This is a genomic window from Pseudomonas sp. B21-017, from assembly GCF_024749245.1.
Taxonomy (GTDB): Bacteria; Pseudomonadota; Gammaproteobacteria; order Pseudomonadales; family Pseudomonadaceae; genus Aquipseudomonas.
The window spans coordinates 3,808,617-4,269,989 of the sequence record NZ_CP087194.1; the positions used below are offsets into that span (position 1 = coordinate 3,808,617).

The window sequence follows — 461,373 nt, forward strand, 5'->3', positions numbered from 1 at the left end:
CTCCGGTTTGCTGCTACTGGCCCTGCTCGACCGCGATGAACGTCGCAGCCTGCTGCTCAATAGCGCCTCGTCGCTGTTGAAAATTCCACGGGAAGCCTTGCGCAGTAATTTGCTGGAGTGGACCGAAAACTCCCGCGAACACGTTGGCGGCACGCGGCCGGTCAGTGCCGGCCATCCGCAACCGAAACAGGATTCAGTGCTCGACCATTTCACCCAGGACCTGACCGCCGATGCCCACGCCGGGCGCATCGACCCCATCGTCGGCCGCGACGGCGAGATTCGACAGTGCATCGACATCCTGCTCAGACGTCGGCAGAACAACCCGATCCTGGTCGGCGCACCGGGGGTGGGCAAAACGGCGGTGGTCGAAGGCCTGGCCTTGCGCATTGCCGCCGGCGATGTGCCGCCGTCGTTGCAGGAAGTCAGCCTGCGGGTGCTCGATCTCGGTCTGTTGCAAGCTGGCGCCGGGGTCAAGGGCGAGTTCGAGCAGCGCCTCAAAGGCGTGATCGACGCGGTGCGCAGCGCCGACAAACCGATCATTCTGTTCATCGACGAAGCCCACACCCTGATTGGTGCTGGCGGCGCGGAAGGCGGCAGCGACGCGGCCAACCTGCTCAAACCGGCGCTGGCCCGTGGCGAGTTGCGCACCCTGGCCGCGACCACCTGGCTTGAGTACAAAAAATACTTCGAAAAAGACCCCGCCCTCGCCCGGCGATTTCAGTTGGTGCAAGTCGAGGAACCGGACGAAATCACCGCTGTGGAAATGCTCCGTGGCGTGGCTGCGAAACTGGAACAGCATCACGGCGTGCAGGTGCTCGACGCGGCGATCCATGAAGCGGTGAAACTGTCCCACCGCTACATCTCCGGGCGCCAGTTACCGGACAAGGCCATCAGCGTGCTCGACACCGCGTGCGCCCGGGTCGCCCTCGGCCAGCACGACGTGCCGCCACCGCTGGAAAGCCTGCGCCATCGTCAGCAGAGCCTCAAGGAGGAAGTCGAACGCCTGCGTCGCGAACAGGCCACCGGGCTCGATCACCGTGAACGCATCACCCTGCTGGAAACCGAATCCGTGGTTAACGTGCAGGCCATTCGCGAGCTGGAAACCCGTTGGAACGAAGAACGGGTCGCCGTGCGCGAACTGCTGGAAACCCGTCGCGAATTACTCGCCTTGAGCGAACGCGCCGACAACGACAAACCGGACGAAGCCACCGACAGCCACATCGATCATCTGGCCGCCGAACTGGTGCGCCTGGAGGCCGGGCTGGATGCCATTCGCCAGGACGATCCGCTGGTGCCGGAACAGGTCGACGGCAAAACCGTGGCCGCCGTGATCGCCGGATGGACCGGCATCCCGGTGGGCAAGATGCTCGCCGACGAAGCCCACGCCGTGCGCACCCTCGGCCAGCGCATGGGACTGCGGGTGATGGGCCAAAGCACTGCGTTGAACACCATCGCCCAACGCCTGCAAGCCTACCGCGCCGGCCTCACCGACCCGCAGAAACCAGTCGGCGTGTTCCTGCTGGTCGGCCCCACCGGCGTCGGTAAAACCGAAACCGCTTACGCCCTGGCCGACGCGCTGTACGGCGGCGAACGCAACCTGATCAGCATCAACCTTTCCGAATACCAGGAAGCCCACACCGTCAGCCAACTCAAAGGCGCTCCGCCCGGCTACGTCGGCTACGGCAGCGGCGGTGTACTCACCGAAGCGGTGCGGCGCAAACCCTATTCGGTGGTGCTGCTCGACGAAATCGAAAAGGCCCATCCGGACGTGCTCGAAGCCTTCTACAACGTCTTCGACAAAGGCGTGATGGAAGACGGCACCGGGCTGGTGGTGGACTTCAAAAACACCGTAATGCTCGCCACCAGCAACGTCGGGGCTGAGTTGCTGCTCGACACACCGACCGCTCAACTGGGCACCGATGCCTTCAACGAAGTGCTGCATCACGTGCTGCTGAAAGCCTTTCGCCCGGCGTTTCTGGCGCGCATGACGGTGGTGGCGTATCGGCCACTGGATGAAGCGACGCTGGAAGGGATTGTGCTGGCGAAGCTGGAGAAATTGCGCGGCCGGTACAAGGCTGCGACCGGGAAACAGTTTGAGTTCGATGCCGGGATTGTGCAGGCGGTGTTGGCCAAGTGCAGTGCGGCGGGTGCGAGGGATGTCGAGAATGTGTTGATGACGCAGGTGACGGGGAAGTTGGCGGAGTGGGTGTTGGAGTAACTCCCGGACGACTGACTCTCTTGTGTTAACAGGAGCAAAGTGTAAACCCGAAGATGTCGCATAGCAGAGGAAGCAGTTGCCATGTGCTGTGCTGGTTATTTTTCGATGAAGGTAGTGCAGCCAATATGAGGTAAGTCATCATGCCGACCCGACTGATAATAGGCGCAGGCGTTTCCGCTGCAGTGTTCCTGAACACCTCATCCGATGGCTATAAAACTGTAGTTGTCGGTGAGGATGGACTATGGGCAAAACTCGTAGAACACCCCATGGGCCAGCCCGCCCACCTCCTGCACTTACCGGGTTCTCCACCACCGTCGTTCACGGTTGCCAATGGTGAAATGAGCCTGGACAACTTCCTCTCCTCAGGTGTTTTTCAGCAAGGCGTCAGTGAAATCGTCAAAGGTAGTCGCTACGGTCACAATCCTTCACGCAAGGTACGGCGGATATCCAAGTCACTCACCCAACCAGGAAATTACGTCGCCTGGTTTGATACCTCGCATGCCTTAATCGTTGAAAAAATAGTGATTGCCACCGGCATTGGCGCCCAACGTAAACCGCCCAAAATAACAGGAACACCTGCGCCCGGTGTTGAATACTCACAAGTTATCGAAGGTATCGAATTTCTTGAAGACGAGGAGCAACAAGTTCCCAATATTGACCGCGCTATCTACGGCGGTAGCGCCACCGCCGCCTGGGTGGTCGATATTGCCAGCAAACACTCGCCAAAGATGAACTGGCTTGCCCGCCCCGGCGGCTCCGAATTCACGGGAGCAGTACTGCCTGGGGCCAGGAATGCAAAGATCATCAAGCTTTGCGAAACTCACAACCTGCAGTTATTAAAAGAGGTTACCGAGGTCGAATATGTTGGTGAACGGTTGCATATACACGTCAAAGACGAAGATTTCTGTTATATCGCCGATCAGTTCATTTATTCATTAGGCGGGGACGACAACCCTACTGTTACGGATCATATCTATCAGGTAATGGACCCAGACATCAGGGATGACCTTTCTCCTATCCTCGACGCCAGCGGTGCATTAGGCACGCAATACAAAAGTGTATTGGCACTGGGCACCAGTGACAACGGAGTGATGATTGTCGGTGCTGCCACTTACAACTTCACCGCCATGACAGTCAATCCTACCTCAGGAAAACCGGTTCCCACTAAAAAGAAACCGGCACCCATGGCCCATTTACCCTGGAATGCTCAAGTTCCCGATGGTATCGCCGTGGTGGTGGCCAGTATTTCTGCCCTGAACCACTATATTCCCATCAAACAGCGTCTGACACTCAACTATCAGAACACCTATCAGGAATATGCCATTACTGAAAACAACACCAACATAAATCTGGCAGACGCCAACCAATTAGCCGTATTGTTCACCTTAATGTTTGACGAGTTATCGGCCAATCAGATCAACGATCTTGTGATTCGGACCATCATGGCCCGCAGCAGAAAAACCAAGGGTAGCACTGAGGTATTCGGCCTCAGCAAACGCGACTTCTACAACCTTATCAAGTCGAGAATTAGTTTCATATCAGACACTTCAATAGATGAACGCTGCTCATTGGCCGGACTTAAGCTTAGTTGATGCCGCCGCGCCAAGAATGGTTCGCTGCGAAGCTGATTCATTGACCACCTGAGGCTACTTGATGCCCCGCTCCGTCGATGCCACCACCAGCCTTTCCCTCACCGCCGCCTCGCTGTCGGCGCTTTACCCTGAATCCCTTTCCGGCGAAGAGGCCCTCAACCAGCTCGGCTCGCAAATTCTCAACGGCCTCAACGACGGCTCCTCGCTCACCCTGACCACCGCCGTCGCCACCCACGTCACCGCCACCCTGCACAACGACGCCCTCACCCGCCCGCTGGACGCGCTGGTCGCCGAAATCCGACAACTCCCCGCCGACGCCACCGCCGAGCGCTATCAGCTTGTACTACGGCCATGGCTCTGGTGGCTGACCCTTGCCAGCAACAACCGCGTGTTCCAGAACCTCAGCACTTCAGACATCGTCACCACGATTTTCAAGGCCCACGCCTTCACCGACTTCAAGCTCTCACTCAGCGGCAGCTACACCCCGCGCGAATACTGCGTGCAGTACGGCGAAACCGATTTCGCGTTCGTCTCGCGGTTGCTGGAGGAAGAAGGGATTTTCTGGTTTTTCACCCATGAGGACGGCAAGCACACGCTGGTGCTGGGTGACAGTAACGATGCGTTTATGCCGATTCCCAATGGACCCAAGGTCAGCTATCTCGGCCAGCAGTTGGGCGAACGTGAAGTGCACGGCATTCGCTCCGGGCAGGTCTGCGTTCAGGCCGTGGCTGGTGTGTATCGGTCGACGGATTATGAGTTCACCACCCCGACCACATCGCTGTACGGCCAGGCCGAAGCGGTGGCCGGGCCGCGTTCGATGTATGAGCATCCGGGCGGCTACAACGCCAAGGCGCGCGGCGATGCATTGACCAAGCAGCGGGTCGACGGCTTGCGCAGTCAGGAGAAACGCTTTGTCGGTGAAAGCGACTGCCGCTGGCTGGTACCGGGGCACTGGTTCACCCTCGCCGGGCACGATGATTCAACGTTGAACATCGATTGGGTAGTGACGGCGGTGACACATGACGCCAGTCACGACAGCTATCGCAATCGCTTCGAGGCAATCCCCAAGGCCACGCCGTACCGCCCGGAACGCATCACCCCCAAACCGCGCATGCACCCGCAAACGGCAATTGTCGTCGGCAAGGCGGGAGAAGAAATCTGGACCGACGAATACGGCCGGATCAAGTTGCAGTTCCCTTGGGACCGCGACGGCAAGAACGACGAAACCAGTTCCTGTTGGGTGCGAGTTGTACTGCCCTGGAGCGGCAAGGGCTTCGGCATGCAGTTCGTGCCGCGCATCGGCCAGGAAGTGATCGTGACCTTTATCGATGGCGATCCGGATCGACCGCTGGTAACCGGCTGCGTCTACAACGGTGACAACGCGCTGCCCTATGCGCTGCCGGCGAATCAGACCCAGTCGGGAATCAAGACCCAATCGTCCAAGGGCGGCGGCGGTTTCAACGAGTTGCGCTTCGAGGACAAGAAAGACGCCGAAGAGGTGTTTTTGCAGGCGCAGAAAGACCTGAAGATCAACGTGCTCAACGACACCACCGCCACGGTCGGCCACGATGAAACCCTGACCGTGCAGAACGCTCGCACGCGCACGGTGAAGGACGGCGACGAGACCGTGACCCTGGAGAAAGGCAAACGCAGCGTGACCATCCAGACCGGCAGCGACACGCTCGATGTGAAGGACAGCCGCACGGTGACCGTGGGCGCTGACCAGACCCACAGTACCGGCGGCAATTACACGCACAAGGTCACCGGAGATTACAGCCTGACGGTGGACGGCAACCTGACCATCAAAGTGACCGGCACCCTGACCCTGCAAAGCGGTGGCAGTTTCGCGATCAAGAGCGGCGCCGATCTGGCGGCCGAGGCCAGTACTTCGATCAGCCAGAAGGCCGGGACCTCTGTGAGCAACCAGGCTGGTACCTCATTGGAGAACAAGGCCGGCACGACGATGACCAACGATGCCGGGATCAGCCTGACCAACAAGGGTGCAGCTTCGCAGACCGTGGATGGTGGCGGCATGCTGACCATCAAGGGTGGTCTGGTGCAGGTCAACTGATGAGGAGACGCCATGGCCATCACGCCGCTGGATTTGCAGCAAAACGATAAACAGCTCAAAGGGCGCCTGCTCGATGGCCAGCTCGACGGTGCGCTGCACATCAAGGATGACGGGCGTGCGCAGGCTGATTTGCACTACAGCCACGGCGAGCTGCAAGGCACCACCCTGCTCTACCACCCCAATGGCAAGGTCTCGGCGCAGCTGCCGTTTGTCCATGACAAGCTGCAGGGGGTTGCCAGTTTCTATGCCCCCGAAGGCAGTCTGCAGCGCAAGGCAACTTATCGCCGAGGGCTGTTGCATGGCGAGGCGTTCAATTACTTTCCCGATGGGCAACTGGCGGAGGTCGAGTTCTACCGCGACGGCGTGCGCGACGGGCGTTATCAGCGCTTTCATCCGAACGGCAAACCGGCCGTCGAAGCCCGGTATCTCAACGGTCAATTGCTGGAACCGGAACAGGGCTTCGCCAGCGACGGACGACCATTGGATGCCGACGGCAAGCCGATCTCACGAATGCGCTGGTGGTTCAGGCGCTGGAGCGATCCTGCTCAAGCCTAAGTTCTGTAGCAGCTGCCGAGCAGCGCGAGGCTGCGTTCGGCTGCGAAGCAGTCGCAAGTCCGGATGATGCGGTCTGCCTGATGTACCGCAGTCTCAGGTTTTACGACTGCTTCGCAGCCGAACGCAGCCTCGCAAGCTCGACAGCTGCTACGGCCGAACGCAGGCTTCGCCAGCTGCTACAGAGGTTGTGGCGATCAGGGAATCAGCATCTGCATTTGCCCCGGCATCACGATTTTGATCACTCCGGCCCAGTTGCACATCAAGGTGCTGTTGGCATCGATGGCCGGCATGCCGCCCAGCAGTAGGGTCGGCGCGCCGCCGGGGATCCACGGGGTGGCGGTGGCCGGGATGCACGGCATCGGCGTCAGCACGCCAAGCGCCGCGGCGGTGGCGGCCGCGACCATCGGGTTGGCCATGCTCATGCACGTGCCGAACGGCATGACGTTCACCAACGGAATGTGGTCCATGATGTTCGCCGCCGGCATGCCCCCGGTCATTGTGCGGTTCACTGGCAGCACGTTGAGTACCGCCGGCGCCGCGCCGAAACTGCATTGCAGGGTCGCGGTGGCGCAAACTTGCGGACAGCCCATGTTGAATCTCCTTCCTGGAAGCGACGCTCCTTGAACCATAGTCCGCCGCGCCTGCTCGCGCACATCAGGAACGCTGATTATCCGGCAACACGCTAACCTATAAGACCGTGCCGCGCTTGTGGCCACCCCGGCGCGCCATTAGATTAGCCAATGATGTCTGGCCTCCAAAATAAGCAGAAGGGATAAGCATGGCGCTTACTGACCAGTCCACCCGTATCCGCTCTGGCGAAGAACTCGATGCCAGCCTGATCGATCCATACCTCAAGGCGCACATTCCGGGTCTGAGTGGTTTGCCTGTGATCAGCCAGTTTCCGGGCGGTGCGTCGAACCTGACTTACCTGCTGGAATACCCCGAACAGGAATTCGTCCTGCGTCGGCCGCCGTTCGGCCACAAAGCCAAGTCCGCCCACGACATGGGCCGTGAATTTCGCATCCTCAATCAGCTGCGGGACGGTTTTCCCTATTGCCCCAAAGCCTATGTGCACTGCACCGACGAATCGGTGATCGGCGCCGAGTTCTATGTGATGGAACGGGTCAAGGGGATCATCCTGCGCGCCGAACTGCCACCGGAACTGGGCCTGGATTCGGCGAAGACCGAAACCCTGTGCAAGAACTTCATCGACAAGTTCGTCGAACTGCACCGGGTCGACTACAAGGCTTATGGCCTGGGTGATCTCGGTAAACCCGAAGGTTATGTCGCGCGGCAAATCAAAGGCTGGAGCGAGCGCTACGAGAAGGCCCTGACCCCGGACGCGCCGAAGTGGGAAGCGGTAAAGGCCTGGCTCAACGACAAAATGCCAGCCGATCACCCGACGTCGAGCATCGTCCACAACGATTACCGCTTCGACAACGTGATCCTCGATCCGAACAACCCGATGCAGATCATCGGTGTGCTGGATTGGGAGCTGACCACCCTCGGTGACCCGCTGATGGACCTGGGCAACACCCTCGCCTACTGGATCGAAGCCGACGACCCGGCACCGGTGCAACTGATGCGCCGCCAGCCAAGCCACGCCCCCGGCATGCTGACCCGCCGCGAATTCGTCGATTACTACGCCGAGCGCGCCGGCATCCAGATCGACAATTTCGACTTCTACTACACCTATGGCCTGTTCCGTCTGGCCGGCATCGTGCAGCAGATCTACTACCGCTTCTTCCATGGTCAGACCCAGGACAAACGCTTCGCACAGTTCATTCACATGAACAAACTGCTGGAGCAGATGAGCTTGCAGGTCATTCAGAAATCCAGCCTCTGATCGGGCCCCATAACAAGGAAAAATCATGTCCAAGACTCAGTTGTTCGACCTCGACGGCAAGATCGCTTTCGTCTCAGGTGCCAGTCGCGGCATCGGTGAAGCCATCGCCAAACTGCTGGCGCAGCAAGGTGCCCACGTGATCGTTTCGAGCCGCAAGCTCGACGGCTGCCAGCACGTCGCCGACGCGATCATCGCCGCCGGCGGCAAGGCCACCGCCATTGCCTGCCACATCGGTGAGATGGAACAGATCACCCAGGTCTTCGCCGCCATCCGCGAACAATTCGGGCGTCTGGACATCCTGGTCAACAACGCCGCGACCAACCCGCAGTTCTGCAACGTGCTGGACACCGACCTCAGCGCCTTCCAGAAAACCGTCGACGTGAACATTCGCGGCTACTTCTTCATGTCGGTGGAAGCCGGCAAGCTGATGCGCGAACACGGTGGCGGCAGCATCATCAACGTCGCCTCGATCAACGGCATCTCGCCGGGGATCTTCCAGGGCATCTACTCGGTGACCAAGGCAGCGGTGATCAACATGACCAAGGTGTTCGCCAAGGAGTGCGCACAATTCGGCATTCGCTGCAACGCCCTGCTACCGGGTCTGACGGATACCAAGTTTGCATCGGCGCTGGTGAAGAACGAGGCAATTTTGAACACCGCATTGCAGCAGATTCCGCTCAAGCGCGTGGCGGATCCGAGTGAAATGGCCGGTGCGGTGTTGTACCTGGCGAGTGATGCTTCCAGCTATACGACCGGGGTTTCGTTGAATGTGGATGGCGGGTTCCTGTCCTGATTCGGTTTTGCGAATAAACCGAAGGCAGCCTCAGGGCTGCCTTTGGTGTTTGATCGGCGGGCTCGTGGAAGACTCTCGTGCATTGGTCGAAAAACTTAACGCAAGCTGCGGGTTGTTTCCCCAAAAACAGGCGCCGCGACCAAGCCAATCATAGTCATTAGTGCTATCAAAGAGCGTTGCTTCGCCAGCCAGTCTCAGTCGATGTTTTGTGTCCTTCGCTATCCATATCCAGCATTACTCCTGATCCACTCTTTGCAACCGCTGCTGCGATAAGTCCGTATGTCTTCTCCCGTCATCAAAGCCCGCGATTTGTGGCTGATCTGCACACCTGGAAACGATAGAGGCCGCTAACAAGACGCACAAGCCAGCAGATTCCGGCGTTGTTGCAGGCAATGACGCAAGGCGGTGTAGCCATTCTCAGCGCTTCCTGACCTCACCAAGAAAAAGAATATTTATTCCACTTTATTGCATGTTACGAATTTTTATTCCATAAATAGCCCTCCTGAAAATAAAAATCCAAAGGACCCCGGCTATGCGCGAACTCGGTATCGGACTCATCGGCACAGGTTTCATGGGCCGCGCCCACGCCCTGGCCTTTCGCAATGTCAGCGCTGTTTTTGAATTGCCGCTGAAGCTCAAACTCGCCGCCCTTGCCGACGCCGACCCGCAGCGCGCCCGCCACTGCGCCGATGCCTGGGGCTTCGATGCTGCTCACAACGACTGGCAACAGCTGATCGATGACCCCAAGGTCAACCTGATCGCCATCACCACCCCCAATCATCTGCACTACCCCATGGCCATGGCTGCCATCGCCGCCGGTAAACCGGTGTATTGCGAAAAGCCGCTGGCGGTGAGCCTCGAGCAGGCCAGTACCATGCACCTTGCAGCCAAAGCCGCAGGCGTGGTGACGCGGGTGGGTTACAACTATCAGCACAACCCGATCATCGGCCTGGCTCGGGATTTGATTCAAAACGGCGCGCTGGGGCAGATCATCAGTTTCCAGGGCGAGTTCAGCGAAGACTTCATGGCCGATCCCTTTTCACCCTGGTCCTGGCGCTGCGACGCCAATTACGCCGGCGGCGCCCTCGCGGACCTGGGCAGTCATTTACTGGCCATGGCTCGTCATCTGCTGGGCGACGTCGAGGCGGTGTGCGCGGATACCCAGACCGTACATGCGCAACGCCCCGTGATGGCGGGTGGTCAGGAACGACGCGAGGTCGCGGTCGACGATCAGGTCCACGCGTTGCTGCGGTTCGCCAATGGCGCGCGAGGGACGTTCAGCAGCAGCTGGCTCAAACACGGTTACAAGAATCACCTGAGTTTTGAAATCAGCGGCACCCAAGGCACCCTGGCGTTCGATCAGGAACGCTTGAATGAACTGCGGCTGTATCGTGCCGGGCAAGACGGTTTCCAACGGCTGCTGGCGGGGCCGGATTTGCCGGGTTACGCCGCCTTCAGCCCGGCGCCGGGGCACCAGTTGGGTTACAACGAACTCAAGACCCTTGAAGTGCATGAGTTGGTGATGGCGCTGGCCGGTCTCGGCCAGGACGGGACCGATTTCGAGCAGGCGTGGGAAATCGAACGCCTGGCGACGGCGATTCGTCTGGCGGCACGGGAGTCGCGGTGGGTCAGGATCGAGGAAGTCTGAACCGACGCTCAGGTCATACACCGCCAGTTGCACGTGCTACTGGCGGTACACCGGACCCGGTTTACTGAGTGACGCAACGGGTCAGGGTCGTGGTTCGGGTCACCTGCCCTTCAGCCCTCATATCACCCTGTACATCGGTACTTTCGGTGGTCGAACAGGTACGAACCGGTGTCGGTGGCGGTACGGCCGGGGGTGGAGGCGGCGGACTGGCGCAACCACCCAGAATCGCCATGCAGAGTGCGAGCGACAGTGGTGAAAAAGCACATTTCCCAAAATTGTTCATAGGCTGACCCGCGGTAAGTAATCGACATTTTCCGCGACTCGAAAACCATCCCGCGAACCCGCGGCCCTGTCACAGAAAAGAAATACCCTCGCATTCCTTATAGCTTAGCTACCCGCCAATGCCAGAAAGACAGCGACCATTCCATTACCGCAGGCCTGCGGGATATGACGCCTAAAGAGCGGAGGATCGATTCAAACCACTGCTTTCAAGCTCATAGCGCAGCTCTTCAATCAACGCCGCCACTGCCTCCGGCGTCCGGAGCGTCGCCACGTTCAACCCGCTGACCACCAGATCCACCTGCCCTGTCGCCGGATGGTAAAGCTTCACCGTCAACGAATTATCCCCGGCAAGCGCACACTCACAGGCCAACGGCAAAAAGCTCCGCTCCAACCGCATACGCAATTGCACCAGGTAACTCATCCCGACTCACCTTGGCGACAGCGTAAAGTCGACTGCCCGCCTGTTCTTTTCGCACCCATGAGGTTGCTCCTTCAGCTGCATCGAAGAGGACGCGATACCGGGCCCAAGCCACGTCTCGCACCCCGACAGCCTAGAAAAAAGCCCCATCTGATCAATACATGAAATTGCACCACCCGCACTAGTGCATTTGCACCTTAACGTTGCCCCTTGGTCCGCTTCACGCCGGAGAACAGACCTCGTTCGCGAGCCCAGACAATCGCCTCGCTACGGCTATGCACATCGAGCTTGGAGTACACCGTCGACACATGATTGCGCACCGTATTGGGCGCGAGTTTCAGGCGCGCGGCGATCTCCTTGTCGGCCAGGCCTTCACAAATCAGGCCGAGCACATCGCGCTCCCGGGTGGTCAGGTCGGTGAACGACACACTGAGTAACTGCGGCGAATTGACGTTCTTCACATTGGCCAGTTTTTCGATCAGCGTGCGGCTGAACCAGGACGCATCTTTCATCACCTCTTCAATCGCCGACACCAACTCCAACTCGGTGCGCTTGCGCTCGGTGATGTCCATCAACACCAGCAGGTAACAAGAGCCATCCTGAATGTTCACGGTGTCCGCCGAGACCGCACAATCAATCAGCCCGGCATCCTTCCGGCGCACCCTGACATCGACACGATCCACGCGCCCGCTTTTCTCCAGGGTCGCAAACAGTCGCGTGCGAGCGCCCGCGTCATCGATGAAGCCGAGTTGCGCCACGGTCTTGCCGAGCACTTCATCATTGGGAAATGCGAGGGACTCGAGGAAGGCTTCGTTGACGTCCATCACCACTTGGTCCGCGGCGCGGCACACCAGGATCGGCACCGGAGTGAGGCGAAACGCTTTGGCGAACCGTTCCTCGCTCTGGCGCAGGGCGATTTCGGCCTTGTGCCGGAGCTCCATGTCGACGAAGGAAAACAGCATGCAAGCTTCGTCGTTGAGCTCAAGCGGTTGGCCGGCAACGATCACCTGCTTGCTGCCACCGTCGGCCAATTGCAACTCGGCCTGCATCTGCGGAATGGTCGCGCCGTCACGCAGACGCTGCTTGGCCAGATCCTTGTTTTCAGCACGTTCCAGCACATCCAGTTCATAGGTTGAAGCGCCGATCACCTGATCCCGGGCATAGCCGGTCATGTCCACGAAACCCTGATTGACCTTGATGTAGCGCAAATCGCTGAGGCGGCAGATCACGGCCGGGGCCGGGTTGGCGTTGAATGTTTTCTCGAAGCGCTGCTCGGCGCTGGCCCAGTCGGTAACGTCGTTCATGATCAGCACCAACGATTCCGGCTCACCGGCACGGTCCGCCAGCACCATGCTGCGCACGCTGTGAACCCAGGTGCGCTCTTCATTTTCCAGCTGCGTCACCTCCACCATCACATCGCTGAACGTCTCGCCATGGGCCACGCGGCTGATCGGATAGTTCTCGATCGCTACCGGATGATTGTTGCGATAACGCAAGGCAAAACGCTTGGCGTACTCCCCGGCATTGGCCCCCAACTCGCCAATCTCGCTGACACCGTGCATGGCCAGCGCGGCGTCATTGGCCCAGAGAATGGTCTGGTCGAGCTCCAGCAGAATCACCCCATCAGACAGGCCGGCGATGATCTGCTGCAACTGGCGGCGATTGGTTTCAGTGCTCAGGACGTCCTGGCTCATTGGAACTCCACAATTGCGGCGGCACTTTTGCGCGCTGCCCAGTGAAGATTACGACCGCAGACGTTTGTGATAGTGCAAAAAGCCCGGCACCCGCGGCCCTCCCAAAGTAGCCCTATGCTCAATAGGGAAAGAGTGGTTTAGTGCCGCTTTTTGTCTATACGGAGAGTTGCCATGGTGTTTGATTCTCTTCACTTCACCCCCTGGTCTGCCCTCGCGGGAGGAGCGCTGATTGGCCTCGCCGCGAGCGTAATGGTGGTGGCCAACGGGCGAGTTGCCGGGATCAGCGGGCTGTTGGGCAGCCTGCTTGAGCGTAATGATTCAGGACGAGGTGAAAAAGCCCTGTTCCTGCTCGGACTGTTGGCGGCACCGTTGGTCTGGACGCTGTTTCATGTGTGGCCGACCATCGAATTCAAAACCGGTACGGTGGGGCTGATCATCGCTGGATTGTGCGTCGGCATCGGCACTCGTTATGGCTCCGGCTGCACCAGTGGTCACGGCGTGTGCGGTATCTCGCGCCTGTCACCGCGCTCCATTGCCGCGACATTGAGCTTCATGTTCACAGGCTTCGTGACGGTGTTCGTCCTGCGCCATCTGCTGGGGTATTGAACATGCGCAAACTGACCGCTTTCCTCGCCGGCCTGCTGTTCGGCGTCGGCCTGTTGCTGGCCGGCATGGCGAACCCGGCCAAAGTGCTGGGTTTTCTGGACATTGCCGGCCTGTGGGATCCGTCACTGGCGCTGGTCATGATCGGCGCCATTGCCGTGGCTTGGGGGCCGTTTCACTGGGCCATGAAACAACCGACATCCTTGCTGGGTGCGCCTATGCAATTGCCGGTCAGCCGTGAGCTGGACCGACGCCTGATCGGTGGCAGCCTGCTCTTCGGCATCGGTTGGGGTATTGCCGGCATCTGCCCCGGCCCGGCACTGGTGTTGTTGCCGACGGGGCACTGGCAGGCCTGGGTGTTCGCCATCGCCATGCTGGCGGGGATGCTGATGTTCAAAGCGCTGCAAACCCGCCGTTGAGCATCCCCGCCAAGCCAGTGGTCAAGCCGCCTGCTTACCACTGGCAATCGCCTGCGACGCCGCCAGCATCGCCCGCAACAACACGGCGCACCCGGCGGCCAGATCATCCGGCGCGGCGTTTTCGATTTCGTTATGGCTGATGCCGCCTTCACAAGGCACGAAAATCATCCCGGCCGGGCCGAGTTCGGCGAGGAAGATTGCGTCGTGCCCTGCTCCACTGACGATGTCCATGTGCGACAGACCGAGCCCTTGAGCCGCACCGCGTACCGCTTCGACGCAGCCCTTGTCGAAGTACAGCGGCGGGAAGTCCGCGGTGGGTGTGAATTCGAAGCTCAGGCCGTGTTGCTCGCAGGTGGTTTCGATGACCTGGCGGACTTCGGCGATCATTGAGTCGAGTCGCGCCGGTTCCAGATGACGGAAGTCCAGGGTCATGCGCACTTCGCCGGGAATCACGTTGCGCGAACCGGGATAGGCTTGCAGGCAGCCGACGGTGCCGCAGGCGTGGGGTTGATGACCGAGGGCTGCGCGATTGACTGCGCCAACGATCACCGCGGCGCCGACCAGCGCGTCCTTGCGCAGGTGCATTGGCGTCGGACCGGCGTGGGCTTCGACGCCGCGCAGTTTCAAGTCGAACCATTTCTGCCCCAGCGCGCCCATCACCACGCCGATGGTTTTGTGTTCGTCCTCAAGAATCGGCCCTTGCTCGATGTGCGCCTCGAAGTACGCACCCACAGCATGACCGCTGACCTGGCGCGGCCCGGCGTAACCGATGGCGTTCAAGGCTTCGCCGACAGTCACGCCCTCGGCATCGACCTTGGCCAGGGTTTCCTCGAGGGTGAATTTTTCCGCGAACACGCCGGAGCCCATCATGCACGGGGCGAAGCGTGAGCCTTCCTCGTTGGTCCAGACCACCACTTCCAGCGGCGCTTCGGTTTCCACGCCGAGGTCGTTGAGGGTACGTAAGACTTCGACCCCGGCCAGCACGCCGAAGCAACCGTCGAACTTGCCGCCGGTGGGCTGAGTGTCGATGTGGCTGCCGGTCATTACCGGTGGCAGGTTCGGATTGCGCCCCGGACGACGGGCGAAGATGTTGCCGACGGCGTCGATGCTGACCGTGCAACCGGCCTCCTCGCACCACTTCACGAAGATATCGCGCGCCTGGCGGTCGAGGTCGGTCAGGGCCAGCCGGCAGACACCGCCCTTGACCGTCGCGCCGAGCTTGGCCAGGTCCATGAGCGACTGCCACAGACGGTCGCGATTGATGTGCTGATGGGTGGATTGCAGAACGTCTACAGCAGCGTTCATGGTGATCTCCTCAGGCAGTTGTTATCGGTTTCTTCGCTAGTTCCCACGCCCCGCATGGGAATTCATCCCTAGACGCTCTGCGTCCGCTCCTGGAACGCGGAGCGTCCCTGGCTGCGTTCCCACGCAGAGCGTGGGAACGATCACTCATCACACTGGAGATTTCACGACAGTCGGACTCGGCCGCATCGAACTCAACCCGTAATAAATCAGCCCTCCCAAGGCCGAGCCGGTGAACCAGCCGTAGCTGTAGAACCAGCTGAAGGCATCGCTGCCCAGCGACAGCAGCGTCAACACCACCGGCACGCCGAACGCGATGAAGCCAAACCCGTTCCACGCCGGGTACACGTCATCACGATAGAGGCCGGCCAGATCCAGTTGCTGTTTCTTGATCAGGAAATAGTCCACCACCATGATCCCGGCGATCGGCCCCAGCAGGCTCGAATAGCCGAGCAACCAGTTGGAATACACCGTCTCCAGGCTCAGATCCGAGACAATCAGCCCGAGCTTTTTCAGCAGTTCATGGGCCATCAGCGCCAACCCGACCAACCCCGTGAGCATCACCGCCGTGGTGCGGTTGATGTACTTGGGCGCGACGTTCTGGAAATCGTTGGTTGGCGACACGATGTTGGCCGCAGTGTTGGTGGACAAGGTGGCGATGATGATCAGCGCCATGGCCAGTGCGACCCAGACCGGGCTCTGGATATGGCCGATCAGGGTGACCGGATCAGAGACGGTGACACCCACCAGTTTGACCGACGCGGCCGTCATCACCACGCCGAGGGAGGCGAACAGGAACATGGTCAGGGGTAAACCGATGATCTGCCCGACGATCTGGTCCTTCTGGCTTTTCGCGTAGCGGCTGAAGTCTGGAATATTCAGCGACAAAGTGGCCCAGAAGCCGACCATGGCGGTCAGCCCGGCGGCAAAATAACTGGCCACGCCGGCCCCTTCCGGACGCTTGGCCGGGATCGCCAGCAACTCGGTCATCGACACGTTTGGCATAGCCCACACCAGCAGGCCCACGCCCACCAGTACCAACAACGGCGCCGAGAGGGTTTCCAGCCACTTGATCGAGTCCGCGCCGCGAATCACCACCCACAGGTTCAAGGCCCAGAACAGCATGAAGCCGATCACCTCGCCGGTACCGCCGAGGGCCTTCCAGCCATCGAACACCGAGCCGAGAAACAGGTGAATCGCCAGCCCACCGAACATGGTCTGGATGCCGAACCAGCCACACGCCACCAGGGCGCGGATCAGGCACGGGATGTTGGAACCGAGAATGCCGAAGGACGAGCGCAGCAATACCGGAAACGGAATGCCGTACTTGGTGCCGGGGAAGGCGTTCAGGGTCAGTGGGATCAGCACAATGATATTGGCGAACAGAATCGCCAGCAGCGCTTCGCCCACGGTCAGGCCGAAGTAGGCCGTGAGTACGCCGCCGAGGGTGTAAGTCGGCACGCAGATCGCCATGCCGACCCACAGCGCGGTGATGTGCCATTTGTTCCAGGTTCGTTCGCGCACCTTGGTCGGAGCCATGTCGTGGTTGTATCGGGGACTGTCGAGGACATCGCTGCCGGCTTCGAGCTCAAACAAGCCGTCGCGCTCGGTCACTTGCGATCTGATCTGTTGCATGGCCGCTCCACTGTTCTTTTGATTATTTTTGCTCATCAGAGGCTGGCGCAATGCGCGCGAGCCGGACGATGGCCGGAGAAACTGACAACTTTTACGGACCGGCCACGGTGTCAGCGGCGGCATCAATAAACGTGCCGGGTGCCCCGCTTGCGCCTCGGGCAGTGCCATAAAACTTTGCTAACCAACTGATGTTAATCAGCTTTATTTATCCAACTAGCGAGTCCCCGGTCAGTTGCCCTGTCACTCAGGCCGAATGCCAGGCAAGTTGTCCGAACAGTCAGGACTCAATCTGGTGCGTCGATCTTTTTTGTAAGGTTGCGCATCAACCATAGACCATCCTCAACCGGCTGATTTCACATAGAAAATCTTGACCATATTTCCAACCTGTCAAGTGCGTCAAAATGGTGAGCGGTCTCACCATTTTGGTGATTTTCATTTTTTATTGTTATTTATCAAATAGTTAAAACAATAATAAGCTTATAAAAAATATTCTTGCTCAATCCACAAACTGCAGCTAGCGTCTATTCTTGACAGCGCTGACAGGAATACACCGATTGGCGTCTGCTTCATATAAAACATCTAGAACCGGCAATAGTCGGTCATGCCTGCGAGGAACTCGGAATGTCTCTGTTGATCCGTGGCGCCACCGTTATTACCCATGATGAAAGTTATCGCGCCGACGTGTATTGCGCCGACGGCGTGATCAAAGCCATCGGTGAAAACCTCGATGTTCCCGCCGATGCTCAAGTGCTCGACGGCAGCGGCCAATACCTGATGCCCGGCGGCATCGATCCGCACACGCACATGCAACTGCCCTTCATGGGCACGGTGGCCAGCGAAGATTTTTTCAGCGGCACCGCAGCGGGATTGGTCGGTGGCACCACGTCGATCATCGACTTCGTGATACCCAACCCACAGCAATCATTGATGGAGGCCTTTCATCAATGGCGTGGCTGGGCCGAGAAGTCGGCGTCTGACTACGGCTTTCACGTCGCCATCACCTGGTGGAGCGAGCAAGTCCGCGAGGAAATGGCCGAGCTGGTCAGCCAGCACGGGGTCAACAGCTTCAAGCATTTCATGGCCTACAAGAACGCGATCATGGCCGCCGACGATACGCTGGTGGCGAGTTTCGAGCGCTGCCTGGAATTGGGCGCGGTGCCGACCGTGCACGCGGAAAACGGCGAGCTGGTCTATCACCTGCAACGCAAGTTGATGGCCCAGGGCATCACCGGGCCGGAAGCGCATCCGCTATCACGACCTTCGCAGGTGGAAGGTGAAGCCGCGAGCCGGGCGATCCGCATTGCCGAAACGTTGGGCACGCCGCTGTACCTGGTCCACGTCTCGACCAAGGAAGCCCTCGACGAAATCACCTACGCCCGCGCCAAGGGCCAACCGGTGTACGGCGAAGTGCTGGCCGGGCATCTGCTGCTGGACGACAGCGTTTACCAACACCCGGACTGGCAGACCGCCGCCGGTTACGTGATGAGCCCACCCTTCCGCCCGCGCGGTCATCAAGAAGCCCTTTGGCACGGCCTGCAAGCGGGCAACCTGCACACCACCGCCACCGACCACTGCTGCTTCTGCGCCGAGCAAAAAGCCGCCGGCCGTGACGACTTCAGCAAGATCCCCAACGGCACCGCCGGTATCGAAGACCGCATGGCAGTGCTTTGGGATGAAGGGGTGAACACCGGGCGCTTGTCGATGCAGCACTTCGTAGCGCTCACCTCCACCAACACCGCGAAGATCTTCAACCTCTACCCGCGCAAAGGTGCGATCCGTGTCGGTGCCGATGCCGATCTGGTGCTGTGGGACCCGGAAGGCACGCGGACGATTTCAGCCAAGACTCACCACCAGCAGGTCGACTTCAACATCTTCGAAGGCAAGACCGTGCGTGGCGTACCGAGTCACACCGTCAGCCAGGGCCGCGTGGTGTGGGCCGATGGTGATTTGCGCGCCGAGCGTGGCGCGGGCCGGTATATCGAACGGCCGGCGTATCCGGCGGTGTTTGATTTGCTGAGCAAGCGGGCTGAATTGCATAAGCCGACCGCAGTGAAACGCTGATCTGCCCTCTGTGGCGAGGGAGCTTGCTCCCTCGCCACAGGATGATGCGAAAAAACCAATGCCCACCAGAGGCAGTACCTCAATTAACCGTGAGGCCAACACCGTGATCAAGACTTTGAACCACCTCCCGCATCCCCATGAGGACGCGGCCGCCCTCGCCGGCCATTTCACCGACCTGGCGCCGCCGCTCAACGAGCGTCAGGCGCATCTGGAAGCCTCGCGCTGCCTGTATTGCTACGACGCGCCGTGCGTGAACGCGTGCCCAAGCGACATCGACATTCCATCGTTCATCCGCAATATCCATCAGGAAAACGTGCAGGGTGCGGCGCAGAAAATCCTCTCGGCCAACATCCTCGGTGGCAGTTGTGCCCGGGTCTGTCCGACGGAAATCCTCTGCGAGCAAGCCTGCGTGCGCAACAACGCCCAGGAATGCGCGCCGGTACTGATCGGCCTGTTGCAACGCTATGCCGTGGACAACGCACACTTCAGCGAACACCCGTTCCAGCGCGCCGCCGCAACCGGCAAGCGCATCGCCGTGGTGGGTGCAGGCCCGGCCGGTTTGTCCTGCGCGCACCGCAGCGCCATGCACGGCCATGACGTAGTGATTTTCGAGGCCCGGGAAAAGGCCGGTGGCCTCAACGAATACGGGATCGCCAAGTACAAGCTGGTGGACGACTACGCGCAGAAGGAGCTTGAGTTCCTGATGGGGATTGGCGGGATCGAGATTCGTCACGGGCAGAAACTCGGCGACAACCTGACCCTCAGCGAACTGCATCAGCAATTCGATGCGGTGTTCCTCGGCCTGGGCCTGGCCGCCAGCAAACAACTGGGCCTGCCCAACGAGGATGCCCCCGGCCTGCTCCCCGCCACCGACTACATCCGCGAACTGCGCCAGGCCGATGACCTGACGCAACTGCCGCTGGCCGAACGCTGCATCGTCCTCGGTGCCGGCAACACCGCCATCGACATGGCCGTGCAAATGGCCCGCCTCGGTGCCCGGGACGTCAATCTGGTGTACCGCCGTGGTGTCGCGGACATGGGCGCTACCGCTCACGAACAGGACATCGCCAAGGCCAATCAGGTGCGCCTGCTGACCTGGGCACAACCCGAAGAGGTGCTGCTCGACGATCAGGGCAACGTGCGCGGCATGCGCTTCGCCCGTACCCGATTGGTGGAAGGTCGCCTGCAAACCACCGGCGAAACCTTCGAACTGGCCGCCGACGCGATCTTCAAAGCCATCGGCCAGACCTTCGACACTTCCGCCCTCGCCGACCCGCTGGCCCGTGAACTCAAGCGTCAGGGCGATCGCATCCTCGTCGACGAGCAGCTGCGCACCAGCATTCCCGGCGTGTATGCCGGTGGCGACTGCACCAGCCTCGATCAGGACCTCACCGTGCAAGCCGTGCAGCACGGCAAGCTGGCCGCCGAGGCGATCAACGCTCAACTCATGCTCAACGTGGAGGCTGCGTAAATGGCCGATCTCTCGATTGTCTTCGCCGGCATCAAGGCCCCCAACCCGTTCTGGCTCGCTTCCGCGCCGCCGACCGACAAAGCCTACAACGTGGTCCGTGCCTTCGAGGCTGGCTGGGGTGGCGTGGTCTGGAAAACCCTGGGGGAAGACCCGGCGGCGGTCAACGTGTCGTCACGCTACTCGGCGCACTTCGGTGCCAACCGTGAAGTGATGGGCTTCAACAACATCGAGTTGATCACCGACCGTTCGCTGGAGATCAACCTGCGGGAAATCACCCAGGTCAAAAAGGACTGGCCGGACCGCGCACTGATCGTGTCGCTGATGGTGCCCTGCGTCGAGGAGTCGTGGAAAAACATCCTGCCGCTGGTGGAAGCCACCGGCGCCGATGGCATCGAGCTGAATTTCGGTTGCCCCCACGGCATGCCGGAACGGGGCATGGGCGCGGCGGTCGGCCAGGTGCCGGAATACGTCGAACAAGTCACTCGCTGGTGCAAGACCTATTGCTCGTTGCCGGTGATCGTCAAGCTCACGCCGAACATCACCGACATCCGCGTCGCCGCCCGTGCCGCCCACCGTGGTGGCGCCGATGCGGTGTCGTTGATCAACACCATCAATTCGATCACCAGCGTCAATCTGGAGCGCATGGTCGCCAATCCCGCCGTCGGCAGCCAAAGCACCCACGGCGGTTATTGCGGCTCGGCGGTGAAGCCGATTGCGTTGAACATGGTCGCCGAGATCGCCCGCGACCCGCAGACCCAGGGCTTGCCGATCAGCGGCATTGGCGGCATCGGCAGTTGGCGCGACGCGGCGGAATTCATTGCCCTGGGCAGCGGTTCGGTGCAGGTGTGCACGGCGGCGATGCTGCATGGCTTCCGGATTGTCGAGGAGATGAAGGACGGTTTGTCACGCTGGATGGACAGTCAGGGCTACGCCAGCGTGTCGGACTTTTCCGGGCGTGCGGTGAGCAATACCACGGACTGGAAGTACCTGGACATCAACTATCAGGTGATTGCGAAAATCGATCAGGAGGCGTGCATCGGTTGCGGTCGCTGCCACATCGCTTGCGAAGACACCTCGCACCAGGCGATTGCCAGCCTCAAACAGGCCGATGGCACGCATAAATATCAAGTGATCGATGAGGAGTGCGTGGGCTGCAACCTGTGCCAGATCACCTGCCCGGTGCAGGATTGCATCGAGATGGTGCCGGTGGATACGGGCAAGCCGTTTCTGGATTGGAACCATGATCCCCGCAATCCCTACCATGTCACGGTTTGAGGGCTGAAGATCAAGGGATCACAGCCTCGTTGCACTCTGTAGGAGCTGTCGAGTGAAACGAGGCTGCGATCCCTTGATCTATGGCTCCAACCCGATCCCACGCAAGATCACACTGGTCACCGTCTGCACCGCCCGTTCGAACTGCATGTCCGACAACGGCTGATGATCATTCAGGATGTTCACCTGATGATCGAAGTCGGCGTAGTGCTGGGTCGAGGCCCAGATCATGTACAACAGGCTGGAAGGCTCCACCGGCAGGATGCGTTTGTCTTCCACCCACTGGCGAATTTTCGCTTCCTTCATCTTGGCCCAGTCGTACAGGCTCGCGTCCAGTTTCTCACCGAGGGTCGGAGCGCCGTGGATGATTTCGTTGGCCCAGACTTTCGAACCGTACGGCCGGCTGCGGGAATGGTTCATCTTGGCGCGGATGTAGCTGCTGAGCACCACGCGCGGGTCGTCGAACATCTCGAAGCACAGGGCGTCCTGCTTCCAGACCTCCAGCAAACCCAGGAGCACCGCGCTGTATAGCTCGCTCTTGGTGCTGAAGTAGTAATGCAGGTTGGAGCGCGGCAGTTGCACTTCGGCGGCGATGTCGGCCATGGCGGTGCTGCCGAAGCCTTTTTCGGCGAAGACCTTTTCGGCCGCCAACAGGATTTTTTCGACGTTACTGCGACGAATCTCGATCTTGTGATTGCCCATGAGGGCTCCCTGACAACAGCGTTGCTCAAGACTAGCATCCGCTCTACGTCGCGGCGACAGGGGAAAACGAAACTTCGTACAGCGGCCCTGCGGCAGGTAAACTGCCCGCCACTTTGAACCTGCCGCTGAGGTCTTCACGATGCTGATCAAGAACGCCCTGACCACCGCTGCCCTGCTCGGCTCGCTGCTCGCCGCCTCATCGGTGTTTGCCCACGCCCATCTGAAAAGCCAGACCCCGGCGGCCGACAGCACCGTGCAGGCGCCAACGGAACTGCGCCTGGTGTTTTCCGAAGGGGTTGAAGCAACGTTCACCAAAGTGAAAATCAGCAAGGACGGTGCCGACGTACCGGTAAAAAGCCTCGCCACCGAAGGCAGCGACAAGAAAACCCTGGTCGTCACCCCGGCAGCGCCGTTGGCCGCTGGCGATTACAAGGTCGAATGGCATGCCGTGTCGGTCGACACCCATAAAAGTGAAGGCGCCTACCGCTTCAAGGTGGGTCAGTAATTCATGACCGAGGCGCTGGTGCTGTGCCGCTTCCTGCATTTCACCGTGGTGCTGATGCTGTTTGGGGCCTGGGTGTTCAGGCCTTTGCTGTTGGGCCGCGAAACGAAATGGCTGGATCCGGCCCTGGCGCGAGTGACCCGCTGGCTCAGCGTGGTGGCGTTGCTCAGCGGCGTCGGCTGGTTGCTGCTGATCACCGCCAGCATGGCCAGTTCCCCGGAGGCGGCATTCGACCCGGCGATGCTGAACCTGGTGCTGAGCAATACCTTTTTCGGTCAGGTATGGCGCTGGCATCTGCTGCTCAATCTGTTGCTCGTGGCATTGTTGTTGACGCCCTGGCGTTCCAACATGGCCTGGCGCATCGGCCTTTCCAGCCTGCTGCTGGCGACCCTGGCCCCGGTCGGTCATGGCGCCATGCTCGATGGCCTGCAAGGCCAACTGTTAATCCTCAACCAGATTGTTCACCTGACGTGCGTCGGCGCCTGGCTCGGTGGTTTGATGTTGCTGGTGATGACCCTGCGCCAACCGGACGATCATCCCTTGAGCGCGATACTGCAACGCTTCAGCGGGATCGGTTACACGTTGGTGGCGGGGTTGGTGATGACCGGCCTGATCAACGTGCGCGTACTGACCGGCGTGTTCTGGCCGACGCCGTTGCTGTCCGGGTTTGCGCTGATTCTGTTGATCAAGGTTGTGCTGGTGATCGCGATGCTGGGGTTGGCGCTGTTCAATCGGCTGCGGGTCAAAGATTGCCAGCAGCGTCCGGGGCTGTTGCGCACCAGCGTCATGCTGGAATGGATACTGGGGATCGGCGCGGTAGCGGCGGTTTCACTGCTGGGCACCCTGCCCCCAATGATCGCCAACTGAAACACACCTCGCTCCTACAAGGGCGGTGTCAGTCAGGGGTAATCGGCGCAGCGGTATCAATACTCACCACCACCGACATCCCCGGCCGCAGCCGTTCGCTCTGTTCCTGATCGGCATCGACGCTGATCCGCACCGGCACTCGCTGGGCAATCTTGACGAAGTTGCCAGTGGCATTGTCAGCCTGCAACAAGCTGAACTCGGAGCCTGTGGCCGGTGAAATCCGTTGCACCCGCCCGTGGAATTTCTGGTGGTTCAGCGCATCGACGGTGAAGCTCACCGGCTGGCCGACCCGCACGTTGTCCATCTGGGTTTCCTTCATGTTGGCGATCACCCACAACTGGTTCGGCACCAACGCCATCAGCTGCGCCCCGGAGTTGACGTAGGCGCCAAGGCGCACGCCGATCTGCCCGAGTTGACCGTCGCGCGGCGCCACCACACGGGTGTTCGACAGGTCGATCCGCGCCAGTTGCACCGCCGCCTCAGCGCTGGCCACCGCCGCTTCCAGCGAGCCGCGATTGACGATCACCGTTTGCAGATCCTGGCGGGCGATGTCCAGATTGGCCTGGGCTTGCGCCACGGCGGCAACGGTCTGGGCGTTGGCGGCCAGGGTCACGTCCAGCTCGCGTTTCGACACCGAGCCATCACCGACCAGCTCTTTGTTGCGGCGCAAATCCGCTTCACTTTTGCGCAACTGTGCCTGGGCGTCGGCGACGGCGGCCTGACGCAACTTGATGGTCGCTTCGGCGCTGTTGCGTTGCTGCACCACGTTGGCCAGCGCGGCTTTCTGCACCGCCAGTTGCGCCAGGGACTGATCGAGACGCTGCTTGTAGATGCGGTCGTCAAGGCGCACCAGTAAATCGCCGGCCTTCACGAACTGGAAATCCTGCACCGGCACTTCGTACACGTAACCGCTGAGTTGCGGGCCGATGATCGTCACCTGCCCGCGCACCAGGGCGTTTTCCGTGGTCTCGACCGCGCTGCTGAACGGTGGCAGTTGCCAGGCGTACAACACGATCAGTACACCGACGAGAGCAATCGCCGCAAAGCCCAGGGACGAGATGATCCGCACCCCCAGCGAGCGCGGTTCGGAGCCCGGCGAGGATGGCGGCGTCACGCCTTCGGGGGTGGCGGCAATAGTGTTGGTGGTCGTGGTGGTCGGTTCGGTCATGAAGAAGTGGCACCGCTGGATTGTTTGGTTGGAGTGGCAGGCGCCGGGGCAACGGCTTGGGTAGTGCTCATCAGCCACAGGGCGCGAATGGAAATCCAGATCATGGTCAGCACCGCGATCACGGCAATCAGCATGAACACATCGTTATAGGCCAGGACATTAGCCTCGCGAGTGGCGGCAGCGGCCAGGCTACGGATGCCCTGCAGGTTGCGCAGGCTCGGGTCGGAAATTATCGAGCCGACCGCGTTGCCGCCACTCTGGACCCGCGCCGCCACACGCGGGTCGAGCAACGTCAGCTGCTCGACGATGTGACTGGAATGAAACTTCTCGCGCGCGATCTGGAACGTCCCCAGCAGTGCCGCGCCGATCAAGCCGCCGAGGTTCTGACAGATACCGAACAGCACCGAGAAACTCACCAGGTTGCGCGGGCTGGACAGCACGTTACGCATGCCGAAGACCATGGTCGGCCCGAGGAAGAACGTCCCGCCGAAGGCCAGCAGAAACTGGCTGAAATACAGGTTTTCCGGGCGGGTCAGGTTGTTCGAATAACTGTCCATCACCGAACCGACCGCCATCAGCGCCAGGGAGATGTTCAGCGGCATGATCAGGTGCTTGGGGTCGATGGTCAGGGCGCTGGTGACCAGGCCGGCGACACTGCCGATCAACATCACCACATACAGGCTGTGCAGCTGTTGACTGCTCATGTTCAGCGTCTGCATGAACCCCACCGCGCCGGTGGACTGTTCCGACGTCACCATGCGAATCAGGATCACCGCCAGGGCCAGGCGAATCATCGCCCCGCTACCGAGCCAGCGGGTCATCAGCATCGGGTTGCTGCGATTGTGCTCGATGGCCAGGCCCGCGAGGATCAACACGATCGAAGCCGCCGACGCCACGCCGATCCACTGCGCTTCCAGCCACCAGTCGATCCGCCCCAAAGACAACACCGCGCAGAGCAAGGCCACGCCGGTGGCGAGGATGGCGAAGGTCAGGAAGTCGAGTTTTTCGAAGGTCTTGAAGCGGTCACCCGGCGGCAGTTTCAGCAGAAACACGCAGCCCAGGGACAACAGCGCCATGCCCAGTTCGAACAGGTACAGCCCGCGCCATTCGGCGATCTGCAGCAGGTCTTCGGAAAACAACCGCGCCATGGGCAAAGCCAGTTGCGAGGTGCCGAGGCCCAATACCAGCGCCTTCATCCGCCATTTCGCCGGGAAGGCCTGGATCATGTAATACAGGCCCAACGAACTCAGCGCTGCGCCGACCATGCCGTGGGCCGCGCGCACGGCGATCGCCGAACTCAGGTCGTTGACGAACAAATGGCCGAAGGTCACCAGCGCATAAAGCATCAGGAACACTTCGGTGAAAGCCCGCAGGCCGAACTGCTGACGAAACTTCACCAGCAGCAGGTTCATCGACACGTTGGTCATGACGTAAGCCGCCGGCAGCCAGGCCATCTCGGCCGTGGTCGCGCCCAGCGCGCCTTGCAGATACGGCAGGTTGGCGACCACCAGCGAGTTGCCGAGACCACCGGTCAATGCCACCAACACCCCCACCAGCGCGTAGGCCAGCCGCCTGGGGTTGGAGTGCAACGGCGTCGAGGGCGATCCGGGCAGGCTGGGCCGCTCGTGGGGCTGCCAGTCGCGCGGGGTGTAGTGATTCATTCAGTGGCCTTGGTTCAAGGAGTGTTGTCAGTTTGCCGCAAAATCACGGGGAGAACACACCCTTGCAAACACGAGCCTGTGGCGAGGGGGCTTGCCCCCGTTCGGCTGCGAAGCAGTCGCAATTCAGACAACTCGACATGCAGGAAAAAATAGGGGCCGCTTCGCGCCCCAACGGGGGCAAGCCCCCTCGCCACAGGACTTCTCCCACACTGGACGGTGTGTTCGGCGGGATTCGTAAATTCTGTTTAAAAGTCTTCTCGCCCGTAGCGGATTTTTCCGGGGCAATCCAAATGACACCCTCACGGCACTGTTCAACTCAAAAGGTGCCCCTTATGACCACTGCCCATTGGCAACGCTCCCCCCGCTGGCTGAAAAATCTGCTGGCCGCCGCCCTGCTGCTGCCGTCCCTCGCGTTCGCCCAGGAACGCCCGTGGCCGGATGGCTCGCAACTGGTGATTTCGTTCTCCATGCAATTCGAAACCGGCGGCCAGCCCGACGGTGCCGAAAGTCCGTTCTCCGGCACTCCATTGCCCAAGGGTTACCCGGACATGCCGGCACAGACCTGGTTCGACTACGGCTACAAGGAAGGCCTGTGGCGGATGCTCGACTTGTGGGACCGCAACGGCATCAAGGTCACGTCCCATGTGGTGGGCGAAGCGGCATTGAAACACCCTGAACTGGTGCGGGCGATCGCCGATCGCGGCCATGAAGTCGCCGCCCATGGCATGCGCTGGGCCGACTCCTACAACATGAGCTACGAGCAAGAGAAGGCCTTCATCGGCGACGGCGTCGAGGCGGTGCAGAAACTCACCGGCCAGCGCTCGGTGGGCTACAACGCCAATTGGCTGCGGCGCAGCCCCAATACCCTGAAAGTGCTGCAGGATCTGAACTTCACCTATCACATCGATGACGTCAGCCGTGATGAGCCGTTTGTGACACTGGTCCGTGGCAGGAAATTCGCCGTGGTGCCTTACACCCTGCGCAACAACGACATTGTGCTGATCGAAGGCCGGCACTTCTCGGCGCAACAGTTCTACCGGCAATTGGTGCTGGAATTCGACCGCCTGTACGCCGAAGGTGCCAGCCAGCGGCGGATGATGTCGGTGAGTCTGCATGACCGCATCGGCGGCACCCCGGCGATGGTCGAGGCGGTGGAGCGTTTTATCCGTTACGCCAAGTCCCATCCGAAGGTCAGCTTCATGCGCAAGGATCAGATTGCCCAGATCGTGCTGACCGAAAAAAACCCGCTGATCGATAACACCGAGGCGGCGTACAACCACTGAGCCAAATCACCGCCAAAACCGGAATGAAAAGATCGCAGACTGCGATCTTTTCATCGGCTCGCTACGCCAACAACTGACTCAACACCGCACGCAACTTGCCGGGTTTCACCGGTTTGTTCAGCAATGGCGCGTCGAGCCGCTGCAACGAGCGTCGACACTGATCGGTGCGGTCGGCGGTGATGATCACCGCCGGTATCGCCCGGCTGAAATGCTCGCGCAGATGCCGGACCACTTCACAACCCACCACCCCGTGATCCAGGTGGTAGTCCGCCAGAATCAGTTCCGGCGCCTGCCCCTGCAAAGCCACCAGCGCGGTGGCCTCATCGGTGGCGGTGACCACCTCGCAGCCCCACTGCCCGAGCAGTGCGCTCATGCTTTCAAGGATGCTGACTTCGTTGTCCAGCACCAGCAGGCGCCGCCCCGGCAGCGGGTTGCCGGTGCTCGGCTGCGGCGCGGCCTGGCTGATCGGCAGTGGAATCTCACGGGAAATCGGCACCTCGATGCTGAACATCGAACCGCGCCCTGGCCGCGAATGCACCTGAATCCGGTAATCGAGGATCTTGGCGATGCGTTCGACAATCGCCAGTCCCAGGCCCACGCCCTTGCGATCGGCGGCGCGGCCAACGTCCAGTTGGTTGAATTCGAGGAAGATCGAGTCGAGACGATCCGCCGGGATCCCGCGCCCGGTGTCCCAGACTTCGATTCGCAGTACGTCGCCCCGGCGCCGGGCACCCAGCAGGATGCTGCCGTCGTCGGTGTAGCGGCAGGCATTGCTGAGGAAGTTGCGCAGAATCCGCGTCATCAGCCGCAAGTCGGTATGAATTGCGTAATCACCCATGTGCACCCGCAGGTTCAACCCGGTCGCCGCGGCCACCGACTGAAACTCCGAAACCAGTGGCGCGAACAATTCATCGAGGCGGTACAGGGCGATGTCCGGCTTTACCGCGGCCTGATCGAGCCGGGAAATATCCAGCAGATCGGTGAGCAAGTCCTCGGCCCCTTCCAGCGCCTGATGCGTGCGTTCCACCAACACCTGCTCGACGTCGGGCAGCTTGCGCTCGCGCAAGGTCGAGATCAGCAAACGCGCGGCGTTGAGCGGTTGCAGCAGGTCGTGACTGGCGGCGGCGAGGTATTTGTCCTTGCTGCGATTGGCCGCCTCGGCGGCATCACGGGCGTCGCGCAAGGCTTCGGCGATCTGTTTACGCTCGGTGATCTGTTGTTGCAGATTGCGGTTGGCGTCCAGCAACTCATTGGTGCGCGCGGTGACCCGTTGCTCCAACTGGTCATTGAGCTGTTGCAAACGCTCCTGGGCCTGCTTTCGTTCGGTGATGTCGGCGACGAACCCCTCCACCAGGCCTTCCTGATCCGGTTTGAGCAGCAGGTTCATCAACACGTCGAGGACAGTGCCGTCCTTGCGCCGCAGCTGGGTTTCATAGCCCAGCAGGCTGCGCTCACGCTGGAGGACTTCGCCGATGCTTTCCAGCTCTTGCGCGCCGCCGACGAACAGCGTGCCCGCCAGGTCCGTCAGGGAAAACAGCACCTCCTGCGGGTCCTGATAGCCAAGCATCCGCGCCAGCGCCGGGTTGGCGGCGCGCATGCCTTCCTGCAGGCTGGCCTGGAAGATTCCGTGCACCGCGTTTTCGAACAGCCATTTGTAGCGATTGCGCTCGGCCTCCAGTTCATCCAGGCGCGCGGCCAGTTCCGGGTAATGACTCTTGCGCGCCGAGTGATTGCCCAGCCCGAGTAACCCGGTCAGCGCCCGTTGCTGTTCGTCAGAGGGCTTCGCCATAGACGACCTCGACGTCGCGCTGACTGGACTCGCGCGGGTTGGTAAGGATGCAGGGGTCATCCATGGCATGTTGCGACAGGAACGGAATGTCCGACGTGCTCACCCCGTGCAGGCCCAGGGTTTCGTGGAAGCCGATGGCGTGTTTGAGGGCGATCAAGTGGTCGACCAGACGTCCGCAGATCTGCCGGTGATTCAGGCCGCGACAATCGATGCCGAAGGTCTCGGCGATCACCTTGAAGCGCTCCGGCGCCGAGCTGTAGTTGAACGCCACCACGTGTTCCACCAGCACCGCGTTGCACAAGCCGTGAGGCAGATCGAGGAATCCACCGAGGCTGTGGGACATGGCGTGCACCGCGCCGAGGATCGCGTTGGAGAACGCCAGCCCGGCCTGCATGCTGCCGAGCATGATCTTTTCCCGCAGGGCGATGTCGTTCGGGTTGGCGATCATCTGCACCAGATTGCCGTTGATCAGCCGCATCGCCTCCAGCGCGTGGGGATCGGTGAGCGGCCCGTGGCCGGTGGAAACGAAGGCCTCGATGGCGTGGACCAACGCGTCGATGCCGGTACAGGCCGACAGGAACGGGTCCATGCTCAAGGTGGTTTCCGGGTCGATCAGCGACACGTCCGGCACCGCAGCCTTGCTGACGATGGAGAATTTCATGCGTTCTTGCTGATTGGAGATGATCACGAACTGCGACACATCGGCCGACGTGCCGGCGGTGGTCGGGATCAGGATCAGCGGCGGGCTGGGCATGCGCAGGGTATCCACGCCCTCGAATTCAAGGATGTTGCGCCCGTGGGCGACGACGATGCCGATGCCCTTGCCGCAGTCCATCGGGCTGCCGCCGCCGACCGCGACGATCACATCGCAGTGATTCTCCCGGTACAGTTCGGCGCCGAGCATGACTTCCTCGATCCGCGGGTTGGGCGAAACGTCGCTGTACACAAAGTAATCGATGCCCTGGGCTTGCAGGCTGGCCTCGACATCGGCGACCCAACCGGCGGCGATCACACCGGGGTCGCTGACCACCAGCACCTTGCGGGCGCCGAAGGTCTTGGCGTAATTGCCGACGTTATGCCGACAGCCGGCACCGAAGATGATTTCAGGTGAAACGAATTTACGCAGTTGACTGAGATTCTGGCTCATTGGAAAGCCTGTTTTTATTGTTTTGAAAGGTAAAGCCAACACTAAAGCATCCGGCTGCGAATGCAATCAGACCAATGGGTAGCAACTACCGGGGGTGGGGGCTTCGCGTTCGCAATTTATCCGCGATAGATCAGCCGCGAAGCCTTTTCATTGCGCAATGTCAGGTGTTCCATGCCCTGCCCCGGCGCGTCGGCTTCGTCCCGGGCCTTGAGGATGACGCTGTGGTGCGGCGACTTGCTGCACACCGGGTCGGCGTTGCTCGCGTCCCCCGTGAGCATGAATGCCTGGCAGCGGCAGCCGCCCAGGTCCTTATGTTTTTCATCGCAGGAACGGCACGGCTCTTTCATCCAGTCATCGCCGCGAAAACGATTGAAGCCGAAGGAGTCGTTCCAGATGTGTTCGACGCTGTGCTCGCGCACATTGGGGAACTGCACCGGCAGCTGACGCGCGCTATGACAAGGCAACGCCGTGCCGTCCGGGGTGATGTCGAGAAACAGGTTGGCCCAGCCATTCATGCAGGTCTTGGGGCGCTCTTCGTAATAGTCCGGGGTGACGAAAATCAGCTTGCACGGGTGGCCCTCGGCCTCAAGCCGCTGGCGATACTCGTTGGTGATGCGCTCGGCGCGCTGTAATTGTTCGCGGGTCGGCAACAGGCCGACGCGGTTGAGTTCGGCCCAGCCATAGAACTGGCAGGTCGCCAACTCGACGAAATCCGCTTCCAGCTCCAGGCACAGCTCGATGATCTGCGCGATCTGGTCGATGTTGTGCCGATGGGTAACGAAGTTCAGCACCATCGGGTAGCCCTGGGCTTTCACCGCCCGGGCCATGGCCAGTTTCTGGGCGAAGGCCTTGCGTGAGCCGGCGAGCATGTTGTTGACCGCTTCGTCGGCGGCCTGAAAGCTGATCTGGATGTGGTCCAGCCCGGCGACCTTGAAGTCGCGGACCTTCTGTTCAGTCAGGCCGATACCCGAGGTGATCAGGTTGGTGTAGTAACCCATGTCCCGCGCGGCCTTGATCAGCTCGGCCAAGTCCTGGCGCACCAACGGCTCGCCACCGGAAAACCCCAGTTGCGCGGCGCCCATCTCCCGGGCCTCGCGGAACACCCGGATCCACTCTTCTGTGCTCAACTCCTCACCCTGTTGGGCGAAATCCAAGGGGTTGGAGCAATACGGGCATTGCAGCGGGCAGCGATAGGTCAGCTCCGCCAACAGCCACAACGGTGGGCCGGGTTGCTGCTCGATCGCGTTCACAGGGCGATCCCCCGGTGCCAGACCCGCTCGGCGGTGACCGTGTGATACGGCGGGCGGTCCAGCTCATAAGCCATGCTCATCGCGTCGAGCATGCTCCACAGCACATCAAGCTTGAACTGCAGAATCTCCAGCATGCGCTGCTGGCCCTCGACCGTGACGTAATGCGCCAGGGTGATGCGCAAACCATGCTCGACATCGCGCCGGGCCTGGCTCAGGCGCGTACGGAAATAGTCGTAACCGGCCGGGTCGATCCATGGGTAATGGCTGGGCCAGGCGTCGAGCCGAGACTGATGGATCTGCGGTGCGAACAGTTCGGTCAGCGAACTGCTGGCCGCTTCCTGCCAACAAGCACGGCGGGCGAAATTGACGTAGGCGTCCACGGCAAATCGCACACCCGGCAGCACCAACTCTTGCGAGAGAATTTGTTCGCGATCCAGCCCCACCGCTTCGCCCAGACGCAACCAGGCTTCGATGCCGCCTTCGCTGCCGGGGACTCCGTCATGGTCGAGAATCCGTTGCAGCCATTCCCGCCGCACGTCGCGGTCCGGACAGTTGGCGAGGATTGCCGCGTCCTTCAGGGGAATGTTCACCTGATAGTAGAAGCGATTGGCGACCCAGCCCTGGATCTGCTCGCGGGTGGCGCGCCCGGCGTACATGGCTTGGTGGAATGGATGATGGATGTGGTAATAGGCGCCTTTGGCGCGCAGGGCCGCTTCGAATTCGGTGGGGGTCATGGGGGTGTCAGTCATTGCGGTTCTCCGGGGAATAACCGTTGGGTTCTGCGATGAGGCCATCCGCTACAGCTCAATACTCATGCCGTCATAAGCCACTTCAATCCCCCGCCGTTCCAGCAACGCCCGCTCGGCCGAGTCTTCGTCGAGGATCGGGTTGGTGTTGTTGATGTGGATCAGCACCTTGCGCTGGCGATTGAAGCCCTCCAGCACTTCGAGCATCCCGCCGGGACCGCTTTGTGGCAGGTGGCCCATTTCGCGGCCCAGGCTCTGGCCGACTTCACATACGCGCATTTCATCGTCGCGCCACAGCGTGCCGTCCAGCAGCAGGCAATCGGCGCGCTGCATCCAGCTCAATACCTCGGCATCGACCTGCCCCAGACCCGGCGCATAGAACACCGATGCTCCGTTGCGCAGGTCTTCGATGAACAGGCCGATGGTGTCCCCCGGCTGCGGGTTGCCACGGTTGGGGGAATACGGCGGTGCGTTGCTGACCAATGGAATGGCGCGAAATTGCAGGTGTTGGCAGGCTGCGATGCTGAACGGCTCACGGTCCAGTTCGATCGGTTGCCACTGCAAACCACCGTTCCAGTGTTTGAGCATGGTGAACAACGGGAAGCCGCTGCTCAGGTCTTCATACACCCGCTCGGTGCACCAGACCGAATGCGGGCAGCCTTCGCGCAGGCTCAACAGGCCGGTGCAATGGTCGATCTGACTGTCCAGCAGGACCACGCCGGCAATCGCCGTGTCACGCACGCGGCGGGCCGGTTGCAGCGTCGGGAAGCTTTCGAGTTGGGCGCGGATGTCTGGTGAAGCATTGCAGAGTATCCATTCCACACCGTCGTCGCTCAGGGCAATGGACGACTGCGTACGGCGTTGCGCACGCAGGTTGCCGTGACGCATCGCCGCGCACTGGCGGCAGTTGCAGTTCCATTGCGGAAAACCGCCGCCGGCGGCGGAACCGAGAACGCGGATGTGCATGGCAGGCTCCAGAAAGCAGGCCCGGCCAACGCGACGGCTGACCGGGCGATCAATCAACGGTTGGCGAAATACATCGTCACTTCGAAGCCAATGCGCAGATCGGTAAACGCGGGTTTATGCCACATGGGTCATTCCTCTTCTTGTGCCGGACGATTCCGGTGGAGCCATTAATGCACGGGGCGCCGACTGCCCGAATGCTACTTTCGAAGGAGGTGGCGGCGTGCGTTGGTAGGGGGGCGCGCAGATCTTAAGCACCACACAAAATCCTGTGGGAGCGGGTTTGAGTGGCGAGGGAGCTTGCTCCCGTTGGGTCGCGAAGCGGCCCCAAAAGCTTCGCGACTGCTTCGCAGCCGAACGGGAGCAAGCTCCCTCGCCACAGGCAAGCCCCCTCGCCACAAAGGCTCGCTCCCAAAGGGTCTGTGGTGTGCTTATGAGTTAGAAGAACCCCAGCGGATTGATGTCGTAGCTCACCAGCAGGTTTTTGGTCTGTTGGTAATGGTCGAGCATCATCTTGTGGTTCTCACGGCCGACACCGGACTTCTTGTAGCCACCGAACGCGGCGTGGGCCGGGTACAGGTGGTAGCAGTTGGTCCAGACGCGCCCGGCCTTGATCGCCCGGCCCATGCGGTAGGCGCGGTTGATGTCGCGGGTCCACAGGCCGGCGCCGAGGCCGAATTCGCTGTCGTTGGCGATCGCCAGGGCTTCGGCTTCGTCCTTGAAGGTGGTGACACCCACCACCGGGCCGAAGATTTCTTCCTGGAACACGCGCATTTTGTTGTGGCCCTTGAGCAGCGTCGGCTGGATGTAATAGCCGCTGGACAAGTCGCCTTCCAGCCGCTCGGCCGCGCCGCCAGTGAGCAGCTCGGCGCCCTCCTCCTGGGCGATTTTCAGGTACGAGAGGATCTTGTCGTATTGCTGCTCGGACGCCTGGGCGCCGACCATGGTCTCGGTGTCCAGCGGGTTGCCACGCTTGATCTTGACGATCTTCTTCATCACCTCGGCCATGAACGGCTCGTAGATCGATTCCTGCACCAGTGCCCGCGACGGACAAGTGCAGACTTCGCCCTGGTTGAAGAACGCCAGCACCAGGCCTTCGGCAGCTTTTTCGATGAACTGTGGCTCGGCGTTCATGATGTCTTCGAAGAAGATGTTCGGCGACTTGCCGCCCAGCTCAACGGTGCTTGGAATGATGTTCTCGGCTGCGCAATGCATGATGTGCGCGCCCACCGGGGTGGAACCGGTGAAGGCGATCTTGGCGATGCGCTTGCTGGTGGCCAGCGCTTCACCGGCTTCGCGACCGAAGCCCTGGACGATGTTCAGCACGCCGGCCGGCAGCAAATCGGCGATCAGCTCGGCGAACACCATGATCGACAGCGGTGTTTGCTCGGCGGGTTTGAGCACGATGCAGTTGCCGGCCGCCAGCGCCGGGGCGAGTTTCCACGCGGCCATCAGCAGCGGGAAGTTCCACGGAATGATCTGCCCGACCACGCCCAGTGGTTCGTGGAAATGATAGGCGGTAGTCAGTTCGTTGATTTCAGCGGCACCGCCCTCTTGAGCGCGGATGCAACCGGCGAAGTAACGGAAGTGGTCGGCGGCCAGCGGCACGTCAGCGTTGAGGGTTTCGCGCACGGCCTTGCCGTTGTCCCAGGTTTCGGTGACGGCGAGGATTTCCAGGTTCTGTTCGATGCGGTCAGCGATTTTCAGCAGCACCAGCGAGCGGTCCTGCGCCGAGGTTTTGCCCCAGGCATCAGCGGCGGCATGGGCGGCGTCGAGAGCCTTTTCGATGTCGGCGGCGCTGGAGCGCGGGAATTCGGCGATCACTTCACCGGTGACCGGTGAGGTATTGGTGAAGTACTCGCCATTGACCGGGGCGACGAACTCGCCGCCGATGAAATTGCCGTAGCGCGGTTTGAAGGAAACGATGGCGCCAGGTGTTCCGGGTTGTGCGTAGATCATGATGGGCCTCTGTCTGGGTCGATGCCTGTCAGGCCAACAGGCGATGAACCGATAGTAGAGAGCCCCGCCTGTCAGACGAATGCGCCGTTGGCAGGGGGACTCTCGTTATTTGGTAGTAGAAGGCGCCGCTGTGTCAGCGGGCTTTTGTGGCGAGGGAGCTTGCTCCCGTTCGGCTGCGAAGCAGTCGTAAATCCAAACGACTCGGTTGGGGCCGGGAACGTTGGGGGCGGCTTCGCAGCCCAGCGGGAGCAAGCTCCCTCGCCACAGGTCATTCATCGCCACTCAGGTTGTGGTTGCCAGGGTTAGTGCTTGGCAACCAGGTCCTTCGGCAGCTTGAAGGTCCACAGCATGCCGCCCTGGTTGAAGTCCTTGATGCGCTTGGCCACTTCGCCGCCCCACAGCGGTACCGCGCCGCCCCAGCCGGAGAGCACCGAAACGTATTGTTCGCCATCCATTTCCCAGGTGATGGGCGAGCCGAGCACGCCGGAGCCGGTCTGGAATTCCCAGACTTTCTCGCCGGTCTTGGCGTTGAACGCTTGTAGGAAACCTTCCGGCGTACCGGTGAACACCAGGTTGCCCTTGGTGGTCAGCACCCCGCCCCACAACGGCGCGAAGTTCTTGTGGCGCCAGACTTCCTTGCCGGTTTTCGGGTCGATGGCGCGCAGCACGCCGATGTAGTCTTCATTCAATGGCTTGATGGTGAAACCGGCGCCGAGGAACGCCGCGCCTTTTTTATAGGCGATGCCTTCGTTCCAGATGTCCATGCCCCACTCGTTGGACGGCACATAGAACAGGCCGGTGTCGCGGTTGTAGGCCATCGGCATCCAGTTTTTCGCCCCCAGGAACGCCGGCGCTACAAACACCGAACTGCCTTTGGCCTCGGAGCCCGGTGCACCCGGACGGCTGTCTTCGTTGTAGATCGGCCGACCGTTTTTATCCAGGCCACTGGCCCAGGTGATCTTGTCCACGAACGGGAAGCCGCGGATGAATTTGCCGTTGGTGCGATCCAGCACATAGAAGAAACCGTTACGGTCCGCGGTGGCCGCGGCTTTGATTTCCTTGCCGCCTTCGTTGTAGTTGAACGACACCAGTTCGTTCACGCCGTCATAGTCCCAGCCGTCGTGAGGGGTGCTCTGGAAGTGCCATTTGATCGTGCCGTCGTCCGGGTTCAGCGCCAGGCGCGAGGACGAGTAAAGGTTGTCGCCAGGGCGCAGGTGCGAGTTCCAGGGTGCCGGGTTGCCGGTGCCGAACAGCAGCAGATTGGTTTCCGGGTCGTAGTAGCCGCCCAGCCACGGCGCCGCGCCGCCGGTTTTCCACAAATCGCCCGGCCAGGTCTTGCCCGCTTCGCCGCCGGAGATGCCGTTCTCTACGGCCTTGCCGTCTTTGTAGACGTAACCCATGTGGCCTTCGACCGTTGGCCGGGTCCACAGTAGATCACCGTTTTTCGGGTCGTAGGCTTCGATCTTGCCCACCACCCCGAACTCGCCACCCGCCACGCCAGTGATCAGTTTGCCGTTGATCACCAGTGGCGCGGCGCTGATGGAGTAGCCTTCCTTGTGGTCGGCGACTTTCTTGCTCCATACCACTTTGCCGGTGTCTTTATTCAGGGCCACGAGCTTGGCGTCGAGAGTGCCGAAGATCACCAGGTCGCCATACAGCGCCACGCCACGGTTGATCACGTCACAGCACGGACGGATGTCATCCGGCAGGCGCGCGTCGTATTGCCAGAGCTTGCGGCCGGTGCGCGCATCCACGGCGAACACCCGTGAGTAGGAACCGGTCATGTACATCACGCCGTCCTTGATCATCGGCTGCGCTTGCTGACCGCGCTGTTTTTCACCGCCGAACGAAAAGGCCCAGACCGGGCGCAAGTCTTTCACGTTGTCGACATTGAGGGTGTCCAGCGGGCTGTAGCGCTGACCCTGGACGCCCAGGCCATTGGTGACGACCTGTTCCGGATTCTTCGGATCCTGGAGGATGTCTTGATCGGAGACTGCGGCCATTGCCTGGCCGGACAACAGCATGGCACTGAGCAGCACGCTCAAGACGAAGGGTTGGCGACGTGCGGGTTGGGTCATGACGGCTACCTCTGCGGTTTTTGTTATACCCGGGAAATTTTCCCGGTCTGGTGCAGATTCTTGGGCGCCGCCGCCCTTGCAACAATTGCCCGCAATGCGGAGATTTCTAGTTCCTTGGTAGCGGGTCGGATGATGCCAATCAACGAAGGCTCACCACAAAGGATGCGTCGTATCTGAGATGGACTACTGATCCTTGCCGGAATCCACCCGCGTCATCTGCGCTCGCTCATAGCGCGGGTACAAATGGCTGACGCTGCGGATCAGCTCATAACGGCTCAGGTTGATCCCGGCGAAACGTTCAGGAATGGGGCTGCGGATCATCTCGGCCATGTCGCTGCCGTTCGCCGCACCCTCGCGCATGAGTTGATCGAGCCAGGAGAGGTAATCGCGCATTTGCTCGAACGGTTTGCTGTCCGTTGCCACGGGGCCATGACCGGGGACGATCAGCGTCCACGGCAGCCCCTGAAGCGTGGCGAGATCCGCCAGCCACACCGACAACCCCGGGCTGTTCGGCGTGGTCAGGGCCCGTTGATAAAACACCAGATCCCCGGCAAACAGCACGCCGGTTTTCTGGTCGAGAATAGCCAGATCCGCGCCGGTGTGCCCACCCAGACTCAGCAGCCGCAAATCGTGGTTCCCAAAACTTTGCACGCCAGGCATCAATACCTGCGTCGGCAACACCACTTCGGTGCCGCGCATCCAGTCACCCACCAGTCGATACATGTTCTCGGCCATCGCATCACCCTGTTGATGCAACAGCTCGGTGGTGCCGGCCAGTGCACCAATCGGCACGTCGACGAAGGCCTGATTGCCCAGCACATGGTCGGGATGGTGATGGGTCAGCAACACCTGGATCACCGGTTTATCGGTGGTTGTGGCAATCGCTTTGCGCAGGGCCTCGCCGTAGCGCTTCGATGGCCCGGTGTCGATCACCACCACCCCTTGCCCGGTGACGATGAATGCGGTGTTGACGATGTTGCCGCCGTTGTTCTTGGCGAAGTTATCGGTGCTGCCCTCAAGCAGCCAGGTGTCTTCGGCAATCTGTCGGGGCTTGAGTGCGTAATCGGGATCGGCCAGGGTCGGCAGGCTCACACAGATGAACAACAACAGCATCCAGCGCATCACACGCTCCTTGGGTCAGGGTATGGCCGCATCGAATTGATTGCCGCTGTTGTCGCGCAGTATCAGGCGCGTCTGCCCCGCACCTTCGATGTCGAAAGCCAGGTTGGGGTTTTCGCTGACCGCCGGGAACAGCTCCAGACGCGCCAGTACCCGGTCGTCTGAGTCCCGCAGCTCGGCCTGGTTGAGGAAAAATTCCGGGATGCCGCTGACCATGCCGTTGTCCATCGGATGCGCCACTTGCAAACGCACGCGACTGAACTCACCACGGGGATAACGACCGCCGAGCACTTCACCGATGTGTTCTTCCCAGCCCGGCTGGGTGCGCACCACGCTCGGCGCCGTGCAACCGCCGCCGGCCGCGTCGATCAGGGTCGAACCGACATGCCACAGCCCGTCGCGGGTCAACACCGCCGCGCGCAATGGCGTGGCCTGTTCGACGCGGATGCGGATCGACAGCCAGGGCAGCACACCGGTCAAAGGCTCGAAGTCGACGATTTTCGGCAGCGGGTTGAGTTCGGCCCAGGCAAGGATTCGCACCACTTCGCCCTTGAACGCCCGAGCGTCGATTTCCAACGGCACTTGCCGGGCGTCTTCGGCGAACGGCGGTGCCAGCAGCTTGACCCGCTCGTCGAACACGAACGGTGCGTCGCCAAGCATCTGCTTGTGATAGAACGCCCACATCACCGACGGCACCGGATCGACCTCAACCGCCTGCGCGGCCAAGGGCAACCAGCAGGCCAACAGCCAACGCGCGCGCCAATTCATTGTTGATACATCTCGGGCACGTCATAGCGCAGGCCGTAATGGGCATAAATGCTTTTGAGCGTGCCCTCGCGAATCAACGTTTCCAACGCCTCTTCCACGGCATAGGCCAGTTGCCGGTTGCTTTCATGCACCGCCATGCCGATCTCCCAGCGTTGCTTGCCCATGTTCGGGTAGGCGTTTTCCGCCAGCGCCACTTGCGGATCGGCGGCCTGATGCACCTGCCAGTCGATCTCGCCGCGCATCGCCATCACCGCGTCGACTTCACCGGCCTTCATCGCGGCAAACGCCTGGGGCACACCGGGGTAATGGTGGGTCTTGGCGGCAAGCATGCCGTTGAACACCGAGGTCAGGTAAAACGAGGGCACGCTGTCGACTTCGACGCCAATCGGGTGCTGCTGGAACACCGCGACGCTGGCCACCGAGTCCAGTCGACGACGGTCATACGCCACCTGCCATTGTTCGGTCTGGTACGGCCCGAACATCACCACATGGCCGTTCTCCAGTTCGCCCAGCTCATTGCGTTTCTGTGAGTAATCGCGGTCGTAGGGGACGCGCATCATCAGGTCGGCCAGTTGCTGATTGTGCAGCTGACTGGCCCGCCAGATGTAATCGCGCAGGTCGTCGTCGAGCTTCTCCCCGGCGGGCGCCCAGATCAGTTTCAGGCGTACCCCCATGGCCTTGGCCAAGGCCTGGGCGAGTTCGACATCGACTCCGCGAGGCTGGCCGGCGTCTTCGAAACTGTAGGGCGCGAAGTCCTTGTAGACCGCGACTTTCAGCTCGGCGGCGGCGATCATTTCGTCATAGGTTCGAACCTGTGCCTGCGCTGCCTGGCAGCACAACCACACAGCGCTGATCAACACCGCGAGCAGGCGCATGGGTCACTCCTCGACGTGCACGCTGTCCAGGTAGGTGCGTACCGCCCACAAGGCTTCCTGGCTCAAGTAGTCGGCCATCTTCGGCATGTACACCCGGCCATCACGCACGGCACCATTACGCACCCGTTCGACGAACCACTCATCACCAGCCTCGCCGACATCGAGCATGCGCAAGTCAGGGGCAATGCCGCCGGATTTGGCTTCGAGGCCATGACAGGCCGCGCAGTTCTGGTTGTAGGCCGAAGAGCCGATCTCCAACGCTTTATCGTGTTCCGGGGAGGAGCGGTACGGGTTCACCGCCGCCCAACCATCGGCATTAACCTGCACGCCGGCATCCTTGATCGGGGTCAGTCCCTTGGTTTCGACGGCCTGGGGTACCACGTTGCCGTGAGCCCAGACGGAACCTGCGCTGATGAAGCCGGCCAGCAGTCCGGCAACGAGCAAGGCGTTGCGTTTTGTTGTCATTGTTATGCCCTCAAGATTGCACGCAAGACCTCTCTGAAGAGGCTATGGCACCCATCTTAGGAACGGCTTCGCGCCAACCCCATGCTGCTTTGGTGGTCGCGGCCTACTCCCTTGGTAGTAGGGCTTGCGGCGAACAGTCCGGGGGCGTTCTGGCGCCGTTACTACCTTGGTACTGGCTCATCGGTACTTTCTGCATATTTCCCCGACCGACCGGGGTTCCTATGCTGGCGCTACCTGTGATGGAGTGCCTTATGCGCCAGCTCGCCCCTTATGCCTTGATCTACCTGCTGGCGATTGCCTGCGCCGCCGGGTTGGCGACCCAGAGTCAGGCGGCGGATGCTCCGTTGCAGGTGCGGATCGGCTACCTGGGGTATCGCCCCGATCCTGGGCCATTGCTGTCGAACGTTATTCCTGAACCGACCGATGCCGGCCTGCGGGGCGCTGAACTGGCAATCATCGACAGCAACAGCACCGGGCACTTTCTCAACCAGCGCTACGAGTTGGTCAGCGCCAATGTCGACAACCCCGACGCCTTGCTCGAAGCCGCCAAAGCCCAACACGAACAAGGCCTGCGGCTGTTTGTGGTGAATGCACCGGCGGAAAACCTGCGCCGACTCAGCGCCATGCTCCCCGACAGCCTGCTGTTCAATGCCGGCAGCCCCGATGACAGCCTGCGCACTACCGATTGCCTGCCGAACGTGCTGCACAGCCTGCCGAGCCGGGCGATGCTGGCCGATGCGTTGGCGCAGTTTCTGGTGCTGCGCAAATGGCAACGGGCGCTGCTGATCGTCGGCCCCACCGCCGACGATCAAGCCTACGCCGCCGCCCTGCGCCGGGCGGCAAAACGCTTCGGCCTGCAACTGGTGGCGGAGAAAGCCTGGAGCTTCGATAACGATCAACGGCGCAGCGCCCAGGCCGACATGCCGCTGTTCACCCAAACCGCCGAGTACGACGTGGTGCTGGTGGCCGATGAACGCGGTGACTTCGGCGAGTACGTGCCCTACCAGACCTGGTACCCACGCCCGGTCGCCGGCACCCAGGGCCTGACCCCGGTGGGCTGGCACAAGACCGTGGAAACCTACGGTGCCGCGCAGTTGCAAAAACGCTTCGAAGCCCTGGCCGGGCGCTGGATGAACGACCGGGATTTCGCCGCATGGATGGCGGTGCGCAGCATTGCCAGCGCGGTGGGCAAACTGCGTCAGGCCGATGCCATGGCGATTCGTACCCTTGAAATCAGCGAGCAATTGCCGCTGGACGGCTTCAAGGGTCGCAAGCTCAGTTATCGGCCATGGAACGGTCAGTTGCGCCAACCGATTCCCATCGTGCAACCCCGGGCGCTGGTCAGCACCTCGCCGCAAGACGGTTTCCTGCACCCCTTCAACGAAATGGACAGCCTGGGTTACGACAAAGCCGAGGTCAGCTGCCGCTTTCCCTGAAAGCTCTACCACCACAACAATAAGGAATCTGCCATGCGCCGCACCCTGCTTTCATGCGCTCTACTGCTCGCCGCCGGGCATGCGGCGGCCAGCACCGCCTGGGTCTCCAACGAAAAGGACAACAGCCTGAGCCTGATCGACATGCAGACCCTGCAAGTCACCGACACCCTGCCCGTCGGCCAGCGCCCGCGCGGCCTGTTGCTGTCCCACGACAACAAGCTGCTGTACATCTGCGCCAGCGATTCGGACCGGGTCCAGGTGATGGACGTCGCCACGCGCAAGATCATCAAGGAACTGCCCTCGGGCAAAGACCCCGAACAATTCGCCCTGCACCCCAACAATCGCTGGTTGTATGTCTCCAACGAGGACGATGCGCTGGTGACGGTGATCGACACCGAAACCTCCAAGGTGCTAGGGCAGATCAACGTCGGCGTCGAGCCCGAAGGCATGGCGGTCAGCCCCGATGGCAAATGGGCGGTGAACACCAGCGAAACCACCAACATGCTGCACTGGATCGACACCGGCACCCAGACACTGGCCGACAATACGCTGGTGGATCAGCGGCCACGTTTCGTCGAGTTCAATCCCGATGGCTCGCAGCTTTGGGCCTCGGCGGAAATCGGTGGCACGGTGACGATTCTCGACGTCGCCAGCCGCAAGATCCTCAAGACCCTGAGCTTTCAGATCAAAGGCGTGCACCCGGACAAAGTCCAGCCTGTCGGCATCAAGCTCAGCGCCGACGGCAAGTACGGCTTCGTCGCCCTCGGCCCGGCCAACCATGTGGCGGTGATCGACGCCAAGACCTTCGAGATTGTTGATTACCTGCTGGTGGGGCGACGGGTCTGGCAGATGGCGTTTACCCCGGATCAACGGCAATTGCTGGCCACCAATGGCGTCAGTGGCGATGTGTCGGTGATCGATGTCGACACCCTCAAAGTCAGCAAATCGGTGAAGGTCGGGCGCTATCCCTGGGGCGTGGTGGTGACGCCATGAACGCCCTTGAGGTCAGCGACCTGAGTTTCGCCTACGGCCCACGCGAGGCCTTGCGCCAGGTGAGTTTCAGCCTGGCACCGGGGCGTTTTGCGGCGCTGCTTGGGCCCAATGGCGCGGGCAAATCAACCCTGATCGCCCTGCTCACCCGCCTCTATGATCTGCAACGCGGTGATATCCGGGTCGGCGGCTGCTCGTTGCGCGACGCGGCACGCCCGGCGCTCAAGCAATTAGGGGTGGTGTTTCAGCAAAGCACGCTGGATCTGGACCTCAGCGTCGAGCAGAACCTGCGTTATCACGCCGCGCTGCATGGTCTGTCCCGACGCCAGACCGGGCTGCGGGTCGACGCGGAGCTGGCGCGTCAGGCCCTGACCGAGCGCCGTCGCGAGCGAGTACGCGAACTCAATGGCGGCCACCGCCGGCGGGTGGAAATCGCCCGCGCGTTGCTGCACGAACCACGCCTGTTGTTGCTTGACGAGGCGAGTGTCGGCCTCGACCCGGCCAGTCGCCTGGTGCTCAACCAGCACATCCGCAGCCTGTGCCGCGAGCAAACCATCAGCGTGCTCTGGACCACTCATTTGCTGGATGAAGTGCAGCCCAGCGACGACTTGCTGATCCTGCATCAAGGCCGTTTGGTCGCCAGCGGACAAGCTGATGCGCTGAGCCTGGAACATGGCGGCGACCTCGATTCGGCCTTCGCTCGCCTGACCACCTCGGCCCCTTCAGGAGCAGTCAGCAGATGAACGCTTACTGGCAATGTTTCAGCGGTATCGTGCTGCGCGAATGGCTGCGCTTCGTGTTGCAGCGCACGCGGTTTCTCAGTGCGCTGGTGCGGCCGTTGTTGTGGCTGCTGGTGTTCGCCGCTGGATTCCGCGCGGCACTGGGCATCGCCATCATCGAGCCCTACGACACCTACATTCCCTATGAGGTTTACATCATCCCCGGCCTTGCCTGCATGATCCTGCTGTTCAACGGCATGCAAGGTTCGTTGTCGATGGTGTATGACCGGGAGATGGGCAGCATGCGCGTGCTGCTGACCAGCCCCCTGCCCCGGACCTTTCTGCTGTGCAGTAAATTACTGGCGACGTCGCTGATTTCGTTGTTGCAGGTGTACGCCTTCCTCGCGATTGCCTGGCTGTACGGCGTGCAACCGCCGGCCATGGGCCTGTTGCTGGCGTTGCCGGCGTTGCTGCTGGTGGCGTTGATGCTCAGTGCGCTGGGCCTGTTGCTGTCCAATGCGATTCGCCAACTGGAGAACTTTGCCGGGGTGATGAATTTCGTGATCTTCCCGCTGTTTTTCCTGTCGTCGGCGCTATATCCGCTGTGGAAAATGCGCGATTCCAGCGAGTGGCTGTATTGGCTGTGCGCCTTGAACCCGTTCACCCATGCGGTGGAGCTGGTGCGCTTCGCGCTGTACGAACGCTTCAACCTCTTGGCGCTGGCGGTGTGCGCGGGGCTGACGCTGGTGTTCGCCCTGCTCGCCGTGCTCACCTTCAACCCGCAACATGCGGCCTTGCGTAAATCCGGCTGACTACTCTGAACGATAAAAAACAGGACAAAATTACTACTTTGGTACTGGTTTACCTGTCTATCGTCGCATTCACAACGCATCGCTACTGGCATGTAATGGGTTCATAACTATAAGGACTGACCCCTATGCCGCGTGCCCGACGTGTTCTGTTGCGCCCTTCTCTCGCTGCGCTGTCGCTGAGCCTGTTGCTGGGCACCGCACAGGCCGAAACAGCGCTGTTCTCCGCCGACGGTTATCGCATCGGCCTGTACCGCAGCCCGACTCCGACTCAGCTCCAGGGCGCGAGCATCATCGACACGCCCGCCCTGCAAGACCTGCTCAAGCAGACACCCCCACCGGTGCTGATCGACGTCTACCGCCGACAATGGCTGCAAGGCCGCTTTATCGACGATCAGCCCCACGAAAACCTGCCCGGCAGCCATTGGCTGGCCAATACCGGTGACGGCGATCTGACGCCCGACTGGCAAGACTATTTTGCGCGTAACCTGAACACATTGACCGCTGGCGATCACACGCAACCGTTGGTCTTTTACTGCCGCTCCGATTGCTGGTTGAGCTGGAACGCGGTAAAACGCGCTGCTTCCATGGGCTATAAAACACTGTATTGGTACCGCGACGGACTGGATGCCTGGCAAGCGGCGAATCTGCCCGTGACACAGGCGAAGCCCGAGCCTTTTCCCTGACTTGAGCATTTGCGTGTTGTTGCCACACCCTGAAAAAAAATAATGAGGTGAAAGGCCATGTACAAAATTCTGATTGCCGACGATCACCCGCTGTTTCGTGAAGCCATTCATAACGTCATCAGCGACGGTTTCCCCGGCAGCGAGGTCATGGAAACCGCCGACCTCGACAGCGCCCTGGCCCTGACCCAGGAACACGACGACCTGGACCTGATCCTGCTCGACCTGAACATGCCCGGCATGCACGGCCTCAATGGCCTGATCAACCTGCGCAACGAGGCGCCGACCATTCCGGTGGTGATCGTCTCGGCCGAACAGGACAAGCAGATCGTGCTGCAAGCCATCACCTATGGCGCGGTGGGGTTCATCACCAAGTCCTCGCCACGGGCGCAGATGACCGAAGCCATCCAGCAGATTCTCAATGGCAATGTGTACCTGCCGCCGGACATCATCCGCACGCAAAAGAGCGGTGCCAGCCGGCGCATGAGCGAGACCCCGAGCTTCCCGCCGGAGCTGCTCCAGGCGCTGACCCGCAAACAGCTGCTGGTGCTTGAACGCATGACCAAGGGCGAGTCGAACAAACAGATCGCCTACACCCTGGAAATCGCCGAAACCACGGTCAAGGCCCACGTCTCGGCGATCTTGCGCAAACTCAATGTGCACAACCGGGTGCAGGCGATATTGAGTGCCGGGGATATTGATTTCGGGTCGTATTTACGGCGGTAACTGCCCGGTTTGAAAGCTGACCTGTGGCGAGGGAGCTTGCTCCCGCTCGGCTGCGAAGCAGTCGTCAATCCAGGCGACTCGGTGGTTTGTAAAGGGCCGCTTCGCGCCCCAGCGGGAGCAAGCTCCCTCGCCACAGGTTCGGTGTTATCTGGATGGGCCGAGCAAATGACTCATCGCCGTCTTGAGCTTCATCGGCCGCACCGGTTTGTGCATCAGGGTGTGGCCCAGTTCGCGGATCTGTTGTTTGAGCTCATTGCTGTAGTTGGCGGTGATCATCATCGCCGGGATCGCCGAAGCGCGACGGGCGTTGATGCGGGCCACCGCGTCGACACCGTTCTGCTCGTCATCCAGGTGATAGTCGGCGATCAACAGGTCGGCTTCGGCGTGATAATTATCCACTTGCCGCGCCAGGTCCTCCTCCGAGAGTGCCGTGACCACCCGGCAGCCCCAACCTTCGAGCAAGGTGCGCATCCCGGCACAAATTGCCGCGTCGTTGTCCAGCACCCACACCCGTGCACCGCGCAGGCGCTCGAGCATCGGTTCACTCATCAACAAACTCGGCAATGCCTTCGGCGCCGTGGCGCTCAAAGGCACTTCGACGGAAAACATCGAGCCCTTGCCCGGCCATGAACGCACGTGAATCCGGTGGCCAAGAATACGCGCGATTTTCTCGACGATCGCCAGGCCCAGCCCCAAGCCGCGATCTTGATCGGGGCGCTGTACGTCACCGCGTTTGAACTCCTGAAAAATCTCCTCCAGACGGTTCTCGGCAATGCCCATGCCGCTGTCCCAGACTTCGATGGTCAGCCGCTGGTGATGGCGCCGGCAACCGAGTACCACCCGCCCGCTGTAGGTATAGCGGATTGCGTTGCTCAGCAGGTTGCGCAGGATCCGCGCGAGCAATTGAATGTCACTGCGCACCAGCGCCGAACACGGGATGAAATGCAGCTCGAGCCCTTCACTACGGGCCACTTGGGTGTATTCGGCGGCCAGGTTTTCCAGCAATTCGCTGAGAGCGAACGGCGCAATGTCGGCCTTGATCACCCCGGCATCCAGTTTGGAAATGTCCACCAGTGTGCCCAACAGGTTTTCCACGTCTTCCAGGGAATTGCTGACATTGCGCACCAGATTTTCGTTGGCCACCGGTTCCCGGCGCTCCAGCAACGCGCTGGTAAACAGCCGCGCGGCGTTGAGCGGTTGCAGCAGGTCATGGCTGACGGCAGCGAGAAATTTGGTCTTCGACAGGTTGGCCTGCTCGGCCTCGAGCTTGGCCTCGCGCAAGCGTGATTCCACGCGGCGGCGCTCGTCGATTTCGCGCAATAGCTGGTCATTGAGGGTGGTCAGTTCGGTGGTGCGTTCGCGTACCCGCAACTCAAGGTTCTGATAGGCCTGATGCAACGCCTCGGCGGTGCGGCGGCGCTCGGTGATGTCGCGGATCAGTACGAAAATCCCGACCACTTCCCCGCTGGCCAGGCGATTGGGTACGTAGGAGCGCAGCATGTAGCGCTCCTGATTGTTGATATTGGTTTCGGCAAACTCGAACGTCACGCTTTCGCCGGCCAGGGCCCGGGCCACATAGGCCTCGAGGCGCTGATAGTGCTGCTCGCTGTGCACTTCGCGCAGGCTCTGCCCGAGCATTACGCCCCGGGGCCAGCAGTACCATTCTTCATAGACTTTGTTGGTGAATTCATAGACCAGATCGGCATTCAGGTAGGCGATCAGCGCCGGCACATGGTCGGTGATCAGGCGAATCCAGCGCTCGCTTTCGCTGAGGGCTTCGGCGTGCTGATAGCGTTCGGTGATGTCAGTAAAGGTGTTGACGAAGCCGCCGGTGGGCAACGGATGGGTGCGGATTTCCAGGACCCGGCCATCGTAGAGGCGCTGCTCGCATTCCTGCACGTACCGGCCGTTGGCATCGCGACTGGCCGGGGTCAGCAGGTTCAGCTCGCTGTCGGCGATCACTTCGGCGAACGGCCGATGAGCCGCCACCGGGGCCAGGCCGCTGAGTTCCAGGAAACGCCGGTTCCACAGTTCCAGAATGCCCTCGGCGTTGACCATCGCCACCCCTTGGGACAGGTTGTCGACCGCCCGTTGCAACAGGTGCGACTTCTGCGCCACGGCCTGCTCGCGGCGCAGGGTTTCGCTGAGTTTGACGTCAGTAATGTCGGTGAACAGGATCACCCGCCCGCCTTCCTGGGTCGGCCGCTCGCTGACTTGCAGCCAACGGCCATTGTGCAGGCGATAGAGCAGGCTTTCGTCGACAGGCGACCGGGGTTCTTCACTGAACAACCCGGTAGAAGTCATCAACCGTTTGACCTCACTCAGGCGCATGCCCGCGTTGATCCGTACCCGGCTGTTACCCCAAAACGCCTTGAAACGGCTGTTGAACAGCACGATCCGCTGCTCGGCATCGAACAGCACAAAGGCGTCAGAGATGCTTTCGATGGCGTCGATCAAGTGTTGATGAGCGGTTTCGGCCCGTAGCCGCGCTTCGCTGAGCAAATGGTTGCCGGCCTTGAGTTCGGCCATGGCCTGGTTCAGGGCGTCGGTGCGCTCACGCACCTGTTCGGCCAGCACCACCGAATGCTGGAACGCCGCATACGGGTCGTTGCCCCGGGTGATACCGGACTCGATGCGTTCGATCAACGCGTCATTGATGCGCTGCAATTTTTGGTTTTCGTGCCGCAGGCTGGCGATTTGCGCCTGAAGGTCAGCGCTGTCCAGGGGCGCGTCCTCGGGCAATGGCAACCCCGGTGAAGGTCTGGTTGATGTGCATGCCATTGAACTGTTCTCCGTAGGTGTTGAAACCCATCACCTGCTGGTCCCGCAAAAACGCGCCGATCTGCTCGAGACTGCCGGCGTCTTCCAGTTCCAGGCGCCGGAGAAAACAGTCACAGCCGATGGTCAGCAACAAGTCCCCGAGACGCTCGCGCAAGCCCTCGAACAGGCCTTGCAGATTCGGCAGCATGGGGCCGGGTTTCATGACGGTGAGGACGATGCCGTTTTCCACCGCACAGTAGAAACTCAGGCTCAGGTCTGGATGAACCTGCTGGATCGCCCGCACGTAATACTGATCGTTGATCCGCACCGCCAACGGGTGTGCGGCAAAGGTCCGGTAATCGAGGTCGGCCACCGCCACGCCGATATGCCGGCCGTACTCCTCGGCGGCCGGTTCGGCGTTGAGCTCGAATACCCGGCGCGAAGTGCTGTCGGCAGCGGTGACCACCAGCTTTTCGGCCCTGGGCAGGATGTGGTGGGTGGTGAAGACTTCGAAGTCCAGCCAGGTATTGACCAGCACCACCACCGCCGCGCCGCTGTGAAACTCGCCGCCGAAATACACATGGGTGTGGGTCAGGTAATTGTCGTCGCCGGCCGAACCGCCGAAATGCGGAATATCGCCCAAAGCCGCGCTCAAGGCAGCGAGCACCATTTCTTCACGACTGGACAAACCATCGAGCAGGGTCAGGGCAAAGCTGTTGCCCTTGATCGGCGCCAGGGTATTGCTGCGACAACCGCTGACCAGGCGCTCGACCATTTGCTGGGCATCGATCAGACTGAAATGCTCCATCTCATCGATCAGTTCGGTAGAGATGGAAAAGTGCCGATGATCGAAGCCCACCGCGGTCACGCAGCTGCGGCCATAACCTTGGGGGGTGATTTCGCCGGCACTGGTGCAGCCCACTAGGCGAATGCCGCCGAAACTCTGCTGCAACGCCTGCCCCAGCGCCTGCAAGTCGTACTCGGCGGAACAGAAGAACAGCACGAAGCCCAAATGCGGGTGCAAGAGTTGTCGCGCCAGATCCTGCGCCGCTTGCTGGGCATCGATGGCCTGGGACATGGCACTGACCACACCGTCACTCTGAACCTGCTGCATCGTCGCCCCTCGCCTGTATGAGGCTCGAGTGTACGAAGCCTGCGGGCGGCGACGAATGCTACTTGGGTAGTGGGTGGGTGGTTCGATGGGATGAGAATGGTGGCCTGATCAGTGGGTGACTAGCGCAATTGTGGCGAGGGAGCTTGCTCCCGCTGGACTGCGAAGCAGTCCCCCGAATACTGGCCGATGCGCGACCAGGATCGGGGCCGCTGCGCGACCCAACGGGAGCAAGCTCCCTCGCCACAAGGAGTGGTTAGTCAGCCCCTACCAGGTCAACACCGCCCCCACCGCAAACGTATCGGTGTTCTCATTCTGGGCGCTGGTGTCGTGGCCGTTGATTTCGAACTGGTTGTACTCGGCGACCAGCTTGAGGTTGTCGTTGACGTCATGGAACAGCGCAACGCCGCGAGTCTCATAATCGGCGCCGCTGCCGACCACGCCGTTACCGTCGTCCTTGGTCTTGCCGTAAGACAAGGCCAGGCGGTTCTTGCCCAGTTTGTAGGAGCCCTGCAACAGGTAACCGTTGCTGTCGACATTACGCAGGGTCGGTTCACCGGCATTGTTGGTGAAGAACGGGTTAATGCCTTTGGCCTGGAAACCGGAGCCGGTCAGCGACAGCCCGCCCATCTTCGCCTGCACACCGTAACCGACACCTTTGGAGGTGACGGACTCGACGTTGGAGTCGGTGTTGTCCGAGGTCTGGTAGCTGCCGTTGAGCCAGCTGTAAATCTTCGCTCCGCCAACGTCGAACTGATAGGTGATCTCGCTCTCGGTACGCGGGTTCTTCTGGTAGGCCTTGCCGGTTGCGCTGCTGTCGTTGGTGTCGACCGGGTCCATGATCCCCACCGCGACCCGCAAGCCGTCCATCATTGGGGTGCGATAGGTAATCTGCGACGTCGGGAACGGGTACGGATAGCCGCTGCCTATATTGCCGAACGACACCCCGCCGCCGTCCACCAGGCCCAACGTATCGCTGACCTGCCCATAACCGGCCAGCAGTTCGTCGAGCAGGATGTTGGAGCGGGCAAACAGGCCGAAATCCTTGCCGATCAGCACCTCGCCCCACTCCGGGTTGGCCACTGTGCCGTAGAACTGCCGCACGTCGATGGCGGTGTCGGTACCGTTGGTTTCGCTGTCGTTGATGGTCACCCAGAACGATGCGCGGGCGCCGAGCTTGAGGTCATCGACCTGCTTGCCCATGTTGAAACCCAGATAGTTAGGTAAAAAACCCATCTTCACCCGCGCCTGGCGCCGGTCGTACTGATCGCCGGCCCGGTCCACGTTGCTGTTGACGTAGAAGGCGTTGATGTAGCCATCGGTGGAGAATGTAGTCTGGTCCTTGTCGTACAGCATGATCTCGGCCTGGGCCATCGAGCTCAGGCCCAGGGATGACAGACTAACGATGAAAGCCGGCAAGAAACGATGCTTGAAGTTCTTATTGTTGTGCATGACGCGCTCCGCTACGGGGACTTGATGTCGGAGGCGATTATCGAAAGCGGACAGGCGGCGTCATACGCTGCCTTGGGGGCGGTTGTCAGGTGCTTTGGAGTGGCCGGTAGCGCGCGGCAAATTCGGTGTAAGACCGCCCGTCGGCCAGGCCCGGAACTTAGGGTGTAAGCCTGCGGGCCACACAGGCGTCCACAGGAACCGGTGCGCGCTAGGCGAGCGCTCTAAACAGCATGTAAACGGCTACCATCACGCAGACGCTGGCAAAGCCGATCTGCAACCCTCGGGCCGGCACCCGCGCGCAGAGTTTTCGGCCGAGGATCATCCCGACGATGCTGGCGACAATGAACGACATGCCCAAACCATCGATCCGCACCCCGGCGTGAAACGCGCCAATCACCCCGATGATCGAGATCAGGCTGATCACCATCAACGACGTGGCGACGATCCCGCGCATCTGCACATCGGTCAGTTGCTTGAACGCAGGCACTATCAGAAAACCGCCACCGACCCCGAGCAACCCCGAGACCACGCCAGTGACCGCGCCGAGCGCGGCAAGGGTCGCGGTGCATTTGGCGGTCCAGGAAAAACGCCCGGTCTGTTGATCGAGCATGCAGTTTTTCTGGCCCCAGTTGGCGTGGCCGTGATCGCTCGGGCCGGCGTCGAGCTTTTCCGGGCGCAGCATCCGCCAGGCCACCATGACCATCAGCAGACTGAACAGGATTTTCAGGATCTTTTCCGGCAACTGATGGGCGAAATAGATGCCCACCGGCGAAAACACCGCGCCGAGCAAAGCAATCAACAGCGCCGCGCGATAGCGCACCAGGCCATGGCGCAACCCGTCGATCGCACCGATCGCCGCCGCACTGCCCACCGCGAACAACGCGACGGGCGCCGCCTGGGTCATGGTCAGACCCAGCCCGAGCACCAGGGCCGGCACAGCAAGAATACCTCCACCGGCTCCGGTCAAGCCGAGCACCAGGCCCATGACCAGGCCAAAAAAACTTGCCAACAACATAGAACACTCATGATCCGCGAAAAAAGGCCGGGGACGCCCGGTATCGATTGAGTGACAGGATAGAGCCCGCACAGTTTTTTTCATTAATTGAATTGATGCGGGGCTGGTCAACGCAGGGAAAATGAAACTACCCTCAGGGCTTGTCCAAACAGAAACAACCACCATGCCCGCCTTGATTGAAGCCTTCCTCGACCCCGCATCCAAGACCTACAGCTATGTGATCTACGAGCACGATGGCGGGCAATGCGCGATTGTCGACCCGGTGCTCGATTACAACGCCGCCGCCGGACGTACCTCGACCGTCCAAGCCGACAAGATCATCGCCTTCGTTCGCCAACACCAGTTGCAGGTGCAATGGCTGCTGGAAACCCATGCCCACGCCGACCACCTGTCCGCCGCGCCTTATCTGCGCCGGGAACTGGGGGGCAAGATTGCGATTGGTGAGTCGATCAGCAAGGTTCAGGGGGTGTTCAAGACGCTGTTCAATCTTGAACCGGGATTCAGGGTCGACGGTTCGCAGTTCGATCACCTGTTCGCGCCGGACGAGTCATTCCGCATCGGCAACCTCAAGGCCACAGCCCTGCATGTGCCCGGACATACCCCGGCGGACATGGCTTACCTGATCGACGGCGACGTGATTATGGTGGGCGACACGTTGTTCATGCCGGATGTCGGCACCGCACGTTGCGACTTCCCCGGCGGCAACGCCAACCAGATGTTCGCCTCGATCCGCAAACTGCTGGCCTTCCCCGCCAGCGTGCGCCTCTTCGTCTGCCACGATTACCCGCCCGAGGACCGCGCCCCGCAATGCCAGAGTACGGTTGGCGAGCAGCGCAAAAGCAACATTCATATTCACGACGGCGTCGACGAAGCCTCCTTCGTCGCGATGCGCACCCAGCGTGACGCCGGTTTGTGCATGCCGACGCTGTTGCTGCCGGCGATTCAGGTGAATGTGCGGGCGGGGAATTTGCCGCCGGCGGAAGATAATGGGGTTACCTATCTGAAAATTCCAATCAATCAGCTTTGAAGCGACGTTTTTTTCCGGTGCGCTCTCAATTTTTTGTCAAATGTACGAAGTAGCTAGGGAAACTGTCTTTGCGGGCCATTTGCTACTATTTTTTTAAACTTACAAACACACCTTATCGAGTCGAACTATGCTCATTTGACTACTCTGGAGGGATCCAAAAATGAGCATGATCGGCGACCACGTCTGGCATAGTCAAAATGGGCTGTTCAACACTAATACCGATAGCAAAGTTGGAGATGTGGCCAGAATTCTGGATCTTGCACACAATAGCGACAGCGAAAACGGATTGTTACTGCAGTTCCACGGTGGACTGGTCGAAAAAACCAGTGCTTTGGATGTCGCGACCAAACTGGTCCCTGAGTACATCCATGCTAAAACTTACCCCGTATTCTTCGTTTGGGAGTCGGGACTGAAGGAAACGCTAATCAACAACCGCGCCGAACTCGCCCAGGATCCGGCGTTTAAAGAGCTAGTGAAGAAAGTCACCGAATGGGTCATTAAAAAGTCTGGTTCTACGTCAAACATCGCTCTTAAAGGGGCTGGCGACAAGATTATCAATGTTTACCAATTGCGCAGCGAGTTTGATAACTGGTTTGGCCAGCACCGGGACACCCCGCCCGTATCAGAGGCAGACATTCAATCCAGCCAAATCAAAACCAAAGGGCTGTCAAATCTATCTGTAGATCAATTGGCCTACGATATCGAGATAGGCCTCAATGACGATCCTGGCTTCAGAAAAGCCTTGGCAGAAGCCTATAACGCGACCCTTTTGCCCACGGAGTTTGCTACTAAGTCCGCTGGAACCCGAAAAAAAGCCGATATTTTACTGCTCAGTGAGTCCGCTCAGAACGAACTGTTTGGGCCCAGGCTGCCGGGCACCCAGACCAAAGGTCTGTTGAGCTGGATCGCCGTCGCACGCTTCGTTGCAAAATTAGTCATTGCAGTTGTCAAGCGTTACCACGATGGACGCGACCATGGCCCATATTGCACGGTTGTGGAGGAGATCTTGCGTGCCGCGTATGGGAACCTCTTGGGGGCAGGCATTTGGAATCAAATGAAAAAAGACACAGTGGACAGCTTCGGCACATTGCCCAATTGCTGCGCTGCTACAGTCGTCAAATACCTTAAACAGCTAGAAGATGGCGGTAAAACTTTCTCGAAAATTACTCTAGTGGGCCATAGCACCGGTGCAATCTACGTCTGTAATTTTCTGGATGCAGTGGCCGTGGCAGGTTTGAAAACGAAGATCAACGTAGTGTTCCTCGCACCTGCCGTGACCTACGACCGTTTTGCCCGCACAGTGACCACACACCAAAACTCTCTGTTGAAATCGTTCCGTATGTTTGCAATGACCGATAAGCGAGAGTCTGCAGACCAAATGCTCAGCATCATCTACAACCGCAGTTTGCTTTACTTTGTTTCGGGCCTTCTTGAGGGGCAGGTACCCGCAACCGGAGGATGGCAAAGCGTTGTCGATATGCCACTGGTGGGGATGGAGCGTTTTCTGAATCATACGGCTGTATTCGGCACGGACCCAGCCGTCAAGATCGTTGCGGCATTTCTCGCCGCGGATCCTTCCCGTATCGCCTGGTCACCTTCATCTCGAGGTCCCGGCTTGAACAGCAATGCCAGCCATCACGGTGATTTCGATGATCAAGACCCGGATACGCTTCGCAGCATCCAGAATCTGGTTACTCTGTAAGGACCTATTACCATGGCTGACGTGGATCATGCGATTCTGCTGGGTATTTCCAATTATTCATCTCCGGACTTCCAAACGCTGGAAGGTCCCTCGAACGATGTTGAACTGTTCCGTCAATGGCTCATGGACAAAGACGGGGGTGCCGTTCCAGAAGCAAACATTAAACTCCTGATTTCTCCAGCACTGGATCAACAACCCAAAAATGACGTCAGATCCTGGGCCCCGACCGCCGAACAATTTCTCAACCACTATGACAAGCTGACCATCGACGAAAACGATTCGTACATTCGACGTGAAGGCGCACGACTCTACCTATACTTTTCCGGGCACGGTTTTTCAGAAAGAAACGATATGACTACCGGAGCTGCGCTTTTTGTAGCAGGTGCCAGTCGATCGCGCCCCTTGAACATTCACGGAACAGCCTTTGCCTGGGAAGCCAGGGATTTGGCGCTATTCGATGAAATTGTCCTGATCATGGATTGCTGTCGTGACTCAGAAACGGCGCTCAAATATGCCAGTCCAGGCAAGAATCAATATGTTGCTGAACTCGCCGCCAATGTTCGAATACTGGCCATTTATGGTTCGGCCAAAGGTGGTAAGGCGCAAGAACGCAAGATTCCAGAGCGGGACAACAAAACCTACAGCCTGCTGACTCATGCCTTGCTCAAAGCGCTGACGGACGCAACACCTGACGAGGGTAACCGTCTTTCCAGCACTTCTTTGAAAAATTATGTCACCAATATTTGGGCGGACATATGTGCTGGCATTCCCGCTGATACTCCACGCTTTGTTCTTCCGGAAGGCGAAGATGTATTTTTTAAAGCTGGCAATAAAGGACTGGTACAAAATTTTGTACTGAGCGCACCTCCGCTGCCTGGTACCGTGCTCACCTTTTACCTCGGCAGCCTCAACTCACCGGTAGCTCGATGCGTATTTACGCAGGATACGATCAACGTCGAAAACCCGATGGGGAGCCCCATCGTTTCCTTATCCGTAGATGCACTTCGATTCGCCCTTAGATTGAACCCTGGCTTCTACAAAATTCAAGCATCGACTGGCGCATACACTTCAGCACCGTTTGAAGTGACAGGAGAACGAGATGTCAACCTCTGACGATAAGCCTGACCGCTTGGTCGATATCCATATACATACAAAAAACGGCTTTGATGAGATCGGACTTATTAATAGTCGATTCGAAGAAGTCGAATTGGGGCTCGGCACACTCACCGCGTCGGTCGAACCAGGTTTTTATAAAGTCAGGCAGCGCGTAGGCGATCTTGAGCAGTCTCAAATCATAGAAGTATCACCCGATACGACGGCTGATTTCGAACTGAACACGTTGACGTTCGATTCCGCTCTACCGCTTCAGGGACCAGAAGCCTCGATGCCGGAAAAAGAAGCGCTGATGCGCGAACCTTCACCCTTTGTGGAAGGACAACCGCCGCCCATCCAAGTTTTTTTATGGGACCCACAACCTGAAAACCAAGAGCGTGCCAGCCCTCAAGAACAACCTATACCAGAGATTTTGAAGCAGTTTCGGTTACGGGCCTTCAAAGGCGAAGTGGAATGTGATTTTTCTACGGTGAACTCATTGCCAGGGACTACGGGGGTGTTTCTGGTGAACATCGATGTACCGGTCGGGACATATCTTCTGGTTCAGCCTGCAGAACAGACAGAACGATGCCTCCCCCTGCACGTCCTCGAAAAATGGGCACCGCAAGTCTACTTTCGGGTTGTCCGGGATAGTAAGGGAGCCATGCTGGCACTGGACTTCAATCACGCCAGTATTACGTATGCAACGCACCAGAAAGCATTGCATACAAAAGAACTGACCCTGCTTGAAGTCGCGCGAAAAGCATTGGCCAGAGGACGATCAGTCAAAAGCCAAGCTCTGATAGACGACCTAGTCAACGGCAACTATCAAGATCCTATGTTACACCTGATTGGCGCTCACCTGTTGCTACTGTCGGCGCACTCCGAATACCCAGAAAGCCTCAATCAATTGCAGAAAATTGTCGATGGGCTGATCGCATCGTTGGGGACTGATTTCCCCGATGTGATTGCCTTGCAAATCGCACTGGCGCAATTGCGTCAAGAACCGTCGGCGACCGACCATTCCCTTACCGCCCCGCCCATACTTCACCGTAGTTGGGATCTTTTGCTACAGGCCTATCGGCACTCAACGATCATCAGTGAAGTCATGGATTTCCCGTACATCGTTGAACCGACATCAACATGGTTTGTGTGGTCGGGAAAAAAGCTCTATACCCCGACCGAAGCCGCGATAAATAGCATGCGCCAACGTCTTTTCTCACTGTTGAGTCCCGCGTTCGCGATAGGCGTGCAAAACCTGGTGAAATGGATAGATAGCTCAGATCGGATTCCAGAGCTTCCATCAGCAGTGGCTGGCAATGCCGTCCCTTTGGTCAAAGCCATTTTGCAAGATGAACAATTAATTGAATGGATTCAGCGGTGGCTGGATCAAGCCGAGAAAGACCCGGCTCTTCAGGATCCGCTGGATCAGGCTTTGTTGATGACGCTCTGCTCGGCCCAGACCCAATACTTCGCCAAACGAAGAGGTAGCAACGAAGTGGCCGAAGATATCGTGCGCAGCTTTGAAGTCCCTGCCCAAGATATTGCAAGCAGTGTAGTGAGGATTCTCATGAGCCTATTCAAGCAGGGCTACAAAGAACTGCCCAGGCTGCTCGAAGTGTTCGAAGCAGAACTGAAGCGAATCGGTTAACGGCGCCAGGCAGAGATGCCTTGCACCGGCAATTATCCTGCCAACGTCAGGCCATTTGCCGGCAACGGCAACGCCGTCTTGTAGCGCACTTGCTTGAGCGCAAAGCTCGAACGAATGTTCGCCACTCCCGGCACCTTGGTCAGAAAGTCCATCATGAAGCGCTCCAGCGACTGGATGGTCGGCACCAACACACGGATCAAATAGTCCGGGTCACCGGCCATCAAATAGCACTCCATCACTTCCGGGCGATCCGAAATCGCCTCTTCGAAATGCTGCAGCGCCTCTTCCACCTGCTTCTCCAGGCTGACGTGAATGAACACATTCACATGCAGCCCCAGCAAGTCGGCATCCAGCAACGTCACCTGCTCGCGAATCAGCCCTAATTCTTCCATCGCCTTGACCCGATTGAAGCACGGCGTGGGCGACAGGTTCACCGAGCGCGCGAGGTCGGCGTTGGTGATGCGCGCGTTCTCCTGAAGGCTGTTGAGAATGCCGATGTCGGTACGGTCCAGTTTGCGCATGAGACAAAAACACCTGTTTTTTATGTTTATGCAGATTTTTTATCCTCAAATGACCTCCAGCGCAACGAAACACAGAGAAATATTCTTCTTGGCCCGGCCTATGATTGTTGTAGGACAAGAATTCTTTTACCGAAGAATGACTGCCAGCTCACTACAAGAAATTCACAAGATCGAGCGTAGAAGCCATGAACCAAGCGTACGAACCGCTGCGCCTGCACGTTCCCGAACCTTCGGGCCGTCCCGGCTGCAAAACCGACTTCTCCTACCTGCATCTGACCGATGCCGGCACGGTGCGCAAACCCCCAATCGACGTAGAACCGGCCGATACCGCTGATCTGGCCAAAGGCCTGATTCGCGTGCTCGACGACCAGGGCAATGCCCTCGGCCCATGGGCTGAAGGCGTACCCGTCGAGATCCTGCGTAAAGGCATGCGCGCCATGCTCAAGACGCGGATCTACGACAACCGCATGGTGGTCGCCCAGCGCCAGAAAAAAATGTCGTTCTACATGCAGAGCCTCGGCGAAGAAGCCATCGGCAGCGCCCAGGCCCTGGCCCTGAACATCGACGACATGTGCTTCCCCACCTACCGTCAGCAAAGCATCCTGATGGCCCGCGAAGTGCCGCTGGTGGACCTGATCTGCCAACTGCTGTCCAACGAGCGCGATCCGCTCAAGGGCCGTCAGCTGCCGATCATGTACTCGGTCAAGGAAGCCGGTTTCTTCACCATTTCCGGCAACCTCGCCACCCAATTCGTCCAGGCGGTGGGCTGGGGCATGGCCTCGGCGATCAAGGGCGACACCAAAATCGCCTCGGCGTGGATCGGCGACGGTGCCACTGCTGAATCGGACTTCCACACCGCCCTCACCTTCGCCCACGTGTACCGTGCGCCAGTGATCCTCAATGTGGTCAACAACCAGTGGGCGATCTCGACGTTCCAGGCGATTGCCGGCGGTGAAGCCACCACCTTTGCCGGACGCGGCGTCGGTTGCGGCATCGCCTCCCTGCGGGTCGATGGCAACGATTTCTACGCGGTCTACGCTGCATCCGCCTGGGCTGCCGAACGCGCGCGGCGCAACCTCGGCCCGACCATGATCGAATGGGTCACCTACCGTGCCGGCCCGCACTCGACCTCCGATGATCCTTCCAAATACCGTCCTGCGGACGACTGGAGTCACTTCCCGTTGGGTGACCCGATTGCACGCCTCAAGCAGCACCTGATCAAAATCGGTCAGTGGTCCGAGGAGGAACACGCCGCAGTCAGCGCCGAACTGGAAGCCGAAGTGATCGCCGCGCAGAAAGAAGCCGAGCAGTACGGCACCCTCGCCGGCGGCCAGATTCCGAGCGCCGCGACCATGTTCGAAGACGTCTACAAAGAGATGCCGGAGCACTTGAAGCGCCAGCGTCAGGAGTTGGGGATCTGACATGAACGATCACAACAATAATATTCAGTTGGAAACCGCCATGACCACGACCACCATGACCATGATCCAGGCCCTGCGCTCGGCCATGGATGTGATGCTTGAGCGTGACGACAACGTCGTGGTGTTCGGCCAGGACGTGGGCTACTTCGGCGGCGTATTCCGTTGCACCGAAGGGCTGCAGAACAAGTACGGCACCTCCCGCGTATTCGATGCACCGATCTCCGAAAGCGGCATCGTCGGCGTCGCCGTGGGCATGGGTGCTTACGGTTTGCGGCCAGTGGCCGAGATCCAGTTCGCCGACTACGTGTACCCGGCGTCGGACCAGATCATTTCCGAAGCGGCGCGCTTGCGTTATCGCTCGGCCGGCGAGTTCACCGCGCCGATGACCCTGCGCATGCCCTGCGGCGGCGGCATCTATGGCGGCCAGACTCACAGCCAGAGCATCGAGGCGATGTTCACCCAAGTCTGCGGCTTGCGCACCGTCATGCCATCCAACCCTTATGACGCTAAAGGCCTGCTGATCGCCTCCATCGAAAACGATGACCCGGTGATCTTCCTCGAGCCAAAACGCCTGTACAACGGCCCGTTCGACGGTCACCACGAGCGCCCGGTGACCCCATGGTCGAAGCACCCGGCCGCGCAAGTGCCGGACGGTTACTACACCGTGCCGCTGGATGTTGCCGCCATCACCCGTCCGGGCAAGGACGTGACCATCCTGACCTACGGCACCACGGTTTATGTGTCGCAAGTCGCCGCTGAAGAAACCGGCATCGACGCCGAAGTCATCGACCTGCGCAGCCTATGGCCGCTGGACCTGGAAACCATCGTCAAGTCGGTGAAGAAAACCGGACGCTGCGTAGTTGTTCACGAAGCGACCCGTACCTGCGGATTCGGCGCCGAGCTGGTCGCGCTGGTGCAAGAGCATTGCTTCCACTACCTGGAAGCGCCAATCGAGCGTGTGACCGGTTGGGACACCCCCTACCCGCACGCGCAAGAGTGGGCGTATTTCCCTGGTCCGTCCCGTGTGGGCGCGGCTTTGCATCGGGTTATGGAGGTCTGAATGGGCACGCACGTTATTAAAATGCCGGACATTGGCGAAGGCATTGCAGAAGTTGAATTGTCTCAGTGGCACGTCAAGGTCGGCGACATGGTCGTCGAAGATCAGGTGCTGGCCGATGTCATGACCGACAAGGCGATGGTCGACATCCCCTCGCCGGTGAACGGCAAGGTGATTGCACTGGGTGGACAGCCGGGCGAAGTCATGGCGGTCGGCAGCGTGCTGATCAGCATTGAAGTCGAAGGCGCAGGCAACGTTAAGGAATCGACTGCGCCAACGGCGGTTATTAAAGAAGCACCTATGGCGGCGCCGAAAGTTGAAGCCGTCGTAGAAAGCACACCGGCTGCAGCGGCCCCGCGTCCGGCTGCCGCTTGCCAAGGACCGATGGTCGCCCGCGAAGCCGACGAACGTCCGCTGGCCTCCCCGGCCGTGCGCAAGCATGCGCTGGACCTTGGCATTCAACTGCGCCTGGTGCGTGGCAGCGGCCCTGCCGGGCGGATTCTGCACGAAGACCTCGAAGCTTATCTGGCTCAGGGTCAGTCGAACGCATCGACGGCCACCGCCGCTTACGCCCAGCGCAACGACGAACAGCAAATCCCGGTGATCGGCATGCGCCGCAAGATCGCCCAGCGTATGCAGGACGCCACCCAGCGTGCCGCCCACTTCAGTTACGTCGAAGAAATCGACGTCACCGCCGTCGAAGAGCTGCGTGCGCACCTGAACGAAAAACACGGCGCGACCCGTGGCAAGCTGACCTTGCTGCCGTTCCTGGTGCGCGCCCTGGTCGTGGCCCTGCGCGACTTCCCGCAGATCAACGCCCGTTACGACGACGAGGCCCAGGTCATCACCCGCCTCGGCGCGGTGCATGTGGGCGTCGCCACGCAAGCCGACATCGGTTTGATGGTGCCGGTGGTGCGTCACGCCGAAGCCCGCAGCCTGTGGGACAACGCCGCGGAAATCTCCCGCCTGGCAACTGCCGCACGCACTGGCAAGGCCAGCCGCGATGAGCTGTCCGGCTCGACCATCACGCTGACCAGCCTCGGCGCCCTGGGCGGCATCGTCAGCACGCCGGTGCTGAACCTGCCGGAAGTGGCGATCGTCGGCGTGAACAAAATCGTCGAGCGACCAATGGTGATCAAAGGCCAGATCGTGATCCGCAAGATGATGAACCTCTCCAGCTCCTTCGATCACCGCGTGGTCGATGGCATGGACGCGGCGCAATTCATCCAGGCCGTTCGTGGCTTGCTCGAACAACCCGCAACGCTGTTTGTGGAGTAAGGAATGCAACAGACTCTAAATACTACGCTGCTAATCATCGGCGGCGGCCCTGGCGGTTATGTGACGGCGATCCGTGCCGGTCAATTGGGCATTTCGACCATTCTGGTGGAAGGCCAATCGTTGGGCGGCACCTGCCTGAACATCGGCTGCATTCCGTCCAAGGCGTTGATCCACGTCGCCGAACAGTTCCATCAGACACAGCACCACAGCCAATACTCGGCGCTGGGCATCAGCGTATCGGCGCCGACCCTGGACATCGGCAAAAGCGTCGAGTGGAAGGACGGCATCGTTGATCGCCTGACCACTGGCGTCTCCGCGCTATTAAAGAAGCACAAGGTCCAGGTCATCCACGGCTGGGCGAAAGTGATCGACGGCAAAACCGTTGAGGTCGGCGACACGCGGATTCAGTGCGAGCACCTGGTGCTGGCCACCGGTTCGACAAGCGTCAACCTGCCGATGCTGCCGATTGGCGGGCCGATCATCTCCTCCACTGAAGCCCTGGCGCCGAAAAGCGTGCCGAAACGGTTGGTTGTGGTCGGTGGCGGTTACATCGGTCTGGAGCTGGGGATTGCTTATCGCAAGCTCGGCGCCGAGGTCAGCGTAGTCGAGGCGCAGGATCGTATTCTGCCGGCCTACGATGCCGAACTGACCCATCCGGTGCACGAAGCACTCAAACAACTCGATGTGAAGCTTTACTTGAAGCACAGCGTTGAAGGCTTTGATTCACAAAGAAATTCCCTGCAAGTTCGCGACCCGAACGGCGACATCCTGAATCTTGCAACCGATCAGGTGCTGGTGGCCGTCGGTCGCAAACCCAACACCCAGGGCTGGAACCTCGAAACCTTGAACCTGGACATGAACGGTTCGGCGATCAAGATCGACAACCGTTGCCAGACCAGCATGCGCAACGTCTACGCCATCGGCGACCTCAGCGGCGAACCGATGCTCGCCCACCGGGCCATGGCCCAGGGCGAGATGGTTGCCGAACTGATCAGCGGCAAACACCGCGAATTCAACCCGACCGCCATTGCCGCCGTGTGTTTCACCGACCCGGAACTGGTGGTGGTCGGCAAGACCCCGGACGAGGCCAAGGCTGTGGGGCTGGACTGCATCGTGTCCAGCTTCCCGTTCGCCGCCAATGGCCGGGCGATGACACTGGAGTCCAAAAGTGGCTTCGTTCGGGTCGTGGCGCGGCGTGACAATCATCTGATTATTGGCTGGCAGGCGGTGGGTGTGGGTGTTTCGGAGTTGTCGACCGCGTTCGGTCAGAGCCTGGAAATGGGCGCCCGACTGGAAGACATCGCCGGCACCATCCACGCGCATCCGACGCTCGGCGAGGCGGTGCAGGAAGCGGCGCTGCGTGCGTTGGGGCACGCGCTGCATCTGTAACCGCTCAACTGTGGCGAGGGAGCTTGCTCCCGCTGGGCTGCGAAGCGGCCCCAACCGCGTCACTGCGATCTGCCTGATGCACCGCAGTGTCCGGTTTTACCAGTGCTGCGCACCGGAACGGGAGCAAGCTCCCTCGCCACAGGGTTTCGAATGATGAAAGATCGGCGACAAGTTTCATGAGCTGGCTAAGAAATCTGCCAATCACCCGATAGTCCGGGCTGCGATTTAGGCCCGGAATGAAGTATTGTTGTCCCCATCCAGAAAAATGTCAGAAGCCTTGAACCGTTTCGACGGTTGTTAAGTGATAGAGGGTGTCATGGGTAACGAAAGCATCAATTGGGACAAGCTGGGTTTTGACTACATCAAGACAGACAAGCGCTATCTGTCGCACTGGCGTAATGGCGAGTGGGACAAAGGCACCCTGACCGAAGATAACGTGCTGCACATCAGCGAAGGCTCGACAGCCCTTCACTATGGCCAGCAGTGCTTCGAAGGCCTGAAGGCCTACCGTTGCAAGGACGGTTCGATCAACCTGTTCCGCCCGGACCAGAACGCCGCCCGCATGCAACGCAGCTGCGCGCGCCTGCTGATGCCGCAAGTGTCCACCGAACAGTTCATCGAAGCGTGCAAGGACGTGGTCCGCGCCAACGAGCGTTTCATTCCGCCTTACGGCACCGGCGGCGCGCTGTACCTGCGTCCGTTCGTGATCGGCGTGGGTGACAACATCGGCGTGCGTACCGCACCCGAGTTCATCTTCTCGATCTTCTGCATCCCGGTCGGCGCCTACTTCAAGGGCGGCCTGACCCCACACAACTTCCAGATCTCCAGCTACGACCGTGCCGCTCCACAAGGCACCGGCGCGGCCAAGGTCGGTGGCAACTACGCCGCCAGCCTGATGCCAGGCTCCCAGGCCAAGAAGGCGCACTTCGCCGACGCCATCTACCTGGACCCGATGACCCACACCAAAATCGAAGAAGTCGGCTCGGCCAACTTCTTCGGGATCACCCACGACAACAAGTTCGTCACCCCGAACTCCCCTTCGGTGTTGCCGGGCATCACCCGTCTGTCGTTGATCGAACTGGCCAAGACCCGTCTGGGCCTGGAAGTGGTTGAAGGTGACGTGTTCATCGACAAGCTGTCCGACTTCAAGGAAGCTGGTGCATGCGGTACTGCCGCGGTGATCACCCCGATCGGCGGCATCAGCTACAACGACAAGCTGCACGTGTTCCACAGCGAAACCGAAGTCGGTCCGGTCACCCAGAAGCTCTACAAAGAGCTGACCGGTGTACAGACCGGCGACATCGAAGCGCCAGCGGGCTGGATCGTCAAGGTTTGATCTGACGCCACAGTCCGTTTGAACACAAAAGCCCGGCCATCACATTGAAGGCCGGGCTTTTTTTCGCCCGCGTTTCGTGCAAAACGCCACTAGACTTGCCACGTGCAACCGCCATCAACAGGTGCCACCACAACCATGGATAAATTCTGGCGAAAGTATCTGGCCTTGCTGGAAACCGACTTCACCACGCAGGTGTTCGACAACATCAAGAACCTGCTGGTGTGCGCCCTGTTGTTCGCGGCGGGCACCAACGCGTTGCGAGGCGGTCATCAACTGTTTATGGGATTGCTCGCCTCAAACCTTGCCGGCTGGGGGTTGATTGCAATATCAGCACTGTTGATGCTGCTCAGTGTCAGCGACGGCTTGCGCCGGCTGTCCAGGTTGCCGTATCACACGGCGTTCCAGATCATCCTGGGTCTGGTTTACCTGGTGCTGGCGGTGCGGGTGGTGGAGATCGTCTGGGATTTCAGAGCGTAGCGGTCACGGCACGAGGTGTTTGCCAACTCAGCTCATCCTGAGCGATCCGGGCAAACAACCACTCCACAAAGATCCGCGTGTGCGCCGTCACGTCCGGCGCAACACCGTAGTAATAACGCGGCAACGGCATGCGCAACTCGGGTAACGGGCAGATCAGGCGTCCGCTCGAGATATGGCTGCCCAACAAAGAGGTCGGGCACAGGGCAACGCCCTGTCCATCCACTGCGGCCTGAAGCACCAGGTGCATGTGATCAAACTGCCGGGTTACCTGAGTGGCTGACTGGCTTTGACCAAAGTGCATGGCCCAATTGTGCCAGTCTTCACGGCGTGCCTTGGCGGTCAGTAACGTATGCCGACTCAGGGACGTGAGGTCTTCAAGTGGCAGGCGCTCGATCAGCGCAGGGGCCGCGACCAGCAACAGTTCGTCTTCGAACAGCGCTCGCGCCTCAATCGCCGGTGCCCAATCGTCACGACCACGGCGAATGACGATATCGAACCCGTCGCGTGCCTGATCGGGTGCCTGGGTCTGGGTGATCACCTGCGGCTTGATGCCGGGGTGCCGCGCAACGAAATCCGCCAGCCTGGGCGTCAGCCAAAGCATGGCGAAGGACGGACGTACATTGATCTTCACCGTAGGCAGCGAGGCATGCTGCTTGAGCGCAGTGGCGGCATTGGCGATCTGCGACAGCCCGGCGCTGACCTGCTCATAAAAGCGCTGGCCGGCCGGCGTCAGCACCGATTGCCGGATACGCCGCTCGAACAGCAGCACCCCCAGGTATTCCTCGAGCAATTTGATATGCCGGCTGACGGCACTGTGGCTGACATGCAGCTCTTCGGCCGCCAGGCTGAAGCTCTGATGACGAGCAGCAACGGCGAAGGCGCGAACAGCATTAAGAGGCGGTAGTGGATTCATGCGTCTAATTTAGTCACCTATGCGCTGCAATTAAAGCGTTTGTCACGCCCTCCTCGCCACGCCAATCTGCCAGCACGCAGCCAATGCCACCTGACGGAGCAAGCCATGAACAGTTACGGACTCTTTGTACTCTTCGCCACCCTGACCATTTTGAGCCCGGGACCTGGTGTGGTCCTGACCCTGTCCAACGCGGTGCGCCACGGTTGGAGGGGGGCCGTGCCGGGCATTCTGGGAATTGCGTCGGGGGCGTTTGTGGTCGCTGCCATCAGCGCCACCAGTGTTGGCCTGATACTCAGCACCTCGGCGAACGCCTTTATCGCATTGAAATACGCAGGAGCCGCCTATTTGTTGTACCTGGGCTACAAAAGCTGGCGCTCGGATCGTTTCAGCACGCTGCTTGAAACACGCCCTTCAAGCCCGGGTTATCGCTTCCTTGAAGCGGCTTCGATGCAGCTTCTGAACCCCAAGGCGGTGTTTTTCTTTTTGGCGGTGTTCCCGCAATTCATCGACACTTCGGCGCACTTCTACAGCCAGTTCATCAAGCTGGTCGCCTCCTACGGCGTACTGGTGTTCCTGGTACACGGCAGCTATGCCTTGCTCGCCAATGCCGCCAAAGGCTGGTTGTCGAGCCCGAAAGGTTCCTGGCTGACCGCAAAAGTTTCGGGCGTGACCTTCGCCGGTTTTGGCGTGCTCATGGCCTCGGCCAGTCGCTAAGTCGCAGGACTGGCGATCGCGCGGCGCCTGTTCCCGGTGGACGTGAGTGGCGCTGTCGTTCCCTGAATCGGCAGTTCAACGGCGAACCGGCGACCGAGTTCCTTTCGCCCCACTGCCGTCAACGCCAACGCCCGACTGTCCAGATCCTGCGTCACCCATTGGCGTTTGATCGCCGTTTGCAGTAACGCCGCGCCCAAGGCACCGCCCAGGTGCGGCCGACGCATGCTCCAGTCCAGGCACGGGCAGGCAAAGCGGCGGCGCAAAGTGCCGAGGTCTTTGACGTCGATGCCCAATCCTTCGAACAACGCTTCACCACTGTCGCTCAATCGATAAGCCTGCTCATCGGTTTGCAGCAACCACCCCGCGTCGATCATCCGGTCATGCAGCACCACTGCCAACGTGCCGGCCATGTGGTCGTAGCAGGTGCGGGCGAATTGCAGGCGGTCCGGGGTGCGCGGGTTGAATGTCGGCACGGCGTTCTGGCCGATCACCATCAGTGCTTCGAGTGCCTGGGCCACGCGTTTGTCCGCGAGGCTGTAATAGCGATGGCGGCCCTGAACGTGCAAACGCACCAGCGCCAGTTCCTTGAGCTTGGCCAGGTGTGCGCTGGCAGTCGAGGCGCTGACTTCGGCAACCGCCGCCAGCTCGGTGCTGGTGCGGGCGTGGCCGTCCATCAGCGAACAGAGGATTTTCGTCCGCGCAGGCTCTGCAATCGCTGCGGCCACTTGAGAGACGCCAACGTCATGTTGTTCTGCGTTCATATTTCGCTCCCGGACGAATCAAGGCCCTTTCGGACTGGTGATAGTAGCAACACTTTTCAACCATCGATAAGGCTGCGACCCATGGACCCGATCATCGCTGCGACTCACGCCGATCCTTACCCCTACTACGCGCAACTGCGTGCCGAGGGTGGATTGGTTTTTCATCAGGGACTGAAACTGTGGGTGGCCAGCAGCGCCCGAGCGGTTGCTGCCGTGCTGGCGCATCCGGATTGCCATGTGCGGCCGGCGCATGAGCCGGTGCCCAAGGCAATTGCTCAGGGCATGGCGGGCAAAGTGTTCGGTCAGCTAATGCGGATGAACGAGGGTGAGCGGCAGCGTTGCCCGAGGGCAGCGATTGAGCCGGGGCTGACGCTGATTGATGTGAACGAAGTCAACTCACTGGTCAGCGCTCGATTGATTACCCCAGGGGCCGATGGGTTGTACGCGGCGATGTTTCGCGGGCCGGTCTGTGTAGTGGCGACGTTGCTGGGCTTTTCTCCGGCTCAGGGCCGGGCCATCAGCGAGCTGACCGCTGACTTCATCGCCTGCCTGTCACCCCTCAGCGACCAGGCCCAACTGGACGCTGCCCATGTTGCGGCAGAACAGCTGAAGGGATATTTCATCGAGCTTCTGGCTGATCCGAACAATCGAAGCACCCTGCTCGCCGGTATCCGGCTGCGCTTCGCCACCTCGACCGCCCCGGAAACCTTGATCGCCAACCTGATCGGCCTGTTCTCCCAGACCTACGAAGCCACCGCCGGGCTGATCGGCAATGCGCTAACGGCGTTGAGCCGAAACCCGCAGATCGACCCAACTCAAGCCAACGACCTGATCGCCGAAGTGCAGCGCTTCGATCCTTCGGTACAGAACACCCGCCGCTTCGTCGCAGCGCCCTGCGAAATCGACGGCGTGAACCTGAACCCCGGCGACGTCATTCTGGTGCTGCTGGCCTCGGCCAATCGTGATCCGCTGCTCAATGACGATCCCGATACATTCCTGCTCGAACGCCCAAACCGCCGCAGCTTCACCTTCGGCGCCGGCCGTCATCAATGCCCGGGGCAAGTGCTGGCCTTGAGCATTGCCCGCGCGACGCTGACTCAGATCCTGATAATGAAACCGGCTTTGGATCGGTTGACCTGGCACTACCGCCCTTCCCTTAACGGGCGCATTCCGCTCTTTGCCTGAAAAACACCTCAAGCGTTGCGATATTCGACCGTCAGGTGAGACAACTCATGAACCGGCGCCAGACGTTCGCGGATGGCGTCGGCACTGACGCTCGCCGTAGCCACGACACTGACAATTGCGGCTCGCGCCCGGGGCCCAACTTGCCAGACATGAAGGTCACTGATGCGGACATCGTCCGTCGATTCAAGCAGCTCACGAATTTCGGCGGCGACGTGCTCGTCGGTGGCGTCGAGCAATACCGCGGCGCTATCGCGCATCAAGCCATAGGCCCATTTCGCGATAACAAGGGCTCCGACGACGCCTATCACCGGGTCCAGCCAGACCCAACCCAAATAGCGCCCGGCCAACAATGCCGCGATAGCCAGTACCGACGTCAATGCATCGGCCAGCACATGGACATACGCCGAGCGCAGGTTGTTATCGTGATGATGGTGACCGTGGTTATGGTTGTGATGATCATGGCCGTGATCCCCATGGTTGCCTGCCAGCAGCAATGCGCTGACGACATTCACCGCCAGCCCCACCACCGCAATCACCGTCGCTTCGGTGAAAGCCACGGTGATAGGTTGAAACAGCCGCAGGATCGATTCGCCGGCGATGCCGATCGACACCAGGCCCAGCACCATGGCAGAAGCAAAAGCCGCCAGATCCCCGACCTTGCCAGTACCGAAGCTGAAGCGCGAATTGTTGGCGTGTCGCCTGGCAAAACTGTAGGCCGCCGCGGCAATGCCCAAGGCCACGGCGTGGGTCGCCATATGAAAGCCGTCCGCCAGTAACGCCATGGAGCCGGTGATATAACCAGCGGCAATCTCGCCAATCATCATCACGAACGTCAGCGCCACCACCCACAACGTGCGGCGAGCATTTTCATCGTGGGCGGCCCCCAGAAACAGATGGTCGTGAGTAAAGCGCGAAGCCTGAGGTGTCAGTGTCATGGGGCAGGCCTCTATTTCGAGTAACGGCGGATGGCTTGCAACAAGTCTTCCACGCCTTCGGCGCGTGCTTCGTCGCTGAGGCCGGGACGTGCCACATGTTCACGGGCGTGGGCGTCGATGAACTGGTCCATCAGACCATTGACCGCACCGCGAATTGCCGCAACCAAGTGCAGGGTTTTGGCGCACTCGGCATCGGACTCCAACGCCCGCTCCACCGCCTGGACCTGACCGGCAATGCGCCGGACGCGATTGAGCAAATCGTCTTTGTGTTCGTAGATGTGCGACATACCTATACCCCCTACCCCTATTTAGGCGGGCATAGTTACCGATATTGCCGGGGCTGGCAAGTCGGGTTGACCGCGTCATGGCTCATCGGCTTGTATCGCGGTAATAGCGGATCAGGCCTCCAGCAAAAACTGTTGTTGCCATTAGCATTTGTAATAGCGGCCAGAGTTTCAGACCAGTCCTACATCTATCAAATGCCCTTTGATATAGCGTCCGCATCGCTTTCAAAAGATGAAACCAGGACGCTCATGGCTGGAAAGGAAAAACCGATCACAAAGGCAATATTCAGGGAGTTAAAAAGTGAGCCTTCTCTACCAAGATCCAACAATGAGCCACGAGGAAACGACGAGACTTCTAGCTAGCAACGTAGAAACCAGCGTTGTTGTCGCATTGATTTCTATTGGCCTGAATGAACAAGACAAGTCCTGGGCTCAAAACACCTGTCTGAAGTACCTCGAGAGTGAGTCCGAATCAGTTGCAGCATCTGCCATAACCGCGCTCGGGCACATAGCCCGCAGACAGGGTGGTCTGGACTTGGGTGCTGTACGCCCGGCCCTTGAGAAGATGAAGAAGAAATTTCCCTCCCTGGAAGGGATTGTGGCGAACACCCTTGATGATATTGAGGCATTCACCTGACTTGCCCATCCGCAAAGGGAACTGGCCGTGAACCGGGCGCTGGATAACATCGATCCGCAGTAATAGCCGATCAAGCCTTCAGCAAAAATAGTTGTTGAAATGAGCATCCGTGGCGAGGGGGCTTGTCGGAACGCCGCATCGCCCCGTTCGGCTGCGCAGCAGTCGTAAAATCAACGTATGCGGTCAGTCCTGAGAAACCGCGATGGATTGGATTTGGGGTCGCTGCGTAACCCAACGGGGGCAAGCCCCCTCGCCACAGCAAGCCCCTCGCCACAGATAGCAAAAACCCCGCTCTCTCCTCTCAGAGACAGCGGGGTTAATCATTTCAATTCACTCGCCCATCAATCATCCCGCGTCAGCACTTCCAGCAATTCAATCTCGAAAATCAGATTCGAATTCGGCGTAATCGCCCCCATCGAGCGCTCGCCGTAGGCCAGGTGCGCTGGCACCAGCAGCTTGCGCTTACCGCCGACCTGCATGCCCATGATTCCCTGGTCCCAGCCCTTGATTACCCGCCCGGTGCCAATCACGCACTGAAACGGTTTGCCCCGGCTGTAGGAAGAATCGAATTCGGTGCCGTCTTCCAACCACCCGCGATATTGGGTAGTGATCAGCGCGCCTTTGACGGCGGCTTTGCCGTCGCCCACTTCAAGGTCGATTACCTGCAACTCATCATTCATTACATTCACTCTATCTGTGCGCTTGCCCGAGCGGGCTTGATGGGCGCCGTTTTCCCAGAAATGCGGGCTATTGGCAACCATTTCGCTCTGCATCCGGCAGTGGTCGTGAACTGGGCACTATACGAAAACTGCCTGATCGCCACTCGGCGACTTTTCGTACAGACCCTAATTTACACAACAGGACTTATGTAACCCGACAATACGCCGATACCGTGCAGCGGCACGGAAGCACCGAAGCACCACTTACTCCATAGAAGGCAGGAGCCTGAACAATGTTTGAACACATCTGGCGCAGCATCCATTCCCCGGGCTACTTCCCCAACGTACTGGAGTGGATGATCAATATTCTCTTCAACCCGTTCATGGTGATTATGTGCCTGATGGTCGGAGCGCTGGCCGGTAAATGGTGGAGAGCCATCCCCTACGGCAGCCTCATTTGTTATGTGGTGTTCCTGAGCCGGTCGTCATTCTATCGGTGGGGAAGCATTTTCCCCGAAGCCGGCCTGCCTGCGCTGTTGATTGACGGCGCACTGCTGGCCCTCCTCGGCTTCTATTTGAAAGGCGTACTCAGAACCCGCTCAGAAGCAAAACCCGAAGGCCATTGGTTGCGCTGGCTTTATCAAAGCCTGAAGGTCGTCATGCTGACAGTCATGGTGATGTTCTGGGTACTCGTCGTGCTGGTTGTCGTGACCTTCACCGTCTCGGTCGCGACGCAACCGTCAGTGGTGAACTGACCCACCTCCTGCTTGCCAGGGTCTGTACGAAAAGTCGCCGAGTGTCGATCAGGCAAGGCAAAAACAGGCGATGAAGCGGAGTTTACGGGTTGTAAATGAGCATTCCGAGCCTGTTTTTAACGCAGCATGATCGACACGCAGGCAGTTTTTCGTACAGAGCCTTAATATACCCGCCACCTCCCCCACGGTTCGATACGCCATGAGCGCAATTCCTCAATGAGTCAGCTCTGGACCGACGTCACCATCGGCTCGCTGACCCTTGCCCTGATCGTCGCGCTGATTTGGCGCGATCGTTCGCTGCAAAAGCAGTTGGCCGAGTGCCGTGCGCTGATCGATAGCCTCACCGAGGGACAAAGTATCCACCAGGAAGGCGACGCCGAGCGCTTCAAACGCAGCCAATACTTCGCCCGCATCGGCACCTGGGACTGGGAGGTTGATACCGACAAACTCTATTGGTCGGATGCAATCTACGGGATGTTCGGATTCAAGATCGGCGAGGTGACGCCCTCCTACGCCCTGTTCTGTTCCTGTGTGCACCCGGACGACCGGGTCAAGGTCCGCGCCGGTGAATTGCGTTGCCTGGAAACCGGCGAAAACCACGACGAGGAATACCGCGTGGTCTGGCCGGACGGCAGCATCCGCTGGCTGCGGGAGACCGGCAATGTGGTCAAGAATGAGCATGACGCAACGATCAAGATGATGGGCGTGGTCCGCGACATCACCGAGGAAAAAGCCTCCGCCAGCTACCTGCAACACCTGGCCCATTACGACCCGCTGACCGGCCTGCCCAATCGCCTGGTGCTCGAAGAGCGCCTGTCCGCTGCCCTGGAACACGCCCGCCTCAGCGCCACGCGGGTGGCACTGGTATTTGTCGACCTCAATGGTTTCAAGGCGATCAACGACCACTATGGCCATGCGGCCGGCGACCGCGTGCTGATCACCACCGCGACACGCCTGAAGAAGATCCTGCGTTCAACCGACACCGTTGCCCGGATCGGCGGCGACGAGTTCGTGGTCATCCTCCAAGGACTTCCCCAAGGCAACAGCCTGCAAGACGAAGCCCGCAGCATCTGCCAGAAAATCTTCATCGAACTCGCACCGCCGGTGACCATCGGCAACGACCAGCGCCACATCGGCAGCAGCCTTGGGGTTGCGGTGTTCCCGGACCATGCGCCGAGCATGGACCGGTTGATTCACATTGCCGACCTGGCGATGTATGAGGCCAAGCGCAGCGGGAATAATCAGTATCGGTTGGGGAACATCAGCCCGATACGCGTACACAGCGAATAGCCTTGGGTAAACGCCGCGTCTCTGGGTCGGCAGCATTGATCCGCTTCATGCATCAATACATACCAACTATGCAATTAACATATCGATGTCCCTGCTCCACTATCCACCCCAATAAGAACCGTGCACCGCGTCCAGGCAGTGCACGTCATAAAAGCGGTGGAGTACACGTCAATGACAGCATCAATCCATTCCGGTCGCTCCCGGACCAGTGCGATTTTCCGAGTGACCTCGGGCAACTTCCTCGAGCAATTCGATTTCTTCCTTTTCGGCTTCTATGCCACGCAGATCGCCGCCGTATTTTTCCCTGCCAGCAGCGAGTTTGCGTCCCTGATGATGACGTTCGCGGTGTTCGGCGCCGGCTTCCTGATGCGTCCGTTGGGCGCCGTGATACTGGGCGCATACATCGATGATGTGGGGCGCCGCAAAGGGCTGATCGTCACCCTGTCGATCATGGCCAGCGGTACGATTCTGATTGTGCTGGTGCCCGGATACGAAACCATCGGGCTGTTCGCCCCGGCCATCGTGCTGATCGGCCGATTGCTGCAAGGCTTCTCGGCCGGTGCGGAACTGGGCGGTGTATCGGTGTACCTCGCGGAGATCGCCACTCCTGGCAACAAAGGTTTCTTCACCAGTTGGCAATCAGCGAGCCAGCAAGTGGCGATCATCGTCGCGGCGGCTTTGGGCTATGGTCTGAACCAATGGATGGCGCCGACGATGATTGCCGATTGGGGATGGCGGATTCCGTTTTTCGTCGGCTGCATGATCGTGCCTTTCATCTTCTTCCTGCGCCGTAACCTGGAAGAAACCGAAGAGTTCACCGCCCGTAAACACCGGCCAAGCATGGGCGACGTGTTCCGCACCCTGGGACAGAACTGGGTCATCGTGTTCGCCGGGATGATGATGGTCGCCCTGACCACTACCGCGTTCTATCTGATCACCGTGTACGCGCCGACCTTCGGCAAAACCGTGCTGCACCTCAATACCTCCGATGCGCTGTTGGTGACCTTGCTGGTGGGCGTTTCGAATTTTTTCTGGTTGCCGATTGGCGGCGCGCTTTCAGATCGCATCGGTCGTCGCCCGGTACTGATCGCCATGGCGTTGCTGACGTTGGCCACGGCCTACCCAGCGCTGACCTATCTGGTGCAAGCACCGAGTTTCATCAACATGCTGTTGGTGCTGCTGTGGTTGTCGTTCATTTATGGCTTGTACAACGGCGCAATGATCGCCGCGCTGACGGAAATCATGCCGGTCGAGGTTCGGGTCGCAGGTTTCTCCTTGGCTTATAGCCTGGCGACGGCGGTGTTCGGCGGTTTCACACCGGCCATATCGACCTTCCTGATCCAGTACACCGGCGATAAGGCCGCACCCGGTTACTGGATGAGTTTCGCCGCGTTCTGTGCCCTGTGCGCGACGCTGTTTCTCTATCGCCGTGCCTCTGGCCGCCTGCAACCGGCCGTGTCGTGAACCACCCAACCTCTAACTGCGAGAGCTATTTGATGAAAAGGTTTTTCAACTTTACCGCCCTGGCCCTGGTGGCCAGTCTCGGTCTGAGTTCGATCGCCCAGGCTGAAGAAATCCGTGTAATGACGTCCGGTGGTTTCACGGCGGCCTACAAAATCCTCGGTCCGAAATTCGCCGAGTCTAGCGGCAACACCCTGGACACCGCCCTCGGTCCATCCATGGGAAAGGCCCCGGAAGCGATTCCCAATCGTCTGGCCCGCGGTGAGAAAGCCGACGTGGTCATCATGGTCGGCTATGCCCTCGACGACCTGATCAAGCAAGGCAAAGTCGATCCCGCTTCACGGGTCGAACTGGCGGATTCGCGGATCGGCATGGTGGTGCGTGAAGGTGCGCCGAAGCCGGACATCAGCTCGGTGGAAGGCCTGAAAAAAACCCTGCTCGACGCCAAGTCAGTCGCCTACTCCGACAGTGCCAGCGGCGTGTATATCGAGGATCAACTGTTCAAGCGTCTGGGCATCGAAAACCAGCTCAAACCCAAATCGAAGATGATCCCGAAAATCCCGGTGGGCTCGGTGGTTGCCACCGGCGATTATCAACTGGGCTTCCAGCAGGTCAGCGAATTGCTACCGGTGCCTGGGGTGAGTTTTGTGGCGAAAATTCCGGAATCGGTGCAATCGGTCACCCGTTTCGCCGCCGGTATTCCGGTCAATGCGCAACACCCGGCCGAGGCCAAGGCGCTGCTTGCGTACCTGGCCTCCAGCGCAGCCCAGCCGGACGTAAAAGCGACGGGGCTGGACTCAGTCAGCCACTGACCGAAGGTTGCTGGACTTTCATTTCCACCACCAGGCGCTCCAACGCCAATGCCGCCGGGGTTAACGTACGACCCCGGCGCTTGATCAACCCAACATTGCGCATCACCTGCGGATCGGTCAACGGTACCCGCGTCAGAATCGGGTGGTCCGCCGCCGGCATCGCCATCAACGGCACGGCAGCCACGCCCAACCCGGCCTCTACCAGACCGATCATGGTCGTCACATGACGGGTTTCGCAGATGCTCGGCCGCTGCGGCACCACGCCAGCCAGCGCTTGATCCAGCAAAAAGCGATTGCCCGAAGTCTTGTCCAGCGAGATGTAATCCTGCTGATAAAACTCATCCCATGTCACGCTGCTGCGTCCTGCAAGGGGGTGATCTCGTCTGCACGCCACCACATAACCTTCCTGCACCAGCGGCTCGAATTCGACTTCGGCCTCCAGGGTGCCCATGAAGCTCAAGCCGAAGTCCGCTTCACCGTTGACCACGGCACTCAATACCTCGTGAGCACTGGAGTCGAGCACCTTGACCTTGATCCGCGGAAATTGCCGATGGTAGTGGGCGATCACACGCGGCATGAAGTAGTACGCCGCCGACGGCACACAGGCGACGGTGACATGTCCGAGCCGGGTCGAGGCGACTTCGCTGATGCCCAGTAGCGCCACGTCCAGGTCATCCAGCAGGCGTTCGACGCTGGGCATGAAACCACGCCCGGCCTGAGTCAGGCTGACCCGGCGAGTCGTGCGTTCGAACAATTTCACGCCCAGAGCATCTTCGAGCTTTTCGATCCGCCGGCTGAGGGCTGGTTGGGAGATGCGTACGGTGTCCGCAGCCTTGCGAAAGCTGCCCTGCTCCACCACGGCGCGAAAGGCTTGCAGATCGTTAAGGTCGAAGTTGATGGTCATGGTGCGCACTCGGGAACGAACAGTTTGATCAGCTTATCCTATGAATGTCACTAATTGATGCTAAATGTAACGACATCTTGGGTGCCTGCAAAATTGCCATCGCGAGGCCCAAACATTTTCGTTCATGGCTGACGCATCCGGCTCCAGCCTTTATCCTTATCGCCCCCGCCGTATCGAGTTTTTGGAGTTTCACATGCCCCATGAAGGCAACCTGTTACAAGCCGCTGTCGTCTTTTTGTTCGCAGCGGTGCTCGCCGTTCCCTTGGCCAAGCGCCTGCAACTGGGGGCGGTGCTCGGCTATCTGTTTGCCGGGGTGATCATCGGGCCGTCGGTGCTGGGTTTGATCGGTAATCCACAAAGCGTCAGCCACATCTCCGAACTCGGGGTGGTGTTGTTGCTGTTCATCATCGGCCTTGAGCTGTCGCCGCGACGTTTGTGGGTGATGCGCAAATCGGTGTTCGGCGTGGGCCTGGCACAGGTGCTGCTGACCGGTTCGGTGATTGGTGTGCTGGCATTGTTCGTGTTCGGCCAGTCCCTGAACAGTGCCATCGTGTTGGGCCTCGGCCTGGCGTTGTCGTCCACCGCGTTTGGCTTGCAAAGCCTGGCCGAGCGCAAGGAGCTGACCAGCCCCCATGGGCGGTTGGCGTTCGCGATTTTGCTGTTCCAGGACATCGCCGCGATCCCTTTGATCGCGATGGTGCCGTTGCTGGCCGGCGGTGATCACACCAGCAGCGCGGCCGAAGATTTGAACCATGGCTTGCGGGTGCTGGGCAGCATCGCGGTGGTGGTGATCGGCGGGCGTTATCTGTTGCGCCCGGTGTTTCGCGTGGTGGCCAAGACTGGTCTGCCGGAGGTGTCCACCGCCACCGCATTGCTGGTAGTGATCGGCACGGCGTGGCTGATGGATCTGGTGGGCGTGTCCATGGCACTCGGCGCGTTCCTCGCCGGTTTGCTGCTGGCGGACTCCGAATACCGTCACGAACTGGAAGCGCAGATCGAACCGTTCAAGGGCCTGCTGCTGGGGCTGTTTTTCATCAGCGTCGGCATGGGTGCCAACTTGAGTCTGCTGCTCAGTGCGCCGGTCGTGGTGCTGGGGCTGACCCTGCTGCTGATCGCCATCAAGCTGCCGCTGCTGTTTGTGGTCGGTCGACTGGCCGGAGGGTTGGGCAAGGTTAATGCGATTCGTCTGGGGATCGTGCTGGCGGCCGGTGGTGAGTTTGCCTTCGTGGTGTTCAAGATCGGTCGGGACCAGGGCTTGTTCGAGCCGCGCCTGTACGACTTGCTGGTGCTGACCATCACCCTGTCGATGGCGCTGACGCCGCTGTTGCTGCTCGCCTGCGCACGCCTGGTCAAACCCAAGGTGCAACCGGTGGAGGTGCCGCAGAAGTTCCGCGAAATCGACGCCGACACGCCCCGCGTGGTCATCGCGGGCATGGGCCGTATGGGTCAGATCGTGGCGCGGATTCTGCGGGCGCAGAACATCAAGTTCATCGCCCTCGACACCTCGGTGGAAACCATCGAACTGTCCCGCAGCTTCGGCGGCGTGCCGGTGTTCTACGGCGACCCGATGCGCCCGGAAATCCTCAGCGCGGCCAAGGTCGAGCAAGCGGAGTTCTTTGTGATCGCCACCGATGATCCGGACACCAACATCAAGACGGCCGAGGTGGTGCACAAGCTGTATCCGCACATCAAGATCATCGCCCGTGCCCGTAACCGTCAGCATGTGCACCGTTTGGTGGATGTCGGGGCGCAGGCGGTGCGGGAAACTTATTACTCCAGCCTGGAAATGACCCGGCGCACCCTGGTTGGCCTTGGGCTGACCCAAGCCCAGGCGGATGCGCGGATCAAGCGCTTTACCCATCACGACGAACAGGTGCTGGAGGCTCAGCACGCGGTGTATGACGATGCGGCCAAGGTGATGCAGACGGCGCAGGAAGCGCGGGCGGAACTGGCGAAGTTGTTTGAATCGGATCAGCTGGAAGAGCAAGCGGGCAAGGTTTGAGGTGACAGTGATGACTTCATCGCGAGCAAGCTCGCGATGAACGATAACGCAGTGTTCGAGGCAGCCCGAACGTCCAGGGAAACTTATCGCTGACGCTCGTTGACACCCGCACCAAAGCCCTTGGGCAGCATGCGCGTGAGCGTGTTGTCGCGAACCCAGTAGTGATGGACCAACCCCGCCGCCGCGTGCAAACCGATCAGCCAGTAACCGGCACTGCCGAGCCACTCATGCCAATGCTTGAATTGCTTGGCCAGCACGGGATCAACCGCCACCGGCGCCGGCAGGAAGAAATCGAAATACGGCATTGGCTTGCCGCCGGCGGCCAGCATTAACCAGGCCAATAGCGGTGTTGCAATCATCAGCACATACAGCGCCAGGTGCATGAGGTGCGAGACGCCGGTCTGCCAGGTTGACAGAGCCGGGGTAATCGGTGGCCGGGGGGTGAGGCGCCCGAGCAGGCGGACCCAGACTAACGCAAAAATGCTCAATCCGAATAAGCCGTGAAGCCCCAGAAAAAGGCCCCTCGAATCACTTCCACGGGGCAGTAGCCCTTTGATCTCGATGCAGCCATAAACGCCGACGAACAGCGCCAACATCAGCCAGTGCAAGGTGATCGAGAGTTTTCCATACCGGTGTACTGCTGAATCTCGGGTCATACAGAGCCTCTTGAAGATCGGTGGCGGCTGCCGACTCATTTCGTACAGCCTGGATCCGGTTTCGTCGAACCGACCGGCGCCACCCTGCCTGTCCAGTCTTAAGACAATCTGAAGATAACCTTCAGACTTCGTTAAGAATCGCCTTTGATACTCCCCCCAAACTGACTCGGGGAGGCGTTCTTGCCCATGCACGATTTTGACTGGAACATCCCTCTGCCCCTGCACTTCGGTCAAGCCGAAACCTCGCAGATGAGTCTGGTCAGGGCCTTGCCAGACGATGCCCAGCGACCCGTCTTCGAAGCTTTTATCCAGCAGCGTTTTCGCAAGGCCCATGGCGCCGATATCCGCCATTTCATGCCACAACTGTTCGGCCTGAGCGATGAGTCCGACACGCTGTGTGCGGTGGCCGGCTTACGACTGGCCAGTGCCGAACCCTTGTTTCTGGAGCGTTACCTGGACGAGGCGATCGATCCGCTGATCAGCGCCGCTGCCGGCCAACCGGTGGACCGGGCCGGGATTGTCGAGGTCGGTAACCTCGCAGCCAGCGATACCGGTAGCGCGCGGCTGAGCATCGTCGCCATCACCTATCTGTTGGCCATGGGCGGGCTGGAATGGGTGGCGTTCACCGGCAACATCGGGCTGGTAAACAGTTTTCATCGCCTGGGTTTGAAGCCGGTGACGCTCTGCGCCGCCGATCCCGAGCGGTTGGGCGACGACCGTCACCACTGGGGCAGTTATTACGAGAGCCAGCCATGGGTGCATGTCGGCAACATCCGCGCCGGCTTCATTCATCTGCGCAACATCGGCCTGTTCAATCGCCTGGGGCTGCCAACCTCCCTTGAGGAGTCCAGCCATGTCGCCTGAAATGGAGCGTTTCAAACAAACCCTGCGCCATCACGCCGAACACAAAGGCAACGCCGTCGCCCTGTGGGGCGATCAGTTGAAACTCGACTACGCCACGCTGTACGCCGAGGTCACGGATCGCCAACAGCGTCTTCGTGATGAGCACGTTAAAGTGGTCGCGCTGGCTCTGGACAACGGCGCCGAGGCGATGCTCTGGGACCTGGCCATCCTGTTCGAAGGCCTGACCTGCCTGACGTTGCCGCCCTTCTTCAGCCCGGCACAACGCATTCATTGCCTGCAACAGAGCCAGGCCGAACGGGTGATTGCCGAGCCGGAACTGGGCGCCGAACTGCAAGGGGCCGGCTACGAACACACAGGCGAATTCTGGCGTCGTTCCTTCAGCGGCCCGAACCTCATCCCCGAAGGCACCGCCAAACTCACCTTCACTTCCGGCACCACCGGCACACCCAAAGGTGTATGCCTGAGCGCCGAAAGCCTTTTGCGAGTGGCCCGTGAACTGGATCAGGCGAGCAAGCCCACCCATCCGCGACATCACTTGGCACTGCTGCCCCTGGCGATCCTGCTGGAAAACCTCGGTTGTTATGCCGCGCTGTATGCCGGCGCGACCCTGAGCGTGCCGAGCCAGAAAACCCTGGGCATTCAGGGGGCCAGCGGTGTCGATGTGCCGCGCTTGTTGGGGTGTCTGGCCTCCCGCGCGCCCGAGAGCTTGATCCTGGTGCCACAGTTGCTGCTGATGCTGGTCAGCGCCGCCGAGCAAAAAGCGTTCAACCCCCAATCGTTGCGTTTTGCCGCCGTGGGCGGTGCGCGGGTTTCCGAAGAACTGCTGCATCGTGCCCAACGCATCGGCATGCCAGTGTATGAAGGTTACGGATTGTCAGAATGTGCGTCGGTGGTGTGCCTCAATCGCCCCGGAGCACACCGCCCCGGCAGCGTCGGCCGGCCCCTGCCCCATGTCGAAATTCGCCTGGCCGACGACGGCGAAGTGCTGGTCAAGGGCTCGACCCTGCTCGGCTATCTGGGGCAAGCGCCCTACCACGATGAATGGTGGCCGACCGGCGATCTCGGCGAGTTCGACCCGGAAGGTTTTCTCTACCTCAACGGGCGCAAGAAGCATCAGTTCATCACCAGTTTCGGCCGCAACGTCAACCCGGAATGGGTCGAGGCCGAACTCACCCAGCGTCGCCACATCGCCCAGGCGTTCGTCTACGGCGAAGCGATGCCGAGCAACCACGCCCTGCTCTGGCCCCATCGGCCGGACTGCACCGATGAAGAGCTGGCCACCGCCGTGGCCCAGGCCAATGAGGCCTTGCCCGATTACGCTCAGGTTCATCACTGGACCCGTCTCGATCAACCCTTCACCCCCGCCAACGGCCTGCTGACCGCCAATGGCCGACCGCGCCGCGATGCCATTGTCGAGCGTTACCGGGCGCTGCTCACTGAATCCGTTTTCCCCGAGGTATCTGCACCATGAGTTTTTTCGACACGCTGCAAGAAGCCACCTATCAAGAACGCCACGAGCTGTTCAATCTGCCGATCATCCGCGATGCCCTTGAGGGCAACGTGAGCCTGGACAGCTACCGCGCCTTCCTCACCCAGGCCTACTACCATGTGCGCCATACCGTGCCGTTGATGATGGCGTGCGGCGCACGTCTGCCGCAGCGTCTGGAATGGCTGCGCAAAGCGGTGTGCGAGTACATCGAGGACGAATACGGCCACGAACAGTGGGTGCTCGACGACATCGCAGCCTGTGGCGGCGACAAAGACGCCGTGCGTGATGGTCGTCCATCGCTGCCGATCGAGTTGATGGTCAGCTTTCTTTACGACCTGATTGCCCGGGACAACCCGGTGGGCCTGTTCGGCATGGTCAACGTGCTGGAAGGCACCAGCATCGCCCTGGCCACCCACGCGGCCGGCAGCATCCGCGAACGCCTGGCGCTGCCGGAGACCGCCTTCAGCTACCTGAGCTCCCACGGCTCACTGGATATCGAACACATGCAGACCTACCGCCGCTTGATGAACCTGCTCGAAGACCCGGCCGACCAGGCTGCGGTGATTCATGCCTCGAAGGTCGTGTACACGCTCTACACCGACATGTTCCGTGGCCTGCCGCGCGATGGGGAGAATCTGCATGCGCCCGTCTGAGGCACGCGTGGTATTGACCGGCGCCAGTGGCGGCATCGGCCTGGCCATCGCCGGCACCCTGTGTGCCAGTGGTGCACACGTATTGGCCGTGGCCCGGCATCGAGAGTCGCTGGAGCCCTTGCTCGAGCGCTACCCGGAGCAGTTGCGCTGGGTCGGGGCGGACCTGACCCTGCCCGACGACCGGCGCAAAGTGCTGGCGGCGGCCGAGGCCATCGGCGGCATCAACCTGCTGATCAATGCCGCGGGCGTCAATCACTTCGCCATGCTCGAACAGCTCGATGACAGCGAGATCAACGCCATGCTCGCGGTGAACGTCGGCGCGCCGATCAGCCTGACCAAGTTATTGCTGCCGCTGCTCAAGCAGGCCGAGAGTGCCATGGTGGTGAACGTCGGTTCGACCTACGGCTCCATCGGCTACCCCGGTTACGCCAGCTATTGCGCCACCAAGTTTGCCCTGCGCGGTTTCTCCGAAGCCCTGCGCCGGGAACTGGCCGATACCCGGATCAACGTGCTCTATGTCGCTCCCCGGGCAACCCATACCAGCATGAACAGCGCGGCGGCCCAAGCGCTGAACGATGCGCTCAAAGCCAATGTCGACGACCCGCAAACCGTTGCCTCGGCGGTCATCCACGCCATTGCCGGTGACCGTCGCGACTTGTACCTGGGCTGGCCGGAACGCTTTTTCGTGCGCCTGAACAGTCTGTTGCCGCATCTGGTGGACCGTGGCTTGCGCAAGCAATTGCCGCTGATCCGTCGCCTGAGTCAGAAGCCCGATAAGGAGAGCCTCAAACCATGAAGAAAATTCTCGCCTGCTTGCTGTTCGGGGTACTGAGCCAAAGCGTCTGGGCGCTGGACGCCGCCGATCAGCAGCGCCTCAATGCCATCCAACAAAGCTGGGCGCACATCCAGTACGAATTGCCTGCCGAACAGCGCAGCGCCGCCTTCGAAAAACTCGCAGCCCAGGCCTCGGCGTTCACCCGGGAACGCCAGTCCCTGGCCGAAGCGTGGATCTGGTCCGGCATCGTCACCAGCAGTTGGGCCGGCGCCCAGGGAGGCCTCGGTGCCCTGAGCAAGGCCAAGGCCGCCAAAGTCGATCTGGAAAAAGCCCTGGCCATCGATCCCAAGGCCCTGCAAGGCTCGGCCTACACCAGCCTCGCGGCGCTGTATGATCGGGTGCCCGGCTGGCCTATCGGTTTCGGCGACGCCGACAAGGCCGAAAAACTGTTGAAGCAGGCCTTGGAGCTGAACCCGACCGGCATCGACAGCCTGTACTTCTGGGGTGATCACCTTTACCGTCAAAAGCGCTATGGTGAAGCTCGGGATGCACTGCAAAAAGCCCTGCACGCCGCGCCCCGTCCTGGCCGGGAAAGCGCCGACGCCGGGCGTCGCAAAGAGATCGAAGCATTACTGGGTGATGTGAACAAGAAACTCGACTGACAGGAGTCCCGTGTGCGCTTATTACTGATCGAGGATGACGTAGCCCTTGGCGAGGGCATTCATCGGGCCCTGGGCCGTGAGGGGTACACCGTCGACTGGCTGCAGGACGGCAGCAACGCCTTGCATTCACTGCTCAGCGAAACCTTCGATGTGGCCGTGCTCGACCTCGGCCTGCCGCGCATGGACGGTCTGGAAGTGCTACGCCGCTTGCGTGACAGCGGTTCGAACCTGCCGGTGCTGATCCTCACCTCTCGGGATGCCACTGAAGACCGCATCGCCGGGCTGGATGCCGGCGCCGACGATTACCTGGTTAAACCCTTCGACCTGGCCGAACTCAAGGCTCGCCTGCGAGCTTTGTTGCGCCGCAGTGCCGGTCGCGCGCAAGTGCTGATCGAACACGCTGGCATCTGCCTGAACCCCGGCACCCAGCAAGTCAGCTATCAGGGCGAACCGGTGGCGCTGACGCCCAAGGAATATCAACTGCTCCATGAATTGCTCTCGCCTCCGGGCCGGGTCATGACCCGCGATCACCTGATGCAACTGCTTTACGGCTGGAACGAAGAAGCCGAAAGCAACACCCTGGAAGTGCACATCCATCACTTGCGCAAGAAGTTCTCCACCGACCTGATCCGCACCATTCGTGGGGTGGGTTATCTGGTGGAGGAGCGTCGATGACTTCGATCCGGCGTCGCACCCTGACGCTGATCATCGGCCTGATGCTGACGGGGTTGGCAATCCTCAGCGTGTTCAACCTGCACGACAGCAATCACGAAATCGCCGAAGTCTACGACGCCCAACTGGCGCAGAACGCCCGGCTGCTGCAGGGTGTGATGCGCATGCCGCTGGCCAGCCATGAACACGCCGAACTGTATCAAGCGTTCAACAAGGCCTTGAGTGAAGCGGTGCCGGGCGTCGATGGTCACCCCTATGAAGGCAAAATTGCCTTTCAGGTGTGGAATAGCAAAGGCGAAGTGCTGGTGCACACCGCCAGCGCCCCCTCCTTCACCGTGCCGCCGACGACACATGGTTTCAGCGATGTGGTGGATTTGAGCAGCCGTCATTGGCGGGTGTTCGTGCTCGATGACAAAGAGAATGACCTGCGCATCTGGGTCGGTGAACGGGACGACGTGCGTGCAGACCTGGTCGACCGGATCGTGCGTCACACCCTGTGGCCCAATGTGCTGGGCAGCCTGATGCTGGCGGCCATGGTCTGGCTGGCCATTGGCTGGGGGCTCAAACCCCTGGCCGATATGGCGGCAACGTTGCGGGCACGGCACAGCGGTTCTCTGGAGCCGTTGCAACTGACCCCGTTGCCCAGCGAACTGGAACCGATGCAAGCGGCGCTCAATCGGATGCTCGCGCAAATTCAAGAGGTGCTTGGCCGTGAGCGGCGCTTCATCGCCGACGCCGCCCACGAATTACGTACGCCACTGGCCGTGTTGCGGGTGCATGCGCAAAACCTGCTGGAAGCCGGCACGGAACAGGAGCGTCGTGAGTCCCTGGCGTTTCTGATTGCCGGGGTCGACCGCGCCAGCCGTCTGGTCAATCAATTGCTGACCATGGCCCGTCTCGAACCCAAGGCCGTGACGCCGGTGCTGCACAGCATCGACCTGAGTGAAATCGTGCGCGCCAGCCTGGCCCAGCTCACACCCTGGTTACTGAGCAGGAACCTGGAACTGGCTTTCGACGCCGAGGACCGGCCTTTCAAAGTCCTCGCCGACGCCGGCACCATCGACATCGCCCTGAACAACCTGGTCACCAACGCGGCGAATTTTTCGCCGGAGAATGGCGTCATCACCGTGCAACTGAGTCAGGACGACGGGTTCTACAATTTGAGCGTCCAGGACCAGGGACCGGGCATCGACGAAGCGGATCGCGCACGATTGTTCGAACGCTTTTACAGCCGTGGAAACACCGGCGGCGCGGGCCTGGGGCTGGCCATCGTCAACACCATCGCGACACGGCTGGGTGGGCGGATTACCTTGGTCAATCCGCCAGAAGGTGGGTTGCGGGCGACGCTGTCGATTCCTGTTGACCAGCACCATTGAACACTCTGTGGCGAGGGAGCTTGCTCCCGCTGGGCTACGTAGCGGCCCCAAAATCTGAACAATCGCCGATTTTTGTGAGTGCTACGCACTCAAGCGGGAGCAAGCTCCCTCGCCACAGGTTTCTCACTGACTCAAGATTCCATTACCCGAGCGAGGCTAGCCCGCGAAGAACGATAACGCGGTGTGCCAGACCTGACGCCTTCGCAGGCAAGTCGGATCGCCGCACCGCTCGCTCCTACAAAGGAATGGAGCCTCGCAGCAGAGCCTGCTCACGCTCACACAACTCCACCACGTAATCCCACAACACCCGCAGCCGCACCGATTTGTGCAGCTCGCGCCGCGTACTGATCCAATAGCTGCGCTGGATGCTTTCGTCCGGCAGCAACGGCACCAGTTCAGGATCGGCGCTGGCCATGTAGCACGGCAGCACGGCGATCCCCAGGCCCGAGCGTGCGGCCTGTTGTTGGGCGATGACGCTGGTGCTGTGAAACACCACCTGGGGGTTGCGGCAAAAGCTGTTGAGGAACATCAGTTCCTGGCTGAACAGCAAATCATCGACGTAGCCGATCCACGCGTGGCGGCCGAGGTCTTCGCGGCTGCGCAGTGGTGGCGAGCGGTCCAGATAGGCCTGGCTGGCGTAGAGCGCCAGTCGATAGTCGGTGAGTTTGCGGGTGACCAGCATGTCGGCGGCCGGGCGTTCGAGGTGAATGCTGATCTCCGCTTCACGGTTGAGGATGCTGACGAAGCGCGGCACCGCCACCAGTTCCACTTCCAACCCCGGATAGCGTTCGAACAACCCGTTCATGCGGCTGGCGAGGAACATGATGCCCAGCCCCTCCGTCACCCCGACGCGGATCTTGCCCAGCGGCGCGGTGGATTGGGTGATTTCTTCCTGGGCCAGCAACGCGACGTTTTCCATGGCCTCGGCATGCTTGAGCAGCGCTTCGCCAGCCGGGGTCAATTCGTAGCCTTGGGCATGCTGGACGAACAGCGCGGTGCCGAGGCTTTTTTCGATGGCCTCGATGTGCCGGGCCACGGTGGCGTGGGTGGTGTTCAAGCGGCGGGCGGCGGTCAGCAAGCGGCCGCTGCGCTGCAATTCAAGAAAAAACCGCAGGTCATTCCAGTCGAACATGAACCATCCTTGACGTTATGCCGTTACTAACGGCTGTTTAAAAACGCACAGCAGCTGCGCAAAAACTAACATTCTTTTAACGAAAGCTAACAACTAGGATGACCGACAACAAGAACAACAATACGAGGTCAGGGATGCAGACTTCCCTTGATGAATACGATTACATCGTGGTCGGCGCCGGGCCGGCCGGGTGTTTGCTGGCCAATCGACTGTCAGCCAACCCGCAACACCGCGTGTTGCTGCTCGAAGCCGGCGGCCGCGACAACTATCCGTGGATTCACATCCCCGTGGGTTACCTGTTCTGCATCGGCAACCCGCGCACCGACTGGTGTTTCAAGACCGAGTCGCAACCGGGCCTGCAAGGCCGCGCCCTGAGCTACCCGCGCGGCAAGGTACTCGGCGGCTGTTCCTCGATCAACGGCATGATCTACATGCGCGGCCAGGCTGGCGACTACGATGGCTGGGCGGCCGAGGGTAATCCTGGGTGGGGCTGGCAAGACGTGCTGCCGCTGTTCAAACAAAGCGAAAACCATTTTGCCGGCGATTCGGAGTTTCACGGCGCCGCCGGCGAATGGCGGATCGAGCGGCAACGCCTGTCGTGGCCGATTCTCGATGCCTTCCGCACTGCTGCCGAACAAAGCGGCATTGCCAGCATCGATGACTTCAACCAGGGCGACAACGAAGGCTGCGGCTATTTCCAGGTCAACCAGAAAGCCGGGGTGCGCTGGAACGCGGCCAAGGCGTTTCTCAAACCGGTCCGTCACCGCACCAACCTCACGGTGCTGACTGATGTTGAAGTCGACCGCGTGCTGCTGGAAAACGGCCGTGCCTCGGCGATCAGCGCCCGTTGGCAAGATAAGGCGAAAACCTTCAAGGCGCGTAAGGAAATCATCCTGTGTGCCGGCTCCGTCGGTTCACCCGGCATCCTCCAGCGTTCCGGCATCGGCCCTCGCCCGCTGTTGCAACAACTTGGCATCGGCGTTGCCCATGAACTGCCCGGCGTGGGCGGCAACCTGCAGGATCACCTGCAACTGCGGCTGATCTACAAACTGGAAAACGCCCGCACCCTGAACCAGATCGCCGGCACGCTGTGGGGCAAGATGGGCATGGGCCTGCGTTATCTGTATGACCGCAGCGGCCCATTGTCCATGGCCCCAAGCCAACTTGGCGCCTTCGCCCGTTCGGGGCCGGAACAGACCTCGGCGAACCTCGAATACCACGTGCAACCCCTGTCGCTGGAGCGTTTTGGTGAACCGCTGCACGCCTTTCCCGCCTTCACCGCGTCGGTCTGCGATCTGCGCCCGCAAAGCCGTGGGCGCATAGACATTCGCTCCGCCGACCCGCGAGAAGCGCCGCTGATTCAGCCCAATTACCTGAGCCATCCCGAAGACTTGCGAGTGGCGGCCGACGCGATCCGCCTGACCCGCCGCATCGTTTGCGCCCCCGCCCTGCAAGCGTTCAAACCGGTGGAATACCTGCCCGGCGACAGCTTGCAGAGCGAAGATCAATTGCACGAAGCCGCCGCCCGGATCGGCACCACAATTTTCCACCCGGTGGGCACCTGCCGGATGGGCAACGACGCGGACGCGGTAGTCGACGCTGAGCTGCGGGTGCATGGCATCCCCGGCCTGCGCATCGCCGACGCCTCGATCATGCCGCGCATCACCTCGGGCAACACCTGCTCGCCGACATTGATGATCGCCGAGAAAGCCGCGCAACTGATCCTCGAAACAACCGCAAGGAGTTTTGCCCCTGACGAAAAAGCACTGACCGCAGTCTCTTGAGCAAAGGAATAGCGGCACCCGCCCACAAGGCTGGCGTCGACAGTGGAACAACAAAAACAATCACTGTGAGGGATACCGATATGTCAGAACATGTTCAGCCCCTGGAAGCCGTCCGCAGCGCGGGCACCAGTCAGGAAACCCAGAAAGTCATCTTCGCCTCGTCCCTGGGGACGGTGTTCGAGTGGTACGACTTTTTCCTCTACGGCGCCCTCGCGGCGGTCATCAGCAAACAGTTCTTCGCCGGGGTCAACGACACCACGGCGTTCATCTTCGCGCTGATGGCCTTCGCCGCCGGCTTCATCGTGCGGCCGTTCGGTGCGCTGGTGTTCGGACGGTTGGGGGACATGATCGGGCGTAAATACACGTTCCTCGCGACCATCGTCCTCATGGGCCTGGCGACTTTCTGCGTCGGTTTGCTGCCGACCTACGCGAGCATCGGCATCGCCGCGCCGATCATCCTCGTGGTGCTGCGCATGCTCCAGGGGCTGGCGCTGGGTGGTGAGTACGGCGGCGCTGCCACTTACGTCGCCGAACACGCACCGATCGGCAAGCGCGGCTTCCACACCAGCTGGATTCAATCCACCGCCACCCTCGGCTTGCTGCTGTCGCTGCTGGTGGTGCTGGGCTGCCGTTACTTCACCGGCGACCAGTTCGAAGTCTGGGGCTGGCGCATTCCGTTTCTGTTTTCGATCGTGCTGCTGGGCATTTCCACCTGGATTCGCCTGAGCCTGCACGAGTCGCCTGCGTTCGTGAAAATGAAAGAGGAAGGCAAACTCTGCAAGTCGCCGCTGCGCGACTCCTTCGGCAAATGGGAAAACCTTAAAGTGGTGCTGATCGCCCTGTTCAGCATCAACGCCGGGCAAGCGGTGACCTTCTATGCCGCGCAGTTCTACGTGCTGTTCTTCCTCACGCAGTTCCTGAAAATGGACCCGGCCCTGGCCAACAGTCTGCTGATTGTCAGCGTGATCATTGGCGCGCCGTTCTTCATCTTTTTTGGCTGGCTGTCGGACAAGGTCGGACGCAAACCCGTGCTGATGATCGGCCTGCTGCTGGCGACTGCACTGTACTTTCCGATCTTCAAGTCCATCGCCCACTACGCCAACCCGGCCATCGACCAGGCCAGCCGTCAGGCACCTATCACCGTGCTGGCCGACCCGGCCACCTGCACCTTCCAGTTCGACCCGGTGGGCAAGGCGAAATTTGATAGCCCGTGCGACAAGGTCAAAACCTTCCTGGTCAAACAGGGCCTGCCCTACAACAGCGAAGCGGCCCCGACCGGCAGCGGTGTGCAGGTGAGCGTCGGTGACGTGAAGCTCGACGGCTTTGACGAAGCGGCCCTGCGTGGCGCAGTGACCCTGGCCGGGTATCCGTCAAAAGCCGACATCCAGCTGATCAATAAACCGATGATCGTGGCGTTGATCGTCGCGCTGATCATCATCTCCGCCATGTGCTACGGCCCGCTGGCGGCGCTGATGGTCGAACTGTTCCCGACCCGCATTCGCTACACCTCGATGTCCCTGCCCTATCACATCGGCAACGGCTGGTTTGGTGGGTTCCTGCCGACGGTGTCGTTTGCCCTGGTGGTGTACACCGGGGATATTTTCTACGGGCTGTGGTACCCGGTGGTGATTACCGCGGTGAGCCTGGTGGTGGGGATGATGTGTTTGCGCGAGACGAAAAACGTGGACCTCGATAAAAACTGAGCGCTAACGGGAGGTTAGTTTGTGGCGAGGGTGCAAGCCCCCTCGCCACAAAATGTTTTCTGCACATCAGGTCTTGAGCACCTCAAACGTCACTTCGTCAGGATAGAACGCCACATACCCGCCAATCTGCGCAACCGACACCTTGGGGTGCTCATAACTCCATACCGCATTGGCACCTTCATGCCCGGGGATCTGCAGGCTGTAGTAGCTGGCATCGCCCTTGTACGGGCAATAGCTGGTGTGGTCGGTGCGGGCGAAATACTGTTCGGCGATGTCCTCCCGCGGGATGTAGTACACCGGAGGATAATTGGTCTCATGCATGACCAGCGCCCGAGTGGACGACGCCACTTGAATGCCATGGAACTTCACCACCACGCAGCCGGGTTGGGGGACGATGGAGATGGGACTACCGGCACCTGGGACTTTCATGAAGTAGGTTCCTCTGTTGCTGTTGTGCGGTTTCCGCGCCCCAACAGGTATACCCCATGTTCTGGTATCGCGAGTACTTCGCAGCCGAACGGAGCGTGCTTCAGTCGCTGGATTGACCGCTGTCATCAAACGCAACAGCTCAACCTGTACATCCATACAGATAAAGATTGCTCCATCGCTCATCAACCGCCATTCTGTGCACCTCTCGAACACTGATCGATGATGGTGGTTATGCGGCTGTACCTCTGTGAAAAACCTTCCCAGGCCAAAGATATCGCGGCCGTGCTCGGCGCCAGGCGTCGAGGCGACGGCTGCTGGCTGGGAACGGACGTCACGGTGACCTGGTGCATCGGCCACCTGCTGGAAACCGCGCCGCCGGATGCCTACGACGCGCGTTACAAGCGCTGGGTGCTGGCGGATCTGCCGATCATTCCCGAAAAATGGAAAATGACCGTCAAGCCGCGCACGGCCAGCCAGTACAAGGCAGTCAAACGCCTGCTCGGCGAGGCCAGTGAACTGGTGATTGCCACCGACGCCGACCGTGAGGGCGAGATGATCGCCCGGGAACTGGTGGAGCATTGCCGTTATCGCGGGCCGATCCAGCGGCTGTGGTTGTCGGCCCTGGACGATGCGTCGATCCGCAAGGCGCTGGCGGCGCTCAAGCCGGGGGCCGAGACGTTCAGCCTCTATCATTCGGCGTTGGGGCGCTCCCGGGCCGACTGGTTGATCGGGATGAACATGAGTCGGCTGTTCACCCTGCTGGGGCGTCAGTCCGGCTATCAGGGCGTGTTGCCGGTCGGTCGGGTGCAGACGCCGACTTTGCGCCTGGTGGTGGATCGCGACCGCAGCATTGCCGATTTCGTCCCGGTGGCCTACTGGGCCATCGACGTGCAACTGCTGCACGATGGCACTGCGTTCACTGCCCAGTGGCGCGCGGCGTCCGATGCTTGTGACGATCAGGATCGCTGCCTGAACCAGGCGCTGGCCCAGCAGGCGGCTGCAGCCATTGGCAATGCGGCGAGCGCTCGGGTGACCAAGCTACGTACCGAGCGCATGCGCGAAGTCGCGCCGCTGCCGTTCGACCTGGGTACTTTGCAGGAAGTCTGCTCGAAAAAACTCGGGCTCGGCGCCCAGGAAACCCTCGATATCGCCCAGGCCCTGTATGAAACCCATAAAGTCATCACCTACCCGCGCAGCGACTGCGGCTACCTGCCCCTGAGTCAGCACAGCGAAGCGCCGGGTATTCTGGCGGCGCTCCGGCAAGCCGACCCGGCCCTGAACGCCTTGCACGATTATCTGGAGCCGCAACGCCGCTCGCGGGCCTGGAACGATGCCAAGGTCAGCGCGCACCACGGCATCATTCCGACCGCCGCGGCGAAGAATCTCGATCGACTGGTGGGCAAGCAACGGGCGGTCTACACCCTGATTCGTGCGCGTTACCTGGCGCAGTTCCTGCCCAATCATGAATACGACCGCACCCAGGCCGACTTCGACTGCGCCGGTGAAGCCTTGCGCGCCGTGGGCAAGCAGATTGCCGAGCCCGGCTGGAAACGCGCCCTGCCCGAAGCCCTCGCGCCCGCCAAGGGCCGCGAAGCACCGGCACCGCAAACACTGCCGACACTGGCCGAAGGGCGTGACTGCGCGGTGGCTGACGTGAAACTCAAGGACCTCTGGACCCAGCCGCCCAAGCCATTCACCGAAGGCGATCTGATCAAGGCAATGAAGAATGTTGCCAAACTGGTGGAAGATCCGCTGCTCAAGCAAAAGCTCAAGGACACCACCGGCATCGGCACCGAAGCTACACGCGCCTCGATCATCCAGGGCCTGTTGGATCGTGGTTATCTGATCAAGAACGGCAAGGCCCTGGCCGCGACGCCGGCGGCTTTCAGCCTGATCGATGCGGTGCCGCGAGCGATTGCCGACCCCGGCACCACGGCAATCTGGGAACAGGCGCTGGACATGGTGCAGAGCGGTGAAATGAGCCTGGAAGAATTCGTCACCAAACAGGCCGCGTGGATGAGCAAGCAAGTGGCACGCTGCGCCGGCCTGAACCTGACCATCAGCGGGCCGGCAAGCCCGGCCGGGCGTGGCGCCACACCGTGGAAAAACAAACGCAAACCCGCCAAACGCAAGCCTTCGACTGGAACCAAGCGCGCGGCGAAACCGGCGGGCAAGGTTTGAGGGCAGCGAATCGAAATGGTCTAGTGTTCTTCAATGTCAGTTAAGACACCGAAGGTACGACCATGGCGACAATCAGGAGCCAGCCCTCGATAGAACTGCACGCCGCCCAGCGCGACGAACTGGAAACCATCGAAAACCTGATGCAGTTCTACATGTACGATTTCAGCGAATGGCTGCCGCTGAAGCTCGGGGAACATGGTTTCTTCAACATCCAGCCCAGACTGGACTACTGGCGCAACCCGGCAACCCGGCCGTTTCTGATCAAGGTCGACGGCGAGCTGGCAGGGTTCGTGACCGTGGATAACGAAACCCATATCGTCGGCGCCGAGTACAACATCGGCTACTTTTTTGTCAGTCGACGCTTTCGTGGCCAAGGTGTCGCGAAGTTTGTCGTCTCTGCCCTCTTGAGCCGCTTCCCCGGTCAATGGCAGATTTTCCACATCGATGCCAACCAGCCTGCGCGGCTGTTCTGGGCCAGGGTGATGCCCGATCTCACGGCCGGAGTGTTCACCGTGCATCAGCTGCCGATCGACGGTTATCCATGCACCGTTTACCGCTTTGAAAGATCGCAGCCCTCGGCAACGCCTACGGGGCCGGGGTAAGCGCTGCCGAAGATTCCAAACGGTGGCCACGCTGACTTTCTAATTCCAAAACCACTTTGTCTGACAATATGTAGTGAACAAAAATAATCACTACAAAACCGTTGACGCCTCCGATTTGCCCTTGCATGATGCAGACGTCTCCCCGATCGGGAGTACAGGCAACACGTTTGAGCAAGTTCGTCTGACCGCCGAGCTGTTTTTCCCGGATACACGCTGCCCACAAGGCAGATTGAAGAAGCTGACCTGGCCTGAACGTCCAGTACAAGGGCGAGAAACGCTAGCGATCAATCCTCATGAAGCTTGTGGCCGACCCTGAAAACGTCGGCAGTGGCCTCCAGGTTTTCGCTGCTTCTCTTCGTTGTGACGCTATTGCGTAGCAGTTATTCAACACGACTACATGCAACAGATGCGCGACCCCGTCGTATTGACGGTCGACCGCTGACGTCCTGGTTTCGGTGCCAGGGATCAACTAACCGATGGGCTACCTGTATTAGCGAATCAACTTTGAAAGATCACCAAATGGTCAAGGGGCTTACAATGAATCTGAACAATCAACCTACTATCGATGAACTGGCTCGTTTGTTCGCTGCGCAAAAAGACAGCCATGACAGCCATATTCTGTGGATCAGCAAATCGGGCCAGGTCCATATCGACTGCCTGTCGCCCCATGCCCACGAAGAAGAGTTCGACAAGAACAACCAGAACCTGCTGGCCCGCATGAAGATGTACCGTCGCGGCCAGGGCTATGTCGGCAAGAAAGCCGCGGCCGACAAGGACTTCATCGGTAATGTGCTGCAAACGCTGACACAGGCGTGGGCCTCGCTGCAGAACCAGAATGAAGTTCGGGTGATTGATCGGTTGTACTGATCTCTCCCAAACACAAGAAGGCCCCGCTCGTTTTATCGAGCGGGGCCTTTTTTATTCGTCACCGTCTGCACCTCTGACTTTGCACCGGGTCAAAAGAACAGGGCTATGGTTAACAGTGCGCTGGACATCGGTTTATCCGCTGGAGGTCTGCGATGAAAACAACCCTGACATTCATGCTACTGGCATTGGCGAGTGCAGCCCATGCGAACAGTCTCCCCGGCATTCCCGCCTTCGATGTGGACTGTCCCGGGAAAATCATGGTCCACGCCGATCAGGATGGTCCGGTGATGATCAACAGCAAAGAAGCCCAGACCAAAATGATCAATGATCGCCTTTTCGAGGCCAAGGGGCCGGATGTGACGATCTCGATCAGCATCGCGGATGACGACACGGTAGCCGTGACCTATACCAGCAAGAAAGGCGGCAATGGCATCTGCCAGTCGGTGGATGATTGATTCACACGCTGGTGCTGCCGGCCATCACCAGGTTCGCGAACGCCACAGACGCGGCACTGTGATAGTTGTTCTTCCTGCGCAGCAATGCCGCGTCGCGCCGGGGTGCCTCGCCCTGTAATTCAATTCGGCGCAATGCCCGTTCCGCCGTGGCGATGGGCTCCGGGAGGATGGTGGCCATCGGCGTGTGGCGAATGACCTCCAGCAACGTACTCACCGAATTCACCTCGATCGCCACCTTGGGCGTGATGTTCTGCTGCCGAAAATACTCGTCGACTGAGGATCGGGTGATGAAGTCCGGCGTCAGCAACGCGAATTCCAATTGCGCCATCTCCTTGGGCGATAGCGGGATCTGCCGTTCGTACAACGGATGACGGTGCCCGACCACCACACCCAGAGTCTCGACAAACGCCGGCACGCACTCGATATCCGGGCTCCTCACCGGGGTGAAGGCAATGGCAATGTCTAGCGAGTCATCAAGCAACCCCGTCTCGATGTCATCCATCGACAACTCGAAAATCTGCAGATGGATGTTCGGAAACTTCGCCGCGTAATCGCGCACCAGCGGCCCCACCAGATACGCCATGAACGTTGGCGTCATGGCCAGTCGCAAGGTGCCGCGAGACAAGTCCTTCACATCATGCAGCGCGCGTTTGCCCGCTTCCAGTTCCACCAGCACCCGCCGGGCGCATTCGATATAGGCCTGCCCCGCGTCGGTCGCTCTGACCGTGCGCGAGGTGCGGTCGAACAGGCTGACACCCAGGGTTTCCTCCAGTTGCCGGATCTGCTGGGACAGTGTCGGTTGGGAGACGTGCAATGCCTCCGCGGCGCGGGTGAAGCCGCCGTGGTCGGCGACCGCCAGCAGGTAGCGCAAATGTCGGAGCAGCATGGGGCTCATCATCTATAGGCAGGACTTATGCAACGCATTGTATATCGATCTTGGACGCTATGGATCAATCAACCGAAGATGGCTCCACTTTCCAGCCACAACCGATAGGAGTCACACCATGCAACAGTCCCACGCTTACCAGGACACTCGTCTGGCCCTGACCACTTCGATCCTCGATGCCAAGGCGCGCAAGAATCTGTCCTGGCAGGATCTGACTGACGGCACCGGCCTGGGTCTGGCCTACGTCACCGCCGCCCTGCTCGGTCAGCATCCACTGCCGGAAGCCGCCGCCAGAGTAATCGGCGAAAAACTCGAGCTGGACGCCGACTCCGTGGCCCGCCTGCAAATCATCCCGCTGCGCGGCAGCCTGTCGGGTGTTCCGACCGACCCGACCATCTACCGTTTCTACGAAATGATCCAGATCTACGGCACCACGCTCAAAGCCCTGGTTCACGAGCAATTCGGCGACGGAATCATCAGCGCGATCAACTTCAAGCTTGACCTGAAAAAGGTCGAAGACCCGGAAGGCGGCTCCCGTGCCGTGATTACCCTGGACGGCAAGTTCCTGCCGCTGCGCCCGTTCTAAGTAACTGGCCACCTTTAGCAAGCGAAACCCCGTAGCAGCTGCCGAGCCTGCGAGGCAGCTGCTACGCCCCCTCATTCATTGCAAGGAAGTCCGCCATGAAAGCGCTCATCGAAGGTTTATTGAAGTTTCAGAAAGAAGCGTTTCCGCAACGTACCGACCTGTTCAAACACCTGGCCACCACCCAGCATCCCGGCACCTTGTTCATCACCTGTTCCGACAGCCGCGTGGTACCGGAACTGCTGACCCAGCAAGAGCCCGGCGAACTGTTCGTGGTGCGCAACGCCGGCAATATCGTGCCCTCTTACAGCCCGCATCCGGGCGGCGTGTCGGCCACGGTGGAGTATGCGGTCGCGGTATTGGGCGTGACGGACATCGTGATCTGCGGGCATTCGGACTGTGGCGCCATGACCGCCATTGCCCAGTGCAAATGCATGGATCACCTGCCCGCCGTCAGCGGCTGGTTGCAGCACGCCGAGTCGGCCAAGGTGATCAACGAAGCCCGCCCTCATGCCAGCGACGCGGCCAAGGTCAGTTCGATGGTGCGGGAAAACGTCATCGCCCAACTGGCGAATATCCAGACCCACCCGAGCGTGCGCCTGGCCCTGGAAAAAGGCCTGTTGAACCTGCATGGCTGGGTCTATGACATCGAAACCGGCTCGGTCGATGCCCTGGATGCCGGCAGTCACAGCTTCGTGTCGCTGGCCGAACACCCCGGCACTTGCGCCGTGCACGGCAAAACGGTCGAAGCCGCCTGAAGGTGTCGACCGCACAAGCTGCACCAGGCTTGGCGCAGCGTTACAAAGTGGACAGGCGCGCTACTGCGCCCGTCCTCGTTTCCCGGCCGGGAATGTGACACTCACACGGTCGCCCTGGTTATTTGTCGTCCGTCTTGGCTGACGATTGTGGCCGACGTTCAGGTGTGTCTTCAGCGTTGGGCGCTTCTGGAAAACTGCCTGGGGTGAACACATGAGTGAGCAATTCGCTGGCATCGATGTTGACGACACCAGGAACCGAACGGGCCAGAGCAACAGCGTGCTCACACTGTCTATGGGTATTGACGCGACCGCTCAATGCCACCGCACCCGCATGGGTTTTGACATGGACATTCAGGCCAAGAGTGGTATCGGCCAAGGCCAGGGCCGACTTCACTCGGGTGGTAATCCACGTGTCGTGAACGACCGTTTCCAGACCATGGGAGTAATGTTGGAAGTCATGAAGTTTCATGGCGCAATCCTCTCACACGTAATCAGATGCGCTGTCCGTCCCCGCGCGGGCACGGACACACAATAAGTATAGTGCGTGCCGTTGCCTGCGGTCAGAGGGCTGTCCCTGATGCCGGTAAGTTAATAAGAGCGACGAAATTCCTGTGGGAGCGTCTCAGCGTTTGACCGACAGGCTCGTCTGGGTCATGCGGCTGCGGATCGTGAACACGCCATCACCCGAGAGAATCGCGCTGCGCGCAAACAGGCGACCGCTCTCCCAGTTCGAAAGCCCCAGTTCCGGCTTGTTCAGCGCGTACTGTCCGTCGACCCAGCGGGTGATCCCGTTGCCGACAAAAGGCGCGTTGACCGCGTTGTAGAACCGCGCCTGCGCCTGGGCATCTTCACTGATCAGCGACACGGTGAATTGCGGGCTGTAGCGGTTGAACAAGGCAATGGCCTGATCCAGATCGTCGACGATCTTCAGGCTGACTTCCGGGGTTTCTTCCCATTCCCACTCGCGGCCCAATTGGTCCTCGGGCAGCGGTTCGGCCTGTGCTTCGGTCTGATAGCCTTCGGCGCGGTACACCTCGACGCTCGCGGTGCGCCAATCGCTCGGCAAATGCTGCTCGCTGCCCTCGACGATGTGCAGTTTGCAGCCCTGGCCCCGCGCGGTGCCGGCCTGTTGCAGTGCATCGAGAAACAGCGGCACCAGTTCGGCTGCTCGGTCGCGGTGGATCAGGCAAACGTTCAAGGTGTTGCAGACTTTGCGGTCCAGCGAATTGCGCACCACGGCGGCGAAGCGCTGGGCATCGGCATCTTTATTCGCGATCAGCCAGGCGCCACCGGTGCCATGCAGGCTGACGGCGGTGCCGGCCTGTTGCGCGATGCTGCCCAACTGGCTGACCGCATGCCCCGAACCACGGGCCACGGCCAGCGACAGGCGCCGGTCGGCGAACATCGCCCAACCAGCAGCGTGATTGACGCTTTCGACCAGCGACACCGCACCGCTCGGCAACCCGGCATCGGCCAGTGCCGGATTCAGTGCATGGGTGACGATGGCCTGAGCGGTGCCCAACGCGTCGCTACCAATACGCAGCACCGCGGTGTTGCCAGTGCGCAATACACCGGCGGCGTCGGCGAAGACATTCGGCCGGCCTTCGAACACAAAAGCGACGATGCCCAGCGGCGAAACCACCTGCTCGACTTTCCAGCCGTCGTGCTCGACGCAGCTCACGACTTGACCGCGGGTGGCCGGCGCATCGCGCCAGGCCCGCAGGCCGGCGATCATGTCGCGGCGCATGCGCTCATCAGCCAGCAATCTTGTGGTGGAACGCCCGCGTGCCTTGGCCCGCTCGATGTCGGCCAGGTTGGCGGCTGCAATCAAAGCCCAGCATTCCGGGGTTTCCAGGCGTTGCGCGAAGCGATCAAAGAACTCGCTGATGGCGTGATCCGAAACGCTGGACATTGCGGCAAACGCCGCCTCGGCGCGCTCGATGGCGACCGTCGCCGCCTGCTGATCCGCCACCGGGATCAGCAACAACTCGCCGCTGACCTGCTCCACCAGCAGATGGTCGCCGGGCTGAAAGCGCGCCGCCAGTTCGGGGCTGACGACCGTGACACGATTACCGGCAAATGGGATCGGCGTGCCAGCGACTAGACGTTCGAGCGCAAGAGACATGAAGCGGTTTCACCATGCAGGGGGGCGGTCGGAAAATGTATAGGAAAATCCGTGGAGCGTCATTCACCGGGACGCGGTGGCGGTTACTTTTTAGCAAGTCGAAATACGTCCTGCTCCAGTCCATTGCTGCCCTGTTTACGCTTGTCCGAATTCACGTCATAAACCACCAGCAACAATGGCTCTTCTACGCCTTCGGTGCCGATAAAGGTCATCCCTTCGGCATGATCGCAGCCTTTATCTTCTCCTTGCCCGTAAGGAACCTCCAGGACCGACGTCAATTGTTCGCTGAAAACGAAACCTTCATCTGCTGGCCTGGCGCCGTCGCGCCATCGAAATACAGTGACGGGCCCGTCGAGGTCCATCGTCGGTCCAGCCAGGATCAACATATCGTCACCATCGAGGCATAAGTCCCTGACGCCGAGTCCATTCAGCTGGAAAAAATGCTTTCGATACTTTCGCCCACCCGGCCCGATTTTCTTCAGCCTCAGTGTGTGAGCAAGCTTGGGATGGTCTTCGGGTTCGACCTCCAGAATGATTGCCCATCCCCGCAGCACAGGCCCTCGCAACCCGATAAAAACACGCTTGCCATTGACCTCGAGGCCTTCGGTATCGAACCCGTTGTCCTTGCTGGGAATGTGCAGGAATGCCCCGACATGTTCGTCGTCCTTGAGTTCATCGAGCAATTCGTTACCCAGTTGATTGCCGGCCAATTGAGCGGCGACTCGATCATCGCTGGTGGTGCTCTTCACCAAAGTGAACGTCCCGTTTTCTTCGACCAGAGGAATCCGGGCCAGGAGAAAACGATTGCCATCACGGCTGACAATGGCCAGACGTTCAGCGTTTTTCTTCAGGGACTTGGTGCTATCGGGCTTTTTCCGTTTCAGGCTGTGAGAGCCCACGATCCAGAGATACCCTGTGTCGCGGTCGTAGCTCATGCCCTCCAGGTCTGCTTCAACGTCTTCTTTGCCAACGTCCGGCATGACCGGCAGCGTCAACAGGGATGCCAACGGGAACCGCTTCTGCTGATCAAACAGAAATTGGCCCGGGCTGGTGCGCTCGCGCCGGGTGAAACGTTCAAGGCTCAATGATTCATCATTGGCGACCCACAGGGTATTACCGACCTGCACCACGGCAGACAACCCGTCGCGCAAATGAGCGTCCGCCTCATTGAAGACGAGAAGCGCGGAACCGAACTTCATCATGGATTCACCCGCGCCTCCACCCGATCGGGTGAGCAGTCAAAAGATCTACTTCACGTTAGCGACCGCCCGGTGCAAGTCAAGGAGCGCCATCAGAACACCGACCAGCCAATCCGCTGACTCAACAACTCCAGCGCCGCCATGCCAGCGAGCGAGTTACCGGCGGCATTCAATTCCGGTGACCAGACGCACACCGTGAATTGCCCCGGCACCACCGCGACGATGCCCCCGCCCACCCCACTCTTGCCCGGCAGACCGACGCGATAGGCAAAGTTGCCCGCTTCGTCGTACAGCCCGCTGGTGGCCATGATCGAGTTGACTTGTTGGGTCTGGCGGGCGCTGAGGATCTGTGCGCCGCTATGTTTGCAGAAGCCGTCGTTGGCCAGGAAGCAGAACGCCCGGGCGAGGTCCACGCAACTCATGCGCAGCGCGCAATGGCTGAAGTAGCTGCGCAGCACCGCCTCGACATCGTTATGGAAGTTGCCGAACGACTGCATCAGATACGCCATGGCCGCGTTACGCGCGCGGTGCTGGTATTCGGATTCGGCGACCTTGCCGTCCACCATGATGTTCGGGTTGCCGGACAAGCGCCGGACGAAATCGCGCATCGACAGCGCTGGAGCGGCAAAGCGCGATTGATTGATGTCGCAGATCACCAGCGCACCGGCATTGATGAAGGGATTGCGCGGGCGCCCGCGCTCGAATTCCAGCTGCACCAGCGAGTTGAACGGCTGGCCCGACGGCTCGTGGCCCAGGCGTTCCCATATCGCTTCGCCGGAGTGTTCGATGGCCTGCACCAGGCTGAACACCTTGGAAATACTCTGCACCGAGAACGGCGTGTCGGCGTCCCCCGCGCAAAACAACTCGCCGTCATTGCCATACACAGCAATGCCCAATTGATTGCCCGGTACCTCGCCGAGGGCGGGAATGTAGTCAGCCACTTTGCCCTGACCGATCAACGGTCGGACTGCGTCAAGGATCTCGTTCAACAGCGCTTGCATGCCGGGTTCCGAAGTCTCGCCCCATGGGATTGCGGGGACACTGTCGCTAGACGCCGCTGGACGGCGCTGAATCACAGTTTTGTACGCGAATGTATCTGTCGCGGCCCGGGATACACCAACTTGCACCGGGCGGTCTTTCAGACATATCGCCAATACAGCTGATTGCAACACTTCTGTCGTCCGCTGACCACCGGTAAACCGGGTCGGCCCTTGCTCAGGAGTGTTGTCATGATGACCCAAGTCCCCCGTTACCATGGTTGGTCGCTGTTTGGCCTGCTGGCCATGCTGGTGCTGCTGATGACCGGCCTGATTCTGCTGCTCAACCCCGATCTGGTAGAAGCCACCCGCAGCGCCATTCGCGCCACCGCACGCACTTCGTTTGCGCTGTTTCTCGCCGCGTTCACTGCATCGGCCCTGGCGGTGCTGGTGCCCTCGCCTTTCAGCCGCTCGCTGGTGCGTGAACGACGATTCATCGGCCTGGCCTTCGCGTTTTCCCATCTGGTCCACGCCATTCTGATCTACAGCTACGGCCAACTGAACCCCGAGTTCTGGCCCGGTCGCACCACCGTCGGCAATATTCCGGGTTCGGTCGGTTACCTGTTCATTCTGTTGATGGCATTGACCTCATTCAAAACCACGGCGCGCCTGATCGGCCCCAAAGCCTGGAAAACCCTGCACACCTGCGGCATGTGGGTGATCGCGGCGGTGTTCGCCTTTTCCAACTTCAAACGCATCCCACTGAGCGCCTGGTACGTCCTGCCGTTCGGCCTGATGTTTTCGGCGATTGTCATTCGGCTGCTGGGCACGATTGCGCAGAAGTACAAACGTAGCCTGCCCCGCGCCTATCCCCTGACCAACAACACCCCGTAGCAGCTCTGCGCTCGCTGTAGCAGCTGTCGAGCCTGCGAGGCTGCGTTCGGCTGCGTTCGGCTGCGCAGCAGTCGTGAATTCGACTAACGCGGTCAGCCTGACGCACCGCAACGTCAGGCTGTACGACTGCTTCGCAGCCGAACGCAGCCGAACGCAGCCTCGCGCTGCTCGGCAGCTGCTACAGCGGCTACGGGTGATTGCCTGCCAACGATCAAACTCACGGAGATCAAACCCATGAACACTTCCCTTTCATCAGCCGTCAAAGGCCTGCACCTGAACCTCGACCGCGTCGGCAACTGGATCGCGCCCCTCACCCTGCGGCTGTTTCTGGCCTGGGAGTTTTTCGAGTCTGGCCTGGAAAAATGGAACGGCCAGAACTGGTTCGCCGACATCCAGGACCGCTTCCCGTTTCCCTTCAACCACGTTCCCGCCACGCTGAACTGGGAACTGGCGATGTGGGCCGAGCTGATCTGCGCCCTCACCCTGCTGGCAGGCCTCGGGACACGGCTCTCGGCGATTATTCTCGTGGTGGTCACGGTCGTCGCGACTGCTGCCGTCCACTGGCCGGCTGATTGGTCTACATTGAGTGAACTTGCCCAGGGTTATGCCATCAGCAACAAGGGCCACGGCAACTTCAAGCTGCCGTTGATCTACCTCGTAGCCCTCATGCCGTTGTTGTTCTCGGGGGCCGGCAAACTCAGCATGGACGCGTTGTTGGCTCGACTCTTCTGGCGGCGCAGTCACCGCTGAGACGCCAGCGTCTCGATACCCCATCCAACTTATGTAAAGGAGCCATCATGAGCGTAACCAGCCAATGGATCGAAATCAGCAGCCCCGAAGGCAGCTTCGGCGCTTACCTGGCCATCCCCCACACCCGTAAAGGGCCGGGGATCGTACTGATTCAGGAAATCTTCGGGGTCAACGAGCACATCCGCTCGGTCGCCGAGCAATACGCCGCCGATGGCTATCTGGTCATAGCGCCGGATCTGTTCTGGCGCCACGGCCACCGTATCGAACTGGGCTACGACGAAGCCGGCTGGAAACGCGCCGTCGAATTGATGAACGCCACCGACCGCTATAAAGCCCAGGCTGACATCAAACTGGCCATCGATACCCTGAAGACGCATACCGGGCTCGACGGCAGGATCGCCTCCATCGGTTACTGCTTCGGCGGCATGCTGTCGTACAACACCGCAGCCAACGGTTTCGTCGACGTGGCGATCGCCTATTACGGCGGTGGCATTCAGAACCAACTGGATCGGGCCGGTGAAATCAAAGTGCCGCTGCTGATGCACTTTGGCGAACAGGATAGCCACATCCCCATCGACGCCGTGAAGCAAATCGCCGAGCGTTTCGAGTTCAACGACGATGTCGATATCGAGGTGTATCCGGGGGCCGAACATGGTTTCAACTGCTCGCACCGTGACAGCTACAACCAACGGGCGGCGGCCGAGGCGCATGGCAATACGTTGATCTTTTTAAGTCAGAACCTTTGATAGCCGAGGTTGGCGCTATCAATACTCGATGAGTATTCAGCCCGGAAACCAGCATGGACAACCTAGCAAAACCCAGACCAGCCTCACTGCGTATCCCCTCCACGGTCTGGGCCCTGGGTTTTGTCAGCCTGTTCATGGACCTTTCGTCAGAGCTGGTGCACAGCCTGTTGCCGGTATTTCTGGTCACTACTTTAGGCGCCAGCGCACTCACCGTCGGGGTGATCGAGGGCATCGCCGAGGCGACCGCGATGGTGGTCAAGATATTCTCCGGCGCCATCAGCGACTTTATCGGCCGGCGTAAAGGCCTGCTGTTGATGGGCTACGGTCTGGCGGCGTTGTCGAAGCCGCTGTTTCCCCTCGCGCACTCGGTTGATGTGGTATTTACCGCGCGCTTTCTGGACCGCATCGGCAAAGGCATTCGTGGCGCGCCGCGCGATGCGCTGGTCGCCGATGTCGCCCCCGCCGAAATCCGTGGTGCCTGCTTCGGCTTACGCCAGTCGATGGACACCGTGGGGGCGATTCTGGGTCCGGTTCTGGCGATCGTGCTGATGCTCTGGCTCGGGCAGATCCATCTGGTGTTGTGGTTTGCGGTGATCCCGGCGGTGATATCGGTGGCGCTGATTGTCGGTGGAGTCAAAGAACCAACCGATGTCGCCGGGAAACACACCTTTCGCTCGCCTATCCACTGGAAGGTTCTGCGGGAGTTTTCCCGGGGTTACTGGTGGGTGGTGATCGTCGGCGGGCTCTTCACGCTGGCCCGTTTCAGCGAGGCCTTTCTGGTCTTGAAAGCGCAGCAGACAGGCCTGACGGCCACTTGGGTGCCAATGGTGATGGTGGTCATGTCGCTGCTGTATGCGGTGTCGGCCTACCCTGCCGGCTGGTTGTCCGACCGGATCAGCCGCACCAAGTTGCTGTGTGTCGGCATGGGGCTGCTGATCCTGGCGGACCTGCTGCTGGCGCAAGCGGATTCAATCATGACCATGCTGGCGGGCGTAGCCCTGTGGGGCCTGCACATGGGCTTCAGCCAGGGCATTCTCGCGACGCTGATCGCCGACACCGCCCCCGAGCATCTCAGGGGCACGGCGTTCGGCCTGTTCAATCTGATCAGCGGCGTGTGCCTGTTGATCGCCAGCGTACTGGCTGGCGCGCTATGGGAAACCTCGGGCTCCGCCAGCACTTTCATCGCCGGGGCGGTGCTGGCGGCTGCGGCGTTGGCGTTGCTCCTGTTGCGCAAGTCCTAGTCCTCGATCGCGGTGAACCCGCGTTGCAAATCCTCGATCAACGCGTCGACATCTTCCAGGCCAATGTGCAACCGCAGCACCGGGTTCAATGCGCGATCTGCCGCACTGTTGCGATCCTGGGTGTCGGCGACGGTGACCAGGCTTTCATAGCCGCCCCAGGACGCGCCCAGACCAAACACCTGCAACGCATCGATGAAGCGCTCTACATACGTAGCGTCGGCATCACGCAGTTCGAAGGACAGTAAGCCGTTGCTGCCCGTGAAGTCCCGTCGCCACAGTGCATGGTGGGGATGATCGGCCAGCGCCGGATGGAACACCCGTTTCACCTGCGGTTGCGCTTGTAGCCAATGAGCGATTTCCAGGGCCTGGCGTTCGTGCACCTCCAGGCGTGGCGCCAGGGTTCGGGCGCCGCGCAGCACCAGCCAGGCGTCGTCGGGGCTGACGGCGCTGCCAAAGGTGTCGCTCATGGACGCCAGCGGCTGCCAGACTTCTTGTCGGGTACAGACGCTGCCCATGACCACATCGCTGTGGCCGCACAGGTACTTGGTCAACGCCATGATCGAGATGTCCGCGCCCAGAGTCAGCGGCCGGTACAGGTAGCCCGAGCCCCAGGTGTTATCGACGGCCAGCAGAATGCCTCGTGGTTTGCACAGCGCGGCGATGGCCGGCAGGTCGCAGAGTTCATACAGCAGCGAGCCGGGCACTTCGGTGTAGACCATTTTTGTATTGGCTTGCAGTTGCCCTTGCAGGCCGCTGCCGTCAGGCGCGAAGTAGCCGACCTGGATGCCGAACGGCCCAAGCAGCTCCCGAGCCAGACGCCGCACGGGCGCATACACCGCGTCGGTAATCAGCACATGATCGCCGGGCCGCAGGTAGGCCAGGAACGTCTGCGCCACCGCCGCCAGCCCGGTGCCAAACAAGCGGGTGCGATAACCGCCTTCCAGCTCCGTCACCAGGTCTTCCAAGGCAAAAGCGGTCGGATTGCCCCGAGCGCCATAGCTCAGCACCCGCTCCCGGTCACGGCGAGCACGGGCATCGCGCATCTGCGCCAGGTTGTCGAACAGCACCGTACTCAAACGAGTGACGGGCACGTTGACACCTCGACTGCCACTGCCCTTTTCGGTACGCGCCGCCTGCACTAGACGGGTACGCACCCGCGCATCACGAGTCGCTTGAGACGGCGCGCGCAGCGGTTTCAGGCTGGCGATTTCGTCTGCGCTCATTTGCGCCAACAGGCCGATTTCCCAGGCCAGGTACTGACGCGCCGCGTCCTTGTTGCCGGCGTGGCGATCATGGGTAAAGAACAGAAAATCGATGCACTGCTGATCGGGCGGCGTATTGGCATCTTCTTGCAACGCAAAACCCGCCTCGCGCCAGGCGTCAACGCCGCCGCTCAACAGCCGGGTTTGCGCACGTTGAACATCGGGCAATTCCAGCGCCGCGAACGCTGCCAGCTGCGGGTCATCGGCCAGCAACACCAGGGGTCGCTGTTCACCGGCCACTTCACTTGCCAGCAACGAACGAATCGACCAGCGTGAGCCGGCGATATGACCTTTGCGGAAGGTCATGCTCGGGCGCAGGTCAATCAATGCCACCGCGCCATCCTTCAACGCATCGGCCAGGGCTTGCGCGGTGGTCACGGGCAATGTTTCGTGAACGGATACCTCAAGCGCGGGCAATGCCAGACCGCTACTCACCCCACCTTCCAGCACATAAGCTTCATGCCCCAACTGCCGAAGCCAACTGGCAACGATCGGCGCCCGTATGCCATCGCTGTCGATCAGCACCAACCGCGCCTGACGCACGCCGATATACAGGTCGGTAGACTGAATCAACTGCCCGCCCGGCGTGTGTTGCGCACCGGGCAAACTCCCGGTGACAAACTCCTCGGCGGTGCGCACATCGCACAGAAACAAACTGCGTGCGGCCTCCTCGGCCCACTGCTCGACCTGCGCCGCCGTAACGGTGTTTACCCCGGCCCGTGCGGCCAGTTGTGCCGCGGCGAGGCGTTGTTGCGGCAAGGTCTTGGATGACACCTCATCGGCATAGCGGCGGGTGCTGCCATGTTCCAGCCGGAAATCTTCCAGGTACCAGCCCTGCGTACCGTTTTCCAAGGCGTAGACCGGATTCTTCAATCCCAGATTGATCAGGGTCTGGGCGCCAATAATGCTGCGGGTTCGACCGGCACAATTGACCACAATCGGCGTGCTGTCGTCCGGCACCAGATCCTGTACGCGATAGCCCAGCTCGCCGTTCGGGCAGCAGACAGAACCGGGGATGGTCATCTTGCGGTATTCGTCGAACGGCCGACCGTCCAGCACCACCAGAGGCTCGCCCCGGGCTTGCCATTCAGCCAGCTGCCTGGCGGTGACATGCGGTGTATCACTGGCCTCTTCCACCAACTCGCCAAAGGCTTTGGACGGCACATGCACACCCGCGAACAGTTGCAGGCCTGCCGCCTGCCAGGCATCGGCACCGCCGTCGAGAATATGCACGCAGCTGTACCCCAGCGCCTGCAAACGCCGAGCAGAGCGCACCGCGATGTCCCCGCCGTTCTGGTCATAGATCACCAGCCGCACCTGAGGATTCGGCGCCAGGCGTCGGACCTCCAGCTCCAGGCGACTGTAGGGCAGGTTCACCCCGTGAAACAGGTGAGCTTCGCCATATTGGCCATGCTCACGCACGTCAAATAGGGCAATTTCCTGCCCGTCGAACAGCCATTGCTGCAGTTGCCCTGGGGTTACGGTCTGGCTCATGTGTAGGCCTTGATCGACGGCGCCATTTGCGAGGCGTTGTAATTGAGAATGCGCCCGTCGGCCTCGACCCCATAACGGCCATTGAGCGATTCCAGCGGCAAACCGTACAGGTGGAAATGCAGGGTCGGCTGCTCGCCTTCGACACGGATGCCATGCAGGTCTTCACCGAGAAACGAGATCGACGTGCCGGGTTGCACGATCACTTCTTTTTCCAGGTGCAACGTGGTGAACCCAGGCTCGCGGCCCTCGTCATCACGGGTGTAGACGTAATTGATTTCCTGACCTTCGATGGCGCTGATGATCGCCCAGGTTTCGTGGTTGTGCGGGATCGTACTTTTACCCGGCAGCAATGAGTTGAGGTACAGCGTCGGCGTGTCGCCATCGTCGTTGAGGCGGTAGCGGAACGCGGTGCTGCCCTGCCCCGGCACGGGCGCCGGGAACGCGTCGAAATTGAACAGATCACGGCGCTCGGCCAGGGTTTCGAGCAAGGCGACGATCTCCGTCAACGCGGCGCGGTCGACGCCACGCTGATGGATGACGCGGATTTTCTTGAGGAAATCCTCGATGACGGCGGCACGGTTATCGGTACTCATGAACAGACTCCTCGGTATTAGACGGACAGGCTGTAGCGGCTCAGGTTACTCAACAGATATGGATCGTTGGCGACACGGGGACGGCGTCCCGGATCGCCCAGGGCGTGACGCAGAAACTCCTGGGTCCGTTCGCTGGTGGGGTGCTGGAAGATCTGCTTGGCACTGCCGCGTTCGACGATCACACCGTTTTCGGTGAAGTAGACGATGTCGCTGATCTCTTCGGCAAAACGCATTTCGTGGGTCACCAGCACGCAGGTCATGCCCTCTTCGGTGAGTTCGCGAATCACCGTCAGCACCTCACCAACGGTTTCCGGGTCGAGGGCAGAAGTCACCTCATCGAACAGAATCAGTTCCGGGCGCATGGCCAACGCCCGTGCAATCGCCACCCGCTGTTGCTGACCGCCGGAGAGTTGCCCCGGATAAGCATCGGCCTTGTGCTCCATGCGCACCTTGGCCAGCAAGGCGCGGGCGTCTTTTTCGGCCTCGGAGCGGTTGCGCCCCAGCACTTTGCGCGGGGCGATCACCAGGTTCTCCAGCACCGACAAATGCGGAAACAGGTTGTACTGCTGGAACACAAACCCCACACGCTTGCGCAATTCGATACGCTGGCTTTCCTGGGCCAGGGTGTGAACCTCGGTGGCGCCAACGCGGATGCTCCCGCGCTGGGGCTGCAACAGGCCGGTGATGCAGCGCAGGATCGTCGACTTGCCGGAGCCGGACGGGCCAATGATCGACACGGCCTGGCCGCGATGCACGTCGAGGTCTATGCCCTTGAGCACCGGGTTGCTGCCAAATGACAGGTGCAGGTCGCGCAGGCTGACCAAGGGTTCGGCGACGGTTTCAGTAGAAGGCATAACGTCGCTCCAGGCGTTGGGTGAGTCGGGAAATCGGGTAGCAGTAAGCAAAGAACAGCACCAGCAGGCTCAGGTAAATCACCACAGTGAAGCCGGTGAGGTTCACCGTGTTGCTGGCGATTTGCGCGGTGTCGATCACGTCATGCACGCCCACCAAAGACGCCAGTGCGGTGCCCATGGTGATCACCGCGTAGAGGTTCATCCACGGCGGCAACATGCGTTTGAAGCACTGCGGCAGGATGATCGAGCGGAAAATCTGCCCGCGAGTGAAGGCCAGGGATCGCGCCGCTTCCCACTGGGTACTGGGGATCGAGGCGACGGCACCACGGAAGATCTCCGCAACATTGGCGCTCGCCGGCAACGCCAGGCCAATCGTGACCTTGACCCAGTCCGGGAACGCGACATAAGCGCTGCCGATGTGGATCTCGAACGGGAACACATAGGTGGTGAAATAGATCAGCACCAGCCACGGCGCGTTGCGAAAAATCTGCACCCAGATCCGCGCCGGCAAGCGCAGCAGCCACAACGGCGACAACGTCAGGGCACCGACCAACAACCCCAGCAACGAGCCCAGCCCGATCGCCACCAGACTGATCAGAATGTTCTGGCCAAACCCGACGACCAAGGCTGGCGACCATTGCAGCAAAGCCTTGAGTACCGGGCTGTGCGGCGCGAAATACACCAGCCAGAGCACGGCCCCCACCAACAGCAGCAACTTGCCGACATGCCGACGCGGCCAGGCCAGCGGCGCGGTGACGGACGATTCAATGGCCATAACCGGGCATCCTCAGGCGCGCTTCGAGCAGGCGCCCCACACAATTGACGGTAAAACTCAGCAGGCCGAAAAACGTCAGGATCAGAATCATCAGCTCCAACACGTTATCGCTCTGGGTCCAGATCATGATCGCCGCGTAGGTGATATCGCCGACGGCGATGGCCGAGGCGACGGCGGTCATTTTCACCAGGTCGATCAGATTGTTGATCAGCGATGGCAAGGCAAAACGCAGGGCCAGCGGCAGTTGCACATTCCACAACAACTGGCGACTGCTGAACGCCAGCGAACTGGCCGCCTCGATTGTCACTGCCGGCACCGCTTCGATCCCGGCACGCAAGGCTTCGGCATGAAACGCACCTTTGTGCAGCGAAATCACGATCACCACCCAAGCGAACGGCGTCAGCGGGTTGGCCGCGCCGACGGCCTGGGTCAGCAGCATATTCAGCACCAGAAATGCGCAATACAGCTGCACCAGCGTCGGTGTGTTGCGGGTGACTTCGACAAACACCCGAGCAGGTTTTGTCAGCCAGGGTTTACCCGAGGTCAACATCGCCGCCAAACCGACCCCCGCCAGCAGGCTGCCGACGATGGTGAACAGGCACAGCAGCACCGTGGTCAGCGCGCCCTTCTCCAGGGTTCCGCGCTGATAAGCGTCCAGCAGAAAGCCGTAGTTCAGGCCGAATCCGGCGGCCCAGTGGACGAACAGTTCCAACAAATGACTCATGGTTCGCCCCGCAATTGCCTGCAGGCTTGAGCGATGCGGTATCCGGCTTCGACTACGGTGTCAGTCGCCGTGGCAATGGACAGGCGAAACCACGGCGACAAGCCATAAGCGCTGCCCGCCACGCCGGCCACGCCCTCTTCCAGCAAATACGCGACGACGTCGGCATCGCTTTGCAGACGTCGACCGTCCGGGCGATAGCGCCCCAACAACCCGGCGCAGCGCACAAACACGAAGAAACCACCTTGAGGTTCGAGCACTTCAAGACCGTCCACTTCGCGTAAGGCGCTGACCAGTGAATCCCGGCGTTGTTGATAGGCCGCGACTTGCGACCGCAAGAAATCCAGTCCACCTTCGAATGCCGCCAATGCGGCGGCTTGTCCGACCGAGGAAGCGCCCGAGGTGGATTGCGATTGCACCACGGTCATGGCCTGGGTCAGCGCTTGCGGTCCGGCGCCGAAACCGATGCGCCAACCGGTCATGGCGTAGGTCTTGGACACCCCGCCCACCAGCAGGCTGCGCGCCTGCAAATCCGGCGCAACGTTGAGCAGGCTCTGGGCAGGCAAACCGTCGAAACGGATATGTTCGTAGAGCTCATCCAGCAGAATCAGCACGTGGGGATGGCGCCGCAGCACCTCGGCCAGGGCGCGCAGCTCGGCCGCGCTGTACACCGCGCCGCTGGGGTTGCCGGGGCCGTTGAGGATCAGCCAGCGAGTCCGTTCGCCAATCCGTTGCTCCAATTGTTCGGCCGTCAGTTTGCAGCCCTGCGCCAGCCCGCATTCGATAAACACCGGCTCGCCGCCATTGAAGCGCACGCTGTCGGGGAACGACGGCCAGTACGGCGTTGGCACCAGCACCTGATCGCCGTCGTCGAGGGTGGCGGCAAAGGCATTGAAGATGATCTGTTTGGCACCGTTGCCAATCACGATCGATTCCAGCGGATAGTCCAGCTGGTTTTCCTGCTGGAGTTTGCGTTGCACCGCGATGCGCAAGGCCTTCACGCCCGGTGTCGGCGTGTACTTGGTGGCACCGGCGGCGATGGCGGCATAAGCGGCCTGCTTGATGTGCTCCGGGGTGTCAAAATCCGGCTCGCCGGTGGTCAGGTCGAGGATGTCGCGACCAGCCTCGCGCAATGCCGTGGCTTGAGATTTCGCGGCGGCATTGGCCGACAGCGAGACGCGCTGTACGCGTTTGGACAGACGAAGCGTCATGACTGACTCCCCTTCAAAACCTTGCCGGGGTTCAGCAGATTGTTCGGGTCCAGCGCTTGCTTGATCCGGCGCATCAGGTCGAGTTCCACCGGGCTTTTGTAGCGCCCTAGCATGTCCCGTTTGCGCTGGCCGACACCGTGCTCGGCGCTAATGGAGCCGCCGTGAGCGTGGGCGCTGTCGTGCACCAGTTGGCTGAGTGCTGCGTAATGGGCCATGTGCGCCTCGACCGTTGAGTTGTGCGGATGGGCGACGTTGTAATGCAGGTTACCGTCGCCCAGATGGCCGAAGGTGTAATGCCGCACACCAGGGAAATGGCGCTGCAACAGCGCATCGGTATGGGCGACAAATGCCACGACCTGGGAAATCGGCACCGAGATGTCGTGCTTCATATTGCGACCGGCACGCTTCTGCGCCTCGCTCATGTTCTCGCGCAACAGCCAAAACGCCTGGCTCTGGGCGAGGCTTTCGGCGATCAGCGCATCGGCCAGCAGGCTCTGCTCGTAGGCCTCGCCCAGTACCTGTTCAAACGCTTCGCGGGCATGGCTTTCGCTGTGGTTATCGGACAATTCCAACAACGCGAACCAAGGCTGACGGGCACCGGAAAAGGGTTGTGGGCCTTCGGGAAATTGCTCGCGCAGCAACGCAAGGCACCCGGCACTGAGCAGTTCGAACGCGGTCAGGCTGGCACCGAAACCGGCGCGGGCATGGGACAGGAACGTCACCGTTTGGGCCAGCGAGTCGAAGGCCAACAGCGCTGTGGCCTGGGCCTTGGGCAACGGGAACAGTCTCAGGGTGGCGGCGGTGATGATGCCGAGGGTGCCTTCGCTGCCGATGAACAGGTCGCGCAAGTCGTAGCCGGTGTTGTCCTTGCGCAAACCGCGCAGGCCATTCCAGATGTCGCCCTGGGCGGTGACCACTTCCAGACCAAGGGTCAATTCGCGGGTATTGCCATAGCGCAGCACCGCCGTGCCACCGGCATTGGTGCCCAGATTGCCGCCAATGGTGCAGCTGCCTTCGGCGCCCAGGCTCAGCGGGAACAGGCGCCCGGCATCGCGGGCGACGCCCTGAATGGTGTGCAGAATGCAGCCCGCCTCGACGGTCAGGGTGTCGTTGTCGGTGTCCACTGCCCGAACGCGATTCATCCGGTCGAGCAGCAACAACACCGCGCGGCCACTGGCGTCCGGAGTCGCGCCGCCCATCAGCCCGGTGTTGCCGCCCTGCACCACCACCGGCGTATCGCAGGCCACGCACGCGCGCACCACCGCCGCAACTTCTTCGGTGCTTGCCGGGTGCACGGCGGCAATCACCTGCCCCACGTAACGGCCCTGTTTGTCGGTCAGGTACGGCGCGGCCTCTTCGCTGGTCTGCACATGACGGGCGCCGAGCAGTTGCTGCAAGGCCACGAACAACGGTCGACTCATGACCGCACTGCCAGCGGTGCCGCGTTGCGGTATTGCTCGTGCAGGTCACGCAAGGCTTGCGACGGTGCCATGCCCGTGCGTTCGCCCAATTCGATCAGCCAGCCGCTGCGGTGCCAGTCGCGCACGATGGCATCCAGCTTCGCCTGGGTATCGTGCTCGCCCTTGCGTATCCAGATCACCGAGTTCGACGGGATCAAGTCACCCGGCAGCGGAATTTCATACCCGGCCCACTCGGCATCGCTCAATAAGGTATGCATGGTCGGGCTGACATGCACCGCCGCCACGCAGCCATTGCCGCGCAACGACAACAGCGATTCGGACTGGCTGCGAAACGCCTTGATCTGCGCGCCGTAGGTTTCCTGTAATGGCTTGATGAAGTTGCTGCCCTGGGACACGCACACCGGTTTGTCCTTAAAGTCGCTCCACTGGGTGATACCCGCACCCTTGCGAATCAACGCGGCGCCACCGACTTCTTCATAGGGCGTGGGCACGTAATCGAGAATCTCGGCGCGTTCTTCGGTGAACTGCATATTGGCGATCAGGATGTCGACCTTGCCCTGCTGCAGGAACTGCACCCGGTTGGGTGCCAGCACCGAAACAGTCTGGGCCTCGACACCCAGCGCCTTGGCGATGCCCTTAGCCAGTTCGACGTTGTACCCCAGGTGTTCGCCGGTCTTGGGGTCGAGGGTGCCGAACGGCGGACCACTGAGCATCACCCCGACGCTGATCGCGTGGCGTTGTTCGATCTTGTCCAGCGTGGCATCGGCCTGAGCGAGGCTGGCGCCCAGCACGGCGCATCCTGCCAGGCACAGCATGGCCAGGCTTCTAGCGGAAAAATATCGGTTCATGCACGACTACCTTGAACGACCGCCGAATCCGTCGGCGGTCTATTGAAAACAATGAGGTGAACCGCTCAGGCGCCGTTGGCCTGGAACTGTTTCTGCAACTCCACCAAGGCCGGTGACGCGGGGGTAATGCGGTTGCGGGCCTGGGCGTCGATCAGCCAGCCGCTGCGGTGCAGTTCCTTGACGATGGGGTCGAGCCGGGCCTGGGTATCGCGTTCGCCAGGTCGGGTCCAGATCACCGAAGGGGCTGGGTTGAGCTCCGGACTCAGCGCCCGATAGCCCTGCCATTCGGCATTGTCAGCGATCAACGGGTTGATCAGCGTGGCGTCATGCACTGCCGCGACGCAGTTGTTGCCACGCAGCGCGAGCAAGGATTCCGACGAGCTCTTGAACGCCTTGATCTCCACGCCCAGATCAGTGAGCGGCTTGATGTAGCTGCTGCCCTGGGAGGTGCAGACGGGCTGGCCCTTGAGGTCTTCCCAACGGCTGATCTTGCTGTCCTTGAGCAGCGCCGCGGTACCGCCGACACGGTAGAAAGGCGTTGGCACAAAACCGAGGATCTCACCGCGCTCGGCGGTCCATTCCATGTTGGCGATCAACAAATCCACTTTGCCCTGCTGCAAAAACTGCACGCGGTTGGCGGGCAATACCGGCACCAATTGCACCTCGGCGCCCAACTGCCGACCCAGTTCCTGAGCGAGGTCGACGTTCAAGCCCCGAGGTTTCTGAGTGCCCGGATCGATACTGCCGAAGGGGCCGCCGGACAGTACGACCCCCACCGTCAGCACATGCCGTTGCTGGATCTTGTCCAGCGTGGCATCAGCCTGAGCCCCGGCACTGGTAGCCAATGAGATCAAGGCGCCCAGCATCACAGGCAACCATCGTTTTACAGGTGAGCGCTCAAGCAACATGGATTTCCCCTCATGGATGATCGGCGTTCCCCGACCTGATGAGGCGGCATCCTAGGTACAGTCCTGAAGTAACGGAAATTCAAATATCTAATATCGTTATAACTTGCTGTGTTTGCTCCAAGTAACAACCTTCACGACGCCCGAATTTACTGACGCCATCGACCTAAACACTAAAATATCGCCAAAAACACATAAACAAATGTAATGTTTATGTTTGCAGCCTTGATATAAAAACAGCCCCGGAAATGGCCATGCCGACCTCACCTACCCTCGATCTCGAATTACTGCGCACCTTCATTGCCGTGGTCGATCACCACAGTTTTGCCGAGGCCGGTGCGCAACTGGCCCGCACACAATCGTCGGTCACCCAGCACATGCAACGCCTGGAACAACAAGTGGGGGTGAATCTGTTCGAGAAGCGCGGGCGTCAGAAGCAACTGACTGAAGCCGGTTTGCAGTTGTTGCGTCATGCGCGGCAGATGCTTTCGCTCAACGACGATGCGCTGAATTCCCTGCGCGAAAGCAACTTGAGCGGTGTGCTGCGGATCGGCTCGCCCCATGACATCGCCGACACCATCCTGCCGCCGATCCTCAGCCATATCGCCCGCTCGGCCCCGCGCTTGCGCCTGGAGATCGATGTCGGCCGCAGCCCGTTTCTGATGGACGACCTGCACCGAGGCAAGGTCGACATGGTGATCTCCACCCGTGAAGACCCGACGCTCGAAGGCTTCGCCTTGCGCACCTCGCCGGTGTGGTGGATTTGCTCGGCGCAGTACATCCATACGCCCGGTGAGCCTTTGCCGCTGATTCTGGTGGATGAGCCGAGCATCTATCGTCGCTACGCCCTGGAGGCGCTGGAGCGCGCCAACATTCCATGGCGCCAGGCGTACCTGGCGTCGAACCTGATCGGCATCAAGGCCGCAACGCGTGCCGGGCTGGGCGTCACGCCCAGAAGCATGGAAATGCTCGGCCCGGACATGCGCGTGCTCGGCGAAAACGATGGCCTGCCACGGCTGCCGGACGTGACCTACCACTTGTGGATTCGACCCAATACCGTGAATCCGCTGGTGCGTCGGGCCTATGAGTTGATCAGGAGCAGTCGGGGGCTTTGACGCGGCCAATCATAAGAACCAAAGAGAATTAATAAATACAAAATCAGTATTTATCGTTATAAAAATATCCGCGTACTCTCAGCTCATCCCGTCATTCATCACCACAGTGAAGTGCCCCATGAATCCGACTGACAACCTCATTGACTTCGCCAGCTACCGCAAACGCAAACAGGCTCAGCAACGGGCACGGGCCATGTGGGAAATGTACGCACGCAACGCCGGCCTGCAGGCTTTTCAGTGGGTCCAGGCTGCCCAATCGACCGAGACCCGTCACGCGTGAACGCGCAGCAACCCTCGCGTTTTCTGGTGAGCACGGACGAACCCGTGACGGACTTGAATAACCTCGAACAACTGGAAGAAGAGCCGATCTGCGAGCGGGTCGCGCAGAACCTGCAACGGCTGCGGGGCAAGCGTCATCTGTCCCTCGACGCTCTGGCCCGGCAATGCGGCGTGAGTCGGGCCATGCTGGCGCAGATCGAATCCGGACGCAGCGTGCCGTCGATCAAAGTGCTGTGCAAAATTGCCAAAGGCCTGAAGGTTTCGGTGGCGGCGTTTCTCGAGCACCGGGCTTTCGAAGGTGTGGCCGTACTGTCGGCGAACCAGAGCAAACGCCTGGTCAGCGCCAGTGGCGCCTTCGTCAGCCGCGCGCTGTTTCCGTTCGACGTGGCACGCCAATCGGAATTCTACGAACTACGCTTGAGCCCGTTGGGCGAAGACCACTCCGAGGGCCATGGCCCGGGTGTGCAGGAGAACCTGGTGGTGTCGCAGGGCGTACTGGAAATCAGCGTCAACGATGAACGTTATTTGCTGTCCACCGGCGACTCGATCCTGTTCTACGCCGACCAGCCCCACCGCTATCGCAACCCCGCCGACAGTGAGGCCGTGGCTTATCTGGTGGTGACCTACCCGGAGCGCCTGGACTAACCCCCAGAAGCCATGAACCTGTTGGAACGAGCCTGTGTGGCGAGGGGGCTTGCCCCCGTTGGGTCGCGAAGCGGCCCCAAAACTTGCAATCGCGGTGCATCAGGTACACCGCATGCAATGGTTTACGACTGCTGCGCAGCCGAACGGGGGCAAGCCCCCTCGCCACACAAACTCGCTCACACAGTAGCTTTATCAGCGCCACACGAAAAAGCCCCCGCAACCGTCAGGTCGCGGGGGCTTTTAAATGTCTGCTGCCAGGGATCAGCAGGTGCAGCACATCATTGGCATGCCGTTGCAGCTCATCATCATCGGCATGCTGCAATCGTTCATCATTTTCATCATCAGGGCGCAGCAGCTTTTCATCATGTCCATGTTCATGCCGGCCATCGGCATAATTTTGCACATCATGCCGTCGGCCATCATGGTGCATTCCATCATGCACTTCATCGATGGCATCGGCATGCCCATCGTAGGCATTGCCATCATCATGTTCATCATCGGCATGGCCATGCCTGCCTGAGACATGCACATCATGCTCATGTTGCCGCAATGCATCATCATCGGCATGCCGCAGTTCATCATCATCTGCATCATTTCAGCGCTGTTCTTGAACATCGCCATGTCCATGCCAGCAGCCGGCATCATTTTGCACATCATGCCGTCGCCCATCATTTCGCAGCTCATGGTCGCCATCATCATCGGCATGCCCATCATAGGCATCATCGGCATGTTGGCGTTCATCATCGGCATTGGCATCTGCATGGCGTTCATCATGGTGTAACTCCCTAAGCGATTCGATAGTTGGACGAAGCTGATGGGGGCGGATTCTAAGGACTGGCGAAGGGACGACAAGATGATGGCCGAGCAGCAGAAATTGATGTTGAAACCGCTTTAGTGCCGTGGCGGGGACGCCGCTGACTGCTATAGCGCCCCTACGGAATTCATCGCAGACAGAATCGAAGCGAGGACGTGGTTTTATCGGTTATGGATATTCGACCCAATGCTATACAAAGAACCGAAAGAAATAATCGATCTAAACAGCGCAGAGTTTTTTTTCCGTGCCAGGAACTAGCAAGGCTTGTGCATTCGCAACCAGGCCTGCTGGCGCTGTTGCGGTCAGGAGCATGCAGCAGCACACCGACCTGACCCGCCAGTTGTTCTTTGAGAACAATAACGTCAAACGATTCAAAACCCTTGTTTCGATGAGCACCGTGAAGCTGGGTTTGAATATCCCGTTGGGCGTTGAATAGCCTACGGTGCAGTGGAAGCGTCAACGACCAAGACTATCCGCCACCCCCCTGGCCTGCTGAGTCGCGACCTCACGCGCGCAGAGGTCAACGTCTTCCCCCAGGATGGTTTTCTCTACAGTCACCGAGTGTACATCCGTCACGCCGATAAATTTCAGCCAGGCTTCAACGTAGGGCTTCTGGAAGTCGAAGCGCTCTGCCGGGGTGATCGACTGCGCCGAAAAATCCAGGCCGCGGGCATACATCACCACAGCGGTCTTGTTGTGCAGCATGCCTTCCAGACCGCGCTCCGGGTCGAAGCTGAACAGGATGTCTTTCTGCGACACCAGGTCGATGAAGTGCTTGAGTTTGTACGGGATGCTGAAATTCCACAGTGGCACGGACATCACCAGCACATCCGCGCTGTGCAGATGCGCGGCCAGCGCTTTCAAGGTGTTCCAGGCGTCGTCTTGCGCCGGGGTCAAGGACGTGCCGTTGAGTCCGGCGTATTTGGCCTCCATCGCCTGATCATTGAACTCCGGCAACGCCATGGTCCAAAGGTCAAGGGTGATGATTTCGGTGTCCGGGGTGTTTTCCTGATAGCGCGCAATGAAGCTGCGGGCGACTTCAAGGGAGGCCGAGCGCTGTTTGCGCGGGGAACATTCGATATGCAGAAGAGTAGTCATGGCACGCCTCGGGTAATGGGAGATGGGGGGCGGCAAACATTGCAACATAGTTTTATTTGGAATATAAATCGTAAATAAATAAGCCATTAATCACGTATCAAACTATGTTCGATGCTCTGCTACTCAAGACATTTGTCACGGTCGTCGATGAAGAAGGCTTCAGCCGTGCAGCCGAGAAGCTGCACCTGACCCAGTCCGCGGTCAGTGGGCACGTGCGACGACTGGAAGAACAGATTGGTAAACCCCTGTTGAGGCGTACCACCCGTTCCCAACAACTGACGCCCGATGGCGAACGCCTGGTGGCTTATGCACGCACCATCCTCGCGCTGAACCGTGATGCCTGGGCAGAACTGACACGCACGCCGTTTCACGGGCGACTGCGGATCGGGGTATCCGAAGATTTTGTCGAATCGCGATTAATGCGGACTTTTCAGGATTTCGCGGCGCAGTACCCGGGGATGGAGATCGACGTGCAGGTGGGCATTCCGGGCACGTTGCTGGCCTCGATGAAACAAGGGCATCTGGAACTGGTCATCGGCTCTCTGTGCGAAACCAGCGACACGGGGCTGCTGCTGTGGAAAGAACCGCTGGTGTGGGCCTGGTCGGCGCAGCCCGTCACCGAGTTACCGACGCCGTTGCCGCTGGCCCTGTTCCCCGAGCCGTGCCCTTATCGCGAGGTGGCCCTGACACAACTGGCTCGGGCGGGGATCGCCCAACGAACGGCGATGTTGTGCAGCAGCACGGCCGGATTGCGAGCCGCAGCGCTTGCTGGCTTCGCGGTAGCGCCCATGCCAGTCAGCCAGTTGGGGCAAGGACTGGCGGTTCTTGGTGCGGAACAAGGATTGCCGGATTTGCCGGATGCGCAGTATCGGTTGTTCAGCGCTCCTGAAGCGGATCAGGCGATTGTGGCAGCGGTCACTCAACTCATTGTGGAGTATTGCTCTACGCGCAGGACTTAAGAATCATACCTTGTTGACCCCGTTACTCACTGCTCAGGGAGAGCGCCATGTCTGTAGAAATCCAGCTTTCGGAAAATGCGACCGAAGCAGAGCGACTAGGCATTTTGACCCCATTGCTGGCCCATAACCTGGCCAACGGTGGCGACGACGCCTATGAAACTTTTGCTCTGTTGCTACGAGACGCTGACAGTAACGAAGTTATTGGTGGGCTGTACGGCAAGATCTCTTATCGATGGCTGCTCATCGATCTTGTCAGCGTTCCCGAGTCAATGCGCGGTCAGGGTATCGGAGAACGGCTAATGCGCATGGCTGAAGAAGTCGCGCAGAAAAAACACTGCATTGGTATCTGGTTGGAGACCTTCAGCTTTCAGGCTCCCGGTTTTTATCAAAAACTGGGTTACTCCGAATTCGGACGCTTGGCAGACTATCCACCAGGACATACCCGGCTCTATTACCAGAAGTTGTTGTGCTGACCGCGTTTTCGATCCAGGGCCGTTAGTTGTGCTTTACAGCGGACGGCTATCGGCCAAAAGCGAACCTTAACGATGGTGAATCAGTCCTCACCTTCATGCGCTCATTTGCCAACCCGGTGCCGTGCAGCTACTGTCAGCGTTATGAATCAGCCACGAATTGCCTTGACCACGACTACCACGACCGCCAGAGGCGGGTCGTGAGAGGTGTCGTGAGCCAATAACACACGAACTTCAAAGGCCCGCCAGTGATGGATAGGGCCTTTTCTTTTGCCCTTGTGTCGCTGGTCCAAACGCAAGGAAAAGCACTATGTATGCACTGTTGATTCTCGATATGCAGGTTGGGTTGTTTCATGGCCCGGATAAACCGTGGGCTGGCGAAGCGCTGCTAGACACATTGAATAACCTGTTGAGTAAAGCCCGGCGTGCAGGTGCGCCGATTTTTCTCGCACGCCATATTGGTCCACCTGGTTCGCCTATCGAGTCCGGAAGTCCGTTGACGCAACTGGTGCAGGAACTGGAGCTACAGGGTGACGAAGTGATCTTCGAGAAAAGCCGACCCAACGCCTTCACCAAGACTGCTCTGGCCGATCAGCTACGAGCTTGTGGCGCTCAGGGCGTGGTCATTACCGGAATGAAGACCCAATACTGTGTCGATAGCACCTGCCGCGCTGCACGGGATTTTGGATTCGATGCAGTGCTGATCGCCGATGGCCACACCTGCAACAGCACCCCTGCGCTGAAGGCTGAAGAGATTGTTGCTCATCACAATGCGACTCTGGCGGGACCATTCTGTCGCGTCGTAAATGCTGAGGACTGGTGTTTCTAACCGCCATCAACAGACCGGTCCGAGTCAGGACCGATCTGCCCACTTTGGGCCGACAGCAGTCGTCGCCGACTGGTAACGGTCGTGGCCCGCCCCTATCGCCCCCCCCTGCTGCGCCCTCTTCACGCTCACACCTGATCCATAGCCTCGACCACTCCCTGATCCTCACCCAGAAACCCGCCGCTTTGATGCTGCCACAGCCGCGCATAAATCCCGTTCTTCCCGAGCAATTCGGTGTGGGTGCCCTGCTCGATGATGCGTCCGTTGTCCATGACGATGAGCCGGTCCATGGCCGCAATGGTGGACAGTCGATGGGCGATGGCGATCACCGTCTTGCCCTGCATCATTTCATCGAGGCTTTCCTGTATGGCCACTTCTACTTCCGAGTCCAGCGCGCTGGTGGCCTCGTCAAGAAGCAGGATCGGGGCATTCTTGAGCATCACCCGGGCAATCGCGACGCGTTGGCGCTGGCCGCCCGACAGCTTGATGCCGCGCTCACCCACAAGGGTGTCGTAACCGGTATGGCCTTGCCGGTCGCTCAGTTGGCTGATGAACTCGTCGGCCTGGGCATTGGCCGCGGCGCTGCGGATTTGCGCGTCGGTCGCATCGGGGCGGCCGTAGGCGATGTTGTCACGAATGGAACGGTGCAGCAGGGAGGTATCCTGCGTGACCATACCGATGGCGCCGCGCAGGCTGTCTTGCGTCACTTTTGCGATGTTCTGGCCGTCGATGCGGATCTCCCCGCTGTCGACGTCATAAAAGCGCAGCAGCAAGTTGATAAGCGTGGATTTGCCGGCGCCAGAGCGGCCAACCAGACCGATCTTTTCGCCCGGACGGATGTGCAGGCTCAGGCCATCGAGCACCTGACGTTCGCCATTGTAGTTGAAGCTCACCTTATCGAAGGTGACCGCGCCGCCGGAGGTCACGAGCACGCCCGCGTCCGGCGCATCCTGCACCTTTGGGCCCCGGGTAAAGGTTGCCATGCCATCCTGCACGGTGCCGATGCTCTCGAACAGCGAGGTCATTTGCCACATGATCCAGTGCGACATGCCGTTGATACGCAACGCCATGGCGGTGATTGCCGCCACGGCACCTGCGCCGACCTCACCCTGGTGCCATAGCCACAGGGCATACCCCCCTGCTGCCATGATCAACGCCACCACCAATGCCTGGTTGACGATCTCGAACTGGCTTACCAGGCGCATCTGACGAAAGCCGGTTTGTTTGAAATCCTCCATCGCTGCACGCGCGAAATGCGCTTCACGATTGGAGTGGGAGAACAGCTTCACCGTCGTGATGTTCGTGTAGGCGTCTGAGATACGCCCGGTCATCATCGACCGCGCATTAGCCTGTTCCTGCCCGACTTTCCCCAGGCGGGGCACGAAGTACCACATGGCCAGCCCGAACAACACGACCCAGGCAATGAAAGGCAGCATCAGTTTCAGGGCGAAGCCGCCGGCCAGTGCGATGATCGCGATGAAATATACCCCGATCCCGGGCGCGATCTCGATAAGGGTGAATAGCATGTCGCGCACCGCTAGCGCCGTCTGCATCACCTTGGTCGTGACCCGGCCGGAAAACTCATCGGAAAAAAACGAAAGGCTTTGCCGCAGCATCAAGCGATGGAAGTCCCAGCGCAGCCGCAACGGCAAGTTAATCGCCAATATCTGATGCTGCACCATGGTGCGCAACGCCACCAGCCCGACACTGGCCACCATGATGATGCCCATGCCCCACAACACGCGACTTTCCTGCGCAGCCGCTTCACCGCCTGCCTGCCAGGTCGAGAGCAGGTCCACGACCTGCCCGAGGAAGGAAAACAGCCAGGCTTCGTAAATCGACACACCGGCACTGAGCAGCGCAAACACCAGAATGTAACCGCGGGCACCCCGCGTACAGGCCCACAGGAAGCGAGCCAGGCCGTCGGGTGGCGGTGGTACCTCGTCAGGAGGAAAGGGGTCGAGCCTTCGTTCAAACGCACGAAGCATGGTGTTCTCCAAAACGATCAAGTTGAGGAGATTCTGCCATTGAACGGTTGCTTTGAGGGGGTTGCGAAGTTAGAGGTATGGCGCTTAGGCAGGTCGCTCTGAGGATTGGGCTGCCGGGGGCGGCCTCTTATACGCTGCCAGAAACCCGGTCGGCAGCGATAAATGTGCCGGTATCGAAGGGGGCTGGCCAAGAACGGACGTTCATCCAAGGACCGCTTTCGGCCGAGGCTGTGTAAAAACGGTTTAGAGCAGGTTTGACAGTCAGAACCAGAACGAAAAGCGCGTTCCTACGCAAATTTCAGGTCCACTGACCCACCAACCATTGGCAGATTTTACGTAGCGACGCAGACTTCAAAACCGTGTCTGCGTTTTTACACAGCCTGGGTCGACTCCTGCCTTCCGCGAGAGCCAGGAATCCACAACCCGAAGCGGACTTTCAAGTTTAGTCATCGTGAATTGGTTTTATGAGCAACAGTTCGTAGGTCAAATCTGCTTCATAAAATGTGGTGCACCACTCTTGAAAGCCCGACCGGGGCTCGCACAATAGACGGACGATGAGTCCAGACTCCGTACTAAAAGTTTCTTTGACGACTGCGATATCTCCAGGCGCCGCATCACGAGCATTTATCCAATCAACATACACCGCCTTCGTAGAATCGACGTGGGTTAGTTTTATGAAGTCGCCTTTGGAAAGTGTCATAACTGTCTTTAATGCCTCATACCGGTCAGGTAAAAACCTGCTTCTGGCCGATTTCTGCCCGCCGCGGAGGGCTGAAAACGACCCGAAGCGGTCATTCGTGGAGTCTCTCTTGCAAGTTTGTTCACTTATTTGCGATGCGAACCCTCGATACTCCCAATGGTGCAACTCATGAACCCTACAATTTTGCCAGCGACTGTTCTTCGTCCCGACATGCGTGATAGCATTTTGATCTAAGCGTTTTTAACTTGCCGGAATTTTCTTGTCTACGCTCGCATTAGCACCTGATATCTCGATCACAACACACAGGTATCAACTGAGGTTAGGTTATGTCCGATGACAGCTATGGGCGCAGCAGGGCAAGTATTTTTTTTCCAGTTTTCAGTATCGGGCAGGCAAAGCTGGTGGTTGTATTTCTTATGCTTTTACTGGTTATGGTCAGCGCCGTTGTGCCAGATACGGCTAAGGAAGGATGGTGGTTGCTAGTCCAGCAGATGATCTTGGTTGGATACAAGGATATTGGGAGCGTTAGTGAAGGGTCAAGTTATAGGTTGGTTGTAATGGTTAGTTTTTCTATGGCGGTTGTGTTGTCTTGGGTTGCTGCTATTGTGATGTCGTTGACTCGTCTTCATATGCATGCTTTTCAGGCTATTGAGAGCAAAAGCTATTTGTCAAGAATTTCGACTATTGTGTTCATACTAGTGCTTTTGTTACTTCCTATTTTTCAAGCGTTGCCAAACAATGATTTTAACTTCTCATATCATGTGTTTAAGGCGATGTGGGAAAGTAGATTTTTGATAATTGGGGCGAGCGTTGTGTATTTTTTGCTCTCTATGGTGCTTTGGGTGCTGGTTTTATTTGAATTTTCTAACCTTCTGGGTTGGAGATCGTCATCGCGTAGTTGAGCTCTGCCATGGCCAAGCAGCGAGTTGCTGACCGTTTGCAGCCGATCGCAACTGGCTGCTTCTGGCCGATTTCTACCTGTCACGAAGGGCAGAAGTCGACCCAAAGCTGTCCTTCAAACCATCTCATTTAAAGTAAAGGTATGGTCCATCACGCCTTTTTCTTAATAGCGCGAATGGCTGCCATGTAAGCGCTGTTTCCTATTCCGATCTGACCCCAGACCTCGCGGCTTTCTCCTTCCTGGCGGTCGTATTGTTCATCCGCATCCCACAGTGAGAGGACTTGGTTTGGAAACCAGTATTCATATGAGGTGAAATCATGAGGGCCAGAATTATCTGAAGCAGCCATCAATGAAAACACTTCGGTGGCAGAGCGCGCGAAGACATCGATGCCCTTGAACACGAACGTGAAATTCGGGTTTCCGCAGACACCAATAAACCAGACTTCATCGCTTGGCCCGTAGGAAAACTGCATGCAGGATTCGCAAAAATAATCAACGCCGTCGTGGGAGTTCTCGAGTGGGAATCCAATGGCAGCCATTGTTTGCCTCGCTACAGCGCGTGGTACGCCAAGCCGCACGGGACCAATGGCTTCGAGTGGTGAGATTTCAAAAACAGGCATCTACTGCGCTCCATAAAAGCGAAAAGCCTAGCTAATAGTTCAGTGCCATTACCAGTACTAACGCAACCTTCTCAACGACTGCTTTTGGCCGATAACTGCCTGTCATGAAGGGCTGCAATCGACCGAGGCTGTGTAAAAACGTTTTTGAGCGCAACAGGTACTCAAAACCGAACTGGAAATCGTGCTTCTACGCGAAATCCACATCTGCTGACGTGCCGATAAACTTCAGACTTAACGTAGACGTGCACACTTCAATTTTGGCGAAGCGTTTTTACACACTCTGGGCCCGAAGCGGTCATTCGTAGGGTATCTCTTGCAAGTTTGCTCGCTTACTTACGATTCGAACTCTCGATACACCCAATGGTGCAACTCATGCCCCCTACAATTTTGCCAGCGACAGTTCTTCGTCCCGACATGCGTGATAGCATTTTGATCTAAGCGTTTTTAGCTTACCGGAATTTTCTTGTCTATGCTCTAGCACCCGATATCTCGATCACAACACACAGGTATCAACTGAGGATAGGTTATGTCCGATGACGGCTATGGGCGCAGCAGAGCAAGTATTTTTTTTCCGGTTTTCAGTATAGGGCAGGCAAAGCTGGTGATTGTGTTGCTTCTCGTTTTACTGGTTGCGGTCAGCGCCCTTGTGCCCGATACAGCTGAGGGAGGAAGTTGGTTGCTGGTCCAGCAGATGATCTTGGTTGGATACAAGGATATTGGGAGTCTTAGTGAAGGGTCAAGCTATAGGTTGGTAGTAATAGTTGGTTTTTCTATGGCGGTTATTCTGTCTTTGGTTGCTGCCATTGTGCTGTCGTTGACTCGTATTAATATGCATGCCTTTCGGGCTGTCGAGGAAAAAAGCTATTTATCAAGAGTTTTGACTGTCGGGGTCATACTAGTATTCTTGTTGCTACCAATTTTTCAAGAGTTGCCAAATAGTGAGTTGCAGTTCTCATATCATGTGCTTAAGGCAATGTGGGAAAGTAGATTGTTGATAATCGGGGCGAGCGTTGCGTATTTTGTGCTCTCTTTGTCGTTTTGGGTGCTGGTTTTATTTGAGGTCTCTAACATTCTGGGGCGGAGGTCGTCAACACGTAATTGAACTCTGCCATGGCCAAGCAGCAAGTCGCTGACCCAGACTGTGTGAAAACGCCAGTGTTTGTCTAACCTTCTGATCGTCTAGATCGTATTGGGGGCGATCTCGACGATGAAAAGGTTAGACGATTACTGGCTCTTTCTCACAGCCTGGCCCCAAAGAGGACGTAAGCTTGCCCCTAATCTCGTGGCATAGCAGCATAGTGAGAATTTACTCCTTCGCTATCACCTATCACGCACCTCCAAGGTCACCATGTCCATAAATCTTGATGAGCTACTGAAAACCGTAGACGACGAACAATCATTCATCGGCTTCATTGAAGCTCTAGGTATGGATTTCGCCGAGGAGCGTTTGCTGGAGGAGACCTCTCCGTCGTCTCCCTATGGACCGGGGGCGTTGGGGTGGGAAAACGGCTCTATTGATACCTTTCTTGATGCTGCCGCAGCGTGGGCGACTGCCAGCTCACGCAGTTCCCCTGTGAGTGCCAGTAGATCAAACGTATGGCAACGCTGTGCGGCCATTTTGCTGGCTGGTAAATTTTATGAGTGAGCCCAGCCATTGCTGTTCGAAGGACAACGACCGAACGAAGGCTGCCGGTCGTGTAAGTCCACTATCGACTCATACTGTTTTAAACCGCAGGTCTTGAACTGCTCGGCGGTGTTTTCACACAGCCTGGGTCGTTCTCTGCCTGTCGCGACAGGCAGCAATCGGCCGAAGCTGTGTAAAAACGATTTAGAGCAAGTTAAACGGTCAGAACCAGAACGTTACTGGACAATCGAGACTATAGTCGGCCTGGTAATACGCATTCTGCCTGCCTATTTCTCCATACAGGCCTTCATCATCACCCTAAGCTTGGCGGGGTCTGGCTGCTGATTAAAGCGCCCTGCCCAGACATGTTCGACCTACACCAGCACGGTCAACCAGGCCGACACCAGCAGCAAAAAAGCCAGTGCATGGTTCACGCGTTTGAACGCCTGTGGCGAACCAAAAAACCGAGCACTACCCACGCCGAGCAACGCCCACAGAGTCATGCACGGCAAAGAGACCAACAGGAACACCAGCGACAACAACACCAGCCGCATGGTCTTGTCGCCGCCACCGGCAAACACGCTCACCACCGCCACCGCCATCATCCAGACTTTGGGGTTGAGCAATTGCAGGGTGGCGGCACCGAACACACTCAGGCCCTCGTCGCGCGGGGTAGTCGGGTTCAGGGACGGCGGCGCGCTTTGAAAGATCTGCCAGGCCAGCCAACTCAACCAGAACGCCCCGATCCAGGCCATCGTCTGCTGCACTCGCGGAAACCGCAGCAGCGTCTCGCCCACGCCGAGCCCGACGGCAAACACAATCAGCGCCGCCGCCACGCATGCGCCAAAAATGATCGGCAGCGTAGCGCCCAGCCCCCACCGCGAACTGTGGCTCAGCACCAGAATATTGGTCGGCCCCGGAGTGATCGAGGCAACGAACGCAAACAGCAGGAAAGGCAACAACGATTCCATGACTCAGACTCCCTGAGGACACATCGAAGGCGCAGAAAGGAACAGCGAAAAAGACATGGCATGGACTCCTTGATCAGATAGGAGGCCATGGTCGCGGGTCAGCTGGTTTCAGTCTGGAAGGTTTGAGCAACGCTTGCGATAGTCCGCTGGCGTGAGCTGGTAGGCACGGCGGAACCAGCGCCCCATATGGCTTTGATCGGAGAACCCGAGAGCACTGGCCACCTGCGCCGGCGACTCGCCCCGCGCCAGTAGCTGCCGCGCCTTGGCCAGGCGCAGCTGGATCAGATAAGCATGAGGCGCCAGCCCAAAGGCTGCCTTGAAGGCCCGCGTCAAGCGAAAGCGATCAACACCACAGGCTTGAGCCAGATCATCCAACCCGATGTCCTCGTAGACATGGGCATGCAGATAGTCACGCGCAACCTGGGCCACCAACGGCAGACGCGGATCAAAGGCCTGCCGCTTGCGCCAATCAAGGTGGCAAGTGAGCGACCCCAACAAGGTATCGATGGCGCTCTGGCGCACGATGCGCAAGTCCCCCTCATGGAGCACGTGGAAGGCTTGATAAATGGCAGTGGCCAGGCCCGGATCCTGGCTCAGGGTGTCGGCAAAGCCCGGCTGACTATCGGCCGGCGCGTGCTCAAACAACGCATGCAACTCCCGTTCAAGCCAGTGCGGATCGAGGTAGAGCATGGAATAGGTAAACCCTTCCTCGGTCGGCGCATGCCCATCGTGGATTTCCCCCGGCTCCAGCATGAATACCTTGCCCGGCGTACTAAGATGGCGAACGCGTCGGCAATTGAACTGCTGCACCCCCTGTTCGGTGACCCCCACCAGAAAACTGTCATGCCAGTGCGGATCGTAGGCATGCCCCTGAAAATGGGCACGAATCGATTCAATCCCGGTATCGGCATCCTGGGACAGCTCAATCCAGTTGCGTTTATCCACGGAAGGCTCCAGAGGTATGGTTCAGCTTTGAACTGTGCGGGCGACTAAATTACCGCGCTTTTGAAAAGGACGTTTAGAAGATTTGTGCGGTTTGATGCTGAGCCATAGCTGCCTATGCTGAAAGGCAGAAATCGGCCAAAAGCAATGGGATGGACTCCTCCTCACTTCGGCATCTTGAGTGCCAGACTGAAGGTGCGAACCACAGTCAACAGTGAGAAGGAGTCCACACATGAAGCTTATGCGCATTGGGGTCGACCTGGCCAAGAACGTATTTCAGATCCACGGTGTGGATCGCCACGAGAAGCCGGTCTGGCGGCAGCGACTACCACGTGATCGCTGGCTTCAAACGGTGCTGGAAAAGGTCGAACCTGGTTGTGAGATCGGCATGGAGAGTTGCGGTGGGGCCCATCATTGGGCGCGGCAACTCGAAGCTCTCGGATTTCGAGTCAAGCTGATCGCCCCCCAGTTCGTTAAACCTTATGTCAAAAGCAACAAGAACGACGCGAACGATGCCGAGGCGATCTGCGAAGCAATGAGCCGTCCCAGCATGCGCTTCGTCGCCATCAAGACGATCGAACAACAGGATATCCAGGCGACGCATCGCATCCGGGCCGGCTTAATCGAACAGCGGACGGCCAAAGCCAATCAGATCCGTGGGCTGGTCGCCGAGTACGGTCTAGTTGCACCGAAGGAATTGCTGATGCTGCGTCGTGCAATACCGTGCTGGCTAGAGGATGCGGATAACGGTTTGACGGCACGCTTTCGTCGTCTGTTGGATGGTTTGTGGGACGACCTTCGTGCGCTGGATGGGCGTGTATGCAAGCTCGACGGCGAGATCACTGCGATCGCGACAAACGAGCCGTCCGCCGTTCGCCTTCAACAGCTGCGCGGCGTCGGCCCAATGATCGCCACAGCGCTCGTCGTCGCTCTCGGTGATGCCCGTCAGTTTGCCAATGGCCGACAGTTTGCCGCCTCGCTGGGACTGACACCGAGGCAACACAGCTCTGGTGGTAAGGATCGACTGCTCGGTATCAGCAAGCGTGGTGATACGTATCTGCGAACATTGATGGTGCATGGCGCACGCTCGGCGCTACGCACAGCCAAATCCAAAGAGGATCGACTCAGCCAGTGGGCCGTTCGTTTAGCCGAACGATCGCATCCCAATGTGGCCGCTATTGCGCTGGCCAACAAAACTGCACGCATGGCTTGGGCGATGCTGCATCACGGCACTGATTACCAACCGAATCAGGCAGCGGCCTGATCTATTTACCCGACGTGTTCTACGAGAGAAACAACTCTTCACCACGATTGCGAAGCAACCTGAACGATGGCAAACCGGTCGAACCGGCGTCGGCAAAACCCTCGAATGTCCAAGTGCGAAAAGCACGAAAAAGCGATCGGGAGCCGGCGCGCGAATAGCCCATCATGGCCCTGCATCGAAACGATGCCGTATTTAGAGGCCGAATATACGTGTGCAGTCGGCACGGGAGCCAAAGCAAAGGGGCTTGCAATGAGGAGGAGTCCATATACGGTCGTTCAGTAAAGAGGGAGAAATTTCCAATATGTGTTTTTTTCGCAACAGATTAAAGCCCGCTCTTAGCGTCCGAGTGGGGGCGGCCCATAAAGTTCGGTTTCCCAGTCTTCAAGAGGTGGCGTCACTTTGAAAGATGAGTCGCAGTAGGACCTTAGGTAGTCAGTCGCTCTCTTTTGGGCGTGGGTGAAATTGAGCACATTCCCTTCACTGTCCATTTCTATCACGTTCGCAAATATTGCGAACACCATCTCAATTGCACTTGGTTCTGAGCCATAAACGTCTAGGTACTCCACGTTTTTTAGCATGTAGTGGGTTCCACTTGCCATGAAGTATGCAAATGTTCGGAGTGCCCCACTGAAATCGCTACTTAGCTTTTTCATATAATTTTTCGTAGTAAATATTCTGGTTTGATTGAAGGGCGAGCTCTATCACGTCCCAAGCAAAAAGAAAGGCTTGTACCGTTAACCAGGATCTAAGAATACACAACAGTACCGGACGGCAATTTTATACCGCGCAGAGAGCGGTAACAGACCCCGTTCCCATACACAAGGCCCGCATCCTGGGCTTGAGCTTTAAGCACTAACGCTCGCAGCTTGTGGACGAGTCGAGATAGTCGCTCCCTGAATAACAGCGGTTGAATTGGCCGCCGTGGTTGCCTGGGGTACTGAATTTCACCTAGATATTCCCGCCAGCTTGTGGGTCGCTGATATAGCGCCATTTCGAAATTATTCAAAATTTCCACCGCGTTATTTAGATCGTCACCTCTGAGGCAAAATCTTACGTTCATTGACGTAATGCTTACCCTTGCATCTCTTTGAGCATATTGTTCAAAAGCAGGAGCTATCAGGTAAAAATAACCAAGGGAATGAAAGCAATCAGATCTGAAAACAATTTGGTCTTGAGACTCTAGCCGCCACAATTGCTCTGTTTTTTTCGAGGTGTATAAACCGATGATGTGATGCATGTGACTATCCTGATTACTGACATTCTTATTGGTGACGGCAAGCTCAGTATTTTGCAAAGACTCAGCATAGCGGCCCATGCCATCCATTTGCCACGGTTTTGTCTGCTTCTGGCCCAGGCTGTGTAAAAACGCAGGCCTCGTTTTGAAGTCTGTGTCGCTACGTAAAATCTGACCGTGATTGGCAGATCAGTGGTCCTGAAATTTGCGTAGGAACGCGGTTTTCGTTCCGATTCGAACCTTCAAACCTGCTCTAAAACGTTTTTACACAGCCTGGGTCGATTGCTGCCTGTCGTGAAGGGGGACAGTCGACCCAAACCAGTCATCTGAATTGCGTTGATTGACATGCACGTCACCCGCCACGCTTAGAATTGTGCCGATGATTTACTGATCTCAGACACAGGCTGATCGGTCGGGTAAGCTGGGAGGTTACGGTCGCACCACTAGTGGAATCTGACAGGATAAGTGGATTCAGGTGCGTGGGGGATTTTTGTTTACCTTACGAGGCACCATGGACTCTTCTTTTGACGAATTGATCGACAGGGCGATGTATCTGGGCGTACATCAAGTTGCATACCCAATTGATATCTTAGGTACTGCTAGGTTGTTGGCAGAGCACGCATCCGACGATGCGGACTTTGAAAGGATACTTTCACTGGTTTCAGACCCAGAGAACCATTTTACTCGTTGGGTCGCCATACGAGCCATTGTGATCCTGGGGCCTGCATCGGTGGCCAAAGCCCGCGAAACGCTGAGCGTCCGGATGACGCTTGAGGGTTTTCCTCTCGCCCGACAAGAACTACACAATGCGCTGGCTTCGACGACAGAGTGATGCGGTCACCCCGAAAACGGGATTAGCTGTCAGCGACTATGCTATATGGGGTTCTTGAGACAATGAGTCTGCGTTTCAGTTATGTTTGGCTGCTGCCACTGCTTGAAAAGTCATATGGGACTGTAAAACAGAACCTTTCAGTTGCTGTATCGACGCTGGGCATAAAAAGCTCGATCCCGGAAGAAATATCGTTGTCCCAGTTGCTTGTAACGGCGCTGGAGTCTGACTCTGAATATTGGTCTCAACTTGCAATCAAATGGCTAGATGATGGGTTTCCTGTTGACCAAAAGCTATCCGAACTATTGCTTCAATGCTCATCTCAGAAAGTTCTTTCACAATCCTTTCGACACAAAGCTTTCAGAATTGCTAGACATTGGAAAAGAGAAGAGTAACCCTGCCTGAAGGCCAGGTTCTATGTGGTTTTTCAGTCAACTTTTTCCGCTTACTCGACAGGCAGCTTTTGGCCGTTTTCAGCCGGCCGCGACCGACTGAAAACGACCAGTAGCAATCGCATTCGACAGGTGAACGTCTGAGCGCCTCGCTCAGATATGCAGCCAAGCCAGCGAACCCAACATGACGCCAACACCCGCGGCCCCAAACGAGAGCCGCTTGAGCCATTCCTTACGCGTCAGCAAGGTAATGGCCGCCAGTGAAATTGCTATTTGAATCGCTGTCATTGCCTGGGCCCAGCGGTGATGCTGATGCAACGCCTGCTCTGACTTCTCGTCCCACTCCCTTGCCCGTTGTTCGAATGCTTCAGCCTTCTTGCGCGCCTCCTCCTTCTGTTCCCCGTACCGCCGCGCCTCAGCAACATAATGGGCGGAGTCCAGCCCTGGGAGATGGCTTGCCAGATCCGACAGGTTCTGCCGGCTGGACTTGGCCTGGTAATAATTCCACTCGTTGGCGGCTTCGGTTTTCTGGATAGCGGCGTTGTTTTTGTCCATGGCCGCCTCATTCTCCGTTGAGCCGGCCTGATAGCTCATCAGGGCGCCGACGGTCGCCATGATGGCTGTCATCACCGCAATCTTGCTGGCAAAGCTGTCGCCTTGTGCATGCGCATGATGGGTGGTGTGCTCAATGTGTTGCTCGTGTGGGCTGGGGACTTCGAACTCTTCAGGCATGGGTGTCGATCTTGGAGGTGTTAGTGGAGATGGACAGCATTATGAATTGTCCCTGATTCTTTGGACACAATTGACTGGCAGCCAGTGGTCCAAAGTGTGTAAAAAGCCCCTGATCTCGATAACGCTGTGCAAGACTCTTATTTCGATGGACGTTGAGGTCACAAACGACCTTAGCTCTTAGTACATTTCACCCGTGACGGTCACCGTCCACAGGACTCGCGAGGAAACACATGATCGATGGTTCCGCCGTTTTGACAGTCTTTTTGGTCTACTTGGCCGGCGTCGTTATCCCCGGGCCAAATTTCGTTGCGGTGGTCCATAAAGCGGTGGCTGCTACACGATCAGAAGCTCTGGCTTTGGTCGCGGGCATCGTACTGGTCAACTTGTTCTGGTCCACCTGTGCAATTGCAGGTCTCGGGGTTGTATTTGCTACGCTCCCTTGGGCTGCGCTTGTTGTAAAGGTTCTGGGCGCCGCCTACCTGATGTGGTTCGGATTCCGACTGCTGATCAACGCAGGGAAGAATGCGCTTGGCCCGCTAAATGATGCCATCGCCGGCAGTTGCCGGCAGTCCTTCATTCAGGGTGTGGTTACCAATATTGGCAACCCCAAGTCCATGGCTTTCTATGCCGCTGTCTTTTCAGCCGCAGCCCCCGCCCACGTTTCGCCAGGCACGTTTTTGTCGATGCTGGCAGTTGTCGTGGTGGTTTCAATGACCTGGTATGGAATGGTCGCAATCGCTCTTTCGCAATCCAAGATCGCTGCCGGGTACCAAGGGAGGAAAAAAGCAATTGATCGACTGTGCGGTGGGTTGATTTTGTCTTTGGGGATTCGCCAACTGGTTTAGCAATCCTCTCCTTTATCCGAGAAGAAGGAGACACACTTCGCGATGTCTTCCCCGCTCCCCTCCCCGGCTGCGTACAGTTCTTCTCGATGGGTCAGGGCCTGGAGCCCGCGTCCATTTCGCAGGCCCGCGTCAGTGCTTGCGTATCGATATACTCCCGGATGTTCGTCAGCTTTCCATTTCGCACGGTAATGGCGAAGACCCAATCGTCCTCCCACGTTTTATTCGTGGCTTTGATTCTCCCCTTGGCGAAGCCGACGACCAGAACCCGGTCACCCTGCGCCACGTATTCGTGGAACTCCATGACAGAGGTTTCCATCTTTTCGGAAGCCTTCTGAAGCAGATCTTCCAATCCCGCGTGCCCGCGATGCGTGCCAGCCAGCGGCCAGTCCTCGCCCGGAATGATCCATTCAATATCTTCGGAAGTCAGCGCCATTAGACCTCGCCTATCGCTGCGGCCCATTGCAGTAAAGAAGTCCTTAACAACCTGAACATTCTTTTGTGTGTTCACCAAAATCTCTCCGCTTCTCTCGCATCTGCTCGCGTCCGTTCTAATCAGATACCTTGTGGACCTGCCGGTGAGGGGCGTGGTGTCGGAGACTCAGCCGATATCGACTTTCAAGGCGATGTCCCAAGTGCCGGCGCCGTTTTTCGCCAGGCCGATCATCATCAGGCCGAGCGCCTCGAGCGTCTGGGCCATGTGCAGGCCACCAACATCCAACGGACGCAGCCCGAGACTTTCGATGAACGTCGAGACGCGTGCCTTGGCCTGCGGATCGTCGGCGGCGATGAACGCATCGAGGGGGCCTCCCTTGGCAAGGACGTGGCCGAAAAGGGTGTTGAATGCCTTCACGACATGCGCGCTGGCGGGGGCGATCCTGGCGATCTCCTGCGCACCAGAACTGCCGGCGGGAGAGACGAGACCCGTGAGGTCCGGCGAGGCCGTGTTGGTGATGTCGATGATCACCTTGCCGTCGAGCGCGTCCCCGTAATCGGCCACCACCGAGGCCGCACCGGTGTAAGGCACGGCGAGGATGACGATGTCGCCAGCGGGCGCGGCCCCATAGGTTCCTGTGGTCGCTCCTGCTGCGAACTTGTCGACCAGCGCCTGCGCCTTGGTGGGGTCGCGGCTGACCACCTCGACGGTGTGTCCAGCTTTGACGGCACGACCGGCGATGGCCGCAGCCATGCCTCCTGAACCGATGATGCTGATAGTGCTCATGTGTAATCTCCAAATGAGTTGGGGTATTGCCCGCAATCTCTGAACGGGCTTCCCCCGGTTGGGATCCCGTGTTGTGCCGGGCTCGTTGCGACCCGGCGAACAGCCTCAGCTCACTCAGGCGGCAGGGAAGTAATGGCCATTGTCCATATCGGCAAACAGGCCCGGCTGCATTGGTGTCCAGCCGAGCATCCGGCGCGTGATATCGCTCGACGCCGGGGTATCCAGCGTCACCAAGTTCGCGAGGAAGCCGAAGAAACCCGGCCCCATCATTACGTCCGCAGGAATGGGCACGACGGGAAGGTTCAGACGGCTGCCAATGGCCTGCGCGATCTCGCGGTACGGGATCGCCCCTTCAGCAACCGCATGCCAGGATCTGCCAGCGGGCCCCTTCTCCAGCGCCAGGCGGAACAGGGTAGCGAGGTCGCGGGCATGCACTGCCGCCCACCGGTTGGAGCCGTCGCCGGGGAAGCCAACGACGCCCTTTTCCTTTGCTTGCCCGATGAGGACCTGAAGGAAACCGGCCTTGTCGGTTGAGCTGTGCATGATTTCAGAAATGCGCACGACCGAAGACCGCACGCCCCGCTCAGCGAGACCGATTACAGTCAGCTCCACGATGTTACGAACCCGCAGGGAGCCCTTATATTGATCGCCAGCCGGAGAAAGAGCCGGATCCTCCTCGGTCGCCGGTCGGCTCTGGAGCGGCCCAGGAACCGGCCAACCCTCGTTAGTCGGCGAACCGATGCTGCCCGACACGACCAGCGGCTTTCCCGTTCCAGCCAGTGCATCACCGTATGCGAGCATGATCTGGACCTCCGCTGCGGCAACAGCGTCGATCCCGCCGACCGGAAGCAGGTCTTGTCGGTGCGCGACGTGGATTACGCCGTCGGCGGCTGCAGCCGCCTCCTTGAGCCCCTCGAGATCATCGAGATCACCGCGACGCACCTTTGCGCCGAGCGCAGTGATCGCCTCCGCCGCGCTGTCTGACCGGGCCAAAGCGGTGACCTCGTGGCCGGCAGCGATGAGGTCGGAGATGATGTATGGACCGGAATGGCCGGTCCCGCCAGTTACGAAAACGCGCATGTTGGTGATCCTTGTAAGTGGGATAAAAAATGGTGCTGCGGGTGCGGTCAGCCGAGAAGGCTGACGCCGATTGAGAAGTGCGTGTGCTTGACGGAGTGGGCAATGAGGCCCAGCGAAAGCAGGCAGGCGTGCTCCAACGTTCGCGCCATGAGTAACGGCCCGGTGTCCATCGGGCGTAATCCGAGGCTCTCGATGAATGCCGAGACGCGTGCCTTCGCCTGCGCGTCGTCTCCAGCGATGAACACGTCCAACGGGTGGCCCTCGACAGGACCGGCAGCCAGGACGTGGGAGAAATGGGTGTTGAACGCCTTGATGACTTCGGCGTCGGCTGGGGCTGCTTTGGCGATTTCCTGCGCGCCGAAACTATTCTCAGGAGTCACAAAGCTTGTGAAGTCGGGGGCGACGGGGTTGGTGATGTCGACAAGAAGCTTGCCTGCCAATTCTTCGCCGTACTGCTTCACCACGTCGAGAACGACTGAATAGGGAACCGCCAGAATGACAATCTCCCCGGCCGGCGCGGCGCCGAACGTTCCTGTCGTCGCGCCGGCTCCGATCTGCTCGGCCAGCGCCCGCGCCTTGATGGCGTCACGACTCATCACCTCGACGGTGTGTCCGGCTTGGGCGGCAAGGCCGCCGATCGCTGCGGCCATGCCACCTGAGCCGATGATGCTGATAGTGCTCATGCGCAGTTTCCTTGCAGGTATGGGGGTTGATCATTCCATGGCTGCTGGTGCGATCCGGCGAACTCATTCAACGTGCGATCCATGCTGATCGCCTTACTTGCAAATAGCAAGTGACCTATGGAATTTTACTTGCGACATGCAAGCGATGCTAAGATCCAGCCATGAAGACAACTCTTAAAGAAGACTTTCGATCCCATTGCGCGGTGAACTACGGCGTGGAGATTTTTGGCGACCGGTGGTCGCTCTTGATCATTCGCGACATCGTTTTTGTTGGAAAGAAGACGTATGGCCAGTTTCTGAAATCGGAAGAGGGAATCGCGACCAATGTTCTTGCTTCCCGACTTGCCTTTCTTGAGGAGCAAGGCGTTCTCTCGAAGGCACCCAGCCCCGACGACAGACGCAAGGACTTTTACACGTTGACCGAGAAGGGCCTGGACCTCATTCCCATAGTGATCAACATTGTGCTCTGGAGCGCGAAGCATGATTCGAAGTCGTACGTGCGGCGCCACGAGGATTTGGTTGCTCGATTAAGTCAAAACCCCATGCAGGTGAGCGAGGAAGTGAAGGCGCTGGTCCGCAATGGCGGGTGCCTCTTTCCTGAGAGCGGGGGATGAACAAAGCGGCGAACGCGCCCTGTCACGGCGCGCAAATGAGTTGGTATCAGTTCCGATGACTCAGGTCCGAGGGCTCGTGACCATTTCCGAGGCCCGCGCCAATGCTTGCGTGTCGACGTACTCCCGGATGTTCGTCAGCTTGCCATTGCGAACAGTGATGGCGAAGACAAAATGGTCCTCAAACGTCCTGTTCGTGGCTTTGACTTTCCAAGTTGTGGCCAGGACCGCATCAACATTTACGATCGCGATTCATCAGCCGAACTTGACCAAGTCCTTGAAGATCAGTTGACCCCAGGTATTTCCGCGCGCCTGCACAAGCAGTCCACCTTCCGAAAGCCCGCCCAGTTTGATCGGCGAGAAACCGAGATTTTCTGCAAGCGCACCCACTTCCGTTGCGGCGCCGTCATCGTCGCTCGCCAGGAACACGACTCTCCTGCCACCCTGTACGGCCGGATCCTGGCCAAGGACGGCAGCGCCCAAATGATTGAAGCCCTTGACCAGTCGTCCACCAGTAAAGGCCTGCGCGACGACTCTGGAAGATGGCTCTCCTCCCAGTTCTTCAGGGGACACGCCGTAGGCATTGGTCACATCGATGATGGTCTTCCCCTTCCAGGTCGGCAACGCCTTAGCGACATCCGGGTGCGACTCGAAACGGACAGCCAAAAAGACGATGTCCGCCTTGACCGCGTCCGCCAGTTTTTTGGGAATGATCTGAGGTCCGATCGCTGCTGCGACGGATGCAAAGCTTTCCGGGGCGCGCGTGGTTGCAACGGCTACTTCGATGCCGTTGCGGGCAAACGCCTTGGCCAGGGCCTGGCCGATATTGCCGAAACCGATGATTGCGTAGCTCATATATTCTCCTCAGGTTTACCACCCCCGGCGGCGCCAAATAGCGGGCCGGGCGTGGCGAGTCAGATTTGCGCCAGGCCGCCGTCGACGGCGACCTCGCTGGCGGTCATGAAGCTGCTGTCCTGCGACGCGAGAAAGGCAGCCACCGCTCCGATCTCCGCTGGATCGGCCATGCGCTGGAGCGGATTCATCGAGGCGAAGACCTTCATGCCCGCCTCGCCTAGCGCGGCCTTCGCGAGTTCGGTCGCCGTCGGCCCGGGCGACAGCACGTTTACCCGGATGCCAGTGCCCTTCAAGTCCTCCGCCCAGGTCCGCGCGAGGTTGCGCACTGCCGCCTTGCTCGCGCTGTAGACGCTGAATGCCGGGGCGCCCGTGGTGCCGGCGCTCGACCCGGTCAGGATGATCGAACCGCCCTGGCCCATCAGCGGCAGCGCCTTCTGGACCGTGAAGATCGTCCCCTTCACATTGGTTTCGAAGGTTTCGTCAATGTGCTCGGCAGTGAGCTTGCCGAGCGGAAGCGGGCCTCCCGCCCCGGCATTGGCGAAAACGATGTCGAGGGTTCCGCGCTCGGCCTTCACCGCCGCGTAGAGTCGGTCGAGGTCGGCCTCATCGGAGACCGAGCCCTTCACCGCGCGGGCATTGGGCCCAAGTTCGGCCACAGCGGCGTCAAGCGCTTCCTGCCGGCGGCCAAAGATGAAGACGAAGGCGCCCTCCTCGATGAAGCGTTTTGCAGCGGCGAGGCCGATGCCCGTAGCGCCACCGGTGATCACAGCGGTCTTTCCATTCAGTCTGGTCATGTCGTACATCCTTCCTAAGCGTTGTATGGAAGCAGGGAGCTGCTTGCTTGAGAACGACTATGCGGATCTAATAACCTAACGACAAGTATGCACTTTTAGGTAAGTACCCAATATGACCACACCTTCTGAAACCTGCGACCCCGGCTGCGGGCTCAACGCCACGCTGCGCATCATCTCGGGCAAGTGGAAACCGCTGGTCCTGTTTTTCCTGCGCGACGGCCCAAAGCGCTATGGCGAACTCAAGCGTTTGATCCCTGGCGTCAGTGACAAGGTGCTGATCCAGCAATTGAAGGATTTGGAGGCCGATCACGTGCTGGCGCGGACCGACTACAAGGAAGTGCCGCCGCGCGTGGATTACACGCTGACCCCGCTCGGTCGCAGCCTGGCTGACGCGATCATCCCGCTGTGCACCTGGGGAACCGAGAACATGGCGGAAGTGGCAAGCATCTTCGCCAAGCGCGACACGCTGCCCTAGCGGGATGTGGCTCGGCATATTGCAGCGACACCGGAGTACATGCGCTCTCGCCACGAACGCAAGAATCTTGAAATGTCGTTTGCCCACCTCAAGCGCATCTTGAAAGTGGATCGTTTACGACTACGTGGCATGAGTGGCGCAACCGATGAGTTCACGCTGGCCGCCGCAGTGCAGAACCTGCGCCGGCTGGCCAAACTTTTACCGCAAGGGCCACCGGTCACGGGATAGGTGCGCCTGCACCAAGTAATAAATCTCAAATTAACCCAATCCACTAGATAACAAACCTCAAAGAAGCCGAACAATGAGGTCGTCGGCTATTTAAGCCGCGGGGTCCTAGAACTTTTCTCTTTTTATCGGTCTATGTGGACAGGCACATCCTCGGTAAGCGCGACCTCGCAGGCTTCCCGCAGTCAGATGGCCACACGTCCATTGTCAATCAGAGGTTGTCTTCGCTCATGAAATTCCATGACCCACGGATGGTGCTCTTCGGCCTGTTCGCGTTCGCGGCAATGGGCTCCGCATCAGCAACACAAATGAAGACCTCAACCCCTGTTTTCGCAACTGAAGTGGCAGCCGTTCAGGCTCCGGTCGAGGCCGCCGGTAACCCTTGGCCAACCTTGGCCAGTACGGCCGGCAAACAGCCAGGCCCCTTGCTGGCCCATGACGACCGATACTGGCATGACGGCCGTTGGCACGATCGTAGAGACGATTGGCGCCGAGACGAATGGCGTAGAGAACAGTGGCGCAGAGAGCAAGCCCGTCGAGAAGCTGAACGCCATCGTTATTGGGAGCGCCACGATGATCGGCCCATGCGGCACCGCTACGAGGACGATCACCGCTACTATCGTCGCTAGCCTGAGAATAGATATCGATGATGCCTTGGGAATGGCGGAACAGACGGAAGTCTGACAATTGATGTGACGCGACGGTCGAAGCTGGACCGTCGCCGACCCGCCAGAAGACACTCAGAAACTCATCCGTGTACCAGATAGGCTCCCAACGGAACCCGATGCCGTAGCTTCTTGCATTTGCCCGGTGGGGGCTGATGCCCGGGCGGACGATCAGGAAACCAGATTCGGCATTTACCCGGAGACGGCCAATGGCCACGGGGAATCTCAACACCATCGTACGCGGGCGCTGGCTCGGCGGAAGCCGATTGCAATTCTCCTTCGGGCATTGCGCGAGCGAAGTTGCCAGCATCGCGCCCAGTATCCGGAGCGGCTTGTTCAGCAGCGGCCATTTCTGCTTCGCGCAGCCTTTGGGCCTCCTCTTCAAGCCCCTTCTGTACTGCGACCTGGTCCTCTTTGGCGTTGGGTGAGGTGCTCGATGCGTTGGCCTGCTGCGCCGCCTGGATCAATTGGAAGTTGCGGTTGCGTAACGCTACGTTGCTACCAACTCTCATGTTCGAGCGCACCGCCAACGTTTCAGCCTGTTGGTACTGCCCCTGCTGAAGACGCAACACACCGAGATAATGCAGCGTCGCGGGATTGTTCGGCTGGATATGCAGAGCACGCTCCAGCGTGGCAGCGGCTTGGTCCAACTGGCCATCTCCATACTGCCGCGATGCGGTTTCGATCAGGGTGGTTGATGCGCTGTTGCTTTGCGAGGGCGCCCTTCGCTCGGCAGCAACCGAACAAAGCGACGTGACGACGCAGAACGCCAGGAGGAGGCTCGGCAGAGAAATCTTGGTTGGCATCAGGGGGCGGACTCAGCTGATCTCGGACGGCACTGTCGTAAAACAGGCCACCAGCACTGCTCGGCATCTGCGATACAGGGCCCCCATTGACCTGGCCAGTACCCTGAAGTTCCCGCCGCAACCGCCACTGCAGACGGAGTGGAATTCGCAGGCCGCCGCACCGGTATCAATTTTTACCTGAAATTTTAAGCTGGTATCATTCAAGCACTGACAAACCGAGCAGAAAATATGAATCGTCGTAAAAAAATAAATCAGTTATTAAAGGCTAACGCCAAAAAGGCCAGCGCCAAACTGGCACCGAAAAGCAAGACTAAATACATTAGTAAAGCTGACCGATTGAAGCTGGCGGCTGAAGCCGGTCAGGACTCAATCACTTGCGCTGAGAGCTGATCTACCTAGCCTTCGCGACCGACCGCTTCCGCCGCAGAGCCCACTTCCCTGCCCAACCGAATCTGACAGATCGCGCGGACGCCAAAACTGCTACAGCGGTTTTTTGTTGAGCTGCAGCAGTTCCCGCACCACGAGTTTACAAACTTGCTTCTTTGTAGGATGACTGAAGAAACTCTGCTATCAGCGATGTGATCTGCTGCTGAATCACCCCACGTGAGCGACCGCCGTCGCCATCCAGGCAAATGATGCCATCGCCTGGTACATCGTCTTCGAGCAGTTTCTGCGCGCCAGGTTTGCACATCGACAAGAAGCTGAAATGGCTTGCGTCGCTGATTTCGACGTAACGGCTTGTCGCCGCAGGCAAGCGTTTGGCCAGGTTGGCAGACTCCAACTCAGCAGGAAGCTCGCGCGATGGTACACCGGCAGCGATCACCAGCGTTGGTACCGGCAGCGCCGCCAGGCTTTCATCGGTCAGGCCCCGTGAAAGGCCCAGGTCCAATGTGACCACAGCAGAGACGCGTTTATCGCGCAAATCGGCGGCCAACGCGGCCTTTGATTTTGAGGTGCTTGCAGGGTTTATCGTTTCGTAGACGGTGCAACTCGCTAACTGCGGGTGAGCTTTGCAGTCAAGGGCGAAGCGGTCTGGATCGAAACGAGCGCCGGCTATCTCCAGGGCGGTCCAGCCGCCGAGTGAATGGCCCACTACTGCAATTCGGTCATTGGCGACCAAGCCGAATTTTTCTGGTTGAGTCGTGACCGCATCTATGGCTCGGCGTAAATCAACCGGGCGCTGCCATAACTGCGCCGCAGCTTGAGGGCTACGGTCATGAGTGGTGGTGCCAGGGTGATTGATTGCGGCGACGATGTACCCCCTATGAGCCAGAGCACTGGCAAGCCAGATCTGGTTGCTCCAGTTCCCCCTGTACCCGTGGGAGAGCACCAGCAAGGGATGCTTGCCAGCAGCGGGCGGCGCGTTACGAACGGCAGAAGCACCGACAAACACCACATCATCGCCGATCAATTGCGTGGCGGCGGTAGTCGCACTGGGGTACCAAACGACCATCTCCAGTGAGCGGTCACTGTGCGGGTCCGGCAGTGTGGAAGATTGGAAGCCGACAGGGTTCTCGTCAGCGAGTGCGAGAGTAGTCAGGCAGATCAACAACAGGGCGCCAAAAGCTATTTTCAATGTCGTTTCTTCCTTGATTAGACAAATACATGGCAACCTGAACCCGCCGTCAGGCGAATCCACCTTCGTACGGAGTCGAAGCTAACGTGGCTGCATAGTGAGCACGGACATTAAAGCCCACAATCGAATCCACGGGCATAAATTTCATCGTTAACTCTGTTCGCGGTCTTTTAGAGAGAAGGCTGAACGTCCGCTTTCCCGCGGGTCTTGCCTAGTGAAAGGCAGTCACCACCCACTAAGCATCCTGCAATTTCTCACGCAGAAACTCGATGAACCGTTGGGTTTTCGCCGGTAACAGTCGCGTCTCGGTGAGGGCATAAACCGAGACGGGCGAAGCCTGCCACAGCGGCAACACTCTGCGCAGCGTGCCATCGGCGAGGTCTACCTGTGGGAGCAGCGCACCGCCGCTCCCACAGGGATGAGTCGCTACATCTCAACCTGCGTACCCAGCTCAATCACACGATTGAGCGGCAAATTGAAGTATTTGAGGTTGCTGTTGGCGTTCTTCAGCAAGAACGCGAACAGGGTCTCGCGCCAACGGGCCATGCCGATACGCTTGGTCGGGACGACCGTCTCGCGGCTGAGGAAATAGGTGGTGCGCATCGGACTGAAATCCAGCTCTTTCAAATGGCACAGACTCAACGCCAGCGGCACATCGGGCTCCTCTATAAAACCGAAGTGCAGACTGACCCGGAAGAACCCTTCGCCAAAAGACTCGATCTCGAACCGCTGATCCGCAGGCACCCGCGGGCGGTCTTCAGACACCACGGTGAGCAACACCACCTGCTCGTGCAGCACCTGGTTATGCAACAGGTTGTGCAGCAGGGCATGGGGGACAGCATCGGATCTGGCCGTCAGAAATACCGCCGTACCCTGCACACGATGGGGTGGTTGCGCGCGAATGCTGCTGATGAACAACGGCAGCGGCAGAGCGGTTTCGTCCAGTCGCTCGACAATGATCTTGCGGCCGCGCTTCCAGGTGGTCATCAAAATGAACAGGGCAATACCGGCGATTACCGGGAACGCACCACCCTGGAAGATCTTCGATATGTTGGCGGCGAAGTACAGACTGTCGACCACGAGAAAACCCAACAGCATCGGAATCGCCAACCAGCGCGGTGTTTTCCACAGCAGCAGGACCACGGCCGAGGACAGGATGGTCGTGATCAACATGGTCCCCGTCACCGCCACGCCATACGCCGCCGCCAGCGCACTGGACGACTCGAAGCCGATGACCAGCAACACGACGCCGACCATCAGCGCCCAGTTCACGAGGCCGATGTAAATCTGCCCCTGCTCCTGACTGGAGGTGTGCTGGATAAACATACGCGGCACGTAACCCAGCTGAATAGCCTGGCGAGTCAGTGAGAACGCCCCGGAAATCACCGCCTGGGAGGCGATGATGGTGGCCAGTGTCGACAGCGCGACCATCGGCAGCAGCGCCCAGTCGGGTGCCAATAGATAGAATGGGTTGCGTACCGCTTCCGGGTTCCCGAGGATCAACGCCCCCTGGCCAAAGTAATTGAGCACCAGGCCAGGCAGCACCAGCATGAACCAGGCACGGGCAATCGGTTTGCGACCGAAATGGCCCATGTCGGCATACAGCGCTTCAGCACCGGTCAATGCCAATACCACGGCGCCCAGAATGGCGATACCAATGCCCGGATGAACCACGAAGAATCGCACCGCCCAAGCAGGATTGAGCGCTTGCAGCACTTCCGGGCGTTGCAGAATGCCGAATGTACCGAGAATGCCCAACACCACGAACCACAGCACCATGACCGGGCCGAACAGGATGCCGATACGCGCCGTGCCATGTTTCTGGATCAGGAACAGTGCTACCAGGACGATAACGGACAGCGGAACGACCCAATGCCCAATGCCCTCGAACGCAAGTTGCAGACCTTCAACCGCGGAGAGCACCGAAATGGCCGGGGTGATCATACTGTCCCCGTAAAACAGTGCCGCGCCAAACAGCCCGAGCAACACCAGGTTCCGGCTCATTTTCGGATAAGGCGCCGAGGCCCGGCGTGCCAGTGCCGTCAAGGCCATGATGCCGCCCTCGCCCTGGTTGTTGGCGCGCAGTATAAACAGCACGTACTTGATCGAGACGACCCAGATCAGCGACCAGAAAATCAACGACAGAATGCCCAGTACACCGTCCTGATTGGCCTGGACACCATAGTGGCCGGCGAACACTTCCTTGAGGGTGTAAAGCGGGCTGGTACCAATGTCCCCATAAACCACGCCGACCGCGGCGACGAGCAAGCCCACTCCTGATGTTTTGGCGTGGGAGTTTTCATGGGCGGGGATCGCTGTTTCGCTCACGGGTAGCTTCTCTGAGATTGAAGGAAATAAATGGCATGCCACCTTCGAGCAAGAGGGTTTGCGGGGTTACCGGGCAAACATTGGAACTCAGCCTTGAAACCCCACGGCTTGATAATGAGATTAGTCCATGGGTGTCATGCCGTTCGTTCAGGCGACCTGGAGAGTTTGCAGGCCTGTCGACGATCAAAAAAACGCGGCAAGTATCCTCGCAAGGGAAAACACCTACCGTAAAGAAAGCGTAAAAATGTACGGGCAGCAGCGAGCGAATTTCGATCAAGCTTCTTGTGCGCGACCAAAAATAGTCCTTAATTAGAGGCAAGGTTCTTTCCGGGACCTCGCCACATCGCTATATCCTGTGTTTCAACCCGAATCACCTGAATCGAGTGCCAAGGCACCACCAGCATGGAGTTTGCGAATGAGCCAAGGGCCTGTCCATGAGGACGACACCGCTATTGGACCTACCTGTACACCCTCAGAAGGTAGCGAGCAAACCTCCCCGTTCCTTCACGACCTGGGGTTGAGCGATGTCCTTGAGGCACTGCCCGAGGCCATCTACACCACCGATGCCAAGGGTCTGATCACCTTTTACAACCGTGCAGCGGTGGCGCTGTGGGGAATGACCCCGGCGCTTGGGGAGAGCGCCTTTTGCGGCTCCTGGAAGCTCTATTGGCCTGACGGCACGCCGCTGCCCCACGATGAATGCCCCATGTCCATGGCATTGAAGGAACAACGTCCTGTCAGAGGGATTGAAGCCATCGCCGAGCGTCCGGATGGCACACGCGTTCGTTTTCTGGCGTGCCCCTCGCCGATCTTCGATGCAGAAGGCAGCCTGATAGGCGCCGTTAACATGCTGATCGATCTGACTGACCAGACCGTCGCCGACAAAGCCGCGCTGATCCATGACGCGCTGGTCGAATCGTCCGCCGATGCGATCATCGCCAAAGACCTGAACGGCACGATTACCAACTGGAACGCTGGCGCCCAGCGACTCTTCGGTTACACGGCCGAGGAAGCGGTCGGCCAACCCATTGATATGCTCATCCCCCTGGATCGGCGGGATGAGGAACCCGGCATTTTGGCGCGCATCCGTCGAGGCGAGCGCATCGAACACTATGAAACCCTCCGGCGGCGCAAAGACGGCAGCCTGGTCGAGATCTCTCTCGCCGTCTCCCCCATCAGAAATCGGCAAGGCCGTATTGTCGGAGCGGCCAAAATCGCTCGCGATATCACCGAGCGACGACAGGCGGAAGAGCAAAAGAGCCTGCTCATCAGAGAGATGGATCACCGTGTGAAAAACCTGTTCACCCTGGCGAACAGCGTGGTCTCACTGAGCGCCCGTTCGGCAACGACCCCCGGTGAACTCGCCTCCGCCGTTTGCGCACGGCTGAACGCATTGGCGCGAGCCCACACCCTGACCATACCGCACGGTTTGAGTAACGAGCAGCCAACGACATTGCATGCCCTCATTCAAACCATTTTCGCGCCTTATGCCGATAGCGGGGATACCAGCCAGTCACGCGCCGTCGTGACCGGCCCTGACATAACGATTGACGGTGCATCAGTCACCAGCTTCGCTCTGCTGTTGCATGAGTTTGCAACCAACGCCGCGAAATATGGGGCGCTCTCTTTGCCTGACGGGCTTTGGGATATTGCCTGTAGCGAGAGTGAGGAGGTATTCACCGTGGTCTGGAGCGAAAGGAATGGCCCGCTCATTGACCGGGAGCCCGACAGCACCGGGTTCGGCACCCTTCTCGCCAAAGCGACCGTGCATGGCCAGCTTCACGGCGAAATCCGCCGTGACTGGAAGCGCGAGGGGCTGACCATCACCGTAGCGTTTCCCTCCCGTAGCATAAGCGGCCAGTAGAGGGTTGGCTCCAGATGGTGCGAAGCGATTCGCACCTACTTTGCCGTTCCGCCACCAGGTTTATAGAACAGAAACTTCCGGGTCTCGCCCGTCTTGATGTACTGCTTCGCCCAGTCGGGTTTCACCGTTCTGTCGTGGAAATACAAGGCACCGTGGGTGCGGTCCGTCAGTTGCTTGTTGAGTGCCTTGCGCGCGATCTCCTTGGCGATGGCATATTCGTCGTCTTCCTTTACCTGATCCGCACGCCCGTCGCACCACCAGGAAAACTGGCAGGCATGCTTTTCGGAACCTTGCTTGACCACGGCGCACACCGTATCCGGAAAACCTTCGTGACCCAGCCGGTTCATGACCACGCTGGCGACGCCTTCCATGTCGGCAGCAGTCACCCCTTTGGCTTCCCAGTAGATACTGCGTGCAAGGCACGTAATGGCATCCTCCAGCGGCGCGGTGCCCGCCGGATCGACCGCCTGCGCTTCGGAGGGGGTGATGACCTCGGATTTGGGCACCGGAGCTTCGTTACCCTTCTCTGCCGCTTTCTGCTCCAGGACCTGTGCCTTGTCTTCAGCCACTTCCTTTTTTTGCTCCTGGTCGGTTGCCCACACCTGGCCGCACAGAAGGCTGATTGCGAAGCAGGTGGCTACCCCTTTGAATCGCATGTTCCGACCCTTCTGATTGAAACCTTCGTGAGCAACGAAACGATCGCAGACCTGGGTTGATTGTAGTAGCCGGAATTCATACCGACAGGCAGGCAATAAACTGCATTTGAGCGCGAAAAGGCATTGCATTGGGAGGGGGGACATCGCGCATCATGGGCACAGATCGTTCAAGGGAGATTTTCATGCGCAGCCTGTCATCCGTTTTGCATCTTGGCGTGTTGTCATTCGGGTTGGTGTTCAGCGTCATCGCGTCGGCGGCCGATGAACAACAGCTGGTGGAGTCGATCAACGTTTACCGCAGCCAGGTACAGCGCTGTGCCGGACAGGCGTCTTCGGAGTTGCCACCGCTGGCCAGCGATCCGCGCCTGGTGCTGTCCGCCAACAGCATCGGCGACCTGCAGCAGGCACTGGCCCGCGCGGCGTACCCGATGGTTAATGTGCAGGCGATCAGCTTGTCCGGCCCACGTGATGCGCCCGCCGCGATGAAGGCGATTCAGGAGAGCTTCTGCCGGGTGGTGCTGGACCCGCAATTTGTCGATATAGGCGTCAGCCGGGAGGGCCGCGAGTGGCGCATCGTGCTGGCGCGCCCGCTGTTGACGGGGCGCTTGGGCGACTGGCAGGCGGAGGGACAGAAACTCCTTGAAGCGATGAACAGCGCCCGCACGCAAGCGCGCCAGTGCGGTACCCAATCCTTCGCCGCCACCACGCCGCTGGTCTGGAACGCCACGCTGGGATCAGCCGCCGAGGGCCATAGCCGGGCCATGGCCAACCAAAACTTTTTCGATCACAAGGACCGCGACGGCCGCACGCCGGGTGATCGGGCTGAACTGGCGGGGTACGCCGGCCAGCAGGTCGGCGAGAACATCGCCGCCGGGCAGGACACAGTGCGCAAGGTGGTCGATGGCTGGCTGGCCAGCCCGGGGCATTGCGCCAACCTGATGAACCCACAATTTCGCGAATTGGGTGCAGCCTATGCGGTGGACCCGAAGAGTGACGCGGGTATTTACTGGACGGCGATGTTTGGCACGCCGTAAAGGCGGCTGCTTGATTGTGCTGCGCTAGCGCATCAAGACACCATCAATGACGTTGCCGTTGCCGCTGTAGCTCGGTCTTCAACCAGAGGTTGGCCGGTTGTATGCCTGCCGGACAGCGCACTTCATAGGCGCGGCCACTCATGCTGCTTTGGGTGGCCGCCAGCTCAATAAAGTCTTCGGCGCTGTTCACCCTGTCCTGTTCTTCAAGGTACTCCAGCTTCTTCTCCAGATGCGCCCGAGCTTGAGGGCCGCCGTATTCGCTTCCGTTGCGCACAAACCGGCATTCACTGTGCTCGACAAAGTCCAGCAAGCTGTTTATTTCCTGAGTGGCTTGAGGTGGGATTTGTGCCTGTGCATTGAACACCACGGCAGTCAGGCCGATACCTGCCGCCGTCAGCCATTGAGTGAGGGGTGCAACAATATGCCCAGTCAGCCTTCGCATGATTATTCCTCAGGAGATCAGAGCGGTGATGGCCGCTCTGGAGCTGGGCGCAGACAGGTCAATCGTCTCGGTCGTCATGGTCGCGGTGCCGACGGCGATCATCACGACGATCGTAATCCCGGTCATACCCACGATCATCACGGTAATAATAGCCACGGTCATGGTCGCGACGGTATTCACGGTGATCCCGATCGTACCGGTCTCCCTCTTCCCAGTAAGGAAAGCAACCTCCCAGCAGGAGAGTACTTGCAATGGCCAGGGTCATTATCGCGGTGCGCTTCATTTTAACGTCCTAAAAGGTCAGAACTACGGGGATGAGGTGACGCTAGCGGCGAATCGATCGCAGTGCGTTCAAACCCATAATTACGACCCTCAAGCCGGTCAATGATTCCGTTATCACCGGGCCTTACAGCGTTCTCTGGCTGTTACCGATGGTTTTGGCTTTTTCGATGGCCCACTCCATCGCCGCTTCCATGTCCAGCAGATGCGGCGAGGGGTGCTTGTCCTCGACAATGGCCGAGCCGTCCGGCCAATAGACCCCCATGAACATCTTCAGCGAACCGTCTCTCAATATCTCGGCTTTGACCTCAATCGTGCATCCGTTCGACAGCGTTTCCGAGTGGGTTATATGACGCTCAGTCATGACTGCATTCCTCCCGTCGTTGCTATCAGCGTAACCCATGCAGCGCCGGGCGCGATGACGCTCAGGCGTCTGCCTGCACCACCTCGATCCCCAGTCTTTGATAGTCCTCAAGATTGCCCGAGGCCACATGACGTTCGGTAATCAGCGTATGCACACGGGCGCAAGGCGCAACCACGAAGGGCTCCACCGCCCCCAGCTTGTCCGCGGTGGTCACGGCAATCACGTGGGAGGCGCTGGCGAGCATCGCCTGCTTCACCGGCACTTCATCGAAATGCAGCGAGCTGAGGCCGACTTCCGGATGAATGGCACAGACCCCGGTGAACACTAGGTCGGCCTTGATGCCCTCGATCAATCGCAGGGTTTCATGCCCGCTGGAAGACATCGTCGCCGGGTTGAGCTGACCACCGGCGACGATCACCGTGATGCCTTTGTATTCGGCCAGCGTGATCGCAATCATCGGCGACGCGGTGACGGCCGTGATGACAATGTCGGAAGGCAGCGAGCGTGCGATCTGCAGCGTGGTGCTCCCGGAATCGAACATCACGATCTGGCCGTCCTTGACCCGGCGCGCGGCGAGCTGCGCCAACCGGGTTTTCACCTCGTCGGTTTCGCTGACCCGAGTGAAGTAATCCTTGCCCGTGTCCTTGGGACGCGGCAACGCCCCGCCGTGCACCCGCTGCACCAGCCCGGCACTGGCCAGCTCCGACAGGTCTCGGCGAATGGTGTCCTCGGACACGGCGAAATGCTGACTCAGCTCGGAAGCCATGACCTTGCCGTCACGTTCGAGGATCAGCAGGATTTTTTGGCGGCGCAGTTGGGGGAGTTCGGCGGAGGAATGCTTATCGTGCATGGTTATGCCTGTTTTTGCGTGTTTGTGCGAGATTAGCCAAACACCTCAATGAACACAAGGCGCTCCCACAAGGGATTGTGTTTGATTGATACCCATCACAAGGCACTCACGATGAACTCACGCAACCATTGATGCCCAGGGTCGCGGTGACAGCGCTCGGGCCAGAGCATCGACATCTCGTATCCCGGCACTTCAAGGGGAGGCTCGACCATGGTCAAGGCGTGCGTATCGCGAACCAGGCGCGCTGGCAGCATCGCGACCATGTCGGTGCTCTCCACCACCGACGGGACAAACAGAAAATGGGGGAGCGAAAGCACCACTCGGCGCGTCATGCCCAGCTGGGAAAGCGCCTGATCGGTGACACCCTGAAAGCCTCCGCCATCCCGGGATACGATGACGTGGTCGAGTTCGCAGAACTGCGCGAGTGTCGGTCGCTTTCTCAACAGCGGATGGCCAGTACGCCCCACCAACACATAGCGTTCGGTAAACAATGCACGACGTCGCAAGCCTGGGGGAGCATCCTCAGTGGTATGAAACGCCAGGTCGATTGCCCCCTGCTCCGCTTGTTTGGCCAGTTGTGACGGCATCAGGTCAAGCACCGCCAAACGCGTGCCGGGTGCCGCCGAACGCAGCCCGGCCAACGCGGGCAAGATGATGGTCGACTCGCCGTAGTCCGACGCCATGACATTCCACGTCTGCCGTGCCTCGGCCGGGTTGAAAGGGCTGGCGGGCGACACCGCGCGCTCCAGGGCTTCCAGGGCCTGGCGCAACGGCTCGCGCAACTCATCGGCCCGGGCCGTGGGCCGCATGCCCCGTGGTCCTGGCAGTAATAGCGGATCGTTGAAAATATCCCTCAATTTAGCGAGATGAACACTCACCGACGGTTGCGACAAATTCAGGCGTTGCGCCGCACGGGTCACGTTGTGTTCCGAGAGCAGGACATCAAGCGTCAGCAGCAGGTTGATGTCCAGACGTCGCAGATTATTCATGACAATACCTGGCATATTGGTTATTCATTTCCAATATACCTGGTAAGGCCTGATTCTGCTGGCTTCTGACAACGGAGACTCAGCCCATGAATGTTCTGCTCGTTTACGCCCATCCCGAACCCAAATCGTTAAACGGTTCACTCAAGGACTTTGCCGTCAAACGCCTGGAAGCTGCCGGCCACCAGGTACAGGTTTCCGACTTGTATGCGATGGACTGGAAAGCCTCGCTGGACGCCGATGACAGTTTCGGCCAGCCTGCCGACGCACGGTTCGATCCGTCGCAAGACTCCAAGCGTGCCTTCAAAGAAGGCCGGCAACGCCAGGACATCGTCCTCGAACAAGAAAAACTGCTCTGGGCCGATACCGTCATTCTGCAGTTTCCGCTGTGGTGGTTCTCGATGCCGGCGATCCTCAAAGGCTGGGTGGAACGCGTCTATGCCTATGGTTTTGCCTACGGCGTAGGGGAGCATTCCGATGCGCGCTGGGGCGACCGTTACGGGGAAGGCACGCTGGCGGGCAAACGGGCGATGCTGATCGTCACCACCGGAGGCTGGGAATCTCATTACAGCCCACGGGGCATCAATGGGCCGATCGACGATGTGCTATTCCCGATCCAGCATGGCGTACTGTTCTACCCCGGCTTCGACGTGCTGCCACCGTTCGTGATCTATCGGACCAGCCGAATGGATGAGGCGAGATTTTCAGCAACTTGTGAGGCGCTCGGCCAACGGCTGGATGACCTGTGGGAAACCGAGCCGATTGCTTTCCGGGCGCAAAATTCAGGGGCGTATGACATTCCGCAACTCACGTTGCGTGATGAGATTGCTGCGGATCAGACGGGCTTTGCGGCTCACGTCAGTCAGGCGGCACATTCGTTGTAGCAGCTTGCGAGGCTGCGTTCGCCGTAGCAGCTGCCTCGCAAGCTCGACAGCTGCTACAGCGAACACGAAAAAGCCCGCACAAGGCGGGCTTTGGAAATCGAGTAGGTGGCCAGCGCTGGTCTCTGGCTTACAAGGTTTATCGGGCCTCTCACAGAACAGGATTTTTAGCTTTGGGCTGTTCTGCCTCACACGGCATAAGGGCTGGATCTCAGCGCGGAGATCTTTCTAACCGTGTACCCTTGGGAGCGCGCCCCACGCCTCCTCGCTATCCCTTTGCGCATCAGTCTGCGTCTTCACCTACAACCTCAGAATAGCAAACCATTCGAAGCCTGGGTCGGGGTTTTTAGACTGATTATTTTCAAGAGAAATGATGGGTAAATGGAAAAATACTAACGCCGCGAGACGGGCTTCCGCGCTGCCTCCAACACGCCCGCAATCTTTGCAGGCGCTACATCGGTAATTTGTATTCAAATGCCAGCTTTATAATATTTTACCGATCCAGGGGTGATCCCTAGTCTTGACCCAAGAAATGGCAGGCCACAACCGACCTGATTCCAACTTCGATGGGTATAGAGATGACCACTGAAAAAACAAAAATAGATACGCTGATTGTGGGCGCCGGTCAGGCTGGCGTGGCCATGAGTGAACACCTGAGCAAACTCGGCGTGCCTCACCTCGTACTGGAGCGGAGCCGCATCGCCGAGCGCTGGCGCAGCGGTCGTTGGGATTCGCTGGTGGCCAACGGCCCGGCCTGGCACGATCGGTTTCCGGGCCTTGAGTTCGACGATCTCAGCCCCGACAGCTTTGCCCCGAAAGAACGGGTGGCGGATTATTTCGAAGCCTACGCGAAGAAGTTCAACGCCCCCATCCGCACCGGCGTGGACGTGAAGAAAGTCGAGCGCAATGTCGGTCGTCCAGGCTTCACCATTGAAACCTCCGAAGGCGTGATCGAGGCCAACCGCGTAGTGGCCGCCACCGGACCTTTCCAGCGCCCGGTTATTCCGCCGATCGCACCGAAAGATCAGCCATTTACCCAGATCCACTCCGCCGAATACCGCAACCCGCTGCAACTGCCAGAGGGCGCTGTGCTGGTGGTGGGCGCCGGCTCGTCCGGGGTGCAGATCGCCGATGAATTACAAAGTGCCGGCAAGCAAGTTTACCTCTCGGTGGGTGCGCACGATCGCCCTCCTCGCGCCTATCGCAACCGTGATTTCTGCTGGTGGCTGGGCGTGCTCGGCGAGTGGGATCAGGCCGCGATGAAACCCGGCCGGGAACACGTGACCATCGCGGTGAGCGGCGCGCATGGTGGCCGCACGGTGGACTTCCGTGGGCTGGCCCATCGCGGAATGACGCTGGTGGGTCTGACCCAATCGTTCAATGGCAGCGTGGCGACGTTCCAGCCCAACCTTGCCGACAACCTGGCACGCGGCGATGAGAACTATCTGGCGCTACTCAATGCCGCCGACGCCTACGTCGAGCGCAATGGCCTGGACCTGCCGGAAGAACCTGAGGCGCGGCATACCTTCCCGGATCCGGATTGCGTCACCAACCCGATTCTTGAACTCGACCTGGCCAAGGCTGGCGTGACGTCGATCATCTGGGCCACCGGGTTTGCCACGGATTACAGCTGGCTGAAGGTCAACGCTTTCGACGACAACGGCAAGCCGCAGCACCAGCGCGGAGTGTCGAGCGAGCCTGGGGTGTATTTCCTCGGCCTGCCGTGGCAATCGCGTCGCGGTTCTTCGTTCATCTGGGGTGTTTGGCACGACGCCAAGTACGTGGCTGATCAGATCGCCATTCAGCGCTCATACCACGACTACCGCGATGCCCTGCAACGCGAAGCTGAAACCGCCCCCGTCGCGCATACAACCACCGTCAGCGCTTAACGAATAGTTCTTCAGGAGCCTCAGATGTCCACGCCAACCCATACCCGTATTCGCATGTTCAACACCAAGGAAACCTACCCGAACCAGAGCCTGGACAATGACCTGTGCCAGGCCGTGCGGGCCGGCAACACCGTTTATGTTCGCGGCCAGGTCGGCACCGATTTCGAAGGCAACCTGGTGGGCCTCGGCGACCCGCGTGCGCAAACCGAGCAAGCCATGCGCAACGTCAAACAGTTGCTGGAAGAAGCTGGCAGCGACCTCAGCCACATCGTCAAAACCACCACTTACTTGATTGACCCGCGTTACCGCGAGCCGGTTTATCGGGAAGTGGGCAAGTGGCTCAAAGGGGTGTTTCCGATTTCCACCGGGTTGGTGGTGTCGGCACTGGGGCAGCCGCAGTGGCTGATGGAGATTGATGTGATTGCGGTGATTCCTGAGTAAGCAGGTAGACCGAGTCGCGGCCATCGCGGGCTTGCCCGCGATGGAGTCGACACAGACAACCTATTTCTCCAAGCCCGAACAAGGAGCAAAACCATGACCTTCTCCATCGCCGCCCGTTGCCCCGAAACCGGTCAGTTCGGCATTGCAATCAGTTCCTCAAGCATCGCCGTCGGCGCCCGCTGCCCCTGGCTATTGCCCGGTGTCGGCGCGGTCTCCACACAAAATATCACCCTGCCATCCCTCGGCCCGGAAACCCTCGCCCTCATGGAACAAGGCCTCGCACCTGCCGAGGCTCTGGACAAGGCATTGACCCGCAACGGCTACAGCCAATACCGACAAATCACGGCGATTGACCACCTCGGTCGCACCGCGCATTTCAGCGGCTCAGAAACCCTGGGCAACCACAACGCCGTGTCGGGCGAGCAATGCGTGGCCGCCGGCAACATGCTCGCGGACCGAGCCGTGATCCAGGCCATGGTCGAGGCGTACGAACATGGCGAGGGCCAACTGACCGACCGCTTGCTCACCGCGATGAAAGCGGCGGTGGTCGCAGGCGGTGAAGCCGGGCCGGTGCATTCGGCTGCCGTTGTAGTGGTCGGCGAACTGACCTGGCCGATCATCAACCTGCGGGTCGATTGGGCTGATGAAGATCCGATAGGCAAATTGCAGCAGTTGTGGGACGCCTATCGCCCGCAGGTCAAGGACTACATCGACCGCGCCCTCGCCCCCGACAAATCCCCTGGCTACGGTGTCGCCGGAGACGACCGATGAGCAGCAGCCGCGATTTGCTTGAAGCCTTGGTGGCGTTCGACACCACCAGCCGCGAATCAAATCTGCAGCTGATCGAGTTCGTCCGCGACTACCTCGCCCGCTTCGAGGTGCCTTGCGAACTGATCTACAACGACGAGCGCAGCAAGGCTAATCTGTTCGCCACCATTGGCCCGGCGGATCAGCCGGGCATCGTGTTGTCGGGCCACACCGATGTGGTGCCCGTCGACGGCCAGCCATGGACGGTTGCGCCCTTCAAGCTCACCGAGCGTGACGGCAAACTGTACGGCCGCGGCACTGCGGACATGAAAGGCTACATCGCCTGTGTACTTGCCCTCGTCCCTTCACTGGTGCAAGCCTCGCTGCGACTGCCGGTGCACATCGCGCTGTCCTACGATGAGGAAGTCGGCTGTCTCGGCGTTCGTTCGCTTTTGAAAGCCCTCGAACAGCGCCCGGTCAAACCGATGCTCTGCATCATCGGCGAACCGACCGAGCTCAAACCAGTGCTCGGCCACAAGGGCAAGCTGGCGATGCGCTGCGACATTCATGGCGAAGCCTGCCATTCGGCGTACGCGCCGCTCGGGGTCAATGCGATTGAATACGCCGCCGAACTGATCGGTGAACTGGGGCGGATTGGCCACAGGCTCAGGGCACCGGAGCATCACGACGCCCGTTTCGACCCGCCGTTCAGCACTGTGCAAACCGGCGTCATCTCCGGCGGCAAAGCCTTGAACATCGTCCCCGCCGATTGCCGCTTCGACTTTGAAATCCGCGCCCTGCCCTCACACGATCCCAGTGAGGTGGCGCAAGAATTGAAGACCTACGCCGAGCAGCACGTGTTGCCGCGCATGCGCGCCGTGAGTGATCAGAGTGAAATCCGCTTCAGTGAATTGTCGGCCTATCCCGGTTTGGCGACCGATGTGCACAGCGAAGCCGCTGAGCTGATCGCGGCATTTTCCGGTTCTGGGGAATTCGGTACGGTGGCGTTCGGCACCGAGGGCGGTCTGTTTGACGCGGCCGGTATTGCGACAGTGGTGTGCGGTCCGGGCAGCATGGATCAGGGTCATAAGCCGGACGAATTTGTCAGCCTCGAACAATTGAACGGCTGCGATGAAATGCTGCAACGGATGCTGTTATCAATCAGCCGCTGATGGTTGGCCCGACGCTCAGGTATACAGTCGGGCCAGTTCTTCCTGGCAGTAATCCACGAACAGCTGTACCGGTTTGGTCAGCTGCGACCTTCTCAACCATGCCGCCGACAGACCCGAACCGGTCACGGTTTCGGCCAGCGGTATGCACACGACTTTCTGCCCGTCATAGGTGTATTCGGAAAACGGTTTGGTGACCAGAATCGAAAAGCCAAAACCGCGCCCGACCATCCCCCGCACCATCTCGATCGAAGGCGAGCTGAACACGATGTGTGGCGTCAGCCCACGCTCTTCAAAAATGCTCACGAAGTAGGTCCGGCTCGGCACCACATCCAGCAGAATCATCGGCTCCAGCACCAGGTCATTCAGCGACACTTTCGTCTGTTGCGCGAAGCGGTGATCCGCCGGCAACAAGGCGTAAGGCTGTTGCGGCGGCATCAGCGGCACTGTCTCAATCGTGCTGTCCAGATCGTGTTCGAACAGCATCGCCAGGTCGATGCTGCCGGCGGTCAGTGCCTGCACCAGTTCCTGCTGCTCGCCATCGCGAATGCGGATCTCCACACCTGGCCAACGCTCTTTGAAACCGGCGATCAAACGCGGCAGGTACAGCGGTGCCACCGTTTCAAAACAACCGATATCGATCTGCCCCGCGACCACGTCGTTGTCCGCCAGCGCGTTCTGTTCAAACTCATGGGCGACCCGCAGCAGCTCCAGCGCCTTGCGATAAAACCGCGACCCGCTCGGCGTCAGCGAAACACCCTGGGCGTGATGCCGGATAAACAGCTGCACGCCAAAACTTTCTTCCAGGTGCTTGATCGCCGTCGACACCGACGGCTGCGCGATATAAAGCTTGCGCGAAGCCTCCGCCACGCTGCCGCAGTCGGCGGTGGTGACGAAATACTTGAGCTGTCGCAGGTTGTAAGCGGCCATGGGGACCTCCAGAAAATACCGGTTCGCGCACAAATGAGTAGCGCGTGGCGAGGGAGCTTGCTCCCGCTTGAGTGCGCAGCACTCACAAAAATCGGCAGCTATTGCCATATTTTTTGGGGCCGCTACGCAGCCCAGCGCGAGCAAGCTCGCTCGCCACAGAACAGCGTTCGACTTCGTATTATTTGGGCACACGTTCAAGCCCGAACATACCCGACACACCAAAACCCCGGGCATATATTTTTTAAGGTTTGAAGCAACAAACTTACTAATTTATCTATCCCGACGCATTGCACATCATCGCTCCAACAAGAAAAGCGTCGCTCGCGCGGCGCTCACCGAAGTACGTCCACGTACTCATCCTTGCCTTGGAGTTCACCATGTCCACCGCAGCAACACCCTCCGCTCCGCTCATCGAAAAACACACGATTGGATACGTCCCCCCGGAAGATCGCCACGGAAAGGTAAGAGACCTGTTCACCCTCTGGTTCGGCGGCAACATCGCGCCGCTGCCCATCGTCACCGGCGCCCTCGGCGTGCAGCTGTTCCAACTGAACCTGGTGTGGGGCATCGTCGCCATTCTGGTCGGCCACCTGGTCGGCGGCGTGCTGATGGCCCTGCACTCGGCGCAAGGCCCGCAGATGGGCATTCCACAAATGATCCAGAGCCGCGCCCAGTTCGGCTCCCTCGGCGCCCTGCTGGTGGTGCTGATCGCCGGCATCATGTACATCGGCTTCTTCGCCTCCAACATCGTCCTCGCCGGCAAGTCCCTGCACGGCGTGGTCGACAGCGTGCCGGTGCCAGTGGGCATCGTCATCGGCGCGCTCGGGTCGGGCATCATCGGCATCATCGGCTACCGCTTCATCCACGTGCTCAACCGCATCGGCACCTGGGTGCTGGGCATCGGCATCGTGCTGGGCTTCGGCTACATCCTCACCCACGTACAGACCGCCGACTTCCTCACCCGTGGCAGCTTCAACATCTCCGGTTGGCTGGCCACCGTATCGTTGGCCGCGCTCTGGCAAATCGCCTTCGCCCCTTACGTGTCCGACTACTCGCGCTACCTGCCGAAAGACGTGCCCGTCGCCGCCACGTTCTGGACCACTTACCTCGGCTCGGCACTCGGCTCCAGCCTGTCGTTCATCTTCGGCGCCGTCGCAGTCCTCGCCACGCCCGTCGGCATGGACACCATGGACGCGGTCAAACTCGCCACCGGCTCCATCGGCCCGCTGATGCTCGTGCTGTTCCTGCTCAGCGTCATCAGCCACAACGCCCTCAACCTCTACGGCGCCGTGCTGTCGCTGATCACCCTGGTGCAAACCTTTGCCTACCGCTGGATCCCCACCGCCAAGAGCCGCGCCGTCCTCTCGGTCATCGTCCTCGCCGGCTGCTGCTTCGCCGCCGTCGGCGCCTCCGCCGACTTCATCGGCCACTTCGTCGACATGGTGTTGGTGTTGCTCGTGGTGCTGGTGCCCTGGACCGCGATCAACCTGATCGACTTCTATGCCATTCATAAAGGTCAGTACGACATTGATTCGATCTTCCAGGTCGATGGCGGGATCTATGGCCGGTACAACCCGCAGGCGTTGTTGGCGTATGCGATCGGGATTGCGGTGCAGATTCCGTTTATGAACACGCCGCTGTACGTCGGGCCGATCTCGGCGCACATCAATGGGGCGGATTTGTCCTGGGTGGTGGGGTTGTTGGTGACTTCGCCGTTGTACTGGTGGTTGGCGAATCGTGACACGGCTTACAAGCGTCGGCTGTCTACCGGAAAACTGGCCAACAGTCTGTAACCCTGTGGGATGAGGTTTGCCCGCGATGAGGCCTTCAAAAGCACCATCGCCGGCAAGCCGTTCTTGCTGTGGAACATCCGCAACACGTTGCCAACACCCGCTACGAACGCAACACCCCCATCGCCCGCCGATACTTCTCCACGCGCTCCAGATCGTCCCAGGACGGCTGCGCAATCCGCGACAAGTCGCTGTTCTCTTCCAGATCCGCCAGCTTCACCACCCGCCCGACCGGATTCTGCGCCGCGCGCTCGACGAACGCCTCGTAAGACTCGCCCGGCACCTTGGTCACCGACGCAATCGCCGTCAGCACCGCTTCACTGAAGCCTTCCTTGCGCAGATCGTCGACGCTGATGCCGCAGTCCTCGACCACGTCATGCAGCACCGCGACGATGCGCTCTTCCAGCGTGTTCACCCGCAGCATGACTTTCAGCGGATGCAGGATGTAAGGCGCCCCGCCCTTGTCCACCTGCCCTTCATGCGCCGCGGCGGCGATGGCAATGGCGCGTTCCAGTGACTGACTCATGGGATTCTCCTCGGGTTAAATGCCGTAACGGCGCGGCCATGATTTTTGAAGTCTGCAAAATATGTAGGAATCTGCCCTTTGTGGCGAGGGAGCTTGCTCCCGCTGGGCTGCGAAGCGGCCCCAAACCCTGCTAGCCCGCTTCCTCAGACACACCGCAACACCCGGTTTTACTGCGTTTGCGCCATAGGGTGGGGGAAAACCACTTTGCGAAATGACCGTCCGAGCGTCCTACACCCCGATTGCGGCTACCAAAATCACTGCCTAGAGTGGGTCTGTCGCTGACATCAGTTGGCGATAGGGTTTCGCAGCCCTTAAGATTGACACCTTGTTCCGTCAGGCACGGCCGACTCCCGGCTGCGTATCGTTTTATGGCGGTTGTGCGTGGGAGACCTTCGGGTCTGCCGGGTCCTGGTGTTAATCCTCCGGTCTGCGAACCCGCGCATAGCTGCCACCCATTTTGTTTCGCAGCAGAACGGTGGCAATTCTACTTTTATTAGGATTAACACCATGACGACGCAAAACCCGCTCCGCCACTACAGCCCAATGTCCCACTTCGCCACTGACCACCCCGTCCTCCTCATCGACGCCGACGCTCCGATACGCGAACTCCACAGCTGCCTCAGCGAACGCCTAAACGCCGTCCTCAAATACCTCAACCTCATGGCCTGCACCAGCCTGCCCGACTACGCCGAAAACGACATCAACACCGTCACCAACATCGCGCGGATCATGGTCCAGGATGTGAGTGATGTGTTTCGGGTGATTGAGCAGCGTGGGTTCGATACGCCCAAGGGTCAGTGACTTAATTTCAGTCGTAGAAAAACCGCATTACTGCGGTTTTTCTGCTTCCTGCTCCGACTCTGACAACAACAATCAGTAAACCTGTACCCGCCACAACTCCCGCGACGAAGAACCCGCCGACATCGGCAGTCGCCCATGCAACGTCCGATAGTTGTCGATCAGCACCAGATCACCCTCACTCCATTGATGAGCAATCAGGCACTCCGGGTCATAAACCAGTGCATTGACCTGTTCCAGCAACGCCTGTTGAGCCTGCTCGTCATGGTCCTGCACCGACTGGCTCAAGGTCTGCAATGTCGAGTCGGTGCCCTCTTGGTAGCGCAGGATGAGCTCGCCGCTGCGGGGGTGGTGGTCCACCAGGCTGTACATGCGCGGCGAGCCGCCGAAGTAGGTCATTTTGGTGTAGTAGGTGATGTTCACGCCCCGCCATTGTCGGGCGACTTGCTGCCCGACTTTGCGCAGTACGTTGCGGCTGTCGACGATGGTGGTCTGGCCCTCGCCCGGCTGCGGCGCGGTCTTGCAGTACAGCATGAATTTGCTGGCGCAGAATTTCGGGTTGCGTTGAACTTGTGCGTCGCTGTCGGGCAGCATGTTCAGGTCCCAGTGCAACGGTGTTTTCTCCAGCGAGTGCACCACGCCTTGGGGTTTGTCCGCAGGCTTGACCACGTGGACGGCACCGAAGGCCCATTCGTAGAGCGTGCCGAAGCGTTCGCAGCTGCGAGCAAAGCTATCCTGGTCGTCGAAACGACAGCCTTTGAGGCAGACGAAACCGAAGGTTTCCACCAGGGCTTCCAGCAGGCCGGTGGACAGTCGTTCAAAACCCAGCCCCAACGGGTCTCGCACCACCAGGCCAAACAGCGGAAGTTTTTGCAGTTCGTACTCGAAGCCTTGGGCCTGCGGGTTTTCTGCTTGATGGTAGAGCCATGGCCGCCCCTCATAGGTGACCAGCACATGGTGGTCGAGGTCGACCTGAGCGCGGGCGCGAAGGGTTTGGCCGCCATCCAGGTTGCACACCGGCACGGCATGCCAAGGGCTGTCCGCGCGGGTCAGCCCTTCGGCCAGGCCGAAGGTGAATTTGGGGCCGGCATTGTTGTATTGATGGACCGACAAGCGAATGTCATCGCCGAAGAAACGGTCCACTGCCGCGTTCAATGCCTGCCCGCGATACATCATTTGGTAGGCTTTGAAGTTGATTTGTTGCAGGTACTCGTCCTCGCTCTGCCCTTCTTCGCGGCACAGACGCAGGTCGTTGTAGAGGTGACTGCAGAGGTTGTCATGCGCCCGGCTGAGGGACTCATCGTCGCGGCTCTGCTCGATCAGGTCACCAAGGTTTTTCCACGGTAGACGGGCCTGCTTGATCAGGCTGGCGCGAACCGACTCGGCACTTTGGGCCTGGGGAAACAGGTCTTCCATGCTGACCCACTCAATCGTGTGGGTGGTGCACAGTTCACGCAACGCCCGGTTGTAAGCGGCGCGAACGTCGTCGGCCACGCCGACGATGTCATTGAAGGTCGTGCCGTCGCTGAGGATCGACACCACGCAGCCCGGTGCGTGCAACGCGGCGATGGCTTGGCCGAGGTGGTCGAGGCGCTCGATGGCCATGACCTCGCCGTAGTCCGGCAGCACGCCGAAAGTCTGGTCGCTGGCGTTTGGCGACTTGCAGGGAAAGCCTGGCAAAACCAGACGCACTGGCAGGCCCTGATCGAAGCAGTGCTCCAATCGAAGCGCCAGGTGTGCCCTGCCTTGTGTGTCGAAACAATCTTCCGTGCCTTTGAGCAGATAACCGGCCAGCAAATCGCTGACGGCAGCGATCCAGGCGTCTCTATGTTCCATAGAACAATTTCCTTGAGGGTGTGTGTATCAATAGGATTTGACGGTGTCGCCATGCTCGGTGAACGCATGCGCAGCCCCGCAGGCTTGCTGCAAAATGCGCAGCAATTCGGCCGGGTGTTCGCAGCACAAGTTCGGGGCCTGGGCCTGCAAGTCAGGTGTCAGGCCATAGCCCCAAGTGACTGCCGCCGAATACATGCCTGCAGCACGGGCCGTTTGCAGATCGATCTCCGTGTCACCGACGAACAAGCAGCGTTGCGGATCAACCGACAACCACCGGGCGGCTTCCCATGCCACCTCCGGTTGCGGTTTGAGCGACCTGCCTGCGCGATGCCCCAGAATTGGCCCGAAAGCATTCTGCGGCAGCAACGTTGTGGAAACCTGCAACGCCATTTCCTCGGCCTTGTTGGTCACGATAGCCAGCGGTAGCTGTAACTGTCGGCAGCCTTCGAGCAATTCCAAGACACCGCTGAATGGACGGGAAAATTGAACCAGGTTGTGCTGATAGAGCGCCACATAGCGCTGGTGCAAGGCGACCGCATCGACTATGCCAAACTGCGCGGCGACCCGCTCGCTCATCGCCGTGGTGCCGCCGCCGATATACCCCCGCACTGTTTCCGAGGTCAGCCCCGGGCAACCGTGTTCGAGCAGCACTTGGTTCAAGCACCAGGTGATGTCGGGCAAGGTGTCGACCAGAGTCCCGTCCAAATCGAAGAGTACGGCTTCGACCCGTAACCGAGACGTCATCATTGAGCACTGGCGTAATGACAAGGACGCCCCTTGCGGAACACCAGGCGGTGATAGCGCTCATCGACATTGCTGCGTTTTTCGAGGGTGACCACACCCCGTCGCTTGATGGCCACCGAATGCCAGGGCGTACGCCACAGGTCACTGGTTGGCACCAGTCGAATACCGATCTTCGTCGACACCGCCAGCTGCGGGTGAATCGACAGGCGCAGGCAATGCGGGTAACGCGCCTGTAACAGCGCACCCCAGGCTTCACTGCGCTGGATCACCCGCTGCGAGGCCGGTTTGGCGACCTTCTTCACTGCGTTGAGGCTCATGCCAGCGAATACTTTCAGTCCCGAGTAATCCTCGGAAAGAAAGCGATGGATGCCGCAGTACATCAACATCATGTGCGGATCATCCTTGAAGCGCTGCTGCAACAAGATCAATGACTGACCGTGCTCGATCATCATCTCTTCACGCATGGCGTCCAGACAATCCAGCTGTGGGTAGGCATCCTGGAGGTCGAAATGGGCGAACGTGCCGGGATAGTGCTGTTCGGCGTAGTCCTGGATAGCGTCGGTGTAGGCCTTAACGTCCGCATCGGGAACATGCACCAAGTCAGAGAACACATAGCCATCGGAGCAGATATGAATCAGCGCTCCCGGTGCGTAGATCTCCTGGATCTCCTTGCACAGGCGATGTAACTCGTCGATTGCATGATGTTCCGCAAGATCAGGCAGATGGCTGAGGGTTTTCTTGCGGCTGGGCGACTTGCCGGGAAAGGCTGGCAAGACCATTTCGACCTTGCGACCGCTCTCGACCGCTTGCATGACCTTGGTCAGATGGGGTTCCAGCACTTGCGACGACAGTTCGTGATCCTGCCCCGGGGCGAGGCTACGACGGCGAAACAGGCATTCAAGGATTTGCTCGGCAATGTTCATGTGTGGGGTGTTCTGATGCTCGTGCACCAGCTGACCGCACACCTGTTGAGCGACGGTGTTTGAACCTTGCATAGACAATCCTTTGTGTGGTGAACAACGGCCATCTTGTGGCCATCGGCAGATATCCCTTACCTGCGGGCGGCTAAATTCCTACAAGTCGTGAGGGCTGTCAATCGTGGCAATCCGGAATATTACGGCACCAAAATCATCGAAAAACCCTCACACAGGCTCATGCAACGTCCAGGCTGGCAAGGCCCTCCTGCGGCCACACGCATGCCGTGGAACAAAATTAAATCAGTGTTTTGTTTGTGGCTACACTCATGGCTGGTAGCTATTGGCTACCAACGTGATGGGTCTCAACAGGAATTACAAATAGAAGGGAATCTGATGAACACGTTAAAAGCCCCCCCGTTTGCCTGCGCTGCATTGTTGTTTTTCGGCGCTCATTCCATGGCTCAGGCTGCCGACATTCTGGATCAGGGATGGAGTGACACCACCCAGTCCAATTGGCTTGAACTTTCACAAGGATCGAGAATTCTCCCTCTCTCCTGGGCGCTTGCATTGGAAGAGCCTGGTTCAGAGGAGAAGTTCATGAGTGACAAAACGATCTCCGCCTACGGTTACACGCCTTATCGTCCGTCTTATAACGGTAAGCGCTTTACGTTGCCGATGGGTTTCGTTTTGGATGACAGTCACGACAGCAAGTTGTCTTTCACGAAACTCCGCTGGTTTTTTGGACAAGGGTCGAGAGAACCGTGGGTGGGGATGAACTGTTCTGCTTGTCACACGGCTCAGATCAAATTTGAAGAGCAGAATCTTGTGATCAATGGCGGGCCAACGAACGCCGACTTTCAAAATTTCTTTAAATATTTTAGAGAGGCCTTGAGCAAAACGGCTTCCGACCCTGAAAAATTTGAACGCTTTGCAAAGAGCGTCCTGGGTGATGATCTGTCGAAAGGGAATCGCCAACGGTTGAAAAAATCCCTGGATAGCTTGAATGCGTTTTATGCCCAAAACGAGACACTGAATGCCACAGATCTGCAATATGGCCCAGGTCGCCTTGATGCCGTGGGCCACATTCTCAACAAAATCAGTCAAGTCACCCAAGCGAAACCGCCTACCCCTAACCCCTCTGATGCGCCGGTGAGTTATCCATTTCTCTGGAATACGCATCAACACAACGTCCTCCAATGGAACGGAATGGTCAGTAAAGACCAACTCCCTTCGATTAAAAATGACGGCGGCCTGGATGCTGGAGGTCTGGGGCGTAATGCTGGAGAGGCCATCGGTGTGTTCGCCGACGTTCGACCGGTTAAAGAATCTGCGGCCAAGGCAGGGTTTGTCTCCAGTGTGAATGTGAAAAATCTGGATGTTCTAGAGCGTTCTCTTTATAGCCTGAAGCCTCCGCGGTGGCCTGGGCAGTTGCCAAACGACCTTGCGCTTGGCGCCAAATTGTTTAAGGACAATTGTTCCGGCTGCCATACCCATATTGGTAGAGACGATCTCACCACGGCCATCACAGCGGTCATGATTCCAATCTCTGCGAATGACAATTTCAATGCCCAGAGCCCACAAGACTCGACCATTGGCACGGATCCCTGGATGGCGTGCAATGCCTATCAATTTAAAGCGGATGCGGGAGTGTTGACGGGTTATTCCAAAGTCGATAAATCAGGAACCATCAAGTCAAATGACCTGCTCTACAACATGCTGGGTGTGACCGTCCTGGAGACATTACTGGGTAAAGGACGCGATGTCGCCGAACTGGCTTTCGATGGATTGCTTGGTATAGATACCAAACCTCAAAAAGTCCCTGGCTTCAAGGACCGTGCCCTGTTCAGTCGTTTGGATGAGAAAGCGCTACGGCTATACAACTGCTACCGTGCCAGCTCTACCGTTCCTCTTCTCGCCTATAAAGCAAGACCCCTGACCGGCATCTGGGCCACCGCTCCCTATTTGCATAACGGCTCTGTACCGACCCTCAACGACCTTCTCCTGCCACCCCACCAGCGCCCCTCGACTTTTTATACAGGGACCAATGAGTTCGATGACAAAAAAGTTGGATTCAAGACCGAGAAATCGGACAAGAACTGGTTTCTTTTCGACACCAAGCTTGAGGGCAATAGCAACGCCGGGCATGACTATGGCGTGAGCAGCCTCAGTGACGTCCAAAGGTCACAACTTCTCGACTACTTGAAGTCACTTTGAAGTGAACGCATAGGTGCTTTTCTGAGTCGATAGCGGCCATTGATGGTTGCTATCGACTGCTACAGATTTAATGTCTGCTTCAGGTATCAGAAGTTAGCCGGGGTGTTGGCGCTGATGATTTCTGCCTCATCCGCCCCAATATTGCGAAACCGATGCGGCAGCGTCGTCGGGAAGTAATACCCATCCCCGGCATTCAACACACTAATCTGCCCATCCACCGTCAACTCAACCGTGCCACGGGTAACCAGCCCACACTCCTCCCCCTCAGCATGCACAATCGGCTCTTCCCCCGAACTCGCTCCAGGCGCGTATTGCTCGCGCAACAGCCGCATCTGCCGACTCGGCACCGAAGCGCCAATCAGCAACAACCGCAGCCCATGACGCCCGAGATCTGGCTGTTCATTGGCGCGAAACACGTACTGATGCTCGCGTGGTGGCTGATCAAAGGTAAAGAAGTCCGCCAAGGACATGGGGATGCCTTCGAGCAGTTTTTTGAGGGAGCTGACGGAGGGACTGACGCGATTCTGTTCGATCAGGGAGATGGTGGCATTGGTGACGCCGCTACGCCGGGCCAGCTCGCGCTGGGACAGTTTGTAGCTTTCGCGTACTAATTTGAGTCGTGAGCCCGTGTCCATGACAGCCTTATGTGAGAACTACTTAAGGGGTAATGGGGGTGGGTGGCGGGCGACTGGTGGCCGCGGATTACGCCGTTTCCCGTCCCGGAACCGTGGAAGGCGGGTATTAAATCACGTTTGTGGGTGTTGCTCAGCAGGTTCGATAAACGGCTGGCAAAAAAGCTGTCGGCTTCTGATATCAGTCAGTTCTGGTTTAGAAACTGTGGCGAGGGGGCTTGCCCCCTCGCCACGAAGATTTGTCCCGCATGGATTGCATCAATGGCAAAAAGCGGGGCCGCTTCGCGCCCCAGCGGGAGCAAGCTCCCTCGCCACGGGAGTGATGCGTAGCCTTGGCCGGCGGAGACCGCCGGCAGGTTCAACCTAGATGCCGAAGCGGTCTCGCAAGGCGTAATACGCCGCGCCCATGGCGGTGAGTGGGGCCTGGAAGGTGCGGCCGCCGAGCATCGGCATGTGTGGCAGGGAGGCGAAGGCGTCGAAGCGTTCGGCGTCGCCGCGGATCATTTCCGAGATCAGTTTGCCGGCCAGGTGCGAGCAAGTGACGCCGTGGCCACTGTAGCCTTGCATGTAATAGGCGTTTTTCTCGATGCGGCCGAATTGCGGCATGCGCGACATGGTCAGCAGGAAGTTGCCGGTCCAGCGGTAGTCGATTTTCACGTCCTTGAGTTGCGGGAAGGTCTTGAGGATCTTCGGGCGGATCAGTTGTTCGATGTCGTCCGGCTCGCGGGCGCCGTAGACCACGCCGCCGCCGTACAGCAGGCGGTTGTCGGCGGTGAGGCGGTAGTAGTCGAGCAGGTAATTGCAGTCTTCGACGCAGTAGTTATTGGTGATCAGGCTGCGGGCGACCTTCTCCGACAACGGCTCGGTGACGACGATTTGCGAACCGCAGGGCATGCTTTTGCGGGTCACGCGGTTGTCGAGGTCTTGCGGCAGGTAGGCGTTGCCGGCGATCAGCAGGTACTTGGCCCGCACCACGCCTTTGGCGGTGCGCACAGTAATCGGCTCGCCGTAGGAGATGTCTACGGCGGCGGATTGTTCGTAGATTTTGCCGCCCAGGCGAATGATCGCAGCGGCTTCGCCCAGGGCCAGGTTCAGCGGGTGGATGTGACCACCCTGCATGTCCAGCAGGCCGCCGACGTAGTTGTCGCAACCGACTTCGCGCTGGATGTCCGAGGCGTCGAGCATTTTCAGGTTGTTGTTGCCGTAGCGTTCCCAGTTACGCTTCTGCTCGGCCAGGCCATTGAGCTGCTTCTTGTTCAGCGCTGCGAAGATGCCACCGGGGCGGTAGTCGCATTTGATGTCGTATTCCTTGATGCGCGAACGGATGATGTCGGCGCCTTCGAAGATCATGCTGCCAAGGACTTCGGCGGTCTTGTCGCCGTAGCGCTCTTCGATTACATCGACGTCGCGGCTGTAGGAGTTGACCAACTGACCGCCGTTGCGACCGCTGGCGCCGAAGCCGACTTTGGCGGCTTCCAGAACCGTTACGCTATAGCCCGCTTCGCTAAGGAACAGCGCCGAGGACAGCCCGGTGTAGCCGGCGCCGATCACGCAGACATCGCATTCCACCAGTTCTTCAAGCACCGGGTAATCGCCGGTCTGGTTGCGGGTTGCGGCGTAATAGCTGTTTACATGATTTTGTGTAGAGCTGTGTTTCATACATTTCTCCGAGGGCCGCCGGCCTATGCCGGCGACCGCCGCTGTAAAAGTGTTAGAGCTTGATCCAGGTCGCTTTGAGTTCGGTGTACTTGTCGAACGCGTGCAGCGATTTGTCCCGACCGTTACCCGACTGCTTGAACCCGCCGAACGGCGCGGTCATGTCGCCGCCGTCGTACTGGTTGACCCAGACGCTGCCGGCGCGCAAGCCGCGAGCGAAGGTGTGGGCCTTGCTGAGATTGCTGGTCCACACACCAGCGGCGAGGCCGAAGATGCTGTCGTTGGCGATCTGCAGGGCTTCTTCAGCGGTGTCAAAGGTGATCAGCGATAGCACCGGGCCGAAGATTTCTTCCCGGGCGATGGTCATGGCGTTGGTCACACCGTCGAAAATCGCCGGCTCCACGTACAGGCCGCCGGTGTCTTCAAGGGCGCGGCTGCCGCCCGCGATCAGTTGCGCGCCCTGGTCTTTGCCGACCTGGATGTAGCGCAGCACATTGTCCAATTGGCGCTGATCGACGACGGCGCCGACGGTGGTTTCAGGGTCGAGCGCATGGCCCGGTTTCCAGGCTTGCAGCGCTTCCAGCAGCAGCGGAATGAACTGCTCGCGGATCGAGCGTTCCACCAGCAATCGCGAGCCGGCGGTGCAGACTTCGCCCTGATTGAAGGCTATCGCACTGGCCGCTGCCCGAGCTGCTGCGCGCAAGTCCGGCGCATCGGCGAACACCACGTTCGGGCTCTTGCCGCCCGCTTCCAGCCAGACGCGTTTCATGTTGCTTTGCCCGGCGTAGATCATCAGTTGCTTGGCAATCGCGGTGGAGCCAGTGAAGGCCAGCACGTCGACGTCCATGTGCAACGCCAGCGCCTTGCCGATGGTGTGACCGAAGCCCGGCAACACGTTGAACACGCCTTTGGGGATGCCGGCGTCGAGGGCCAGTTGCGCGATGCGGATCGCCGTCAGCGGTGATTTTTCCGAAGGCTTGAGGATGAACGAGTTGCCTGCCGCCAAGGCTGGGGCGAACTTCCAGCTGGCCATGATCAGCGGGAAGTTCCACGGCACGATCGCGGCGACCACGCCTGCCGGCTCACGAGTGACGAGGCCCAATTGGTCGTGCGGGGTGGCGGCGACTTCGTCGTAGATCTTGTCGATGGCTTCGGCGTTCCAGCGGATCGCGTTGGCGGCCGCTGGAATGTCGATGCTCATGGAATCGCTGATCGGTTTACCCATGTCGAGGGTTTCCAGCAGCGCCAGTTCTTCCTGGTTGGCCAGGATCAAGTCCGCGAAGCGAATCAAGATGCGCTTGCGTTCTGCGGGCGCCAACCGCGCCCAGATGCCGGATTCAAATGCACGGTGCGCGACGGCGACTGCCGCATTGGCGTCGGCTTCGTCGGTGCTGGCGATGTTCGCCAGAAAGCGGCCGTCGACCGGACTGATGCATTCGAAGGTGTCGCCACTGAGTGCCGGGCAGTATTGGCCGTCGATGAATGCGCGGCCTTCTAGTGTCAAGGACTGGAAGCGTTGCTCCCAGTCGCTGCGAGTGTTTGTCATGGTTGTGACTCGACGCAGAGGAATAGTTGATCGTTCTATTGGTGCCGGCGAATGTCGCGTGTCAGGTGATTTCGATGGTGGCTGTGCTGGTGCCTTCGCGGGCAAGCCTCGCTCCTACAAGGGACGCATCATCCCTGTAGGAGCGAGGCTTGCCCGCGAAGGGGGGCCTCACATTCGACATCAATGGCATTGACCCACCGTTCAGGCCCATCAAACTGTGTGCAGGTACCAGTTGTACTCAAGGTCTGAAATGGAGTTCTCGAACTCGGCCAGCTCGCTTTCCTTGCACGCCACGAACACGTCGATGTACAGCGGGTCGATGTAGCGCGCCATGACTTCGCTGTCGTCCAGTTCGCGCAATGCATCGCGCAGGTTGTTCGGCAGGCTTTGCTCGTTCTGCTCGTAGCTATTGCCTTCCACCGGGGCGCCCGGCTCGATTTCGTTGGTCAGGCCGTGGTGAATACCGGCCAGTACCGAAGCCATCAGCAGGTACGGGTTGGCATCGGCGCCGGCGACACGATGCTCGATGCGTACGGCATCCGCCGAACCGGTGGGTACGCGCACCGCCACAGTACGGTTGTCGATGCCCCAGCTTGGCGAGTTCGGTACGTAGAACTGCGCGCCGAAACGACGGTAGGAGTTGACGTTCGGGCAGAGGAACGCCATCTGCGCCGGCAGGGTCTCGAGCACACCGCCGATCGCATGTCGCAGCGCGGCGTTCTGCTCGGGATCCTCGCTGGCGAAGATGTTGTTGCCTTGTTTGTCGAGAATCGAAATGTGCACGTGCAGACCGTTGCCCGCCTGACCCGGATATGGCTTGGCCATAAACGTGGTGTCCATCTCGTGGTCGTAGGCGATGTTCTTCACCAGACGCTTGAGAAGCACCGCGTAGTCGCAGGCCTTTATAGGGTCGGAGACGTGATGCAGGTTGACTTCGAATTGCGCCGGGGCGCTTTCCTTGACGATCGCGTCAGCCGGGATGCCCTGCTCTTTCGCGCCCTCGAGGATGTCTTGCAGGCAGTCGACGTATTCATCCAGATCGTCGATCAGGTACACCTGCGTCGAGTGCGGACGCTTGCCCGACACCGGCGAGCGTGGCGACTGCGGACGACCGTTCACGTTGTCCTGGTCGATCAGGTAGAACTCCAGTTCGAACGCCGCGCAAATGGTCAGGCCCATGTCATCGAACTTGCTCACCACCTGACGCAGCACTTCGCGCGGGTCAGCAAAGAACGGCTGGCCTTCGAGCTCATGCATGGTCATCAGCAACTGCGCGGTCGGGCGCTTCTGCCAGGGTTCGATGCTGAGGGTATCGGGGATGGGATAGCAGATGCGATCCGAGTCGCCGATGTCCAGACCCAGGCCGGTGCTTTCCACCGTGGAACCGTTGATGTCCAGGGCAAACAGTGACGCCGGCAGGTTGATGCCTTTTTCGTAGACCTTGTGAAGACTGGTGCGCTCGATGCGCTTGCCGCGCACCACACCGTTCATATCCGCAATCAGAAGGTCGACGTACAAAACCTCAGGATGTTGCTTAAGGAATGCGTTTGCTTCGTTGAGTTGAACGGCACGCAGAGGGACCGACATGATGCACCTATTAGCTGTTAATTATTATGTTCACTTCACTTGCGAGAGCCAGTCAACCCGAACGGCAAAGTGAAGTCAATAGCGAACACATGGCCTTTCAGCCTTTATTTTCTGGCCTTTTTTGGGCACCAAAGTGCCATATCAGACTTGCACACCGCGTAGACCCTCAGCATCGGACGTTCGGCGTTTAGAATTTTTTACATGAGAGTTGTTAATTAAAATCAACAAGGCTAAGCTCCGGAAAAGCTCGTTCAAGTGTGAAACTTCGAGGTGATAAAAATGGCATTCAAGCCATTGATCGGCGTTACTGCGTGCGTCAAACAGATTGGCCTGCACCCCTACCACGTCAGCGGCGACAAGTACTTGCGTGCTGTCAGCGTCGCGGCATTGGGGCTGCCAGTGGTCATTCCTTCCTTAGGCGACCTGACCGAAACCGACGCGCTGCTCGCGCAGCTGGATGGTCTGCTGCTGACCGGCTCGCCATCGAATGTGGAGCCTTTCCACTATCAAGGCCCGGCCAGCGCTCCCGGTACGGATCACGATCCGCAACGGGACGCCACCACCCTGCCCTTATTGCGTGCAGCCATCGCCGCCGGTGTTCCGGTGCTCGGCATCTGCCGGGGCTTTCAGGAAATGAACGTGGCGTTCGGCGGCAGCCTGCATCAGAAGGTGCACGAACTGCCCGGCATGCTCGATCACCGGGAAGCGGACAGTCCCGATCTGGCCGTGCAGTACGCCGCGGCCCATGCGGTGACTGTGCAACCGGGCGGTGTGTTCGAAGCACTGGACCTGCCGCAGGTATTCCAGGTCAATTCGATTCACAGCCAGGGCATCGACCGACTCGCACCGGGCCTGCGCGCTGAGGCGATCGCGCCGGATGGTTTGATCGAGGCGATCTCCGTCGAGCACAGCAAGACCTTCGCCGTCGGCGTGCAATGGCACCCGGAATGGCAGGTGCTTTCGAATCCCCCTTACTTGAGTATTTTCCAGGCGTTTGGCGAGGCGTGCCGACAACGGGCGGCGCTGCGTAATACGCGCTGACTTCAAACATTTCTAATCGATTGACTGCCCCCGTGAGTCTGGCGGGCGTGCCTTTGCGCGCCGGTGGCTCACGTAATAGATGAACCGCAATAACAACAAGTACGACCAGGCAGCCAGGACGGCGGTGCCGAATAAGCCCGAGCGGTAAGCGTTGAATTCAATGGCATCGCCCGGCCCGGGTTTGCAATCCACTCTTAAGTCAGGCCGTGTTGGCCCGACGACTGAAACCTGTTGGGAGTTTCATATGGCAAACGCCTCCAGCATCTACAGGAAGGCTCTTGATGGTCACCAGGCACCGAAAAAGGTGCTGGTGAAAGTCGACCGCGTCACCAAGAAATTCGACGAAACCACCGCCGTGGACGATGTGTCCCTGGAAATCCATCAAGGCGAAATCTTCGCCTTGCTCGGTGGTTCCGGCTCGGGCAAATCGACGCTGCTGCGCATGCTCGCCGGCTTCGAGCGCCCGACCGAAGGGCGGATTCTGCTCGACGGTGTCGACATCACTGACATGCCGCCCTACGAACGGCCGATCAACATGATGTTCCAGTCCTATGCGCTGTTCCCGCACATGACGGTGGCGCAGAACATCGCCTTCGGCCTCAAGCAGGACCGTTTGCCTGCCAGCGAAATCGACGCCCGTGTCGAAGAAATGCTGCGCCTGGTGCACATGACCCAATACGCCAAACGCAAGCCGCATCAATTGTCCGGCGGTCAGCGTCAGCGTGTGGCACTGGCGCGCTCGTTGGCCAAGCGACCGAAGCTGTTGCTGCTCGATGAACCGATGGGCGCACTGGATAAAAAGCTGCGTTCGCAGATGCAACTGGAGCTGGTGGAAATCATCGAGCGCGTCGGCGTGACCTGCGTGATGGTGACCCACGACCAGGAAGAAGCCATGACCATGGCCGAGCGCATCGCGATCATGCACCTGGGCTGGATCGCCCAGATCGGCAGCCCGGTCGACATCTATGAAGCACCGGTCAGCCGCATGGTCTGCGAGTTCATCGGCAACGTGAACGCCTTCGACGGCACCGTTGTGGAAGACCTGGAAGGTCACGCGATCATCCACAGCCCGGACCTTGCGCAGAAGATTTACGTCGGCCACGGCGTGAGTACCTCGGTGCAGGACAAGTCGATCACCTACGCTATCCGCCCGGAAAAAATGCTGGTCAGCACCCTCAAGCCCGAGACCCGCTACAACTGGTCCGAAGGCAAGGTGCATGACATCGCCTACCTCGGTGGCCACTCGGTGTTTTATGTGGAGCTGCCTGGCGGCAAGATCGTCCAGTCGTTCATGGCCAACGCCGAACGCCGTGGCGCACGCCCGACCTGGGACGATCAGGTCTACGTGTGGTGGGAAGACGACAGCGGCGTGGTACTGCGCTCATGAGAACCTTCAATCAGCAGTTCCTGCGCCTGGTGCCCAGTGGCCGCAAAATGGTCATCGGCATTCCATTCCTGTGGCTGTGCCTGTTTTTCCTGTTGCCGTTCTTCCTGGTGATGAAGATCAGCTTCTCGGAAGCAGCCCTGGCCATTCCGCCCTACTCCGAGATTTACACCTTCGCCGAACAGAAATTCCAGCTGCTGCTGAACCTCGGCAACTACTCGCTGCTGACCGAGGATGAGCTGTACATCTCGGCTTACTTCGGCTCGTTGAAGGTCGCATTCTTAAGTACGCTGATGTGCCTGGTGATCGGTTTCCCGATGGCTTATGCGATCACCAAGGCCAGCAAGGAAGCGCAAAACGTCTTGCTGCTGTTGATCATGATGCCGACCTGGACCGCGATCCTGATCCGCGTGTATGCGTGGATGGGCATCCTCAGCAACAACGGATTGCTCAATGCGTTCCTGATGTGGAGCGGGCTCACGTCACAGCCGATCGAGATCCTCAACACCAACACCGCCGTGTACATCGGGGTGGTTTACGCGTACCTGCCGTTCATGGTGCTGCCGCTGTACGCCAACCTGGTGAAGCACGATGGCAGCCTGCTGGAAGCCGCGTCGGACCTGGGTTCGAGCAACTTCAACAACTTCTGGAAAATCACCGTGCCGCTGGCCAAGAACGGGATCATCGCCGGCTGCATGCTGGTGTTCATTCCGGTGGTCGGTGAGTTCGTGATTCCGGAACTGTTGGGTGGCCCGGAAACCCTGATGATCGGCCGCGTGCTGTGGCAGGAGTTCTTCAACAACCGCGACTGGCCGGTGGCGTCCGCCCTGGCGGTGGTGATGCTGGCGATCCTGATTGTGCCGATTCTGCTGTTCAACCGTAGCCAGGCCAAAGAGATGGAGGGACGGGGATGAACCGTTTCGGATTTTCACGATTGATGCTGGTGCTCGGCCTGTCGTTTATCTACCTGCCGATGCTGATTCTGGTGATCTACTCGTTCAACGCCTCGAAGCTGGTGACGGTGTGGGGCGGCTGGTCGGTGAAGTGGTATGTCGGCCTGCTCGACAACACGCAACTGATGGGCTCGGTGGTGCGCTCGCTGGAAATCGCCTGCTACACGGCGATTGCCGCGGTGGCGCTCGGCACATTGGCGGCGTTCGTGCTGACCCGCGTGACCCGCTTCAAGGGCCGTACGCTGTTCGGTGGCTTGGTGACGGCGCCGCTGGTGATGCCGGAAGTGATCACCGGTCTGTCGCTGCTGCTGCTGTTCGTGGCCATGGCGCAGATGATCGGCTGGCCGCAGGAGCGCGGCATCGTCACCATCTGGATCGCTCACACCACATTCTGTGCAGCCTATGTGGCGGTGGTGGTGTCGGCGCGCTTGCGTGAGCTGGATTTGTCCATCGAAGAAGCGGCCATGGACCTCGGTGCACGGCCGCTCAAGGTGTTCTTCCTGATCACCATTCCAATGATCGCGCCGTCACTGGCGGCCGGCGGCATGATGTCGTTTGCCTTGTCGCTGGATGATTTGGTGTTGGCGAGCTTCGTGTCGGGGCCAGGCTCCACGACCCTGCCGATGGAAGTGTTCTCGGCGGTGCGCCTGGGCGTTAAGCCTGAGATCAATGCCGTGGCCAGCCTGATTCTGCTGGCGGTGTCGATCGTCACGTTCATGGTCTGGTATTTCAGCCGCAGGGCCGAAGCCACCCGCAAACGAGCGATTCAGGAAGCGATGGACCAGACTGCCAGCGAGTCCTGGCAACAACCGAAAAAGCAAATGGTAGAAGCGACGGTCTAGTGCCACTGTCAAGTGAGCACTGACCTGTGGCGAGCGAGCTTGCTCGCGCTTGAGTGCGCAGCACTCACAAATAGGTATGGGTTGCCAGAATTTTGGGGCCGCTACGCAGCCCAGCGGGAGCAAGCTCCCTCGCCACAGGTAAGTCCGCTAGCCACAGGTTTTGTGTTCACCGCATTTTTGTTTTATGCGATTTGAATAAAAAGAATGGAGTTGTACCGATGAAAATGTTTGGCAGGACTCTGCTGACACTGTCCTTATTGGGCGCAATCACCGCTGGCGCCCAGGCCAATGACAAGGTACTGCGCGTCTACAACTGGTCGGATTACATCGCCCCGGACACCGTCAAGAAGTTCGAAGACGAGACCGGTATCCGCGTGACCTACGATGTGTTCGACAGTAACGAAACCCTTGAGGCACGGCTGCTGGCGGGAAAATCGGGCTATGACATCGTGGTGCCGTCCAACAGTTTCCTGGCCAAGCAGATCAAGGCCGGGGTCTATCAGGAACTGGACAAATCGAAGCTGCCGAACTGGAAGAATCTCAACCCGGTGCTGCTGAAAAACGCCTCGGCCAGCGACCCGGATAACGGCCACGCCTTCCCGTACATGTGGGGTTCGATCGGCATCGGTTACAACCCGGCCAAGGTCAAGGAAGTGCTCGGCACAGATGCCCCGGTGAATTCCTGGGACTTGCTGTTCAAACCGGAAAACGCCGCCAAGCTCAAAGCCTGTGGCATCAGCTTTCTTGATTCACCGACGGAAATGCTTCCGGCTGCCCTGCACTATCTGGGCTATCCGGTGAACTCCCGGGACAAGGCGCAAATCACCGAAGCCGAGGCGCTGTTCATGAAGATCCGGCCATCGGTGGCCTACTTTCATTCGTCGAAATACATCTCCGACCTGGCCAACGGCAACATCTGCGTCGCCGTCGGTTACTCCGGCGACGTGCTGCAAGCCAAGGCCCGCGCCCAGGAAGCCGGCGACAAGGTCAAGATCGAGTACAGCATCCCGAAAGAAGGCGCCGGCAGCTTTTACGACATGGTCGCCATCCCTCGGGACGCCGCCAACGTCGACAACGCCTACCTGTTCATGAACTTCCTGATGCGCCCGGACATCATCGCCGAAGTCACCAACAGCATCGGCTACAGCAATGCCAACGCGGCGGCCACGCCGTTGGTGGACGAAGCGATTCGTGACGACCCGGGATCGTATCCGCCGCAAGCGGTGATGGCGACGTTGTATGCCATTCCTGACATGCCGATTGCCACCCAGCGGATCATGACCCGGGGCTGGACGCGGGTGAAGCTGGGCAAGTAATCCCGCCTCACTGATCGTCCCCATGCTCCGCGTGGGAACGATCATCCATTACAGCTTTCCCTTTTCCGTTCACGCAGCGCCTTACCACCGCTGCACTCCTCTCTGCAGAACGGCTTCACCTGGCTTCCTCGGTTTAGGTGAATTCAGGCGCCCTCGGGCGCCTTTTTTTGTGGGTTTATGAAGTGACCAGCGGCCACTCGGCCAGCGCTATGTATCGGCCTTTATGGGACTCGAACAGGCTGAAGCGATCGGCGCGCAGGTAAAACTCCGGCGGCGTCGCGGATTCGGGGACCGGCGCCCGGTAGTCGCGCATCAGGGTCAAATGCGGGCGAAATTCCCGATGGGTGTCTTCAAAACCGAACGGCAACATGGCCTGCTCCAGCGCATACACCAGGCGCAGCAGCTCCGGTGCAGCCTGCGCGGGCGCCAGCAGCAACACCCCGGAGCGACGCCAGACGTCCAGCCGATCCAGCACCACCGTCAACGGCACGCCGGACGTGCGGATATTGGCAGCGGCCTTGCAGACACCGGCTATTTGCGCCATGCCCACCGTGCCGAGAAACAGCAGGGTCAGATGAAAGTTTTCCGCCGGCACCGGGCGCCCGATGTTGAGCCCCAGCGCGCTGCGCCATTGGGCGATAGCCCGGCGTTGTTCGGGGGCGCAGTTCAGGGCGAAAAACAGCCGTTTGAACGGCTCGCGGGTTTCATCGCTCATGTCTGGCACCTCAATGCTTGGGGACCCTTTGATTTTACAAAGGGATACCCCGCCAGCAAGCCCATTTCTGGCAGCTGCCGGCATGCGCGTTATAGTTGAAGCAACCGAATCGACGGGAGGACGCCATGCGTCAGGTCATCAGCAAAGAGCCATGGTGGGCCGTACCACCGAAGCCCGGCCAGGATGAGTCCGAGCTGGAATGGGGCTGGCTGGTTCATTACAACGAAGGCGAGCCGCGCTTCGAGTTCATCAAGGAGCGGCCGTCGGACAGCGAGATTCGCAATCGCAAAAGCTGCAGGATCACCCCGACGCCGGAGTGATCCTGCCGCCTCTTCAGGCTTTGACAAGCATTTCGAAACCGCCAAAAATCGCCCGCTGGCCGTCGAACGGCATCGGATTGACGTCCGGTTGCATCCGCGGATCGCTCATCAGTTTCGCCATGCCGGCGTCACGGGTGGCCTTGTCCGGCCAGACGATCCAGGAAAACACCACGGTCTCGTCTTCCTTGAGTTTGACCGCCATGGGAAACGACGTCACTTTGCCATCAGGCACGTCGTCGCCCCAGCATTCAGCGAGGCTGAGCGCGCCGTTTTCCTTGAAAATCGCGGCGGCGGACTCCGCGTGTTTCTTGAACTTTTCGCGGTTGGCCTTGGGCACCGCTGCGACGAAGCCATCAACGTAAGCCATGATCATTCTCCTCGGGTTATGGGTTGATCTGCTGGGTAGTCGATCCAGCGTGGCTCCAATCGACAGTTCCCGCACCCAAGCCGACCGACGGTTCGACGGGCTGAGCAACAGGTTGTGCAACAGGCTGGGCCAGGGACTGGGCCAAGCCGCCTTCGATTTGCCCGGCCATGTACAGCGTTCCGGCCATGACACCGGTGGTAGGATTTTGCACCAGCTTCAGCCACGCCTTGTCGAATGAGTCGCCCAGGCTGCTGCGGATCAGCGCCTCGCTATCGGGTCGGTCGTTGGCTTGAATAACCGCACGCACCCCCGCCACTCCCAGGGAAATCACCGCCCCGGCCAGTTTCCCCGCCGCTGCCGCCACGGCACCAGCCGCGCCTCGTGGGGCCATTTCGGCTTCCATTCGTTTACTCGCGCGCTTGGCCACTGGCGTCATGCCGGCGTCCGTCGAGGCAATGCCCTTCTCACCGCCTGCCGTGTGGATCTTGTCGATCAACGCCGCGTAGGCCGGCAACTTAGTCAGCGGTTCACTGTGCACCACCTGATACAGCGATGCGTCACGGGCGGGCGGCGGTCCCAGCGAAATCGCCGGAATTTTCTGGATACGGTCGTTGAGCTGCGCCATCGGCACGCCATGACGCTGGGAGATGACCTGAAGTTGCTGGCCGAGAGCTTGCACGTAATACGCTGTCGCCTGCCCGAGGATCTCGTCGGGATCAATCTCCACCGCTACCGGGTCCAGCACTTTGTGGTGATATTGCTCCAACAGATAGGCCGCCAGGCGTTTGGCCGAGGCATCCTGCTCACCCCCGGCACTGAGGGTGTACCAGCTGACCTTCATCGACAGCCATTCCTGGGTCCAATAGCTGCTGAACCACGGAATGAAGACTTCTTCGGTCTGTTCGTAAACCCGCGTGCGCCAATGCTCCATGGATCCGCGGGCATAGACCCTGGCCTGTTCGGTGGCCTGCTGCGAAGCCGCGACAATTTCCTGGTCAACCTGCTGCCAGGTGCTCTGGGAAACCACTACCGGCGCCACGACTAACGGGGCACGCGCAGTCGTTACGCATCCCGCCAGTACCACCAACACAGCGACGATCAGCGAACGCAGGTTCAAGATCGCAGTGTCCTACAGTCTGCGTCGAACGGAGCGTTCGACGCGTAAAAGCATGTTGATTTGAGTATAGGTCGGGGCTGGGGGCCGTCCGTCAGGAAGTGTGGTAGCGCCCTCAAAAATACCTGCGCGAGCAGACCCGCAAGTCCATCGAGGAACGCCACCATCATCCACGTCGATATTCACCATCGCCGCGAATGCCTTCCGCAAAAAAACCGTCAGGTGCAGGATCAACCCATCGCCACTCAAACCCCGCATCGGAGGGGCAGACCATGTTGATCCACCTTCTGACCTGCCTGGCCCTGACGGCCATCACCCTGACCCTGTTTTCCCGCCTGGTGCTGGATATCGGTCAAACCGAGGAGCCGACATCATGATCTATTCCGTCAACCTCGCCGTGAGCTTTCCGGTGTTCGGCAGCAACTACTATTCGCAACAGGTCGTCTCTCGCAAAGCCGTCGCGCTGGTGTTCGACAAGCAATTCGAAACCTTGCTGATGCCGGCGGCCACTCACCACTTCAGTAACGAAGTGGTGGGGCTTAACGATCAGTTCCGCTTTTTGAATGATGTGCTGGTTGAGCATCTGCTGGAAATCGAGATGACTCAGCGTCCTTCACGCTCGGCGCAAGCGTTCACCTTCTGACAGGCTGGGTGCAGCCTGTCATTCTGGCCGGCGCACGGCTCTCACCTTCCCGCTGTTGCCGCCGCCACAGAAAAACCGGTCGTGGCCATCGAACTCAAGCCCCGACACGCCGACGCCAGCCGGCATCTGGACGCTCTCCAACACCTCGCCCGTGGCCGGATCGACTCGTCGCAGCTCGCTCTCGTCACCTTCCCAGGTGCCGTGCCACAGATCGCCCTCGACCCAGGTCACTCCGGTGACGAAACGATTGGATTCCAGGGTGCGCAGCACCGCTCCGGTCTGGGGGTCGACCTGATGGATCTTGCGCTCGCGATACTCACCGACCCAGAGCGTGCCTTCGGCCCACGCCAGCCCCGAGTCGCCACCGCCACCGGGTGCGGGGATGGTGGAGAGCACACGGCCGGTCTGCGGGTCGATCTTCTGGATGCGATCCTCGGCGATCTGAAACAGATGCTGGCCATCGAAGGCGGTGCCGGCATGGGCGGCGACATCGATCGATTTCAGGGTTTTGCCGCTGGCCGGGTCCAGGGCGTTGAGTTTATCGCCTGAGGCAAACCAGACACGCTGGCCGTCATGGGTGACGCCATGCACATGGTCGATGCCCGGAAAAGGCCCGTATTCGCGGATGATTTCAGCCGTTGAATGTTTCATGTCTTGCTCCTCGTTTACTGACTGCGTTCACTGGGGTAGTGAAGAGGATGCTAATCACTGGGCAGCAACGCCGTGAGTAACAATCCCGTCGCGAATCCAGGTACCGGCGGGAGCATCCAGCGACGAGCCCGACCGTGACCGAACGACTGCACCTTGCCGGTCGCCGCCAGCGTGTCGAGGGCTCGTTGCACGGTGCGCTGACTGGCGCCGAGCACCAACGCCAGGGCCGAACTCGACCACGACTCACCGTCGGCTAGAAAAGCGAGCAGCGTCGCATGCTGTTCTTCGACAGGCCGCGCCAGCACCACGACGTCAGGCGCAACCCGTGGCACCAGTGCAAACCCTCGTGGGGTCGCGATCACGTCGGCAATCAAGTGCAGCGCCCCGCGCAGCCGCCCGAGTTCGACGCGCAACCGTGCGCGATGGGACTCATCCGCGTGCTTCATCCGAAAGGCTCGCGCAATCAACGTTTCCCTCGGCACGTCGGCCGGCCACGCTTCGCCCAGCGCCCGGGCGAGCGCGAACAACACCGGACGCCGGGCGAGCGAAACCGACGCGCCTGCGTCGCGCACCACATACCGGCAAGCGTCCACCACCAGCGTGGGGGATGCCAATAACGCTTCAATCTCATCGAGCAGCAGCGGCTGTTCCTGCCCACCGATAATCAGCCGCGCCGCTGGTGTATCGAGGATATGCCTGGCGCTTTCGACCTCGGCGGTGAGTGCCGCAATGCCCGCGTGCTGCGCAGCATGCCCGGCCCGCTCAAGTGCCGCGCGCGCCGCTTTCGTTTGCAGACGACGCATGGCGATGCCCGCCAGAACCAGTTCGTAAGCAGCCCTCGACGCGGGCAGTAATGGCGTCGGGTCGAGTTCGGCGAGACGGCCCTCGGCCTCGTCGAGATGCCCGATCAGCAGCAGGCGGCGAATCTCGAGATAGCGCGCATGGGCGGCGTTGACCCAATCGCCGTGTGCCTGAAGCGTCGTCCGTGCGGTGTCGAGCGCCTTCGCCGGCCAGTTAAGGTCACGCGAGGCGAGCGCGATCTCGGCCTCGGCAACAACACACCGCGCGCGGGCCAAGGCCTCCTTCGCACCGAACGCCCGCGCGGCACTTCGCACCAGCGCCTTCGCCCGCACAAGGTCACCCAGTTGCGCCATCGCGATGCCTCGAAGCGCGAGTGCAGGCGCGTCGTTGCGCAAGGCGATGCGGTTCAGCGCGCCGAGCGGATCACCCGCCGCGAGCGCACGCGCTGCTGCGGTGATCAGCGAATCCATGTGAATTGCGCCACGTGTGACCCCCACCGTCCGATGTCCGCTGATCAGTCTATCTCACGACTGCTCAGCCGCACGCCGATCCGCCAGGGGCACCCGTTACTCAGTAATCGACCCACACCCCACCCAGGTCCGCAGAATGGACGCAGCGCTCGACCCAGCGCACGCCTTCGACACCGGCATTGATGTCTGGATAACGCAGCGTTGCCAGTTGTTCATGATCACCACGGTTGGCGGCGTCCATGGCCAAGGCGAAACGGTAATAGAGGTTGGCCCAGGCATCGAACAGCCCTTCCGGGTGCCCGGCACCGATCCGGTCATCAAGCAACGCATGGGGATGCAGATAACCCATCCCGCGCTCCAGCACCTGGGCAGGTTTACCCTGGACTTCGAATGACAGCTGGTTCGGCCGCTCATCCCACCATTCAAGGCTGGCCCTGGAGCCGATCACCCGAATTTTCTGGCCATGCATGGATCCGGCGTTCACCGCGCTCGACCACACACTGCCCATGGCCCCGCCTTCGTATTCCATCAGTGTGTAGGCGTTGTCCTCGAGTGGTGCGCGGCTTTTGACAAAGCTCTGGCGTGTGCACAACAGCCGTTTGATCTTGAGCTCGGGCAGCATGACTTCCGACAGGTACAGCGGATGAGTGCCAACGTCTCCCAGCACATAACTGGGGCCAGCGAGGCGCGGATCGACCCGCCATTTGGTCGCCTCGCTCTGCGCCTCGACCGCCTCACAGTGGAAGCCATGGGCAAACTGCATGTGCACCATGCGCACCTCACCCAACTCACCCTGGGCGATCATTTCCCGCGCCTGCTCGATCAACTGGTGCCCGGCATAGCCGTAGGTCACCCCCACCACCCGGTTTCGCGACAACGCGATTTCGCGCAGGGTTTGCGCCTCCTCGAGGGTGAAGCACAGCGGCTTTTCACAGACCACATGCAGCCCCGCTTCCAGAGCGGCCTTGGTGATTTCAAAGTGAGTGCCATTGGGCGTCGCCACGGAAATGGCCTGGATACCATCCGCCCGCCCGGCTTCGCCCTCAATCAGGCTGCGATAGTCGCCGTAGCAACGCTCGGGGTCGACCCCCAGTTGCACACCGAAGTCGCGACCGCGTTGCGGGTCCAGGTCGAAGGCGCCGGCCACCAGTGCAAACGACTGGTCACGCAGGGCCGCCGAACGATGGATGTAGCCGATCTGACTGTCACGCCCGCCGCCCACCATCGCCCAGCGGATTGGTTGAGGAATTCGCTTGCTGCCATTGATCATCGAAAAGTCCTTCGCATGAGAGAAATCAGAAACCCGCCCGGGACAGGTAGTCACGGCTGGCAGCCACGTCGCGCAGACTGCCGTGGGCGTTACGTGGATCACGTTCTTGCTCGACCGTGATGTAACCCTGGTAACCGATCTCGGTGATCAGCTCGCGCAAGGCGCCGTAGTCGATGACACCCTGGCCGATCGGGCACATCACGCCTCTTGCGCACGCGGCGAAGAAGGTGATGTGTTCGCCCAGCACTTGATCGAACACGGCCTGATCGATGTCTTTGAAATGCAGGTAATCCACGCGGTCCGCGTACTGGCGCAGGGTCTGCACCGGGTCCATACCGGCGTAGTACAGATGGCCGGTGTCCAGACACAGGCCAGCCACTTCGTAGGGGATGTCTTCGACCAGTCGGGCCAGCTCATCGGCGAACTCGATGTAGCCCCCGGCGTGCGGATGAATCACCGTACGCACACCGAATTCCGTCCACGCCAACTCGGCGATGGCGCGGATGTGGGCCATCATGCCCCGCCAGGCATCGGGCGCCAGGCGCGGCGCGCGGTCAGAGTGGCCAGCGGCGTAGTCACGCTCCTCATGCCCCCAATCGATGACCACCAGACACGGCATGGCGAAACGTTGCCCCGGCTCCAGGGGAATTGCCGGCAACTGCTTGAGCAATGCGCAGATATTGCGGGTTTGATGCAGCAGGCTGGGCAGGTTGGCGGGATCGACCAGATTGTCGAACACCGTGCCGGCCACCACGTGCAGGCCGTGTTTGACCAGCACCGAGCCCACCGCATCGGCGTCCAGTGGCAGGTAACCGTATGGCCCCAATTCGATGCCGCGATACCCCGCTTGCGCCGCTTCGCCAAGAACCTGTTGCCACGCCGGCAGATGAGGATTGTTGACGTCGTCGACGCCCCAGCAACAAGGCGCGGTGGAGATGTGGAGGGTCATGTCAGGCTCCGATGATTATTGTTATGGGTGGTGATGTTTCGCTGGGAGAAATCCTAAGGTGGGCAGATGCACGGCTGCTATAGTCCCTGAGCGATACCTGTCAAAACCCGTCAAAAGTTTCAGATAGGCTTTCATTTCATGTCAGAACATTCTTTGTCAGAGCATTCTTCGTCAGCAGCCGGCAACCCGCTCGGTCGTCGTGCAACCATGGAAGACGTGGCCTTGGCCGCCGGGGTGAGCCTGTCCACCGTGGACCGGGTGATGAATCTGCGGGCTAACGTACGCGTCGATACCGCGCAACGCATTGCCGAGGCCGCCGCCCGACTGGGCTTCTACGGGCGTAATGTGATCGAACAACGAGTGCTGCAGCAGCGCCCGACCGTGCGCTTGGGGTTTCTGCTGCAAAAGCGTGGAGTGGCGTTTTATCAAGGGCTGGCCAAGGCCTTGGCTGAGGCGGCGACGGCCAGCGTGCGGGCCCAGGTTCGGGTGCTGATCCACTACATCGACGACCTGGCCCCGGCCGCCACCGCAGAACGCATTCTCAAGTTGCAGGGCGAAGTCGATGCCCTGGGCGTGGTGGCCGCCGACCATCCGGCTGTGCGCGAGGCCATGGCGCAATTGCGAGCGGCCGGTATTCCTGTGGTCGCCCTGGTGTCCGAGCTGAGCGCCTCGGCCGGCGCCGGTTATGTCGGCGTCGACAACCGTGCCATGGGCCGCACCGCCGGCTGGTTCATCAAGCACCTGGCAGCGCAACCGGGGCCAGCGGCCGTGATGGTCGGCACCCAGCGCTTTCAGTGCCAGGAACTGTGTGAAATGAGTTTTCGCTCCTTCCTGTCGGAACAACCCCAGGACTGGGAATTGCTGGCTACGCGCCTGACTCTGGAGGACGAGGAATTCGCCTATGCCGGCACGCTCGACCTGCTCACCAGCCAACCCGACCTTGTCGGCCTGTATGTGGCAGGTGGCGGTATCGAGGGGGTCATCAACGCCTTGCGGAAACTGAAAGCCCAGCACATCGCGCTACCCGTCGTGGTGTGCCACGACCTGACCCCCATCACCCGGGCAGCCCTGCGTGACGGCATCGTTCAAGCCGTGTTGTCACACCCTGTCGAGGCGCTGGCGCAAATGGCGGTCAGGGCCATGGTGGATGCCGCGATAGATCCAGCGTCGGACAGCGCAGCGAAGTTCATGCTTTCGTTGCAGATTGATGTGGCTGAAAGTGTTTAGCAGGTGATACACAACAGAACGAACGGCCTGACGATGAGGCTGTAAACTGGCCGCGCAAAAAAAGGCGCTGCATCATTGAATACCCCGGCGCCCCTTCACCCCCACAAACAAGAGATCCCCATGGCAAACCACGACATCACGTTCCTCCCCGATCCCGACGCGGAATCCATCTCCTCCGACGTCGCCGGTTTCGGCGGCCTGCTGGTCTCCACTCAAATTCCTACCCGCGCCGACGGCAGCCTGGAGCTGGGCGACATCACCCTGCAAAGCGAGTGCACTCTGCAGGCGCTCAAGGTAGCGCTGGAGAACGCCGGCAGTTCCATGGACCGGGTGCTGCATCTGACCATCTACCTCACCGACATGGCCGACCGCGCCGCGTTCAACGAGGTCTACCAGCGCTTCTTCGCCAAGCCCTGGCCGGTTCGCGCCGCCGTTGGCGTGGCCGCGTTGGCGGTCGAAGGCATGCGTGTGGAAGTCACTGCGATGGCGGCCAAGGGCTAAATCCGCGAACGTGCCCGGTGGGAGTGGCCATCGCCGGGCACGTTGGCGAGTGGATATCTGCGCGAAGGTGATTATGCTTTAAGAAACCATGCAGCAATGCGAGGCCGTCTGCCTGTTCCTCTGCTTCGCGCAATTGGTAATCCGACGACATCAGCCCTAGGGCCTGGGTGCGGTAATAAAGTTGGTGAGGTACTCCGGCCTTCAACAAGAGCAAGACGGAGAAGACTCATGGCCACGATTGACACTACAGCCACGGGCAGCATGCCCAACCGAGGGATCACCAAGGAGGAACGCAAGGTCATTTTCGCCTCGTCCCTGGGCACGGTTTTCGAGTGGTACGACTTCTATCTTTACGGCTCCCTCGCGGCGATCATCGCCAAGCACTTCTTCGCGGGCGTCAATGAAACAACCTCCTTCATCTTTGCGCTGCTCGCGTTCGCCGCGGGTTTCGCCGTGCGGCCCTTCGGCGCCATCGTGTTCGGCCGACTGGGCGACATGATCGGGCGCAAGCACACATTCCTCATCACCATTGTGATCATGGGTGTCTCCACCGCTGTCGTGGGTTTTCTGCCCGGCTACGAGACCATCGGCGTGGCGGCACCGGTCATCCTGATCAGCCTGCGCCTGATGCAAGGCCTGGCCCTGGGTGGTGAGTATGGTGGCGCGGCGACTTACGTGGCCGAGCATGCGCCCAAAGGCAAGCGCGGCTACTTCACTTCGTGGATCCAGACCACCGCGACCCTCGGCCTGTTTCTGTCGTTGCTGGTGATCCTCGCCTGCCGCACCCTCCTCGGCACCGAAGCCTTCGAGGCCTGGGGCTGGCGGATTCCCTTCCTGGTGTCGATCCTGCTGCTGATCGTCTCGGTCTACATTCGCTTGCAACTCGCCGAGTCGCCGGTGTTCAAGAAGATGAAAGAAGAAGGCAAGTCTTCCAAGGCACCGCTGACCGAATCCTTCGCCCGCTGGGACAACCTCAAGATAGTGATCATGGCCTTGCTCGGCGGCACGGCTGGCCAGGCCGTCGTCTGGTACACCGGGCAGTTCTATGCGCTGTTCTTCCTGCTGCAGACGCTGAAGATTGACCCGCAAACCGCCAACTTTTTGATTGCCGGCTCGCTGCTGATCGGCACGCCGTTCTTCATCCTGTTCGGCAGCCTGTCCGACCGCATCGGCCGCAAGGGCATCATCATGGCCGGGTGCATCCTCGCCGCCGTGACCTACTTCCCGATCTTCCATGCGTTGACCGAGTTCGGTAACCCCGACGTGTTTGCCGCGCAGGCGAAGAATCCGGTCACGGTGGTCGCCGATCCCGGCCAGTGCTCGTTCCAGTTCGACCCGGTGGGCAAGGCCAAATTCACCAGTTCCTGTGACCTCGCCAAGACTGTGCTGGCGAAGAAGGCCATCCCCTACAAAAACGAGAAAGCCGCGCCTGGCGCCGTCGCGCAGGTGCGCATCGGTGACAAGGTCATCCCGAGTTTCGAAGGCACCGGCATGCCGGCCGCTGACTTCAAGACCCACAATGATGCCTTCATCGCCACCCTCGGCACCGCCCTCAAGGACGCCGGCTACCCCGAGAAGGCCGACCCGGCCAAGACCAACTACCCGATGGTGTTGCTGCTCCTGACCATCCTGGTGATCTACGTGACCATGGTCTACGGCCCGATCGCTGCCTGGCTGGTGGAGCTCTTCCCGGCGCGCATCCGCTACACCTCGATGTCGCTGCCCTACCACATCGGCAATGGCTGGTTCGGCGGCTTCCTGCCCACAGTGGCGTTCGCCATGGTCGCGGCCACGGGTGATATCTACTACGGGCTGTGGTACCCGATCGTGATCGCGGTGATGACGGCCATCCTTGGTACTTTCTTCCTGCCGGAAACCAAGGATCGGGAGATTCATCACACGTAAGCGTTCAGGGTTGGGCCGCGATAGATTTGCATCCCACGCAATAAAAACGCCCCGTCAGTCCGTTCCTGACGGGGCGAATCACCACATACACCCACGGTGTTTAAGCTGCGTGTTTAAAGACACCCGGTGTTACTTCATCAAGGCTACAACGCCTTGCGTCGTTGCTTACGCCTGCGCCAGAATCCGCCGGCTTGTGCGCTTCGGGCTCGGGTTTTATCGTTTCCCGGTCACTGAAAAACAGTGATCGGGTTTGGTAGCCCGGTATTTCCAGGCGCATAGCGCCGCCTTTTGCAGAGGTTGTTTTTTCATCTCTGTTTTTATGGTGGCCATGCGTAGGGCTCCTTCGGGCGCGCCGGGTTCCTGGACCGGTCTACCAACCTGTGCATGGCCGCCACCCTTCGTTTGGTAGCAAAGGGTGATGGCTCCTTAAATAGTTATTCCAGGAGTTTCATCCATGTTCAAACCTACGCCCAATCCGCCGATCACAGACCCGACATCCCCCTACGAATCCCTCGATTCAAAAAAACTCCACGAAGCCGCCGAGCGCGCCCTCGACCACTACCTCAACCCCGCCGCCCAAATCATGGCCACGGCCAACGAACCCGAGCCCATGTACTTCGCCAACCCGAAGTACAACACCGAATCCCTGCTGGCCAACGCCAGCGAAACACTCGGCTCCGCCACCCTCATGCTCAACAATTTCGCAGCGTTGCTGGAGACCTCACATCGCAAGACCCTGCTGGGCATTGCGCAAGTGGTCATGCTCGGTGAACTGGCGGTGAACCAGGCACTGGATCACGTGGAACCGAAGGAATAATCGACAGGTTCTTTGGCGAGGCGGTAGCGCCTCGCCACATTCAACACCACCCCCGCCAAGACGTCAGCAACAGACAAACCTCACCAGCCTCCGCTCACCGAAACGTGCGCACAGCAACTGTAGGCTAAGCTTTCAGCAGCTTATTGCTCACGATGCTCGCGTCTGCAGGTTTGGTTTTTTTCTGGAGAGCGTCTGCAACAGCTATTTCAGACAGGTCCAGATCATTCACGCAGGACTGACGCGATGACCGAGCCCCTTCTCAGTTTCGAAGCACTTAAACGCGCCGCTGCCGCCGGCGAGATCGATACCGTGCTGGTGTGCATGGTCGATATGCAGGGGCGACTGGTCGGCAAGCGCTTCCAGGTCGAATTTTTCATCGACAGCGGCCACGAAGAAACCCACTGCTGCAATTACCTGCTGGCCGACGACATCGACATGGAGCCGGTGCCGGGTTACGCCGCTGCCAGTTGGAGCAAAGGCTATGGCGACTTTGTGCTCAAACCCGACATGTCCACGTTACGACGTGTGCCGTGGCTGGAATGCACGGCGCTGGTGCTCTGCGATGTGCTCGATCATCACCATAGAAAAGACCTGCCCCACAGCCCGCGAGCGATCCTGAAAAAACAGGTCGAGCGCCTGCGCGAGCGCGGCTATACCGGCATGTTCGCCTCTGAGCTGGAGTTCTATCTGTTCGATGAGAGCTATGAGGCGATCCACGAGCGCAACTACCACCAGCCGAAGACCGCCGGCCATTACATCGAGGACTACAACATCCTGCAGACCACCCGCGAGGAACCGGTGTTGCGGGCGATTCGCAAGCACCTGCAGGCATCCGGCATTCCCGTGGAAAACTCCAAGGGCGAATGGGGGCCGGGGCAGGAAGAAATCAACATCCGATATGCCGATGCCATGACCATGGCCGACCACCACGTCATCATCAAGCACGCCTGCAAAGAGATCGCGCAACTGCAAGGCAAGGCGATCACCTTCATGGCCAAGTGGCGCTATGACGCCGCCGGTTCCAGCAGCCACATCCATAATTCGTTGTGGGACAAGCATGCGAAAAAGCCGCTGTTCTTCGACCCCAAGGCCGAGTTCGGCATGTCGAAACTGATGCGCTCGTGGGTGGCCGGGCAGCTCAAATACGCTAACGACATCACCTGTTTTCTGGCGCCCTACATCAATTCGTACAAGCGCTTTCAGGCCGGCACCTTCGCGCCAACGCGGGCGGTCTGGAGCAGGGACAATCGCACCGCCGGCTTTCGTTTGTGCGCCGAGGGCAGCAAATCCATCCGAATCGAATGCCGCATCGGCGGTGCCGACCTCAACCCCTATCTGGCCTTCGCCGCGTTGATCGCCGCAGGCCTGGCCGGGATCGACGAGAAGCTCGAACTCGCGGCACCGTTCGAGGGCGATGCCTATGTCGATGAGCATTTGCCTGAAGTGTCGAAAACCCTGCGCGAGGCCTGCGCCGCCCTCAAGGCGTCGAGCATGTTGCGCGAGGCGTTCGGTGATGAAGTGATCGACCACTACGTGCACACCGCCGACTGGGAACAGAAAGAGTACGACCGACGGATAACCGACTGGGAACTGCAGCGCGGCTTCGAGCGCTATTGAGCACGCCATGACTGAGACCGTTCAACTTATCTCCCCGGTCGATGGCCGGGTCTATGCCGAACGCCGCCGTGCCGATGCGGTACAGATCGAGCAAGCCCTGACGGCGGCCGAAACCGCCCAGGCGCAATGGAAACGCCGACCACTGAGCGAACGCGCCGCGTTTTGCAGCGCTGCCGTGGACGCGATGCTGGCGATGAAGGATGAGATCGTGCCGGAACTGGCCTGGCAGATGGGCCGCCCGATACGCTTCGGCGCTGGCGAACTGCGCGGTTTCGAAGAACGTGCCCGGCATATGATCGCCATTGCGCCTGAAGCGTTGGCAGCGATAGAGCCCACGCCTGTCGCGGGTTTTCGGCGCTATATCAAACGCGAGCCGCTGGGTACGGTGCTGGTCGTCGCGCCGTGGAACTATCCGTATCTGACGGCGGTGAATACGATCATCCCGGCGCTGATGGCGGGCAACAGCGTGATCCTCAAACACGCCACGCAAACGCTGCTGGTCGGGGAGCGTTTCGCCGAGGCCTTTCGTCGCGCCCAGCTGCCCGAAGGGCTGTTCCATAATCTGCTGCTCAGTCATGTCTATGCCGCGGCGATCATTACCTCTGGACGGGTGCAGCAGGTGAACTTCACCGGTTCTGTCAGCGGCGGCGAGGCCATGGAACACGCGGCCGTCGGAGGTTTCCTCGGCGTGGGACTGGAGCTTGGCGGCAAAGACCCGGCCTACGTCCGGGCAGACGCCAACCTTGAGCATGCGGTGGAAAACCTGGTGGACGGCAGCTTCTTCAACTCCGGGCAGAGCTGCTGCGCCGTCGAACGTATTTATGTCGATGAAAAAATCTACCCGGCCTTTGTCGAGCGCTTTGCTGCCCTGACCCGCCAATACGTGCTGGGTAACCCGCTGGACGAAGCCACCACCCTCGGGCCAATGGTCACACCGGGCGCCGCTGAGTTCGTTCGCAAGCAGATCGCCGATGCCCAGGCACAAGGGGCCAGGGCGCTGATCGATCCAAAGGACTTCGCTGCCGGCCCGCCGGGCAGCGCCTACCTCGCGCCGCAGGTGTTGGTGGACGTTACCCATCAAATGGCGGTGATGCGCGAGGAAAGCTTCGGCCCGGTGGTGGGCATCATGCCGGTGGCCAGCGACGACGAAGCCATCGCCTTGATGAACGACAGCGAGTTCGGGCTCAGCGCCTCGATCTGGACGCAAGACCTGGCCGCCGCCGAACGCATCGGCAACGAGATTGCCACTGGCACCGTGTTCATGAACCGCTGCGATTACCTGGACCCGGCCCTGGCCTGGACCGGGGTGAAGAACAGCGGGCGCGGCGTAACGCTGTCACGCCTGGGCTATGAGCACCTGACCCGAGCCAAATCCTTCCACTTGCGCCACGAGATCTGAGCCATGAGCCTGACCGCGAACTGGAACTACCCCACGAGCATCCGCTTCGGTGTCGGCCGTATCGCCGAACTGGCGGAAGTCTGCCGCAGCCAAGGTATCCAGCGACCGTTGCTGGTCACCGACAGCGGCCTGGCACGTGCCCCGATCACCACGGCGGCGCTGGAATCCTTGCGCGCCGCCGGCCTCGGTGTCGCGTTGTTCTGCGACCTCAAGCCCAACCCCGTTGAAGCCAACCTGGCCGGTGGGCTCGACGCCTGGCGTGCCGGCAACCATGACGGCGTGGTGGCGTTCGGCGGTGGCAGCGGCCTGGACATGGGCAAGCTCATCGCGTTCATGAGCGGCCAGACCCGACCGGTGTGGGATTTCGAAGACATCGGCGACTACTGGACACGCGCCGACGAAAGCCGCATCGCCCCGATCATCGCGGTGCCGACCACGGCGGGCACCGGTTCCGAGGTCGGCCGTGCGGCGGTGATCATCGACGAGCGCACGCACACCAAACGCATCATTTTCCACCCGAAGATGATGCCGCGGGTGGTCATCAGCGACCCCGCCCTTACCGTCGGCATGCCCGCCAAGGTCACCGCCGGCACCGGCATGGACGCGTTTTCCCATTGCCTGGAATCGTACTGCGCTCCCGGCTTTCATCCCATGGCCGAAGGCATTGCGGTGGAAGGCATGCGCCTGGTGGCCAATGCCCTGGTGCGGGCGGTGCACACCCCTTCCGACCTCGACGCGCGCGCACAAATGCTGGCGGCGGCGGCGATGGGCGCCACTGCGTTCCAGAAAGGCCTGGGGGGAATGCACGCCCTCTCGCATCCGGTGGGCGCCCTGTATGACACCCACCACGGCATGACCAATGCCACGTTCATGCCCTATGTGCTGAAGTTCAATCGCCCGGCCATCGAGGAACGCATCACCCGTCTGGCGGCGTATCTGCGCCTGCCCTCCCCGGGCTTCGACAGTTTTATGGCCTTCGTCCTCAAACTGCGCAAGGACATCGGCGTGCCGCATACGCTGGTGGAGCTGGGGGTGGATGATCAGCAGGCCGACCTGATCGCGGATATGGCGATTGTCGACCCCTGCGCTGGCGGTAATCCGCTGCCATTGACACGAAATGGCGCGGCAGAAATTTTCGAAGCGGCTTATCACGGCCGTCTTTAGAGCTCAGCAATCTGCCTTTTTGGGTACACATCACACTTATGTGATTTTGATATCAGCGCCATCAAGCTTCTGGTATCCATTGGGCTGGCATACCGGAAAAATCTCGAACTCAGACCGAATCGCTGAATCCAATGTGTAGGCCAACGGAGGTAAGCGAAATGAACAATGATGACCGTGTCAACGACGTCGAATCAGAAACAACCTCGAACACCCCACCCACCGATCCGTCTGATGAACCCATCGATGTGGTCGACACAGAGCTTGAGGACAGCAACGTTGAAGATGCCACTGCGACTCGAACCCAGAAGCAGGAAGCTGAAGAGCGCAGCCGAAAAATAGCCGAGATCGAACGCAAGGTGGCGGATGGCAATTAGAAAAAAACACGCGCCTCATCAGGTTCAGGGCACAGGCGAATGACAGAGGGCAATGAGTTCTCCGATACTGTCGCGCAAATGCAGTGCAATGAGAACCGAAATGAAAACCCATTGTGAAATAAGTGATGTCCCTGAGCCGAAAACCCGGCGTAACAGCAACCTTCACCACGCTACCCGTCTGCAGCAGGCGGTAACAGCATGATCGAGGTCACCGAGGTTTCCATTGCCGAGCTGCGTGCCGCGCTCGAATCCGGCCGGACCACGGCGGTTGAGCTTGTGCAGGCCTATCTCGCCCGGATCGACGCCTACGATGGCGCTGACACGCCCACCGCCCTCAACGCGGTGGTGGTGCGCAACCCCGATGCGCTCAAAGACGCGCAGGCGTCCGATGCCCGTCGGGCCAAGGGCGAAACGCTAGGCCCGCTCGACGGTATCCCCTACACGGCCAAGGACAGTTATCTGGTGAAGGGGCTGACCGCCGCCTCTGGAAGTCCCGCCTTCGCCAACCTGATCGCTTATCGCGATGCGTTCACCATCGAACGGCTTCGCGCCGCCGGGGCGATCTGCCTGGGCAAGACCAATATGCCGCCAATGGCCAACGGCGGGATGCAGCGCGGGGTGTATGGCCGTGCCGAGAGTCCGTACAACGCCGACTACCTCACCGCCCCTTTCGCTTCGGGCTCTTCGAACGGCGCCGGTACCGCAACCGCCGCCAGTTTCTCGGCATTTGGCTTGGCGGAAGAAACCTGGTCGAGCGGACGTGGCCCTGCCTCGAACAATGGCCTGTGCGCCTATACGCCTTCGCGTGGGGTGATCTCGGTGCGCGGCAACTGGCCGTTGACGCCGACGATGGACGTGGTCGTGCCGTTCGCCCGGACGATGGCGGACCTGCTCGAGGTGCTCGATGTGGTGGTGGCCGATGATCCCGACACACGCGGTGATCTATGGCGGATGCAACCTTGGGTGCCAATTCCGAGTGTCGCTTCGGTGCGCCCCGCTTCCTACGGATCGCTGGCCGCGAAAAGCGATGCGCTGAAAGGAAAGCGCTTCGGCGTGCCTCGTATGTACATCAACGCCGATCCCGACGCGGGCACCAGCGATGCGCCTGGCATCGGTGGGCCGACGGGCCAGCGCATCAACACCCGCCCTTCCGTGATCGGGCTCTGGGAGCAGGCGCGCAAGGCACTCGAAGCGGCCGGTGCTGAAGTGCTCGAGGTCGATTTCCCGCTGGTTTCCAATTGCGAGGGCGATCGTCCTGGCGCACCGACGGTGTTTAACCGGGGCCTGGTGTCCAAAGAGTTCCTGCACCATGAGTTGTGGGATCTGACGGCTTGGGCGTTCGATGATTTTCTGCGAGCCAACGGCGATCCAAAACTCAATCGCCTGGTCGACGTGAATGGGCCGCTGATTTTCCCCCACGACCCGGGGACGCTGCCCAACCGCGAGGGCGATCTTGCCGCGGGCATGGACGAGTATGTACGGATGGCCGAACGCGGTATTACGCCGTGGGATCAGATCGACACGCTGCCTGATGGATTGCGCGGGCTGGAACAGACCCGTCGAATCGATCTGGAGGAATGGATGGATCGGCTGGGGCTCGACGCGGTGATTTTCCCGACGGTAGCCGACGTTGGGCCGGCGAATGCCGATGTCGATCCGAAGTCTGCGGACATCGCGTGGAGTAACGGGGTATGGGTTGCCAACGGCAATCTCGCCATCCGCCACCTGGGCGTTCCCACGGTCACGGTGCCGATGGGCGTCATGCCGGACATCGGCATGCCCGTCGGGCTGACATTTGCCGGTCGCGCCTATGACGACTCGACGCTGCTTCGCCTGGCTTCGGCGTTCGAGTCGACGGGGACGAAACGCTTGATCCCACCGCGCACCCCGCCCTTGTCGGGTAGCCAAAAATAGAAAGATCGCAGGTTCCTGCAGAGGTTGAGTACACCCGTACCCATGCCCTGTAGGAGCCTGCGATCTTTGGGCCATTCATGCGAAAACCGGCAACAGTGTTTGTCCAGTCGGCCGCTATTTGAAAGAAGTTCAAACACCTAACATCGTCTCTACCCAGTGAGCCAATAGCGTCAGTATCCATTAGCTCACGAGGTAGCCACTCGAAAAACCGAGATGAGTTTTACGATCATCTCGGCCCCAGAGTAAACCTTGGACGATACGGTGAAGATAATGAAAACTTTAAAAATTGCGGTTCTTCTGGCACTTGCCGGTATAGGCGCACACGCCTTTGCAGACGATGGCCATTCAACTAACGCGACCAGTAAAACACCTGTTGAAATCTACACGTACGAAACGAAGCTCGACATTAAGAAAGTCATTTACCTCTCAGAGATTCCGGACGAGTGCAAACCGGTTCCGGTGCAAATGACCTATGAAGACTCTCACAATCAACGGCATATCATGCAATATCAAGTGATGGGCACTGGATGTTCAAACGGTTGAGTACCGTGCGGACGATGGAGGGTCGACACTCCTTGCCTGCGGTGCAACTCACTCAAAAACTGATGTTTTGCCTGAGCCTACGATTTTTTCATCGGATGCCAACATGCCCGGGATGTGATGTTTAAGAAACTCCACCCAAGTCTTTGTCTTCGCATCCACGAATTTTCGTGATGGGTATATTGCAAATAGATTCAACTCTTCAAGCCGATACTCCGGCAACACGCGCACTAACGTGCCGGCCCTGAGGCCATTGACCGCAGAAGCAATCGGCTGAATACCGATGCCCATCCCGTTTGTTATCGCAACGGTCATTCCATCAGCCGTATTGATGTGAAAGGGAGACAATGGGACGTTGATTGACTCCGCACCTTCAGGCCCCTCAAATGCCCAGTGTTCAACCGGCATTACCGTATTAACAATCCTCAAGCAATCATGTGCACCAAGAGAACCCGGAGAGTCCGGGATTCCGCGTTTCTTCAGATAAGCAGGCGAAGCGCAGAGGATGCTGTAAGTGATGCCAAGCCGCTGAGCGACAAACCCCGAATCGGGCAGATCCCGCGCTAAAACAATCGACATGTCATACCCTTCCTCGAGCAAGTCAGGTAGCCGATTGGTCAGCGTCAAATCAAACATGACCGAGGGATGAGTCTCTCTGTATTTGGCAATGGCATCGATCACGTAATGATTACCGATGGCTGACATGGCGTGAATTTTCAGCCTGCCCACGGGCCGGGTGTGAGCGCTCCCGGCTTCCTCATCGGCTTCACGTACCTCGTCAAGAATCCTCTCGCATCGTTGCAAATAGCGCGCACCGGCTTCGGTCAGCGCCAGGCGTCGGGTGGTGCGGTTAATCAGACGGGTTTGAAGCCTGGTCTCGAGGCTGGAAACGGCTTTGGAGACGTTGGTTGTCGTGGTGTCCAATAGCTCGGCTGCCGCGGTAAAACTGCCGCTCTGGGCAACAGCCATGAAAAACCGCATGGTTTGGAAAACGTCCATCGTTTTCACCTCAAGGCCGTGGATAACAGGAGCGGCCTTACAGCAGGCCGCCCTCCTCGTCACGTGTCACTTTTTCCGTGGAATAAATCCAGGCACACCGGTTTCCACGACCGAGTTGAATCGTACCCTGGTCGTAATATCTTCCTTGATCTCAAGCATCGCCCTATGCGGCAGGGTGGAAATATCCAGGTTTTCCTTGATATGACTTGGTGTAGCGGACGTGGTCAAAAAAGCAACGCCCCGTTGTACAGACCAGGCCAATGCCACTTGAGCCGGAGTCTTCTGCAAGCGCTTGGCGATCCCTGTAATCACCGAATCTTCCAACACTTTCGGCTCCATGCCATGGCCCAGTGGCGCGAACGCCAGGAGGACGATTCCATGCTGTTTGCAGAACTCAAGAAGTTCCCATTCCGGCAGATAAGGGTGGGACTCGACCTGCACCACGGCAGGTTTGATCCGGGCCACTGCCACAATCTCTTTTAACGCTTCCAACGTGATATCAGACAAGCCGATGGACTTGCAGCGGCCTTCATCCACCAGGCGTTCGAGTGCTCTCCAGGTCTCGATCAGTGTCACGCCGGAGTCGTAGATGACGCGACCCTGTTCGTCTCTCGGGTCCTGATTCTCACCGGGTTGAAAGGCAAACGGCGTATGGATCAGGTAGCAGTCGATAGAGTCCACTTGGAGGCGGCGGCAACTGGCCTCGAAGGCAGGTTTGACGCGTTCGGGACGATGGTTGGTGTTCCACAGTTTAGTGGTAATGAACACGTCCTCCCGGCGGATCTTGCCCGCCTCCAGCATCTCTTTTATCGCAGCGCCGACACTCTCCTCATTGCGATAGCGCTCTGCACAATCGAAATGGCGAAAGCCCGCTTCCAAGGCGTCCTTGACCGCTTGTGTGGTGACGCTGAGATCACTGAACAGCGTGCCAAACCCAACGGCCGGCATTTCACCTGAGCCGTGGTTCAGCGCAAACCGGGTATCGCGAAGTGCATCGTGAAAAGCTTCGTAAGACATCTCTTGACTCCAATGTTCGGGGCCGTAGCCGTTATTGATACGAAGGGTTATGTGCTTCGCGACTGGCAATCCGTTGCTCAAACGCGCCGACGGAATTACCGCCGAGGGCTACATACAGTTGCACCGTGTCGAGATACTGCGCGGTCTTCACCCGAATTTGCCCCAGCAACGCTTGCTCATAGGCACGTTCCGCTTCCAGTACCTGGAGAATGCTGTTCTCGCCTTGCGCATAGGCTTGCTGGTTCAACCGAAAACTGGTTTCTGCAGCGCGTAACGCGTCTTCCTGCGCCAGGTTTTGCTCGCTGTCATGGTTGATCGCCTGCAACGAGTCCGCGACCTGACCGAACGACTGAATGACCGTCTGCTGATAACCGGCGAGCGTCGCCTTGTAACCGTCGACGGCAGCCTGACGTTCAGCCTTGAGCGTTCCGCCGTCAAAGATCGGCCCCGCCAACCCTGCAGCCAAACCCCAGAGCGCGGCACCGCCATTGCCGGAAGCGGCCTGTACCAGCGAGGCGGACAGCGTTACATGGGGATAGAGGTTCGCGGTCGCGACACCGACTGCCGCGCTGGCCATGTGCAGCTCGGCCTCAGCTTGCAGTACGTCCGGTCGGCCGTGGGCCATTTCCGAAGGCACACTCACCGGCACGTTGGCCGGCAATACGAACTCGGCAAAATCGAAGTCCGGCGCGATCCAGTCGCCAGGGCCTTTGCCGGTGAGAATCGACAGCGCATGGCGCGCGGCATCACGCTGCTGGGCGAGGGGCGGCAACAGTGTGCGGTCCTGAGCCAGCCGGGTCTCGGCCAGCGAAACATCGATCTGCGTGGTGACGCCGCTGGCATGTGCCCTGCGCACCAGATCGAGGTTCTTGGCGTCATTGGCAAGCAGCTTTTCGACGGCTGCCATCTGCGCATTGGCAGACGCCACCAACAATGCCTGGCTGGCGACATTCCCCGTCAGGGTCAGGTACGCCGCTTCGTATCGATGCTTCTGAAGATCGGCAAACGCTTGCTGCTGCTCGACCCGCCGCTTGTTACCGCCGAACGCATCAAGGTCGAAACCGACCCGCGGCCCAATCGCGTAGAAATTGGAGATCGAAGGCTCTTTCGCGTTGTGTACCCGCTGACGACCCGCCTGGGCGCCAAAGTCGACCTGCGGATAAAGCGCACCCTCCGCCGCCGCGACGGACGACGCCGCTTGCCGGATCGTTGCATCCGCCGCCACGAGCTCAAGATTGCCCTCGATGGCGCGACGCACAACCTGGTCGAGCTTCTGCGAATGGAAGGCCGTCCACCAGTCACCGCTGACCTTTTGGCCGAGGTTGATGTGTTGCCCGCCAGGCCGGTTGCCGCCCTGGCCGAGACGCTGCTCGGCCTGTCGGTCGTAGTGCTGCGACAGGCTCGGCGGCTGCATTTGATAGTCGGGGCCGACGGTGCAGGCCGTCAGGAACGCAAGAACCGACACCGCACCGAACGTGGTTTTTAACGTCTGTCTGTTGATGAAGCGTGCATTGGATTTCATTGGGCAAACTCCACGAAAACTAGTTGGTCGGAACGGGCTTGCGAAGAAAGACAACCAGTGGACTGACCACCAGCATCGCCACCATCAACAGCTTGAATTGGTCGACCACCGCGATAAAAGCCGCCTGGCCGGTGATCATTTCATTGAGCCCCGCCAGTGCTTGCAGGGACATCGGCGCGGCATGCGCAGCGGTGCGATAAGGCGTCAGATGGCTGACCAGTGCCAGGTGCATCGCTTGCGTATTGTTGAAGAAGAAAATCTGCACGATCGCAACGCCGAGGGTGCTCCCGTAAACACGCGACAGATTGAAAAAACCAGTGCCTTCCGGGCGTAACTTGGGATCGAGCGTGCTGAACGCGATCTTGGTGAGCGACGGCATCAAGATGCCGATGCCAATCCCCTGGATTGCCCCGGCGATCGCCACCGGTGACCAGTCCATCAAAGGCGAATAACCGAGCATCAGCCAGTTGGCGTAAATCACCACGGCCACGCCAATCGCCACGAACCACCGACGGTCGAAACGCTCGGGAACACGACCCATCAGCAGGAACGCCCCTACCAGCCCCACACCGCGCGGTATCGTCAGCGAACCTGTCGTATCAGGCGGATAGCCGAGGATCTCGTCCAGCATCGGCGACGTCAGTGCCATGGTCGACAACAGCACGAAACCCACGGCGAAAAAGATAATCGTCGACAGTACGAAGTTGCGGTCCTTGAACAGACGCTTGTTGAGGAAATGCACCTTCTTGCTCAACAGATGCACGGCGAACAGGTACAGCCCCAACGCGCAGCCCACCGCTTCCAGCCAGATTTCGGTCGAGGCAAACCAGTCCAGGCGTTCGCCGCGGTCGAGCAACATTTGCAGGCTGATCAACGCCAGCGTGAAGCTGCCGAAGCCGAAGAAATCGAACGACGGACGTTGCTCGGCCTTCTTCTCGGCAAGCAAAAGCGCCATCACCAGGAAGATGAATGCCGACAACGGAAGGCTGATGTAGAAGATCGGCCGCCAGCCGAAATGCTCGCTGACCCAACCACCGATGCTCGGGCCGCTGACGATTCCGAAGAGCACGATTGCCGTCCATGTCGCGCCAAATTTCGCACGCTTCTCCAGTGGCAACGTCTCCATTGAAATCGCCATCGACAGCGGCGCCAGCACGCCACTCGCCAGGCCCTGGATAATCCGCGCACCGACGAACTCCAGCGGAGTCGTCGCAACCGTGGCGAGCAGCAAGCCAAGAACGAAGAAGGCCAGCGCGGCCTGATAAACCCGCTTCAGGCCATAACGCCCGGCCAGCCACTGCGCAACCGGCATGGTGATGGCGCTCGCCGCGAGGTATGAGGTGAATACCCAGCCTGCCTGGTCGTCAGTCATCGACAGACTGCCTTGGATAAACCTGAGTACCGCATTCGGCAACGGCAGGTTCGCCGACTGCATATAGGTCGCGAGCAGCGCGGCGAACCTCAATGTTCCCGCACCTTGAGGCCCGATAGAATTGGCGTTCATCAGAAGTTACCTGCGGTTAACAGCGCCTTGAGCGGATGCCACCATGGCGTGTGATACCCGGTATCGACCTTGACTGTGGCGCTGGTGCCCGAAAAAAGCGGAAACGCAGGGTCGGCCTCGTCGAGTTCAAGGCGCACCGGTACCCGCTGGACAACCTTGACCCAGTTGCCGGTGGCATTTTCAGGCGGCAGCAAGGCGAAGTCCGATCCGGCACCGGGGCTCATGCTGGTCACGTGGGCTTTGAAAACGTGATCGGGATAGGTATCGATGCTGATGGTTGCTTCCTGGCCTGGACGCATGTGGGTCACCTGCGTCTCGCGGAAGTTGGCCTCGACCCAAATCTGCCGATCGGACAGCAGCGCAAAGGCCGGCGCACCGTTGCTGACGTAGTTGCCAACCTGCAGATCGTCGACCTTGGCCACGATGCCATCGTCCGGCGCATATACCGTCGTGTACGAGAGGTAGAGTTGCGCCTCGTCCAGCTGCGCCCTCGCTTCACGAACCGTCGGGTGGTTATCGGCTTCGATGTCTGGATTACCGTTCAACGCGACAACCGTGCTGGCGATCTGTTGTTCGATTGACGCGATGCGTTGCCGGGCAACTTTAAGGTCGGTGTCGGCGCGCTCGTAAATCGCCCGCGAGACGAACTCGGTAGCGACCAGCGCTTTCTTGCGGGCAAACTCGCGCTGATCGAAATCGGCCGACTCTTTGGCCGATTGCAGTTCAGCCTGCTGCTGGCGGTAACCGGCCTTGAGCCCATCGATGCGCAGCCGCGCCACGCTCAGCTGTGCTTGCGCACGGTCAACCGCGATCTGGAACGGTTTCGGGTCGATCCGAAACAGCATCTGGCCTTTGTGAACCGGTTGGTTGTCCTCGACGGCGATTTCGACGACTTGTCCGGAAATACGCGCGTTGATCGACGCCTTCGCCACTCGAGCGTAGGCGTTATCGGTCGAAATGAACGCCTCGCCTGCTTGATAGCGGGCATAGCCCAGCGCTGCGAAGAGCACCGGCAAACCGACAATCAACAAGGGCCGAAATTTCTGCTTGAACGGTTTTTTGATGGGCGCGTCAGGCCTTGCGTGCTCGAAGGTCTGCGTAGCCGGGATGTCGAACTGTTTAGTCATGATCGAATACACCTTTAACCGGGAAATCGGGCCAGCACCTGCGAGAATCGCCTGCGGCCCTGATGGCAAAAATTGCTGTGAGAAAGCAAACCCGTGCACGGTCAGGGAGGATCGCTCCACCGCACCGGTTTCGTCGCCGCAACACCCAGTTCGAGCTCAGCTACAACAAACCTGACGTTCAGGAACTTCTGGTTCCTTAATTTTGTGCGATGGTGTAAGAATATAGAGCAGTCCATCCCCACACAAGGATTTTGTACAACATGGCACAAAAAAAGATTACAGAGGGCAAAGGCCGAGGCCGCCCCCGCGCATATGACCCGCAGACAGCGCTGCAACAGGCACTTGGGGTTTTCTGGAGCACTGGATATTCCGGCGCTTCCCTGGACAGCATCGCCACCGCCGCCGGCATGAATCGCCCAAGCCTCTATGCGGCATTCGGTGACAAGCACGCGCTCTACATCAAGGCGCTTGAGCAGTATTGGGAGTCTGCCTCCGCTGCCATGCAGGAGGCGCTTATGGACAAAGACCTGACTTTGGAGCAGGCGCTAATGGGCTTCTATGAGGGACAGTTGTCGATCTACTTCTCGGGCGAGGGGCAACCGCGTGGCTGCTTTGCGATCGGCACGGCGACGACCGAAGCCGTCGAGGATTCTGCAATTCGAGAGGTTCTTGCGGACCGGCTCAGCCGGCTCGATGCCGATCTCGAAACGCGTCTGCGCGCGGCAGTCAGCGCCGGTGAGTTGAAAGACGATGTCGACCCAGCCGCCCTCGCCGTACTCGCCTCATCCCTGTTGCATAGCATTTCGATACGGGCGCGAGCGGGCAAATCCCGCGCGGAATTGACGGAGCTTGCCCGCAATGCGGTCAACGTGATTTGCGGTGTGTGAGGTGTAGGGTGAGTGAAGGACTCGAAGACATTCTCACCGAACGGCTTGCGGTGATTTTTTGTGGCATTAATCCGGGCGTGACTGCCGCCGCCCTGGGCCATCATTTTGCGGGTCGAGGCAATCGCTTCTGGCGCACACTCCATCTCGCCGGTTTTACGCCTACAGAGGTGCACCCGGAAAACGACCGGACGATCTTGCAATATCAATGTGGATTAACCGCAGTGGTTGAACGGCCTACAGCGCGAGCGGATCAGCTGTCCGTGCGTGAGTTCACCGCTGCCGCCGCGGATTTTGAACAAAAGATCGCACACTATGCGCCACGCTTTGTGGCGTTTCTCGGCAAAGCTGCGTACAGCGCGTTGTCCGGTCAACGGGACATCGCGTGGGGGCTTCAGTCAAAAACTTTTGGTGATGCCTCGGTCTGGGTCCTGCCCAATCCCAGCGGGCGAAATCGCGCATTCACGCAAGATCAATTGGTGGATGCGTATCACCAACTCCATTTAGCGGCCCAGCAACCGGGCCAGGTCGCACAAAACACTGTTCGATAACCGTCGCCCCCCACTGCTGGCCCTCTTGCTCCTGTTCCAACTTGAAGCCAAAGTCTTCATACAGTTTACGAGCCACATCCAGGCCTTTGAACGTCCACAACCGCGTCGCGCAAAAGCCCTGTTCGTCACAGAATTTCATGGCTTCAGCCAGCAAGCGTTTGCCTGCGCCTTTGCCTCGCGCCGAGTCATCCAGAATGAAACAGCGCAGAATCGCTTCGCCGCCCTCGCCTTCACCGTCTATGGCGATGGAACCGACAATTCGCTGGCCATCCAACGCCACCCAAACCTCGTTGCGTGGATTGTGCAAACGCCCCATCAACTCCGCCATGTCCGATGCAACCAGGCTTTCGAACGGCTGGCCGAAATTCGAATGCCGTGCGTAGTAGTCGGCATGCATTTGCACCATGCGGCCGATGATTCCGGGCCGGTAGCCCCGAGCGATCTCCAGCTGCGCGGGTGGCTGCGGCGCTGTACCGAGTCGATGAGCTTGCAGTGCGCCGGCATAGTTGGCGATGCCCTCACTCACCGCTTGTTGTTGCTCATTCGTCAGATAAACCAAGGCAGCGTCCACCTGTTGCCTGGCGAACGAATCAATGGCTCGCAGGGTTTTCTTGCCCTGTGCCGTGAGTCGCAGTTTCTTGGAGCGCGCATCCTCCTCGTGTGGAATTTCTTCGATCTCGCCGGCCTCAATGAGCTTGCGCACCATCCGGCTCACGGTGGATTTTTCCAGGCCGAGCAGCTCCACAAGTTCCCCTGCTGTCAGCGCCCCCCGATCCCCAATCTCCACGATCGTGTGAACAAACGAAGGCGAATAGTCCGTCGCCGCCAGCGTGGTTTGCATGAACCCCAACTCGCGAACCATGAGGCGCGACGCCGAACGGACTTGGTTGATCAGGTCTGACTGGGTACGGGTCACGGCAAGCACCTCGAACAGAATGTGCATTTAGTTGTATAACACAACCAAATACCCGTCAAATCAAGGGTGCTACGTCAAGGCAAGAAACCAGGCAATTGCCCTACCCGTTCGGCCAGATACTGCATCAATAAACGCGTGCGCAGCGGGCGGTAGCGGCGTTCGGGATAGATCAGAAAAGCGTCGTTCGGTGGGCCGCTCCAGTCGGGCAGCACCCGGACCAACTGCCCGCTTTCAAGCAGGTCGCTGACCAGCCAGGCCGGCGTGATACACAGCCCCGCGCCCTGCAGAAGACCGTCGCGAATGGCCAATGAGCTGTTGGTTCGATAGCGCCCCTGAGTCGTGACACTGATTTGCTCACCATGGGGGCCGTTGAGCTCCAGACGGTCGCCCGCGGTCAACCACGCAAAACGCAGGAAGTTGTGCTCGCTCAAGTCCGCCGGGCTGTTCAATGGGGAATGGTTGCGCAGGTATTCCGGTGCGGCCACCAGATAGCGCGGTGAAGTCGCTATGCGTCGGGCAACGGCGTTCGGCGGCAGGCTGCCCCCCAGGCGCAGGGCCAGGTCGACGTTTTCCTCAGTGAGATCGACGAAACGATCATTGAGGATCAGTTCAACTTCAATGGCCGGATACTGCTCCATGAACGACAACAGCAACGCATTCAACCGCAACACACCGAGGCTTACCGGAACGTTGACGCGCAGAAAACCTTCGGGGCGTTCGGTCAGACCACGCACATCCGCAACGGCCTCGCCGTACTCTTCCAGCACGCCTTTGGCACGCTCATAGAAACGCTTTCCCTGTTCGGTAGGTGTCAATCCGCTGGTGCCACGAATCAACAAACGGGCTCCCAATTGCTTTTCCAGGGCCGCGACCAGTTTGCTGACGGTGGGCTGAGTGCTGCCTAACTCACGCGCGGCAGATGACAGGCTTCCGAGCTCAATGGCGCGGACAAAACAATGCATCGCTCTAAGACTGTCCATGGGCATTCGATTCTGGAATGGGCTGTATGCAGTTTCCCCTTCTACCACACGCATTTTGAATAGACCAATCTGGCCTTCTTGATCCATTTCCCCCCAAGGAGATACCTGGATGAAAGCCTTTCACTCGAGAATACCGTTGCCTCTTGCCTTGACTGCCCTGCTTGCCGCAAGCCCTGTCATGGCGGCGGAAAACTGGGTCACCACCTGGATGGCCAGCCCTCAACCCACCTGGGGCAACGAACTGCCACTGCCCACGCGAATTCCGGAAGCGCTGACCGATAGCACCCTTCACCAGAGGGTGCGCATCAGCAGCGGCGGAAGCCGGTTACGGGTGGTGGTTTCCAACGAATATGGCAAGCAACCGCTGGTCATCGGTGCCGCGCGTATCGCCTTCACTGAGGGCGTCGATCAGATTCGCCCAGGCTCCGGGCACACGCTGAAGTTCAGTGATCAGGAACAAGTCACCCTCGCTGCGGGTGAAACGCGGATCAGTGATCCGATAGATCTGGCAGTGCCGGCACTCAGTGAGCTGGCGATCTCTCTTTATCTGCCGCAGCACACGCCGTTGACAACCTTCCACTGGGATGGCAAACAAACCGCATTTATCACCCCTGGCAAACATGTCGACGCTCAGCGACTGGAAGGCAGCGAGCAGGTGGAGGCGCGGCTGTTTCTCAGCGACATCCTGGTGGATGCACCGCTCGACACCCGTGCCCTTGTGGTGCTCGGCGACTCGATTACCGATGGCAATGGCTCGACCCTGGACAGCAATCGACGCTGGCCGGACTTCCTCGCTCAACGCTTGGCCGCGCAGAGGCTCGCGGTGCTCAACGCTGGGATATCCGGGGCTCGCCTGCTCGAAGATGGCATGGGTGTCAGTGCACTGGCGCGTTTCAAGCGCGATGTGCTGGGCAAGCCCGGAGTAAAAACGGTGATTGTGATGCTCGGCATCAATGACATCAGTTGGCCGGGCTCCTCCTTCGCTCCGAACGAACGCCTGCCAGCCAAGGAACAGTTGATCGCGGGCTATCGGCAACTGATCGATCAAGCGCGCCTGAACAACATTCGCATCATTGGAACAACCCTGATGCCGGTCGAAGGCGCCCTGGATGGAACGAGCGTGAAGAACTATCACAGCGCCGAGAAAGAACAACTGCGCCAGGCCATTAATGACTGGATACGTACCAGTCACGCATTCGATGCCGTGATCGACTTCGATCTAATGACCCGTGATCCTGAACACCCAAGTCGTTTGCTGCCGACTATCGACTCCGGCGACCACTTGCATCCCGGCGATACCGGCAACAAGGCGATGGCCGAGGATATCGACCTGAAAACGCTGATCTAGTCGTTTGAAACAAAACGCGAAAAACCATATGGATCTTGAATTGCCCAAGTTCGAGAATGACATGAACTGTTGGCACCGATGGAGATCAGCAGATAATGTAGTCGAAATTCATCCTAGGGGGTTTTGTGGAAAACCGCTCCGAAGACAATACCCGCCACTCCCCTTTGCAGCCGAGAAGACTGCCGGCAACAGCGATCTCCGTCGTGTTCATGGCTTTAGTCACCCTCTCGATACTGAGTATTTACTGGCTTCAAGCCGCCCAAAGTAAAGCCTATGAACTCTCACAAGCAAAACTGGTATCAGGCAATTTGACGTGGTCGATGGCCCAACAAGCGACTGACACGTTTGATGAAGCCAACCTGATCCTGGATGAACTGATCGACAGAATAAAAGACAACCCAAGTGCCCAACAGCTCGATAAAACGCAAAAACTGCTTAAGCGCAGAGTCTTTACCACCGAACAGTTGCACGGCCTTTTTTACTATGATGAAAACGGCAACTGGATCCTGACTTCGTTCGATTCGAAACCTGAAGCGCCCAACAATGCCGATCGTGATTACTTCATCTTTCACAAAAACAACGTAACCCTGTCGCCTCGCATCGGCCGGGCCATCCGCAGCCGCACGACCGGCGAATGGATTATTCCTCTTTCCCGACGAATCAACGATAGCGAGGGCCATTTTAAGGGTGTCGTGCTGGCCACGATCAAAATGGCCTACTTTGACAAGTTCTTCTCAACGTTCTCCATTGACCGCAAAGGCGCCATTTTCCTGGCCCTTCCCGACGGAACGATAATCGCCAGGCGACCATTTGCTGAAGAGTTCATCGGTGCGTCGCTAGCCAAAGGGGAAATATTTTCCATCTATTTACCCAAGTCTCCGGCTGATACCGTCATGATCAAATCGATTATCGACGGCGTTGATCGACTCTTCGGCTACAGGTTGCTTCAAAAATATCCGCTGGTCGTCGCTGCCGCCAATTCACGGGAAGCCATTTTTGCCGAGTGGAAAACCGGAACAATCAAGATGGCATTGATGATTGGCGCAGTGCTGCTGGTCAACCTTCTTGTCGGCCTCTTGCTCATCAAGAAAATACGTTACGGCGTCTCGGTAGAAAATCATTTGAAGCAGACCCGGGCAGCCCTGGAAAAACTGGTATTGCAAGATGCCCTCACCGGACTTGCAAACCGACGCCACCTCGAAAACAGCTTGCAGCAGGAATGGCTTCGCGCGGTAAGACATCACTCTCCGATCAGTTTGATAATGCTCGACATTGATTATTTCAAAAGCTTCAACGATCAATACGGGCACATTGCCGGCGACCATTGCATCGCTTCCGTAGCGCAGGCAATCGCACAATGCATTCACAGGCCATCGGATTTAGCCGCGCGGTACGGTGGCGAAGAGTTTGCGGTATTACTACCCGATACAGATGCCGAAGGTGCCTACTCCATTGCCGAAGACATCAGGCTCGCGGTGCTGAACCTTGCTATTGCACACGATGGCAACCTGGCCAGGCGGGTGACCGTCAGCTTGGGGGTTTATGCCTGCGTACCGGAGACTGCCGAATATAAGCAGCTGCTGACACAGGCGGACTCGGCACTGTACCGGGCGAAACGCTCAGGCCGGAATCAGACTGCCTGCTTGTCTTTGATCGAGGCCGGATAAGGCTGTAGGAGCGAGCACCGCTCCCTCCTACAGGGTTTTCGTCGCTCAGCAAGACCGCTCCCGACACTCATCCCAGACCTCACGCATCAATTCCTTAAGCATCAACGCCTCGGCCCAGCGGTCGGTGATGTCGCGTCCGTCGGCCCCGGTGATGGCATAGGGTGGCGGGCCGAGTTCACAGGTGAAGGACAGGCTGCTGGGCGTGTCCGGTCGGGCCAGCCAGTTCTCGATCCCATAGCGCCACCAGCCCAAGAAACGCTCCAGCCAAGGTCGATGCTGGGCGAAACTCAAAGGCACCTGGACCTGTTCGCTGTTGGCGACACGGCCGTGAAACCCCCAACTATTGCGCAGAATGGTCTGGATCTGTTCGTCGTCTTCGGCCGCGGCCGGCTCCGGCAGTTCGCGGCCCACGACATAGTGGGACAAGTCGGCCAACAGTTTGAGATCGGGCATTTGCGCGAGAATGTCGAGGGTGAACAACAGGTCACTGGTGAGGCGATAACGGTGGGTTTCCAGCAGGATCGGAAAGTCCACCTGCTCGGCCAGTCGCTGCCACCCCTCGATCAACTGGATGGCTTGCGCCAGCGTGCGTGGCCGGACGTCGGCTTGCAGCGTGAGATGGTGGCAGCCGTAGCGGGACGCGACGTCGATCGCTGCCGCCAGATCATCCACGGTGCGGGGGAACACCTGACCTTCGATTTGCAGGCCCTGCGCCTTGGCGGCGGCATGCAAGCGTGCGGCATGGTTCGCCACCCAGAAATGGTCAGTGATTCCGTCGAAACCGGCGGCAGCGATTTTCTCCAGTTGCGCTTCCAACGCAAGTTCGCATTGGCCATGGTGATCTTGCATGGCCCAAAGGGACTGGAAGACCAGGAATTCACGCATGTCAGTTCCTCAGCAGTTGTTTGAGCGATACTTCGGCGTCGGCCAGAGCCTCTACCGAGAGGGGGTTATGCGAAGCGATCAGTCGTTCGCACAACTTGATGTCCTTGGCGACGCTATTGCCCCGGCCCCAGCCGCAAGCGCCTTGCAGACGTTGTTCGTCATCGAGGTAGAACAACAGGAAACCGCCGCCCGGGGTTGTCCGGCTCGCCGTGGGTTCTGTGTTTGCGATCACACCCACGGTCTGCAATCCCCAGTCGTACTGGTCGGACCAGAAACCGGGAATGACCTCGTAAGGAAACTCGCCGCCCAACAGATTCCGGGCGGCATGGCGGCCCTGGGTTTCGGCGTTGCGCCAGGTTTCCTGACGCTGGAAACCGCCTTGCGGGTGCAGCCGAAATTCACAGACATCCCCCGCCGCAAAGATGTCCGGCGCGCTGGTGCGCAATTGGGCATCGACGCGAATGCCTTGGCCGACCTCAAGCCCGGCAGCCATGGCCAACTCGGTGTTGGGTTGCATGCCGATGCCTACCACCACCAGATCACAGGGCAGCAGTTGGCCGTCGACCAGTTGCACGGATTCAACATGAGTAGTGCCCTGCACTGCTTCAATGGCCACGTTCAGTCGGACATCCACGCCCTGGCTGCGATGCAATTCCAACAGAACGCTGGACAACCGTCCCGGCAACACCCGTCCCGCCAGGCGCGGCCCGGCTTCGAGCAAGGTCACCGCGCAACCCAAGGCTCGGGCGGTGGCTGCGACTTCGAGGCCGATGAAGCCACCGCCGATGATCACCAGTCGGGTGTCGGGCCGCAACGAAGCGCGCAGTGCCAGTGCCTCGTCATGGCTACGCAGATAAAGCACATTGCGCAGATGCTCGGGCACACAGGCAAGCTTGCGCGAGCACCCTCCCGTCGCCAGCAACAGCCGGGCGTAATGCAGCCAGCTGCCGTCGGCCAATTGCAGACGATGCCGTTGCGGGTCCAGGCCTTTTACCGGGTTACCGGCCAGGTGTTCGATGCCCAGTTCAGCGAGCCGAGCGCTATTGCACAGGCTGTAGCCCGCCAGATCGACCGTGCCCTGCAGCAACCCTTTGGACAGCGGCGGACGTTCATAAGGCGGGTGAAACTCGTCGCCTATCAGGATCAGGCGACCGCTATAACCTTCGTCGCGCAGGGTCAGGGCCGCGCGGCCACCGGCATGCCCGGCGCCAACAATGACCAGTGGAGCATTGGCAGGACTCATGGCACAGACTCCGTGCAGTTAAACCGTGATGGCGAGCAACACACGCCCCGCCTCGACCCGGACTTCATAGGTCTTGAGGTTGACGCACACCGGTGCGCCGAGGGCTTTGCCGGAGCGGTAGTCGAAACGCCCGTTGTGTTTGGGGCACTCGATGACGTGCTCCATCACCAGGCCATCGGCGAGGTGAATGGACTCGTGGGTGCATAGGCCCGCCGTGGCGAAAAACTCGCTGTTGGCAGAGCGGTAGACGGCATAGGTGTGCGGGCCATGGTCGAAACGAATGACGTCTTCTTCGTTGATATCGCCCACGGCACATACATCGATCCATTGATCGGTCATGGCGTTTTCTCTGGTAGTGGTACAGACAGGAAGGTGTCAGGCCGGCGTTACTTCAGGCTCTGCCTGGACGGTGGCGGCCGATGCTGCGCGTTGTGGCAAAGGACGACAGACGAAATGGCTCGGGTCTTTGCGCTGCCTCCAGATAGTCGGGATGATTTCCTTGAAGGCCTCGGACAGGCTGCCGTAAGGCGGCGGGCAGTCGCGGCGGATCTCTTCGTGAAGCTGCGCCAGCGCATGAAAAGGCACCATCGGATACATGTGATGTTCCAGGTGATAGTTCATGTCGAGGTACAGGAAACGCAGCAGTCGGTTCATGTAAATCGTGCGGCAGTTGCTGCGGTGATCGAGTACGTCTTCCGCCAGGCCGACGTGCTGCGAAAGGCCGAACAGGTAGGACAACCAACCGCCATAGAGGGTCGGCAGACCGATAAACATCAGCGGCAACCAGCTCTGCAGAAAAAGCGCCGTGCCCGCGGTAAGCCCATAGATGACCAGCCAGACGCGTGCGTCTCGCGCCACTTTGGGCCATTCGGATTCGGGGATGAAGGTCTGCTCTTCTTCACCCATCCGCCCGACTGCATGCCGGCAAACTGACCCCATCGTCTTCAACGCGTAAGGCATTCTGAACAGACTCAGCACCATCATGATCAGACTCGGTGGACGCGGCTCGACGATTTCCGGATCGCGACCAACGATGATGGTGTCGGTGTGATGCCGCGCATGGCTCCAGCGCCAGACCTGGGGTTCAAACATGAACATGAAGCTCGACAGCTGGTAGACCGCATCATTCATCCAGCGGGTCTTGAACGCCGTACCGTGACCCGTTTCGTGCCAACGGGCATTGGACGCGGTGCCATAGAGCAGCCCATAGACGAAGAAGAATGGAACGCAGGCCCAGGAGCCCCAGAACCAGTAACCACCGAAGCCGGTCACAGCCATCGTCGACAGCCAAATGGCGGTATCACGCAGGGCCGGGCCATCGCGACGCTGCATCAATTCTTTCATGCGTTTGCGGGAGATGGGCGATTGGTACCACGTTGCCGATACCAAACCTTTTTGCGCCGCTCGGGCGGCTTCGGGACCGGTCAATCGATAATCCCTTGGCACGGGTTTATCGGTTTTTTCAAAGGCTGCGTTGTGTTCGGGCATTTTATTGTTCTCCGCAAGCTTGATGGTTTTAAGCACTTGCTTTCGATGCGGGATGGCATCGCTGGAGAAAATATAGAGAGCGCACAAACCACCCTCAATCCCTTGAATACATTCCCTATCAAGCTATCATCCAGGCCCATTGCAGCTTGATAGTTTTCTATCAAAGCGACTCAAGGGCCCACCATGAACAACAAAAAACGCCCCACCATCGCCACCGTTGCCGAGCACGCTCGCTTGAGTGTCGCCACCGTGGACCGGGTGCTCAATGCCCGGGCTCCGGTCAACCCGGCCACCGCCGAGCAGGTGTTCCAGGCCGCCGAAGCCGTCGGTTATTTCGCCGCCCGGCTGATCGGCCAGCGCATTCGCGAACGTCGTCCCAGCTATCGTTTCGGCATCCTGTTGCTCGGTACCGCCCAGGCGTTCTATGCCAACGTTGCCACCGCCATCACCGAGGCAGCGCAACGTCAGGCCGGCGCCAACCTGAGCTGCCAGTTCGAATACGTCTTCGATCGCACACCCAGCGCGATCATTGCCCAGATCGAACAACTGGCCGTGCAGTGTGATGGCCTGGCGGTGGTCAGCTTCGCTCACCCGCTGATCAATGCCGCCATCGCGCAGATCAGAGCCGCAGGCGTGCCGGTGATCGCCCTGCTGTCGGACATCCATGAGGCGGCAGAAGAACCTTACATCGGTCAGGATAATCATGAGGTCGGGCGCACCATGGGTTGGCTGCTGGCTCACACCTGCGGCGCACGCAAGGGCAGCGTCGGCGTATTGCTCGGCGGCCATCGTTTTCTTGGTCATCAGGCTCGGGTCGAGGGGCTGCGCAGTTACCTGGCGGAGCGCGCACCGGGGTTGCGGCTACTCGAAGCGGTGATCAACCTGGACAACTGCGATGTCACCGAAGAGGCGACGCTGGAACTCATCGCTCGCCATGCCGATTTGCGGGGGCTGTGCGTGGTCGGCGGTGGCGGCGACGGCATCATCCGGGCCCTGTCACAGCTGCCGAAACGGCCGTCGCTGTGTTGCATCCTGCAGGAGTCGACCGAGCTGTCTCGACAAGCCCTGGATCAAGGGTTGATCGACCTGGTCATCGACTCCCAGCCGCGATTGCTGGCGGCCGCGCTGGTCGACTTGCTGGTCGAGTTGCAGACCACGCCGGACTTCGATCCGCTCCGGCATCGGGTGCATATTCCGTTGCAGATCATTACCTCAGAGAACGCTCGAGGCTGCGTTCGCTGGTAGCAGCTGTCGAGCCTGCGAGGCTGCGTTCGGCTGCGCAGCAGTCGTGAATCCAGCTGACGCGGTATGCCTGACACACCGCGAGTTCTGGTTTTACGACTGCTGCGCAGCCGAACGCAGCCTCGCAAGCTCGACAGCTGCTACAGATCGCATTACGGCTTAAGTGAACAGCATTACCCATCAGAGGTCGGTGCTCGCACGAAAAGCATCGGCACTCAGCCCGAATCGATTCATCTTGTTGTACAGCCCACCACGAGAAACGTTCAGTTGCCGGGCGGCCAGGCGGATGTTGCCTCGGGCATCCCTGAGGGCGGCGATGATCGCGTTCATTTCATGGGTGCCAAGGTCCAGCGCAGCCCGGGGTTCGGGCACACTTCCCGGCACCGATGGCCGCAGCCTTTGCTTGATTTCAAGTGGCAGGTCACCCGGCTGGATCATCTCGGTCATCGCCAGATTGGTTGCGCGCTCGATGGTATTTTCAAGCTCCCGAACATTACCCGGCCAGCTGTAGGCCGAAAGAATATCCAGCGCCTCTGGCGAGATGCCCTGCACCGATTTGCGCAATGACCGCGCGCAACGAGCGAGAAAATGTCGCGCCAGCAAGGGCACATCTTCCCGGCGCATCCGCAGCGGCGGAACCGTCAGATTCAGGACGTTGAGCCGGTAGTAAAGATCCTCACGGAAAGCGCCATTGGCCACCGCCTGGCTCAGGTTGCGGTGGGTGGCGGCGATGATGCGCACATCCACCTGCTGCGATTTTTTCGCCCCCATGCGCGTCACCTCGCCTTCCTGCAAGACCCGTAGCAGACTGACCTGGGCATCGAAAGACATGTCGCCGATTTCGTCGAGGAAGATTGTGCCGCCATCGGCCAACTCAAACTTCCCGGCAGATCCGCCGCGAGCCGATCCGGTGAAGGCGCCCTCGACATGACCAAACAGTTCGCTTTGCACCAGATCGCGCGGAATGGCTCCGCAATTGACCGCCACGAAAGGACCGTCGCAACGCTCGCTGGCGTTATGGATCGCCTGGGCGAACAGCTCCTTGCCGGTACCGCTCTCACCCAGAATCAGCGTGGTCGATTCACTGCGACTGGCGATCCGTCCCAGGCGCAAGGCGTCTTGTATCGCTCGCGAATTACCTTGAATGGTCTCGAAGGTGTAGCTGGCTTGAGTGCCGATGACCCGGCGCGTAATTTCGCGGATGCGCCGGTTCTCACGCAACGAAACAATCCGCCCACCCTGCTCCAGCGGGCACACCGACACCAGACACGCCAAATGGCTGCGATCATGCAGTTCAAACGTGCAATCCAGATCTCGTAGCCCTTCCCCGCCATGCAGCAGAATCTTATCGGTCAGTTCGCTTTGCCCCAGACGACGGAACGGGCTGCCGAGCAGATCCTGGCCCACGCGGAACAATTGCCGGGCATAACGGTTGAGCGCCTTGATGCAGCCCTGCTCATCCAGCACCACCAGTCCCTCGTTGAGCACTTCAAGCACGGTTTGTTGTTCTTCCAGCAGGCTCTGCAGCGCCATCTGCCGCGAGACCGCTTCGGCCGCGGCCTGGACGGTGCCCAGCGTATGAAAATGAAACCAGCCCGGCTCAGCGGTCAGGGTCAGCATGGCGAGCGTCCTGCCCTGCGCATCCCTGATCGGCGCGGCGGCGCAGTGCATGCGCCGTCGACGCAAGCCGCTGGCGAAGTTTTCCTCGGCCAGCACATACACCAAGCGATCTTCGGCAAGCGCCAGCCCCGTGCAGTTGGTGCCCTGCACCGACTCCAGCAATCGGCTGCCCACCGGTGTGAGGTCCAGACCACAGAAATACAGGGTCGTGCCTTGAGCATCGGTCAGGTTGATATGGCCCCTGGGGTTGTAGGCCAGCAATCCCCCCATGACCTGCGCCGCCGCTGCAATCAACGTGCGATTGGCCGCCAGCGTCGCGGCCAGAACGGCAGGAGCAACAAATCGATATTCGCCATCCTCAGGATCGAGGCCGGTGCCGACGCTGCGCCGCCAGGAATCCCAAATCACCTGCCTGACCCCGGCAGGTCGATCGGTGCGCCCGTTCAGACACGCCAGCCAGGCCTGTTCCAGCGCGGCGATCGAGCCTTCGTTCAACGACGCGGGGCCGAGAGCGGTGATGTAATCGAGGTCTTGCGCGCTGAAGGCTGTTACCTGTGGGTTGACCATCATCGACATCCGCTTCCATGTTCATGTTTTAGACATGTCAGTGTAGACATGTCCTGCGAATGAACACTTCTTTCAAAAAATATTGATTAACCCTTTGAATATCAACGACTTAAATACTGGCACAGCACTTGCTCAAAGGGTTATGCCAGCCGAGGACATTCCTGCGGCCAAGTCATTGAACAACAATAAAAGGGAGTCAATTCATGAGTACGTCCAAGATCATCCGCCTGGGCCTCATCGGCGCCGGCCGCATGGGCAGTTTTCACGGCCAGACGGCCGCCCGGCACATCCCCGGCGCCTGCCTGGCCGCCATCGCCGACCCTACCCCCGGCCAGGCCGCTCGGTTGGCGGCAGAGTTGGGGGTGCAGAAGGTCTATACCGATCCACAGCAACTGCTCGATGACCCGGAAATTGACGGCGTCCTGATCGCCGCCCCCGCCCGCAGCCATGCCGAACTGGTGATCAGTGCGGCCCGGTCCGGCAAAGGTGTGTTTTGTGAAAAACCCATGGCCATTACCCTCGACGAGGCCGACCGCGCGATCGCCGCAGCCGCCGATGCCCGCGTGCCGCTGCAGGTTGGCTTCAATCGTCGTTTTGCCAAAAGCTTCCGCGCCGCCCATCTGGACGTGGTCGCCGGCCGTATTGGTACGCCGCAACTGCTGCGCTCACTGACCCGCGATCCGGCGCTGAACAATCCGGCCGCTTCGCCGCAGTGGGTGATTTTTCTCGAAACCCTGATCCATGACTTCGATACCCTGCGCTACCTCAATCCCGGTGCCGAAGCGGTCGAAGTCTATGTCATGGCCGATGCGCTGATTGCACCGGACTACAAGAGCAAAGGGTTTCTGGACACCGCCGTGGTCACGATCCGTTTCGACAACGGCGCCATCGCCACGGCCGAGGCCAATTTCCAGGCCGTTTATGGCTACGATGTTCGAGGGGAAGTGTTCGGCAGCGCCGGCATGCTGACCATGGGCAGCGTCAGTGACTCAGACCTGGTGCGCTACTTGGCCAATGGCATCCAGGCCGACACCCAACGCATGGACACCGACCTGTTGCGGGATGCCTATGTGGCCGAGCTCAATCACTTTGTCGACTGCCTGCGCACCGGTGAAAAACCACTGGCCAGCGGTGAAGATGCCCGAGCGGCACTGACCATTGCCCGCGCGTGTATCGAGTCCGTCCAACAGGGCAAAGCAGTGCGCGTGCAAGGAGCCCGTTCATGAGTTTTATCCCGTTCAAACTGGCGATCAGCGCCGAGATGGTATTCCTCGACCTGCCGTTCACCGAACGCGTCAAACGGATTCACGCGCTGGGTTTCAGCGCCGAAATTTGGGACTGGACCCAGAAAGACATTCCGTCCCTGGTCGCCACCGGTGCTGACTTCACCTCCATGACCGGCTACATCTCAGGCAACCTGACCGACGCCGAAGGCATCCAGCATCTGCTCGACAGCGCACGGGAATCGCTGGCCGTCGCCGCACAACTGAATTGCCCGAGCCTCAACCTGCATGGCACTGGCTTGGACGATAAAGGCTTGCCGGTCAAACCCGTGGCCCACACCACCGGACGCATGTGGTTGAGCGCCTGCAAGACCCTGGAAAAAATCGCTCGCCTGGGCGAAGACGCGGGCCGAGTGTTCCTGCTGGAAAACCTCAATACCGAAGTGGACCACCCCGGCACACCCTTCGCCCGCGCAGACGATACCCTGGCGCTGATCGAGGCCGTGGGCAGCCCGCATTTGAAGATGAACCTGGACCTTTATCACGCCCAGATCGGCGAAGGAAACCTGATCGAACTGATCCAGCGCGCCGGCAACGCCATCGGCGAAATCCAGGTGGCCGATGTCCCCGGCCGCATGGAGCCCGGCACCGGTGAAATCCATTATCCGGCCATTGCCAAGGCCTTGTTCGGCATGGGATACACCGGGGTCGTCGGGCTCGAGGGCTGGGCCAGCGGCGACAGCGAAGTGGCACTTGAGCGTTTTCGGCAAGCCTTCACGCTGGATTGAGGACGCTGGCGCTCTCGATGGGTTTGATTCAGAGAGCGCCAGAAACTTCACGTTTGATCTTGATGAATTTCGACTCATAACAACAAAAGGAAAACCATCATGCGTCGCTGCACACTTCTATTTGCCACGCTGTTATTACTCGCCAGCCAATGGGCCGCCGCCAGCTATCGCATCGGCGTCAGCATTGCCAGGGTTGACGACAACTTCATGACCTATGTGCGCAGCGGCCTGGAAAATGCTGCCAGGAAGGAGAACGTCCAGATCCAGTTCGAGGACGCCCAGGGCGATGTGGTTCGCCAGCTCAATCAGATTCAGGGCTTTCTCGGTCAAAAGGTGGATGCCGTCATCGTCCTGCCCGTGGATACCGCCGCCACCGCCAACATGACCCGCGCAGCCGTCGAGGCGAAGATTCCTCTGGTCTACGTCAACCGCCACCCGGACGAACGCGTGCTGCCCAAAGGCGTGGTCACGGTGGCGTCCAATGACATCGAGGCCGGGCAACTGCAAATGCGCTACCTGGCCGACAAGCTGGGGGGCAAAGGCAACATCGCGATCATCATGGGCGACCTGGCACAGAACTCCACGCACGACCGCACCGAAGGGGTCAAACAGGTGCTCAAGGACTACCCCGGGATCAAAATCATCGAACAGCAAAGTGCCGAGTGGCAGCGCAACAAAGGGATGGACTTGACCAGCAATTGGCTGCTGGCTGGCACTGGCTTCGATGCCATCGTCGCCAACAACGACGAGATGGCCATCGGCGCGGCCATGGCACTGCAGCAAGCCGGCAAAGCCAAGGGCGAGATTGCGATTGTCGGCATCGATGGCCTGCCCGACGGCCTGGCGGCGATCAAGCGCGGGATGTTGGTCGCCTCCGTCTTTCAAGACCCCAAGGCCCAGGCGACCAGCGCGGTACAAGCGGCCATCAAGATGATCAAGGGCGATCCGGTCGAAGCGGATGTCTGGGTACCCTTTCAGCTGATCACGCCGGATCAGGTAGCGATGTTTGAGCAGCATTACAAATAGCGTCAAAAGCCGATCGATGGCTGCCCTGCGGGACGGGGCAGCAATCGGGCCGGAAGTCAGGTGCGCAGAGGTGAAGGAAAGCCTTTATTTAACGAGCCGCTTTTCCTTGGAAGGTCTGTACCCGAAGTACGAGCTATAACACTTGCTGAAATGACTGGGCGACACGAAGCCACAGGCCACCAACACGTCGACCTGGGACAGTTCGGTGTGCTGGAGCAGTCGCCGTGCTTCGGTGATCCGCAGTTCCATGTAATACCGCTGCGGCGTTGTACCGAGTTGCTCCTTGAACAAGCGTTCCAGTTGCCGCCGGGAACGGCCGGCATAGGCCGCCAGTTGCTCCAGTTCCAGAGGCTCTTCGAGGTTGGCGTCCATGAGCTTGACCACCTCGCGCAAGGGCGCGCTCACACAGATATTTTCGGCCGGTTTGATGCGCCGATAGCGAGACTCCTCGAACGCCAGAATGTCCTCGATCCCCTCGACGAGGGCTTTATCGTGCAGGCCCTTGATCCAGTCCAGCGCCATATGAAATGCCCCCGAGGGGCTGGACGCGGTGAGGCGGTCGCGATCAATGACGTAGGGTTCACTGGTGACTTGCGTCGCCTTGGAGATTTCCGCGAGTGCGGGGCGATGTTCGGGGTGAATGGCGCAACGATACCCATCGAGCAAACCTGCGCTGCCCAGAAACCATGCGCCATTCCACAACCCGGCCAGGCAGACACCCTGGTTCGCCGCCATACGCAACAGGCTGATGAACTCGTCATCAGCCTTGAGCTCTGTCCTGTAGCCGCCACAAATCACCAGCAGATCCAGGTCGTGAATGGCTGAAGCATCCAGACGTGCATCCGGCCGGATGACCAGCCCCAAATCGCTGATGACCTCGCCGTCGTTCAAACCGAACGTTCGCGAAGAGAACAACCTGGGTCGTAGAAGATTCGCGGTGACAATGGTGTCCAGTGCCTGGGTGAACGCGGGCAGCGAAAAATGCTCGAGCAGCACAAAGCCTGCCCGGGTCATACGAGCAGGCTCATCAGGGTTTTCATTCAGATAGCGGAGATTTTTTCCCTTCATGCCTCCGCTGAATTGGCGTCGTTCGATCAATGTTCGACCCACTCGGTTACTGCGTAGATAAAGCCTAATGCTAACTGTAGAAGCGCAAAAAGCCCTAGCAACATTATGCGACCGATCAAGCCAGTTGAAAGCCGTGACGAAGCGGGTCTTTGCCAGGCGCTGGACGTTAGGCAGCGTGGAGAGGCGTTCATCATAAAGCTGCTGGAAAGACGGCAGATCCCGAGAGACGACGTGGAGCAGGTAATCGGGCTTTCCAAAAAGCCTTTGCGTCTCTGCACATATCACCGCCGCCGTTGCCATTCCTACCGTCGGCATCGGTGCTGGCAACGGTTGTGACGCTCAAGTATTGGTGTGGCAAGACATGGCGGGACTGCGCACCGGACCTCGGGGGAGCTGAACACTGAAGTTGTCTAGTCATGAAATAGGTTTACACCTGTTTCACCCCAATGCCGTCCCCTATTCCGAAATAGGACTTCCCACATCATCCTGCGAACACCGTCGCAAGAGTAGCCACCAGGAGAGAGCCGAGACGGTACAATTCCGTCCTATCTGATTTTCGTTTGCAATGTTTTTGTCAAACTGGAAAAGTTTCTCAGCATCCCTGAAAAAGAAAACACCCCCCCATTCGTAAGCTTTACCACCACGCGTGGGCTACCTTTATCTCGGCGTAACTGAACGTCTAAAACATCCCTCAACAGGAAGGTTTTTTTCGTGAATCCGTAAATCTCCACACGTGTCTCATCAACGCGAACTGAAAACTTGAAAAGATAGGCGGCGTATATGATTACAATCGTGGCAAAACCAAAGCACATCAGGTACCCGACCGACGAAATCGGTTTCGCAGGATTATCTGAAATGGCTGGAACGATTATGAAAATCACAGAAACGGCAACTGCCAGAAATACAACATGGAAGGGATATCGGTAAACAGCCTTCCCTTCATTTGGGGCGCGAACCGGCATATCACCGACAGATGCTAGTCGCTCTTGTTGCCCCATCGATTCAGCCCGCAGTTCATTAAGCAGCTTTGCTGTCGCTATCCACACTACGAAGGCTATGAATAGATAAGCCATGCAAAAGTAAAGCCCCGGCGAAATTCGTATACCCCACCATTCAAAAAGCCAATTTCCGCCTTTCACTGCCACGAAACAGCCAATGACGACCAAAACTAATGCTCTGACAATATCCGGAAAGTACTTTGGTTTTTTCCTCATTTGCCACGCTCCTTCTGCTTACACAGAATTTAGTCGTGTTGCATCGACCAGTTGAATCCACAGTCGAAACCATCCCTTCGCACCACACAACAATCGACCAATTACACCCCGCATCACTATCTCGTGCCCTGCTGGTATTCACGGGGCGTACATCCAAACTCGCGACGGAACACCGTGTGTAGATATTGAGCGGATTTGAAACCGCAATTACGGGCAACGTCCGCAATCGCTGTGTCGGTATTTTCCAGCCCGCTGGTGGCGGCCGCCAATTTGAAGCGCAGAATCTCGTCGTGCACGCTGCAGCCTCGCACAGTGCGAAAGTGCGACTCCAGCGATGAGCGCGACACGCCAACATAAGCCGCTACCTGCGCCGTCTTGATGCCCTGGCAGGCATATTGGCGGATAAACAGCAGCGCTTGCATGACGTAGGGGTTGCCCAAAGGTTGGTGCAAACTCGACACCTGCACGTTGATCGCATCAGGCGGGATCAGGATGTGCGTGCCCGTGGACGGCTTGCCGTGCAGCATCTGGTGCAGCAGTTGCGCGGCGGTGCGGCCCATGGTTTCGGTGCCCTGGATGACCGAGCTCAGGGGGACCCGGGTCAGGCTGCGTGTCAGGGGGTCGTTGTCGATGCCGATCAACGCCACCTGCTCCGGTACGGCGATTCCGGCGGTCAGGCAGGCTTGCAGCAACTGCCGGGCGCGGGCGTCACTGACGGCGATGATGCCAATGGGCTTGGGCAGGCTCTGGAGCCAGGCGATCAGTTGTTCGACGGCGCTGTCCCAGAGCGGTGCGCTGGTACCCATGCCGCGATAGACCTCGGCGTGCAAGCCGTCACGTTGCATCAGTCGTCGAAAGGATTTTTCCCGCTCCTGAGCCCAACGATTTGCCTGCGCTTCGGGCAGGCTGAAGCAGGCAAAACGCTGCAGCCCTGCCTCGATCAAGTGCGTGTAAGCCAGTGTGATCAGTGCGTTATTGTCGGTAGCGACGTACGGGATCCCTTTCGGATAGGCCCGCTCGTCCTGATAAGAACCACCCACCGCCACCACGGGCAACTTGATATCGGCCAGCGCCTCGCCAATCAGCGGATCGTCGAAGTCGGCAATGATTCCGTCACCTTGCCAGCGCTCGATCCCTTTCAACCGGCAGAGAAAATCCTCTTCCAGGAACAGGTCCCAGGACGCGCGGGTGCTGCTCAGGTAGTTGCCGATGCCGCTGATGATGCCGCGGTCATAGATCTTGCTCCCGTTGAACAACAGTGCGATGCGGTGAACAGGCGGTACGGTTTTCATTGTTTTTATGCTTGTTCCGAGCCCCTTGTCACGGAGGCGGTTTGCACAGACTAGGCGTGCAGACAGCGAATCTCAATACGCAAAATCGCACCCGCTGTTGGTGATTTTCATAATCAGCAGGCACGGGGCCGTTGTTAGTATCGAGACACGCCCAAGAACAACAAGGACATTGCCAATGCCGTACTTCCCCGATGTCGACCGGATCCGCTACGAAGGCCCTGCCAGTGATTCTCCCCTCGCCTTCCGTCACTACGACGCCGACAAAATCATCCTCGGCAAACCCATGCGCGAACACCTGCGCATGGCCGCCTGTTATTGGCACACCTTCGTCTGGCCGGGTTCGGATGTGTTCGGTGCAGGTACTTTCAAGCGCCCGTGGCAACACGCCGGCGACCCGATGGAGCTGGCCATTGGCAAGGCGGCAGCCGCGTTCGAGTTCTTCTCCAAACTGGGTATCGACTATTACTGCTTCCACGACACCGATGTCGCCCCGGAAGGCAATTCGCTGAAGGAGTACCGCAACCACTTCGCGCAAATGATTGATCACCTGGAGCGACACCAGGAAGAAAGCGGGATCAAGCTGCTGTGGGGAACCGCCAACTGCTTCAGCAACCCGCGCTTTGCCGCAGGCGCCGCCAGCAACCCTGACCCCGAAGTGTTCGCCTGCGCTGCTGCCCAGGTATTCAGCGCCATGAACGCGACCCAACGCCTGAAAGGGTCCAACTACGTGTTGTGGGGCGGTCGCGAAGGCTACGAAACCCTGCTCAACACCGACTTGAAACGCGAACGCGAACAACTGGGCCGCTTCATGCGCATGGTGGTCGAGCACAAGCACAAGATCGGTTTCAAAGGCGACCTGCTGATCGAACCCAAGCCGCAGGAGCCGACCAAGCACCAATACGATTACGACAGCGCCACCGTGTTTGGCTTTCTCCAGCAGTTCGGCCTGGAAAAGGAAATCAAGGTCAACATCGAGGCCAACCACGCGACCCTGGCCGGTCATAGCTTTCATCACGAGGTTGCGACGGCCGTCTCGCTGGGGATTTTCGGCAGCATCGACGCCAACCGCGGTGATCCGCAAAACGGCTGGGACACCGATCAATTCCCCAACAGCGTCGAAGAAATGACCCTGGTCACCTACGAAATTCTCAAGGCCGGCGGGTTCAAGAATGGCGGGTTCAACTTCGACTCCAAGGTTCGCCGCCAGAGCCTCGATGAGATCGATCTGTTCCATGGTCACGTCGGCGCAATGGACGTCTTAGCCCTGTCCTTGGAGCGGGCAGCCGCCATGGTGCAGAGCGACCAGCTCCAGCTGCTCAAGGATCAACGCTACGCCGGCTGGCAGCAGCCGTTCGGGCAGGCGGTGCTGGCGGGTGAGTTCAACCTCCAGTCATTGGCCGAACACGCATTCGCCAACGAGCTGAATCCGCAGGCCGTCAGCGGCAGGCAGGAAATGCTCGAAAACCTCGTCAACCGGTTTATCTATCGCTGATCGCCAACGGGTCTGCGGGCGCAACAACGCTGTGACATTCGCACGACAAATCTGTGTCCGCTGCGTCTGCAGATTCTCTACAGTTCTACCAGCCCGATACTCATCGTCAGGCCGTGTCTTTCAAACAAAAATAAAAGGACGCACCACCATGAAGAAAGTAAAACGCGCGCTATTGGCCAGCGCCCTGGCTCTGCTGTCGCTGCCGGTGATGGCCGATGCCGCCCACCCGAAAATCGGTTTCTCCATTGATGATCTGCGGCTGGAACGCTGGTCACGTGACCGCGATTACTTCGTTGCGGCGGCGGAGAAAATGGACGCCAAGGTCTTCGTGCAGTCGGCCGATGCCAACGAGCAAAAGCAGATTTCGCAAATCGAAAACCTCATTTCCCGTGGCGTCGATGTCATCGTCATCGTGCCGTTCAACGCCACGGTCCTGACCAACGCAGTGGCCGAAGCGAAGAAAGCCGGAATCAAGGTCGTGTCCTATGACCGTCTGATACTCAACGCGGATATCGACGCCTACATTTCCTTCGATAACGAAAAGGTCGGCGAGATGCAGGCCAGCGGCGTGCTGCACGCAGCGCCCAAGGGCAATTACTTCCTGCTCGGTGGAGCGCCCACCGACAACAACGCAAAAGTCCTGCGCGAAGGGCAGATGAAAGTGCTGCAACCGGCCATCGACAAGGGTGATATCAAGATCGTCGGCCAACAATGGGTGAAGGAATGGAACCCTACCGAAGCGCTGAGCATTGTTGAAAACGCCTTGACCCGCAACGCCAACAAAATCGACGGCATCGTCGCCTCCAACGACGCCACGGCAGGCGGCGCCATCCAGGCCCTGGCCGCTCAGCAACTGGCCGGCAAGGTGCCGATTTCGGGGCAGGATGCGGACCTTGCAGCGGTCAAGCGAGTGATCGCCGGCACTCAAACCATGACCGTGTACAAGCCGCTAAAACTCATCGCCTCCGAAGCCGCCAAGCTCTCGGTGCAACTGGCGCGTAATGAGAAACCCGCCTACAGCTCGCAGTACGACAACGGCAGCAAAAAAGTCGACACCATCCTGCTCACTCCGACTCCGTTGACCAAGGACAACATCGACCTGCTGGAACAGGACGGGTTCTACACCAAGGCGCAGATTGCCGGAAAGTGATCATCACCCCGTAATGCCCCCCTGCAGGAGCTCGCTCCTGCGGGACCAGCCTCGTACCTGCCGCTTATGAGTCTCTGCCATGTCCGACTATCTGCTGCAAATGAACGGTATCGTCAAAACCTTCGGCGGTGTCAAAGCGCTCAATGGCATCGACATCAAGGTCAAGCCAGGTGAGTGCGTCGGGCTGTGCGGCGAGAATGGCGCCGGCAAGTCCACGCTGATGAAGATCCTTTCCGCGGTGTACCCCCATGGCACCTGGGATGGTGAGATCCTCTGGGACGGTCAACCGCTCAAGGCGCAATCGATCAGCGAAACGGAAGCCGCCGGTATCGTCATCATTCACCAGGAACTGACGCTGGTTCCCGACCTGTCGGTGGCCGAGAACATTTTCATGGGCCATGAACTGACGCTGCCTGGTGGGCGGATGAATTACCCGGCGATGATCCACCGCGCCGAAGCCCTGATGCGTGAACTGAAAGTGCCGGACATGAACGTATCGCTGCCGGTTTCGCAATACGGCGGCGGCTATCAGCAACTGGTGGAAATCGCTAAGGCACTGAACAAGCAGGCACGCCTGCTGATCCTCGACGAGCCTTCATCGGCCCTGACCCGTTCGGAAATCGAGGTGTTGCTGGACATCATCCGCGACCTCAAGGCCAAGGGTGTTGCCTGTGTCTACATCTCCCACAAGCTCGATGAAGTGGCCGCCGTGTGCGACACCATTTCGGTAATCCGGGACGGCAAACACATCGCCACGACCGCCATGGCGGACATGGATATTCCACAGATCATCACCCAGATGGTCGGACGGGAAATGAGCAACCTCTACCCCACCGAGCCACACGACATTGGCGAGGTGATTTTCGAAGCCCGCCACATCACCTGCTACGACGTCGACAACCCCAGACGCAAACGGGTCGACGATATTTCGTTCACCCTCAAACGCGGGGAAATCCTCGGCATCGCCGGGCTGGTCGGTGCAGGCCGCACCGAACTGGTGACCGCGCTGTTCGGCGCCTACCCCGGTCGTCACGAAGGCGAAGTCTGGCTGGATGGCCAACTCATCGACACCCGCACGCCGCTCAAGTCAATCCGTGCCGGCCTGTGCCTGGTGCCCGAGGACCGCAAGCGCCAGGGCATCATTCCAGACTTGGGAGTCGGCCAGAACATCACCCTGGCCGTGCTGGACAGTTACTCGAAACTGACCCGCATCGATGCCGAAGCCGAACTGGGCAGCATCGATCGAGAAATTTCGCGCCTGCACCTCAAGACCGCGAGCCCGTTCCTGCCGATCACCAGTCTATCCGGCGGCAATCAACAAAAAGCCGTATTGGCGAAGATGCTGCTGACCAAACCCCGGGTCCTGATTCTCGATGAGCCCACCCGAGGTGTCGATGTCGGCGCCAAGTACGAGATCTACAAGCTGATGGGGGCGCTGGCGGCCGAAGGCGTGTCGATCATCATGGTGTCTTCGGAGCTGGCCGAAGTGCTCGGCGTTTCAGACCGCGTACTGGTGATCGGCGAAGGCCGGTTGCAGGGCGACTTCATCAACCATGAACTCACTCAGGAACAGGTGCTCGCCGCCGCACTCAGTCAGCCTGACAGCCATAACAATAAAGATCGGAAATCCGCGTAAATGAATCAGGTCAAACAACTCTTCACCCGCTACAAGATGCTCGCGCTGGTGTTTGCCGTGGCGTTTATCTGGCTGTTCTTCAGCTGGCAGACCGAGGGCGGATTCCTGACACCGCGCAACCTCTCCAATCTGCTACGCCAGATGTCCATTACCGGGATTCTCGCCTGCGGCATGGTGCTGGTCATCATCAGCGGCGAGATCGATTTGTCGGTCGGCTCATTGCTGGGCCTGCTCGGTGGCGTCGCGGCCATTCTCGACGTTATTTACCACATACCGCTGCTGGCGAACCTGAGCCTTGTCGTCCTGTGCGGACTGCTGATCGGCCTCGCCAACGGCTACATGGCCGCCTACCTGCGCATTCCGTCTTTCATCGTGGGGCTGGGGGGCATGCTGGCTTTCCGGGGCATTTTGCTGGGGATTACCGGCGGCACGACCATCGCCCCGGTGTCGCCGGAGCTCGTCTACATTGGCCAGGGTTATTTGCCACACACGATCGGCACGGGCCTGGGCGTTCTGCTGTTCGCACTGACGTTGTTCCTGACCTGGAAACAACGGCGCAATCGCGCCCTTCACGGCCTGGCGGCACATTCACTGGTGCGCGACGTAGCACGCGTGCTGTTGATCGGCGCGGTACTGGCCGGCTTCGTCCAGACCCTCAACAGCTATGACGGCATTCCCGTGCCGGTCCTGCTTCTGCTGATCCTGCTGGGCGGGTTCAGCTACGTGACCAGTCAGACCGTCTTCGGCCGACGCGTCTATTCCGTGGGCAGCAACATGGAAGCGACGCGCCTGTCCGGTATCAATGTACAGGCCGTGAAGCTCTGGATTTTCGGGATCATGGGCGTGATGTGCGCCCTCGCCGGGGTGGTCAACACCGCGCGCCTGGCTGCCGGTTCGCCCTCGGCCGGCAGCATGGGCGAACTCGACGCCATCGCCGCCTGCTTCATCGGTGGCACCTCCATGCGCGGCGGCTCCGGCACTGTCTACGGCGCCCTCCTCGGCGCGCTGGTCATCACCAGCCTGGACAACGGCATGTCCATGCTCGACGTCGACAGTTATTGGCAGATGATCGTCAAGGGCAGCATTCTGGTGTTGGCCGTGTGGGTAGATGTGAGCACCCGGACCGGACGACGCTGATCCGCTGTGGATGAGGCCAGAAGCGGTCAGTCGCTCAAAACACTTAAAAGCCACTGATTGCTAAAGCAATCAGGATCCGAAAATAGCTCACTCGGTCGAAGGGACGGATGCTTTGCTGCCCAAGCGGATCAGCTCATTGGAAAAACACAGGCCGACGATGATCAGTACTGCCCCTGCGTACAGGCTTTCGCGCGGTACTTCATTGAGCACCACAAACGCCAGCAGCGCGGCGAACAACGGCTCGGTCAGCTCCAGCGCCTGCACTTGGGATGGCTTGAGATACTCGATGGCCTTGGTGGTGCAGAAGAAGCCCAGGATTGTCGGCAGCGCGGCCAGCGCCAGCAGTGCGGCGATCGCCAGCGGCGACAGCTCGCCGATCGCGAAACCATCGGCCGCAGCCGGCATCAGCAGGTACAGGCTGCCAAAGAACAACAATTGCCGGGTGAAGTGCAGCCCCCCCGACACACCCATCCGCTTCATGGCAACCGAAAAGGCCCCGTAGCCGCAGCCGGCCATGGAAGCTAGCGCGGCACCTTGCAGGGTAAAGCCCTGCTGCAGGTCGGCGCCGAAGATCACCGCGATCCCAGCGATAGCCAGTGCGGCGCCCACGGTCGCGTTCGCGGTGATGGCATCCTTGAGGAAAATGCGCCCCAGAATGATCGAGGAAATTGAGGCACTGGCCATCAGCACAACCACCACACCTGCCGCAGCGTAGTGCCGATAGGCGGACGTTTCGAAGTGGAACAGCACAAAGATGCCAAGGAATGCGCAGATAGCCGCCTGAGTCCATTTGGTCGTCGACGCCGGACGCTTGAGGAAAAGCAGCAAGATCGAGAGAAGCATGCAACCCAGTACGGTCTTGATGACAGCGACACTGCTGGCGGTGAAGCCATTACTCATGAGTACTTTGCTGAGTACACCGATCGTTGCGTTCAGTGCCGCGGCGGAGAGGGCAAATATGATGCCTTTGCTGAAAGTAGATTGCATTGATGACGATCCCTGTCGCTGAATTGTCGTTCGATAGAATGCCGCCCTACATCGACGGCGCAAAGGTTGAGGATACGAAGATCCCCCAACCCCACTATTTATTGTGACATAAGGGGCTAACGATTTTGTCGCCCCCAAGGGCGAAGTCAGAGAGCCTCGCCTTTGGCTATGCAATATGAGTTGACGAACGTTGCAGTGTGCTGCAAAGACTGACGTATATCCGGTTTGGCTATTCCATGTCTGTTGGCAAATTGCTCGACCGCTGCTGTATCAAAACGAGTGGTCTGGATAAAGTCCAAGGCTTCGGGTTTTGTATTCAAAAACCGCGCCACGGGAGGAATACTCAGTAGCAACTTCAGCAAACGGAGTGGAATGTAATGCTTGGGAGACTTTAAGCCCAAAGGTTGTGCCACCTGTACCAGGAGTTCTCGCAAGTTGGGAGTTTGGTCATCCAGCGCCAGCAGTTCCTGGCCCACCATGGCAGGATCAAAAGCACAAACCGCCACCAGCTCAACCAGGTAATCCACGGTGACCAGTGGCAGCCAGTGCTCGGCGGTACCGGGCACTGCAGTCAGCTTTCCCTGCACAAGGTTGCGTATCAGCTCCACCAGCGGCTGACCTTCAAGGATATGCCCCGTGCGGCTGTGGCCACAAACCGTCGAGGGGTGGACAACGGTCATCTCCCCGCCCTTGGCGGACATGACCTCCAGGGTCGCAAAATGCGCCTCCAGCTTGCTCCCCTCGTAACCACCGACATGTCGGTAGACGGCAGGCCAATTCGTCAGCTCCGGATAACGAGGATCAATTCCGATGCGCTGCAGATGTTCATGATTTTTCAGCATGTAGCCGCCGATCATCACTAACCGGCTTTTTTGCTCAGCCGCCAACAGCGCCACGCGCTTTGCCCCTTCCACATTCACCGCACGAGAATGCTCCACTGAAAGCCCCCATGCGAAGTGGGCGCCCAGGTGGAATATGACTCTGGCACGCCTTAGCACTTCTCGGTCAGCAAGACTCAGCCCGAGGTTGTCCCGCTCCAGATCGCCAGCTACGGCAAATACCCGGGTTGCGCACCCTCCCAAATTATCGACTTGCTCCCGCAGTGCAGCTAGTCGCTCCGGGCGACGCATCAACACCCGAATGGTGTGACCTTTTGCACTCAGGTACGCCACCAAATGTTGACCGATGAAGCCGGTACCCCCCGTGACAAAGCACTCCACGCTCATTTCCCTGTTCCTTGTTTAAGGTGAGAAATCAAGCGTAAACTATCGACCCAACTCTACAGTCAAGAGGTGTTTTCATGAAAATCGGTGAACTCGAAACCCGCAGCGGCGCCAGCCGCCATACGCTGCGTTACTACGAGCAAATCGGCCTGATCTCATCGCTGCGGCAAACTAACAACTATCGCGTTTACACAGCGCAAACTCTGCAGGATCTGGACTTTATCCAGCGCGCGCAAAGCATGGGGTTTTCCCTGGGGGAAATAGGCGAGATTCTGGATGCGCAGCGGAACAAGCTGATCGATTGTGCTGACGGCGCTAAGCTAATTGAAAAAAGATGGCAGAAATCAAACAGAAAATCGCCAGCTTCCAAAGCATTTATCGATATCTGGATGAAGAGCGTGCAAACCTCGAAGCCAGTGCTGCCAAGCAACTTGAGCTTCAGCAGCGGAACAACGCTTCCAACTGAACTGTCAGCTTCTGGGAAACGGAAGCTGTAGCCTGCTTACCGTTTCAAGCCCATCGCTTACGCATGTTCTAAAACCTTGTGGCCAGGCCCTAGGGAAATTCTGAAAAAGACTTCTTGGTTTTGGCAAAATTTCCGGACTTCCCCCGCCGAGCTTCCAGAGAGTTCCGATAGCGCTACCTCTCGCCCACCGTTCCAATCAGAGGTTCGCCGAGCACAATCGATCACCACCCTTACGCCAATCCGGTCTTGTCTCCTGGCCGCCAAGAACCGGTCCAGACAGCCCACTACCCGCACAAAAACCCCAGCAACGCTCGCATCACCCGTCCTTCCAAACTCACCGCATCCGTCTCCCCCCGCTCCCCCGCCGCATCGATCATGCCGTGGGCCATCGCCAGCAGGTCTTGCGCGGTCTGCAGTACATCGGCGCAGACCCACGGGGCTGACGGAAGGGTCAGCGCCGCTATCAGTTCGGTAAGAATGACGTTGGCCACGCGCTCATGGCGCTCTTGCAGCGGTAAGCGGCGCTCTTCGAAGTCGATGATTCTAGCCAGTTCCGGGCGCCGTAGCTGGTGGGCGACGGAGGCCTGGACCAGTGCGCGGATGCGTGCGAGGGCGTCGTCGTGTTGATGGACGTGCTGGACGTCATCGAGCAACTGAGTGGTTTCGCGTTCGATCAAGGCGACGGTCAGGGCGTCGCGGTTGGGGAAGTACTGGTACAGCGAGCCGATGCTTACGCCGGCGCGCTGCGCCACGGCGTTGGTGGAGCAGGCGGCGAGGCCGTCGGTTTCGAGAATGCGAGCAGCGGCTTCGAGAATGGTGTCGACGGTGTTGGCCGAACGGCGCTGGGTCGGGAGTTTGCGGGGGTTTAAGGGCGGTATTTCGCGGTGTTTGGTCATGATCGGGATGCGAGTTTTAAATATGAGTTATGACTCGTATTCTGGATTGGCTTTCCCCACTCTTCAACTACCAGGAATCATTATCATGGCTACGACATCACTGAGTGTTTTCATGTTGGTCAAGACCACCCAGGAATGGCTGGGGTTTTCAGTCGAGCATCGCTTTGAGCTGATGCGCACGCAGATGGAGCCGATTTTGCAAAAGCATGCGGCGCAGGTCTCGATGCGGTTTTTCGACATCGAGTTCTATTCGGCGCGGGTCACCGATCTGTGGTTGTGGGAAACCGACAGTCATCATGCGTATGAACTGCTGGTGGAGGATCTGCGGGAGACGCCGTTCTGGGATCGGTATTTCACCATCGTCGAGATTTTGCCGGGGGTGGAGAATGCCTATGCCAAGAATTATGATCAGGCACCGTTGTTGAGTGCGTAATGAAAATACCCCCGACTCCACCCGCCAAGTTTTCCGATGAAGCAAATGACTTTCGCCGATGCCGAGTACGCCGGAAAACGCAAGCAGACCCGTAAAGAGTTGTTCCTGATCGAGCGGCGGCCAAGCGCGCGTTCGACACCATGATGGGGATGAGCAAGATCGACATCGCAGCGATCGAAGCGGCGCTGGGGCGTTAGCCAACGCTGCTTGGGGCTGGGCGTTTGGATATGTCGATTCTGGCTGCTCCAGACGCCTCTCCCCACGCAGTGAACAGGCGGTGCCCCTTATTCCGGCAGTCCCGCTTTGCGTAGACCGTCCACCAGCGTGGCGAGATTCTCCGGCCGGTGGATCGGTAGCCAATCAGAGATAGTGCTGAGGCATAACGTAGGATCGAGCTTGCGCAAATGGTCCATCGCACGCTGCGCTTCGGCCATCCGTCCGGCAAGCGCATGGCTCGCGGCAAGGATGGCGACAGCCAACAGAAAATCGGGCAAATCCCGAAGTGCTTTCTCTGCCCATGACGACGCCGTATCAAAGCGCCCCACGAAGAGATTCGCGACCGCCATTCCGGCTTGCATTCTGTACAGCTCCGGGTCCAGGGGGCTGAACCGCATGGCGTGCGTAAAGTACTCGATGGCTGCATCGGTTTCGCCGTGCCAGAGCCTGAGGAACGCGCCGAGGAACCACGCGGCGGCGAGGTTCGGATTGAGCACGAGTGCCTTGTCCAGCAAAGCAATACCGCCCCGCAGGTCGCCGGCAAGATAGCCAAGCGTATGACCGCTTCGGGTGAGAGCGACCGCATCGCCCTTGTCCAACTCCACTGCCCGGCGAGCGAGTCGGATACCCTCCGCGACCTCCCGTGGGTGATCAGTCATCCAGCGATTGGCTTTGCGCCAACTATGACACCAGGCCGCCATCGCATAGGCCGATGCAAAATCCGGGTCGAACTCTATGGCCCTATGGAAGAGCGGCAGCGCCTGGTCGATGGCCTCCCGGGTGCCATGATGAAGCTTGGCCATTGCGCGCAGATAGTAATCGTAGGCGTCGAGGCTTTCGGTGGGCGTGTGCCTCGCACGCTCGATCTCTGCCCGCTCAAGCTGTGGTGCGATTGCGCCGACCACGCTTTCGGTGATCTGGTCCTGCAGTTCGAAAATGTCCCCCAGCACACCTTCGAAACGGCCTGCCCAATGGTGAGCCCCGGTTGTCGCATCGATCAGCTGGGCCGTGATGCGCACGCGATTGTTGGCTTTGCGCCAACTGCCCTCCAGCACATAGCGAACGCCCAGTTCGCGACCGACTTGTTTCACGTCCACCGTACGGGTTTTGTAGGTAAAGCTCGAGTTGCGCGCGACGACAAACAGCCAGCGATACTGCGACAGCGCCGCGATGATGTCCCCTACCACGCCGTCGGCCAGGTAGTCCTGCTCTTCGTCCCCGCTCAAGTTCACGAACGGCAAGACGGCGATGGACGGTTTGGCCGGCAGCGCCGGCTCGGATGCAGAGGCTTGAACCGAGGGGGCGGATTCGGTACCTGGAAGGCCAACGCAATCCAGCGACGTGACGTCGGCGACGAACCGGAATCCCTTGCGGGCCACCGTTCGAATCACACGCTGCTGCTGACCGTTGTCACCGACTGCCTTGCGCACCGCATTGATGTGGCTGGCCAGGGTCGACTCGGAGACGATTCGGCCGGTCCATATCGCATTGATCAGGTCGTCCCGGCTGACGACGTGCTCGCGGTTCTGCGCCAGGTAAACCAGCAGGTCGAAAACCTGGGGCGCAGTGGCAACGACCTGGGAGGCCCGAAGGAGTTCTCGCCGGTCCAGGTCGAGCACGCAGTCATCAAACACCAATAGCATTCAGGGCTCCTGTCCCGTACTCACGCGCCGGGCACATGCCCGTGGTTACCGGCCGACGATTGGCGGCCGGGCGACGTGATTTATAACACGGGTTCCTGGACAAATAGCCAAGCCAAATTCAATGGAAACCCAAGGCTCCGACAAAGTATCGCGCCCGGCTGGCGAGCATGCTCCCTACATCGATCACTGCAACGAATTTGATCGACACCCAACCGAGGAGCGGGACATGAAAATTGTCGTTATTGGCGGTAGCGGACTGATCGGGTCGAACATTGTCAGCAGGCTACGTCTCTATGGACACGAGACGGTGGCGGCCTCGCCACGTACGGGCGTGAACACCCTCACCGGCGAGGGGCTGGCCGAAGCGCTTGCCGGTGCTCAGGTCGTCGTCGATGTGGCGAACTCTCCCTCATTTGAAGACCGGGCCGTCATGGAGTTCTTTCAAACGTCCGGTCGAAACCTGCTTGCAGCCGAAGCGGCCGCTGGGGTGGAGCACCATGTCGCGCTCTCTGTCGTAGGCCCCGATCGTCTTCCGCAAAGCGGTTACTTCCGGGCAAAAGTCGCCCAGGAAGAGCTGATCAAGGCGTCGAAGATCCCCTACACCATCCTGCGTTCGACGCAGTTCTTCGAGTTCATCGAAGGCATTGTCAATTCGGGTGCCGACGGCGACACGATTCGCCTCTCGCCTGCCCTTATCCAGCCCATCGCATCGGATGACGTCTCGGCGGTGCTGGCCGATCTTGCGGTCGGGGCACCGGTCAATGGCATCGTCGAAGTGGGCGGACCGGATCGTTTCCCTCTCGACGAACTGGCGCGCAAGTTTCTTGCCGCGCACCACGACAAACGGCAGGTCATCGCCGACGTGCATGCGCGCTACTTCGGCGATGAGTTGAATGATCGATCCCTGGTCGCGGGCGACGACGCGCACATCGGTCCGACACGCTTCCTGAACTGGCTCAGCCGCACATCGGCTTAAAGACCGCGCCAGTCAGCCAGGCAGGACGCTATCGAATCTCCACCTACGTATTTCTCACACAGAGGATTCACCATGACCCAGCGCATCGATTACCAGAAGCAATCCCCCGAGCTGTTCAAGAAGTTCGTCGAGTTCAGCCTTGCCTTCAAGCAATGCGCCATCGAGGAGTCGCTGCGCGATCTCGTGGATATCAGGGCATCGCAACTCAACGGCTGCGCCTTCTGCGTGGACATGCACGTGAAGGAAGCCACGATCCATGGCGAGCGGCCGCTCAGGATCCACCATGTCGCCATCTGGCGTGAGTCAACGCTGTTCAGCCCACGCGAACGCGCGGCCTTGGCATGGACCGAAATCCTCACCCAGATTCCCGCCCATGGCGTGCCTGATGAGCTCTATGAGCGTGTTCGTATACAACTGTCCGAGAAAGAGCTATCGGACCTGACCTTCCTGATCATGTCGATCAATGCCTGGAATCGCATCAACGTGGGCTTCCAGGTCGTGCCCGGCTCGTACGACAAGGCATTCGGCGTAGACAAGTCCGGCCTGTCCTGATCAGGCATCGGCACACAGGCGCAGCCCCGCCAGGGTGCCGCGCCATCTACTAATCGACAACGAGGAACACGCCATGTCCATTTTCAGAACCTTCGCCATAGGACTCCTGTTGGCCACCGGCACCGCCGGCGCGCAGGAGGCATTGCCACCGGCGCAGGTAACACCGCTGATGACCAAAGCACTGGCGGACTATCCCGATAAGGAGGCGGTGATGATCACGGTGGAGTTTCCACCGGGTGGAGGCGATCCCGTGCATCGGCACAATGCACACGGATTCATCTATGTGCTGGAGGGTTCGATTGTGATGGGCGTGCGCGGCGGCGAATCCGTCACGCTGACACCGGGCCAGACCTTCTACGAAGGCCCGGACGACGTCCACACGGTCGGGCGCAACGCCAGCCTCACCAAACCCGCCAAGTTTCTGGTCGTCCTGTTGAAGGACAAGAGCAAGCCCATTTTTACTCCGGTGCACTGACAGCACCGCCCGCACACGCGGCCAGCTGCGTGCTCGGTGACGCCCTACTCGGCCGACATCATCCGTTCAACGATATCGGCCTGGGGCGCTCCCTTCCTCGACAGGACGCTGCAATGACTTCTCAACGGCTGCTTTCACAATTACGGCAGTGCGCAATCGCAACCCTAGGGGCAGTTTCGCTGGCCGGCTGCATGGTCGGCCCCGACTTCGTGAAGCCTGAAAACGGTCTTCACCAAACGGTGCTAGCGCCCAGACAGGACTACCCAAGCGCCGCCCTGACTTCCGACGCCGCAGTGCCCTCCCAGTGGTGGTTGTTGTTCAACGACGCCGTGCTCGCCGAGCTGCAATCACGTGCGCAGGCTGACAACCTTGATCTGCTCATAGCCTCCGAACGCATTGAACAAAGCCGGGCGCAACTGGGCATCGCCTCCTCGCAGTTGCTGCCCAGCGTGGCGGCCAATGCCAGCTACACGCGTGAGGGGCTCAGCGAACATGGCAAGTTCGCCGCCCTGGGAGCGCCTACTGCCCCCGATAATTTCTGGCAGCTTGGATTCGATGCCAGTTGGGAGCTCGATCTGTGGGGCCGTACCCAGCGCACGCGCGAAGGTGCTGCAGCGACCCTGGAAGCCACGGTGTATGACCGCGAAGCGGCACGGGTGGCTTTGTCCGCCGAAGTGGCGCGCACCTATTTGCAGTTGCGCGGAACGCAGGCACAACTGGACATCGCGCAGCAAAATCTGAGGATTGCCGAACGCACCCTCGGCCTGGCCGAAAGCCGCGAGCGTAACGGCGTCGCGACGCGCTTCGAAACCTCGTCCGCTCGCGCGCAATTGGCGACTATCAAAGCCTTGGTTCCCGAACTGACCCAGCGCCGCAACGCCCTGATGAATGCCCTGGCGTTGTTAATGGGAGAACAGCCGCGCGCACTCGATGCGCAACTGCGTCAAGCCATGCCCTTGCCTTCGCTGCCGACTCACGTACCGGTCGGCGTCTCTTCTGAACTGGCTCACCGGCGACCCGACATCCTGCGCGCCGAAGCCCAGCTGCATGCCGCGACAGCCGCCATCGGTGTGGCCAAGGCTGATTTCTACCCGCGTATCGGCTTGAAAGGAAAAGTCGGCGTGGAAGCTTTTGAAAGCGGCGATCTCGCGAGTTGGGACTCGCGCTTCTTTTCCGTCGGCCCGACGGTTTACCTCCCGATCTTCCAGGGAGGGCGGTTGACGCAACGCCTGGCCCTGAACGAATCACGGCAAAAAACCGCCGCGCTGGCTTATCGGCAAACGGTATTGCGAGCCTGGCATGAAGTGGACAATGCCCTGGATGCCTGGGCGGCCCAACAACGCCGGCACGCTGAATTGCTGGATTCGTACGAACAGAACAAGCAAGCACTGCAGTCTGCCGAACGCGGCTATCAGCAAGGCGCTACGGACTATCTGAGCGTACTGACGGCGCAGCTCAATGTGCTTGCCAGCCAAACCAGTCTCAATGACAGCGCGACCAACGCCACGCTCACCGTGGTCAACCTCTACAAGTCGCTGGGTGGCGGTTGGGACCCGCAGGCTGGCATCGATCATTCAACGGCACCTCCATCGGTTGCCCTCGCGTCTCCGGTTGTTTCACCTTCGAAGGCCGACCAATGAACGGAGTCGCATTGTCGCCAGCGGACGTCCCTGCTACCGCAACGCCTGTGGCCAAGCCCTCGATACGCCCAATGGCAGGTCTCGTCGGGATTTTCATCGCAGCCATGATGGCGGGTTTGAACACCCGCGTCGGCGCATTGGCGTTGGCCGATGTACGCGGTGCACTCGGTTTTGGCCTCGACGATGCCTCCTGGCTGACCACCGCGTACAGCGCCGGGGAACTGATTGCCATGCCCTTTGCGGCGTGGTTTGCCATTACGCTATCGCTGCGGCGCTTCGAACTGTGGATGCTCGGCAGTTGTGCACTGCTAGCGGTGATCCTGCCCTTCATCCACGATCTGAACCTGCTGCTGACCTTGCGCTTTGTGCAAGGCATTGCCTGCGGCACGACGATTCCGTTGCTGATGATGGCGGCGCTGAAATTCCTGCCAGCGCCCATACGGCTGTATGGGCTGGCGCTGTATGCGATGACCGCGACCTTCGCGCCCAATCTCTCGATCTGGCTGGCCGGGTACTGGACGGATGGGCTGTTCGACTGGCGCTGGGTGTACTGGCAGATCATTCCCCTGACCCTCATCGCCGGATTGTTGGTCGGGTGGGGACTGCCGCGGGAGCCCATCCAGATCCCACGCTTTGGGCAAGCCAATTGGTCTGGCATGGCTTGCGGTGTGCCCGCGCTCGGTTTGATCACCGTTGCACTGGATCAAGGCGTGCGGCTGGACTGGTTTCATTCGCCCTCGATCACCTTATCGCTGGTGGCCGGACTGGCACTGCTGGCCGTCTACCTGCTGACTGAGTGGTATCACCCCTCACCGTTCATCAAATTGCAGATTCTCGGCCGCCGCAACCTGGGGCTGGGCTGCATTCTGTTTGTCTGCCTGTTGGTGGTGCTGATGTCCAGCTCACTCTTGCCGGCCAGCTATCTGGGCCCGTTGCAGAACTACCGACCCCTGCAAATGGCATCGATCGGTTTGATCGTCGCCTTGCCGCAACTGGTCTTGGGGCCTGTGGTGGCGCTGCTGCTGTATCAGAAGCGGGTCGATGCGCGCATCGTGTTCACGTTGGGGCTGTTGTTGATCGCGCTGGCTTGTTTTTGCGGGGCGCAATTGACTTCCGACTGGAACCGCGAGCAGTTCGTCGTGGTGCAAACGCTGCAAGCGTTCGGCCAGCCAATGGCGGTGGTATCGATGCTGTTTCTGGTCACCAGCGTTGTGCAGCCCCCCGAAGGACCTTATGTGTCCGGCACCATCAACACCCTGCGCGCCTTCGGTTCACTGGCCGGTGCGGCAGTGGTCGGACAGCTGATGACCGTGCGCGGTCGTTTCCATGGGGAAATGCTGCTGAACCATGCGGCCCTGGCAGATAACGCCCTGGCGCTTGAGCCTTCCCAATTGATGGACCTCATCGGGCAGCAGTCGCAGGTGCTGTCGATCGCCGACGCCTATCGCGTGCTGGGCATTCTGGCGCTGGCATTGATTCCTCTGGTGCTGCGGCTGACCTACATCCCCGCACCCGACGTGCGCGCGGCCTCGCCCTCTTCCTCTCCTTCATCTTCCTCACACGGATAACCCATCATGGCCTTGCCAAAGAAAGCCAGGATCATCAGCGCGGTGCTACTGCTTGCAGTGGCGATCGGCGGTGTTCTCTATCTCAATCGCCCCGAATCCAGCGCATCGACCCAGTCCACGGACGATGCCTATGTCCACGCCGACTTCACCACGGTCGCACCGCAGGTGTCGGGAACGGTCGACTCAGTGATGGTCGAAGACAACCAGCTGGTCAAGAAAGGCGATCTGCTTGCGATCATTGACGACCGTGATTTCGTTGCGGCCCTGAACGCAGCGAAGGCCGAGGTCGCCAGTGCCCGGGCCGGCATCGCCAGCCTGCAAGCGCACCTGATTCAGCAGGAAACCGCCATCCGCCAGGCCCAAGCGGCCGTTGCCGCAGACGACGCTGCGCTCAAGCTGGCCAGCGTCAATCAGACCCGTTATCGCAACCTGGCCACCGACGGCTCGGGAACGGTGCAAGCGCGGCAACAGGCCGAAGCGCAATTGAGCATTCAACAGGCCCGTGGGGAAACGAGCCAGGCAGGTTTACAGGCCGCTCGGCAACAAGTGGATATCCTGAAAGCTGATCTGGAGAAAGCCAGGGCGGCTCTTGCCCACGCGCAAGCCGCACAAGCCACCGCAGAGCTGAAACTTTCCTATACCCGCATCACTGCGCCGATCGGCGGCACAATCGGACAGAAATCGGTGCGTATCGGTGCTTTCGTCAATGCCGGAAAACCCTTGCTGGCGATTGTTCCGCTCGATGCCGTCTATGTCACGGCCAACTACAGGGAGACGCAACTGGCGCGCGTACAAAAGGGTCAAGCCGTGGATATCGAGGTGGATGCCTTGCCGGGCGAGACGCTGCAAGGAACGGTGGACAGCCTGGGACCGGCCAGCGGAGTCACCTACTCCGCCGTCGCGCCGCACAACGCCACCGGCAACTTCACGAAGATCGTCCAGCGCTTGCCTGTACGCATTCGTATCGATCCCGATCAGCCCGCGGCGGCGAAGCTGCGAGTCGGCATGTCCGTGACACCGAGAATCCGTATCCGGTGATATGACGCCGGCGTGTCTCGTTACAATGCTCCAAAAGCTACTCCCAAGAATGAGAATGACCTTGCAGAGCCTAACCCCGACACCCGCCCTCACCGCCCGCGAAGTCTGCCAACGCCTGCGAGACGCCGCCCTGGAAGTCCTCCCGTTGCGGCGCCTCCACGAACCGTGTGAACCCGGTCAGGTACAGGTCGATATCGAAGGCTGGCGTCTGACCCTCGACTTCGACGGCAACCGCTTGCACCACTGCCAACACTGCCGGAGTCCGGACGGTCGCGAGGGAACACTCCAGGCCTGGCGTTACGGCACTGACCCGGTCAGTTTACTGAGCACCTGGGAGTTGGCGCAGGTTGAGCGACTATTGAGATAGCGACGACCCGTCCACCGGCGAGGAGCGAGTTGGAATATTGGCCGTAACGTACTGGATCACCTCTTCAAGCGTGTCTATGTCTGGAGCATTGCTCACTAACGCTTGCGGGCGGCACCATGGGTAATCCAGATGCGATAGCCACTCCATGATGCAGTGCAGATCAGTCGCTGGCAGGGTTTTCATGTGCTCGATGGTGATAGCGAGCCTCTGGACAAGTCCCGACTCGGGGCTGAACTGCCATTCATACAGACCGCAACCGACCCGGGCTTCACCGGAGTGCTTGTCGGACATGCCGACCAGCCATTTGCACTGGAAGGTTTTGGCCTGCGGTTCAGGTGGGTGTCCCAGGCAGAAGGTATAGACGTTTTCGAAGGTCTGGCCGAACCGCCTGACCAGCACATCACCGATAGGCCCAAGGCCTTCGACGTGGGGTGGAAACGAGATGGATCCGGTGCGCACGACCATGTCCAGGATCGCGTCTGGCGTAAAGGCCTGGTGCAACAAATGTGGACGGTTGCCGTCCTTGGCTTTGATGTACTGTCGAATCGATAGTTGAGCAGTGTTCATTGTTTGTCCGTCGCATCCATACTGGGTTGAGAGCCGCCTCATGCGCGGCTCACATGACTCGCCTTTACAAAGCACTATTCCATAAGTCCCCCACAATAGGAAAAAGGCAGCGATGGTTACTTTCTGGCAAAGGGACTCAGCCTCATGATGCGTCGTGTTGGCTTATTGCTCATCGGGACTCTCGGACTGGCACTGATCCTGCCTTGGGCTGCCTATTGGGTCGGTCTGAGCAGAATATCGCAGTATCCTTCGCCCCCCTCTCAAGCTATATCCACTGCGCAGCGTGAGTGGGTATGGAGCCTGGCCAAAGGCTCAGGCGAGCCGGTAATAGTGCAGTTGAGCCCGTACTCATATCTGTACGACCTTTTCATTTTGAAAGGTAACAACGATAGGAATATGCAGGTCGCCTGGTGGGCGGCCTCTGAACACTTGATCAAACAGGACTCAACACAGCGAATGCTGTGGTGGCACCTGTCCGGCGCGGCTCTGACTATATGGTTAACCAGAAACTGGACAGATCAGCAGATAACAGCAGCGGCTTTCGTCGCCCTTCAGCAGCGGGGCGAGGTATATGGTGGTCACTAGCCAACAAAGCATTGGGGAAGCGCAACGGGAGGCATAAATGCTCAGGCTGTTCCTGTTATTGACTATTTTGTGGTGTGTATTCATATCGACTGCAATGGCGTTTGCACCGGAACGCGTGCTCGCTTATGTACAACAAAGTCGTATCTGGATGTGGTACATGAAAACCATATTCAGTATTACAAGCGAATCCCTTGGTAGTAAAACGGCTGTTCGATGGGTACGCATTCAAGGAGGAATCGGTTTGATTGCGGCACTGCTTGCGCAATATGTCTGGCTTATTCATCCTGCCTCTAGCTCATAGGCGGCCGTTCAAGGTGGCCATATCCGTTGTCTGACTGCCTCACTACGTGAAGCTGCCTCTGATCAGAAGCGGTATCAAAAGTGCGACTAGCAGCTGGTTATTTGACCCGCATCAATCCTGTTGACGCGCCCGTTGTCCGACCGTGTCCACAGCCAGTTATACACGTCGTATCCGCCTTCGCACTTGCCTTGCTTTCTGCCCTGGAAGTCGAAAGTCCGCCATGCGCCATTCTGATGTGAAGGTATCCCGAGCACTCTTTGAATATCTATATCTGTAGAACCTGGCCATAGGTGATTGGCAAATGACACAGGATGCAACTGTGCCGGTAACGCAGGACAGTCACTGCTCGGCCGTGCAGTCTTGAGTTTTTCGGCGACAACACTGGTCACATAGTGGCTGTCCCCGCCCATCTCGGCATTCGAGATGATCCATATCCGCACGCCGACACTTGGCTGGCTGAAGCACAACCAATACACACTTGCACCTGCATCGCCTCGATGTGCGAGGGTGCCAACGGAAGCTTCGCTCATCACCTGCGCTAGCGTTGTTTTCTCGAATTGAATGACGAACGCCCCAAGCGTAGCGCCTTGCGAAGGGGCCTCCTTCAGAGTGGCCGGCCATTCGATCACATCGAATGGGCCCATGGGCGGTGGAACAGCGGCTGTCGCGCTAAAGGCGATGCTGAACGATCCGAAAAATAGCGATGACCGATTCATTGCGCGCCTCCGTTTGACTACCAACACCTCAGATCTTAGTGAACGCGATGAATTTCTGCCCTTCACGACCGGCTGCAAACGGCTGCAAACGGCCGATTCTGTTGAAAAAGTCGGATTTTCAGCTGGCCTGAACTCAGGCACGACCAGCACTGGAGAACCTACTCACCACATTGAGTGGTTTTTCGGCCCTTCGTTGAGCTTTGCCGCTCGGTTATTGGGTTGGTTTTAGGTTTTTTGTTTCGTGCAGACGCACCTATCCCGTGACCGGTGGCCCTTGAGAGGTAAATTTGGCCAGACGTCGCAGGTTCTGCACCGCAGCGGCCAGCGTGAATTCATCAGTCGCGCCACTCATGCCACGTAGGCGCAGGCGATCCAATTTCAGGATGCGCTTGAGGTGGGCAAACAACATTTCGACCTTTTTACGTTCGTGGCGAGAGCGCACATACGCAGGTGTCGTTGCGATTTGCCGAGCCACATCACGCGCGGCTTCATGGACGCTGCGAGCGATCTTACGGAACGCAGTGTTCGGGCAGCATTGGGCTTTCATCGGACATTCAACGCAGTCGGCCTGCCGGGATCGGAAGATGATGGTGTTGGCCTTGGTGACGTGTGAACGCTCATTCTTGAAGGCTCGCCATTCGCTGCGCAATGCGTTGCCGGCCGGACAGCGGTATTCCTCAGTCTCTTCATTCCAGTGGAAATCGCTGTTCGAGAAACTGTCGTTCTTGCGCTCGGTTTTGTCCCACACCGGCACATGCGGCTTGATGTCTTTTTCCTCCACCATCCAGGCCAACATCGGCGCAGTGCCGTACGCGGTATCGCCGATGAGGCGTTCCGGCTTGATGTCGAATTGCGCTTCGACTCGTTCGATCATCGTCTTGGTGCTCTCAACCTCCGCCGTTCGATGAGCCGGTGTGGGTTCCACATCCATGATTACGCCTTGCTCGGTATCGATCAGATAATTCGTGGAGTAAGCGTAGAACGCTGGCCCACCTGGAGCTGCGGTCCAGCGGGCTTGAGGATCCGTCAGCGACAGGCGCTTCGGTAGCGTTTCGGCCAGAGCCTCTTCATCGAGAGCTTCAAGGTACTCACGCACGGCGCGGGTACTCAGGGCCGGATCGCTCCAGTTGACCGGTTCATCACCTGGTACACCGCGCTGCCGACTCGCATCCGCTTTGATGATGCTGGCATCCACGGCAAATCCTTCACCCTTGACCAGACCTGCGTCCATGCAGCGACGCAGCACTTCATTGAACAACCAGCGAAACAGATCACTGTCCCGAAAGCGGCCATGTCGATTTTTGGAAAAGGTCGAGTGATTAGGGACTTCATCTTCAAGGCTCAACCGGCAGAACCAACGATACGCCAGGTTCAAGTGAGCCTCTTCGCACAGCCGTCTCTCGGAGCGAATACCGTAGCAATAACCCACGATCAGCATGCGAATCATCAGTTCGGGATCAATCGACGGACGCCCAATCGGGCTGTAGAAATCGGCGAGGTAATGGCGCAGGTCGCTTAGATCGAGACACTGATCAATGCTGCGCAAAAGGTGATTGGCTGGGATGTGATCTTCAAGGTTGAACGAGTAAAACAGTCGCTCCTGCCCACTCGATAACTGTCCCATCATGCTGCGTGCTTCCCTGCTGGCCAATGCAGCAATTTTGCCGCAGGCCAAATAGGGGAGCTACTTTTTCAACAGAATCGGCCAAAAGCGGTCCTTCGCCTGAAGCCCCCTCGTCTTGCCTGAAGCCCGTCCTATGTGTGTAATCGCGATTTTTTCATGCAAGGACACCGACATGCATCTCAATACCCTCACCTTTGAGAACACGGTTCGCCCTGGAGGCTCATCAGACGGCTGTACCATAGTCGAGCGTTGTTTTTCCGATTTCCGAATCAAAAAGCTGCTATCGATTTAAGGCCGCACCCTCAGATAGCCGCTTTTTCATGTGGTTCAGTGCCCCGCAACCGCAGGCCTGCCAGCCGCACGCGGGCCCGATTTGAAGCCGTGAACCCGAGCGCTCCAGACAATTGCAAACCCCACACCCACCAACACCACCATTGCCCATGGAAAAGAGGCGACGCCCCACCTATCCAGCAACACCCCACCCACCACCCCACTCCCCGCAATTGCGCTATTCCAGGCCACCACATTCAACGACAACGCCACATCCGCCCCCTCCCCGGCCGCGTCCGCCAGTGCCGTTTGCAGCAACGTCGCCGCCCCTCCGAAGCTCAACCCCCAAACCGCTACGCCGATGTAGATCACCTCAGGCACGCTACCCAAAAAACCTAACATCACGCAAACCGCCGCAAACGCTGCCAAGCTCACCAACACAGTCTTGCGCAACAATGGCTCAACCAATTTGGCAGTCACCCAAATCCCCACCAACGCCGCAATACCAAACACCAACAACACCAAATCCACTTGATCCCCCAACCCCGCCGACGCCACAAACGGTGCGATGTAGGTGTAGAGAATGTTGTGTGCCAGCATCCAGCTGATCACCACCGCTAGTACAGGTTGTACGCCCGGCGTGGTCAGCACGGAGCGCAGCGACATGCGCTGGTGCGCAGCTTGGGGTGGGTAGTCAGGGACTTTCACCAGTACCCAGATTATCAGCACCAGGGTCAGCGCCGACATGATGCCGAAGGTGGTGCGCCAACCCACGAGGCCGCCGAGCCAGGTGCCGAGGGGCACGCCCAGGGACAAAGCAATCGGTGTGCCGACCATGGCCAGCGCCAGCGCCTTGCCCTGTTGATGGGGCGCCACCATGCGGCGTGCGTAGCCGGCCAGCAGGCTCCAGGCCAACCCCGCCGCGACACCGGCGAAGAAGCGCGCCACCAGAGTCACGCCGTAATGGGATGACAGCGCAGTGATGGAATTGAACAGCAAGAAACCGACGATGGTCAGCAGCAGCACGTTACGGCGGCGCCAGTCGCGGGTGGCGATGGTCATGGGGATGACCGCCAGCACCGAGCCCAGAGCGTAAGCGGTGACCATCTGGCCGGCCATGGAGGGGGAAATCGCCAGGCCTTCACTGATCAGCGGTAACAGGCCAGCGGGCAGGGTTTCGGTGACGATGCAGATGAAGCCGGTCATGGCCAGAGCAAGCAACGCGCCGATGGGCAGGCGGTCGGGTGCTGCCGATAAGGTGATTGAGGGTGTCACGGGAGACTCCTTGAGCGAGGACTTCAGATTTAAATACTGATCGATACAAATGTTGAGGGCAGCCAGCGCTTGTTGTCAACGACTTATGTATCGACTAGTATTTATCTCGGTATTCAGAGGAGCCTTGAAATGGCGCAAATGGGCCGCCCCCGCACCTTCGACCGCGACCACGCCGTAGAACAGGCCTTGCACCTGTTTTGGCAACAAGGCTACGACGCAACCTCCCTCGCTCAGTTGAAAGCCGGACTCGGTGGCGGGATCTCCGCGCCGAGTTTTTACGCGGCGTTCGGTTCCAAGGAAGCGTTGTTTGATGAGTGTGTACAGCGTTACCTGGCGACCTTCGCCCAGGTCACCGAATGCCTGTGGGACGAGAGCCTGCCGCCACGCCAGGCCATCGAGACAGCTCTGCGCCAGTCGGCGCGCATGCAGTGTGAAGAAGGCCATCCCAAGGGTTGCATGGTGACCCTCGGCATGATGAGCGCGCCCAGCCCAGAGAATGCGCGGGTGGTCGACGCCCTGACCCAATCTCGCGCCCGCACTCGCGCGGGGATTTTGGCGTGTGTTGAGCGGGGTGTCAGTGCCGGTCAGTTGCCGGGCAATTTTTACGCGCCCGCGATGGCTACGGTGTTCGACAGTTTCTTGCAGGGCATTTCCATCCTTGCTCGGGATAACACGCAGCATGGGGTCATTGATGCGGCCATCACCCAGATAATGCTGACGTGGGACATGGCTGCCTCTACTGTGCCGCCCACCTATTGCAATGGTTAAAAGGGGCTAATCGATTTAGCCAATCTGCGTCGATCGGTTGAATCCACAGTCGATTGATGCCGGTGATGACTGGTAGAGAACGCTCAAAAGTGGACAATGGACACGGTGATGGCAAATGGGTAGCTTCATTCGCGGGCAGCAGCCCTTGCCGTCACCCATGTTGCGTTACTCCCTGAACAATGTCGCATTTGCCGTGACCACTTCTAAGCCAACCTCACCGTTACGGAGCATATAAGACATGTCCAACATCGTCGCATGGACCCTGTTCGCCCTGGGTGTCCTCCATATTCCGTTCGGTATTATCAAGTTCAAAACAGCATTCGCCGCCGCTGTAGACTCTGGCTTCGTTGACCAATTCAAAGCGCACGAAGATCGGCGTACTGCCCTCTGGTTTACCATGCTGGGGCCGCTTTTTATGCTCGCAGGGCAGACAGCGATTCATGCCGTAGCCGTTGGCGATCTCGCGCTACTTAAAATGGTTGGCATCTATGTGCTTATGATCTCGATCATTTGCGTCATTGCTGTTCCAAAATCGGGGTTCTGGGCAACGCTGCTGGTTTCTCCGCTGATCATCGCGGCAGGGTATGGCTTGTACGCCTGACAAACGGTTCATCCTTCACGATAGGCAACAATCGGCCAAAAACGGTCTGTGGGGCACGCCTCGTAATTCCAGGGCCACTCACAATTTTGACTCGATACGACTGACTCACTCGGGCCGGTAGCGGTAACGACTTTCCGGCGCAGAATCATCATTCCCGCAGGTACAAGGCGAGTTGCACTGCGGCTCGCGGATGGCCGCCGGCCACCCGCGAGCCAGTGCCATCAAGCCAGCAGCTTAAGCTCGTCTTTACCGTACTTGAGCGATTTCTCGTCTGGAATCATCAGGCCAGTGTGCTCGTTGCGCCCCTGCAGGATGAAGCGGGCGTTCGGGGTGCCCAATTGGGTAGCGGCCTGCTGGCTGTCGGCGCCGATCTCGCCCTTCTTCATGCGGTTGACGATCACCCCCACCGCCGTATCGTTGAAGTCGCGCAGCATCCAGGCATCGCCATCGCTGTCGCCAGCCACCAACACCGGGCCATAGCCCTTCTGTTTAACCAGCACGTTCTTGATGCCGACGGTCTTGCCCGGCCCGTAGTTGAAGTGCCAGTCCGGCTGATAGCGAGTGGTGTACTTGCCGCCTTCCATCGCCATGCGCAGGCCGATCACGTTCTCAGGCGGCACGTCGTATCCGTAATGAGGATTGCCCGCGAACACGCGTACCACATCGTCGATGGAGGCGGTGCTGACATAGACATCGATGCCGTTGGCACGCAGCGTGTGCATCAGGCCGCGGATTTCCTCATGGATGCGGATGCCATGAAAGTGCGTATCCGCCACCACCCCGGCCTTGCCCGGCAACGTGCGTGAGCTCTCGTACTTGACCTTGCGCAGTGCGTCGCCGATGGCGTAGTTGTTGGAAGCCTCGGCCATCGCCTGCAACTCAGCCGTGGTCATGTTCTTGTAGAAATACAGAATCCACTTATAGCCGATCTCCACCGGGTAACTGTCGCAGATCGCGTCGTACATAAAGTAGAGCTTGGCGAGAAAATCCTTGTACTGCTCGCTGGCCTGAATCTCTTCCAGGCTCTTGTCGCCGGCGAGCCCCTTGTAGTTGGCGTGCAACCAGCGGTAATCCGCTTCTACGTCGCTGGCGATGTCTTCCATCTTGACCGGCTTGCCGTCCACCGTGGTGTAGTCCTTCATGAACGCGCCGTTCGGCACGTCCTGACGCACCACCTCAGCGAACTCATCGGGCGTCAGCTTGTACTGCAGATGATTGATCTGGTAGACCAGCAGCGCTTCTTCGCAGTCGTTCATGATGCAGGTGTTGTCCCAGTCGAACACCGCGTACGGGCGCTGGTCAGGGCGGTAGGACGCGCTCTTGACGCCGTGCTCATCGATCACCGCCTGCAGACGCTTTTGGTTGAGCGGCGACCAGCGCGCCGGGTCCAGCGCACTTGGTGTGGCCGGGGGCGTGGCGGCTTGCGTTATGCGGGACGACAACAACAGCGGACTGACAACGGAAACGGTGGCGAGGGTGTTCAGAAACTGGCGACGCTGCATGGCATAGCTCCTACTTCTAAATGAGAGGTTACAACCGAGGCGATGGCGAAAGCGTGTTTCGAAATGCGGACGAGGGGAAGAAACCGTCCGGCCACGAGGCTAGCTCCAAATACACAAAAAAACAATAATGCCTCAATATCACACAAACATGACGCGCAGGCTGCGCCAACCCAATGATCACGAGGCCGCGCCAAACTTGACAGCGACTGACGCCTCTCCACAATGCGTGCTCGGACAGCGACTCGAACAGCAGGGACACCCGGTATGTGGCAAGAAGAGCGTTACCAGCGGATCCGCGCACTACTATCGACTTTGCAGCGCGTCACCACCGACCGCATCGTCACGGAGCTGAACGTTTCACGCGAGACGGTGCGACGCGACTTGGTCGCTCTGGAGGAACAGGGAGAGTTGAAGCGGATACACGGCGGCGCCATCCGCGTTGAGGACGAAGCGCCCATCGCCGAGCGGGCGAACATCAACGTCAAATTCAAGCGTGACCTCGCGCGCGCAGCGGTCAGTCTGCTGTCGCACGGACAGACTGTGTTTATCGACGCGGGCACCACCACCGTCATCCTCGCCGAAGAGCTGGCCAAGCTGGGAGGGCTGACCGTGATCACCAACTCGTTCAACGTGGCGTTGCAATTGCGTAATCCCGCTGTGCCAGGCGGCCAGCACAACGAGGTGATCGTACTGGGCGGTTCACTCGGCGACCGTGCTCCCGCTACGGTTGGCGGCACCACGGTGGCGGAAATTGGCCGCTATCGGGCCGACCTCGCGCTGTTATCGCCCGTCGGCATCGACGCCCAGCGCGGTGCCAGCAACTACGACCACCGCGAAGCCGAAGTGGCGCGCGCCATGGCCGACAATGCCGAAGGCGTGGTCATCCTCGCCGACTACAGCAAGATCGGCGTGGAGAGCCGCGTCGCTTTCTGCCCGCCAGAACGCATCGACGTGCTCATCACCAACCACAAGGCCAGTACCGAAGCGGCGTTCGCCGCACTGAACGCCAAGCTCAAACGTATTGTCCTGGTGTAGTAGTGGCTCGGCGGTTGCAACAGGCATTGACGCAGCGTGATGCTCCAGTGCGGCGCAACCGGGTAGATCTTGCACGACGCGACTCCGGAGCCCTCCATAACAGCCTCCCGACCTAACGTAGCCGCCAATGCTAACAGTGCTAAATGACTTCTTACGATAGCCCGCAGCCTAGATCTGGCCGCCAGCTCCATCCGTACTGCTAGATGCCTTTGGCGCGTTTAGGTTTGTGGGATGCTAACCACCTTTCTGCTCAGCGTCGATGAAGCTGCCGAAGATTCGAAACATAGACGTCAGGTATGGCCACTTCTCCTTTGAATCAGGAACGCGTAGCAGCCAAAAAAATGGCCCGCATGCGGGCGGGCCAAATGGGAATTCTTCAAAGGAGCAGGGGTAATCTGCGCTCCATTATGTGAGCACTGCGTGAAAAGCATGTCGCCGAAACGAAAGCATTCGGTCGAAGCAAACACACTACTTTTGCTGATGCAGGTATTTCTGAATTGCATCAATTTCAAGTTTGCTTGGCTTTACACCGCTGTCAGATTTGAAGCTAGCGCTAGCCCAATGCGGCATTGGCGCCTTCAGAGGCTTCCCATGGTCGTCGATACCGCTCAGCACTGCTCGCTCAAATACTTTTGATTTCCATTCACTGGAATCTCCGGCCAGCTTAGGTGCCGATCCTCCCGTGCCTCGAGGCCCGTGACAAACAACGCAGTTATCTTGAAAAAGTGTTTCTCCATCTGGCGGTGATGCTATTGCCGATGAGCAGGTGAGTAGGGTTATGAACGTCAGAAATGCGCATTTCATTTTAGGCTCCTGGCGACCCAACGATGCCGTGAGCTGCTTAGGGGCGCTAAGTGAGAGCGTAGCAGGAGGCGAATGGCGATGGGCGAGAGGACTTCAGGTAGCGAATCCCGACACTGGGCCGGACTGCTTTCTCATGCGTGCTGGATCAGCTTGATCCGCCGCTGGACTGCGGTAAGCGACTCGCCAGCCTCCTTGACGGCTGATCTTATCTCATTCTTGGAATCCACAATTTTTTTGTGCCCAGTACTTAAGCTCGCTACCGTCCTTAACGTGAACTCTGATCTTGTCTGTGCCGCAAATGTGTTTGCGCTGCTCCATAGGGCTCTCCGTGTCTTGTTCATGATGTGAGGCGATTAAAGGATTTTAGGTATTCGGCGCGAGTACGCGCCGCTTAGCTATCCAGTCGTGCAGATATGCAGAAAAAGCGGCCCGTTTGGGGCGCTGGAGTTTTAGCGATTGACTGCTTCTGGCCGATTCTGTTGAAAAAGTCGGCCATGGTTTGCGTATCAGAAAAGTACGCGTCCGAGATTGAAATCTTTACTTTTTGCAGTGGCTTCCGGACCCAGATTTCACGTAGCAGCGTGCAAAAAAGGTGTTTTCACCAGTCAATGATCAGGCAGTTTGGGCAGACCGACTTTTTCAACAGAATCGGTCGTTTACTGCCCTTGGCGACAGGCAACAATCGGCCCAACAGCAGCCAGTCAATGAAGCAGTAGCCTGCGACCGCGATCAATCACAATTCAATGCCGCTGAGACAACTCAAAAGCTTGCTCAAGGAGCACCAAAGCGGACGAGCGCAGCCTCGATAAATCGTCGGAGTTTGGCAGTTCTCTGACGATTGGCCGTGTAGAGCAAATGCATTTGTCGGCTCGGTGCTTCGTAATCAGCTAACAGTCGAACCAACTCACCGCTGCGCAACGCGGGCTCAAGAAAATCTTCGGGACCAAGGACAATCCCGAACCCGTCCAGCGCTGCCGACAGCAGTGCTTTGCTCTCGTTGACCTGCAATCGACTGACGACTTGTACCCGTTCAACTGCGGAGCCTTTGCAGAATACCCATTCGCGGTCGGCCGGCCGGGACCAATAGGCATACCCCAGACACTCATGGTTCTTCAGATCATCCGGTATTTGCGGCACTCCGCGGTCGGTCAGGTAGCTCGGTGCCGCACAGGCTACCAACCGATAAGGTGCCAACGGCCTGGCGGTCAAACTGGACGCGGTCAACGGGCCAATTCTGAAAGTCACTTCATAACCCTCCTCCACCAGATCGACGAAGCGATCGGTCAAATGCAGATCGATTTCGACTTCCGGGTGTTGACGCAAAAACTCCGTCACAAAAGGCATGAGGCTATAGGAACCGAACGTGACGGGAGCGCTGATTTTCAGTTTGCCGCGCGGGGTGTCGTTCATGATCTGCGCCAGGGAGTCGGCTGCCTGAGCCTCGCTCAAAATGTGCTTACAGCGTTCGTAGTAAGCACTGCCCAACTCAGTCAGGCTCTGGCGTCGGGTGGTACGGTTCAGTAGCCGCGCACCTAGCCGCTGCTCAAGCGCGGCAACATGCTTGGCCACCATCTGCGCCGACAGGCCCAATCGCTCGGCAGCACTGGCATAGGAGCCGGATTCCGCCGCCATCACAAACGCTCCCATGCTCGTCAGACGGTCCATCATTCAACACTCCTGGTAACGAGACTAAGTAGCCGATGATTATTTATCTGCTGTTGGTTGGCAATCATCATGGTTTCTTCTTACTTAACCAGCGGAGCAAGGACATGCGTATCGGCATTATTGGGGCAGGCTTCATCGGACGTGCAGTGGCGCAATTGGTCATCGCCGCGGGACACGAGGCGATGCTCAGTAATTCACGTGGGCCGCAGACCATGAGCAGCGTGCGCAGTGGCATTCCTGGCAGTCAGGTCGGCACTATCGAGGACGCAGCACAATTTGGCGAAGTTGTACTCGTGGCAATTCCTCTTGAGCATTACCGAAGCGTGCCAGCCAAGTGGCTAGAGGGCAAAACCGTGCTGGATGCCAATAACTACTACCCGGAACGCGACGGTCACATTGCCGCTCTCGACCGATTCGAAACCACCACCAGCCGCTTGCTCGCCGAGCACCTGCCCCACTCCAGCGTGGTCAAGGCGTTCAATGCAATCCTCGCCCAGGACCTGGTGCAGGACGCGCGCCCGAAAGCAGCGCCCGACCGACGCGCACTGCCGATCGCGGCGGATGATCCGGCGGCGAAAGCGCTGGTGATCAAGTTACTGGACGAGATTGGATTCGACGCGGTAGATGCGGGCAGTCTTGATGAAAGCTGGCGATTCGAACGGGCTAAACCCGCCTACTGCATACCGCTGGATAAAGAGGGGCTGAAGGTTGCCTTGGCTGCGGCCCATCGGCAGGTCGAATTGCCCGAGGGATCGTGGCGCCGCTGAATAGCCCACAACCTGCTGGATCGAGAGAAGGCTTGGAGCTGACTGCGGACAGTGTCAGCTTTAGGTCGACTCCGACCTGTGACGGCCGGCAACAGTCGACCCAATAGGGTTGTCCACAACGCCCCATCAATTAGGCCGCAAGCGGTCGCCCTTAACGATGTGGGTGTACAGTCAAAGACACCAGTTTGAGCACAATGGGGCGAACGACGAGTATGCACAGGAATGCCACTGGCATGGCCAATTTATAGGCGTGCAGCGCATTACTTAGGTAATCATTCTCAATGCCGGAATTTGCCGCAGTGATCACGAATGACATCAAGAGCGCCATGATGGTGGCCATATACAGTGCGAAAACATAAGGCGTAGCGCGAACCGAGAGCTTACGTTGGTTGAAAAATAGAGCTTTAGAGGATGTTTTTGGATTCATATCAGACCTTTTTGATCTTCGATTGGTAGGTGACGAACACCATAGCAAGATCAAAAATTAGCAACTAGACGGCTAGCAGTGGTTGCTTTATAAACAAAATCTTATGAATGACTCTTCTCGCTGGAACAAAGATGAACCTGTTAGGGGCGATTGCTAGCTTTATCAAGGTGGTTGAAGCGGGCTCCATCGTGGGCGCGGCCAAAACCCTGGGCGTCAGTGCGGCAGCCATTAGCCAGACCCTAAATCGCTTGGAAACCCACCTGGGTACGCGCCTTCTCCAGCGCACCACGCGTAGCATGGCGTTAACCGAAAGCGGCATGGTGTACTACGAAAAAGTGAAACGTATAGCGCGTGATCTCGAATCGGCGCAAAGCGCGATCACCAGCGCGCAGACTCAACTCCAAGGGCGACTGTGCATCGCTTCTACCTCCGCTTTCGGGCGGCATGTGTTGGCGCCACTAATCGCCGGCTTCGCTGCACGTTACCCACGCCTGATACTTGAACTCTCAACCACAGATCGCAAAATTAATCATATTCAAGAAGGCATTGATCTGAGCCTGCGGATAAAACCACAACTAGAAGAGGGGATCGTCGCTCGCAAGATCGTTTCAGTCCCTTTTATCATCTGCGCGTCACCCATCTATTTGGAACGAGCCGGCTGGCCACGCGATCCTGAAGAACTCCAGCACCACGCCTGTCTACCGTTTCGCTACCCGCTAGACGGACGCTTTCTACGTTGGGGTTTTATCCGGGATGGACAACGTTACGACGCTACTCTCAATGCGACCGCAATCAGCGACGATGTTGACGCTCTAGCCCAAATGGCCGTCCGTGGCGCGGGAATAACCCGTTTGGCGGAGTTCGTGGCGGCGCCCTTTATCGAAAGTGGCCAACTCGTTCCTCTGTTTGAACATCGCCACGCTTCAACTTATGCCTACGCTGAACCGCTCGATATTTATATATGCGTCCAGGAACGCGCCGCCATCACACCCAAGGTCAAAGCTTTTATGCATTATTTGACTGAACATCTGGAAATGCGCTGGCCGATGGAAAATACCTTTACGGCGTCCTGATACGGTGCTTTGCCGCCTTTATAAATTCAATGGCCAAACTTTGCATCGGATAACAGTTACGAACTGCTGCTTGCCGGTGACTGCGGCCGATTGCAGTCTGATTCAACGGGCAGCTTCGGGTCGTATGCCGCCCTTCGCAATAAACCGCAATAGCCCAAAAGCAGTCAATTTCGCTCCATTTCGGCTACCCTCACAAAGCGCCACGCAGCAATCACCTTGTGCCAGGCGCCTCGACATTCTTCCGTAAATGCACCGGAGATCTTCCATGCTCAAGCGTACCCTGGCACTGGCCGTCGGCTTGTCCTTGTCTTTTTGCACCCTGTTGGCTCAAGCCGCCGAGACCCTGAAAGTCAGCGCGATTCCCGATGAAGCCCCGACCGAACTGCTGCGCAAGTTCAAGCCGCTTGGCGCCTATCTGGAACAACAATTGGGCATGAAGGTCGAGTTCGTACCTGTAAGCGACTATCCGGCGGTGGTCGAGGCACTAGCTACCGATCGCATCGATCTGGCCTGGCTGGGCGGCTTCACGTTCGTGCAGGCACGCCTGAAAACCGGCAATGCCATTCCGTTGGTGCAGCGTGAACAGGACGCCCAATTCACCAGCAAATTCATCACCGCCGACCCAGCCGTCAAGTCCCTCGCCGATCTCAAGGGCAAGACCTTTGCCTTCGGCTCGGTGTCCTCGACTTCCGGCAGTCTCATGCCGCGCTACTTCATGCTCAAGGAGGGCATCAAGCCGGAAACGTACTTTAGCCGCGTGGGGTACTCCGGCGCCCATGACGCCACCGTTGCCTGGGTCCAGGCTGGCAAGGTCGACGCCGGGGTGCTCAACGCCAGCGTGTGGGAAAAACTGGTCGCCGCCGGCAAGGTCGATACCACCAAGGTCAAAGTGTTTTCGACCACCCCTGCGTACTTCGACTACAACTGGACGGTGCGCGGAACCCTCGACCCGGCGCTGGCGGCCAAGATAAAGGCTGCGTTCCTGGCGCTCGATCCGGCGAACCCGAGGGACAAGGAGATTCTGGACCTGCAGGCCGCCAGCCGCTTCATCGAAACCAAGCCTGAGAACTACAAGGGCATCGAGGAAGCCGCACGCGCCGCCGAACTGCTCAAATGACATTGCATCTGACCGAGGTCAGCCTTACCCACGCCAACGGTGTCCAGGCGCTGCGTGGCGTGGATTTGCACATCGGTGCACGCGAACAGGTCGCGATCATCGGCCCGTCCGGCGCGGGTAAGTCGAGTCTGCTCAACCTGTTGGCCACCGCCCTGCGACCGGGCAACGGCGAGCTGCAGGTGCTCGGCGAGCGCGTCTGGCAGCTTTCTGCCCGTCAGCGTCAGCGGCTGCGCGCGCGTATCGGTCTGATTCATCAGGCGCCTCCCCTGCCCCCGCGCCAGCGCGTGGTCACCGCGGTGCTGGCCGGCAAGCTGGGTCAGTGGGGTCTGGGCAAGAGCCTGCTGAACCTGCTGCATCCGCTGGATGTTCCGGGCGCACGCGCGGCATTGGCCAGGCTGGACCTGAGTGACAAGTTGTTCGCGCATTGCCAGCAACTGTCCGGCGGACAGCTACAGCGCGTGGGCATTGCCCGCGTGTTATATCAAGCGCCCGAGGTGTTGCTGGCCGATGAGCCGGTATCGGCCATGGACCCGGTGTTGGCCCAGCACACGCTTTCGGTGCTGTGCCGCCATGCCCGGGAGCAGAACGTCACCCTGGTCGCCAGCCTGCACGCGGTGGAGCTGGCCCTGGCGCACTTTTCGCGCATCATCGGCTTGCGTGATGGACAGATCCTGTTCGACCTTGCGGCCAGCGCCGTCGATCGCGAGCTGCTCGACAAGCTCTACGCCAATGAGCAGTTGCAGTCCTCGCCGATTCCTCCGGCTCCCTTGAGTGTGCAGATCCCCCGATGCTGACGTCTGACACCCGCGATCCGGCCGCACTGCCCCGTCTGCTGCTCACCCTGCTGGCCCTTGCCTTGCTGTGGCCCGGCATCCGCTTCAGCGAGTTGGACCTCCGTGTGCTGGTGGCGAGTGACAGTCAGAGCGAGATGGGCCGGTTCGTGTCCGCCTTCTGGCCACCGGCCCATGGCGACGAGTTCATCCAGCTGTTGTTGCAAGCCACCCTGCAGACCCTGGCCATCGCCACGGCCGGCATGGCCCTGGCGTTGCTGTTGGCTGTTCCCGCCGGCCTGCTCGCCAGTCGTGCCCTGTCGCTGTCTGCTGCCTCCCGCGCTGGCCACCCGAGCTATTGGGGCCAACTGCTGCGTTGGCCCATACGCGGCTTGCTGATCTTCCTGCGCAGCGTGCCGGAAATTGTCTGGGCCCTGCTGTTCGTGCGCGCCGTCGGCCTCGGCCCGACAGCCGGGGTACTGGCCATTGCCATCACCTACAGCGGCATGTTGGGCAAGGTCTATGCGGAAATTTTCGAGTCGGTCGACCAGCGCCCGGTACACGCGCTACTGCAGTCCGGCAGTGGTCGGCTCGCCGCCTTTTGCTACGGAATCCTGCCCAATGTCGCTGCGGAACTGCTGTCGTACACGGTGTACCGCTGGGAATGCGCAATCCGCGCCTCGGTGGTGATGGGCTTCGTCGGTGCCGGCGGCCTGGGCCAGCAAATGGATTTGTCGTTGCGCATGTTCGCCGGCGGTGAAGTGGCCAGTCTGTTATTGACGTTCCTCGTCCTGGTGCTGCTCGCCGATCAACTCAGCCGTCTGCTGCGCTGGAGGCTGACATGAATCGCCTGTTCAACCTGGCACTGCTCCTGTGCATCGGCGCAGCGGTCATCGCCTCGTTCAACTACCTGGGCATCGACCTCGGCGAGCTCGGCGGCGCCGGCAACCTGAAGCAGATGGGCGCTTATGCCCAGCGTTTTCTCAGCCCGGACCTGAGCTCGAGCCTTCTACAAGCCATCGGCCACGGCGCCCTGGAAACCCTGGCCATGTCGGCCCTTGGCACCCTGCTCGCGGCGGTGTTCGGCCTGTTACTGGCATTGCCCGCAGCCGGGCGCTACGGCTGGCCTTTGCAGAGCGCGTCACGCCTGGTGCTCAACGCCTTGCGCGCGGTGCCGGAACTGGTATGGGCCGCACTGATGGTCCTGGCCGCCGGGCTCGGCCCCAACGCCGGCACCCTGGCCTTGGCCCTGCACACCACCGGCGTGCTCGGCCGGTTGTTCGCCGAAGCACTGGAAAACACCCCACCAGAACCGGCCGACGCCATCCGTTTGCAGGGCGCCAATGCCGTATGGGCGTTCTGTTACGGCACCCTGCCCAATCTGTTGCCACAGCTACTGGCCTACATCCTGTACCGCTGGGAAAACAACATCCGCATGGCCAGCGTGCTCGGCTTCGTCGGCGCCGGTGGTTTGGGGCAAATGCTCTATGTCAGCCTCAGCCTGTTCCAGGAAGCTCAAGCCAGCACGGTTATTCTGGCGATGCTGTTATTGGTCTTGGCCGTCGATACATTGAGTAGCTGGAGCCGTCAGCGTTGGGTCAAGGCTTGAGCCAGGAAAGTCAGCGCCCTTAACCCCACACTTTGTTACCGCATACCCCAGCCGAGTGTAAAAGCCTGCTTAGGTAACAGCCTCGCAGGCTACCTCTCCCCAGCGTTCACCTGCCTGCCAAGCCCATCCCAGAGCGCTGTACGCGCTTTCTCAAGCGCCCAATCGGCGAATTGGCCGGGTGATTGCATATGCTTGTCTGTACAAGTACTTGCGTGTGCATAGGACATTTCGCAGCGCAGTACACGCGCTCTTGCGGCACAAGCGCTTTCGATGGTCCCTGGGAATAAAATAATGAAAAAAGCATTTCTCACTCTTTCTGCATTGGCTTTGTGTGTGACTGCCGGTTCTGCGCTGGCCAAGGAGTACAAGGAGTTGCGCTTTGGCGTCGACCCCTCATATGCGCCGTTCGAATCCAAGGCCGCCGACGGCGGCTTGGTGGGCTTCGATATCGACCTGGGCAACGCGATCTGCGCGGAGCTGAAGGTCAAGTGCAAGTGGGTCGAAAGCGACTTCGACGGCATGATTCCCGGCCTCAAGGCCAACAAGTTCGATGGAGTGATCTCTTCCATGACCGTCACGCCGGCGCGTGAGAAAGTCATCGATTTCTCGAACGAGCTGTTCTCTGGCCCGACCGCGCTGGTATTCAAGAAAGGCGCGGCCATCGGCACCGATCCGGCCTCCCTCAAGGGCAAGAAAATCGGCTACGAGCAAGGCTCCATTCAGGAAGCCTACGCCAAGGCCGTGCTGGACAAGGCCGGGGTAGAGACCCAGGCCTACGCCAACCAGGACCAGGTGTACGCTGACTTGATCTCCGGACGCCTCGATGCCTCGATCCAGGACATGCTGCAAGCCGAACTGGGCTTCCTGAAGTCGCCACCAGGCGCCGACTTCCAAGTCAGCGAGCCGGTCGAAAATCCCCTCCTTCCAGCCAAGACCGCCGTGGGTCTCGCCAAAGGCAACGTCGAGCTTCAGGCCTTGCTGAACAAAGGTATCAAGGCACTGCACGACAATGGCACCTATGCGGCCGTCCAACAGAAGCACTTTGGCGATCTGAATCTCTACAGCTACAAATAATGACCCTGCGCCCATTTCCGGATGGGCTCTTCTTTGATTGACGTAGGGCTGCTCAATGTTAGAAAACCTATTGCAGATTCTTGGGCTGTCAGACTTTAGCCTCAAGGGTTTCGGCCCGCTGTTGCTGCAAGGCTCCTGGATGACGGTCAAATTATCCTTTCTGTGCTTGCTGGTGAGCGTTGGCCTGGGCCTGATCGGCGCCAGCGCCAAGCTTTCGAAATCGGCACTGCTGCGTGTCCCTGCGCAGGCCTACACCACGCTGATTCGCGGGGTGCCGGACCTGGTGCTGATGCTGCTGATCTTCTACAGCCTGCAAACCTGGCTGTCCTCGTTTACCGACTTCATGGAATGGGAATACGTCGAGATCAACCCGTTCAGCGCCGGGGTCATTACCCTGGGCTTCATCTACGGGGCTTATTTCACCGAAACCTTCCGTGGCGCCATCCTTGCCGTACCGCGAGGGCAGATGGAAGCGGCTACCGCCTACGGCCTGACCCGCGCCCAGCGCTTCCGCCTGGTGGTGTTCCCGCAAATGATGCGTTTTGCCCTGCCGGGCATCGGTAATAACTGGATGGTGATCCTCAAGGCCACCGCGCTGGTGTCGATCATCGGCCTGGCCGATCTGGTCAAGGTGGCCCAGGACGCGGGCAAGAGCACCTATCAGCTGTTCTTCTTCCTGATTCTGGCCGCCTTGATCTATCTGGTGATAACCACCGTTTCGAACTACGTCTTGCGCCGGATGGAAATCTTCTACGCCGCAGGCACCCGGGAGGCCGTGCGATGATCGAGCTACTGCAGGAATACTGGAAACCTTTCCTGTTCCAGGACGGCAATCACATCACCGGGCTGGCCATGACCCTTTGGCTGCTCAGCGCTTCGATCTTCTTCGGCTTCGTGATGTCGATCCCGCTGTCGATCGCCCGGGTCTCAAGCAATGTCTGGGTGCGCTGGCCGGTGCAGTTCTACACCTACCTGTTTCGCGGTACGCCGCTCTATATTCAGCTGCTGATCTGTTACACCGGCATTTACAGCCTGGCCGCGGTGCGGGCGCAGCCAGTACTGGATGCGTTCTTTCGCGATGCGATGAACTGCACCATCCTCGCCTTCGCCCTGAACACCTGCGCCTACACCACGGAGATCTTCGCCGGGGCGATTCGCAGCATGAACCACGGTGAAGTCGAAGCGGCCAAAGCCTACGGGCTGACCGGCTGGAAGCTGTACACCTACGTGATCATGCCCTCCGCCCTGCGTCGCTCGCTGCCTTACTACAGCAACGAAGTGATTCTGATGCTGCACTCGACCACCGTGGCCTTCACCGCGACCATCCCGGACATCCTGAAAGTCGCGCGGGACGCCAACTCGGCGACCTTCCTGACCTTCCAATCGTTCGGCCTCGCCGCGTTGATCTACCTGGCAGTCACGTTCTCCCTGGTCGGCCTGTTCCGCCTGGCTGAACGCCGTTGGTTGTCTTTCCTCGGCCCGGCTCACTAATTCAGGATGCTTGTTCATGTACAAACTGACCGTTGAAAACCTGCACAAAAGTTACGGCAACCATGAAGTCCTCAAGGGCGTTTCGCTGAACGCCAGGACCGGCGATGTGATCAGCCTGATCGGCGCCAGTGGTTCGGGCAAGAGCACCTTTCTGCGTTGCATCAACTTCCTGGAAACACCCAACGACGGTGCCATGAGTCTGGACAACCAGCAGATTCGAATGGTCCATGACCGCCACGGCATGCGCGTGGCCGACGCCAACGAACTGCAACGCATCCGCACTCGCCTGGCGATGGTGTTCCAGCACTTCAACCTGTGGAGCCACATGACGGTGCTGGAAAACATCACCATGGCTCCACGCCGGGTACTGGGTGTCAGCAAGAAGGACGCAGAGGATCGCGCCCGGCGCTACCTGGACAAGGTCGGTTTGCCGGCACGGGTTGCTGATCAATACCCGGCGTTTCTCTCGGGTGGTCAGCAGCAACGGGTCGCCATTGCCCGTGCCCTGAGCATGGAACCGGAGATCATGCTGTTCGACGAGCCGACGTCGGCCCTGGACCCGGAACTGGTGGGCGAAGTGCTCAAGGTGATCCAGGGGCTGGCCGAAGAAGGCCGCACCATGATCATGGTGACCCACGAAATGAGCTTTGCGCGCAAAGTGTCGAACCAGGTGCTGTTCCTGCACCAGGGGCGGGTCGAAGAGCAAGGTGCGCCCGAGGACGTATTGGGCAACCCCAAAAGCGAGCGCCTGCAGCAATTCCTCAGCGGCAACCTGAAGTAACCGGAGCGCCTTCGAGCGACCGCAGGGTTGCTCGAAGGCGCTGGCTCGACCTGATAATCCATCCCTCCCGCCCTCTACCGAGCAGCTGAACTCATTCTTCCTGCAGCCCTGCCATACTGTTCAGCATGACCCGTGCAACTTTCCGCTTCTACGAGGAGCTCAACGATTTCCTGCCGGCCGAACGGCGGCGGCAGTCCTTCACTTGCGAGTGCGCGCGAGGGGCGACGGTCAAGCACATGATCGAGGCGCTCGGGATACCGCACACCGAGGTCGAGATGGTGCTGCTCAATGGCGAGTCGGTGGGCTTTGAGCGGGTGATCTTCGACGGTGACCGGCTGGCGGTGTATCCCAAGTTCGAAGCGCTGGACATCAGTCCGTTGCTCAAGGTTCGTACGCAACCTTTACGGGTGCTGCGCTTCGTCGCTGATGCGCACCTTGGCGGATTGGCCAGTCTGCTGCGCATGAGCGGCTTCGACACCCTCTACGACAATGGCTTCGACGATGCCGAGATCGCCGAAATCGCCGCGCAGCAAGGACGCATCGTGCTAACCCGCGACCGCGAACTGCTCAAGCGGCGGATCATCAGCCACGGCTGTTACGTGCATGCCCTGAAACCGTCGCTGCAGCTGCGCGAATTGTACGAGCGCCTCGACCTGGCGCGTAGCGCGCGCCCCTTCAGCCTGTGCCTCCATTGCAACCTGCCGCTGCACGAAATCAGCCCGGAACTGGCCCGGCCGCAGGTGCCGCCACGCGTTGGCGTCCTCTATTCGCACTTCCTGCGCTGTGACGCCTGCCAACGGATTTACTGGGAGGGTTCGCACTGGCGCGGCATGTGTGCACTGTTGGCACCTCTACTGGACCGATAGTCGAGCGCATCGGACCAGTGCGTTGCCAGGAATCACTGGCTTTTGCATCAGGTAGATGACGGCCAGAAGCTGTCCCTCCTCTGACAAAATCCCCTACCCCGCACTCAATTCCCACAGCACATCCAGCACATGTTGCGTAGGCCGTTCGATGTCTCGACTACGGTGGGCAATACCCAGTTGCCGCCACAATAAGGGCTTTAATGGCCGCATGACGATCCTGGTATCGGGCAATGGCGTGGAGGCTTCATGCGGCAACAACGTCGCACCATAGCCAGCCGCCACCAGGCTTTTGATCGCATCGTTGTAGTTCAGTTGAATACGCGGCGCAGGCTGCGGCCCACCACTGGCGAACCACTCCGCAGTCAAACGCGAAAGACGAGTGGTGTTGTCATTCAGAATCAATGGCTGAGTGGACAGCCAGTCGGGGGTCACAACCTCCGGGGATTCCCAGCGAGCTGGCAAGAAGGCCATGACCGGGTCCCGTCGCCATGGCTCGATCCGCAAGCCCTTCACCGGGGACTGCGGCAGCGCGACCAAACCGATTTCCAACGAGCCCTCGGCAAGCCTCTTCAGAGTTTCCTGCGACGTGAGCACCGCGACCTGCACATCGATAGCGGGATGGCGCTGGCTCAACGTCTCCAAAGCGTGCGGCATCAACTGTGCGATGGCCCCCGTGGAGGCGCCTAGCCGCACACGCCCGGCCAATCCCTGTACCTGACGTTCCACATCCTCAAGCGCCTGCTCCGCATCCGCCAACAGACGCCGCGCACGTTCCACCAGTGTGTTCCCAATCGCCGAAGGCTGAACGCGCCCACGCGTGCGCGACAACAGCTTGCCGCCCACGCGCGCCTCCAGGTCGGCGATATGCAAACTGACCGTGGGTGGCGCCAAGTGCAGCACACGGGCCGCCTCGGCAAATGAACCCAGGTCGGCAATCGCCACCAACGTGCGCAGACGGTCCAGGCTGATTTCGCGCATGAGTGACTCCTTGTTCAGAAAAACTGAATTTCATCGTTTATAAATTCAACTTTTCCTATCTTAGCGCCTCACTGAAGATTGGAACTCCTGATTTCCTATGTCCGAGAGCATTCCATGGCAAGTCCCCTTGTATTCATCGATGGCGACCAAGGCACCACCGGGTTGCAAATCCATCAACGCCTACGCGACCGCAGCGATCTGCGGCTTATCACACTCAGCCCCGACTATCGCAAGGATCCACAACGTCGCGCCGAAGCCATCAATAACTGCGACATCGCAATTCTGTGCTTGCCCGACCAAGCCGCGCGCGACGCTGTAGCGACCATCGAAAACCCCGCCGTGCGGGTGATCGATGCGAGTTCGGCGCACCGCACCCATCCAGACTGGACCTATGGTTTCGCGGAGATGAATCCGCAGCAGAGCCAACGCATCGCCGCCGCGCGACGGGTCAGCAATCCCGGTTGCTATCCAACGGGGGCGATAGGGTTGCTGCGCCCTTTACTGGAGGCCGGATTACTGCCCAGGGATTACCCGATGAACATTCATGCCGTGTCGGGTTATTCCGGGAAAGGACGTGTCGGGGTGGAAGAGCATGAGGGAGAAGGCGCAGCACAGGCGTCGGCGTTTCAGGTCTATGGGCTGGGGCTGGCACACAAACATATTCCGGAGATTCAGCAGCAAAGCGGTCTGACGGAGCGGCCGATGTTTGTGCCGGCCTATGGCGCTTTTCGGCAGGGGATCGTACTGACCATCCCCTTGCAAACCCGGTTGTTGGCGCCAGGTGTGAGTGCGGTGCAGTTGCATGCGTGTCTGATGCGGCACTACGCCGATGCGAGCCATGTACAGGTGATGTCGATGCTGGAGGCTAAAGGGCTGACGTCCCTTGATCCTCAGGCACTTAACGGGACTGATGATCTGCGACTGTCTGTGTTTGAGAATGACGAAACGGGCCAGGTTTTGTTGGCTGCGGTGTTTGACAATCTTGGGAAGGGAGCAGCTGGAGCTGCAGTGCAGAATCTGGATTTGATGCTTGCAGGAACATAACTCCGATGACCCGCGCGAATTACCGTGATGCCCTCGCCCCGAACTGGGATTTAGAGGTCAGGCAAGGTTCGCACCCGAAGCCGTGAACCCATTTAACGGTAATATCCAGACTAAAACGCCGACTTCAACTTGTAGAGAAAACATCTTGTTTGGGCATAAAAAATCGAGCAAACAGCTCGGATTGTGACTTGATATTTAATTTGGCATAAATATTGCGCCGATGAACCTTTATCGTTTCCACCGAGAGGGAAAGCTTTCCGGCTATCTCTTTATTAGAGAAGCCACTGAGCAACAATCTGAGCACATCACTTTCGCGCGCTGTTATTTGCGTGCCCAGCTGGGTAATCGTTTCTGGCCATAGAGGTGGCTCAGCGAGATTTTTCTCTACATCAACTTCAAAACACATGCGCTGATGCATTAATGCAGTCACCCACGGCTTGATAATATCAAGCATTGTTATTTGCTCTTGATTAAAACGGACTTTGCTACCAACGGAAATGCATAACGTTCTATCGGCGTCGAGTTGAACATTGTACTGAGCCTCATCCACAGAGATATATTGTGCAAAATATTGATGATAATACTCAGTTTCAAGAAAGTATTCCGGCGCAATATCCAGCAAATGAAAGAAACCGCTCTGGGGGTTTTCTCGATTAGCTATATAAAATGGATCCAGCAGGTAAAGCCCCTTCACATAGCGATGAATGAACGCGTCTACCTCTTCAACATCTGCGACTTCAGGAAGACTAACGACTTGCACTTGTTGATTGCTAAAGATCAATACAACCCAATTATCGATTTGCACGTATTCGTTTAATATACGAACAAGCGAACTCCAGAATTCTGGACGGTTCAACTGCATGATCAGCTTCCCAATCGATCGGTGCCAAGCCAGGCTATGAAGGTCGAACGGCATTTTCTACCCCTTTAGGGTTAGGGATTCGTAGGTCAGAGGTAAGTATTCGTAGGTATTTACTATTCGGTAACGCCCGGTATATTCGCTGGCAGGACTTACGATGGCCATGAGGGCACATCGTCTTGATAAGGATGTTGCATGAGAAAATCACGTTTGCGAACCATTTTTTCGGCCTCGCTTCTCTGTGCTGGGATGAGCACATCAGTGGGAGCTGTAGAGCCTGGGGTGCATCTGTACAACTGGTTCGGGCTTCTCGCACCGGAGACCCCAAAGGAGTTTGAGCAGGCAACTGGCACCAGAGTGCATATGGATGCTTTCGACAGCGCCGAAATCATGCAGAGCAAAGTAATGGCTGGGCGCACGGGGTATGACGTGGTTGTGGCCACCTCCAATGTGTTGCCAAGCCTGATCCAGGCGGGAGTACTTCAGCCGCTGGATCGTAATCAACTGAGTAATTTGTCCCATATCGATCCTGATATCTTGTCCCAGGTCGCGGTCAATGATCCTGGTAATCGCTACGCTGTGCCCTATCTATGGGGTACTACCGGCATTGGCTATGACGTTGACAAAGTCAAAGCGGCATTGGGTGATAATGCTCCGGTGAATAGCTGGGATTTGATCTTCAAAGAAGAAAACATCAGTAAGCTCCAGTCGTGTGGTGTGGCAATGCTTGACTCTCCAAGTGAGATCATTTCGATTGCTTTGCATTACCTTGGGCTCCCCAGCAACAGCAGGAACCCGGATGATTACCAGAAAGCTCAAGCCCTACTGTTAAAAATCCGCCCCTACGTCCTCTATTTCGACTCCTCCCGAATTGACGCTGACCTGGCTGACGGCAATATTTGTGCAGTCGTGGGATGGGCTAATGGTGCCCTTGCTGCGCAGGCCATCAACGAGAAGACCAACACTGGACGCAAGATTACCTACAGCCTTCCTCGCGAAGGAGCGCTGGTCTGGTCGGAAAATCTGGTTCTTCTAAAAGACGCGCCCCACCCAAAGGAAGGTATGGCGTTTATTAATTACATGTTGCGACCAGAAGTTATTGCCAAGACCTCAAACCACACTCTCTACCCTAACGCTAACAAAGATGCCGCTGAGTTTGTCGAACAGAAGTTGCGAGACAACCCCTGGATTTATCCAGACAAAAAGACCATTGCCACACTTATCCCACTTGAGCCACTGCCATTGAAGCTGGAGCGAATCCGCACGCGGATCTGGACCAAAGTGAAGAGTGGTGTGTGATCTGACTTGATTTGTCGCCTGTTGCTCTATGCATGTCTTTATTTTATACGCGGACGTGCTTGAGCAGCAGGTTGAGGCTATTTATGTCCGGAAAGTAAGACGCAAACGCCAATATACAAGAGCGCCAAATTAGTGGATTAGTGCCTGTTATAGGCTCTTGCCCTGAGCTGGACTTACCCGGCTTCCTGACATTGACATCTGCGACAGCCCCGATTCAACACTTTATGCAAGAAGAGAACAGTGGATGTTCAGCCCAGCCAATCAGACGTCTTTCAGTTTGACCATCGACGGTTTTGCGCACGATTTTCAAGTACTCGCATTCACCGGAGATGAGGCGATCAGCAGGCCTTACCTCTTCAACGTGGAGCTTGTTAGCGAGCGGTCTGACCTGGATCTCGAAAGCCTCTTCGACGTAGAGGCTTTTCTGACCTTCGACGCGAAGGGCAACGGCGTCCATGGACGGATCTATCACATCGCCCAAAGCGGTAATGATCAGCGTTTGACGCACTACAATCTGGCCCTCGTACCGCACCTGTCCTACTTGCGCCACCGCATCAACCAGAGGATCTATCAACAGTTCTCGGTGCCGAAAATCGTCGCCTTGATACTGGAAGAACACGGGATTGTGGGTGAGGCTTATCGGTTTCATCTGGGGTCGACCTACCCCGAGCGTGACTACTGTACCCAGTACGATGAAACGGATTTGCACTTTATTCAGCGCTTGTGCGAAGAAGAAGGTATCCACTTCCACTTCCAACACAGCGCTCAAGGCCACGTGCTGGTCTTTGGCGATGACCAGGCGGCTTTTCCCAGGATTGGGCAACCCACTGCTTATGGACAAGAGAGCGATAGAGTGGCCAACGAGCCACTGATCAAGCGCTTCAACCTACGTCTGGGGAGAAACGAGCAACAGCCAGGCATGGAAAACGATGACAAGCTGAAGCCTTTCACAAGCCATGAGCACGGCAAGCAGATAAGTCTGCGTGCTATGGAGCGCCGCCATGCGGCTTATCGTCAAGCCGAAGGGCAAGGTGACCAGACCCGGTTAGTCAGTGGCCATGTTCTGGAGATCTCTGGCCACCCGCGCCAGGAATGGAACGACCGATGGTTACTGACTCAGATCATCCACGAAGGCAAGCAACCACAGGTATTGAGCGAGAACATCGCCAGTGGCAACACAAACAACGAGGATGACTTTCATCAGGGTTACCGCAACCGCTTTATCGTTCTTCCGTGGGACGTGTCCTATCGTCCACCTTTGGCTCACAAGAAACCTCAGGTACCAAGTAACCACACCGCTGTGATCATCGCTCTGGAAGACGAGGAGATCCAGGGTGATAGGCGCCTCGGAAGGGTCAAGGTCAAGTTCCCCTGGGACCGCGAAGGTAGATTTGATGACAAGAGTTGTTGTTGGCTGAGGGGGACCTCCAATTGGAGTTGTGAAATGACGCCCCCCCGAACGGGTATGGAAGTCATGGTTACATTTCTCGAAAGCGACCCCGATCAACCGCTGATCAGCGGTTGCCTGTGCTGCCGCTAACCGCAAACCCTATAAGAGCAGCAACCGTCAGGTTGAAATTTGCCCCTGCAATTACTTAGTCAAGGGCTCAAGCCAGCAGGTCGGCGATCCACCGGGCCTGCCGGGCGACATCCTGCACCTTCTCCTCGGGCACGGCCTGCCGCGCCTTGGCGAAGCTGCTCAGGGTCCGCTGCTTCTCGCGCAACAGGCGCTGCCACTTGATCAGGAATGCCGAGCTGCGTGCCTGCATCTGCAGCGGACCGAAATACAGCTCCTCGGCGGTGTACATCACCGGCCCGGTGCGCTCGGCGACGATGATTTCGTAGTCGAAGCGGTTTTCCCGCAGCACTTCCTCGCAGAGGATGCAGTAACCATTTTCCATCAGCCATTGGCGCAGTGGCTGCTCGCCGCCGTTGGGTTGAAGGATCAGGCGCTCCTGGCCGCTCAGGCGTGCCTTGCCGCAGTCGAGGATGTCGCGGATCGTCTCGCCGCCCATGCCGCAGATGCTGATTGCCGTGATCCCGTCTCCCGGCTCGATTGCCGTCAGGCCATCGGCCAGGCGCACGGTGATCCACTGGTCCAGGTCGTTCTCGCGCACGGTGCGTTCGGCCGAGCGAAATGGCGTCAATGCCACCTCTCCGGCCACCGCCGCGACGATGGCGCCACGGCGCATCAATGCCACAGGCAGGTAGCCGTGATCCGAGCCGATATCGGCCAGGCGCGCACCTGCTGGCACATGTGCCGCCACGCGTTCCAGGCGCATGGACAATGTCTGTTGGTTCAACTGCTGCCCCTTTTCACCACGAACGTCCGGCACCTTTGACCGGGTCGGCCCGCGATTCTGGCGAGCAACGCTGTGCATTTCAAATTTATGCGACCAGGGTCATGGCTCGACCCGCACCTACCGCTTGAGTATCGGCCCAAAGCGAACCCTGGTAATGGACCGCTTTGGGCCGACCTGAGCCCTACTGCTGAGCTGTCCAAACGGCCAGTTCGTAGCCATCCGGATCAATGAAGTGGAACCTGCTTCCACCAGGGAACGAGAATATTTCGCGGGTGATAACAGCGCCCAAGGCTTTGAGCCGTTGCTGCGCCTCATCGAGATCATCCGAGTACAAAATGATCAAAGGGCCACCAGGTCGAACCGGCTCTCCCGTAGTGAAGCCACCGGTAAGGCGGCCATCACTGAATTCCGTATAGGTCGGGCCGTAGTCGACGAATGTCCAGCCGAACGCACTGCCGTAGAAAGCTTTGCTGCGGGCAATGTCGTCGACATTAAATTCAATATTGTCGATCTGCCGGTCTTTACCACGCACACTCATGGATGCCTCCTTGGCTGATATTAAAGGAACAATGATATTGCAGCTGCCGGCAAGGAGCAGCCCCCCTTCGGCGAAATGCAGACTTTAACGCTGGCACGCGGTTATGATCCGGGATAATCAGGTTCCCTTGGATCCACGCTTATGCCCACCTCGAAAATCCGCCCCTCACCCGCGCCGCTGCTCAAACCAGGAGAGACGGTGGTCTTGTTCGACGGTGTCTGCAAGCTGTGCAATGGTTGGGCGAGGTTCTTGATTCGCCATGACCGCCAGCGGCGCGTGCGGTTGGCGGCGGTTCAGTCACCCGAGGGGCAGGCTCTGCTCGCGTGGGCAGGTTTGCCCGTGGATCAATTCGACACCATGGCGGTGATCCGCGACCGACGCTACTGGGAGCGTTCGGATGCATTTTTCGAAGTCATCGCCCAGTTGCCCGCACTCTGGCGCCCAGTGAACTTGTTGCGCATCTTCCCTCGCATGCTTCGAGATTGGGCATACGACCGCATTGCGCTTAATCGTTATCGGCTCTTCGGGAAATACGACACGTGCCTGCTGCCGGATCCTGATCATGAACAACGCTTTTTGAAAGCGCCCCTATGAACGCCCTCACCCGCATTAACTGGACCGCCTCGCGTTCACGTTTGGCAGAGGCCTTGAACACCAAAGTCTTGAGCCAACCGATCCTGTTACCCCAATAGCCCAACCAGTTGCACCGGCGTCATCTTCGTTACCATCATCAGCACAATCACAAACATCCCGACAAAACCGACTACCCCCATCCACCACCATTTTTTGTACACGGATCGGTATTCATCATCGAGTCCGCTGCCAGCCTCAACTGCGCACGACGCCATCAGGTACAGCCGCTTCTGCAACACCAGCACCGGCAGCCAAAGCGAACCCACGCAGAAGAAGATAATCAACGAAGTCAGTACCCACTCCGTGGTCATGGGTAGTCCGGAGAGCCTCATCAGCAGGTAGCCCGTGATGATCTGTACAAAGCCTGCCGGCGTGGTAATCCAGGTGTCGAAGCGCACGACCATCCGGGCCACATGCGCGATCACTTGAGGGTTGGCCGTGCGGCTGGCGGCGATCAGATAGAGGTAGGAACCCATGCCGAATCCGAACAGGAAAATCGCGGCAATGATGTGGAGGTACTTCAGGCATAGATAGAGCATGTCAGCGCAGCTCGCCAGAGAACTGCACAGACAGCCTCAAATTGTCCGGATCGTTGATCGCTGCCATGTATTCATCGACGGTAATTTCGCCCACGCAAGCCCTGGCACCGGGATGCGGCACATAGCCCTGGGCCATTTTTGCGGCCAAGGCTACAGATGCGCAGCTTGGGATTTGCGGACCTTTGTCATTGGTGGCCGTCAGTTGCACGGTCATGGCCAGCGGTTTCCCATCAACTCCCTTGCCCTGAACGTCGATGTACATCGCGCTTTTGCCATCGCCGAAACGTTCAAACCGGGTCCCCAGCCGATGCAGTCTGGCGGCCCAAAGGGCATGGTCGCGAACCAGCCCGATCTTCAACGCCTGAGCCAGCAGATAGTTGGCGACACCACCCAGCTTCAAGCCCGCGCCGGCCTTGAAGCTCAGGGTTTGCGCGCCATAGCGGCTGGCGAAAATATCCATGTCCGGCACATCGACGTTGGCCAGCACGCGAGTGCCCAGATGCGGCATCTTGCGCAGCGTCAGATCCTGCCAACCCGACACTTCATGCACCTTGCCATTCTTGAGTTGCCTGATCGGTTTACCTGCGTAGGCGAGTACGCCTTCGACGGTCGACAATCCCGGCATCTTCGCCGAAGAGGAAATGCCATGCTCGATCGAGTCGATACGACTGAAGCGATAGCGCTGCTGATCGATGATGGCTGACGATAGCGTCGGCACCGAACTGCAGCCACTGAGGATCGCCACTCCTGCCTGTTTCGCCAAGGCATCGAGTACGCCAACGCCGTTGACGAAGGTTCGGCAGTCAGACAGGTCGCAGTAGTTCACGCCAGCCTCGATGCAGCTCTCGGCGACCGCATAGGATTGCCCTTGAAACGGGCCGCCAGTATGGATGACCAACTGGATGTCCATCGAGCGCAAAACGGATTTGAACTCAGTGCCCATGGCATTGCCGCACCAACTTTCGGCGACAGTGCCCGATTGGCTTTTCAACTCATCGACTTTGCGCTGCAACTTGTGTGGATCGCGGCCCGAGATCACCAGTTCCACATCTGGCATTACCGCCAAATGCCTGCAAACGATGCTACCGAAGTTTCCGTAGCCACCGACCACCATCACCCTGAACACCATTCAACTCTTCCCTAACTGACAGGCTGCTTTCAGCCAATAATGACCGCTTTGTGCCTGTAATGTCAGGCGGCTTCGCTACCCTTCATTGAGTCCCTCCCCGCACCGACCGTCGAACTTCAGCCTGTATGGCATAAGCCGGCGCCTCCACAGCATTGAAATCTTGTGTATAGCGCTGGGCAAATCCTTCTACCCCCCATTCCCGAAACTGCTGCACGTGCTTCAGTTCGTGAGCCCAGAGCGCGATGTCCTGTTCTGCGGTTTGAGTGTCCCGGAAGAGGATGATGTCGATCAGCGTCACGGCACCGACGTCGGGGTTTTGCAGCATGGAAGTGGCGGCGCTGAATTGGCCGTTGTCGCTCACTTTGTAGTGCGCGGCATCGAGGACGCTGGGGTCGTACCAGCGCAGCAGTTGCTCCCGGATGTGCGGTGGAATGGGTTGGATCTCGGCGCTGGCTGCTTCAGCGCGGGCTTGGGTCAGCCACAGCGCCAGGGCAGGTGCCGCGACCTGGTAGACGCCATCAGGCACCTGCCCCAGATCTGGCAGGCAGATGCAGCCGTTCAGGCACACTTGTTTCTCGCCAGGTGGGCAGGCGTTAGTCTGGGCTTGCACTACAGGAGTCAGGCCAAGAACAGACAGCGCCACCAGGCATGTGATGATGGGCGGCATTGGGCCCTCCAGGGACGGAAGCAGGGCGGACAATCGACGACCCGCATAACTTTAGCGTATCCCTGTCGGGTCTCTTTTCGATTGATGCTTGGGGTCGTTTGCTGCCCGCCCGGAGAAGCCTCTTTCGAGCCTCGCCCTCTCCCCGTCCTAAAGGTTTTGATGGTCAAGCCGATCAGATGAACTCGATACTCAGATACCGACGAAGGACCGTCTCCCCTCGATATTTCTTGGCCTTCGACTACCACGGACATTGTCTCGACCACGTCGCAACAATGTCAAAACCTCGATCCCCTCACAAGATGCATCCGCTATCACGATGAATGACGGGTGCACCAAGGAGCTGTTTGCAGTGAATCTTCTATTTCGCCTGGCGGGCGTTGCCATCGCTGTGACCCTGGCGGGTTGTGCCCTGCAAGGCAGCGGGATGGCCAACTACTATAAGCGCGAGGCTGCCGAGCAGGAGGCGCAAAATCGAGCCCTGGTGACCCGAGTACAATCCCGGCCGCTGCCGTTGGATAGCACTTTCAGACTCGACCAAACTGCCGTGCTGACGGTTGACGTACCGGCTGAAGGCACCGAGCCAGCTACCCAGGCCCGGCTTTTCGCGACCTGCGGTTCGTTGACATTGGCGATGGATTATCGACAGGCAAAGAGGTGGAGCAGTCCCTATGCTCTGCCAGCAGACAAGGCGCGGAACATCGCTCAGCAGATGTGCCAAGCGGTCCGAGACAGCGTTTGGAAGCAGCTTCCCGGTGACAGCGAAGACCTTTTGTTATTGGACCCTGGCACCCTGGGCATCGTGAATTCCCGACGCTCGATCTGGGCGGGCATCGACTTCAGGCGCACCCGTCTGGACGAAAGCGAAGGAAAGCCCTACGACCGCCAGTTCGAGCGTGTCGAGGTGGACTGTGCAACCCGCCAGGCCAGCACTCGCCAGGCTTATCGTTTAGGCGATCAGATTTTGCTGCCGCCGCCCGTTAAGCCAATCGACAGTGCATTGGACACTGAACAACGTGCCCGGCTAATTGGCGCCATGTGCGCCGAGCCCACCAACCTGGCGAAACTCGCCACGCCAGTCACTCGGCAAAAATTGCCGCCGGACATGCGTACACCGGAGCTACCGGCGACATTGTTGGCACAGGTCAGCGCCCTCCCCCTGGGACAACCGACCCACACGCTCAACCATTTGCAATTCACCTACAACGCTAGCTCTCCGCTCGTGCCGCGCGCCCTGGTCAACGACCATCCAATGGACTTGTATTTGCAATCGGGCCCGGCCCGCGGCATATGGCGTGAGCAAGCGACGGGAGCACTGGGCAGCCAGCGTGTAAGCCTACGCTGGCGTGGGCTGATCGAACTCGCCGCGACGAGCAGCACTGAGCTCGCTGGCAAAACCGACCAGCAAAGCACCCTCACGAACATCGACCTGGATGGTGATTGGCAAAAACTCAAACCTGGGAGTGTTGTCACTTACAGCAAACACTTCACTCAGAGCACCGGCAAACCATTCGTGCAGAAATTTGAGTGTTCGGTAGGCGAATCCCTTCCCGCCACACATACAGTCGCCTCACTGCAAGGCATGGCCCGCAAGGTTACTTGCGTCACCAATAATGCCCTGCAGACAAGTAACGAATACCTCTATCTAGAGGCCTATGATCTGTTCGTGGAAACCGCCGATATTTCTAAACTCATAGTCCAGGTCAACACGCTCAGGGCGGCAGAATAATGCGCAATCACGGGCGTATTGGGTCGATTGCAGCCCTTCGCAACAGACGTCACCGACTAGAAACGGACCTCAACGATCAATACAAGCAGTAACCGCCACGCAGGTCACGCCCCCTTGCCAACCAGATACCGTGCAGATACTGTCCACTTTATGAATCAGCCATGCATTGCCTCGACCACCACGACCACGACCGCCCAAGGCGGGTCGTGAGAGGTGTCGTGAGCCAATAACGCACGAACTTCAAAGGCCCGCCAGCGATGGACAGGGCCTTTTCTTTTGCCCTTGTGTCGCTGGTCCAAACGCAAGGAAAGCACTATGTACGCACTGTTGATTCTCGATATGCAGGTTGGATTGTTTCATGGTCCGGATAAACCATGGGCTGGCGAAGCGCTGCTGAACACTTTGAATAACCTGTTGAGCAAGGCCCGCACGGCTGGCGCGCCAATTTTCCTTGCTCGCCACGTCGGCCCACCTGGCTCGCCAATCGAACCTGCAAGCCCGTTGGCGCAACTGGTACAGGAACTGCTGCTACAAGGCGACGAAGTAATCTTCGAAAAAAACCGACCCAACGCTTTCGCCATGACTGACCTGGCCGATCGGCTAAAGACTTGTGGATCTCAAGGTGTGGTTATTGCCGGAATGAAGACCCAGTATTGTGTCGACAGCACCTGCCGCGCCGCACGCGATCTTGGATTCGATGCAGTACTGATCGCCGATGGTCATACCTGTACCGATACCCCTGAGTTGAAGGCCGAACATATCATCGCTCATCACAATGCGACCCTGGCGGGTCCATTCTGTCGCGTCGTTCGCGCTGAGGACTGGCATTTTTAACCGTTTACATCGCCGTGGAAGAAACCGCATCGGCCAACCCAAAACGTACCTTGAGCAAACGCGGCTAGGCGCGTTTACACCGCTATAGTCGATTCTATTGCCGACCGTACTTCCAGGAGCCTTTTCCCAGTGTCTGACATGCCGAGCAACTTCGCCTACACAAAACGCTTCAACACCGTACTCGCCTACATCGATGCCAATCTTGAAGGTGACTTGTCGGTGAAGACGTTGAGTCATGTGGCGAACTTTTCGGTGTTTCACTTCCATCGACAATTCAGCGCGTTCGCAGGTGTGCCGGTCTCACGTTATGTGCAACTGATGCGGCTACGACGCGCGGCACATCGCCTGGCCTCCCTCGCTGATCACTCGGTACTGGACGCGGCACTCGGTGCCGGCTTTGAAAGCCCCGAGGCATTTTGCAGGGCGTTCAGGCGGGCGTTCGGTATGACCCCGAGTGCGTTCAGGAAGGAACCGAACTGGCAGGTCTGGAATGCGGTATTCGCAATCCCTCATTTTTCCAGGACTATCATCATGCAAGTACGAATCGTGGAATTCCCAGAAGTCAGGGTCGCAGCGCTTGAGCACTGCGGACCACCCGGGCTCGTCAATGAGAGCGTGCGCAAGTTCATCGAGTGGCGTATGCAGAGCGGACAGTCGCCGGTGGCATCGAGTCGCACCTTTGGCATTCCCTATGGCAACCCCGACACGACACCTGCACAAGCATTCCGCTTCGCCATCTGCGGCGAGATTCACGAGGCTGTGACGCCGAATGAGTTCGGCGTGCGCGAGATCGTCATTCCTGGCGGTCGCTGCGTCGTGGTGCGACATACGGGGTCACCGGATCACATCGGCGAAACGATCTATCCGATATACCGTGATTGGCTTCCTGCCAGTGGCGAGGAACTCCGTGACCACCCGTTGTTCTTCAATTACCTGAGCGTCTATCCCGAGACACCGCAGGATCAATGGCAAACTGACGTGTATGTTCCGCTTCAATAGCGGAGCAAGCAGCTTTCGACCCTGACGGACATTGACGAGTGTCCGCTCAGGATTGCAGTGGCCAAAAGCTGACATCCGGGTTAAACGCTAGCCGGAACATATCTATGCTTTGACGTTAAACTTGCTCAATAACGCGGCACCATCCGTGACACCAAGAATCTGATCGATCGCAGCGATTTTCATGGTTGCGCGACCAAGATGAAAATCAGCGGTGCTGTACACAGCCTCCGCCTCATTGTGGAGTGCATACGCCATATGAGCCGCGATGCGGACGCTCATTGGAGCATCTACTTCGCTGCCCAGGTAATCAGCAAGCAATGCCCTGATTTCAAGTAGCCCAAGCGCGAGTAGCCTGGTCTGGTCAGACTGCATTCAGAAGTCCTCAGTGTGCAAGACATCTCGCGAGATTACATAAACTCGCAGCTTGGTGATACCGAGTGTCCTCCCTCATCTCTCCTCGGCAAATGCCTCCTTGATAAATGCCTCCAGCTCTTTCTCTTCAAGCAACTCAATAGAAAAATGCCCGAAGCGTTTCGGTAACCAGAGTATGCGTGTCCCACTTGGCGTCTGGAGGTTATCGCGAGACAGCGGTTTGCCGTTCTCATCTTCCGGCTGGACGCCTGCGTCGATCAATTCGTCGTAGGCTGCCTCGATGTCCGGTGTGGAATAGCAGTGCCGGTAGATGGTGCCTTCGCCGTTGGCGTCCATCAGAGCCTTGAGATTTCCGGTAAACGGTTGCACCAGCATAAGGCGCTCCGTACCAAACATGACGATCGCATAGCGCACATGCAAACCGTCGCGCTGCCAATCAAGTGTCTTTGAAATTCTGGCGCTGAAGACACGGGCGTAATACTTGCACGCTTCCTCGAGGTCTTTGACGAGAACATCGACGTGGCTGAACTTTAATTTCAATGGCCTCACCTTTTTCAGATATGCGATTTGATACCGAGATCTCTCCTTATGTATCACAGTGTGTCTGATTAGCCTCTTGATACATGATTTTTCACCAGGCCTGCGATTCGACACAGACCAGATACGTCGCTACGTTCAAATGCAAGCAAGGTTTCAAGGGGCTCAGCCAGATCCCCTGGCCAACGACTTGCAACGGAGACATCACATGAAGATGGCACTGCAGAACAAAACCGGCAAAACCCGCCACCGCCTGGTCGGCTCGTCGATCCTCGCGTTTACCCTGTTCAGCGCTCTCGGTGCGGCCCACGCACAAACGACCACCGCGGCGCAGCCAACCTCGGTCAATGCTGGTGCCACTCATGCAACACCCTCCCCGTTCGGCCCGCTCAAGCATGTCAACGCCGGCCTGCTGGACGTGGCATACGCCGAAACAGGCCCGGCTAATGGGCCAGTGGTGATTCTTCTGCACGGCTGGCCGTACGACATTCACAGCTATGACGAGGTCGCCCCGTTGCTTGCCGCGAAGGGCTATCGAGTGCTGATGCCGTATGCGCGTGGCTATGGCGATACGCATTTTCTGTCCGATAAAACCGTTCGCAATGGCCAACCGGCTGCGCTGGCCAGTGACGTCATCGACTTCATGGATGCGCTGAAGATCAAACAAGCCGTGCTCGGTGGTTACGATTGGGGCGCACGCTCGGCCGACATCGTCTCGGCGCTGTGGCCAGAACGGGTCAAGGCGCTGGTCTCGGTCAGCGGATATCTGATCGGCAATCAGGCGGCCGGCAAGAACCCGCTGCCACCCAAGGCTGAATTGCAGTGGTGGTATCAGTTTTACTTCGCCACCGATCGCGGTCGCGCCGGGTACGAGAAAAACACCCACGACTTCGCCAAGTTGATATGGCAACTGGCTTCGCCGAAATGGGCGTTCGACGACGCCACTTTCGACCGCAGCGCCAAGGCGCTGGACAACCCCGACCATGTCGACATCACCGTATTCAACTATCGCTGGCGCCTGGGCCTGGTCCAGGGCGAGAGCCGATACGAAGCGCTGGAGCAGAAACTGGCCACGGCGCCTTCCATCAGCGTGCCGACCATCACCCTTGAAGGCGATGCCAACGGTGCGCCGCACCCGGCCCCCGAGGATTACGCCAAGCGCTTCACCGGCAAATACGAGTTCCGGCTGATCAGCGGCGGCATCGGCCACAACCTGCCGCAGGAAGATCCGCAGGCGTTCGCCAAGGCTGTGATTGATGCGGATCACCTTTGAGGTGATCTGACATCCATGCACTTGCCCCGCTGAACACCTTCACAACAACGGCTCGTTTATTTAACGAGCCGTTTTAACCAAGGCAGGCGTAACACCGTCTAATCTGAATAGAACACGACCACAAACACGCCTCCAACCTCTTGATACAGGGGAAACGGGATGATCGGCAAAACAGCACGCCAATGTTCGTCATGGATCCTCCCTTCCCTGCTCGTCATCAACCTGGCCCTGACCGCGGGCTGTGCGGGCAAAACTTCCACGGCCCGCTACTCGGCCTCAAGTACAGACTCAAGCGCAGGCTCAAGTTGCTATGCAAAAGCGCTACCCACTGCTGGCGAGGGCGGCCTGGCCTGGGGCTCCACCCTGGACAAGGCTCGCCAAAAGTCCATGGATAACTGCATACGCTATGCCGGCCAATCCGGTGGCACGCCGACTACCTGTCATGTGGTGATGGCGGAGTGCAAAAACTGATAGCAAGGTGTATCGGTGACGCAGCAGATCCAGCCGTTGCTCAAGGAGATCGAAGCGAAACTGCCGTCACTTATGTTGCAACTGCAGAACTTCTCTCGCATGTGGATGGTGGTGCTGACCGCGCCGCCGGGCTTGATCGGTGTTGTGGTGGGTAGCATTGCGATCTTGATCGACCGCTCTGCTACCCATCGAACGCCTACGTTCAGTATGCAAAACTGAACACTCATACTCTTCTCAATAGTGTCAGGCGGCACCAGGGACATTTGTTCCCATGCCCGCCGGCAGGAACGGTCGAATTTCATCGATTTCCGCAGCGCTGAGGCGCAACTCCAGGGCTGCAATCAGCCCGTCTACTTGCGCACGATGGCGGGCTCCGACAATGGCGCCCGTCACGACCGGCTTGCGAAGTACCCAGGCGATGGCGACCGCAGCAGCGCTCACCCCGTGCCTTTCTCCAATACGTGCCATGACGTCAACCAATGCCAGGTTCGCACTCAAACGGGGTTCCTGGAAATCAGCACTTCGGGCCTTGCGCCAATCGTCTTCGGGCAGTTGCGAAATGCGTTCGCGCGTCATGCTGCCGGAAAGCAGCCCTGATTGAAGCGTGGAATAGGCAAGGACCCCCATCCCGGCCTGCTCGCAGAATGGCAAAACGTCCTGCTCAATGTCCCGCATCAAGGCCGAGTACGGCGGCTGGAGCGAAACGATCTCTGTCACCTCCTGCGCCCGCTTGAGTTGAGCGACATCGAAATTCGATACACCGATCGCGCGGATCTTTCCTTGATCGCGCGCGGCGGCCAAAGCCGAAAGCGCCACTTCAATGCCTTCACTGCTGGCGTCGGCAGGAAAAGCAGGCCAGTGGATCTGATAAAGATCGATCGTCTCGACTTGAAGCCGGCGCAAGCTTGCGTCGATCTCGGCGAGCAAGGATTGAGGGGCCAGTGAATGCGAAATCTTCTTCGTGACCGGGTCCCAGACCAAACTGCCTTTGGTGAACACCAAAGGACGCCGTGACGCCGGCACCCGCCGCAGCAATTGCCCCACCAATTGCTCTGCATGGCCCAAGCCATAAACCGCAGCGGTGTCAATCCAGTTCACGCCGCGTTCGACGGCATATTCAAGTGCGCCCAGGCTGTCCTTGTCATCCTGCGCTCCCCAACTGTACTCCCAGCCGGTGCCGGCGATTGCCCAGGTTCCCAGGCCAATCGGTGAAATCAGAAAATCCGATGATCCAAGACGATTGTTTTGCATAGCCACCTCTCCACGAATGATGGAGGAAGTATCCGGCAGAGGTCTCATGACGATAAGATAGGTAATCGTATTTGAACTACTGAACAAAACTCATGAGTCATCACCCCGATCTCTCTGAACTCGACGCCTTTGCCGCCGTCGCTCGCCATCGCAGCTTTCGCAAGGCCGCCGACGAACGTGGCGTTTCGGCTTCCGCGTTGAGTCACGCAATGCGAGCGCTGGAAGCACGTTTGGGCATCAGACTGCTGAACCGAACCACTCGTAGCGTGACCCCGACCGAGGCCGGCCAGCAGCTATTGGCGACGCTGGTCCCGAGCCTGCACCAGGTTAACGATGCATTGGCGCAATTGACCTCGATGCAGGAAGTGCCCACTGGCAAACTTCGCCTCAACGTGGCGCGTCCGGCGGCTCGCATCGTGTTTGCGAAAGTGCTGGCGCCCTTCGTGGCCATGTATCCACGTATTCAGTTGGACCTGATCACCGATGATGGATTGACCGATATCGTCAATGAGGGATTTGACGCTGGAGTCCGCTTTGGTGAAAGCCTGGCCGGTGACATGATCGCAGTCCCTGTCGGCGCACCTCAATCGTTCGTGACCGTAGCCGCGGATGCTTATCTGGCCGCGAAGGGAACCGCGCACGTCCCCCGCGACTTGCTCGACCATGCGTGCATTGCCAGGCGTTTTCCCAGTGGCAAACTTTACGCCTGGGAGTATCAAGCCGACGGTCAACCGATAAGGTTATCCGTCACCGGCCCGCTGATTCTGGAAGACGATGCGCTGATGATCCAGGCAGCGAAAGACGGCGCTGGTATTGCCTATGTCTACGAGGAGCTGGTGCGCGACGATCTCCGGAACGGGCATCTCAGAGAAATACTCCAGGAGTGGAAAGCACCGCCCAGCCGGTTCTTTCTTTACTACTCAAGCCGGCGGCATGTGCCACCCGCCTTGAAAGCGCTCATCGAATTTATCAGCGCTCGCGAGGCTGCGTAGCCGTCGTAAAATCGGCACTTGAATCCCACGATTTTTTCAACAAACGGAGTCACCTACATGGAAGTCATCAATCAGTTGCAGCCCGCAGAGTGTGCAGGCATGGAAGATATCCGACGCGAAATCGACGCCCTGGACCAGGCCGTTATCAAGCTGTTGGGCAAGCGTTTTCACTACGTGCTGGCCGCCTCGAAGTTCAAGACCTCGGTGACTTCGGTGCGCGCTCCGGAGCGTTTCAAGGCCATGCTGGCAACTCGACGCGAATGGGCCGAAGCCGAGGGCCTGAGCCCGGATGCCATCGAGAAGATGTACAGCGACCTGGTGAACCACTTCATTGCCGAAGAGATGAAACACTGGGCGGCTCATCAATCCGAAACCTGACGCTAGTGTCCTGACTGTCCGCCGAGGTCTATTTGGTCAGCCATGACAGGCTGCGATAGGCCTGGAGCGGACTTGCGCTCGACTCACAGAAATCGCTGATGGCAAAGGAACTGCTATCGGCTGATTCTGTTGAAACACAGGCCAATTACACTGACGAACACATTCTTTAAACATCAACTCCTATTAATACGTCATTTACCCTTTCACAAAAACTTATTACCCTACTGCATCACGACAATATTCAGGCGTCATTTAAGTGACCACCACAACCACCATTCTTCAGAGAAACAGACCCTTTAACAGCGCCGACGCGACCGTTACAACCCATGAATAATTCATACGCACTGACGAACGGAGTAAAAATATAAAATAGCCATACAAATCAACAATATAAAACCTCAACAACACTTAAATAAAAACCTCATAAAATCATTAAAAACCATAAGTGACCGACCATGAATATAAAAGTTTCAAACTTTATAATTAAATAAAAACCCACACATAACGCTTTAAAATATTCACCTTTGATGCTAATAATCCGGCAGCTTCCGGGTTTCCAGGCGACGTCCCCTCTCACATGAAGTGAACATCAGCGCTCACGCTGACTATCCCGGCCTTTACTAAACTCAAATAACGCTAGCGTGGCTCAAGTTTCAATATAACTTGGGGCAGCTTTTGTGTTGCGCACTAGAACTGCGCGAGGAAGGCATCATCGTCCGCCATCATTCAAGGCTTAAAGTCCTTTCGATCTTCGGTACCCGTCCTGAAGCCATCAAGATGGCGCCTTTAGTCAAAGCCCTCGCTGCGGAACCTGGCATTCATTCGCAGATATGCATCACCGGCCAACATCAAAGCATGCTTAAACAGGTGCTGGATCTGTTCAACCTCAAGGCCGATTACACCCTCGATGTGATGACGCCGCACCAGACGCTCAATTCGCTGACTGCGGCGCTTTACGAAGCGATTGATCCGGTGCTGGAAATGGCCCAGCCGGATCGGGTGCTGGTACATGGCGATACCACTTCGGCCATGGTGGCCGCGATGGCTGCGTTCCATCGACGCATCCCGGTCGGCCATGTGGAAGCCGGCCTGCGCACCGGTGACATCTACAGCCCATGGCCGGAAGAAATGAATCGTCGCTGCATCGACCTGGGTGCGGACATGCTGTTTGCGCCGACCCACGAGTCGCAAAAAAAACTGCTCGACGAGCGTTTGCAGGGGCGCTCTTTCGTGACCGGCAACACGGTGATCGACGCTTTGCAGATGACCGCGCAGCGCATCGAACACGACGCTGACCTGCGTGCAGGCCTGGATGAGCAATTCTCGTTCCTGCAACCCGGCCGCAAGGTATTGCTGGTCACCGGGCATCGTCGGGAAAACTTCGGCGAAGGCTTCCTCGACATCTGCAAGGCCCTGAGCCATTTGGCCCGGCGTGCCGACATCCAGATCGTCTATCCGGTGCACTTGAACCCCAATGTCATGGGCCCGGTCACCGAGCAGTTGGGCGACCTGCCCAATGTGCACCTGATCAAGCCACTGGACTACATGGCTTTCGTGCGACTGATGCAACGGGCACACGTGATCCTCACCGACTCCGGTGGCGTGCAGGAAGAAGCCCCCTCACTGGGTAAACCCGTGCTGGTCATGCGTGACGTTACCGAGCGCCCCGAAGCGGTCGCGGCGGGCACTGTGCGCCTGGTCGGGACCTCGCCGGACTCGATCATCGCGAGTGTCAACGCGTTGTTCGATGACGAGTTGCTGTGGCGTCGATGCTCCCAGGCGGCCAACCCATACGGCGATGGCTGCGCCAGTGCGCGCATCGTCGACGCGCTGATGGGTCGTCCGGTCGATGAGTTCGTCGTCGCTCGGCAGTCATTGCCCAAGTTCCTGCATTACCCGACAGCGGTGCCTGTGCCCGAGGAAAATTACCCGGCTTTCACCTCTCTCTAAACCGAACCGCTCCTCCCCTTATCAGCTCGAGATCTACCTGAATGAAGTCTTCCGTTGCCATCCATACGGGGGCGCTCAGCGCCCTTGCCTGTGGCGTGAGCCTGCTCGCGCTCATGCCGACCTTCGCCTTGGCCGCGGACAGCCCGCTCACCCAGGCGATCAACCGACTCAACGCCGACACTCGGCAGGAGCGTGAGATCCGCTTGAGCGATCTGGGGATCGACGCCCCCATCATCCTGGGTTCCACCGATGCCCGGCGCGAATTGTATTTACCCGTGCCGGCGGGCGTACCACTGACCGATGCCACGCTGAATTTCGACGCCAGCTACCTCAACGGCGAAGGCGGCCGCAACACCTTGCTGCTGTCGCTGGACGGTTATCCGGTGCGCGCCGAAGGGCTCAGCGAAGCTCAAGGTGACGCCAGCGCCACGCTGGGCGTGGACAAGACCGCGCGTGACAGCGGGTCGGTGCGCCTGGGTATTGCCTGGTCGTCGATCGTGTCCCGCGTATTGTGCGAAGACGAACGCGCCATCGGCAACGTATTGCGTATCGAACCGGACACCCGCCTCAACTACAGCTACGACGCCAGCCAGTTACAGGACGTTGGTGCAGCCTGGACGGCACTGCCCGGCAAACCGGGGATCATGGTCGCGCCGGGCACCCTAACCGCCGAAAGCTACGACGCCGCCTGGCGTCTGGGCGTGGCACTGGAACGGATCGGCAAGCACAGCCACATCCTGCCCTATCCTGCCGTACAGGACAGCGTTGACCTGACCGGCCTGCGTATCCCGGCCGAGCTGCAAACTATTCCAGCGTTCGCCAGCCTCAGCGGCAAAGGCCCGCACGTCCTGGGGAACCCGGCGCAAATCGGCGCGCTGCTGATGTTGGGGCAAACCCCGAACGTCCAGGCGGATCTGGCCATCAACGACCCGCAACTGCTCAAGGCCGTCAATGAGTCTCTGGATGCGCTGCAAAGTCAGATTCAAGGTCTCGACGCCACCGCAGCCAGCGCCTTCGCGCAATGGCGTGTACGGCATATCAATGCAGGCCTGGCCGCCACCGGCACGGACAATGTGCGACTGGCATTGCTGGGGACACGCCCGGTGCTGACGATCGCGCCGCAAGCGACCGGCAAGGCCTTGGCCTTGTTCAGCTCGGCCTGGAACACACTGGCACGCAGCCGCCAATTGACCGTCAGCGAAGCACAGTTGCCATTGAGCGCCGACGGCCGTGTGGCCTTGTCGCGCCTGGGCGGCAAACCCGGTGCGATCGACGTGCTGGCCAAATCCGACTGGAGCACCTCGTTCCCTCTGGGCAGCGTGGCCTACGACGGACGTCTGCCGGTGAAGGCGGTGATCGATGTGTCCGCCGCACCCGGCGCCTCGGACACCGCGCCGGTGGCCTCGCTGTTTCTCAACGATTATCTGATTGGCGCACAACAGCTCGTGGCCAACGGAGAAAAGCAACGCATTGAAGCGCGGATCCCACGTTACGCCGTGGGCTCGACCAACGTGCTGCGTGTGTCGTTCCAGCGCCAGCCGGTCAGTGATCGCTGCCTCGAAACGCCACAAGCCTTCCCGGTCTCGGTGCTACCGACCAGCCATATCGTGTTGGAAAAGACTGCGCTGGATGATGACTTTTCCGGCATGGCTGCACGCTTTGCCGTGAACGCGCAGATCCTCGTGCCGCAGGCCTACCTCGAACACCCGGCAAGCAGTTTGCCGCAGGTGATTTCGGTGGCTGACGCCGCCGGTGTTTCGCCGCTGCGTGCGCAATTGAATATCAGCGCAGACCCGAAAGTCTCAGTCACGCCAGACAAAGCCTTCCTGGCCTTCGAGTTGCCGATCAAGGACAGTAAAGAGTCGGTGCAGGTCGACGAGCAGGGCCGTCTGCGTATCAATCACAAGGATCAGGTGTTGCTCGACGTGCATCCCCTCAACCACCTGGCTTCGTTGCAAGCCGTGGAAAGCGGCGGCCAGCACGGTCTGGTCTATCGCACACTGGGCACCGACGCCCCCCGCTTCGCCAGGCAGGTTCTGCTGAGTCGCGGCGACGTCGCCATCCTCGGTGACAACGGTACGCTGACCACCTTCGACACCCAGGACCCCAGTGGCAGCCAATTGATCGACCACGAAGAACCCAAGGGGCTGGACGCCTGGCGCACACCGTCGCTGTTGTGGCTGATTCCCGGTGGCATCCTGTTGGTCCTCATCCTGTTGCTGGCCGGCCGTAACGCCCGTCGCAATCGCCAGTAACGGTAACCCTCGATGACGTCGCTTTATTGGCCCTATTGGCTGGCCCACTACTACAGCTTCCTGGAGACCTCGACCATCGTGGTCGCGGTGCTGATTCTGATTTCCAGCCTGGACGATCTGTTCATTGACCTGTGGTACTGGTCTCGTCGCCTGTTCCGCAAATTTACCGTGGGTCGCAAGTACCGGCCGCTGACCGCCGAGCAACTGATGGCCCGGGATGAACAACCGCTGGCAATCATGGTTCCGGCCTGGCTGGAATACGACGTCATCGCGCCGATGATCGAGAACATGGTGTCGACCCTGGACTACCAGAACTATGTGGTCTTTGTCGGCACCTACATCAACGACCAACGCACCATCGATGAAGTGGAGCGCATGCGTCGGCGCTACAAGCAGCTGCATCGTGTGGAAGTCCCGCATGCCGGGCCGACCTGCAAGGCCGACTGTCTGAACTGGGTGATCCAGGCGATTTTCCTGCATGAGAAAACCCACGGCATGACCTTCGCCGGCGTCGTGCTGCACGACAGCGAAGACGTGCTGCACCCGCTGGAATTGCGCCTGTTCAACTACTTGCTGCCGCGCAAGGACATGATCCAGTTGCCCGTGGTTTCGCTGGAGCGCAACTGGTACGAATGGGTGGCCGGCACCTACATGGACGAATTCGCCGAATGGCATGGCAAGGATCTGGTGGTGCGAGAAAGCATGACCGATACCGTGCCATCTGCCGGGGTCGGCACCTGTTTTTCACATCGTGCCTTGCGAGTGTTGGCCGGGGAAACCCAGAACCAGCCATTCAACACCGACAGCCTCACCGAGGACTACGACGTCGGCGCACGCCTGGCCAAGGTCGGTATGAATGCGATCTTCGTGCGCTTCCCGGTGCAGTTTCGCGTGCTGCGCAAATCATGGTTTCGCAAGCCTTACGAATCGACCCTGAAGATGCCGTTGTGCGTGCGCGAATTCTTTCCCGACACCTTCCGCACCGCGTTCCGCCAGAAAGCCCGCTGGACATTGGGCATCGGGCTGCAAGGCTGGGAACAAATGGGCTGGAGCGGCTCGCTGGCCAACCGTTATCTACTGTTTCGCGACCGCAAAGGCGTAGTGACGGCGTTCGTCAGCATCATCGCCTACGTGATTCTGGTGCAGTTGCTGGGCCTGATTGTTTTGCGCCAGAGCGGACTGTGGGACGTGAGTTTCCCGACGCCGTTTGAAACCAACGGCTTTATCCAATACCTGCTGCTGGCCAACGGTATCGCGCTGGCCTGGCGCATCGCGCACCGCTGCTATTTCACCACCGTGCTGTACGGCTGGCAGCATGGTTTGCTGTCGATCCCGCGCATGGTGGTGGGCAACTTCGTCAACTTCATGGCCGCGTCACGGGCCTGGCGCATGTTCCTGGTTGGCAAGGCGCTGAACCGCAAACTGGTGTGGGACAAGACCATGCACGACTTCCCGTCCACCGACCTGGTCGCTGCCGCACCGCGCAAACTGGGCAGCGTGTTGCTGTCCTGGCAGGCGATCAACGAAACCGACCTGCAAAATGCTCTCGTCGAACAGAAAACCCGGCACATGCCATTGGGGCGGATTTTGCTCAGCAACGGCTGGCTGGACGACGAAACGCTCGCGGAAGCCATCGCCTTTCAGAACGACTTGCCGCGGGTGTTCGATGTGGCCGCCAAGGCGCGGGACTCGAACCAGACCCTGGACGACGAATTCGCCCTGCGCTGGCGCGTGGTGCCGCTTGGCTTGAATGCCGACGGCCGTGCGCAAGTCGCCGTGGCCAGCCCACTGCCGGCCGAAGGCCTGCAACAGGTCAGCGACGAACTGGGCAGCGAACCGGTGCAGCTGATTGCCCGGGAGAGCGAAATCGTCGCGCAATTGCGTCAACTGAACGTGCGCGAAGGCCAATCCGTGCCGGATGCCCGAGCGCCATTGCTGGGCGACCTGTTGATCGAAATGGGCCTGCTTGATCGCGATGTGTTCAGCCGCGCGATGTTGCAGTACCGCCCGCAGCATCACGGCCGCATTGGCGACTATCTGGTCGACAGCGGCGTGCTGCCTCGCGCCACCATCGAAAAAGCCGTGGCACGTCAGCACAGCCACTACCCTGCGGAGCTTCCTGCATGAATCGCCCCTTACTGACCCTCATGGCCACGGGGCTGAGCCTGATACCTGCGTTTGCTCATGCCCAGACGCTGCCATTGCCATTGACCGGTCCCGCCTATGTCACCGCCAGCGAGGCGTACAGCGCTTACGAGCGCAAAGACTATGACCTGGCCATCGCCAAGGCTCGCGAAGCGCTACATCAGCGCGCCGATATCCAGCGTTTGAACACGCTGATTGTGCTGGCTCAGCGCGACAAGGGCCTGCGCGATCATCCCAGGCGCTACCCGCAATCACGTCAGACTCCGGGCTTCGGTGCTGCTGCCCAGGCCTTCAAGGCCTATGACCGCGATGACTTCGGCGCTGCTGCCCAGGCCGCACGCAAGGCCATCGCTCAGGCGCCCAAACGCATGGACTATCGACTGCTGCTGATCGAGTCCCTGCAGCGCCAACCGCATCTGCAGGAAGCGGATCAAGCCACCACCCAGGCGCTTGCGATGTTCCCGGACGACGACGCATTGCTGACGCGTCGCGCAGCGATTCGTCGTCAACTGGCGGTGCCGCTGGCGGTTCAGGGCTATCGCGCCCTGCAGCAAGGCCATGTGCCGCTGGCCGTGGATCAGGCCAGAAAAGCCGTCGCCTGGGCCCCGGAAATCGGCGCCAACCAGCAACTGCTGATCAGCGCCCTGCTCGCCGCCAACGATTACCCTGGGGCCGAGCAAGCTGCGTCCGCTGCATTGGCACAGGATGACGGGGAAATCGCACCGTGGATTCTGCGCAGCTACGCCCTTGATCGGCAGGGTAAGACTCAAGCCGCTCAAACTGACCTGAAGCAGGCCCTCGCCATCGATGGCCTGCCGCAAGCGCAAGTCCGCAACATTCGCTTCTTCGCCGCCGACGCCGCACTGGCCCATGGCGAGCCTCAGCAGACGCTCGATGATTTGCAGCCACTGGTCGACGATGAAGGTGGCGAAATAGCCCGCCGACGCAGCGCCGCACGAGTGGCGCTGCGGCAGAAAAACAATGGGGATCTGAACACTGCCGCTCACGTCCCTGCTCCAGCCCTGAACTGTCAGGAAACGGCCTTCGGCCTGGTGTGTGATATCTGGCCTGGCAACCAGCGCGACGACGGAACCGACCTCGCCGCCCAGGCCTATGCGGCCCTGGCCCGCAAGGACTTCGAAACGGCGGTTGCCCAAGCGAACCAAGCCGTCGGCCGCGCGCCGCACAACCCGGCGTATCGACGCCTATTGGTCGGAGCCCTGACCGACCAGAAGCATGTGCCCGAAGCCATCGCGGCGGCCAGCGATGGCCTCAAGGCCAATGGCGATGACGCCCGGCTGCTGAGCCAGCGCGGCTTCTTGCGTCAACAATCGGGGGACGATACCGGGGCACGCCAGGATTTTACCCGGGCCTTGGCCCTGGGCAGCTTGCCGGCTTACGAAGAGGCCAGTCTGTATGCCGCCATCGGCCAGAGAAGAACTGCGCGCGAACGGCTGCAACAGGCGCGGGACACCGGCGAACTGGAAGCGATGAGCGACCTGCAGATCGCCTACTTGTCGGTCCAGGCCGGCGACGATGACCGCGCCCGTGAATCGTTTCGCAAGGCCGATGCTGGCAGCCGGCTCTCACCGACGGCAACGCAGGATGCCGCCTACAACGCCATGCGGGTCAATGACGATGAGCAAGCCGTCACCTATTTCAAGCGAGTCATCGACGCAAAAAATGCCGGTGAACTCGACATGTCCCCGCAGCAGCTCTTCGACACCCGTCGTGCGGTGGCCGATGTGTCGCGTACCTGGGGCTTGATCAGCACTACCAGTTATCGCGGCAACAGTTCCAGCAGCGGTCTGAGTTCAGCGCCGAGCAGCGGCAGTAACAGCAACGACAGCCTGCAAAACAGCACCGAACTGTCCTGGCGCCCGTTGGGCTATCGCAATGCACGCTTCGTCGAACTCTACGGTCGCGTCACCGACACGCTATGGAGCAAGAACAGCGATTCGGCTAGCGGTATCGATGCCCTGCAAGGCGCCGTTGGTGTGCGGGTCAAACCGTTCACGGCGTTGAACGTGATGGCCGCCGTTGAGCGCACGTTCCCCTTGGGGTCGTCAGACGTCAACGGTGACTGGCTGGTGCGCCTGGGCTATAGCTCAAGTATCGGGACCGATTTGCGGGTCGATACCTCCAGTTGGTGGACCTCGCAGTTGTTCGCTGAAGGCGGTCATTACATCAATGACTCGCGTGACTATTTCAACAGCGAATGGCAGGTCGGCCGCAGTTACGCCATCGGCGGCGCAGGTTCACACTGGGTGAGCTTCCCCCATGTCGTGGCCGCATTCGACTATGACTCAAAGATGAACAGCGAGACCGATACCGACGGCAGCACGAGCTCATCATCCGGCAAGGCCGCAGGCATCGGCGTCGGCAACAACGTCCGTTACTGGTTCCGCGAAGATGCCTACAACGCCCCACGCTCCTATGTGGATTTTTCTCTGCAGTACCGCGTGAAGGTGCTGGGCGATGACCGCGCTCAAGGCGTGTTCGCTCGCCTGACGTATTCCTATTGAGGACTGGTATGAACGTTCGAGTTTATTTGTGCCTGGGGTTTAACCTGCCCTCGACGTGGGCATATCCCCCGCCCCTGAAAAAGGCAGCCCTGTGAAAATCTTTGGCTATACCGCCAGTCGCGCGACCGTTGTCGCCCTGTTGCTTATCGCTACCCTCGGCGCAGGTTCCAGCATGCTCTACGTGACACACACCAAGGCTCTTAAGCCGGGGATTGTCGGCATCGTCTGGCAGCCGGACAACAAGACCGTCGGCATCAACGGCCACTGGGAAAAACTCGGCGCCCATGAGCTGCTGGTGCAATGGACCGTCGTCGACGATCAGGCATTCGTTCCCGGTACCGGCCTGCCCACCGTGCCGGTGTTGCCTGACTGGCCCCGTATCGCCAAGGCGCCCTGGGCGCAGGATGTCATTCTCGGGCTCGCCGGTTACTTCAGCGAGAACCGCTCACGGGACAACATCGAGCAACTGGCCGCTGTCTCGGAACGCATCGCCAAATTGCCTACGCCGCTACACGTCACCGGCTGGTATTTCCCGGCCGAAGTCGACCCCAGCTGGACCCGCGTCAAAGAACTGCCCGCCCTGCTGGCCAAGCTGCCGCGACCGTTATGGATCAGTGTTTACGACGGCGCCAACATCGGCCCCGCCGCCACCGCCGATTGGCTCAAGCAATGGCTGCCGGATGACATCGGCGTGTTCTTCCAGGATGGCGTCGGCGTCTACGCCCGCACCGCACCGGTGGCCCGAACCTACGCCGACGCCATGCGCCAGCGTCTGGGCAAGGACCGTGTGCGAATCATCGTCGAAGCCTTTCGCCCCAACTTCGGCGGCGGATTCCGCTCCGCGACCGCGGCCGAACTCAAACCGCAACTCGCGGCCTATGACGGTTATCCGCTCTACCTGTTCGACGGACCGCACTACGTGACGCCTGAGTTGCTGGAGCAACTGGTGCGGTGAATCGCAAAGCAGCCATTTATAACGTCGTGGCTAACCGACGCCTAAAAGATATGAAGCCGACTGAAGCCCCCCCGGTTGAGCCGCAGCGAAGCAGGTAGTTTGGAATCGTAATCAAGTAGGTGCCGAATTAGTCCCTGCATTCGGGATCGCCGACTCCCGAGATCGAACCGCATACAATGCCGAAAAGATATCGCGGATATATTTCGGGCGTTCGGAGGCGGGAATTACCGGAAGAAAATCCAGCATGTCGATAATTGACTCATAGGCAAAACGCATTTCACGGTGATAACGCCAACGGGCACCGAATCCGAGGGCTCGCTCCATCGCGACGAACAACCCGGCGAGCGCAGAACACAAAGGTGCCACCCAAGTAAAGTTTGTAGCGGGTAACAGCGTCGCCAGTGTCGTCAACAGCAACACCAGGATAGTGCCGCCGTTAAACATGATCGGATCGGCCAAGACGTCATGCAACTTGGCCGCGTCTGTCAATCGCACCTTCAACTGTTGAATCATTTCCGGGGGCAAGTCCGTTACACCGCTTACATCGGGCGCGACGGGCGCTTCAAAATTGGCGTCATCTGGCATACGAAACTCTCCTGAAGGAAGAGATCAATCCGCCCAACGGCAAACTTCTAGGCATGAGGAATACAACTGACGAGCGAGTATAGATCATGGCATGCCGAATGCGATTCCTGGATACCGACAGGCTATGCCCCCCGCCCGGTCCTGTGGCGAGGCAAAATTGGCCGACCCGTCACTGCGGGTTGAAGTGATAGTCTGCGCCTTCCCGGGATTGAATCGAGCAATTATTCAAGTAGTGCTACCAGCAAGGAGAGCGACCTTATGAAGCCCGTCAGAATTCGTACCCTGCAAAGCACTGATGCCGAGGCGTTGCTGGCGTTCGAGCTGGACAATCGCGAATGGTTCGAGCGCCACATTGACGCGCGCGGTTCTGCCTTTTACTCGATGCAGGGCGTCACCGACCACATTGACGCTTATTTAGCTGATTTTGCCGCCGGAACCTGGCACCCATTCGTCATCGAAGATGACGCTGGAAATATAGTGGGTCGAGCCAACCTCAAAGGCATCGACATGACCGAGCGGTCGGCAGAAGTCGGCTACCGGATTGCCCAAAACGCTTGCGGACAGGGACTGGCAACGCTGGCGGTGAGGCATCTGATCCAGCAGGCGCAGTTGCATTGGAACCTTAAACAACTGGTGGCCACCGTATACGCTGAAAATATCGGATCGGCAAAAGTACTCGAACGGTGCGGCTTCTTGATCGAACATGTGTCTCGAGAAGGGGCAGAGCACGAATGTCGGTTTGGTCTTTCGATTTAGCTGAGTGAGTCTCCATCGGCTCCGGATCTTCTCATGCTGATTGTCTGCGCCAAGTGCCGGGTGACGTGCCGAACTGGCGTTTGAATGCGCGACTGAACGCGGCTTCGGACTCATAGCCAACTGCAAAGCCAATTTGCGCCACATTGCCGCGACCTTCGCGCAGGTGTTGAGCCGCCACGTGCATACGCCAGAGCGTCAGGTATTGCATCGGTGGCTGTCCGACCAATGCCGTGAATCGCTCCGCGAATACCGAGCGCGACATGCCCACTTCAAGCGCCAGGGCTTCTGCAGTCCAGCCCTCGGTTGGACGAGCATGGAGTAGCGCCAGTGCGCGCCCGATATGCGGGTCTCGCAACCCCGCCAGCCACCCGCGCCGCTCAGCGGGGAGACTTGCGACATACTGGCTGACGGCTTCGACGAATAGCAATTCGGATAGCTTGGCGATAACCGTTGTCGAGCCGACGCGTCCCGCCGCGATTTCACTCACAGCAAAACGGAATGAGCTTTCGATCCAGGTGCCCGAAGCCGTCGCGCGCAGGTCCAGTTTCAATAAGGATGGCAGCGACGAAAGCAACGGACTGAAGGGTGTTTCAGAGCCGAGGAATCCGCACAATAACTGCGTGGCCTCGCCGCCCCCGCCATACTTGATTCGTGAAATGCCGCCGACTTCCGGCGGCTGAATAACGTCCCTCGCCGGCATGGGCGCAATGCTCAGGTCACTGCCAAAGGAATGGGCGTCATTGCGAGGAAGCAGAACGAGTTCACCTGCCCCCACGTCGAGGGCGGCACCACCGTCTATTCGTATTTGCATGTGCCCCGCGGCGACAAAATGCGACGCAATGATATGTCGAGGGGCCGCCAGGAACGGTTTGCAATCATCCGCCGAGATTCTGCCGTTGATGCACCAGGGCGCAGTGAGCTCCGCCTCGAGGAAGACCCCTCCAGACAGCCTGATCACACGCAAGACATCAGAAAGCGCATCCAACACTTGCCCGTCCTCTTTTCCGGACTCCGGAGCAGGTATTCAGGCGCATCGGTCATTCACCACCTGAACTGCGATGCCTAGATTAGCACCAACGCGGACTCAGAGATCGATGGTCATTGGCTCCGACGTCAACCGTAATTGCCCCATTCCAACTCGACCAAGGCAGCAGGAGATCTATATGAACACCATCGCTACCCTACCCGGCTCAGAGTCAGGCAACGCCGCCCGCTATGCTCAAATGGTCAGATCATCGAAAAAAACCGAATGGCAGATCGATCGCGATTTGCTACAAGACCGGAGTTTCGACTTCTCGCGCAAATTCTTGCCCGATGGACTCTCGCAGATCGACCGCCTGACCTTTCTCACCGAGGCCGAGGCGCGCCTGCTCAGTCAGATTCAGGGCCGGACCTATGCGTACATCTTTGGCCTGGTCGAGCGGTTTATCAGTGCCAAAATGCTCGATCAAGGTCGAGCCCATGTATTTGACGATCAGCTCGCACTCGAAGCGCTGGTGCGCTTTTCCAACGACGAGATCAAGCACCAGGAATTATTCCGGCGCATGGAGACGATGATTGGTTCGCGATTGCCAGCGGGATATCGTCAAGTTGCCGATCCAAACGATGTAGCGCGTGCGGTACTTGCAGCCAGCACTTGGTCGGTGCTGGCGCTGACCTGTCATATCGAGCTGTTTGTTCAGGCGCACTACACACAGAGCATCGCACCGCGCGAGGAGTTGTGCCCTCTATTCAAGGATGTCTTCAAATTTCACTGGAAGGATGAAAGCCGGCACGTCGTACTCGATGAACTGGAGTGGAAGGCGGAGCATGCGAAACTGTCGCCAGCCGAGTGTGACCAGGCAGTGAACGATCTGATTGCGCTGGTGGCGGCCGTCGATGCAATCCTGCAGGCACAATCGGCATCCGATGCCGACTACTTTATTCAAAGTGTCTCGCGATCGTTCAGTGTCGATGAGACAGCGCAGATCCATGTCTGCGTGCTGAGCGCCTATCGCTGGCAATACATTATCTCGGGCGTGCAGCATCCACACTTTGGCCGGCTGCTGACGCGCATGACAACGCCAGCACAGATGTCCAGGGTTCAGACCGCACTGGCCCCCATCATGAGCCATTGATCGACAGCGCGCGACCGACCGTTTGTCGGCCGCGCGGTTGTGGCATGACCTGCTGAAAATGATTGATTGAGGATGGCAGCCATGACGATACCGATGTGGATGTTGCTTGGATTTGCGACCTGGACTTTGCTGCTCTTGATGGCAACCGTCGGGGTGTATCGCTGGGTCGGAATCCTCTTCTCGCATGTTCCGATTGCCTCTTTCCGAAGCGATCAGCTCGAAGGCGAGGATTGGTATCGTCGCGGGACAAGAGCACACGCCAACTGCGTGGAAAACCTGCCTGTCTTTGGCGCCATCGTGTTGGTGATTTCGGCCCTTGGTGTCGACAGCCCAGCAGTGAACTACTTGTCCATATGCGTCCTGATTGCTCGCGTGTGCCAGTCTCTGGTTCACGTATCCCATGTGCAAACCGATACGTTCGTAGCGGTTCGGTTTACCTTCTTCTGCGTTCAGTTGGCCTGTTTTCTCGCACTCATTGTCATCGCTGCCTGTTACGGCGCATGAATACGCAAATAGAGGAATGAACCCGGGCCAAGGCAACAAATGGTGGCCGCAGCGGTCATACGCGTGGTTGGATGCCGGGTGCGAGCTACCAGAAGCATCACCTGCCGACCGCCACTACCTCTGGGAGAACCAATTGTCAGCTGTCTTTTTACGTCAAGCTTTCCGGCTATCGGCACTGCTCTTTTCCGTTGGCACTTCGTTTTCTGTTTACGCCTGCCCAGCAGGGCAGTACGAAGCCTGCGTGGTCACTTGTTTTTGTGCTCCAGGCTCCAAAGAGGAAATGGGGCCGATCTTTGAAAGCATGAACAAAATGGCTTCCACTGGATTACAGAGTTGGATTGTGCAATCGCGCAACACCGCGGCAAATGGCGATATTCAGACAATCCCGCTGAATATCCGAGCCCAGCTCGAACCCTACTATGACATTCAAGTGCTTGATTCGGCTCGCTACAAGGTAGGCGATGATGAGGAGCTGAACGCCGCAAACACCATGTTGCAGAATCCCGATGTCACTGCGGTCACCCTGATAGACATCATCGTCTTTCGCAGTCTCGATGATGCACTTAACAATGTCGCGCTGTGGGCCCATGAATTGAAGCACGTGCAGCAGTACCAGCAATGGGGAGTTCGGGAGTTTTCCACTCGCTATACCCGTGATTACACAGCCGTCGAGGCGCCTGCTTACGAGATTCAAGCCAAGGTAGCCAGAGCGCTAAGGGCCAGCGTGGCCCAATCAGAACCTCCTCGACATCCTTGAGTTCAAAGGGCCAGGCAATCCTGCCGTCTGCTGCTCTCCATCACAGACCCCGAGAGTCTCGACGCTGGACCAAAAACAGCCGGTGGACGAAGCGATAGTTAATGAGTAGCTATGCTTAGTCTGTTGTGCAAACTGATTGTGCAGACGGGAATTGCAGACACCCGTGTCGATCGCCGCCCCATTGGTCCTCCATAGGCAGCCGCGAAATATGACGTCCTTGGTCTCATCGATCATCGAGTTACTCACGGCGCACCCGCATATCGTGTATCTGGCCGTGTTTCTCCTGGCACTTTCCGAGTCAATCCCGATCATCGGTGTCGTCGTTCCCGGCACCGCCGTGATTCTTGCGCTCAGCACCCTGGTGCCGAGCGGCGTGTTATTGCTCTGGCCGTTGCTGATCGCCGCCACGTCAGGCGCCATTGCGGGGGATGGTCTTTCGTTCTGGCTCGGGCACCGATACCGCCGCGAGATTCTTGGCCTCTGGCCACTGAACCGGCATCCTGAGCTGATTCAGCGCAGCGAAGCCTTTTTCAACCGTCATCGCGATAAAAGTATCTTTTTCGCGCGCTTCACACCGGGCGTCCGCGCCTTCGTTCCGCTCCTCGCCGGCACGCTGGGAATGGCGGTCAGTCGGTTCTATGCCGTCAATGTCGTGTCGGCGCTCGCCTGGGCTCCGTCGCATATCCTGCCCGGCGTGCTCGTCGGCGCGACGTTCAGCATTCTCGGTGCAGCTGCAAAGCCGCTCGCGATCTTGCTGACCGTTCTAGTCGCGGTGGGCTGGGTGGTCCTGCATATCGTGCGCTGGGCGCTGCATCGCGGCATCCCCTACTTCATCGTCGCAGTGCAGCGGTTGCGGGGCTGGACCGGCGCCCACGACACCTGGCTGAGCCGCAGTCTCACTCACTTCCTCGATCCTTCACGGCCCGAAGCACGGGCTCTCGCACTGTCGACGGTCCTGCTCGTCGGTGCCGCGTGGCTTTTCTTCGGTGTCCTTGAGGACATCATCAACGGTGACCCGTTGCTGCTTGCAGATAGCGCGATATACCGCGCGCTCCAGGATCTTCGCACTGCACCGGGCGATGCGGTGATGATCGCCATCACAGAACTCGGCGACACCAAGGTCGTGCTGGCGGTCACGATTGTTGTCTTGCTGTGGCTCATGTGGAAACGCGCCTGGCGTACGGCTGCCTATTGGCTGATTGCGATTGCCGGCGCTTCGGGGCTCACCATAGTCATCAAGGTAGCGCTGTATCGAGCTCGCCCTGCGGAACCTCTCTATTCCGGGTGGAGTGCCTTTTCCTTCCCCAGCGGCCACAGCACGATCAATGTCGTGCTATACGGTTTTCTCGCCTTCCTTATCGCGCGTGATACCCGCCCGGCACGGCGCCTCGTGGTCGCTCCTGGCGCAGCCACCCTGATATTTCTGATTGCATTCTCGCACCTCTACCTCGGGGCACATTGGCTTTCCGACGTGCTCGGGGGGCTGGCATTCGGATCCGCTTGGCTGGCGCTACTCAGCCTCTTCTACCTGCGGCGGCAGGCCGAGCACATTGGCTCAGCGGGGCTGCTCGCCCTCGGATGTGTGACACTTCTGCTCGCCGGCGGCTTCAATATCTATCGTAACCATACGACGGACAGCAGTCGTTATGCCGTCAAGGTGGGAACGTTGACCTTAGCTGCCACCGATTGGTGGACGTCGGATTGGCAGCAACTGCCGGTGCGGCGTATCGACCTCACTGGCGAGACGAATGAGCCACTGACGTTTCAGTGGGCCGGTGGTCTGCCGGAGTTGCAAGATGTCCTGCAGCGCAACGGATGGCGCACCTCAGCGGCATGGACACTGTTGAATTCCCTGAACTGGTTTACCGTCCAGGCTGACCCTGCCGATCTTCCGGTCATCCCTCTTTTCGCCAGTGGTCGCCTTCCCAGTCTGACGCTCATTCGAACGTATAACGATGATGGATCTGCCGGTTCGCGCCTGGTGCTTCGATTGTGGATCGTCGATATCGAGCTCACAAACGGGCGAACTATGCCGCTGTGGATTGGCTCGGTTGTCGAGGAGCGTTTCTATCATCCCCTGGCCCTCGTCACGTTAACGTCAACACAACCCGATGCGAATACACCGCGCAGAATGCTAGCGGCCGTTCTAGACGATGGGCGGCTCGTTTCCCGGACCGAAGGAATGGCGGATGCGTATTGGGATGGGCAGGTCCTGTTAGCTCGCACGGTGAAAAACAAAAATGAATGACCGTTCAGGGTCGTTTGCCGCCCTACTTCTGAAGGAGCGCTTCCCCATGGCCTGAATCAGGAATAAAGTAGCAAGACCTACATAAATCGTAGAAAACGCTACATGAAAAATTGGCTAGCTTTGATATTAGGTCTGCCGACCGCCAATGCCACCGAACGCATGCGTGCCTGGCGCGCACTAAAAGCCTCCGGAGCGGCGGTCTTACGCGATGGCGCCTACCTTTTACCGGATACCGCTGCCTGTCGAGAAGCGCTAACGTCTGTCGAGCGCGACATCCTGGCCATCAATGGCACCGCCTACGTCCTGCCTGTCGTTGATCCTGACGGTGAACGCTTTATTGAGCTGTTCGACCGTAGCGATGATTACACCAAGCTACGCGCCGAGATCGAAGCATGCCGGACACAGCTCAATGCCGAGAATGCGCTGGTCACCACCAAGCAAATTCGCAAACTGCGTAAAGCCTACGATCAGCTGACCAGCATCGATTACTTTTCAGGTAAACCGAAACAGCAGATCGATTCGGCTTTGCAGGAATTGGAGACAGCGGTCAGCAGAGCGCTGTCTGCGGATGAGCCGCATAGCCGCGACCAGCCAATCACGGCGCTGAGCCTTGGCGACTTTCAAGGTCGTGTCTGGGCAACGCGTAAACGCCCATGGGTCGACCGCCTGGCTTGCGCCTGGTTGATTCGGCGCTTCATTGATCCGCAGGCTCAGATCCTCTGGCTCAACACTCCACAGGACTGCCCGGCAGATGCCTTGGGTTTCGACTTCGATGACGCAACTTTCAGTCATGTCGGCAATCGCGTGACCTTTGAAACCCTGCAAGCCAGCTTTGAACTTCAAGAGCCGGGCCTAAGCCGCATCGCTGCACTGGTGCATTACCTCGATATCGGTGGCATTCAGCCGGTGGAGGCTGCCGGCATCGAACGGGTGCTGGCAGGGCTACGCGAAACCATTGCCCATGACGACCACTTGTTGGCTGCTGCCAGCGCCATCTTTGACGGCCTGCTCGCCGAGTTCGTGAAAGAGGAACATCCCAATGATTAAGGCTTCCCCATCAGTTGTTGAAGAGGATCTGTCGAGGCCTGAACCGATCAGTTTGCGTGAGGCGTTCTGGTTCTGGCTGAAGTTGGGATTCATTAGCTTTGGCGGGCCCGCAGGACAGATCTCGATCATGCACCAGGAGTTGGTAGAGCGGCGGCGTTGGATTTCCGAGCGGCGGTTTCTGCATGCCCTCAACTATTGCATGCTGTTGCCAGGGCCGGAGGCTCAGCAACTAGCAACCTATATCGGTTGGTTGATGCATCGAACCTGGGGTGGGGTGATCGCCGGGGGGCTGTTTGTGTTGCCCTCACTGTTCATCCTGATCGCGCTGTCCTGGATGTATATCGCCTTCGGCGAAGTCCCGGTGGTGGCCGGGCTTTTCTATGGCATCAAGCCCGCCGTGACGGCCATCGTCGTGCAGGCGGCCCATCGAATCGGCTCGCGCGCGCTGAAAAACAACTGGCTGTGGGCTATGGCGGCGGCGTCATTTACCGCGATCTTCGCATTCAATGTGCCGTTCCCGCTGATCGTGCTGGGAGCCGCGTTAATCGGTTATGCAGGAGGCCGCCTGGCGCCCGAGAAATTCAGGACCGGGGGCCATAGCGCCGCCAAAAAGTCCTTCGGCCCAGCATTGATCGATGACGACACCCCGTCCCCTGAGCATGCCCGGTTCAGCTGGTTGAAACTGGCGCTGCTGGCACTCATCGGCGCAGCGTTGTGGGCGTTGCCGATGGGGGTCTTGACCGTACTCTTTGGCTGGGAAGGCACCTTGACTCAGATGGGCTGGTTCTTTACCAAAGCCGCATTGCTGACCTTTGGCGGCGCCTATGCGGTGCTTCCCTACGTCTACCAAGGCGCGGTCGGTCATTATGGCTGGCTGACACCGACACAAATGATCGACGGATTGGCGCTGGGGGAAACCACACCGGGGCCGCTGATCATGGTGGTGGCTTTCGTCGGCTTTGTCGGCGCCTATGTCTCGCAGGTGTTCGGCGCCGATCAGGTATTTCTGGCCGGAGCCGTCGCGGCCACGCTGGTGACCTGGTTCACCTTCCTGCCTTCGTTCCTGTTCATCCTCGCAGGTGGCCCGCTGGTGGAGTCGACTCACAATGAACTCAAGTTCACCGCACCGCTTACCGGGATCACTGCCGCTGTGGTTGGGGTGATTCTCAATCTGGCGTGTTTCTTCGGCTATCACGTTCTTTGGCCCAAAGGGTTCAGCGGCAACCTGGACTGGCCTTCCGCGCTGATCGCGATTGCGGCGGCGATTGCCTTGTTCCGCTTCAAGCGCGGCGTGATTCAAGTATTGATGGCCTGCGCACTCGTTGGTTTGACTGTGCACTTACTGCGCTAGAGCGCGCAATGATCAACTATTTTCTGGCGGGCACCGGGCCTGCCAGATCACCCAGCCTACTGAGTTAGGCAGGAGGTGTTCCATGAGGTGGATTACCCGTGAACGACCCAAAATTGATCGCATTGCCTGTCCCTGGCTGATCACCCGTTTTATCGACCCTGAGGCCGAGTTCTTGTACGTGCCCAGCGGAGAGGTTTTGCCGGTGGCCGCAGAGAAAGACGCAACGCCTTATGACATTCCGGGTGTTGAGCTTACCCACGAAGGAGAGCTGTGCAGCTTTGATGCGTTCCTGAACAAGTACCGCCTCACTGATCCAGCCTTACAGTATCTGGCCAGGATCGTGCGTGGGGCCGATACCTCCCGCCTGGATCTGACACCGCAATCGGCTGGGCTCTATGCGATTTCGCTGGGACTATCGCATAGTTATGCCGATGACCACGAAATGCTGGCACATGGTTTGATCCTGTATGACGCCCTGTATGCCTGGTGCAAGGAATGTCAGGGCGAGTCGCATAATTGGCCTCCTCAGATGTGAGAGGCGTCTACACGGCGGTCCAGCCCGGAACTGGGCTCATGATCAGTGAAACACTGCATATTCTGATCTGCGCATTGCTGAGACTTGGGCGAGGCGGTTGAACCCGCCTTGTCCGAGCAGAAGAAGACCTCATGAACATACGAGACAATCGACGTTTCACTCTGCCAGTCTTCGCGATCCTGCTGACTGCGCTAGCCGTCATGGACTTCGCAAGCCTTCGCTACTGTCAGGCCGCCGACGAGTTGCCGGCTAACGACCTGCCACTGAAGCACGTCGCCGACATTCCATTGCCCGGTGGCGCCACTCGGCTCGACTACGAGAGCTACGATCCAGAGCGCAACCTGATGTTCATCGCTCATCTTGGTGACGGTGAAGTTATCGCCTTTGACATGCGCGAGTCCCGCGTTGTCGGGCGCATTGCGAACGTCTCGTCGGTACACGGCGTGCTCGTTATTCCTGAGTTGTCACGCGTCTACGCTTCGGCGACGGGTACGAACGAAATCGTTGCGATAGACGAAGCGACCCTGGCAATTGTCAGTCGCATACCGGGCGGCATCTATCCAGACGGCATGGCTTATGTGCCTGACCTTCACAAGCTTTACGTATCGAACGAAAACGGCGAGACCGAAACGGTGATCGACATGGACACGAACACTCGTGTTGCGACAATTCCACTGGGAGGTGAAGTCGGCAATACACAATATGACCCCATATCACGACACGTCTTCGTCAATATCCAGACTCGTCGGCAACTTATCGAAATCGATCCCGTGACCGACCACATCGTGGCGCGCATTGATCTGCCGGGGGCACGTGGCAACCATGGCCTGTTGATCAATCCGCGTGACCGGCTTGCCTTTATCGCGTGCGAAGGTAATGACAAGCTCCTCGTACTGGACATGCACACCATGCGGGTTATCCAGGCGTTCGATACCGGGGGAGCCCCCGATGTGCTTGCGTTCGATCCAGTGCTGAACACACTTTATGTCGCTGGAGAGGCTGGCATTGTGTCGATGTTCCACGTCAAGGGGGCAGTGGTCACGAAAATCGGCAATGGCAGCGTAGGCCCGCGTGCGCATGTCGTTGCCGTGGATGCCGCGACACACCGCTCGTATTTTCCGCTCAAGGATATCGACGGGCACCCGGTACTACGGATTATGGAGCCCCGTTAGCGGATTGAATCGACTCTAGTTCCGACCGTGCTGGATGTCGGACCTGAACTTACTCCTGCCTGACAATATCGACCGAGATCTCCACCGCAGCGATCGTGCCCCGGTTCTCAAGCCAGTGCGTGGTGTTCCTGTCCTCGGGCCAACCCACGCCCGGCCCATAGTCCGTGGCGACGCCATTTCGATGGTCGGTGATGGTTCCTTGCAGTATGTAAACGGTGCCGGGTCTGTCTTTATGGTTGTGAACCGGCCCAAAGACGCCTCCAGGCTCGATGGTCACCATACGCATTCTAAGCTGGCGCCCTGCCATGCCTTCGATCTCGGGGCCAAGATCAACCGTTGCCAGTAACTTCACCGCCACACCTTGTGTTTCGGGTGCCGCCTGTTCGTTGCTCATCGTGCTCTCCTCTCTGTACATACAGGGCCTGACTAGAAGTAAAGCCCCTAAGAACCGACAGAGAGGTAAATCCGCCCAACGACGGTCGCCCATCCGGTCAAATGTCGCCGATGGTCGTTACATTTCGCTTGTCACCGACGTTTGGCTAAGCTGAATAAATCGGGGGTGAACTGATACCGGAGTGATGGCGGCCATCAGCGGATCTGGATTGGCATCAAGACGGTACTCCCGAAGGAGACGACTATGTATGCAGTTATAAGAACCTACCTGGGTGCTGGCGCAAAGGAGCTTTTCGAGTTTCTGGAAAAGCGCAATGCCGATGTCGAAGCGGCCCTACGGACAGTGCCTGGCATCGAAAGCTACACACTGCTCAACACGGGTGATGGGGGCACGGCAGTGACGGTTTGCAAAGACAAGACCGGCACCGATGCAAGCTTGAAAGTGGCGCGCGACTGGATTCAGAAAAATGCTTCGCATATTCAAGTGAAACCGCCGATCGTGACGGAAGGTCCGGTGATTGTGCAGATAAAATAGATTCAACCGGTCGATGCAACACACTAGGCACTGTGTAAACAGGCGGCGTGTTGCATCGACGGAAACACCACTCTCAACGCCACAACAACCCCATGGGCAAACCCGATCATAGCGCTCTATGATTGAACCCCATGACGACCTCTCTTCCGATCCGCCAACCCTGCCCTCCCGGTGCTTGCATCTGCGAACGTGAGCAGCTGTTGGAAACTCCCGGCACGGACCTGCGCATCCTGAGCCTGACCCAGTCGGAAGAGAAACGCCTGATCGAACGCCTGGAAAACCTCCAGAGCCTGAGCGACCTGGAGCGTCTGCAACGGCGAATGTATGAGCAATTGGGTCTGCGCGTGGAGATCGCTCCGGGCTTCAATGAAGTGCGCACCATGCGCGGTATCAATATCACCTTGGGCGAACTGCCGGGCCTGTGCCGCAAAACCCGTCAGTCGATCCCGGCGGCCATTCGCCGAGGGCTGGAGAAGCACCCGGAAGTTGCCTACGAGCTGCTCAATGCCAACGACTTGTTGCGTGATGCCTGATGGCTTGCACCGTTATCCCGATACGTTCGTTCGAATGCCCTGAAACAGGATCAGCGGTCGTACACGCGACACGGTCCGCTGCTATGCCTTCTCATGGGAGAACAGGTTTCAGGCCAGCCAGGACGGAGCTGGAAACTCAGGCGTGACCGTGGCCCCGGCGCCAGCCAGGAACGCGAAGATCAAAGGTGCCAGTCCGTAGCAGGAGGTGGCAGATGTTATTCATGGTCCGTTGGTCCATCAGTCCGCAGCAACGTAACAGCGCGATCGAACGTTTTCTCAAGACCGGTGGCGCCCCACCCGCAGGCGTCAAAATGCTGGGGCGCTGGCATGCCGTCGGCGGCTCCAGCGGCGTGGGCATTGCCGAGGCCAGTGATCCAGTGGCGATTCAGAAGTGGGTGCTGGAATGGAGCGACCTCATGAACATGGAAGTCCACGCCGCATTGACCGATGAACAGGTGGCGCCGCTGCTCGCTGCCGCAGTGGGCAAGCAATAGTTATGTAAGAGCTTGCCCCCTGTTGGAGCGAGCCTGCTCGCTCCAACAGGGGGCAAGCCTCACCCTCCTCTACTTCATTACTTTTTCATCCCGATCCGTCGCCGCATCTCGGCGGTAATCGTCTGCCGGGTTTTCTTCAGCTCGGCCCAGGGTTCATCGCCCACCTCGGCCAGGCGCTCATGCACGGTGTGCAGGTTCCATTGATTGGCGCCCTTGAGCTCAGCCACTTCTTCGCGAAAGATCGGTACCGACACTGGCAACCCTTCGCGGCTGCGCACGGCATAAGCGCAGATCGTGGTGGCGCCGAGGCCGTTGCGCAGGTAATCGATGAAGATGCGCCCAACCCGGTTTTTCGGCCCCGACACCGCGGAAAATCGTTCCGGCAGCAGCTTGGCCATGTGACTGACAATCGCATGGCTGAAGTCCTTGACCTCGTCCCAACCGTGTTTGCGGGTCAGCGGTACGACCAGGTGAATCCCCTTGCCGCCGCTGGTCTTGAGAAACGCCTTGAGCCCCAGCTCATCCAGCACTGTGAGGATCAGCCGGGTCGCTTCGACCATGCTCCTCCAGGGCAACGCCGGATCCGGGTCGAGGTCGAGGACGAAGCGGTCGGGCTTGTCCAGATCGACCGACGTGGCGTTCCAGGTGTGCAGCTCCACGGTGCTCATCTGCACTGCGCCAATCAGGGCTTCGGCATTGTTGATAACCATCATCGGTTGGCCGGTCAGTGCCTTGTCCAGAGTGATAATGCCGGGTATGGCCAGATTCTCGGCGTTCTTCTGAAAGAACAGTTCGCCGGTGATACCGTCCGGTGCGCGCACCAGCGCCACCGGCCGGTCCTTGAGTTGCGGCAGAATCCACTCGGCGACGCTGGCGTAATACTCCGCCAATTGCATCTTGGTGGTGCCGCTGCTGGCATCGATCACCCGATCCGGATGCGTGATGCGCACCTTGCCCTGCTCCAGGCCGACTTGTGACGGTGTCGCTTGGGAGGTTTTAGTTTTAGTGGTTGAGGTTTTCACGGTTGTCGGACGCTCCTCGGTGATGTCGGTGGCAGGTTTGTCCTCGCGCAGCCCATGGAACACGGCCTGGCGCACCGAGCCGTCCTTGGTCATCTCGGCGAAGGCCACTTCCGCCAGCAGAACGGGTTTGAGCCAATGCACACCCTTGGCTTCAACACCGGTGGGCGGGTTCACCACCGGAGGCTTTTTCGCCTGCAGCGGTTTCAGTTGTTCGTAAAGACGCTTGAGGCTCGCCTCGCTGAATCCGGTGCCGACCTTGCCCGCATAGCGCAATTCCCCGCTGTCACGGTCGTGCAGCCCCAGCAGCAACGCGCCAAAGGCACTGCGCGAGCCTTTGGGATCGGTGAAGCCGACCACGATGAATTCCTGCCGATGCTTGCACTTTAGTTTGATCCAGTCACTGCTGCGCCGGGACACGTAAGGCGAGCCCAGGCGTTTGCCAATCAACCCTTCCATGTGCATTTTGCAGACGCTGTCGAGTAACGCCTCCGGGGACTCGTTGAACGTGTCGGAGAACCGCAACAGAGGGTTTTCATTGGGCTTGAGCACAGTCGCCAGCGCCGCCCTGCGCGCTTCGACAGGAACTTCGCGCAGGTCCACGCCGTTGAGGTAAGGCAAATCGAACAGGTAGTAAACGATGCTGGCACTACGACCGGCATCGAAGGCGTTTTGCAGCGCCTGAAAATCCGGAACACCCTGCTCGTCCGCCACCACCATTTCGCCGTCGAGCCAGGCCGATTCCAAGCCTAACGCCGCCAGCGCTGCAGCCTGCTCCGGCAATTTGTGAGTCCAGTCGTGACCGTTGCGGGTGAAGAGTTTGACCTCATCGTGGTCGATGCGCGCCATGACCCGGTAGCCGTCGAACTTGATCTCATAGCTCCATTCGCCGTCCGGCGCGGACTCCACCAGTGTCGCCAATTCGGGTTTGAGCAGCTCCGGCAGTCTGGCTTTACGAGCGCCTGTCAGCTGTGATGAGCGCTCTCTGCGCGCCCTCGCCGCTGGCTTTTTTACGGGACTGGGTTTCGACTTGGCGACAATGGTGCGATCGCTGAGTACGCTGTCGGGCTCGGCGGCGACCACGTCGTAATCGCTTTCGGGCCTGGCCGCGCCGTCCTGATGCTTGATCAGAAACCATTGCTCCTGCTTGCCCGGCATGTGCGTGCGCACGAGGTTCCACAGGCCGCCGAGCTTCTCCCCTTGCAACTCGAATTTCAGCCGGCCCTTGGCGTACGCCTTGGCCGGGTCGTCCTGGGGAATCCATACCCCACGGTCCCAAACGATCACCTCGCCGGCGCCGTAATGCCCTTCGGGAATGGTGCCTTCGAACGTGGCGTAATCGAGCGGATGGTCTTCGACGTGGATTGCCAGGCGCTTGACCTTGGGGTCCAGCGACGGGCCTTTCGGCACGGCCCAACTTTTCAGCGCGCCATCGAGCTCCAGGCGAAAGTCATAGTGCAGGTGCGAGGCATCATGTTTCTGAATGCAGAATTGCAGCGCATGATCCTTCACCGCTTTTTTGCCCGAACGCTTGGCGGCGGCCGGTTCCGGAGTCGCCACAAAGTCACGCATGCGGTTGTAATCGTCCAGGGTCTTGTTCATGGCTTACCGGGTGCTCGCTGGCGGACGTTGAATCGGCACGTCTCTACATCAGCAGAGCGACAGGTCCGGAAAAAAATTCCATCGCCACTGGAATTGCCCGGACAGACGGCTGGGTCTATCGGGATGATCGCTCGTAGCCTTGATGCGCAACTTCTTGCGCAGTTATTCGTCCCAAATACACCTCAACATCGCTGAACGCCAGGTGGATCAAGCCCTCCAGCCGAGTGCGCAACTTCTTGCGCACCACTGCGCAAGAAGTTGCGCACTTTTTCAGGTGATCGCTGCCGAACAACCTCTCCACGTTTAAAAAATATCCTCAACCACCTGATTTATATGACAAAAAACATTTATGGCACGCTCCTTGATAACAGTCAGGCACCCACCGGGCGATACCGCCTCCCGGGCACCCTAACTTTTAGCAAGGAGCACATCCATGGCTACACCAGCGTACATGTCCGTTACCGGCGAAAAACAAGGCCTGATCACTGCCGGCGCCTTCACCGCCGACTCCGTTGGCAACACCTACCAGGAAGGTCACGAAGACCAGGTCATGGTTCAGGCGTTCAGCCACGACGTGATCATCCCGCGTGACCCACAGTCCGGCCAACCGACCGGTCAGCGTGTACACAAGCCAGTCGTGATCACCAAGGTCTACGACAAGTCTTCGCCACTGCTGCAAGCCGCCCTGACTTCCGGCGAGCGCATGAGCGAAATCGTTATCCAGTGGTACCGCACTTCGGCTCAAGGTACCCAAGAGCACTACTACACCACCAAACTGGAAGACGCGATCATCGTCGCCATCAACAACAAAATGCACAACTGCCAGGATCCGTCGAACTCGCACTTCACGCACCTGGAAGAAGTGCAGTTCACCTACCGCAAAATCACCTGGACCCACGAAGTATCCGGTACTTCGGGTTCCGATGACTGGCGTGTTCCAGTCGCTTAATCGCGGCTGACGGTTCCAAACATCGGCCAGCTCTGCTGGTCGATGTCATTTGCGCCTTCCAGGAATTTTCGCGTCCGTTGATCCGGCTTTCGGGTGTCAACGCGCGCCGCAGCACTGCACGAGGAACAAGGGATGTTCGCGCCGGCCAATCAGACTCACTTTGCCCTGACTGTCGAAGGTCTGGAAAACGATCTCCAGGTCCTTGCCCTGCAAGGTCGGGAAGCCATCAGCCAGCCTTTTGTGTTTGAGGTGGAGCTGGTCAGCGAGCAGCCGTCCCTGGACCTCGAAACGCTATTGCACAAACCGGCCTTCTTGCAGCTCTCGCCTGACGGCAGCGGCATTCATGGCCAGATCTACCGCGCCGCCCAGGGCGATTCGGGCAAACGCCTGACCCGCTACGCCGTGACCCTGCGTCCGCAGCTGTCCTACCTGGCGCACCGCATCAACCAACGCATCTTCCAGAACCTCACCGTGCCGAAAATCGTCGGCATGGTCCTCGAAGAGCACGGCATCCAGAGCAATGCCTACGAATTCAAAGTCGGGGCGATTTATCCCGAGCGCATTTACTGCGTGCAGTACGATGAATCGGACCTGCAATTCATCCAGCGCCTGTGCGAGGAAGAAGGTATCCATTACCACTTCCAGCACAGCGCCACGGCCCACAAGCTAGTGTTCGGCGATGACCAGACGGTGTTCCCGAAACTCGCGCCCGTGGCCTATCAGCAAGACTCCGGCATGGTCGCCAACGACCCGGTAATCAAGCGCTTCGACCTGCGCCTGGAAACCCGCACCAGCCGCACCACCCGCCGCGATTACGACTTCGAAAAACCGCGCCTGAAACTGGAAAGCGAGAACCGTGGCGACGCCCTGCCCGACCTCGAAGACTACGACTACCCCGGCCGCTTCATCGACCGCGAACGCGGCAAGCACCTGGCCAAACGCGCCCTCGAGCGTCACCGCAGCGACTTCCAGTTGGCCGAAGGCCGCAGCGATCAGCCGTTGCTGGTCAGCGGCCACTTCCTGGCCCTGACCCAACACCCGAAAGCCAAGTGGAACGACCTGTGGCTGCTCACCGAAATCCTCCACGAAGGCAAACAGCCGCAAGTGCTGGAAGAGTCGGTGACCAGCAACACCACCAATCTGAAAGACGATTTCCACCAGGGCTACCGCAACCGCTTCCAGGCCACCCCCTGGGACGTGCCGAACCGCCCGCCGCTGAACCACCCCAAGCCACGGATCCTCGGCAGCCAGAGCGCCGTGGTTACCGGCCCCAAGGGTGAAGAGATCCACTGTGACCAATACGGTCGCGTCAAAGTGCAATTCCATTGGGACCGAGAAGGTCAGGCCGACGACAAGACCAGCTGCTGGCTGCGCGTCTCCTCCGCCTGGGCCGGCGCCCATTACGGCGGCATCGCCATTCCACGCATCGGCATGGAAGTGTTGGTCAGCTTCCTCGAAGGTGACCCCGACCAACCGCTGATCAGCGGCTGCCTGTACCACAAGGAAAACGTCATCCCGTACGCCCTGCCGGCGAACAAGACCCGCAGCACCTTCAAAACCCTGAGTTCTCCGGGCGGCGGCGGTTTCAACGAGCTGCGCATCGAAGACAAAAAGGGCCAGGAACAGATCTTCCTGCACGCCCAGCGCGACTGGGACGAAAACGTCGAGCACGACCAGAAAATCCGCGTCGGCAACGAACGCCACGACACCGTTGAGCAAAACAGCTACAGCGAATTCAAGGCTGAAGAACACCACACCGTCTATGCCGATCGCAAAGTCGAAGCCCGCGCCAACGACCACCTCACCGTGGGCGTCAACCAGCACATCAAGGTCGGCACCGGCCAATTCATCGAAGCCGGCCAGGAAATCCACCTGAGCAGCGGCATGAAAGTCGTGCTCGAAGCCGGCAGCGAACTCACCCTCAAGGGCGGCGGCAGCTTCATCAAGATCGACGCCAGCGGCGTGACGCTGAGCGGCCCGGTGATCAACATGAACTCCGGCGGCAGCCCCGGCAGCGGCACTGGAGCGGCACCGCTGATGCCTGGGGCGCTGAAACAGGCTGATGCCGACAAGGCTGGCGCGGTACTGACGCCGGCGCAGATCAACACCCTGAAACGCAACGCGCCGTTCTGTGAAGAGTGCGAGAGGTGTAAGGCGGGTGTATGCGATATAGCAAAACCTGCCCAAGACACTGAAAAAACCAGCCACGACTTAGTATTTTTAGTCAATGATGAAAAAACGGGTAAACCGAAGCAGAATATTCCCTATCGAATAACGCTTGAATCCGGGATTATTGTTGATGGTGTCACTGACAACAAGGGGATGACCCAAAAAGTCTCATCTAACAAAGCTGAAAAAGCCACTATCGAGGCCCCGTATTATGGCAACACAACAAGCGACGCTCACCCCAACCACGGATCAGACACCTGTAACTGTTAGCATCCCGACCAAGGAGCTAAGCGGTACGCAATGGGTTGCACGATTTCCGACCAGTACAAGTGTGGGCGATCTCACGACTGAGTTCGAAGCCAGTGTGAACAAATTTATTGCAGCGATAAAAGAAGCCGGGGGCAGTGTTTCAATTTCGGCAACTTATCGGCCCAAAGAGCGTGCTTATCTGATGCACTATTCCTCAGCAATATCTAAAGGAATCATTGCACCAGAAGACGTACCTGAAATGGACGGTGTAAATATCGAGTGGGTTCATAGCACCTCAGCGCAATCAATCAGTGCTGCGACCAGCATGGCGTCGGGCTACGGAATTGTGTATCCGCCGGCACTTACAAGTCGCCATACACAGCGAAAAGCCATAGACATGACAATATCCAACATATCTGGAAAAACAATTGTAAATGCTTCTGGCGCCTCCGTTTTGATCACTCACTTAAGCGACTTGAATCCAGTAGGTACTACATATGGAGTTAAAAAGCTTGTTTCCGACCCTCCACATTGGTCAACCGATGGACATTAAACATACACTTTTCTTCATTCTGACTATTTGCTCAGGGTCAGTATTTGCCCAAGACACTGGATTTGGATTCGTTAAAAATAATCCAGACGGGCAAACTTATTTATATACAACCCAGAATATTTCAAGCAACGAAGTCATTTCGGTCCAATTCCCTCAGGATGGAACCGTTGCTTGCTGCAAGTTAACAAAGACAACTGGGGGAAAACAGCAGCAGGGCGATGCAATGGATCTGCTCAACGAATCCGACATGCACATTTATGGGCTTGACATTCAATACTCTGCGCCTTTCATCGGCATAGCTGTAGTTGGTAAAAATGCAACCGGAAACGGCGTCTCAGCCGTTGAGGTCAAGGATCAAGCTACAACTATCAGCACCTGTTTGAGTCAAGAAGGCGTTCATCTCTTCTCGAGAAAAAATGGGAGTTTGAACGGTCATCTCTATTTGAGCCTAGGTTACGATGTAGAGCCAACGTCAAATTCTTGCGAAACGGAAAGTTCTGAGTCCGTTCCGACCGACGTCTCCGGCTACATCAAAAATAGAGACAACTGTGATTCTTTGCGCGGAGATATTCCTGAACGGGACCCCGCCGACCCGAAAATTCTCGATCGTGTCATCAGCGATATAAATAAATATTGCAAGGGCACCGACCAGCAGCTGAAGCAGTTGAAAGAAAAATACTCCGGAAACGAAAACGTTGAGAAGTTGCTCTCGACTTACGAAGAAAACATTGAAGCTGATATGAGTTTTTAGATTCACTCATCAAGGACGGCTGTTGTGACATCTGAAAACACCAATCCACAGGTCTGGTTATCCGAAACCCCGCTACTGCCGGGTGAACGCCTCTACCTGATCATCAGCGCCGCCAGTGATGCCGAAGCGCTCAAGTCGCTTTACCAAAACGAACCCACAACCCAGGCGACCCCGATTTGGGGTGGTACACCCTACGCGGGCTGGCAGCCGGTGATGCCCTACCTCATCGAGCTGAAACCCAACTCAAGTTTTCTAACGTGGATTGCCGAAACCGATGCTCAGGACTGGGGCTGGCTGGCGGTATCCACCAGTGCGCCGGATGTGGTGTTCGAACATCTGCGCAGCCTGACTCAAGTGCGGATGCCGGATGGGACGCAAGTGTTTTTCCGTTTTTGGGATGGACGGCATATCTATCCGATTCTGGAAGGTCTCGGCGATGCCGCCGGTGAGGTACTGCCGGTGTTTGATCGGTATCTGATTAATGGGAAGAGCCTGGAGGTGGGGCCGAGGGTGGTGCCGCCGGCGAAAGACTGGCCGTGGTGGGAGGTGCCGCAGAAACTGCTCGACAGCCTGGCGAAGCAAAACCCGTCGACCCTGATCCGCAACCTGATGCAATGGCTGGAAGAGGAACGTCCAGACATCTACGCCGCTTACCCCGAGAGCAATCTGAAGCTGAAAATCGCACGTTTCGTGCGCCGGCCCGATGCTCCAAAAAACCTGAATGAAGCACTGTTAAACCACCTGATTCTGGAGCAAGGCTGATGGATCGCGTTGCCTACGTTGACAACCAATTGAGCACGTTCAAGGACAGCTTGAAGCTGTATCAAGAACAGACCAAAACCTGGTACGCGAAAGCCGCCGACAAAGGCAGTCGAGTCGCAGACCTGCCCTCCTTGCTGGGCATGGAGCGCGTGATAAAGGTCGGCAACACCAGCAAATCGGTGAGCATGACCGATGGCGACTTCACCTCGAACGTTGCCCAGTGCCCGCTTAAGGGGCCGCTGCTGATCGAGAGCAAATTCGAATCGGTGTATGACATCCCATTGGGTGACATCGAAGTTGAAATCGTTGCGGTGGAAGGCGGCGCAGTCAGCAAAGTCAAACTCGACGCCCAGGGCAAAGCCAGCTGGACGGAGGGTGTTCCCGGCAAGTTCTACAAGATCCGTGTTCACCACGAAGTGACGCCGGCTCAGATAGATACCTTGTTCAAATCCTATGAAGGCCTGACCGGTCAACTGGAAGGTTTCCTGCGCAAGGAATGGGCCGGTTTCAAACCGCAATGGTCGAACATATCCGCCTTGGGAACGGCCTCGGCAATTGGCAACGGCATCCTTGAAGGCGGTTGGGAAGCGATCAAAGGGGTTTGGGACGGTATCAGCCTGGTGCTCGATATCCTGCAAGACCCGAGCAAGTTTGCCAAAGACCTCGGTGCCGGAACCCAAAAACTGATAGCACTGGCAAAAGAAACGCCAGACGTCATGAAGAAGGCCATGCTGCTGGCCAGCGACGAGGCCGCTCTGTTCCTGATGGTACGCAGTGCCGTGATCTGGCTGGCCGGTCTGCCACCGATGAAGATGGCCGGTGACGTCGCAAAAATGACCACGGCAGCGGTAGTCGGCATCGCGATCGACATCGTGATTTCGATCGTGCTGACCGTGGCTGCAGAGGGTACCGGTGTCATCTACCTCGCCGCGCGCTTGAAAAAGTACGGCGAAATCGTCATCAAGGCCGTGACCGGCTTTGTGGAGTCGGTGTTCAAGATCATCAAAGGTTTCATGGAGTACGTCGCGAAATACACCGCGGTGGCGGCTCGTGGTGTGACGGCTCAGGTGAAGAAAGGGATTGCACAGGTTCGTTTTGACGGGAAGAAAAACGCAAAACTGGGCAAGGGCAAAACGGGCGACGACGTTTCCAGGCAAGCCAAGACACCTGCCGACAAAAGCGCTGAGCCCGCAGCCAAAACCTGCACCGATAAGTGCCCTGTATCGATGGTCACCGGTGAAGAGTTATTGACACTCAATGATGGCCAGCTCGACGGCCTGCTGCCGTTTGAGTGGACACGTCTTTACCGAAGCAGCGCAGTGGAAATCGATTGTGGTCTGGGTTATGGCTGGAGCCATGCGCTGGCACACCGAATCGAAATCAATGGCGATGAAGTCATCTGGACCGACCACGAAAACCGGGCGACGCCATTTCCACTTCCTAGCCAACAGCGTCCGGCAATTACCAACAGCCTGTCACGGGCAGCGATTTTCATCGGTGACGACCCGTCGGAGCTGGTCCTGGCTCAAGCCGGGAGCCGTCCATCGTTCTACCACTTCCGCTACGACAGCAAGGGCGCAACCCTGATCGCCATCAGCGACAGCTATGGCAACCGGCTGCATATCACCCGTGATATCCACGGCAGGATCAAACGCCTCGACAACGGCGCCGGCCGCGCCCTGCTCTTGCGATATGACCGCAAGCACATCATCGCCGTCGACTATCAGCAGTTCATTCCCGCCGACAATCTGGAAGACGCCTGGAACACCGTCCAGACGCTGGTTACGTACAGCTATGACACGCAACATCGCCTGATTGAAGCGAAGAACGCTGCCGGTGAAGCCGAACACTATCGCTACAACGATCAACACGTAATTCTTGAGCGGCAACTGGCGGGTGGTGCGAGTTTCTTTTGGGAGTGGGAGAACGAAGGCAAGTTATCGCGATGCGTCCATCACTGGGCGAGCTTCTCACAGATGGAAGCGCATTACGCTTGGGACGATAAAGGCAGTGTCACCGTTACCAACGCCGACGGCAGCGAAGAAGTTTACACCCACGACGATAAAGCACGGCTTATCAGCAAGATCGATCCCGATGGCGCTGAACACCTGAAGGCCTACAACGATAAAGGTCAGCTGATTGCAGAAAAAGATCCGCTAGGCGCTGTTACCGAGTATCGGTACGACGAAGATGGCTTGATGACGGCGGTCATTCCTCCGGAAGATGAACCCGTTTCGTATGAATACAGCAACGGCTTCGTCAGTGACGTGCACCGAGGCAAAGCTACCTGGAAGTATCAACGCAACAATCAGGGCGACATCACTCAACAGATCGACCCGGACGGTAACTCCACCCTCTACAGCTACGACCGCCAGGGCCGTCTGCTGGAAATCCGCCATCCCGATGGAAGCCGCCATCAGCTGGGCTGGAACAACCTCGGCCAGTTGCTCGAAGAGCACCTGCCCGACGGCGGCCAACGCAAATACCGTTACGACGCATTGGGCCGGCAGATCACCCGTCAGGAAGAAACCGGCGCCATCACCCAATACCAATGGGACGCCGCCAACCGCCTCGCGCAAATCACCCTGCCCGGCGGTGCAACCCGCGCGTTCACCTATAACGCCTACGGCAATGTCACTGCCGAACGCGATGAGTTGGGGCGTGTCACCCGCTACGAATACGCCGATGGCCTGCACCTGGTCAGCCGTCGCCTCAACCCGGATGGCAGCCAGCTTCGCTACCGCTACGACAACTCACGCTTGCTGCTCACTGAGATCGAAAACGAACGCGGTGAACACTACCACCTCGATTACTACCCGAATGGCCTGATCCAACAGGAAACCGGTTTCGACGGTCGCCGCACTGCCTACGAGTACGACCTCAACGGCCAACTGCTGAAGAAAACCGAATTCGGCGAAGACGGCAGTGAGCTAATCACCGAGTACCAACGCGACGCCGCTGGCCGCCTGCTAGTGAAAACCCTGGCCGATGGCGAGGAAATTCACTACAGCTACGACGCCCTCGGCCGCCTCGTCAACGTCGACGACGGCCACTGGCCCCTCGCCTACGAATACGACCTGCAAGATCGCCTCGTCACTGAGCACCAAGGCTGGGGCACCCTGCGTTACGAGTACGACAACCTCGGCCAACTCAGCCACTGCCGCCTCCCCGACGGCAGCAAACTCGACTACCGCCACCAACCCGGTGGACGCCTGAGCAGCATCGACCTCAACGGCTCGCGCCTGACCACGCACCAGTTCAGCGCCGGTCGCGAACAACAGCGCCAACAAGGCCTGCTGCTCAGCCAATACCAGTACGACGAACAAGGTCGCCTGCAAGCCCACACCGTCAGCCAGCAGGACCGCAACCTGTTCCGTCGCCGCTACTCCTACGATGCCAACGGCAACCTCGCGGGTATCGATGACAGCCGCAAAGGCAACCGCAGCTATCACTATGATCCGCTCGATCGCCTGATCAACGTCCGTGGCACCACCCCGGAAAGCTTCGCCCACGATCCGGCGGGCAACCTCCTGGGCCAAGGCGACCAACCGACCGCGAACCTCGCTAACGTCAAAGGCAACCGCCTGCTGATGCAGGGCGACCGCCACTATGACTATGATGCCCACGGCAACCTGATTCGCGAACGTCGCGGCTCCGGGCAGAAACTCGTCACCGAGTATCGCTACGACTGCCAACATCGCCTGATCGGTGTCAGCCTCCCCGGCGGCAGCATCGCAAGCTACAAGTACGACGCCTTTGGCCGCCGCATCGCCAAAACCGTCGATGGCCACACCACGGAATTCCTGTGGCAAGGCGAACGTCTCATCGCCGAAAGCGCTGACAACCGCTATCGCAGCTACATCTACGAACCCGGCAGCTTCCGCCCACTGGCCATGCTCGATGGCGAAGGCCCACTGAAAGCCACGCCGTTCTACTACCAACTCGACCACCTCGGCACCCCGCAGGAACTCACCGACTACAGCGGCGAGATCATGTGGTCAGCGAAATATCGCGCCTACGGCAACCTCGCCACCCTCGACGTTGCAGAAATCGACAACCCGTTGCGCTTCCAGGGTCAGTATTTCGATGCGGAAACGGGCTTACACTACAACCGGCATCGCTACTACAATCCGGGGACTGGGCGGTTTTTGACGCCGGATCCGATCAAGCTTGCGGGTGGGTTGAACAACTACCAGTACGCGCCTAACCCTACGGGGTGGGTGGATCCTTTGGGACTGAATAACTGCCCCCCTGGGACCACTGACCATAAGGGAGTACCCATCAGCAACAATGCAAGGCATCACCTCGAAAAAGCTGATGGATATGACAAAACGAAGGGTATCAAAGGAGCACATAGCAGAGATGAGTTTTTGCAAGCAGTATCAGACAAGAACCTGCATGTAATTTCTGAAACTCAGAGTCCGACCACCCCAGGAATATCTCAGATAAAGTATGGACGCAATACGCTCGACAATGCCGGGAACATTACCGGAACGAAGGAGTTCCGCTCACCTAAGACGGTATACGATAGTAGCGTCATATCTACCGAGAGAATGTATAACGCAGGCAAGGAAGCTGCTGCCAGCGGGTATAACACAGCAAGAGCAAACAATCAGCGAATCTACGAAGCCACACATGATGGAATACCGTTCGTCATATACTTAGACGACACACTAACAACGGTAACCAACTTCCACCCAATGTAGAGCCTATTAAAATGACAACAGTCACTGAAAAACAACTGAAGACAATAAATTATTGCCTAACAGATTTCCGGGATCGAAAAACATATGAAATCACAAGTTTTCTCCCTGCACTTTTGGATGACTTGCTGATCCCTACAAGTATCGGAATGGAAATGTCTGCCGTCTACATTGACTGTGACGTGGATCAGGATGGGCTACCAGACAATTTGAAAAATACCAAAGGCATTACTTTTGAGTTTATGGACGATTTTGTCACACTCCCAACTGAGGAAGGTATCAACTACATCTCAGACTGGTGCGAAAAAAACGTTCTAGAGAACCGAGAAGAAGTACTTCAAAAAGCAAGAAAGCTTAAGGAAAAATATCTTAAAAAGTAAACTACAAAAGGGGACAAAATTATTTCCTAAGCGCTCATGAAGATAAATTCATCCCTTTTTGATGTAAACCATCGAGCTAAGAGCTCCCCAGCGTTTTAAAAAGCGTCATATGATCCCATGAGCCGCAAAAACTGAGTGAACAAGAATGGATTTTTTTATAGACATAAAAAACACTCAGGATTTTTCATATCCAAAAAAATTTATAAACACTATAAGCCTGTCCCCTCCTATTGACATTGAACCTTGGTGGTTCATTACATTTGAGAAAGGTGATGTAAATAGCTGGTATCACACACTAAAAAAACTCTACCCAAAAAGAGAGCTAATACCATTTGCAAGATTTAACGCCAATGATGACGTAGCCTGCTTCGATGGAAATGATAAGTCTGGCAACCCGAAAGTGTTGATCATCCACGCATATGCGTCAGAGGGCTGGGAATATCACGGAAGTTACAATGACTTTAACGAATGGCTAAACAAAGCAATTAAAACCCACCAAGAATGGGAGGAGGATGAAGCAGGAAATTAAAAAGTTTTATTTTCTAAGCGCTCATAAAGATATATCCATCCCATTCTGCTACCCAGTAGCACAGATGCACAACGTCCGAAGCTACACGTGACTGCCGATACGGACATTGCACCAAAGCACTACATTGCTCCGACCCAAAAATTGCTTAACAGTCATGAAAAAATCAAAAAATATACCTCTGCGGTATACACGAATAAGCCTGACAAGAGCGTCGGACATTTCCTGCAAACCACAGCGATTTTACGAACTTGCGCGCCCCCACCCTTACCGATAACCTTCGTCCGTCGTTGCAACCTCAGCGACCGGTTTTGACAGACCGAACACGATCAAGGCATGTAAATGCCGCTTTGCGGCTCCGTTGATTTAGGAGCTTCACGATGAAAAAGTTTCCACCCGAGTCTCTCGATCCCATTGAACTCAGCCAAGCAACCCAACGCGCCGTCAGCGCCCGCCTCCGCAACCCCAAAAATCCCGACCCCATCAGCCACGCTTTCACCCTTCTCCCCAACATCCGCACCGAAACCCTGCTAAGCCACGCCTGCGAAACCCTCGCTTCGCTCAACGTCCTGAACACCGACCTTGCCTGTGAACTCGAAGGCTCGCACCGCAGCCTGGCGCTATCGATTCAGCAATTGGCTGTACCGGGTAAGTTGTTGGTAAACCGGGTGCTGGACAAGCTCGACCCACCCGGTGGGGCGTCCGACACTCGGGAGGTTCAACCATGACTCGATACATGTCGATTACCGGCATCGACTGCACGATCCCTTCCCTCCCGATCGACACCGCAGCGCCTGTCGATGTGCTGCAGGACACGGCCGCATATCGCATTCGTTGTGTCACTCAACTGTTGGAAGAGAGCTGTCTCCGGGCGACGTGCTGGATGTGGTCGGACGACGGTTACGGGCCCAGCCTTAATTCAGCCAATAAAAATGGGCGACTCCAGGGTCGCCCATTTTTATATCCGACGTTTAATATCATCCCTCAAATTTATACACAGAGCATTTGGCAAGAGGCTGCTAAAACTTCGCCCGCAAATTTCTTGATATAGGAGCAAAATTCTTCCAACTTCCACTATGGTGGGCTCTTCCGCAAAATCGCGACCTTCCCAAAAACCCAGAAAAACTGGCTACTCGGTCAAGTAACTTCCTCACTGATAAACAATGGTTTTCAACCAGTCTTCAATCTATGCTTGGGCTGACAGTATGGAGGCTGTGATGAATGTTCAAACTCAGACGGAAAACATGGGCTTTACTTTTGGTCTACATCGTAGGTGTCAGTGGCTATATCTACTACCTCTACGTCGAGACTCAGGGAATTCTCACTGACAACATTAATAACAAGCTGCTGCATGCCGCGCTGGGCGCGTCAGCCATCCTCGGCGACCGCTACCATGACAATCTGATCGACAAACAGTCGAAAACGGAAGCGCAAGACTGGGATACCATTCAGCGGCTTTCCAGATTCAACGAGTCCATGGGCACCGCCTTTGTCTACAGCGTGGTCAAACGCGATGGGGAAGCCTATCTGATCAGCTCCAGCGCCTCGAAAAAAGAGATTCAAGAGCAGAATTACGTACGCTTTTTCGATCCTTATCCAGATGCCAGTCAGGCCCTGCTCGACAGTTTTGAGCGTACCGAGCCCACCTGGATCGATTACTCGGATCACTGGGGAGACTTTCGCGCCGTCTTCGTCCCAATGAAATCCCAGGACGGGACGGTTTATGTGGCAGGTGCGGAGATGACGTTGGCGAACTACAACCAACAACTTAATCAGGACTCTCTGCACCATATCATCCTTGCCATTCTGGTATTTCTCGCCTTCAGTCTTTTGTTCGTGATCGACTTATTGCGCATGCGTGCTCATCTTCAGCAACTGCAAATAAACGAACAGGTATTGAGTCAGGCAAAAGATGCCGCCGAAGACGCGGATCGTTCCAAGACCCGTTTTTTAGCCACCATGAGTCATGAAATCCGCACCCCCATGTACGGTGTCATCGGTGCGACCGAGTTACTGGCCGGCTCCACCCTGAATCCCGAGCAAAGCGCTCTGGTCAATACGATTCATACCAGCGGACGAACCCTGCTGTCGCTTATCGACAACATTCTCGACCTGGCAAAGATCGAAGCGGGCAAACTTGAATTGAGGCCTCGTGTATTCGAAGTAAGAGCATTGGTTTCATCCAGTATTGAAATGATCCGGCAAAACACTCAGGGCAAACCAATCATCATTGAGGCTCAGGTATCACCGGATGTACCGCACTGGGTCAAAACCGATACCGATTGCCTTCGCCAGATACTGATCAACTTGTTGGGTAATGCGGTCAAGTTCACCGAAACCGGAACAGTATCGCTCGTGGTCAAAACGAGCGGTGACAGCCCTCGAGCCCGACTCGAGTTCTCCATACGCGATACTGGCATAGGTATCCCTTTGGCGCGGCAAGACAGCCTGTTCAAGCCCTTTGTTCAGTTCAAAGGGCCAGCCAGTCAACGCTTTACCGGAAGTGGGCTAGGTCTTTCAATTTGCAAGAATCTGGTCGAGGCGCAACAGGGGACTTTATCCTTTACTAGTCAGCCTGGTATCGGATCGACGTTTTCCTTCTCACTCCCCATGGAGCCTTTTTCCGTCTCGGAAATCCCCCTCGGGGACGATCATGCAACGGTTGGTTTCGACTCATCTTTTGCCGGGGATTACCCGCTCGATATCCTGTTGGTGGAGAACCATCCCATTAGTCAGAAAGTTGCCTTGGCGATGTTACAGGCGTTGGGTTATACACCCGCCCTTGCGTCAGATGGTCTGGAGGCGATCAACGAGTGCATGACGTCGATTCCAGATATCATTTTCATGGATATCAATATGCCTGTTATGGATGGGCTGGCGGCCATCCGTAACATCCGCGAACTACCACTGGGCGATACGTGCTACATCGTTGCGTTCACCGCGAGCGCTTTTTCGAGCGAGATAGAACGTTTCAGGGCCGCCGGTGCCAATGACATTTTGACCAAACCGGCAAACTTCCAGGCCTTGACCCAAGTACTTCAGCGTGCAGCCAACTACCGGCGACAGCTCCAGGCCAGTACTCCGGTAGTGGATGCAATTTCAAGTTGAAATGGGCTCAGGGTACAAACGCCATTACGGAAACAGGAGAACCCGACCCCTCTTTGAGTCGAAGCACGCCAATGACCAGTGTCGTGCCTTTCGCAGGTAGCTGATCGAGATTAGTCAGGCACTCCAGGACAATGCCATCTTTGGCCAGAATCTGGCTGTTGGTGGCATAAACCGTATCCTGACCTGGATCAGCGCCATGTGTATCGATACCGACACCGGCGATTTGGCGTTCTTCAAGCAGAAACTGGGTCGTAGCAGCGCCCACACCGGGAAAGTGTGGGCCTTTCGCGTCTTCATTGATAAAGCGCTTGGGATCGTTCCACAAGGCTTGCCATCCCGTATAAAACAGCACAACAGAGCCTTGGGCGATGCGCCCATTAGCCTGTTCCCATTTTTCGATGTCCTGGACGCCAATCACATAATCCGGGTTATCCCGAGCCTGGGTTCGTATATCAATCACAACGGCCGGGCGCACCAGGGACTCTGGTTTATAGGCATCAATCCCGATGGCATTGGGGTGAAAACTATTGGGCGCGTTCATATGGGTAGCGCTGTGCTCGCCGATGCTGAAACGCCGCAGGTAATAACCGTCTTTTTCCTGTGAAGCCACCACGTCGAATGTCACTGGAGGGTCGTTAGGCCACAGTGGAATCGTCGTGCTAATGACATGGCTGAGGTCAATGACCTTTCGAAACTGAATACTCTGCATTCCTTTGACTTCCTTATCCTCTGCGAAACTTTTAGCGACGCCGACCGACAGCAAAGCGGCCAGTACGCCGATGGATACCCGTTTAAAACAGCTCTTGTTTTGCTTTGATCTCGCCATAACGATTGACTCCCCTTTGATCATTAAGGACTCCTACCCTCGAGCCCAGCTGTGGCTCCAGCCATTCTCTACTCCCTGTTCGTTGATCCTGAAGAGGTTTGTGTATTGGAGAGTATCAATATTGATCGTTTCAATGCATCACCGTAACCGTCCAGGCGCCCCACTATGCATCGACTCGCGGCACTTTACGCGGGTTGGCCATCCCGTTGCAGGACGGTTGCGATTTGATGGATGTGGTCGGACAGCGCTTGCGGAAGCAGCTTTAGATCTTCCAATAAAAATGGGCGACCCCAAGGTCGCCCATTTTTATATCCGAAACTTTTAAACAGCACCTCCCAAAGAAGGTGTTCGCCCAGTGTAATGGCCTTGGCAATCCATGCACCGGTAAAGAGCCCTGACACCGGGCGAACGGGAAGGATTTTAATAGAATTTGGCAGATATGTCCTCGTATACAAACATGAAATTTATGCACGTAATATTTCGTAAGGCCCCGCTTACACAACGTCTACAAACTTCTTAAAATCACCAGTTCGACCATTAAAATTGATTGTTCTTATACAGCTATCTGCACAAGAACAATCAATACGTACAAGTAATGATCAGCTTGGGTGCCGGCTGGTCACTTTCAGCACATCGTTACAGGTCAGCACAACGCTCTGCCCTGCTTTCAGATCTTTCAATTTCACCGAATAGTGTCGCGCCGAGAACTCCAATTCAATACCCGGTCATCTCCAGATACCCCTGCCCGCCATGACTGCCGCTCAGCCGCACCGGCCCTTCCCAATAAGGAATGCGCAAGTCCATCCAGGCCTTGGGATTAAGGGCGTCGAGGGTAATTTCGAGGTGCTTGCCCGGGATGTTGATCGACCAGCGCACAGGCATCGAACGCCCGGCAACCTTGGCGGTGTCTTGTGGTGTGAGGCGAATGTCGTCGGCGTGCAGCAACTGCGTCTGCCCCTGAGCGTCGATCCAGGTGCCGGTGAGGTATGGCGCGCCGTCCTTTTGCCGCATGCGGTAGAGCATCACTTGCTCACCGCTGTCCAGGTGCAGGGAGAACCAGTCCCAACCGGTCTGGTTGGCGGTCAGCGGTTGGCTGCTCCACTCTCGGTCGAGCCAGGCCGGGCCGTTGACCGTGTAGGTTTTGCCGTCGATTTCGAGGGTGCCGCTGGCCTGGAAAAAAGGCTGGCTGTAGTAGTACGAAGCCTGGCCTTGTTCGGATTTCTGGCTGAAGCCTTTGTCTCCCTGAAGTACCAATGGCCGGCTTGACGTCAGTCGAAGCTGGTAGCTGAACGCCTTGTCGCGGGCGCTGAGTTGCAGGTCTGCCAGCGGGTTTTCGTCGGTGGCCTGACTGCTGAAACGCCAGTCATCGATCCATGCATTGAACGGCTTAAGGATCACTCCGGCCTGGCCGACACCGCCTCGGGCATAGCGTTCGGCGGCATGGTGTGCGGTGGCGGATGTCACGGCCGCGTGGCCCAGCCAGATAGTCTGATTGGCCCAGCCAGGTTGCTCGGGCGTCGCTTTCAAGGCGCTGCGAAACAGCGTCCATTGCGCGCCGAACTCGCGCCCCTGATCGTCCTTGAGGTTGGCGGTGACGTACCACCATTCAATGCGAAAGCCATCGTGGGCGCCGTGGTCCGCCGGGAAACTGAATTCTCGCCCGGGCACCACCGGGGTAAATGCGGTGGCCTGATGGCCGAGGCCGGCGAAGCCTTTTTCCGGCGCAGGCGTGTTGTCGCAGCCGCTCAGCAACGCCAGCAGCAACACGCAGATTTTAATCTTCATGAGCAAACGTCCTCAGCAGATCCGCCGGTTGCGTGCGATACAGCGAGTACAACGGCCACGCCGACGCGAGCAACGTGGCGAGCAAGGCCAGGCCCATCAACTGCAACAGTTGCAGTGGAAACACCCGAAGCGGCAAGCGCCAGCCGAAGGCCTGCACGTTGATCACCGTATCCAGGCACCACGCCAATGCGATGCCCAACGGCAATGCCAGTACCAACGTCAGCACCGCGAGCAACCAGGTCTGCCCGAGGTTGAGCAGCATCAACTGTCGCCGCGTCACGCCCAGCGCCCACAGCGGCGCGAGTTGTCCGAGGCGGCTCTGGCTCTGGGTCAGCAGGCTGATGAACAGCGCCACGCCCGCGACGCAAAGGGTCAGGCTGTTGAGGGCGGCGGTGGCGGCGAAGGTGTGCTCGAACACTTGTGTGGACCAACCCTTGAGCCGGGCCTGATCGACGATGCGGCTGTCGTCCAGGGCGAAGCGCGCTTGCAGCGCGGCCAGGAACGCGGGAATCGACGCGGGCTCGATGCGCAGGTTGAAACGGCTGGGTGTCAGCTGCGGCCAGCCGCGCAGCAGGTGATTGATGTTGACCAGCAGATGGCCCTTGGGATTGCCGTAGTCGGCGTAGATCCCGACGATCCGTGGCGACCATGGACCGTTGGGCGTGGCAATGATCACGTGATCACCCAGGCGCACCTTCAACCGCCGGGCCAGTTGTTCGCTGAGCATCAGCGCGTCGTCCTTGGCCAGTCGTTCCCAAGGGTCGTCGCCCAAGGCTTCCAGCAACGGCCAGTGCTGGCGATAGGTCGGGTGATCGATTACGCCGAAGACATCCGCCGGCCAGCCCTGTAACTGAATCGACACTTGCCAGTTGGGTAGCACCGCGCTGACTTGGGGTTGTTGTTTGAGCCATGTGTAAAGCTCTCGGGCCTGGGCCGGATTTTGCGGATTGACATACAACTCGGCGGTCAGGCGTTGTTCGAGCCAGTTGTTGAAGGTCTGGCGGAAACCGGCGGTCATGCTGCCGGCACCGATGTTCGCCGCCAGCGCCAATAACAGCGCCATCAAGGCCAGGCTCAGGGCCGGCAACTGCTGACGGCAATCGGCGACAAACCATTGGCCGAGCACCGAGCGACTGCGCCGCAGCACCCGGTTGAGCACACTGTTCAACACCACCGGCAAGGCCAGTGCGGCGCCGATCAACAACGCGGCCATCAGCACGAAACCACTGCTCAGGCTGTCGCCGAACATCAACGCCAACACCGCGATCAGCGCAGCCATCGCCGCGACCCAACCCTGGCGCCGCAACCAGCGCGCGTGGGCCTGATGCCAGGCTTGCGGATCGGCCAGCGCCAGTAACGGCAAACGCGCCGCTCGCAGCAAACTGTTGGCACCGGCCAGCAACGCGCCGAGCAGGCTCAGACCGATGCCGCTGAACCACCACAGCGGGCTGAGGCTCAACTGTCCCGGCACTTCGGCGCCGTACAAGCCGCGCAAACTGGCGGCGACGTCCGGCAACAGCACGCCGGCCAGCAGGTAGCCGCTGACCACGCCAGCGACACCACCGATCAACGCCAGACCACCCAGCTCGACGGCGAGGCCGGCAATCAACATTCGCGCACTGACGCCACAGGCGCGCAGGGTTCTGAGCAAGCCTCGACGTTGCTCCAGCGCCAGACCGATCGCCGCGTGGACGATGAACAGGCCAACCACGAACGACAGAAAGCCCAAGGCATCGAGGTTCAGATGGAAGCTCTCGGTCAGGCGTGCAAGATTGTTTTCTTCGCCGCTGCTGATGAGCTGGAGTTGTCCCTTGAACTGATCAGGCAGGGTCGCGGTGAAATCCTTGGGCAGCAACAGACGTGACAGTTGATCGGGCAATTGCAGAATCTGCTGGGCGAAGCCGATGTCCACCAGCAACACACCGGGGGCCATGTCGGGTTGGGCACGCAGTGGCGGCAAGGCGATGCCGCTCTCGGCCGTCGGTGTTTCACCTTCGTGCAAGCCCAACGCCTGCAAGGTCTGCGGCGAAATCCAGGTGCTGCCCGGCACCGTGAAGAACTCGACGACCTGCTCGATCGGCAACGACCGGCCGGCCACTGCGGAACCGGCCGGCAGCGACACCGGTTCAATGCCCATCAACTGCAAGCGCTGGTCTTCATGGCCCTTGAGCGTCACCCGGCCTCGCAACACGGGCGATACCGGCCAACCTGCGCGACGCAGGTCGATAAACAATTGCTGAGGGAACACCCCGCCGCCGGGCGCGCTGAGGCTGGCTTGAGGTTCGCCACCGATCAACTGACTGGCCCGCGCGTAGCTTTCCCGTGCCTGACTGTTCAGCGCTTGCACGCCGGTCAGCAGGCTGGTGGCGAGCCAGAGCCCGGTCAGCACACTGAAAAATTGCACCGGATGTTGCCGCCAATGGCTGAGCAGCGCCCGCAATGTCTCGCGAAAAACCCGCACTTCAGCGCTCGTCCGCGCCAGCCAGACGGCCATTGTGCAGCACCACTTTTTCCGCCAGCCGCGCGGCGACCCTGGGGCTGTGGGTGACCATCAACAACGTCGTCGGGCTGTCGTCGAGCAACTCCAGCAGCAACTTCAACACCTCATCGCTGGTGGCTTCATCGAGGCTGCCGGTGGGTTCGTCGGCCAGCAGCAGTTTCGGTTGCGAGGCCAACGCCCTGCCAAGCGCAACTCGTTGCTGTTGCCCGCCAGACAGTTGTTCCGGATAGCGCTGCAACAGATCCACCAACCCAAGACGCTGCACCAGATGCGCTTGCCAGCGCGGATCGTGGCGCCCGGCCAGACGCGCCTGAAACGCCAGATTGTCCTCGACCCGCAAACTGCCGATCAGGTTGAACTGCTGAAACACCAGGCCGATTTCGGTGCGCCGCCAGTGGGCCAATTGGCCTTCGTTCATCTGTTCCAGCCGATGCTCGCCACTGCGAATGCTGCCGCGATCGACCTTGTCCAGGCCGGCGATCAGGTGCAGCAAGGTACTTTTGCCACTGCCCGACTCGCCCATCAACGCCAGGCTGCTGCCGGGTTTCAACGTGAGGTCGACGCCTTGTAATACCGGCAATGGGCCTTGGGGGGTGGCGTAGCTTTTGAAGACGCCCTGGACCGAAAGCATGAGAGGAGGCTCGTTGAAGGCAGTGGGCCTAGGATAGCGGACGGCAGCAAGACCGCGTTATCGTTTATCGCGAGCCTGCTCGCGATAAGGCCGGGCCATTTCATCAAAATCTCACTGCCCCACCGCCACACTCGGCACCACCGGCCCCGGCGTCACAATGCTCTTCAGATCGATGTACTTCCACGCAGGCACAGCGCCGAGCCGCGCATTGAAGCGATAGTTGAAAGTGAAGTCATCCGCCGTCGACACGCTCAACGGTTTGCCATACACCGCCTCGATCCCTGCCAGGTCATAGCCCATCAACTGCAACAACGTCGGGAAGATGTTGTAGTGACTGGAGCGGTCCTTGTTGGCCGGCAACTGCGCCTGCCAGTCCATCGTCTTCAAATCGCTGCCCGAGATCACCACCAACGGCACCAACCCCTCTTCCTCCACCGGGTCACTGCCACAGTGGGTGTTGAGCCCCGGGTTACCGCGCTCATGCAGATCCTGCCCGTGGTCCGAGGTGTAGATCATCAGCGCATTACGCATATCCGCCTGGGCGAAAACCCGTGAGAAGAACTCGCCGACATTCCACAGCACCGTGTTTTTGTAGGCATTGCGGTACAACACCCAATCATTCGGCTGCCCATTGAAACCCTCGCGCGTGCCCGTGTCCGCCACCTCGACAAACTGCCCCCGAGGCAAGGTCGGGCGATACGCCATAAACGCGTCCGGGTATTTGTCGTGTACCGGGAAATGCGCGCCGACCTTGTTGATCACCACCAGCTCCGGTATGCCGTCGTTGAGCAGATCGATCAGCTTGGCCGCCGCAGCCATGTCTCGCTCACGCACGCTGGTCTGGTCGAATTGCACGAACTCGTCGATGTCCTGTTTCTCGGCATTGCTCATCAGGTTCTGCAAGTTGCCGCCCGTGCGCTGGGCATCGATGTAAACCGTGCGCAGCCCGGCTTTTTTCGCGTACTGCCAGATCGACGGCAGTGTGGTGTTGATCCGCATGTAATCGCCACGGGTGCCGCCATAGCGCAACGTGACGTTGGTGTCGGCGCTGCAATTGGCGATGGACGCGGCGTAGCCGTAATTGAAGATGTCCACGCCCGGGTGTGCTTCCTTGAGGTTGCTGTGCACACCGAATGGCGTGTTGATGTCCAGATAGTTACCGGAAATGCTCTCGTCGATGATCAGTACGATGTCGTAACCCACCGGCCGATCGATGCGCGCCAAGCTCACCGGCTCGCGCGGGCCGACGGTGTTGTGCAACGCTTCATAGGTAAACAGATTCAGATAGGCCAACGGCGTGTACATGATCGGCAAGCCACGGGCGCCCTCGCCGGCCCGCACGAACAACACGACACTGAGCAGCAGCACGCCGAGCACCGGTGCCGCCGCCAACAACGCCCCCGGCAACGGCAACCGTCGACGCGGCTTGAGCCCGATACCCAACAGCAGCAACAAGCCACTGACCGTCGCACTGATGATCGCATCGCGGTACTGGTAAGCCGCTTCCTGAATGAACCCACCGGAATACACCAGCGACACAAAGCTGCTGTAGGTCAGGTAACTGGCGGTCACGTGCGTATACACGTCAAAGAAAATCGCCGAGCCAAACAGCGCCAACGCAAACAAATGACGGACCAGTGTCTGACGAATATAGGCGGTCATGAACAGCGCGATCGTCAGCACAACGAACATCCCGCCATACAGCAACATCGGCAAACCGATGCCCAATGCCTCGAGACGATCGAGGTAATAGTCGTAGCTTTTGAGTAAATACAGAACCAGCAACAGTTCCTTGAAGTATCGGATCATGGTGGATGCAGTACCTCCATGGCTGCCATTGGCAAATGGAAACCAATGATTATCAGCCATTTTCTGACACTAGCACCGAGCCATGAAAGCGCAAGAAATGCCGGTTTTTTGCCAAAAGCGTCAAAAAAACATTAACTCAAATCTGACGCGTCAAAACGCCTGTAACCCTTGTAATACAAGCCTTTCGACCGTTTATCGTTTTCTTGAAACCCCTCAAAACCGCGACAAATCCAGCAACGGCAAGCACTTGATACCAAATAGCCCATGAAATCAGGGTTTCCAGCCCGCGCTACCCGTCATTTTGCTGACACGCTTTCCCAAGGCTGGGCTATACCCCTTTTGACAGTCTCATTTCAGTTACATCCACCGTCTTACGAGGCACGCCAATATGGACGTGAACGTATTGGGTACGTGTTGCGTCGGCCTCATCCAAGCTGCGGCATTGGCAGCTCCAGAGGCGCCACGATCATGAAGATACTCGTCACTGGAGCCGCCGGCTTCATTGGTGCCCATTGTGTGTTGCGGCTTTTGAGCGACGGGCATCAGGTGTGCGGGCTGGACAACTTCAATGACTACTACGACCCGCAACTCAAACATGACCGCGTGGATTGGGTACGCGAGCAGGTCGGCGATTTCCCCCTCGCGAAAGTCGACCTGGCCGATGCCGAGGCCCTCGACGCACTGTTTGAGTGTGAACAACCGCAAGTGGTGATTCACCTCGCGGCGCAGGCCGGGGTGCGTTACTCCCTGGAAAATCCTCGGGCCTACCTCGACAGCAATCTGAGCGGGTTCCTCAACATTCTCGAAAGCTGCCGTCACCACCCGGTCAGGCACTTGATCTATGCCTCGTCCAGTTCGGTGTACGGCGCCAACCAGCACACGCCATATTCAGTCAAAGACAACGTCGACCATCCGTTGTCGCTGTACGCCGCGACCAAAAAAGCCAACGAGTCGATGGCCCACAGCTACAGCCATCTGTTCGGCATTCCCTGCACCGGTTTGCGTTTTTTCACCGTGTACGGCCCCTGGGGCCGGCCCGACATGTCGCCGATCCAGTTCGCCCGGGCGATTGCCGAAGGGCAGCCGTTGAAGCTGTTCAACTACGGCCAGCACCAGCGGGATTTCACCTACATCGACGACATCATCGAGAGCATCGCCCGCCTGGTCGAGCGCGCGCCGCAGCCGGCACCGGACTGGAGCCGCGAGCAACCGGACCCGGCCAGCAGCATGGCGCCATGGCGCATTTACAACATTGGCGGACAGCAGCCGGTAGCACTCAAGGACTACCTGGCACTGCTGGAAAAGCACCTGGGGCAAAAGGCCCTCGTCGAGTTGCTGCCCCTGCAACCGGGCGACGTGCTCAACACCTGCGCCGATGCCAGCGATCTGGCACTGGCCACCGGTTTCCAGCCACGGATAGAGCTGGATGAAGGACTCGGACGATTCATCGCCTGGTTCCGTGACTACTACCCACTGCGTAGCGCCCACTCGCCATTCATGGCCGGGCTTTAGCGGAGGACTCTATGACTGGACATGAAAAAGGCATGTTGCTCGATCACATGCAGCATGATAATCGCCTGGATCCCGAGCACCGGATGCGCCTCGACAAGGCGATCCACGTGCAGGGTCACGGCTGGGTGACCGGCCGCAACGGCGGTCGGCCCTGGACCCTGTCGCGCACCAATCGGGTGCTCGCCTGCCTCGGTGCACTGGTGATCTTGCTGTTGATTTCCCCGGTACTGCTGGGGCTGGCACTGGCGATCAAGTTCAGCAGCCCGGGGCCGGTGATGTTCGTGCAACAACGCACCGGCTACCGCGGCCGCATGTTCGGCATGTACAAGTTCCGCACCATGGTGGCCAACGCCGAGGAGCTCAAGGAGTCCCTGCGGCATCTGAACAAGCACGGCGCCGACGCCATCGACTTCAAGATCGACAACGACCCGCGGATTACGCCCATCGGCAGCTTCCTGCGGCGCAGCAGCCTCGATGAATTACCCAACCTGATCAATGTGGTGAGCGGCGACATGCGCCTGGTAGGTCCGCGACCGACCTCATTCAATGCCCGTCGTTACAAGGACAGCCACCTTGCACGCCTGAGCATCTACCCCGGCATGACCGGTCTGTGGCAAATCTCCGGGCGCAGCAATATCGACTTCGACCAGCGCGTTGAGTTGGACCTCACGTACATCGCCGAGCAGAGCCTGTTGCTTGATCTGAAGATTCTGTTGAAAACCCCCTTCATCGTGTTCAACGGCCACGGAGCGAGTTAAATGGACGGTTCATCGAATAACAGCCTGACCATCGCCAGCCCGAGCGAGTCCAACCTGACCTCGACCGTGCTCGACCTGGATCTGCGGATCCTTTTTCTGACCGCTGCCAACGCAGGCACGGGCACCACCACCAGTGCCCTGGCGCTGGCCACCCAATTGGCGTCAATGAGCAGCGGCCAAGTGCTGCTGGTGGACGCCAGCCAGTCGGCGAGCAACCTCACGCATCAGCTGGGGTTGAGCAAAGAGCGCGGCTTTCGCGATCTGCTGTTCAACGACTCCCCGCCGCTGCTGCAGGACTGCCTGGTGACCGTCTCCAGCCTGCCCTTCCACATCCTGCCGAACGGGCGGCACATCCGCGGCACCGAGCACCTGACCCGCGAACAACTGAGCCCGTTGCTCGAGCAACTGGGCGATCGGTATCGCTTCGTGGTGATCGACGGCGATGCGGTGTATGAGGCCGTCGACACCTTGGTCATCAGCACTTTGGTGGACGGCGTGATCATGGTGGTGCGCGCGGAAGACACCCGCTGGGAAGTGGCCCAGGCCGCGGCCCAGCGCCTGACCCAGGCCGGCGCGAAACTGGTGGGCAGCGTCTTCAACCGGCGCAAGTACTACATGCCCAAATGGCTCTACAAAAACCTGTAAGCACCCACCTGAAGGATGAAGTCATGAATGCCAAAGTGCTTGTCCTGCTGTTGCTACCGCTTGCAGGTTGCTCCAGCACCAGTGAAACCCAGAACATGCCGGTGCAGATCCTCACGGCCGAGCCGGCCAACGCCCAGGCCACCGATATGCCCAAGGTCGAACAGACCTTGCGGCCCAAGGACGTGCTGGACGTGATCTTCCACGTCAGCACCAGTGGCTCGGAGGCTTACCGCATTCAGCCCGGTGACCAGGTCGCCCTGAACTTCACCGCGGCCAGTCAGCTCAACGGCACGCAACTGGTGCTGCCCGATGGCACCATCGAACTGCCGGGGGCCAACACCTCGGTGAAAATCGCCGGGATGACCTCGGTCCAGGCCCGGGAGGAAATCCAGCGCGCCTATAACCGCAAAGCCCTGTTCCAGCCCAATCGCAACCAGTTGACCGTGCTGGTCACCAGCCCGCTGAGCAACGAGCAAAACCTCAAGAGCGCCCTGAACCACCCCGCTACCGGCATGAGCCGGGAGATCACCGTGGGCAACGACGGCTATGCGAGTTTTCCGGAAATCGGCTCCGTGCCGCTGCAAGGCATGACCGTCAACCAGCTCGAAACGTTCCTCAATCAACGCTACGCGCAATTGCCGGGACGGATGACAGTCGACGTCATGCTCAAATCCACGTCGGGCAACGAAATCTATGTGCTGGGTGAAGTCGGGCAGCCGGGCTCCTACCCGATTCGCCGCCCGGTCTCGGTGCTCGAAGCGTTGACCCTGGCCCGTGGCACCAGCATCAAGGCCCGGCTCGATTCGGTGGTGATCATGCGCCGTAACGGCAACCAGGTGCAGGCTGTGCACTACGACGTGGAGAAAGCCTTGTCCGGTGACGCGTCGCAGATTGCTTACCTGCAACCGGACGACATGCTCTACGTGCCCAAGACCAAACTGGCCAGCGCCGGTGAGCTCGCACGGCAACTGGCGGACGTGGTGCTGTTTCAGGGGGTGGGCTTCAGTTTCGCCTACCGCGTCGACAACAAAGGCAGCAACGGCAGTAACTAACTCACAGGTGACCCATCATGAACCCAAAGGAAAACTACCTGCATGAGTTCTTCAGGATCTTCTTCGCCAACAAGCGGTTGGTGAAGCGAATCTTCCTGATCTTTGCAGTGATCGCCCTGCTCCTGCCACTGGTGCTCAAACAGAGCTTCGATATCACCGCGCAGGTGCTCGTGCAGTCCAAAAAACTCTCTCAGGGCGACGCCACCACATCCCTGACCCAAGGCGACGCCTCTTTCATTCCGCCATCACTGGCGGATATGGAAACCGAGAGCAATATCCTGCGCTCGCCGGCCCTGATCCGTCAGACCATCAGTGACCTTCAGGCCAAAGGCGAATACACGCCCAACCCCGGGGCCTTCAACAAACTGGTGACCGTACCGATCCAGCGTTTCGTGACCAACCCCTTGCGTGAATACGTGATCAACCCGGTGCGCGGCGCGCTCGGGCTTGCAATCGATCCGGTGCGGGACACCTCCCTGGATACCTTCACCCAGGAGGCCATCGATAACCTGAAGATCGACACCCTGCCCGGCTCCAACGTGATCTCCATTATCTACAGCTCAAGCGATCCGGCCCAAGGCACCCGGTTTGTCGCAACGATGTTGCAAAACTACCTGGCCAGCCGTCAGGAACTGCAATCGATCGATCTGCCACAGAGCTTCTACGAAACCAAGAAGAAGCAGTATCAGGTGCGGCTCGATGGCCTGGAAGGCACTCGACTGGCGCTGCTCGAAAAGATCGGTGCGTCCGATCCGAAGGAAGAAATCACCTTCCGCCTCAACGCCATCAACACCGAGGAAGAGAACCTGAACCAGTATCAGGATCGCTTGCTGCAAAGCCAGCGCTGGCTCGACTACCTGAAAACCGCGCTGGCGGCGGCCAACAATACCTCTCGGCTCAACGACTACACCTTCCCCTTCACCTTCACCACCACGGTGGACAACATTGCCTTCGAAGACCGGGAGATCCGACAGATCGGTGAGCAACTGACGACTCAAGTCAGTCGCTACATGAATGACCTGGCGGTGTTCCAGCCGGGCAGCGAACCGATGCTGCTGGCCCGTGAGCAAATTACCCGCACCCGTCAGCAGTTCCTGAAAATCGTCAGCAACCGGATTCAGGAACGCACCAGCGACCTGGCGATTGTCACCTCGGTGATCAACCAGAAAACCGCGCGCATCGCCGAGTTCAAGAACCGTATCCACCAGTTGCAAGTGGCGCAGAGCAAGTTGCAGCAGATGGATACCGAGATCAATGCCTTGCACGCGGCGTTCTCCACCTACGCCCAGCGCTTTGCCGAAAGCAGCACCGCCCGCGCGCTGGACAGCGATTTGTCCAACGCCCGGGTGCTCAGCCCGCCGTTCGAACCGACCGAGGTGGCGTTTCCCAAACCGCTGCTGATCATTCCGTTCGGCATGCTGACCGGTCTGCTGCTGGCGATTGCCTTCGTCTACGTGCGTGAGTTCTTCGATCACAGCTTCAAACATCCAGCGCAAATCACCCATGAACTGGGCTTGCCGGTGCTGTTGGTGATCAACGATCAGGACGTCCTGCCGAACAACCCGCACAAGAACTGGACCGTGCCTAGCTTCATGTATTGGGTGCGCCATTGAACGGGCCGCTCAACGCCAGCGCGCTGCCGATCATGCATTTGATCAGCAGCGGCGGCTTTTATGGCGCTGAGCGGATGTTGCTGGACCATTGCCTGGCGACGCCAGGGCACCACCAGGTGCTGTTTCTGGATGCGCCGCCGGCGCTGATCGACCGGTTCCGCGAGGCCGGGGTCGATTGCCGCGCTTTCGCGGGACTGGGGCAATTGCTGGGTCATTTACGTTATCGGCGGGCTGAACATCCGCTGATCAATACGCACAATTTCAAAGGCCTGGTGTTTGGCTGGGTCGGCGCGACATTGTTTGACTTGCCATTGGTGATTACCCAGCACGGTTTCACCCCGCGCAGTCGCAAGCAACGCTTCTACGGCTGGCTGAGCCTGCAACTGTGCCGCACCGCGTCGGTGAATCGGGTGGTGTGCGTGGCCGAAAGCATCGCAGCGCTGCACCGCAAGGCCAGTGTTCGGAAGGAGAAGCTGCAAGTGATTCCCAATGGTCTGCCAACCGCCAACGGCTTGCTGCCCCACAACGCCAGACACCCACGCTGGCTGGCGGGCTACGTCGGTCGGCTGACCCATGAAAAAGGCCCGGACCTGTTTCTCGATGCGCTGATTGCGCTGTGTCAGCGACATCCGCAACTGGACGCGGTGATGCTCGGCGATGGCCCGGAACGGGAAACCCTGCTGGCGCGAATTGCCGCCGCCGGCTTGCACAACCGCATCACCCTGCCGGGTTACCAGACCGACATGAACCGCTGGTGGCCGCAACTCGATGCGCTGGTGATCAGCTCGCGCACCGAGGGCACGCCGATGATTTTGCTCGAAGCAATGCAGGCCGGAGTGCCGGTGGTGGCGTTCAGCGTCGGCGGAATTCCCGATGTGCTGGAGGATCGGCACAACGGTCTGCTGGCGCCCCCCACCGACAGCGTCGCCCTTGCCCGGCAGCTCGACACGCTGCTGAGTGAGCCGGTACTGGCTCGCGAACTGATCGACAACGCAAGACGTACGCAACAGGACCGTTACGACCTGAAGGCCTTGGCCGAACGCTGGTCGCAGCTTTATATCCGTACTGCACGGGAGGCACGCGCGTGATCTTTCCGCTCTCGATCGTCAGTCTGCTCGCCCTGGTCTGCCTCGGTTTGCTGGCCAGCCCTTACCCCTATCTGGCGCCCGGCGCGGTGCTCGGCATGGTCGCTGTCGGTGTGCTCTACCGAAAACCCGCCTGGGGGTTATTGGGCATCGCGGCGCTGGTGCCATTCGAAGGTTTCTTCAAGGGCAACGCGCTGTCAGGCACCAAATTCATCGGTGCGTCACTGGCACTGGTCCTGATGTTGCAACTGGCCATTCACCAGATTCCGTCCGAGCGCCTGCGCAGCAACATCTGGCGCTTCCTGATCGGCTTCGTGGTGTTGTACCTGTTGAGCATGATCAATACCGACAACATGGACATGTCCCAGAGTCATCTGCGGGACATGAGCGTCGGCCTGGTGCTGTTTGTAATCACCTTGCTGATCGGCCGCGAGTTGAACCTCGATCTGTTCGCCCGGCTGGTGACCCTCAGCGTCAGCGCGACCAGCGCGCTGGCCATGTTCTCCACCAAGTATCAGGACCAGGGTCGCGCCGCCGGCCTGCTGGAAGACGCGAACTCGTTTGCCCTGCTGATCGCCTTCGCCGTGCCGTTGGCCCTGCTACTGGTAATCCGCGGCCCGAACCTGTTGCATCGATTGTTCTGGGGCGGCTGCTGCATTTTGCTGCTGGGCGGCATGACCAAAACCGATTCCCGTTCCGGGCTGGTGGTCCTGCTCCTGAGCTTGATGATCGGCGCCTGGCACTACCGCGCGCAGTTGCCACGCATCCGGCCGCGCCACTTGGGTTTTGCCATGCTCGGCCTTGCGCTCGTGATCCCGGTGGGGATTTATTCGATGCCGGCCGGTTACCTCAAGCGCATCCAGTCCTTGAGCGTCTTGAAAGAAGGCGCCAAAAGCCAGGACGAATCCCTCGGCCGCCGCACGTCATACCTTGTGGTCGGCAGCCAGATCATTCGTGAACACCCGTTACTCGGCTCCGGCCCCGGCACCTTCCCGCTGCACTACGCCACCTCCGGTTACGCCAAGGTGTTTTCCGCCAACCGCAAACCCGGCGACTTGTACCGCCGTGCTCACAACACGTACATGGAAATCTTCAGTGAACTGGGGATTCCCGCCGGGTTGTTGTTCGTCGGCATGCTCGGCCTTGGGATGTACAACCTGGTCCGCGCCCGTCGAGCCTGGATGCTGCGACGGGATTGGGAACAGGCCGACCTGATCACCCACCTGGGCATCAGTTATCTGTCGTTGACACTGTTTTTGATGTTCCTCAGCGCACCGAATCACAAGTACCTGTGGATCATGCTCGCCCTGACCTGGGTGTTGCGCCTCAAGGCTGAAGAACGTCCGCCGACGGAGGCCAGGGCATGAACCGCATCAGCATTGCCATCCCGATGTACAACGAGGCCAGACACATCGGCCGCACCTTGCTTGCCGCGAAAAAAGCCGCGCAGGCTGCCGGGATGGAATGCGAGCTGATTGTGGTCGATAACGGCTCCAACGATCAGGGCCCGCACATCGCTCGCCAGCTCGGGGCGCAGGTGCTGGTGCTGCCCGGGCTGCTGATCGGCGCCCTGCGCAATCGCGGGGCGGCGATGGCGACAGGCGAATGGCTGGGCTTCATCGATGCCGATATCGAGATGCCCGAGGACTGGCTCACGCTGTTGTTGAGCATCCAACACGCGGTTCAAGTCGACGTCCTGGGACTGGACCTGCACACCCCGGCCGAAGCCCCGTGGTATGCCAATGCCTGGCAACGCCGCACGTTGCGCCCGAACGATGAAACCATGAAAGCAGTGCGATGGCTGCCCAGTTCCAACCTGTTGATGCGTCGTCCATGGTTCGACAAGGTCGGCGGCTTCAACGAAAACCTGCGCACCGGCGAAGACAAAGATTTCACCATGCGCCTTTCCCACTCTGGCGCACGCCTGCTGGCCGTCAACCAGAGCGTTGCCCTGCATTGGGGTTACGAGAGCAGTTGGCGCGAATGGATGGGCAAGGAGTTCTGGCGTCAGGGCAGTCACCTGCAACTACTGCGCAGCCACGGCATGAATCTGCGTTTACTGCGTTTCCCGATGCTGTCGATCATCGCCTGGGTGTTGGATTTCATGGCGCTATCCGCCCTGCTCAACGGTTTCCCCCTACTGGCGCTATTCATGCTGTTCGTCACCAGCCTGCCAGCGCTCGCCCAAAGTCTGCGCCAGAGCCTGATACACCGCGACCTGCGCCTGATGCTGCAACTCTGGGGCCTGCATTGGGTGCGTCTGCACCTGGCGGGTGCCGCGCTCATCCTGAGCCTTTGTCGCTGGAATGCCAGGAGACCCGCCCGTGGCTGAATTCATTTTCTGGTGGTGCCTGTTATTGCCGGTGTACGCCTGGTTCGGCTACCCGCTGCTGCTGACGCTGCTCGCGCCGTTATTTCCCGCGCGGCGTCATGGGCCGGCACAGCCGATGAACGTGAGCATCGTCATCGCCGCGCACAACGAGGCCCAGTACATCGAAGAAAAGTTGCGCATCCTGCTCGCCCAGGATTATCAGGCGCGCTCGCTACAGATCATTCTGGCCAGCGACGGCTCCACCGACGACACCGTGGCCTGCGCCCGCAAGGTCATCGACCCGCGCATCAGCGTGCTCGACCTGCCCCGTCAGGGCAAGGCAGCCACCTTGAATGCCGCCGTTGCCCTGAGCACGGGCGAGATTCTGGTGTTCACCGATGCCGACAACCAATGGTCGACAGACACCCTCGGCCAATTGCTCGCGCCCCTGGCCGATCCACAGGTCGGGGCCTGCGCCGGGCACATGTTGATCCCGGTGGCGGGCCAGGGCCTGAGCCTGGGCGACAGCCTTTATCGGCACTACGAAGGTTGGCTGCGCATGGTGGAAAATCGTACCGGCTGCATGGTCTCCGCCGACGGCGCCCTGCTCGCCCTGCGTCGCGAGTTGTTCCAGAACGTGCCGTCGGAGGTCAACGATGATTTCTTTATCAGTACCTGCGCGCCGGTGGCGCACAAACGCATTGTCTATGTGCCCACAGCCCGGGTGATCGACCAGGGCGTCGATGAGATCGACAAACAATGGCGCCGTCGTCTGCGCGTCACCGTCGGTGGTTTGCAGAGCCTGGCCCAGCGCCGGGAACTGTTGAACCCATGGCGCCATGGCTTGTATGCGATTGCGCTGATCAGCCACAAACTGATTCGACGCCTGGCACCGATCCTGTTGCTGCCGTTGTTGCTGAGCAACTTCTGGCTGTGGAACGTCCATGGCTTCTTTCGCCTGAGCCTGGTCGCGCAACTGCTCGGTTATGCGGTGGCCATCGCCGGCCTGCTGGATGTGCAACACCGTTTGCCCAAACCCTTTCGCCTCGCCGGCTTCTTTCTGGTGACCCTTGCCGGGATGAGTATCGGTCTGTGGCAGTTCCTGCGTGGACAGCGGTACGCGCAGTGGAACCCCGAGCAAAATCGTTGAAAGGACCGCGTCATGGCGATCAGACAATTATTAAAACGCACCAGTGGCTGGCTCTATCTCAACTCGCCGGTAGGCCGCCACCAACTGCACGGTGCCGGGGTGATCCTGATGCTGCACCGGGTGCTGCCCAATGACCGCGCCGCCGACCTGCCTCATCGAAATGAACTGTGCGTGGGGCCGAAGTCCTTTGCCCATCTGCTGCTCTGGTTGAAAAAACACTTCGATTGCGTGCCGCTGATGGAAATTCTGCAACCCGGCACCGCCATGTCGGAGCGTCCCAAAGTCGCACTGACCTTCGACGATGGCTGGCGCGACAACGCGCTGAATGCCTTCCCGTTGCTGAAAAGGTATCAGATGCCGGCGAGCATTTTTCTCTCCACCGACTTCATCGGCAGCCGGCAACGCTTCTGGTGGGAAAGCCTGGGGGAAACCCTGTGGCACAGCCACGGTGAAAAAGCCCGGACACACTTGATTGAATGCCTGCAACAGATCGGGCGACCGTTACCGGTAATGCTCGATGACCTGGATGTGCAGCGCCGTAGCCTGGCGCTTTTGCATTTTCTGCAAAGCCTGAAAAACCTGCCGCCGGGCGAACTGAACCGGCTCACCAATCAATGCCCTGAAGAGTCGTTGCCCCAGGCCCTGGACTGGCATCAAGTGCGCGCACTGGAAGCCAGCGGGTTGATCCGCTTTGGCCCTCACGGCGCCAGCCACACGCTACTCACCGAGCTTGACGATCAACACCTGGATGAAGAATTGAGCCGCAGCCGCAATGCACTGTTGAACGGCTGCATCCGGCCGCTGCCGGTCTATTGCTACCCCAATGGCGACCACGATGCGCGGGTGCGCGAGCATGTGGCCGACCACGACTTTGCGTTTGCCCTGGGCACCGCCAGCGGGATTTACCGTGGCGTCGAAGATCCATTGGCCTTACCACGGATCGGCATCAGCCAGCGCACGGCACGCAACCCGGAGTTGCTGTCGTGGCGCATCTACCGCGGAGCCCGGCCATGAGTCGCAGCCACTACCTCAAACACCTCGCCCTGAGCATGGGCACCAAACTGGCGATGATCGGCCTGCGCCTGCTGCGTAACGTATTGCTGGCGCGGATTCTGGGGCCCAGCGAGCGCGGCCTGTTTGCGCTGCTCAGTACCCTGCCCGACTTGATCAGCGCCGCCACCAGCGGCGGGCTGAATTCGGCGGTGGGTTACCAGGCGGCCAAGCAACGGCCCATGGGTTTGCTGCTGAGTCAGGTGCTGGTATTCGGTTGCCTGCTGGCGGGTTTGCTGACGTTGCTGGTGGTGGCGCTGACCCGCGAGTTCGGCAGCGAACTCGACATCACCACACAACTGGGATTGCTCGCCTGGCTGTTGCTGCTGGCGGTGCCGTTGACCGTGCTCAAGAGCGGCCTGCTGACCTTGCACAACGCGTCGGGCGGTGTGGTGGCGTTCAATGCCTTGCGGCTGGTGGAGTCGCTGGCGCCACTGCTGCTGTTTATCGCCTTGTTCTGGATGTGGAAAGACGCCGCGCTGGAAGCGGCGCTGATCAGTTGGCTGGCCGGCATCAGCCTGGTGGTGCTGGCTGGCTGGGTCTGGCTCAACCGTGCGCAACCCTTGACGTTGCAATGGGACCGCGCCAGCCAGAAAGAACTGTTGCGCTACAGCGCCCGTAGCCATCCCGATTTGTTGTTCCAGCAAGTCATTCTGCGCTCCGACTACCTGTTCATCGGTGCCTTGCTCGGCAGTACGGCATTGGGTCATTACGCCATGGCCAGCGCTGCCGCCGAGTTGCTGCTGATCGTCCCGGAAGCGGTGACCACACCCCTGATGAAACGCCTGCTGCAACAGGACGAAGGCATGGATCGCCTGACGCCGTTGGCCTTGCGCCTGACCGCCACGGTGATGCTCGGTGCCTGCCTGACCATGGCCGTGATCGGAGAATGGCTGATCGTCACCCTGTTCGGCATTGCCTATCAACCGGCCTACCCAGCCTTGCTGGCGCTGCTGCCGGGGCTGCTCGGTCTTTGCTATGCGAGCATCCTGCGCCTGGACTTGCTGGGCAAAAATCGACCCGGCACGGTTTCGCTGCTGGTGGGCCTCGGCGCGCTGCTGAACCTGGCCCTGAACCTGTTGCTGATCCCGCTGTATGGCATCGTCGGTGCTGCGGCGGCATCGTCCATCGCCTACCTGGCGGTGACCGTCGCGCTGCTGGTGATGTACTGCCGGTTGAGCGGCGTACCCTTCTGGCAAACCCTGATCATCCTGCCCAGCGATGTGGCACCGATGCTTCAGATACTGCAACGGAAATCAGCATGAAACCCCTGGTGCTGCTGTTGAGCCTGGGCCTTGGTTTGAGTGCTCAGGCGGCGCCCATGCGCTGGACCGACATTCGCGACGGCAGCCTGTACCTGCAAGCGGATCGCCCCGACACGTTGACCATCCAGTGGGTCCCGGCATGGCAGGCCGATGCCAACGAAGAACACCTGTACCTGCTCGACGGCAACGGCAACCTGAAGGGTGATCGCCGGATCGCCGCCAGTGAAACACGCGGCAAGCAGAGCTGGCCGCTGGCGCCGGGTGCCGCCAGTTATCGACTGGAAATTCCGGGCTACAGCTTCCGCCGCTACACCGTCGAACATGACGAACACACCGTGGCGTTATTCGCCCCGGCCAAGGTGCATTTCAGCGCCGAAGCCCGTGGCGGCGATGAGCTGTATTTCAAAATCGCACCGGGGGAACACGCGGTACTGGCCGGCAAGTTTCATGGTGGAGTCGGCGCCTTGCAGGCGCAGCGTGTGGGTGATAACAAACAAGTGTCGCTGATGCTCAAGCCCTATCGCGCCTATTGGCAATTCGATCAGCTCGAACTGCCCGTCACCCAGGACGAACAAGTCTGGCGCCTGCGCCTGCAAGGCAGCGGCAAGGTCGCGTTCTGGCTCGATGGCACGGCAAACCTGTTCGCCCAGAACCCGCAGCAACTCAAGCCGCTGCGCGAGGACGCTGGCCAGACCCGGCTGACCCTGCATAAAGAGACGCTCGGCCCGACCCCGAACCTGGGCATTTATTTGCCCTACGTGCTGCCGCCGCAATCCAGTTTCGCGGCGCTCGACGCCCTCAAGCCTCAGGCGGGTTCCTACTACAGTTTCGTCGACGTCACGGCGCAAAATCCGCACCACGAAGACGCGTTCCGCCAGCTCTATCAGAACCGCTTCGGCATTACGCAGGACATCACGCTGTTGGCCGGCAGCCAGCGCCAGGCCGATCTGCGCGCCGACACCGTGAGCAACGCCGGCCTCGACGCCTGGCTCGCCGCCACCCGCACCCTCGGTGGTGGCGGCACTCACTACATCGCATTCGCCGACGAACCGAATCTCAACTACTCGAGCTACGCCAACTACCAGGCGATCTTCAACAGCATGGCCCGGCAAGTGCGTAGCGATCCGGCCAACGCCAAGGCCGGCATTCGCATTGCCATGCCCGCCAGTTCACGCTTCGTCAACGGCCCGTTCACCGACGATGCTGCCGACAAGCGCGGTATCGACTGGGCACGGCGCCTGCTGGCTGAGTCCGGCGAGCAGATCGACGCCCTCGCCTGGCACGAATGGATGGTTCGCGACCTGCTGGCGACCCGGGTCTACCGCGACAGCGTGCGCCGCGCCGCCCAGCTGGTGGGCCTCGATGCCAAGGGCCGGCCACGCAAGGCCTTGCTGCTGGACCAGACCAACCTGTCCAGCGGCTCAAGCCTGAGCCCCTACGATCAGGAAACCCATTTCGCTTCGCTGTGGTGGGCCTCGGTGGTCATCAACTCGGCGCAGGACGGCTTGCTGGACATGCTCAACTGGTTCCAGGCCGCCGACGAACCGAACTACCCCAAAGGCATGGTGCGGGTGCTGGGCGGCGATCGTTTCGAGCTCAAACCGGTGGGCCTGGCCCAACAATTCATCCGGCAGCACTGGCTGAAAAACGTCATGCGCCTGGACAACGACGCCTTCGAAGTCGACGTGCTGGCGATGGCCACCGAACACCAACGCAGCCTGTTGGGCGTCAATAAGGGCGCGCGCTTGCAGCGTGTCGATCTGGCCGGGGCGACCTGCCCGCTGACCAAGGGAGCGCTGGTGTATTTCGGTGCCGACAGCCGCAGTCGCGAAGGCAAATTCAACTGTCAGGACGGTCGCGTCAGCTTCGACCTGCCAGGGCAAACCCTGTTCGCCCTGAGCTGGAGCGCCTCATGAACGTCCATGAGTTATGCGGCGGTCTGAACCTATGATGGCTCGATTCGAATGGCGCACGTCGTTGTGCGCTCCGGACTTTCCAACAGCCGCCTATGAGGGGTTGCGCTGGCGCGTGACGGACCATACACCGTTCAACACCCTCGCCTGGCTGCGCGCATCGGAACAGGCACTGGTTGCCGGGGAGCGCTTGAACGTTCTGCTCGGCTGGCACGGCGATGAATTGGCCTTGTGCCTGCCGTTGGTGGTGTCCGTGGAGCGCTTTGGCGGGCTACCGTTTCGCGTCCTGCATCACCTCGGCTACCCCCTCACCGATCGCCTGGCCCTGCTCAGTTGCCTCGATGCCGAGAGCATGCGCAAGGCGCTGGTGATCATCCGCCGTCGCGTGCCCCATGCGATGCTGCAACTCAATGAATTGTCCGAACCCATCGGCGAAGAAAGTGCGCTGACCACCTGGATGGCCCACAGCTCGACCGGCGAGCGCCGCCTCAGTTGTCGGGTGCCGGTGCACCTGATCAGCGAGGCCGACCATCAGGAAGTGTCCGGCGACCCCCGCTACAAACTGCGCCGTGCACGTAAACGCATCGCGGCTTGCGGTGCCGAGATCCGACGGATAACCCCCGACGCCGCCACCATCAGGCCACTGTTGCGGACCCTCGGCAAAGTCGAAGCGCTGAGCTGGAAAGGCCTTCAAGGCGTTGGGATTTTCACCAATGACCGCTACCGGCAATGGATCGAGCAAGCCTTCACCGCCCTCGCCGAAGAAGGACTGGTGCGGGTGGTGGTGCTGGAACTGGACGGGCGTTGCATCAGCTACCGCATCGGCTTGCTGGAACAGGGTCGGCTGTACGACTACAACCTGGCGTTCCTGCCGCAACACGCTGACCTGGGCAGCGGTCGTGTGCTGCTTGAAGAGTGGATCCGCTGGGGGCTGGACGACAACTGGCACTGGGTCGACGCCTCGCGGATCAGCCTGGAAAACTCCAGTCATCAACTCCTGGAGCGCATGACCGGCCAACTGGAGCACTGGCGCTGGAGTTTCTACTCCTGGCGCCCCAGCGGCCTCGCCCTCGGGCTGGCCCTGCGACTCTGGCACCGCATCAAACCCGGGTTAAAAAAGTGGCAGGCCAGGCGTGCAGCAACGCTGGTTGCTCCTACGCTTACACCTATACAGGCACCCATTATCGCCAAAGACGCTGCACCCACCGAACAAGAAAGAGAGGGCAGCCATGCCTCGCCAAGTCATAGTCAACGCTGACGATTTCGGCCTCAGTCCGAGCGAAAACGCGGTGATACTGGGTGCCTTCCACGCTGGAGTCATCAGCTCCGCAACCGCCATGGCCAACATGCCGGCCTTCGAAGCGGCCTGCGTCCTGGCCCGGCAGCCAATGCTCAAGGGGCGGATCGGGCTGCACTTCAACCTCACGTATGGCCGGCCGTTGAGCCCGTCGATTCTGGCGCGTTCGACGTTCTGCGACAGCCAGGGTGAGTTCGACCTCAGCCTGCCTCGTCATTGTCTCTGGCTCAACCGCCTGGATCGCGACGCGGTGCTGGAGGAACTCGAAGCTCAATGGCAACGCTGCCTGGACAACGGCCTGCACCCCAGCCACCTCGATTCCCATCAGCACGTGCACAACATCTGGCCCATTGGTGAAATCGTCGCGCGGTTTGCCGCCCGCCAAGGGGTGCCCGTGCGACTGGCGCGCGACCTGGGAAGTAACCTGAGCGTGCCCAAGCGAGTGTTCAAGACGTTGCTCAACCATCGCCTGAACAGCCTGTCCGGAGCGACCGCCCAGAACGTATGCACCCCGGTCGACCTGCGCACTGTGGCGATGCCAATCGACGGCTTGCTGGAAATCGTCGTCCATCCGATCCATATCGGCGCCGATTTTGGCGATGCCTATCTGGACCCGGGCGAGTCGCTGAGCCATGTGCTGGAGCAGCGTCTTGCGGGTGTTCCGAGAGTGTCCTATGCCGTGGTGCCGAGGGCATCCAAAGAGGAGCCGCAATACCCGACCGAACTGCACCCGTTGAAATCCTGATTTTTCGCCATCGAAAACGTTACCCACCACACCCAGGCTTCAGCCTCGGAGGACTTCATGAGCGCCATCGACAAGATTCGCGAACGCATCAAACAAAAAGGCCTGCTCCACACGCTCCAGTCGCTCTGGAAGCGCTACGTGTATTTCCATAGGGAGCTGCTGTGGCTGGGGCGCGACCTGGTGACCCCGGTGGCGCCGCACAATCTGCGGCCCTATTCGGGCCTGCGCCTGGTGATCATCACCCCGGAAAACGCCACCGCGTTCACCAAGTACTACGGCAATCGCGTCAAGGCCATGGCCGAAATCGCCGCCGAGGGTCACACCGGACACATGTACGTGAACGAGGAAGGTGATGCCATCGGATTCATCTGGGGCAGCGCCAGGGACTACTTCGACCGGCACTATTACGGCTGCTGGTTCCGGATCAACCCTGGTGAGTTTTTCGAGTTCGGCGGTGAAATGATCCCTCAATACTTCGGCACCAGCCTGTCGATGGACGCCCAGTTCAAACTCTGGGATGCGATGCGGGCCAAAGGGTGCAACAAGATCGTCGACGTCTGCGATACCCGCAACATCCAGGCGATGAAAATGCACATCCGCATGGACTACCAGGAGCAAGGGCGCATCACCCACGTCTACGACCTGTTCGGCCGCTGGCGCTTCTTCCGCGAAACCTACTACACCGGCTCGCGGCTGACGGCACTGCGCAAACCGGAACAACGGCCGGTGACGGCGGCGCAGGCGTGATTGGCTTCCACATTTGATCATATTTCCGTGTGCGAGCTTGCCCGCGAAGGCGTCATGTTGCCTACGCAGTTTAGGGAAAAGTACACGCTGGAGCAGAGAATGACCTGACTGCTCGTCTGTATTCATATGGATACAGTCGAGCAATGAATTATCTTATTCAACAAACCACAATCTTCGTGGCATGGCATGCCTCAATTCGCGACTTGCGGGCGAAGGTTGCTATTGCTCGTCGCATTGACCGTGCCTCTACGGGTAATCTTGGCGATATCAAATCGGTGGGTGATGGTGTCTCCGAAATGCGCGTGGACGTTGGCGCTGGCTATCGGGTCTACTTCACTTTGCGAAATGGCGTAGTCATCGTATTGCTGGCCGGTGGTGACAAGTCCTCGCAAAACACTGATATCCGACGGGCGAAAAAATTGGCAAGGGAGGTTTGAACATGGGCCAGACTTTGACTGCTTTCGACATGGCGGCACTGCTCGACAGTGACGAAGCCATCAGCGAATACCTCTCTCAGGTATTGGCAGACGGCGACAACGAAGAGTTTCTTCGTGCTATCGGCTACGTGGTAAAGGCTCGCGGCATGACACAAATTGCCAAAGATTCCGGAATGGGGCGCGAAAGCCTGTACAAGGCCTTCGCACCCGGGGCGAAACCACGTTTTGATACGGTTCTAAAGGTCATTCATGCCTTGGGCATTGATCTCTGCGCGCAACCAGGGCACGCGGCAAATCACTCAACGCTCTGAAAATACCCCAGGCACTACGTCGCTCGCTTCACCGCCACCAACGTGTAACACAACGGCAACTGCGCCTTTTGCTGCTGATACTTGTCGTAGAGTTCTTCGCGGTTGGAATGCGGGTACTCCTTGAAGTGGCTGATCTGCAACCCCGCCTCGACGGCACCGGTGAAGATCGCGCCCAGGGTGTGGACGAACCAGTAGGACGCCGAGGCCTGCTGTTCGACTTTGCCTTCGTAGACGATCGGTTGGTCCTGGACGAAAGGCTCACTGCGAAAATACGAGCTGTCCGGGCGATAGGGATCGGCTGACTCGGGGTCGAACATTTCCAGGAACGGGTGGGTTTCGTAAATCACCAGACTGCCGCCGGACTTGAGGGTTTGCGCGACATGGCGCATGAACTCACCGATGTCCGGCATCCAGTTCAATACGCCGATGGTGATCAGCGCCACGTCGAAGCGTTGGTGCAGCTCAGTCGGCAGGTGATGGATATCAGCCTCGATGAATTCGGGCTGATGAGGCGAACGGGATGCCAGCTCCCGGGCCTGATCGAGAAAGGCTCCGGACTGGTCGACGCCCACTGCGCTGCGGGCCCCCAGCGCAAACAGTGAAAGGCTTTCCCGGCCATTGTTACAGCCCAGTTGCACCACATCCTTGCCGTCGACACCGACCTGTTGGAGCAACCCGGTGAGGGTGTCATCCAGGCAGGAAAAATCGCCATGGCTCACCGCTCTCAAACGGGCCCGCCATTCGGGGGTGTCTTTGTGGTGTTGGGCGGAGTCATTCCATGCATCGCGATTGCTGGCGATGGCTTTTTCCTTTGTCGGCATTTCCATTGCACGCTCCAGATTCCGGGCCTTTGATTGACCGGCACGAGTCTAGATCAGCGTCAGGAAAAACCACATCAGGGGTTTGTTGCGATCTTGTAATCAACGATGGCGTGCACCCTCCTATTGGTTCAACCGCTCACGCAAGAACTCGATCAACGCCTGCACCGGTCGCGAGGCCTGACGGTGCTGCGGGTAGACCGCCGATAAGGTCAGCGGCTCGGGGCGGAAATCATCCAGCACTGGCACCAGCCGGCCGTCCTCCAGGGCCGAATCGACGATGAAGGTCGGCAAGTACGTGATGCCCATGCCGGCGATGGCCGCGTCCTTGAGCAGTTCACCGTTGTTGACCCGCATCCGCCCGGTGACATTGACGGTCAGCGGTTTGCCCCGCCCTTCGAACCGCCATTGCACCTGGCGGCCATGGCCGTACGGCAGGCAATCGTGGCTGTGCAACTCCTCGGGTTCAAGCGGCGTGCCACGTTCGGCCAGATACGCCGGGCTGGCGCAGTACACCCGCTCGATGACGGCGATGCGCCGGGCGATCAGTGTCGAGTCTTCCAGCACGCCGATGCGCAAAGCCAAATCGTATCCCTCACCGAGCAAGTCCACCGGACGATCACTCAGGTCGACCTCGACGGTGACGTCGCGATAACGCTGCAAAAATACTGGCAGCAAACAGCCCAAATGCGCCACGGCAAACGACAACGGTGCACTCAGGCGAATGGTCCCGCGAGGCTCGATGGTCTGGCCGGCGATGCCCTGCTCCACTTGCTCGACTTCACTGAGCAGGCGCAGGGCCGATTCGTAATAACTCTGCCCCAGCGGGGTGACGTCCAGCCGTCGGGTGGAGCGATTGAGCAGGCGCACACCGAGGCGCTCTTCGAGTTGCATCAGCCGACGGCTGACGAACTGCTTGGACAGGCCCAACTGATCGGCCGCCGCCGTGAAGCTGCCGGAGTCCATGACCTGGCAAAAAATACGCATGTCTTCGAACGGGTTCATTGTCACTCTCTGGTTGACAGTTAATCGCTTTATAGCCGCTTTTTCGCTTTCAGACATCTTATTAATCTGTGCTCACGGTGTTGCTGAGGCCTGAACCCCAGCGCCACAGCAGCCCGATCCCAAGGCATAAAAACTCAAACGATTTAAAAAGGATTTGCACATGAACATCAAGAAAACCCTCGCCACTTCCGTTCTCGCCCTGTCCATCGGCAACGCATTCGCCGCTGGCAGCCCCGGTGTCGAACACAACACCCAGGCCTTCCTCGATGCCCTCGCCGCCGGCGGTGGCAAACCGCTGGAACAACTGAGCCCGAAAGACGCCCGCGCGGTGCTGACCGGTGCCCAGGCTTCGGTGAAGGTAGATCTGTCGGGTGTTGAAGTCAGCGACAAGGCGATCAAGGTCGACGGCCAGACCATCAACCTGAAAGTGGTGCGTCCGGCCAAGGTCAAGGGCGAGTTGCCGGTGTTCATGTTCTTCCACGGTGGCGGCTGGGTATTGGGCGACTTCCCGACTCACCAACGCCTGATCCGTGACCTGGTGGTGGGCTCCGGCGCAGTCGCGGTATACGTCGACTACACGCCGTCGCCCGAAGCGCACTACCCGACCGCCATCAACCAGGCCTACACCGCGACCAAATGGGTGGCCGAGCATGGCAAAGAGATCGGTGTCGACGGCAAGCGACTGGCGGTGGCCGGCAACAGCGTCGGCGGCAACATGGCGGCAGTCGTGGCGCTGATGGCCAAGGAACAGAAAACCCCTGCCCTGCGCTTCCAGCTGTTGATGTGGCCGGTGACCAACGCACAGTTCGACGACGGCTCGTACCAGCAATTCGCCGAAGGGCACTTCCTCACCAAAGGGATGATGCAGTGGTTCTGGGACAACTACACCACCAACCCGGCCGAGCGTGCGCAGATCCATGCCTCGCCGCTGAATGCCAGCGCCGAACAACTCAAGGGCCTGCCTGCGGCACTGGTGCAGACCGCCGAATTCGACGTGCTGCGTGACGAAGGCGAAGGCTACGCCCGCCACCTCGATGCGGCCGGTGTGCCGGTGACCTCGGTGCGCTACAACGGGATGATTCATGACTTTGGCCTGCTCAATCCGCTGAATCAGATTCCGGAAGTCAAAGCGGCGGTACGTCAGGCCGCAGCTGAGCTCAAGACGCATCTGAACTAAGCCCAACCTCTCGCCACACCTCAGGGTTTGGCGAGTTTTTTTGTGCCCGCTGGAGTGCAATCCATGAGCCTTTTCTCTGCCCACCTGTTGCCTTGGAGCGCCCTGCTGCTGGTGCTCGACGCCCTGCTCTGGCACCTCGTCCCGTTCAAGCATCGCGCGCCAAAGGTCGGTGTGCGGCTGGTGCTGTTTCTGGCGTTCAGCGCGCTGATTATCAACGCTGGCGTCAGCCCGTTGCAGACACCGTTGGTTGCCGATGACCAGGTGGCGCAACTCGGTGCAACGGCGCTGGGGATTATCTGGTGGTTGTACACCGCACGAGTGCTCACCGAGGTGTTCGGTCTGGTGCTGATGCGTCGCATAGGTCACAGCGGCCGTTTGCTGCAGGACGTAATCGGTGCGCTGGTGTTTCTGGCCTCTATCGTCGCGGCCGCCGGTTATGTGCTGGATCTGCCGGTCAAGGGTCTGCTGGCGACTTCCGGCGTGTTCGCCATCGTGGTCGGTCTGGCGTTGCAGAGTACGTTGGCTGACGTGTTCTCCGGCATTGTGCTCAACACCACCAAACCCTATCAGGTGGACGACTTTGTGGTGATCGATGGCGTCGAAGGCAAAGTGCTGGACATCAACTGGCGCGCCACGCACCTGTTGAGCAACGCGGGCACGATGGCCGTGGTGCCGAACTCGGTGGCGGCCAAGGCCAAGATCGTCAACCTCAGCCGCCCGAACAACCTGCACGGGGTGTCGATCAGCATCAAGGTGGCGAACCACATCCGCCCACGCCGGGTGCTCGACGCCCTCGACCGCACGCTGCAAGGCAGCAGCAGTCTGTTGCTGTCGCCCGCACCAAAAGCGGTGCTCAAAGAGGCTGGCGAAGAGATGTCCGAATACGTGGCCAGCGGTTTCATCGCCGAGCTGGGCAAGAAAAGCGACGTGCGCAATCAACTGTTCGACCTCGCCCATCGCCATCTGGAAGCGGCCGGCATCTCGCGGCACCCCGACGGCGTGATCGAACCCTCGACCCGCGCCCGCGCACTGCTCGATGAAGTGAAGATTTTCCGCTCGCTGAGCCATGAGGAACGCGACCGCCTCGCCGAATCGATGGTCGCGCAACAATACGCCGCCGGCGAGGTGGTGCTGGATCTGGCTGAAGTGCCGGACAGCCTGTTCGTGATCGCCACTGGCGTCGTCAGCGCCAGCGTGCCGGACGGCAATGGTTTCACCGAGGCCGGTCGCATGGGGCCGAGCGAAGTCATGGGCGAACAGAGCATCCTGGCCGATACGCCGTCGCAGGCAACGTTCACCGCGCTGACATCTTCGATCATCTACCGTCTGGACAAGAACCTGACCCGCCAGTGCATGGAACAGCGCAGCGAAGTGGGCCGGGCGTTGAACAAGTTGCAGGCGGTGCGCCAGCAAAACAGTCGGCTGGCGTTGATGGCCAAACCGGTGCCGATCAGGAAAGGTGGGTTTCTGGGATGGTTGCAGAAGCGCTGATGCAGAGGACATTCGAGCAGTACAAAAAAATGCCCGCACATCGCGGGCATTTTTCTTCAACGCCTTACTTGGCAGTGAACTTGGTGTAGCTGTTGATCAGGTTGCGGTAGTTCGGCAGACGCTGGGACAACAGGTTGGCCAGGCCTTCCATGTCGTTGCGCCAGTCGCCTTGCAGCTCGCAGGCCACGGCGAACCAGTTCAGCAGGTGTGCACCCGCCGCCGACATGCGTGCCCACGCCGCTTGTTGCACGGTGGTGTTGAAGGTGCCGGAAGAGTCGGTTACCACGAATACTTCAAAGCCTTCGGCAATGGCCGACAGGGTCGGGAACGCCACGCAGACGTCAGTCACCACACCCGCGATGATCAGTTGCTTGCGACCGGTGGCCTTGATGGCTTTGACGAAGTCTTCGTTGTCCCAGGCGTTGATCTGGCCTGGACGCTGAATGAACGGCGCGTCCGGGAATTGCTCGCGCAGTTCAGGCACGATCGGGCCGTTCGGGCCTGCGTCGAAACTGGTGGTGAGGATGGTCGGCAGGTTGAAGAACTTGGCGATGTCGCCCAGGGCCAGCACGTTGTTCTTGAATTCGTTGGGCGAGAAATCCTGCACCAGAGAGATCAGGCCGGTCTGGTGATCGACCAGCAGCATAACGGCGTCATCTTTGTTCAGACGTTTGTAAGGAACGTTGCTCATGTGAAACTCCTCGGAGGGTGATGAGTGAAGCGTCGACCACACATGGCCGACGCTTTTGTTGCAAGACTCAGAACGCGAAGCAGGAACAGCCGAAGGCGCCCCAGAAACCGGCGAAGTCACTCACCGGCACGTTCGACATACGGGCCTTCTCATGGCTGTGGGTATGCACGGCGCACGGGCCGCTGCACTGGTGCACCTGCGCCTGCATCGGCGCGTTCGGCCGCCAGTGTCCCGGAACCTTCGCCACCGGCGACCAGTCCGGCAGCACCGGCAGGCTGACAGGCCCGAGTTTTTCGAAGTCGCCGGCGGCGTACACCACCTTGCCGCCGACCACGGTCAATACCGACTCGATCCACTTGATCGCTTCTTCCTCGACGCTGAAGAAGTCCGCGCTCAGTGCTACCAGGTCCGCCAGTTGCCCGACCTTGATCTGGCCTTTCTTGCCTTGTTCCGACGAGAACCAGGCGCTGCCGTGGGTGAACAGTTCCAGTGCAGTGGTGCGCGGCAAACCTTCCTCATACAGCGCCAGACCACCGACGGTACGGCCGCTGACCATCCAGTACAGCGAGGTCCATGGATTGTAGCTGGACACTCGCGTGGCATCGGTGCCGGCGCCGACCGGTACACCCTCGGCCAGCATGCGCTTGATCGGTGGCGTAGATTCGGCGGCCTGCTTGCCGTAGCGGTCGACAAAATATTCACCCTGGAACGCCATGCGGTCCTGGATCGCAATGCCACCGCCCAGCGCCCTTACCCGCTCGATGTTCTGTGGGGTGATGGTTTCAGCGTGGTCGAAGAACCATGGCAGGCCGTTGAACGGAATGTCGCGGTTGACCTTCTCGAACACGTCGAGCATGCGGCTGATCGATTCGTTGTAAGTGGCGTGCAAACGGAACGGCCAGCGCTGTTCCACCAGGTGGCGAACCACCGGCTCCAGCTCCTGCTCCATGGTCTGCGGCAGGTCCGGACGCGGTTCGAGGAAGTCCTCGAAGTCCGCCGCCGAGAACACCAGCATCTCGCCGGCGCCGTTGTGCCGCAGGTAGTCGTCGCCCTGGTGCAACTTGACGCTGCCAGTCCAGTTCTGGAAATCGGTCAGCTCTTCTTTCGGCTTCTGGGTAAACAGGTTGTAGGCGATACGCACGGTCAGTTGATCATCTTTCGCCAACTGCTCGATCACCTGGTAATCGTCCGGGTAATTCTGGAAACCACCGCCGGCATCGATCGCGCTGGTCAGGCCGAGGCGGTTGAGCTCACGCATGAACTGGCGGGTCGAGTTGACCTGATACTCAAGCGGTAGCTTCGGCCCCTTGGCCAGGGTCGAGTACAGGATCATCGCGTTCGGCCTTGCGACCAACATGCCGGTCGGATTGCCGTTGGCATCACGCACGATTTCGCCACCCGGCGGGTTCGGCGTGTCGCGGGTGTAACCGGCAACCCGCAATGCAGCGCGGTTGAGCAAGGCGCGGTCGTACAAATGCAGCACGAACACCGGGGTGTCTGGTGCCGCCTGGTTGAGCTCTTCCAGGGTCGGCATGCGCTTCTCGGCAAACTGGAATTCGTTCCAGCCACCGACTACCCGTACCCATTGCGGCGTCGGTGTGCGGTCGGCTTGCTCCTTGAGCATGCGCAACGCATCAGCCAGGGACGGCACGCCTTCCCAGCGCAGTTCGAGGTTGTAGTTCAAACCGCCACGGATCAGGTGCAGGTGCGAGTCGTTGAGGCCTGGGATGACACAGCGACCCTTGAGGTCGATCACCTGGGTGCCCGAGCCGCGCAGGGCCATGGCTTCGGCGTCGGTGCCGACCGCGACGAAGCGGCCGCCCTTGATCGCCACGGCGCTGGCGAGGGGCTTTTCGCGGTCTACGGTATGAAATTGACCATTGAACAGAATCAGATCGGCGTTCATCGCAGTTCCTTCGTCATCAGTGAAATGAAGCAAAAAAGCGCCGGCTCAGCGCGGCGAATTTGCGTTGGATTCGAGGTGCTCCCGTGGCTGACTGGCCGTCAGCCACGGCGCAAACAAGCGAGTCGCGGCCGGCATGCACACGTACACCACCGACACCACGATGGTCAGGGTGATCAGGAACGTGGCGACCAGGTAGTTGGAGAGAAAAGCGTTGAGTTTGAGCAGCGGCCCCCAGAGCAGCGGCACCAGCAAGGTGTGCGGCAGAATCACCAGCAACGACACCACAGCCTGCTTCCAGCGCGGTGGCGGCGAAGCAGCATCGGCCAGCGGCGCGAACCAGAATTCGTTGACCGGGTTGACCTCGGTCTGGTCGCCGTCGGCCAGCATCGGCGCGGCTTCATCGATCAACGACTGACGTTGCGGCGAATCGAGCCAGTGCTGCATGGCCTCGGTGGAGCAAAAGCGCAGCACGCAGGTGAACATGTCCAGGCCCGCGTTCTTGCCGCGGATCACGTCCACGCCCAGATGCCCTTCCGTGCGCCCCGCTACGCTGACGATGTTGCGCAGCCAGGCTTCATAGGCTGCTTCGAAACCGGCCTTGACCCGGTGCTTGACGATCAGCGTCACGATCTCATCGGACCCCGGCGCTTTTTGAGTTTGGGCTTCAGACATAACGGAGCACTCCGGGCAAACGAACATTGAGCGCCAGCCGTCCAGGCCCGGCGATAAACACAGAGGTGAAGATGATCAACAACAGCCAGCCGAACTGCCCTTCGGCCACACTCCATTGCGGGTGCACGACCAGCAGCGCCACCAGCAGCACAAACAGAATAGGCAAGCACGCCAGACGCGCCAGAACACCAGCGACAATCAGCAGCGGGCACAGCACTTCGGCGAAAATCGCCAGGCTGAGGGTGAGGTGGGCACCGAGGTGGAACGGGTCTTCGATCAGTTGCAGCTGCGCACTGAAGTCCAGCAGCTTGGGCAAGCCGTGCACCCACAGCAGAAACAGACCACCGCAGACCCGCAGAAACAGCAGCCCGACATCCCGCGCCTGTTCATCCCTTTGCGAAGCGTTCATGACTCACCCCTGTTCAATCATTGGATTGAATAGTGCCGCCAAGGGGTAGGGAAAAATTGAATGTACGTGCTCTCTTTGTACCGCGGGAATTGTGGCGAGGGAGCTTGCTCCCGCTGGGCTGCGAAGCAGCCCCAAAACCATTCGACCCAATTGCATCAGGTAGACCGCATGTACAGGGTTTACGACTGCTGCGCAGCCGAGCGGGAGCAAGCTCCCTCGCCACAGGGGTCAGCGTTTGACCTCAGGTCATAGGACCGGGTTGGCCTTCAGCTCCAGACTGTCCAGCGCCCGATTCACCGCCAGCTCGCCGAACATGATGAGCTGCGCGACGCCCAGTATCGTATTGCGCTGCGGCCCCTCCAGAAATCCGGCGCAGTCACTGGCGATCACCTTGGCCGAGGCAAAGGACTCGCAGGCATTGGTCAGCAGCTCTTCGATGTTGATGTCCGGGGCGACGGTGTAAATCGTGCTCGGTTTGCGTGGGGGCTTGGTGTCGGACGGTTTGAGGTAGTGATCGAGGGCGCGTTCGGCGGCTTCGTTGAGTTTTTTGGGATCGAGGGGATCGTAGGGGGAAACGTCGTCGGTTTCTGGTGGGTTAGGTGTGGCTTTGAACATGGTGAATCTCCTTTGGAAAATAGCACCACCAAAACCTGTCGCTAAACAAGTAAGAGTGGCGACTGTATGCAGGTTAGCGAACCGGTCAAAGGCACCCGGTAGACCCGAGGGTCTCCCGCATACAGCCACCATAACGTAATTGCAGACGTCAAAAGTCGGCAATAAAGTCTGGAGCACTGATGCACTTTGATAGTCCGAGTCGCTAAACCCGATCGCTGATTGGCAGCGATACGGAAACGATAAAGACCAGGCCCAAAGCACACAAGCCGGCGGATTCTGGCGCAGCCGTAGGCAACGGCGCAAGGATCTGTAGCTTTCAGGAAGTAACGATCAACACCTTTAAACACTGCACGTCGAATACCAAAACCCTCCAGCCCCGCCTCTGGTCAACGAGTGTCTATGACAGTGTATTCCCGCACTTCGAAATCCGTCCTGGCCGCCGAACCAGGCACCTGATCCGTACACACCGAGAACACGATAGACAATATGCTCCCGGGCCTGAGCGCCAGCAAATAGAAGGCCGGTATGATCGTGCTGTAGCCACCAGACGTAACCCATGCTCGATGAACCGCGTTGCGCGTGTCCGTCCAAATGGGCAAATTGTGCTCGGCGCCGCTGGCATTGCGCCCCATCAACATCAACGACAATCGTTGTCCGATCGCAATATGTAGCCAGATACCAAACACCAGCGTCCCTCCGACAATGACATCCTTCAGATCAAGCTCGGTTGTACCCTTCGCTTCGGCAATCATCGGGGAAACGAGCGAGTCCTTCGGGATAGGCAGAACATGTAACGGCCAGGGCAATGAAGTGACTGGATCCGATGAACCACGCCTGTAGGTGAACGAGATATCCGCCGCCTTACCGATGCTGAAAGCCACCAATGGAACGGGCAACGTAATGTCCATGGGCATGGTGCCCACCGGGACAGGGATTGTGGTTCGCGAACCCGCCGCCGGCGTGCCTGGCTCGGCAGTCCAGTTCACGCTGACCAGGTCGTTAGACTCACTGGCGTAATTCAAGACAGCGGTCAAATGTGTGATCGCGTCAACCGGGTTCAAATTGGCGTTATCTGGCGCTTCCTTGATCGTCACTTCCCGGCTTACCACTGCGCCTGTCAGGACGATATAGTTTCGATGGGCAAACGGCTGGGCAAGGGACTCATCCGGGCTCCCTTGCAGCCCCACCATCAACTTCAGGGTCAGTACGCTGCGGTCCTTGAGCCCTTGCAAGGCATTGGCGGAGTGGCTTCGCTCGTAAAAACCGAAACGGATGAATTCGTCAGTGATGACATTGCTCGGCGCACTCCAGTACCTCATACGGAAATCGCTGCCGTCGGCGTTCTTGCCCTCAAGCCACAACCAAAGGAATTGACCCCGAGCGCTCAAGGGCCACGCGTTGATACGCAGGGTAATGTCGGTCAGGCCATTGATGTCCAGTATCGGACCTTCCCCGGACTGTTCTGCCTGGGTGATGAAGGGACGAGGCAAATCGCGTTGCGCCAGAGGCAGCACGTACACGACCTGTGGCTCTGAAGTCACGGGTGCAGCGGTGCCGCGAATGATGGTGTAAGTCACCGTCACCGTCTGGCTCAGATTGAAGAGTACTAGCGAAACCGGGATTCGAATCACCAGCGGCCGAGTGTTACCGGCGTTGATGAAAGCCGTAGTGAGAGAGCCGTTTGCTCCGGAGCCCGGTGCACCTGTCCAGGCCACACTCACCTGGTCGGTGGGCTGTAACGTCGGATCGGTCACCTCGATCGTGAGGGTATTCCTCACGTCCACCGGATTGAGGAGGGACTGATTGGCGCTTTCCTGGATGACAGGAGGCGGTGGGCTGCCGGCGTTCACTGTGGCGGTAGCGATGTTCATTGTTCTGTCCCTGTGCATGATCGATCCGGCCCCCGAAAGAGCATTGAATGAATCACACACCGACGCGCGGGCACGCGCTACTGTCAGAACTTATAGGTGTGCGGCTGTTTCGGACGAACGGCGCGGCGCGGTTTCGCCTTACACAGCCGGAATATCCAGCGAGGCCGACATGAACTGGCTGATCCGCGACCGCAGCCATTTCTCGGCAGGATCGTTGTCATGCACCCCGCTCCAGGCCATCGACAGTTGCGCCGCGTCGATGGGGAACGGCGGATCTTCAGCCCGCAACGCACAGCCTTCCACCAACGCGCACGCGGCATAGTCCGGGACAGTGGCAATCATTTCCGTGCCAGCGAGCAACGCGCGCAAACCACTGAATTGCGGTACGCCGAGCACCACGCGGCGGGTGCGGCCGACCTTGGCCAAATCGACGTCGATGTTGCCGCTCAAGTCGCCGGAGAACGACACCATGGCATGCGGGCGGGAGCAGTATTCGTCCAGCGTCAGCGGCCCCGGTCTGCTGTCTCCGCGCAGGACTTTGCAGGGAATGTCGCGCAGTTTTTTGCGTTTGGCATTGGCCGGCAGATCCGTGGTGTAACTCACCCCCACCGAGATTTCCCCCGACGCCAGCAACGTCGGCATCAACAGATAATTGGCACGGCGTACCACAACCACGATCCCCGGTGCCTCTTCCTGCAACTGGCGCAGCAACGGCGGAAACAGCCCGAACTCGGCGTCGTCCGACAGCCCGATACGAAACACATCGCAGCTGCTGGCCGGATCGAATTCCTTGGCCCGGCTGACCGCCCCCGAGATGGTGTCCATCGCTGGTTGCAGCTCCTTGAGAATCGCCAGCGCCCGCGCCGTCGGTTCCATGCCGCGACCGTTGCGCAGCAACAACGGATCGTCGAACAAATCACGCAACCGGCCCAGCGCGGCGCTCACCGCCGGTTGGCCCATGAACAGTTTTTCGGCGACTCGGGTCAGGTTCTTTTCGAACATCAGCGCTTCGAAAATCACCAGCAGGTTCATGTCGACACGGCGCAGATCGTTACGGTTCATGGGCACGGTTCCCTTTTGTGTTCAGCCAGGCGCAAGTGTGTCGGACTTTACTCGATCATCGGCACTTTCGCCGCTCGTTTGTAAGGCCCGTACTCGATCGGTACCCACTGGAAATGCTTGTCCACAGCGGTGATATGGCCGACACCCGGAAACGGCAAATGCGCCGCCGTGACCCAGATCTTGCTGGCCGCCGCATCGCTGAACACCTTGGCGCGGCTCTTGATCGCCTGCTGATTGTCGACGTCGAAACGAATTGACACCTCAGGATGCTCGAACTGCACCGCCAGGTTATGCACCAGATCGCCCATGAACAGAATGCTCTGACCTTGGGAGTTGAACCGATACGTGGTACTGCCCGGTGTGTGCCCGGCCTCCAGCTCGGCATCGACAACACCCGGCACTGGCGACTGCCCGGCAGTAAAGGTTTTGAAACGGCCCGCCGCGATATACGGCGCGGTTGAGTCCTGGGCGATCTTGAAGAATTCCCTGGCACCGGCCGGTGCCTTGGCCATGGCCTGGGGATCAAGCCAGTAATCGGCTTCTGCCTTGGCCGCGTACACCGTTGCGTTTGCGAACACGGGCTTTTGCTGCCCATCCACCAACCCGCACACATGGTCCAGATGCAGGTGGGTGAGCAGGATAGTATCGACCTGTTCCGGCTGATAACCGGCGGCTTTCATGTTCGCCGACAACTGGCCCGCCGTGGCACCGATGCACTGCCCTGCTCCGGTATCCACCAGAATCAATTGTTTGCCGGTATTCACCAGAAACGCATTGAACGCGGTTTGCACCCCCGGCGTTTCAATCGAACGACGAGCCAGCAACGCGCGGATCTGGTCTTGGGTCAGCCCCTCGAGCAGTTTGGGCGACAGGTCGTTGTAGCCATCGAACAACGCCGTCACCTCGTAGTCGCCCACCGCGAGCCGGTAATAACCGGGCACCTGAGTGTTCACCTGAGCCGGTGCCTGGGCCAGGCTGATGCCAGACATCAGCGCCAATGCCAGGCCAAGTCCGCCAAGTGTGCAAACGCGGGATTGCTTCATGAGATCACCCTTGATCGAGCCAGAAAAAGCGGCCCAGTCCAGGCCGCTACACGTCGCCCATCTTGCATGACCGTGCATCGGCGCGAATTGCAGTGATGTGCTCAGTTGGCGCATTTTCACCCTTAAGCCTGACTGCGGAATTAACAACGTTTAACTCGCAAGCCAAAGTCCTCGCGGCCAAGAATGAAGCCTTCTGCGCAGACTTGTTTTTCAGACAAGGGAACGTGCTGACCCACCGTGCAGTGCATCCGCGCGCGCCCATCGACACGGACATTGGCCATGGCTCTCATTCAGCAAAACGCGATCAAGGCGTGTGCCATTGAAACGCAAAAGAAAACCACGGGGGGCCTTAGCCCCTGGCGCGAAACTCTGGTCAAGCAACTGATCCTCGACCACCTCGACGACACCCTGGAAGTGACCGAACTGGCACGGGTCTGTGCCCTGTCGCGCAGTCATTTTTCCCGTGCGTTCAAATGCAGCACCGGTGTTTCGCCGCAGGACTGGATCCGACAGCAACGCATTGCCCGAGCCAAACAATTGATCCAGGACACCGACCTGACCCTGACGCAAATCAGCCTGGAATGTGGCTTCTGCGACCAGGCGCATTTCTCCCATATCTTCACCCGCAGCGAAGGCATCACACCGTTTGCCTGGCGCTGCCGTGCCATGCGTACTCTTCCCTCTCACAACAGCAAAAGATCGCAGCCTTCGCCAGCGCCTACAGGTGCTCACATGTCCCTGTAGGCGCCGGCGCCTTTGATTTTGATCAGCCCTTGATGAACGCCAGCAGATCTTCGTTGAGTTGATCCTTGTGGGTATCGGTCAGGCCGTGTGGAGCTCCCGGATAGACTTTCAATGTGGAGCCCTTGACCAGTTTTGCCGAGGCGATGCCCGAGGCTTCAATCGGCACCACCTGATCGTCGTCGCCATGCACCACGAGGGTCGGCACGTCGAACTTCTTCAGGTCTTCGGTGAAGTCGGTTTCAGAGAACGCCTTGATGCAGTCGTACGCATTCTTGTGGCCGGAAGCCATGCCCTGCAGCCAGAACCAGTCGATCATGCCTTGCGAAGGTTTGGCACCCGGCCGGTTGAAACCGAAGAACGGACCGCTGGCCAGATCCTTGTACAACTGCGAACGGTCGACCAAAGACGCCTGACGAATACCGTCGAACACTTCCATCGGCAGGCCGCCCGGGTTGGCCTCGGTCTTGAGCATCTGCGGCGGCACCGATGAAATCAGCCCGGCCTTGGCCACGCGTCCAGTACCGTAGCGACCGATGTAGCGCGCCACTTCGCCACCGCCAGTGGAGAAACCGAACAACACAGCGTTTTGCAGATCCAGATGCTCGATCAACTGCGCCAGGTCATCGGCGTAGGTGTCCATGTCATTGCCGAACCATGGCTGGCTCGAACGGCCGTGACCACGGCGGTCATGGGCGATGACCCGGTAGCCTTTGGAGGCCAGGAAGATCATCTGCGACTCCCAACTGTCGGCGTTCAACGGCCAACCGTGGCTGAAGACGATCGGCTGACCGGTGCCCCAGTCCTTGTAGTAAATCTCGGTGCCGTCTCGGGTAGTAAAGGTGCTCATTACGACTCTCCTGATGCATGGGTTTACGACGATTAACAAGAGGTTTGAGCCAGGCGTTCGGCCAGGCGCGCCACCCGCTCGCCCAAATGTGCGGCGGTGCGGCGGTCTTCCAGGGGCGGAGCAAATTCGGGGGATTGCTCGACGTTCGATTGGGCCATCGCCCCCAGCGAGCTGCCGAGCCGGTTCAACTGCCCGTCGAACAGGCCGAGGCTGCTGCGCGCCGGCAGCAGGTCGAGGCCGACCCAGATCATCGAGTGCTGGGCGGCGAACACCGCCATCTGCAGCAAGGTATTGAGCTTGTCGCCACACAGGCATCCGGAGTTGGTAAACCCGGCAGCGAGCTTGTCGCGCCAGGGCTGGGCCAGGTAGAACGAGGCGGTGGCCTCCATGAAACCCTTGAAGGCTGCCGAGGCGCTGCCCATGTAGGTGGGGGCGCCGAAGATGATTGCATCGGCACGGTGCAAGCGCTCCCAGTGGTCGTCCACTTCCTCCACCGGAATCAGCCGACAGGTGCTGCCCAAGTGTCGTTCCACCCCCAGGCCCACGGCTTCGGCCATGACCCGGGTGTGCCCGTAACCACTGTGATAGACCACCACCACGTTGCTCATTCCGGCTCCTCCAGAAGTGTTCGTCCTTTTTGCGGCACGCTTTTTGTTGCACTTTCTGTTGCAAAAAGGCCGATACCTTCGGCTACTTGAAGAAATGGATTTTTGAGCGTAGACCGGATCGGTACGAGTTAAACGTTGTTAATTTTCTGCCGTACACCCATGGCCCCGGCGTGCCGTTCACCAGCGCTGAGTCCAATAAACACGGGGCCGCCGGGCACCGACGGCAAGGCCGCAGCCGTTGCACCTGCTGCCGAGATGTATGACGCCACGTTGCGCTACCGAAAAAACCTTAGGAATATGCCTGGATACCGCGCGATAGACGGATGCAAGCAGGAGTGACCCGTTGACCCTTACCCCCGAACATGCCATCCATTTCGGCCCCTACCGGATCTACCCTGGCCAACGCCTGGTGATGGAGGCCGACCAGCCCCTGCGCCTGGGCAGGCAAGCCATGGACATTCTGTTGATGTTGCTGGAGCACGCAGGCCAGGTGGTGAGCAAGCAGCAACTGATCGCGCGGGTCTGGCCCAAAAGCGTAGTGGAAGACACCAACCTGCGCGTGCACATGGCGGCACTGCGCAAAGCCCTCGGTGACGGTCAGGCCGGCCAGCGTTACATCGTCACCGTCGCCCAGCGCGGCTACAGTTTTGTCGCGCCGTTTTCCCTGGAGTCCATCGAACAACATCCCCAAAACGACGCCAATGAACCGGGCGGCCATAACCTGCCGGTGCGCCGGACTCGCATGATCGGCCGTCAGGCCCTGGTCGACAGACTGCTGGCGCAACTCTCACAGCAACGTTTCATCACCCTCGTGGGCCCCGGCGGGATCGGCAAGACGACCGTGGCGCTGCGCGTCGCCGAGCAACTGATCGGTCGCTATCGAGACGGCATTCGCCTGGTGGACCTGGCACCGATCAACTGCCCTTTGATGATCGGCGCGCACCTGGCGACAGCGCTGGGCTTGCCGTTGCATGACGCCGACCCCATGAACGGGCTCGCCACATGCTTGCGCGAACGGCAGATGCTGCTGGTCATCGACAACTGCGAACACCTGATCGATGCCATTGCGTTGCTCAGCGAAAGCATCCTGCGCGCGGCGCCCCAAGTGCACATTCTGGCTACCAGTCGCGAAAGCCTGCGGGCCGAAGGCGAATACGTGCAGCGCCTGGAATCACTGGACTGCCCGCCGCCCATCGCCGTGCTCGACCGCGCTCAGGCCCTGACGTTTTCGGCGCTGCAATTGTTTGTCGAGCGGGCGATGGCCAGCCACGACAGCTTCGAACTGAGCGAAGCCGATCTGCCGCTGGCGATTGAAATCTGCCGACGTCTGGACGGCATTCCGTTGGCGATCGAACTGGCAGCGGCGCAGGTCGGCAACCTGGGTTTGAGCGGCTTGCTGTCGCAACTGCAAGACAGCTTTCGCCTGCTCGCCCAAGGCTGCCCGACCACCATGGGCCGCCATCAGACCCTGCGCGCCACGCTGGACTGGAGCTTCGAACTGCTCAATGCCTGCGAGCAGACGTGCCTGCGCCGACTGGGGATATTCCGGGGCGCTTTTACCCTGGAATCGGCGGCTGCCGTGATTGTCGGCCAGTACGTCGAGCCCGATGTGGTGTTTGCCTCGATTACCCAATTGGTGGCCAAGTCATTGCTGAACGTGGAAGTCGGCGATGAAGAAGTGTTCTACCGTCTGCTCGACACCACACGTGGCTATGCGCTGGAAAAACTCGACCAGGCCCAAGAGCTGGCGGACACCCGAGAGCGCCACGCCGAATGCTGCCTGGCCTTGATGCAGCAGGCACAAAGTGAATGGGAACACACCCAGAGCGAGCGCTGGACCGAGCGTTACGCCCGCAGCCTGGACGACATTCGTGCAGTCCTGGATTGGGGCTTGAACGCTCAAGGGCCGCGGGCCTTGGCCATCCGTCTCGCCGCGACCTCGGCACCGCTCTGGCAAGAGCTGTCGCTGCTCAAGGAATACGGCGCGTACGTGCGCAAAGCCTTGGCGTTGCTCGAAGCGACGCACCAGCCCTGTCCGCGTTTGACCATGAACCTCAAGCTTGCCCTCGGCAGTTCCTGCTACCACACCCAGGGCAATAGCACCGAAGCCGTCGAAGCCTTCGTCAGCGCCAAACACCTGGCCGAACACTGCAACGATATGGCCGGTCAGCTCAAAGCGATTTCCGGGCACCTGGCGGTTGATCTCAGTTGCGGCAACTACCAACTGGCCCTGGAGCAGAGCCGACAATTCGAGCGGTTGAGGCCGCACGACGACGCGATGACGGCCCTCAGCACCCAACGCTTGCGGGTCCTGGCCCTGCATTTTGCCGGGGATCAGGCACTGGCGCGGGAGAATGCCGAACAGGTCATTCAACGTCTGGCCCAGAGCGGCCAGCTCAACCGCTTCACCCATGGCTTTGGCGTGCAATACGACCAGAGCGTGGCGGCCCTGACGATTCTGGCGCGCATTCTCTGGCTGCAAGGGCTCCCGGAAAAAGCCTGGCATACCGCACGACAGGCGCTCGACATCGCGATGCAAATCAATCATGGCACGTCCATCTGCTACACCCTGGCGCTGTCCGGTTGCCTGATCGCGCACTACAACGGCAACACGCCGGTCGCCCGCGAGCTCCTGGCCTTGCTGCTTGAGCAGGCGAAGAAACACTCGGTGTTGCTGTTCTACACCTGGGCTAAACATTACGCGCAGGTGATCGACGGAACTGATGCGCCCTCATCCCCGCGAACGGACACCGGGTTGGTCAAGGAAATCATGGTCACTCTGGGCAGCCGTTTCATCGATGATGCGTTGCTGGAGCGGGCCGAAAACGGCGCGGCGGGCTGGAGCACGGCAGAAATTCTGCGGGCTCGGGCCGACGCGTTACTGGCGCAGGATTGCCCGAGCAGTGCTGACGCGGCCGAGGCGGTGCTGCTCAAGGCTTTAGCCGTGGCAAAAACCCAGGGAGCGCTGGCCTGGGAACTGCGCAGTGCGACATCGCTGGCCCAGTTGTGGCAGCGTCAGGGCCACTTCCGGCAAGCCCATGAGCTGCTGGCGCCGATTTACCAGCGCTTCACCGAAGGCTTCGCCACACCGGACCTGATCAAAGTCCGGCGGTTACTCGACGAGTTGCAGCGCGACCTGCCCGACTGATCTCCCGTGGGCCCGGCTGATGTAGCGCTCATAACGCAGTTCGAAGGCACGCAAGTAACCGCTGTTTTCGAGTTTCTCCAGGGCGTAGGTGCGCGTGGTATTGAGGAAACGGTAGCGCGTCACGCCGCTGCCCTGCTCCACCGACAGCAGCGATTTATTCGCCAGACTCTCCACCACGTTAACCAAGCTTGCGGGCAGCAACATCGCGCCACTGACCACGCCAATCGCTGCGTCCAGGGTGAACGCCATCTTGAACACCGCCAGCCGCTGCAACACGATCTGTTCCAACGGGCTCAGCCGTTCATAGCTCCAGTCCAGTGCGGCTTTGAGATTCTGATGCCGTGGCACGGCGGTGCGTCGACCTTGGCTCAACAGCTGAAAACAGTTGCCCAGTTGCGCTTGCAACCCCACCAGCGCCAATGCATCGATCTGCGCCGCCGCCAGCTCAATGGCCAGGGGCAAGCCATCCAGCCGACGACAGATTTCACGCACAGCCTTCAGATCCTGTTGGCGCAAGGCAAACCCTTGCTGACGGGCTCGGGCGCGGCTGACCAACAGCTGCACCGCTGAATACCCCATGGCCTCGTCCACGCTATAAATCACCGAGGCTGGCGGCACCGTCAGGGGCGGTAACCGCAGCAGCGTTTCCCCCGCTGCTCGCAGCGGTTCGCGACTGGTGGCGAGGATCGACAGTCGAGGTGCCGAGGCCAACAGATCGTCCACCACTGTCCTGCAACGTTCGAGCAGGTGTTCGCAGTTGTCGAGCACCACCAAGGCATGCCGTTGCGCCAACGCGTTTGCGCCAACGTCTAGTTCCAGGGTGCGCGACAGATGATCGACAAGCTGCGATGGGTCATCGATGGCCGACAGGTCAACCATCCAGACACCATCCCGATAGTGCTGCAACAGCAACTCGGCCACGCGCAACGCCACGGTGGTCTTGCCGATGCCAGCAGGGCCGATCAGGGTCATGAAGCGTCGAACCGGCAACTGCCGAACCACGCTGCCGACGATCGAGTCGCGACCGGTCACCGGTGTGAGCCGCGCAGGCAAGTTGTGTTGAGGCTTGTGCACGGTTTCGACCAGCACCGGCGTGCCCGCCCGATCGTGCTGCACCGGGGCGATGAAGCTATAACCGCGCTGGGGAATATTAACGATATAAGGCTGCCCGTTCGGCCCATCGCCGAGCGCTCGACGCAGGGCGGCAATGTGGACGCGCAAGTTGATTTCCTCGACCACCGAGGTCGGCCATACGTGGGCAATCAGCGCCTCTTTGCTGACCACCGCACCAGCGTGCTCAACCAGCACCTGCAAAATGTCCAGGGCTCGCCCGCCCATGCGCAGCGGCCGATCACCGTCCAGGATCAACCGCTGATGCAAGTGGAATGCGTAGGGCCCGAACCGCAGCACCGTGTCACTGTTTATCTCTCTGAGGTTGTTCATGCACGTTCATATGCTGAAAACCTGGCTCGGCTCAAGGAACTGCAAGCTCCATCGATCCCGCCCATCCAGGCTCCGCACCTCCCAAAAAAGAGTTCACGGGTATCTTGGCAGGCATGGGTGACGGTACAACGGCCATGGGAGGAGCGTCACGGTCATCGCGGTGCGCACGACGGACAACAGCGCGTTAACTGAACTGCTCGCGATACTGGGTGGGGGTCAGGCCGAGCTTTTCACTGAATAGAAAACGCATGTGCCGCACGCTGCCGAAGCCACTTTTATAGGCCACGGTCTTGAGCGGCAGCTCGCTGGTTTCCAACAGATTCCTGGCGTGATCGATGCGCGCGCTTTGCAGAAACTCCATCGGCGTCATATTCACTTCCCGGGTGAAAACCCTGGCGAAGTGCCGCGCACTCATGTTCACCAGACTGGCCATACGCTCGATACCGAACGCTTCGTCGAGGTGTTCGAGCACATGGTTCTGCACCCGGGTGACCGGCGTTTCCTGGGGGCCCACCGCGGCCATCAATGGGCTGAACTGCGCCTGCCCGCCCTGGCGTTTCATCACTACCAGCAGCACTTTGGCGACGTCCTGGGCGACTTTCTTGCCGTGGTCCTGGGCAACCACCGCCAGCGCCAGGTCGATACCGGCGGTGACACCACCGGAAGTGATGAGGTTGCGGTCCTGCACGAAAATCTGATCGGTCTCGACGACAGCCTTGGGGAAGCCTTTGATCAGTCGTTCGGTGTAATGCCAGTGAGTGGTCACGCGAAAGCCGTCCAGCAATCCGGCATGCCCGAGCACGAACGCGCCGGTGCAGATCGACCCGTATCGGTCAGCACGGCTGATGGCTCCCCGAAGCCAGTCGAGCAGCGGCGGATACTTTTCGTTGTAGGCCCCCGGCCCGCCTGGCACCAGCAACAGGTCATAGTGCTCGTTAGCCTGATCGATGTGCAGATCCGCAAGTACGCTCACGCCGTTGGAGGCCCGCAATGCGCCCTGCACGGTGCCGATGGTCAACAGCTCGTATCGGTCCGCCGGTTGCAGATAACGATTGGCGATGGAAAACACTTCCATGGGGCCGGCCATGTCGAGCAGGAGAAAGTCTGGGAACAACACCATTGCCACGGTTTTCATGGGTTCAAGGTCACTAATAGAGAACTGTTCAATACCATTGCGCCGCCCACGGGTCTGGCGCCCGACATTATGGCCACATGTAACAACAAGCATACATGAACCCGTTCACACAACTGTCAACCTGTGCGAGACAGTATTTCAATTTTCATCTACTTACTGCACTTTAAGGTAAACATTAACCTTCTCCTCACTCGGACGAATTCACGTCCTGACAGGAGATTTCATCATGCTGACCCTTCGCAAAGCTTCGGATCGCGGTGCGGCCAATCACGGTTGGTTGAAGTCGTTCCATACCTTTTCCTTTGCCAACTACCGCAACCCACGGGAACAGGGCTTTTCCGACCTGTTGGTGATCAACGACGACCGCGTAGCCGCAGGCAAAGGCTTTGGACAGCACCCTCATCGCGACATGGAGATTTTCTCCTACGTGCTCGAAGGCGCGCTGGAACACAAGGACACGCTGGGCACCGGTTCGGTGATCCGCCCTGGCGACGTGCAACTGATGAGTGCCGGCAGTGGCGTGGCGCACAGTGAATACAACCACTCATCGACACGCCCGGTGCACTTCCTGCAAATCTGGATCGTGCCTGACGTCAGCGGCGCCAAACCGCGTTATCAGCAAGAGCATTTCAGCACCCAGAAAAAACGCGGCCGCTTGCAGTTGATCATCTCCCCGGATGGGGCCAAGGGCTCGTTGAAAGTCCGGCAGGATGCGCGGGTGTATGCCGGCCTGATCGACGGCAAGGAAAGCGCCACGCTGGAACTGGCTGCCGATCGCTACGCCTATGTGCATGTGGCGCGGGGCAGTGTCGAGCTGAACGGCCTGCAGCTGCAGGAAGGCGACGGCGTACGGGTTCGCAAAGAACAGGTGCTGACCTTGAGCAATGGCGTGGATGCCGAGGTGCTGGTGTTTGATTTACGGCCGCAGGAATTGCCGGAAATGCCGTGATCCCATTGTTCAACGCCCGCAAAAAAACGGCCTGATCAAGGCCGTTTTTTGGCCGCGACAAAAATCCTGTAGGAGCGAGGCTTGCCCGCGAAGAACGATGACGTGTAATACCTGAAAAACCGCGGCGCATTCTTCGCGGGCAAGCCTCGCTCCTACAGGCCACAGGAATATCTAAATCGCCGCCCGCAATTCCCGTGGCGACAGGCCGTAATGTGAGCGAAAGCGCACGGCAAAACGTGAGGCCGAGGCGTAGCCGCTGGCACCGGCAATTTCACCGATGGGCCGGGAAGTGGTTTGCAACCATTGCAACGCGGTCGCCAGTCGAACGCTTTCCAGAATATTCCTGAAGCTGCTCCCCTCATTGGCCAGTTGGCGACGCAACGTCGATTCACCGAGATTCAGGTGTTGAGCGACGCTCGCAACCGTCCAGTCGCTCTCAGGGCTGCCCATCAGCAACTGCTGCACACGTTCGCACAATGGATCATTGCGATCCGTCAGCAGCGGTCCGGCCTGGCCATTGAGGCCCAGGCTGAGCAGAACCGCTTCCCCATAGTGGGTGCGCAATGCATCCGGCGCGTTCGCATTGATGGCGGCCAATAACTGATCCCATGCCTGCGTCGTGTGCCTGTCCAGGGGAACGCACAGATCTGTCTTCGGGGCACGGTGACCACTCATGATCTGCCGGCCATATCGGCTGCTGAAGTTGCGCAGTGTCGAACCGGGAAAGGTCACGACATCAGCGATGTAGTGACCGTGAAGACCGGGGAAGTTCGAGATACCAAGCTCACGCCCGGCCGGCAACAGAATCAGATGTTGCGGCCCTGCGCGCATCTCCCGGTCATCCCATTGCAACAGCTTTTCCCCCTGTCGCACTCGACACAAGGTGGTCGCGAAGATCGGCACCCGTTGCAAGGTATGAGGCTGCCGCGCCCGGATGACACACGCATCGATAATGTTTTCCCGGTGCTGGATGCCGTCACAAGGGCGCATCGTTCTTAACGTCCGTAAGTTGAAGTGATGGTCGCTTTGGCCAAGGCGTTGGCATTGAGCATATAGCCCACCAAGGCTCCGCTGGCCTGGCTGTCGAGTGGCAGCTTATCGACTTTCAACGCCCATACGGTGAATTGATAGCGATGGGGCTTATCCCCCACAGGAGGGCACGCTCCGCCAAATCCCGGTTGGCCATAATCGGTTCGTCCTTGTACGGCACCGGCAGGCAGGTTCGAACCGACCCCGCTTGGCAAACTTTTGGTTGAAGCCGGTAAGTTGACCACCGTCCAATGCCACCAGCCGCTGCCGGTCGGCGCATCAGGGTCATAGACCGTGATTGCGTAACTTTTAGTCTCCGCCGGGGCGTTGGACCAGGACAGTTGCGGAGACGTATTTCCCCCTTCGCAACCGAAGCCCTGGAACACCTCGCGACTGGTCAGCGGGTGATTTTCAGCAATATCCTGGCTTGTCAGCGAGAAGTCGGCTGCGTGCCCAGTGAGGACAACCCCCATGGACAAAGCGGATAGGATAATTCGGATGTTCATCGTGACCTCATCGGTGTCTTGGCGTGAAGCACGAGTCTAGAGAGAGCAAAGGCTGATTACTGTGCCGAAACGCTCGACCATTGTGCCTGAACGCTCTCTCGATCCAGGCACACCCCGCCGACTCAGACCGGTCCGAAAATGTCCTTCATCGCCGCATACTGCAGCAGCATGATGGTCTTGGCATCGCAGATCTCCCCGCGATAAAACGCCTCAAGGGCGTCGTCGAATTTCCACTCCAGCACTTCCAGTTCTTCGGTTTCGTCTTCCAGCCCACCGCCCTCGCTGACTTTCGAAGAGGCGTCGTACTCGGCAATAAAGAAATGCAGTTTCTCCGTGACCGAACCGGGGCTCATGTAGGACTCGAACACCTTCTGCACATGGTGGACGCGATAGCCGGTTTCTTCCTCAGCTTCAGCGCGAATGCGCTCTTCAGGCGCAGCGCCTTCCAGCAGCCCCGCCGCCACTTCAATCAACAAACCATCATGGCCGTTGACGAACACCGGCAACCGGAACTGGCGAGTCAGCACGACGGTTTTCTTCTCGCGGTTGAACAGCAGGATCGCCGCGCCGTTGCCACGGTCGTAGACCTCGCGGCTCTGGCGCTGCCAGTCGCCGTTGTTGCGCAGGTAATCGAACGTGATTTTCTTCAGCAGATACCAGTTGTGGGACAACACCTGGGACTCGATGATGTTGACCCGCTCGGCTGTGTTCGACATGACAATCCATCCCTATTTTCGTCAGAAGACGTCCATGTTAGGCGAAAACAGAAAAGCCCGGCATGGTTGCCGGGCTTCTTTTTTTCTAACGCTCTGTCCAATCCTTCAGAACGGATTCAGAGGGTCGGTGTTACTTGAAATCCAATTGGCCTACACGCCAAAGCAACAAATGATTGTGTGCTTCAGGTCAGGGCAACTGCGCTTTATATTCTTTCTGGTATTGCCCGGCGAGTGATTCCTTTTGCTTGTTGTCGAGCAGTTTGCCGGCCATTTGAAAGAACTTCTGCTCTTCCTCTTTCAGGTGGTGATGGACTTTTTCCGAGAGCTTTTTGGCAGTGATAAGCCAAGCGGCGCTGGACATCTCAGTTTCGTCCAGTTCCTCCATCATCTCGTCCATTTCATGGTGTTCGGAAATGGCGTGGCGACTCAGGTCCATGCCATTGTCGAATGCCATCAACGGGATGTAGAAATGGCGTTCTTCGGCCGTTGCGTGAGCCTGCAGTTCGGCTTTGAGCTGTTTGTAAGCCTCTAGCCGTTCCGGGCTGTCGCCGTGGGTCTTGATCAGGGCGACGGCATAGCTACGCTGGCGATCATGGCTTTCGCGCAAGGCTTCAAAGATATCCACGGGCGGTCCTCATGGGTGCATTGCGAATGACATTATTGAGGCTAGACCTCCCGGCGCGCCCGGGAGTTCCAAACAAACTACGATCGCGATAGGCTCCCTCTTTGCCATATGGATGTAGCCCATGACCCTGCGAATTGAACTGTCGACAAACGCCACTCAGGAAGAGCGCGAAGCAATCCTCACACCGCTGCGCGCCTACAACGCCTCAAAGGCCGGGCCCACGGTGTCAGAGCAGATTGCCTTGCTGGTGCGCGATGACAACGACGAGATTCTCGGCGGGCTTTATGGCCGGGTGTTTTACCAATGGTTTTTCATTGAGTTGTTGTCGGTGCCGGCCCAGGCACGGGGCCAAGGGCTGGGCTCGAAGCTGATGCAGATGGCCGAAGACCTGGCGCGGGAGAAAGAGTGCATCGGGATCTGGCTGGACACCTTCGACTTCCAGGCGCCGGAGTTCTACAAAAAACACGGCTTCAGCGAACTGGGGCAGATTGCCGATTATCCGCCAGGCCATAAGCGTTTCTTTTTCCAGAAGCGTTTGATTGATTAAAACGCAAACGTTGTGGGAGCGAGCCTGCTCGCTCCCACAGGGGGACTGCCTCATAAACCTCTTACAGGCAGGTCGCCAACGCCGCCAAACGACGCTTGGCAACAAAATCATCATGCTGGGCGTAGTAGCTCAAGGCCGTGCCTGAAGCATCGCTGGTCACGTCCACGAAAGATTCGGCCGAACGGGTGTAGACCGTCGAGCCGCCCTTCTTGCCCGGCTGCAAATACGCACCGGCATCGACGCCGAACACCGCCTCGTCCTGCCAGGCAAACTGCACGCACTGGGCGACGACTTTTTCCGGTTTGTCCGAGGTCAGGGTTTTGTACGGGGTTTTGGTGCGGGCGTCGTTCATCGCCGATCCGGCGCAGCCCGCCAGCAAGGTTGCGGCCAGCGCCACCATCAGAATTCGCATTGCGTTCGCTCATCAGGAAAAAGCGAACTGTACCACCGCGGCGCGGCGTATCGTTCTGCTTTACTTCATTTATACCGCGACACCGCGCAACGATTCGCGCACCCTGTCGCGCCGATAGCCTCGCATCGCCCATTTTTCAGGAAAGCCATGACACCCAATGCCGAGTTCTACAAACCCTCCACCGACTACGCCGACAAACTGATCAGCCAGATCGGCCAGACGCCGGCCTGGATCGCCAAGCGAATTGGCGTCACCGACAAGCGGATTCGTTACATTCTCGACGGCGAAAGAACCGTCAAAGGCGAAACCACGCCAATCCAGATGACCTACACCGAGCAGTTTGCCCTTGAGTGTCTGGCCGCGGCTGCCAAGGCGAGTAAAAAGCAGTCTTCGTAATCCCCTCAAGGAGTGACCATGGCGGCAACCGAACAGCAACACGAACAGGCGCTGAGGAAATTTCTCGATGAACGCCCTGAGCTGCGTCTTGAGCTCGACAATCTCAATCCCCTGCTCGCCCAGGCCAAAGGCGAGACGATGGCGCAGTACCGCGACGAACGCTTGCATGAAGCGTTCGAAGCCGAGGCCGAGCGCCTGGGTTTGTTTGCCTGGGAGCTGACACTGCAACTGACCACCGCCACGCCCGAGGAATATCAGGCCCAACGCATGGAAGTGCACAAGGAAGTTGCAGAGATGGCCGGCATGGACTGGCTTGAGTATTGCGAGTTGTACGGGCTGACCAAATAATCCTCGCGATGGCAGCGACTCGGTCTGCGAGCAAACGCCCTTCGCCGCCCTGCCGATAAAGCTTTATCATGGCCGCAGTTTTGCTGATCGAGTCCGTCATGAAATTCGCCATAGCGCTGTTTTCCGCCGCCCATGCGCCCTCCTCGCGCCGTGCCTTGCTGTTCGCCCAGGCGGCGCTGGCCGGCGGGCATGAGATTGTCCGGCTGTTTTTCTATCAGGATGGTGTCTACAACGCGTCCGGCAGTGTGGTCACGCCTCAGGATGAGCAGGATTTGCCCAAGCAATGGCGCACCTTCGTCACCGAACATCAACTCGATGGCGTAGTCTGCATCGCCGCCGCCCTGCGTCGCGGCGTGCTGAACGAGGAAGAAGCCCAGCGCTATCAACGTGAAGCGGTCGCCGTGGGCGCGCCGTGGGAATTGTCCGGCCTTGGCCAGTTGCATGACGCGGTGCAGGACGCTGACCGTCTGATCTGTTTCGGAGGCGCGTGAGATGGCTAAATCCTTGCTGATTATCAGCCGTCAGGCGCCGTGGTCCGGGCCGAATGCGCGGGAAGCGCTGGACATCGTGCTGGCCGGCGGCGCCTTCGATCTGCCGATCGGGCTGCTGTTTCTTGATGACGGCGTGTTCCAGCTCGCCGCGAAACAGGACGCCAAGGCATTGCAGCAGAAAGACCTGAGCGCCAACCTGCAAGCCTTGCCGATGTTTGGCGTCGAAGACCTGTTCGTGTGCGCTGAAAGCGTAGCGGCCCGAGGCCTGGACCCCAAAGGTCTGTCGCTTGAAGAAGCCCGGGTACTGAGCGCCCAGGACATCACCGCCCTTATTGACCGTTACGACCAGGTGATCACCCTCTGATGTCGACTTTGCATGTGTTGTCTCATTCCCCTTTCGGCGACGAGCGCCTGGGCAGTTGCCTGCGCGTGATCGGCCCCAACGATGCGCTGCTGCTGAGTGGCGATGCGGCCTATGCCTTGCAGCCAGGCACCGCGCCATTCAGCTCTTTGCATGCTCGCAACCTGAAACTGTTCGTGCTGGCCGAAGACGCGCAGGCCCGGGCTCTGCAAGTTCCGGACTGGGCCAGTGCCATTGACTACCCGGCCTTCGTCGAACTGTCGATTCACTATGACAAGGTCAACAGTTGGCTATGAAATCCCTGACCGTTGGCGCCCGCGCCATTGAACTGGACAAGGACGGCTTCCTGGTGGAACTGAGCGACTGGTCTACCGAGGTGGCCACCGCCCTCGCCGCCGCCGAAGACATCGAGTTGAGCCCGGAACATTGGGAAATCCTCGAACTGCTGCGCAGTTTCTACGACGAATTCCAGTTGTCCCCGGCCACCCGCCCGCTGATCAAGTACACCGCATTGAAGCTCGGCCCCGACAAGGGCAACAGCCTGCACCTGAACCGACTGTTCAAAGGCACCCCTGCCAAACTCGCCGCGAAACTGGCGGGCCTGCCCAAACCGACGAATTGCTTATGACCGACTATCCAGCGCTGACCCTCGAAACGCCCGCCGAGCACCCGTTCGCCCAGTTCGTGCGGATCCTTGGCAAAGGCAAACGCGGCGCCCGCGATCTGACCCGGGCCGAAGCCCGCGAGGCCATGGGCATGGTGCTCGACGACAAGATCGAGGACACCCAGCTCGGCGCGTTCCTGATGCTGTTGCGGCACAAGGAAGAGAGCGCCGAGGAAATGGCCGGCTTCACCGAAGCCTTGCGTGAACGCCTGAACCCACCGGCGCTGGCGGTCGACCTGGACTGGCCGACGTACGCAGGCAAGAAGCGGCATTTGCCGTGGTATCTGCTGGCGGCCAAGTGCCTGGCGCAGAAGGGCGTGCGCATTTTCATGCACGGCGGTGGCGCGCACACGGCGGGGCGGTTGTACAGCGAGCAACTGCTCCACACGCTGAACATACCGTTGTGCCGCAACTGGCAGCAGGTCGGTGCGGCACTCGACCAGGGCGGTCTGGCGTTCATGCCATTGGTGGACTGGGCCCCCCAGCTTCAGCGAATGATCGACCTGCGCAACACTCTGGGCCTGCGCTCGCCGATCCATTCCCTGGCGCGGATTCTCAACCCGCTGGGCGCCCGTTGTGGCCTGCAAAGCATTTTCCACCCCGGCTACCAGGCGGTGCATCGCGATGCCAGCGGTCTGCTCGGGGACACGGCAATCGTCGTCAAGGGCGATGGCGGCGAGATTGAGATCAACCCGGACGCCGACAGTCACCTGTATGGCACCACCGGCGGCGAAAGCTGGGATGAAGAATGGCCGCAGCTGTCGAGCCAGCGCCACGTCAAACCGGCGAGCCTGGACCCGGAGCACTTGAAAGCCGTATGGCGTGGCGACGTGGTCGACAGCTACCCGCAAATGGCGCTGATCTCGACCATGGCCCTGGCCTTGCGCGGCCTCGGCCAGCCCCGCGAACAAGCCTTCGAAACCGCCCAGCAATATTGGGACGCCCGGGACCGATCGATTTAATCGATCATAACAGCCCAACCTTTGCGCTTTTTGTTCGAACCTATGCGCATAGACTCATCTCCAACGCTTATAGGTTGAGGAGTCAGGCACATGGGTTTGTTAGTCGAAGGTCGCTGGCAGGATCAGTGGTACCAAAGCAGCAAGGATGGCGCGTTCCAGCGTGAACAGGCGCAGCGTCGCAACTGGCTGACTGCCGATGGCAAGCCAGGCCCGAGCGGCGTCGGTGGTTTTGCCGCCGAGGCCGGTCGCTATCACCTCTATGTGTCCCTCGCCTGCCCGTGGGCCCACCGCACGCTGATCCTGCGCAAACTCAAAGGCCTTGAAAGCCTGATCGACGTGTCGGTGGTCAGCTGGTTGATGCTGGAAAACGGCTGGACCTTCGATAAAAACCTCGGATCGACCGGCGACAAGCTCGATCATTTCAATTTCATGCACCAGCGCTACACCGCCGATACCGCCGACTACACCGGCCGCGTCACCGTGCCGGTGTTGTGGGATAAACAGACCAACCGCATCGTCAGCAATGAATCGGCGGAGATCATCCGCATGTTCAACAGTGCGTTCGATGACTTGACCGGCAATGACCTGGATTTCTACCCGGCACCGCTGCGCAGCGAAATCGACGCCCTGAACGAGCGGATTTATCCAGCAGTGAACAACGGCGTCTATCGCGCCGGGTTTGCCACCTCGCAGCAGGCTTATGAAGAGGCGTTCGATGAGTTGTTTGCCGAGCTGGATCGGCTGGAGCAACTGCTGGGCGCGAATCGTTACCTGACGGGTGAATACCTGACCGAAGCGGATATTCGCCTGTTCACCACGCTGATTCGTTTTGATGCGGTGTATCACGGCCACTTCAAATGCAATCTGCGGCGGATTGCCGATTATCCGAACCTGTCGAACTGGCTACGGGAGATTTATCAGTGGCCCGGGATTGCCGAGACGGTGGATTTCACCCACATCAAGAACCACTACTATGGTAGCCACAAGACCATCAATCCGACCGGGATTGTGCCGAAAGGGCCGGCGCAGGATTTCACCGGGGCACATGATCGGGGGCGGTTGAGCGGGAAAGGGGTTTGGCGCAAGGCCTGAGGTTGATCGTTCCCACGCGAAGCGTGGGAACGATCACATGAAAGCGACTCGGTATTCAGACCTGCGCCTGAGCCCCTTCGAACCACGCCAGTTTCTCGCGCAGTTGCACCACTTCCCCAACGATCACCAGTGTCGGCGCATGCACTTCATGCTCCGCCACCAGCCGTGGCAGGTCGGCCAGGGTGCCGGTAAATACCCGCTGATTGACCGTGGTGCCCTGCTGGATCAACGCCGCCGGGGTATCAGCCGCGCGACCGTGCTTGATCAACTGCTCGCAGATGATCGGCAAGCCCACCAGCCCCATGTAAAACACCAGGGTTTGCGCCGGCGCGACCAGGTCGGCCCACGGCAAATCGGTGGAACCGTCCTTGAGGTGCCCGGTGACAAACCGCACTGACTGCGCGTAATCGCGGTGAGTCAGCGGAATCCCGGCATACGCCGCGCAACCGCTGGCAGCGGTAATGCCCGGCACGACCTGGAACGGGATGCCATGGGCCGCCAGTTCTTCGATCTCTTCGCCGCCACGCCCGAAAATGAACGGATCGCCACCCTTCAAGCGCACCACGCGCTTGCCGGACTTGGCCAGATCCACCAGATGCTGGTTGATCTGTTCCTGAGGCACTGCGTGATCGGCGCGGCGCTTGCCGACGTAGACCCGCTCGGCATCGCGACGGCACAAATCCAGAATCGCCGGCGCCACCAGACGGTCATACAGCACCACGTCGGCTTGCTGCATCAGGCGCAAGGCGCGGAAGGTCAACAAGTCGGGGTCACCCGGCCCGGCGCCCACCAGATAGACCTCACCGGTGGCCACAGGGGCTTCGCCGTTGATTTTGGCCAGCATCAAGCGCTCGGCTTCAGCGCCCTGCCCGGCCAGTTGCCGGTCGGCAATCGGGCCCTGGAACACATCCTCCCAGAACGCCCGACGCTGCTGCACATCCGGAAACAGGCCTTTGACCTGGTTGCGGAAACGCGCCGCCAGACCGGCCAGTTGACCGTAAGTGGAAGGAATCCAGGTTTCCAGCTTGGCGCGAATCAACCGCGCCAGCACCGGTGCATCACCGCCACTGGACACGGCAATGATCAGCGGCGAACGGTCGACGATCGCCGGGAAGATCACGCTGCACAGGGCCGGCGCGTCCACCACGTTGACCGGCACGCAACGCCGATGGGCATCGGCGGAGACTTGCGCGTTCAGCGGTTCATCGTCGGTGGCGGCGATGATCAGCCCGCAACCGTCCAGATCCGCCTCGACGTAGCCACGCACCAGGCACTCGCCGCCGCTGCCAGCTACCAGCTCACGCAACTGCGGTTCGATTTCAGGTGCGACCACCCGCAGCAGCGCACCGGCTTCGGCCAGCAGGCGGGATTTGCGCAAGGCAATCTCCCCCCCGCCGACGACCAACACACGACTGCCGCGAAGGTTATGGAACAGCGGCAGATAGTCCATTTAGCCGATGACCTCAAGGCCACCCATGTACGGCTTGAGCACTTCAGGGACACGGATCGAACCGTCGGCCTGCTGATAGTTCTCGAGTACCGCCACCAGGGTACGACCGACCGCCAGGCCGGAACCGTTCAGGGTGTGCACCAGCTCAGGCTTGCCGGTTTCCGGGTTGCGGAAACGCGCTTGCATACGGCGGGCCTGGAAGTCGCCACAGTTGGAGCACGACGAAATCTCGCGATACTTGTCCTGGCTCGGAATCCACACTTCCAGGTCGTAGGTCTTGACCGCGCTGAAGCCCATGTCGCCGGTGCACAGCGCCAGGGTGCGGTATGGCAGCTCCAGCAGTTGCAGGACTTTCTCGGCGTTGGCGGTCAGGTTTTCCAGCGCTTGCATCGAGGTCGACGGCTCAACGATCTGGACCATCTCGACCTTGTCGAACTGGTGCTGACGGATCATCCCGCGAGTGTCGCGACCCGACGCGCCAGCCTCGCTGCGGAAGCACGGCGTGTGTGCCACGAACTTGATCGGCAGCAGTTTCGAATCGACGATTTCGCCGGCCACAATGTTGGTCAGCGACACCTCAGCGGTCGGAATCAGGTACAGATCGGCTTCGCCGTCGCGGCTGATCTTGAACAGGTCTTCTTCGAATTTCGGCAACTGACCGGTGCCCTGCAGGGCCGGCGCTTGTACCAGATAAGGCGTGTAAGCCTCTTCGTAACCGTGTTCGTTGATGTGCAGGTTGATCATGAACTGCGCCAGCGCACGGTGCAGGCGAGCAATCGGGCCGCGCAGCAGGGCGAAACGGGCGCCGGACAGTTTGGCGGCGGTTTCGAAATCCAGCCAGCCGAACTTCTCGCCCAGGGCCACGTGGTCCTGAACCGGGAAGTCGAACGCCTTCGGCGTGCCCCAACGGCGCACTTCAACGTTACCTTCTTCATCATCGCCGACCGGCACCGATTCGTGCGGCAGGTTCGGAATGCCCAGCAGGATCGAATCCAGCTCGGTCTGGATCGCGTCCAGCTCGACTTTACCGGCGCTCAACTCGCCCGCCATGCGCTCGACATCCGCCATCAGCGGCGCGATGTCTTCGCCGCGCTGCTTGGCCTGGCCGATGGATTTGGAGCGCGCGTTACGTTCAGCCTGCAGAGCTTCGGTGCGGGTCTGGACGGTCTTGCGCTGTTCTTCCAGCGCTTCGATGCGCGCAACATCCAGGGCAAAGCCACGGGATGCCAGGCGGTCCGCTACGTCCTGAAGGTTGCTACGTAACAGTTTGGAATCGAGCATGTCGGTTTCTCGTTATCAAAGTTTGGTCAAGGACAGGCCAGCCCAGGTGGCGAGCAGCCCGCCGAATACGCTGATGGCCGCATAGCCCAAGGCCAGCGGCACTTGCCCGGTTTCCAGCAGGCGCACCGTATCCAGTGAAAAGGATGAAAAAGTCGTCAGCCCCCCGAGGAAGCCGACGATCAGCCCGGCGCGTACCGCAAACGATACCTCCGGGCGAATCAAAAACAGGCCGTATAGAACGCCGATCAGCAAACAGCCCACGATATTAACGGCCAGCGTCGCGGTATAGAAGTGCCGCGGCCAATTCGCGTTGATCCAGTTACCAGTGGCGAAGCGCAACAGCGTACCGGCGACACCGCCGACGGAAACCGCAACAATCAAGGGGATCACTATTTTCTCCGCTGTCGGGGGCTTAGACGGTCAAGCTGCGCGAGGTGGTTGAGCTTTTCGCCGATCTTCAGCTCCAGGCCGCGGGGCACGGGTTGATAAAACCTTTGTGGCTCCAACTCGTCCGGGAAGTAATCTTCGCCAGCGGCGTAGGCATCCGGTTCATCGTGGGCGTAACGATACTCATCGCCATAGCCCAATTGCTTCATCAACTTGGTCGGCGCATTGCGCAGGTGCAGCGGCACCTCCAGCGAACCGTGTTCGGTAGCGCTGCGCATCGCGGCCTTGAAGCCCATGTACACCGCGTTGCTTTTTGGCGCGCAAGCCAGATAGGTAATGGCCTGGGCCACCGCCAATTCGCCTTCGGGGCTGCCGAGGCGCTCCTGCACTTCCCACGCGGCCAGGCACAGGCTCAAGGCGCGAGGGTCGGCGTTGCCGATGTCTTCGCTGGCCATGCGCACCACGCGCCGGGCCAGGTACAGCGGGTCGCAGCCGCCGTCGATCATTCGCGCGAACCAGTACAGCGCACCATCGGGGTTGGAACCGCGCACCGATTTATGCAGTGCGGATATCTGGTCGTAGAAGGCTTCGCCGCCCTTGTCGAAACGCCGCCGGGTATCACCGAGCAGGCTTTGCAGCAGGTCGACGCCGATTTCGCTGTGGTCTTCGGCCAGGTCCGAGGCATTTTCCAGCAGGTTGAGCAGACGCCGGCCATCGCCATCGGCGGCGGACAGCAGCATCTGGAAGCCCTCGTCGCTGAGGGTCAGTTGCCGCTTGCCCAGCCCACGCTCTTCGGTCAGCGCGCGATGCACCAGCTTGCGCAGGGCGGCTTCATCGAGGCTTTTGAGCACATAGACACGCGCCCGGGACAGCAGCGCGTTGTTGAGTTCGAACGAGGGGTTTTCCGTGGTCGCGCCGATGAAAATCAGCGTGCCGTCTTCAACGTATGGCAGGAACGCATCCTGCTGGGACTTGTTGAAGCGATGCACTTCGTCGACGAACAGGATGGTGCGTTTACCGTACTGCCCGGCCTGCTGCTTGGCGACTTCCACCGCCTGACGAATCTCTTTGACCCCGGCCAGCACCGCCGAAACCGTTTCGAAGTGCGCATCCGAGACTTCCGCCAGCAGCCGCGCCAGGGTGGTTTTACCCACGCCCGGTGGCCCCCAGAAAATCATCGAGTGCAGGGCACCCTGCTCCAGGGCTTCGCGCAAAGGTTTGCCGCGAGCGAGCACGTGTTCCTGACCGACGTACTCGTCCAGATTGGCCGCACGCAAACGGGCGGCCAAGGGCTGAGCAATCGGGGCACTGCGAAACAGGTCCATCACGTACTTTTAAAACCTCGAGTCAATTCTCAAGTTTGGCGAACACCCTGTGACAAGAGCAGCCCCCTCGCCACACAAGCCCGCTTCTACAGGTTTACTCCTGGATCACATCGGCACCCTTGGGGATGTCGAACTTGAACTTGGAGGCCGGGATCGGCTCGTTGGCCTTCACACCGGTGAACAGGATATTGGTGCGCTGGCCGACGCTGTCGATCATCTGCATATCATTGACCAGACCATTGCGGAACGACAGGCGCAGGCTGTCGAACAGGGTGTCCTTGGTTTTCGGCTTCAGGGTGAAGTCGATCACGCCGCCGGCTTCCTTGGCGCTGATGTCAAAGCTCTGGCTGATCTTGGACACGTCACCGGACAGCAACAACGCCGGGGTCTGGGTCAGACGCTGATCAAGAGTCTTGATGGTGGCCTGTTCCAGATCCGGGTCCCACAGGGTCACTTTCTTACCGTCCGATACCATGGTTTGCTCGGCCGGCGCGTTGGTGTGCCAGTAGAACAGGCCCGGGCGCTGCAAGGACATTTCACCTGCAGTTTCTTGTAACTGGGTGCCGCTGCCATCGAGGGTCAGCTGGGAGAAGCGCGCGGTCAGGGTCTGGGATTTTTCCAGCAGTTGAGTCAGACGCGCCACGTCCTTGTCGTCGGCGTGGGCCGAGAGCGTGGTCAGAGCCAGTACCGGCAGCAACAGCATGCGGATAAGACGCATGGGAGTCCTCATAAACATTCGTGGGAGTGCGGGCGGTGTCTCAAGACGCCGCCCCTTTCAATACCGGATCAGTCGCGCACCGGGCCAGGGGCCAGGACTTCACGCGAACCGTTGGTGTTCATGGACGTTACGACCCCGGCCATCTCCATGGCTTCGATCATGCGCGCCGCGCGGTTGTAGCCGATTTTCAGCTTGCGCTGAACCGCGGAGATGGATGCGCGACGGCTTTCCAGGACGAACTGCACCGCTTCGTCGTAGAGCGCGTCGGTTTCGGCATCATCTTCACCGCCACCGCCGCCGTTTTCAAAGCCGCTACCAGCCTCTTCGACACCGGCGAGGATGTCATCGTTGTATTCCGGCGCGCCGCGCAATTTCCAGGCTTCAACCACCCGGTGCACCTCGTCATCGGACACGAATGCGCCGTGAACACGAATCGGCAGGCTGGTGCCCGGCGGCATGTACAACATATCACCGTGGCCCAGCAGTTGTTCGGCGCCGCCCTGGTCGATGATGGTCCGCGAATCGATCTTGCTCGATACCTGGAACGCCATACGGGTCGGGATGTTCGCCTTGATCAGACCGGTGATCACATCCACCGACGGACGCTGGGTCGCGAGGATCAGGTGGATGCCCGCCGCACGCGCCTTCTGCGCGATACGCGCGATCAGCTCTTCAACCTTCTTGCCGACGATCATCATCATGTCGGCGAATTCGTCGACCACCACGACGATGGTCGGCAGCTTCTGCAGCAGCGGTGCCTCATCGTGGATGCTTTCGCGCTTGTACAGCGGATCGCTCAACGGCTCGCCGGCGTCCTGGGCTTCCTTGACCTTGGCATTGAAGCCCGACAGGTTACGCACGCCCATCTTCGCCATCAGTTTGTAGCGCCGTTCCATCTCGGCGACGCTCCAGCGCAAGGCGTTGGCGGCGTCCTTCATGTCGGTGACCACAGGGCACAGCAAGTGCGGGATGCCTTCGTAGATCGACAGCTCAAGCATTTTCGGGTCGATCATGATCAGCTTGGCGTCTTCTGGGCCAGACTTGAACAGAATCGACAGGATCATCGCGTTCACACCCACCGACTTACCGGAACCGGTTGTACCGGCCACCAGCAAGTGGGGCATTTTCGCCAGGTCAGTGATGACCGGTTTGCCGCCGATGTCGTGACCCAGGGCCAAGGTGACCGGAGACTTGAAGTTATCGTACTCGGGGGTCGACAAGACCTCGGAGAACCGCACGATCTGCCGGTCTTCGTTAGGGATCTCGATACCGACCGTGGTCTTGCCCGGAATCACTTCCACCACGCGCACGCTGGTCACGGCCAGGGAACGGGCCAGGTCTTTCGCCAGGTTGGCGATACGGCTGACTTTCACCCCGGCGGCAGGCTGGATTTCGTAACGGGTAATGACCGGGCCCGGGTGAATCGAATCCACCGAGACTTCGACGCCGAATTCCTTGAGCTTGATTTCCAGCAAGTGGCCGACGGCCGCCAGGGATTCAGGCGAATAATTGAGTTGTTTCTTTTCCGCCGGGTCGAGAATCGAAATCGGCGGCAAGGTGCCTTCCACGGCGCTGTCGACGAACAACGGCGCCTGTTTCTCTTTTTCCACGCGCTTGCTCGGAGCGGCCGGCTTCGGCGGTGCGGGAGCAATCACCGGCGGCACCTGCTTTTCACGCTCGGACATGTGCTTGCTCAGGGCCTGCTCGCGCTCGATCAGGCGTTCCTTGACCTTGGCCTGCTCACGTTTATCGGTGACCGTCGGCGCAACCACGTCATGCACGCGATCGTCGACCTCACGCAGCTGGGCGACCAGTTGCTTGCGTTCGGTACGGGCTGCCCACCAGCGATTGGCCGCGCCCTGAAACAATTCGAACAAATCGAGGGTGATCTTGCCGGTGACGTCCATCACCTTGAACCACGACAGATCGGTGAATACCGTAAGGCCGAACAGGAACAGCGCAATGAACAACAGCGTGCTGCCCTGGATGTTCAGCGCATTCTTCGCCAGGTCGCCGAGGCTTTCACCCAAAGCGCCGCCGGCGCCGGCCGGCAGACCGGTCGCCGCATGGAAATGGATATGGGCCAGCGCCGCGCCCGACAGCACCAGAAACACCAGGCCGATCAGGCGCCAGGAAAACAGCCAGCCGCTCCACTGCCATGGCTCGTGGCGCTGACGGAAGATCTGATAGGCCTTGATCGCCAGCAATAGCGGGAAAATGTAGGCGAAGTAACCCAGGACCATGAACAGGATGTCGGCGCTGTAAGAACCGGCAGGCCCGCCGAAGTTCTGTACATCGTCGATCTTGCTGTTGTGGCTCCAGCCCGGATCGTCCTTGCCATAGGTCAACAAGGCCATCATCAGGAACAGGCACAAGGCGCCGATGGCGATCAATGCACCTTCCTTGAGCCGGTAGTGCAATTGCTGGCGCCAGAGCGGAACGACTGTTTTAGGTGCTGCGGTGGATTTCTTCAAAACGCTTCTTTTCCTGCGCCCTTGGCGCGTCCATCTGTTGAATGACTATAAAAACTGCCCAATCCAGGCAGGTAAAAAAGTTAACAGTCCCAACCGGGACTACTTTTAACACTGTGCCCCGGCTTTTCGAAATACGGCACGCAGCGCTTTTTTGATACAAACACTGTTACAAGCGGGCATTGTACGGGTTTGTTCGCCCAATGCCATGCTTGAGACCCTTGGCTCCAGCATAGCCAACAGCACAATACGCGCAGTCCAATTTGAGCATGCATTCTCTTTTGTGACAAAGGCTTATGAGGTGTTTTTATGAGTGAAGCGAAGCATTCCCGCCTGATCATTCTGGGTTCCGGCCCTGCCGGTTACAGCGCAGCCGTTTATGCCGCTCGCGCCAACCTCAAACCCGTTGTCATTACCGGCATACAGGCCGGTGGCCAGCTGACCACTACCGTCGAAGTCGACAACTGGCCCGGCGACGTCGAAGGCCTGACTGGCCCGGTGCTGATGGAACGCATGCAGAAACACGCCGAACGCTTCGACACCGAGATCGTTTACGACCACATCCATACCGCCAAGTTGCAACAGCGCCCGTTCGAGCTCATCGGCGACAGCGGCACCTACACCTGCGATGCGCTGATTATCGCCACCGGCGCTTCGGCCCAATACCTGGGGCTGCCATCGGAAGAAGCCTTTGCCGGCAAAGGGGTTTCGGCCTGCGCCACCTGCGATGGTTTCTTCTATCGCAACCAGGTGGTCGCAGTGGTCGGCGGCGGCAACACCGCGGTGGAAGAAGCCCTGTACCTGTCGAACATCGCCAAGGAGGTTCATCTGATTCACCGTCGCGACAAACTGCGTTCGGAGAAGATCCTGCAGGACAAGCTCTTCGAAAAAGCCGCCAACGGCAATATCCGCCTGCACTGGAACCAGAACCTGGACGAAATACTCGGTGACGCCAGCGGCGTGACCGGCGCCCGCCTGCGTCACAGCCATACCGGCGAAACCGCTGAACTGTCGCTGGCCGGCGTGTTCATCGCCATCGGCCACAAACCCAACACCGACCTGTTCCAGGGCCAGCTGCAGATGCGCAACGGCTACCTGCTGGTCAAGGGCGGCAGCGAAGGCGACGCCACCGCCACCGCCATCCAGGGTGTATTCGCCGCCGGCGACGTGGCCGACCACGTTTACCGCCAGGCAGTGACCTCTGCCGGAGCCGGTTGCATGGCTGCGCTGGATGCCGAGAAGTATCTCGATGACATTCCCGGCGTTTGACGGTTAACCTTCTATCTGGCGGGTTTATCGCCCGCCACCGCCCTCCCCTTCTGCAAGCCCGGATGCCATGCTGACTTGGTTACAACGCAATACCCTGACTTTTCCGCCGCTGGAAAAAGCCATGCGCGACCCCAACGGACTGCTGGCCGCGGGCGGCGATCTGTCCGCCGACCGCCTGATTCAGGCGTATCGCCATGGCTGCTTTCCGTGGTTCTCGGAAGGCCAACCGATTCTCTGGTGGTCACCGGATCCGCGCACGGTGCTGTTTCCCGACGAACTGCATGTCTCCCGCAGCCTGAATAAACTGCTGCGCCAACAACGCTATCAAGTGACCTTCGATCGGGATTTTGCCGCGGTCATCAGCGCCTGCGCCGCGCCGCGCGAGTACGCCGATGGCACCTGGATCACCCAAGCGATGCAGGACGCCTACGTCGAACTGCACAGGCGCGGCTACGCCCATTCGGTGGAGGTCTGGGACGATGGCGTGCTGGTCGGCGGGCTCTACGGCCTGGCCATGGGACAGCTGTTTTTCGGTGAGTCGATGTTCAGCCGCGCCGACAACGCCTCCAAATATGGCTTTGCCACGCTGGTGCGACATCTGAAAGACTCAGGTTTTGTGCTGATCGATTGCCAGATGCCTACCGATCATCTGCATAGCCTGGGCGCCCGAGCGATTCCCCGCACCGAGTTTGCCGGCTACCTTGCCCGGCACCTGGATCAACCCGGTCGTGCCACCTGGGTTTGCTGAGCGACATTGGCCCGTGTGGCTTACACTTAATGCGGGGAGACGAATTGAGAAAGTCCCCTTATCAAAAGTTTATCCCGAGGGTTGATCATGACCGAGTTGGCGCGTTTGAAGTTCTATGCCACTCAGCCCCACTCTTGCAGTTATCTGCCCGAGGAGCAGGCCACTACGCTGTTCCTCGATCCCAGTCAGCCCATGGATGTGCATGTCTACGCAGATCTGTCGGAAATGGGCTTTCGTCGCAGTGGCGATCATCTCTACCGGCCCCATTGCCAGAATTGCAATGCGTGCGTACCGGCGCGCATTCCTGTAGCGCAATTTACCCCCAACCGCCAGCAGAAACGCATTCTCAAACGCAATGCCGACCTGCAGGTACGCCCGGCCCGACCAACGTTCAGCGAGGAGTATTTCGACCTCTATCAGCGCTACATCGAACAGCGCCACGCCGACGGCGATATGTATCCGCCGAGTCGCGACCAGTTCTCGACCTTCCTGGTGCGTGACCTGCCGTTCTCCCGCTTCTACGAGTTTCGTCTCGAAGGCCGACTGGTGGCGGTGGCCGTCACCGACTTGCTGCCCAATGGCCTGTCAGCGGTGTACACCTTCTACGAGCCTGGCGAGGAGCGTCGCAGCCTTGGGCGTTACGCGATTCTCTGGCAGATTGCCGAAGCCGGGCGTCTGGGGCTGGAAGCGGTCTATCTCGGCTACTGGATCAAAAACTGCAAAAAAATGAGCTACAAGACCCAATATCGCCCTATCGAACTGCTGATTAATCAACGTTGGGTCATCCTGAACTAGAACCCCTTGGCTTAAACCCCACTTTTCGGGCACAATGCACGCCGCTTTTGCCTGGCGCAGTTGCACCGGGCCATTCATTGGACACCGAGGGCTTTACTGCATGTCGAAAGAAGACAGCTTCGAAATGGAAGGCACTGTCGTCGACACCCTGCCCAACACCATGTTTCGTGTGGAGTTGGAAAATGGGCACGTCGTAACCGCGCATATCTCCGGCAAGATGCGCAAGAACTACATTCGTATTCTTACCGGCGACAAAGTGCGCGTCGAGCTGACGCCCTATGACTTGAGCAAAGGGCGCATCACCTACCGCGCTCGCTAATCAAGTCAATACAAAACGCCCGGCTATGCCGGGCGTTTTTGTGTGCGGATCGTTCCCACGCTCTGCGCGGGAACGATCATGGCAGGCAGCAAAAAGGCGCCTTTCGGCGCCTTTTGGCTTTGTTGCGGTTAACGTCAGGCCATTTCAGCCGTGGTCTCGAACTCGAAGGTCAGCTCGCCATCCTTGATGTCGATGTGCACCACACCGCCATGTTCGGCCAGTTCGCCAAAGAGAATCTCCTCCGCCAGCGGACGCTTGATCTTGTCCTGAATCAAGCGCGCCATTGGTCGAGCCCCCATGGTCACGTCGTAACCACCAGCCGCCAGCCAGCTGCGAGCAGCGTCGGTGACTTCCAGCAGCACACGCTTGTCTTCCAGCTGCGCCTGAAGCTCGGTAAGGAACTTGTCCACCACGCTTTTGATGACCTCATGGCTGAGGCGACCAAACTGGATAATGGTGTCCAGACGGTTGCGGAATTCCGGCGTGAAGCTCTTCTTGATCACTTCCATCGCATCGGACGAGTGGTCCTGATAGGTGAAACCGATCGAAGCACGCGCTGCAGTCTCGGCACCGGCGTTGGTCGTCATGATGACGATCACGTTACGGAAATCTGCCTTGCGCCCGTTGTTATCGGTCAGCGTACCGTGGTCCATGACCTGTAACAGCAGGTTGAAGACTTCCGGATGCGCCTTCTCGATTTCATCGAGCAACAATACGCAGTGAGGCTGCTTGGTGATGGCTTCGGTCAGCAGACCGCCCTGGTCGAACCCGACATAGCCTGGAGGCGCACCGATCAGACGCGATACGGTGTGGCGCTCCATGTACTCGGACATGTCGAAGCGAACCAGCTCGACCCCCAACGCCTTGGCCAGCTGCCGCGCAGCTTCGGTTTTACCGACGCCGGTCGGGCCTGCGAACAGGAACGAACCGACGGGCTTGTCAGGCGACTTGAGGCCGGCACGGGACAGCTTGATCGCGGTCGACAGTGAGTCGATCGCCGCATCCTGGCCGAATACCGTGAGCTTCAGGTCACGCTCAAGGTTACGCAGCAACTCTTTGTCGGAACTGGTGACGTGTTTTGGCGGAATTCGCGCGATTTTCGCAACGATATCCTCGACCTGAGGCACTTCGATGCGTTTCACGCGCTTCTCGACTGGCTGCAGACGCTGATAGGCGCCCGCCTCGTCGATGACGTCGATGGCCTTGTCCGGCATGTGCCGATCATTGATGTAACGCGAGGCCAGTTCGGCAGCGGCGCGCAGGGCTTCATCACTGTATTCAATGTTGTGATGGAGCTCGAAACGCCCTTTCAGGCCACGCAGGATGCCAATGGTGTCTTCCACCGAAGGCTCCGACACATCGACCTTCTGGAAGCGCCGGGCCAAGGCACGGTCCTTCTCGAAGATCCCGCGGAATTCCTGGAACGTGGTCGAACCGATGCAACGGATATCGCCCGACGACAGCAACGGCTTGAGCAGGTTCGAGGCATCCATGACGCCACCGGACGCAGCGCCCGCACCGATGATGGTGTGAATCTCGTCGATGAACAGGATCGCCTGCGGACGTTTTTTCAGCTCATTGAGCAACGCCTTGAAGCGCTTCTCGAAATCGCCGCGGTATTTGGTTCCGGCCAGCAAGGCCCCCAGATCGAGGGAATACACCACGCTGTTGGCCAGCAGGTCCGGCACCTGGTTATCGACAATGCGTTTGGCCAGGCCTTCGGCAATCGCGGTTTTACCCACGCCCGCCTCGCCCACCAGCAGCGGATTGTTTTTGCGACGACGCGCCAGGATCTGCGCGACGCGCTCGACTTCGAGCTCACGGCCTACCAACGGATCGATACGACCCTGGCGCGCAAGTTCGTTGAGGTTGCTGGCATAAGCATCCAGAGGATTGCCTGAAGAAGAAGACTCACCGCCCTCGTCGTCCTGCATATCTTGTTCACCTTCAGAGTGATCGCCATGCCCCGGCACTTTGGAAATGCCATGGGCGATGTAGTTGACGACATCGATGCGCGCAACGCTCTGCTGTTTCAGCAGAAACACTGCCTGACTCTCTTGCTCACTGAAGATCGCGACCAGCACGTTGGCGCCAGTCACTTCGCGTTTGCCCGAGCTCTGTACGTGAAAGACAGCACGTTGCAGTACACGCTGGAAGCCCAGGGTTGGCTGGGTTTCACGATCCTCGTCATGCAAGGGGATCAATGGCGTGGTGGAGTCGATGAACTCCTGCAGGTCATGCTTGAGTTTGTCGAGGTTTGCGCCGCAGGCACGCAAAACGGTAGCGGCAGCCTCATTATCCAATAGGGCCAGCAGCAGGTGTTCGACGGTCATGAATTCATGACGCTTCGAACGAGCCTCCTTGAAGGCTAGATTGAGGGTGACTTCGAGCTCGCGGTTTAACATAGCTTCACCTCATACCCAAGTGGTCGGCGATTAACCGTCCTTCTCGATTTCACAGAGTAGCGGATGCTGGCTTTCCCTGGCGTACTGGTTGACCTGCATGGCCTTGGTCTCGGCGATGTCGCGGGTAAACACTCCACATACTGCCCGTCCTTCTGTATGAACGGCCAGCATGACCTTGGTCGCCAGCTCGCGATTCAGGTTAAAAAACACCTCGAGCACTTCGACGACGAAATCCATCGGTGTGTAGTCATCGTTGAACAAAACCACCTTGTACATAGGCGGCGCCTGTAAAGCAGGCTTAGCCTCCTGAACAGCAATGCCTGCGGAATCGTCGTCGTGTAAATCAGGGCGATCCTGATTGAATGTTAGTCGAATCTGGCTGATTGCATGCATGGAAAGAAAGGTTCGTCAGTTGTGCAAATACAGTGGTGGGGGCGGCCATCAGCGATTTCAACTCCGACTGCCCGGTCACCTTGACTATCGGGAAAACGGTGTTACAACCAATAGAGCCCACAGTGGGTAAAAAAGGTCCGCGGAGTCAATCTATTTACAAGATTAGACTGCGGATTAACTGGATGATACTCCAGTGATGGAGTCTGTTGCAGAGGGATATGAGTATGGCTGTCGGTAAGGTGAAATGGTTCAACAATGCCAAGGGGTTCGGTTTCATTAACACCGACGCCGGAGAAGGTCGCGACGAGGATGGCAAGGATATCGATTTCTTTGCCCACTACTCAGCCATTGAGATGGAGGGATACAAGACCCTCAAGGCCGGGCAAATCGTTAGTTTCGAGATCGTTCAGGGCCCCAAAGGGTTGCATGCCGTAAAGATCACATCTGCGACCTCCCTGAACGGACAGACCGCACCTGCCATCAAGCCAGAAACAGTGTCGAGCTGACACAACTTGCCATCCAGTCATAAAAAACCGCCCGAAGGCGGTTTTTTTGTGCTGATTCGCTTACATGTGCCGCTTACATATGCGAGATGAGCGCATCGCCAAACCCGGAAGACGATACCAGCTTCGCGCCATCCATCAGGCGTTCGAAGTCATAGGTCACGGTTTTAGCGGAAATCGCGCCATTGGTGCCCTTGATGATCAGATCGGCCGCTTCGGTCCAGCCCATGTGGCGCAGCATCATTTCGGCGGACAGGATCAACGAACCCGGGTTGACCTGGTCCTTGCCGGCGTACTTCGGCGCGGTACCGTGGGTGGCTTCGAACATGGCCACGGTGTCGGACAGGTTCGCACCCGGCGCAATGCCGATACCGCCCACTTCTGCCGCCAGGGCATCGGAGAGGTAGTCACCATTGAGGTTCAGGGTGGCGATCACATCGTACTCGGCCGGACGCAGCAGGATCTGCTGAAGCATGGCGTCGGCGATGGCGTCCTTGACGATGACGTTCTTGCCGGTTTTCGGGTTTTTGAACTGCATCCACGGACCGCCGTCGAGCAGGGTCGCGCCGAATTCTTCGGCAGCCACTTCGTAGGCCCATTCCTTGAAGGCACCTTCGGTGAACTTCATGATGTTGCCTTTGTGCACGATAGTCAGCGAGTCGCGGTCATTGTCGACCACATACTGCAGGGCCTTGCGCGCCAGACGCTTGGTGCCTTCCAGGGAAACCGGCTTGACGCCGATACCGCAATTCTGGTCGAAACGGATCTTGGTGACGCCCATTTCTTCTTTAAGGAACTTGATGACCTTGGTCGCTTCCGGCGAACCGGCCTTCCATTCGATACCGGCATAAATGTCTTCCGAGTTTTCGCGGAAGATGGTCATGTCGACGTCACCTGGCTTCTTGACCGGGCTCGGCACGCCTTCAAACCAGCGCACCGGGCGCAGGCACACATACAGGTCGAGTTGCTGGCGCAGCGCCACGTTCAGGGAACGGATGCCACCGCCTACCGGCGTGGTCAGAGGGCCCTTGATGGAAACCACGTAGTCCTTGACCGCGTCCAGGGTTTCCTGAGGCAGCCAGGTGTCCTGATCGTAAACCTGAGTCGCTTTCTCCCCGGCGTAGACTTCCATCCAGGAAATTTTGCGCTCGCCGCCGTAAGCCTTCTTAACAGCAGCATCGACAACCTTGATCATGACCGGGCTGATATCAACGCCAATACCATCGCCTTCAATGAAGGGAATGATCGGGTTGTTAGGAACATTGAGAGAATGGTCCGCGTTGACGGTGATTTTTTCGCCGACGGCTGGAACCTGAATCTTCTTGTATCCCATGCTGAACTCCATTGTTTGGATTGAACATCTGGCTTCGTCCGAGCGTACCCCAGTTGAATCGGCGCGCAAACCCTATGTTCCGTCCATCTGCCGCGAAGCTGCACGGTTCGCGACGTACAAGCCTGAAAGTAAAGGGAAAAGCGCCAAACTCAAGCACACCATACAAGGCTACTCCCCACGCCTGCCTGCGACCTTTAGACCAATGGACGAGAATCGTTGCATATGAACCATCGGCAGATTGCCAGCTACCTATGTATAATGCCGCCGCTGACCACAGAGTCACGACGGCCGACCTCTCTGCCACTGGAAATGTAGCCGAGACTCTGGGCCCGGAAAAGCAGGATTGTTACCGCAGTCCACCCGCTTGACGCTCGACCGATGCACCCAACATCACCGCAAAGAAACCTCGACATTCGGCTCATGGATGACTTTGAACGAACGCGCTTACCCGGCGCCCCTCGAGTTTCTATGCACGCTTTAGCAAAGAAGAGAGAGTTAATCCGAATATGCCCACCCGCTCGAAGATCATCTATACCTTCACCGACGAAGCCCCAGCCCTCGCCACCTATTCACTGTTGCCTATCGTAGAGGCCTTCACCGCCTCCGCTGATATCGCCGTTGAAACCCGCGATATCTCTCTTGCAGGGCGCATCCTGGCCAGCTTCCCCGAGCAATTGGGTGACAAAGCGGTAGCCGACCACCTCGCCGAACTGGGCGACCTGGCCGTTACACCTGAAGCCAACATCATCAAGCTACCGAACATCAGCGCCTCGGTTCCGCAACTGCAGGCCGCGATCAAAGAGCTGCAAGCCCAGGGCTATGCACTGCCGGACTACCCGGAAACCGTGACCAGCGACGCCGACAAAGAAGCCAAGGCCCGCTACGACAAGATCAAGGGCAGCGCCGTAAACCCGGTTCTGCGCGAAGGCAACTCCGATCGTCGTGCACCGCTGTCGGTCAAGAACTATGCGCGCAAGCACCCGCACAAAATGGGCGCCTGGGCCAAGGACTCCAAGTCCCACGTAGCCCACATGAGCACCGGCGATTTCTACGGCAGCGAAAAAGCTGCCCTGATCGACGCCGCTGACGCCGTTAAAATCGAACTGATCGCTCAAGACGGCACCACCACCGTCCTGAAAGAAAAAACCACCGTACAAGCCGGTGAGATCCTCGATTGCGCGGTCATGAGCAAAAACGCGCTGCGCAGCTTCATCGCAGCCGAGATCGAAGACGCCAAGGCCAAAGGCGTGCTGCTGTCGGTTCACCTCAAAGCCACCATGATGAAGGTCTCCGACCCGATCATGTTCGGCCAGATCGTTGCCGAGTTCTATAAAGACGCACTGGCCAAGCACGCTGACGTGCTGGCGCAGATCGGCTTCAACCTGAACAACGGCATCGGCGACCTGTACGCTCGCATCAAGGCCTTGCCTGCCGAGCAACAAGCGCAGATCGAAGCGGACATCCAGGCGGTTTATGCCGTTCGTCCATCGTTGGCCATGGTCAACTCCGACAAAGGCATCACCAACCTGCACGTGCCGAGCGATGTCATCGTCGACGCCTCGATGCCGGCGATGATCCGTGACTCTGGCAAGATGTGGGGCACCGACGGCCAGCTGCACGACACCAAGGCGGTGATCCCGGATCGCTGCTACGCCACCATCTACCAGGCGGTGATCGAAGACTGCAAGGCAAACGGCGCCTTCGATCCGACCACCATGGGCAGCGTGCCGAACGTTGGCCTGATGGCGAAAAAAGCCGAAGAGTACGGCTCGCACGACAAGACGTTCCAGATCAAGGCCAACGGCGTTGTTCGTGTCACCGACAGCAAAGGCACCCTGCTGCTGGAACAGTCGGTTGAAGCCGGCGACATCTTCCGCATGTGCCAGACCAAAGACGCGCCGATCCAGGACTGGGTCAAACTGGCAGTCAACCGTGCTCGCGCAAGCAGCACTCCAGCGATTTTCTGGCTGGACCCAATGCGCGCCCACGACGGCGTAGTGATCGAGAAAGTTCAGGCCTACCTGAAGGATCACGACACTTCCGGCCTGGACATCCGCATCATGTCGCCAGTCGACGCGATGAAGTTCACCCTGGAGCGCACTCGCTCCGGCCTCGACACCATTTCGGTGACCGGCAACGTATTGCGCGACTACCTGACTGACCTGTTCCCGATCATGGAACTGGGCACCAGCGCCAAGATGCTGTCGATCGTTCCGCTGATGAATGGCGGCGGTCTGTTCGAAACCGGCGCTGGCGGTTCGGCACCGAAGCACGTTCAACAGCTGCTGGAAGAAAACTTCCTGCGCTGGGACTCCCTGGGCGAGTTCCTGGCCCTGGCCGCCTCCCTTGAGCATCTGGGTGTGACGTACAACAACCCTAAAGCGCTGGTGCTGGCCAAGACCCTGGATCAGGCCACTGGCCAGTTCCTGGACAACAACAAGTCGCCATCGCGTAAAGTCGGCAACATCGACAACCGCGGCAGCCACTTCTACCTGGCACTGTACTGGGCTCAAGCCCTGGCCGCCCAGACCGAAGACGCTGCACTGCAAGCGCAGTTTGGCGAACTGGCCAAAACCCTGACCGCGAACGAAGCAACCATCGTTGCCGAGCTCAACGCCGTTCAGGGCAAGCCAGTGGACATCGGCGGTTACTACCACGCCAATGCCGAGCTGATCAGCAAGGCCATGCGCCCGAGCGCAACCTTCAACGCTGCGATTGCTGCGTTGGTTTAAGGTTGTAAGGGAACATCACAAACCCCGGCCATGCGCCGGGGTTTGTGCTTTCAGCGTTGACAGCATTCAAATGTGAACACCGCCCCCCCCCCCCCCCACCACAGGGAAAGCGCTTCAAATTCAACATCGAGGACATTTCATGGATTGGCTACCCCACATCACCGTCGCCACCATCGTCGAAGACAACGGTCGCTTCCTGATGGTCGAAGAATCCAAACACGGACGAACGGTGCTCAATCAGCCCGCCGGTCATCTGGACCCGGACGAAACCCTGATCGAGGCCGCCGTACGCGAAACCCTCGAAGAAACCGGCTGGGACGTCGAGCCAACCGGCGTAATAGGCATTTACCTCTACACCGCCCCGAGCAACGGAGTGACCTATCAACGCGTCTGCTTCACCGCCAAAGCGCTGAAACACCATCCCGACTATCAATTGGACGACGGTATTGTCGGCGCAAAATGGCTGACGCGTGACGAACTGCTGCAACAGCGCGCAAACTGGCGCAGTGAGCTGATCATCCGCTGCATCGATGATTATCTGGACGGTAAACACTTCAGCCTCGAGCTGATCCGCCCTTCTCTTTAGCCTTGCAGGCTTGAGCCTGCTAGAATCGCGTCCTTTTTCAAGACACTCATTAAATCCCTATGCGTGATCCAGCCCCTTCTGCCACACAAAAGAAGCGCGTCATTGTCGGTATGTCCGGCGGCGTGGACTCTTCCGTTTCCGCTCTCCTGCTGATCGAGCAAGGCTATGAGGTGGAAGGCCTGTTCATGAAGAACTGGGAAGAAGACGACGGAACGGAATACTGCACCGCCATGGATGACCTGGCGGACGCGCAGGCCGTTTGCGACAAGATTGGCATCAAGCTGCACACCGCCAACTTCGCCGCCGAGTACTGGGACAACGTGTTCGAGCACTTCCTGGCCGAATACAAGGCCGGCCGCACGCCGAACCCGGACATCCTGTGCAACCGCGAGATCAAGTTCAAGGCGTTCCTCGACTACGCCATGATGCTCGGCGCCGACCTGATCGCCACCGGCCACTACGTGCGTCGCCGCGACATCGATGGTCGCACCGAATTGCTCAAGGGCCTGGATCCGAACAAAGACCAGAGCTACTTCCTGCACGCCGTCGGCGGCGAACAGATCGCCAAGACCCTGTTCCCGGTCGGCGAGCTGGAAAAACCCGAAGTCCGCGCGATTGCCGAGAAACACGACCTGGCCACCGCGAAGAAAAAGGACTCCACCGGAATCTGCTTTATCGGCGAACGTCGCTTCAGCGATTTCCTCAAGCAATACCTGCCGGCCCAACCCGGCGAGATCAAGACCACCGACGGTGAAGTCATCGGCCGCCACCATGGCCTGATGTATCACACCATCGGCCAGCGCCAGGGCCTGGGCATCGGCGGCCTGAAAGACGCCGGTGAAGAGCCGTGGTACGTGTTGATCAAGGACCTGGAACACAACGAGCTGATCGTTGGCCAGGGCAATGCCCACCCGCAGCTGTTCTCCCGCGCCCTGCTCGCCTCGGACATCTATTGGGTCAACCCGATCGACTTGACCGAGCCGCGCAGGCTGACCGCCAAAGTGCGTTATCGCCAGAGCGACCAGCCTTGCACCCTGGAAAAGACCGCCACCGGCTACCGCGCCACCTTTGATGACCCGCAACGCGCGGTCACTCCGGGCCAATCCGTGGTGTTCTACGACGGTGAAATCTGCCTCGGCGGCGGCGTGATCGAAGTGGCCGAACCCTGGACCAGCAAGGACCAGCGTTCATGAGCCCGACTCAGGAACAACTGACGGCCCTGGGCGGCGTGTTTCTCGCCGCCGTGCTGGTCGACAAAATCGCCAAGACCGGCCAGACCAACGAAGCCGGCCTGACCTGCATGCTCGGCAGCCTGTTGATTCGCGACCCCAAGGACACTCTGGAAGTGTACGGCGGCGACGACATCAATTTGCGCGAAGGCTATCGCGCATTGATCGGCGCCCTGGAACGCGACCCCAGCACCCTTCAGCGCGAACCGCTGCGCTACGCCCTGGCGATGCTGGGACTCGAGCGCCAATTGGCCAAGCGCAATGACATGCTGGACGTGATCGGCAAACGCCTGCCGCAGATTCAGTCCCAGGTCGAACACTTTGGCCCGGCCCACGAAAACGTGATCGCCGCTTGCGGTGCGCTGTACCAGGACACCCTGAGCACCTTGCGCCAACGGATTCAGGTGCATGGCGACATGCGCAACCTGCAGCAACCGAGCAATGCCTCGAAAATCCGCGCACTGTTGCTGGCCGGGATTCGTTCGGCACGCCTGTGGCGGCAGTTGGGCGGTCATCGCTGGCAGTTGGTGATCAGCCGACGCAAGTTGCTTAAAGAGCTTTACCCGCTGATGCGCAGCAGCTGAACCGCGCCTGCAATACCGTTTTGTAGTCAGTAACGCGTAATACGCCGGTCAGTTGGCAACGGACCGGCGGATATTTTTCATGTATGATACGCGCCCCATTTCGTTGCCCGACTGTCCGAGAACACCCCATGCAGCTCTCTTCGCTCACTGCGGTTTCCCCTGTTGACGGCCGCTACGCCGGCAAAACCCAGGCCCTGCGCCCAATTTTCAGCGAATACGGCCTGATCCGTGCTCGCGTTCTGGTTGAAGTGCGCTGGCTCCAGCGCCTGGCCGCTCACCCTGCCATCAGCGAAGTGCCGGCGTTCTCCGCCGAAGCCAACGCTGTGTTGAACACCCTGGCAGAAAACTTCTCTCTGGAGCACGCCGAGCGTGTCAAAGAGATCGAGCGCACCACCAACCACGACGTCAAAGCCATTGAATACCTGCTCAAAGAGCAGGCGGCCAAGCTGCCGGAACTGGCCAAGGTCAGCGAGTTCATCCACTTTGCCTGCACCAGCGAGGACATCAACAACCTGTCCCACGCCCTGATGCTGCGTGAAGGCCGTGATGACGTGATGCTGCCGCTGATGCGCCAGACCGCCAACGCCATCCGCGAACTGGCCCTCCGTTTCGCTGAAGTGCCGATGCTGTCGCGCACCCACGGCCAACCGGCATCGCCGACCACCCTGGGCAAAGAGCTGGCGAACGTGGTTTACCGCCTGGAGCGTCAAATCGCCCAAGTCGCCGCCGTTCCGCTGCTGGGCAAGATCAACGGCGCCGTCGGCAACTACAACGCTCACCTGTCGGCCTACCCTGAGATCGACTGGGAAGCCAACGCCCGCGCCTTCATCGAAGACGAGCTGGGCCTGGGCTTCAACCCGTACACCACGCAGATCGAACCGCACGACTACATCGCCGAGCTGTTCGACGCGATCGCGCGCTTCAACACCATCCTGATCGACTTCGACCGCGACATCTGGGGCTACATCTCCCTGGGTTATTTCAAACAGCGCACCATCGCTGGCGAAATCGGTTCGTCGACCATGCCGCACAAGGTCAACCCGATCGACTTCGAAAACTCCGAAGGCAACCTGGGCATCGCCAACGCACTGTTCCAGCACCTGGCGAGCAAACTGCCAATTTCCCGCTGGCAGCGCGACCTGACCGACTCCACCGTGCTGCGCAACCTCGGTGTCGGCTTCGCCCACAGCGTGATCGCGTACGAAGCCAGCCTCAAAGGCATCAGCAAACTGGAGCTCAACGAGCAAAAGATTGCCGCCGACCTGGACGCTTGCTGGGAAGTATTGGCCGAGCCGATCCAGACCGTGATGCGTCGCTACAACATCGAAAACCCGTACGAGAAGCTCAAAGAGCTGACGCGCGGCAAGGGCATCAGCCCTGAAGCACTGCAAACTTTCATCGACGGCCTGGACATGCCAGCCGCCGCCAAGGCTGAGCTGAAACTGCTCACCCCGGCCAACTACATCGGCAACGCTGTAGCACAAGCCAAACGCATCTGATCGACCGCTCTACCCGTTTGAGACGCCCGGCGCCGCCGGGCGTTTTTATTCCCGTCTGAAAAGTGCATTTTTTCAATAGGTTACACATGAATCCTGACATTCCTCTTCAACTTCTGGGCGGCATCACGGCACGGGAATTCCTGCGCGACTACTGGCAGAAAAAACCGCTGCTGATCCGTCAGGCGATTCCTGATTTCGAAAGCCCGATCGACGCCGACGAACTGGCCGGCCTGGCGCTGGAAGAAGAAGTCGAATCGCGCCTGGTGATCGAGCACGGTGAGCGCCCTTGGGAATTGCGCCGCGGCCCGTTCGCCGAAGACGAATTCAGCAAACTGCCGGAACGCGAATGGACCCTGCTGGTGCAAGCCGTCGACCAATTCGTGCCGGAAGTCGCCGAACTGCTGGAAAACTTCCGCTTCCTGCCGAGCTGGCGCGTCGACGACGTGATGATCAGCTTCGCCGCCCCAGGTGGCAGCGTTGGCCCGCACTTCGATAACTACGACGTGTTTCTGCTGCAAGGCCACGGCAAGCGCAACTGGAAAATCGGCCAGATGTGCGACACCGAGAGCCCGCTGCTGCAGCACGCGGACCTGCGCATCCTCGCCGAATTCGAAGCCACCGATGAGTGGGTACTGGAACCGGGCGACATGCTCTACCTGCCGCCGCGCCTGGCTCACTGTGGCGTGGCTGTCGACGACTGCATGACCTACTCAGTCGGTTTCCGCGCCCCGAGCGCCGCTGAAGTGCTGACCCACTTCACCGACTTCCTCAGCCAGTTCCTGTCGGACGAAGAGCGCTACACCGACGCCGACGCCCTGCCGGCGGTCGATCCTCATCAGATCCAGCACGATGCCCTTGATCGCCTCAAAAGCCTGCTGGCCGAGCACATGAGCGACGAGCGCCTGCTGCTGACCTGGTTCGGCCAGTTCATGACCGAGCCGCGCTACCCGGAACTGGTGGTCGGCCCGGAAGAAGTCGAAGAGCAAGACTTCCTCAGCGCTCTCGAAGAAGGTGCCGTGCTGATCCGCAACCCGAGTGCGCGTCTGGCCTGGTCGGAAGTCGACGACGACCTGCTGCTGTTCGCCAGCGGCCAGAGCCGCTACCTGCCGGGCAAGCTGCGCGAGCTGCTGAAAATGATCTGCGCCGCCGACGCCCTGCATGTCGATAACCTCGGCTCATGGCTGAGCGACGAAGACGGCCGTGGCCTGCTGTGTGAACTGGTCAAGCAGGGCAGCCTGGGGTTTGCCGATGAATAAGATTCACGTACGTGTCGCAGACTGGCAAAAGGACAACGCCGAGATCCGGCGCATTCGTGAGGCAGTATTCGTCGCCGAGCAATCCGTTCCTCCTGAACTGGAATGGGATGCCGATGACGCCACGGCGGTGCACTTCCTGGCCTTCGAAGGCGACTTTCCGATCGGCACCGCCCGCCTGTTGCCCGATGGCCACATCGGCCGAGTGTCGGTGCTCAAAGACTGGCGCGGCATGAAGGTTGGCGATGCGCTGATGCAAGCGGTGATCGGTGAAGCCGAGAAGCGCGGGCTGAAGCAGCAGATGCTGAGCGCGCAAGTGCAGGCCACGGCGTTCTATGAACGCTTGGGTTTCAGCATGGTCAGTGAGGAATTCCTGGAAGCCGGGATTCCGCATGTGGACATGGTGCGTCACTCGGCTTGATTCCCTGTGGCGAGGGGGCTTGCCCCCGTTGGGCTGCGCAGCAGCCCTGATAATTTTGGGGCCGCTTCGCGCCCCAGCGGGAGCAAGCTCCCTCGCCACAAAAGCCATCAAGAACTCCACAAAACGCCCCGCCATTCTCGGATGCCGGGGCGTTTTGCTGTCTGTGATTCAACTCGCACCACGCCGGGCCGACAAACTGGCAATATCAAACCTTTGATTTGCGGAGAAACGGACATGTCCCTACGCACCCTGCTCACCACGCTGCTGCTGACCTGCAGTTTTTCGGTCATGGCCGCCACCGAGATCGTGCCCCTGAATTACCGCACCAGCGCCGACCTGCTGCCAGTAGCGCAGAACTTCATCGGCAAGGACGGCAAGGTCAGCGCCTACGGCAACCAGCTGATCGTCAACGCCGAGCCCGACAAGATCGATGAACTCAAGACCTTCCTCGCGCAACTCGACACCGCCCCCAAACGCTTACTGATCACCGTCGACACCAACGAAAACAACTTTCAGGGCGATCAGGGCTACTCGGTCAACGGTGCCTCACCGAATCAAACCCGCATCATCAATCGCAGCACCGACAGCCGTGAAGGCGGTATCCAGCAGATTCAGGCCAGCGAAGGCGCACCGGCGCTAATCCAGGTCGGCCAAAGCGTGCCGCTCACCAGCACTCAGACTGACGGCTATGGCGACCTGCGCAGCCAGACCGAATACCGCAATGTCACCCAGGGTTTCTACGTCACCGCCAGCGTCACCGGCAACATCGTTCACCTGGCTATCAGCACCAACCGTGACCGGATGAGCCAGGAACGTCCCGATGTAGTGAACGTGCAAAGTACCGACACAACTGTCAGCGGTCGACTGGGCGAGTGGATCACCCTGGCCGGCGTGAATCGTCAGACTCAGGCCGACAAACAGGGCCTGACCCGCAGCTACTCGACTCAGGGCCGGGATGACATGACTTTACGGGTGAAAGTCGACACCTTGGACTAAAGCACCAAAAACTGACTGATTAGTCGTATTAGACCAAAGATGTAGTGCTTGAAAAAAAGCACTACAAAACGTTTGACGAGCCAAAAAAGCAAAGGCATGATGGCCTCGCTCCCGCTAATCAGAGGCCCTGGCAAGGGCTTTCGAGTCGCTGTTCGCACCCTACCCCGCGAGCCGATTCGTGTCTGTACCGCCCACAAGGTGTGTTTGACGAGGTTGCCGACTGGAACGAAGTTGTCCCGAGGGACGGAAGCGTAATTAGGTAACCCGGCTCCACACTGAAGTTCGCACCAAGGCCCACGACGCCCGAATGCGCTCGCCAGTTCGCCCTTACCTGCTCACCTCCCCCTCGAGCCCATCGTTCATCCCGTCGCCATCCCCGCCGAACCCGACTTGACCGCCTAAGCTTCTGGTCAGCGAGCAGCCATGTACGCCCCCAACTGAATGAGCGTATTTGGCACGCAGGAATTGTTCACCCAGAACCATTTTCGATTAAAGACGCGACGAGGTTTATCTCCATGGCACTGACACGCGAACAGCAAATTGCAGCCCTCGAAAAAGACTGGGCTGAAAACCCACGCTGGAAAGGCGTGAAGCGCAATTACTCCGCTGCTGACGTCGTCCGTCTGCGTGGCTCGGTTCAACCTGAGCACACCTTTGCAAAAATGGGCGCCGAGAAGCTCTGGAACCTGGTGACCCAGGGCGCCAAGCCGTCCTTCCGCCCTGAGAAAGATTTCGTCAACTGCATGGGCGCCCTGACCGGTGGCCAGGCGGTACAGCAAGTCAAGGCCGGCATCCAGGCGATCTACCTGTCGGGCTGGCAAGTGGCTGCGGATAACAACTCCGCCGAATCGATGTACCCGGACCAGTCGCTGTACCCGGTGGATTCGGTTCCAACCGTGGTCAAGCGCATCAACAACTCGTTCCGTCGCGCTGACCAGATCCAGTGGAAAGCTGGCAAGAACCCGGGCGACGAAGGCTACATCGACTACTTCGCCCCGATCGTGGCTGACGCTGAAGCCGGTTTCGGCGGCGTGCTGAACGCTTACGAGCTGATGAAAAGCATGATCGAAGCAGGCGCCGCCGGCGTTCACTTCGAAGACCAACTGGCCTCCGTGAAAAAATGCGGCCACATGGGCGGCAAGGTACTGGTTCCGACCCAGGAAGCCGTGCAGAAGCTGACCGCTGCTCGTCTGGCAGCCGACGTCGCCGGTGTACCGACCATTATCCTGGCCCGTACCGACGCCAACGCTGCTGACCTGCTGACGTCCGACTGCGACCCGTACGACCAGCCATTCGTGACCGGCACCCGTACCCAGGAAGGCTTCTACAAGGTTCGCGCCGGTCTCGACCAGGCCATCGCTCGCGGCCTGGCCTACGCGCCGTACGCCGACCTGATCTGGTGCGAAACCGCCAAGCCGGATCTGGACGAAGCCCGTCGCTTCGCCGAAGCGATCAAAAAGGAATACCCGGACCAACTGCTGTCGTACAACTGCTCGCCTTCCTTCAACTGGAAGAAAAACCTGGACGACGCGACCATCGCCAAGTTCCAGCGCGAACTGTCCGCCATGGGTTACAAGCACCAGTTCATCACCCTGGCCGGCATTCACAACATGTGGCACAGCATGTTCAACCTGGCACACGACTACGCCCGCAACGACATGACTGCCTACGTGAAGCTGCAAGAGCAAGAGTTCGCTGACGCCGCCAAGGGCTACACCTTCGTGGCTCACCAGCAGGAAGTGGGCACCGGCTACTTCGACGACATGACCACCGTGATCCAGGGTGGCACGTCTTCGGTAACCGCACTGACCGGCTCGACCGAAGAAGAACAGTTCCACTGATCTGCTTCGCTTAAACAAACGGCCCTTGCGGACCGAATAAAAAGCTAACCGCAAAGCCGCTCATCTGACGCCCCGACTGGTTCGGGGCGTTTTTTTGCCTGCGATTCTCCCCCTCTGTAGGAGCGAGGCTTGCCCGCGAAGAATGCGCTGCGGTTTTTCAGACATACCGCATCATCGTTCTTCGCGGGCAAGCCTCGCTCCTACGGGATCGGGTGCAGGAAAAAACCTTGATCCAGAGCAGTTTCACGATCAGGAAAACAAGGTAAAACCACCCCGCGCGCTACTTGCAGTAACGCGCATATAAGACAACTTCCCAAACCGCTGCTCGCTAAACAGTTTGAAAACCACACCAAATAACATTGATTATCATTTAGCGGAAACTATGTTCGTTACATTCCCTACAAAACATATTTGACAAAACCCCCGCTAATGCCCGAACCGTATGGGCTACAGGGCTTTGGAGATGCGCCATGTCCTTATTCCAATAAATAATTTCGCTATAGGAATTTTACTTGCAGGGTGTTTAGCCATAAAATCAGCGGGATTGATTGCTGCGACATATCGTCACTGCCTTATTTCTTTATCAAGCTCAGAGACCTTTGCTCTCTGTTAAGGATTACCAGCATGCCCGAAGCGACCGGACTCATGGCCCACAACTGGGGCTTTGCCATTTTCCTTCTGGGTGTCGGCGGCCTTTGCGCCTTCATGCTCGGCGTCTCCAGCCTCCTCGGGTCAAAAGCCTGGGGCCGCAGCAAAAACGAACCGTTCGAGTCCGGCATGCTACCTACAGGTGGCGCCCGCTTGCGGCTCTCAGCCAAATTCTATCTGGTCGCGATGCTCTTCGTGATCTTCGATATCGAAGCCCTCTTTCTCTTTGCCTGGTCTGTGTCCGTCCGCGAAAGCGGCTGGACCGGATTCGTCGAAGCTCTCGTTTTCATAGCAATTCTGTTGGCAGGTCTTGTCTACCTATTTCGAGTGGGCGCCCTTGACTGGGCTCCGGCAGCTCGTCTTAAGCGGCAAGCGAAGCTGAAACAATGAGGCTTTGGCAATGCAATACAATCTCACCAGGATCGACCCCGATGCTCCTAACGAGCAGTATCCGATTGGCCAACGGGAAACCGTTTCCGATCCGTTAGAAGATCAAGTTCACAAAAACATTTTCATGGGCAAGCTCGAAGACGTGCTCAACGGCACGATCAACTGGGGGCGCAAGAACTCCCTGTGGCCGTATAACTTCGGTCTTTCGTGCTGCTACGTGGAAATGACCACCGCCTTCACGGCGCCCCACGACATCGCGCGCTTTGGCGCCGAGGTAATCCGGGCATCGCCGCGTCAGGCGGATTTCATGGTTATCGCCGGTACCTGCTTCATCAAGATGGCGCCGATCATTCAGCGTCTCTACGAGCAGATGCTCGAACCTAAATGGGTCATTTCCATGGGTTCGTGCGCCAACTCCGGTGGCATGTACGACATCTACTCCGTCGTTCAAGGGGTGGACAAGTTCCTGCCCGTGGACGTCTACGTGCCTGGCTGCCCACCCCGCCCTGAAGCTTTTCTGCAAGGCTTGATGCTGTTGCAGGAGTCGATTGGCCAGGAGCGTCGCCCACTTTCCTGGGTCGTTGGCGATCAAGGCGTTTACCGCGCCGAGATGCCTTCGCAAAAGGAACAGCGCCGCGAACAGCGTATTCAGGTAACCAACCTGCGCAGCCCCGACGAAGTCTGATCCAGATCTGCTTCTTTTATAGAACGAGAACCTGGCTTCATTCTTTACGTTGACCGAAAGCGATAAATAACCATGACTGCAGGCAGTGCTCTGTACATCCCGCCTTATAAGGCAGACGACCAGGATGTGGTCGTCGAACTGAACAACCGTTTTGGCCCAGAGGCGTTCACCGCCCAGCCTACCCGCACCGGCATGCCGGTGCTTTGGGTTGCCCGTGCCAAACTCGTCGAAGTCCTGACTTTCCTGCGCAACCTGCCCAAGCCGTACGTCATGCTCTATGACCTGCACGGCGTGGACGAGCGTCTGCGTACCAAGCGTCAAGGGCTGCCAAACGGCGTCGACTTCACTGTGTTCTATCACTTGATGTCGATCGAACGTAATAGTGACGTAATGATCAAGGTCGCCTTGTCCGAGAGCGACCTCAACCTGCCGAGCGTCACCAGCATCTGGCCGAACGCCAACTGGTACGAGCGTGAAGTGTGGGACATGTACGGCATTCACTTTGCCGGCCACCCGCACCTGAGCCGCATCATGATGCCGCCGACCTGGGAAGGTCACCCGCTGCGCAAGGACTTCCCGGCCCGTGCCACCGAGTTCGATCCGTTCAGCCTGACCCTGGCCAAGCAACAGCTTGAGGAAGAAGCCGCGCGCTTCAAGCCTGAAGACTGGGGCATGAAGCGTTCCGGCCCGAACGAGGACTACATGTTCCTCAACCTGGGTCCGAACCACCCTTCGGCCCACGGTGCGTTCCGTATCATCCTGCAGCTGGACGGTGAAGAGATCGTCGACTGCGTGCCAGACGTCGGCTACCACCACCGTGGTGCCGAGAAGATGGCCGAGCGCCAGTCCTGGCACAGTTTCATTCCGTACACCGACCGTATCGACTACCTCGGCGGCGTAATGAACAACCTGCCGTACGTGCTCTCGGTCGAGAAGCTGGCCGGCATCAAGGTGCCCGAGAAGGTCGACGTCATCCGCATCATGATGGCCGAGTTCTTCCGGATCACCAGCCACCTGCTGTTCCTGGGGACTTACATCCAGGACGTCGGCGCCATGACTCCGGTGTTCTTCACCTTCACCGACCGCCAGAAGGCGTACACGGTGATCGAAGCCATTACCGGTTTCCGCCTGCACCCGGCCTGGTACCGCATCGGTGGCGTCGCCCACGACCTGCCACGCGGCTGGGAAAAACTGGTCAAGGATTTCGTCGAGTGGATGCCAAAGCGTCTGGACGAATACCAGAAAGCCGCACTGGACAACAGCATCCTGCGTGGCCGGACCATCGGCGTCGCCGCCTACAACACCAAGGAAGCCCTGGAATGGGGCGTCACCGGTGCCGGCCTGCGTTCGACCGGTTGCAATTTCGACCTGCGTAAAGCTCGCCCCTACTCCGGCTACGAAAACTTCGAATTCGAAGTCCCGCTGGCGGCCAATGGCGATGCCTACGACCGTTGCATCGTTCGCGTCGAAGAAATGCGCCAGAGCATCAAGATCATCGAGCAGTGCCTGCGCAACATGCCGGAAGGCCCGTACAAGGCGGACCACCCGCTGACCACGCCGCCGCCTAAAGAGCGCACGCTGCAGCACATCGAGACCCTGATCACGCACTTCCTGCAAGTTTCGTGGGGCCCGGTCATGCCGGCCAACGAATCCTTCCAGATGATCGAAGCGACCAAGGGCATCAACAGTTATTACCTGACGAGCGATGGCGGCACCATGAGCTACCGCACCCGGATTCGTACCCCAAGCTTCCCGCACCTGCAGCAGATCCCTTCGGTGATCAAAGGCAGCATGGTCGCGGACTTGATCGCGTACCTGGGTAGTATCGATTTCGTTATGGCCGACGTGGACCGTTAAGCATGAACAGCACGCTTATCCTGACAGACCGTTTCGCCCTGAGCGAAACCGAGCGCTCGGCCATCGAGCACGAGCTGCATCACTACGAAGACCCGCGCGCGGCGTCGATCGAAGCCCTGAAGATCGTCCAGAAGGAACGTGGCTGGGTGCCTGACGGCGCGCTCTACGCCATCGGCGAAATCCTCGGCATCCCGGCCAGCGACGTTGAAGGGGTGGCTACTTTCTATAGCCAGATCTTCCGTCAGCCAGTCGGCCGTCACATCATTCGCGTCTGCGACAGCATGGTCTGCTACATCGGCGGCCATGAATCGGTGGTCAGCGAAATCCAGAGCAAGCTGGGCATCGGCCTGGGCCAGACCACCGCCGATGGTCGCTTCACCCTGCTGCCGGTCTGCTGCCTCGGCAACTGTGACAAGGCGCCGGCGTTGATGATCGACGACGACACATTCGGTGATGTGCAGCCTGCCGGCGTTGCCAAATTGCTCGAGGGCTACGTATGACCCTGACTTCCTTCGGTCCTGCCAACCGCATCAAGCGTTCGGCCGAGACTCACCCGCTCACCTGGCGTCTGCGTGACGACGGCGAAGCCGTATGGCTCGACGAGTACCAGGCCAAGAACGGTTACGCCGCTGCACGCAAGGCCTTCGCCGACATGGCCCAGGACGACATCGTCCAGACCGTGAAAGACTCCGGCCTCAAGGGCCGCGGCGGTGCAGGCTTCCCCACTGGCGTGAAGTGGGGCCTGATGCCCAAGGACGAATCCATCAACATCCGCTACCTGCTGTGCAACGCGGATGAAATGGAGCCGAACACCTGGAAAGACCGCATGCTGATGGAGCAACTGCCCCATCTGCTGATCGAAGGCATGCTGATCAGTGCTCGCGCGCTGAAAACCTACCGTGGCTACATCTTCCTGCGTGGCGAATACACCACCGCCGCCAAGCACCTGAACCGTGCCGTGGAAGAAGCCAAGGCAGCAGGTCTGCTGGGCAAGAACATCCTGGGCAGCGGCTTCGATTTCGAGCTGTTCGTCCACACCGGTGCCGGGCGTTACATCTGCGGTGAAGAAACCGCACTGATCAACTCCCTCGAAGGTCGCCGCGCCAACCCGCGCTCCAAGCCGCCCTTCCCTGCCGCCGTGGGCGTGTGGGGCAAGCCGACTTGCGTGAACAACGTTGAAACCTTGTGCAACGTGCCGGCGATCATCGCCGACGGCGTGGACTGGTACAAATCGTTGGCCCGCGAAGGCAGCGAAGACATGGGCACCAAGCTCATGGGCTTCTCCGGCAAGGTCAAGAACCCGGGCCTGTGGGAATTGCCGTTCGGCGTTACCGGTCGCGAGTTGTTCGAAGACTACGCCGGTGGCATGCGCGACGGTTACAAGCTCAAGTGCTGGCAGCCAGGCGGCGCCGGTACCGGCTTCCTGTTGCCGGAACACCTGGACGCACAAATGTACGCCGGCGGCATCGCCAAAGTGGGCACCCGTATGGGTACCGGCCTGGCCATGGCGGTGGACGACAGCGTCAACATGGTGTCCCTGCTGCGCAACATGGAAGAGTTCTTCGCCCGTGAATCGTGTGGTTTCTGCACCCCATGCCGTGACGGTCTGCCGTGGAGCGTCAAGCTGCTGCGCGCGATCGAGAACGGTGAAGGGCAAGCCGGCGATATCGAGACCCTGCTGGGTCTGGTCGGTTTCCTCGGCCCAGGCAAGACCTTCTGTGCTCACGCACCGGGTGCCGTGGAGCCGTTGGGCAGTGCCATCAAATACTTCCGTCCAGAGTTCGAAGCCGGCATCGCGCCTACCCGCGCCGTCGTCCCGCCTCTGGCAAAGCCGATCGTAGTCGGCGCTTAACGCTTTAAAAAAGGCGAACGGTCCGTGCCGTTCGCCTTTCGTCCGATGACGCCTTTCGAGGCTGTTTGGATTTGGACGGATAACAAGATTCCATTAGCCACGCCCGCTGACACCGGGCCAACGAAGAACTTTGAACCATGGCCACTATCCACGTAGACGGCAAAGAGCTCGAAGTCGATGGGGCAGACAACCTGTTACAGGCATGTCTGTCGCTAGGCCTCGATATCCCTTATTTCTGCTGGCACCCAGCCCTTGGCAGCGTTGGCGCTTGCCGCCAGTGCGCGGTCAAGCAGTACACCGACGAGAACGACAAGCGTGGTCGGATCGTCATGTCCTGCATGACCCCCGCCACCGACGGCAGCTGGATCTCCATCGACGACGAAGAAGCGAAAGTGTTTCGCGCCAGCGTCGTTGAATGGCTGATGACCAACCACCCTCACGACTGCCCGGTCTGTGAGGAAGGCGGTCACTGCCACCTGCAAGACATGACGGTGATGACCGGCCACAACGAGCGCCGTTATCGCTTCACCAAGCGTACCCACCAGAACCAGCAACTGGGCCCGTTCATTTCCCACGAAATGAACCGCTGCATCGCCTGCTATCGCTGCGTGCGCTTCTATAAGGACTACGCCGGTGGCACCGATCTCGGTGTGTTTGGCGCCCACGACAACGTGTACTTCGGTCGCGTTGAAGACGGCACCCTGGAAAGCGAGTTCTCCGGCAACCTCACCGAGGTCTGCCCGACCGGTGTGTTCACCGACAAGACTCACTCCGAGCGCTACAACCGCAAATGGGACATGCAGTTCTCGCCGAGCATCTGCCATGGCTGCTCCAGCGGTTGCAACATCTCCCCGGGCGAGCGTTACGGCGAACTGCGCCGCATCGAAAACCGCTTCAACGGTTCGGTGAACCAGTACTTCCTGTGCGACCGTGGCCGTTTCGGCTATGGCTATGTCAACCGCAAGGATCGCCCACGTCAGCCACTGCTGGCCAACGGCGCGAAACTGAGCCTGGACGAAGCACTGGATAAAGCCGCCGACCTGCTGCGCGGTCGCAACATCGTCGGTATCGGTTCGCCACGCGCCAGCCTCGAAAGCAACTACGCGCTGCTCGAACTGGTCGGCGCCGAGCACTTCTACTCCGGTATCGAAGCCTCGGAGCTGGAACGCATTCGTCTGGTCATGCAGGTGCTCAAAGACAGCCCGCTGCCGATCCCGAACATGCGCGACGTCGAAGACCACGATGCGATTTTCGTCCTCGGCGAAGACCTGACCCAGACCGCTGCGCGCATGGCCCTGGCCCTGCGTCAATCGGTCAAGGGCAAGGCCGAAGACATGGCCGACGCCATGCGCGTTCAGCCATGGCTCGACGCCGCGGTGAAGAACATCGGCCAGCACGAGCTGAACCCGCTGTTCATCGCCAGCCTGGCTGAAACCAAGCTCGACGACATCGCTGAAGAATGCGTTCACGCCGCACCAGACGACCTGGCCCGCATCGGTTTCGCCGTGGCTCACGCCCTCGACGCCAGCGCACCGGCCGTTGAAGGTCTGGACGCTGAAGCTCTGGCGCTGGCCAAGCGCATTGCCGACGCCCTGCTCGCCGCCAAGCGTCCGCTGATCATTGCCGGTACCTCGCTGGGTTCCAAGGCGCTGATCGAAGCGGCGGCAAACATCGCCAAAGCCCTGAAGCTGCGCGAGAAGAACGGTTCCATCAGCCTGATCGTGCCAGAGGCCAACAGCCTCGGCCTGGCCATGCTCGGCGGCAACTCGGTCGACGAAGCGCTGCAAGCGGTAATCGACGGCCGTGCCGACGCCATCGTCGTGCTGGAAAACGACCTGTACACCCGCACCGACAAATCCAAGGTCGATGCTGCCCTGAACGCCGCGAAAGTGGTGATCGTGGCGGACCATCAGAAGACCGCCACCAGCGATCGCGCGCACCTGGTACTGCCAGCGGCCAGCTTCGCTGAAGGCGACGGTACGCTGGTCAGCCAGGAAGGCCGCGCCCAGCGCTTCTTCCAGGTCTTCGACCCGACTTACCTCGACGCGAGCATTCTGGTTCACGAAGGCTGGCGCTGGCTGCACGCCCTGCGTTCGACCCTGCTGAACCAGCCGATCGACTGGACCCAACTGGACCACGTCACCGCTGCCGTTGCTGCAAGCACGCCGCAACTGGCGCGTATCGTCGATGCCGCACCGTCCGCCGCATTCCGGATCAAAGGCCTGAAACTGGCGCGCGAACCGCTGCGTTACTCCGGTCGTACCGCCATGCGCGCCGACATCAGCGTGCACGAACCGCGTACTTCCCAGGATAACGACACCGCGTTCTCGTTCTCCATGGAAGGTTACTCGGGCTCCGCCGAACCGCGCCAGCAAGTACCTTTCGCCTGGTCTCCGGGCTGGAACTCGCCGCAAGCCTGGAACAAGTTCCAGGACGAAGTCGGTGGTCACCTGCGCGCTGGCGACCCGGGCACTCGCCTGATCGAAAGCACCGGTGATTCGCTGAACTGGTTCGCCAGTGTTCCGCGTGCGTTCAACCCGGCGCCAGGCACCTGGCAGGTCGTACCGTTCTTCCACCTGTTCGGCAGCGAAGAAAACTCTTCCAAAGCCGCACCGGTGCAGGAACGCATCCCGGCCGCCTACGTGTCGCTGGCCAAGTCCGAAGCCGATCGCCTGGGTGTCAATGACGGTGCCCTGCTGAGCTTGAACGTTGCCGGCCAGACTTTGCGTCTGCCGCTGCGCATCAACGAAGAGCTGGGTGCCGGTCTGGTCGCATTGCCTGCAGGTATCGCCGGCATTCCACCAGCCATCTTTGGCAAATCCGTTGACGGTCTGCAGGAGGCAGCGCTATGACCTGGTTCACTCCTGAAGTGATCGATGTAATCATCGCGGTCCTCAAGGCCATCGTGATTCTGCTCGCCGTAGTGGTTTGCGGCGCGCTGCTGAGCTGGGTCGAGCGTCGTTTGCTCGCCCTCTGGCAGGACCGTTACGGTCCGAACCGCGTCGGCCCGTTCGGCGCGTTCCAGATTGCGGCCGACATGATCAAGATGTTCTTCAAGGAAGACTGGACCCCGCCGTTCGCCGACAAAGTGATCTTCACCCTGGCACCGGTCGTGGCCATGAGCGCCTTGCTGATTGCCTTCGCGATCATCCCGATCACCCCGACCTGGGGCGTGGCGGATATCAACATCGGCATCCTGTTCTTCTTCGCCATGGCGGGTCTTTCGGTCTACGCGGTGCTGTTCGCCGGCTGGTCGAGCAACAACAAGTTCGCCCTGTTGGGCAGCTTGCGGGCCTCGGCACAAACCGTGTCGTACGAAGTGTTCATGGGCCTGTCGCTGATGGGCATCGTGATCCAGGTTGGCTCGTTCAACATGCGCGACATCGTTGAATACCAAGCGCAGAACATGTGGTTCATCATTCCGCAGATCTTTGGTTTCCTGACCTTCTTCATCGCTGGCGTCGCCGTGACTCACCGTCACCCGTTCGACCAGCCGGAAGCGGAACAGGAACTGGCCGATGGTTACCACATTGAATACGCCGGCATGAAATGGGGCATGTTCTTCGTAGGTGAGTACATCGGCATCGTGTTGATCTCGGCGCTGCTGGTCACGCTGTTCTTCGGTGGCTGGCACGGCCCGTTCGGCCTGCTGCCGCAGATCCCGTTCATCTGGTTCGCACTGAAAACCGCGTTCTTCATCATGTTCTTCATCCTGCTGCGCGCCTCGATTCCGCGCCCACGGTATGACCAAGTGATGGACTTCAGCTGGAAGTTCTGCCTGCCGCTGACCCTCGTCAACATGCTGGTGACCGCTGCGATCGTGTTGCTCAACACGCCCGCCGTCGCGGCTCAGTGAGGATAGAGAATCATGAAGTACATTTTTGACATCGTGCATGGCTTCTTCACCCAGCTTCGCAGCCTGGTGATGATCTTCGGCCACGCCTTCCGCAAGCGCGACACTCTGCAGTACCCGGAAGAACCCGTGTACCTGCCGCCGCGTTTCCGTGGCCGTATCGTCCTGACCCGCGACCCCGACGGCGAAGAGCGTTGTGTAGCCTGCAACCTGTGCGCCGTGGCGTGCCCGGTGGGTTGCATCTCGCTGCAGAAAGCTGAAACCGAAGACGGTCGCTGGTACCCGGACTTCTTCCGCATCAACTTCTCGCGCTGCATTTTCTGCGGCCTCTGCGAGGAAGCCTGCCCTACCACCGCGATCCAGCTGACACCGGATTTCGAAATGGCCGAGTTCAAGCGGCAGGACCTGGTTTACGAGAAAGAAGATCTGCTGATCTCCGGTCCCGGTAAAAACCCTGACTACAACTTCTATCGTGTTGCAGGTATGGCGATTGCCGGTAAGCCAAAAGGCGCCGCGCAGAATGAAGCCGAGCCGATCAACGTGAAGAGCTTGCTGCCTTAAGGAAGAACGATGGAATTCGCTTTCTATTTCGCATCGGGTATCGCTGTTGTGTCCACGCTTCGCGTGATCACCAACACCAATCCCGTGCACGCCCTGCTCTACCTGATCATTTCGCTGATCGCCGTGGCCATGACGTTCTTCGCCCTTGGCGCACCGTTTGCCGGTGTACTGGAAGTGATCGCCTACGCCGGCGCCATCATGGTGCTGTTCGTGTTCGTGGTGATGATGCTGAACCTGGGCCCGGCCTCGGTTCAGCAAGAGCGCGTCTGGCTCAAGCCCGGTATCTGGCTGGGCCCGGTCGTACTCGGCGGCCTGCTGCTGGCTGAACTGCTGTATGTGCTGTTCAGCCACTCCAGCGGCCAGGCCCTCGGCCACACCACCGTAGACGCCAAGGCCGTGGGCATCAGCCTGTTCGGTCCTTACCTGCTGGTGGTCGAACTCGCCTCGATGCTGCTGCTCGCCGCAGCCGTCACGGCGTTCCACTTGGGCCGCAACGAAGCCAAGGAGCAATGACGATGCCTGCTATCCCTTTGGAGCATGGTCTGGCGGTCGCCGGCATCCTGTTCTGCCTCGGTCTGGTCGGCCTGATGGTCCGGCGCAACATTCTCTTCGTGCTGATGAGCCTGGAGGTCATGATGAATGCCTCCGCACTGGCGTTCATCGTTGCCGGTAGCCGCTGGGCGCAGCCGGATGGACAGATCATGTTCATCCTGGTGATCAGCCTGGCAGCCGCCGAGGCCAGTATCGGCCTGGCGATTCTGTTGCAGCTGTATCGCCGCTTCCACACTCTCGATATCGACGCTGCCAGCGAGATGCGCGGATGAACCTTCTCTATCTGACTTTCCTGTTCCCCCTGATCGGTTTTGTGCTGCTGGCGTTCTCCCGGGGACGCCTCTCGGAAAACCTCTCGGCGCTGATCGGCGTCGGCTCCATCGGCTTGTCGGCGATCGTCGCGGCTTATGTGATCTGGCAATTCAACGTTGCACCGCCGGAAGGTGGCCACTACACCCTGGTGCTGTGGCAATGGATGGCGGTGGAAGGCTTCACGCCGAACTTCGCCCTGTACCTGGATGGTCTGTCCGTGACCATGCTCGGTGTGGTGGTGGGCGTGGGCTTCCTGATCCACCTGTTCGCGTCCTGGTACATGCGCGGTGAAGCCGGTTACTCGCGCTTCTTCGCCTACACCAACCTGTTTATCGCCAGCATGCTGTTCCTGGTCCTGGCCGATAACCTGTTGTTCGTGTACTTCGGCTGGGAAGGCGTGGGCCTGTGCTCGTACCTGTTGATCGGTTTCTACTACAGCAACCGCAACAACGGTAACGCGGCACTCAAAGCCTTCATCGTGACCCGCGTCGGCGACGTGTTCATGGCCATCGGCCTGTTCATCCTGTTCCAGCAACTGGGCACGCTGAATATCCAGGAACTGCTGGTCAAGGCGCCTGAGCACTTCAAGGCCGGTGACTTCTGGATCGTTCTGGCGACCCTGATGCTGCTGGGCGGCGCTGTCGGTAAATCCGCGCAACTGCCGCTGCAAACCTGGCTGGCGGATGCGATGGCCGGCCCTACTCCGGTTTCGGCACTGATCCACGCCGCGACCATGGTAACCGCCGGTGTCTACCTGATCGCCCGTACCCACGGCCTGTTCGCACTGGCGCCGGATATCCTGCACCTGGTAGGTGTCGTGGGTGGCGTGACGCTGGTGCTGGCAGGTTTTGCCGCGCTGGTTCAGACCGACATCAAACGTATCCTCGCCTACTCGACCATGAGCCAGATCGGCTACATGTTCCTGGCCCTGGGCGTCGGTGCATGGGATGGCGCGATCTTCCACCTGATGACCCACGCCTTCTTCAAGGCGCTGCTGTTCCTTGCATCCGGTGCGGTGATCGTTGCCTGCCACCACGAGCAGAACATCTTCAAGATGGGCGGCCTGTGGAAGAAACTGCCACTGGCCTACGCCAGCTTCATCGTCGGCGGCGCGGCCCTGGCGGCCTTGCCTCTGGTGACCGCGGGCTTCTACTCCAAGGATGAAATCCTCTGGGAAGCGTTCGCCAGCGGTAACGAAGGCCTGCTGTATGCCGGTCTGGTCGGTGCCTTCATGACCTCGCTGTACACCTTCCGCCTGATCTTCATCACGTTCCACGGTGAAGCGAAGACCGAAGCCCATGCCGGTCACGGCATTGCTCACTGGCTGCCGCTGTCGGTGCTGATCGTACTGTCGACGTTCGTCGGCGCGATGATCGTTCCACCGCTGCACGGTGTGTTGCCGGAAAGCGTCGGCCATGCCGGCGGCGAAGCCAAGCACAGCCTGGAAATCGCTTCGGGCGCCATCGCCCTGTCCGGTATCCTGCTGGCCGCGCTGCTGTTCCTCGGCAAGCGTCGCTTCGTCACGGCTATCGCCAACAGCGGTGTCGGCCGCTTCCTTTCGGCCTGGTGGTTCGCTGCCTGGGGCTTCGACTGGATCTACGACAAACTGTTCGTCAAGCCATACCTTGCGATCAGCCACATTCTGCGCAAAGACCCGCTCGACCAGACCATCGGTCTGATCCCGCGTATGGCCAAAGGCGGTCACACCGCCCTGAGCCGCACCGAGACCGGTCAATTGCGTTGGTATGCCGCCTCGATGGCTGCTGGTGCCGTGCTGGTAATCGGCGCCGTCGTGCTGGTAGCGGTCTGACTATGAACCTTGCGAACTTGCGAAAGGAAACGAGCCCGTCATGATTCTGCCATGGCTAATCCTGATCCCCTTCATCGGCGGCCTGCTGTGCTGGATGGGTGAGCGCTTCGGCGCCACCCTCCCCCGCTGGATTGCGCTGATCACCATGTCCCTGCTGCTCTCCCTCGGCCTCTGGCTGTGGGCCAACGGTGACTATTCATTTGCACCAAAACCTGGCGCCGATCCGACCTGGGCGCTTGAGTTCAAACACGTCTGGATCCAGCGCTTCGGCATCAACGTGCACCTGGCCCTCGACGGCCTGTCGCTGTTGATGATCCTGCTGACCGGCCTGCTGGGTGTCCTCTCGGTACTCTGCTCCTGGAAAGAGATTCAGCGTCACGTGGGCTTCTTCCACCTGAACCTGATGTGGATCCTGGGCGGTGTCGTTGGCGTGTTCCTCGCCCTCGACCTGTTCATGTTCTTCTTCTTCTGGGAAATGATGCTGGTGCCGATGTACTTCCTCATCGCGCTCTGGGGTCACAGTTCTTCGGACGGCAAGAAAACCCGGATCTACGCGGCGACCAAGTTCTTCATCTTCACTCAGGCTTCCGGCCTGATCATGTTGGTGGCGATCCTGGGCCTGGTACTGGTCAACTTCAACGACACCGGCGTGATTACCTTCAACTACGCCGATCTGTTGAAAACCAAGATGTCGCAGACCACCGAGTACATCCTGATGCTCGGCTTCTTCATCGCCTTTGCGGTCAAGCTGCCCGTCGTACCGTTCCACTCCTGGTTGCCTGACGCTCACGCCCAGGCACCGACCGCGGGTTCCGTCGACCTGGCCGGTATCTTGCTGAAGACTGCTGCGTACGGCCTGCTGCGTTTCGCCCTGCCGCTGTTCCCGAATGCCTCGGCCGAGTTCGCGCCGTTCGCCATGACCCTGGGTCTGATCGGGATCTTCTACGGTGCGTTCCTGGCCTTTGCGCAAACCGACATCAAGCGTCTGATTGCCTTCTCGTCCGTTTCCCACATGGGCTTCGTGTTGATCGGCATCTACTCCGGCAGCCAACTGGCACTGCAGGGCGCGGTCATGCAGATGCTGGCTCACGGTCTGTCGGCCGCGGCACTCTTTATCCTCTCCGGTCAGCTGTACGAGCGCACCCACACCCGCGATATGCGCGAGATGGGTGGCCTGTGGTCGAAGATTGCCTACCTGCCAGCCCTCAGCCTGTTCTTCGCAGCGGCGTCGCTGGGCCTGCCGGCGACTGGTAACTTCGTCGGTGAGTTCCTGATCCTGATCGGCACCTTCGCCAGCGCGCCATGGGTCACCGTGATCGCCACGTCCGGCCTGGTATTCGGTTCGGTCTACTCGCTGATCATGATCCACCGCGCCTACTTCGGCCCGTCGAAATCCGACGCGGTGCTGCATGGCATGGACGGTCGCGAACTGATCATGGTGGTTGGGCTTGCGGCACTGCTGCTTTACATCGGCGTGTACCCGCAACCGTTCCTCGATACCTCTGCCGCGACGATGCATGGCGTGCAGCAGTGGCTCGGCTCCGCCTTCACTCAACTCGCTTCGGCCCGGTAAGAGCGCTATGGAATTCACGACTCAACACTTTATCGCGCTTGCGCCGTTGTTGATCACCAGCGCCACGATCATCGTGGTGATGCTGGCTATCGCGTGGCGCCGCAACCACTCGCAAACCTTCCTGCTGTCGGTGGCAGGTCTTAACCTGGCCTTGCTGTCGATCCTGCCAGCCCTGAAAGTCGCGCCATTGGCCGTGACCCCGTTGCTGCAGATCGACACCTTCGCCTGCCTGTACATGGCGCTGATCCTGGTCGCCACCCTCGCCTGTGTGACCCTCGCCCACGCCTACCTGGGCGATGGCGGTACGGGCTACCCGGGCAACCGTGAAGAACTTTACCTGCTGATCCTGATGTCCGCCGCCGGTGGCCTGGTGTTGGTCAGCGCGCAGCACCTGGCCGGTTTGTTCGTCGGTCTGGAACTGCTCTCGGTACCGGTCTACGGTCTGGTGGCTTACGCCTTCTTCAACAAGCGTTCGCTGGAAGCCGGCATCAAGTACATGGTGCTGTCGGCCGCCGGTTCCGCGTTCCTGTTGTTCGGCATGGCCCTGCTCTACGCCGAAGCCGGCAGCCTGAGCTTCAACGGCATCGGTCAGGCCCTGGCGGCCACCGGCCTGCCTAGCCCGATCGCGCAACTGGGCCTGGGCATGATGCTGATCGGCCTGGCGTTCAAACTGTCGCTGGTACCGTTCCACCTCTGGACCCCGGACGTTTACGAAGGGGCTCCGGCACCGGTGGCAGCGTTCCTGGCCACGGCCTCCAAAGTGGCTGTGTTCGCGGTGATGGTGCGTCTGTTCCAGATCTCGCCAGCGGCGAGCAGTGGCGTGCTGAGCAACGTGCTGACCGTCATCGCCATCGCGTCGATCCTGTTCGGTAACCTGCTGGCACTGACCCAGAGCAACCTCAAGCGTCTGCTGGGTTACTCGTCCATCGCACACTTCGGTTACCTGCTGATCGCCCTGGTGGCGAGCAAGGGCCTGGCCGTGGAAGCCATCGGCGTGTACCTGGTCACCTACGTGATCACCAGCCTCGGCGCGTTCGGTGTGATCACCCTGATGTCCTCGCCATACAGCGGCCGTGACGCGGATGCCCTGTACGAATACCGCGGCCTGTTCTGGCGCCGTCCGTACCTGACCGCCGTCCTGACCGTAATGATGCTGTCCCTGGCCGGTATCCCGCTGACCGCGGGCTTCATCGGCAAGTTCTACATCATCGCCACCGGCGTCGAATCGCACCAATGGTGGCTGGTCGGCTCCCTGGTACTGGGCAGCGCCATCGGCGTCTTCTACTACCTGCGTGTGATGGTCACCCTGTACCTGATGGAACCGAACCTGCGTCGCCACGATGCGCAACTGCACTGGGAACAACGTGCAGGCGGCGTGATGCTGCTGGCGATCGCCGTACTGGCGTTCTTCCTCGGCCTGTACCCACAACCGCTGCTGAACCTGGTTCAACAGTCGGGGTTGGCGGGTTGATCGCTTAAGCGATACTCGGTAGAAAACAGAAACGGCACCTTCGGGTGCCGTTTTTGCGTTTGTGGGATTTGTTACCGCTGCCCTCCCCTCCTTCTGCAATCCCCGAAACCTCGCGCGGGAATGTCCGTTTCGTCCTACATCCAACACTGCGCAATTGGCTCTATCTTGAATGACTGACTGGATCGATAAATCAACGCGAGAAAGAACAATGAACCGTGATATTGTCGTTCCGTTGGCCGAAGCAAAAAACAATCTGCCCAAACTCGTCGATGATGCAGCAGCCGGACAGATCATCACAATTGCCAAACATGGTCGGGCTCTTGCGCGTCTGGTTCCTGTAGGCAAACCCAGAGGTCAGCGGATCGGAGCGATGAAAGGCAAACTGGTGCTTCCGGATGACTTTGACACCTCACTGCCTGACGACATGCTCGATGCTTTTGAAGGCGCTCAAGAATGAGGCGTCTCGAAAACCTAGACATTGGTGGCCCTTGCCCCACGTTTCGAGTGCCGTTTTTGCGTTTTGAGATTGGAGCTTTCAGGCGCCAAATTATGCAGTGCTACTCAGGTCGGCCCCGAAGCCATCACAGTTTCTTCACCATAGGAACGCAGGCCAGTTGAAGACCGGAGGGGGAATGGTAAACCGCGGGCTCCTCCCCAATGTAACCACAGCGTCGATAAAAGTCGGCGGCATTCAAAGTCGCATCCAGACGGACTTCCACCAGGCCAAGATCCCGCGCCAGATCTTCGAGAAAGCCCACGATACGCTTACCCAGGCCTCGTTCCATAAAGTCAGGATGTATAAAGATTGCGCCGATTTCGCGGTTCTCCGGATCCAGCATGCCTGTCGCCACAGGCTCACCCTGAACGCACCCCAGATAGAAATATTTTTCCATGAGCACACAGTAACCGTCCTCTGCTGCCCCCGATGTCCAGGTCAGCATTTGCTTCTCGGTATAGGCACCGATGCATTGATGTCGGATGGCTAGCCGCCGTATGTCGAATGCAGTCTGGGCATCGCTTTGGGTAGCTTTTCTAATTTCGAACATTTCACTCTCCATCAGCCATGTGCAGACGGAGAATCAAAAAGCCCCGTCCATCTCTGGCGGGGCTTTGGGTAAGACGTCAAATACCAAGCACGTATGACCTTATGGCCCGCCGGAAGCGGTCATAAAGGAACACATCATGTTCATTCGGCGTCGATCATTCATCGGCAGATAGTGCTGTGGATGATCCGATGAGTCAATCGCGAACGCCCCTTCCCCCCGGCATTACCCGAACAGTCTCACCGGACTGGTCGCTTCGTCCTACAGGCGTTTTTACGGCCGGGGTCTACCTTGAAAACGGGGGACGAAAAGGATGGCATCGAAGCCTTGACCTATTCGATTATCAAGACAACACTATACGCAGGTGACGTACAGAACATGGATGCTCTTTTTATCGAATTACCTGCGTTTCAGAAACACCGAGACGATTACCTGGATGACGATCTGTTTCACAGTTTCCAGTTGGAGCTGCTGAAAAACCCCGAAGCGGGCGATCTCATTGAAGGCACGGGCGGGCTGCGAAAAATCCGCTTTTCCGATCAACGTCGCGGTAAAGGCAAGCGTAGCGGGCTTAGGGTGATTTATTACTGGTGGTCAGGTTTCGATCAATTCTGGCTGTTCACCGTGTATAGCAAAAACGAGCAAGACGACCTGTCGCCTTCCCAGAAAAAACTTTTCAGACAAACGCTGGATAGAGAAATCAACACGAGAACCCACTATGAAACGTGACATTTTTTCCGAACTGATGGAAGGCCTCGAAGCCTTGGCCGACGAGCGCCAAGGCAAGGTCACGCTGCGGACCCACAAGGTCAAGCTGCCGAAACTGGTACCCATCACTGCCGAGGAAGTGGTAGCCATCCGTCAACAGCTCAATCTTTCCCGGTCGGTGTTCGCCATGTATCTGCGCACCAACACCCGAACCCTCGAAAACTGGGAACAAGGACGGGCAACACCAAATGCCCAAGCCACGACACTGATCCGCTTGGTTGAACGCTTTCCGCAAACAATCGAACAACTCGCAGCGCTGACCTGAACGTGCAAGGTTGTCATTCCACGCACATGACGAAATTGTAATTCCCCCATCACCTTGGCGTTATCCGCAGCTTGCAACGATGTCACCCGGCGACCATGCCGGCGGGCCCTTGCCCGCCGAACAATAAAACCCACGCCGAAGCACGTTCCCGTTCTGCCGAACCCAAGGAGTGATTGATGGTTAACAATACAAAAATGTCGATAGCCGCTTTAGCGGTGGTTGTCGGCTCCGGGCCGTCCATGGTGTTGGCGGAAGAAAAACCCGAGGGGTTTATCGAGGGCAGCAGCCTGACGGTGCTCAACCGCAACTTATACTTCAATCGTGATCACCGTGACGGCCAGTCGAGTCCCACCGGCAATGGCTATTCCGAGGCCTGGGCTCACGCGGTCATCAGCAAGTTCGAATCCGGCTTTACCCAAGGCACCGTTGGATTCGGGGTCGATGCGTTTGCGATGATCGGCTTGAAACTCGATACCGGTGACGGGCGCAACGGTGGCCGTAGTTCTTTCGACGTGTTGCCGGTCGACAGCGATGGTCAGGCGCGGGATGAATACACCAAGGTCGGTGGCGCCGCCAAAGTTCGCGCCTTCGATACGGTGGTGAAGGTCGGCGATGTGTTCCCCGCCAACCCGGTGGTTGCGGCGGGTGACTCCCGACTGTTGCCGGAAAGCTTCCGGGGTGTCACGGCCACCAACAACAGTATCGAAGGTCTGTCGGTACAGGGCGGTCGCCTGCATGCGATGAGCCAGCCGGTGTCCAGCGACATGCGCGAAAACTTCGCGACTTTCTACGCCGGTCCAGTCAACTCGCCGTGGATCGGCTATCTCGGTGGCGACTATGCACTGAACAAAAACCTCAGTTTCAGCCTGTATTCCAGTCGCCTCAAGGATGCCTGGAATCAGTATTACGCCGGCACCGCATGGACTTATCCGCTGTCGGATGACCTGTCGCTGTTCGGTGGCTTGAACTATTACAAGGCGGTCGACGAAGGCAAACAACTGCTCGGCGAGTTCGACAACAACATCTGGAGCGGCCGTGTCGGGGTGAAACTCGGCGCCCACTCCGTTGCCTTGTCGCACCAGCGCAACAACGGCAACGACGACTTCGATTACCTGCGCCAGTCCGACTCGATCTTCCTCGACAACTCCATCCAGTACAGCGACTTCAACTCGCCCAAGGAACGTTCGTGGATGGTGCGTTACGACCTCGACATGAGCAGCTATGGCGTGTCGGGCTTGTCGTTCATGACCCGTTACGCCCGTGGCACCGACGCCGACTATTCCAACGCCAACGCCGTGTACATGCGCCGCGATGCCGACGGCAACCCACTGACTGACCAGAAGCGCTGGGAGCGCGACATCGAAGTCAAATACGTGGTGCAGAGCGGCTCGCTGAAAGACATGTCTCTTCGTTTGCGCCAGGCCACCACCCGCGCCACGGCGTTTGAGTCGGATCTGGATGAAGTGCGGGTGATTGTCGAGTATCCGCTGGCGATTCTCTGACTTCACGGCTAATGCAAATTCACCTTTAGAAGCTCCTTGCTCCTTTGGTAAGAGGTGAATCTTTTGGCGTCCTTCGGGGCGCCTTTTTTATGCCCGTGAATTGAGCACTGCAGAAGCAGCCTTCGGCGACGCCTACAGGGTCGGCTTCTGTTTCGGGAGGGTTTGGTGTTGGCTTTTTCATGATTTCGGCATTCAGCGTGATGGTTAGAGCTGACCCATTCGGTTCCACGCGAAAAGGAGGCAGCTGTACGCAGGTTGGAACCCGGGCCACTGAGCAAAACCCGACAGACTCGAAGTCTCCCGCGCACAGCCGCCATAACGGAGTGCACACATCAAGGTGCGCACGTCATGAAAGGCGCTTTTGCTTTCAGTGGAGCCGCGGGGTTCCAATTCCGATCACTGAATTGGCAGCGACAAACACAGGCTAGAGAGCGGACGTCCGACGGACAACCTGAAAACATTGTGGGAAGCCTCCCTACCTTCGCCATATCTGTTAAACATCCCGAATTGAAATACTCAACGTAGGTTGGAGGCCCTCTGTGCCCTCACCCGCCCTGTCGGCGGCAATCGCCTGCCACGGTGTATTTGATGGTATTGAGTTGGCCCTTTGAATCTTCATAGGTCATGGCAGTCGGCACCACGGAGCAGGCAACTTGCGGTCGCACAACGCTCACCACTTTCACCACATCCAGTTTCATCCCGTATTCGTAGTCTTTCACCACCGGCGCAGGTTTACCCTGGTTGGCCGCGTACTGCTCCATGGCTTTGGCGTTGGCACTGAACGCCCTCTCAAACGTCCGGTCACCGCCGCCTTCTGCCAGCGCATTCAACGACATCGCCAGCGCCCCGGCGAACGCCACCCACTTAAAAACTTTCATACCCAGTACCTTCAAATCCAGGCTCAAAAAAAGCCCGGCATCGGCAATCGATGACGGGCCAGTTCAGGTGCGGCACGCTTACAAGTCTTTGGTCTTGCCGTCCTTCTTCTCATTCACGACGACGGGGTTACGCGCCTGTTCCTTGGCGACAAACGCCTCCACCGAACGGTCATTGGCCGCCATCATTTTCTCAAAGACTCTGTCGCCGCCACCTTCAGCCAAAACAACAGAAGACATCACCAACGCCGCTGCAAACGCACTCAGTTGTACAAGTTTCATGCTTGATTCCTCGTTTAATTAACTAACGGGATCAAGGTAACAATCCGAACCTTTCGTGACGGTGGCGCGCAAATTACATATCCGTTATGTAACCTGAAAGGCACCTGTGGCGAGGGAGCTTGCTCCCGCTGGGTCGCGAAGCGGCCCCTCCTTCACCAAAAAAAGAAGGGGCCTGCTACGCAGTCCAGCGGGAGCAAGCTCCCTCGCCACAGATAGTGGTATGCCTGAAACATTGGCTTATGAGGTGGGACTCCTCTCCTCTTCACCTCGGTGCGCGAGCTGATACAGCGCCGGCAAAATCAGCAGCGTCAGGATGGTCGAAGACAGAATCCCGCCGATCACCACCGTTGCCAACGGTCGCTGCACCTCCGCACCCGTGCCGGTCGCCAAAGCCATGGGAATGAAGCCCAGGGACGCCACCAGCGCCGTCATCAACACCGGGCGCAGACGCGTGAGCGCACCCTCATTGATTGCATCAGCGAGCGAACGCCCCTCCTCCCGCAAATTGCGGATAAACGCGATCATCACCAGACCGTTGAGCACCGCCACCCCCGATAGCGCAATGAAACCAACGCCCGCCGAGATCGACAGCGGAATATCCCGCAGCCACAAGGCCATGACGCCCCCGGTCAACGCAAACGGAATCCCGGTGAACACCAGCAAGCCATCCTTGAGGTTGTTGAACATCATGAACAGCAAGCCGAACACCAACAGCAAGGCCACCGGCACCACGATCTGCAAGCGTTTGGCCGCCGACTGCAACTGCTCGAACTGCCCGCCCCAGCCGGTCCAGTAACCCGCCGGCACCTGCACATCGCGCTCAATCACCTCACCGGCCTCTTTAACGAAGGAGCCAATATCGCGCCCACGCACGTTGGCGCTGACGATCACCAGCCGCTTGCCGTTTTCGCGGCTGACCTGATTCGGCCCGAGCACCAGATCAAGGCTGGCGACATCCTTGAGGGCGATGAAGCCAATCTGATCAGCCGCACCATTCAAGGGCGCCGGCACCGGAATCAACAGTGCCGACAAACCTTCGATGTCCTTGCGCATGGCATCGGAAAGGCGCACCACCATGTCGAAACGCCGATCGCCTTCATACAATGTCCCGGCCTGACGCCCGCCGACCGCCACCGCAATGGTGTCTTGCACGTCGCCGACGTTGAGCCCGTAACGCGCCGCCTTGTCGCGGTCGATGTTGATGGTCAGCACCGGCAGGCCAGTGGTTTGCTCGACCTTGACCTCGGACGCGCCGTTGACCTTCTGCATGGCGGCAGCGACCTTCGCCGCCGTGGCGTTGAGCACGTCCATGTCATCCCCGAACACCTTGACCGCGACATCGCTGCGCACGCCGGAGATCAGTTCGTTGAAGCGCAACTGGATCGGCTGCGACAGTTCATAGTTGCTGCCCGGCAGCGTCGCGGCGGCTTGTTGCAGTTCGGCCATCAGCGTTTCGCGGGACTTGCCCGGATCCGGCCACTGCGCCTTCGGCTTGAGCATCACGTAGCTGTCGGAGATGTTCGGCGGCATCGGGTCGGAGGCGATTTCGGCGGTGCCGGTGCGGGCGAACACACGCTCGACTTCGGGCACCTTGTTGAGAATCAAGGTCTCCAGACGCTGCTGCATATCCACCGATTGCGTGAGGCTGGTGCCCGGCACGCGCAAGGCTTGCAGGGCAAAATCGCCCTCACTGAGGCTCGGCACAAACTCGCTGCCCATGCGGCTGGTAAGCACGCCGCTGAGCACAATCACAGCCAGCGCCGCCCCAACCGCCATGGCGCGATGGGACATCACCCACGCCAGCGCCGGCGCATAAACGCGACGCGCGCCGCGCATGACCACGCCCTCTTCTTCCTTGACCTTGCCGGTGACAAACAACGCGATGGCCGCCGGCACAAAGGTCACCGACAACAGCATGGCGCCCAACAGCGCGATGACCACCGTAAAGGCCATCGGGTGGAACATTTTTCCTTCGACACCGCTCAGGGCGAAGATCGGCAGGTACACGACCATGATGATCAACTGGCCGAAAATCAGCGGCCGCCGCGCTTCTTTGGCCGCCGCGAATACTTCGTGGAAACGCTCGGAACGGCTCAGCAAACGCCCGTGATGCTGCTGCGCATGGGCCAGCCGTCGCAGGGTGTTTTCGACGATCACCACCGCGCCGTCGACGATGATGCCGAAGTCGAGGGCGCCGAGGCTCATCAGGTTGGCACTGACTTTGTTGGTGAACATGCCGGTGAAGGTGAACAGCATCGACAGCGGAATGACCATCGCGGTGATCAACGCCGCGCGGATGTTGCCCAGGAACAGGAACAGAATCGCGATGACCAGAATCGCCCCTTCCACCAGGTTCTTCTTCACCGTGGCGATGGCCTTGTCCACCAGGTGCGTGCGGTCATACACCGGCACCGCAATCACGCCTTTGGGCAGGGAACGATTGATCTGCTCAAGCCTGGTCGCCACTGCCTGGGAGACCGTCCGGCTGTTTTCGCCGATCAGCATGAACACCGTGCCCAGCACCACTTCGCGACCGTTTTCGGTGGCGGCACCGGTACGCAGTTCGCGGCCGATGTCTACCGTCGCGACGTTCTTGATCCGGATCGGCGTCCCGTCGACATTGGCCATCACGATATTGGCGATGTCGTCAGTGCTCGCCACTTGCCCAGGCGCGCGAATCAGCAGCTGCTCGCCGCTGCGCTCGATGTAACCGGCACCGACGTTGGCGTTGTTGCGCTCCAGCGCCGTGACCAGATCGGCGAGGGTCAATTTGTAAGCCGCCAGCCGCTTCGGGTCGGGGGCGATCTGGTATTCCTTGGCGAATCCGCCGATGGTGTTGATCTCGGCCACACCAGGCACGTTGCGCAATTGCGGCTTGATGATCCAGTCCTGAATCACCCGCAAATCGGTTGGCGTGTAGGCGGTGCCGTCGTCCTTCAGCGCACCGTCCTGCGCCTCCACCGTCCACAGGAAAATCTCCCCGAGGCCGGTGGAAATCGGCCCCATCAGCGCTTCCGCGCCCTCGGGCAATTGCTCCCTGGCGATCTGCAAGCGCTCGTTGACCAATTGCCGGGCAAAGAACAGATCGGTGCCGTCCTTGAAGATCACCGTGACCTGCGACAGCCCCGAACGCGACAGCGAACGGGTCTGCTCCAGCGCCGGCAAACCGGCCATGGCGGTTTCAATCGGGAAGGTGATGCGCTGCTCGGTTTCCAGCGGCGAGAACCCGGCCGCGCCGGTGTTGATTTGCACCTGGACGTTGGTGATGTCCGGCACGGCGTCGATCGGCAGTTTTTGGTAACTGGCGACGCCGAGGCCGGCCATGAGGAGAACGGCGAGCAGCACGATGATGCGCTGCTCGATGGCAAACTGGATCAGGCGTTCGAACATGAGAACCTTCCGGTCGAGGTTGACGGATCAGTGGGAGCCTTCAATGAGAATGCTCGGCTGAGGCTTTGCCCAATTCCGATTTGAGGATGAAGCTGCCGGCACTGGCGACTTGCACGCCCGGTTCCAGCCCTTGGGTGACTTCCACCAGACCGGCCGCGCGACTGCCCAACTCCACCGCTTGCGCCTTGAAGCCGTCATCGGTGCGCACGAACACCGTGGGTTTGTCCTCGACGGTCTGGATCGCGGTTTCAGGTACGGCGACCCTGGCTTGGCGACTGTCGGTCGCCACCAGCGCGGTGACGAACAGGCCGGGGCGCCACGAGCCTTGCGGATTTTCCAGGGTCACGCGGACCGTTGCAGTGCGGGTCTGTTCACCGAGCAAACTGCCGACGTAGGCCACGGTGCCGGCGACTTCAGCGTTGAGTTCCGGGGCGCTGACGGTGACCGGTTTGCCCACTTGTACCTTGGTCAGCTCCTTGGGCGAAACGCCGAACGTCACCCACACCCGCGACAGGTCGGAGAGGGTAAAAGCCGCCGAGGTTTCATCGACCACCTCCCCCGGCGTCAGGTGTTTTTCCACCACCACACCGTCGAACGGCGCACGCAGTTCATAGCGATTGCCGCCGGTGGCGACCACGCTGCCGCTGAGCACGCTGATTTTTTGCCGGGCATTGGTCAGGGCAATTTCGGCTTCTTCCAATGCCTGGCGTGCCTGAAGGAAATCCTGCTCGGCGGAGATCTTGTCCTGCCACAGTTTTTTCTCGCGTTCGTAGGTGGTGCGCGCCAAGGTCAGGCGCCGCTGCGCGGCAGCCTGTTCGCTGCGCTGATCAGAGATCTGCTGACTGGCGATCACCGCCAGCAACTGGCCCTTCTTCACCGGCTGCCCAAGATTGACCGATACCGACTCGACCACCCCGGGCACCCGAGGCACCACGTGCGCGGTACGGTCCTCGTCAAAGCGCACTTCGCCGGGGAACGGCAAGCCGAGGCTGATGTTCTGCGCCCGCGCTTCGGCCAGTTGAATGCCCGCCGCTGCGATCTGTTCGGTGCTCAGCTCCAGGTGCCCTTCTTCTGTATGTTCACCGTTGGCTGCTGTGCCTTCTTCAGCGTGACCGGCGTGTTCCGCCGCTTCATCGGCGTGCGCGTCGATGGACGCATTTCCCGGCCACATCGAGCCAATACCAATGCCCAGCGCCAACGTCGCCGCAGCCACCACGATCAGTTTTTTTTCCATGGAAACTCCTCTGCGCCATACCATCGCGCAGTGATTTGAAAGATGAAATTCAAGGGCTGACGGTGAGGTCGCCGAAGATGCGTTCGATGCGTACTCGCGCGTCCGTCGCCTCGCTGACGGCCTGGATGTATTGGCTGCGTGCGCTGATCAGGGTGCGCTGGGCGTCGAGCACATCGAGGAAGCCGAACTTGCCCATTTCGAAACCGCGTGTGGCGCTGTCGACCGCACTTTGCGCAGCGGGCAGGATGGTCTGGTTGAACGCCTCGACTTCGCCGTTGGCGGTCTGCCATTGCTCAAGGCTGGTCTGGATTTCCGTGCGCAAACGCAGCTCGGTGGCATTGCGCAGATCCCGCGCCTGATCGCTGCGCCGGGCTGCTGCCAGCACGTTGCCCTGATTGCGGTTGAACAGCGGAATCGGCAGCGACAGCCCGACCACGTTGACCCGCTCGCGCTCGGTTTCGCTGTATTGGCTGCCAATGCTCACGGTCAGGTCGGGAATGCGTTGCGACTTTTCCAGACCCAGTGAGGCTTCGCGCTGATCGATCTGCAATTTGGCCAGGCGCAGCTCGGCGGTCTCGTTCAGGCGCTCCAGCAATCGGCTCGCCGGTGGCACGGTGGGCATGCTTTGCGTGGCCGCTTGCACGGTGGTCGAGGCTGGCAACGGTGCGCCCATGACCTGCGCCAATTGCTGATAGGCGTTGGCCTGATCGCGCTCGGCGCGGCTCAGTTCCAGGCGTACTTCTAAGAGTTGCACGTGCGCCCGGGTGCCTTCGACCGGCGATGATTTGCCGGCCTCGATGCGTCCTTGGGCGACGCGCAAACCGTGTTCGGCCAGTTGCAGCGACTGACGAGACAACTGCAAGCGCTGTTGCGCGGTCCGGGCGCTGTTGAACGCCTGAATCACATCGGCGCGCAAGGCATTGCGCTTGCGCTCCCACTCGATCCCGGCGGCGTCCTGCGCGCGGCTGGCGACGTCGATCCGTGCGCCACGTTTGCCGCCCAGTTCGATCGGTTGGCTGAGCATCACCGTGGTGGTTCGCGAATCGCGTCGGGTGTCTTCAGCCTCCCACGACACTTCGGGGTTGGGGATCAGACCGGCCTGTTTGCGCTCACCCTCGACGATGCCGATTTCCCACTGCGCAGCCGCCAGATCCGGGTTACCGGCGAATGCCGTTTGCAGGGCTTGATCGAGGGTCAGGGTCGATGCATGCACAAGCCCCGTGCCGGCCAGCCACACAACGCTGGCCGTCACTGTCCTCGCTGTTTTTTTCAGGCGTGCTCGCGCCGTCCGCTCTTTTAAACCGGGCAATGGAAGACTTCCTTTATTCAAGAATCTTTGATGCCGCCACGGTAGGGTTTTGAACTTATCGGCAAGGTGACTGGAACATTACAAATCCGTCATCCACGGCTTATGGAAGTTGTTTTGATCTAGGATGCGAAGTGCAAAAGGCAACATAGCAATACATGGAAACAAATACACGGTAGTTATCTGCCAAACAGCACTTGCCTGAATGTAGCGCATGGGCATTCGGGCTTGCCCGCTGCGACAGGCTGTCGCAGATGACCATACTCAGGGCTCAAGACTCAGCATTTCAGTTGACCCTGTAGCCACTACAGCCTTTACCTTGCACGCCATCACACAGGGAAACCGCCGTAGGAAACCAGCACTCACAACCTCTAGTCGTTATTCAAATCCGTCCGGAAGCCCCTACAAAAATAACAACTTTCCTGGCCACCTTAATTAAATATCCATTAAATAAAAGTGGTGATAAATCATGCGAATCCTTGTCGTCGAGGACGAGCTTAAAGCTGCCGAATACTTGCATCAGGGACTGACGGAAAGTGGTTATATCGTTGACCACGCGGCCACTGGCGCCGACGGACTGCATCTGGCGCAACAGCAGGCATACGACCTGGTGATCCTGGATGTGAACCTGCCGGAACTCGATGGCTGGGGCGTGCTGGAACAATTGCGTCGCACCCACTCCACCCGGGTGATGATGCTCACCGCCCGCGGGCGTCTGGCCGACAAGATTCGTGGTCTGGATCTGGGTGCCGACGATTATCTGGTCAAGCCATTCGAGTTTCCGGAATTGCTGGCGCGGGTTCGCACGCTGATGCGCCGCAGCGAAAACATCCCGGTGCCGCAGGTGCTCAAAGTCGCCGATCTGGAACTTGATCCGGGCCGTCACCGCGCCTTTCGCGGCGAGCAGCGCATCGACCTGACCACCAAGGAGTTCGCCCTGCTGCATCTGCTGATGCGCCAGTCCGGGGAAGTACTGACCCGCACCCAGATCATTTCGCTGGTGTGGGACATGAACTTCGACTGCGACACCAACGTGGTCGAAGTGTCGATCCGGCGTTTGCGGGCGAAGATCGACGACCCGTTCGACAGCAAACTGATCCACACCCTGCGCGGTGTCGGCTATGTCCTGGAGGCGCGGGAATGAAGCCGGCCAGCCTGTCGATGCGCCTGGGCCTGACGGTGAGTATTCTCGGCGCGCTACTGGTGGTGTTCCTGGCGATCCTTGCCTACTTTGCCCTGACCCATGAGTTGAACGCGTTATCCAGAAACAGCCTGGCCCAGAAGGTGGAACAGGTGGAACACAGCCTGTCGCTGTACGCCGATGCCGCAGAAATTCGTTCGGCGCCGCACATTCTGCTCGATCAGGTCATGGGCCATGACAACCTCACCCTGACGATTTATGACCGCAGAAACTTGCGCACGCCGCTGTTGAAATCCGGCTCCGGCATGGCCGACCCGCGCCTTGAACGCAAGGCAGTGCTGGCCGCCGACGAACCACTGGCGTTCTCCGACGGCACCGACGATCAAGGCAAGCGCTACCTGACCGCTTCTCGGTTGGTCCGCATCAAGGACGGCACCCGCGTCCCGGTGCTGCTGTCGATGGACGATGCCCACAATCAGGCGTTGCTCAGCGCCTATCTGCGCTCGACGCTGATTGCTTTGCCGTTGCTGCTGATCTTCATCGGCCTCAGTGCCTGGGCCGCCGTACAGCGGGGGCTGATGCCGTTGCGCGAGTTTCGCAAAGTGGCGGCGATGGTCTCGACGCAAGACCTCGGCCATCGGCTGTCGGTGCTCGACATGCCCCAGGAACTCAGTGAACTGGCCCAGGGGATCAACGTCATGCTGGATCGCCTCGACAATGGTGTGCAGCAGCTGTCGCAGTTCTCCGATGACCTGGCCCATGAACTGCGCACGCCGATCAACAATCTGATGGGCAAGGCACAGGTGACGCTGTCCCGGGAACGCACGGCCGAGGCGTACAAAAACGTCTTGGTGTCCTGCACCGAAGAGCTGGAGCGTGTTGCGCGGATTGTCTCGGACATGCTGTTTCTGGCGCAGGCCAGTAACCCCGCAGCGCTCACATCTTTCGAGTCGGTCGCCCTGGAAGAAGAAGTCGAAAAAGTGGCCGACCTGTTTTCCTTGTCGGCGCAAGACAAGCGCATCAGCCTGAGCGTGACCGGCAGCGCGCGCGTGCTGGGCGACCGGCTGATGATTCAACGGGCGATCTCGAACCTGCTGTCCAACGCCCTGCGCCACTGTCCGGCCGGGCAAACGGTTTCGCTGCACATTGAGCAAGAGGCGACACAGGTTGCACTGGAAGTCAGCAACCCCGGCGCGGGCATCGAAGCGCAGCATCTGCCGCACCTGTTCGACCGCTTTTACCGGGTCGACAGCAGCCGCTCCCGCTCACAAGGCAGCACCGGACTGGGCCTGGCCATCGTGCGCTCGATCATGAGCCTGCATCAGGGGGTGGCACAGGTTAAAAGCTCGCCTGGGACGTTGACGGTGTTTCGATTGGGATTTCCCACCCCCGATGAATAGATGCCCAGTCATTCAACCTGCATTTTTTCTGAAACGCCTTCATACGCGATAGGAAAAATCGTCGCGCGAAGAACCCTGAAGAGCCACAAAAGTCAGTCATCACGATTTCGCACCTCCATGCAGCTGAAATTTCCGACAAGTGCATGCGTCGAAATCGTTGGGGCGGGTATGTCCCGCAATACCGTCCCATTCAACACCCGCCGATGCGTCACGAAAAAAATCGTCAAGCCGACAATTGATGTGTACGTATTTCAACACCCCTTGAATATGGTTTTTGAAACTTCCTGTCATTTTTGACCGAGCCAATACCTGCCTTATACATTTGCTCCGTGCTCGATACAGCACATCCAATGTCTAACAAAAAGAGAGTTTAATCATGGGTTATATGGGTAACTGGAACGCCAACAAAGTGATCGACCTTGAACAACAGGAAGCGCCTACGCCAGAGCAGGTTGAAGAACTGCAACTGACTGAGGCTGAACAGTCCGAACTGGAAGCTGTATAAAAAACGGGGGGCCGGCGCCCCCCGTTTCTCGAGGGAACGAACAATGGGTTTCACACTTGCCGAACGAGAACTCACCCTGGAGCAAGCTGAACAGCGGATTCACGCTGAACTTGATGGCTTGGGCCTGCGTGTCGACACCCGCACACTGGGCCAGCAGATTGTCGCGGTCCATGCCTCTGCCAGCTCCAGCGATCAGCACCACACCGCCAGGGGATCAGGTAAAGGCTACCCGCGCCACGCCCGTGTCGGTGCACTTTACGAAATGCTGGAACACTATTTAAGTGACCACTTGGATACATCCGACATTCACTATGTAGCCCCGCGCTATTTTTCCGACACATCACTATTTACCGACGACACTGCCCTGGCACTTATCGCCGAACAACCCAATGCCATAACAGCCTGCCGACAGTATACGGATGTTCTAAAGCGCACTTCATTTACATACCCGGTCGCTTTATGCACACCCGGTTATTCACGACGAACACTGATACAAGACACAACCAACTATGGCGCACTGCAACGTTATGCCAGTAATAGCGGAACCGCTATTGGCGCAACTTACAACGAGGCGATTTTGCATGCTGCCAATGAATGTATTGAGCGCGATGCGGTTTCGTTGTTCTTGCTGGAGCATTTCTACTACGAAAACCACGCGCCCCTGCGCCGCGTCGCACGCATGTCCGATCACGACGAGCTGGGTCGGCTGTGGCTGGACGCCGAAGCGGAGATCGGTGCCGAGATCGTCCTTGTCGACATCAGCACCGAATTCCTGCCGCGAACCTTTCTGGCCTTTTCAGCCGCGCCATGCACTCACCCGCGAGTCTTCGGCACCGGTTGCTCGATCGATGCCAGGCATGGCGCATGGCGAGCACTTACCGAACTGGTTCAGTTACATCTTTGGTCCTCGGAGCCTGAACTGAGAGACTATCTGAGCAACGCTCAGCGGCATCTGACGGCCTTTCCTCGCCTGTTGCGCTGCCTGCGATTCGATCTGCATCCGCTGTTGAACCTGTGCGAGCAACAAACGGTAGTCTTGCCCGATGCTCGTGATGAACGACCATTGGCCGAGCAAATCAGCTTGCTGGCCGAAGACCTGCATCGGTATGGGCGCACGCTGGGCATTGCACCGCTTCACCAGACCGCACTCGGGACCACGCTGGTCAATGTCGTCATTCCGGGGCTGGAGCGATTTTTCGTAGTCTCCAGCGGCAACGTGGTTATCCCGCAGGCGCGGGGACGGCGCTTGGAAAGGCGACATGGAGCGCCGGCATGAACGCTCGATCGGCAACGACTGCCCTCCATCGAGAACAGCGCTTGGCTCAATCCTTCGTCCGTCATGTGGCATCCCCTGGCAAACTCGATCGTTACATCGAGCCCTTGGGGCCGGGGCTCCATCAGCTCTTCGTTCTGCGCGTGAATGGCTGCGACTGGGTGGGCCGAAAAGTCCTGCAACACACTGACACTGACGGCTGGCATATCAACAGCCTGCTCAGGCCCTGGATGTTGCTCGGACCGCTCGCTGAGTGGCATTGGGGCAATGAAGGTGCAGAGATCTATTTTCGAGGAGTTACCCGACAAGAAAAGGAAACGGCTTTCCACGTTGCGCAGACTCAACCGGACAGCGAGGTGTGTTTCCCGTTTCCTGTCACTGATGACACGGGCCTGGAGTTTGTTTGCCCGCCCGAATACTGGCAGTGCAATGAATCGCTCGCCAAGCAACTGGATGCCGACGAAAGCCACTTTCGCCAGCACTGCGCAACGTTACTCAAGACGATATCGAGTCCCGGCGCGGTGATTCATGATCCGGCGTGCTCGACTGGGGAATTCATTGCGCACCTGGCCCGCGAACTCCCCGACCGACATTGCCTGGGCTCCGATCGTTCGGCCTCGATGATCGAACATGCAAAAAATCGTCATGGCACCTCATCTGCCGAATTTTATCTGGCCGATGCCCGAAACATTGCCTCTGCCGGCATCAAATGTGATGTGCTGATACTGCGTTTCCTCAATGCCGAAGTCATGACTCGCGCCGATGCGCAGCAGACATTGCACGATATGGCACCGTGCGTGAATCCGGGAGGCACGATTATCGTTTTCGGCCATACGCCGGTACTGATTTCCGTTCCCTACATGGCCCAGATCCTGAAACTGCAGGTGATTTCCAGTGTAGCGGCCCGCCCCGGGCACACGGAGCTGTTCCAGTTCTACAGGCTGAAGGTTCCCATCTGATGCTGGTCTCCCCGATCAATGGCTACTACCCGACTTGTGACGGCCACCATCTCTATTGGGAGCGGCACGGCACCCCCGGCAGCGAACCGATATTTTTCCTGCATGGCGGGCCGGGTGGTCGTAGCACCCTCCATCATCTTGAGTTCTTCGATCTGCGATGTTTCGATATCATTTTGTTCGACCAGCGAGGCTGCGGGCGCTCCCTTCCCATCGGCGAGCTCCAGCACAACAACACTGGGCTATCCGTTGAAGACATCGATGCCCTGCGTCGGCATTTTGGTTTCGAAAAAATCAGTTTGCTGGGCATTTCATGGGGAAGCTGGTTGGCCATCCAATACCAGCGGCGCTATCCCGACGCCATTCTGAAAACCACGTTGGTCTCGGTGTTCATACCGTTTGTTGCGAACGTAAGCGCCTACGATAAAACCTTGAGCGAGGGTTTATCTCAATTCGCCTTTGGCTCCCACGACGCCAGTGCGCGGGGTATCTACCAGCTACTGAGCAATGGTTGCGAGGTGCAACAGCGTCAGGCTGCCATCCACTGGCTGCAGGCCATTTTGCAATTGAACGGGCAATCGATGTGCCCGCACGCACTCAAAGACTTCGTTGATGAAGAAGCGGTGCGCGCCATCTGCCTGGAGTTGCATTACCACGTTAATCACTATTTCTTCACGCGGGCGGACGAGCGTCTCTGGGTCGATCCCGATACCCTGGTGATACAAGGCATCAAAGACACCTTTGGCATGTCCAGCGTACGTTGGCTTCGCCAGCGCCAGAATATCCGTTGTCGTCTGCTCCACGCCGGGCACAACGCCTTCGACCTCGCGATAATGAGAACCGTGCGCCAGTCGCTGAAACGAGAAAGTGGGCATAAATAGAAACGGCACCCGAAGGTGCCGTTCGACGTCGCAGGCCGATCTGTTACTTACGCGCCACCTCCCACGATTTCAGCAGTTCGGCATAGCTCACGGTTTCACCCTTGGGCTTCTCGTTGGCCAGTTTCGGCTTCGGTGCGCCCGGTTGGTCGAACCAGTATTGCGCGTCGCGTTCCGGGTTCATTTTCGGCGCGCAAGTGGCCTGGGCCTTGGAGCGTTCCAGACGGGTCATGATCGCGTCCTGATCCTTGGCCAGACCATCGAGCGCCTGTTGCGGGGTTTTCTCGCCGCTGGCGGCTTCGGCGATGTGGCTCCACCACAACTGTGCCAGACGCGGATAGTCCGGCACGTTGGTGCCGGTCGGGGTCCATTGCACGCGGGCCGGGCTACGGTAGAACTCGACCAGGCCACCGAGCTTCGGCGCCAGGTCGGTCATCGCTTGAGAGTTGATGTCCGACTCGCGGATCGGTGTCAGGCCGACGATGGTTTTCTTCAGCGACACGGTTTTCGAGGTCACGAACTGCGCGTACAGCCAGGCCGCGAGTTTCTGTTTCTCAGGCGTGGACTTCATGAATGTCCAGGAACCCACGTCCTGATACCCAAGCTTCATGCCCTCTTCCCAGTACGGCCCTCTCGGCGACGGCGCCATGCGCCACTTCGGCGTACCGTCGGCATTCACCACCGGCAGCCCCGGTTTGGTCATGTCGGCGGTGAACGCGGTGTACCAGAAAATCTGCTGGGCAATGTTGCCCTGGGACGGCACCGGGCCGGATTCGGAGAAGGTCATGCCCGCCGCTTCCGGTGGCGCATATTTCTTCAGCCAGTCGACGTATTTGGTGGTGGCAAAAACCGCTGCCGGGCCGTTGGTATCGCCTCCGCGGGTCACGCTGGAGCCGACCGGATGACAGTCTTCGACACGAATGCCCCACTCATCCACCGGCAAACCGTTGGGCAAGCCCTTGTCACCGCCACCGGCCATGGAGAACCAGGCATCGGTAAAGCGCCAGCCCAGGGACGGGTCTTTCTTGCCGTAGTCCATGTGCCCGTAGACCCGCTTGCCGTCGATCTCCTTGACGTCTTCGCTGAAGAATTTGGCGATGTCTTCATAGGCAGACCAGTTCACCGGCACGCCCAGTTCATAGCCATACTTTTCCTTGAACTTGGCTTTCAGCTCCGGGCGCTCGAACCAGTCGGCGCGGAACCAGTAGAGGTTGGCGAACTGTTGATCGGGCAATTGATAGAGCTTGCCATCGGGCGCGGTGGTGAAGGAAATGCCGATGAAGTCCTTGATGTCGAGGGTCGGCGAGGTGAAGTTCTTGCCTTCGTTGGCCATCAGGTCAGTGATCGACTCGGTCTTGCCATAGCGAAAGTGCGTACCGATCAGGTCGGAGTCGTTGACCCAGCCGTCATAGATGCTCTTGTCCGACTGCATCACGGTCTGCAGCTTTTCCACCACATCGCCTTCTTGCAGCAAGTCGTGGGTGACTTTGATCCCGGTGATCTCGGTGAAGGCCTTGGCCAGCACCTTGGACTCGTATTCATGGGTGGTCAGGGTTTCCGAGACAACCTTGATGTCCATCCCGCGAAACGGCTCGGCCGCCTTGATGAACCACTTCAATTCCGCGAGTTGCTGATCGGCCGTCAAGGTGGACGGTTTGAATTCGCCGCCGATCCACTTTTTCGCAGCGTCTTCGTAGGCATCAGCCCAGGCCGATGCGCTCAATCCGCTGAGTGCCAGCATGGCTGCCAGTGAAATGCTATGTCGCAGCTTATTGTTTTTGTCGAACATAGAGACCTCCTTTATGGGTTTCGGAGCAACATTGCCGAGCGATTCGACTAGCCCCAACGCATCACAGCCAACAGCCACACCAGGGACAACGCGAACGCTATCCAGATGCTCCAGTCGGTGACGCCGATTACCAGCAAATGCAGGTAGGCGCTGCCGAGAAGACCGATAAACAAGCGATCGCCACGGGTGGTGGCAATCGGCAGAAAACCTTTTCGAAGAATGCTTGGCGAACGCAACTCCCAGGTCGTCATGCCCACCAGGATCAAGGCGATGACGCCGAAGAACGCCGCCGTCGGGCCGGTCCAACTCATCCATTCCATCATCAGTTCCTCATACCCGGCCCAGGGCAAAGCCCTTGGCCACATGGTTGCGAACAAACCAGATCACCAGCATGCCCGGCAGGATGGTCAACACCCCCGCTGCCGCTAGCACGCCCCAGTCGATGCCCGACGCCGAGACCGTACGGGTCATCACCGCGGCGATGGGTTTGGCGTTCACCGACGTCAGGGTTCGCGCCAGCAACAGTTCGACCCAGGAAAACATGAAGCAGAAAAACGCCGTGACACCGATCCCGGAACCGATCAGCGGGACGAAAATCTTCACGAAGAACTTGGGAAAGCTGTAGCCGTCGATGTAGGCCGTTTCGTCGATTTCCTTGGGGACACCAGACATGAAGCCCTCAAGAATCCACACCGCCAGCGGCACGTTAAACAGACAGTGAGCCAACGCCACCGCGATGTGCGTGTCGAACAACCCGATCGAGGAATACAGCTGGAAGAACGGCAGCAGGAACACCGCCGGCGGTGCCATGCGGTTGGTCAGCAGCCAGAAAAACAGGTGCTTGTCACCGAGAAAGCGGTAACGGGAAAACGCATAGGCCGCCGGCAACGCCACGGTCAGGGAAATGATCGTGTTCATGCTGACGTAGTACGCCGAGTTGAGGTAGCCGGTGTACCAGCTCGGGTCGGTGAAGATCACCTTGTAGTTGGCGAAGGTGAAATCCTGGGGAAACAGCGTCAGGCCGCCGAGGATTTCGGTGTTGCTCTTGAAGGACATGTTCAACAGCCAGTAAATCGGCACCAAAAGGAACAGGATGTAGATCAGCAGCGGGATCAGCTTTCTCTTGCTCATGGCGGGCCTCACCGATTGGCGTCAGAGTGAGTCATGGCGGTGTAGAACAGCCACGACACCAACAGGATGATCAGGAAGTACACCAGCGAGAAAGCTGCCGCCGGGCCCAGATCGAATTGGCCTACGGCCATTTGGGTCAAAGTCTGACTCAAGAAGGTCGTGGCATTGCCCGGACCGCCACCGGTCAGCACGAACGGCTCGGTGTAGATCATGAAACTGTCCATGAACCGCAGCATCACCGCGATCAGCAGCACGCTCTTGAGCTTGGGCAACTGGATGTGTCGGAACACCGCCCAGGCCGACGCCCGATCGATCCGCGCCGCCTGGTAGTACACGTCCGGAATCGCCCGCAGACCGGAGAAACACAACAACGCCACCAGCGACGTCCAGTGCCACACATCCATCACTAGCACCGTGACCCAGGCATCCATGGTGTTGGCCGCATAGTTGTAGCTGATGCCCATGCCGTTGAGGCTCGACCCGAGCAGGCCGATATCGGCGCGACCGAAGATCTGCCAGATGGTGCCGACCACGTTCCATGGAATCAGCAGCGGAATCGCCAGAATGATCAGCACCACCGACGACCAGCGGCCCTTGATCGGCATGGTCAGGGCGATGGCGATGCCCAACGGGATTTCGATCAATAACACGCAGCCGGAGTAGATGAACTGACGCAGCAAAGACGCATGCAGGCGTGGATCGAGCAGCACCTGCTTGTACCAGTCGGCGCCGACGAAGTAGCGGCTGGACTGGTCGAAGATGTCCTGCACCGAGTAGTTGACCACGGTCATCATCGGGATCACCGCACTGAATGCCACCAGCAGGAACACCGGCAGCACCAGCCACCAGGCCTTGTTGTTCTGCACCTTGTTCATGGCAGCACCTCCAGCAGGTAATCATCGGCATAGACCATCAACCACTGGGCCGGAAAACTGATGTACACCGTGCCATCGGGCACCGGTTTGTCTTCGGCCAGGCGTACTTTCAGCAGAACGCCGTCGAGGTTCAGGGTCATGATCTTGTAGGTGCCCAGGTCTTCGACGTGTACGACCTTTGCCTGCAACGCGTCATCAAAGGCCTCCTCCCACACATGAACGAACTCCGGACGGATGCCGACCTTCAGGGTTTTCCATTCGGTGTCGGCGATTTGTTTCTGCATCGCTTCGGACAACGGCAAGTGAGTCCCGGCAAAACCGACACCGCCGGGTTGCGGTTGAACCTCGATCAGGTTCATCCCCGGGCTGCCGATGAAATAGCCGACAAAGGTGTGGCTCGGCCGCTCGAACAATTCCCGTGGCGTACCGAACTGCACGATCTGCCCGCCATACATCACTGCGATCTTGTCGGCGAAGGTCGAAGCTTCGAGCTGATCGTGGGTGACGTAGACCATGGTGATGTTGAACTGCTCGTGGATCTGCTTGAGCTTGCGCCGCAGCTTCCACTTCAGGTGCGGGTCGATTACCGTCAACGGTTCATCGAAGAGGATCGCCGACACGTCATCGCGCACCAGCCCACGGCCCATGGAGACTTTCTGTTTTTCATCGGCGGTGAGGTTGCGCGCCTTCTTGTGCAGCAATGCCTGAAGGTCGAGGACTTCGGCGATTTCATGCACCTTGCTGTAGATTTTCGCTTCGACCATGCCCTGATTGCGCAGCGGGAAGGCCAGGTTGTCGAACACTGTCATGGTGTCGTAGACCACCGGGAACTGGAAAACCTGGGCGATGTTGCGCTTTTCCGGGGTCAGTTCGTTGACCACTTTACTGTCGAACAACACCTGGCCCTGGGACGGGCTGAGCAACCCGGAAATGATGTTGAGCAAGGTCGACTTGCCGCACCCCGATGGCCCGAGCAGCGCATAAGCGCCGCCCTGCTCCCAGACGTGGTCCATCTCGCGGATCGCGTAATCCTCAGGGCCGGCTGGCGTGCGGGTGTAGCTGTGGGCAAGGCTCTGCAAACGGATTTCGGCCATCAGGCAACCCTCGCAATACGGCGACCGGGCGCCTGGACCAGCCGCCCCTGCATATCGAACACAAACAGTTTATGAGTCGGGATATAGATGCGAATCGGCGCATCGACGTCGTATTCGTGCACCCCCGGCAAGTGCAGCACCAGCAAGAAATACTCGTTGCGCACGTGCAGGAAGGTTTCCGAACCGCTGATCTCGGCCACCTCGACGGTCACCGCCAGTTCCAGATCGTCGTCGTTGCTCGGCACCAGCGAGATATGGCTGGGACGCACGCCGAAACGGAACTCGCCCTCGCCCACCGGACGCAGATCGACGTTCAACGGGAAGTGCACGAAATTGGCGAAACTGACTTCGTTGCCGGCAATGCGCCCCGGCATCAGGTTGATCGGTGGCTCGGAGAACAACTCCGCCGCCAGCACGGTTTGCGGCTGGTGATACACCTCGGAGGATTTGCCGCTCTGAATCACCCGGCCTTCGTGAAGAATCGTCGTGGTGCCGCCCAGCGCCAGGGCTTCGTTGGGTTCGGTGGTGGCGTAAATCGCGATGGTATTGCGCGCCTTGAACAGCTCGCGCATTTCCTGGCGCAGCTCCTCGCGCAGCTTGTAGTCGAGGTTGACCAGCGGCTCGTCGAACAGAATCAGCTCGGCGTCCTTGACCAGCGCCCGGGCCATGGCGGTGCGCTGTTGCTGGCCGCCGGAGAGCTCCAACGGATGGCGCTGGAGAAACTTCTCGATGCGCAGCATCTTCGCGGTTTCCAGCACTTTGCTCTGGATCAGCTCATTGGCAACGCCACCCTGACGCAGCGGCGAGGCGATGTTCTCGAACACCGTCATGGTCGGGTAATTGATGAACTGCTGATAGACCATCGACACGTTGCGCAAACGCACCGGGCGCTGGGTGACGTCGACGCCGTTCATCAGGATGCGGCCGCTGTCGGGCTTGTCCAGACCGGCCATCAGGCGCATGAGGCTGGTTTTGCCGGACAGCGTGCGACCGAGCAAAACGTTGAACGATCCGGGTTCGAAATTAAGGCACGCATCGTCGATCCAGGTCTGGCCTTCGATGGTGCGGCTGACATGTTCCAGGATTAGTGACATGGCTCGGCCTTTTTTTATTTTTTGAGTCAAGCGACCGGAGCTACATAGCGACATCCGTGCCAAAAATCTCAAACGTTTGATTTGGCTGGAAATCCCATCAAACAAGATAAAAATCGGATTCGTTGATGAACAGAAATGAACAACCACGAATGAACAACTGAACAATCCGGCGGTTGACAATGAACAATAGTGAACAACACTCTACGGATGCTTTAGCAAGACGATTACTCGAATCCCCCACATCCTGTGTAGCAGCTGGCGAAGCCTGCGTTCGGCGACGCAGTCGTCGTAAGACCTGTTTGCGTGGTCGTCCTGATACACCGCGACGCCTGATTTCACGACGACTGCGTCGCCGAACGCAGGCTTCGCCAGCTGCTACATGAAGCGTGTTACTCATAACAAAAATAATAATGCCCAGAGATCGACCGCCATGGCCGTACCTGTCTCAAAGCGCTCCCACGACGCCATCATCCAGGACTCCTGGTCCCGCTGCCGCGCGTTCGGGCTCGATCATCAGAGCGCTCCGGCGTTCGATCAGCTGCCGGCAGACGGCATCGCCCACTTGCTGGAGAGCCAGCATTCCCTGGTGCAAACCACCCATCAGGAAGTCCTGCCGTATTACGAAAACATCCTCAGCAACTCCAATTGCCTGATCATGCTCGCCGACAATCACGGCCAGGTGCTGACGTCGTGGGGTACCCAGCGTTTCATCGAACCGAGCCTGACCCGCGGTTTCAGCGTCGGCGCCAGCTGGATGGAGCATTGCAGCGGGACCAATGCGATCGGCACCGCGCTGGCCTGCGAGCAGGCCGTGCACATCGAGCACGATGAGCATTTCCTCAAGGCCAACCGCTTCATGACCGGTTCCGCCGCGCCGATTTTCGATGCCGAGCGCAAGGTAATCGCGGTGCTGGACGTGTCCAGCGACAGCTACCTGCCGCCCTCCCACACCCTGGGCATGGTCAAGATGATGAGCCAGACCGTGGAGAACCGGCTGATCCTCAACCTGTTCCACGGCCAGCATTTCCAACTGACCTTCAACACCGGGTTGAACAACCTCGACAGCCAATGGGCCGGGATGCTGATCTTCGATGAAACCGGTCAGGTACTGTCGGCCAACCGCCGGGCCGACAATCTGCTGGGCATCAGCCTGTCGCGGGTCAGCGTCGAAAGCCTGTTCAAAGTCTCGTTGATGGAACTGCTGAATCAGCCGGACGGCCTGCCGTTTTCCCTGCAAGCCTCAGGAAACAACCGTTTCCAGTGCGTGCTGAAACGACCGAAACAGGCGTCGATTCAGGCGCGGCTGTTTGCAGAAAAAAAGAGCACTGAAACGAAAAGCCCTGAAATAAAGTGCACTGAGCCCACCCTGGCAGCGCCCGCCGCGATCAGCCTCAACACCCTGCACTTTGGCGACAGCCGCGTGGAAAAAGCCGTGCGCCAGGCCGAACGTTTGCTGGAGAAGGACATTCCATTGTTGATCCACGGGGAAACCGGGGTCGGCAAGGAAGTCTTCGTCAAAGCCCTGCACCACGCCAGCTCACGCAGCAAACAACCGTTCATTGCCGTCAACTGTGCAGCGATCCCCGCCGAACTGGTGGAGTCCGAGCTGTTTGGCTACGAGAAAGGCGCGTTCACCGGCGCCAACCAGAAAGGCAGCATCGGGCTGATCCGCAAGGCCGACAAAGGCACCCTGTTCCTCGATGAAATCGGCGACATGCCGCTACCGACCCAGGCCCGGCTGCTGCGGGTATTGCAGGAACGTTGCGTACAACCGGTGGGCAGCAGCGAGTTGTTCCCGGTGGACATCCGGATCATCTCGGCGACCAACCGCTTGTTGCGCGAGCAGGTGCAGTTGGGGCGGTTTCGTGAGGATTTGTATTACCGCATCGGCGGTTTGACCCTGGAACTGCCACCGATCAGGGAGCGCAGCGACAAGCAGGCGTTGTTCAAGCGCTTGTGGGAGCAACACCGTGAACCGTCGCAGTGGGCCGGGTTGAGCCCCGAGGTGTTGGAACTGTTCAGCCGCCATCCGTGGCCGGGGAATTTGCGTCAGGTCAGCAGCGTGATGCAGGTGGCGTTGGCCATGGCCGAAGAGCAACCCGTGCGGCCGGAACATTTGCCGGATGATTTTTTTGTCGATCTGGAGATGGAGCCGGTGGATACGCCGGAGCCGATAGCCGTTGATTTGAATGATGCCGAGGCATTGAATCGGCAATTGCAGGCGGCTGGGGGAAATATTTCGCACTTGGCGCGGCGGTTAGGGGTTAGTCGCAATACCCTTTACAAGCGGTTGCGCCAATTGGGGGATTGAAGGCTGCGATCTTTTGATCTTCAACCAAACAAACAAAAACCCGCACAAGGCGGGTTTTGTTTGTAGCAAACGCAGCGATCAGTCAGCCAGACGCCAGGTCGTGCCGCCCTTGCCGTCTTCCAGCACCACGCCCATGGCGGTGAGCTGGTCGCGGATGCGGTCGGATTCGGCCCAGTCTTTGTTGGCACGGGCAGTCAGGCGCGCCTGGATCAGTGCATCGACTTCAGCCGCGTCGACCCGCCCTTCGGCACCGGCCTGCAGGAAGTCATCGGCTTCAAGCTGCAATACACCCAGCACGCTGGCCAGTTCCTTCAAGCGTGCCGCCAGACCGGCCGCCGCATCCAGATCGCTCTCGCGCAGACGGTTGATCTCGCGGACCATCTCGAACAGCACCGCACAGGCTTCCGGCGTGCCGAAGTCGTCGTTCATCACCTGGGTGAAACGCTCGACGAAGGCTTCGCCGCCAGCAGGTGCCACTTTCGGCAGGCCTTTCAACGCATGGTAGAAACGCTCGAGGGCGCCCTTGGCGTCCTTGAGGTTGTCTTCCGAATAGTTGATCGCGCTGCGGTAGTGGCTCGACACCAGCAGGTAACGCACGACTTCCGGGTGGTACTTGTCGAGCACGTCGCGAATGGTGAAGAAGTTGTTCAAGGACTTGGACATCTTCTCGCCATTGATGCGAATCATGCCGCAATGCATCCACGCGTTGGCGTAGGTCTTGCCGGTGGCCGCTTCGCTCTGGGCGATTTCGTTTTCGTGGTGCGGGAACTCGAGGTCGCTGCCGCCGCCATGAATATCGAAGGTCTCGCCCAGGCAGCAGGTGGACATCACCGAGCACTCGATGTGCCAGCCCGGACGACCGTCGCCCCACGGCGATGGCCAGCTCGGCTCGCCTGGCTTGGCGCCTTTCCACAGCACGAAGTCCAGCGGGTCCTGTTTCGACTCGTCGACTTCGATTCGTGCGCCGATGCGCAGGTCTTCGATCTTCTTGCGCGACAGCTTGCCGTAGCCCATGAACTTGGCGACGCGGTAGTACACATCGCCATTGCCCGGTGCGTAGGCGTAACCCTTGTCGATCAGGGTCTGGATCATCGCGTGCATGCCCGGGATGTGATCCGTGGCACGCGGCTCCATGTCCGGTTTTTTGATGTTCAGGCGCGCTTCATCTTCGTGCATCGCTGCGATCATGCGCTCGGTCAAGGCCTCGAACGACTCGCCGTTCTCGTTGGCCCGATTGATGATCTTGTCGTCGATATCGGTGATGTTGCGCACGTAGGTCAGGTCGTAACCGCTGAACCGCAACCAGCGGGTCACCAGGTCGAACGCGACCATGCTGCGGCCATGGCCCAGGTGGCAGTAGTCGTACACGGTCATCCCGCAGACGTACATGCGCACCTTGTTGCCATCCAGCGGCTTGAAGACTTCTTTGCTCTTGGTGAGCGTGTTGTAGATCGTAAGCACGACGGTTCCTTAAGACTTGATCACTGGCCCCACGAATCACGCAGGGTCACGGTACGGTTGAATACCGGAGCGCCCGGTTTCGAGTCCTTGATATCCGCGACGAAGTAACCTTCGCGCTCGAACTGGAAACGGTCTTCCGGCTGTGCGTTGCCCAACGAGGGTTCAGCACGACAACCGGTGAGGACTTGCAGTGAGTCAGGGTTGATGTTGTCCAGGAAACTGGCGCTGTCTTCGGCCTTCTCCGGGTTCGGAGAACGGAACAGACGATCGTACAGACGCACTTCGCACTCGACGCTGGCCGCGGCCGGCACCCAGTGGATCACGCCTTTGACCTTGCGGCCCTCAGGGTTCTTGCCGAGCGTTTCCGGGTCGTACGAGCAACGCAGTTCGACGATGTTGCCATCGGCGTCCTTGATCGCTTCGTCGGCACGGATCACGTAGCTGCCGCGCAGACGCACTTCGCCGTTCGGCTCCAGGCGCTTGTAGCCTTTTGGCGGCTCTTCCATGAAGTCTTCACGGTCGATGTAGAGCTCACGGGCGAACGGCAGAACGCGCACGCCCATGTCTTCTTTCGGGTGGCACGCCAGTTCGAGGTTTTCGACCTGACCTTCCGGGTAGTTGGTGATCACGACTTTCAGCGGACGCAGCACGCACATGGCGCGCGGGGCGCTGTGGTCGAGGTCGTCACGGATGCTGAATTCGAGCATGCCGAAATCCACCACGCCGTCGGAACGGTTGGTGCCGATCATTTCGCAGAAGTTGCGGATCGATTTCGGCGTGTAGCCACGGCGGCGGAAACCCGACAGCGTGGACATGCGCGGATCGTCCCAGCCATTGACGTGCTTTTCATCGACCAGTTGCTTGAGCTTGCGCTTGCTGGTGATGGTGTAGTTCAGGTTCAGACGGCTGAATTCGTACTGACGCGGGTGCGCCGGCACCGGCAGGTTGTCGAGAAACCAGTCGTACAACGGACGATGGCTTTCAAACTCCAGGGTGCAGATCGAGTGGGTGATGCCTTCGATGGCGTCCGACTGACCGTGGGTGAAGTCGTAGTTCGGGTAGATGCACCACTTGTCGCCGGTCTGGTGGTGATGGGCATGACGGATGCGATACATGATCGGGTCGCGCAGGTTCATGTTCGGCGAGGCCATGTCGATCTTGGCCCGCAGCACACGTGCGCCGTCCTTGAATTCGCCGGCCTTCATGCGAGCGAACAGGTCGAGGTTTTCCTCAACCGAGCGGTCGCGGAACGGGCTGTTCTTGCCCGGCTCGGTCAGGCTGCCACGGTATTCCTTGGCCTGTTCGGGGGTCAGGTCGTCGACATAGGCCTTGCCGGCCTTGATCAGCTCTACCGCCCAGTCGTGCAACTGGTCGAAATACTGCGAGGCATAGCGCACTTCACCGGACCATTCGAAGCCCAGCCATTTGACGTCGCTTTCGATCGCGTCGATGTATTCCTGGTCTTCCTTGGCCGGGTTGGTGTCGTCGAAACGCAGGTGCGTGACGCCGCCGAATTCCTGGGCCAGGCCGAAGTTCACACAGATCGACTTGGCGTGACCGATGTGCAGGTAACCGTTGGGCTCAGGCGGAAAACGGGTAACGATCTGCGTGTGCTTACCCGAGTCCAGGTCCGCCTGGATGATCGGGCGCAGGAAATTGACCGGCACGGCAGGGCCGGTCTTGGAATTCGAGGTAGGGTCGACAGTGGGCTTGCTCATAGGATCCTTGAACGTACAAGTGCGCGGCCAGTTGGCCAAATCAAAGCGGCTGTTATAAATCAAAGGGGCTTATCATAGCCGATGCTGTCAAGTGGCTGACAGAGCAGGCCGGCAATCGGTTGCATTTAATCGGCCGGCGATGAAAAACAGCCTCGAAATTCGCGTCCGGCACGCTAAACTGCGCACCTTGGCCGACACTGGCCGGACCGGTTGAGGGCCAAAGCGCCCCTAACCCACGAATTTCTATAAAGAGTACTGATCATGACTCAAGTCAAACTGTCTACCAACTTCGGCGACATCGTCCTGAAACTGAACGCTGAAAAGGCACCGCTGACCGTTGCCAACTTCATCGAATACGTCAAGGCCGGTCACTACGAAAACACTGTTTTCCACCGCGTCATCGGTAACTTCATGATCCAGGGCGGCGGTTTCGAGCCAGGCATGAAAGAAAAGAAAGACAAGCGCCCAAGCATTCAGAACGAAGCCGACAACGGCCTGCCGAACAAGAAGTACAGCGTTGCCATGGCCCGCACCATGGAGCCGCATTCGGCTTCCGCGCAATTCTTCATCAACGTGGCTGACAACAGCTTCCTGAACCACAGCGCCAAGACCGTTCAGGGCTGGGGCTACGCGGTATTCGGCGAAGTGGTTGAAGGCACCGACGTCGTCGACAAGATCAAAGGCGTGGCCACCACCTCCAAGGCCGGTCACCAGGACGTACCTGCAGACGACGTGATCATCGAGAAAGCCGAGATCATTGAGTGATACTGCTGATTTCAGACTTGCATCTGGAAGAGGAGCGCCCGGACATTACCCGGGCGTTTCTGGATTTGCTCGCTGGACGCGCCCGCTCGGCGAGTGCGTTGTACATTCTGGGCGACTTTTTCGAGGCGTGGATTGGCGACGATGCCATGACAGCCTTCCAGCGTTCCATCTGCCAGGCCCTGCGTAATTTGAGCGACAGCGGCACGGCCATTTTCCTGATGCACGGCAATCGCGACTTCATGCTCGGCAAGGCCTTCTGCAAAGCGGCCGGCTGTACCTTGCTCAAAGATCCGAGTGTCGTGCAGTTTTACGGCGAGCCGGTGCTGTTGATGCACGGCGACAGCCTCTGCACCCGCGACGTAGGTTATATGAAGCTGCGGCGCTACCTGCGTAACCCGATCACCCTGTTCATCCTGCGCCATCTGCCTTTGGGCACCCGGCATAAACTGGCGCGCAAGCTGCGCAGTGAAAGCCGTGCGCAAACGCGGATGAAGGCCAATGACATTGTCGATGTCACGCCGGAAGAAGTGCCGCGGGTCATGCAGGCCTATGGCGTGAAAACCCTGATCCACGGCCATACCCATCGCCCCGCCATCCACAAGTTGCAGATTGGCGAGCAAGCGGCCAAGCGCATTGTGCTGGGGGATTGGGACCGTCAAGGCTGGGCGTTGCAGGTGGATGAGCAAGGGTTTGCGTTGGCGCCGTTTGATTTCACCCCGCCGCCGCAATTGGCAGCACCTTCAGCCTGATCGTTCCCACGCTCTGCGTGGGACCGATCTTCCTGCCTCAGTGGCCGGAAGCAGCCGGCCCCGCCTTCGCCGCAAACGGCGGTTTCGCCAGCCATACCAGCAGAATCAAGCCCATGAACGCCCACCCCAGCAACGTGAAGTAATCCACGGTGGAGAGCATGTACGCCTGGCTGGTCAGTACATGATCCAGTTGCGCGTAGGCCGGGTTGCCCGCCCCGCCCAGCGTGTTCAACGCCTCCCGGGTTGCCGGCTCATAGGTGGTGATGCTTTCACTCAGATACGCATGGTGCTGATCGGCCCGGCGAATCCAGATCCAGGTGGTCAACGACGCCGCAAAACTACCGCCCAGGGTCCGCAGGAAGGTCGCCAGCCCCGCGCCGTCGGCAATCTGGCTCGGCGGCAGGTCCGACATCAAAATGCTCAAGGTCGGCATGAAGAACAGCGCCACGCCAATGCCCATGAACAGCTGCACCAGGGCGATGTGCTGGAAGTCCACTTCGTTGGTAAACCCGGCGCGCATGAAACAACTCAAACCGATGCACAGGAACGCGCCACCGGCCAGCAATCGCAGGTCGAATTTGTGCGCGTACCTACCGACAAACGGCGACAACACCACCGGCAGAATGCCGATCGGTGCCACCGCCAGGCCAGCCCAAGTGGCGGTGTAGCCCATCTGGGTTTGCAGCCATTGCGGCAGGATCAGGTTGATGCCGAAGAACCCGGCGTATCCGCCCACCAGCACGATGGTGCCGATGCGGAAGTTGCGGTAGGCGAACAGCCGCAGGTTGACCACCGGGTGTTTGTCGGTCATTTCCCAGATCACGAACACTGCCAGCGCAATCACCGAAATAGCCGCGCCGATGATGATGAAGTTCGACTCGAACCAGTCCAGGTCATTGCCCTTGTCGAGAATCACCTGCAATGCGCCAACGCCAATGATCAAGGTGATCAGACCCACGTAATCCATCGGCTGGTAACTGGTCTCCACAGGACGCGCCTTGAGTTGCTGGCGCACCACCATCACGGCGAAAACCCCGATCGGCACGTTGATGAAGAAGATCCACGGCCAGCTGTAGCTGTCGGTAATCCAGCCACCGAGGATGGGACCGGCAATCGGCGCCACCACCGTGACCATCGCCAGCAACGCCAGGGCCATGCCGCGCCTGGCGGGCGGATAGACCGCGATCAACAGCGTCTGGGTCATGGGGTACAACGGCCCGGCCACCAGGCCTTGCAGTACCCGAAAGCCGATCAGCTCCGGCATCGAAGTCGAGATACCGCACAGAAACGACGCCAGCACGAACAGCATCGTCGCCCAGAGAAACAGTTTCACCTCACCAAAGCGCCGGCTGAGCCAACCCGTCAGCGGCAGCGCGATGGCGTTGCTCACGGCAAACGAGGTGATCACCCAGGTGCCCTGCTCCGAACTCACGCCCAGGTTGCCGGAAATCGTCGGCAAAGCCACGTTGGCGATGGTGGTGTCGAGCACTTGCATGAACGTCGCCAGCGACAGGCCGATGGTGCTGAGCACCAGGCTGGGCGGCGAGAAAGAGGCGTTATGGCTCATCGCGAATCCTTTGGAGCTGATTTTTTTGGAGCGGGATTGGCACAGCGCCTGTTACTGACGCAGCTGACCTTGTGGGAGTGAGCTTTGTGGAGAGGGAGCTCGCTCCCACAGGGTCGGTGTGATGGCGAATCAGCGGTGCGCGGTTTTGCTGACCGCGGCGCTGTTATCGTGGATCAATTGGGTGATCATCGCGTCGGCCTCGACCAGCTGACGGTCATACACATTGGTACTGAACGAAGCCTTTTGCGGTGGCTGCTGCGCCAGCACCGGACCGCTCTGGTCGCGCAGGTTCACCTCGACCTGAGTCGACAGGCCGACCCGCAACGGGTGCTTGGCCAGTTCTTCGGCATTGATGTGAATCCGCACCGGCACCCGCTGCACGATCTTGATCCAGTTACCGGTGGCGTTCTGCGCCGGCAGCAAGGCAAACGCGCTGCCGGTCCCGGCACCGAGGCTGTCGATGGTGCCGCTGTATTTGACGTTGCTACCGTAGAGATCGGCTTCAATGTCCACCGGCTGACCGATGCGCATGTCACGCAGTTGGGTTTCCTTGAAGTTCGCGTCGATCCACAGCTGATCCAGCGGAATCACCGCCATCAGCGCGGTGCCCGGCTGGACACGCTGACCGAGTTGCACGGTACGTTTGGCGACATAACCGGTGACCGGCGCGATCAAGGTGCTGCGGGCATTGTTCAGGTACGCCTGACGCACTTGCGCAGCGGCGGCCATCACGTCCGGGTGCGACGACACCACTGTGTCATCGACCAGCGCGCTGGTGGTCTTGAGCTGTTGTTGGGCGTTGGCCAGGGCGTTCTGCGCCGAGGTCAGGTCATCACGGGCGTGGGACAGCTCTTCCTGGGAAATCGCCCCGCCGGCAGCGAGGTTTTTCCGCCGATTGAAGTTCTCCTGAGCCTTTTGCACTTCGGCCTGCTGCGCATTGACCTGGGCTTTCATGCCGTCGACGTTACTGTACAAACCGCGCACCTGGCGCACAGTGCGGGCCAGGTTGGCCTGGGCGCTTTGCAGACCGACTTCGGCGTCGTTCGGATCGAAGTTGATCAGCACCTGGCCTTCATGGACCAAATCGCCATCGTCAGCGCCGATGCTGACCACGGTGCCGGTGACCAGCGGCGTGATTTCCACCACGTTGCCGTTCACGTAGGCGTCATCGGTGCTTTCGCTCCAGCGGCCGAAGAATTGGTGATAACCCCAGACGCCGGCTCCGGCGAGGATCACCATGATGGTCAGGACAAACAGCATCACTTTGCGCTTGCGCGGGTTGCTCGTGTCTTGAGCGTTGTCAGGGGCTTGAGTTGTATCGACAGTGGCCATGACGAGTACCTTGAATTAGTTGTGCTGCGTGGCTGGGGTTGCGTTGGCGGCGGTCAGGGTGTCGCCCTGAAATCCGCCACCCAGCGCTTGCATCAGTTGAATCGACAGGTCGATCTGCTCGGCATTCAGGTTGGCCAGCTGACGCTGGGCCTGGAGCAATTGCTGCTCGATGCTGAGCACGTCGAGGTAGTTGCCGATGCCGGAACCGTAGCGCTGGACCACGGTGTTGTAAGAATCCCGGGCGATGTCGGTGGCGTGTTGCTGGGCACCGATTTGCCGGCCGATATCGTGCAACTGGTTGATGGTGTCGCTGACATCGCCCAAGGCTTTCACCAGGCTTTTGTTGTACTGCGCCACCGCGAGGTCGTAATCGGCGTCGCGGGAATCGAGGTCGACACGCAGGCGGCCGCCGTCGAAAATCGGCACCGAGATCGTTGGAGCGATGTTGAAGAAACGGCTCGCCGATCCAAACATCGCATCGCCCAGTAAAGATTCGGCACCCGCCGCCGCGCTCAAGTTCAAGTTGGGATAGAACTGTGTTTTGCCAGCGGCGATGTTCTTGCTCGCGGCCTCGACCCGCCAGCGCGCGGCCACGAGGTCGGGACGACGACCGAGCAGTTCGGCCGGCAATACCGACGGCAATGCAACGGCGCTGGCCTGAAGGACTTTCGGCCGGGCGATTTCGTTGCCGCGATCCGGGCCTTTGCCCAGCAGCACCGCCAAGGCGATTTTCGCGCTTTGCAGGCGTTTCTCGGCGTCGATCAGGCTGGCTTCGGCGCTGGCTTCAAGGCTTTCGGTTTGCTGGAACTGGTACTGACTGTCGATCCCCGAGCTCAGGCGACGCTGGCTGAGGTCGAGCATTTGTTTGGTGCGCTTGAGGTCTTCGCTGGCCAGGTCATGGATGATGTGCGCCTGCCCCAGATCGCTGTAGGCACGGGCGACGTCGGCGGACAAGGTCAGTTGCGCGGCCTGCTGATCGACTTCGGCGGCGCGGGCCTGGCCCAACGCGGCTTCCCAGGCATCGCGCTGGCCGCCCCAGAGATCGAAGGTGTAATTGAAGCTGGCGCCGAGATTACGCACGGTGGAGTAAGTGCCACCCTGCCCGCTCGGGTCTTTGTCGCGGGCCAGACGCGAACGGCTGACACCGGCATTGGCATCGAGGGTGGGCATCCGTGCAGCATCGGCGGCGTAGGCGGCAGCACTGGCCTGGTGAGCGCGGGCGTCGGCGATTTGCATGTCGGGGCTGTCGTGCAGGGCTTCGCGGATCAGGCCGTCGAGCTGCGGGTCGCCGAGGCTTTTCCACCAGTCGCTTTTCGGCCATGCGGCGGGTGTCAGGGTCACGCCATTGAGCGACTGCCCGGCCTTGAGGTTCTTCGCATCGAGGCTGACGCCTTCGGTGCTCAGGCCACTGTAACTGGCGCAACCGGCGACGCTCATGGCCAACAGCACCAGGCTCAGTCCGGTACGCAGGCGTTTACTGTTCATTGCCACCTACCCGCAGCAAGGTGATCGAGTCACCCGCCGCTACCAGGATTTTCTTCAGGATGTGTTCCAGGGCTTTCAGTTCTTCCGGGGTGATGGCCCCGGCCAGTTCATTCATGGCATCGGCGCCGATTTCCGGCAGACGGTCAGTCAACTGTTGACCTTGTTCGGTCAGCACCAGTTGCACCTGACGGCGGTCTGCTTCGGAGCGTTGGCGGGCGAGGAAACCTTTCTGTTCCAGACGATCGAGCATGCGGGTCATCGAACCACTGTCCAGCGACAGGTGGCGGCACAGCTCGGCCGGGGTATCGACGCCGAACTGGGCCATGATGATCAACACTTTGAACTGCGCGGCGGTGATGCCGTGGGGTTCCATGTGAGTGTCGATGATCCGGTCCTTGAGCAGCGCGGCGCGTCCGAGCAAGAGGCCGAGATGGCAATTATGGAAATCGTATGAGGAGAAATGTTTCATCTGGCCACCGATTAGCTGCCTAGGCAGAGAATGTATGACGAGATGTTACTGCCTAGGCAGCGAATGTCAACGTAATAGTTAGGTTGCTTTGTATTTATCTGATCGGCGGCGGGGGGATAGAGTGGTCAATCGTCGGCAGGAACAGGTTCACCCACATGATCGTGAACCTGTTCGCCGATGGGCTTGAAGGCGGGCTTACATCAGGGGAATGGAATAGCTCACGATCAGGCGATTCTGATCCTGATTGCGGGCGATATCGCTGCGTGACATTGCGTTGCGCCAGCCGAAACCGACGTTCTTCAACGCGCCACTTTGAATCACATAATCCAGGGAGATATCTCGCTCCCATTCGCTCGCGTCCTGGCCGCTTGTCGTCTGGATGTTGTTGCCCTTGAGATACATGACCGACGCCTTCAGACCCGGAACTCCCACGGCCGCGAAGTCGTAGGCATATTGCGCGAATGCGGTCCGTTCGCCGGCCTGGATGAAGGTTTGAATGGTGCGGTCGGTGTACAGATAAAGACTGGCGCCGCCCTCGCCTTTGTCGACCAGCCCGCCTTGATTGAGTTGAGCAAAGTTGCTGTCATCGGAAACGCTTTGATAACCCGCTGTAATGGCATGGCCGCCTAACGAGTAAATGAATGCCGCACTCCAGGTATCGTTGTCGATTTCACCCGTCCCGCCTTTGGTATAACCACCTAACTTGTAACCACTGGCACGCCCGGCGGCACTGCTGTTCTTGCCATCGGAAGTGGTCTTGAAATATCGCAAGTCGGTTTTCAGCGAGCCGTACTCACCCAACGGCAGTACATGCAATACACCGGCGAAGTGCTGTTGGTAATAGTCTTCAAGGTTGGCGTAGTAATACTGGGCAGTCAGGTCTTTAGTCAGTTTGTAATCAGCGCCGGCGAAGGTGAACTTGTTGCTTTCCTGGTTGGCACCCGCTACCGCCAGGCCGGCACTGTCGCTGGAACCGCGGCCAGTGGCATGCTCAAGTTGGCCGGCGGTAAAGGTCAGATTATCGAGTTCGTTGCTGGTGACCTGACCGCCTTCAAAGGTTTGCGGCAGCAGTCGACCATCGTTCGCCACCAGAATCGGCAACTTTGGCTGCAAGGTGCCGTAGCGCAACTCGGTCTTGGAGAACCGCATCTTTGCCGTCGCGCCGGCACGCGCCCATTGATCCGCGGCCTTATCGCCATCACTGGGAATCATTGAACTGCCGACATGCCGTCCTTCACCGCTGTCGAGCTTGATCCCAAGCAAACCGATCGCATCCAGACCGAAGCCCACCGTACCGTCGGTGAACCCCGACTGATAGTTGAGCATGAAGCCTTGGCCCCATTCTTCAGTTTTCGACGGCGCGGCGGCACCGTCGCGGTTATCGTTATTGAAATAGAAGTTACGCAAGTTCAAGTTGGCTTTGCTGTCATTAATAAAATCAGCAGACGCCAAGGGACTCAGGGCCATGCCCAAACCGCCGGTCAAAAAACTTAATACTTGAAACGAGGCTTTCATCAGGGCGAACTCCAGCGCAGAAACCATGTTCTGTGCGCAGTAAAAAGACAGCAGGAAGCAACGGGCCCACCAATGGATAAGCCCACGCATTAAGTCATCATTGAGATAAACGTCATGTAACCGTACTAAGTGGCCGTCGTTAAAACCTCCCCAAGCTAAATAAGCACAGCATCGTCATCGTCCTGGCGTTATCAGTCGATCAATCCATGATCGTCATAAAACGGATAAGGCCCGGCGTATTCACCGAACACGGCGTTGTGGGTCACCAGACCTTGTTGCGGATGCCAGCGATGTACCAGGTACCCCGCCGGCTCCAGATTGAAATGTGCGGGCGCGGATGCCTCCAGATCCAGCACGATCTGGTGGGAAGTGCCGGGGCACACACAACTCAACGAGCCGCCGAAGCGACGCTGCATGGGCCGATGCAGATGCCCACAAAGCAAGCGCTCTACCTGCGGATGGCGAGCGACGAGCGCTTCCAAAGCAGCGGTATTGATAAACGGCTCGTGGTCCATGTGGCCGATGCCCGTGATAAAGGGCGGATGATGGAGAATCAACAGCGTCGGTACATGGGGGCGACGGGACAATTGCTCATCGAGCCAGCGCAACTGGCTGTCCAGCAATTGACCGCCATGGGCGCCCGGCCGGGTCGAGTCCAAGCCGATCAGGCGTACCGGATGCTCCTCGACCACCCAGTCGAGCGGCGCGTTGGCGTTAGTCGGCAAATAAGTGTGATGGGTAAATCCCGCCAGTAGCTGCTCGCGATGATCGTGATTGCCGGGAACCAGATAGACAGGCATGTGCAATCGCGCCAGTTCGCGCTTGAGCACCGCGTATTCATCGGCACGGCCGAAATCCACCAGGTCGCCGCTGATGACCACGATGTCAGGGCGCGGTTGGCTGGCATTCAAATGATCCACCGCGCGCCGCAACGCGCCCAGACAATCGACCACGCCATAGGTCAGCTTTTGATCGGCTTTAAGGTGCAAATCGCTGATCTGCGCAATAAGAAACGGACTGTTCAAAATAAGTGCTCTTAAACAAAAAACATCACGAATGCAGGGTGAACAACACGTGTGGCTCGATGGCCAGGGCAATCAGAGCGCCAGTGGCATGAATGACGCCGTCAGCGCTGTCGACCAGCAATGGCTGCCCGGCCCCGACGTCCACCAACAGGCGACTTTGCGCCCCCTGGAAAAACTGCCCGACCAGACGACCGCGCACATGCCCGGCACCGTCCATCACCCGCAAATGCTCAGGACGGCAGTACACCGTCGTCGGCACAGGGATCCCCTTCCAGGGCAACTCGCCACCGCTGACCTTCAAGCCATGGGCGGTCGGTTCGATCACCGGGAACGCATTGAGGTTGCCGACGAAACTGGCGACAAACGCGTTGGCGGGTTGCTGATAGATGTCTCGTGGCGTGGCCAGTTGTGCGATGCGTCCGCGCTCCATGACCAGGATCCGGTCCCCCAGCGCCATGGCCTCGCCCTGGTCGTGCGTCACAAACACCGAGGTAATGCGCAAGCTGCGCAGCAGTTGATCCAGCTCGCTGCGCAGCCGTTCGCGCAACTGCGCATCCAGCGCTGCCAACGGCTCATCAAGCAGCAACACCCGAGGCCGGGGGGCCAACGCACGGGCGAGTGCCACCCGCTGACGCTGGCCGCCGGACAACTCGTGAATGCGGCGTTTGCCGTGATCCTGCAGGCCGACCAGTTCCAGTAACTCGGCGCAACGCTTGTTGCGTTCGGCGGGCGACAGGCCTCTTATCTTCAGGCCGTAAACAATATTGCCGGCCACGTCCAGGTTCGGAAACAACGCGTAATTCTGAAACACCATGCCCACGTCGCGGCGCTCGATCGGCAGGCGTGTGACGTCACTGTCGGCAAAGAAAATCTGCCCGACATCCGGGCGTTCAAGACCGGCGATCATGCGCAACGTGGTGGTTTTACCGCAACCGGACGGGCCAAGGATCGCCAAGGTTTCCCCGGCCTCGATAGTCAGGTTCAAATCATCTACAGCAACGGTGCCGTCAGAGAACGCCTTGCGGCAACCCTGCAGGCGAATAGTGGTTCCAGTCATCGACGCTCTCCACGAGAAAGACGGGCGCTGATGGCTTGCAACGCAATCAGCAGCGGCACGATCATCAACAGAAATATGAGGGTGTAGGCGCTGGCCACTTCCAGCCGCGCCGAGGCATAGCTGTCGGCCAGGCCCACCGGCAAGGTCTTGGTCATCGGTGTGTGGAGCATCCAGGTCAGGTTGAACTCACCCAGCGACAGGGTGACGACCATCAACACTCCGGCCAGTATCCCGGCCCGACAATTGGGCACCACCACACTGAAGAAACGCTTGATCGGCCCGGCACCGAGGCTCGCCGCCGCCTCTTCGAGCGTCGGCAATTGCTGGCGCTGCATCACCGCCATTACTGGGCGCACCAGAAATGGCAAGGTAAACAGCACATGACCCACCAGGATAAACAGCCAATTGCTGCGAAACTCGCCGAATTGCCCGTAGGTCAGCAGCAACGCCAAGGCACTGGCCAAGCCCGGCATGGCCACGGGCAACACCATCAGCTCTTCAAATGCACGGCTGAAGCGGTTGTTCATCCGCACCAGGGCATAAGCCGCCGGCACGCCGATCACGCAAACACACACGGCACAGGCAACCGCCAACCGCAGTGATAACCAGACCGTCGGCGAGTAGCTTTGCCAGACCTGAATCAACCAGTCGAACGTCAGGCCACTGGACACCCCGACGAAGTAATTGCGCGTCAGCCCCGCCAGCAATGACATCAGCACCGGCACCAACATGAAGGCACAGACCAGCAGGGTAAAAACCAGCTGTGCGATAAACAGCGTTGTTCGTTTCACAAAACCGTCCCCGACTGTTTGGCCACGCGCCGTGCCAGCAACAGCACCGCCCAGGTGACTGCTCCGAGGATGACCGACAGCGCAGCGGCCACGGTGAAATTGGCGTAGTTGGTGAACACGTTATAGATGGCCACGGGGGTCACGTTCAGCCGCGTGCCCAAGGTGAACGCAGTGCCGAAAGCGCCCATCGACGTCGCGAAACAAATGGCGCCGCAGGATACCAGCGCGGGGGCCAACCCCGGCACGATCACGTCGCACACCACCCGCCAATGTCCGGCGCCGAGTGAGTGCGCGGCTTCTTCCAGGCTGCGATCCAGGCTTTCACACGCGGCCATCACCGTGAGAATCACCCGCGGAATCGAGAAGTACAGATAACCGATGAACAGCCCCGTCAGCGAGTAAGCGAAAATCCAGCGCTCACCCGCCAGCCCCAGACCGAGCGAGGCGAACAGGCCTTGTCGACCGGCCAGCAGAATCACCAGAAAGCCGACCACCACCCCGGGAAACGCCAGCGGAAACGTCAGCAGCGCAACTAACGCCGAGCGACCGAAGAACTGCTGGCGAGCGAGAAACACCCCGCTGATGCCACCGACCAACAACGCCGCCAGTGTCACCAACGCCGCAAGGAGACAGGTCTGCACCAGGCTGCCAAGGTATTGCGCACTACTGAGCACTTGCCAATAGCCACTGTCGCTGCCCTCGCGCCCCTGCCCACCCAGCACAATCAAATGCGCCAGCGGCAACAGCCAGAACGCGAGCAGAACCGCTGCCGCCGGGGCCAGCGCCCAGGCAGCCGTTGGTCGCAAGCGCTGCAAAACATCGTGGCGGGACGAGACGTCCTGCACGTTGAGCGGCACAGTCGTCACTTACTTGACCTCACTCAGATAGCGCGCAGCAAAGGCTTCCTGCACCGCCGCCATTTTTTCGTAATCGACCACGCCGGCGCGGGCATAGTCACTGTCCGGAAGGAACTGCGCGGCGACGTCGGCCGGCATCTTCATCTCACGAACCGGACGCAGATATGCCTTGGCCCACAACGCCTGCCCCTGGTCGGACAGCACAAAATCCAGGACCTTTTCGGCGTTGGCGCGATGCGGTGCATTGTCGACCACGCTCATCACGTAAGGCACGCTGATGCTGCCTTCCCTGGGGATCACGAAAGCGACGTTCGCCTTGTCTTTGTAGCGCGCACGGTAAGCGTTGAAGTCGTAGTCGACCAGAATCGGCAGCTCACCGGAAAGCACCCGCGCATACGCGGTTTGTTTCGGCACGATGGGCGCGTTTTTCGCCAGTTTCTGGAAGTAATCAATGGCCGGCGCGAAGTTATCCAGGGTCCCGCCCATCGCCTGATTAATGGCGACCGCGGACACGTAACCGACGAATGCACTGGATGGATCGAGGTAGCCGACCATGCCTTTGTACTCAGGCTTGAGCAGATCAGCCCAGCTCTGCGGCACCGGCAAGCCACCCAGCGCATCGACGTTGACCATGATTCCCAACGTGCCGGAATGAATTGCAAACCAGTGCCCCTGCGGGTCTTTCAACCCCGTCGGAATCTGCTCCCAGCCTTTGGGTTTATAAGTCCCGACGACTCCGGCTTTTTGTGCCTGTAAACCGAATGTCACGCCGTAATACACCACGTCCGCCACCGGCGCGGCGTGCTCGGCAACCAACTGCGCCAGAGCCTGGCCAGAGTTTTTATTGTCCAGCGGTACCTGCACACCTGTGGTGTCGGCAATGGCCTTGAGTTGAGTGCCCCAATCTGCCCATTCCGGTGGACAGTTGTAGCAAATCGCCGTTTCAGCGGCCTGGGCCAGGCTGGCCACACCGCACAGCCATAACGCAGCCAGGGTTTTAGTGAAGCGGGTCATCGAGTTTCTCCTCGTAGGGTTGAGTACTTTCGCCTGGCCGGACATGGCAAGGCAGGCAATGGGAAACCGGGGCAGCGCCAGCAATTTGTGCCAGCAATTGGTCAATGACCGTGCTGGCCAGCGTTGCAATTGGCTGCACCACGCTGCACAGCGTGGGGTGCATTTGCGTGCCCAGGGCGATACCGTCGAAACCGATCACTGACAGTTGCCCAGGCACATTCCAGCCGTGTCGGCGCAGTTCGGCGATCAGGCTGATCGCCAGCAAATCGTTGGAACAAACCAACGCGCTGGGCGCCTGTGGTCCGGACAAAAAAGGTTCAAGGGCGGCGAAATCGGCTTGGGTATGGGCGGGCATTTCGATCACCGGCAAGCTGTCGAGGCCGTGCTCACGCATCGCGTCGCCATAACCGGCGTAACGCAGACGGGCACGGTCAGACTGCAAGGCCGGGCCGGCGACCATGCCAATGCGCCGATGCCCAGCGTCCAGCAAATAGCGCGTGGCCAGTGCCATCCCGGCGCGGTTGTCGACCGACACCGCGCTGTAATCGGGATTGCTCGGTTGGTGATAAGCCAGCACAAACGGCGTGTCCTCGCTGGCGAGGCTTTGCAGCACGCGGTTGCTTTCGGCATCGGTAACGGTCAGCACCAGCCCGTCAACCCGCTGGCGCAACAACTCCTCGACCACCGCGCTTTCACGCTCGCTGTTGTAATCGGTGGTCGCCAGCAACAAATTGTAGCCACGCAAACGCGCGGCCCGCTCCATTGCCTGGAATTGCTCGGCGAACACCGGATTGAGGAGATTGGGGACCACCACCCCGATCAGGTTGGTGGTTTGCAAACGCAGTTGACGGCCGAGGCGATTGGGCCGAAAACCCAGTTCGCGGGCAGCGGCGAACACTTGCTCGCGGGTCGCCGGACGCACCACTTCAGGGGAGGCGAAGGTCCGCGCGGCAGTCGCCCGCGATACACCTGCCAGTCGTGCAACTTCTTTCAAATCAGTCATTGTCGCTCGCTTGAGATCGATCTCATTCGCGAGAACATTACTCAGCGAACATGGCGTTCATGCGATTAAAAGATGACATTTTGATGTCAATCGCGGCATCCGATTACGCCCCACCCGCTCAACGGATTTGAGCACAGGCGCACCTGTCAGACCTTCAGCGATCCCGCAGAAATAGACTGGGTGTGTTTCCTCCCCCCACGTCCAGAGTCCGTGATGTCTTGCTCTGGGCTACGAGCGAAAAAATGATAAATGTTCTAGTTAGTTAATTATTGCGATGCCATTATGGTGGCGATTAATCCCCACTGATCAAACCCATACAAACTCCAACCGAGTTCACTGAATGAACATCCTGAGCCGCTCTAAATTCTCGACCAAACTGCTGACAGCGTTTGTTTTCTGCGCCTTGATTACTCTACTCGTAGGCGCCGGTAGCATCCTGAGCATTAATCGGTTGTCCACGGCGCTGGCGTTGACCTTTTCTGACAACCTCGTGTCAGTGGGCAAAATCGGGGAAACCCTGAGCAGCCTCACCGCGCACAACCGTGGGATGTATCGT

General features: G+C 59.3%; 433 protein-coding genes and 8 pseudogenes (2 of these 441 running past the window's edge). 254 read left to right on the plus strand and 187 right to left on the minus strand.

Translation table 11 applies throughout. From position 1 onward, the window contains the following. From tssH to LOY28_RS17115, 4 genes are all read left to right on the plus strand, one after another. On the plus strand, positions 1–2,218 hold the 3' portion of the coding sequence (tssH, locus tag LOY28_RS17100) for a type VI secretion system ATPase TssH (RefSeq protein WP_258612230.1). Its footprint begins 326 nt before the window's first position; 2,218 of the gene's 2,544 nt are visible here — the last part of the coding sequence; its start codon lies beyond the left edge, outside the window; the stop codon is at positions 2,216–2,218. 140 nt (positions 2,219–2,358) lie between these two features. Beyond that, positions 2,359–3,810, plus strand: coding sequence for a hypothetical protein (locus LOY28_RS17105; protein ID WP_064618264.1), 1,452 nt, complete (start codon positions 2,359–2,361; stop codon positions 3,808–3,810). 61 nt (positions 3,811–3,871) lie between these two features. Next, a complete protein-coding gene (gene tssI, locus LOY28_RS17110; protein ID WP_258612231.1) occupies positions 3,872–5,881 on the plus strand; it encodes a type VI secretion system tip protein VgrG in 2,010 nt (669 codons plus the stop codon). A gap of 12 nt (positions 5,882–5,893) precedes the next feature. Continuing rightward, positions 5,894–6,436: a toxin-antitoxin system YwqK family antitoxin gene (locus tag LOY28_RS17115; RefSeq protein ID WP_018929673.1), complete on the plus strand. Its 543-nt coding sequence runs from the start codon at positions 5,894–5,896 to the stop codon at positions 6,434–6,436. A 194-nt stretch (positions 6,437–6,630) separates the two neighbouring features. On the opposite strand, the gene LOY28_RS17120 is transcribed toward LOY28_RS17115, so the two are convergent. After that, positions 6,631–7,026 (minus strand): DUF4280 domain-containing protein, encoded by a 396-nt coding sequence (locus LOY28_RS17120; protein WP_018929674.1) that lies wholly within the window; start codon positions 7,024–7,026, stop codon positions 6,631–6,633. A 188-nt stretch (positions 7,027–7,214) separates the two neighbouring features. On the opposite strand from LOY28_RS17120, the gene LOY28_RS17125 reads away from it, so the two are divergent. The 3 genes from LOY28_RS17125 to LOY28_RS17135 all read left to right on the plus strand — a co-directional run bounded on the left by LOY28_RS17125 (position 7,215) and on the right by LOY28_RS17135 (position 10,723). Beyond that, positions 7,215–8,282 carry a phosphotransferase family protein gene (locus tag LOY28_RS17125; RefSeq protein ID WP_258612232.1) on the plus strand — a complete coding sequence of 356 codons (1,068 nt, stop codon included), beginning with the start codon at positions 7,215–7,217 and terminating at the stop codon, positions 8,280–8,282. Between the two features lie 25 nt (positions 8,283–8,307). Beyond that, on the plus strand, positions 8,308–9,075 hold the full coding sequence (locus LOY28_RS17130) for an SDR family oxidoreductase (RefSeq protein ID WP_018929676.1): 768 nt from the start codon (positions 8,308–8,310) through the stop codon (positions 9,073–9,075). A 532-nt stretch (positions 9,076–9,607) separates the two neighbouring features. After that, a complete protein-coding gene (locus LOY28_RS17135; RefSeq protein ID WP_258612233.1) occupies positions 9,608–10,723 on the plus strand; it encodes a Gfo/Idh/MocA family protein in 1,116 nt (371 codons plus the stop codon). 454 nt (positions 10,724–11,177) lie between these two features. On the opposite strand, the gene LOY28_RS17140 is transcribed toward LOY28_RS17135, so the two are convergent. Further along, complete coding sequence (locus tag LOY28_RS17140) at positions 11,178–11,426, minus strand: DUF1652 domain-containing protein (RefSeq protein WP_064618276.1); 249 nt, start codon at positions 11,424–11,426, stop codon at positions 11,178–11,180. A 194-nt stretch (positions 11,427–11,620) separates the two neighbouring features. Beyond that, positions 11,621–13,117 (minus strand): helix-turn-helix transcriptional regulator, encoded by a 1,497-nt coding sequence (locus tag LOY28_RS17145; RefSeq protein WP_258612234.1) that lies wholly within the window; start codon positions 13,115–13,117, stop codon positions 11,621–11,623. Positions 13,118–13,288: 171 nt separating this feature from the next. On the opposite strand from LOY28_RS17145, the gene LOY28_RS17150 reads away from it, so the two are divergent. Together LOY28_RS17150 and LOY28_RS17155 are read left to right on the plus strand one after the other, a co-directional pair. Next, complete coding sequence (locus LOY28_RS17150) at positions 13,289–13,723, plus strand: YeeE/YedE family protein (RefSeq protein ID WP_026286687.1); 435 nt, start codon at positions 13,289–13,291, stop codon at positions 13,721–13,723. A 2-nt stretch (positions 13,724–13,725) separates the two neighbouring features. Further along, positions 13,726–14,139 (plus strand): DUF6691 family protein, encoded by a 414-nt coding sequence (locus tag LOY28_RS17155; RefSeq protein WP_018929681.1) that lies wholly within the window; start codon positions 13,726–13,728, stop codon positions 14,137–14,139. A gap of 21 nt (positions 14,140–14,160) precedes the next feature. Here LOY28_RS17155 and LOY28_RS17160 read toward each other — a convergent pair whose 3' ends face one another. Together LOY28_RS17160 and LOY28_RS17165 are read right to left on the minus strand one after the other, a co-directional pair. After that, a complete protein-coding gene (locus LOY28_RS17160; RefSeq protein ID WP_258612235.1) occupies positions 14,161–15,444 on the minus strand; it encodes a Zn-dependent hydrolase in 1,284 nt (427 codons plus the stop codon). Positions 15,445–15,591: 147 nt separating this feature from the next. After that, on the minus strand, positions 15,592–17,076 hold the full coding sequence (locus tag LOY28_RS17165; protein WP_018929683.1) for an NCS1 family nucleobase:cation symporter-1: 1,485 nt from the start codon (positions 17,074–17,076) through the stop codon (positions 15,592–15,594). 621 nt (positions 17,077–17,697) lie between these two features. On the opposite strand from LOY28_RS17165, the gene hydA reads away from it, so the two are divergent. From hydA to preA, 3 genes are all read left to right on the plus strand, one after another. Next, positions 17,698–19,137 (plus strand): dihydropyrimidinase, encoded by a 1,440-nt coding sequence (hydA, locus tag LOY28_RS17170; protein ID WP_258612236.1) that lies wholly within the window; start codon positions 17,698–17,700, stop codon positions 19,135–19,137. 103 nt (positions 19,138–19,240) lie between these two features. Further along, positions 19,241–20,608 (plus strand): NAD(P)-dependent oxidoreductase, encoded by a 1,368-nt coding sequence (locus LOY28_RS17175; protein ID WP_026286688.1) that lies wholly within the window; start codon positions 19,241–19,243, stop codon positions 20,606–20,608. Continuing rightward, the gene (gene preA / locus LOY28_RS17180) at positions 20,609–21,883 is read left to right on the plus strand and encodes an NAD-dependent dihydropyrimidine dehydrogenase subunit PreA (RefSeq protein WP_258612237.1); all 1,275 of its coding nucleotides are present in this window, start codon (positions 20,609–20,611) and stop codon (positions 21,881–21,883) included. It abuts the gene before it with no gap. Positions 21,884–21,961: 78 nt separating this feature from the next. Here the strand turns inward: preA and LOY28_RS17185 are convergent, their stop codons facing one another. Next, positions 21,962–22,582, minus strand: a complete 621-nt coding sequence (locus tag LOY28_RS17185) for a TetR/AcrR family transcriptional regulator (RefSeq protein ID WP_007937670.1) — start codon at positions 22,580–22,582, stop codon at positions 21,962–21,964. A 139-nt stretch (positions 22,583–22,721) separates the two neighbouring features. Here LOY28_RS17185 and copC point away from each other — a divergent pair, with 139 nt between their 5' ends. Next, the gene (gene copC / locus LOY28_RS17190) at positions 22,722–23,087 is read left to right on the plus strand and encodes a copper homeostasis periplasmic binding protein CopC (protein ID WP_096480064.1); all 366 of its coding nucleotides are present in this window, start codon (positions 22,722–22,724) and stop codon (positions 23,085–23,087) included. 3 nt (positions 23,088–23,090) lie between these two features. Then, entirely contained in the window at positions 23,091–23,951 is an 861-nt protein-coding gene (gene copD, locus LOY28_RS17195; RefSeq protein ID WP_258612238.1) for a copper homeostasis membrane protein CopD, read from the plus strand. 28 nt (positions 23,952–23,979) lie between these two features. Here copD and LOY28_RS17200 read toward each other — a convergent pair whose 3' ends face one another. Beyond that, the gene (locus LOY28_RS17200) at positions 23,980–25,119 is read right to left on the minus strand and encodes an HlyD family secretion protein (protein ID WP_018929689.1); all 1,140 of its coding nucleotides are present in this window, start codon (positions 25,117–25,119) and stop codon (positions 23,980–23,982) included. After that, entirely contained in the window at positions 25,116–26,780 is a 1,665-nt protein-coding gene (locus LOY28_RS17205; protein ID WP_258612239.1) for an MFS transporter, read from the minus strand. The genes LOY28_RS17200 and LOY28_RS17205 overlap by 4 nt, the downstream gene beginning before the upstream one ends. A gap of 332 nt (positions 26,781–27,112) precedes the next feature. On the opposite strand from LOY28_RS17205, the gene LOY28_RS17210 reads away from it, so the two are divergent. Further along, positions 27,113–28,063, plus strand: coding sequence for a polysaccharide deacetylase family protein (locus LOY28_RS17210; protein WP_018929691.1), 951 nt, complete (start codon positions 27,113–27,115; stop codon positions 28,061–28,063). 61 nt (positions 28,064–28,124) lie between these two features. Here the strand turns inward: LOY28_RS17210 and LOY28_RS17215 are convergent, their stop codons facing one another. The 12 genes from LOY28_RS17215 to pedF all read right to left on the minus strand — a co-directional run bounded on the left by LOY28_RS17215 (position 28,125) and on the right by pedF (position 41,222). Further along, the gene (locus LOY28_RS17215) at positions 28,125–29,852 is read right to left on the minus strand and encodes a NahK/ErcS family hybrid sensor histidine kinase/response regulator (protein ID WP_258612240.1); all 1,728 of its coding nucleotides are present in this window, start codon (positions 29,850–29,852) and stop codon (positions 28,125–28,127) included. Further along, complete coding sequence (ercA, locus tag LOY28_RS17220) at positions 29,836–30,999, minus strand: alcohol dehydrogenase-like regulatory protein ErcA (RefSeq protein WP_018929698.1); 1,164 nt, start codon at positions 30,997–30,999, stop codon at positions 29,836–29,838. The genes LOY28_RS17215 and ercA overlap by 17 nt, the downstream gene beginning before the upstream one ends. Positions 31,000–31,115: 116 nt before the next feature. Then, on the minus strand, positions 31,116–32,249 hold the full coding sequence (gene pqqE, locus LOY28_RS17225; protein WP_064618299.1) for a pyrroloquinoline quinone biosynthesis protein PqqE: 1,134 nt from the start codon (positions 32,247–32,249) through the stop codon (positions 31,116–31,118). Next, positions 32,246–32,998 carry a pyrroloquinoline-quinone synthase PqqC gene (gene pqqC, locus LOY28_RS17230; protein WP_018929700.1) on the minus strand — a complete coding sequence of 251 codons (753 nt, stop codon included), beginning with the start codon at positions 32,996–32,998 and terminating at the stop codon, positions 32,246–32,248. The genes pqqE and pqqC overlap by 4 nt, the downstream gene beginning before the upstream one ends. Before the next feature lie 48 nt (positions 32,999–33,046). Then, positions 33,047–33,961, minus strand: a complete 915-nt coding sequence (pqqB, locus tag LOY28_RS17235) for a pyrroloquinoline quinone biosynthesis protein PqqB (RefSeq protein WP_258612241.1) — start codon at positions 33,959–33,961, stop codon at positions 33,047–33,049. Positions 33,962–34,014: 53 nt separating this feature from the next. Continuing rightward, positions 34,015–34,086 carry a pyrroloquinoline quinone precursor peptide PqqA gene (gene pqqA, locus LOY28_RS17240; protein ID WP_081499480.1) on the minus strand — a complete coding sequence of 24 codons (72 nt, stop codon included), beginning with the start codon at positions 34,084–34,086 and terminating at the stop codon, positions 34,015–34,017. 310 nt (positions 34,087–34,396) lie between these two features. Then, the gene (locus tag LOY28_RS17245; RefSeq protein ID WP_019648895.1) at positions 34,397–35,917 is read right to left on the minus strand and encodes an aldehyde dehydrogenase family protein; all 1,521 of its coding nucleotides are present in this window, start codon (positions 35,915–35,917) and stop codon (positions 34,397–34,399) included. Positions 35,918–36,219: 302 nt separating this feature from the next. Further along, positions 36,220–37,995 (minus strand): PQQ-dependent methanol/ethanol family dehydrogenase, encoded by a 1,776-nt coding sequence (locus tag LOY28_RS17250; RefSeq protein ID WP_018929703.1) that lies wholly within the window; start codon positions 37,993–37,995, stop codon positions 36,220–36,222. A gap of 183 nt (positions 37,996–38,178) precedes the next feature. Continuing rightward, complete coding sequence (locus LOY28_RS17255) at positions 38,179–39,117, minus strand: quinoprotein relay system zinc metallohydrolase 1 (RefSeq protein WP_258612242.1); 939 nt, start codon at positions 39,115–39,117, stop codon at positions 38,179–38,181. Positions 39,118–39,132: 15 nt separating this feature from the next. Beyond that, positions 39,133–39,882: a quinoprotein dehydrogenase-associated SoxYZ-like carrier gene (locus LOY28_RS17260; protein WP_086946233.1), complete on the minus strand. Its 750-nt coding sequence runs from the start codon at positions 39,880–39,882 to the stop codon at positions 39,133–39,135. Then, a complete protein-coding gene (locus tag LOY28_RS17265) occupies positions 39,879–40,757 on the minus strand; it encodes an ABC transporter substrate-binding protein (RefSeq protein WP_111453491.1) in 879 nt (292 codons plus the stop codon). Before LOY28_RS17265 ends, LOY28_RS17260 begins: the two co-directional genes overlap by 4 nt. 3 nt (positions 40,758–40,760) lie before the next feature. Then, positions 40,761–41,222, minus strand: a complete 462-nt coding sequence (gene pedF / locus LOY28_RS17270) for a cytochrome c-550 PedF (protein WP_007937645.1) — start codon at positions 41,220–41,222, stop codon at positions 40,761–40,763. A gap of 251 nt (positions 41,223–41,473) precedes the next feature. On the opposite strand from pedF, the gene LOY28_RS17275 reads away from it, so the two are divergent. From LOY28_RS17275 to LOY28_RS17300, 6 genes are all read left to right on the plus strand, one after another. After that, the gene (locus LOY28_RS17275; protein ID WP_111453490.1) at positions 41,474–42,658 is read left to right on the plus strand and encodes an ABC transporter substrate-binding protein; all 1,185 of its coding nucleotides are present in this window, start codon (positions 41,474–41,476) and stop codon (positions 42,656–42,658) included. Positions 42,659–42,691: 33 nt separating this feature from the next. Continuing rightward, positions 42,692–43,651 carry a YVTN family beta-propeller repeat protein gene (locus LOY28_RS17280; RefSeq protein WP_018929709.1) on the plus strand — a complete coding sequence of 320 codons (960 nt, stop codon included), beginning with the start codon at positions 42,692–42,694 and terminating at the stop codon, positions 43,649–43,651. After that, positions 43,648–44,391: an ABC transporter ATP-binding protein gene (locus LOY28_RS17285; protein WP_258612243.1), complete on the plus strand. Its 744-nt coding sequence runs from the start codon at positions 43,648–43,650 to the stop codon at positions 44,389–44,391. The genes LOY28_RS17280 and LOY28_RS17285 overlap by 4 nt, the downstream gene beginning before the upstream one ends. Then, entirely contained in the window at positions 44,388–45,179 is a 792-nt protein-coding gene (locus LOY28_RS17290; protein WP_064618314.1) for an ABC transporter permease, read from the plus strand. Before LOY28_RS17285 ends, LOY28_RS17290 begins: the two co-directional genes overlap by 4 nt. A 125-nt stretch (positions 45,180–45,304) precedes the next feature. After that, the gene (locus LOY28_RS17295) at positions 45,305–45,862 is read left to right on the plus strand and encodes a PQQ-dependent catabolism-associated CXXCW motif protein (protein WP_018929712.1); all 558 of its coding nucleotides are present in this window, start codon (positions 45,305–45,307) and stop codon (positions 45,860–45,862) included. Between the two features lie 57 nt (positions 45,863–45,919). After that, positions 45,920–46,585: a response regulator transcription factor gene (locus LOY28_RS17300; protein ID WP_111453489.1), complete on the plus strand. Its 666-nt coding sequence runs from the start codon at positions 45,920–45,922 to the stop codon at positions 46,583–46,585. A gap of 144 nt (positions 46,586–46,729) precedes the next feature. Here LOY28_RS17300 and nahK read toward each other — a convergent pair whose 3' ends face one another. From nahK to LOY28_RS17320, 4 genes are all read right to left on the minus strand, one after another. Then, positions 46,730–49,366 (minus strand): hybrid sensor histidine kinase/response regulator NahK/ErcS', encoded by a 2,637-nt coding sequence (gene nahK, locus LOY28_RS17305; RefSeq protein WP_372240827.1) that lies wholly within the window; start codon positions 49,364–49,366, stop codon positions 46,730–46,732. Further along, positions 49,296–50,459 (minus strand): nitric oxide-sensing protein NosP, encoded by a 1,164-nt coding sequence (gene nosP / locus LOY28_RS17310; protein ID WP_258612244.1) that lies wholly within the window; start codon positions 50,457–50,459, stop codon positions 49,296–49,298. The genes nahK and nosP overlap by 71 nt, the downstream gene beginning before the upstream one ends. A gap of 264 nt (positions 50,460–50,723) precedes the next feature. Next, the gene (locus LOY28_RS17315; RefSeq protein ID WP_018929716.1) at positions 50,724–51,908 is read right to left on the minus strand and encodes a porin; all 1,185 of its coding nucleotides are present in this window, start codon (positions 51,906–51,908) and stop codon (positions 50,724–50,726) included. A gap of 208 nt (positions 51,909–52,116) precedes the next feature. Continuing rightward, on the minus strand, positions 52,117–52,923 hold the full coding sequence (locus LOY28_RS17320; protein WP_018929717.1) for a sulfite exporter TauE/SafE family protein: 807 nt from the start codon (positions 52,921–52,923) through the stop codon (positions 52,117–52,119). 163 nt (positions 52,924–53,086) lie between these two features. On the opposite strand from LOY28_RS17320, the gene LOY28_RS17325 reads away from it, so the two are divergent. From LOY28_RS17325 to LOY28_RS17340, 4 genes are all read left to right on the plus strand, one after another. Beyond that, on the plus strand, positions 53,087–53,950 hold the full coding sequence (locus LOY28_RS17325) for an MBL fold metallo-hydrolase (protein ID WP_018929718.1): 864 nt from the start codon (positions 53,087–53,089) through the stop codon (positions 53,948–53,950). 160 nt (positions 53,951–54,110) lie between these two features. Then, positions 54,111–55,652, plus strand: coding sequence for a DUF1749 domain-containing protein (locus tag LOY28_RS17330; RefSeq protein ID WP_018929719.1), 1,542 nt, complete (start codon positions 54,111–54,113; stop codon positions 55,650–55,652). Between the two features lie 12 nt (positions 55,653–55,664). Further along, entirely contained in the window at positions 55,665–56,765 is a 1,101-nt protein-coding gene (locus LOY28_RS17335) for a caspase family protein (protein ID WP_018929720.1), read from the plus strand. After that, positions 56,752–58,395: a hypothetical protein gene (locus LOY28_RS17340; protein ID WP_018929721.1), complete on the plus strand. Its 1,644-nt coding sequence runs from the start codon at positions 56,752–56,754 to the stop codon at positions 58,393–58,395. The genes LOY28_RS17335 and LOY28_RS17340 overlap by 14 nt, the downstream gene beginning before the upstream one ends. Before the next feature lie 32 nt (positions 58,396–58,427). Here LOY28_RS17340 and bkdR read toward each other — a convergent pair whose 3' ends face one another. Next, positions 58,428–58,916 (minus strand): Bkd operon transcriptional regulator BkdR, encoded by a 489-nt coding sequence (bkdR, locus tag LOY28_RS17345; protein WP_018929722.1) that lies wholly within the window; start codon positions 58,914–58,916, stop codon positions 58,428–58,430. Between the two features lie 185 nt (positions 58,917–59,101). On the opposite strand from bkdR, the gene LOY28_RS17350 reads away from it, so the two are divergent. The 6 genes from LOY28_RS17350 (at position 59,102) to LOY28_RS17375 (ending at position 65,874) form a co-directional block, all read left to right on the plus strand. Further along, complete coding sequence (locus LOY28_RS17350) at positions 59,102–60,337, plus strand: 3-methyl-2-oxobutanoate dehydrogenase (2-methylpropanoyl-transferring) subunit alpha (protein WP_018929723.1); 1,236 nt, start codon at positions 59,102–59,104, stop codon at positions 60,335–60,337. 1 nt (position 60,338) lies between these two features. Next, positions 60,339–61,397 carry an alpha-ketoacid dehydrogenase subunit beta gene (locus LOY28_RS17355; protein ID WP_018929724.1) on the plus strand — a complete coding sequence of 353 codons (1,059 nt, stop codon included), beginning with the start codon at positions 60,339–60,341 and terminating at the stop codon, positions 61,395–61,397. Further along, positions 61,398–62,672, plus strand: coding sequence for a dihydrolipoamide acetyltransferase family protein (locus LOY28_RS17360; RefSeq protein ID WP_018929725.1), 1,275 nt, complete (start codon positions 61,398–61,400; stop codon positions 62,670–62,672). Positions 62,673–62,675: 3 nt separating this feature from the next. Beyond that, positions 62,676–64,061, plus strand: a complete 1,386-nt coding sequence (gene lpdA / locus LOY28_RS17365; protein WP_018929726.1) for a dihydrolipoyl dehydrogenase — start codon at positions 62,676–62,678, stop codon at positions 64,059–64,061. Positions 64,062–64,377: 316 nt separating this feature from the next. Then, the gene (locus tag LOY28_RS17370) at positions 64,378–65,397 is read left to right on the plus strand and encodes a branched-chain amino acid aminotransferase (protein ID WP_018929727.1); all 1,020 of its coding nucleotides are present in this window, start codon (positions 64,378–64,380) and stop codon (positions 65,395–65,397) included. A gap of 135 nt (positions 65,398–65,532) precedes the next feature. Beyond that, positions 65,533–65,874 carry a hypothetical protein gene (locus LOY28_RS17375; protein ID WP_018929728.1) on the plus strand — a complete coding sequence of 114 codons (342 nt, stop codon included), beginning with the start codon at positions 65,533–65,535 and terminating at the stop codon, positions 65,872–65,874. Here LOY28_RS17375 and LOY28_RS17380 read toward each other — a convergent pair. Continuing rightward, positions 65,864–66,787, minus strand: a complete 924-nt coding sequence (locus LOY28_RS17380) for a LysR substrate-binding domain-containing protein (protein ID WP_018929729.1) — start codon at positions 66,785–66,787, stop codon at positions 65,864–65,866. The two genes, LOY28_RS17375 and LOY28_RS17380, sit on opposite strands and share 11 nt — an antisense overlap. Before the next feature lie 105 nt (positions 66,788–66,892). On the opposite strand from LOY28_RS17380, the gene LOY28_RS17385 reads away from it, so the two are divergent. Beyond that, a complete protein-coding gene (locus LOY28_RS17385; RefSeq protein ID WP_018929730.1) occupies positions 66,893–67,501 on the plus strand; it encodes a LysE family translocator in 609 nt (202 codons plus the stop codon). On the opposite strand, the gene LOY28_RS17390 is transcribed toward LOY28_RS17385, so the two are convergent. Further along, positions 67,498–68,262, minus strand: coding sequence for a helix-turn-helix transcriptional regulator (locus LOY28_RS17390; protein WP_018929731.1), 765 nt, complete (start codon positions 68,260–68,262; stop codon positions 67,498–67,500). The genes LOY28_RS17385 and LOY28_RS17390 overlap by 4 nt on opposite strands. A gap of 81 nt (positions 68,263–68,343) precedes the next feature. Here LOY28_RS17390 and LOY28_RS17395 point away from each other — a divergent pair, with 81 nt between their 5' ends. Then, positions 68,344–69,447 (plus strand): cytochrome P450, encoded by a 1,104-nt coding sequence (locus LOY28_RS17395; protein WP_258612245.1) that lies wholly within the window; start codon positions 68,344–68,346, stop codon positions 69,445–69,447. 8 nt (positions 69,448–69,455) lie between these two features. On the opposite strand, the gene dmeF is transcribed toward LOY28_RS17395, so the two are convergent. Both dmeF and LOY28_RS17405 read right to left on the minus strand, forming a co-directional pair. After that, on the minus strand, positions 69,456–70,382 hold the full coding sequence (dmeF, locus tag LOY28_RS17400; RefSeq protein ID WP_258612246.1) for a CDF family Co(II)/Ni(II) efflux transporter DmeF: 927 nt from the start codon (positions 70,380–70,382) through the stop codon (positions 69,456–69,458). Between the two features lie 11 nt (positions 70,383–70,393). Continuing rightward, a complete protein-coding gene (locus LOY28_RS17405) occupies positions 70,394–70,669 on the minus strand; it encodes a metal/formaldehyde-sensitive transcriptional repressor (protein ID WP_258612247.1) in 276 nt (91 codons plus the stop codon). Positions 70,670–70,967: 298 nt separating this feature from the next. Here LOY28_RS17405 and LOY28_RS17410 point away from each other — a divergent pair, with 298 nt between their 5' ends. Next, positions 70,968–71,303, plus strand: a complete 336-nt coding sequence (locus LOY28_RS17410) for a hypothetical protein (protein WP_064618337.1) — start codon at positions 70,968–70,970, stop codon at positions 71,301–71,303. A gap of 341 nt (positions 71,304–71,644) precedes the next feature. Here LOY28_RS17410 and LOY28_RS17415 read toward each other — a convergent pair whose 3' ends face one another. After that, entirely contained in the window at positions 71,645–71,983 is a 339-nt protein-coding gene (locus LOY28_RS17415) for an FKBP-type peptidyl-prolyl cis-trans isomerase (RefSeq protein WP_018929733.1), read from the minus strand. Positions 71,984–72,255: 272 nt separating this feature from the next. On the opposite strand from LOY28_RS17415, the gene LOY28_RS17420 reads away from it, so the two are divergent. From LOY28_RS17420 to LOY28_RS17435, 4 genes are all read left to right on the plus strand, one after another. Then, entirely contained in the window at positions 72,256–72,717 is a 462-nt protein-coding gene (locus LOY28_RS17420; protein WP_018929734.1) for a hypothetical protein, read from the plus strand. A gap of 216 nt (positions 72,718–72,933) precedes the next feature. Beyond that, entirely contained in the window at positions 72,934–74,007 is a 1,074-nt protein-coding gene (locus LOY28_RS17425) for a sensor domain-containing diguanylate cyclase (RefSeq protein WP_018929735.1), read from the plus strand. Between the two features lie 171 nt (positions 74,008–74,178). Beyond that, complete coding sequence (locus tag LOY28_RS17430) at positions 74,179–75,471, plus strand: MFS transporter (RefSeq protein ID WP_018929736.1); 1,293 nt, start codon at positions 74,179–74,181, stop codon at positions 75,469–75,471. A gap of 32 nt (positions 75,472–75,503) precedes the next feature. Further along, positions 75,504–76,280 carry a substrate-binding domain-containing protein gene (locus LOY28_RS17435; protein ID WP_019579429.1) on the plus strand — a complete coding sequence of 259 codons (777 nt, stop codon included), beginning with the start codon at positions 75,504–75,506 and terminating at the stop codon, positions 76,278–76,280. On the opposite strand, the gene LOY28_RS17440 is transcribed toward LOY28_RS17435, so the two are convergent. Further along, a complete protein-coding gene (locus LOY28_RS17440) occupies positions 76,270–77,184 on the minus strand; it encodes a LysR family transcriptional regulator (RefSeq protein WP_018929738.1) in 915 nt (304 codons plus the stop codon). The two genes, LOY28_RS17435 and LOY28_RS17440, sit on opposite strands and share 11 nt — an antisense overlap. Positions 77,185–77,377: 193 nt before the next feature. Between LOY28_RS17440 and LOY28_RS17445 the strand changes: the two genes are divergently transcribed. Further along, a complete protein-coding gene (locus LOY28_RS17445) occupies positions 77,378–79,186 on the plus strand; it encodes a monovalent cation:proton antiporter-2 (CPA2) family protein (protein WP_018929739.1) in 1,809 nt (602 codons plus the stop codon). 83 nt (positions 79,187–79,269) lie between these two features. Here LOY28_RS17445 and LOY28_RS17450 read toward each other — a convergent pair whose 3' ends face one another. Next, entirely contained in the window at positions 79,270–79,842 is a 573-nt protein-coding gene (locus tag LOY28_RS17450) for a cytochrome b (protein WP_026286689.1), read from the minus strand. Between the two features lie 186 nt (positions 79,843–80,028). Here LOY28_RS17450 and LOY28_RS17455 point away from each other — a divergent pair, with 186 nt between their 5' ends. From LOY28_RS17455 to LOY28_RS17485, 7 genes are read left to right on the plus strand one after another with little or no spacing between them, the layout of a single operon-like run. Next, complete coding sequence (locus LOY28_RS17455) at positions 80,029–80,706, plus strand: thermostable hemolysin (protein WP_018929741.1); 678 nt, start codon at positions 80,029–80,031, stop codon at positions 80,704–80,706. Continuing rightward, the gene (locus LOY28_RS17460) at positions 80,696–82,177 is read left to right on the plus strand and encodes an AMP-binding protein (protein WP_258612248.1); all 1,482 of its coding nucleotides are present in this window, start codon (positions 80,696–80,698) and stop codon (positions 82,175–82,177) included. The genes LOY28_RS17455 and LOY28_RS17460 overlap by 11 nt, the downstream gene beginning before the upstream one ends. Continuing rightward, positions 82,174–82,848 (plus strand): TenA family transcriptional regulator, encoded by a 675-nt coding sequence (locus tag LOY28_RS17465; protein ID WP_018929743.1) that lies wholly within the window; start codon positions 82,174–82,176, stop codon positions 82,846–82,848. The genes LOY28_RS17460 and LOY28_RS17465 overlap by 4 nt, the downstream gene beginning before the upstream one ends. Further along, a complete protein-coding gene (locus LOY28_RS17470; RefSeq protein WP_258612249.1) occupies positions 82,835–83,644 on the plus strand; it encodes an SDR family oxidoreductase in 810 nt (269 codons plus the stop codon). Before LOY28_RS17465 ends, LOY28_RS17470 begins: the two co-directional genes overlap by 14 nt. Continuing rightward, on the plus strand, positions 83,641–84,285 hold the full coding sequence (locus LOY28_RS17475) for a tetratricopeptide repeat protein (protein ID WP_258612250.1): 645 nt from the start codon (positions 83,641–83,643) through the stop codon (positions 84,283–84,285). The genes LOY28_RS17470 and LOY28_RS17475 overlap by 4 nt, the downstream gene beginning before the upstream one ends. A 12-nt stretch (positions 84,286–84,297) precedes the next feature. Continuing rightward, positions 84,298–84,960 (plus strand): response regulator, encoded by a 663-nt coding sequence (locus LOY28_RS17480; protein ID WP_258612251.1) that lies wholly within the window; start codon positions 84,298–84,300, stop codon positions 84,958–84,960. Then, a complete protein-coding gene (locus tag LOY28_RS17485) occupies positions 84,957–86,333 on the plus strand; it encodes an ATP-binding protein (RefSeq protein WP_258612252.1) in 1,377 nt (458 codons plus the stop codon). The genes LOY28_RS17480 and LOY28_RS17485 overlap by 4 nt, the downstream gene beginning before the upstream one ends. 235 nt (positions 86,334–86,568) lie before the next feature. On the opposite strand, the gene LOY28_RS17490 is transcribed toward LOY28_RS17485, so the two are convergent. Then, complete coding sequence (locus LOY28_RS17490) at positions 86,569–87,465, minus strand: LysR family transcriptional regulator (RefSeq protein ID WP_018929748.1); 897 nt, start codon at positions 87,463–87,465, stop codon at positions 86,569–86,571. A 134-nt stretch (positions 87,466–87,599) separates the two neighbouring features. Here LOY28_RS17490 and LOY28_RS17495 point away from each other — a divergent pair, with 134 nt between their 5' ends. Both LOY28_RS17495 and LOY28_RS17500 read left to right on the plus strand, forming a co-directional pair. Further along, positions 87,600–89,249, plus strand: coding sequence for a GMC family oxidoreductase (locus LOY28_RS17495; RefSeq protein WP_258612253.1), 1,650 nt, complete (start codon positions 87,600–87,602; stop codon positions 89,247–89,249). Between the two features lie 80 nt (positions 89,250–89,329). Further along, entirely contained in the window at positions 89,330–90,952 is a 1,623-nt protein-coding gene (locus tag LOY28_RS17500) for an MFS transporter (protein WP_258612254.1), read from the plus strand. 66 nt (positions 90,953–91,018) lie between these two features. Here LOY28_RS17500 and LOY28_RS17505 read toward each other — a convergent pair whose 3' ends face one another. After that, the gene (locus LOY28_RS17505) at positions 91,019–91,381 is read right to left on the minus strand and encodes a DUF427 domain-containing protein (protein ID WP_018929751.1); all 363 of its coding nucleotides are present in this window, start codon (positions 91,379–91,381) and stop codon (positions 91,019–91,021) included. 231 nt (positions 91,382–91,612) lie between these two features. On the opposite strand from LOY28_RS17505, the gene LOY28_RS17510 reads away from it, so the two are divergent. From LOY28_RS17510 to LOY28_RS17525, 4 genes are all read left to right on the plus strand, one after another. Continuing rightward, complete coding sequence (locus LOY28_RS17510; protein WP_258614472.1) at positions 91,613–93,562, plus strand: DNA topoisomerase III; 1,950 nt, start codon at positions 91,613–91,615, stop codon at positions 93,560–93,562. A 62-nt stretch (positions 93,563–93,624) separates the two neighbouring features. Further along, a complete protein-coding gene (locus LOY28_RS17515; RefSeq protein WP_018929753.1) occupies positions 93,625–94,164 on the plus strand; it encodes a GNAT family N-acetyltransferase in 540 nt (179 codons plus the stop codon). 537 nt (positions 94,165–94,701) lie between these two features. Beyond that, positions 94,702–95,031: a hypothetical protein gene (locus tag LOY28_RS17520; protein ID WP_018929754.1), complete on the plus strand. Its 330-nt coding sequence runs from the start codon at positions 94,702–94,704 to the stop codon at positions 95,029–95,031. 152 nt (positions 95,032–95,183) lie between these two features. After that, positions 95,184–95,486: a hypothetical protein gene (locus LOY28_RS17525; protein ID WP_018929755.1), complete on the plus strand. Its 303-nt coding sequence runs from the start codon at positions 95,184–95,186 to the stop codon at positions 95,484–95,486. Position 95,487: 1 nt separating this feature from the next. On the opposite strand, the gene cynR is transcribed toward LOY28_RS17525, so the two are convergent. After that, complete coding sequence (cynR, locus tag LOY28_RS17530; protein ID WP_258612255.1) at positions 95,488–96,372, minus strand: transcriptional regulator CynR; 885 nt, start codon at positions 96,370–96,372, stop codon at positions 95,488–95,490. Positions 96,373–96,490: 118 nt separating this feature from the next. Between cynR and cynS the strand changes: the two genes are divergently transcribed. Both cynS and LOY28_RS17540 read left to right on the plus strand, forming a co-directional pair. Continuing rightward, positions 96,491–96,958 carry a cyanase gene (gene cynS, locus LOY28_RS17535; protein WP_086946212.1) on the plus strand — a complete coding sequence of 156 codons (468 nt, stop codon included), beginning with the start codon at positions 96,491–96,493 and terminating at the stop codon, positions 96,956–96,958. A gap of 95 nt (positions 96,959–97,053) precedes the next feature. Further along, entirely contained in the window at positions 97,054–97,713 is a 660-nt protein-coding gene (locus LOY28_RS17540; RefSeq protein WP_018929758.1) for a carbonic anhydrase, read from the plus strand. A gap of 118 nt (positions 97,714–97,831) precedes the next feature. Here the strand turns inward: LOY28_RS17540 and LOY28_RS17545 are convergent, their stop codons facing one another. The 4 genes from LOY28_RS17545 to glsB form a co-directional block, all read right to left on the minus strand. After that, positions 97,832–98,182, minus strand: coding sequence for a BON domain-containing protein (locus LOY28_RS17545; RefSeq protein WP_081625598.1), 351 nt, complete (start codon positions 98,180–98,182; stop codon positions 97,832–97,834). A 153-nt stretch (positions 98,183–98,335) separates the two neighbouring features. After that, entirely contained in the window at positions 98,336–99,838 is a 1,503-nt protein-coding gene (locus LOY28_RS17550) for an aldehyde dehydrogenase family protein (RefSeq protein WP_064618355.1), read from the minus strand. Positions 99,839–99,921: 83 nt separating this feature from the next. Further along, positions 99,922–101,040: a DUF3616 domain-containing protein gene (locus LOY28_RS17555; protein ID WP_258612256.1), complete on the minus strand. Its 1,119-nt coding sequence runs from the start codon at positions 101,038–101,040 to the stop codon at positions 99,922–99,924. Between the two features lie 89 nt (positions 101,041–101,129). After that, a complete protein-coding gene (gene glsB, locus LOY28_RS17560; protein ID WP_018929762.1) occupies positions 101,130–102,038 on the minus strand; it encodes a glutaminase B in 909 nt (302 codons plus the stop codon). 228 nt (positions 102,039–102,266) lie between these two features. Between glsB and LOY28_RS17565 the strand changes: the two genes are divergently transcribed. From LOY28_RS17565 to LOY28_RS17580, 4 genes are all read left to right on the plus strand, one after another. Beyond that, on the plus strand, positions 102,267–102,908 hold the full coding sequence (locus LOY28_RS17565) for a ferric reductase-like transmembrane domain-containing protein (protein ID WP_258612257.1): 642 nt from the start codon (positions 102,267–102,269) through the stop codon (positions 102,906–102,908). Between the two features lie 234 nt (positions 102,909–103,142). Further along, a complete protein-coding gene (locus LOY28_RS17570; protein WP_018929764.1) occupies positions 103,143–103,658 on the plus strand; it encodes a DoxX family protein in 516 nt (171 codons plus the stop codon). A gap of 47 nt (positions 103,659–103,705) precedes the next feature. After that, a complete protein-coding gene (locus LOY28_RS17575; RefSeq protein WP_258612258.1) occupies positions 103,706–104,404 on the plus strand; it encodes a dienelactone hydrolase family protein in 699 nt (232 codons plus the stop codon). A gap of 53 nt (positions 104,405–104,457) precedes the next feature. Beyond that, positions 104,458–105,645 carry an MFS transporter gene (locus LOY28_RS17580; protein WP_258612259.1) on the plus strand — a complete coding sequence of 396 codons (1,188 nt, stop codon included), beginning with the start codon at positions 104,458–104,460 and terminating at the stop codon, positions 105,643–105,645. Here LOY28_RS17580 and metC read toward each other — a convergent pair. The 9 genes from metC to LOY28_RS17625 all read right to left on the minus strand — a co-directional run bounded on the left by metC (position 105,642) and on the right by LOY28_RS17625 (position 115,732). Further along, entirely contained in the window at positions 105,642–108,401 is a 2,760-nt protein-coding gene (gene metC, locus LOY28_RS17585) for a cystathionine beta-lyase (protein WP_258612260.1), read from the minus strand. The genes LOY28_RS17580 and metC overlap by 4 nt on opposite strands. Then, a complete protein-coding gene (locus LOY28_RS17590; protein WP_064618368.1) occupies positions 108,398–108,994 on the minus strand; it encodes a hypothetical protein in 597 nt (198 codons plus the stop codon). The genes metC and LOY28_RS17590 overlap by 4 nt, the downstream gene beginning before the upstream one ends. Before the next feature lie 17 nt (positions 108,995–109,011). After that, positions 109,012–109,848 carry an amino acid ABC transporter ATP-binding protein gene (locus LOY28_RS17595; protein ID WP_258612261.1) on the minus strand — a complete coding sequence of 279 codons (837 nt, stop codon included), beginning with the start codon at positions 109,846–109,848 and terminating at the stop codon, positions 109,012–109,014. After that, complete coding sequence (locus LOY28_RS17600) at positions 109,835–110,623, minus strand: amino acid ABC transporter permease (protein WP_111453457.1); 789 nt, start codon at positions 110,621–110,623, stop codon at positions 109,835–109,837. The genes LOY28_RS17595 and LOY28_RS17600 overlap by 14 nt, the downstream gene beginning before the upstream one ends. After that, complete coding sequence (locus LOY28_RS17605) at positions 110,613–111,347, minus strand: amino acid ABC transporter permease (protein ID WP_086946206.1); 735 nt, start codon at positions 111,345–111,347, stop codon at positions 110,613–110,615. The genes LOY28_RS17600 and LOY28_RS17605 overlap by 11 nt, the downstream gene beginning before the upstream one ends. Beyond that, positions 111,344–112,555 carry an aminotransferase class I/II-fold pyridoxal phosphate-dependent enzyme gene (locus LOY28_RS17610; RefSeq protein ID WP_258612262.1) on the minus strand — a complete coding sequence of 404 codons (1,212 nt, stop codon included), beginning with the start codon at positions 112,553–112,555 and terminating at the stop codon, positions 111,344–111,346. Before LOY28_RS17610 ends, LOY28_RS17605 begins: the two co-directional genes overlap by 4 nt. Further along, positions 112,552–113,976, minus strand: coding sequence for an FAD-binding oxidoreductase (locus tag LOY28_RS17615; protein WP_028940218.1), 1,425 nt, complete (start codon positions 113,974–113,976; stop codon positions 112,552–112,554). The genes LOY28_RS17610 and LOY28_RS17615 overlap by 4 nt, the downstream gene beginning before the upstream one ends. After that, positions 113,973–114,824 (minus strand): transporter substrate-binding domain-containing protein, encoded by an 852-nt coding sequence (locus LOY28_RS17620; RefSeq protein WP_026286690.1) that lies wholly within the window; start codon positions 114,822–114,824, stop codon positions 113,973–113,975. The genes LOY28_RS17615 and LOY28_RS17620 overlap by 4 nt, the downstream gene beginning before the upstream one ends. A 65-nt stretch (positions 114,825–114,889) precedes the next feature. Continuing rightward, a complete protein-coding gene (locus LOY28_RS17625; protein WP_258612263.1) occupies positions 114,890–115,732 on the minus strand; it encodes a transporter substrate-binding domain-containing protein in 843 nt (280 codons plus the stop codon). A 251-nt stretch (positions 115,733–115,983) separates the two neighbouring features. On the opposite strand from LOY28_RS17625, the gene LOY28_RS17630 reads away from it, so the two are divergent. The 3 genes from LOY28_RS17630 (at position 115,984) to LOY28_RS17640 (ending at position 117,768) form a co-directional block, all read left to right on the plus strand. After that, positions 115,984–116,844: a LysR substrate-binding domain-containing protein gene (locus tag LOY28_RS17630; protein WP_258612264.1), complete on the plus strand. Its 861-nt coding sequence runs from the start codon at positions 115,984–115,986 to the stop codon at positions 116,842–116,844. Between the two features lie 118 nt (positions 116,845–116,962). Then, the gene (locus LOY28_RS17635) at positions 116,963–117,124 is read left to right on the plus strand and encodes a hypothetical protein (protein WP_230172414.1); all 162 of its coding nucleotides are present in this window, start codon (positions 116,963–116,965) and stop codon (positions 117,122–117,124) included. A 53-nt stretch (positions 117,125–117,177) separates the two neighbouring features. Then, the gene (locus tag LOY28_RS17640; RefSeq protein WP_230172704.1) at positions 117,178–117,768 is read left to right on the plus strand and encodes a helix-turn-helix domain-containing protein; all 591 of its coding nucleotides are present in this window, start codon (positions 117,178–117,180) and stop codon (positions 117,766–117,768) included. Positions 117,769–118,029: 261 nt separating this feature from the next. Here LOY28_RS17640 and LOY28_RS17645 read toward each other — a convergent pair whose 3' ends face one another. Then, positions 118,030–118,542, minus strand: coding sequence for a hypothetical protein (locus tag LOY28_RS17645; RefSeq protein ID WP_258612265.1), 513 nt, complete (start codon positions 118,540–118,542; stop codon positions 118,030–118,032). A 335-nt stretch (positions 118,543–118,877) separates the two neighbouring features. On the opposite strand from LOY28_RS17645, the pseudogene LOY28_RS17650 reads away from it, so the two are divergent. After that, positions 118,878–119,018 (plus strand): annotated as a pseudogene (locus tag LOY28_RS17650) (AsnC family transcriptional regulator); the annotation flags it as partial. 20 nt (positions 119,019–119,038) lie between these two features. Here the strand turns inward: LOY28_RS17650 and LOY28_RS17655 are convergent. Next, entirely contained in the window at positions 119,039–119,680 is a 642-nt protein-coding gene (locus LOY28_RS17655) for an FMN-dependent NADH-azoreductase (protein ID WP_258612266.1), read from the minus strand. Between the two features lie 104 nt (positions 119,681–119,784). Here LOY28_RS17655 and LOY28_RS17660 point away from each other — a divergent pair, with 104 nt between their 5' ends. From LOY28_RS17660 to LOY28_RS17670, 3 genes are all read left to right on the plus strand, one after another. Further along, positions 119,785–120,639, plus strand: coding sequence for a LysR substrate-binding domain-containing protein (locus LOY28_RS17660; RefSeq protein WP_258612267.1), 855 nt, complete (start codon positions 119,785–119,787; stop codon positions 120,637–120,639). Positions 120,640–120,686: 47 nt separating this feature from the next. After that, positions 120,687–121,112: an N-acetyltransferase gene (locus LOY28_RS17665; RefSeq protein WP_258612268.1), complete on the plus strand. Its 426-nt coding sequence runs from the start codon at positions 120,687–120,689 to the stop codon at positions 121,110–121,112. Positions 121,113–121,419: 307 nt separating this feature from the next. Continuing rightward, positions 121,420–121,938 carry a cysteine hydrolase family protein gene (locus LOY28_RS17670; protein ID WP_064618386.1) on the plus strand — a complete coding sequence of 173 codons (519 nt, stop codon included), beginning with the start codon at positions 121,420–121,422 and terminating at the stop codon, positions 121,936–121,938. Between the two features lie 125 nt (positions 121,939–122,063). Here LOY28_RS17670 and LOY28_RS17675 read toward each other — a convergent pair whose 3' ends face one another. After that, complete coding sequence (locus tag LOY28_RS17675) at positions 122,064–123,923, minus strand: ABC transporter ATP-binding protein (RefSeq protein WP_258614476.1); 1,860 nt, start codon at positions 123,921–123,923, stop codon at positions 122,064–122,066. A 1,026-nt stretch (positions 123,924–124,949) separates the two neighbouring features. Here LOY28_RS17675 and LOY28_RS17680 point away from each other — a divergent pair. After that, positions 124,950–125,525 carry a hypothetical protein gene (locus LOY28_RS17680; protein WP_258612269.1) on the plus strand — a complete coding sequence of 192 codons (576 nt, stop codon included), beginning with the start codon at positions 124,950–124,952 and terminating at the stop codon, positions 125,523–125,525. 148 nt (positions 125,526–125,673) lie between these two features. On the opposite strand, the gene LOY28_RS17685 is transcribed toward LOY28_RS17680, so the two are convergent. Further along, entirely contained in the window at positions 125,674–126,144 is a 471-nt protein-coding gene (locus LOY28_RS17685) for a hypothetical protein (RefSeq protein ID WP_018930309.1), read from the minus strand. Positions 126,145–126,670: 526 nt separating this feature from the next. Between LOY28_RS17685 and LOY28_RS17690 the strand changes: the two genes are divergently transcribed. Then, positions 126,671–127,246: a hypothetical protein gene (locus tag LOY28_RS17690; protein ID WP_111453442.1), complete on the plus strand. Its 576-nt coding sequence runs from the start codon at positions 126,671–126,673 to the stop codon at positions 127,244–127,246. A gap of 246 nt (positions 127,247–127,492) precedes the next feature. Further along, complete coding sequence (locus LOY28_RS17695) at positions 127,493–127,789, plus strand: hypothetical protein (RefSeq protein ID WP_064618392.1); 297 nt, start codon at positions 127,493–127,495, stop codon at positions 127,787–127,789. Positions 127,790–128,142: 353 nt separating this feature from the next. Here LOY28_RS17695 and LOY28_RS17700 read toward each other — a convergent pair whose 3' ends face one another. Both LOY28_RS17700 and LOY28_RS17705 read right to left on the minus strand, forming a co-directional pair. Further along, a complete protein-coding gene (locus tag LOY28_RS17700; RefSeq protein WP_258612270.1) occupies positions 128,143–128,739 on the minus strand; it encodes a LysE family translocator in 597 nt (198 codons plus the stop codon). Between the two features lie 108 nt (positions 128,740–128,847). After that, on the minus strand, positions 128,848–129,684 hold the full coding sequence (locus tag LOY28_RS17705) for an AraC family transcriptional regulator (protein ID WP_019579480.1): 837 nt from the start codon (positions 129,682–129,684) through the stop codon (positions 128,848–128,850). 229 nt (positions 129,685–129,913) lie between these two features. Between LOY28_RS17705 and LOY28_RS17710 the strand changes: the two genes are divergently transcribed. From LOY28_RS17710 to LOY28_RS17720, 3 genes are all read left to right on the plus strand, one after another. Beyond that, positions 129,914–130,945 carry an IS110 family transposase gene (locus tag LOY28_RS17710; protein WP_096479963.1) on the plus strand — a complete coding sequence of 344 codons (1,032 nt, stop codon included), beginning with the start codon at positions 129,914–129,916 and terminating at the stop codon, positions 130,943–130,945. 1,745 nt (positions 130,946–132,690) lie between these two features. Further along, positions 132,691–133,011: a hypothetical protein gene (locus LOY28_RS17715; RefSeq protein WP_096480027.1), complete on the plus strand. Its 321-nt coding sequence runs from the start codon at positions 132,691–132,693 to the stop codon at positions 133,009–133,011. Between the two features lie 62 nt (positions 133,012–133,073). After that, positions 133,074–133,403, plus strand: a complete 330-nt coding sequence (locus tag LOY28_RS17720) for a hypothetical protein (protein WP_157755467.1) — start codon at positions 133,074–133,076, stop codon at positions 133,401–133,403. Between the two features lie 150 nt (positions 133,404–133,553). On the opposite strand, the gene LOY28_RS17725 is transcribed toward LOY28_RS17720, so the two are convergent. Next, entirely contained in the window at positions 133,554–134,132 is a 579-nt protein-coding gene (locus LOY28_RS17725) for a DUF4337 domain-containing protein (RefSeq protein WP_018930261.1), read from the minus strand. Between the two features lie 230 nt (positions 134,133–134,362). Here LOY28_RS17725 and LOY28_RS17730 point away from each other — a divergent pair, with 230 nt between their 5' ends. Then, positions 134,363–134,977 (plus strand): LysE family translocator, encoded by a 615-nt coding sequence (locus LOY28_RS17730; protein WP_258612271.1) that lies wholly within the window; start codon positions 134,363–134,365, stop codon positions 134,975–134,977. A 91-nt stretch (positions 134,978–135,068) separates the two neighbouring features. Here the strand turns inward: LOY28_RS17730 and LOY28_RS17735 are convergent, their stop codons facing one another. The 4 genes from LOY28_RS17735 to LOY28_RS17750 all read right to left on the minus strand — a co-directional run bounded on the left by LOY28_RS17735 (position 135,069) and on the right by LOY28_RS17750 (position 137,959). Next, the gene (locus tag LOY28_RS17735) at positions 135,069–135,485 is read right to left on the minus strand and encodes a nuclear transport factor 2 family protein (protein WP_018930259.1); all 417 of its coding nucleotides are present in this window, start codon (positions 135,483–135,485) and stop codon (positions 135,069–135,071) included. 90 nt (positions 135,486–135,575) lie between these two features. After that, on the minus strand, positions 135,576–136,196 hold the full coding sequence (locus tag LOY28_RS17740) for an NADPH-dependent F420 reductase (RefSeq protein ID WP_258612272.1): 621 nt from the start codon (positions 136,194–136,196) through the stop codon (positions 135,576–135,578). A 114-nt stretch (positions 136,197–136,310) separates the two neighbouring features. Further along, a complete protein-coding gene (locus LOY28_RS17745; protein WP_018930257.1) occupies positions 136,311–137,276 on the minus strand; it encodes an SDR family oxidoreductase in 966 nt (321 codons plus the stop codon). 47 nt (positions 137,277–137,323) lie between these two features. Further along, the gene (locus LOY28_RS17750) at positions 137,324–137,959 is read right to left on the minus strand and encodes an NADPH-dependent F420 reductase (protein WP_258612273.1); all 636 of its coding nucleotides are present in this window, start codon (positions 137,957–137,959) and stop codon (positions 137,324–137,326) included. Between the two features lie 161 nt (positions 137,960–138,120). Between LOY28_RS17750 and LOY28_RS17755 the strand changes: the two genes are divergently transcribed. Then, on the plus strand, positions 138,121–138,573 hold the full coding sequence (locus LOY28_RS17755) for a helix-turn-helix domain-containing protein (protein WP_018930255.1): 453 nt from the start codon (positions 138,121–138,123) through the stop codon (positions 138,571–138,573). A 252-nt stretch (positions 138,574–138,825) separates the two neighbouring features. Here the strand turns inward: LOY28_RS17755 and LOY28_RS17760 are convergent, their stop codons facing one another. Further along, positions 138,826–139,425, minus strand: coding sequence for an NADPH-dependent F420 reductase (locus LOY28_RS17760; RefSeq protein ID WP_018930254.1), 600 nt, complete (start codon positions 139,423–139,425; stop codon positions 138,826–138,828). Positions 139,426–139,484: 59 nt separating this feature from the next. Further along, positions 139,485–140,219, minus strand: a complete 735-nt coding sequence (locus LOY28_RS17765) for an SDR family NAD(P)-dependent oxidoreductase (RefSeq protein ID WP_258612274.1) — start codon at positions 140,217–140,219, stop codon at positions 139,485–139,487. A gap of 112 nt (positions 140,220–140,331) precedes the next feature. Between LOY28_RS17765 and LOY28_RS17770 the strand changes: the two genes are divergently transcribed. The 3 genes and pseudogenes from LOY28_RS17770 to LOY28_RS17780 all read left to right on the plus strand — a co-directional run bounded on the left by LOY28_RS17770 (position 140,332) and on the right by LOY28_RS17780 (position 141,548). Next, a complete protein-coding gene (locus LOY28_RS17770; protein ID WP_018930252.1) occupies positions 140,332–140,694 on the plus strand; it encodes a helix-turn-helix domain-containing protein in 363 nt (120 codons plus the stop codon). After that, a pseudogene (locus LOY28_RS17775) lies at positions 140,695–140,922 on the plus strand (transposase); the annotation flags it as partial. It abuts the gene before it with no gap. 227 nt (positions 140,923–141,149) lie between these two features. Further along, positions 141,150–141,548, plus strand: coding sequence for a hypothetical protein (locus tag LOY28_RS17780; protein ID WP_245220381.1), 399 nt, complete (start codon positions 141,150–141,152; stop codon positions 141,546–141,548). Positions 141,549–141,667: 119 nt separating this feature from the next. On the opposite strand, the gene LOY28_RS17785 is transcribed toward LOY28_RS17780, so the two are convergent. After that, the gene (locus LOY28_RS17785) at positions 141,668–142,390 is read right to left on the minus strand and encodes a tetratricopeptide repeat protein (protein WP_026286737.1); all 723 of its coding nucleotides are present in this window, start codon (positions 142,388–142,390) and stop codon (positions 141,668–141,670) included. A gap of 228 nt (positions 142,391–142,618) precedes the next feature. Between LOY28_RS17785 and LOY28_RS17790 the strand changes: the two genes are divergently transcribed. Next, positions 142,619–142,780, plus strand: a complete 162-nt coding sequence (locus LOY28_RS17790; RefSeq protein WP_018930247.1) for a DUF2986 domain-containing protein — start codon at positions 142,619–142,621, stop codon at positions 142,778–142,780. 136 nt (positions 142,781–142,916) lie between these two features. Here LOY28_RS17790 and LOY28_RS17795 read toward each other — a convergent pair whose 3' ends face one another. The 3 genes and pseudogenes from LOY28_RS17795 to LOY28_RS17805 all read right to left on the minus strand — a co-directional run bounded on the left by LOY28_RS17795 (position 142,917) and on the right by LOY28_RS17805 (position 146,294). After that, on the minus strand, positions 142,917–143,966 hold the full coding sequence (locus tag LOY28_RS17795) for an alpha/beta fold hydrolase (RefSeq protein WP_258612275.1): 1,050 nt from the start codon (positions 143,964–143,966) through the stop codon (positions 142,917–142,919). A gap of 235 nt (positions 143,967–144,201) precedes the next feature. Next, positions 144,202–144,372 (minus strand): annotated as a pseudogene (locus LOY28_RS17800) (LysR family transcriptional regulator); the annotation flags it as partial. 20 nt (positions 144,373–144,392) lie between these two features. Next, complete coding sequence (locus tag LOY28_RS17805) at positions 144,393–146,294, minus strand: potassium transporter Kup (RefSeq protein WP_050563969.1); 1,902 nt, start codon at positions 146,292–146,294, stop codon at positions 144,393–144,395. A 517-nt stretch (positions 146,295–146,811) separates the two neighbouring features. On the opposite strand from LOY28_RS17805, the gene LOY28_RS17810 reads away from it, so the two are divergent. Next, positions 146,812–148,158 (plus strand): PAS domain S-box protein, encoded by a 1,347-nt coding sequence (locus LOY28_RS17810; RefSeq protein ID WP_258612276.1) that lies wholly within the window; start codon positions 146,812–146,814, stop codon positions 148,156–148,158. Between the two features lie 35 nt (positions 148,159–148,193). Here LOY28_RS17810 and LOY28_RS17815 read toward each other — a convergent pair whose 3' ends face one another. Continuing rightward, positions 148,194–148,814 carry a cell wall hydrolase gene (locus tag LOY28_RS17815; protein ID WP_258612277.1) on the minus strand — a complete coding sequence of 207 codons (621 nt, stop codon included), beginning with the start codon at positions 148,812–148,814 and terminating at the stop codon, positions 148,194–148,196. A 182-nt stretch (positions 148,815–148,996) separates the two neighbouring features. Between LOY28_RS17815 and LOY28_RS17820 the strand changes: the two genes are divergently transcribed. Beyond that, entirely contained in the window at positions 148,997–149,848 is an 852-nt protein-coding gene (locus LOY28_RS17820) for a CAP domain-containing protein (RefSeq protein ID WP_258612278.1), read from the plus strand. Positions 149,849–149,891: 43 nt separating this feature from the next. On the opposite strand, the gene LOY28_RS17825 is transcribed toward LOY28_RS17820, so the two are convergent. The 5 genes from LOY28_RS17825 to LOY28_RS17845 all read right to left on the minus strand — a co-directional run bounded on the left by LOY28_RS17825 (position 149,892) and on the right by LOY28_RS17845 (position 152,772). Then, positions 149,892–150,290, minus strand: a complete 399-nt coding sequence (locus LOY28_RS17825) for a DUF5329 domain-containing protein (RefSeq protein ID WP_064618435.1) — start codon at positions 150,288–150,290, stop codon at positions 149,892–149,894. Positions 150,291–150,348: 58 nt separating this feature from the next. Then, complete coding sequence (locus LOY28_RS30155) at positions 150,349–150,573, minus strand: hypothetical protein (protein ID WP_081626573.1); 225 nt, start codon at positions 150,571–150,573, stop codon at positions 150,349–150,351. A gap of 123 nt (positions 150,574–150,696) precedes the next feature. Next, complete coding sequence (locus LOY28_RS17835; RefSeq protein WP_007942075.1) at positions 150,697–150,933, minus strand: hypothetical protein; 237 nt, start codon at positions 150,931–150,933, stop codon at positions 150,697–150,699. Positions 150,934–150,994: 61 nt separating this feature from the next. Next, positions 150,995–151,783: a DeoR/GlpR family DNA-binding transcription regulator gene (locus LOY28_RS17840; protein ID WP_258612279.1), complete on the minus strand. Its 789-nt coding sequence runs from the start codon at positions 151,781–151,783 to the stop codon at positions 150,995–150,997. A gap of 95 nt (positions 151,784–151,878) precedes the next feature. Further along, positions 151,879–152,772 (minus strand): LysR family transcriptional regulator, encoded by an 894-nt coding sequence (locus LOY28_RS17845; protein WP_138867802.1) that lies wholly within the window; start codon positions 152,770–152,772, stop codon positions 151,879–151,881. An 86-nt stretch (positions 152,773–152,858) separates the two neighbouring features. On the opposite strand from LOY28_RS17845, the gene LOY28_RS17850 reads away from it, so the two are divergent. From LOY28_RS17850 to argE, 5 genes are all read left to right on the plus strand, one after another. Further along, positions 152,859–153,653: an NAD(P)H-dependent oxidoreductase gene (locus tag LOY28_RS17850; protein WP_258612280.1), complete on the plus strand. Its 795-nt coding sequence runs from the start codon at positions 152,859–152,861 to the stop codon at positions 153,651–153,653. A gap of 575 nt (positions 153,654–154,228) precedes the next feature. Next, complete coding sequence (locus LOY28_RS17855; protein ID WP_258612281.1) at positions 154,229–155,539, plus strand: NAD(P)/FAD-dependent oxidoreductase; 1,311 nt, start codon at positions 154,229–154,231, stop codon at positions 155,537–155,539. A 24-nt stretch (positions 155,540–155,563) separates the two neighbouring features. Next, a complete protein-coding gene (locus LOY28_RS17860) occupies positions 155,564–155,980 on the plus strand; it encodes a RidA family protein (protein ID WP_018930235.1) in 417 nt (138 codons plus the stop codon). A gap of 93 nt (positions 155,981–156,073) precedes the next feature. Next, positions 156,074–156,751, plus strand: a complete 678-nt coding sequence (locus LOY28_RS17865) for a DUF1028 domain-containing protein (protein ID WP_258612282.1) — start codon at positions 156,074–156,076, stop codon at positions 156,749–156,751. After that, on the plus strand, positions 156,748–157,899 hold the full coding sequence (argE, locus tag LOY28_RS17870) for an acetylornithine deacetylase (RefSeq protein ID WP_258612283.1): 1,152 nt from the start codon (positions 156,748–156,750) through the stop codon (positions 157,897–157,899). The genes LOY28_RS17865 and argE overlap by 4 nt, the downstream gene beginning before the upstream one ends. Positions 157,900–157,914: 15 nt before the next feature. Here argE and LOY28_RS17875 read toward each other — a convergent pair whose 3' ends face one another. After that, complete coding sequence (locus LOY28_RS17875) at positions 157,915–158,826, minus strand: LysR family transcriptional regulator (protein ID WP_258612284.1); 912 nt, start codon at positions 158,824–158,826, stop codon at positions 157,915–157,917. A gap of 377 nt (positions 158,827–159,203) precedes the next feature. On the opposite strand from LOY28_RS17875, the gene LOY28_RS17880 reads away from it, so the two are divergent. Continuing rightward, complete coding sequence (locus LOY28_RS17880) at positions 159,204–160,619, plus strand: cytosine permease (RefSeq protein ID WP_258612285.1); 1,416 nt, start codon at positions 159,204–159,206, stop codon at positions 160,617–160,619. 100 nt (positions 160,620–160,719) lie between these two features. Here LOY28_RS17880 and LOY28_RS17885 read toward each other — a convergent pair whose 3' ends face one another. Next, the gene (locus LOY28_RS17885; RefSeq protein WP_258612286.1) at positions 160,720–161,142 is read right to left on the minus strand and encodes an HD domain-containing protein; all 423 of its coding nucleotides are present in this window, start codon (positions 161,140–161,142) and stop codon (positions 160,720–160,722) included. 507 nt (positions 161,143–161,649) lie between these two features. Between LOY28_RS17885 and LOY28_RS17890 the strand changes: the two genes are divergently transcribed. Continuing rightward, positions 161,650–161,943, plus strand: a complete 294-nt coding sequence (locus LOY28_RS17890) for a fructose-bisphosphate aldolase (protein ID WP_258612287.1) — start codon at positions 161,650–161,652, stop codon at positions 161,941–161,943. A gap of 72 nt (positions 161,944–162,015) precedes the next feature. Here the strand turns inward: LOY28_RS17890 and LOY28_RS17895 are convergent, their stop codons facing one another. From LOY28_RS17895 to LOY28_RS17905, 3 genes are read right to left on the minus strand one after another with little or no spacing between them, the layout of a single operon-like run. Then, the gene (locus LOY28_RS17895) at positions 162,016–163,776 is read right to left on the minus strand and encodes an L-tyrosine/L-tryptophan isonitrile synthase family protein (protein ID WP_258612288.1); all 1,761 of its coding nucleotides are present in this window, start codon (positions 163,774–163,776) and stop codon (positions 162,016–162,018) included. Positions 163,777–163,803: 27 nt separating this feature from the next. Next, on the minus strand, positions 163,804–164,520 hold the full coding sequence (locus LOY28_RS17900; RefSeq protein ID WP_258614477.1) for an HAD family hydrolase: 717 nt from the start codon (positions 164,518–164,520) through the stop codon (positions 163,804–163,806). Further along, positions 164,520–165,515 carry an isocyanide synthase family protein gene (locus LOY28_RS17905; protein ID WP_018930226.1) on the minus strand — a complete coding sequence of 332 codons (996 nt, stop codon included), beginning with the start codon at positions 165,513–165,515 and terminating at the stop codon, positions 164,520–164,522. The genes LOY28_RS17900 and LOY28_RS17905 overlap by 1 nt, the downstream gene beginning before the upstream one ends. 315 nt (positions 165,516–165,830) lie before the next feature. On the opposite strand from LOY28_RS17905, the gene LOY28_RS17910 reads away from it, so the two are divergent. Beyond that, a complete protein-coding gene (locus LOY28_RS17910) occupies positions 165,831–167,651 on the plus strand; it encodes a di-heme-cytochrome C peroxidase (RefSeq protein ID WP_018930109.1) in 1,821 nt (606 codons plus the stop codon). A gap of 86 nt (positions 167,652–167,737) precedes the next feature. Here the strand turns inward: LOY28_RS17910 and LOY28_RS17915 are convergent, their stop codons facing one another. From LOY28_RS17915 to LOY28_RS17930, 4 genes are all read right to left on the minus strand, one after another. Then, positions 167,738–168,286: a cupin domain-containing protein gene (locus LOY28_RS17915; RefSeq protein ID WP_008011722.1), complete on the minus strand. Its 549-nt coding sequence runs from the start codon at positions 168,284–168,286 to the stop codon at positions 167,738–167,740. 360 nt (positions 168,287–168,646) lie between these two features. Beyond that, positions 168,647–169,942 (minus strand): FAD-binding oxidoreductase, encoded by a 1,296-nt coding sequence (locus LOY28_RS17920; protein WP_019648644.1) that lies wholly within the window; start codon positions 169,940–169,942, stop codon positions 168,647–168,649. 52 nt (positions 169,943–169,994) lie between these two features. Next, entirely contained in the window at positions 169,995–171,485 is a 1,491-nt protein-coding gene (locus LOY28_RS17925; protein WP_258612289.1) for an aldehyde dehydrogenase, read from the minus strand. A gap of 210 nt (positions 171,486–171,695) precedes the next feature. Further along, positions 171,696–173,072 (minus strand): glutamine synthetase family protein, encoded by a 1,377-nt coding sequence (locus LOY28_RS17930; protein ID WP_018930106.1) that lies wholly within the window; start codon positions 173,070–173,072, stop codon positions 171,696–171,698. Positions 173,073–173,351: 279 nt separating this feature from the next. On the opposite strand from LOY28_RS17930, the gene LOY28_RS17935 reads away from it, so the two are divergent. The 5 genes from LOY28_RS17935 (at position 173,352) to LOY28_RS17955 (ending at position 178,608) form a co-directional block, all read left to right on the plus strand. Beyond that, positions 173,352–174,113, plus strand: coding sequence for a gamma-glutamyl-gamma-aminobutyrate hydrolase family protein (locus tag LOY28_RS17935; RefSeq protein WP_086944873.1), 762 nt, complete (start codon positions 173,352–173,354; stop codon positions 174,111–174,113). 244 nt (positions 174,114–174,357) lie between these two features. Continuing rightward, on the plus strand, positions 174,358–175,500 hold the full coding sequence (gene potA / locus LOY28_RS17940; protein ID WP_018930104.1) for a polyamine ABC transporter ATP-binding protein: 1,143 nt from the start codon (positions 174,358–174,360) through the stop codon (positions 175,498–175,500). Between the two features lie 29 nt (positions 175,501–175,529). After that, positions 175,530–176,411, plus strand: coding sequence for an ABC transporter permease subunit (locus LOY28_RS17945; RefSeq protein ID WP_177343113.1), 882 nt, complete (start codon positions 175,530–175,532; stop codon positions 176,409–176,411). Then, on the plus strand, positions 176,408–177,292 hold the full coding sequence (locus tag LOY28_RS17950) for an ABC transporter permease subunit (protein WP_018930102.1): 885 nt from the start codon (positions 176,408–176,410) through the stop codon (positions 177,290–177,292). Before LOY28_RS17945 ends, LOY28_RS17950 begins: the two co-directional genes overlap by 4 nt. Before the next feature lie 218 nt (positions 177,293–177,510). Beyond that, complete coding sequence (locus LOY28_RS17955) at positions 177,511–178,608, plus strand: polyamine ABC transporter substrate-binding protein (protein ID WP_018930101.1); 1,098 nt, start codon at positions 177,511–177,513, stop codon at positions 178,606–178,608. 175 nt (positions 178,609–178,783) lie between these two features. Here LOY28_RS17955 and thpR read toward each other — a convergent pair whose 3' ends face one another. Beyond that, positions 178,784–179,323 (minus strand): RNA 2',3'-cyclic phosphodiesterase, encoded by a 540-nt coding sequence (gene thpR / locus LOY28_RS17960; protein WP_064618495.1) that lies wholly within the window; start codon positions 179,321–179,323, stop codon positions 178,784–178,786. 125 nt (positions 179,324–179,448) lie between these two features. Here thpR and LOY28_RS17965 point away from each other — a divergent pair, with 125 nt between their 5' ends. Then, the gene (locus LOY28_RS17965; protein ID WP_018930099.1) at positions 179,449–179,643 is read left to right on the plus strand and encodes a hypothetical protein; all 195 of its coding nucleotides are present in this window, start codon (positions 179,449–179,451) and stop codon (positions 179,641–179,643) included. Positions 179,644–179,656: 13 nt separating this feature from the next. Here the strand turns inward: LOY28_RS17965 and LOY28_RS17970 are convergent, their stop codons facing one another. Both LOY28_RS17970 and LOY28_RS17975 read right to left on the minus strand, forming a co-directional pair. After that, complete coding sequence (locus LOY28_RS17970; RefSeq protein ID WP_018930098.1) at positions 179,657–180,010, minus strand: DUF1428 domain-containing protein; 354 nt, start codon at positions 180,008–180,010, stop codon at positions 179,657–179,659. A gap of 16 nt (positions 180,011–180,026) precedes the next feature. Beyond that, complete coding sequence (locus LOY28_RS17975) at positions 180,027–181,127, minus strand: hypothetical protein (protein WP_258612290.1); 1,101 nt, start codon at positions 181,125–181,127, stop codon at positions 180,027–180,029. 370 nt (positions 181,128–181,497) lie between these two features. On the opposite strand from LOY28_RS17975, the gene LOY28_RS17980 reads away from it, so the two are divergent. Next, positions 181,498–181,767, plus strand: coding sequence for a hypothetical protein (locus LOY28_RS17980; protein WP_064618498.1), 270 nt, complete (start codon positions 181,498–181,500; stop codon positions 181,765–181,767). An 18-nt stretch (positions 181,768–181,785) separates the two neighbouring features. Here LOY28_RS17980 and LOY28_RS17985 read toward each other — a convergent pair whose 3' ends face one another. The 4 genes from LOY28_RS17985 to LOY28_RS18000 all read right to left on the minus strand — a co-directional run bounded on the left by LOY28_RS17985 (position 181,786) and on the right by LOY28_RS18000 (position 185,908). Continuing rightward, positions 181,786–182,418: a PQQ-binding-like beta-propeller repeat protein gene (locus LOY28_RS17985; RefSeq protein ID WP_064618500.1), complete on the minus strand. Its 633-nt coding sequence runs from the start codon at positions 182,416–182,418 to the stop codon at positions 181,786–181,788. A gap of 50 nt (positions 182,419–182,468) precedes the next feature. Next, positions 182,469–183,689 (minus strand): helix-turn-helix domain-containing protein, encoded by a 1,221-nt coding sequence (locus tag LOY28_RS17990; RefSeq protein WP_258612291.1) that lies wholly within the window; start codon positions 183,687–183,689, stop codon positions 182,469–182,471. A gap of 100 nt (positions 183,690–183,789) precedes the next feature. Further along, positions 183,790–184,959 (minus strand): Gfo/Idh/MocA family protein, encoded by a 1,170-nt coding sequence (locus LOY28_RS17995; RefSeq protein ID WP_086944878.1) that lies wholly within the window; start codon positions 184,957–184,959, stop codon positions 183,790–183,792. A gap of 25 nt (positions 184,960–184,984) precedes the next feature. Further along, positions 184,985–185,908 carry a TIM barrel protein gene (locus LOY28_RS18000; RefSeq protein ID WP_064618506.1) on the minus strand — a complete coding sequence of 308 codons (924 nt, stop codon included), beginning with the start codon at positions 185,906–185,908 and terminating at the stop codon, positions 184,985–184,987. A 153-nt stretch (positions 185,909–186,061) separates the two neighbouring features. Between LOY28_RS18000 and LOY28_RS18005 the strand changes: the two genes are divergently transcribed. The 10 genes from LOY28_RS18005 (at position 186,062) to LOY28_RS18050 (ending at position 197,369) form a co-directional block, all read left to right on the plus strand. Then, complete coding sequence (locus LOY28_RS18005) at positions 186,062–187,135, plus strand: LacI family DNA-binding transcriptional regulator (protein ID WP_258614479.1); 1,074 nt, start codon at positions 186,062–186,064, stop codon at positions 187,133–187,135. Positions 187,136–187,255: 120 nt separating this feature from the next. Beyond that, positions 187,256–187,636 (plus strand): RidA family protein, encoded by a 381-nt coding sequence (locus LOY28_RS18010; RefSeq protein WP_019580252.1) that lies wholly within the window; start codon positions 187,256–187,258, stop codon positions 187,634–187,636. A 228-nt stretch (positions 187,637–187,864) separates the two neighbouring features. After that, complete coding sequence (locus LOY28_RS18015) at positions 187,865–189,541, plus strand: MFS transporter (protein ID WP_018930086.1); 1,677 nt, start codon at positions 187,865–187,867, stop codon at positions 189,539–189,541. 454 nt (positions 189,542–189,995) lie between these two features. Next, a complete protein-coding gene (locus tag LOY28_RS18020; RefSeq protein ID WP_018930084.1) occupies positions 189,996–190,358 on the plus strand; it encodes a DUF6124 family protein in 363 nt (120 codons plus the stop codon). A 243-nt stretch (positions 190,359–190,601) separates the two neighbouring features. Further along, a complete protein-coding gene (locus tag LOY28_RS18025) occupies positions 190,602–191,975 on the plus strand; it encodes a glutamine synthetase family protein (RefSeq protein WP_018930083.1) in 1,374 nt (457 codons plus the stop codon). Positions 191,976–191,982: 7 nt separating this feature from the next. Next, positions 191,983–193,374, plus strand: coding sequence for an aldehyde dehydrogenase family protein (locus tag LOY28_RS18030; protein ID WP_258612292.1), 1,392 nt, complete (start codon positions 191,983–191,985; stop codon positions 193,372–193,374). A gap of 3 nt (positions 193,375–193,377) precedes the next feature. Further along, entirely contained in the window at positions 193,378–194,538 is a 1,161-nt protein-coding gene (locus LOY28_RS18035) for an iron-containing alcohol dehydrogenase (protein WP_111455096.1), read from the plus strand. A 158-nt stretch (positions 194,539–194,696) separates the two neighbouring features. Next, positions 194,697–194,912, plus strand: coding sequence for a hypothetical protein (locus tag LOY28_RS18040; RefSeq protein WP_018930080.1), 216 nt, complete (start codon positions 194,697–194,699; stop codon positions 194,910–194,912). Between the two features lie 198 nt (positions 194,913–195,110). Then, positions 195,111–196,826, plus strand: a complete 1,716-nt coding sequence (locus tag LOY28_RS18045) for an amidase (RefSeq protein WP_258612293.1) — start codon at positions 195,111–195,113, stop codon at positions 196,824–196,826. Positions 196,827–197,096: 270 nt separating this feature from the next. Further along, positions 197,097–197,369, plus strand: a complete 273-nt coding sequence (locus LOY28_RS18050; RefSeq protein WP_258612294.1) for a DUF2790 domain-containing protein — start codon at positions 197,097–197,099, stop codon at positions 197,367–197,369. 48 nt (positions 197,370–197,417) lie between these two features. Here the strand turns inward: LOY28_RS18050 and LOY28_RS18055 are convergent, their stop codons facing one another. The 5 genes from LOY28_RS18055 to LOY28_RS18075 all read right to left on the minus strand — a co-directional run bounded on the left by LOY28_RS18055 (position 197,418) and on the right by LOY28_RS18075 (position 203,535). Beyond that, positions 197,418–198,365: a LysR family transcriptional regulator gene (locus tag LOY28_RS18055; RefSeq protein ID WP_258612295.1), complete on the minus strand. Its 948-nt coding sequence runs from the start codon at positions 198,363–198,365 to the stop codon at positions 197,418–197,420. A gap of 66 nt (positions 198,366–198,431) precedes the next feature. Then, the gene (locus tag LOY28_RS18060) at positions 198,432–199,382 is read right to left on the minus strand and encodes an aldo/keto reductase (protein ID WP_138867833.1); all 951 of its coding nucleotides are present in this window, start codon (positions 199,380–199,382) and stop codon (positions 198,432–198,434) included. 31 nt (positions 199,383–199,413) lie between these two features. Beyond that, positions 199,414–200,904, minus strand: a complete 1,491-nt coding sequence (locus LOY28_RS18065; protein WP_258612296.1) for an efflux transporter outer membrane subunit — start codon at positions 200,902–200,904, stop codon at positions 199,414–199,416. Between the two features lie 19 nt (positions 200,905–200,923). Continuing rightward, a complete protein-coding gene (locus LOY28_RS18070; protein ID WP_258612297.1) occupies positions 200,924–202,408 on the minus strand; it encodes a DHA2 family efflux MFS transporter permease subunit in 1,485 nt (494 codons plus the stop codon). Then, entirely contained in the window at positions 202,408–203,535 is a 1,128-nt protein-coding gene (locus LOY28_RS18075) for an HlyD family secretion protein (protein ID WP_018930073.1), read from the minus strand. The genes LOY28_RS18070 and LOY28_RS18075 overlap by 1 nt, the downstream gene beginning before the upstream one ends. 260 nt (positions 203,536–203,795) lie before the next feature. Between LOY28_RS18075 and LOY28_RS18080 the strand changes: the two genes are divergently transcribed. Together LOY28_RS18080 and mug are read left to right on the plus strand one after the other, a co-directional pair. Beyond that, positions 203,796–204,422 carry a TetR/AcrR family transcriptional regulator gene (locus LOY28_RS18080; protein ID WP_018930072.1) on the plus strand — a complete coding sequence of 209 codons (627 nt, stop codon included), beginning with the start codon at positions 203,796–203,798 and terminating at the stop codon, positions 204,420–204,422. Between the two features lie 8 nt (positions 204,423–204,430). After that, positions 204,431–204,970, plus strand: coding sequence for a G/U mismatch-specific DNA glycosylase (gene mug / locus LOY28_RS18085; protein WP_258612298.1), 540 nt, complete (start codon positions 204,431–204,433; stop codon positions 204,968–204,970). On the opposite strand, the gene LOY28_RS18090 is transcribed toward mug, so the two are convergent. Both LOY28_RS18090 and LOY28_RS18095 read right to left on the minus strand, forming a co-directional pair. After that, a complete protein-coding gene (locus LOY28_RS18090; RefSeq protein ID WP_086944893.1) occupies positions 204,882–205,913 on the minus strand; it encodes a helix-turn-helix domain-containing GNAT family N-acetyltransferase in 1,032 nt (343 codons plus the stop codon). The two genes, mug and LOY28_RS18090, sit on opposite strands and share 89 nt — an antisense overlap. 47 nt (positions 205,914–205,960) lie before the next feature. Further along, on the minus strand, positions 205,961–206,866 hold the full coding sequence (locus LOY28_RS18095; protein ID WP_258612299.1) for a LysR family transcriptional regulator: 906 nt from the start codon (positions 206,864–206,866) through the stop codon (positions 205,961–205,963). 109 nt (positions 206,867–206,975) lie between these two features. Here LOY28_RS18095 and LOY28_RS18100 point away from each other — a divergent pair, with 109 nt between their 5' ends. Together LOY28_RS18100 and LOY28_RS18105 are read left to right on the plus strand one after the other, a co-directional pair. Next, entirely contained in the window at positions 206,976–208,214 is a 1,239-nt protein-coding gene (locus LOY28_RS18100; RefSeq protein ID WP_258612300.1) for an SGNH/GDSL hydrolase family protein, read from the plus strand. 125 nt (positions 208,215–208,339) lie between these two features. Next, positions 208,340–209,881, plus strand: a complete 1,542-nt coding sequence (locus LOY28_RS18105) for a sensor domain-containing diguanylate cyclase (protein ID WP_168206173.1) — start codon at positions 208,340–208,342, stop codon at positions 209,879–209,881. Between the two features lie 45 nt (positions 209,882–209,926). Here the strand turns inward: LOY28_RS18105 and LOY28_RS18110 are convergent, their stop codons facing one another. The 4 genes from LOY28_RS18110 to LOY28_RS18125 are packed head-to-tail and all read right to left on the minus strand — an operon-like array spanning position 209,927 to position 213,497. Further along, positions 209,927–210,766, minus strand: coding sequence for a sugar phosphate isomerase/epimerase (locus tag LOY28_RS18110; protein WP_018930067.1), 840 nt, complete (start codon positions 210,764–210,766; stop codon positions 209,927–209,929). A gap of 1 nt (position 210,767) precedes the next feature. After that, on the minus strand, positions 210,768–212,009 hold the full coding sequence (locus tag LOY28_RS18115; protein ID WP_258612301.1) for an NAD(P)/FAD-dependent oxidoreductase: 1,242 nt from the start codon (positions 212,007–212,009) through the stop codon (positions 210,768–210,770). An 18-nt stretch (positions 212,010–212,027) separates the two neighbouring features. Further along, entirely contained in the window at positions 212,028–212,348 is a 321-nt protein-coding gene (locus LOY28_RS18120) for a MocE family 2Fe-2S type ferredoxin (RefSeq protein WP_018930065.1), read from the minus strand. Between the two features lie 36 nt (positions 212,349–212,384). Next, complete coding sequence (locus tag LOY28_RS18125; protein WP_258612302.1) at positions 212,385–213,497, minus strand: fatty acid desaturase family protein; 1,113 nt, start codon at positions 213,495–213,497, stop codon at positions 212,385–212,387. A gap of 183 nt (positions 213,498–213,680) precedes the next feature. Here LOY28_RS18125 and LOY28_RS18130 point away from each other — a divergent pair, with 183 nt between their 5' ends. Beyond that, positions 213,681–214,742 carry a LacI family DNA-binding transcriptional regulator gene (locus tag LOY28_RS18130; RefSeq protein WP_258612303.1) on the plus strand — a complete coding sequence of 354 codons (1,062 nt, stop codon included), beginning with the start codon at positions 213,681–213,683 and terminating at the stop codon, positions 214,740–214,742. A 177-nt stretch (positions 214,743–214,919) separates the two neighbouring features. Here the strand turns inward: LOY28_RS18130 and LOY28_RS18135 are convergent, their stop codons facing one another. After that, positions 214,920–216,935, minus strand: a complete 2,016-nt coding sequence (locus tag LOY28_RS18135) for a sigma-54-dependent Fis family transcriptional regulator (protein WP_258612304.1) — start codon at positions 216,933–216,935, stop codon at positions 214,920–214,922. Positions 216,936–217,129: 194 nt separating this feature from the next. Between LOY28_RS18135 and LOY28_RS18140 the strand changes: the two genes are divergently transcribed. The 3 genes from LOY28_RS18140 (at position 217,130) to LOY28_RS18150 (ending at position 219,963) form a co-directional block, all read left to right on the plus strand. Further along, entirely contained in the window at positions 217,130–218,152 is a 1,023-nt protein-coding gene (locus LOY28_RS18140; RefSeq protein WP_258612305.1) for a Gfo/Idh/MocA family oxidoreductase, read from the plus strand. Beyond that, a complete protein-coding gene (locus tag LOY28_RS18145) occupies positions 218,149–218,937 on the plus strand; it encodes a TIM barrel protein (protein ID WP_258612306.1) in 789 nt (262 codons plus the stop codon). The genes LOY28_RS18140 and LOY28_RS18145 overlap by 4 nt, the downstream gene beginning before the upstream one ends. 99 nt (positions 218,938–219,036) lie before the next feature. Next, positions 219,037–219,963, plus strand: a complete 927-nt coding sequence (locus LOY28_RS18150) for a sugar ABC transporter substrate-binding protein (RefSeq protein ID WP_258612307.1) — start codon at positions 219,037–219,039, stop codon at positions 219,961–219,963. A gap of 84 nt (positions 219,964–220,047) precedes the next feature. Here the strand turns inward: LOY28_RS18150 and LOY28_RS18155 are convergent, their stop codons facing one another. Then, entirely contained in the window at positions 220,048–221,031 is a 984-nt protein-coding gene (locus LOY28_RS18155) for a GlxA family transcriptional regulator (RefSeq protein WP_026331794.1), read from the minus strand. Between the two features lie 201 nt (positions 221,032–221,232). After that, a pseudogene (locus tag LOY28_RS18160) lies at positions 221,233–221,346 on the minus strand (hypothetical protein); the annotation flags it as partial. Between LOY28_RS18160 and LOY28_RS18165 the strand changes: the two are divergent. Next, a pseudogene (locus LOY28_RS18165) lies at positions 221,300–221,413 on the plus strand (3-methyl-2-oxobutanoate hydroxymethyltransferase); the annotation flags it as partial. The pseudogenes LOY28_RS18160 and LOY28_RS18165 overlap by 47 nt on opposite strands. A gap of 163 nt (positions 221,414–221,576) precedes the next feature. Here LOY28_RS18165 and LOY28_RS18170 read toward each other — a convergent pair. Beyond that, positions 221,577–222,245 carry a hypothetical protein gene (locus LOY28_RS18170; protein ID WP_258612308.1) on the minus strand — a complete coding sequence of 223 codons (669 nt, stop codon included), beginning with the start codon at positions 222,243–222,245 and terminating at the stop codon, positions 221,577–221,579. Between the two features lie 116 nt (positions 222,246–222,361). After that, positions 222,362–223,537 (minus strand): XylR family transcriptional regulator, encoded by a 1,176-nt coding sequence (locus LOY28_RS18175; protein WP_258612309.1) that lies wholly within the window; start codon positions 223,535–223,537, stop codon positions 222,362–222,364. A 175-nt stretch (positions 223,538–223,712) separates the two neighbouring features. Between LOY28_RS18175 and xylA the strand changes: the two genes are divergently transcribed. From xylA to LOY28_RS18195, 4 genes are all read left to right on the plus strand, one after another. Then, positions 223,713–225,029: a xylose isomerase gene (gene xylA / locus LOY28_RS18180; RefSeq protein ID WP_258612310.1), complete on the plus strand. Its 1,317-nt coding sequence runs from the start codon at positions 223,713–223,715 to the stop codon at positions 225,027–225,029. 148 nt (positions 225,030–225,177) lie between these two features. Continuing rightward, complete coding sequence (gene xylF, locus LOY28_RS18185) at positions 225,178–226,179, plus strand: D-xylose ABC transporter substrate-binding protein (protein WP_018930054.1); 1,002 nt, start codon at positions 225,178–225,180, stop codon at positions 226,177–226,179. A 79-nt stretch (positions 226,180–226,258) separates the two neighbouring features. Beyond that, positions 226,259–227,815, plus strand: coding sequence for a D-xylose ABC transporter ATP-binding protein (gene xylG, locus LOY28_RS18190; RefSeq protein WP_258612311.1), 1,557 nt, complete (start codon positions 226,259–226,261; stop codon positions 227,813–227,815). After that, the gene (locus LOY28_RS18195) at positions 227,816–228,952 is read left to right on the plus strand and encodes a sugar ABC transporter permease (RefSeq protein WP_018930052.1); all 1,137 of its coding nucleotides are present in this window, start codon (positions 227,816–227,818) and stop codon (positions 228,950–228,952) included. It begins immediately after the preceding gene. An 87-nt stretch (positions 228,953–229,039) separates the two neighbouring features. On the opposite strand, the gene LOY28_RS18200 is transcribed toward LOY28_RS18195, so the two are convergent. Next, positions 229,040–229,939, minus strand: coding sequence for a DMT family transporter (locus LOY28_RS18200; RefSeq protein WP_018930051.1), 900 nt, complete (start codon positions 229,937–229,939; stop codon positions 229,040–229,042). Positions 229,940–230,085: 146 nt separating this feature from the next. Continuing rightward, positions 230,086–231,165, minus strand: coding sequence for an SDR family oxidoreductase (locus LOY28_RS18205; protein ID WP_018930050.1), 1,080 nt, complete (start codon positions 231,163–231,165; stop codon positions 230,086–230,088). A 74-nt stretch (positions 231,166–231,239) separates the two neighbouring features. Here LOY28_RS18205 and LOY28_RS18210 point away from each other — a divergent pair. After that, positions 231,240–231,628: pseudogene (locus tag LOY28_RS18210) on the plus strand (MerR family transcriptional regulator). 284 nt (positions 231,629–231,912) lie between these two features. On the opposite strand, the gene LOY28_RS18215 reads toward LOY28_RS18210, so the two are convergent. Beyond that, positions 231,913–232,524: a TetR/AcrR family transcriptional regulator gene (locus tag LOY28_RS18215; RefSeq protein ID WP_064618570.1), complete on the minus strand. Its 612-nt coding sequence runs from the start codon at positions 232,522–232,524 to the stop codon at positions 231,913–231,915. A gap of 85 nt (positions 232,525–232,609) precedes the next feature. On the opposite strand from LOY28_RS18215, the gene LOY28_RS18220 reads away from it, so the two are divergent. Together LOY28_RS18220 and LOY28_RS18225 are read left to right on the plus strand one after the other, a co-directional pair. Continuing rightward, positions 232,610–232,957 carry a darcynin family protein gene (locus tag LOY28_RS18220; RefSeq protein WP_026286721.1) on the plus strand — a complete coding sequence of 116 codons (348 nt, stop codon included), beginning with the start codon at positions 232,610–232,612 and terminating at the stop codon, positions 232,955–232,957. 104 nt (positions 232,958–233,061) lie between these two features. Beyond that, positions 233,062–233,154, plus strand: a pseudogene (locus LOY28_RS18225) (VOC family protein); the annotation flags it as partial. 87 nt (positions 233,155–233,241) lie between these two features. Here LOY28_RS18225 and LOY28_RS18230 read toward each other — a convergent pair. Beyond that, positions 233,242–234,816 carry a winged helix-turn-helix domain-containing protein gene (locus tag LOY28_RS18230; protein WP_258612312.1) on the minus strand — a complete coding sequence of 525 codons (1,575 nt, stop codon included), beginning with the start codon at positions 234,814–234,816 and terminating at the stop codon, positions 233,242–233,244. Positions 234,817–235,042: 226 nt separating this feature from the next. Here LOY28_RS18230 and LOY28_RS18235 point away from each other — a divergent pair, with 226 nt between their 5' ends. The 7 genes from LOY28_RS18235 to LOY28_RS18265 all read left to right on the plus strand — a co-directional run bounded on the left by LOY28_RS18235 (position 235,043) and on the right by LOY28_RS18265 (position 241,432). Then, positions 235,043–235,792 (plus strand): SDR family oxidoreductase, encoded by a 750-nt coding sequence (locus LOY28_RS18235; protein ID WP_026286720.1) that lies wholly within the window; start codon positions 235,043–235,045, stop codon positions 235,790–235,792. Positions 235,793–235,864: 72 nt separating this feature from the next. Next, positions 235,865–236,344: a carboxymuconolactone decarboxylase family protein gene (locus LOY28_RS18240; RefSeq protein ID WP_018930043.1), complete on the plus strand. Its 480-nt coding sequence runs from the start codon at positions 235,865–235,867 to the stop codon at positions 236,342–236,344. Positions 236,345–236,417: 73 nt separating this feature from the next. Further along, entirely contained in the window at positions 236,418–236,819 is a 402-nt protein-coding gene (locus LOY28_RS18245; RefSeq protein ID WP_258612313.1) for a cupin domain-containing protein, read from the plus strand. A gap of 113 nt (positions 236,820–236,932) precedes the next feature. After that, positions 236,933–238,459 carry an efflux transporter outer membrane subunit gene (locus LOY28_RS18250; RefSeq protein ID WP_258612314.1) on the plus strand — a complete coding sequence of 509 codons (1,527 nt, stop codon included), beginning with the start codon at positions 236,933–236,935 and terminating at the stop codon, positions 238,457–238,459. Positions 238,460–238,530: 71 nt separating this feature from the next. Continuing rightward, positions 238,531–240,027, plus strand: a complete 1,497-nt coding sequence (locus LOY28_RS18255) for an MFS transporter (RefSeq protein ID WP_258612315.1) — start codon at positions 238,531–238,533, stop codon at positions 240,025–240,027. Between the two features lie 6 nt (positions 240,028–240,033). After that, positions 240,034–241,065 (plus strand): HlyD family secretion protein, encoded by a 1,032-nt coding sequence (locus LOY28_RS18260; RefSeq protein ID WP_096479969.1) that lies wholly within the window; start codon positions 240,034–240,036, stop codon positions 241,063–241,065. Positions 241,066–241,120: 55 nt separating this feature from the next. After that, complete coding sequence (locus tag LOY28_RS18265; protein WP_086944911.1) at positions 241,121–241,432, plus strand: hypothetical protein; 312 nt, start codon at positions 241,121–241,123, stop codon at positions 241,430–241,432. Here LOY28_RS18265 and LOY28_RS18270 read toward each other — a convergent pair. Further along, entirely contained in the window at positions 241,421–241,999 is a 579-nt protein-coding gene (locus LOY28_RS18270; RefSeq protein WP_258612316.1) for a hypothetical protein, read from the minus strand. The genes LOY28_RS18265 and LOY28_RS18270 overlap by 12 nt on opposite strands. 144 nt (positions 242,000–242,143) lie before the next feature. Between LOY28_RS18270 and LOY28_RS18275 the strand changes: the two genes are divergently transcribed. Together LOY28_RS18275 and LOY28_RS18280 are read left to right on the plus strand one after the other, a co-directional pair. Then, positions 242,144–242,584: a hypothetical protein gene (locus LOY28_RS18275; RefSeq protein WP_064618583.1), complete on the plus strand. Its 441-nt coding sequence runs from the start codon at positions 242,144–242,146 to the stop codon at positions 242,582–242,584. A gap of 37 nt (positions 242,585–242,621) precedes the next feature. Then, positions 242,622–242,885 (plus strand): hypothetical protein, encoded by a 264-nt coding sequence (locus LOY28_RS18280; RefSeq protein ID WP_156523297.1) that lies wholly within the window; start codon positions 242,622–242,624, stop codon positions 242,883–242,885. A gap of 86 nt (positions 242,886–242,971) precedes the next feature. Here the strand turns inward: LOY28_RS18280 and LOY28_RS18285 are convergent, their stop codons facing one another. From LOY28_RS18285 to LOY28_RS18295, 3 genes are all read right to left on the minus strand, one after another. Continuing rightward, a complete protein-coding gene (locus LOY28_RS18285; protein WP_258612317.1) occupies positions 242,972–243,601 on the minus strand; it encodes a hypothetical protein in 630 nt (209 codons plus the stop codon). Positions 243,602–243,854: 253 nt separating this feature from the next. Beyond that, positions 243,855–245,228, minus strand: coding sequence for a transposase (locus tag LOY28_RS18290; protein WP_258612318.1), 1,374 nt, complete (start codon positions 245,226–245,228; stop codon positions 243,855–243,857). 324 nt (positions 245,229–245,552) lie between these two features. Beyond that, entirely contained in the window at positions 245,553–246,770 is a 1,218-nt protein-coding gene (locus LOY28_RS18295) for an MFS transporter (protein WP_111455122.1), read from the minus strand. Positions 246,771–246,899: 129 nt separating this feature from the next. Between LOY28_RS18295 and LOY28_RS18300 the strand changes: the two genes are divergently transcribed. After that, complete coding sequence (locus tag LOY28_RS18300; RefSeq protein WP_111455123.1) at positions 246,900–247,538, plus strand: TetR/AcrR family transcriptional regulator; 639 nt, start codon at positions 246,900–246,902, stop codon at positions 247,536–247,538. A gap of 238 nt (positions 247,539–247,776) precedes the next feature. Continuing rightward, complete coding sequence (locus tag LOY28_RS18305) at positions 247,777–248,139, plus strand: DUF6463 family protein (protein WP_258612319.1); 363 nt, start codon at positions 247,777–247,779, stop codon at positions 248,137–248,139. Between the two features lie 221 nt (positions 248,140–248,360). On the opposite strand, the gene LOY28_RS18310 is transcribed toward LOY28_RS18305, so the two are convergent. Then, on the minus strand, positions 248,361–249,641 hold the full coding sequence (locus LOY28_RS18310) for an HAD family hydrolase (protein WP_018925648.1): 1,281 nt from the start codon (positions 249,639–249,641) through the stop codon (positions 248,361–248,363). A gap of 264 nt (positions 249,642–249,905) precedes the next feature. Here LOY28_RS18310 and LOY28_RS18315 point away from each other — a divergent pair, with 264 nt between their 5' ends. After that, positions 249,906–250,676 carry a DeoR/GlpR family DNA-binding transcription regulator gene (locus tag LOY28_RS18315; protein ID WP_085717995.1) on the plus strand — a complete coding sequence of 257 codons (771 nt, stop codon included), beginning with the start codon at positions 249,906–249,908 and terminating at the stop codon, positions 250,674–250,676. 468 nt (positions 250,677–251,144) lie between these two features. On the opposite strand, the gene LOY28_RS18320 is transcribed toward LOY28_RS18315, so the two are convergent. Together LOY28_RS18320 and LOY28_RS18325 are read right to left on the minus strand one after the other, a co-directional pair. Further along, positions 251,145–251,480 carry a cytochrome c gene (locus LOY28_RS18320; protein WP_086944916.1) on the minus strand — a complete coding sequence of 112 codons (336 nt, stop codon included), beginning with the start codon at positions 251,478–251,480 and terminating at the stop codon, positions 251,145–251,147. A gap of 771 nt (positions 251,481–252,251) precedes the next feature. Next, a complete protein-coding gene (locus LOY28_RS18325; protein WP_172901176.1) occupies positions 252,252–253,148 on the minus strand; it encodes a LysR family transcriptional regulator in 897 nt (298 codons plus the stop codon). 101 nt (positions 253,149–253,249) lie between these two features. Between LOY28_RS18325 and LOY28_RS18330 the strand changes: the two genes are divergently transcribed. Then, positions 253,250–253,912 carry an NADPH-dependent F420 reductase gene (locus tag LOY28_RS18330; protein WP_064621306.1) on the plus strand — a complete coding sequence of 221 codons (663 nt, stop codon included), beginning with the start codon at positions 253,250–253,252 and terminating at the stop codon, positions 253,910–253,912. A gap of 151 nt (positions 253,913–254,063) precedes the next feature. On the opposite strand, the gene LOY28_RS18335 is transcribed toward LOY28_RS18330, so the two are convergent. Then, positions 254,064–254,339: a DUF2798 domain-containing protein gene (locus tag LOY28_RS18335; RefSeq protein ID WP_018925645.1), complete on the minus strand. Its 276-nt coding sequence runs from the start codon at positions 254,337–254,339 to the stop codon at positions 254,064–254,066. 131 nt (positions 254,340–254,470) lie between these two features. Between LOY28_RS18335 and LOY28_RS18340 the strand changes: the two genes are divergently transcribed. The 10 genes from LOY28_RS18340 (at position 254,471) to LOY28_RS18385 (ending at position 263,120) form a co-directional block, all read left to right on the plus strand. Further along, complete coding sequence (locus LOY28_RS18340) at positions 254,471–255,412, plus strand: LysR family transcriptional regulator (protein ID WP_258612320.1); 942 nt, start codon at positions 254,471–254,473, stop codon at positions 255,410–255,412. A gap of 265 nt (positions 255,413–255,677) precedes the next feature. Further along, the gene (locus LOY28_RS18345) at positions 255,678–256,529 is read left to right on the plus strand and encodes a putative selenate ABC transporter substrate-binding protein (protein WP_018925643.1); all 852 of its coding nucleotides are present in this window, start codon (positions 255,678–255,680) and stop codon (positions 256,527–256,529) included. Then, complete coding sequence (locus tag LOY28_RS18350) at positions 256,526–257,323, plus strand: phosphonate ABC transporter ATP-binding protein (RefSeq protein WP_018925642.1); 798 nt, start codon at positions 256,526–256,528, stop codon at positions 257,321–257,323. Before LOY28_RS18345 ends, LOY28_RS18350 begins: the two co-directional genes overlap by 4 nt. Then, positions 257,317–258,144: a phosphonate ABC transporter, permease protein PhnE gene (gene phnE / locus LOY28_RS18355; protein WP_018925641.1), complete on the plus strand. Its 828-nt coding sequence runs from the start codon at positions 257,317–257,319 to the stop codon at positions 258,142–258,144. The genes LOY28_RS18350 and phnE (LOY28_RS18355) overlap by 7 nt, the downstream gene beginning before the upstream one ends. Beyond that, positions 258,141–258,908: a phosphonate ABC transporter, permease protein PhnE gene (phnE, locus tag LOY28_RS18360; protein WP_258612321.1), complete on the plus strand. Its 768-nt coding sequence runs from the start codon at positions 258,141–258,143 to the stop codon at positions 258,906–258,908. Before phnE (LOY28_RS18355) ends, phnE (LOY28_RS18360) begins: the two co-directional genes overlap by 4 nt. Before the next feature lie 291 nt (positions 258,909–259,199). Continuing rightward, complete coding sequence (locus LOY28_RS18365; protein ID WP_258612322.1) at positions 259,200–259,982, plus strand: transporter substrate-binding domain-containing protein; 783 nt, start codon at positions 259,200–259,202, stop codon at positions 259,980–259,982. Between the two features lie 55 nt (positions 259,983–260,037). Beyond that, positions 260,038–260,766 carry an ABC transporter permease gene (locus LOY28_RS18370; protein ID WP_018925638.1) on the plus strand — a complete coding sequence of 243 codons (729 nt, stop codon included), beginning with the start codon at positions 260,038–260,040 and terminating at the stop codon, positions 260,764–260,766. Beyond that, positions 260,763–261,473, plus strand: a complete 711-nt coding sequence (locus tag LOY28_RS18375) for an ABC transporter permease (protein ID WP_064618600.1) — start codon at positions 260,763–260,765, stop codon at positions 261,471–261,473. The genes LOY28_RS18370 and LOY28_RS18375 overlap by 4 nt, the downstream gene beginning before the upstream one ends. A 16-nt stretch (positions 261,474–261,489) precedes the next feature. Next, entirely contained in the window at positions 261,490–262,254 is a 765-nt protein-coding gene (locus LOY28_RS18380) for an ABC transporter ATP-binding protein (protein ID WP_258612323.1), read from the plus strand. A gap of 125 nt (positions 262,255–262,379) precedes the next feature. Further along, a complete protein-coding gene (locus LOY28_RS18385) occupies positions 262,380–263,120 on the plus strand; it encodes a Mut7-C RNAse domain-containing protein (RefSeq protein WP_018925635.1) in 741 nt (246 codons plus the stop codon). A gap of 93 nt (positions 263,121–263,213) precedes the next feature. Here the strand turns inward: LOY28_RS18385 and LOY28_RS18390 are convergent, their stop codons facing one another. Then, positions 263,214–264,098: a LysR family transcriptional regulator gene (locus tag LOY28_RS18390; RefSeq protein ID WP_258612324.1), complete on the minus strand. Its 885-nt coding sequence runs from the start codon at positions 264,096–264,098 to the stop codon at positions 263,214–263,216. A 114-nt stretch (positions 264,099–264,212) separates the two neighbouring features. Here LOY28_RS18390 and argC point away from each other — a divergent pair, with 114 nt between their 5' ends. Beyond that, positions 264,213–265,142, plus strand: coding sequence for an N-acetyl-gamma-glutamyl-phosphate reductase (gene argC, locus LOY28_RS18395; RefSeq protein ID WP_064618644.1), 930 nt, complete (start codon positions 264,213–264,215; stop codon positions 265,140–265,142). Between the two features lie 124 nt (positions 265,143–265,266). Here argC and LOY28_RS18400 read toward each other — a convergent pair whose 3' ends face one another. Further along, positions 265,267–266,058, minus strand: a complete 792-nt coding sequence (locus tag LOY28_RS18400; RefSeq protein WP_258612325.1) for a response regulator transcription factor — start codon at positions 266,056–266,058, stop codon at positions 265,267–265,269. A gap of 138 nt (positions 266,059–266,196) precedes the next feature. On the opposite strand from LOY28_RS18400, the gene LOY28_RS18405 reads away from it, so the two are divergent. Beyond that, positions 266,197–267,300 (plus strand): polyamine ABC transporter substrate-binding protein, encoded by a 1,104-nt coding sequence (locus LOY28_RS18405; protein WP_018925631.1) that lies wholly within the window; start codon positions 266,197–266,199, stop codon positions 267,298–267,300. A 244-nt stretch (positions 267,301–267,544) separates the two neighbouring features. Next, positions 267,545–268,840 carry a type VI secretion system tip protein TssI/VgrG gene (tssI, locus tag LOY28_RS18410; protein ID WP_018925630.1) on the plus strand — a complete coding sequence of 432 codons (1,296 nt, stop codon included), beginning with the start codon at positions 267,545–267,547 and terminating at the stop codon, positions 268,838–268,840. A 67-nt stretch (positions 268,841–268,907) separates the two neighbouring features. Here tssI (LOY28_RS18410) and LOY28_RS18415 read toward each other — a convergent pair whose 3' ends face one another. Together LOY28_RS18415 and LOY28_RS18420 are read right to left on the minus strand one after the other, a co-directional pair. Next, entirely contained in the window at positions 268,908–269,603 is a 696-nt protein-coding gene (locus tag LOY28_RS18415; RefSeq protein ID WP_026286374.1) for a tRNA (adenine(22)-N(1))-methyltransferase TrmK, read from the minus strand. Between the two features lie 181 nt (positions 269,604–269,784). Continuing rightward, entirely contained in the window at positions 269,785–270,141 is a 357-nt protein-coding gene (locus tag LOY28_RS18420; RefSeq protein ID WP_018925628.1) for a VOC family protein, read from the minus strand. Positions 270,142–270,282: 141 nt separating this feature from the next. Between LOY28_RS18420 and LOY28_RS18425 the strand changes: the two genes are divergently transcribed. Next, positions 270,283–270,735, plus strand: coding sequence for a thiol-disulfide oxidoreductase DCC family protein (locus tag LOY28_RS18425; RefSeq protein ID WP_026286373.1), 453 nt, complete (start codon positions 270,283–270,285; stop codon positions 270,733–270,735). An 86-nt stretch (positions 270,736–270,821) separates the two neighbouring features. Here LOY28_RS18425 and LOY28_RS18430 read toward each other — a convergent pair whose 3' ends face one another. The 3 genes from LOY28_RS18430 to LOY28_RS18440 all read right to left on the minus strand — a co-directional run bounded on the left by LOY28_RS18430 (position 270,822) and on the right by LOY28_RS18440 (position 273,109). Beyond that, positions 270,822–271,313 (minus strand): DUF2269 domain-containing protein, encoded by a 492-nt coding sequence (locus tag LOY28_RS18430; RefSeq protein WP_018925626.1) that lies wholly within the window; start codon positions 271,311–271,313, stop codon positions 270,822–270,824. A 1-nt stretch (position 271,314) separates the two neighbouring features. After that, a complete protein-coding gene (locus tag LOY28_RS18435; protein ID WP_258612326.1) occupies positions 271,315–272,442 on the minus strand; it encodes a saccharopine dehydrogenase family protein in 1,128 nt (375 codons plus the stop codon). An 82-nt stretch (positions 272,443–272,524) separates the two neighbouring features. After that, positions 272,525–273,109: a DUF4157 domain-containing protein gene (locus LOY28_RS18440; RefSeq protein WP_018925624.1), complete on the minus strand. Its 585-nt coding sequence runs from the start codon at positions 273,107–273,109 to the stop codon at positions 272,525–272,527. Between the two features lie 349 nt (positions 273,110–273,458). Here LOY28_RS18440 and LOY28_RS18445 point away from each other — a divergent pair, with 349 nt between their 5' ends. The 3 genes from LOY28_RS18445 to LOY28_RS18455 all read left to right on the plus strand — a co-directional run bounded on the left by LOY28_RS18445 (position 273,459) and on the right by LOY28_RS18455 (position 276,668). Then, the gene (locus LOY28_RS18445) at positions 273,459–274,835 is read left to right on the plus strand and encodes a hypothetical protein (RefSeq protein ID WP_258612327.1); all 1,377 of its coding nucleotides are present in this window, start codon (positions 273,459–273,461) and stop codon (positions 274,833–274,835) included. A gap of 315 nt (positions 274,836–275,150) precedes the next feature. Then, positions 275,151–275,669, plus strand: a complete 519-nt coding sequence (locus LOY28_RS18450) for an isochorismatase family protein (protein WP_019648561.1) — start codon at positions 275,151–275,153, stop codon at positions 275,667–275,669. A 129-nt stretch (positions 275,670–275,798) separates the two neighbouring features. Beyond that, positions 275,799–276,668, plus strand: coding sequence for a GyrI-like domain-containing protein (locus LOY28_RS18455; protein ID WP_258612328.1), 870 nt, complete (start codon positions 275,799–275,801; stop codon positions 276,666–276,668). Positions 276,669–276,770: 102 nt separating this feature from the next. Here LOY28_RS18455 and LOY28_RS18460 read toward each other — a convergent pair whose 3' ends face one another. Together LOY28_RS18460 and LOY28_RS18465 are read right to left on the minus strand one after the other, a co-directional pair. Further along, positions 276,771–277,040: a hypothetical protein gene (locus LOY28_RS18460; RefSeq protein WP_258612329.1), complete on the minus strand. Its 270-nt coding sequence runs from the start codon at positions 277,038–277,040 to the stop codon at positions 276,771–276,773. 75 nt (positions 277,041–277,115) lie between these two features. Beyond that, positions 277,116–277,580 (minus strand): VOC family protein, encoded by a 465-nt coding sequence (locus LOY28_RS18465; protein ID WP_258612330.1) that lies wholly within the window; start codon positions 277,578–277,580, stop codon positions 277,116–277,118. 205 nt (positions 277,581–277,785) lie between these two features. Between LOY28_RS18465 and LOY28_RS18470 the strand changes: the two genes are divergently transcribed. The 3 genes from LOY28_RS18470 to LOY28_RS18480 all read left to right on the plus strand — a co-directional run bounded on the left by LOY28_RS18470 (position 277,786) and on the right by LOY28_RS18480 (position 279,540). Continuing rightward, positions 277,786–278,850, plus strand: a complete 1,065-nt coding sequence (locus tag LOY28_RS18470; protein ID WP_258612331.1) for an alpha/beta fold hydrolase — start codon at positions 277,786–277,788, stop codon at positions 278,848–278,850. Between the two features lie 159 nt (positions 278,851–279,009). Next, positions 279,010–279,321 carry a hypothetical protein gene (locus LOY28_RS18475; RefSeq protein WP_081626497.1) on the plus strand — a complete coding sequence of 104 codons (312 nt, stop codon included), beginning with the start codon at positions 279,010–279,012 and terminating at the stop codon, positions 279,319–279,321. 15 nt (positions 279,322–279,336) lie between these two features. After that, on the plus strand, positions 279,337–279,540 hold the full coding sequence (locus tag LOY28_RS18480; RefSeq protein ID WP_258612332.1) for a hypothetical protein: 204 nt from the start codon (positions 279,337–279,339) through the stop codon (positions 279,538–279,540). Between the two features lie 24 nt (positions 279,541–279,564). On the opposite strand, the gene LOY28_RS18485 is transcribed toward LOY28_RS18480, so the two are convergent. Next, positions 279,565–280,572, minus strand: coding sequence for an aldo/keto reductase (locus LOY28_RS18485; RefSeq protein WP_258612333.1), 1,008 nt, complete (start codon positions 280,570–280,572; stop codon positions 279,565–279,567). 92 nt (positions 280,573–280,664) lie between these two features. Between LOY28_RS18485 and LOY28_RS18490 the strand changes: the two genes are divergently transcribed. The 7 genes from LOY28_RS18490 (at position 280,665) to LOY28_RS18520 (ending at position 291,772) form a co-directional block, all read left to right on the plus strand. Further along, positions 280,665–281,564, plus strand: coding sequence for a LysR family transcriptional regulator (locus LOY28_RS18490; protein ID WP_018925615.1), 900 nt, complete (start codon positions 280,665–280,667; stop codon positions 281,562–281,564). Between the two features lie 57 nt (positions 281,565–281,621). After that, positions 281,622–281,942 carry an isochorismate lyase gene (locus LOY28_RS18495; protein WP_064618687.1) on the plus strand — a complete coding sequence of 107 codons (321 nt, stop codon included), beginning with the start codon at positions 281,622–281,624 and terminating at the stop codon, positions 281,940–281,942. Positions 281,943–282,653: 711 nt separating this feature from the next. Beyond that, positions 282,654–283,892, plus strand: a complete 1,239-nt coding sequence (wecB, locus tag LOY28_RS18500) for a non-hydrolyzing UDP-N-acetylglucosamine 2-epimerase (protein WP_258614480.1) — start codon at positions 282,654–282,656, stop codon at positions 283,890–283,892. A gap of 41 nt (positions 283,893–283,933) precedes the next feature. After that, positions 283,934–286,147 (plus strand): hypothetical protein, encoded by a 2,214-nt coding sequence (locus LOY28_RS18505; RefSeq protein ID WP_258612334.1) that lies wholly within the window; start codon positions 283,934–283,936, stop codon positions 286,145–286,147. Between the two features lie 12 nt (positions 286,148–286,159). Continuing rightward, a complete protein-coding gene (locus LOY28_RS18510) occupies positions 286,160–288,274 on the plus strand; it encodes a glycosyl transferase family protein (RefSeq protein WP_064618693.1) in 2,115 nt (704 codons plus the stop codon). Continuing rightward, positions 288,271–290,817, plus strand: a complete 2,547-nt coding sequence (locus LOY28_RS18515) for an NfrA family protein (protein WP_258612335.1) — start codon at positions 288,271–288,273, stop codon at positions 290,815–290,817. The genes LOY28_RS18510 and LOY28_RS18515 overlap by 4 nt, the downstream gene beginning before the upstream one ends. A 172-nt stretch (positions 290,818–290,989) precedes the next feature. Further along, positions 290,990–291,772 (plus strand): hypothetical protein, encoded by a 783-nt coding sequence (locus tag LOY28_RS18520; protein WP_258614481.1) that lies wholly within the window; start codon positions 290,990–290,992, stop codon positions 291,770–291,772. 111 nt (positions 291,773–291,883) lie between these two features. Here LOY28_RS18520 and LOY28_RS18525 read toward each other — a convergent pair whose 3' ends face one another. After that, positions 291,884–292,357, minus strand: coding sequence for a hypothetical protein (locus tag LOY28_RS18525; RefSeq protein ID WP_064618699.1), 474 nt, complete (start codon positions 292,355–292,357; stop codon positions 291,884–291,886). Between the two features lie 258 nt (positions 292,358–292,615). Between LOY28_RS18525 and LOY28_RS18530 the strand changes: the two genes are divergently transcribed. Continuing rightward, on the plus strand, positions 292,616–293,113 hold the full coding sequence (locus tag LOY28_RS18530; RefSeq protein WP_258612336.1) for a GNAT family N-acetyltransferase: 498 nt from the start codon (positions 292,616–292,618) through the stop codon (positions 293,111–293,113). A 31-nt stretch (positions 293,114–293,144) separates the two neighbouring features. Here the strand turns inward: LOY28_RS18530 and LOY28_RS18535 are convergent, their stop codons facing one another. Next, positions 293,145–294,101: an AraC family transcriptional regulator gene (locus tag LOY28_RS18535; RefSeq protein WP_086944951.1), complete on the minus strand. Its 957-nt coding sequence runs from the start codon at positions 294,099–294,101 to the stop codon at positions 293,145–293,147. Positions 294,102–294,276: 175 nt separating this feature from the next. Between LOY28_RS18535 and LOY28_RS18540 the strand changes: the two genes are divergently transcribed. The 8 genes from LOY28_RS18540 to LOY28_RS18575 all read left to right on the plus strand — a co-directional run bounded on the left by LOY28_RS18540 (position 294,277) and on the right by LOY28_RS18575 (position 302,844). Next, complete coding sequence (locus LOY28_RS18540; protein WP_086944952.1) at positions 294,277–295,230, plus strand: diiron oxygenase; 954 nt, start codon at positions 294,277–294,279, stop codon at positions 295,228–295,230. Positions 295,231–295,311: 81 nt separating this feature from the next. Next, positions 295,312–295,734: an MAPEG family protein gene (locus LOY28_RS18545; RefSeq protein ID WP_258612337.1), complete on the plus strand. Its 423-nt coding sequence runs from the start codon at positions 295,312–295,314 to the stop codon at positions 295,732–295,734. Positions 295,735–295,867: 133 nt separating this feature from the next. Then, positions 295,868–296,491, plus strand: coding sequence for a DUF4157 domain-containing protein (locus LOY28_RS18550; protein ID WP_258614482.1), 624 nt, complete (start codon positions 295,868–295,870; stop codon positions 296,489–296,491). Between the two features lie 208 nt (positions 296,492–296,699). Then, positions 296,700–298,739, plus strand: coding sequence for a bifunctional DedA family/phosphatase PAP2 family protein (locus LOY28_RS18555; protein ID WP_258612338.1), 2,040 nt, complete (start codon positions 296,700–296,702; stop codon positions 298,737–298,739). Positions 298,740–298,841: 102 nt separating this feature from the next. Beyond that, entirely contained in the window at positions 298,842–299,786 is a 945-nt protein-coding gene (locus LOY28_RS18560) for a chromate resistance protein (protein WP_258612339.1), read from the plus strand. Beyond that, positions 299,779–301,137: a chromate efflux transporter gene (gene chrA / locus LOY28_RS18565; RefSeq protein WP_258612340.1), complete on the plus strand. Its 1,359-nt coding sequence runs from the start codon at positions 299,779–299,781 to the stop codon at positions 301,135–301,137. The genes LOY28_RS18560 and chrA overlap by 8 nt, the downstream gene beginning before the upstream one ends. Positions 301,138–301,219: 82 nt before the next feature. After that, positions 301,220–301,672 (plus strand): chromate resistance protein ChrB domain-containing protein, encoded by a 453-nt coding sequence (locus LOY28_RS18570; RefSeq protein ID WP_258612341.1) that lies wholly within the window; start codon positions 301,220–301,222, stop codon positions 301,670–301,672. A gap of 131 nt (positions 301,673–301,803) precedes the next feature. Continuing rightward, positions 301,804–302,844 (plus strand): YncE family protein, encoded by a 1,041-nt coding sequence (locus LOY28_RS18575; RefSeq protein WP_258612342.1) that lies wholly within the window; start codon positions 301,804–301,806, stop codon positions 302,842–302,844. A gap of 49 nt (positions 302,845–302,893) precedes the next feature. Here LOY28_RS18575 and LOY28_RS18580 read toward each other — a convergent pair whose 3' ends face one another. After that, positions 302,894–303,238: a cupin domain-containing protein gene (locus tag LOY28_RS18580; RefSeq protein WP_018925601.1), complete on the minus strand. Its 345-nt coding sequence runs from the start codon at positions 303,236–303,238 to the stop codon at positions 302,894–302,896. Between the two features lie 243 nt (positions 303,239–303,481). Between LOY28_RS18580 and LOY28_RS18585 the strand changes: the two genes are divergently transcribed. The 3 genes from LOY28_RS18585 to LOY28_RS18595 all read left to right on the plus strand — a co-directional run bounded on the left by LOY28_RS18585 (position 303,482) and on the right by LOY28_RS18595 (position 304,799). Next, on the plus strand, positions 303,482–303,772 hold the full coding sequence (locus tag LOY28_RS18585) for a hypothetical protein (protein ID WP_018925600.1): 291 nt from the start codon (positions 303,482–303,484) through the stop codon (positions 303,770–303,772). A 131-nt stretch (positions 303,773–303,903) separates the two neighbouring features. Then, the gene (locus LOY28_RS18590) at positions 303,904–304,305 is read left to right on the plus strand and encodes a hypothetical protein (protein WP_007937009.1); all 402 of its coding nucleotides are present in this window, start codon (positions 303,904–303,906) and stop codon (positions 304,303–304,305) included. A gap of 212 nt (positions 304,306–304,517) precedes the next feature. Then, the gene (locus LOY28_RS18595; RefSeq protein WP_018925598.1) at positions 304,518–304,799 is read left to right on the plus strand and encodes a DUF3303 domain-containing protein; all 282 of its coding nucleotides are present in this window, start codon (positions 304,518–304,520) and stop codon (positions 304,797–304,799) included. A 77-nt stretch (positions 304,800–304,876) separates the two neighbouring features. On the opposite strand, the gene ligD is transcribed toward LOY28_RS18595, so the two are convergent. Then, complete coding sequence (gene ligD, locus LOY28_RS18600) at positions 304,877–307,420, minus strand: DNA ligase D (protein ID WP_258612343.1); 2,544 nt, start codon at positions 307,418–307,420, stop codon at positions 304,877–304,879. 433 nt (positions 307,421–307,853) lie between these two features. Here ligD and LOY28_RS18605 point away from each other — a divergent pair, with 433 nt between their 5' ends. The 10 genes from LOY28_RS18605 to LOY28_RS18650 all read left to right on the plus strand — a co-directional run bounded on the left by LOY28_RS18605 (position 307,854) and on the right by LOY28_RS18650 (position 321,570). After that, positions 307,854–308,369, plus strand: a complete 516-nt coding sequence (locus LOY28_RS18605; protein ID WP_007900657.1) for an Hcp family type VI secretion system effector — start codon at positions 307,854–307,856, stop codon at positions 308,367–308,369. 132 nt (positions 308,370–308,501) lie between these two features. Continuing rightward, a complete protein-coding gene (gene tssI, locus LOY28_RS18610; protein ID WP_258612344.1) occupies positions 308,502–310,808 on the plus strand; it encodes a type VI secretion system tip protein TssI/VgrG in 2,307 nt (768 codons plus the stop codon). Next, the gene (locus LOY28_RS18615; RefSeq protein WP_086944957.1) at positions 310,750–311,340 is read left to right on the plus strand and encodes a hypothetical protein; all 591 of its coding nucleotides are present in this window, start codon (positions 310,750–310,752) and stop codon (positions 311,338–311,340) included. Before tssI (LOY28_RS18610) ends, LOY28_RS18615 begins: the two co-directional genes overlap by 59 nt. Then, complete coding sequence (locus LOY28_RS18620; RefSeq protein WP_225609294.1) at positions 311,300–312,091, plus strand: hypothetical protein; 792 nt, start codon at positions 311,300–311,302, stop codon at positions 312,089–312,091. Before LOY28_RS18615 ends, LOY28_RS18620 begins: the two co-directional genes overlap by 41 nt. A gap of 24 nt (positions 312,092–312,115) precedes the next feature. Beyond that, complete coding sequence (locus LOY28_RS18625) at positions 312,116–312,853, plus strand: DUF4123 domain-containing protein (RefSeq protein ID WP_258612345.1); 738 nt, start codon at positions 312,116–312,118, stop codon at positions 312,851–312,853. Next, positions 312,853–317,559, plus strand: coding sequence for an RHS repeat-associated core domain-containing protein (locus LOY28_RS18630; RefSeq protein ID WP_258612346.1), 4,707 nt, complete (start codon positions 312,853–312,855; stop codon positions 317,557–317,559). Before LOY28_RS18625 ends, LOY28_RS18630 begins: the two co-directional genes overlap by 1 nt. Before the next feature lie 11 nt (positions 317,560–317,570). Beyond that, positions 317,571–317,936, plus strand: coding sequence for a hypothetical protein (locus LOY28_RS18635; protein WP_111454033.1), 366 nt, complete (start codon positions 317,571–317,573; stop codon positions 317,934–317,936). A gap of 145 nt (positions 317,937–318,081) precedes the next feature. Beyond that, entirely contained in the window at positions 318,082–318,465 is a 384-nt protein-coding gene (locus tag LOY28_RS18640; protein WP_258612347.1) for an SMI1/KNR4 family protein, read from the plus strand. A 377-nt stretch (positions 318,466–318,842) separates the two neighbouring features. Continuing rightward, positions 318,843–319,190 (plus strand): DUF6124 family protein, encoded by a 348-nt coding sequence (locus tag LOY28_RS18645; RefSeq protein ID WP_258612348.1) that lies wholly within the window; start codon positions 318,843–318,845, stop codon positions 319,188–319,190. 493 nt (positions 319,191–319,683) lie between these two features. Continuing rightward, entirely contained in the window at positions 319,684–321,570 is a 1,887-nt protein-coding gene (locus LOY28_RS18650; RefSeq protein WP_064618727.1) for an ATP-binding protein, read from the plus strand. 7 nt (positions 321,571–321,577) lie between these two features. On the opposite strand, the gene LOY28_RS18655 is transcribed toward LOY28_RS18650, so the two are convergent. The 5 genes from LOY28_RS18655 to LOY28_RS18675 all read right to left on the minus strand — a co-directional run bounded on the left by LOY28_RS18655 (position 321,578) and on the right by LOY28_RS18675 (position 329,121). After that, a complete protein-coding gene (locus LOY28_RS18655) occupies positions 321,578–322,420 on the minus strand; it encodes a cyclase family protein (protein ID WP_258612349.1) in 843 nt (280 codons plus the stop codon). 690 nt (positions 322,421–323,110) lie between these two features. Then, positions 323,111–324,181 carry a lipocalin-like domain-containing protein gene (locus LOY28_RS18660; protein WP_258612350.1) on the minus strand — a complete coding sequence of 357 codons (1,071 nt, stop codon included), beginning with the start codon at positions 324,179–324,181 and terminating at the stop codon, positions 323,111–323,113. After that, on the minus strand, positions 324,171–326,642 hold the full coding sequence (locus tag LOY28_RS18665) for an ABC transporter permease (RefSeq protein WP_258614486.1): 2,472 nt from the start codon (positions 326,640–326,642) through the stop codon (positions 324,171–324,173). Before LOY28_RS18665 ends, LOY28_RS18660 begins: the two co-directional genes overlap by 11 nt. Position 326,643: 1 nt before the next feature. Next, positions 326,644–327,312: an ABC transporter ATP-binding protein gene (locus LOY28_RS18670; protein WP_018925581.1), complete on the minus strand. Its 669-nt coding sequence runs from the start codon at positions 327,310–327,312 to the stop codon at positions 326,644–326,646. A gap of 111 nt (positions 327,313–327,423) precedes the next feature. Beyond that, positions 327,424–329,121 (minus strand): sulfatase-like hydrolase/transferase, encoded by a 1,698-nt coding sequence (locus LOY28_RS18675; RefSeq protein ID WP_018925580.1) that lies wholly within the window; start codon positions 329,119–329,121, stop codon positions 327,424–327,426. Between the two features lie 468 nt (positions 329,122–329,589). On the opposite strand from LOY28_RS18675, the gene LOY28_RS18680 reads away from it, so the two are divergent. From LOY28_RS18680 to LOY28_RS18760, 17 genes are all read left to right on the plus strand, one after another. Then, the gene (locus LOY28_RS18680; protein WP_018925579.1) at positions 329,590–330,633 is read left to right on the plus strand and encodes an NAD-dependent epimerase; all 1,044 of its coding nucleotides are present in this window, start codon (positions 329,590–329,592) and stop codon (positions 330,631–330,633) included. A gap of 11 nt (positions 330,634–330,644) precedes the next feature. Further along, complete coding sequence (locus LOY28_RS18685) at positions 330,645–331,391, plus strand: sugar transferase (protein ID WP_018925578.1); 747 nt, start codon at positions 330,645–330,647, stop codon at positions 331,389–331,391. Further along, positions 331,392–332,036, plus strand: a complete 645-nt coding sequence (locus tag LOY28_RS18690) for a CpsD/CapB family tyrosine-protein kinase (RefSeq protein WP_064618731.1) — start codon at positions 331,392–331,394, stop codon at positions 332,034–332,036. Positions 332,037–332,059: 23 nt separating this feature from the next. Next, the gene (locus LOY28_RS18695) at positions 332,060–333,088 is read left to right on the plus strand and encodes a polysaccharide biosynthesis/export family protein (protein ID WP_258612351.1); all 1,029 of its coding nucleotides are present in this window, start codon (positions 332,060–332,062) and stop codon (positions 333,086–333,088) included. Positions 333,089–333,105: 17 nt separating this feature from the next. Beyond that, complete coding sequence (locus tag LOY28_RS18700) at positions 333,106–334,701, plus strand: Wzz/FepE/Etk N-terminal domain-containing protein (RefSeq protein ID WP_064618735.1); 1,596 nt, start codon at positions 333,106–333,108, stop codon at positions 334,699–334,701. Positions 334,702–334,733: 32 nt separating this feature from the next. Beyond that, a complete protein-coding gene (locus tag LOY28_RS18705; RefSeq protein WP_086945149.1) occupies positions 334,734–335,789 on the plus strand; it encodes a glycosyltransferase family 4 protein in 1,056 nt (351 codons plus the stop codon). After that, a complete protein-coding gene (locus tag LOY28_RS18710; protein WP_258612352.1) occupies positions 335,786–337,153 on the plus strand; it encodes an O-antigen ligase in 1,368 nt (455 codons plus the stop codon). Before LOY28_RS18705 ends, LOY28_RS18710 begins: the two co-directional genes overlap by 4 nt. Continuing rightward, on the plus strand, positions 337,150–338,118 hold the full coding sequence (locus LOY28_RS18715) for a glycosyltransferase family 2 protein (protein WP_018925572.1): 969 nt from the start codon (positions 337,150–337,152) through the stop codon (positions 338,116–338,118). The genes LOY28_RS18710 and LOY28_RS18715 overlap by 4 nt, the downstream gene beginning before the upstream one ends. Next, positions 338,111–339,247, plus strand: coding sequence for a glycosyltransferase (locus tag LOY28_RS18720; RefSeq protein ID WP_018925571.1), 1,137 nt, complete (start codon positions 338,111–338,113; stop codon positions 339,245–339,247). Before LOY28_RS18715 ends, LOY28_RS18720 begins: the two co-directional genes overlap by 8 nt. Before the next feature lie 12 nt (positions 339,248–339,259). Next, complete coding sequence (locus tag LOY28_RS18725; RefSeq protein WP_258612353.1) at positions 339,260–340,261, plus strand: polysaccharide deacetylase family protein; 1,002 nt, start codon at positions 339,260–339,262, stop codon at positions 340,259–340,261. Next, complete coding sequence (locus tag LOY28_RS18730) at positions 340,258–341,562, plus strand: oligosaccharide flippase family protein (protein WP_258612354.1); 1,305 nt, start codon at positions 340,258–340,260, stop codon at positions 341,560–341,562. Before LOY28_RS18725 ends, LOY28_RS18730 begins: the two co-directional genes overlap by 4 nt. Further along, a complete protein-coding gene (locus LOY28_RS18735) occupies positions 341,559–343,478 on the plus strand; it encodes a hypothetical protein (RefSeq protein ID WP_258612355.1) in 1,920 nt (639 codons plus the stop codon). The genes LOY28_RS18730 and LOY28_RS18735 overlap by 4 nt, the downstream gene beginning before the upstream one ends. Before the next feature lie 31 nt (positions 343,479–343,509). Continuing rightward, on the plus strand, positions 343,510–344,733 hold the full coding sequence (locus LOY28_RS18740; RefSeq protein WP_258612356.1) for a GNAT family N-acetyltransferase: 1,224 nt from the start codon (positions 343,510–343,512) through the stop codon (positions 344,731–344,733). Next, positions 344,705–345,517, plus strand: coding sequence for a ChbG/HpnK family deacetylase (locus LOY28_RS18745; RefSeq protein ID WP_204124066.1), 813 nt, complete (start codon positions 344,705–344,707; stop codon positions 345,515–345,517). The genes LOY28_RS18740 and LOY28_RS18745 overlap by 29 nt, the downstream gene beginning before the upstream one ends. A 57-nt stretch (positions 345,518–345,574) precedes the next feature. Beyond that, on the plus strand, positions 345,575–346,264 hold the full coding sequence (locus tag LOY28_RS18750; RefSeq protein ID WP_018925565.1) for a hypothetical protein: 690 nt from the start codon (positions 345,575–345,577) through the stop codon (positions 346,262–346,264). Between the two features lie 143 nt (positions 346,265–346,407). Continuing rightward, a complete protein-coding gene (locus tag LOY28_RS18755; protein ID WP_018925564.1) occupies positions 346,408–346,701 on the plus strand; it encodes a type II toxin-antitoxin system RelE/ParE family toxin in 294 nt (97 codons plus the stop codon). A 2-nt stretch (positions 346,702–346,703) separates the two neighbouring features. Next, positions 346,704–347,012, plus strand: a complete 309-nt coding sequence (locus tag LOY28_RS18760; protein ID WP_018925563.1) for an addiction module antidote protein — start codon at positions 346,704–346,706, stop codon at positions 347,010–347,012. 14 nt (positions 347,013–347,026) lie between these two features. Here LOY28_RS18760 and LOY28_RS18765 read toward each other — a convergent pair whose 3' ends face one another. Both LOY28_RS18765 and LOY28_RS18770 read right to left on the minus strand, forming a co-directional pair. After that, a complete protein-coding gene (locus LOY28_RS18765) occupies positions 347,027–347,839 on the minus strand; it encodes a bifunctional 2-polyprenyl-6-hydroxyphenol methylase/3-demethylubiquinol 3-O-methyltransferase UbiG (protein WP_018925562.1) in 813 nt (270 codons plus the stop codon). Between the two features lie 114 nt (positions 347,840–347,953). Further along, positions 347,954–348,835 (minus strand): LysR family transcriptional regulator, encoded by an 882-nt coding sequence (locus tag LOY28_RS18770; protein WP_064618753.1) that lies wholly within the window; start codon positions 348,833–348,835, stop codon positions 347,954–347,956. Positions 348,836–348,995: 160 nt separating this feature from the next. Here LOY28_RS18770 and LOY28_RS18775 point away from each other — a divergent pair, with 160 nt between their 5' ends. Continuing rightward, positions 348,996–350,012 carry an alpha/beta hydrolase gene (locus tag LOY28_RS18775; RefSeq protein ID WP_018925560.1) on the plus strand — a complete coding sequence of 339 codons (1,017 nt, stop codon included), beginning with the start codon at positions 348,996–348,998 and terminating at the stop codon, positions 350,010–350,012. Positions 350,013–350,075: 63 nt separating this feature from the next. Further along, entirely contained in the window at positions 350,076–351,503 is a 1,428-nt protein-coding gene (locus LOY28_RS18780) for a mechanosensitive ion channel family protein (RefSeq protein WP_258612357.1), read from the plus strand. Positions 351,504–351,567: 64 nt separating this feature from the next. Here LOY28_RS18780 and ycaC read toward each other — a convergent pair whose 3' ends face one another. The 8 genes from ycaC to LOY28_RS18820 all read right to left on the minus strand — a co-directional run bounded on the left by ycaC (position 351,568) and on the right by LOY28_RS18820 (position 359,772). Further along, on the minus strand, positions 351,568–352,194 hold the full coding sequence (ycaC, locus tag LOY28_RS18785; protein ID WP_018925558.1) for an isochorismate family cysteine hydrolase YcaC: 627 nt from the start codon (positions 352,192–352,194) through the stop codon (positions 351,568–351,570). A gap of 67 nt (positions 352,195–352,261) precedes the next feature. Further along, on the minus strand, positions 352,262–354,100 hold the full coding sequence (locus LOY28_RS18790) for an amidohydrolase (RefSeq protein WP_018925557.1): 1,839 nt from the start codon (positions 354,098–354,100) through the stop codon (positions 352,262–352,264). A 45-nt stretch (positions 354,101–354,145) separates the two neighbouring features. After that, positions 354,146–354,772 carry an antibiotic biosynthesis monooxygenase gene (locus LOY28_RS18795; RefSeq protein ID WP_018925556.1) on the minus strand — a complete coding sequence of 209 codons (627 nt, stop codon included), beginning with the start codon at positions 354,770–354,772 and terminating at the stop codon, positions 354,146–354,148. Then, positions 354,765–355,181 (minus strand): DoxX family protein, encoded by a 417-nt coding sequence (locus LOY28_RS18800; RefSeq protein ID WP_018925555.1) that lies wholly within the window; start codon positions 355,179–355,181, stop codon positions 354,765–354,767. The genes LOY28_RS18795 and LOY28_RS18800 overlap by 8 nt, the downstream gene beginning before the upstream one ends. A 246-nt stretch (positions 355,182–355,427) precedes the next feature. Next, positions 355,428–355,796 carry a DUF6124 family protein gene (locus LOY28_RS18805; RefSeq protein ID WP_018925554.1) on the minus strand — a complete coding sequence of 123 codons (369 nt, stop codon included), beginning with the start codon at positions 355,794–355,796 and terminating at the stop codon, positions 355,428–355,430. 386 nt (positions 355,797–356,182) lie between these two features. Next, positions 356,183–357,667 (minus strand): hypothetical protein, encoded by a 1,485-nt coding sequence (locus LOY28_RS18810; RefSeq protein WP_177325183.1) that lies wholly within the window; start codon positions 357,665–357,667, stop codon positions 356,183–356,185. Positions 357,668–357,805: 138 nt separating this feature from the next. Continuing rightward, positions 357,806–358,729 (minus strand): LysR family transcriptional regulator, encoded by a 924-nt coding sequence (locus LOY28_RS18815; protein ID WP_111454050.1) that lies wholly within the window; start codon positions 358,727–358,729, stop codon positions 357,806–357,808. A 47-nt stretch (positions 358,730–358,776) separates the two neighbouring features. After that, entirely contained in the window at positions 358,777–359,772 is a 996-nt protein-coding gene (locus LOY28_RS18820) for an MBL fold metallo-hydrolase (RefSeq protein ID WP_018925551.1), read from the minus strand. 279 nt (positions 359,773–360,051) lie between these two features. On the opposite strand from LOY28_RS18820, the gene LOY28_RS18825 reads away from it, so the two are divergent. Further along, positions 360,052–360,516 (plus strand): helix-turn-helix domain-containing protein, encoded by a 465-nt coding sequence (locus LOY28_RS18825; protein WP_018925550.1) that lies wholly within the window; start codon positions 360,052–360,054, stop codon positions 360,514–360,516. Positions 360,517–360,538: 22 nt separating this feature from the next. Here the strand turns inward: LOY28_RS18825 and LOY28_RS18830 are convergent, their stop codons facing one another. Both LOY28_RS18830 and LOY28_RS18835 read right to left on the minus strand, forming a co-directional pair. Further along, positions 360,539–361,363 (minus strand): alpha/beta fold hydrolase, encoded by an 825-nt coding sequence (locus tag LOY28_RS18830; RefSeq protein ID WP_018925549.1) that lies wholly within the window; start codon positions 361,361–361,363, stop codon positions 360,539–360,541. Between the two features lie 32 nt (positions 361,364–361,395). Next, positions 361,396–361,971: a flavodoxin family protein gene (locus LOY28_RS18835; protein ID WP_018925548.1), complete on the minus strand. Its 576-nt coding sequence runs from the start codon at positions 361,969–361,971 to the stop codon at positions 361,396–361,398. Between the two features lie 343 nt (positions 361,972–362,314). Between LOY28_RS18835 and LOY28_RS18840 the strand changes: the two genes are divergently transcribed. Beyond that, the gene (locus tag LOY28_RS18840) at positions 362,315–365,119 is read left to right on the plus strand and encodes a winged helix-turn-helix domain-containing protein (RefSeq protein ID WP_018925547.1); all 2,805 of its coding nucleotides are present in this window, start codon (positions 362,315–362,317) and stop codon (positions 365,117–365,119) included. Here the strand turns inward: LOY28_RS18840 and LOY28_RS18845 are convergent. Then, positions 365,084–366,562, minus strand: coding sequence for a winged helix-turn-helix domain-containing protein (locus LOY28_RS18845; RefSeq protein ID WP_018925546.1), 1,479 nt, complete (start codon positions 366,560–366,562; stop codon positions 365,084–365,086). The two genes, LOY28_RS18840 and LOY28_RS18845, sit on opposite strands and share 36 nt — an antisense overlap. Before the next feature lie 184 nt (positions 366,563–366,746). Then, the gene (locus LOY28_RS18850) at positions 366,747–367,697 is read right to left on the minus strand and encodes a GlxA family transcriptional regulator (protein WP_018925545.1); all 951 of its coding nucleotides are present in this window, start codon (positions 367,695–367,697) and stop codon (positions 366,747–366,749) included. Between the two features lie 226 nt (positions 367,698–367,923). Between LOY28_RS18850 and LOY28_RS18855 the strand changes: the two genes are divergently transcribed. Then, a complete protein-coding gene (locus LOY28_RS18855) occupies positions 367,924–368,646 on the plus strand; it encodes a pirin family protein (protein ID WP_018925544.1) in 723 nt (240 codons plus the stop codon). Between the two features lie 171 nt (positions 368,647–368,817). On the opposite strand, the gene LOY28_RS18860 is transcribed toward LOY28_RS18855, so the two are convergent. From LOY28_RS18860 to LOY28_RS18875, 4 genes are all read right to left on the minus strand, one after another. Then, complete coding sequence (locus LOY28_RS18860; RefSeq protein WP_018925543.1) at positions 368,818–369,636, minus strand: helix-turn-helix transcriptional regulator; 819 nt, start codon at positions 369,634–369,636, stop codon at positions 368,818–368,820. Positions 369,637–369,641: 5 nt separating this feature from the next. Beyond that, positions 369,642–370,181: a kinase inhibitor gene (locus LOY28_RS18865; protein ID WP_086944978.1), complete on the minus strand. Its 540-nt coding sequence runs from the start codon at positions 370,179–370,181 to the stop codon at positions 369,642–369,644. Positions 370,182–370,303: 122 nt separating this feature from the next. Beyond that, a complete protein-coding gene (locus LOY28_RS18870; protein WP_018925541.1) occupies positions 370,304–370,897 on the minus strand; it encodes an NUDIX domain-containing protein in 594 nt (197 codons plus the stop codon). Positions 370,898–371,084: 187 nt separating this feature from the next. Beyond that, positions 371,085–371,522, minus strand: a complete 438-nt coding sequence (locus LOY28_RS18875; RefSeq protein ID WP_258612358.1) for a hemerythrin domain-containing protein — start codon at positions 371,520–371,522, stop codon at positions 371,085–371,087. 121 nt (positions 371,523–371,643) lie between these two features. Between LOY28_RS18875 and LOY28_RS18880 the strand changes: the two genes are divergently transcribed. Continuing rightward, a complete protein-coding gene (locus tag LOY28_RS18880; protein ID WP_258612359.1) occupies positions 371,644–372,069 on the plus strand; it encodes a GNAT family N-acetyltransferase in 426 nt (141 codons plus the stop codon). A gap of 61 nt (positions 372,070–372,130) precedes the next feature. Here the strand turns inward: LOY28_RS18880 and LOY28_RS18885 are convergent, their stop codons facing one another. Further along, positions 372,131–372,481: a hypothetical protein gene (locus LOY28_RS18885; RefSeq protein WP_007941140.1), complete on the minus strand. Its 351-nt coding sequence runs from the start codon at positions 372,479–372,481 to the stop codon at positions 372,131–372,133. Positions 372,482–372,628: 147 nt separating this feature from the next. Between LOY28_RS18885 and LOY28_RS18890 the strand changes: the two genes are divergently transcribed. From LOY28_RS18890 to LOY28_RS18925, 8 genes are all read left to right on the plus strand, one after another. Beyond that, on the plus strand, positions 372,629–372,877 hold the full coding sequence (locus tag LOY28_RS18890) for a hypothetical protein (RefSeq protein WP_007941139.1): 249 nt from the start codon (positions 372,629–372,631) through the stop codon (positions 372,875–372,877). A gap of 18 nt (positions 372,878–372,895) precedes the next feature. Next, positions 372,896–373,225 carry a DUF6388 family protein gene (locus LOY28_RS18895; protein ID WP_258612360.1) on the plus strand — a complete coding sequence of 110 codons (330 nt, stop codon included), beginning with the start codon at positions 372,896–372,898 and terminating at the stop codon, positions 373,223–373,225. Positions 373,226–373,323: 98 nt separating this feature from the next. Beyond that, positions 373,324–373,716 carry a sulfurtransferase complex subunit TusD gene (tusD, locus tag LOY28_RS18900; protein ID WP_026286366.1) on the plus strand — a complete coding sequence of 131 codons (393 nt, stop codon included), beginning with the start codon at positions 373,324–373,326 and terminating at the stop codon, positions 373,714–373,716. Between the two features lies 1 nt (position 373,717). Next, complete coding sequence (tusC, locus tag LOY28_RS18905; protein ID WP_018925536.1) at positions 373,718–374,080, plus strand: sulfurtransferase complex subunit TusC; 363 nt, start codon at positions 373,718–373,720, stop codon at positions 374,078–374,080. Continuing rightward, positions 374,080–374,373 (plus strand): sulfurtransferase complex subunit TusB, encoded by a 294-nt coding sequence (tusB, locus tag LOY28_RS18910; RefSeq protein ID WP_018925535.1) that lies wholly within the window; start codon positions 374,080–374,082, stop codon positions 374,371–374,373. The genes tusC and tusB overlap by 1 nt, the downstream gene beginning before the upstream one ends. Continuing rightward, on the plus strand, positions 374,370–374,705 hold the full coding sequence (locus LOY28_RS18915) for a TusE/DsrC/DsvC family sulfur relay protein (protein WP_018925534.1): 336 nt from the start codon (positions 374,370–374,372) through the stop codon (positions 374,703–374,705). The genes tusB and LOY28_RS18915 overlap by 4 nt, the downstream gene beginning before the upstream one ends. Then, on the plus strand, positions 374,702–375,703 hold the full coding sequence (locus LOY28_RS18920) for a glycosyl transferase family protein (protein ID WP_258612361.1): 1,002 nt from the start codon (positions 374,702–374,704) through the stop codon (positions 375,701–375,703). Before LOY28_RS18915 ends, LOY28_RS18920 begins: the two co-directional genes overlap by 4 nt. A 90-nt stretch (positions 375,704–375,793) precedes the next feature. Next, positions 375,794–376,795: a glutathione S-transferase family protein gene (locus LOY28_RS18925; RefSeq protein WP_018925532.1), complete on the plus strand. Its 1,002-nt coding sequence runs from the start codon at positions 375,794–375,796 to the stop codon at positions 376,793–376,795. A 55-nt stretch (positions 376,796–376,850) separates the two neighbouring features. Here the strand turns inward: LOY28_RS18925 and cysG are convergent, their stop codons facing one another. The 6 genes from cysG to LOY28_RS18955 all read right to left on the minus strand — a co-directional run bounded on the left by cysG (position 376,851) and on the right by LOY28_RS18955 (position 384,430). Further along, positions 376,851–378,245 carry a siroheme synthase CysG gene (cysG, locus tag LOY28_RS18930; protein WP_018925531.1) on the minus strand — a complete coding sequence of 465 codons (1,395 nt, stop codon included), beginning with the start codon at positions 378,243–378,245 and terminating at the stop codon, positions 376,851–376,853. Beyond that, positions 378,246–379,526, minus strand: a complete 1,281-nt coding sequence (serS, locus tag LOY28_RS18935; protein WP_018925530.1) for a serine--tRNA ligase — start codon at positions 379,524–379,526, stop codon at positions 378,246–378,248. It lies immediately after the preceding gene. Between the two features lie 15 nt (positions 379,527–379,541). Further along, positions 379,542–379,916, minus strand: coding sequence for a fluoride efflux transporter CrcB (gene crcB / locus LOY28_RS18940; RefSeq protein ID WP_007941127.1), 375 nt, complete (start codon positions 379,914–379,916; stop codon positions 379,542–379,544). Next, a complete protein-coding gene (locus tag LOY28_RS18945) occupies positions 379,916–381,238 on the minus strand; it encodes a replication-associated recombination protein A (protein ID WP_007941126.1) in 1,323 nt (440 codons plus the stop codon). Before LOY28_RS18945 ends, crcB begins: the two co-directional genes overlap by 1 nt. Before the next feature lie 94 nt (positions 381,239–381,332). Then, positions 381,333–381,956 (minus strand): outer membrane lipoprotein chaperone LolA, encoded by a 624-nt coding sequence (lolA, locus tag LOY28_RS18950; protein ID WP_018925528.1) that lies wholly within the window; start codon positions 381,954–381,956, stop codon positions 381,333–381,335. A 68-nt stretch (positions 381,957–382,024) separates the two neighbouring features. Next, positions 382,025–384,430 carry a DNA translocase FtsK gene (locus LOY28_RS18955; RefSeq protein WP_019580089.1) on the minus strand — a complete coding sequence of 802 codons (2,406 nt, stop codon included), beginning with the start codon at positions 384,428–384,430 and terminating at the stop codon, positions 382,025–382,027. 306 nt (positions 384,431–384,736) lie between these two features. Here LOY28_RS18955 and trxB point away from each other — a divergent pair, with 306 nt between their 5' ends. The 4 genes from trxB to infA all read left to right on the plus strand — a co-directional run bounded on the left by trxB (position 384,737) and on the right by infA (position 387,558). Continuing rightward, positions 384,737–385,696, plus strand: a complete 960-nt coding sequence (trxB, locus tag LOY28_RS18960; protein ID WP_018925527.1) for a thioredoxin-disulfide reductase — start codon at positions 384,737–384,739, stop codon at positions 385,694–385,696. Positions 385,697–385,763: 67 nt separating this feature from the next. Continuing rightward, the gene (aat, locus tag LOY28_RS18965; protein WP_018925526.1) at positions 385,764–386,444 is read left to right on the plus strand and encodes a leucyl/phenylalanyl-tRNA--protein transferase; all 681 of its coding nucleotides are present in this window, start codon (positions 385,764–385,766) and stop codon (positions 386,442–386,444) included. Positions 386,445–386,531: 87 nt separating this feature from the next. After that, positions 386,532–387,239, plus strand: coding sequence for an arginyltransferase (locus LOY28_RS18970; protein ID WP_018925525.1), 708 nt, complete (start codon positions 386,532–386,534; stop codon positions 387,237–387,239). A 100-nt stretch (positions 387,240–387,339) separates the two neighbouring features. Further along, positions 387,340–387,558, plus strand: a complete 219-nt coding sequence (gene infA / locus LOY28_RS18975; RefSeq protein ID WP_002553999.1) for a translation initiation factor IF-1 — start codon at positions 387,340–387,342, stop codon at positions 387,556–387,558. A gap of 134 nt (positions 387,559–387,692) precedes the next feature. Here the strand turns inward: infA and clpA are convergent, their stop codons facing one another. Together clpA and clpS are read right to left on the minus strand one after the other, a co-directional pair. After that, positions 387,693–389,963: an ATP-dependent Clp protease ATP-binding subunit ClpA gene (gene clpA, locus LOY28_RS18980; protein WP_018925524.1), complete on the minus strand. Its 2,271-nt coding sequence runs from the start codon at positions 389,961–389,963 to the stop codon at positions 387,693–387,695. Positions 389,964–389,993: 30 nt separating this feature from the next. Next, positions 389,994–390,356, minus strand: a complete 363-nt coding sequence (gene clpS, locus LOY28_RS18985) for an ATP-dependent Clp protease adapter ClpS (protein ID WP_015094394.1) — start codon at positions 390,354–390,356, stop codon at positions 389,994–389,996. A 224-nt stretch (positions 390,357–390,580) separates the two neighbouring features. On the opposite strand from clpS, the gene LOY28_RS18990 reads away from it, so the two are divergent. Further along, a complete protein-coding gene (locus LOY28_RS18990) occupies positions 390,581–390,862 on the plus strand; it encodes a cold shock domain-containing protein (protein WP_018925523.1) in 282 nt (93 codons plus the stop codon). Positions 390,863–390,935: 73 nt separating this feature from the next. On the opposite strand, the gene icd is transcribed toward LOY28_RS18990, so the two are convergent. Further along, a complete protein-coding gene (gene icd / locus LOY28_RS18995) occupies positions 390,936–392,192 on the minus strand; it encodes an NADP-dependent isocitrate dehydrogenase (RefSeq protein ID WP_018925522.1) in 1,257 nt (418 codons plus the stop codon). A gap of 506 nt (positions 392,193–392,698) precedes the next feature. Between icd and LOY28_RS19000 the strand changes: the two genes are divergently transcribed. The 23 genes from LOY28_RS19000 (at position 392,699) to LOY28_RS19110 (ending at position 419,354) form a co-directional block, all read left to right on the plus strand. Next, positions 392,699–394,924 (plus strand): NADP-dependent isocitrate dehydrogenase, encoded by a 2,226-nt coding sequence (locus tag LOY28_RS19000; RefSeq protein WP_018925521.1) that lies wholly within the window; start codon positions 392,699–392,701, stop codon positions 394,922–394,924. Positions 394,925–395,063: 139 nt separating this feature from the next. Beyond that, on the plus strand, positions 395,064–395,510 hold the full coding sequence (locus tag LOY28_RS19005) for an NUDIX hydrolase (protein ID WP_018925520.1): 447 nt from the start codon (positions 395,064–395,066) through the stop codon (positions 395,508–395,510). Positions 395,511–395,569: 59 nt separating this feature from the next. Continuing rightward, complete coding sequence (mnmA, locus tag LOY28_RS19010; RefSeq protein ID WP_258612362.1) at positions 395,570–396,703, plus strand: tRNA 2-thiouridine(34) synthase MnmA; 1,134 nt, start codon at positions 395,570–395,572, stop codon at positions 396,701–396,703. Beyond that, positions 396,700–397,323 carry a high frequency lysogenization protein HflD gene (gene hflD, locus LOY28_RS19015; protein WP_007940860.1) on the plus strand — a complete coding sequence of 208 codons (624 nt, stop codon included), beginning with the start codon at positions 396,700–396,702 and terminating at the stop codon, positions 397,321–397,323. The genes mnmA and hflD overlap by 4 nt, the downstream gene beginning before the upstream one ends. A 128-nt stretch (positions 397,324–397,451) precedes the next feature. Further along, on the plus strand, positions 397,452–398,822 hold the full coding sequence (gene purB / locus LOY28_RS19020) for an adenylosuccinate lyase (RefSeq protein WP_018925518.1): 1,371 nt from the start codon (positions 397,452–397,454) through the stop codon (positions 398,820–398,822). Positions 398,823–398,908: 86 nt separating this feature from the next. Continuing rightward, the gene (locus tag LOY28_RS19025; RefSeq protein WP_018925517.1) at positions 398,909–400,078 is read left to right on the plus strand and encodes a cupin domain-containing protein; all 1,170 of its coding nucleotides are present in this window, start codon (positions 398,909–398,911) and stop codon (positions 400,076–400,078) included. Then, positions 400,071–400,496, plus strand: coding sequence for a GNAT family N-acetyltransferase (locus LOY28_RS19030; protein ID WP_018925516.1), 426 nt, complete (start codon positions 400,071–400,073; stop codon positions 400,494–400,496). The genes LOY28_RS19025 and LOY28_RS19030 overlap by 8 nt, the downstream gene beginning before the upstream one ends. 234 nt (positions 400,497–400,730) lie before the next feature. Next, positions 400,731–401,492, plus strand: a complete 762-nt coding sequence (locus tag LOY28_RS19035) for a secretin N-terminal domain-containing protein (RefSeq protein ID WP_258612363.1) — start codon at positions 400,731–400,733, stop codon at positions 401,490–401,492. Positions 401,493–402,007: 515 nt separating this feature from the next. Beyond that, entirely contained in the window at positions 402,008–403,333 is a 1,326-nt protein-coding gene (aceA, locus tag LOY28_RS19040; RefSeq protein WP_018925513.1) for an isocitrate lyase, read from the plus strand. A 624-nt stretch (positions 403,334–403,957) separates the two neighbouring features. Then, positions 403,958–404,371, plus strand: a complete 414-nt coding sequence (locus LOY28_RS19045) for an NADH-quinone oxidoreductase subunit A (protein ID WP_007940868.1) — start codon at positions 403,958–403,960, stop codon at positions 404,369–404,371. Positions 404,372–404,381: 10 nt separating this feature from the next. Next, on the plus strand, positions 404,382–405,056 hold the full coding sequence (locus LOY28_RS19050) for an NADH-quinone oxidoreductase subunit B family protein (protein WP_007940869.1): 675 nt from the start codon (positions 404,382–404,384) through the stop codon (positions 405,054–405,056). 72 nt (positions 405,057–405,128) lie between these two features. Beyond that, entirely contained in the window at positions 405,129–406,913 is a 1,785-nt protein-coding gene (gene nuoC, locus LOY28_RS19055; RefSeq protein ID WP_018925512.1) for an NADH-quinone oxidoreductase subunit C/D, read from the plus strand. A gap of 2 nt (positions 406,914–406,915) precedes the next feature. After that, positions 406,916–407,413, plus strand: a complete 498-nt coding sequence (nuoE, locus tag LOY28_RS19060; RefSeq protein WP_007905058.1) for an NADH-quinone oxidoreductase subunit NuoE — start codon at positions 406,916–406,918, stop codon at positions 407,411–407,413. Then, a complete protein-coding gene (nuoF, locus tag LOY28_RS19065) occupies positions 407,410–408,765 on the plus strand; it encodes an NADH-quinone oxidoreductase subunit NuoF (protein ID WP_018925511.1) in 1,356 nt (451 codons plus the stop codon). Before nuoE ends, nuoF begins: the two co-directional genes overlap by 4 nt. Positions 408,766–408,902: 137 nt before the next feature. Continuing rightward, positions 408,903–411,617, plus strand: coding sequence for an NADH-quinone oxidoreductase subunit NuoG (nuoG, locus tag LOY28_RS19070; RefSeq protein ID WP_018925510.1), 2,715 nt, complete (start codon positions 408,903–408,905; stop codon positions 411,615–411,617). Continuing rightward, complete coding sequence (nuoH, locus tag LOY28_RS19075; protein WP_018925509.1) at positions 411,614–412,621, plus strand: NADH-quinone oxidoreductase subunit NuoH; 1,008 nt, start codon at positions 411,614–411,616, stop codon at positions 412,619–412,621. The genes nuoG and nuoH overlap by 4 nt, the downstream gene beginning before the upstream one ends. Positions 412,622–412,633: 12 nt before the next feature. Continuing rightward, complete coding sequence (gene nuoI, locus LOY28_RS19080; protein ID WP_007940875.1) at positions 412,634–413,179, plus strand: NADH-quinone oxidoreductase subunit NuoI; 546 nt, start codon at positions 412,634–412,636, stop codon at positions 413,177–413,179. 9 nt (positions 413,180–413,188) lie between these two features. Further along, positions 413,189–413,692 carry an NADH-quinone oxidoreductase subunit J gene (nuoJ, locus tag LOY28_RS19085; protein WP_018925508.1) on the plus strand — a complete coding sequence of 168 codons (504 nt, stop codon included), beginning with the start codon at positions 413,189–413,191 and terminating at the stop codon, positions 413,690–413,692. A 2-nt stretch (positions 413,693–413,694) separates the two neighbouring features. Continuing rightward, entirely contained in the window at positions 413,695–414,003 is a 309-nt protein-coding gene (nuoK, locus tag LOY28_RS19090) for an NADH-quinone oxidoreductase subunit NuoK (protein ID WP_007940879.1), read from the plus strand. After that, on the plus strand, positions 414,000–415,853 hold the full coding sequence (gene nuoL / locus LOY28_RS19095) for an NADH-quinone oxidoreductase subunit L (protein WP_105343954.1): 1,854 nt from the start codon (positions 414,000–414,002) through the stop codon (positions 415,851–415,853). The genes nuoK and nuoL overlap by 4 nt, the downstream gene beginning before the upstream one ends. Before the next feature lie 40 nt (positions 415,854–415,893). Beyond that, complete coding sequence (gene nuoM / locus LOY28_RS19100; RefSeq protein WP_018925506.1) at positions 415,894–417,426, plus strand: NADH-quinone oxidoreductase subunit M; 1,533 nt, start codon at positions 415,894–415,896, stop codon at positions 417,424–417,426. Between the two features lie 7 nt (positions 417,427–417,433). After that, positions 417,434–418,897, plus strand: coding sequence for an NADH-quinone oxidoreductase subunit NuoN (nuoN, locus tag LOY28_RS19105; protein ID WP_018925505.1), 1,464 nt, complete (start codon positions 417,434–417,436; stop codon positions 418,895–418,897). 169 nt (positions 418,898–419,066) lie between these two features. Continuing rightward, positions 419,067–419,354 carry a type II toxin-antitoxin system Phd/YefM family antitoxin gene (locus LOY28_RS19110; RefSeq protein WP_258612364.1) on the plus strand — a complete coding sequence of 96 codons (288 nt, stop codon included), beginning with the start codon at positions 419,067–419,069 and terminating at the stop codon, positions 419,352–419,354. 124 nt (positions 419,355–419,478) lie between these two features. Here the strand turns inward: LOY28_RS19110 and LOY28_RS19115 are convergent, their stop codons facing one another. Next, positions 419,479–419,943 (minus strand): GNAT family N-acetyltransferase, encoded by a 465-nt coding sequence (locus tag LOY28_RS19115; RefSeq protein WP_258612365.1) that lies wholly within the window; start codon positions 419,941–419,943, stop codon positions 419,479–419,481. Between the two features lie 375 nt (positions 419,944–420,318). Here LOY28_RS19115 and LOY28_RS19120 point away from each other — a divergent pair, with 375 nt between their 5' ends. From LOY28_RS19120 to LOY28_RS19130, 3 genes are all read left to right on the plus strand, one after another. Next, the gene (locus LOY28_RS19120; protein ID WP_064621318.1) at positions 420,319–420,669 is read left to right on the plus strand and encodes a hypothetical protein; all 351 of its coding nucleotides are present in this window, start codon (positions 420,319–420,321) and stop codon (positions 420,667–420,669) included. Next, complete coding sequence (locus LOY28_RS19125; RefSeq protein WP_007940887.1) at positions 420,659–420,973, plus strand: DNA-binding transcriptional regulator; 315 nt, start codon at positions 420,659–420,661, stop codon at positions 420,971–420,973. The genes LOY28_RS19120 and LOY28_RS19125 overlap by 11 nt, the downstream gene beginning before the upstream one ends. A 176-nt stretch (positions 420,974–421,149) precedes the next feature. Then, positions 421,150–422,475, plus strand: a complete 1,326-nt coding sequence (locus LOY28_RS19130) for an OprD family porin (RefSeq protein ID WP_258612366.1) — start codon at positions 421,150–421,152, stop codon at positions 422,473–422,475. Positions 422,476–423,020: 545 nt separating this feature from the next. Here LOY28_RS19130 and LOY28_RS19135 read toward each other — a convergent pair. The 5 genes from LOY28_RS19135 to LOY28_RS19155 all read right to left on the minus strand — a co-directional run bounded on the left by LOY28_RS19135 (position 423,021) and on the right by LOY28_RS19155 (position 429,565). Continuing rightward, positions 423,021–423,353, minus strand: coding sequence for a DUF2790 domain-containing protein (locus LOY28_RS19135; protein WP_018925501.1), 333 nt, complete (start codon positions 423,351–423,353; stop codon positions 423,021–423,023). Positions 423,354–423,431: 78 nt separating this feature from the next. Then, positions 423,432–423,632, minus strand: coding sequence for a co-regulatory protein PtrA N-terminal domain-containing protein (locus tag LOY28_RS19140; RefSeq protein WP_064618798.1), 201 nt, complete (start codon positions 423,630–423,632; stop codon positions 423,432–423,434). 237 nt (positions 423,633–423,869) lie between these two features. After that, positions 423,870–427,022: an efflux RND transporter permease subunit gene (locus LOY28_RS19145; protein WP_258612367.1), complete on the minus strand. Its 3,153-nt coding sequence runs from the start codon at positions 427,020–427,022 to the stop codon at positions 423,870–423,872. A 40-nt stretch (positions 427,023–427,062) separates the two neighbouring features. Then, complete coding sequence (locus tag LOY28_RS19150) at positions 427,063–428,256, minus strand: efflux RND transporter periplasmic adaptor subunit (protein WP_258612368.1); 1,194 nt, start codon at positions 428,254–428,256, stop codon at positions 427,063–427,065. A gap of 49 nt (positions 428,257–428,305) precedes the next feature. Then, complete coding sequence (locus LOY28_RS19155) at positions 428,306–429,565, minus strand: TolC family protein (RefSeq protein ID WP_258612369.1); 1,260 nt, start codon at positions 429,563–429,565, stop codon at positions 428,306–428,308. Between the two features lie 466 nt (positions 429,566–430,031). Here LOY28_RS19155 and LOY28_RS19160 point away from each other — a divergent pair, with 466 nt between their 5' ends. The 6 genes from LOY28_RS19160 (at position 430,032) to LOY28_RS19185 (ending at position 435,718) form a co-directional block, all read left to right on the plus strand. Continuing rightward, a complete protein-coding gene (locus LOY28_RS19160; protein ID WP_007940896.1) occupies positions 430,032–430,706 on the plus strand; it encodes a heavy metal response regulator transcription factor in 675 nt (224 codons plus the stop codon). After that, on the plus strand, positions 430,703–432,103 hold the full coding sequence (locus tag LOY28_RS19165; protein ID WP_258612370.1) for a heavy metal sensor histidine kinase: 1,401 nt from the start codon (positions 430,703–430,705) through the stop codon (positions 432,101–432,103). Before LOY28_RS19160 ends, LOY28_RS19165 begins: the two co-directional genes overlap by 4 nt. A gap of 376 nt (positions 432,104–432,479) precedes the next feature. Beyond that, positions 432,480–432,608, plus strand: a complete 129-nt coding sequence (locus LOY28_RS19170) for a hypothetical protein (RefSeq protein WP_256597110.1) — start codon at positions 432,480–432,482, stop codon at positions 432,606–432,608. A gap of 43 nt (positions 432,609–432,651) precedes the next feature. Further along, positions 432,652–433,884, plus strand: a complete 1,233-nt coding sequence (locus tag LOY28_RS19175) for a YcaO-like family protein (RefSeq protein ID WP_258612371.1) — start codon at positions 432,652–432,654, stop codon at positions 433,882–433,884. Continuing rightward, complete coding sequence (locus tag LOY28_RS19180) at positions 433,881–434,840, plus strand: trans-aconitate 2-methyltransferase (protein ID WP_258612372.1); 960 nt, start codon at positions 433,881–433,883, stop codon at positions 434,838–434,840. Before LOY28_RS19175 ends, LOY28_RS19180 begins: the two co-directional genes overlap by 4 nt. Beyond that, a complete protein-coding gene (locus LOY28_RS19185) occupies positions 434,840–435,718 on the plus strand; it encodes an alpha/beta fold hydrolase (RefSeq protein WP_258612373.1) in 879 nt (292 codons plus the stop codon). Before LOY28_RS19180 ends, LOY28_RS19185 begins: the two co-directional genes overlap by 1 nt. 43 nt (positions 435,719–435,761) lie before the next feature. Here the strand turns inward: LOY28_RS19185 and LOY28_RS19190 are convergent, their stop codons facing one another. Genes LOY28_RS19190 through LOY28_RS19215 form a run of 6 tightly spaced genes read right to left on the minus strand, consistent with a single transcriptional unit; the run spans position 435,762 to position 441,698 of the window. Next, entirely contained in the window at positions 435,762–437,504 is a 1,743-nt protein-coding gene (locus LOY28_RS19190; RefSeq protein WP_258612374.1) for an ABC transporter substrate-binding protein, read from the minus strand. A gap of 47 nt (positions 437,505–437,551) precedes the next feature. Continuing rightward, positions 437,552–437,824, minus strand: a complete 273-nt coding sequence (locus tag LOY28_RS19195; protein WP_105343964.1) for a DUF2160 domain-containing protein — start codon at positions 437,822–437,824, stop codon at positions 437,552–437,554. Between the two features lie 10 nt (positions 437,825–437,834). Continuing rightward, positions 437,835–438,635 carry a carbohydrate ABC transporter permease gene (locus LOY28_RS19200; RefSeq protein WP_105343966.1) on the minus strand — a complete coding sequence of 267 codons (801 nt, stop codon included), beginning with the start codon at positions 438,633–438,635 and terminating at the stop codon, positions 437,835–437,837. An 8-nt stretch (positions 438,636–438,643) separates the two neighbouring features. After that, positions 438,644–439,510 (minus strand): carbohydrate ABC transporter permease, encoded by an 867-nt coding sequence (locus LOY28_RS19205; protein WP_018925488.1) that lies wholly within the window; start codon positions 439,508–439,510, stop codon positions 438,644–438,646. Beyond that, positions 439,507–440,604, minus strand: coding sequence for an ABC transporter ATP-binding protein (locus tag LOY28_RS19210; RefSeq protein ID WP_018925487.1), 1,098 nt, complete (start codon positions 440,602–440,604; stop codon positions 439,507–439,509). Before LOY28_RS19210 ends, LOY28_RS19205 begins: the two co-directional genes overlap by 4 nt. Beyond that, positions 440,604–441,698, minus strand: coding sequence for an ABC transporter ATP-binding protein (locus LOY28_RS19215; protein WP_018925486.1), 1,095 nt, complete (start codon positions 441,696–441,698; stop codon positions 440,604–440,606). Before LOY28_RS19215 ends, LOY28_RS19210 begins: the two co-directional genes overlap by 1 nt. A gap of 430 nt (positions 441,699–442,128) precedes the next feature. Here LOY28_RS19215 and LOY28_RS19220 point away from each other — a divergent pair, with 430 nt between their 5' ends. After that, positions 442,129–444,009 (plus strand): sigma-54-dependent Fis family transcriptional regulator, encoded by a 1,881-nt coding sequence (locus LOY28_RS19220; protein WP_086944997.1) that lies wholly within the window; start codon positions 442,129–442,131, stop codon positions 444,007–444,009. Positions 444,010–444,087: 78 nt separating this feature from the next. On the opposite strand, the gene cysS is transcribed toward LOY28_RS19220, so the two are convergent. Together cysS and LOY28_RS19230 are read right to left on the minus strand one after the other, a co-directional pair. Continuing rightward, positions 444,088–445,470, minus strand: a complete 1,383-nt coding sequence (gene cysS, locus LOY28_RS19225) for a cysteine--tRNA ligase (RefSeq protein WP_019580054.1) — start codon at positions 445,468–445,470, stop codon at positions 444,088–444,090. 20 nt (positions 445,471–445,490) lie between these two features. Further along, a complete protein-coding gene (locus tag LOY28_RS19230; RefSeq protein WP_258612375.1) occupies positions 445,491–447,188 on the minus strand; it encodes a glutamine--tRNA ligase/YqeY domain fusion protein in 1,698 nt (565 codons plus the stop codon). Positions 447,189–447,449: 261 nt separating this feature from the next. Between LOY28_RS19230 and LOY28_RS19235 the strand changes: the two genes are divergently transcribed. Both LOY28_RS19235 and lpxH read left to right on the plus strand, forming a co-directional pair. After that, positions 447,450–447,953 carry a peptidylprolyl isomerase gene (locus LOY28_RS19235; protein ID WP_018925482.1) on the plus strand — a complete coding sequence of 168 codons (504 nt, stop codon included), beginning with the start codon at positions 447,450–447,452 and terminating at the stop codon, positions 447,951–447,953. Beyond that, the gene (gene lpxH, locus LOY28_RS19240; RefSeq protein ID WP_018925481.1) at positions 447,950–448,702 is read left to right on the plus strand and encodes a UDP-2,3-diacylglucosamine diphosphatase; all 753 of its coding nucleotides are present in this window, start codon (positions 447,950–447,952) and stop codon (positions 448,700–448,702) included. Before LOY28_RS19235 ends, lpxH begins: the two co-directional genes overlap by 4 nt. A gap of 37 nt (positions 448,703–448,739) precedes the next feature. On the opposite strand, the gene LOY28_RS19245 is transcribed toward lpxH, so the two are convergent. The 11 genes from LOY28_RS19245 to LOY28_RS19295 all read right to left on the minus strand — a co-directional run bounded on the left by LOY28_RS19245 (position 448,740) and on the right by LOY28_RS19295 (position 460,817). After that, positions 448,740–450,269 (minus strand): DHA2 family efflux MFS transporter permease subunit, encoded by a 1,530-nt coding sequence (locus LOY28_RS19245; protein ID WP_018925480.1) that lies wholly within the window; start codon positions 450,267–450,269, stop codon positions 448,740–448,742. A gap of 129 nt (positions 450,270–450,398) precedes the next feature. Then, the gene (locus LOY28_RS19250) at positions 450,399–451,601 is read right to left on the minus strand and encodes an HlyD family efflux transporter periplasmic adaptor subunit (protein ID WP_258612376.1); all 1,203 of its coding nucleotides are present in this window, start codon (positions 451,599–451,601) and stop codon (positions 450,399–450,401) included. A 15-nt stretch (positions 451,602–451,616) separates the two neighbouring features. Further along, the gene (locus LOY28_RS19255; protein WP_258612377.1) at positions 451,617–453,086 is read right to left on the minus strand and encodes an efflux transporter outer membrane subunit; all 1,470 of its coding nucleotides are present in this window, start codon (positions 453,084–453,086) and stop codon (positions 451,617–451,619) included. Continuing rightward, the gene (locus LOY28_RS19260) at positions 453,076–453,555 is read right to left on the minus strand and encodes a MarR family winged helix-turn-helix transcriptional regulator (RefSeq protein WP_018925477.1); all 480 of its coding nucleotides are present in this window, start codon (positions 453,553–453,555) and stop codon (positions 453,076–453,078) included. Before LOY28_RS19260 ends, LOY28_RS19255 begins: the two co-directional genes overlap by 11 nt. A gap of 195 nt (positions 453,556–453,750) precedes the next feature. Then, the gene (locus tag LOY28_RS19265; RefSeq protein WP_026286361.1) at positions 453,751–455,070 is read right to left on the minus strand and encodes an OprD family porin; all 1,320 of its coding nucleotides are present in this window, start codon (positions 455,068–455,070) and stop codon (positions 453,751–453,753) included. A gap of 191 nt (positions 455,071–455,261) precedes the next feature. Next, the gene (locus LOY28_RS19270) at positions 455,262–456,095 is read right to left on the minus strand and encodes a phosphodiesterase (protein WP_064618825.1); all 834 of its coding nucleotides are present in this window, start codon (positions 456,093–456,095) and stop codon (positions 455,262–455,264) included. Positions 456,096–456,120: 25 nt separating this feature from the next. Then, positions 456,121–457,152, minus strand: coding sequence for an ABC transporter ATP-binding protein (locus LOY28_RS19275; protein ID WP_018925474.1), 1,032 nt, complete (start codon positions 457,150–457,152; stop codon positions 456,121–456,123). After that, entirely contained in the window at positions 457,149–457,943 is a 795-nt protein-coding gene (locus tag LOY28_RS19280) for an ABC transporter permease (RefSeq protein WP_258612378.1), read from the minus strand. The genes LOY28_RS19275 and LOY28_RS19280 overlap by 4 nt, the downstream gene beginning before the upstream one ends. Further along, positions 457,940–458,809: an iron ABC transporter permease gene (locus LOY28_RS19285; RefSeq protein WP_018925472.1), complete on the minus strand. Its 870-nt coding sequence runs from the start codon at positions 458,807–458,809 to the stop codon at positions 457,940–457,942. The genes LOY28_RS19280 and LOY28_RS19285 overlap by 4 nt, the downstream gene beginning before the upstream one ends. Continuing rightward, positions 458,810–459,814, minus strand: a complete 1,005-nt coding sequence (locus LOY28_RS19290; protein WP_018925471.1) for an ABC transporter substrate-binding protein — start codon at positions 459,812–459,814, stop codon at positions 458,810–458,812. It abuts the gene before it with no gap. Next, on the minus strand, positions 459,798–460,817 hold the full coding sequence (locus LOY28_RS19295) for a substrate-binding domain-containing protein (RefSeq protein WP_064618828.1): 1,020 nt from the start codon (positions 460,815–460,817) through the stop codon (positions 459,798–459,800). Before LOY28_RS19295 ends, LOY28_RS19290 begins: the two co-directional genes overlap by 17 nt. A gap of 340 nt (positions 460,818–461,157) precedes the next feature. On the opposite strand from LOY28_RS19295, the pseudogene LOY28_RS30160 reads away from it, so the two are divergent. After that, positions 461,158–461,373: pseudogene (locus LOY28_RS30160) on the plus strand (MCP four helix bundle domain-containing protein) (its annotated part continues 567 nt past the right edge of the window); the annotation flags it as partial.

Coding starts and splice junctions, on each gene's coding strand:
- LOY28_RS17720 (WP_157755467.1), top strand. CDS start 133,074: ATGAGTCTGCGTTTCAGTTATGTTTGGCTGCTGCCACTGCTTGAAAAG.
- LOY28_RS17890 (WP_258612287.1), top strand. CDS start 161,650: ATGACGACGCAAAACCCGCTCCGCCACTACAGCCCAATGTCCCACTTC.
- LOY28_RS19025 (WP_018925517.1), top strand. CDS start 398,909: ATGAATCCTGACATTCCTCTTCAACTTCTGGGCGGCATCACGGCACGG.
- icd (WP_018925522.1), bottom strand. CDS start 392,192: ATGGGATACAAGAAGATTCAGGTTCCAGCCGTCGGCGAAAAAATCACC.
- LOY28_RS17485 (WP_258612252.1), top strand. CDS start 84,957: ATGACTTCGATCCGGCGTCGCACCCTGACGCTGATCATCGGCCTGATG.
- LOY28_RS17465 (WP_018929743.1), top strand. CDS start 82,174: ATGAGTTTTTTCGACACGCTGCAAGAAGCCACCTATCAAGAACGCCAC.
- LOY28_RS18075 (WP_018930073.1), bottom strand. CDS start 203,535: ATGACTAAACAGTTCGACATCCCGGCTACGCAGACCTTCGAGCACGCA.
- tusC (WP_018925536.1), top strand. CDS start 373,718: ATGGCTAAATCCTTGCTGATTATCAGCCGTCAGGCGCCGTGGTCCGGG.
- cysG (WP_018925531.1), bottom strand. CDS start 378,245: ATGGACTATCTGCCGCTGTTCCATAACCTTCGCGGCAGTCGTGTGTTG.
- LOY28_RS19195 (WP_105343964.1), bottom strand. CDS start 437,824: ATGGAATGGATGAGTTGGACCGGCCCGACGGCGGCGTTCTTCGGCGTC.
- LOY28_RS17210 (WP_018929691.1), top strand. CDS start 27,113: ATGACCACTGCCCATTGGCAACGCTCCCCCCGCTGGCTGAAAAATCTG.
- LOY28_RS19255 (WP_258612377.1), bottom strand. CDS start 453,086: ATGAACAGTAAACGCCTGCGTACCGGACTGAGCCTGGTGCTGTTGGCC.
- LOY28_RS17785 (WP_026286737.1), bottom strand. CDS start 142,390: ATGCCAACCAAGATTTCTCTGCCGAGCCTCCTCCTGGCGTTCTGCGTC.
- LOY28_RS18145 (WP_258612306.1), top strand. CDS start 218,149: ATGAGTTTTATCCCGTTCAAACTGGCGATCAGCGCCGAGATGGTATTC.
- pedF (WP_007937645.1), bottom strand. CDS start 41,222: ATGACAACAAAACGCAACGCCTTGCTCGTTGCCGGACTGCTGGCCGGC.
- LOY28_RS17670 (WP_064618386.1), top strand. CDS start 121,420: ATGTATGCACTGTTGATTCTCGATATGCAGGTTGGGTTGTTTCATGGC.
- LOY28_RS17615 (WP_028940218.1), bottom strand. CDS start 113,976: ATGAGTCGACCGTTGTTCGTGGCCTTGCAGCAACTGCTCGGCGCCCGT.
- LOY28_RS18375 (WP_064618600.1), top strand. CDS start 260,763: ATGATCGAGCTACTGCAGGAATACTGGAAACCTTTCCTGTTCCAGGAC.
- LOY28_RS17250 (WP_018929703.1), bottom strand. CDS start 37,995: ATGACCCAACCCGCACGTCGCCAACCCTTCGTCTTGAGCGTGCTGCTC.
- LOY28_RS18305 (WP_258612319.1), top strand. CDS start 247,777: ATGTCCAACATCGTCGCATGGACCCTGTTCGCCCTGGGTGTCCTCCAT.
- cynR (WP_258612255.1), bottom strand. CDS start 96,372: ATGCTGCTCCGACATTTGCGCTACCTGCTGGCGGTCGCCGACCACGGC.
- LOY28_RS19125 (WP_007940887.1), top strand. CDS start 420,659: ATGAAACGTGACATTTTTTCCGAACTGATGGAAGGCCTCGAAGCCTTG.
- LOY28_RS18750 (WP_018925565.1), top strand. CDS start 345,575: ATGAGCGCCATCGACAAGATTCGCGAACGCATCAAACAAAAAGGCCTG.
- LOY28_RS17255 (WP_258612242.1), bottom strand. CDS start 39,117: ATGCGCTGGATGCTGTTGTTGTTCATCTGTGTGAGCCTGCCGACCCTG.
- LOY28_RS18325 (WP_172901176.1), bottom strand. CDS start 253,148: ATGATGGACCGTCTGACGAGCATGGGAGCGTTTGTGATGGCGGCGGAA.
- LOY28_RS18485 (WP_258612333.1), bottom strand. CDS start 280,572: ATGCAAAACAATCGTCTTGGATCATCGGATTTTCTGATTTCACCGATT.
- LOY28_RS17620 (WP_026286690.1), bottom strand. CDS start 114,824: ATGAACCGATATTTTTCCGCTAGAAGCCTGGCCATGCTGTGCCTGGCA.
- LOY28_RS18385 (WP_018925635.1), top strand. CDS start 262,380: ATGACCCGTGCAACTTTCCGCTTCTACGAGGAGCTCAACGATTTCCTG.
- LOY28_RS18260 (WP_096479969.1), top strand. CDS start 240,034: ATGGCCTTGCCAAAGAAAGCCAGGATCATCAGCGCGGTGCTACTGCTT.
- LOY28_RS18770 (WP_064618753.1), bottom strand. CDS start 348,835: ATGAACCCGTTCGAAGACATGCGTATTTTTTGCCAGGTCATGGACTCC.
- LOY28_RS18330 (WP_064621306.1), top strand. CDS start 253,250: ATGCGTATCGGCATTATTGGGGCAGGCTTCATCGGACGTGCAGTGGCG.
- LOY28_RS18650 (WP_064618727.1), top strand. CDS start 319,684: ATGTTCAAACTCAGACGGAAAACATGGGCTTTACTTTTGGTCTACATC.
- argE (WP_258612283.1), top strand. CDS start 156,748: ATGAGCAGCAGCCGCGATTTGCTTGAAGCCTTGGTGGCGTTCGACACC.
- LOY28_RS18350 (WP_018925642.1), top strand. CDS start 256,526: ATGACATTGCATCTGACCGAGGTCAGCCTTACCCACGCCAACGGTGTC.
- LOY28_RS18660 (WP_258612350.1), bottom strand. CDS start 324,181: ATGAAGATTAAAATCTGCGTGTTGCTGCTGGCGTTGCTGAGCGGCTGC.
- LOY28_RS18555 (WP_258612338.1), top strand. CDS start 296,700: ATGACGTCCTTGGTCTCATCGATCATCGAGTTACTCACGGCGCACCCG.
- aceA (WP_018925513.1), top strand. CDS start 402,008: ATGGCACTGACACGCGAACAGCAAATTGCAGCCCTCGAAAAAGACTGG.
- LOY28_RS18740 (WP_258612356.1), top strand. CDS start 343,510: ATGATGGCTCGATTCGAATGGCGCACGTCGTTGTGCGCTCCGGACTTT.
- LOY28_RS17725 (WP_018930261.1), bottom strand. CDS start 134,132: ATGCCTGAAGAGTTCGAAGTCCCCAGCCCACACGAGCAACACATTGAG.
- LOY28_RS18645 (WP_258612348.1), top strand. CDS start 318,843: ATGAAAAAGTTTCCACCCGAGTCTCTCGATCCCATTGAACTCAGCCAA.
- LOY28_RS18240 (WP_018930043.1), top strand. CDS start 235,865: ATGACCCAGCGCATCGATTACCAGAAGCAATCCCCCGAGCTGTTCAAG.
- LOY28_RS17695 (WP_064618392.1), top strand. CDS start 127,493: ATGTCCATAAATCTTGATGAGCTACTGAAAACCGTAGACGACGAACAA.
- LOY28_RS17525 (WP_018929755.1), top strand. CDS start 95,184: ATGAAAACAACCCTGACATTCATGCTACTGGCATTGGCGAGTGCAGCC.
- LOY28_RS17745 (WP_018930257.1), bottom strand. CDS start 137,276: ATGCGCGTTTTCGTAACTGGCGGGACCGGCCATTCCGGTCCATACATC.
- phnE (WP_258612321.1), top strand. CDS start 258,141: ATGAATCGCCTGTTCAACCTGGCACTGCTCCTGTGCATCGGCGCAGCG.
- lpdA (WP_018929726.1), top strand. CDS start 62,676: ATGCAACAGACTCTAAATACTACGCTGCTAATCATCGGCGGCGGCCCT.
- LOY28_RS18870 (WP_018925541.1), bottom strand. CDS start 370,897: ATGTCGAACACAGCCGAGCGGGTCAACATCATCGAGTCCCAGGTGTTG.
- LOY28_RS18585 (WP_018925600.1), top strand. CDS start 303,482: ATGTATGCAGTTATAAGAACCTACCTGGGTGCTGGCGCAAAGGAGCTT.
- cynS (WP_086946212.1), top strand. CDS start 96,491: ATGCAACAGTCCCACGCTTACCAGGACACTCGTCTGGCCCTGACCACT.
- xylG (WP_258612311.1), top strand. CDS start 226,259: ATGTCCGACTATCTGCTGCAAATGAACGGTATCGTCAAAACCTTCGGC.
- LOY28_RS17475 (WP_258612250.1), top strand. CDS start 83,641: ATGAAGAAAATTCTCGCCTGCTTGCTGTTCGGGGTACTGAGCCAAAGC.
- LOY28_RS17140 (WP_064618276.1), bottom strand. CDS start 11,426: ATGAGTTACCTGGTGCAATTGCGTATGCGGTTGGAGCGGAGCTTTTTG.
- LOY28_RS18735 (WP_258612355.1), top strand. CDS start 341,559: ATGAAACCCCTGGTGCTGCTGTTGAGCCTGGGCCTTGGTTTGAGTGCT.
- LOY28_RS17950 (WP_018930102.1), top strand. CDS start 176,408: ATGAACCGTTTCGGATTTTCACGATTGATGCTGGTGCTCGGCCTGTCG.
- LOY28_RS17355 (WP_018929724.1), top strand. CDS start 60,339: ATGAACGATCACAACAATAATATTCAGTTGGAAACCGCCATGACCACG.
- LOY28_RS18570 (WP_258612341.1), top strand. CDS start 301,220: ATGAGGTGGATTACCCGTGAACGACCCAAAATTGATCGCATTGCCTGT.
- tusD (WP_026286366.1), top strand. CDS start 373,324: ATGAAATTCGCCATAGCGCTGTTTTCCGCCGCCCATGCGCCCTCCTCG.
- LOY28_RS19170 (WP_256597110.1), top strand. CDS start 432,480: ATGGGTTATATGGGTAACTGGAACGCCAACAAAGTGATCGACCTTGAA.
- LOY28_RS18545 (WP_258612337.1), top strand. CDS start 295,312: ATGACGATACCGATGTGGATGTTGCTTGGATTTGCGACCTGGACTTTG.
- LOY28_RS18340 (WP_258612320.1), top strand. CDS start 254,471: ATGAACCTGTTAGGGGCGATTGCTAGCTTTATCAAGGTGGTTGAAGCG.
- LOY28_RS18475 (WP_081626497.1), top strand. CDS start 279,010: ATGATCGGCAAAACAGCACGCCAATGTTCGTCATGGATCCTCCCTTCC.
- LOY28_RS19205 (WP_018925488.1), bottom strand. CDS start 439,510: ATGAACAAGGTGCAGAACAACAAGGCCTGGTGGCTGGTGCTGCCGGTG.
- LOY28_RS18490 (WP_018925615.1), top strand. CDS start 280,665: ATGAGTCATCACCCCGATCTCTCTGAACTCGACGCCTTTGCCGCCGTC.
- LOY28_RS18200 (WP_018930051.1), bottom strand. CDS start 229,939: ATGCAATCTACTTTCAGCAAAGGCATCATATTTGCCCTCTCCGCCGCG.
- LOY28_RS18215 (WP_064618570.1), bottom strand. CDS start 232,524: ATGACCAAACACCGCGAAATACCGCCCTTAAACCCCCGCAAACTCCCG.
- LOY28_RS17275 (WP_111453490.1), top strand. CDS start 41,474: ATGCGCCAGCTCGCCCCTTATGCCTTGATCTACCTGCTGGCGATTGCC.
- LOY28_RS18780 (WP_258612357.1), top strand. CDS start 350,076: ATGAGCCTTTTCTCTGCCCACCTGTTGCCTTGGAGCGCCCTGCTGCTG.
- LOY28_RS18000 (WP_064618506.1), bottom strand. CDS start 185,908: ATGACCCTCCACATCTCCACCGCGCCTTGTTGCTGGGGCGTCGACGAC.
- LOY28_RS17970 (WP_018930098.1), bottom strand. CDS start 180,010: ATGGCTTACGTTGATGGCTTCGTCGCAGCGGTGCCCAAGGCCAACCGC.
- LOY28_RS18045 (WP_258612293.1), top strand. CDS start 195,111: ATGATCGAGGTCACCGAGGTTTCCATTGCCGAGCTGCGTGCCGCGCTC.
- LOY28_RS17575 (WP_258612258.1), top strand. CDS start 103,706: ATGAGCGTAACCAGCCAATGGATCGAAATCAGCAGCCCCGAAGGCAGC.
- LOY28_RS17660 (WP_258612267.1), top strand. CDS start 119,785: ATGTTCGATGCTCTGCTACTCAAGACATTTGTCACGGTCGTCGATGAA.
- glsB (WP_018929762.1), bottom strand. CDS start 102,038: ATGCAAGCGCTGTTGAACGAGATCCTTGACGCAGTCCGACCGTTGATC.
- nosP (WP_258612244.1), bottom strand. CDS start 50,459: ATGCAGCAGGTTCAGAGTGACGGTGTGGTCAGTGCCATGTCCCAGGCC.
- LOY28_RS18060 (WP_138867833.1), bottom strand. CDS start 199,382: ATGTCTTACGAAGCTTTTCACGATGCACTTCGCGATACCCGGTTTGCG.
- LOY28_RS17445 (WP_018929739.1), top strand. CDS start 77,378: ATGCCCCATGAAGGCAACCTGTTACAAGCCGCTGTCGTCTTTTTGTTC.
- LOY28_RS18945 (WP_007941126.1), bottom strand. CDS start 381,238: ATGGACCTGTTTCGCAGTGCCCCGATTGCTCAGCCCTTGGCCGCCCGT.
- LOY28_RS17435 (WP_019579429.1), top strand. CDS start 75,504: ATGAAAAGGTTTTTCAACTTTACCGCCCTGGCCCTGGTGGCCAGTCTC.
- LOY28_RS17625 (WP_258612263.1), bottom strand. CDS start 115,732: ATGTTGCTTGAGCGCTCACCTGTAAAACGATGGTTGCCTGTGATGCTG.
- LOY28_RS19165 (WP_258612370.1), top strand. CDS start 430,703: ATGAAGCCGGCCAGCCTGTCGATGCGCCTGGGCCTGACGGTGAGTATT.
- LOY28_RS18970 (WP_018925525.1), top strand. CDS start 386,532: ATGACCGAGTTGGCGCGTTTGAAGTTCTATGCCACTCAGCCCCACTCT.
- LOY28_RS18860 (WP_018925543.1), bottom strand. CDS start 369,636: ATGCGCCCTTGTGACGGCATCCAGCACCGGGAAAACATTATCGATGCG.
- LOY28_RS17985 (WP_064618500.1), bottom strand. CDS start 182,418: ATGAAACATTCAACGGCTGAAATCATCCGCGAATACGGGCCTTTTCCG.
- preA (WP_258612237.1), top strand. CDS start 20,609: ATGGCCGATCTCTCGATTGTCTTCGCCGGCATCAAGGCCCCCAACCCG.
- LOY28_RS17965 (WP_018930099.1), top strand. CDS start 179,449: ATGCGTCAGGTCATCAGCAAAGAGCCATGGTGGGCCGTACCACCGAAG.
- LOY28_RS17955 (WP_018930101.1), top strand. CDS start 177,511: ATGAAAATGTTTGGCAGGACTCTGCTGACACTGTCCTTATTGGGCGCA.
- LOY28_RS18530 (WP_258612336.1), top strand. CDS start 292,616: ATGAAGCCCGTCAGAATTCGTACCCTGCAAAGCACTGATGCCGAGGCG.
- LOY28_RS17605 (WP_086946206.1), bottom strand. CDS start 111,347: ATGAGTCATTTGTTGGAACTGTTCGTCCACTGGGCCGCCGGATTCGGC.
- LOY28_RS18245 (WP_258612313.1), top strand. CDS start 236,418: ATGTCCATTTTCAGAACCTTCGCCATAGGACTCCTGTTGGCCACCGGC.
- LOY28_RS18895 (WP_258612360.1), top strand. CDS start 372,896: ATGGCGGCAACCGAACAGCAACACGAACAGGCGCTGAGGAAATTTCTC.
- LOY28_RS18790 (WP_018925557.1), bottom strand. CDS start 354,100: ATGAACGCCGATCTGATTCTGTTCAATGGTCAATTTCATACCGTAGAC.
- LOY28_RS19245 (WP_018925480.1), bottom strand. CDS start 450,269: ATGAGCCATAACGCCTCTTTCTCGCCGCCCAGCCTGGTGCTCAGCACC.
- LOY28_RS17740 (WP_258612272.1), bottom strand. CDS start 136,196: ATGAGCACTATCAGCATCATCGGTTCAGGAGGCATGGCTGCGGCCATC.
- LOY28_RS19000 (WP_018925521.1), top strand. CDS start 392,699: ATGCCCACCCGCTCGAAGATCATCTATACCTTCACCGACGAAGCCCCA.
- LOY28_RS17565 (WP_258612257.1), top strand. CDS start 102,267: ATGATGACCCAAGTCCCCCGTTACCATGGTTGGTCGCTGTTTGGCCTG.
- LOY28_RS17155 (WP_018929681.1), top strand. CDS start 13,726: ATGCGCAAACTGACCGCTTTCCTCGCCGGCCTGCTGTTCGGCGTCGGC.
- LOY28_RS17340 (WP_018929721.1), top strand. CDS start 56,752: ATGTCAACCTCTGACGATAAGCCTGACCGCTTGGTCGATATCCATATA.
- tssI (WP_018925630.1), top strand. CDS start 267,545: ATGTTCAGCCCAGCCAATCAGACGTCTTTCAGTTTGACCATCGACGGT.
- LOY28_RS18765 (WP_018925562.1), bottom strand. CDS start 347,839: ATGGAAATGCCGACAAAGGAAAAAGCCATCGCCAGCAATCGCGATGCA.
- LOY28_RS18055 (WP_258612295.1), bottom strand. CDS start 198,365: ATGGACGTTTTCCAAACCATGCGGTTTTTCATGGCTGTTGCCCAGAGC.
- copD (WP_258612238.1), top strand. CDS start 23,091: ATGACCGAGGCGCTGGTGCTGTGCCGCTTCCTGCATTTCACCGTGGTG.
- LOY28_RS17610 (WP_258612262.1), bottom strand. CDS start 112,555: ATGACGCTTCGTCTGTCCAAACGCGTACAGCGCGTCTCGCTGTCGGCC.
- LOY28_RS17665 (WP_258612268.1), top strand. CDS start 120,687: ATGTCTGTAGAAATCCAGCTTTCGGAAAATGCGACCGAAGCAGAGCGA.
- LOY28_RS17150 (WP_026286687.1), top strand. CDS start 13,289: ATGGTGTTTGATTCTCTTCACTTCACCCCCTGGTCTGCCCTCGCGGGA.
- LOY28_RS19200 (WP_105343966.1), bottom strand. CDS start 438,635: ATGAGCAAGAGAAAGCTGATCCCGCTGCTGATCTACATCCTGTTCCTT.
- LOY28_RS18815 (WP_111454050.1), bottom strand. CDS start 358,729: ATGAACCGTAACGATCTGCGCCGTGTCGACATGAACCTGCTGGTGATT.
- LOY28_RS19035 (WP_258612363.1), top strand. CDS start 400,731: ATGTCCCTACGCACCCTGCTCACCACGCTGCTGCTGACCTGCAGTTTT.
- LOY28_RS18495 (WP_064618687.1), top strand. CDS start 281,622: ATGGAAGTCATCAATCAGTTGCAGCCCGCAGAGTGTGCAGGCATGGAA.
- LOY28_RS17780 (WP_245220381.1), top strand. CDS start 141,150: ATGAAATTCCATGACCCACGGATGGTGCTCTTCGGCCTGTTCGCGTTC.
- LOY28_RS18140 (WP_258612305.1), top strand. CDS start 217,130: ATGAGTACGTCCAAGATCATCCGCCTGGGCCTCATCGGCGCCGGCCGC.
- LOY28_RS18700 (WP_064618735.1), top strand. CDS start 333,106: ATGAACCCAAAGGAAAACTACCTGCATGAGTTCTTCAGGATCTTCTTC.
- xylF (WP_018930054.1), top strand. CDS start 225,178: ATGAAGAAAGTAAAACGCGCGCTATTGGCCAGCGCCCTGGCTCTGCTG.
- LOY28_RS17710 (WP_096479963.1), top strand. CDS start 129,914: ATGAAGCTTATGCGCATTGGGGTCGACCTGGCCAAGAACGTATTTCAG.
- LOY28_RS17380 (WP_018929729.1), bottom strand. CDS start 66,787: ATGAATCCACTACCGCCTCTTAATGCTGTTCGCGCCTTCGCCGTTGCT.
- LOY28_RS19045 (WP_007940868.1), top strand. CDS start 403,958: ATGCCCGAAGCGACCGGACTCATGGCCCACAACTGGGGCTTTGCCATT.
- LOY28_RS17375 (WP_018929728.1), top strand. CDS start 65,533: ATGGATAAATTCTGGCGAAAGTATCTGGCCTTGCTGGAAACCGACTTC.
- LOY28_RS18370 (WP_018925638.1), top strand. CDS start 260,038: ATGTTAGAAAACCTATTGCAGATTCTTGGGCTGTCAGACTTTAGCCTC.
- LOY28_RS18830 (WP_018925549.1), bottom strand. CDS start 361,363: ATGAGCACCTTTACTACCCGAGACGGCACCGAGATTTACTACAAGGAC.
- LOY28_RS17910 (WP_018930109.1), top strand. CDS start 165,831: ATGAACACGTTAAAAGCCCCCCCGTTTGCCTGCGCTGCATTGTTGTTT.
- LOY28_RS17580 (WP_258612259.1), top strand. CDS start 104,458: ATGGACAACCTAGCAAAACCCAGACCAGCCTCACTGCGTATCCCCTCC.
- LOY28_RS19190 (WP_258612374.1), bottom strand. CDS start 437,504: ATGTTCGACAAAAACAATAAGCTGCGACATAGCATTTCACTGGCAGCC.
- LOY28_RS17450 (WP_026286689.1), bottom strand. CDS start 79,842: ATGACCCGAGATTCAGCAGTACACCGGTATGGAAAACTCTCGATCACC.
- LOY28_RS18115 (WP_258612301.1), bottom strand. CDS start 212,009: ATGAGTCCTGCCAATGCTCCACTGGTCATTGTTGGCGCCGGGCATGCC.
- LOY28_RS18810 (WP_177325183.1), bottom strand. CDS start 357,667: ATGAACATCGCTACCGCCACAGTGAACGCCGGCAGCCCACCGCCTCCT.
- LOY28_RS19215 (WP_018925486.1), bottom strand. CDS start 441,698: ATGTCACTAATCCTGGAACATGTCAGCCGCACCATCGAAGGCCAGACC.
- LOY28_RS18270 (WP_258612316.1), bottom strand. CDS start 241,999: ATGAACACTGCTCAACTATCGATTCGACAGTACATCAAAGCCAAGGAC.
- LOY28_RS18155 (WP_026331794.1), bottom strand. CDS start 221,031: ATGAAGGGAAAAAATCTCCGCTATCTGAATGAAAACCCTGATGAGCCT.
- LOY28_RS17470 (WP_258612249.1), top strand. CDS start 82,835: ATGCGCCCGTCTGAGGCACGCGTGGTATTGACCGGCGCCAGTGGCGGC.
- LOY28_RS18885 (WP_007941140.1), bottom strand. CDS start 372,481: ATGCGAATTCTGATGGTGGCGCTGGCCGCAACCTTGCTGGCGGGCTGC.
- LOY28_RS17405 (WP_258612247.1), bottom strand. CDS start 70,669: ATGTCGCACATCTACGAACACAAAGACGATTTGCTCAATCGCGTCCGG.
- LOY28_RS18690 (WP_064618731.1), top strand. CDS start 331,392: ATGGACGGTTCATCGAATAACAGCCTGACCATCGCCAGCCCGAGCGAG.
- trxB (WP_018925527.1), top strand. CDS start 384,737: ATGAGTGAAGCGAAGCATTCCCGCCTGATCATTCTGGGTTCCGGCCCT.
- LOY28_RS18290 (WP_258612318.1), bottom strand. CDS start 245,228: ATGATGGGACAGTTATCGAGTGGGCAGGAGCGACTGTTTTACTCGTTC.
- LOY28_RS17145 (WP_258612234.1), bottom strand. CDS start 13,117: ATGAGCCAGGACGTCCTGAGCACTGAAACCAATCGCCGCCAGTTGCAG.
- LOY28_RS18695 (WP_258612351.1), top strand. CDS start 332,060: ATGAATGCCAAAGTGCTTGTCCTGCTGTTGCTACCGCTTGCAGGTTGC.
- nuoM (WP_018925506.1), top strand. CDS start 415,894: ATGATTCTGCCATGGCTAATCCTGATCCCCTTCATCGGCGGCCTGCTG.
- LOY28_RS18760 (WP_018925563.1), top strand. CDS start 346,704: ATGGGCCAGACTTTGACTGCTTTCGACATGGCGGCACTGCTCGACAGT.
- LOY28_RS19180 (WP_258612372.1), top strand. CDS start 433,881: ATGAACGCTCGATCGGCAACGACTGCCCTCCATCGAGAACAGCGCTTG.
- LOY28_RS17840 (WP_258612279.1), bottom strand. CDS start 151,783: ATGCACGATAAGCATTCCTCCGCCGAACTCCCCCAACTGCGCCGCCAA.
- LOY28_RS17905 (WP_018930226.1), bottom strand. CDS start 165,515: ATGCAAGGTTCAAACACCGTCGCTCAACAGGTGTGCGGTCAGCTGGTG.
- LOY28_RS17630 (WP_258612264.1), top strand. CDS start 115,984: ATGCCGACCTCACCTACCCTCGATCTCGAATTACTGCGCACCTTCATT.
- LOY28_RS17370 (WP_018929727.1), top strand. CDS start 64,378: ATGGGTAACGAAAGCATCAATTGGGACAAGCTGGGTTTTGACTACATC.
- LOY28_RS19135 (WP_018925501.1), bottom strand. CDS start 423,353: ATGAAAGTTTTTAAGTGGGTGGCGTTCGCCGGGGCGCTGGCGATGTCG.
- LOY28_RS19130 (WP_258612366.1), top strand. CDS start 421,150: ATGGTTAACAATACAAAAATGTCGATAGCCGCTTTAGCGGTGGTTGTC.
- LOY28_RS18320 (WP_086944916.1), bottom strand. CDS start 251,480: ATGAAATGCGCATTTCTGACGTTCATAACCCTACTCACCTGCTCATCG.
- LOY28_RS17285 (WP_258612243.1), top strand. CDS start 43,648: ATGAACGCCCTTGAGGTCAGCGACCTGAGTTTCGCCTACGGCCCACGC.
- LOY28_RS17755 (WP_018930255.1), top strand. CDS start 138,121: ATGAAGACAACTCTTAAAGAAGACTTTCGATCCCATTGCGCGGTGAAC.
- LOY28_RS17825 (WP_064618435.1), bottom strand. CDS start 150,290: ATGCGAAGGCTGACTGGGCATATTGTTGCACCCCTCACTCAATGGCTG.
- nuoL (WP_105343954.1), top strand. CDS start 414,000: ATGAACCTTCTCTATCTGACTTTCCTGTTCCCCCTGATCGGTTTTGTG.
- LOY28_RS19005 (WP_018925520.1), top strand. CDS start 395,064: ATGGATTGGCTACCCCACATCACCGTCGCCACCATCGTCGAAGACAAC.
- LOY28_RS17505 (WP_018929751.1), bottom strand. CDS start 91,381: ATGAAAGTCCCAGGTGCCGGTAGTCCCATCTCCATCGTCCCCCAACCC.
- LOY28_RS18275 (WP_064618583.1), top strand. CDS start 242,144: ATGATGCGTCGTGTTGGCTTATTGCTCATCGGGACTCTCGGACTGGCA.
- lolA (WP_018925528.1), bottom strand. CDS start 381,956: ATGCGTCTTATCCGCATGCTGTTGCTGCCGGTACTGGCTCTGACCACG.
- LOY28_RS17295 (WP_018929712.1), top strand. CDS start 45,305: ATGCCGCGTGCCCGACGTGTTCTGTTGCGCCCTTCTCTCGCTGCGCTG.
- LOY28_RS17260 (WP_086946233.1), bottom strand. CDS start 39,882: ATGAATTGGCGCGCGCGTTGGCTGTTGGCCTGCTGGTTGCCCTTGGCC.
- LOY28_RS18640 (WP_258612347.1), top strand. CDS start 318,082: ATGGATTTTTTTATAGACATAAAAAACACTCAGGATTTTTCATATCCA.
- LOY28_RS17750 (WP_258612273.1), bottom strand. CDS start 137,959: ATGAGCACTATCAGCATCATCGGCTCAGGTGGCATGGCCGCAGCGATC.
- LOY28_RS17915 (WP_008011722.1), bottom strand. CDS start 168,286: ATGGACACGGGCTCACGACTCAAATTAGTACGCGAAAGCTACAAACTG.
- xylA (WP_258612310.1), top strand. CDS start 223,713: ATGCCGTACTTCCCCGATGTCGACCGGATCCGCTACGAAGGCCCTGCC.
- LOY28_RS17515 (WP_018929753.1), top strand. CDS start 93,625: ATGGCGACAATCAGGAGCCAGCCCTCGATAGAACTGCACGCCGCCCAG.
- LOY28_RS18070 (WP_258612297.1), bottom strand. CDS start 202,408: ATGAACGCCAATTCTATCGGGCCTCAAGGTGCGGGAACATTGAGGTTC.
- LOY28_RS18655 (WP_258612349.1), bottom strand. CDS start 322,420: ATGATCAAAGGGGAGTCAATCGTTATGGCGAGATCAAAGCAAAACAAG.
- LOY28_RS17570 (WP_018929764.1), top strand. CDS start 103,143: ATGAACACTTCCCTTTCATCAGCCGTCAAAGGCCTGCACCTGAACCTC.
- LOY28_RS19220 (WP_086944997.1), top strand. CDS start 442,129: ATGGCCGTACCTGTCTCAAAGCGCTCCCACGACGCCATCATCCAGGAC.
- LOY28_RS17165 (WP_018929683.1), bottom strand. CDS start 17,076: ATGCAACAGATCAGATCGCAAGTGACCGAGCGCGACGGCTTGTTTGAG.
- LOY28_RS17200 (WP_018929689.1), bottom strand. CDS start 25,119: ATGACCGAACCGACCACCACGACCACCAACACTATTGCCGCCACCCCC.
- nuoH (WP_018925509.1), top strand. CDS start 411,614: ATGACCTGGTTCACTCCTGAAGTGATCGATGTAATCATCGCGGTCCTC.
- LOY28_RS18440 (WP_018925624.1), bottom strand. CDS start 273,109: ATGCCGCCCATCATCACATGCCTGGTGGCGCTGTCTGTTCTTGGCCTG.
- LOY28_RS17995 (WP_086944878.1), bottom strand. CDS start 184,959: ATGATCAATGGCAGCAAGCGAATTCCTCAACCAATCCGCTGGGCGATG.
- LOY28_RS17425 (WP_018929735.1), top strand. CDS start 72,934: ATGAGTCAGCTCTGGACCGACGTCACCATCGGCTCGCTGACCCTTGCC.
- LOY28_RS18095 (WP_258612299.1), bottom strand. CDS start 206,866: ATGGACAGTCTTAGAGCGATGCATTGTTTTGTCCGCGCCATTGAGCTC.
- LOY28_RS18255 (WP_258612315.1), top strand. CDS start 238,531: ATGGCAGGTCTCGTCGGGATTTTCATCGCAGCCATGATGGCGGGTTTG.
- LOY28_RS18090 (WP_086944893.1), bottom strand. CDS start 205,913: ATGCACATTCTGTTCGAGGTGCTTGCCGTGACCCGTACCCAGTCAGAC.
- LOY28_RS17880 (WP_258612285.1), top strand. CDS start 159,204: ATGTCCACCGCAGCAACACCCTCCGCTCCGCTCATCGAAAAACACACG.
- nuoI (WP_007940875.1), top strand. CDS start 412,634: ATGAAGTACATTTTTGACATCGTGCATGGCTTCTTCACCCAGCTTCGC.
- LOY28_RS18050 (WP_258612294.1), top strand. CDS start 197,097: ATGAAAACTTTAAAAATTGCGGTTCTTCTGGCACTTGCCGGTATAGGC.
- LOY28_RS17690 (WP_111453442.1), top strand. CDS start 126,671: ATGTCCGATGACGGCTATGGGCGCAGCAGAGCAAGTATTTTTTTTCCG.
- LOY28_RS17205 (WP_258612239.1), bottom strand. CDS start 26,780: ATGAATCACTACACCCCGCGCGACTGGCAGCCCCACGAGCGGCCCAGC.
- LOY28_RS17790 (WP_018930247.1), top strand. CDS start 142,619: ATGAATCGTCGTAAAAAAATAAATCAGTTATTAAAGGCTAACGCCAAA.
- LOY28_RS17125 (WP_258612232.1), top strand. CDS start 7,215: ATGGCGCTTACTGACCAGTCCACCCGTATCCGCTCTGGCGAAGAACTC.
- clpA (WP_018925524.1), bottom strand. CDS start 389,963: ATGTTAAACCGCGAGCTCGAAGTCACCCTCAATCTAGCCTTCAAGGAG.
- nuoE (WP_007905058.1), top strand. CDS start 406,916: ATGAACAGCACGCTTATCCTGACAGACCGTTTCGCCCTGAGCGAAACC.
- LOY28_RS19265 (WP_026286361.1), bottom strand. CDS start 455,070: ATGAAAGCCTCGTTTCAAGTATTAAGTTTTTTGACCGGCGGTTTGGGC.
- LOY28_RS18020 (WP_018930084.1), top strand. CDS start 189,996: ATGTTCAAACCTACGCCCAATCCGCCGATCACAGACCCGACATCCCCC.
- LOY28_RS18080 (WP_018930072.1), top strand. CDS start 203,796: ATGGCACAAAAAAAGATTACAGAGGGCAAAGGCCGAGGCCGCCCCCGC.
- bkdR (WP_018929722.1), bottom strand. CDS start 58,916: ATGCGCAAACTGGACCGTACCGACATCGGCATTCTCAACAGCCTTCAG.
- LOY28_RS18725 (WP_258612353.1), top strand. CDS start 339,260: ATGGCGATCAGACAATTATTAAAACGCACCAGTGGCTGGCTCTATCTC.
- LOY28_RS18515 (WP_258612335.1), top strand. CDS start 288,271: ATGAATCGCCCCTTACTGACCCTCATGGCCACGGGGCTGAGCCTGATA.
- LOY28_RS18525 (WP_064618699.1), bottom strand. CDS start 292,357: ATGCCAGATGACGCCAATTTTGAAGCGCCCGTCGCGCCCGATGTAAGC.
- LOY28_RS18035 (WP_111455096.1), top strand. CDS start 193,378: ATGAGCCTGACCGCGAACTGGAACTACCCCACGAGCATCCGCTTCGGT.
- LOY28_RS18380 (WP_258612323.1), top strand. CDS start 261,490: ATGTACAAACTGACCGTTGAAAACCTGCACAAAAGTTACGGCAACCAT.
- LOY28_RS17290 (WP_064618314.1), top strand. CDS start 44,388: ATGAACGCTTACTGGCAATGTTTCAGCGGTATCGTGCTGCGCGAATGG.
- LOY28_RS18795 (WP_018925556.1), bottom strand. CDS start 354,772: ATGTCTGAAGCCCAAACTCAAAAAGCGCCGGGGTCCGATGAGATCGTG.
- LOY28_RS18205 (WP_018930050.1), bottom strand. CDS start 231,165: ATGAGCGTGGAGTGCTTTGTCACGGGGGGTACCGGCTTCATCGGTCAA.
- LOY28_RS17245 (WP_019648895.1), bottom strand. CDS start 35,917: ATGATCTACGCACAACCCGGAACACCTGGCGCCATCGTTTCCTTCAAA.
- LOY28_RS17655 (WP_258612266.1), bottom strand. CDS start 119,680: ATGACTACTCTTCTGCATATCGAATGTTCCCCGCGCAAACAGCGCTCG.
- LOY28_RS17280 (WP_018929709.1), top strand. CDS start 42,692: ATGCGCCGCACCCTGCTTTCATGCGCTCTACTGCTCGCCGCCGGGCAT.
- LOY28_RS18130 (WP_258612303.1), top strand. CDS start 213,681: ATGAACAACAAAAAACGCCCCACCATCGCCACCGTTGCCGAGCACGCT.
- LOY28_RS17600 (WP_111453457.1), bottom strand. CDS start 110,623: ATGGCCATTGAATCGTCCGTCACCGCGCCGCTGGCCTGGCCGCGTCGG.
- LOY28_RS17360 (WP_018929725.1), top strand. CDS start 61,398: ATGGGCACGCACGTTATTAAAATGCCGGACATTGGCGAAGGCATTGCA.
- LOY28_RS17495 (WP_258612253.1), top strand. CDS start 87,600: ATGCAGACTTCCCTTGATGAATACGATTACATCGTGGTCGGCGCCGGG.
- LOY28_RS18705 (WP_086945149.1), top strand. CDS start 334,734: ATGCATTTGATCAGCAGCGGCGGCTTTTATGGCGCTGAGCGGATGTTG.
- LOY28_RS17430 (WP_018929736.1), top strand. CDS start 74,179: ATGACAGCATCAATCCATTCCGGTCGCTCCCGGACCAGTGCGATTTTC.
- LOY28_RS17335 (WP_018929720.1), top strand. CDS start 55,665: ATGGCTGACGTGGATCATGCGATTCTGCTGGGTATTTCCAATTATTCA.
- LOY28_RS18745 (WP_204124066.1), top strand. CDS start 344,705: ATGCCTCGCCAAGTCATAGTCAACGCTGACGATTTCGGCCTCAGTCCG.
- LOY28_RS18915 (WP_018925534.1), top strand. CDS start 374,370: ATGAAATCCCTGACCGTTGGCGCCCGCGCCATTGAACTGGACAAGGAC.
- LOY28_RS18065 (WP_258612296.1), bottom strand. CDS start 200,904: ATGAAATCCAATGCACGCTTCATCAACAGACAGACGTTAAAAACCACG.
- LOY28_RS17820 (WP_258612278.1), top strand. CDS start 148,997: ATGCGCAGCCTGTCATCCGTTTTGCATCTTGGCGTGTTGTCATTCGGG.
- LOY28_RS19145 (WP_258612367.1), bottom strand. CDS start 427,022: ATGTTCGAACGCCTGATCCAGTTTGCCATCGAGCAGCGCATCATCGTG.
- LOY28_RS17930 (WP_018930106.1), bottom strand. CDS start 173,072: ATGTCGGTCCCTCTGCGTGCCGTTCAACTCAACGAAGCAAACGCATTC.
- LOY28_RS17500 (WP_258612254.1), top strand. CDS start 89,330: ATGTCAGAACATGTTCAGCCCCTGGAAGCCGTCCGCAGCGCGGGCACC.
- LOY28_RS18775 (WP_018925560.1), top strand. CDS start 348,996: ATGAACATCAAGAAAACCCTCGCCACTTCCGTTCTCGCCCTGTCCATC.
- LOY28_RS17860 (WP_018930235.1), top strand. CDS start 155,564: ATGTCCACGCCAACCCATACCCGTATTCGCATGTTCAACACCAAGGAA.
- LOY28_RS18405 (WP_018925631.1), top strand. CDS start 266,197: ATGAGAAAATCACGTTTGCGAACCATTTTTTCGGCCTCGCTTCTCTGT.
- LOY28_RS18030 (WP_258612292.1), top strand. CDS start 191,983: ATGACTGAGACCGTTCAACTTATCTCCCCGGTCGATGGCCGGGTCTAT.
- LOY28_RS18285 (WP_258612317.1), bottom strand. CDS start 243,601: ATGAATCGGTCATCGCTATTTTTCGGATCGTTCAGCATCGCCTTTAGC.
- LOY28_RS19150 (WP_258612368.1), bottom strand. CDS start 428,256: ATGGAAAAAAAACTGATCGTGGTGGCTGCGGCGACGTTGGCGCTGGGC.
- LOY28_RS19160 (WP_007940896.1), top strand. CDS start 430,032: ATGCGAATCCTTGTCGTCGAGGACGAGCTTAAAGCTGCCGAATACTTG.
- LOY28_RS17265 (WP_111453491.1), bottom strand. CDS start 40,757: ATGCGCCTGCTCGCGGTGTTGATCAGCGCTGTGTGGTTGTGCTGCCAG.
- thpR (WP_064618495.1), bottom strand. CDS start 179,323: ATGAGCGATGAAACCCGCGAGCCGTTCAAACGGCTGTTTTTCGCCCTG.
- LOY28_RS19140 (WP_064618798.1), bottom strand. CDS start 423,632: ATGAAACTTGTACAACTGAGTGCGTTTGCAGCGGCGTTGGTGATGTCT.
- LOY28_RS18450 (WP_019648561.1), top strand. CDS start 275,151: ATGTACGCACTGTTGATTCTCGATATGCAGGTTGGATTGTTTCATGGT.
- LOY28_RS17935 (WP_086944873.1), top strand. CDS start 173,352: ATGGCATTCAAGCCATTGATCGGCGTTACTGCGTGCGTCAAACAGATT.
- LOY28_RS17520 (WP_018929754.1), top strand. CDS start 94,702: ATGAATCTGAACAATCAACCTACTATCGATGAACTGGCTCGTTTGTTC.
- LOY28_RS18435 (WP_258612326.1), bottom strand. CDS start 272,442: ATGGTGTTCAGGGTGATGGTGGTCGGTGGCTACGGAAACTTCGGTAGC.
- purB (WP_018925518.1), top strand. CDS start 397,452: ATGCAGCTCTCTTCGCTCACTGCGGTTTCCCCTGTTGACGGCCGCTAC.
- LOY28_RS18615 (WP_086944957.1), top strand. CDS start 310,750: ATGGCAACACAACAAGCGACGCTCACCCCAACCACGGATCAGACACCT.
- metC (WP_258612260.1), bottom strand. CDS start 108,401: ATGAGCCAGACCGTAACCCCAGGGCAACTGCAGCAATGGCTGTTCGAC.
- infA (WP_002553999.1), top strand. CDS start 387,340: ATGTCGAAAGAAGACAGCTTCGAAATGGAAGGCACTGTCGTCGACACC.
- mnmA (WP_258612362.1), top strand. CDS start 395,570: ATGCGTGATCCAGCCCCTTCTGCCACACAAAAGAAGCGCGTCATTGTC.
- LOY28_RS17330 (WP_018929719.1), top strand. CDS start 54,111: ATGAGCATGATCGGCGACCACGTCTGGCATAGTCAAAATGGGCTGTTC.
- LOY28_RS18825 (WP_018925550.1), top strand. CDS start 360,052: ATGGCTCTCATTCAGCAAAACGCGATCAAGGCGTGTGCCATTGAAACG.
- LOY28_RS17865 (WP_258612282.1), top strand. CDS start 156,074: ATGACCTTCTCCATCGCCGCCCGTTGCCCCGAAACCGGTCAGTTCGGC.
- LOY28_RS17545 (WP_081625598.1), bottom strand. CDS start 98,182: ATGAAACTTCATGACTTCCAACATTACTCCCATGGTCTGGAAACGGTC.
- LOY28_RS19290 (WP_018925471.1), bottom strand. CDS start 459,814: ATGACCCGCTTCACTAAAACCCTGGCTGCGTTATGGCTGTGCGGTGTG.
- LOY28_RS18920 (WP_258612361.1), top strand. CDS start 374,702: ATGACCGACTATCCAGCGCTGACCCTCGAAACGCCCGCCGAGCACCCG.
- LOY28_RS18235 (WP_026286720.1), top strand. CDS start 235,043: ATGAAAATTGTCGTTATTGGCGGTAGCGGACTGATCGGGTCGAACATT.
- LOY28_RS17815 (WP_258612277.1), bottom strand. CDS start 148,814: ATGCGATTCAAAGGGGTAGCCACCTGCTTCGCAATCAGCCTTCTGTGC.
- LOY28_RS17130 (WP_018929676.1), top strand. CDS start 8,308: ATGTCCAAGACTCAGTTGTTCGACCTCGACGGCAAGATCGCTTTCGTC.
- LOY28_RS17900 (WP_258614477.1), bottom strand. CDS start 164,520: ATGACGTCTCGGTTACGGGTCGAAGCCGTACTCTTCGATTTGGACGGG.
- LOY28_RS18110 (WP_018930067.1), bottom strand. CDS start 210,766: ATGCGTGAATTCCTGGTCTTCCAGTCCCTTTGGGCCATGCAAGATCAC.
- LOY28_RS18135 (WP_258612304.1), bottom strand. CDS start 216,935: ATGTCGATGATGGTCAACCCACAGGTAACAGCCTTCAGCGCGCAAGAC.
- LOY28_RS17680 (WP_258612269.1), top strand. CDS start 124,950: ATGTCCGATGACAGCTATGGGCGCAGCAGGGCAAGTATTTTTTTTCCA.
- LOY28_RS19175 (WP_258612371.1), top strand. CDS start 432,652: ATGGGTTTCACACTTGCCGAACGAGAACTCACCCTGGAGCAAGCTGAA.
- LOY28_RS18365 (WP_258612322.1), top strand. CDS start 259,200: ATGAAAAAAGCATTTCTCACTCTTTCTGCATTGGCTTTGTGTGTGACT.
- LOY28_RS17490 (WP_018929748.1), bottom strand. CDS start 87,465: ATGTTCGACTGGAATGACCTGCGGTTTTTTCTTGAATTGCAGCGCAGC.
- LOY28_RS18595 (WP_018925598.1), top strand. CDS start 304,518: ATGTTATTCATGGTCCGTTGGTCCATCAGTCCGCAGCAACGTAACAGC.
- LOY28_RS18015 (WP_018930086.1), top strand. CDS start 187,865: ATGGCCACGATTGACACTACAGCCACGGGCAGCATGCCCAACCGAGGG.
- LOY28_RS17390 (WP_018929731.1), bottom strand. CDS start 68,262: ATGAACGCAGAACAACATGACGTTGGCGTCTCTCAAGTGGCCGCAGCG.
- LOY28_RS18560 (WP_258612339.1), top strand. CDS start 298,842: ATGAAAAATTGGCTAGCTTTGATATTAGGTCTGCCGACCGCCAATGCC.
- argC (WP_064618644.1), top strand. CDS start 264,213: ATGGCAAGTCCCCTTGTATTCATCGATGGCGACCAAGGCACCACCGGG.
- LOY28_RS18865 (WP_086944978.1), bottom strand. CDS start 370,181: ATGAACATCCGAATTATCCTATCCGCTTTGTCCATGGGGGTTGTCCTC.
- LOY28_RS18540 (WP_086944952.1), top strand. CDS start 294,277: ATGAACACCATCGCTACCCTACCCGGCTCAGAGTCAGGCAACGCCGCC.
- LOY28_RS18100 (WP_258612300.1), top strand. CDS start 206,976: ATGAAAGCCTTTCACTCGAGAATACCGTTGCCTCTTGCCTTGACTGCC.
- LOY28_RS19235 (WP_018925482.1), top strand. CDS start 447,450: ATGACTCAAGTCAAACTGTCTACCAACTTCGGCGACATCGTCCTGAAA.
- pqqC (WP_018929700.1), bottom strand. CDS start 32,998: ATGACTGACACCCCCATGACCCCCACCGAATTCGAAGCGGCCCTGCGC.
- serS (WP_018925530.1), bottom strand. CDS start 379,526: ATGCTCGATTCCAAACTGTTACGTAGCAACCTTCAGGACGTAGCGGAC.
- LOY28_RS18250 (WP_258612314.1), top strand. CDS start 236,933: ATGACTTCTCAACGGCTGCTTTCACAATTACGGCAGTGCGCAATCGCA.
- LOY28_RS18925 (WP_018925532.1), top strand. CDS start 375,794: ATGGGTTTGTTAGTCGAAGGTCGCTGGCAGGATCAGTGGTACCAAAGC.
- chrA (WP_258612340.1), top strand. CDS start 299,779: ATGATTAAGGCTTCCCCATCAGTTGTTGAAGAGGATCTGTCGAGGCCT.
- LOY28_RS17730 (WP_258612271.1), top strand. CDS start 134,363: ATGATCGATGGTTCCGCCGTTTTGACAGTCTTTTTGGTCTACTTGGCC.
- LOY28_RS17760 (WP_018930254.1), bottom strand. CDS start 139,425: ATGAGCTACGCAATCATCGGTTTCGGCAATATCGGCCAGGCCCTGGCC.
- LOY28_RS19260 (WP_018925477.1), bottom strand. CDS start 453,555: ATGAAACATTTCTCCTCATACGATTTCCATAATTGCCATCTCGGCCTC.
- LOY28_RS18800 (WP_018925555.1), bottom strand. CDS start 355,181: ATGAACGCTTCGCAAAGGGATGAACAGGCGCGGGATGTCGGGCTGCTG.
- LOY28_RS18670 (WP_018925581.1), bottom strand. CDS start 327,312: ATGCTTTCGGTCCAGGGCGTCTTCAAAAGCTACGCCACCCCCCAAGGC.
- LOY28_RS17835 (WP_007942075.1), bottom strand. CDS start 150,933: ATGACTGAGCGTCATATAACCCACTCGGAAACGCTGTCGAACGGATGC.
- LOY28_RS17845 (WP_138867802.1), bottom strand. CDS start 152,772: ATGAATAATCTGCGACGTCTGGACATCAACCTGCTGCTGACGCTTGAT.
- LOY28_RS18755 (WP_018925564.1), top strand. CDS start 346,408: ATGAATTATCTTATTCAACAAACCACAATCTTCGTGGCATGGCATGCC.
- LOY28_RS18300 (WP_111455123.1), top strand. CDS start 246,900: ATGGCGCAAATGGGCCGCCCCCGCACCTTCGACCGCGACCACGCCGTA.
- LOY28_RS18310 (WP_018925648.1), bottom strand. CDS start 249,641: ATGCAGCGTCGCCAGTTTCTGAACACCCTCGCCACCGTTTCCGTTGTC.
- LOY28_RS18265 (WP_086944911.1), top strand. CDS start 241,121: ATGACCTTGCAGAGCCTAACCCCGACACCCGCCCTCACCGCCCGCGAA.
- LOY28_RS17320 (WP_018929717.1), bottom strand. CDS start 52,923: ATGTTGTTGGCAAGTTTTTTTGGCCTGGTCATGGGCCTGGTGCTCGGC.
- LOY28_RS18680 (WP_018925579.1), top strand. CDS start 329,590: ATGAAGATACTCGTCACTGGAGCCGCCGGCTTCATTGGTGCCCATTGT.
- LOY28_RS18890 (WP_007941139.1), top strand. CDS start 372,629: ATGACACCCAATGCCGAGTTCTACAAACCCTCCACCGACTACGCCGAC.
- LOY28_RS17590 (WP_064618368.1), bottom strand. CDS start 108,994: ATGAGTACCGATAACCGTGCCGCCGTCATCGAGGATTTCCTCAAGAAA.
- LOY28_RS18280 (WP_156523297.1), top strand. CDS start 242,622: ATGCTCAGGCTGTTCCTGTTATTGACTATTTTGTGGTGTGTATTCATA.
- LOY28_RS17550 (WP_064618355.1), bottom strand. CDS start 99,838: ATGTCTCTTGCGCTCGAACGTCTAGTCGCTGGCACGCCGATCCCATTT.
- LOY28_RS18880 (WP_258612359.1), top strand. CDS start 371,644: ATGACCCTGCGAATTGAACTGTCGACAAACGCCACTCAGGAAGAGCGC.
- LOY28_RS18010 (WP_019580252.1), top strand. CDS start 187,256: ATGGCAAACCACGACATCACGTTCCTCCCCGATCCCGACGCGGAATCC.
- LOY28_RS17395 (WP_258612245.1), top strand. CDS start 68,344: ATGGACCCGATCATCGCTGCGACTCACGCCGATCCTTACCCCTACTAC.
- LOY28_RS18675 (WP_018925580.1), bottom strand. CDS start 329,121: ATGATCCGATACTTCAAGGAACTGTTGCTGGTTCTGTATTTACTCAAA.
- LOY28_RS18425 (WP_026286373.1), top strand. CDS start 270,283: ATGCCCACCTCGAAAATCCGCCCCTCACCCGCGCCGCTGCTCAAACCA.
- LOY28_RS17920 (WP_019648644.1), bottom strand. CDS start 169,942: ATGAAACACAGCTCTACACAAAATCATGTAAACAGCTATTACGCCGCA.
- LOY28_RS18150 (WP_258612307.1), top strand. CDS start 219,037: ATGCGTCGCTGCACACTTCTATTTGCCACGCTGTTATTACTCGCCAGC.
- LOY28_RS18685 (WP_018925578.1), top strand. CDS start 330,645: ATGACTGGACATGAAAAAGGCATGTTGCTCGATCACATGCAGCATGAT.
- nahK (WP_372240827.1), bottom strand. CDS start 49,366: ATGGCATGCACATCAACCAGACCTTCACCGGGGTTGCCATTGCCCGAG.
- clpS (WP_015094394.1), bottom strand. CDS start 390,356: ATGCATGCAATCAGCCAGATTCGACTAACATTCAATCAGGATCGCCCT.
- LOY28_RS19030 (WP_018925516.1), top strand. CDS start 400,071: ATGAATAAGATTCACGTACGTGTCGCAGACTGGCAAAAGGACAACGCC.
- LOY28_RS18575 (WP_258612342.1), top strand. CDS start 301,804: ATGAACATACGAGACAATCGACGTTTCACTCTGCCAGTCTTCGCGATC.
- LOY28_RS17875 (WP_258612284.1), bottom strand. CDS start 158,826: ATGGCCGCTTACAACCTGCGACAGCTCAAGTATTTCGTCACCACCGCC.
- LOY28_RS18040 (WP_018930080.1), top strand. CDS start 194,697: ATGAACAATGATGACCGTGTCAACGACGTCGAATCAGAAACAACCTCG.
- LOY28_RS17415 (WP_018929733.1), bottom strand. CDS start 71,983: ATGAATGATGAGTTGCAGGTAATCGACCTTGAAGTGGGCGACGGCAAA.
- LOY28_RS18400 (WP_258612325.1), bottom strand. CDS start 266,058: ATGCCGTTCGACCTTCATAGCCTGGCTTGGCACCGATCGATTGGGAAG.
- LOY28_RS19210 (WP_018925487.1), bottom strand. CDS start 440,604: ATGGCCGAAATCCGTTTGCAGAGCCTTGCCCACAGCTACACCCGCACG.
- nuoK (WP_007940879.1), top strand. CDS start 413,695: ATGCCTGCTATCCCTTTGGAGCATGGTCTGGCGGTCGCCGGCATCCTG.
- LOY28_RS17595 (WP_258612261.1), bottom strand. CDS start 109,848: ATGCCTTCTACTGAAACCGTCGCCGAACCCTTGGTCAGCCTGCGCGAC.
- tssI (WP_258612344.1), top strand. CDS start 308,502: ATGTTCGCGCCGGCCAATCAGACTCACTTTGCCCTGACTGTCGAAGGT.
- LOY28_RS18820 (WP_018925551.1), bottom strand. CDS start 359,772: ATGAAGCAATCCCGCGTTTGCACACTTGGCGGACTTGGCCTGGCATTG.
- LOY28_RS19050 (WP_007940869.1), top strand. CDS start 404,382: ATGCAATACAATCTCACCAGGATCGACCCCGATGCTCCTAACGAGCAG.
- LOY28_RS17715 (WP_096480027.1), top strand. CDS start 132,691: ATGGACTCTTCTTTTGACGAATTGATCGACAGGGCGATGTATCTGGGC.
- LOY28_RS19295 (WP_064618828.1), bottom strand. CDS start 460,817: ATGACTGATTTGAAAGAAGTTGCACGACTGGCAGGTGTATCGCGGGCG.
- LOY28_RS17510 (WP_258614472.1), top strand. CDS start 91,613: ATGCGGCTGTACCTCTGTGAAAAACCTTCCCAGGCCAAAGATATCGCG.
- LOY28_RS17215 (WP_258612240.1), bottom strand. CDS start 29,852: ATGGCGAAGCCCTCTGACGAACAGCAACGGGCGCTGACCGGGTTACTC.
- LOY28_RS17315 (WP_018929716.1), bottom strand. CDS start 51,908: ATGCACAACAATAAGAACTTCAAGCATCGTTTCTTGCCGGCTTTCATC.
- LOY28_RS17420 (WP_018929734.1), top strand. CDS start 72,256: ATGTTTGAACACATCTGGCGCAGCATCCATTCCCCGGGCTACTTCCCC.
- LOY28_RS18390 (WP_258612324.1), bottom strand. CDS start 264,098: ATGCGCGAAATCAGCCTGGACCGTCTGCGCACGTTGGTGGCGATTGCC.
- LOY28_RS30155 (WP_081626573.1), bottom strand. CDS start 150,573: ATGAAGCGCACCGCGATAATGACCCTGGCCATTGCAAGTACTCTCCTG.
- dmeF (WP_258612246.1), bottom strand. CDS start 70,382: ATGACACTGACACCTCAGGCTTCGCGCTTTACTCACGACCATCTGTTT.
- nuoF (WP_018925511.1), top strand. CDS start 407,410: ATGACCCTGACTTCCTTCGGTCCTGCCAACCGCATCAAGCGTTCGGCC.
- LOY28_RS18835 (WP_018925548.1), bottom strand. CDS start 361,971: ATGAGCAACGTGGTGGTGGTCTATCACAGTGGTTACGGGCACACCCGG.
- LOY28_RS17540 (WP_018929758.1), top strand. CDS start 97,054: ATGAAAGCGCTCATCGAAGGTTTATTGAAGTTTCAGAAAGAAGCGTTT.
- LOY28_RS18195 (WP_018930052.1), top strand. CDS start 227,816: ATGAATCAGGTCAAACAACTCTTCACCCGCTACAAGATGCTCGCGCTG.
- LOY28_RS17115 (WP_018929673.1), top strand. CDS start 5,894: ATGGCCATCACGCCGCTGGATTTGCAGCAAAACGATAAACAGCTCAAA.
- LOY28_RS17885 (WP_258612286.1), bottom strand. CDS start 161,142: ATGAGTCAGTCACTGGAACGCGCCATTGCCATCGCCGCCGCGGCGCAT.
- LOY28_RS17645 (WP_258612265.1), bottom strand. CDS start 118,542: ATGATGAACGCCATGCAGATGCCAATGCCGATGATGAACGCCAACATG.
- ycaC (WP_018925558.1), bottom strand. CDS start 352,194: ATGAGCAACGTTCCTTACAAACGTCTGAACAAAGATGACGCCGTTATG.
- LOY28_RS18175 (WP_258612309.1), bottom strand. CDS start 223,537: ATGAAAACCGTACCGCCTGTTCACCGCATCGCACTGTTGTTCAACGGG.
- LOY28_RS18855 (WP_018925544.1), top strand. CDS start 367,924: ATGCTGACCCTTCGCAAAGCTTCGGATCGCGGTGCGGCCAATCACGGT.
- LOY28_RS17300 (WP_111453489.1), top strand. CDS start 45,920: ATGTACAAAATTCTGATTGCCGACGATCACCCGCTGTTTCGTGAAGCC.
- LOY28_RS18590 (WP_007937009.1), top strand. CDS start 303,904: ATGACGACCTCTCTTCCGATCCGCCAACCCTGCCCTCCCGGTGCTTGC.
- tssI (WP_258612231.1), top strand. CDS start 3,872: ATGCCCCGCTCCGTCGATGCCACCACCAGCCTTTCCCTCACCGCCGCC.
- LOY28_RS18850 (WP_018925545.1), bottom strand. CDS start 367,697: ATGAAAACCGTGGCAATGGTGTTGTTCCCAGACTTTCTCCTGCTCGAC.
- LOY28_RS19250 (WP_258612376.1), bottom strand. CDS start 451,601: ATGGCCACTGTCGATACAACTCAAGCCCCTGACAACGCTCAAGACACG.
- potA (WP_018930104.1), top strand. CDS start 174,358: ATGGCAAACGCCTCCAGCATCTACAGGAAGGCTCTTGATGGTCACCAG.
- LOY28_RS17850 (WP_258612280.1), top strand. CDS start 152,859: ATGAATGTTCTGCTCGTTTACGCCCATCCCGAACCCAAATCGTTAAAC.
- LOY28_RS18120 (WP_018930065.1), bottom strand. CDS start 212,348: ATGACCGATCAATGGATCGATGTATGTGCCGTGGGCGATATCAACGAA.
- LOY28_RS17765 (WP_258612274.1), bottom strand. CDS start 140,219: ATGACCAGACTGAATGGAAAGACCGCTGTGATCACCGGTGGCGCTACG.
- nuoG (WP_018925510.1), top strand. CDS start 408,903: ATGGCCACTATCCACGTAGACGGCAAAGAGCTCGAAGTCGATGGGGCA.
- copC (WP_096480064.1), top strand. CDS start 22,722: ATGCTGATCAAGAACGCCCTGACCACCGCTGCCCTGCTCGGCTCGCTG.
- LOY28_RS18220 (WP_026286721.1), top strand. CDS start 232,610: ATGGCTACGACATCACTGAGTGTTTTCATGTTGGTCAAGACCACCCAG.
- LOY28_RS17555 (WP_258612256.1), bottom strand. CDS start 101,040: ATGATGAAGTTCGGTTCCGCGCTTCTCGTCTTCAATGAGGCGGACGCT.
- LOY28_RS18125 (WP_258612302.1), bottom strand. CDS start 213,497: ATGCCCGAACACAACGCAGCCTTTGAAAAAACCGATAAACCCGTGCCA.
- LOY28_RS18580 (WP_018925601.1), bottom strand. CDS start 303,238: ATGAGCAACGAACAGGCGGCACCCGAAACACAAGGTGTGGCGGTGAAG.
- LOY28_RS17925 (WP_258612289.1), bottom strand. CDS start 171,485: ATGACAAACACTCGCAGCGACTGGGAGCAACGCTTCCAGTCCTTGACA.
- LOY28_RS17185 (WP_007937670.1), bottom strand. CDS start 22,582: ATGGGCAATCACAAGATCGAGATTCGTCGCAGTAACGTCGAAAAAATC.
- LOY28_RS18315 (WP_085717995.1), top strand. CDS start 249,906: ATGTGGCAAGAAGAGCGTTACCAGCGGATCCGCGCACTACTATCGACT.
- LOY28_RS18025 (WP_018930083.1), top strand. CDS start 190,602: ATGACCGAGCCCCTTCTCAGTTTCGAAGCACTTAAACGCGCCGCTGCC.
- nuoJ (WP_018925508.1), top strand. CDS start 413,189: ATGGAATTCGCTTTCTATTTCGCATCGGGTATCGCTGTTGTGTCCACG.
- LOY28_RS18345 (WP_018925643.1), top strand. CDS start 255,678: ATGCTCAAGCGTACCCTGGCACTGGCCGTCGGCTTGTCCTTGTCTTTT.
- LOY28_RS18635 (WP_111454033.1), top strand. CDS start 317,571: ATGACAACAGTCACTGAAAAACAACTGAAGACAATAAATTATTGCCTA.
- LOY28_RS17635 (WP_230172414.1), top strand. CDS start 116,963: ATGAATCCGACTGACAACCTCATTGACTTCGCCAGCTACCGCAAACGC.
- pqqB (WP_258612241.1), bottom strand. CDS start 33,961: ATGCACATCCGCGTTCTCGGTTCCGCCGCCGGCGGCGGTTTTCCGCAA.
- LOY28_RS18990 (WP_018925523.1), top strand. CDS start 390,581: ATGGCTGTCGGTAAGGTGAAATGGTTCAACAATGCCAAGGGGTTCGGT.
- LOY28_RS17385 (WP_018929730.1), top strand. CDS start 66,893: ATGAACAGTTACGGACTCTTTGTACTCTTCGCCACCCTGACCATTTTG.
- LOY28_RS17455 (WP_018929741.1), top strand. CDS start 80,029: ATGCACGATTTTGACTGGAACATCCCTCTGCCCCTGCACTTCGGTCAA.
- LOY28_RS19275 (WP_018925474.1), bottom strand. CDS start 457,152: ATGACTGGAACCACTATTCGCCTGCAGGGTTGCCGCAAGGCGTTCTCT.
- LOY28_RS18715 (WP_018925572.1), top strand. CDS start 337,150: ATGAACCGCATCAGCATTGCCATCCCGATGTACAACGAGGCCAGACAC.
- LOY28_RS17350 (WP_018929723.1), top strand. CDS start 59,102: ATGAACCAAGCGTACGAACCGCTGCGCCTGCACGTTCCCGAACCTTCG.
- hflD (WP_007940860.1), top strand. CDS start 396,700: ATGAGCCCGACTCAGGAACAACTGACGGCCCTGGGCGGCGTGTTTCTC.
- LOY28_RS17440 (WP_018929738.1), bottom strand. CDS start 77,184: ATGACCATCAACTTCGACCTTAACGATCTGCAAGCCTTTCGCGCCGTG.
- LOY28_RS18230 (WP_258612312.1), bottom strand. CDS start 234,816: ATGCTATTGGTGTTTGATGACTGCGTGCTCGACCTGGACCGGCGAGAA.
- LOY28_RS17700 (WP_258612270.1), bottom strand. CDS start 128,739: ATGGAATCGTTGTTGCCTTTCCTGCTGTTTGCGTTCGTTGCCTCGATC.
- hydA (WP_258612236.1), top strand. CDS start 17,698: ATGTCTCTGTTGATCCGTGGCGCCACCGTTATTACCCATGATGAAAGT.
- LOY28_RS18470 (WP_258612331.1), top strand. CDS start 277,786: ATGAAGATGGCACTGCAGAACAAAACCGGCAAAACCCGCCACCGCCTG.
- LOY28_RS18630 (WP_258612346.1), top strand. CDS start 312,853: ATGGATCGCGTTGCCTACGTTGACAACCAATTGAGCACGTTCAAGGAC.
- LOY28_RS18170 (WP_258612308.1), bottom strand. CDS start 222,245: ATGAGGAAAAAACCAAAGTACTTTCCGGATATTGTCAGAGCATTAGTT.
- LOY28_RS19230 (WP_258612375.1), bottom strand. CDS start 447,188: ATGAGCAAGCCCACTGTCGACCCTACCTCGAATTCCAAGACCGGCCCT.
- LOY28_RS18420 (WP_018925628.1), bottom strand. CDS start 270,141: ATGAGTGTGCGTGGTAAAGACCGGCAGATCGACAATATTGAATTTAAT.
- LOY28_RS17325 (WP_018929718.1), top strand. CDS start 53,087: ATGCCCGCCTTGATTGAAGCCTTCCTCGACCCCGCATCCAAGACCTAC.
- LOY28_RS17855 (WP_258612281.1), top strand. CDS start 154,229: ATGACCACTGAAAAAACAAAAATAGATACGCTGATTGTGGGCGCCGGT.
- LOY28_RS17770 (WP_018930252.1), top strand. CDS start 140,332: ATGACCACACCTTCTGAAACCTGCGACCCCGGCTGCGGGCTCAACGCC.
- LOY28_RS18845 (WP_018925546.1), bottom strand. CDS start 366,562: ATGAACAACCTCAGAGAGATAAACAGTGACACGGTGCTGCGGTTCGGG.
- nuoC (WP_018925512.1), top strand. CDS start 405,129: ATGACTGCAGGCAGTGCTCTGTACATCCCGCCTTATAAGGCAGACGAC.
- LOY28_RS19120 (WP_064621318.1), top strand. CDS start 420,319: ATGGATGCTCTTTTTATCGAATTACCTGCGTTTCAGAAACACCGAGAC.
- LOY28_RS18605 (WP_007900657.1), top strand. CDS start 307,854: ATGGCTACACCAGCGTACATGTCCGTTACCGGCGAAAAACAAGGCCTG.
- ligD (WP_258612343.1), bottom strand. CDS start 307,420: ATGAACAAGACCCTGGACGATTACAACCGCATGCGTGACTTTGTGGCG.
- LOY28_RS18335 (WP_018925645.1), bottom strand. CDS start 254,339: ATGAATCCAAAAACATCCTCTAAAGCTCTATTTTTCAACCAACGTAAG.
- tusB (WP_018925535.1), top strand. CDS start 374,080: ATGTCGACTTTGCATGTGTTGTCTCATTCCCCTTTCGGCGACGAGCGC.
- LOY28_RS19115 (WP_258612365.1), bottom strand. CDS start 419,943: ATGTTCGAAATTAGAAAAGCTACCCAAAGCGATGCCCAGACTGCATTC.
- LOY28_RS18510 (WP_064618693.1), top strand. CDS start 286,160: ATGACGTCGCTTTATTGGCCCTATTGGCTGGCCCACTACTACAGCTTC.
- LOY28_RS18460 (WP_258612329.1), bottom strand. CDS start 277,040: ATGCAGTCTGACCAGACCAGGCTACTCGCGCTTGGGCTACTTGAAATC.
- LOY28_RS17460 (WP_258612248.1), top strand. CDS start 80,696: ATGTCGCCTGAAATGGAGCGTTTCAAACAAACCCTGCGCCATCACGCC.
- LOY28_RS18430 (WP_018925626.1), bottom strand. CDS start 271,313: ATGCTCTATCTATGCCTGAAGTACCTCCACATCATTGCCGCGATTTTC.
- LOY28_RS17895 (WP_258612288.1), bottom strand. CDS start 163,776: ATGGAACATAGAGACGCCTGGATCGCTGCCGTCAGCGATTTGCTGGCC.
- LOY28_RS17980 (WP_064618498.1), top strand. CDS start 181,498: ATGATCTATTCCGTCAACCTCGCCGTGAGCTTTCCGGTGTTCGGCAGC.
- phnE (WP_018925641.1), top strand. CDS start 257,317: ATGCTGACGTCTGACACCCGCGATCCGGCCGCACTGCCCCGTCTGCTG.
- LOY28_RS19185 (WP_258612373.1), top strand. CDS start 434,840: ATGCTGGTCTCCCCGATCAATGGCTACTACCCGACTTGTGACGGCCAC.
- nuoN (WP_018925505.1), top strand. CDS start 417,434: ATGGAATTCACGACTCAACACTTTATCGCGCTTGCGCCGTTGTTGATC.
- LOY28_RS18730 (WP_258612354.1), top strand. CDS start 340,258: ATGAGTCGCAGCCACTACCTCAAACACCTCGCCCTGAGCATGGGCACC.
- LOY28_RS18520 (WP_258614481.1), top strand. CDS start 290,990: ATGCTCTACGTGACACACACCAAGGCTCTTAAGCCGGGGATTGTCGGC.
- LOY28_RS18505 (WP_258612334.1), top strand. CDS start 283,934: ATGAAGTCTTCCGTTGCCATCCATACGGGGGCGCTCAGCGCCCTTGCC.
- LOY28_RS17990 (WP_258612291.1), bottom strand. CDS start 183,689: ATGGATTCGCTGATCACCGCAGCAGCGCGTGCGCTCGCGGCGGGTGAT.
- ercA (WP_018929698.1), bottom strand. CDS start 30,999: ATGAGCCAGAATCTCAGTCAACTGCGTAAATTCGTTTCACCTGAAATC.
- LOY28_RS17120 (WP_018929674.1), bottom strand. CDS start 7,026: ATGGGCTGTCCGCAAGTTTGCGCCACCGCGACCCTGCAATGCAGTTTC.
- LOY28_RS17135 (WP_258612233.1), top strand. CDS start 9,608: ATGCGCGAACTCGGTATCGGACTCATCGGCACAGGTTTCATGGGCCGC.
- LOY28_RS17160 (WP_258612235.1), bottom strand. CDS start 15,444: ATGAACGCTGCTGTAGACGTTCTGCAATCCACCCATCAGCACATCAAT.
- LOY28_RS19110 (WP_258612364.1), top strand. CDS start 419,067: ATGACTGACTGGATCGATAAATCAACGCGAGAAAGAACAATGAACCGT.
- LOY28_RS17685 (WP_018930309.1), bottom strand. CDS start 126,144: ATGCCTGTTTTTGAAATCTCACCACTCGAAGCCATTGGTCCCGTGCGG.
- LOY28_RS18805 (WP_018925554.1), bottom strand. CDS start 355,796: ATGTTCAAAGCCACACCTAACCCACCAGAAACCGACGACGTTTCCCCC.
- LOY28_RS17675 (WP_258614476.1), bottom strand. CDS start 123,923: ATGCTTCGTGCGTTTGAACGAAGGCTCGACCCCTTTCCTCCTGACGAG.
- aat (WP_018925526.1), top strand. CDS start 385,764: ATGCTGACTTGGTTACAACGCAATACCCTGACTTTTCCGCCGCTGGAA.
- LOY28_RS17105 (WP_064618264.1), top strand. CDS start 2,359: ATGCCGACCCGACTGATAATAGGCGCAGGCGTTTCCGCTGCAGTGTTC.